This is a genomic window from Nocardiopsis sp. M1B1 (assembly GCF_052466615.1).
On record NZ_CP196194.1, the window covers coordinates 5,598,470 to 6,054,870 of the forward strand.

Sequence of the window (456,401 nt, forward strand, 5' to 3'; positions counted from 1 at the left end):
CGCGCGCTCGGCGAGGCTGTCGCCGGGGATCTCCTGGGCGGCGAGGTCCTCCAGGAACCCCGCGGGGCTGCCCGGGGGAAGCCGGTCGCAGTAGCGGGCGGCGCTCTCGAAGAGGGCGACCACGGCGTCCAGGTCGCGGTCGGCGGCGGCGCCCCGGCGGCCCCCGGCCAGGCTGGCGCGCAGCAGGCGGTCGGCCAGGCCGCTGTCGCGCCACAGCTCCCACAGGACCTGTTCGGCGTCGGCCCCCCTGGCGTCCAGGTCGCGGACGGTGCGCAGGGCCTGGGCGACACGGGTGGCGGGCGCGGCGATCTCGGGGTCGACGAGGGTGAGCTCGGCCGGGTCGCGCAGGGCGTCCACGAGCAGCTGTGAGGAGGGCCGGTAGGCGCCGCCCCTCTCCGGGCTCCCCTCTTCCCGGCTGCCTTCCTCCGGGGCGTCCCCCGCCGAGGCGCCGCCGTCGTGGGCGCGGTCCAGGTCCAGGCGGCGCAGCGCGCGCACGAGCCTGCGCAGCCGTACCGTGTCGGCCTCACCGAAGGGGCTGGTGAGCAGTTCGCGCGCGGCGTCCTCGTCCAGCTCGGCCGGGGCCAGCCCGTAGCGGATCAGCGCGAGCAGGGGGCGCACGATCGGCTCGGCGGCCACGGGCAGGTCGTCGGAGCCGACCGCGACCGGGACCGAGGCGGCGGTCAGGGCGCGGCGCAGCACCGGCAGCTGCCGGGTGGAGGAGCGCACCAGCACGGCCATGTCCGACCACGGGACGCCGTCCACCAGGTGGGCGCGGCGCAGGGTGTCGGCGACGACCGCGGCCTCCTGGGCGGCGCTGTCGGCCAGCAGCACGCGGACCTCGCCGTCGGGCACGCCCTCGGCGGGGGTCAGGTCGCGGTGCTCGTTGACGTGGCCGCGGGCGGAGGCGACCGCGGGCAGGCGCCGGGTCAGTCCGCGCGAGGCCGACAGCAGGGCGCGGCCGCTGCGGCGGCAGGTGCGCAGCGCGACCACGGGCGCCTCGGTGCGCCGCGCGGTGGGGAAGCGGCGCGGGAAGTCGAGGATGCCCCGCACCTCGGCGCCGCGGAAGGCGTAGATGGACTGGTCCGGGTCGCCGACCGCGACCAGGTCGCGGCCGTCCCCGGCCAGGGCCCGCAGGAGTTCCTCCTGGGCGGGGTCGGTGTCCTGGTACTCGTCGACGAACACCGCCTCGTGGGCGGCGCGCTCGCGCTCGCGGACCCCGGGGTCGGAGAGCAGGTTGGCGGCGACGCGCACGAGTTCGGCGTAGTTGAGCGTGGGCACGGGGGCGATGTCGAACCGGCCGGTGTAGCGGTCCAGGAACCCGGCCGCGGCCACCCAGTCGTCGCGGTCGCGGTCGCGGCCGAGCGCGGCCAGCTCGTCCGGGCCCATGCCGCGTTCCTGGGCGCGCATGAGGAAGTCGCGCAGCTCCTCGGCGAACCCGCGGGTCTCCAGGGCGGGGCGCAGGCGCTCGGGCCAGTCCGGCGCGCCGTCCAGGGCCTCGCCCCGCAGGAGTTCGCGGACCTCCATGAGCTGTTCGGGCCCCGAGAGCAGGCGCGGCGGCAGGTCGCCCATGCGCTGGAACTCGCGCCGGATCAGGGCGTAGGCGTAGCTGTGGAAGGTCAGGGCCAGCGGTTCGCGGGTGGTGCGGCGCAGCCGTGCGGTGATGCGCTCGCGCAGCTCCTGGGCGGCCTTGCGGCTGAAGGTGAGCACCAGCACGCGCGAGGGGTCCGTGCCCCGGTGGTCGATGCGGTCCACGACCGACTCGACGATCGTGGTGGTCTTGCCTGTTCCGGGACCGGCGAGCACCAGCAGGGGCCCGCCCTCGTGCTCGACCACGCGCCGCTGGTTCTCGTCCAGCACCGGCGACGGCGACACCCGGTGGGCGCGCCGCACGAGACGGTACGGAGATGTGTTCACCCGTCCAGTTCACCAGAGGGTGGCGACCATCCCGCACGTCATCCCCGCCACAGCGGGCCGCTCAGCCCCCGTCCTCCCCGTCCCAGCGGGCCCTGCGCATGTCCACGCGATCGCTTCCCGGGCGCATGGGCGTGCCCTCCGCCGCGTAGTGGGACAGGGCGCGGACCTCGTTGCAGGAGGGCGGTCTGCCGTCCGCGCGCACCACGCGCCACCAGGCCACCGCACCGCCCCAGAAGGACATGACCGAGCCGACCTGGCGGGGTCCTCCCCTGCCGACGTACTCGGCGATGTCGCCGTAGGCCATCACCCGTCCCGACGGGATCCGCTCGACCACCGCCAGGACCTCCTCGGCGTAGTCGTCCGGCCCGCCCTCCGCGTCCTCGAACACAGGCGGCAGCCTACCGGGGACCGCCGACACGGCGGGGCCCGCCGCGGAGGCGGACCCGGCGTGTGCGCGGTGTCGCGGTCAGGCGGTGACCTGATCGCCGTGCGCGCCCCAGGCCAGTTCGGGGTCGCGCCTGCGGGCCTGGCGCGCCTTGACGAGGCCGAACGCCCCCAGCAGCGCCACGACGGCGCCGAGGACCCACGCCGTCCAGGCGGCGGCGGTGAGGTCGGTGAAGCCCAGCAGCCACGGCATCACGAAGACCAGGACGCCGATCGCGAGGACGCCCGCCTCGCTCGACAGCGCCCCCGGCCGGGTGATGGAGATGACCGAGGCCACGATGACTCCCAGCCCGAGGACGAACATGGCGCCCCCGCCGAAGCCGTACATCCCGTGCCAGATCCAGCTCAGTCCCAGGGCCAGGCCGGCGAGGATCGCCACCCAGTCCGCCCAGCGTCCCCTGCGTCCCATGGAGCCACCTCCCGAGGAGCGGGCCGCCGTCGGCCGACGGCCCCTGACCGCACCCCTACCCATCCGGCGCGCTGAGCAGGCACGACGGCGGGCCGGGGCTCGGTCCGGGGCGCGAACGCGGCGGGGCGGTGCCGGAAGTCACCTCCCGGCACCGCCCCGTCCCCCGTCGGGCCCGTCCGTCTAGTACTCGGGCAGGCTCGGGTCGACCTGGTTGATCCAGGCCAGGACGCCGCCGCCCACGTGGACGGCGTCGGAGAACCCGGCCGCGTGCACCGCGGCCAGCGCCTCGGCGGAGCGGACGCCCGACTTGCAGTGCAGGACGATGCGCCGGTCCTGCGGCAGCTGCTCCAGGGCCCTGCCGTTGAGGAACTCGCCCTTGGGGATGAGCGTGGCGCCCGGGATGCTGACGATCTCGTACTCGTTCTTCTCCCGGACGTCCACGAGGAAGATCTCCTCGGGCTTGTTGTCCAGCAGGTCCTTGAGCTCGCCCGCGGTGATCGTGGAACCGGCGGCGGCCTCGGTGGCCTCCTCCGACACGGCGCCGCAGAAGGCCTCGTAGTCGATGAGCTCGGTGACCGGCTCGGTGTCGGGGTCCTTGCGGACCTTGACCTCGCGCCAGGTCATCTCCAGGGCGTCGAAGATGAGCAGGCGGCCGACCAGCGGCTCACCGATGCCGGTGATCAGCTTGATGGCCTCGTTCACCATGACCGAGCCGATGGAGGCGCACAGCACGCCCAGGACGCCGCCCTCGGCGCAGGAGGGCACCATGCCGGGCGGCGGGGGCTCGGGGTACAGGTCGCGGTACTGGGGCCCGTACTCGTTCCAGAAGACGCTGACCTGGCCGTCGAAGCGGTAGATCGATCCCCACACGTACGGCTTGTCGAGGATGACGCAGGCGTCGTTGACCAGGTACCGGGTGGCGAAGTTGTCGGTGCCGTCCAGGACCAGGTCGTAGTCGGCGAAGATCTCCAGCGCGTTGTCCGACTCCAGGCGGTCCTGGTGCAGGATGACGCGGACGCCCGGGTTGACCTCCTTGATGCTGTCCCGGGCGGACTCGGCCTTGGGGCGGCCGACGTCGCTCTGTCCGTGGATGACCTGGCGCTGGAGGTTGGACTCGTCGACGACGTCGAAGTCGATGATGCCGAGCGTGCCCACGCCCGCGGCGGCCAGGTAGAGCAGCGCCGGGGAGCCCAGGCCGCCCGCGCCGACGACCAGGACCTTGGCGTTCTTCAGGCGCTTCTGCCCGTCCATACCCACGTCGGGGATGATCAGGTGACGCGAGTAACGGCGCACCTCGTCCACGGTCAGCTCGTCAGCTGGTTCCACCAGCGGCGGCAGCGACACGGTGACTCCTCATGTCTGTTCGGGTTGCTTCGCACCGCCCGTAGCGCGGGGGCCACCGGGCGAGGGGCGGGGAGGCGAAGCGTGCTTGCACTCATACCCAACCTAACGGGTGGGGTATTGCATTCCCGTCACCGGGAGGCGTGGAGCACACCCTCCGCGGGTCCGTCCCCGCCCGTCACAACCAACGCGGCGTGCGAGTTCATCCCCGGGGCCGCGCGTACCGGCCGGGGCGGCGGGTAGTGGTCGGGCGTACGCACGGCGACGACGTTGGGGAGGACCCCGTGGCACAGGAGAACCGTTCCGTGGGACGACGCCCGGCCGCCGGAGGGGACCCCTCGGCCGAGGTGCCCGAGGCCGACGCGGTCGAGCAGCGCGCGTCCGCCGGGGCCGACGGGGGCGGGGACGGGTGGGAGGAGCCGTCCGAGGAGAGCTTCGAGCACGCCGCCGAGGCCGACGTGGTCGAGCAGGCCCGCGAGGCGGGCGTGGACGAGGAGGAGCGGCGCTGACGGGGCCTCCCCCGCCCGGGGCCGCGTCCTTTTTCCTCCGCTTCCTCCCGGCCGCCGATCGCGGCCCTGACCACGTGTTCGGCCGGTGCCGCACCGTGCCCGCCAAGGGCCCCGACCGGCTTCCCGCTGCTCACGGGGAACTTACGCCGGAGTAGGATGAGGGGGACCGCTGCGGAGCGCGCCACTGGCCGCGGTCCGCAAGCACTAGCCACGCAGATGTCCGGTTATGGCGTGCATCTGCCATGCCGAGTTCGGAGGGTCGGTGTGACAGCTCCTTCAGACTCCCGCGCCCGGGGGACCCGTCTGCCCCGGGTCAGGCGCCGTCGCCAGCTCCTGGCGGCGGCCCAGGAGGTCTTCGTCGCGCGCGGGTACCACGCGGCGGCGATGGACGAGATCGCCGACCGCGCCGGAGTCAGCAAACCGGTCCTGTACCAGCACTTCCCGGGGAAGCTGGAGCTGTACCTGGCCCTGCTGGAGGAACACTCCGAGGTCCTGGTCGACAAGCAGCGCGAGGCCCTGGAGAGCACGGACGACAACCGCCAGCGCGTCATCGCGAGCTTTCGCGCCTACTTCGACTTCGTCGCGGGCGACGGCGAGGCCTTCCGCCTGGTCTTCGAGTCCGACCTGCGCAACCTCCCGGCCGTGCGGGCCAAGACCGAGGAGACCTTCCAGCGCTGCGCCGAGGCCATCGGCGAGGTGATCCGCCAGGACACCAGCATCTCCGACGAGGAGGCGCACCTGCTGAGCATCGGGCTGGTCGGCATGGCCGAGACCAGCGCCCGGTACTGGCTCAACAGCCGCGGTTCCGTGCCCAAGGACGCCGCCGAGCAGCTGGTGGCCCGCCTGGCCTGGCGCGGGATCAGCGGCTGGGACCTCCAGCGCGGCTCCGGCGAACAGGCCTAGCGGGCGCGACCGCCCCGAAGGCCCCGTGCGCGCACGGGGCCTTCGCCTTTCCCGGAGGTTCCCGGAAAGCGCCCCGGCACACGGAAAAGGAATTTCTTCCCACCGTCGGGCAAGGAATGTCCCAAAAAAAGGTAATCACCTCCGCTTGCGTGGGACAAGCGATTCAATTGCCGCCCTCCGGGTATCGCCGGAATGAGAAGTAACGCACTTCTCTTCGCCGTATCCGCCCGGTCCTTCGCTTCGAAGCCCCGGCGGAGCAAGCGATTTGGGGGTGAAGACGTTATGGACATGGGTCAGGGCCTGTCGACGGCCTGGCAGGCGGTGGCGAGTTTCGTGCCGCTGCTGATCGGCTTCCTGGTGATCCTGGTCCTGGGATGGATCATCGCCTGGCTGGTGGGCAAGGCGGTCGCCAAGGGTCTGCACGGAGTCGGACTGGACCGCGCCCTGCACCGCGGAGGTGTGGGCGAGTACCTCGAGCGCAGCCGGTGGAGCGCCAGCGAGCTGTGCGGAAAGATCATCTACTACGTCGGGCTGCTGTTCGTGTTCACGCTCGCGTTCAGCGTCTTCGGACCGAACCCGATCAGCACGCTGCTCAACGACGTCATCTCCTGGATCCCGCGCGGCATCGTCGCGCTGGTGATCGTGGTGGTGGCCGCGATGATCGCCAAGGCGGTCCGCGACATCGTCTCCGGCGCGCTGGGCGGCCTCTCCTACGGCCGCTTCCTGGCCAACGCCGCGGGCGTGTTCATCCTGGCCCTCGGCGTCATCGCGGCGCTGAACCAGATGGGCGTGGCGGTGACCGTCACCGTGCCGGTGCTGATCGCGGTCCTGGCCACGATCGGCGGCATCCTCGTCGTCGGCGTGGGCGGCGGCATGATCGAGCCGATGCGCTCGCGCTGGTCCCGCTGGCTGGACGTGGCCGAGCGCGAGACCGGCCGCATGAGCGAGGAGAGCAGCTACCGGGCCGGACGCGAGGCGGCCCTGGGCCGTCCGGCGGCCGCCGAGCGCACGGAGCCGCGCGAGGGCGCGACCTCCCAGAGCGCGCGGCGCGGCACGGGCGGCGAGCCGCCCGCTCCCTAGCCGGGGACGCGGACACGGAACGAGGGCGGGGCCGTGCGGCCCCGCCCTCGCCGTGTGCCGTCAGGGGCGCTGCGCGGGCCGGTGCGAACGGCCCGCGGGCCCCTAGAGGAACTCGGAGTCGCGCAGTTCCAGGCGGGAGAGGTGCTCGATCCGCCGGAAGGTCAGTACGACGGAGGCGATGATCGGGAGGAAGGCCAGCCAGAAAGCGGCGTTCCCGGGCCCGGTGAAGACCATCGACACCAGCGCGACGACGAAGATCAGTGCGAAAAGCGCGAAGTCGACGCGGTCCTGTTGGATCAGGACGCCGACCGGTGGGCGCGCCGCCCCATGCCGACCGCTCCTCATTCGCCTTCCTTTCTCGCGGCTCTGCGGGCCGCTCCGCCAGTTACGGCGCCTGTGGATCCGTTTTCCGGACCGACATAACGCCGTCAGTCCCAGGTTGCATTCCGCAGGGCCCTGGTTCCGCCGCGGTGCGCCGGGCCGTCGTCGGCCGCTGTGGAGTCACCGGTACTTTTCAGCGTACGCCCGATGACGGGTTTCCACCGGAGAACGGGCAGGGGCGGGGGCCACGAGGAGCTCGGGTTGTGGACCACACCGTTCTGCGGACGCCACCAAACCTAGCGGACGAAACCGCGCTCCTTGGCCAGTCGGCAGATCGCGAGGATGCGCAGCGTCTCCCAGTCGTACTCGACCGCCTCGGAGTCCCAGCCCCGTTCGAGGCAGCCGTCGAGGAACCCGTGCAGGTAGGTGCCCAGGGTGCGGGCGTTGAGCTCGCCGCCGGAGGAGGTGATGCCTTCGCACACCTGTGCGGCGTGCTGGTCCAGCTCAGCGCACATCCAGGGTTCGATCGGGGCGCCGAGGGGGCCAATCCGGTGGAAGTCACGGGTGAGTCCGGCCAGCGGATGGCGCACGGAGGTCCCACTGGGCATGGAAGTACCTACTCGCGTGGTCAGGAGACGGAAACTTCATCGATTTTACGGCCAGTGCCCAACGAATCGTCACGAAAGTGTTGGATATTACCCGCGCTTGACCAAGGTCGCACAGGTCCCGGTCAAGGACGGGCAAGGAATCGGGCCGCCGCGACGGCGGTTCAGGCGGTCAGCCCCATGGCCTTGAGGCGGTCGGAGTGGCGGTCGGTGAGCGAGGCGAACATCCGGCTGACCGCGGCGAGGTCGCCGAGCCCCGTGCCGTCCGCGTCGTGTCCGCCGCCCCCCGCCAGGAGCGCGGCCAGCCGGGGGCGAGAGACCGCCACCGCCTGCGCCTGGCTGAGCGCCTCGCCGACCAGGCGGCGCGCCCACAGGGACAGGCGCCCGACCAGTTTGGGGTCCTCCTCCACGGCGGCGCGCACCGTCGCGGAGACGAACTCGGCCCGGCCGGTCTCGGCCAGGACGCCCTCGACCAGGGTGCGCGTCTCCTCGTCGGCCAGCTCGGCGACCTTGCGGTAGAAGTCCCCCGCGATGCCCTCGCCGACGTAGGTCTTGACCAGGCTCTCCAGCCAGCTCTGCGGCTCGGTCCTGGCGTGCCAGGCGTCCAGCGGCTCCACGAAGGGCGCCATGGCCTCCTCGGGCACGGTGCCCAGCTCCTCCAGCCGGTCGCGGAGCGACTGGTAGTGCGCCTGCTCGGTGGCGGCGAGGGCGGCGAGCTGACCCTTGGAGCGCAGCGACGGGGCCAGGACCGCGTCGTCGGCGAGGCGGAAGAAGGAGCCGAGCTCCGCGTAGGCGAGCAGGCCGAGCAGGTCGATCACGCCGGGCTCGGCGGAGGGGCCGTGGGTCATGCCCGCCAGGGTATCGCCAGGCCGTCCGGGCGCCGAACCGGGGACTAAACGGACCGAAGGCACGGTTGTACACGCCGGGAGCGGGTACGGTCCAAGCCGTCCACAGCCCGGTGAACTGGTATGTCCACCTGGCGAGTCACCAGCTAGACTCTGCGTGATGACCGGTGTGTGCGCCCGACGCGGACATCTCCCTCACACACGCGGGATCTCCCACGTACCGGCGCCGCGGAGGCGGCGCCCGCACAGGCGCGGACCCCACCGACGGTGGCCCGGACCGCGCGAGGAACAACGACGAACCACGGATGCACCCCGTTCCGAGCGGGGACGGTCCCGATCCGCGGCCGGACAACCCCTGCGCCGCACGGGTCCTCACGGCAGCGCCACCGCACCGTTCCGCGAGAGGAACGACCGGTGAGCCGCGCCCCCCGCGGCGGCCAGGAGCCGTCCGCGACCGCATCCCGCCGCGGCCACGCCAACGTTGCGGCCCGCCAAGATGGAGGCTTGAGCCCTGAGCAGCACAGAAGAGACGACCAAACCCAAGACGACCTTCCGCGACCTCGGTGTGAACACCGAGCTCGCGGACGCCCTGGAGGCGGAGGGGATCGTCGAGCCCTTCCTCATCCAGGAACTCGCCCTGCCGATCGCGCTGGGCGGCAGCGACATCATCGGCCAGGCCCGTACCGGCACCGGTAAGACCCTGGCCTTCGGCCTGCCCCTGCTCCAGCGGTCCCAGAAGGACCCCGGAACGCCCAAGCGGCCGCGCGCCCTGGTCGTGGTCCCCACCCGCGAGCTGGCCATCCAGGTCGCCGCGGACCTGACCACCGCCAGCAAGCGCAGCGGGACCCGCATCCTGACCGTCTACGGCGGCCGCTCCTACGAGCCGCAGGTCAACGGGCTCAAGGAGGGCACCGACGTCGTCGTCGGCACCCCGGGCCGCCTGCTGGACCTGGAGAAACAGAAGCACCTGCGCCTGGACGGGGTGTCCGCGGTGGTGCTGGACGAGGCCGACAAGATGCTCGACCTGGGCTTCCTGCCCGACATCGAGCGCATCCTCACCAAGACCCCGGACGAGCGCCAGACCATGCTCTTCTCGGCCACCATGCCGAGCGAGATCGTCTCCCTGTCGCGCAAGTACCTGCACCGCCCCACGCACGTGCGGGCGAGCGACGACGACGAGATCGACGGCTCGGCCATCACGGGGCAGATCACGCAGCACGCGTTCCGCACCCACCAGATGGACAAGATCGAGATGCTCGCCCGCCTGCTCCAGGCCAGCGACCACGGCCAGAGCATGGTGTTCTGCCAGACCAAGCGGGCCTGCGACCGGGTGGCGGGCGACCTGGAGGCGCGCGGGTTCGCCGTCGCGGCCGTCCACGGCGACTTGGGGCAGAGCCAGCGCGAGCGGGCCCTGCGGGCCTTTCGCAACGGCAAGATCAACATCCTGGTCGCCACCGACGTGGCCGCCCGGGGACTGGACGTGGACGACGTCACGCACGTGGTCAACTACGAGACCCCCGAGGACGAGAAGACCTACACGCACCGCATCGGCCGCACCGGCCGGGCCGGGCGCAGCGGCACCGCCGTCACCTTCGTGGACTGGCAGGAGATGCCGCGCTGGAAGCTGATCAACGGCGCCCTGGGCCTGCCCTTCCACGAGCCGGAGGAGACCTACTCCACCTCGCCGCACTTCTTCGAGGCGCTGCGGATCCCGGCCGGGACCAAGGGCAAGCTGGCCGAGGACCGGCGCGACGAGCACGCGGGCCTGGAAGCCGAGGAGATCGAGGACATCGGCGACACCGGTGTGGCGCGCGGTGAGCGCGGCGGCCGGCGGGGCCGGAGCCGCGGCGAGGGTGCCCGCTCGGGCGGCGGACACGGTGAGAGCGGCCGTGACGAGGGCGGGCGCGGTCGCGGCCGCAACCGTTCGCGTCGGCGCACCCGCGGCGGCCAGAGCGCGGCCGGGGCCGAGACCGCCTCGGGCGCGAAGCCCGAGAGCGCGCCCGTGGCCCAGGAGGCGCCGCGCGAGGGCGCGGCCCCCTCCGACGAGGGCGCGCGCAGGGTACGGCGCCGCCGCCGCACCCGCGGCGCGGTCCGCAGGGACCCAGAGAACACCTGACCCCTCCCGGCGCCCGCCCGTGGCGGGCGTCGCGGCCGTGCGCCCCGCGGCCGGATCGCGGGGCCCCGGGACCGACCTCCGCGCCGGTCCCGGACGTCGGCCACGGCCCGGGTTATCTCTGCCCGGGTCGGCGATCGTCTAGGGTGACCCGACGTGAGTACACCTCAGTTCATCGACCTGCCACCGGGCGTGCGACGCGCCGATCTGAACCTGTCGTACGGTCCGGTGGCCGCCCTGCGGGCGCTGCCCACCTCCGGCGGCCCCGAACTGGCCCCCGCTGTCCTGGTGCACGGGTTCACCGGCAGCAAGGAGGACTTCATCGCCCTCCTCCAGAGCCTGGCCCAGGCCGGGCGGGAGGTGGTCGCGATCGACCTTCCCGGCACCTACGAGTCGCCGGGCCCCGAATCCCTCTCCCCTCCCCCGGGCGTGCGCAGACCGGACTACGGCCTGCCCTCCCTGGGCGCGGTGGTCGCCGAGGTCATGGACCAGATCGGTGACGGCGGCCCCGTCCACCTGCTGGGCCACTCCTTCGGCGGGCTGGTCTCCCGGGAAGCCGCGCTGGTGGAAATGGCTCCGCTGGCCTCGCTCACCCTCCTGTGCTCGGGCCCCGGCGCGCTGAGCGGCCCGGGCGCGCACACGGCGAGCGCCCTCGTCGCCGCCGTGTCCATCAACCCCACCGCCGAGCGGCTCCGCGAGCTGTGGGAGGAGCAGTTCGACTCCGTGGCGCGGGCCCGCAGCCCCCGGACCGAGATCCGCGAGTTCCTGCGCGAGCGGCTGCTGAGCAGCAGCGCCGTGGGCCTGATGCACATGGCCGAGGAGCTGGTGTCCGCACCGGACCGCGTGGACGAGGTGGCCCGGGTGGACGCCCCCAAGCTGGTCCTGTACGGCGAGAACGACGACGCCTGGCCGCTGGAGGAGCAGGACCGGATGGCCGAGCGGCTGGGCGCCAAGCGCCTCGTGGTGCCCGGCGCCGGACACTCCCCCAACGTGGAGGCGCCCGAGACCGTCGCGAGCGCGCTGACCGCGTTCTGGAACGAGGCGGAGTCGGTGGGCCGCCGCTGACCCCGGCCCGCACGGCGACGGCCGCCGTCCCGTCCGGGCGACGGGGCGGCGGCCGTACGGGGGCGGGGCCCCGGGAGGTCCGTGCTCAGACCCAGGAGTCGAAGTTCTTGCCCTCGGCCGCCGCGGTGGTGGCCGGACCGCGGTCGGGCAGGATGCGCGTGTCCGGGGGCAGGGACAGCAGCGCCTCGCCGATGGAGGCGAGCTGCGTGGTGTAGTCGATGTAGGTGTTGCCGACCATGCCGGGCTCGCCCTTGCGCAGGGTGTCGCCGCCGAAGACGACGCCGCGCTCGCTCAGGTAGTAGCCGACGGTGCCCGGGGAGGTTCCGGGCAGGGCCAGGACGTCGATGTGCAGCTTGCCGATGTCGAGGGCGCCCTGGCCCTCCACCTCGATCTCGGGGCGGTGCTCGGCGCCGTGGTGGCGGCGCCAGGCGCGCATCTCGCGGGGGTGCAGCGCGATGGGGGCCTCGGACTCCTCGGCGACCTTGATGGCCGACTCGATGTGCGGGCTGTAGGCGTTGGTGCAGGCCACCAGGTAGACCTCGCGCTCACCGACGGCCGCCAGGATCGCCTCGGCGTCGTGGCCGGGGTCGATGACGACGACGCCCTCGTCGTCGGCGTCGATGATCCAGGTGTTGCTGACGACCGGGTACTCCTCGCCGTCGAACTCGAAGGTTCCGGCGGTGCGCACGCGCGTGATGCCGTCGGCGTCGGGGCCGGTCACCCCGGCTTCCCCGCCCTCGTCCGCGAAGACGTCGGCCTTCACCGGCACCTCGTCCTCGGCGGGCTCGTCGTCCTCGTCGTCCTCGTCGGAGTCCTCGGACCCGTCCGCCTCCCCGGCCTTGTCCGTCTTCCCGTCGTCGGCGGGGTCCTCGGCGTCCTCGTCCTTCTCCGCCTCGGCGAGCTCCCCGGCGTCGGCGGCGGGCTCCGCGGCGCCGTCGTCGGCGGCCTCCGCGGCGGCCTCGGCGGTCCCGGCCGGGTCCTTCGCCGCGTCCTCCGAGTCCCCGTCCCCGCCTGCGGCGGTGGTCTCCTCGCGCTCCGCCGCGGCCTCCGCAGCGGAATCGGTGGCCTCCTGGCCCTCCTGCTTCTTCGACTTCCGATTCCAGAACACGGCTCAGACCTCTCGACTTCGTCCGGGTATGGGTGGTTGCGCTGCGACCATTGTCGCGCTCCCGCACAGTGGTCGGTACCGTACCGGACCCCGTGGCGGCGACACGCGGTTCACCCTCGTAGAAGGGGGACCCCCGTCGCGGGCGCCACCAGCCGTTCGAACGCCTCCGGGTCGGTGGTCCTGCACCCCAGGCGGCGGCCGGTGAGGCTTCCGTGGTCGTCGCTGGAGCCGGTGACCAGCACGCCCAGCTCCTCGGCCACGCCCCGCCAGTGGCGGGCCTGGTGCCGGTTGTGCGAGGGGTGGTCGGCCTCGATGGCCCCCAGTCCCGCCCCGGCCATGCGCTCCACGAGTTCGAGGGGGACAGCGCCGTTGAGGGCGCCCTCCGCCCGCCCCGGGTGCGCCAGCGAGCAGACCCCGCCCGCCGCCCGGACCAGCTCCACCGCGCGGACCGGGTCGATCGCGTACCGCGAGACGTAGGCCGGGCCGCCGGAGCCGATCCAGCGGTCGAAGGCGTCCTGCACGTCCTTGGCCGCACCCGCCTCCACGATCGCGCGGGCCAGGTGCGGGCGGCCGATCGTGTTGGCGTCGGCGTACTCGTCGCGGCCGGCGCCCGCGATCTCCAGCACCCGCTCCCAGGTGACGCCGACCCCGTGCTCGTGGAGCTTGCGGACCATCTCCTCGGCGCGGGAGGCGCGGTCGGAGCGGACCCGGCGCAGTTCGCCGTCGAGCGCGGGGTCCTCGGGGTCGAACAGGTAGCACACCAGGTGGACGCTGGACCCGGCGTGGGCGCAGGAGAGCTCCATCCCGGGGACCAGGGTGAACCCGGGGGGCAGGTGCTCGGCCGCCTCCCCGATGCCGCCGACCGTGTCGTGATCGGTGAGGGCGAGCACGTCGAGACCCGCGGCGACCGCGTGCTCGACGACTTCGGCGGGTGTGTCGGTTCCGTCGGAGACCGAGCTGTGGGCGTGCAGGTCGATACGTGTCACCGGGCGATTGTACGTAGGACATGGTCCGGCGCGCTCGGCCGGGGCGGAACCCCTCGCCGGTTCAGTCCGCGTCCCGCCGGGGCGCCAGGGCCCGGGTGAGGAACGGGCTGGGGGCGCCGAAGGGCGGTTCCAGGGAGAGACCGCCGTCGCGGATGTCGCGCAGGTCCCGCAGGGAGCCGATCTCGCACATGAGCACGCCGGTGTCGGCGGAGGCGAAGACCAGCCACAGCCACTGGGCGAGCGCCTCGCCGGTGTAGACGGCGCGGTCGGGGCCCACGTCCAGGCTCCACAGGGCGATCTCGTGGCCGTCGAAGCGCACCTTGGCGTCGGCGGCGGAGGCATCGAAGCCGTGGCCGGGGTCGGGGCCTTCCAGCCCGGCGAGGCGGGCGCCGAGCCCGATCCCCGGGTCCTCGGCGACGATGACCACCTCGCCGACGCCGCCGACCAGGTCGGGCCCGGAGAGGGCCACGGCCGTGGCGAGGGCGCCGCTGCGGTCGTCACCGGCCTCGGCGAAGCCGGTGACCACCCAGTTGGCGGGCAGCGGCCAGGGGATCCAGACCGGGACGTGCGCCTGGGGCAGGAGTGCCTCCAGAGCGGCCGCCCCGGGGGCGCGCACCTCCTGCAGGGGCGCCACCGGGCCGTGGGCGTCACACTGCCAGGCGCTGGTCCACAGCCCCGGAGGCTGGACCGCGCGCCCGCAGCGGGGACACGTGGGCTCGGACTTCATGCTGCTCAGGGGTCTACCCGAGGGGACCGGCCGGAAAACGCGCCGTGGGCGGGCCGCCGGAGCGACCCGCCCACGGGCGGCTGCAGCGGGCCTACTGCTGCTGGCGCTTCTTGTTGGCCGTCATGCGGCCGCGCTCCTTCTGGTCCAGGACGACCTTGCGGATGCGCACGTGCTCGGGGGTGACCTCCACGCACTCGTCCTCGCGGCAGAACTCCAGGGCCTGCTCCAGGGACAGCTTGCGCGGCGGCACCAGGCGCACCAGCTCGTCGCCGGTGGCCGAGCGCATGTTGGTGAGCTTCTTCTCCTTGGTGATGTTGACGTCCATGTCGTCGGCGCGCGAGTTCTCGCCCACGATCATGCCCTCGTAGACCTCGGTGCCCGGCTCGACGAAGAGCGTGCCGCGCTCCTGGAGGTTGAACATCGCGAACGCGACGGCGGAGCCGGCGCGGTCGGCCACCAGCGACCCGTTGGGGCGGGTGCGCAGCTCGCCGAACCACGGCTCGAACTTCTCGAAGACGTGGTGGGCGATGCCGGTGCCGCGGGTCTCGGTGAGGAACTCGGTGCGGAAGCCGATGAGGCCGCGGGAGGGCACCAGCCAGTCCATGCGCACCCAGCCGGTGCCGTGGTTGACCATGTTCTCCATGCGGCCCTTGCGGATGCTGAGCAGCTGCGTGATGGCGCCCATGTACTCCTCGGGGGCGTCCACGGTGAGGCGCTCGACGGGCTCGTGCACCTTGCCGTCCACGACCCGGGTGACCACCTGCGGCTTGCCGACGGTCAGCTCGTAGCCCTCGCGGCGCATCTGCTCGACCAGGATGGCCAGCGCCAGCTCGCCGCGGCCCTGCACCTCCCAGGCGTCGGGGCGCTCGGTGGGCAGGACCCGCAGGGAGACGTTGCCGACGAGCTCCTTGTCGAGGCGGTCCTTGACCAGGCGCGCGGTGACCTTGGCGCCCTTGACCTTGCCGACCAGCGGCGAGGTGTTGGTGCCGATGGTCATGGAGATGGCGGGCTCGTCCACCTGGATGAGCGGCAGCGGGACCGGATTCTCCAGGTCGGCGAGGGTCTCGCCGATCATGATGTCCTCGATACCGGCGATGGCGACGATGTCGCCGGGCCCGGCCTTCTCTGCGGGCTTGCGCTCCAGGCCCTCGGTCATGAGCAGCTCGGTGATCTTGACCTGCTGGGTGCTGCCGTCGGTGCGGATCCACGCGACCTGCTGACCCTTGCGCAGCTCGCCCTGCTGGATGCGGCACAGCGCCAGGCGGCCCAGGAACGGGGAGGCGTCCAGGTTGGTCACGTGCGCCTGGAGCGGGGCCTCCGGGATGTACTCGGGGGCCGGGATGGTGTCCAGGATGGTGCTGAACAGCGGCACGAGGTTGTCGTTGTCGGGCACCGTGCCGTTGGCGGGGCGCTCCAGGGAGGCCTTGCCGTCGCGGGCGCAGGCGTAGACGATCGGGAACTCGATCTGCGACTCGTCGGCGTCCAGGTCCATGAACAGCTCGTAGGTGTCGTCCACGACCTCGGCGATCCGGCTGTCGGGCCGGTCGACCTTGTTGATCACGAGGATGACGGGGAGCTTGGCCTGGAGGGCCTTGCGCAGCACGAAGCGGGTCTGCGGGAGGGGGCCCTCGCTGGCGTCCACGAGCAGGACCACGCCGTCGACCATCGACAGTCCGCGCTCGACCTCGCCGCCGAAGTCGGCGTGGCCGGGGGTGTCGATGATGTTGATGACCACGTCCTCGCCCTCGGGCGTGGTGTAGTGGACGGCCGTGTTCTTGGCGAGAATGGTGATGCCCTTCTCGCGCTCCAAGTCGTTGGAGTCCATCACCCGGTCGTCGACGTCCTGGTTCTCCCGGAACACACCGGACTGCCAGAGCATGGCGTCAACGAGGGTCGTCTTGCCGTGGTCCACATGGGCCACGATCGCGACGTTGCGGAGGTCGCTGCGGCGTGCGGAGCCCTCGACGGGCGTAGCGCTGGACATGGGAAAGCTCGATCTCCTGGTACTGGGAAGAACCGCGGAGTGCCACGGCCCACCGCCAGTTTATGCGGTCATGGCGGACTGCTGGGGAAACGTGCAGGCCGCCGCCGTCACGGTCCGGTGGAAGCACGCCCCCGTGAAGGTGAGCGCCGTGGAGACGAACCCGGAGAAGGCGGAACCCGGTGGAGTGCGCGGCAGCGCCGGAGTCCGCCCGTTCGCCCGCGCAGGTCAGGAACGGGGGACGGCGCCCGGGGCGAGCAGGGGTTCGACGAGGTCGAGGAAGGGCACGTCGGCGGGCAGCCAGTCCGGTCCGCGCAGCTCGTCGGCGGCGAGCCAGCGCAGGGACAGGTGTTCCAGGGGCCGGGGCTCCCCCGCGACCAGTTCCACGCGCCAGAGCCGCAGCACGGCGGGGCGCGTGTGCCTCCTGGCGGGCGCGGGGAAGGGCGCGTCCGCGCCGAGCTGGCGTAGGGGGCGGACGGTGGCGCCGAGTTCCTCGCGGCACTCGCGGACCAGGGCCTGCTCCGGGGTCTCCCCCGGGTCGACCTTGCCGCCGGGGAACTCCCACCGGCCGCGCAGGGCCTCGGGTTCGGCGCGCTGGGCTGCCAGGACGCGGCCGTCACGGACGAGGACGGCGCCCACCACGATCAGGGTCTGCTGTTCCACGGTTGCGAGCCTAGCCAGGACCGATGACCTTCGGGGCGGCGGGCGTGGGCCCCGGGCGCCGACGCGGGGAGGCCGGCGCCCGGGGGTGCCGCCGCTCTCCGGGGGGAGTGGAAAGAGCGTCGGCCTCCGATGTGGCTGGCGGTCCGGCCGGGGAGGGACGCGCGCGCCCGAACCGGAAGGTCGGGCAGAGCCTATGCCGCCGGGCGGACGCGCGTGAGGGATATCGGCGAACGTTCACCTTCTCTTCCCGTGGCGTGCGGTCAGGGGGCGTCCGGGGCAGGGGGCTCCTGCGGCGGCCGACCGGCCGTCCGCAGCCGGTGCGCCAGGGCCGTGTGCCTGCGCCCGGAGGAGGCGTTGCGCACCGCCTGGGCCAGGGCGCGGCGGGAGCCGACGAGGACGACCAGCTTCTTGGCCCTGGTGACGGCCGTGTAGAGCAGGTTGCGCTGGAGCATCATCCAGGCGCTGGTGGTGACCGGAACGACCACCGCGGGGTACTCGCTGCCCTGGGAGCGGTGCACGGTGATGGCGTAGGCGTGGGCGAGCTCGTCGAGTTCGGCGAAGTCGTAGGAGATCTCCTCGTCCTCGTCGGTGCGGACCAGGACCTCCTGGGCGACCGGGTCGAGCCCCGTGACCACGCCGAGCGTTCCGTTGAACACCCCGTTCTCGCCCTTGTCGTAGTTGTTGCGGACCTGGGTGACCTTGTCGCCGACGCGGAAGACGCGCCCGCCGAACCGGCGCTCGGGGACGTGCTCGCCGGAGGGGGTCACGGCGGCCTGGAGGGCCGTGTTGAGGTTGGCGGCCCCGGCCGGGCCGCCCTTCATGGGGGTGAGGACCTGCACGTCCCGGCGCGGGTCGAGGCCGAACCGGCGCGGGATGCGGCGGGCGACCACGTCCACGGTCATCTCGGCCGTGTCCTCGGACTCCTCGCACGGGAAGAGGAAGAAGTCGGACATGCCGTGGAACTCCGGCTGCTCGCCGCCGTTGATCCGGTGGGCGTTGGTGATCACCCCGGAGTGCTGGGCCTGGCGGAAGACGTGGGTCAGGCGCACGCTCGGCACGGGCGAGTCCCCGTCCAGCAGGTCGCGCAGCACCTGGCCAGCGCCCACCGAGGGCAGCTGGTCCACGTCGCCGACGAACAGCAGGTGCGCCCCGGGCGGGACCGCCTTGACCAGCTTGTTGGCCAGGATCACGTCCAGCATGGAGGCCTCGTCCACCACCAGCAGGTCGCAGTCGAGGGGGTTGTCGCGGTCGTAGGCGGCGTCACCGCCCGGGCGGAGTTCGAGGAGCCGGTGCACCGTGCGGGCCTCGATGCCGGTCATCTCGGTGAGGCGCTTGGCGGCGCGCCCGGTGGGCGCGGCCAGGACGATCGTGGCGTGCTTGGCCATGGCCATGGTGACGATGGAGGCGACCGTGAAGGACTTGCCGCAGCCGGGCCCGCCGGTGAGAACGCACACCTTCTCCGACAGGGCCAGCCGCACGGCCTCCCTCTGGGCCTCGGCGAGGTCGGCGCGCGTGCGCGAGCGCAGCCAGTCCAGGGCCACGTCCCAGTCCACCCCGGCGAACGCGGGCATGCGGTCCGCCGGGGCGTGGAGCAGGCCGCGCAGGCCGGAGGCGAGGCCGATCTCGGCGCGGTGCATGGGCAGCAGGTAGACGGCGCGCACCGGCTCGCCCTCGGGCCCGGGCACGGTCTCGCGGACCACGCCCTCGGTGGCCACGAGTTCGGCCACGCACTCGATCACCAGCCCGGCCTCCACATGGAGGATCTTCACGGCCGCCGAGATGAGCTTCTCCTCGGGCAGGTAGACGTGCCCGTCGCCGGTGGACTCCGAGAGGGTGAACTGGATGCCCGCCATGACCCGCTGCGGGCTGTCGTGCGGGATGCCGACCGCGCGGGCGATGGTGTCGGCGGTCTTGAAGCCGATCCCCCACACGTCGGTGGCCAGGCGGTAGGGCTCCTTCTGCACGATCTGGATGGAGGCGTCGCCGTACTTCTTGTAGATGCGCACGGCCAGGGAGGTGGTGACCTCCACACCCTGGAGGAAGACCATCACCTCCTTGATGGCCTTCTGCTCCTCCCAGGCGTCGGCGATGAGCCGGGTGCGCTTGGGACCCAGGCCCGGGACCTCGATGAGCCGTTCGGGGTGCTCCTCGATGACCTCCAGGGCGTCGGTGCCGAAGTGGTCGACGATCCGCTCGGCCATCTTGGGGCCGATCCCCTTGATCAGGCCGGAGCCGAGGTAGCGGCGGATGCCCTGGACCGTGGCGGGCAGGACGGTCGTGTAGTCGTCCACGTGGAACTGGCGTCCGTACTGCGGGTGGGAGCCCCAGCGGCCGTGCATGCGCAGCGCCTCGCCGGGCTGGACGCCCATGAGGGAGCCCACGACGGTGAGGAGGTCGTGCGCGCCCCGGCCCGTGTCGACCTTGGCGACGGTGTAGCCGTTCTCCTCGTTGGCGTAGGTGACCCGCTCCAGGACGCCCTGGACGACGGCTGGTCGGAAGGTCGCGTCGGGCACGTGGCCGTCCTCTCCTCGTTCACACCCTCTCCGGGGCCCGCGGGGCCGGTCCGCCGGGCTCCGGCGCGCCGTCGCCCAGCGCCGCGAGCACGCGGTCGCGGTCGGCCCGGCGCAGGCTCCCCGCCACCAGGACGTAGGAGTGTCTGAGCATCTCCAGGATCTCGTCCCCGGGCACCGTGCCGTCCAGGAGCACGGAGTTCCAGTGCTTCTTGTTCATGTGGTACCCGGGCGTGACGGCGGGGAACTGGTCGCGCAGCTCCAGGGCCAGCTCCGGTTCGCACTTGAGGTTGACCGTGGCGGGGCCGCCCCCGTCGTCTCCCCCCGTGAGCAGGGCGAACATCTTCTGCCCGGCCACCTTGTAGACCAGGTAGCCGGGGCCGAAGGGCTCGGTCTCCCCGGCCTCGGGGAACCACAGGGCGGCGTCGATGAACTGTCCGGGGGTCATGCGGAGCTCCCTTCCTCCCCTACGACAGTGCCAGAGACCGCCGACGTTCGGCGGACCCGGCTCCGGCCTGTGGACAACCCGCGCGGGGGCGGTTCAGTCCTGGTCGTCGGCCAGCGCGGCCACCCGCAGGGCCAGCTCCTGGGCCCGCACGAGGGAGTCGAGCGTCTCGGCGCTCTGCTCGTGCACGGCGCACGCCTCGGCCGCCTCGGCGGCGATCGCGTCGAGCTCCCGGGCCGACCTGCGGTCCTGGTCGTCCAGTTCGGCGGCGCGCACGCGGTCCGCGTAGTCCTCCAGGACGGCGACCCGCGCCGTCACCTCGGCCGTCTCGGCGGCCAGGACGGCACCGGCGCGGGCGGCGGCCTCGCGGCTGCGCTCCCCGGGCGTGGGTGTACGGGCGATCCGCTCCCTGACCCGGGTCTGGTGGAGGAGGCTGCGCGCGAGGGACCACTCCACGTCGGCCAGCACCACGCGGTTGCGGACGGTGTCCAGCAGGAGCCCGCGCTCGTGCAGCGGTGAGCCCAGGACCGCGTCCACGGCCCTCTGCGCGCGCTCCAGGAGGGCGCGGGACTCCTCGTCGAGCGCTCCGGGGGACACGAACTCCCCCTCCGAGGCCGTCACGATCCGTACGGGGTCGCGCTCCCTCTCCGCGCGCTGGTGGCGCGTGCGGGCCAGTGCCGCGCCCGCCACCGCGAGGCCGGACGCCGCCAGAAAGGTGATCTCGGCGCCCAAGGGCAGGTCCAGGACCATCCAGCACACGGCGAGGGCCCAGAAGAGCGCGTAGGCCACCCGTGCGAACGCCCTGTTCCGTTCGTTCCCGCCGGTGCCGCGCCGGGGGCGTCCGCCGCGCACCGCCTCCAGGGCCAGACTCAGCCTCCGGGCCCGCTCCTCGGGTAGGGAGGGGTCGAGCGTGGGCCTGCCCTCGTGTCCGAGTTCGCCGACCAGGCCGGCCAGCGGCAGGAGCAGGGACCGCACCTCGTCTCCGCGCCCGGTGAGGACGAGCACCCCGTGGGCGTCGCGTTCGGCCAGGCCCTGGGCGATGAGGGGTGCGCTCTCCCCGGGCTTGCGGACGTCGGGGCACCACACGTCCCGCCGGTCGCCCAGGGGCGCGGCGAGGCGGATCGACCGGCGCATGTCGGAGGTGAGGATGACGTTGTACCCGCCGGAGAGGGTGAGCTCCATCGTGTCCTTCCCGGTTCGGGCGCGTGACCACGCATGGGCTTTACGACATCTTTATACTGAAACCTCCTGTCGTGTAGGGGTTTTCGACCGCGCGGACCCGCGTCGCCGCGCCGGCGGCGGATAGGATCGCGTCCCCTGCGTCCCCGGTGGGACGTGTCCCCGGTGAAGAGGGAGTCCCCATGAAGGCGCGAGGCGTGCGCAGACTCGACCCCCTGGAGCCGGAGGACCCCCGCGAGATCGGCGGGCACCGGGTGCGGGGGCGGATCGGCTCCGGGGGGATGGGCACGGTCTACGCCGCTGACTCCCCCGGCGTGCACGGCTACCTGGCGGTCAAGGTCGTCCACGCCGAGCAGGCGGCGGACCGGCGCTTCCGGGAGCGCTTCGCGCACGAGGCACGCCTCCTGGCCAGGGTGAACAGCCCCTCAGTGGCGCGGTTCGTGCGCGCCGACGTGGAGGCGCCGCGGCCGTGGATGATCACCGAGTACGTTCCGGGGCCCACCCTGCGCCACCACGTGGAGCGGTACGGCCGTCTGCGCGGGGGGATGCTCCTGGGTCTGGCCGTGGGCACCGCCGAGGCGCTGCGGGCCGTCCACGCGGCCGGGGTGGTCCACCGCGACCTCAAGCCCAGCAACGTGGTGCTCTCGGGCAGGGGGCCCAAACTGCTGGACTTCGGGATCGCGCACCCGGTGGAGGACCCCGACCCCACCAAGTGGATACGTCTGCGGCGGATGCGCCGCGCCTACCGGGACCTGGGGCTGCCCTCTCCGGAGGGGCTGGCCGATGAGCGGGTCAGCGAGCGGGTCGACCGGCTGGGCACCCCGGGGTGGATCAGCCCCGAGCAGTACCGGCGCCAGCCCACCGCGCAGAGCGCGGACGTGTTCCTGTGGGGCGCGACGGTGGCCTTCGCGGCGGCCGGGCACGACCCGTTCGGGCGGGCGGGGGCCAAGGAGATGGCCCGGCGCGTGATGTTCGAGGAGCCGGACCTGGAGTACCTGCCGCCCGGCCTGGAACGGCTGGTGCTGGCCGCGATGTCCAAGGACCCCGAGGAGCGGCCCGACTCCGCCGGGCTGCTGCGCGCCGCCCTGGGCCTGGAGAACGCCGGGGGCGGGGTGCGCGCGTCCGGGGAGGGCGGGGACGCGGCCGTCACGGGTGCGGCGGCCGTGCGGGGGCTGCTGGAGCGGCGGTGGACCGAGGTGGCGGTGAGCCCGCCGCGGCCCCCGCGGGCCGGGCTGTTCGGCCGCGGGGAGGGCTGAGGGGGCTGTGGACAGTCCCCGGTCAGAGGAGCCCGTAGTGGGCGCGGCCCTCGCGGGAGAGCATGTACGCCACCATCATGACCGCGAAGCCCAGCGGGACGAGCGCCAGGATGTCCCCGGACAGCACGGTCCACAGCAGGAGCGCGCCCGCCGCGCCCTGGAAGAGCACCACGCCCCAGAACACGCCGACCGTGCGGCGCCGGATCCTGCCCGCCAGGAGCGTGGACAGCAGCCCGTACACGCCCGTGACCGCCGCCATGACGACCATCATGGCGCGCATGGCCTCGGCGCTGACGGCGAGCTCCAGCCCCTCTTGGGCGGCGAGCTCGGCCTGCTGGCTCATCGCCTCGTCCATCGCGTCGGCCGGGACGCTGAGGCCCATGAGGAAGAGCCCGGACAGGGCCAGGCCGCAGGCGCCGCCCACGAACATCAGGGCGCGGACGACGGCCACCTTCCGGGGGAGGGGGGCGTCGGGGTGGAGTGCGCCGAAACCGGCCCCGGAGCCGGGCGCACCGTACGGCGGGACGCCGCCCGCGCCCTGTGTCCCGTTGGGGTCGTACGGGTCCTGGCCAGAGGAAAACACGGACGTCCTCCGAGGGATGTCGAGACGGCTTGTCCCACCCAATGGTAGGGCTCCGGGGCGCGCGAGGCGCGGCTCCGGGCGGACCACGGGAGCCGTCCGGTAACGGAGCGCGATACGGGCAGGCCGAAAGCCGGTATCGGAACCGCGGATTCTGCAAATCGTAACCGTGGGAACCATGTGCCCCCGGCCCCGGCGGCTCTAGTGTGAACCCCTCCGGGCCTGTCCGCCCGCCCCCGTCCGCCCCGGCGGATCCCCCGTCCCCGCCCGCGAAGGAGCCCCGCAACGATGTCCAGACTCGTGCGCGCCTCGGCCGCGCTGGTGCTGACCGGCGCCCTGGTGGTGCCGTCCGCCCCCGCGGCCGGAGCGTCCGTCCCCATGAACCCGGGGGACGGCGCCGACTTCACCCTGACGATCCTGCACGCGAACGACCCCGAGTCCCAGCTTCTGTCCGCCTCCGGGCAGGAGGACTTCGGCGGCGCCGCCCGCTTCACGACGCTGCTCGACCGGCTGCGCGAGGCCGAGGGCGGCGGCGCCGCGGCCGGGGAGGACGAGGCCGACGAGCGCGGCGTCGTCACGGTCAACGCGGGGGACATGTACCTGCCGGGGCCGGAGTTCGCCGCCTCCCGGGAGGAGGGCGCCCCCTTCTACGACGCCATCGCCGCCGACCACGCGGACTACGACGCGGTCTCCATGGGCAACCACGAGTTCGACTTCGGCCCGGACGTGTACGCCGACTTCCTCGAACAGCTGGGCGGGGACGCGGCGGTGGTCGCCGCCAACGTGGACGTGTCCGCCGAGCCGCGCCTGGCCGCCCTGGCGGACGCGGGCCGGATCGCGCCCAGCACCGTGGTGGAGGCCTCCGGCCACGAGGTCGGCGTCGTGGGCGCGCTGTACCCGCCGCTGGACACCGTCACCAGTCCCCGTGACGTGGTGGTGGAGGACCTCGTCGCCCCCGTGCAGGCCGAGGTCGACCGGCTGACCGCCGAGGGCGTGGACAAGGTCATCCTCCTCTCGCACCTCCAGGGAATCGCCTACGAGGAGCGCGTGGCCCGCCAGCTGACCGGCGTCGACGTCATCGTCGCGGGCGGCGGACACGAGGTGATGGCGGGCCCCGAGGACGCCCTGGTGCCCGGCGACGAGGTCACGGCGCACCCGGAGAGCGGCGAGCCGCTGACCTACCCGCTCATGGCCACCAACCCCGAGGGCGTCGAGGTGCCCATCGTCACCGCCGGGTCGAACTACAAGTACGTGGGCCGCCTGGTCGTGAACTTCGACGGAGGCGACCTGGTGTCGGTCTCCGAGCGCTCGGGACCGGTCCGGGTCTCCGGCGTCGGCGAGGACGCGGCGGAGCCCCACCCCGAGGTGGAGTCGCGGGTCACCGCGCCCGTGTCGGAGTACGTGGCGGGCCTGGCGGAGACGGAGGTGGCCGCCAGCGAGGTCGACCTCAACGGCGTCCAGAACCCCGGCGTGCGCACCCAGGAGACCAACCTGGGCAACCTGGTGGCCGACGCGCTGCTGGACACCGGCATACGCAACGCCGGTGAGTACGGCGTGCCCGCTCCGCGGATCGGCATCCAGAACGGCGGCGGCATCCGCAACGCATCGGTGATCCCGGCCGGTCCGCTGACCGCGCTGGACACCTACTCGATCGCCCCGTTCGCCAACCAGGTGGCGGTGGTCCCCGACATCCCGCGCTCGCAGGTCAAGGAGCTGCTGGAGCAGGGCGTGGCCGCTGCTCCCGCGGCCAGCGGCGCGTTCATGCAGGTCGCCGGGGTCAACTTCGCCTACGACCCCGAGCGCACGGCGCAGGTGGTGGACGAGGAGGGCACCGTGACCACGCCCGGCGAGCGGGTCCGCGGCGCGATCCTGCACGACGGAACGGTGCTCGTGGAGGACGGCGAGGTCGTGGACGGCGACCCGATCACGGTCGTGACCAACGACTTCTCCGCCCGGGGCGGCGACATGTACCCGTTCCGCGGGGCGGACTTCACCGTGGTGGGCGCGACCTACCAGGCCGCACTGGAGGGCCTGCTCACCGGAACGCTGGAGGGCCGGGTGACCGGGGCCGCCTACCCCGAGGGCGGTTCCGGCCGCATCGTGGTGGGCGAGCGGGCCACCGTTCCCGACGGTGACGGCGGCGGAACGCCCACCGACCCGCCGACAGGCGAACCCACCGACAGGCCCACCGACCCGGACGGCGGTCCGGGCCCGGACCCGACGGACCCGCCCGCCACGGACGGACCGGACGACGGCTCCGGCAAGCCCGGCGGCGGCGCCGACGGCTCACTGCCGCGCACGGGCGGCGCGCTGCTCGGCCTGGTGGCGGCGGCCGTGGTCGCCGTGGCGGCGGGCGGGGCCGCGCTCTACCTGGGCCGCGGGCGCGGGGGGACGGCGGGCACGGACTCCCCCGGCTCGGACTCCTGACACCGGGGCCGGCCTCGCAGGGCTGTCCCCGAAGGCGGCCGGACGGCCTCCCGACTCCGCGCACGCGGTGTCGGGAGGCCGTCCGGCCGTCGCGCTTCGCGGGCCCCGGCGCCGCACCGGCCGCCCCCACGGGGTCCGGCGCCCCGACCCGGGCGGGTCAGGGGCAGCCCACGATCTCGCGTGTGGCCTCGGCCATGTCGTCGCGCTCCTGCTGGTCCAGGCCGCTCTCCTCGAACCACACCAGCACGAAGTGGCAGGCGTCCTGGATGTCCGCCGCGGTGTTCTCCTCGCTCTCCTGCATGGCCATCGCGGCGATCATCGCGATCCCGGAGCTCTCGAAGGCGGCCACCCGCACCAGGTTGGTGTCCATCGACGAGGTGCACTGGAAGAGGGTCGTCTCCTCGGCTCCGGGGTCCGAGCCGCAGACCTCGTCGGTGATGTCCAGGCGGGCGTCGATCTCGAAGTCGCGGCGCAGTTCGTCGATCAGCTCCTCCGAGCTGATGAGGTTCTCCGCCCCCGGGGTCGGCTCGTCCGTCGGCTCCGCGGAGGGCTCCTCGGTGGGCTCGGGGGCGGCGGTGGGGGCGGGGTCCCCGGTCGGCGCCTCCCGGGTCGGCTCGTCACTGGGCCGCGCCGAGGACTCGGAGTCCCTGACCGCGGCGAAGAGACCGGTCAGCCTGCCGCCGACGGCGAGGCCTCCGCCGAGGAAGGACGCGCCCGCCAGCACCGCGATCACGGCGAGCACGGCCACCAGACCGGTGCCGTAGCGGCCCGGGCGGGGCGGCTGGGGAGGCTGGGGCGGCTGTCCGTAGGGCCCCTGCGGTCCCTGCGGGCCCTGGGGAACCTGAGGACCCTGTGCGCCCTGTGGGTACCCGGCTCCGTGGGGAGGCGGTCCTCCCCGGGGCGGGTGCGCACCCGGCGGCCTCCAGGGCGGTGGCGAACTGTCGGGGTTCACGTACGTTCTCCTCGCTCTCGGGGCCGGTGGCGGGCACCTCGGCTCCACGCTTCGCCGTCCTGGCACCGACTCACCAAACGTTTTGCAATGAATCGTCCCATTTTCTCCGCCACACTGTTCACCGGGGGGCACGATCCGGGCGACGCGGAACCCGCAGCAAGCTTCCCACTATCACCATGTAAGTGTAAAGAAAAGTACCAAGATGGCGAATTGAACCTTTTGCCCGTTATGTGATTAGCGTATTTTCGACCAACCTTGGGACATCCGGCGCGCATAATAGGGAAATGCGCGCCCCCGGACCTACGATCGACAACATGACCTGCGTTTTGCTGGCCGAAGACGATGTCTCGATCTCCGAGCCTCTCGCGCGCGCGCTCCGGCGCGAGGGCTACACGGTGGACGTGACCGTCAACGGCGTTGAGACACTCGACCGTGCCCGTGCGGGAGACATAGACCTCATGGTCCTGGATCTCGGGCTGCCCGAAATGGACGGGCTCGAGGTGGCGCGGCGGCTCCGGGCCGAGGGTCACGGAACGCCGATCCTCATCCTGACCGCCCGCGCCGACGAGGTCGACACCGTCGTCGGCCTCGACGCGGGCGCCGACGACTACGTCACCAAGCCCTTCCGGCTCGCCGAACTCCTGGCGCGCGTGCGCGCCCTGCTGCGCCGGGGCGGCGCCGAGGTGCCCGTCGTGCACGGCGTGCGCATCGACAACGACTCCCGCCGGGCCTGGCTCGGCGAACGCGAGCTCCAGCTCACCACCAAGGAGTTCGACCTGCTGCGCGTGCTCGTCCGCGACGCGGGCAAGGTGGTCACCCGCGAGCAGATCATGCGCGAGGTGTGGGACACCAACTGGTGGGGTTCGACCAAGACCCTGGACATGCACATCTCCTGGCTGCGCCGCAAGCTGGGGGACGACGCCAACCAGCCGTCGTACATCACGACCGTCCGGGGTGTGGGCTTCCGGTTCGAGCGAGACTGACGCGACCTCTCGGGGCGCCCCGCGCCGGTCGGTCGCCTCCGGGTCGCACGGACATGAGGTGACATGCGCAGGCGGATGGTTTTCTCCACCCTGGTGGTGACCGTCATCGCCGTCATGCTGCTCGGGCTGCCCCTGGGCGCGCTCACGTACAAGCTGGTGTACGACGAGAGCACCCGCCAGCTCCAGGGCGAGGCGGAGCTGATCGGCGCCGAGAGCGACACCATGCTGGAGCTGCACGGCCAGCTCGACCTGGGCGAGTTCGACCGCGACCATCCCCACCGCTTCATCCGGATCACTCCGGCGGAGCAGCCCACCTCGGTGACCGCGGGCGATCCCGCGCTCAACCCCGAGGCGCCCGACTCCCCGAGCATGCTCAAGGCCACCGCGACCACCGGCCGGGGCACGCGCGTCGAGGTGTGGATGAGCGCCGAGAGCGTGCAGCAGAGCGTGGTCCGCGCCTGGATGGGGATCGCGTCGCTGTCCCTGCTGGCCATCGGCGTCGCCGTGGGCCTGTCGATGTTCCAGGCACGCAGGCTGACCCTGCCCCTGCTCGACCTGGCGGCCACCGCCGAGCGCCTGGGCTCGGGCGTGACCACGCCGTGGGGCCACCGGTACGGGATACCGGAGGCCGACCGGGTGGCGGAGGTGCTGGACCGCAGCGCCGAGCGCATCGCCGGGCTGATCGCCACCGAGCGCCACTTCGCGACCGACGCCTCGCACCAGCTGCGCACGCCGCTGACCGCGCTGACGATGCGCCTGGAGGAGATCCTGGCCGAGGCGGACAACCCCCAGGCGGTCCGTGAGGAGGGCGAGGCCGCCCTGGCCCAGACCGAGCGCCTGGTGGAGACCGTGGAGAGCCTGCTGGGACGGGCCCGCAAGAGCCAGAACCCCGAGGTGGAGGCGGTGGAGATCGACCCCGTCCTGCACCACCTCCAGGAGGAGTGGCAGCCGGTCTTCCAGTCCGCGCAGCGCAGGCTGCTGGTCACCGGGGACCCGGGGCTGACCGCGATGACCGTCTCCGCCGACCTCGCGCAGATCATCGCGACCCTGGTGGAGAACGCCTACAAGCACGGCGCGGGAACGGTCACCATCCGGCGGCTGGACACCGGGCAGTCGGTGCGCATCGAGGTGAGCGACGAGGGCGAGGGCGTGCCCGAGCACCTGTCCGGCCGGATCTTCGAGCGCGAGGTGAGCGGCGGGGGCGGGACCGGGCTGGGCCTGGCCCTGGCCCGCCACATCGCCGAGTCCGAGGGGGCCCGGATCGAGCTGGTGCAGACCAAGCCGACCACCTTCGCGCTGTTCCTGCCCGCGGGCGCGGGGGGCCTGTCCAAGATGACGGGCCCGGTGTAGGCAGTGTTTTTGGACCTTCGCTCCGCTTCGTCCCACCCGTCGCCCGCCACCACCCTCAACGGACGCTGCGCGCAGCCCTTCTTGTGTTCGGGCGCCCGGAGAACGGGAACCTTCGGTGTCTCCGGCGGGTTCGCTCGTTCCTCACGAACCCGCCTCCGCCACCTCCAGAACCCCGTGGGCGCCCGAACGCAACCCCCCACAAGCTGAGACCGCTTCAAAAAACGGAACCTAGGCGCCGGGGACCCGCGAGGGGCGGCGGGCCCGGGCCGACGCGTCGGCCCGGGCCCGCGCCGCGCCTCAGGCGCCCGCGGCCGCGGCGGAGTGCTCCGCCTGGGGCGCCCTGCCGCGGACCACCAGGTCGCTCCACAGCGACCGCACCCGGGACAGGCCGTAGGCGGTGGTGACCTCCTCGCGTGCGCGCGCGGCCTCCGCGGAGAACCGCCCCTCGCTGACGGTCGCGTGGATGGCCTCGGCCATCGCCACGGCGTCGTCGTGGATCCAGTGCGGGTCGTAGATGGTGTCCGCGCCCGGCCACGGCAGCAGGGCGGGGACGCCGCCCGAGGCGGCGCACTCGGCGGGCGCCAGGTGGAAGGACTCGTCGTCGCTGGTGGAGAGCATGAAGCCCACCCGTCGCAGCCAGGTGGCCACGTCCGGCCCGAAGGGGTCGAACACCACCCCGGCGGCGAGGCGCTCGTCGCGCTGGATCCGCCGGTAGACGCGCTCGAAGTAGGCGCGCTCCTCCGGCCGGTTCCAGATCCACCAGTACTCCCACGGCTGCTTGGTCTTGACCGAGAGCGTGTACCGCGGGTCCATGCGCCGCAGCTCGGCGATGACGTCCAGGCCCCGGTCCAGCCGCTTGCGCGAGGGCGCGATGCCGACCATGCCCAGGGAGTACTCGGCCCCGGGGAGCTTGGGGCGGCCGAGCTGCTCGTCGTCCACCCAGTTGGGGACCACGACCACCTTCCCGGCGGGCCACCCGGTGATCTCGCGGGTCAGGTCGGCGTAGTGGGGGCTCACGCACACCACCGCGTCGACCTTGTCGATGTCGAGCTTGCGGGGCCACTCCGCGTAGAGCTCGAAGCGGTGCAGCCGCACGATGAGCCGCTGGTCGGGGCGCTTCCACTTGGAGTAGAACAGCGCGTTGGGCCCGCACCACTCGCAGATCACGACGTCGGCCCAGGCGGCCAGCTCACGGGAGCGGTACTGGTCGTGGGTGCTCAGCCCCTCCCACTCGTCCATGCGCACGTCGAGGCCGGGCAGCGAGTCCAGGTACTCGGCCAGGCGGGTGAAGAACTTCATGTCGTGCCCGGCGATGACCACCTTGAGCGGCCGCTCGGGGTCGGCGCCCTCGGGGGCGGGCGGCAGGGCGTCGGCGAGGTAGCCGCGCAGCCGCTCGGCGGCCCGCTCCAGCGTGTGGTCGGCCGCGGCGGCGCGGCAGCGCGCGGCGGCGTCCGCGTAAACCGCGCGGTCGCCGTGGGCCCGGGCCACCACGTCGGCGACCGAGGCGACGTCGGTCCCGGCGAAGAGCGGGTAGTCGGCGCCCAGCATGGCCTCGTGCATGGGCGTGCGGTTGAGCACCACCGGCAGGCCGAGCGCGCCCAGCTCCAGCACCTTGGTGGACAGCTCCAGGCTGGCGTCCATGGACGGGTCGCGCCAGGACAGCCCGAAGCCGCACTCGGCGGCCTGGCGCAGCGCCTCGGCGCGCGACATCCCGCCGCGCCAGTCCACGTTCGGGGTGCCCTCCAGGGCCCTGCGCATGTTCTTGGCCCAGTCGGCGGGTTCGGCGTGGATCTTGTCGCCGATCATCACCAGTTCGGCGTCCACCCCGCGCCGCGCCAGCTCGGCGGGCAGCCCGGTCATCTCCAGGGTGTTCCAGCGCGGCGCGAACTTGCCGGTGTAGGCCAGGCGGGCGCGGCCGCCGGCCCCGCCGTCGGCCCGCACGTCCTCGGGGACGACCACCACGGGCGGGAACAGGACCGACCGGCCGCAGGCGGCGGGCACCGTCGACTCCAGGAAGGCGCGCAGCTCCTCGGTCTGGCAGAGCAGGAACCGCGAGGCCAGCGCGATCTCGGTGAGCTCGGCGGTGGCGGTCGCGGTCAGCTCCCCCACGCTGTGCGGGAAGTCGGTCAGGTAGGTCCACAGGCGGCCCGCCAGAGCCTCCTCCTGCGCGGCCAGCCCCGCCAGGCGGCGCCCGCGCACGACGACGAGGTCGAAGGGCTTGCGCTCGTGGTGCCTGGTCATGAGGGTGACGGCCTGCTCCGGGGTGAGCCCCCTCGGCCCCAGGTCGGGCAGCGCCTTGTCCTCGTAGGGCCGCAGCAGCCGGACCCCGGGCACCCTGGTGAGCGGCTCGGTGAGCCGGTCGGTGCGCACGGGCGCCTTCAGCAGCAGGGTCACCTCGCATCCGGCGGCGGCCAGGGCCTGCGCCATCGACTGCGCCCAGATCGCGGAACCGTCGATGATGTTGAGGTCCACGTCCCCGTACAGGAGTGCGCGCGGAGGCGGTGTGCTCACGTTCTTCCCTTCGGATGCTTTCTCGTTGCCCGTACGGCTCATCCGACGGCGCCGGTCGAGGCGTCGGCCGCGTCGGACACGGGGTCCTCCGCGTCGTCGCCCGTGCCGTGGTCGGGGCCCAGGGCCAGGAGCCGGGTGCCGCGGCGGTTCCACTCCGCCGGGTCCCAGGCGCGCCTCAGCAGCGTGGTGCGGACCAGTTCCGGCACGACCGCGCTGACGAAGACGTACTGACGGTCCGCGGTGTCCGGACGGTCGAAGAAGCCGTGCTCGCCCGGCTCGGCGGCCGACGCGTCGACGGTACCGACCGCGTCGGCGTCCGTGCACTCCACAGCGCACACCAGGTCGGCCAGGCGCCTGCGGCCGACCGGGGCGGTCCACAGGTGCGACCACGGCGCGGTGGCGCGCTCGGCCAGGGCGGCCCAGGGCTCCCCGGCGCGGACGCCGGGCTCGTCGCGGGTGAGTTCCTCGGGGGTGTCCGGGGCGTTGAAGCGCACCGAGCGCACGGTGACGCCCTCGGCCCGCAGCCGCTGGATCCCGGGCAGGCGGGAGGCCGTGCCGGGCACGACCACCTCGGCGGGCCTGAGCGCGGCGGCCAGCAGGTCGTCGGCGAGCCGGTCGGCGTCGGCCTCCCCCGCCGGGTCGGCCAGGACGGCCACGGACCGGCCGCGCAGCGGCAGTTCACGGCCGGGCGTGCCGGGCGGGAAGTCCAGGCCGTCCAGGATCTCGGCGAGGCGGACCGGGGTGGCCTCGCGCAGGAAGACCTGGCGGAGCATGCCCCGCTGCTCGGCCGCGGTGGGCTCCTCCGCGCGCATGCGCGGCACCGTGACGGCCAGGCCCTCCCCCGCGGTCACCGCGCGGGTGCCGCAGGCCCAGGCCCGGCTGTGCAGCCGGGGCTCCTCGGCGGTCAGGGGCGCCACGACGGCGACGTTGGCGGCGCGCAGGGCGTCGGCCAGGCCGCGCGAGTCGGCCTCCACCACGCCCGCGCCCAGCTCGGCGAGGACGTCGGGGACGGGCTCCTCGCGGTGGACCCGCACGAAGACCGTCTCGGGTCCGGGCGTCAGGTCGGCGGCCACGGGGTTGAACAGGTGCAGGGGGACCCCGGCGTCGCCCCGGTGGACCCTGTCGAAGCCCAGCTCGCGCAGGGCGGGCGGCGAGGGGACGTCGTCGAGCAGGACCGTGGGGATGCCTCGGGAGGCGGCGGACTCCAGCACCCAGTGCAGGGCGCGGGTGCGGTCGGCGGCCGCGGGGTCGCCCACGTGCGCCCACGGCGAACCGGGGGCGGCGGCCGAGGCCGAGACCAGGACCAGGTCCACGTCGACGCCGTCCATGACGATCTGGGCGTCGTGCGGGCGCAGCGGCACCGCGCGCACGTAGGGGTCGATCGCCTCCGCGATGGAGGGGCCGACGACCGTGGCGACGACCAGCAGGTCCTCGCTGCCGCCGCTCAGGCCGGTGAGCAGGCGCGACTCCTGGCGCTCGGCGTCGAAGGAGCGGACCGGCTCGGCGCCGCCGCGGCGGCGGCGCTCGGTGTGCCGGGTGTTGCCGCTGCTGCGCCAGAGGCGGTAGAGGTCACGGGGAAGTTTGACCAGGGACCGGCCGGGGCGCTTGGCGGCGGCCGTGAGCGCCTTGCCCACCTGGAGCGAGGTGGAACCCTCCAGGGCGGCGAGCCGGCTGCGCGCCTCCTGGAGCTGGGCCTCGCGCTCGGCCAGCGCCTGCCGGAGCTGTTCGGTCTGGCTCTGTTCACGCCGTTTCACGGTCTGCCACCTTGTGTTCGGTTCGGTTCGGCGAAACCACCGCGCCGTGCGTCGGGTCCGACTGCCACGTGCGGTGCACCCTACGAGCTCCCGGCCGGGTGCGGATGCCCTTGGCCAGGCGTGTCGCGGGCCCGGCGGGGCCCCTGGGGTGCGGGACGGTTGGAGGGACGTGTGCCATGGTGGATCACCTGGACCGCTGCGGGGGAATCGGGGCCGCTCTTCGGCGCGCCCCGCGTGCCTGGACCGGGACCGCGCCCCGTACGGCGCGTTCCCGCGCGCTGGCGTTCCTGGGTGCGGGAACGGGTGCGCGGTGTTCGTGTGTCATCGGGTTCACCTCGACCACTGGGTGAGCACGGAGGCGATGCGCTCCCCTGCGCGGCCGTCCCACAGGGGCGGGGTGTCGCCGATCCGCTCCGGGCTGTGCCCGTGCAGGACCTTGGTGACGGCCTGGAGGAGGTCGGCCTCCGTGACGAGCTGGTTGGTGCCGTGGGTGATGGTGACGGGGCGCTCGGTGTTGGGGCGCAGGGTCAGGCAGGGGACGCCGAGGATCGTGGTCTCCTCCTGGACGCCGCCGGAGTCGGTGACCACGGCGGCGGCGCCGCGGGTGAGCGCGACGAAGTCGAGGTAGCCCAGGGGTTCGAGGAGCCGCACGCGCGGGTGGTCGCCGAGCCCGGCCCGGTCGAAGGCGGCCTTGCCGCGCGGGTGCACGGGCATGACCACGTCGGCGAGGTCGGCGATCTCGTGCAGGCGCGCGGCGAGGCGGGCGACGGTGTCGGGGTCGTCCACGTTCGCGGGCCGGTGCAGGGTGGCGGCGACGTAGCGCTCGGGCAGGTCCAGGCGCTCGCGCAGGGCGTCGGCGTCGAAGCGGTCGAGGTTGCCCAGGAGGGTGTCGATCATGGGGTTGCCGACCAGGTGGACGCGGGAGGGCGGGACGCCCTCGGCGGCCAGGTGGCCGACGGCCTCCGGGCTGGTGGCGAAGCACACGTCGCTGAGCTGGTCGGTGACGCGGCGGTTGATCTCCTCGGGCATGGTGTTGTCGAAGGAGCGCAGCCCCGCCTCCACGTGGGCGACGGGGACATGCAGCTTGGCGGCGACCAGGGCCGCGGCCACGGTGGAGTTGACGTCTCCGTAGACGACCACCATGCCGGGCCTGCGCTCGGTGAACTCCTTCTCCAGGCCCACCATGAGCGCGGCGGTCTGGGCGGCGTGGGAGCCCGAGCCGACGCCGAGGTCGACGTCGGGGGTGGGCAGGCCCAGGTCGCGGAAGAACACCGCGGACATGCGGTCGTCGTAGTGCTGGCCGGTGTGCACGACCGCCTGGTGCGCGCCGCGTCCGCGCAGGGCGGAGACCACGGGCGCTGCCTTGACGAAGTTGGGGCGCGCGCCGACGACGTGCACGATCCCGGTGTCCTGGCTCCCCAGGGGGGCACTCGTTGCCACGGCTCTCACGTTTCCTTCTGTTGGGGTGGTGTTCCCGCCGTGACCGGCGGGGCTGGTGTGGTCCGGCGGCGTTCCTTGCCCGAGCCGTCCCGTCCGTGTCGCCGTGGTGTCACCGTACGGTCACGTCCGCGTGGTTGTGTGACTGACCGTGCATGACACCCAAGCTTCCGAATCCCAGGTTCCGCGTTCGCGCACCCGCTGGCCGCGGGCGGCGACGTTCACCCTCTCGTTGGCCTGGCGACACCTGCGGGCCGAACCGGCCCGGCTGCCGCTGCTGGCGCTGCGGCTGACGCCCGGTCCGCCCCGGCGCGCGGTGCGCGCCCTGGCCTCCCGGGCGGGCGGCCGGGCCCGCGCCTACGCCCTGTGGGACCAGGGCCGGCGCGCGGACGCCCGCGAGGCGGTGCTCGCCGCGGCGAGCGGTGCCTCCCCCCGCCGGGTAGGCCGCCTGGTGGCGTCCTGCCTGGCGGCGGGAGACGCGGCCACCGCCCGGGAACTGGTCGAACAGCTTCCGGAGGGCGCTCTTCGAGAGGCCGCGGAGCATCGGACGGCCCTGGCCACGGGACGCGCTGTCGCCGCGCCCCCGTCCACGTCGCCCGACCGTCACGCCATCACGTTAACCCGCGATCCACGAACGCCGCCCGACGCCACGGTGAACGCTCGGCGACCGGAGGCGTCGGAGGGTGAACGGTGGCGTGTGGCCGGGGACCCGGCGTCACCCGGAGCGGGTCTGCGGGTGCTGCACCTGGTGACCAACGCGCTGCCGCACACCAACGCGGGCTACACCCAGCGCACCCACAAGATCGCGGTCGCCCAGCGCGAGGCCGGGATGGACGTGCACGTGGTCACCAGGGCGGGGTACCCCCTGGTCAAGGGCGTTCCCGACCCGCGCACGCTGGTGCGGGTGGACGGCATCCCCTACCACCGGCTCCTGCCCTGGACCGCGCCCGCCGACGCCGCGGAGGAGCTGGCCGCGGGGGTGCGGCTGGGGTCGGAGCTGGTGGAGGCGCTGCGGCCCGACGTGCTGCACGCCGCGAGCAACCACCACAACGCCCGCCTGGCCCTGGAGCTGGGGCGCAGGTTCGGTCTGCCGGTGGTCTACGAGGTGCGGGGCTTCCTGGAGGAGTCCTGGCTCTCGCGCGACCCCTCGCGCAGCGTGGACGACGCCTTCTACCGGGCCGAGCGCGCGAGCGAGACCGAGTGCATGCTGGCCGCCGACCTGGTGGTCACCCTGGGCGAGGCGATGCGCGCCGACATCGAGGCGCGCGGCGTGCCGCGCGAGCGCCTGCTGGTGGTGCCCAACGCGGTGGACGCCTCCTTCCTGGCCCCGCTGCCCCCGGGCGCCGGGGTGCGCGCCGAGCTGGGGATCGGCGGCGAGGACTTCGTGGTGGGCACCACCACCAGCTGCTTCGGCTACGAGGGCCTGGACACGCTGCTGGAGGCGGTGGCCCTGATGCGCGAACGCGGGGAGGCGGCGCACGCCCTGATCGTGGGGGACGGCCCCGAACTGCCCGCGCTGCGCTCCCTGGCCGACTCGCTGGGTCTGGAGGGGGCCGCGCACTTCACCGGCCGCGTCCCGGCCACGCGGGTGCGCGACCACCACGCCGCGCTGGACGTGTTCGCGGTGCCCAGACGCGACGAGCGGGTGTGCCGTCTGGTCACCCCGCTCAAACCCGTGGAGGCCATGGCGGGCGGGCTTCCGGTGGTGGCCAGTGATCTCCCGGCGTTGCGAGAGATCGTGGAACCGGGGGTGACAGGAGAGTTAATTCCGGCAGGCGAATCGGCGACCCTAGCCGATGTGCTGACAAAACTCGCTTACAGTCATGAAAAGCGGATCTCCTACGGCGGTGCGGGTCGCGATCTCGTCAGCGACCGCACCTGGGCCGAGGCCGCATACCGCTACAACCAGGCGTATCGGGTTCAGATTCGCGAAATGACCGAACCAGGCCAGAACCCGTAAGTGTGGACAACACGTGCCTACACTCAGACGTCTAACGCACTGAGCAATGGCAGTTCCCGCTATTTACGCCCGTTCACGAGATGAATGCGAGTGTGACCACGAGTGGATGCCGCAGCCTCCAACCCAGCCCTTGTCTCCGAGCAGTCCGCCGGTGCGGTCAGCGACCTCGTCGTTCTCGGCCTCGGCTACGTCGGCCTGCCGCTTGCGGCCGAGGCCGTGTCCGCCGGCCTGAAGGTCACCGGTCTGGACGTGAGCAACCGCGTCGTCGACGGGCTCAACAGCGCCGTCTCGCACGTGGACGACCTCTCCGGGGAGGACGTGCGCGGGATGCTGGACCGCGGTTTCACCGCGACCACCGACCCGGCCTGCCTGGCCGCCGCGCGCACCATCGTGATCTGCGTGCCCACGCCCCTGTCGGCGGAGGGCGGCCCGGACCTGGGCGCGGTGACGTCCGCGGCCGAGTCGATCGCCGCCCAGCTGCGGCCGGGCACCCTGGTCATCCTGGAGTCGACCACCTACCCCGGCACCACCGAGGAGGTGGTCCGCCCGCTGCTGGAGAAGTCCGGCCTGGTCGCGGGCGCCGACTTCCACCTGGCCTTCTCGCCCGAGCGCATCGACCCCGGCAACCCGACCTTCGGCGTGGCCAACACGCCCAAGGTCGTCGGCGGCCTGACGCAGGAGTGCGGGGAGGCCGCGGCGGAGTTCTACGGCGCCTTCGTGAACACGGTGGTGCGGGCGCGCGGCACCCGCGAGGCGGAGATGGCCAAGCTGCTGGAGAACACCTACCGCCACGTCAACATCGCCCTGGTCAACGAGATGGCCATCTTCTGCCAGGAGCTGGGCGTGGACCTGTGGGACTCCATCGCCGCGGCGGCCACCAAGCCGTTCGGCTTCCAGGCCTTCTACCCGGGCCCGGGCGTGGGCGGCCACTGCATCCCCATCGACCCGAACTACCTGTCGTACAAGGTCAAGACCCTCGGCTACCCGTTCCGGTTCGTGGAGCTGGCCCAGGAGATCAACGGCCGCATGCCCTCCTACGTCATCCAGCGGGCGCAGGAGCTGCTCAACGACTCCGGCCTGGCGCTGTCGCGCTCCAAGGTGCTGCTGCTGGGCGTCACCTACAAGGCCGACATCGCCGACCAGCGCGAGTCCCCGGCCCGGCCGGTCGCGCGCAAGCTGGCCGCCAAGGGCGCCACGCTGACCTACCACGACCCGCACGTGGAGTCCTGGCAGGTCGACGGCGTGGACGTGCCCAGGTCCACCGACCTGGACCGCGCCCTGGCCGAGGCCGACCTGACCATCCTGCTCACCGACCACGCCGAGTACCGGCCCAAGCGGCTGGAGGAGTACGCGCGGCTGCTCCTGGACACCCGGGGCGTACTGCGCCGCCCCGACCCCGAGACGGACTCCGCCGTCCCCTCGCAGGTGCGGCGCCACGTCACGCGGGAGGGCATCGAGGTCCTGTGAGCTGAGGGACCAGTCCCGACGGGCACGCCGATCCGCGAGCACACCGCGTTCATCGGCGTGCCTTCCGGCGTTCACCTTCCCCCGGCCGAAGGTTCACCCGCTGCACTCCGTGCGGCCACCGGGCTTTCCTCGGCGCGTCTTTCCCGCTGAATACCGTGACGAAGAGCTGATACCGCTCCGACAGGAGCGGCCAGGCCGATCCGCCCGAGAGGGCCTCAGACGGCGACACAGGTAGGTGAACTCGATGCACGCGCTCGTGGCCACGGTGGTGCACCACCCGGAGGACGCACGGATCCTGCACCGGCAGATCCGCGCCCTGTTGGACGCCGGACACAGCGTGACCTATGTGGCGCCGTTCCGCGAGTGCGGGGTGACCCCGTGGTCGGAGCTGCGTTCGGTGGACGTGCCGCGCGCCTCGGGGCGCGAGCGGCTCGCCTCGCTGCGCGCCGCCCGCGCGGTCCTCGCCGAGCAGGCGCCCCTGGCCGACCTGCTCCTCTTCCACGACCCCGAACTCCTGCTGGCCCTGCCGTCCAGACGCCCGGTGACGGTGTGGGACGTGCACGAGGACACGGCGGCGGCCCTGCTCACCAAGGCGTGGGTCCCCCGGTCGCTGCGGCGCCCGCTGGGCACGGTGGTGCGCTCCTTCGAGCGGCACGCGGAGCGGCGGATGCGGCTGATGCTGGCCGAGGAGGGTTACCGCTCCCGGTTCCGCATGGAGCACCCGGTGGTGCCCAACACCACCGAGGTGCCGGAGTTCCCGGCGCGCGAGCCGGGCGACGACCGGATCGTGTACCTGGGCCAGGTGTCCGAGGCGCGCGGCGCGCGCGAACTGGTGGAGCTGGGGCGCATGCTGCGCCCGCACGGCGTGCGCCTGGAGGTCATCGGCGGCGCCGACGCCGGGGTGCGGCCGCTGCTGCGCGAGGCCCAGCAGGAGGACGTCCTGCACTGGTACGGGTTCGTGCCCAACGACCGGGCGCTGCGGATCTGCGCGGGCGCCATGGCGGGGCTGAGCCTGCTGCACGACACGCCCAACTACCGGCACTCGATGCCGACCAAGGTCGTGGAGTACATGGCGCACGGCCTGCCGGTGGTGACCACGCCCAACCCGATGGCGCAGGAGCTGGTGACCGGCCGCCCGGAGGGCCCGTCGGGCCTGGTGGTGCCGTTCGGCGACGTGTCGGCCGCGGCGGAGGCGGTGCTGCGGCTGCGCCGGGACGCGGAGCTGCGCCGCGAGCTGGCGCGCACCGGGCACCGGATCGCGCGGACCTCCTTCCACTGGCCGGTCCAGGCGCGCCTGTTCGTCAAGCGCCTGGAGGCGTGGGCGGACGAGGCCTCGGGCGAACCGCTGCCCGTGGTGCCGCCCCCGCGGAGTCGCCAGCGCACTCCCGTGCGTGATTGACCCCACTTCTAGCTATCCAAGAAATATCTTCCTCGTCAACAAGTGTTGTGGTCCGTGTCGGAGCCGACTCCGCACGGCCCCCCGCCACACCACGAGCACGACCGAGGAAACACATGACTGACGCGCTGGTACTCGACAAGGCGGCCCAGGACCTGCTCTTCCGGGACGCCCGTACCGCGAACAGCTTCACCGACGAGCCCGTGACCGAGGAGCAGGTCCGCGCGATCCACGACCTGGTCAAGTACGGGCCGACCGCCATGAACAACCAGCCCCTGCGGGTCACCGTGGTGCGCTCGGCCGCGGCCCGCGAGCGCCTCGTGCCGCACATGGCGGGCAACAACGCGCCCAAGACCTCGACGGCGCCGCTCACCCTGATCCTGTCCGCGGACTCCGACTTCCACGAGCACTTCCCGAAGACCTTCCCCGTCGCGCCCGACGCCCGGGACAACTTCTCCGGGATGCCCGTCGAGGCCCGCGAGAGCATGGCCCTGCAGAACGCGTTCCTCCAGATCGGCTACCTGGTCCTCGGCGTGCGCGCCGCCGGTTTGGCGGCCGGGCCGATGACCGGCTTCGACGCCGAGGGCGTGCGCCGCGAGTTCTTCGGCGAGGACTCCACGCTGCGGCCCCTGGTGGTCATGAACGTGGGCAGGCCGGGCCCGGACGCGTGGTTCGACCGCCTGCCGCGCCTGGAGTACGACGAGGCCGTCACCGAGGTCTGATCGGCGTCCCCGTCGTCCGCCGGACTTGAGAGGGCGGACGGCCGAGGGGCGGAGCACCGTGCCAGGGGGCCGGGCGCCGAGGGGTGCCCGGCCCCCTGCGCGCACGGACCCGGGCCGCCGCTACCCGTCCCGTTCGGCGGCGAGGAAGACCAGCAGGCACACGTCGTCGTCGCAGTCCTGGTACTTGACCATGGCGTCCAGCAGGTCGTCGGCCGCCTTGTCCGGGCCGCCCCGCCAGTACGGCGGCCCCCCGAAGCCCTCCACCAGGCGCGCGATCCCGTCGTCGATGGACTCCCCGCGCCGCTCGATCAGGCCGTCGCTGTACAGCAGCAGCGCGGCGCCCGGAGGCAGTTCGACGGTGTGGTCGGTGTAGGACAGCTCCACCGGCAGACCGAGCATGCCGCCGGACGGCAGGGGCACCGCCTCCGCCCTGCCCTCGCCGTCGCGCCACAGCGGCGGCGGGTGCCCGGCTCCGGCCATCACCACCTCGGGGTCCCCCGGCCGGAAGCGCACGATGACCGCGGTCGCGAACAGGTCCGGTTCGAGGTGGCCCAGCAGCCGGTGCAGTCGCTCCAGCAGCACGGCCGGACTGCGCTCCTCCAGCGCGTACGCGCGCAGAGCCGTGCGCAGCTGGCCCATCATCACCGCGGCGTGGATGCCGTGCCCGGTGACGTCGCCGACCACGCCGATGAACTCGCCGTCACCCCGGGAGAAGACGTCGTACCAGTCGCCGCCCACGTTCATCCCGCGCGTGGCGGGCAGGTAGCGGGCCGTCATCTCCATCCCCGGGGTCTCGGGCAGCTCGGTGAGCATGGCCCGCTGGAGGGTGGCCGCCGTGTCGCGCTCGCGCTCGAAGCGGCGCGCGTTGTCCAGCGACGCCGCCGCCCGCCGCGCGAGTTCGTCCAGCACGACCTCGTCATCGGCGTCCAGGGGTTCGGCGCGGCGCAGCAGCAGCACCCCGAGCAGCCCCGAACCCGTGAGCAGGGGGAGTGCCAGCTCCCCCTCCCCGGCCAGGGCGTCCGTCGGGCGGCGCCGGGCCGCGGCCAGGAGCACCGTGTCCGGCACGGCGGCCCCACGCGCGTCGGAGGCGCACAGGCCGCCGTCCTCGCCGGTGAGCCACACCTCGACGGCGTCGGCACGCTCGGGCACAAGCAGGTCCCGCAGGCGGGCGAAGATCTCCGACTGGTTCAGGGAGGTCATGAGCCTCGCGCTGGCCGTGGAGAGGAACGTGAGCCTGTTGCGGGCGGCCTCGGCCTGGTCCCGGGCCGAGCGCTCGGCCGCCAGGAGCCTGCGCTGCTCGTCGCTGGCCTCGGCGAGCTCGGCGTGCAGGGCGAGCACGCCCTGGTTGGTCTCCTCCAGCTCGCGCTGGTGCCACTCCAGTTCGCGTGCGCGCTCGGCCGCGACGGCGGCCACCCTCCCCGCGCGCTCGGAGGTGCGCAGCAGCTCCGCCGCCAGGAGCTCGGCGTCGGTTCCCCCGGGGTCCCCGCCCGCCGCGGCCCCCGCGTCGAGGGGCTCGCGGAGGGGCAGGTCGGACTCCCACCGGCTCTCCCCCGCGCCGTCGCGGACGGTGGCGCGCAGCACGAATCCGTCCTCGGACAGGTCCACCGCCAGCGCGGCCGGACCGCCCGGCCCCGCCGCGCGCAGCGCCCACGAGGAGGCGCCGTCCAGGAACTCCAGTGCGGCCTCGTCCCCGGCGCACGCGGCGTCGAGCACGCGCGCCACGGCCGCGCGGGCCCGCGCCGCGTCGACGGCGCCGCGGACCCGCAGGTCGAGCAGCGGTTGCGTCATCGTCCTCCCCCGTCAGGGCGTGCGGTGTGCGTGACCACGGCGACGCTCGTGTCGTCGCGCAGCGGACGGGCGGCGCTGCCCGAGTCCCGGAACACCGCTCCGGCCACGACCGCGGCGTCGTGGCCGCGCAGGGCCTCGACGCCCTCGGGCTTCCATCGTCCCGGCACCCCGTCGCTGTGCAGGATGAGCATGTCCCCCGGGGCCCACTCCCGCCGGGCCGGGGCCAGCGTCCGCAGGGAGAAGGCCCCCACGATCCCGGGCTGGGAGAGCAGTGTCTCCCAGCGCCCGTCCCGGTACAGGCGCGCACCGATGTTGCCGACCCCGCAGAAGGTGAGACGGCCCCGGGACTCGTCGATCTCGACGATCGCCACGGCCGCCCCGCGCGTGCGCCGCAGCGCCCCGTGCAGCCCGCGCAAAAGCGTGTCGGGGGTCCCTCCCCTGCTCCCGGTCACGAAGCGCGAGGCCACGTCGGCGGCGTCCGAGGCGGCCTCACCGTGCCCGAGCCCGTCCGCGAGCATGACCGTGCGCAGGGCACCGCCGCTGCGGAAGGCCAGGGCGTCCCCGGAGAACTTGTAACCGCCCAGGGGGACGTGAATCCCGCCCGTGGCCGCGCGGGCGCCGAACAGGGTGCGGTCGGCGGGCCGGGCGAACCGGGCCACCGCCACCGTCCCCCTGCCCGGGCTGCTCTGGACCTCGAAGAAGTCGGCGGCGCGCGCGCAGGCGCCGAGCCCCGCGCCCAGGGAGTCCTCCGAGGTGGAGAAGCCGTCCTTCATGGCGCGCGGGACGTCGGGGATGCCGGGGCCGTGGTCCAGCGCGAGGACCTGCAGGGCCCGGGCCGTTCCCCACGGCTCCCTGGCCTCCTCCGCCACGAAGCGCCCACCGCCGGCGTACCTGCACATGTTGGTCGCCAGTTCGGACGCGGCGAGGGCCGCGGCGTCCGCCGCGGCCCTGTCCAGACCGATGCCGAGCGCGGCCTCGCGGGCGGTCCGGGCCGCGTAGGACACGTGCGTGGCGTCGGTGACCGCCAGGTCCCAGACCCTGGTCATCGGGCTCCGCGCCCGTAGGGATCGGCCCAGGAGGTGATGGTCACCCTGGTCCCTCCCTCGGGGAGGTTCTCGATCTCGAACTCCTGCACGAGGCGTTTGGAGCCGCTCAGACCCATCCCCAGGCCGCCCGCGGTGGAGTAGCCGTCGGTCAGGGCCGTGTCCACGTCGGGGATACCCGGCCCGGAGTCGACGAAGGACACGCGCACGCCCTGTCCGGCCTGGCCGTGGACGACGCGGATCTCGGTGGCCCCGCCCCCGCCGTGCAGGAGCGTGTTGCGGGCCAGCTCGCTGGCCGCGGTCACGAGCTTGGTCTGCTGGACCAGGCCGAACCCGGTCTGCTGCGCCAGGGCGCGCACCTGCTGGCGGACCACCGTCAGGTCGGTGTCCCTGCGGATGGGCACGTGGATCGGCTCCGCGGAGGCCTGGCTCACGTCGCGCCCCGTTCCGGCCGTTCCTTCCGTTCGATGGTGACCCCGAAGCTGGCCGCCGCCTCGGTGACCGTCCGGGCGGTGTCCATGCCCGGCAGGGTCAGGCCCAGTTCGACCAGGGTGATGGCCACCGCCGGGCGCATGCCGACCAGGACTGTCCGGGCGGCGAGGAGCCGGGAGGAGGCCGCCACCTCGGCGAGGACCCGCGCGAGGAAGGAGTCGACCATGTCGAGCGAGCTGATGTCGATGATGAGTCCGCGCGAGCCGGTGTCGGCCACCGCGGTGGTCACGTCGTTCTGGAGGTCGACCGCGGCCTCGTCGGGGAGCTCGCCCTGGATGCTCACCAGTAGCAGCCCGCCGAGGTCGAGGACCGGGATGGTGGGAGGACTAGTCACGTACCTGTCCAATCAGCTCTCAGGAACCCTGCATGGACGGCGCGTTGCTCTGGCGGCGCTCCAGCGCCCACTCCAGCGCGTCGGCCAGGCTGGCGCGGGTGGTGACCGGGCCCAGGTCGAGGCCGAGTTGGACGATGGTCTGGGCGATGGCGGGGCGGATGCCCGAGATCACGCACTCCGCACCCATGAGCCGCGCCGAGGCGACGGTCTTCATGAGGTGCTGGGCCACGAGCGAGTCCACCGTCGACACGCCCGTGATGTCCAGGATGGCGATGGTGGCCTTGTGCTCGACGATGGCCTCCAGGAGGTTCTCCATCACCACCTGGCTGCGCGCGCTGTCGAGCATGCCGATGAGCGGCACGGCGACGAGGCGGTCCCAGAGCTTGACGACCGGGGTCGCCATCTCCAGGAGCTGCTGGCGCTGGCGCTGGATGATCTCCTGGTTCTCCTGGAGCATGCTCTCGACGACCATGACCCGCAGGGTGGCGAACAGCGTGGCGAGCTGGAGGCGGATGTCGCACAGCTCGTCGGGTCCGGTCCCGGGGGCGTCCGTGACCAGCAGTTCCATCGCGGCCTCGGCCAGGACGCCGACCTCTCGGTCGACCTGGGCGATGGACAGCCCCGACCTGGTCCGCGAGGCGGTCATCGCGACGAGCTGTTCGCGGACGGGGTGGAAGCCCGGGGCCTCCAGGTCGTCGACGCGCCCGCTGTCGGCGACCACCGCGAGGGAGTCGACGACCGCGTGGCAGGCCTCGACGGCCTCGTCCCGGGTGACGGTGAACACCGTCTGGAAGAGGGGCAGATCGGCCCACCGCTGGGCGATCTGCTCCCTGCGGCGCCGGAGGAAGGCGGACACGATCCGCGCGCCCGACCCGGAGTGGTCGGATGCTCCGTCAGTCATACATCTCCTCATGGTGCTGCGTGTCGCTGGAAGGGGGTCCTGCGTTGTTGCCGCGTGGCAATTGTCTACCAGACCTGAGGCGGGCGGGCACGGGGCGCGGCGCGCGCCGGAGCGGGACGCGGCTCCTACTCCGGCTCGTCCCGACCCCGCCAGTCCAGGCACACCACCAGCGCGTCGTCGAGGGAGGCGTGGTCGCCCCGGTACTCGGCCAGGTGGCGCAGGACCTCCTGGGGCACGGAGGAGCTGGGCACCAGCCTGGTGGCCAGGATGGCCAGGGACAGGGCCCGGGTGCCGAAGGTCTCCTCCTCGGACGACCCCTTGGCCTCGAACACGCCGTCGCTGACGAACACCAGCCGGTCGCCCGGCTCGACCCGGAAGCTCTCCGCGGTGTAGACGGTGTCCTCTGCCATGCCCATGGGCAGTTGGGCCTCGAAGGGCACCTGCTCGACCCGGTCGCCGCGCAGGCGGTAGAGGAGGGGCGAGCCCGCGTCGACCGCCTGCACCTCGCCGGTGGCCAGGTCGAAGCCGAGCAGGAGGACGTCCAGGTAGCGCTCTCCCCGGTAGTGTGCGTAGACGGCCTTGTCGGCGAGGGCGACCTGGTCGGCGAGCGGGATCCCGCTGCGGCGGGCGTTGCGCAGGGCGTTCACCGCCAGGCTGGTCAGCAGCGAGGCGTCGATGCCCTCACCCATGCCGTTGGTGATGCCCAGGGTGAGGCGGTCCGGCGCGGCCGACCAGTCGAAGTTGTCGCCGCGTATGGAGTAGGCCGGTTCGAGCTGGGCGCCGATGCTGTACTCCGGGCACTCGAAGCCCCGGCCCGGCAGCAGGTCCCACTGGACCTCGGCGGCCAGGGTGAGGCGGTCCCTGCGGCGCAGCGTCCGGTAGACGTCGGTGTCGCGTTCGGCGACGAGGATCTCGTGGCCGAGCACGTCGGCGACCTGCTCCAGTTCGGCGAGCACCCCGGCGGAGTAGTCGTCCGCCTTCAGCTCGACGGTGAGCACGCCCAGCCGGTCGCCTCGGGCGCTCACCGGGAGGTGGACGGTGACGGCCTCGGACCCGAAGCTGTCCTCGACGAAGGTCTCCTGCGCGCCGAAGACCCTGCCCACGACACTGTTGAAGACGGAGTACTCCCCCGCGCACTCCCCGGGCGGATCGGGGACGTGGCAGAGTACCTTGAGTCCGTAGTCAGCGAGGAAGAGTTCGGCGGACACCGCCGCGTAGACCTCGGAGAGAGCCCCACGGAGGACCGCCATGAGCCCGTGCGGCTGGGCCTCGCGGAGGGACCGCGCTACGGTCTCGTATCTGTTCACTGGCTCGACCTGTGTTTTCTGTGCCGATTGGAGAAGTATCCCGCACACCGGCACGGGCACGGTCGGCGGGCGCGGAACGGGGCGTTCCGTTATGGTCGTAGAGGTACCCCATTTCCGATGCCGGACGGGTACAACTCACAGACGCGACGTGTGAGAGTGGAAAGTGAGTCCTGAATCGCAGGAACCGACAGCCGAAGCAGCCCGTGCGGCCTCCACCGTCACCGAACTCATGGAAGTGCTCTGGGGGCGCGGCCGTGAGGTCGCCTCCTCACCGGTCTCTCCTCCGCAGCTCAAGGTCCTCTTCATCCTCGAGGAGGAGGACGGCGTGAACCTGCGTACGGTGACCGAGCGCCTGGGTTCCACCCCTCCGTCCGTCAGCAGGCTGTGCGACCGCCTCCAGGCGGTCGGCTTCGTGACCCGGACGCCGAGTCCGAGCAGCCGTCGTGAGCTGAGGCTCTGGCTGAGCGAGAGCGGCCGGACCTTCCTGCGCGACCTGAGAGCTCGCAGGGAGGCTGAACTCCACGAGGTCATCGCCCGTATGCCCCCGCGCAAACGGGTGATGCTCATGGAAGGGCTCGTGTCCTTCCGCGAGGCGGCGAGCCGCTCCGAGGAACACTCCGACAGCTCCGAGCAGCCGAACTTCCGCACGGCCTGAGCCACTGGTGCGGGCCGGGCGGTCGGTCCGGCGCCACGTGTGGGTGGAACCCCGGCGTCCCCGCCCTGCCCTGGGCAGCCGCCACCTCGGGGCGGGCTTCCCAACCGTAAACAATGCCGCCAGAGTCAACTATTGTCAAGCGGCAACAGTTTCCCGACACCGCGCCGAGCCCCGCCCGCCGCCCTGCCCCCGCCGCGTCCCGCTCCGGGGAATCCGCGTCGAAAACACCGAACCGCCGGTCCGTCGGAGCCCGCTCCCCTAGGCTTCACCTACGCTTGGGCCACACCGGCTCGGGCGCTGACCCTTCTTCCCTCTGAGCGACCGGCTGGGACTGCGCATGGTCCGTCCACGACACCCGAACAAGGGTCTGGAATCCGTGCTCCGGGCGGCCGAGGCCAGACAGTGGAGGGTCGAGCGCAGGAAGAAGTACTACAAGATGCACTGCCCGTGCCCGGAGAAACACTTCAAGACCGTTAAGCTCACGCCCTCCGGGGCGAATTACCTCAAAGACCTGCTGGGGCAGCTGCGTCGGGCCACATGCTGGGAGGAGCGGGACCTGTGACCACACACCACCTCGTAGCCGACCTTTCCTTCGAAGCGCGGAACGGCGCCGACAGTGACGGGGACTTCGACGACTTCGTCGACCGCTTCGTCGACGAGTTGGACAACCTCCAGGAGTGCGATCCCGGCATCGTCGATCCCGACGTGGTGGGAAGCTTGGCCAACCGCACGCTCTCGGTGACGATGGGTGTGGAGGCCGCTACCCTGGAGGACGCCTCCCGCCTGTTCTCCGCCAACGTGCGCGCGGCACTGCACGCGGCCGAATGCGGAACGCCGACCTGGCCCCACTTCGTACCGAAGGAGCGCACCCCCAGGGTGCGCCACCGCGACGCGGCCACCAGCTGAACGAAGAGCCCCCTCGACCACTGGGTCCGAGGAGTTCTGGAACTCCGGGACCCGTCGGTCGAGGGGGCTCTTCGCTGTCGCGGCCGGGCCGTCCACCGGCGTCCGGATCGGCCTGGGCTCAGATGATCGGCGGGCGTCCGGCGCGGGTCATCCTCCACGCGGTCGACCAGCTGATCGGGGTGCGCTGACCGGCCTCCTCGCGCCAGCCCTCCCGGAAGCCCCCGAACCACGAGCGCAGCGCGTCGCGGTCGCGCTCGCGCAGCACGGTCAGCCCGACCCAGGTGCCGAGGTAGGCCGCGGCCAGGGGCCAGGGCAGGTTGCGGCGGGCCAGCCACACCCGGTTGCGGGCGTTGAGCCGGTAGAAGTTCTCGTGCCGGGTCGGCGCCACCGCCGGGTGGTACATCACCGCGTCGGCGTCGTACTCGATCCCGTAGCCCGCGTCCATGATTCGCCAGGCGAGGTCGGTCTCCTCGTGCGCGTAGAAGAAGTCGCCCGGCAGGCCGCCCCCGGCCTCGAAGGCGGTGCGCCGGATCGCGCACGCCCCGCCCAGGAACGTGGTCACCACGCTCGACTTGCGGGAGTCGCCCACGCGCAGGCGCGGCACGTGGCGTCGCTGGTCGGGGCCGCCGTCGGGGTCGGCGATGCGGAAGGACAGCGCGCCCAGCGACGGGTCGGCGGCGAAGCGCTCGCGCACGTGGCGGGCCAGGTCCCTGGAGCGGTACCAGCCGTCGTCGTCCAGGAAGAGGATGATGTCGCCGCTGGTCGCGCGCACCCCGTGGTTGCGCCCCTCGGGGATGCCCACGTTCTCCGGCAGGCGCACCCGCGTGACGCCCTCGGGCAGCTCCGGCAGGTCCGCGCCGTTGCCGACGACCACGACCTCGACGTCCGCGTCCTCCTGCTCGAACACGCTGGTGATGGCCCGGCGCAGCTCGGCGGGACGGTTGCCCATCGTCAGCAGGACGCAGGACAGGGTGGGCGCGGACACCTGGGGGCGGCTCCGTTCGGCTCTGGGCGCTGGGGAGACCGTCACCTCCGGCTTCTCCGGGCTCGGTGAGGACGGAATCACGGGTGTGGCCATGGTTGCGACCGTTCAGTGGACGAAGTGTTACTGGAAGGTTGACACACGGCCAACGATCGCAGGAACAGACTAACGAAAGAATAAAGGGAAGGTGGACGGGACCGTGGACAGGGTAACCTGCACGGCCCCGTTCGTGACGTCAACGTCATCGGCGCGTCGTTCGTGACGTTCCGACCCGGTTCGGGCCGGGGGCGCCCGAACTGTCCGCGCTATTCGAGGCGGCGCGAGGCGAGCACGCTCACGAAGTGCGCGAAGCTCATCAGCACGCCCACCGCGGCGCACGCCGCGACCAGGATCCGGGTGGCCGTCAGGTCGCCGAGGAAGGCGTCCACCACGGCCGCCACCACGACGATCAGGGACAGTTCCACGGCCTGGATGAGGCGGTGCACCATCAGCGCCGAGGCCAGGCGGCGGGCCAGGCTCAGACCGGACGAGCGCGGACGCATCGCCTCGTCCGAGACCTTCTCGGGCAGGCCCGCCTTGGCGCGCGCCACCACCACGTTGTCGGTCTCGGCCTTGATGAGCGCCACGCCGATCGCCGCGGCCATGCCCAGGATCACCCAGCCGCCCGCCTCCCACTCGCCTTGGGCGCGCACGCCCAGGCCGATGAGGAGCGCGATCTCGGACACGTAGTGGCCGATGCGGTCCAGGTAGATCCCGGCCACGCTGGTGCGTCCGGTGTAGCGGGCCACCTCGCCGTCGGAGCAGTCCAGCAGCAGGTACACCTGCACGAACAGCGCCGCCACGATCGCCGACCACAGGCCGCCGAAGGCGACCACGACCCCGGCGAGCACGCCGAAGGCCATCATCAGGTAGGTGATCGGGTTGGGGGGGACGCCGAGCCGGACGAAGAACGTGGTCAGGTACGGGGACAGGTCGCGCATGTAGAGGCGGCCCGCCCAGTGCTCCTCGTTCGTCCTCTCCTTGATGCCGGCGGGCTGGCCGCCCGCTCGGACCTCAGCGACCGACGGCTTCGACATAGTCCTTGACGCTCCGTCCGATCTCGTCCTCGGAGAGGTTCAGGTGTTCCAGGATGGTGAACCGGCCCGGACGGGTGTCCGGGGCGTGGACCACCGCCCGTGCGAACTCCGCCTCGTCGAGTCCGACGTCGGAGGGCACGACGGGCAGCTCGTGACGGATCAGGCAGTCGCGGATCTCGTTCATCCGCGCCTCCGACCAGTCCAGGTGCCGCACCCGCAGGAAGGACGCGTACAGCGCGCCCAGCCCGGCGAGCTCGCCGTGGTTGCTGGTGCCCGGGTGGAGCTGGGTGACCGCGTGCAGGATCTCGTGGCACGCGCCGCTGGCGGGGCGGCTGGACCCGGCCACCGACATGGCCATACCCGAGAGCACCAGGCCCTCGGCCAGCACCGTGAGGAAGGCCTCGGACTCCACCGAGTCCGGGCGGTGCAGGACCGCCTCGGCCGCGACCCTGGCGAAGGTGACGGACATGCCGTCCACCGGCTCGCCGTTGACCCGGCCCGCCAGCTCCCAGTCCTCGATGGCGGAGATGTTGCTGACCACGTCGCCGATGCCCGAGCGGACCAGGTGCGCGGGGGCCGCCCGGACGTAGTCGACGTCGATGACCACGGCGATGGGCATGGTCACGCCGATGGAGGGCTTGCCGCCCTCGTGCTCCAGCGAGCTGACCGGCGAGGCGATGCCGTCGTGCGCCAGGTTGGTGGCCACGGCCACCATGGGGATCCCCGCCATGGTGGCGGCGAACTTGGTCACGTCGATGGTCTTGCCGCCGCCGATCCCGGCGACCGCCTCGTAGGCGCCCGAGCGGAGCTTCTTGCCCAGCTCGGTCGCGGCGTCGACGGTGCCCTCCTCGACGTGGAAGACCTCGCAGTTGGGCAGGTCCAGCTCGGAGGCGATCTGCGCCCCCTGGCCCGGACCGACAGCCACGGCGATGCGGCCCTCGGTGGCGATCCTGCGGTCGGCGAGCAGCGTCCCGAGGGACGCGACGGCTCCCCGGCGCACGTCGATCGCCAGCGGGGAGGGGAGCATGCGGGCTAGTAGCGGCATGCGATCTCCCTCGCCTTGGCCAGGTCGTCGTGGTTGTCGACCTCGACCCAGTCCACCTCGCCGATCGGCGCCACGGCGACCTTCTCGCCGCGGTTGACCAGCTCCTGGTAGCCGTCCTCGTAGTACAGCTGCGGGTCGCGCTCCCAGGTGGCCTTGAGGGCGTCGGCGAGACGGGCGTCCAGGGAGCCCTCGATGAGGGTGGCGCCGATGTACTCGCCCGCGGCGGTGGCCGGGTCCATGAGCTTGGTGATCGTGCGCAGGTGGCCCTCCTCGTCGAGGGTCACCTTCATCTCCTCGTCAGCGAGGCTTTTCACACTGTCCACCGCGAGGAGCAGTTCCGGTCCCCGCGCGGCGAGTAGCGTTTCCTCGACGCTCACGGGGTGAACCGTGTCGCCGTTGACCAGGAGGACGCCCTCGGAGAAGAACTCGCGCGCGGTCCACAGGGAGTAGGCGTTGTTCCACTCCTCGGCCTTGTCGTTGTGGCTGAGGGTGAGCTTGACGCCGTGGCGCTCCTCCAGGGCCTCCTTGCGCGCCTCGACCGCCTCCGCGCGGTAGCCGACCACGACGACGACGTCGGTCAGCCCGGCCGCGGCCAGGTTGCGCAGCGAGATGTCCATGATGGTCGTCTCACCGTCGACGGGCACCAGCGCCTTGGGCAGGGTGTCGGTGTAGGGGCGTAGACGGCGCCCCGCGCCTGCGGCGAGAACCATTCCGAGCATGAGGGCGTGTTCCTCCTTAGTCGGGGAGGGCTCTCACGCCTCCCCGTTCGTTCCGGCGGCCGGTCGGCCCCCGTCTGCGTGGCCTGGTCGGGGGATCCGCTGATCCCCCGGGTCCGTGTCGCCCTCGCCGGGGGCGGCGCTGGCGCGTACGTCGGCCACCGGTGTCGCGCTCCAGGTGCGCACGGCCTCGCGGACGAGCAGCACCGCCAGGTATCCGGCGAGTATGCCGTAGGCGGGGGCGAGCGCGTGCAGCGCTCCTCCGACCGCGATGACGAGCATGCGGCCGTCCCAGCCGAGAGCCGCGGCGCGCACCCCTGCGGGGCGGGCCGCGCCGACCGCGGGACGGGCCACGTCGTCGCCGTGGTGACAGGCGACCGCCATCAAGAGTACGAACACCAGTGGACCCGGTACACCGGACGCCAGCCCCAGGACCGCCAGGTATCCGTACTCGGTGACGCGCAGGACGGGTGGCACGAGCCAGTCGAACCGTCCGTCGTGGGGATGGCCCGAGGCCAGTCCGGACAGTAGCAGGGCAGCGACCGGTGCGAACAGGGTAATGCCTGCCAGCCGTCCCTGGCCTGCCGCCAGGAGCGTTCCGACGACCAGGAGTCCGGTGAGCGCCGTGAGCAGGGGCGGCGCTCCACCCGGGGCGATCCGGCCGAGCAGCAGCGCCATGTGACTGTCATCACGAAGAAACCGCAGGTCGGGACGGACCAGGACGTACCGGTCCCGGTCCGAACCCCCGTGCGCGGCGCTCGCGTTCACGGTCGGCTCCGCGCGGGATCGGCGAGTTGGGCGGTGGCCGCGACGACGCAGCCGACGACGAGGGTGACGAAGGCGACGCGCGCGTCCCAGAGCGTGGCGGTCACCGCGATGGCCAGGAAGCGCACGGGTTGGGGGAAGTCCGCGATCCGGCGCAGCGGAGAGGGGGCGGGCAGGTCGGGACGGGCGCCGTCCGCGACGCGGTCATCGGTTGCGGCGTCGGCGCGGGCCCGGTCGGAGGTCCCGTTCGGGGAGGCTCCGGCGGAGCGGACCCCCTCCTCGGGGCTTCCGTACAAGGGGGTCCCGTTCATCCGGGCCCCGTTCACCGGGGCGCCGTTGGCGGGGACGGCGTTCACCGCGTGCCCGTTCACGGCCGTCGCGTCGGCGCGGGCCCCGGCGGGGGCGCGGACCGGACGCGAACCGCCCGTTGTGCCGTCCACCACAGTGGCGCCGAACAGCCGCGCGGTCAGTCCGGGGTCGCTGACGCGCGGCCCCTGGGGCGGGCGGGGCGCCAGACCCCCCAGGAGGCCGCCAGCGGGCCCCTGGGCGGACGACGGGGGTCTCCTTCGGCCCGGTCCCGGCCCGGGGTCGGCCGGAGCGGACCCGGCCGCCAGGAGCGAGTCGCGCAGGGCCAGGGCGACGAGCGCACCCGCGGCCCACCCCCAGGCCCCGCCGTTCCCGGCGGCCACGGCGCCCGCCGCCAGGCCGAGGTAGACCGCGTACTCGCGCAGCTGCGACAGCATCGCCGCGAGCCACAGGGTGAGGGCGTCGTACCGGTCGGCCCGCATGCGCTCGCGGACCGCGTCGCAGAACAGGACCGCGCCGAGGAAGGCCGAGCCCGCCAGGCCGCCGACCGCGTCGGCGCGGGAGAACCAGACCGCCGCGCCGACGGCGCCCAGGACGCCGATCCGGGCCACCCCGGCGCGGGTGACGTGTCGGCGTTCGAGCATCCGCGCGGCCAGCCGCGCCACGGTGCCGCTGTGGGCCATGGACGTGTCCTCTCCCAGCTCTGATGGGAGACACCGTTTCTCACTCTGTGTAACGGTTCAATCACTGACACACGCGAGGATCGTCGCGACGGGACGGGACGGCGCGGGCCCCTGTCCGGACATGTGGTGAAACGCCGGACGCGCACCGCCGGACGGACTCCGGTGGTGCGCGTCGGTGCGTCAGCGCGTTCGGCGGAGGCCGGACGGGCCCGGGCGGCTCAGGCCGCCTGGCCGCCGTCGCCGCCGTTGTCGGACTCGGCGGCCTTCCTGGCCTTCTCCTCCGCACGCTTCTTCTTCTCGGCGTCGCGCTTCTTGCGATCCTCGATCTCCGCCTGGGTGTCGTCGTTGTAGGCGGCGAGCGCGGCGTCGATGTCGGTGTCCAGGGCGAGCCCGCCGTCCTTGACGTAGAGCCCGCGGTTGCAGAACCGGCGCAGGTCCCTCTCGCTGTGCGACACCAGGACCATTGTGCGCTGGTTGGCCAGCATGCGGTCGATGGCCTCGTAGCACTTGCGCTTGAAGGCCTTGTCGCCGACCGCGAGCACCTCGTCGACCAGCATGATCGGGTGCTCCAGCTGGGAGATCAGCGCGAAGCCGAGTCGGACCTTCATGCCGCTGGAGTAGTGGCGCACCGGGGTGTCCACGAACTTGGGCTTGATCTCGGCGAAGTCGATGATCTCGTCGAAGCGCTCGTCGATCTGCTTCTCGGTCATCCCGTGCAGGGAGCCGACCAGGTACACGTTCTCGCGGCCGGTCAGGTTGTCGTTGAACCCGGCGCGCAGCTCCAGCAGCGGGGCGACCTTGCCGTGGACGTGCACCTCGCCCTCGTCGGGGATGAGTACCCCGGCGATCAGCTTGAGCAGGGTCGACTTGCCGGTGCCGTTCTTGCCCACGATGCCCACGCACTCGCCGCGTCCGATCTCGAACGTGACGTCGCGCAGCGGCCAGAACTCGTCGCCCTCGGCGTTGGGGTCGCGCTTGGTGCCGTGGATGAACATCTCGCGCAGGCTGCGCTTGCGTCGGCGGTTCACGGCGAACTTGACGCCGAGGCCCTTGGCCTCGATGACCGGACCGGTGGTCCCGGCGCCGTAGGTCGTCTGCGCCATCACAGCTCCTTCAGGACGGACATCTCCAGACGGCGGAACGTCCAGTATCCGATGATCAGCATGAGGACCGAACCGACCACCGACGAGGTCAGCGCGAGCGTGCTCGGGGTGAGTTCGTCGAACCCGGCGAACCACACGGCACGGTGCATCTCGAAGATACCCAGCAGCGGGTTCAACTGGAAAAGTGTCTTCGCCCACTCCGGGACGCTGGGCTCGCTGAGCACCAGCGAGGCGGGGAAGAGGACCGCCGAGCCGTAGAACAGGATGCGCGAGGCGATGCGCACCAGGCGCTCGACGTCGCGCAGCAGCACGTTGACCGCGGACAGGAACAGGGTGAGGCCCAGCCCGAAGACGAACTGGAGCACGATGGCCAGCGGCAGCCACACCAGCACGCCCTCCCACGAGGGCCTGCCGCCGAGGAAGATCACGAAGAGGATCAGCACGGGCCAGGTGAGCAGGTACTCGACGAACTTCGTGCCGACCGTGGCGATGGGGAAGATCTCCCGCGGCACCTTCATGGTGGTGATCAGCTTGGCGTGCGTGATCATCGCGCGGGGGGCCTCGGACAGGATCGCCCCGAAGGTGTTCCAGGGCAGGATCCCCGCCACCAGGAACAGCAGGAAACCGCCCTGTGCCAGGGCCTCCGGCGGCATACCCCGTTCGGCGTTGAGGATGACGCCGAAGACGACGAAGTAGACCATCGTCAGAGCCAGCGGCTCCAACATCGTCCACGCGTACCCCAGTACGGACTGCTGGTACTTGACCTTCAGGTCGCGCCGGACCAGGAGGCCGACGACCTTCCGGTGCTCCCAGACGGCCAGCGCCCTTGACGCCACCGCCACCTCCAAGGGTTGATGTCTCGTCCGGTCCACGCTGAGGCCGGACGGGCGTGCTCGTACTCGCCTGTGCGCACCGGCCGGGATACGCGGTCCACCCCGTACGGCGTACCGAAACGGGGGAGCGTGTCCGGGCGACCGGGGGATGTCACGGACCGCGCCCGGTTCAACGACCGCTTCTGGGAGGAGGTCGGCACCGGGCACGCCATACAGGCGTCCATAGGTTACCGCTGCGAACGACGGGCTGTGCCACCCCACCTGTCACCAATGCGTGTTTTGTACCTTCGCCCAGAGAGGCCGGAGGAGGCGTGCGGAGGCCGCGCGGGGCGCGGAGTGCCGTGTGGAACGGGGCGCCGTGCCGGTCGGAGGCGTCGTTGGGCGGGGGCACCGGCCCCGGCAGAAGTGGTGTCGGGAGGCGGGATGGTCCCCGCACGGGGCAGGGCGGCGCGGTGCCGACGCCCACCGTCCGCACACGGGTGGTCGCCCGCGCGTGAGGAAGCGGGCGGGGCGGGGAATGCGTCGGGCGGGACGGAGCGGGGCCTCGTGCGGGGCGGGGCAGGGCCGGAGCGCCGGGCGGAGGCGCCGCGCGGCGGACCGTCGGCTAGCCTCAGCCGGGAGCGCACCGGGCCCGCGGAACCGCGCCGGATCGCGGGGGCGCGGGACCGCGGGCCGCACGGTTGTCGTTGGGCAGCACGGTTGTCCTTGGGCAGCACGGTTGTCCTTGGGCAGCACGGTGTCGGCGGGTTCCGGGGACCCCCCGTATATCCAGGAAACCCGAACGCGACCGGGCGCACCAGGGGTATCCGGCCGCTGTGGACGGCGGCCGTGGACGACGGAAGAGGTGGAGCCATGCGTCCGCGCGTGATCGCGGCGGTTCTGGCCGGAGGGGTGGGCGCGCGGATGGGCGCGCCCGCGCCCAAGCAGCTGCTGCCCCTGGAGGGCCGACCCATCCTGGAGCACGCGATCGCCGCCTTCGAGGCGTGCCCGGACGTCGACGAGATCGTCGTGCTCATGGTGGAGGAGTACCTCGACCGGGTCCGGGGGATCGTCGACGCGGCCGGGTTCACCAAGGTCACCGCGGTGCTCCCCGGCGGAGCGACCCGCACCGGCACCTCCCTCGCCGCCTTGGCCGCGATGGGCGGCGCCGCCGACACCGACCTGGCTCTGCTGCACGACGCCGCGCGCCCGCTCGTGAGCCCGGCCGTCATCAGCGCGTGCGTGGCGGCGCTGGCGGAGGCGGGCGCGGTCGGGGTGGCGGTGCCCAGCGCCGACACCGTGGTGCGGGTGGCGCCCGGCGGCTCCGGCGGCGAGGTCATCGCGCAGGTCCCCCCGCGTGCGGAGCTGCGCAGGATGCAGACCCCGCAGGGCTTCCGGCTCGGCGTGGCCCGCCGCGCCTACGAGCTGGCCGCGGCCGACCCGGACCTGGTGGCCACCGACGACTGCGGCGTGGTGCTGCGGTACCTGCCGGAGGAGGAGGTGCGGATCGTGCCGGGAGAGGAGACGAACATCAAGGTGACGAACCCGGGCGACGTGGAGGTCGCCGAGACGCTGCTGCGCCGCGCGCGCGAGCGCGCCGCCCTGTCGGGGGCGGACGCGTGAGCCGGGTCTTCGAGGCGACCGAGGTGGTCGGGCACCGCGGCGCGGGGCGCGGCGTGGTGGACGGCGCCCGGGAGAACACGCCGGAGTCCTACGCCGCGGCGGCGCGGGCCGGGGCGCACTGGATCGAGATCGACGTGCGCCGCACCGCCGACGACGCGCTGGTGCTCTACCACAACGCCGCCCTGGACGACGGCCACGCGGTCGTGGAGCTGACCGCACGCGAGTGCGCCGATGCCGGGCTGGTCGGCCTGGAGGAGGGCCTGGCCGCGATCCCGGCCGGGGTGGGCCTGGACGTGGACGTCAAGTCGGTGATGGAGGACGCGGTCGACGCCCCCTCGCGCCGGACGGTCTCGCTGCTCCTGCCGTACCTGCGCAGGGAGGCCGGGCGCCGCCGGGTGTTCGTCTGCTCCTTCGACCCGGGCGTCCTGCTCGCCGTCCGCGAGGAGGCTCCGGCGGTGCCCACGGCGTGGATGCCGTTCGTGCGCAACCCGCTGGACCAGGCCGTGGCGGGCGCCGCCGGGATGGGGTGCCCGGTGGTGGCGATCGACGCGCGCTCGTTCGGGCTGTCCGGCGACGCTCCCCGCCCGGACCGCCGGTCGGTGGAGTACACCGTGGACCTGGCGCACCGGGCGGGGATCGAGGTCGTCTCCTGGTGCCCGGACCCGGTGGACGCGGCGCGGTTCGCCGAGGCGGGGATGGACGCGGTCGTGGTGGACGACGTACCCGGGGCGGTGTCCGCGCTCAAGGGCGGCGCCTCCGCGGGGTCCTGAACCGGGTCCCCGTCCCGCCGCACCGGCCCCGCCGACCGGGTTCCGCCGCCGGCCCCGCCGACCGGGTTCCGCCGCCGGTCCCGGGCCCAGGGGTCCCGGGACCGGGCGGGGCCTCAGATCCGGCCGAGCAGCTCGGCCTTCTTGGCGGAGAACTCCTCGTCGGTGAGCAGTCCCCTGGCGTGCAGCTCGCCCAGGCTCTCGATCTGCCGGAAGATCCACTCGGTGTCGGGGCGAGCGTTCGCCTCCTCCGCGGCGTCCCCGGCCCGCAGTGCCGGGACCGCCCCGCCCTCCGTCACCGCCGCCGGTCCCGCGCCGGGTCCGGTGCCCTCCCCCGCCGTGTCCGCATCCGCGTTCGGGGCCGCGGGCCCCGCGGACAGGCTCTGCAGCTGGTCGGTCGAGCGCACCGCCGCGTCCAGCCACCACCGCGGGTCCCTGAGCCTGGCCGCGACGCCGCGCCCGTCCCGGCCGCCGGACCCCGACGCCTGCGCGGCCCACACGTGGGCGGTGACCGCCGCGGCCATGAGCAGGGTGTCGTAGCCCTCCGCCCCCTCCTCGGCGACGAGGGCGCGCAGGTCCTGCTTGGGTTTGCCGGTGTCCTTGCCGCCGGTGTCGGCGGTGACCAGGCGCATGTAGCCCCACTCCCAGCCGTCGGAGGGCGCCCAGTCCACCCCGGTGATCTCGGAGAGGTCGTACTCACGGCGCTGCGCCCTGCGCTTGCGCCCGCCCGCCTCGCCGCCGGACCAGACCAGGCGCACGGTGGAGCCGTCCAGGGTTGCGGTCCCCTCGGAGGTCTGGATGTGGAAGGGCAGCCGGGGCACCAGGCGCACGGCCGTGTCGGGGGCGGGCGGCCCGCTCTGCTCGGCGGCGAAGCGGATCTGGTCGGCCAGGTACTCGGCGACCAGTTCTCCGCTGGCTTGACCGGTGAGCCGGAAGGGCTGGGACTTCTCCTTGAGCATCGCGCCGACCGCCGCGTAGGGGTCGGTCCGCTCGTGCAGGCGCAGTTGCAGCAGCCACCCCTTCCTGGGGCCCGCTCCGGGCTGGAAGTCGACCTCGGCGATCGCGGCCACGGGGAGTTCGAGCTGGCCGATCCGTTTGAGCAGGGGGTCCTTGAACCAGCCCTGGGCCTCGTACCTGATCGCGACCGTCTCGCCGTCGAACCGCCACACGGCCTGGTTGCCGCGCAAGTCGTCCATGACACCCGCTTTCCCTCGCCCGTCCCTCACTCCTGCTTAGCAGAAGGCCCTCTCCCGCACGAGAGAGGGCCGGGGCCGGAAGCGGCCGGGGAGGGAGGGCGGCTCAGGTCCGGGCGGCCTGCGCCGTGCGCGAGTCCGAGCCGAGTCCGGGCGGGCTGGTGATGAACCCGGCGCCCCAGGACATGTGCATGGTGGCCAGCGCGAGCGGGATCATCGGCAGGCTGGCGGCGGGCAGGCCGCGGCCGAGCGGCACCGAGGCGGCGGTGACCAGGGCCAGGTAGGCGGCCGGGACCAGGAACAGCGGCCAGAGGAAGAAGCCGCCGACCAGCCCGGCGACCACACCGGCCAGGGCGACGGGCGGGGCCAGGTAGCGCAGGTTGATGGTGCCCTTGTGCTGGCGGGAGACCACCCTGCGCCAGCGGCCGTAGTGGAAGTACTGCTTGGCGAGCAGGCGCACGTTGCGCCGGGGGCGGTAGGAGACCCGCATGCGCGGCTGGAACCACACCGTGCCGCCGGTGCTGCGGATGCGGTGGTTCATCTCCCAGTCCTGGGCCCGCAGGAACGCCTCGTCGTAGCCGCCGACCCGCTCCAGCGCCGAGCGCCGGAAGACGCCCAGGTACACGGTGTCGGCCGGGCCGCCCTCACCGCCGGTGTGGAAGCGCGCGTTGCCCACGCCCACCTTGGAGGTCATGGCCGCGGCGACCGCCTTCTCCCACGGGGTCGTGCCCTCGGCGGCCATGATCCCGCCGACGTTGTCGGCGCCGGTCTCGCGGAGCGTCTCCACGGCCACCCGCAGGTAGTCCGAGGGCATCATGGCGTGCCCGTCGATGCGGGCGACGATGTCGTGCGAGGAGGCCCCGATGGCGGCGTTGAGCCCGGAGGGGGTCCTTCCCGTGGGGTTGTCCACCACCTTCACGCGCGGGTCGGCGGCGGCGATCCCGTCGGCGACCTCGCGGGTGCGGTCCGAGGAGGGTCCGACCCCGAGCACGACCTCCAGTTCGCCCGGGTATTCCTGGGCGAGGACGTGCTCCACCGCGGCGGCGAGGTGGCGCTCTTCGTTGAGTACGGGCATGACGACGGAGACAGGCGGCCAGGACACGGGCACTTCCCAGGGTCAAGACGTGTCGGGACTGCGTAGGAGGGTGTCGTACGCGCGTCAACGGTACTGCACGACCGCCGCGGCCCCGGCCCGGCGAGTCCGCCGGGCCGGGGCCGCCGTGGTTCAGGCCTGGTTCTTGACGGGCCTGCCCTCGGCGTCCTTGAACGAGCCGACGATGATCATGATCAGGTCGATGAGCGTCCACACGCCGGCGCCGCCGCAGGTGAGGATCATCAGGACGCCGGTGCCGATCTTGCCCGTGTAGAAGCGGTGGACGCCGATCGTGCCCAGGAACAGGCAGAGCAGGAGGGCCACGAGCCAGCTCCTGCTGGAGACGGCCTCGGGGTAGGGGTGGGTCACTGGAACTCCGTGCTGCGAGAGGGATGTGTGAGGGGAACCGCGCGCGGCTGGTGCGCCCGTGCGGACCCTGCCGGACACGGCAGGGGTCCCGTTCGGCCGTGGGCCGGGCCCGGCGTGGCCGGGCCAGGACATTGTCACCGCATCGGAGCGCGATTTCGGTCACGTGGAGGTACCGGATACGGCTCAGGATGACACCGCCCGCACGGAACCCCCGCGCAGTTCACGGCGTCACAACAAGGAGAGGGACAGGCAAAGAGGAGGACAACACGCCGGGGGTTGACATCCCGCGCGCTTCGGCGAATCGGGTGACAACCTAGAGATAAGGACACCGTTGACCGGTTGGGACGGGGACGCCGATGAGCGATGACAGGGCGGGACGGCAGGGCCCCGCGAAGGAGTTCCGCCGCCGGCGCTCGCAGCCCCTCCCGCCCGAACGCTCCCCCAGGTCCGGCCGGGTGACCGTGCCCAGCGCCGCCACCCGTCGGCGCCGTACCGGCCTGCTGGTGATGAGTGCGCTGTCGGCTCTGGTCCTGCTCGCCTCGGGCACCTCGTGGGCGCTCACCGGGTGGATGTCGGGGGCCCTGAACCGGTTCGACGTGTTCGGCGGCCTGTCCGAGGAGGGCCGTCCCGAGCAGACCGGCGGCCTGACCTTCCTGGTGATCGGCTCCGACAACCGCGACGAGATGAGCGGCGAGGCCCAGGAGGACCTGAGCGTGGGCTCCACCCCGGGCCAGCGCTCCGACAGCATGATGCTGGTGCGGCTCAACCACGACCGCGACCAGCTCACCGTCGTCGGCATTCCCCGGGACCTGTGGGTGGACATCCCCGGCCAGGGCCCCGACAAGATCAACGCCGCCTACGCCCATGGCGGCCCCCAGTTGGCCGTGCGGACCGTGGAGTCGGTGACCGACGTGCGGGTCGACCACTACGTCGAGGTGGACTTCAACGGCTTCGTGGACGTGGTGGACGCCCTGGGCGGCATCGAGGTGTGCCTGCCCGAGGCGATCCACGACCCCAAGGCCCAGCTGGACATGGAGGCGGGCACGCACCGGGTGGACGGGGCCGAGGCCCTGGCCTTCTCCCGCACCCGCGCCACCTCGCGCGGCGACCTGGACCGGATCGAGCGCCAGCAGCAGGTCCTGTCCGCGATGCTCGACCAGGCGATGAGCACCGAGACGCTCTCCGACCCGGCCAAGCTGACCGACTTCCTGGACAGCGCCCTGTCGTCGGTGACCGTGGACCAGGGGCTGGACACCAGCACCATCAACGAGCTCGCGTACCAGATGCGCGACATCGACCTGGGCGAGGTCACCTTCACCCAGGTGCCCATCGCCGACATGGAGTACTGGACGCCGCGCGGCGACGTCGCCGTGCTGTGGGACGAGCCCGCCGCCCGCGAGCTGTTCGCCGCGGTCCGGGCCGACCGGCCCGTCGACGGGTCCGGGGAGGAGGACCGGTCCGGCTCCGAGCCGCGGCCCGACGACATCCGGGTCCAGGTGTTCAACGGGATCGGCACCGCGGGCCTGGGCGCGCAGCTGGACGCCGAACTGGCCGCGGCCGGGTTCCAGGTGGCCTCCCCCGCGCAGAACTGGAGCAGCCTCGACGTCGCCACCACCCAGGTGCGCCACGGCCCCGACGACGCGGCCGCGGCCGAGTACGTGGCCGGGATGATGCCGGGCTCGCAGACGGTCGAGGACAACGCCCTGGACGGTGAGCTCCAGATCGTGATCGGGTTCGACTACACGGCGTTCGAGGCCCCGCAGACCGCGGACGCCACCCCGAGGGAGGAGCCCTCGGCCGCAGAGGAGGCCGGTTCGGTCTCGACCGCGCGGGAGAACGTCTGCGGGTGACGCGAGGGAAGGAATCACCGTGCTGCACCATCTGGTAGGCCTGCTCGGCGGCGTCGCCCTGGCCCCCGTGCTGTGGGTCGCCGCGGCCTGGTCGTCCGGCCTGCTCCCCCGGTTCGCCGAGGGGGAGGTGACCGTGGCGACGGTGTCGTCGGCGGTGGTGCTGGGGCTGCTGGGGGCGGTGTGCGCCTACCTGGTGGCGTCCCGGCTGTCGCCGCTGGTGGCCGGGGCCAGCGGCGCCCTGCTCACGGCGCTGAGCCTGTGGCCGGTCGCGCACCCGGCCTCCATGGGGGCGGCGCTGTCCTGGCTGAACGAGGACAGCTCCCTCTACCCCTCGGGCACGGGTCTGGCCGTGGCGCTCCCGCTGGGGACTCTGCTGCTCTTCTCCGCCGCGATGCCCCTCCGCTGGCGTGCCGCGAACGACGGGGCCCCGCCCTCCGAACGCCGGGTCGTGGCGCGCGCCAGCCGGGAGGAGTACCGGCGCGGGGCGGTCGGTGACACGGTCCCCGACGCGGTCCCCGGCGTCCCGGACCCGGCGTGGCCCGCCGACGACCCCGCCGTCGGCCCCGGTGCCGGGTTCGGCGGCGATCCCGGCGGCTTCGAGGACGACCCGGACAAGACGACCACGCCCTTCCGCCGCGGGGAGGACGGCTCCGGGTGGACGCCCCTGGGCGGGGGCGGGCGCGGGCCGAGATTCGGTCGGAGGCGCTGAACACGCCCCCGTGGCCGATACGCCGCGCCCACCGGTAGCCTGAGCGCCTGACTGTTCACGCGGCGTTCGGTCGTGCGCCACGCCCCGGCGCGTAAGGTGATGCATCGCGCCCCGGGCACACCCGTAGGCTGAACAATGTCCGTTTTCTGCCCTCAAGCAGGGTGTTGACCGCCTTCAGCGGGCACAACCAGCGAAACGGGAGCGGACGAAAGCGAGGAAGGACACCACCAGTGGTCGAAGCGGACCGTATGCGCGTCTCCGTCATCGGTACCGGGTACCTGGGTGCCACCACCGCGGCCTGCCTGGCCGAGATGGGGTTCGAGGTCCTGGGACTCGACGTCGACGACGCCAAGATCGACATGCTCCGCTCCGGCAGGGTCCCCTTCTTCGAGCCCGGGCTCGAAGAGCTGCTCACCGCCAACCTGGGGACCGGCCGCCTGCACTTCACGACCTCCTTCGCCGAGGCCGCGGAGTTCGCCGACCTGCACCTGATCTGCGTGGGCACCCCTCAGCGCGACGACTCCGGCGCGGCCGACCTGCGCTACGTCAACGCGGCGGTGGACCAGCTGGCCCCGCACCTGACCCGCCCCACCGTGGTCGTGGGCCGCTCCACCGTTCCGGTGGGCACCGCGGCCACCCTGGCCGCCCGGCTGTCCGCGCTGGCCCCCGTCGGCGAGGAGGCCGAGCTGGGGTGGAGCCCGGAGTTCCTGCGCGAGGGCTTCGGGGTGGAGGACACCCTGCACCCGAACCGGATCGTGATCGGCACCGACTCCCCCCGGGTCGAGAAGGCCGTGCGCGCCCTGTGGCAGCGCCAGATCGACGACGGCGTCCCCTTCCTGCTGACCGACCTCCAGACCGCCGAGCTGGTCAAGGTGTCGGCCAACGCCTTCCTGGCCACGAAGATCTCCTTCATCAACGCCATGGCGGAGGTGTCGGAGGTGGCCGGGGCCGACGTCATCCAGCTGGCCGAGGCGCTGTCCTACGACGACCGCATCGGCGGCAAGTTCCTCGGCCCGGGCCTGGGCTTCGGCGGCGGCTGCCTGCCCAAGGACATCCGCGCGTTCATGGCGCGCGCCGACGAGCTGGGCGTGGAGCCCGCGCTGTCCTTCCTGCGCGAGGTGGACGCGATCAACCAGCGCCGCCGCGCGCGCACCATCGACATCGCCCGCCAGCTGATCGGCGGGAGCTTCGCCGGGCGCACGGTGACCGTGCTGGGCGCGGCGTTCAAGCCCAACTCCGACGACATCCGCGACTCGCCCGCCCTGGACGTGGCCTCCACCATCGCCTCCCTGGGCGCCCAGGTGACGGTGTACGACCCGCGGGCGCTGGAGCGGGCGCGCGAGGCGCACCCGGAGCTGAACTACGCCGACTCCATGCTGGCGGCGGCGCGCGGCGCCGACGTGGTGCTGCTGCTGACCGAGTGGGCGGAGTTCCGCGAGGCCAACCCGGAGGAGCTGGCCGGGGTGGTGGCCCGCAAGCGCATCGTGGACGGGCGCAACGCGCTCGACCCCACGTACTGGCGCGCCTCGGGCTGGACCTACCGGGCGCTGGGCCGCCAGTAGTCCCTCCCCCTCGTCACGCACGACGGCCGGGCCCGCGCGGGCCCGGCCGTCCGCTTTTCGGGCCGGAACCCCGGTCGTTACACCGTGATCATGGTTGACTTCAATCCGTAGTTGTCTGTGTGCGCCCGGCACCGTGCCGGGCGTTCGATGACGGACGGAGTCCCACCCGTGAAGTTTTCCGTGACGGTCGGCACCGCGCTGGCCCTGCTCATCGCGGCCCAGCCCGCCCACGCGGTGCCCGCGCCTCCCGCGCCGTCGGCGCCGTTCGCCCCGCAGGAGGCGCGGTGCCCGGTGCTCGACCCGCCGCCGAGCGAGGAGGACTTGGAGCGGTACCTGTGCGGGGACCCCCGCCTGGGCCCCGCCGACCTGCCCGAGGACGGGCCGGTGGGCGCGCTGCTGGAGGGGTACGAGCGGCTCGGCGGCCTCTCCCCCGAAGCGTTCCTGGACCGCTGGGCCACACCCGAGGGCTGGGACTACCCCGACCACATGGGCTTCGTGGTGGAGGACGGCGAGCCGGTGACCGAGCTGCGGGTCCTGCCCGAGGGGTGGATGCTGGACCGCTTCGGCTCCCCGCGCGGCACGTTCCTGGCCCCGGCGGGGGCTCCGTACGAACGGCGCGCCCTGCCGCCGGACTCGCTGAACACGTGGCCGGACGGGCCCGAGCACAACTACAACTGCTACGAGGTGACCGAGGAGTTCACCGCGCTGGTGGGGCCGATCGCCCCGCACTTCGAGCAGCCCGGCGGCGGCGAACAGGTGCTCGTCCCCGCCGAGGGGGTCGTGGAGGCGCCCGAGGCGGAGTACGCCTCGGTCAACCAGCTCATGGAGGGCGGCCACCTGGAGCAGCGCCCGGCCGGGGAGTGCGTCCCGGCCGAGGGCTCCGCCGACCGCCTCGACACCGCACCGAGGTGAACGGGCGCCGGTGCGCCCACCCCTGTGGGGACCGGGCGCACCGGTAGGGCCCCGCTCGCGACCGGTGCGGGCCCGGCGGCGGGAACGGCGGTCGGCGCGCAGGGCGCTCCGGTCACGGACGGGCCGGTGCACCGCCTGCCGGGGCCGGTGCGCCGGACTCCTCGCCGGTGCCGGGCGGCAGCTTGCGCAGGGCGACGGCGACCAGGAGCGCGACCGCGGCCAGCACGCCCGCGCCGATGAGGGCGGCGGTGTTGACCCCGGCCGTGTAGGCGGCGAAGGCCGCGTCGAGCAGGGTTCCGGGGTCCTGCGCCCGCGGGGCGGCGGCCAGGGCGCCGGTGACGGTCTCGGCGGCGGCCCCGTCCACCGAGGGCAGCTGGTCCGCCACGGACGTGCGATAGACGGTGCTGGCCGCGGTGCCCAGGACCGCGATGCCCAGGGCGGTGCCGAACTCGATGCTGGTCTCGGAGATCCCCGCGGCGGCTCCGGCGCGCTCGCGGGGAGCCGTGGCCAGGACCAGGGTGTTGGCCAGGGTCCCGACGAAGCCGACCCCGAGGGTCAACAGGGTGTAGCCGCCGACGAACACCACCAGGTGCGTGTCCGTGTCCACCGTTCCCACGAGCGCGAACCCCGCCGCGCCGAGTACCAGCCCCACCGCCATGAGCACGCCGGGCCTGGCCCGGGGCGCGAGCAAGCCGGCCAGGGTCGCTCCCAGGACGGTGCCCAACAGCGTGGGCAGCGCCCACAGGGCCGCCTGGAGCGGGCTCAGCCCGTGCACGGTCTGCATGAAGGTGAAGGTCAGGAGCCCCAGACCGGCGGCGGCGAAGGACACGACGGCGTTGCCGCCGACCGCGGCGGTGAACGCGGGGCGGGCGAAGAGCGCGACGTCCACGAGCGGGTGCGCGGCGCGGCGCTGTCGGCGCACGAACAGCGCCAGCAGGAGAGCTCCGACCACCAGGGCGGCGAACCCCGCGGGGTCGGCCCCGTGCTCGGCCATGCGCTTGGCCGCGTAGACCAGGCCGATGACGGCCACGAGCGAGAGTCCCGCGCCCGGCAGGTCGAAGACGGACGCCCGCGGGTCGCGCGACTCGGGGACGAGCAGGGGCGCGGCCACCACGAGCGCGACCATGAACGGCAGGTTGATGAGGAAGACCGAGCCCCACCAGAAGAACTCCAGGAGCAGACCGCCGAAGATCGGCCCGGCGACCGCGCCGCTGGTGAAGGCGATGGTCCAGGCACCGACCGCCGCGCCGCGCTGGCGGGGGTCGGTGAACATGCCCCGGACCAGGGAGAGCGTGGAGGGCGCCAGGGTCGCCGCGGCAGCGCCCAGCAGGGCCCGCCCGGCGATGAACAGCTCCGCCGTGGGCGCCAGCGCCAGCAGCACGGACGCGGCGCCGAAGAGCACCCCGCCGGTGAGCAGCAGCCGTCTGCGGCCGATCCGGTCGCCCAGACCTCCCATGGTGACGAGGAGTCCGGCCAGCACGAAGCCGTAGACGTCCATCATCCACAGCCACTGCGCGGACGTGGGCTGGAGCGCCTCGGCGATGGCGGGCGCGGCGACGAAGAGCACCGAGATGTCCATGGACACCAGCAGCGCCGGGATGAGCAGGCAGACCAGGCCTGCCCACGTACGGGCGGTGGCACGTTGAGGATTCATGGGCATGATCGTACGTACGTCAAAATCAGACGTCAATATGTACGTACGTTCAAATGCTAGGATCAGGACATGAGCCAACGCGACGACCTGCTGGCGGGCGCCAGGAAGTGCCTGGTGGAGAAGGGCTACAGCAAGACCACGGCACGCGACATCGCCGCTGCCTCCGGAGCCCACCTGGCCTCTATCGGGTACCACTTCGGGTCCAAGGACAACCTGATGAACACGGCCGTCATCGAGGCGACCAGCGACTGGGGCGACGTCTTCGAGTCCGCTGTCGCCGCCTCACGTGCCGAGGCCCCGCCCGACAGGCTGCGCGTGCTGTTCGACGCGCTGTTCCGGAGCCTGCCCGAGGAGCGCGACCTGCTCGTCGCCAGTGTTCAGGCCTACGCGCAGGCCCAGTTCGACGACGGTGTCCGCGCCATCCTGGCCGAGGGCGTCCATGAGGGCCGCAGGGAGCTGGCCGCCCTCATGCTCGACCTGGACCCCCGGGAGGTCGATCCCGCCACCGCGGCCGGTCTGGGGTCGATGGTCTACAACTTCGTCACCGGCTACGTCCTCCAGTACCTCGTCGATCCCGAGGCGCTCCCGACCGTCGACCAGGCGGTCGAGGGCCTGCGCGTCCTCCTGCCCTCCGAGGGCTGAGCGGGCACGCGAGGGCCCCGGCACCCGTGACGGGTACCGGGGCCGTTCGGGCGTCGGCGGCCTGGGGTCTGTTTTTTGAACCTGCCTCAGCTTGTGGGGGTTGGTTCGGGCGCCCGCGGGGTTCTGGATGTGGCGGAGGCGGGTTTCCGTGGGGGAACTGCGCCGTAGGCGTCGGTTGAGGGTGGTGGTGGGCGACGGGTGGGCACGAGCGAACCCGCCGTAGGCACCACTGTGCCTGCTACAACCCCATTCCCGTTCTCCGGGCGCCCGAACACGGACCGAAGCGGAGCGGAGGTCCAAAAAAGCACTGCCTAGCGGCCGAAGCCGGTGGGCCTGCCCCCGCTCTCCACCTCGCGGCGCAGCCGCTCGCCCTTGGCGTGGGCCTGCTCCTTCAGCTCCTCCTGGAAGCGGGCCATGCGCTCGGTGAGCGCGGGGTCGCCCGCGGCCAGCATCCGCACCGCCAGCAGACCGGCGTTGCGGGCCGCGCCCACGGCCACGGTCGCCACCGGCACCCCGGCGGGCATCTGCACGATGGACAGCAGCGAGTCCATGCCGTCGAGGTACTTGAGCGGCACCGGGACGCCCACCACCGGCAGGGTCGTCACCGAGGCCAGCATGCCCGGCAGGTGCGCCGCCCCTCCCGCGCCGGCGATGATCACCTTCAGGCCGCGACCGGCGGCCTCGGCTCCGTAGGAGACCATCTCGTGCGGCATGCGGTGCGCCGAGACCACGTCGGCCTCGAAGGGGACGTCGAACTCGCGCAGGGCCTCGGCCGCCTCGCGCATCACCGGCCAGTCGGAGTCCGAGCCCATCACGATGCCCACCACGGGGCCCCTCGGGTCCCGCCCGTTGGCGCTGTCGGTCACTGTTCGTCTCCTCGCAGGTAGGCGGCGGCGTCTCGCGCGCGCGCCAGCAGGTCACGGTAGTCCTCACCCATCACGGTGACGTGCCCGATCTTGCGGCCCGGACGCACGTCCTTGCCGTAGAAGTGCACCTTCACCTCGGGGTCCTTCGCCATCACGTGCAGGTAGCGGCGGTAGACCTCGGGGTCCTCGCCGCCCAGCAGGTTGGCCATGACGGTGTAGGGCGCGTTGGTGCGCGGCGAGCCCAGCGGCAGGTTCAGCACGGCCCTCAGGTGCTGCTCGAACTGGGAGGTGCGCGCGCCCTCGATGCTCCAGTGGCCGGAGTTGTGCGGGCGCATGGCCAGCTCGTTGACGACCACGCCGTCGGCGGTCTCGAACAGCTCCACGGCCAGGACCCCGGTCACGTCCAGCGCCTGGGCGATCTCGATGGCCAGTTGCTGGGCGCGGACGGCCTTGTCCTCGGACAGGCCCGGGGCGGGGGCGATCACCTCGTGGCAGATGCCGCCGCGCTGCACGGTCTCCACGACCGGGTAGACCGCGACCTGCCCGTGCGGGGACCGGGCGACCTGCACGGCCAGCTCGCGCGAGAAGTCCACCTTCTCCTCGACCAGGAGCGGCACCTCCTCGGCGGCGGCGCGGTCCACGACCCCGCGCGCCTCGTCGGCGCCGCCGACGACCCACACGCCCTTGCCGTCGTAGCCGCCGCGGGCCGCCTTGAGCACGACCGGCCACCCGGTCTCCCCGGCGAAGGCGGTGACGTGCTCCAGGGTGGTGACGGCCCGCCAGCGGGGCGAGGGCGCGTCCAGCTCGGCCATGCGGGTGCGCATGCGCAGTTTGTCCTGGGCGAAGCGCAGCGCGTCGCGGCCGGGGCGCAGCAGGCCCCCGGCCTCCTCGACCGCGCGCAGGACGGGTTCGGGCACGTGCTCGTGGTCGAAGGTGACCACGTCGTGGGCCTTGGCGAAGGCCAGGACGTCGTCGAGGCCGCGGTCGTCGCCCAGGGAGACGTCACCGCACACCAGCGCGGCGCTGTCGGTGGGGCTGGTCGCCAGGACCGAGAAGTCGACCCCCAGGGCGATGCCCGCCTGGTGGGTCATCCGGGAGAGTTGGCCCCCTCCCACCATTCCCACGCGCGGGACGGTGCGGTTACGCTCGCTCACAGTTCCTCAACTCACATGCTGCTCGTCAACCGCGGTGACGGGACGGCCCCGCGCGGCGGGACCTGGCCGGATCGGCTCGGAACCCGCGGCCGGGGTCCTGGTGCGACCCCCGGCTAGAGTCTAGGGCGTGCGGACGCGGCGGTCCCGGGCCCCCTCCGCCCCTGGTCGGCGTCCCGGCCGGGACGGGTCCGCGCGGAGGCGGACCCGACCACCCAGACCACAGGACCGGAGGCGCAGAACGTGCGCGACTTCCTCTCCCGCCATCCCGGGATCGCCAAGCTCGTCCGGGAGGTGGGGAAGTTCGGCTCCGTGGGCGCCGTGGCCTACGCGGTGCAGCTGGGGGCGACCAACCTGCTGTGGAGCGCGGCCGGGGCGGGCCCGCTCACGGGGCAGGTGATCGGGACGCTGTGCTCGATCGCGGTGGCCTTCATCGGCAACCGGTTCTGGACCTTCGGCGACCGGGCCCGGACCGGTTACGGCCGCGAGACCGCGCTGTTCCTGCTGATGAACGGCGTCGGGATGCTCCTCCAGCTGGCCTGCCTGGGCTTCTCGGTGTACGTGCTGGGGTTCGACGGCCCGCTCGCGAGCAACATCGCGGGCAACGTGGTCGGGGTGGGCCTGGGCACGCTCTTCCGGTTCTTCTCCTACCGCACGTGGGTCTTCCCCGAACAGGGCGGCGACGCGGTCCGCGAACCCGGGGAGGACCCCCTGGGCGAGCCGGTCGCCCGGCCCGGAGCGGACGGACCCTGACTCTTTGGACCTCCGCTCCGCTTCGTCCCACCCGTCGCCCGCCACCACCCTCAACGGACGCCTGCGGCGCAGTCCTACTTGCAGCCTCACCTCCGCCACCTCCAGAACCCCGCGGGCGCCCGAACCAACCCCCACAAGCTGAGGCCAGCTCAGAAGACGGACCCTAGCGAACGGCGGACGCGCTCCTGCGCCGCACCCCGCGGCGGCCCGCCAGCCACACCACCGCCAGCGCGTACAGCCCCACCTGGATCAGGGTCAGCACCAGCACCAGCGGCGTACCCGCGCCCAGGGGCAGGCCGGAGCCGACCATGACCCCCGTGCCGATCTGCTCCATGCGGCCCTCGAACACGCACAGCGTGAACTGCACGAGGCTGTTGACCACGTGCAGGCTGATCGCCGCCTCCAGGCCGCCGGTGCGCCAGGTCAGCCAGGACATCCCCAACCCCATCACCGCGAGCGCCGCGGTCGTCCACGGGTCGCCCGGGTGCGTGGCCAGGTACAGCGCAGCGAACAGGGTTCCGCTGGCCAGGATGGCCGGGCCCGGGGAGCGCAGGACCCGCGAGACCGCCGACCGGCCGCGCCGCTCGTCGGGACGGGCGCCGAGCGCGCCCACCAGCTGCATGAGCATGCCGCGCAGGGTCAGCTCCTCGGCCGCCGACTGCAACGGCACCAGCAGCACGATGGCGGTCATCGCCGCGGCGAACACCTCGGTTCCGCCGGAGGCCTCCCGGGGCACCAGGTCGGGCTGGAGGAGTTCGGCCAGCGGCAGGAAGGCCACGACGCACAGGGCGACCGGGACGACCGCCACCGCCGTGCAGCGGACCAGCCATCCCCGGCGCAGCCGTCCCTCGACGGAGAACAGGGAGCCGATCCGGCGCCACTGCACGACGCGGACCAGGAAGATGACGATGGGGATGAACAGCGCCGACGACAGGAGCCCGAAGGCCATCTCGGCGATCACGCTCAGGGTGACCGAGTCCGGGGCCAGCCCGCTGCCGTTGATGATCGCCACGATCGTCACCGACAGGATGATGGCCATCCACAGGAAGAAGACCAGCACCGCGAGGACGGCCAGGGTGAGCGGCGTGAACCACCAGCGGAAGCGGGACGTGCGGCCCAGCCTGTGGTAGGACTCGTCCGCGGGGAGTTCGGCGCGGGCGAAGTGGTTCCTGCGCACCGGCCGCGGCGGCGGCCAGGCCCACACGTCCGGGTCGGCGGCGGCCACGGCGTAGCCCCCGGGCGGCGTCAGCCTCCCCCCTCCGGGAGGATCCGCCCAGGTCTGCTCCTGCGTGTAGGACCCGGCAGTCCGCCCCTCCGGCCCCTCGGGCGCGGCGGGCCAGGACGAACCAGGCGGTGGCGGCACATTTCCCATCGTGGGCCGAGACTACTATCCGGGCATGTATTGCCAGCGTTAAGGCCACGCCGTTATCGCCTGGTCACGGCATGCACAGAGTGGTGCGCACGGCGCCGGACGAGGCCCTCCCCACCCCCTTCTCCTGCGCGACATCCCTCACACCTTTCTCCCCTGCCCCTTGCGCGACGCCCTCGGCGCGCCGTCCCGGCGGCGGCGTGCGACACGGGCCCGCGGGGCGCGGAATGCGCGGAGCGGCGCCCTCGTTGAACCAGGTGGCCCGCGGGAGCGATCCGGCAGGCCGCCGTCCCGTCCCGCTGACCTACGATTGAGCACATGTCCTCCACACCATCCACCGAGCAGGTGCACAAAGCCCTGGCCACGGTGCAAGACCCGGAGATCCACCGCCCCATCACCGATCTCGGCATGGTCAAGAGCGTCGACGTCGCCGACGACGGTGCCGTGAGCGTCGGCGTCTACCTCACGGTGGCCGGATGCCCGATGAAGGGCCGTATCGAGAAGGACGTGACCGCCGCGGTGACCAAGGTCGCCGGGGTCACCTCCGTGCGCGTCGAGCTCGACGTGATGAGCGACGAGCAGCGCAAGGAACTCCAGACCAAGCTGCGCGGCGGCCAGGCGGAGAAGGAGATCCCCTTCGCCAAGCCGAACTCGCTCACCCGCGTCTTCGCCGTCGCCTCCGGCAAGGGCGGTGTCGGCAAGTCCTCCGTCACCGTGAACCTGGCCGCGGCCATGGCCGCCCAGGGCCACAAGGTCGGCGTCGTGGACGCCGACATCTACGGCCACTCGGTGCCCCGCATGCTCGGCGCGTCGGACTTCCCGACCAAGGTCGAGGACATGATCCTGCCGCCCACCGCGCATGACATCAAGGTCATCTCGGTCGGCATGTTCACGCAGGGCAACCAGCCGGTGGTGTGGCGGGGCCCGATGCTGCACCGCGCCCTCCAGCAGTTCCTGTCGGACGTGTTCTGGGGCGACCTGGACGTGCTGCTGATGGACCTGCCCCCGGGCACCGGCGACATCGCCATCTCCACCGCGCAGCTGCTGCCCAACGCCGAACTGCTCGTGGTGACCACCCCGCAGCAGGCCGCCGCCGAGGTGGCCGAGCGCGCGGGCGCCATCACCGCGCAGACCCACCAGCGGATCGCGGGCGTGATCGAGAACATGTCGTACTACCTGCCGCCGGACGGCGGGGAGCCGGTCCACCTGTTCGGCGAGGGCGGCGGCCGCACGGTCGCCGACGCCCTCACCCGGACGCTGGGCACCGACATCCCGCTGCTGGGCCAGGTGCCGCTGGACACCCGCCTGCGCGAGGGCGGCGACGAGGGCAAGCCCCTGGTGCTGACCGAGCCCGAGGCCGAGGCCAGCAAGGTCATCGCCTCGATCGCCGACACCCTGGTCGGCAAGCCCCGCGGACTGGCCGGTATGCAGCTGGGCATCTCCCCGGCGGGCCGCTAGGCAGTACCCCGCGCGGGGCTCGCGTCCCTGAACGGCGACGAGGCCCCCGAGCTCCGTGCTCGGGGGCCTCGCGTGTGTCCGGAGCCGGGTCCGTCCGGGTCGGTCAGTCCGACGAGCCCAGCGTGACCGTGGCGGTCTCCCGCCGACCGTCGCGGTCGTACTCGACCTCGACCTCGTCGCCCGGGCTGCGGCTGCGCAGCATCGCGAGCAGTTCCTGGCCCGAGTTCACCGGACGCCCGTCCAGGGACAGGATGACGTCGCCCGGCTCCAGCCCCGCCGCGTCGGCCGGGCCGCCGCTCTCCACCGCGCCCCCTCCGTCGGCGATGACCGCGCCCGCGACAGGGCTGTCCAGGTCGATCTCGGCCCCGATGTCGGCGTAGCTGGTCTCGCCGTACTCGATGAGGCGGTTCACGACGCGTTCGACCTCCGCCGACGGGATCGCGAAGCCCAGACCGATGTTGCCCGTGGGCTCCCCCATGTAGCCCATGGTGACGATCATCGAGTTGACCCCGATGACCCGGCCCTCCAGGTCCACCAGCGGGCCGCCGGAGTTGCCCGGGTTGATGGCGGCGTCGGTCTGGAGCGCGTAGAAGCGGCTGGCGTTCTCGCCCTCTCCGGAGCTGACCGGGCGGTTGACGGCGCTGATGATGCCCTGCGTGACGGTTCCGGAGAAGCCCAGGGGCGCGCCGATGGCGATCACCTCGTCGCCGACGATGACCTGCTCGGAGTCGCCGAACTGGAGCGGCTCGACGTCGATCGGGTCGTCCAGCGACAGCACCGCGAGGTCGGAGCTGGGGTCGGAGCCGACCACGGAGGCGTCGGAGAGGCTGCCGTCGCTGTACTCCACGACGATGCCGTCCGCCTCCAGACCGGCGGAGACGTGGTCGTTGGTCACCACGTAGTTCCCATCGATGACGAACCCGGAGCCGCTGCTGGGGACGCTGGGGTCGGCGCTGCGGATGAACACCACGCTCGGGCTGACCCGCTGGGACACACCGGCGATGGTGTCGGGGTCGCGCTGGGGGGCCTCGGGCGGCGGCTCGTTCATGACCGGGCCCTCCTCCTGCGCGGTCTCGCCGCCGGAGGAGCCGTTGAGGAGGTTGCCCGCGACACCGCCCGCGCCTCCGGCGATGAGCGCGACGACGAGCATGCCCGACAGCACCATCCACACCGGGACGCCGCGCCTCGGCCGCTTGGGCGCGGGGGGCTGCGGCGCGGGGTGGTGGCCGCTCGTGTGGGGTCCGGGGACGCCGGGGGGCGCAACACCCGGGCCGGGGGCGCCGGGCTGCCCCGAGGGGGCGGCGTGCCCCGCCTGGAAGGCCGCGGCGTAGCCGCCGTGGGCGGCCGACTGGCCGGTGGGGCCGGTGTGCTGCCCGGGAGCCGAGGGAACGCCGGGGTTCATGGGACTGGCAGGACCGGAGGGACCGCCTGGACCCGAGGGGGCGCCGGGACCGGGGTAGGCGGGACCGGAGGGATTGGTGGAGCTGGTGTGGACGGCGGGGCCCGAGGGGTCACCGGAACCGGGGTGGGCGGCGGAGCCGCCGTAGACGGTGGGGCCCGAGGGGTCACTGGAGCCGACGGGGTTGCCGGGGTTGGTGTAGTCGGCGGGACCGGAGGGATTGCCGAGACCGGGGAAGCCTCCGGTCACACGGTCGGGTCGGGGGGTGCCGGGCTGCTCGCCCGGTCCGGGGTCAGGGGCGTGGTTCATGGGGTCTCCACTGCCGGGAGGCGGGGTGGGGGCGGCCTGCGCGCCGGAAACTCCCTGTCCGGGCCGCGGGGCCGACCCGGAGTGAAGCGGGGGCGCGGGGTCGCCCTCCTCTTCCTCGGAGGTGTTCCGGGAGGGCGTCGACGGCGTTCCGGCGGCCCGGGCGGGCCACCGGGGGCGCTCCGACCGGTCAGGCCACTGCGGGCGCTCCGCACGGGCGGGCCACCGGGGGCGCTCCGCGGGCGCGCGGTCCGGCGCGTTCGCCGGATCGGGCGCGGCGCGCTCGGGGGGTGTTCCACCGCCCGACGGGGTCGCCCGGCCGGGCTCTCCCCCGTGTTCCGGGCGGCCGTTTTCCTCGCTCAAGACCTGCTCCGTAAGTCGCTCGGCTGTGGGACGGCACGGGACCGGCCGGGGCCCTAGAGGAACCCCAGCCGGGACAGACCGCGGTGCACCCGGGCCCAGAAACCCGAACCCGGCCCGGGCAGCGCGGTCACGGCGGACGAGGCCAGCCCCGCGGGGGCGTCCGCGAGCACCGTGTAGACGAAGCCGTTCGCCTGCCACATGCTCTGGTACTGGCCCGCGTCACCGCCGAAGATCGTGCCGTGTTGTGGTGTGACGCCGCTTCCCCCCGTCCCGGTTCCGGCGTATCCGTTCGGTTCTGTGGGGGAATGCTTGCTGTCCAGCTTCCCACGTTGGGTGAAAACCGACACCTGGGACAGACCGTCCGAGTAGACGGCGTGCACCACGCGGTGCCCGCCGTGCTCGGTGGAGCGGGCGTCGACCAGCCGCAGGTTCCAGGCCAGGTACTCCGGGAGGGGCCACTCCTCGGCGCGCAGGTCCTCGCGCTCGGTCCGGGTGAGGGCGTCGCTCCAGGGGGAGTCGCCGAGCGCCTCCTCCGGCCAGTCCTCCTCCCCCAGTTCGAGCCCGGTGAGGCGGAAGCCGATCGCGTGCTCGCCGCCGGCGCCGTAGACGGTCCGGCCCAGGAGCAGGCCGGTGGCGGCGTCCACCCAGAACCGTCCGGCGACGGTGCCGTCGGCGTGCCTGGCCTCCACCAGGCGGGCCTCCCGGCCGTCCAGGCTGGTGGGGCCCGCGTCCGAGACGGCGTAGGTGTCGCCGAGCATGCTGAGCAGGCGGTCGTCCAGCGACTCCAGGGCCGAGGAGGCGTCCACCACGAGGGCGGACTCCTCGTCTCCGACGGGGGCCAGGGCGATGCCGTCGCCGGGCCTGCTCACCACACGCACGCGCAGCGCGCCGCCCTCGGCGGACTGTCCGTCCTCCGCGTCCTCCGGTCCGGTGATCTCGCGCACGGCCGAGTAGGCGACCTCGTCCTCCGCGGTGGCGGCGCGGTGCAGCACCGACATCCCGTCGTCGTCCCCCTCGGCCGGGACGGCGGTGGGATGGGGGTGCGCGGCGGCCGTGAGCAGCAGCGCGCACAGCAGTACCACGACGAGGATCGTGACCGGGGCGGAGCGCGCGGAGGAGGGTTCCTCCGCGCTCACCGGGTGGTTTCGGTGGGGCCGTGGGGAGCTTCGGCGGCGGTGGGCCGAGCGTCGAGCACCGGGATGTTGCGGCTGGTCAGCGCGTGCTCGACCGCGTAGTCGGCCAGACGGGGCTCGACCACGGGCGTCTCCTCGGCCTCGCCCCCGGCCACGAACGCGCTGCCGAGCAGGGCCGTGGCCACGGCGAAGCCCGCGACGGCGTAGCGGCCGCCGGGGAAGGCCGGGAACAGGTGCGCGAGGCGGTCGCCGCGGCGGCGGCGCTCGGGCGACGCGGCGCGCTCCGGCCGTGAGGGGGCCGGACCGCCCGCGGCGGGCGGCGTGCCCCCCGCAGCCGGGGGCGCGGCGGCCAGGGCGCCGCCGGGGAAGCCCCCCAGGGGGCGCGAGGAGCCCAGGGGCGGGCTGCTGCCGAAGCCGGTCCCGCCGATGGAGGGGCCGGAGGGGCCCCGGTCCGAGGGCCCGTGGTCGCGGGACAGGCTGGTGAGCCGTCCCATGAAGTCCATGTCGGGCTCGGGCTCGCACAGGCCGTTGAGGCGGCGCTTGAGGCGGCGCATCATGTCGGCCTCGAAGCGGCACGACTCGCACTTGGCCAGGTGGATGAGGGCGCTCTCGTGGTCGACCGGGCCGAGCTCGCCGTCGATGAGCGCGGAGAGCCGCTCTCCGAGGTGGTCCATACTCACTCCGCCTCCCCGTTGATGACGTTTCCGCCGCTGCGCGCCTCGTTGTCGGCGGCCAGGGACCGCCGGTGCTCCAGGGCCCGGCGCAGCTGGGCGCGGCCCCGGTGGATCCGGCTGCGGACGGTGCCGAGCTTGACGTCGAGCGTCGCCGCGATCTCCTCGTAGGAGAGCCCCTCGATGTCGCACAGGACGACCGGGGCGCGGAACTCGGCGGGCAGCGCGTCCAGGGCGGACTGGATGTCGGCGTCGAAGTGCCGGTCGTCGTAACGCTGCGCGGGGGAGGGCTCGCGGCCCTCCAGGCGCTCGTCGGCGTTCTCGGCCAGGCCCTCGAAGCGGATGCGGGCCCGGCGGCGGGCCATGTCGAGGAAGAGGTTGGTGGTGATGCGGTGCAGCCACCCCTCGAAGGTGCCGGGGGTGTAGTTGGCCAGCGAGCGGAAGACCCGGATGAAGACCTCCTGCGTGAGGTCCTCTGCGTCGTGCTTGTTGCCGGTCAGCCGGTAGGCGAGCCGGTACACGCGCGGGGAGTGGGTCCGCACGACCTCGTCCCAGCTCGGGGGTTCCCATGCCTCGAATTCCACGGCAGGGCCGGACTCTGGCACCGCTGCTCCCTTCATCCCGTCGATTCGCCGCCAGGTTGGTCGGGGGGAGTTTGCTTCGTGGCGATCAACGTACGTTCATCCCGTTTCAACGCCCGGGGACGTGGATTAAGTTCCCGCCGCAACGCTCGGAGTTCGGTCCGGTTCAGGCTAGTCTTTTGCCAGGGACATGACCTGGCCGCGACCGACATTCTACGGTGGGTGACCACCCCCTGGTCAGAGCCCCACCAGACACGTGAACGCTGTGGGAGGCCGTTATCGCCAGCCCGGAGGAGACCGCGGCCCGGATCACCTGGGTCCGCGCCGAGCAGTCCCGGTTCGAGCAGGACGCCATGGAGGACGAGCCCCTGGCGGACGCCTACGAGGCGGGGAGCCGGTCGTCGGCCCCGCCGGTGGACGCGGCGACGGGCACGGCCCTGCGCTTCCTGGCCGCCTCCATCGGCGCCCGCTCCGTGGTGGAGATCGGCACCGGGTGCGGGGTGTCGGGGATCTGGCTGCTGCGGGGGATGACCCCGGACGGGATCCTGACCACGGTGGACACCAACGCCGCCTACCAGGACTACGCGCGTTCGGCGTACTCCCGCGCCGGTTTCGGCCCCGGTCGGGCCCGGCTGATCCGCGGGACGGCCCTGGAGGTGCTGCCGAGGCTGACCGACGGCGGGTACGACCTGGTGTTCGTGGACGCCGACACGGTGTCCTACCCCCTGTACATGGACGAGGCGCTGCGCCTGCTGCGCCCGGGCGGGATGGCGGTGTTCAACGGCGCCATGGTGGCCTCCAGCGAGCCGGACGGGCCGCTGCGCGTGCCCGACCCCCGCGAGACGGCCGTGCGCGAGGTGATCCGCCGCGTGCGGGAGGGCGAGGAGTTCATCCCCATGCTGATGCCGGTGGGCGAGGGCCTGCTGGCCGCCATCCACCAGGGAACCCGCCAGCGGTGATCAGCCGTATCGACAGCGCGGACCCCGCCGCCTTCGACGCCTGGTACGCGGCCGTGCGGGCGGCCTCGCTCGCCGACCGCGACCCCGGCGTGGTCCCGCTCCCCCACCCGGACTCCCTGCGCGCGGTGCTGCGCGGACGCGGGGGCGAACGGCGGGCCCTGGCCTACGCGGCCCACGGGGAGGACGGCGGGGTGGCGGGCGCGCTCCTGCTGGAGTTCGGGGACCGGGACAACCTGCACCTGGCCGAGGTCGACGTCAACGTGCCCGTCCGGACGCGGCGCCGCGGCCACGGGACGCGCCTGTGGGAGCACGCGGAACGCGTCATGGCCGAGGAGGGGCGCACGACCGCGCTGGCCGAGGTCCAGCTGCCCTCGGACCGGTCCTTCGAGAACTGGCCCGGCGCCCGCTTCGCGCTCGCGCTCGGGTTCGGCGTGGTCCACGAGGAGGACTACTACGTCCTGGGGCTTCCGCTGGCCGCGCGGACGCGCGAGGAGGTCGGCGCCGACGTGCTCGCCCTCGGGTCCCGCTACGAGCTGCTGACCTGGACGGACGCGTGCCCGGAGGAGCTGCTGGAGGACTACGCGCGGCTGCGCACGCGGATGGAGGCCGACGTCCCGCTCGGGGAGACGGCCTTCGAGCGGGGGCTCTGGGACCCCGCGCGCGTGCGTGACCAGGAGGAGCGCCGCCGCGCCCAGCGGTACCGCACGCTGGTCTGCGCGGCCCGGGCCGCCACCGGCGGCCTGGCCGGGTACAGCGAGATCGCCCTGCCCGAGGGGGAGGGCGCCGCCTACCAGGAGGACACCCTGGTGGCGCCCGAACACCGGGGCAACCGCCTGGGCTCGGCGCTGAAGCTGCGCAACCTGGAGGTGCTGGCCGCGGAGTTCCCCGAGCGGGCCCAGGTCCGCACCTGGAACGCGCCGGGGAACGCCCCCATGCGCCGGGTCAACCTGCGCCTGGGCTTTCGCCCGGTGGAGCGCATGCACGAGTTCCAGCGCGTCCTGCCGGGCGGAGAGCTAGGGTCTGTTTTTTGAACCGGTCTCAGCTTGTGGGGGGTTGGTTTTCGGGCGCCCACGGGGTTCTGGAGGGGCCGGAGACGGGTTCCCGTGGGGGAACTGCGCCGTAGGCGTCGTTTGAGGGTGGTGGTGGGCGACGGGTGGGCACGAGCGAACCCGTCGTAGGCGCCGCTGTGCCTGCTTCAACCCGATTCCCGTTCTCCGGGCGCCCGAACAAGGAAGACACCGCGCCGCAGGCGTCCGTTGAGGGCGGTAGCCCGTCCCGACGCGCAGCGTCCCCGACGGGCGATGGCGGGCGACGGGTGGGCCGAAGCGGAGCGGAGGTCCAAAAAACACTGCCTAGCGCCCGGCGAGCCAGCGCAGCAGCGTGCGCGTGGCGAAGGCGGTGCCGCCCTTGCTGAGCAGGCCGCTCTCCTTGGTCGACCGGCCCGGACCGGCGATGTCCAGGTGGGCCCAGGGCACGCCGCCGGTGAACTCGCGCAGGAACAGGGCTGCGTCGGTGGCTCCGGCCGGGCCGAACTCGCGGCGGGTGCCGATGTTGGCCAGGTCGGCCACGCGGGACTTGGTGGTCTCGACGTACTCCTCGGTCAGCGGCATCCGCCACAGCGGCTCGCCGGAGGCCCGGCCCGCGGTCTCGATCTCGGCGGCCAGCGCGTCGTCGGTGCTGTAGAGGGCGCCCATGCCCGTGCCGAGCGCGACCTTGGCCGCGCCGGTGAGCGTGGCCACGTCCACGAGCACGTCGGGGGCCAACTCGGCGACCGCGTAGCCCATGGCGTCGGCCAGGACCAGGCGGCCCTCGGCGTCGGAGTTGAGCACCTCCACGGTCGTGCCGCCGTAGGTGGTGAGCACGTCGCCGATGCGGGTGGCGTCGCCGCCGAAGGCGTTCTCGGCCAGGGCCAGCAGACCGGTCACCCGCACCGAGGCACCCACGGCCGACAGCGCGGACAGCACGGCGAGCACGACCGCCGAGCCGCTCATGTCGGTCTTCATCAGCGACATGTTGTCGTTGGGCTTGAGCGAGAGGCCGCCGGTGTCGAAGGTGATGCCCTTGCCGACCAGCACCACGTGCGCGGTGGGGTTCTCGGGGGTGTAGGAGAGCTGGACCAGCCGGGAGGGGCGCGAGGACCCCCGGCCGACGGCGAGGATCGCGCCGAAGCCGTCGCGCTCCAGCTCCGCCTCGTCCCAGACCCGCACTTGCAGGCCCGCGTCCGCGGCGACCTCGCCGGCGCGCGCGGCCATCCACGCGGGGTCCTTGGTCAGGGACGGGGTGTTGATGAGGTCGCGGGCCAGGGCGGTGGCCGCGGCCAGCCGGGTGCCGCGCTCCAGCGCGTCGGCGAGGTCCCCGGCGCCCGGGTCCACCACCTCGACCACCGGGGCGGGGCGCTTGTCCGCCGGGGGTTCGGCGGTCTTGAGGCTGAAGGTGTAGGAGGCCAGGAGGGCGCCCTCGGCGAAGGCGGTGGCGGCGTCGGCGCCGACCCCCGGCCAGGCCAGGGCGACCCGCTCTCTTCCCCGGGCGGCCCGGGACAGGGCTGCGCCGGCCTTCCGGAGGTCGTCGGGGGAACCCGAACCGACCCCCAGAAGGGCCAGCCGTACCAGCCCCTGGTCCCGGGGCACCGGGAACTGGGCCAGCTCACCGGGTTTCCCGGTGAGCGAGTAGTGCGCGAACAGGTCGGTGAGCGGAGCCGGAAGCACCTGTGTCAGGCCGCCCTCGGCGACCCCTTCGACCTCCGCGGGTCCGCCGTCTCCCGAGAGGACGGGAAGGACCAGCAGGTCCGCGGTGGATTCGGCGAGGCTCCCCGAACGGGGCTGGATCTCCGTGGCGAATGGCACAGGCCGCTCACAATCGTTCGCTGTCATGGGGGTCTACGACCTCGGGGGGCCGTCGGGCGTTCCGGCCCGGGTGGGGGAGGGAAGAACGTGGTGCCGGACCTAGCCGACGACACCCTTGAGCGCGTCCCGGAGTTCGGTCGCCTCGGCCGGCGTCAGCTCGACGACCAGGCGTCCGCCCCCCTCCAGCGGGACCCGCATGATGATGCCGCGACCCTCCTTGGTGACCTCCATCGGCCCGTCGCTGGTCCTCGGCTTCATCGCCGCCATGCCATTCCCCTTTCTAGGTGTTCCTCGCGGGTGACCGGGGCCGACCCACAGCACCGGCGCCGATCCGCTTGGCCCGTCTCGGCTCCGGAGCCGTAGGCCGGTTCCGCGTGACTCGCGCCCGTGTGGCTTAAGGGACGTGAATCACTCTTCGACCATTATCTCGGAGGTTGGCCCCCGTGTGTGCGCCAGTCGGCGGCCGGGCCGCCTCCGGCGGTTTCCACCAACGAGGAAACGTCGGTCAGTAAGGTTATATCGGTACTGGCCGAAACCCGGTGAGCGCACGGAGGTCCGTGCAAGCCCCGCCCGGGGGCGGCGGGCCGGACCCGACAGTCCAGCTACACCTGGACAACATCTCCGACCTGGGCTTTCGTCCCCGTGGGGAACTCTTCGCCCCGGAGACCGCGGTCGGACGGCTCCGGGGCGGTACCGCCTCCCGGCGGTCGGACCAGCGCCCGGGGCGGGCGTCGATCCGGACGACCGGATCAGCTCAGGGGACCCGTCGACGTCATCCGGGTGCCCTCGTCGGTGACCGAGGACCACTCCGCCCTCAGTCCGCCGTCCGCGACGGGCGACACGGTCAGCTCGGCCTCGTCGACGCAGCGGTCCTCGGGGTCGGCGGTCTCGGTGTAGGCGTAGACGCGCCGGTCGTTGTCGCCCGCGGACAGCACGAGCGTCCCCGAGCAGGCGAAGGTCGTCCAGGCGGTGCTGCCGCGCTCGGCGCCCTCCTCGATCCGCACCTCGGCGTGCCAGTCGGCGACGTGCTGGCCCTCGGTGTTCACCTGGACCATCTCGCCCGCCCAGGCTCCGACGAAGTCCTCCGCCGGGGCGACGGCCTCCTGCGCGGCCTCTTCGCCGTCGGCCAGCAGGGCCCACGCGGTGGCCCCTCCGCCGATCAGGAGGACGGCCAGCGCGACCGCGCCCAGAACGGTGAACTGGCGGCGGCGCCTGCCGCTGTGCCGGGTCGACCTGGGCGGCGGCCACAGGGACAGCTGCACGGGGGAGGCGGCTGTCACGGAGGAAGCGGGCCCTTCGCGCCGGTCGTCGGCTCCCGACTCCAGTTCGGCTGCTGTGTCCATCCTCGCCATCCTCAACGGTGATGCACCCGCTCCGGCGGAGCGGGGGGAACGCGGATACAGCGACCGAGGATAGAGCACCCGAACCCGCAGGTTTCGCCCTACAACCGCGCGGGAGCTGTGATGCACGGCATAGAAAAAGGCGAAGGCCAGGTCAGGGCGGCACCGCCAAACGTGACCCGCGCCACAGGTTTGGGTGCGGGGTCAGCGCTCGTCGCCGCGCGCCGGGGAGGCGTCCGAGGCGTCCGAGGCGCCGGGCCCTCCCTCCGCGCCGGGGCGCTCCCCGGTCCCGGCGGAGCCCTCCGCTCCCCCGGAGCCCGGCACGGACTCGGGACTCGCGGCGGTTCCTGGGTGCCGATCGAACTCGGAACTCGCGGCGGTTCCTGGGTGCCGATCGGACTCGGAGCTCCCGGCGGACTCGGGGCTCCGTGAGGCCCCGGGGCCCCCGGGGCCCTCCGAGCGCGCGGCGCTCTCCGCGTCCTCACCGGCCTCCCGCCCGTCCGCGGCCTCCGGGGTGTCCTCGGCCCCGACGCCCCCGATGACCTCGGTGGGCGCGGTGGCCCCTGTGGCAGCCATGGGCGCGGTGGTCCCCGCGGCCCCGGCGGGCGTGAAGCCCCGGGCGGCGGGGTCCGCCGGTCCGGTCGCGGTCCCGGGCCGGAAGGCACCGCTCCCGAAGCCCGCGACCGCGGTGCTCCCGGCCGCGGCGGGGCCACGCGCACCCTGTTCGGGGGCGTAGGCGTCGCCGGGCAGGTGCGCCCCGGGGACCGGGCCGGTGCCCTCCGGAACGTAGGAGGGGTCCAGGCGCGACAGGCGCCACTCCAGGTCCTCGATGCGCTCCTCGCGCTCGCGCAGCGTGGCGGTGAGGCGCAGCAGCAGCTCGTCCACGGCGCGCACGTGGTAGCCCCACATGGCCAGGGGCAGCATCAGGCGGCCCAGGTCGAACGCCTTGACGGGCCGGTCTTCGGGCAGGGCGAGCGGGGGGTGGTCGGCCTCGAAGCGGGCGAGCTGGCCGCCCTTGCCCAGCACGATGTAGACGACGCCCACGAGGACGGCGAGCGCGGCGGCGGCGACGAGGACCATGATGAGAACAGGCACGGACACGATCGTGCCACACGCCGCCCGGGCCGGGTACGGCCGTCGCGGTCGGCCGCGGCCGCACCCCGCCGGGACCACCGCGCCGGAGCGGCGCGCGGCCGGGGCCGTGCGCCGCCGCCGTCCGCCCGGCGCCCCTACTGCTCGGGGCCGGGGTGGACCTCCGACTGCTCGTGCTGGCGGTGGATGTCCAGGTGGGACTTGCGGATGATGTCGACCACCTCGTCGAGGTCGTCGGTCACCTGGACCAGTTCCATGTCGTGCGACTTGATGAGCTGGTTCTCCAGCAGGCTGGAGCGGATCCAGTCCCGCATCCCGCCCCAGAACTCGGTGCCGACCAGCACGATCGGGAAGCGGGTGACCTTGTTGGTCTGTACGAGGGTGGCCGCCTCGAACAGCTCGTCCAGGGTGCCGAAGCCCCCGGGCAGGACCACGAACGCCTGGGAGTACTTCACGAACATCGTCTTGCGGACGAAGAAGTAACGGAAGGTCACCCCGATGTCGACGTAGTCGTTGAGCGTCTGCTCGAACGGCAGCTCGATGCCGAGCCCGACCGACAGCCCGCCCGCCTGCTGGGCGCCCTTGTTCGCCGCCTCCATCATCCCCGGCCCGCCGCCGGTGATGGTCGCGTACCCGGCCTCCGCCAGCTTGGCGCCCATCTGGACGCCGATGTCGTAGTAGCGGTTGCCCGGGCGCAGGCGGGCCGAGCCGAACACGCTCACCGCCGAGGGCAGCTCCGAGAGCAGGCCGAAGCCCTCCACGAACTCCGACTGGATGCGCAGCACCCGCCAGGGGTCGGTGTGCACCCAGTCCGTGGGACCCCGCTGGTCGAGGAGGCGCTGGTCGGTGGTGGTGTTGGGGATGGAGTCGCCCCGGTAGGTGAGGGGCCCGGCGCGTCGTACGGTCTCTTCTTCTTCCGTCATGACGTAAAGCTATCCGTGTGGAACCGGCTCACACCTGAACCACACGTTTCACACGGGTGGCCGCAAACGGCCTTTTCGCCGCCCCGGCCGGTGTCGGGACTGGTCACGGACCCGCCGACCGGGGCGCGGCGGGGCTCAGCGGGCGCCCGACAGCCAGGCGACCATGCGCTCCTCGGCCTCGCGGATGCGGGGGATCTCGGCGTACTCGTCCTTGGTGTGGGCGAGCGTCGGGTCGCCGGGGCCGTAGTTGACGGCGGGCACGCCCAGCTCGGAGAAGCGGGAGACGTCGGTCCAGCCGAGCTTGGCGCGGGCGCTGCCCTCCCCCACCGCGGTGACGAACGCCGCGGCCGAGGGCTCGTCCAGCCCGGGCCGGGCGGGGGCGGCGGCGTCGACCACGGCGACCTCGAACCCGTCGAAGACCTCGCGCAGGTGCGCCTCGGCCTCGGCGACGGACAGGTCGGGGGCGAAGCGGTAGTTGACCCGGACCACGCACTCGTCGGGGATGACGTTGCCCGCGACCCCGCCCTCGATGGCCACGGCGTTGAGGCCCTCGTGGAAGCGCAGCCCCTCCACCTCGGGTTCGCGCGGGGTGTAGGCGCGCAGGACGTCCAGGACGGCTCCGGCACCGTGGATGGCGTTCACGCCCATCCAGGAGCGGGCGCTGTGGGCGCGCTTGCCCCGGGTGGTGACCTCCACGCGCATGGTGCCCTGGCAGCCGCCCTCGATGACGCCGTCGGTGGGCTCCATGAGGACCGCGAAGTCCCCCGCCAGCCACTCGGGGTGGTTGCGGGCCAGGCGGAGCAGGCCGTTGCGGGAGGCGTCGACCTCCTCGTTGTCGTAGAAGACGTAGGTGACGTCGTGCACCGGCTCGGCGACCAGGGCGGCCATCCTGAGCTGGACGGCGACACCGGCCTTCATGTCCGAGGTGCCGCACCCGTAGAGGCGGTCGCCGACGACGCGGGAGGGCACGTTGTCCACGATGGGGACGGTGTCGATGTGCCCGGCGACGACGACACGGCGGGGGCGGCCCAGGTCGGTGCGGGCGACGACGGCGTCGCCGTCGCGGCTGACCCGCAGGTGGGGCAGGGCCGACAGGGCGCCCTCGACCGCGTCGGCGAGGACCTTCTCGTCACCGCTCTCGGATCGGATGTCCACGAGTGCGGCGGTCAGGGCCGCGGCGTCCGAGGTCAGGTCCAGCATGTGTCGCCCCGTTTCGGTGAGGTTGGAAGAGGTTGGAAGCCGTCGGACCGGGGGTGTCCCCCGCTCCGGATCACTGTCCTCCCAGTCTGGGGCAACCGGGGGCGCGACCAGAACCCACCGTGGAACACGACGGGGCGCCCTCCCGTGCGGAAAGGGCGCCCCGGTCGGGTGCGGACGGGTCAGGCGTTGACGCCGTGCTCGCGGAGCAGGTCGTTGAGCGCGAGCTTGTCGTGCTCCTCGCCCTCCTTCAGGCGCCTGAGCACGAGCAGCACCGGCATGCCGAAGTCGCCGCCGGGGAAGCTCTTGGCGCGGTTGGCGGTGACGCACACCGACCAGGCCGGGGCCTCGCCGCGCGGGAGCTCCTCGCCGGTCTCGGCGTCGAACACGCGGGTGGAGGAGGTGAGGATGGTGCCCGCGCCGAGCTTGGCGCCCCTGCGCACGCGGGCGCCCTCGACGACCATGCTGCGGGAGCCGAGGAAGGCGTCGTCCTCGATGACTACCGGGGAGGCCTGCGGCGGTTCGAGGACGCCGCCGACGCCGACGCCGCCGGACAGGTGGACGTTCTCGCCGACCTGGGCGCAGGAGCCGACCGTGGCCCAGGTGTCGACCATCGTGCCGGAGCCGACGTGGGCGCCGATGTTGGTGAAGGACGGCATCAGGACGACGCCGGGGGCGAGGTAGGAGCCCCAGCGGGCGATCGCGCCGGCGACGACGCGGACGCCGTCGAAGCGGGTCTTGAGCGGCATGCGGTCGTGGTGGTAGAAGTCGCCGACGTGCGACTCCTTCATCTCCAGGACCTTGAAGCCGAGGAGGATGGAGCGCTTGGCGCGCTCGTCGACCACGACCTCGTCGGTGGAGGGGTCGACGAAGGCCACGCGGGCCTTGCCCTCGTCGATCTGGTCGATCGCGCCGATGATGGTCTCACGGGCCTCGGTGTGGCCGGGCGTGAGCTCGGCGCGGCTCTCCCAGAGTTCGTCGATGCGGTCGGGCAGCGGGCTGGAGTACGAGCTGGTCATGTGCACACACGTTAGCCGCTCGCTCCGGGTGCGGGGGCACGCCCTCCCCGAGGCGGCCGTCACCTCCGCGCACGGCCCGCCACCGCGGCGGGCGGCGGCTACAATGCGGCCGTGGCGCCGTGTGCGCCCCCGCGCGACGCCCCCTGCCGGTGCGGCGCGCCCACCTGTCGCCGACCCTTGGTTCGCCCGTGCCCAGTAAGCGCCGGAGGCTCTCCGCCTTCGTCAAGATCCTGCTCTCCCTGGTCCTCGTCTGCGGTTCGCTCGTCGCCGGGGCCTACTACGTGCTGACCACGTTCGAGCCGATCGACACCACTCCTCCCCCGCCCGAGCCCGGCTGCCGCCTGACGATGTCCGACGGCCGGTACCCGATGGAGAACGCGCAGGCCGCGAGCGCGGCCACGGTGGGAGGCGTGGCGTTCGGTCAGGACCTGCCCCCCGAGGCCGTGACGATCGCCTTCGCGACGGTGTGGCAGGAGTCGGCGTTCTACAACGTGGAGTACGGCGACCGGGACTCCCTGGGGCTGTTCCAGCAGCGGCCCTCGCAGGAGTGGGGCGATCCGGAGCAGATCCTGGACCCGGTGTACGCCAGCAGCTCGTTCTACGAGGAGCTGGTGGAGGTGGATGGCTGGAGGTCCATCCCGGTCTACGAGGCGGCCCAGGCGGTACAGCGCAGCGCCGACGGCTACGCCTACGACCAGCACGAGCGTCTGTCCACGCGGATGGCCGAGGTCTTCACCGGCACGCAGGGGGCCGCGCTGACGTGCTGGTACGGCACCGAGGGGCTGGCGGACCTGCGGTCCGGCGAGGCGGACACCGAAGCCGCCCTGGAGGAGATGGAGCGGGTGTTCGGCACCGCCCCGGCGGACCTGCCGCCGGACGGGGACGAGGAGCCGCGGACCGGCGACCTGGGCTGGGCGATGGCCCTGTGGGCGGTGGCCCACGCCGAGGAGTACGGGCTGACGTCGGTGTCCTACGACGGGCAGCGCTGGCGGGCCTCGGACGGCACGGACGACGCCGAGGACTGGGCGGCGGCCGACGGTGGCGACACCGGGGGCGGCCTGGTCCTGGAGTGATCCGGGCCGGTCGGCGGACCGGCTCGGGTAGTGGACCGGTTCGAGTAGTGGACCGGTTCAGATGGTGGGCCGCGGCACGGTCACGCCTGCCCGCCCGGGTGCCCGGCAGCCCGGGCGGGCGGCCGGGCACGCCGCATGGCACCGAGGCGGGTGGGCCCCCGATACGACAAGGGGACCACACCCCGGCACGCGGCGGCCACCGCCTCCGTCCGCCTGTGGACGACCGGCGGGGCCGCCCGGACGGCGGCCCGGCCTCAGGCCAGGCGCTCGACCGCGGCCTCGACCCGCTCGTCGGTGGCGGTGAACGCCACGCGCACGTGTCCGGCGCCCGCCGGGCCGTAGAAGTCCCCGGGGGCGACCAGCACACCGCGTTCGGCGAGGTGGGCCACCGCGCCCCAGGCGTCGTGGTCGGGGTGGGACGCCCACAGGTACAGCCCGGCGTCGGAGTGCTCGATGCGCCAGCCCGCGCCCTCCAGGGCCTCGCGCAGCCTGGCGCGGCGGGAGCGGTAGCGCTCCTTCTGCTCGGCGGCGTGCGCGTCGTCGTCCAGGGCGGCGCTCATGGCCGCCTGGACGGGCGCGGGGACGATCATCCCGGCGTGCTTGCGCACCGCCAGCAGTTCCTCGACCAGCGCGGGGTCCCCGGTGACGAAGGCCGCTCGGTACCCGGCCAGGTTGGAGCGCTTGGACAGCGAGTGCACGGCCAGCAGGTTGTCGTGGGAGCCGCCGCACACGTCCGGGTGCAGGATCGACACCGGTTCGGCGCCGTCCCAGCCCAGGTCGAGGTAGCACTCGTCGGAGGCCACGATCGCGCCGCGCTCGCGGGCCCACTCCACCACCTTGCGCAGGTGCGCGGTGCCCAGGACCCGGCCGGTCGGGTTGCTCGGCGAGTTCACCCACACCAGGCCGACGGGGGCGGGGCCCAGGGAGGTCAGTCCGTCGGAGGCCACCGGGGTGGCCCCGGCCACGCGCGCGCCGATGTCGTAGGTGGGGTAGGCCAGCTCGGGGTGGACGACCGTGTCGCCCGCGCCGAGGCCCAGGAGCGTGGGAAGCCAGGCCACGAGTTCCTTGGAGCCCACGGTGGGCAGGACGGCGCCGTCCTCGACGCGCACGCCGTGGCGGCGCTCCAGCCAGCCCGCGACGGAGGCGCGCAGCGCGGGCGTGCCCCAGGTCTGGGGGTAGCCGGGCGCGTCGGCGGCGTCGGCGAGGGCCTTGCGCAGCAGGGCGGGCACCGGGTCCACGGGGGTGCCCACGGACAGGTCGACGATGCCGTCGGGGTGCTCGGCGGCCCTGCGCTTGTAGGGCGCCAGCCGGTCCCACGGGAAGGTCGGGAGCCGCTTCGCCACGGGTCGCCGCTCGGCCATCGCACTTACTCCATCCAGGTCGGGTCTGTTGCCACAGGTCACACAGGACCACACGTCACACAGGAATCGCGCCGACCCCCGCCACGGGGGTCGGCGCGAGACGTCGTCCACGCCGGGCCGGTCGGGCCCGCGCACCCTCTGCGCCATAGGGGTGCCGCGGGCGTCCCCGGCCTCGGAGCGCCGGAACCCGCCCGGCGCGCCGCCGGGCTACTCGGCCTGCGGCGGCAGCTTGGCCACGAGCGGGTGGTCGCGGTCGATCTTGCCGACCTTGGAGGCGCCGCCCGGGGAGCCCAGGTCGTCGAAGAAGTCGACGTTGGCCTTGTAGAAGTCGGACCACTGCTCGGGGAGGTCGTCCTCGTAGTAGATGGCCTCCACCGGGCAGACAGGCTCACACGCACCGCAGTCAACGCACTCGTCCGGGTGGATATAGAGCATGCGGTCGCCCTCGTAGATGCAGTCCACGGGGCACTCGTCAATGCACGCCTTGTCCAGTACATCAACACAGGGCTGCGCGATGACGTAGGTCACGTCGTACTCCTTGTCTCACCCCCGCGTCCCACGGGGGAGGCGGGGATCTTCGCAGACTCCGGGCCGGGACCGGCGTGCGGGCGCCCTCGCCCCTGTCCCCGGGCTCTGCAAGCAATTGGCACAGATGTCGTAGTCCTAGTATGACGGCGGAGAACACCCAGCGCACAATCGGGGGGCATTTCCTTGCACATGGGAGGACGTCTGGTCCACAGGATCTCTCCCGCCGACATCGGTCGGCGCGTCTCCGTACGAATACGCCTCCCCGAGGGCGGGTTCACCGATATCGTCGGTGTCGTGGAGTCCTGGGACGACGGCGTCCTCACCGTGCGCCGCCGTGACGGCTCCGCGGTGGAGGTCGCCGAGTCGACGATCGCCGCGAGCCGGGTCGTTCCCCCCGTACCCCCTCGCCGCCGCGGCGGGAATCCGCCGCGAACGCCCTGAGCCCCGTGCGTTCCGGGTTCCACGGAGTGAGGCGGCGTCCGCCCGGCGGGCGTCGCGAGGCGCGCAGGTCGCGCCTGGACAGTGGCATTCTTCGGGCCCTGCGGGGTAGAAAACGCACAGTTCCGCGGCGGGTCCAGCCGGTCCGCCGGGGAACCGACAACGAAGCATCGCGCCCCCCGGCGGCACATCCACGCGGAACGGGCGCCGGTACGCGGGGAGGTGGTGAGCGCCCGTCATGCGCGAAGCAGTAGCGTCCGCCCTCGCCGAGCTGGCACGCCGGGACGAGCGGGCGGCCGACATGGCCCGGTCGGCCCTGGACACGCTGGCTCCGGAGCAGGAGATCGAGAGGCTCAACCAGCACGCCGTCCAACGGTTCTGCTGGTTCGAGCTGCCGGTCCGCTTCCACGACCGCGCCGAGGACCGGCTGTTCGCGGTCAGAGCCCTGGGCAGCCTCTTCGCCCTCCTCCAGCTGCACCGGTACGCGCAGATCTGTTCGGCTCCGGAGACCGCGGCCCTGCTCACCGTCTACGACGGCGACCACGCCGCGGGCCTGGCGATGTACGAGCGGCTCATGTGGGAGTCGGGCGTGGAGCCGCCGGACCTGCCCGAGCTGACCTGGGGGACGGCGGTCGGCGACGCCGAGATCGTGGCCCGTGACGAGACCGCGTCGGCGCTGGAGCTGGCGATCACCCTGGGCGACGTGCGCCCCGGCAAGCGCGGGTGGCGTCCCGCCCAGGAGCGGTTCGCCCGCTCCTTCCTCACGCAGCCGGACAACCGGGGGCTGAGTCACCTGGACCGCATCCGCGAGGAGCGGGTGCGTGCCTGGTTGAGCTCGTCCGCGCACCCGCACCGCCAGCGCCTGTGGCCGCTGGTGGGCCAGATCATCGCGGGCGCCGACGTGCCGCGCGGGGCCGAGGCGGCGATGGCGCCGCTCCAGCGGCTGCTGGACCTGGCCGCGGAGGGCATCGCGCTCACCCAGATCGGCTACATCTCGCCGGGCGTGGTGCGCCAGATGTGCGAGGACTTCGGGTGGCGGACCACCCCCGAGCCGCCGCGCAGCGAGACCGACGCCACGCAGCTCATCGCCCTGCACCAGGCACTGCGGGGGATGCGCGCGGTGCGCAGGTCGGGCCGCCGCCTGGTCCTGACGCGGCGCGGGCGCCAGTTGCGGGAGGACCCCGAGGCGCTGTGGCAGGCGGCCACCGAGACCCTGTGCCGCACCGGGGGCCTGGACCAGGCCGCGGCGGAGACTCTGCTGGGCATCCTGCTGGCGCGCACCCCGCAGGGCAGCGGTTCGCACGCGCGCCGCGGCGAGTCGGACGTGGAGGCGGCCGAGAGGGCGCTGACCGAGTCGGGGTGGGTTCCGGCGGAGCCCCCGGCTCCCTCGGGCAGGCACGCCGCGTCGCACCGGCGCACCGCGGAGGCCGCCTCGGACCAGGTGCGCGCGCTGGTGATGGCGGTGAGCTGGCTGCTGGAGACCCTGGGCCTGCTCACCGACGACGACGGCGCGGGGCGCCGGGAGCTGACCGCACCGGGGCGGGCGTTCGCGATCGCCTGCCTGCACCAGTCGGCGGTGGCGCCGCGGGCCGTGGTCTGACCGGCGGGCCGCGGTCTGACCGGCGGGCCGTCTCCTGCCGCGCCCCTCATCGGCCACCCGCTGCGAACGGGTGCCGACCAGGGCCTAACCTGGAGCGCGAACCATCCGAGACCAGCAGGAGCACCATGCCCGCGCCCGAGCCGCCGCGCAAGGCGGAGACGACCGACGTGCCCGAGGCCGGCGGGGCAGTCGCCGACCCGTGGGAGCAGATGCCCGAGGACGCCCTCAACCGGCCCGACCTGGGGCGGGACACCGAGGGCCCCGGCGACGCCCGGGACGCCGCGGGGGCGGAGGACGCGAAGACCCCGTCCGCGTCCCCGGAGGTCACCGAGGACGCCTCGGAGGACGACGCCTCACCGAGCGGCCCCGACGCCGCGCGCCCCGGGAGCTGGGCGGACTTCCTGCCCAGCCCGGTTTTCGTGCTGCTGCTGGGCCTGGCGGGGTTCGCGGGCTGGCTGTCGTGGACCGCCGCGGAGCTGGAGTGGGCCGCCGAGGGCACCAGCGTCACCCCGCTGGTCCCGCCGCTGTTCATCCTGCTCTGCTGGATCGCCTCCCTGGCCGTGCACGAGTTCGCGCACGCGCTCGCCGCCTACCTGGCCGGTGACCGCTCCCTGCGCGGCAGCGCCTACCTGCGGCTGAACCCGTTCGCCTACCGGCAGGCCTTCGCGGGGCTGGTCCTGCCCTCGGCCTATCTGGGCCTGGGCGCCTTCGGCATGACCGGTCCGCCCACCTACGTGGACTGGGACCGCATCCCCTCCCGGGGCCGCCGTGTCCTGGTGGCGCTCGCCGGGCCGCTGGCCAGCCTCCTGGTGGCCGCCGCGTTCGCGGTCACCGTGTCCGTCCTGGTGCCCCCGGGCAACGACACCACCAACTGGGCGATCTCGGCGATGGCCTTCCTGTGCTTCGCGAACCTGACGGCCGCTCTGGTCAACCTGCTGCCCGTGCCCGGCCTGGACGGCTTCGAGGTGCTGGCCGCCTGGACGCGCGGCACGTGGGTCGCCACGGCCCGGGCCAACGCCCTGTTCGGCTCGGTGGCCGTGTTCGCGGTCCTGTGGTTCCCGGGCCTGAACGACCTGCTGGTGGACGCGGTGTACGGCCTGTTCGACCTGGTACTGCCCAACCCGGTGTTCCGCGGCATCGCCTTCTACGGCGAGCTGCTCCTCCAGTTCTGGGCCTGACCGGAACCGGGGCCGCGGAGGCTCGTGAGGCGCTCGCCTCACGAGCCTCCCGCTTTTGAGGGTTGTGGTCCTGGGGAGTGTTCCGCGGAGGCTTCCGGATCAGCGGGCAGCCGTCCGGGCGATCTCTCGCAGGACGGTTCGCGTGGGTCGGCCCGGTTGGCTTTCCAAGCGGAACCGGCGCGGCGAGAGGCAGCCCGGTGCTCGTGAAAGCACCGGAGCCGAAGGCTCTCCGTTGAGGGTGGCGGAGGGCGACGGGCGGGATCGGAATGATCCGAGGAACACGACCTCTAGCCCTCGCGCCAGGGCCGCGCCTTGTCGGAGGGCCGCGTCCGCCGGTAGCCCCCGGCGGCGGGCGGCGCGTCGGCTCCGGGCGCCGCAGCCCTCGGGGAACCGGGCGGCGGGGCGAACGACCAGCTGCGGATCACGGCGAACACCAGCACGAGCATCACCCCGAAGAGGTACGCGTTGTGCATGATGTGGTTCGTGAGCACGATGTCGCCGCCGGGCATGTAGCCGATCATCCCGATCAGCGCGGCCAGGTAGCCGAGCGCGAAGGCCGCCGCCCCGGAGGTGCGGCGGCTGCCCCACGCGCACAGGCGGCACGCGCCGTACAGCAGCACCAGGAAGGCCAGCAGCCCGACCGCGCCCACGGCCTGGACCGCCGTGCCCGCGCCCCAGTAGAGGGTCAGCCAGCCCGCGCCGGTGGTGGCGAGCATGCTCGCCGCGGCGCCGAGCAGCAGCAGGACCACGAGGGTCGTCCCGGTCAGTACCGGTGACAGGAAACGGGCGGAGGTCTTGCCCTCGGCGGGCGGGGCGGTCTCAGGTGTGGTGGTCACAGCGACGAGGTTAGACGCTCGCTCCCACCGGTCGCGGTCACAGCCCCGCGAACAGGTCGGTCTCGTACTCCCCGTGCTGGATGCGCTGCGTCGGCCCCACCAGCAGGGTGAAGTACTCCACGGCGTCGATCTCCTGGGCGATGTCGTTGGACAGGGCGAAGCGCTCGCCCTCCACCGTGATCTGCGTGGCGTGGGCGCGCATCGCGAGCGCCTTGGCCGCCCAGTGGTCGGTGGCGTCCACCCGGGTGGTCACCGCCGTCTCGGGGGTGCCCCGGGCGATGTCGGACACCCGGGCGGGCGGGGTGAAGGAACCGGATTCCTCGCGCAGCCGCGCGATGGACTCCTCGATGCGCGAGACCGGCTGGGCGATCGCGTAGAGCTTGCGGACCTGCCAGGGTGTGCCGGGCATGGACCGCTCCCCCGCCCGGAGGAAGGCCCGGCGCGCGACCCTGTGCGCCTGGACGTGGTCGGGGTGCCCGTAGCCGCCGTGCTCGTCGTAGCTGACCAGCACGTGCGGGCGGACCTCGCGGATGACCTGCGCCAGGAGTGTGGCGGCCTCCTCCACGTCCGCGCCCCAGAACGCCCGGGGGTGCTCGTTGGTCGGCGCGCCCATCATCCCCGAGTCCCGGTAGCGGCCGGGGCCGCCCAGGAAGCGGTGGTCGCGCACGCCGAGCGCCAGACAGGCCTTGTCCAGCTCGCCGATCCGGTGCTCGCCCAGGGTGTCCTCGCGGTCGGAGGCCAGGTGCGCGAGGTCGTCCGGGATGACCTCGCCCTCCTCCCCCAGTGTGCAGGTCACCAGGGTCACACCGGCCCCCTCGGCCGCGTACTTGGCCAGGGTGGCTCCGGTGACGATGCTCTCGTCGTCGGGGTGCGCGTGCACCATCATCAGTCGCCTGTCAGTCACGTAGCGAACGATACCGGTCGCATCCGCCCGCCACCTCCCGCACCGCACCCTCCACCGGGGGGCGTCGGGCCGCCGTCCGGCTCCCCGCGCGGGTGCGGCATGGGACACAATCGGCCTATGAGCTTTCCTCGCCAACAGGCCCGCACGCAGCGCTTCTCGATCGGTGTCCCCCGCGCGTTCCAGATCTCGCCGGACGGACGGCGCGTCGCCTTCCTCCGGGGACGCGACGGGGTGGACAAGGCCACCTGCCTGTGGGTGCACGACACGGAAGGGGCGGGAACGGACACGGTGGTCGCCGACCCCCGCTCCCTGGGCGCCGACGACGAGAACCTTCCGCCCGAGGAGCGGGCCCGCCGCGAGCGGCTGCGCGAGAGCGGCGGCGGGATCGTGTCGTACTCGGTGGACGAGGCGTTCACCCGCGCGGTGTTCACCCTGTCCGGGCGGCTGTTCTACGTCGACCTGGTCGGCGACGACACCGCTCCGCACGAGCTGCCCGCCGCCACCCCCGTCGTGGACCCGCGCATCAGTCCGGCGGGCGACCGGGTCGCCTACGTCAGCGGCGGCGCGGTGCGCGTCCTGGACATCGCCGCCGCCGAGCCGGACCACGGCGACCGCCCGGTGGCCGAACCGGACGGCCCCGACGTCACGTGGGGGCTGGCCGAACTGGTGGCCGCCGAGGAGATGGGGCGCTACCGGGGCTTCTGGTGGGCGCCGGACGGCTCCGCGCTCGCCGTCGCGCGCGTGGACGAGTCCGGGGTGAACACCTGGTACGTCTCCGACCCCGGCAGCCCCGCGCAGGAGCCGACGGCCCTGCGCTATCCGCCCGCGGGCGGCGCCAACGCCGACGTGCGCCTGGCCGTGTTCCGGGTCGGCCCGAGCGGGGGCGGGCGGCCGGAACCGGCCTGGGTCGAGTGGGACCGCGAGGCCCTGCCCTACCTGGCCACGGTCGGCTGGACGACCGGGCCGGACGGCACGCCCACCGTGGTGTTCACCGCGCAGAGCCGCGACCAGCGCACGCTGACCCTGTTCAGCGCCGACCCCGCGACCGGTCTGGCGGTGGAGTCGCGCACCGAGTCCGACGGCGTGTGGGTCGAGCTGATGCCGGGCGTTCCCGCGTTCACCGGTGCGGGCGACCTGGTGTGGATCGGCCGCGAGGCCGGGGGCGAGCGCCGGGTCTACGTCGGCGACGCCCCGGTCAGCCCCCCGGACGTGTACGTGCGCGGCGTGGTGGACGTGGACGGCGACCGGGTCCTGTACTCGGGGTCGCCCGCCGGGAGCCCCGCGGACGTGTCGTTGTGGCTGGTCGAACTGGGCACGGGCCTGGCCGCGCCGGTGGAGGTGCCCGGGCACGGGTGCAGCAGGTCCGCGGACTCGGGCGCGCACAGCGGCGTGCGCTCGGGGCGGCTGCGCGGCGACACGCTGGTGGTGCAGCACCGGTCGATGGACTTCCCGGGCGCGCACACGGTGGTGCTGCGCGGCGCGGGCACCGAGACGCGCCGGTCCTGCTCCGAGATCGGGAGCCTGGCCGAGGCCCCGGACCTGCCCGAACCGCGCGTGGAGTTCTGGCGCGCCGGTGAGCGGCGGATTCCGAGCGCCCTGGTCCTGCCGTCCTGGTACCGGGAGGGGCTGCGCCCGCTGCCGGTGCTGATGGCGCCCTACGGCGGCCCGCACGCCCAGCGGGTGCTCAACGCGCGCGGGGCGTACCTGACCGCCCAGTGGTACGCCGAACAGGGTTTCGCGGTGCTCATCGCGGACGGCCGGGGCACACCGGGCATCGGGGTGGAGTGGGAGCAGAGCGTCCACCTCGACCTGGCCGCGCCGGTCCTGGAGGACCAGGTGGCGGCGCTGGAGGACGCGGCGGAGCGGTTCGACTTCCTGGACGTGTCGCGGGTGGGCATCCACGGCTGGTCGTTCGGCGGGTACCTGGCGGCGCTGGCGGTGCTGCGCCGCCCGGACGTGTTCCACGCGGCTGTGGCGGGCGCTCCGGTCATCGACTGGGAGCTGTACGACACCCACTACACCGAGCGCTACCTGGGCACCCCCGGGGGCGAGCCGGAGGCCTACGGGCGCAGCTCGCTCCTGGCGGAGGCGGCCAAGCTGGAGCGCCCGCTGATGATGATCCACGGCCTGGCGGACGACAACGTGGCCTTCGCGCACACGCAGCGGATGTCGTCGGCGCTGATGGCGGCGGGGCGCCCGCACACGGTGCTGCCGCTGTCGGGGGTGACGCACTCGCCCTCGGACCCGACGGTCGCGGAGAACCTGATGCTGCTCCAGGTGGAGTTCCTCAAGGAGAACCTGCGCGGCGAGGGGTAGCGCCCGTCCCGCACCGGTGCCGCGCGCGGGAGGGCGCGGCACCGGGGCGGGTTCGGCGGCGCGGCCGTCCTCGGGGGCGGCTCCGGGGCCCTAGCGGGCACCCGCGCGCGGCGCTCAGCCGGTCCCGGTCTGCGGGGCCGCCTCCTCCTGGCTGGCGGCGATCTCCGACTCCTCGGGCACCTCGATCTCCACGGGTTCGTTGAACTGGAAGAAGCCGATGATCGTGGACTCACCGTCCATGTGGGTGCCGTTGATCCCCTCGCCCTCCCAGGAGTCGTAGGTCTGGAAGTGCTGCGGGTAGCCGTCGTCGCCGATCCACAGGTCGAAGGTGACCTCCCGGTCCCCGGTCCGGCCCTCGACGCGCTCGTCGGGCTCCGCGGGGTAACTGCCGGTGTAGTGGTGTCCCACGCGCCCGGCCAGGTCGATGCCCTCGGTCATGTCCTCGGGGTAGTCGGTGGCTGGGGGCGCCGACTCCCCCTGGTAACTGATCCGGCTTCCCTCACCGAGGACGGTGCGGAGGGACTCCACGGTGGACGTCCAGGCCGCACGGGGTTCGTCCTCCAGTTCCTCCGGCGCCGGGCGGTAGTAGCCCCCCTCGACCAGACCGACCAGGTTGGAGTCCGTGCGGGCCAGGACGTCGTCCGGCCCCTCCCCGATCTCCAGGGTGAGGTAGGTGGCCGGTCCTTGGTAGCTGACCTGGAGGTACCTGGGTTCGGGGTCCTCGGTGTAGGAGTGGTTGACCGGGTACCCCATCCCCGTCTCGGCATCCCTCGACGTGGAGTAGGCCGCGAAGCTCGACGCGCCGAGGGCCAGCCCGACGGCCTCGTCCACCACCGCCTCCGCGTTCTCGGGGTCGGCCCGCACTGCGGGCTCCGCGTTGTCCGCCGCACCCTCACCGCCGCCCGTCCGGTCCCCGGTCGCGGCTCCCCCGTCGGCGGCGCCCCCGCCCGCGGTCTCCTGACCGTCCTCGGGGCGCACGACCAGCCAGGTCGCGACCAGTGCGGCGGCCAGGACGGCCGCGGTGGCCGCGAGCAGCGGCGTCCGGGCGGACCGGCGGACCCGGCGGGGCGCGGGCGCTTCCACCCCCCGCCACTCGGTGGCGAGCAGGCCGGGGACGACCTCGGTGACCGGGTCGCCCTGGAGCGGCTGGACCCGGGTGGCGTTCCAGCCGGAGGTGAGCTCGGTGACCACCTCGGCCGCCGCGGGTCTGCGTCCGGGGTCCTTGTCGAACGCCCGCCGTACCGGGTCCAGGAGTTCGGGCGGCACCCCGTCCAGGTCCGGCTCGCCGTTGCGGACCCGGTGGGACACCACCTCGGCGGACTCCCTGCCGAAGGGATCGCGGCCGGTGGCGGCGAAGGCGACCAGGCCCGCCCAGGCGAACATGTCGGAGCGGTCGCTGGCGGCCCGCCCCCCGTACTGCTCCGGCGCCACCCACCCCGGGGTGCCGAACAGGCCGCCGGTGCGTGTCAGGGCGGTGCCCTCCACCGCGCGGGCGATCCCGAAGTCGAGCACCTTCGGGCCGGTCGGGGACAGGATGACGTTGCCGGGCTTGAGGTCGCGGTGCACCACGCCCGCGGCGTGGATCGCGGTGAGCGCCTCGGCGAGGCCGACCGCCAGGGCGAGCAGCACTCCCCCGGAGAGCGGCCCGTGCCGCCGCACGTGCTGGCGCAGGGTCAGGCCGGGCACGTACTCGGTGGCCAGCCACGGCGTGCCCGCCTGCGTGTCGGCGTCCAGGAACGCCGGAGCACAGGCCGCGCGCACCCGCCTGACCATCTCCACCTCGCGGGCGAAGCGGGCCCGGAAGGCGGGGTCGGCGGCGAAGTGGGCGTGGACGACCTTGACCGCGGCGCAGCCGTCGCCCGAGTCCAGGCCGGCGTAGACGGCTCCCATGCCGCCCGCTCCGACGCGGCCGACCACGTGGTAGCCGCCGATGCGCTCGGGGTCGGCCCCGGTGCGCGGTTCCACGCCGGGGGGAAGCCGCTTCCGGTCGAAGGCGGGAGTGGTCGCTGTGGTCAACGTGGGCCCTTCCTGGGGGTTCGGGGACGGAGGCGGCGCGCGTGGCTCAGGAGAACGGGTCGGACTCCTGGTACGCGCAGCTGTTCACGGGGGCGCCGCCGACCAGGGCGGCGTCGTGCGGAGCGAGCCCCGGCGAGTCGGTGAAGCCGGGGAGGGCCTGCTCCTGGCCCAACTGCGGGGCCACGTGGCAGAAGCCGCCGGGGTAGTCGGGGGCGATCCGCTGGTCCTCGTCCAGGACCTCGGCGGGCAGGTGGTAGAAGACGCCGCCGTTGACGGCGCCGGTGATCGTCACGGTGAACTCCGCCACGGGGTTGTCCGGGTCGAGCTCGGCGAGCACGCCCCGACTGCCCGGGCGGTGGAAGTCGAGGTGGTCCTGATCGGGGGTGATCTGGCCCACCCAGGCGAAGTCGTCGTTGTGGACGGTCAGGCCGCCGAAGTCGGGGAGGTACTCGGCGGTGGCCGTGACGGTGATCGAGTTCGTGAAGCGCTCCCCACGGGTGAGGGTCAGCCGCAGCTGTTCCAGCGCCTCGCCCTCCCCCTCCGCGGGTTCGAGCGTGCGGACCAGCTGGGCGCTGTCGCCGAGAACGGGCCGCACGGTCACGGTCCCGGTGGCGTACAGGTCCCGGTACTCGGCGGGGACGTCCTCCCCGGCGCCGCCCTGCCCCGCGCCGTCACCGTCGGCGGTGCCCGAGGTGGCGGTCCCCCCGCCGGCGGTACCGTCGCCCGGTGCCACGGGCCCCTCCTCCCCGGCCCCGGAGAGGGCGGTCAGCCCCGTCCCGGCCAGCACGGCGAGGGCGAGTCCGGCCGCGCCGACCGCCAGGGGCCGCTGGTTGCGGCGCGCCCAGGAGCGCCGGGGCGGGGCGTGGAAGCGCCAGAGGTCGGTCCGGCCGTCGTCGGGGGCGACGGCGCCGGTCCAGACCCGGGCCACGAGCCCGGGGAGGTCCGCGCCGGGGTCCGTACCGGGGTCGGTGGCAGCGGCTGTGGGACCGCCCGCCGGGGCTCCCGTCGCACCGGAAGCGCCCGTCCCGACCGGGGCGGCGCGCAGCAGCGCGGCCGTCTCCCGCAGCGCCGCGGCCGCGTCCGGACGCCGCGCGGGGTCCTTGTCCAGGGCCCGCTCCACCAGCGCGCGCAGGGTCCCGGGAAGGCCCTCCAGGTCCGGCGGCTCCGACAGCACGCGCGGCACCAGGGTGTCGGTGCCGCCCGCGCCGAACGGGTTGCGTCCGGTGGCGGCGAAGGCCGTCAGCCCGCCCCAGGCGAACATGTCGGAGCGGTCGGTGGCCTCACCGCCCGCGTACTGCTCCGGGGAGGTCCAGCCCGGCGTGCCGACCAGTCCACCGGTCCGGGTGAGCGCGGTGCCGTCGACCGTCCGGGCGATACCGAAGTCCAGCACCCTCGGACCCCGCGGGGACAGGATCACGTTGCCGGGTTTGAGGTCGCGGTGCACCACGCCCGCGCCGTGGATCGCGGTCAGGGCCTCGGCCACGCCCAGCGCGAACGCGGTGAGGGCCGCGCCGGTGAGCGGTCCGTGGGCCCGCACGCGGGCGTCCAGGGTCGGTCCGGGGACGTACTCGGTGGCCAGCCAGGGGACCTCGGCACGGGTGTCGGCGCCCAGGAAGCCGGGCACGCAGGCCGCGCGCACCCGGCGCAGTAGGGCGACCTCCCGGGCGAAGCGCTCCCGGAACTCGCTGTCGGCCGCGTAGACCCGGTGCACGCACTTGACCGCCACCCGCCGGTCGGCGTCGTCGAGCGCCGCGTAGACCACGCCCATGCCGCCCGAGCCGATCCGGCCCACCACCCGGAAGGGGCCGACGCGCCGGGGCTCGTCGGATGCGAGCGGCCGCACGCCGGGCGGCAGGGGAGGCTGCGCGGAGCCGGGGTGCATGGGCGGGGGGGCTGCGCTCATGTGGCGTGGACGACCTTCTGTTGTCGGGGGTTCGGGTGGGGCTGGGGGCACGAACGGCCCGGAGAGCGGAGCCGTCGGCGGACACCAACCTAGGACACGGCCGCGACGGTCGTGGTTCTCGCGCACTCCACCCGATCCGCTGTTTTCCCGTCCCCACCGTCCGCCCCGCTGGTTCCCGTCCGCACCACCGCACTCGGCCCCGCGCCCACCACCGGACCGGCCGGGACCGGAGTCCTCGGTCCATCGACACGGCACACCGCCCACACCATCGCTCCCCCCGGCCCCACCTCCCCCACCGGACCGGCCGGGACCGGAGTCCGCCGACACGTCGCGACGCTCCGCCCGCCCCGCCCGAACGTTCCCTCGACCCGGGCATAGCCTGGCCGTATGCGTTCCTCCACCGCGCCGCGCGCCCTGGCCGCGCTGCTGGCCGACCTGGTCTGCGTGCTGGCCTTCGTCGTGATCGGCAGGACCGACCACGGGACCGGCACGGCCCTGGCCGAGATCGCCTGGACCGCGTGGCCCTTCGCCGCCGGGACGGTCCTGGGCTGGGCGGTCACCCGTGCCTGGACCGCCCCTGTCCGGATCTGGCCGACGGGGTTGTTCGTGTGGGCCGTGACCGTGGTCGGGGGGATGGCGGTACGCGTGTTCCTCGGGGAGGGCGCCCCGACCAGCTTCGTCATCGTCACCTCCCTGTTCCTCGCCGCGACCATGCTCGGCTGGCGCTGGGTGGCTCTTGTCGTCGCGAAGAGGAGACAGCGCCGCTCCTGAGGGGGAACACTGGGTGGCGGAACACAACCTCCCTCGCGAAGGAGCCCCCCCGTGGCCGATCCCGTCACCCTCGCCATCGCCGCCGCCGTCGTCACCGGCGCGGTCGGCAAGATCACCGAAGCGGCGACCGAAGGCACCGTCGCCGCCTTCAAGTCCCTGCGCAAGGCGGTCTTCGCGCGCTTTCGCTCCGACCCCGAATCCCAGCAGGTCCTGGACGACGCCCTCCTGGAGCCGGAGGACCCCGAGGCGCTGGCCGCCGTCGCCGAACGCCTGGAGCGGGCTGAGGCCGAGGAGCCCGCGATCCGCGCACTGATGGCGGAGCTGCGCGGCGAGTTCGTCCAGGAGGGCGACGGGGCCGTGCACAACAGCATCCAGGGGGACGTCAGCGGCAGGGCGCGCGTGTTCCAGGGCCGTGACTTCCACGGGGACATCCACCTGTAGGAGGTCCCACCGCGGAGCGTTCGTAAGCTGGAACAGATGAACGAGCACCCCGCACCCCAGTCGCCTCCCTCCGGCTCCGTCCGCGGTCCCGCCTCCCCCGCGTCCGCGGACGGAGCCGGTGAGGACGAGGCGCGCGAGGTGGGCGTGGGCCCGTGGGAGGGCCCCTGGCCCGAGGGCGACCACTACGATCCCGAACTGCTGGCGGGCGGCGACCGCCGCAACGTCGTGGACCGCTACCGGTACTGGCGGCGCGAGGCGATCGTGGCCGACCTCGACACCGTGCGCCACCCCTTCCACGTCGCCGTGGAGAACTGGACGCACGACTTCAACATCGGCTCGGTCGTGCGCACCGCCAACGCGTTCGGGTGCGCCGCCGTGCACATCGTGGGCCGCCGCCGCTGGAACAAGCGCGGCGCGATGGTGACCGACCGCTACCAGCACGTCCACCACCACCCCGACACCGAGGCGCTGGTGGCCTGGGCCGAGGAGCGCGGGCTGGCGCTGCTCGGCGTGGACAACCTGCCGGGTTCGGTACCGCTGGAGACCTATCCGCTGCCCAGGAACGCCGTGCTGGTGTTCGGCCAGGAGGGCCCGGGGCTCTCCGAGGAGGTGCGGCGGGTGTGCCGGGCGGTGCTGTCGATCTCCCAGTTCGGTTCGACCCGGTCGATCAACGCCGGGGCCGCGGCCGCGATCGCCATGCACGCCTGGGTGCGGGCCCACGTGTTCGACCAGCCGGTCCCTGCCGCCTTCTCCGCGGACGCCCCGACCCCCACCACGGCACTGTCGTGATGGTTCCGTGATCTACCATGGTCGAAAGGCCCCTATCAGAGAGATTCCGGGATGAGTCCAACCGTCACAGCAGCCTCCCGTACCGCCACGATCGACGACGTCGCCGGTGTCGCGCGCGTTCTGGCCAGGTCAGCGCAGGAGGACCCGCTCTTCCGGTGGCTGTTCCCCGACGACGAGCTGCGGATGGCCCGGACGCGCCGCTTCTTCGCCCTGACCGCGGGCTTCGGCTACGTCCCCTCGGGTGACACCCGGGTCGCCGAGACCAGGGACGGCAGCGAAGACGCGCCGGTGGTGCGCGGTGCGGCGCTGTGGGCCCCGCCCACCGCCAATCCGGAGGGCCAGCTGGTGTCGCTGCGCACCTGGCCGCACTGGGGTCCCCTGATCGGCCGTACCCGCCTGGCCGCGTTCGTGCGCGTGTTCGCCGAGTGGAAGCTGGCCGCGCCCCAGGAGCCCCACCTGTACCTGGCGGCGCTGGGCGTGGACCCGGCCGCCATCGGCACGGGCGTCGGCGGCGGACTGCTCACCTCGGGTCTGGACCGCGCCGACTCCCAGGGCCTGCCGGTGTTCACCCAGACGCTCAACCCCAAGACCGTCGGCTTCTACGAGCGGTTCGGGTTCCGGCTGGTCCGGGAGGCGGAGAGCCCCGAGGCGGGAACCAACTACTTCCTGCTGCGCGCCCCCTCCTGAGGGCCCGCGGGCCCGCTGCCCCTCCCGGGAGCCGTCCCTCACCGGAGGGCCTCCCCTTCCCGGGGAAACGCCCCACCCGCGACGGTCGCCCGCCCTACCATGAGCGGTGATCGGAGCCCCAGGCACAGGGGTACCCCGGCCCCAGGGAAGAGGCAGCCCCCGTGACCCCCACAGCGGTACAGGCGGTCCGCACCGCGACCATGAACGACGTGCCCGCCGTGGCCCGGGTGCTGAGCCGCGCCCTCTACCACGACCCGCTCTTCCGGTGGCTCTTCCCGGACGACGGCCTGCGCATGGCGCAGAACTTCCGCGCGTGCGCGCTGCTGGCCGGGTTCGGGCACGTCCCCGGCGGCCACGCCACCGTGGCGGAGTCCCCGGAGGGCCCCGGGCGTGTCCCGGTGGTGCGGGGCGCGGCCCTGTGGACCCCGCCCGACGCGGGACGGGAGGGAGCGGCGCTCCCGCTGAGGTCGCTGCCGCACTGGTTCAGGCTGGTGGGGCTGTCCCGGCTGCCGGAGCTGACCTGGTACAACGGCGAGGTCAGGGCGTCGGTGCCGGAGGGTCCGCACTGGTACCTGTGCGTGCTGGGCGCCGACCCCGCGGCGGACGGGACCGACGCGGGGGCGCGGCTGCTGCGCCAGGGCCTGGCGCGGGCCGACGCGGACGGCGTGCCGGTCTACCTGGAGACGGCGGACCCGGCGGACATCGGCCGCTACGAGGACTACGACTTCCGGGTGGTGCGGGCGGTCCACCCCCCGTCGGCCCCCTCGACCTACTGCATGCTGCGCCCCGCCGCCCCCTGAGGCCCGCCCGCCGGACGGCCCCGCCTCCTCCGGCGTTCCGGCGCCTGCCCAAGCCCGGCGGTCCGCCGCCCCCTTCGGCTCCGGAGACCTGTGTCTCCGGAGTCCCGCGTCCCCGGAGTCCCGGCGCACGCGGAGACCGGCCGGGAACGGGCCGCGGGCGGACCCGGGAGGCGACGCGGACCGATCGGGGTCTTCTGATCCACCGGGCCCCCTGACAGGATGGGCGCGTGGACATCCGAGGAATCTCCCACCACACCGACGGCGTGTCCGAGGACGCGGCGGCGCGCGACATGCGCGTCATCCGCGAGGACCTGCACTGCACCGCCGTGATGCTGATCGGCGCCGACACCGGACGGCAGCGGGCCGCCGCGCGCGCCGCCCTGGAGGCGGGTCTGGACGTGTGGGTGCGCCCGCAGCCGGAGAACCCGCCGGTCGCCGAGCGGCTGGAGCACCTGGCCGCCACCGCCCGCATGGCCGAGGAGCTGCGCCTGGAGCACCCCGGCCGCGTGACCCTCATGGTCGGCACCGAGTTCTCGCTGACCTCCCCGGGCCTGCTCCCCGGCGGGAGCGAAGTCGTCCGCCTCCAGTTCGTCACCCGCCCGTGGCTGCGCCGCCCCTTCGAGCGCAGGATGCGGCGCAGGCTCGCCGCGCTGCTCGCCTCGGCCCTGGACGTGGCCCGCGAGCACTTCGGGGGGCCGGTGACCTACGGGGCCGGGGGCTGGGAGGAGGTGGACTGGTCGGGCTTCGACCTGGCCGGGGCGAACCTGTACCGGTCCGGGACCGACGCCGACGCCTACGAACGGCGGCTGGACGCGCTCCGGGACGGTTGCGGCAGGCCCCTGGTGATCACCGAGTTCGGCTGCGGCGCCCACGACGGGGCCGACCTGCGCGGGGCCGCGTCCTTCCTCGCGGTGAACTGGTTCGCCGACCCGCCGCGCCTGCGCCGGGGCACCGCGCGCAACGAGGCCGTGCAGGCCGGGTACCTGGACGCGCTGCTGGGGCTGTACCGGGAGCGGGGGGTGCACGGCGCGTTCGTGTTCACGTTCGCCATGCCGGGCTTCCCGCACAGCGAGGACCCCGTGTACGACCTGGACGCGGCCGGGTTCGGCGTGGTGCGCACGGCCGAGGACGACCCGTCGTCCTGGGAGCCCAAGGAGGCCTTCCACACGGTCGCGCGGCGCTACCGGACCTGAGGGAGGGCCGCCGCCCCCGAGACAGGGACCGCTGACCCGAGGCACGGCATCCCCGAGGCACGGCGCAGCACCCGTAGGCACGGCACGGCCGCCGGGCGGCACACCGCGAACGCCCGGGTGACACGCCGCGGACGGGCACGGCCGCCGGACCCGCGCGCGGTTAGGGTCCTGAGCCATGACGGGTAGCGAACGGCCGCGGCCGGGGCGTCCCCGCGGACCCCGGGGCCTCCTCGCGCGGTGCGCGCCCGCCGCACTGGCGGCGGCCCTCGCGCTGGCGTCCGCGGGCTGCACCGCCCCGGCGCTGACCGCGGACGCCTACCGCGACGACGCCCGGCAGACCACCGGGGACCTGCTGTCGGCCGTCCGCACGGGGACGCTGGTCGCGGAACTGGCCGAGGACGACCGGGCGTTCCAGCCCTACCTGGAGGTCAGTGCCAAGGACGCGGAGGACTCGGCCCGCTCCCTCACCGACACCTTCGGCTCCCTCCAGCCGCCCTCTCCGAGCTGTGACGGCCTGCGGGACGAGGTGACGGACCTGTCCGACGCCGCCGTCCACGGCCTGTCCGACCTTCGCGTCGCGCTGGGGCGGGAGGACCGCGACGGGGTGGCCGGGGCCGCCGAGGCGCTCCGCGGGACCGCCGACGCGCTGGCGGGACTCCAGGAGGAGCTGCGGTGAGAATCCTCCTGTCCTTCACCCTGGGCATGCTCACCGCCGTCGGCGGGTTCCTGGACATCGGCGACCTGGTCTCCGCCTCCGTGGTCGGCTCCCGTTTCGGGATGTCCCTGGCCTGGGTGATCCCCGTCGGCGTCATCGGGATCATGCTCTTCACCGAGATGGCGGCGCGCGTCACGGCCGTCAGCGGCCGGGCCGTCTTCGACCTGGTCCGCGAGCGGCTCGGCGCCCGCGCGGGCCTGGCCAACCTGCTGGCGTCCTACGTCATCACCCTGCTGACCATGTCGGCGCAGATCGGCGGTATCGCGCTCGCCCTCGAACTGGCCAGCAGCGTCCACTACCTGCTGTGGGTCCCGGTGGCCGGGTTCCTGGTCTGGGTGGTCGTGTGGCGGATGCCGTTCGGGTGGATGGAGAAGACCTACGGTCTGCTCGGCCTGGCCCTGGTCGTGTTCGCCGTCGCCCTGTGGCGGCTGAGCCCCGACTGGGGCGGTCTCCTGGCCGACGCCGCGAGCTTCTCCCCTCCCCCGGACGAGGAGTGGTCCGTGTGGTCCTACTACGCGATCGCGCTGTTCGGCGCGACGATGACCCCCTACTCGGTCCTGTTCTTCTCCTCCAGCGGGGTGGAGGAGAAGTGGACCCCCCGCGACCTGGCCACGGCCCGGATCAACATCTTCCTCGGCTTCCCGGTGGGCGGCCTGCTCGCCCTGGCCATCATGGGCTGCGCGGCGGCCTGGCTCATGCCCGCCGACGTCCACGTGGAGGACCTGGGCCAGGTCGCGCTACCCGTGGTCGCGGCGCTGGGCAAGCTCGGGCTGGTCGTGGTCCTCGTGGGCTTCTTCGCGGCCACGTTCGGCGCCGCGCTGGAGTCGTCCCTGGCGTCGGGCTACAGCGTGGCCCAGTACTTCGGCTGGCCGTGGGGCAAGACCCGGCCGCCGGTGCGGGCGGCGCTCTTCCACTCGGTCATCCTGCTGGGCCTGGTGGCGGGCACCCTCTTCGTCCTCACCGGGATCGACCCGGTCAAGGTGGTCGAGTACAGCATCGTGCTGTCGGCGGTGGCGCTGCCGCTCACCTACCTGCCGATCTTCGTGGTCGCCAACGACCGCCGTTACCTGGGCGACCGGGTGAACTCGCGGTTCACCAACATCCTCGGATCGGTCTACCTGGTGCTCCTCCTCGTGGTGTCGGTCGTGGCCGTCCCCCTGATGCTCTACACGAAAGCGGGGCAGTGACATGTCCGAGAACCACGAACGCGAGTCCGTGTTCCGGATCGGCTTCACCGTGCTGGACCGCCAGATCGTGGACCGCGACGGGCAGCCGGTGGGCAAGGCGGACGACGTCGAGTTCTCCTGGGAGGAGGGCTCCCCTCCGGCCATAACGGCGCTGCTCACCGACTCCGCCGCCCTGGGCCCCAGACTCTCGGGGCGCCTGGGGAGGCTGTGGCGCACGGCGTTGGGGAGACTGCGGCCCTCCGAGCACGAGCCCGTGCGCATCCCGGTGGGCGACGTCGAGGACTTCGCCCCCACGACCCGTCTGTCCACTCCCGTGCCCGAGGGGAGCCGCGCGGCGGAGAGGTGGCTGAGCCGCAACGTCATCGGCCGGATCCCGGGGGCGGGGCGATGAGCGGGTTCCTGTTCAGCGAACTGCTCGGCCGCCGGGTCAGGGACAGCTCCGGCCGGACGGTCAGCGAGGTCCAGGACGTGGTCGTGCGCCGCGACGGGGAGGTCTACACCGTCCTGGGCCTGGTGCTGGGGCGGGGCGCGTTCGCGGGCCGCCTCGGCTACGGGGGTTCGCTGGAGCCGCCCTCCCCGTGGCACCGGGTGCTGGGCTGGATGCGTCGCCACGAGCGCTACGTGGCCTGGGAGGACGTCCGGAGCCTGGACGGGGGGTCCGTGGAGATCGGCGTCGGGTACGGGGACCTGCCCCGGCACTGGCGCGAGCACGAGGGCTGAGCCGCCCCGGAGGGGCCCGCGTTCCCGCCCGCCACCGTGTACCAGAGGCTGATACCACTTGCCGGTACCATCTCGGCATGAACATGCATCTGCGCCTGCCCGACGACGTACACGCGGGGATCAGGCAGGCCGCCGAGGAGGACGGCAACAGCGTCAACACCGAGGTGGTCCTCGCGCTCAAGGAGTTCCTCGCGGCCCGTCAGACCGAGAGGGTCCGCCGGTACGCGCTGGAGATCGCTGAGGAGGACGCGGAACTGCTGGCGAGGCTGGCCCAATGACGCCCTACCTCACCAGGGCGGACGTCGCCGCGGTCATCGACGCGGCCCTTCCCGGGTACGTGTCGATGCGCGACGTCGGCCAGCTCCACGCGGCGCTGCTGCGCCCGCAGGCGACCGCCTTCGGCGACGACGCCTATCCGGACGTGTGGCAGAAGGCCGCCGCCCTCATGCAGTCGGTCCTCATCGGCCACCCCCTGTCGGACGGCAACAAGAGGCTGGCCTGGATCGCCGCCAAGGCCTTCCTGCGCCTCAACGGCCAGAAGGTCGGCAGGCCCGACCAGAACGCCGCCTACGACCTGGTCATCGCGGTCACCACCGGCGACCTGGCGGACGTCCCCGAGATCGCCGACCGGCTCAGAGGTCTCATGCCGCCCGCGGAGTGACCCCCGGGGTCGGCGTCGGGCCGCGCCCGCGCCCGGAGGCGCCGGTCTCCGCGTTTTCCCCGCGCCCGGACCCGGCAGCCGCTACCTTCGAGCCATGGACATGCACCTGCACATGCACGACGGCCTCCACGCCCTGCTCAGGGAGGTCGCGGAGCGGGACGGCGTCAGTGTCGAGGCCGCGGTCGTCACCGCCGTCGAGGACTTCGTCGCGAGCCGCCAGCCGCGCGGGGCCCGGAAGCCGGTGGAGCAGGACGCCGGACGGCTCCGCCCCCGGGCGGAGTGACCCCCGGCGACGGCGACGGGCCGCGCCCCCGAAGGAGCGCGGCCCGTGCGGTGCGACAGGGGGCGGCGGTCAGCCGACGCCCTTGCTGAGCGAGCCCAGCAGGTCGCGGTTGAGCTGCGAGATCGTGTCCAGCGGGATGCCCTTCGGGCAGACCGCGGCGCACTCACCGATGTTGGTGCAGCCGCCGAAGTCCTCCTCGTCCTGCTGGTTGATCATCTTCACCACGCGCGAGGACCGCTCGGGCTGCCCCTGCGGGAGCATGCCCAGGTGCGTGACCTTCGCGGCGGTGAACAGCATGCTGGAGGCGTTCGGGCAGGCCGCCACGCACGCGCCGCAGCCGATGCAGGTCGCGGCGTCGAACGCGCGGTCCGCGTCCGGCTTCGGGATCGGGTTGGCGTGGGCGTCGGGCGCGGTACCCGTCGGGGCGCTGATGTAGCCGCCCGCCTGGATGATGCGGTCGAACGCGCCGCGGTCCACGACCAGGTCCCTGACGACCGGGAACGCCTTGGCCCGCCACGGCTCCACCGTGATGGTGTCGCCGTCGTTGAAGCTGCGCATGTGCAGCTGGCAGGTCGTGGTGCGCTCGGGGCCGTGCGCCTCACCGTCGATCACGACACCACAGGCACCGCAGATGCCCTCGCGGCAGTCGTGGTCGAAGGCGACCGGGTCCTCGTTCTCCAGCGTGAGCTTCTCGTTGAGGACGTCGAGCATCTCCAGGAACGACATGTCCGGGGAGACGTCGGTGAGCTTGTACGTGGCCAGCCGACCCTCGTCGTCCGGCCCCTTCTGACGCCATACGCGCAGGGTGATGTTCACTTGTAGCTCCGCTGCTTCATCTCGACGTACTCGTACTCCAGGGCTTCCTTGTGGAGCACGGGCTTGCTGTCATCGCCGCCGAACGCCCAGGCAGCCACGTAGGCGAACTCGTCGTCGTGGCGCAGCGCCTCGCCGTCCTCGGTCTGGCTCTCGGCGCGGAAGTGGCCGCCGCAGGACTCGCGGCGGTGCAGGGCGTCGATGCACATGAGCTCGCCCAGCTCCAGGAAGTCGGCCACGCGGTTGGCCTTCTCCAGGGCCTGGTTGAACTCCTCGTTGGTACCCAGCACCTTGACGTCGCGCCAGAACTCGGCCCGCAGCGCCCGGATGAGCTCGATGGCCTTGGTCAGGCCCTCCTCGCTGCGCTCCATGCCGCAGTACTCCCACATGATGTGGCCGAGCTCCTTGTGGAAGGAGTCGACGGTGCGGGAGCCCTGGACGGACAGCAGCTTGTCGATGCGGGAGGTCACCTGGTCCTTGGCCGCCACGGCCTCGGGGTGCGACTCGTCGAGGGCCTCGAACGGGCCCGACGACAGGTAGTCGTTGATGGTGTTGGGCAGGACGAAGTAGCCGTCCGCCAGCCCCTGCATCAGCGCGCTCGCGCCCAGGCGGTTGGCGCCGTGGTCGGAGAAGTTGGCCTCACCGGTCACGAACAGGCCCGGGATGGAGCTCTGGAGGTCGTAGTCGACCCACAGACCGCCCATGGTGTAGTGCACGGCCGGGTAGATGCGCATCGGAACCTCGTACGGGTTCTCACCGGTGATGCGCTGGTACATGTCGAACAGGTTGCCGTACTTGGCCTCGACGGCGTCCTGCCCCATGCGCCCGATGGCGTCGGCGAAGTCCAGGTAGACGCCCAGACCGCCGGGGCCCACGCCTCGGCCCTCGTCGCAGACGTTCTTGGCGGCGCGGGAGGCGATGTCGCGCGGCACCAGGTTGCCGAAGGCCGGGTAGATGCGCTCCAGGTAGTAGTCGCGCTCCTCCTCCGGGATCTGACGCGGGTCGCGGGTGTCCCCGTGCGCCTTGGGCACCCAGATGCGGCCGTCGTTGCGCAGCGACTCGCTCATCAGGGTCAGCTTGGACTGGTAGTCGCCGCTGACCGGGATGCAGGTCGGGTGGATCTGCGTGTAGCACGGGTTGGCGAAGAGCGCGCCCTTGCGGTGCGCGCGCCAGGTCGCGGTGACGTTCGAGCCCATCGCGTTGGTCGACAGGAAGAACACGTTGCCGTAGCCGCCGGTGGCCAGCACCACGGCGTCGGCGAAGTGGGTCTCGATCTCACCGGTGACCATGTCGCGGACGATGACGCCGCGCGCGCGGCCGTCCACGACGATGACTTCCAGCATCTCGTGGCGGGTGTGCATCTTGACGCTACCCGCCGCGATCTGGCGCTCCAGGGCCTGGTAGGCGCCGATGAGCAGCTGCTGGCCCGTCTGGCCGCGCGCGTAGAAGGTGCGCGAGACCTGCACGCCGCCGAAGGAGCGGTTGTCGAGCAGGCCGCCGTACTCGCGGGCGAAGGGCACGCCCTGGGCGACGCACTGGTCGATGATCTCGACGCTGGTCTGGGCCAGGCGGTAGACGTTCGACTCGCGGGAGCGGAAGTCGCCGCCCTTGACGGTGTCGTAGAACAGCCGGTAGATGCTGTCGCCGTCGTTGCGGTAGTTCTTGGCGGCGTTGATGCCGCCCTGGGCCGCGATGGAGTGCGCGCGCCGCGGGCTGTCCTGGTAGCAGAACGAGGTGACCTTGTAGCCCGCCTCGCCCAGGGTCGCGGCCGCGGAGGCTCCGGCCAGGCCGGTGCCCACCATGATCACGGAGAGCTTGCGCCGGTTCGCGGGGTTGACCAGCTTCGCCGAGAAGCGCCGCTTGTCCCAGCGCTCGTTGATCGGGCCCTCCGGGGCCTTCTCGTCCCGGATCGGGTCGCCGACGCGGTAGAAGTCGTTGTCAGACAATTAACTCACCAGTCCAAAGGTGACCGCCAGAGGCGGGAGCAGGAAGCCGACCGTCACGATCAGCGAGATGCCCAGCGCGATGGCGTTGAGTCCGGGCTGCCGACGCGACATGTTGGCGCCGAGGGTGGCCAGGGCGCTCCAGATGCCGTGCCGCAGGTGCAGGCCCACAGCGATCACGGACAGGACGTAGAACAGGGTCACGTACCAGAACTCGGGCTGGAACCCGTTCACGAGCCGCTCGTAGGGGCTGTCGGACGCGCCGCCGGGGGCGATGGTGTTCGTGGTCAGGTGCAGGATGTGGAAGACCACGAACAGCGCGACCAGGATGCCGCCGTAGCGCATGGTGTAGGAGGAGTAGCTGCGGACCACCCTCTTCTTCACCTGGTAGCGCTGGGCAGCCGGACGCGCTCTGCGGGCGCGGGCCCACAGCGTCACCGCCGCGTAGATGTGGATCAGGACGCTCGCCAGCAGGACGATGCGGAAGATCCACAGGAATCCGCTCTCGGGCAGCAGCGGGTAGCCCAGCTCCCGGAGGCTGTGGGCGTAGCCGTCGAAGGCCTCCTGGCCCGAGAACACTTTCAGGTTGCCGTACATGTGCGCGATCAAATACAGCACGAGGATCGCCCCGGTGATCGCCATCGCTGCCTTGAGCGCCACCGTGGACCCGTAGGCCGTAGACCGCTTCTTGGTCAAGGTACTGTTCGCCACAGCCTGTCACTGTAAGTTCTGGGTAAGTCTGGCGTCCAAGTCATCGGGAAGCTGGAGTCGATAGACGTAGGCTATGGAACATGCAGTTCCAGCAGCTGGCCTACTTCGTCGCGGTGGCCCGCACACGCCATTTCACCCGCGCAGCAGAGCTTTCGCGCGTCGCGCAGCCCAGTCTGAGCAAGCAGATCCGCAGCCTCGAACAGGAGCTGGGCGCGCCGTTATTCAGTCGTGCCCGGGGAAACATCACACTCACACCGGCCGGCGAGGCGCTGCTTCCGCTGGCCCAACGCATGCTCGCCGACCTGGAGACGGCCCGGCGCGAGGTGGCCGAGCTGGCCGGGGTGCGCCGGGGCCGCGTGCGGCTCGGCGCGACCCCGTCGCTGTGCGCGGGGCTGCTGGCCGACGTGCTCGCCGACTTCCATACCCGCTTCCCCGGCATCGAACTCCAGGTGGAGGAGAGCGGCTCGCGCGACCTCATCCGCGACCTGGGGCGGGGCGAGCTGGACCTGGCGCTGATCATCCTGCCGCTGCACAGCAGCGACCCCGACTTCTCCACGACGCCGATCCTGCGGGAGAACCTGGTGGTGGCGAGCCCGATGTCGGGCCCCTCCCCCAACGGGCGGGCCTCGATCCGCATCACCGAGCTGCGGGGGCGCCCGCTCGTGATGTTCCGGCGCGGCTACGACGTGCGCGAGGCGACGCTGCGCGCGTGCCGGGCGTCGGGGTTCGAGCCCGAGCTGGCCGTGGAGGGCGGGGAGATGGACGCCGTGCTGCGGTTCGTGGAGGCGGGCCTGGGGCTGGCGGTGGTGCCGAGCATGGTGCTGCGCAACCGGCAGAGCCTGCGCGGGACCCCGCTGGCCCGGCCGCGCCTGCTGCGGACGGTGGCGCTGGCGCGGCGCCGGGACGTGGAGCCCTCGCACTCGGCGGAGGCGTTCCGCCGCCACCTCAACGGCTACCTGCTGGGCATGTCGCCGCAGGACCTGGGTCCGGACCTGGAGGTCCTGCTCTCCCCCGAGGACGGGGCGGACTGACCCGCCGGGCGGACGCGGTCCCCGCCCGGCGGAGGCGAGTTCCGCCGGACGCCCCGTCGCGGGGCGACCGCTGTCGGATTCGGGCGGCCGCCTCCTTTACCACACGCCACTGGTGCCCCTGAAGCAACCCGGTCGCCATAAGGGATTTCTGGCCACTTGAGCCGACAAAACACCCTAAATAAGCGCTCAGAAGTGGCGCATTTCACATAGCTTTCCCCGACGTCTCCTGCCCTCCGGGACGTGACCGTGATCACAACGGCCTAACGTTGCGTTGCGGGACGGTTCGCCACGGCTCCTCCACGCGGCCGTCCTGCGCAGCGGTCGCGGCCGAAGCAGGCGGGTACCGCGCCCCGCCCGACCGGGACCTTCCCACAGGAGGTGCAAGACAACGGTGACAGCGACCGAGAACGCAGGCCCCGGGGGCGGCCGGGCACGCATCCCCCAACGAACCCTGCGCACCGACACCTGGTGGCTTGGCCCCCTCCTCACCGCGCTGGGGCTGGCCACCTTCGTCGTCTACGCGACCCTGCGGGTGTTCCAGCAGGACCACTACTGGGTCCAGGAACACCACTACCTGACCCCGTTCTACTCGCCGTGCATCGCGCAGCAGTGCGCGCCCGACGCGGCCCTGTTCGGACGCCTGCCGGTGGAGTTCCCGCCGCTCATCCCCTACGCCCTGGTCAGCCTGCCGATCCTGCTGCTGTTCCGGCTGACCTGCTACTACTACCGCAAGGCCTACTACCGCTCGTTCTGGTTCTCTCCCCCGGCGTGCGCCGTGCGCGAGCCCCACAGCGCCTACACCGGCGAGACCCGACCCCTGATGCTGGTCCAGAACGGCCACCGCTACTTCTTCTACGCGGCCTTCGTCATCACGCTCATCAACACGTGGGACATGCTGATCGCCTTCTTCCACGGCGCCGAGGGCGGCTTCGGCATCGGGCTGGGCAACCTGATCATGCTCGTCAACGTGCTCATGCTGTGGGGCTACACGCTCAGCTGCCACTCGTGCCGCCACATCTTCGGCGGACGGCTGAGCAGCTTCGGCAGGCACCCCGTCCGCTACTGGATGTGGGGCCGTCTGTCCGTGCTCAACCACCGGCACATGTACTTCGGTTGGCTGAGCATCGCGACCCTGATCCTCACGGACGCCTACATCGCCCTGGTCGCCAGCGGCGCCATCAACGACCTGCGCATCCTCAACTGAGCCAAGGGGAAGGAAGGCACGACCAGATGCCCCCCACAGCAGAACCCGGGATCACCCGGTACGCCTACGACGTCGTGGTGATCGGGGCGGGCGGAGCCGGGCTGCGGGCCGCGATCGCCGCCCGTGAGCAGGGCAAGCGCACCGCGGTCATCTCCAAGTCGCTGTTCGGCAAGGCCCACACCGTGATGGCCGAGGGCGGCGCCGCAGCCGCCCTGGGCAACGCCAACCCCGACGACGGCTGGCGCGTGCACTTTCGCGACACCGTGCGCGGCGGCAAGTTCCTCAACGATCCGCGCATGGCCGAGCTGCACGCCCGCGAGGCGCCCGAGCGCATCCTCGAACTGGAGTACTGGGGTGCGCTCTTCGACCGCACCGCCGAGGGCAAGATCAGCCAGCGCAACTTCGGCGGCCACGAGTACCCGAGGCTGGCGCACGTGGGCGACCGCACCGGCCTGGAGATGATCCGCACCCTCCAGCAGCGGGTCGTCGCGCTCCAGCAGCAGGACGCCGCGGAGCTGGGCGACCCCGAGGCGCGCATCCGCGTGTTCGCCGAGACCGCGATCACCCGCCTGGTCACCGAGGACGACGAACCCGGTGGCGGTGCTGGTGGCAGCGCCGGTGCCGGCGCGACGGCCGTGGACGCGGCCGTGCGGCCGGGCGGCGGCGCGGGCGGGGCCACCGCCGTGGACCCGGGCGCGGGCGGAGCCGGGGACGCGGGCGCGGCCGGGAACGCGAGGACGCCGGGCCGGATCGTCGGCGCGTTCGGCTACCGCCGGGTGGACGGCGGGTTCGTCCTGTTCGAGGCGCCCTCGGTGGTCCTGGCCACCGGCGGCATCGGCAAGGCCTTCCGCACCACCTCCAACTCCTGGGAGTACACCGGCGACGGCCACGCGCTGGCGCTGCGCGCCGGGGCCTCCCTGATCAACATGGAGTTCGTCCAGTTCCACCCCACCGGGATGGTCTGGCCGCCGTCGGTGAAGGGCATCCTCGTCACCGAGTCGGTGCGCGGCGACGGCGGCGTGCTGCGCAACTCCGAAGGCGAGCGGTTCATGTTCGGCTACGTGCCGGACGTGTTCCGCTCCCAGTACGCCGAGAGCGAGGAGGAGGCCGACGGCTGGTACGACGACCCCGCCAACCACCGGAGGCCGCCGGAACTGCTGCCCCGCGACGAGGTCGCGCGGGCGATCAACACCGAGGTCAAGGAGGGGCGGGGATCGCCGCACGGCGGCGTGTTCCTGGACGTGTCCACCCGCCTGCCCGCCGAGGAGATCGTCAAGAGGCTGCCGTCCATGCACCACCAGTTCAAGGAACTGGCGGACGTGGACATCACCGCCGAGCCCATGGAGGTGGGCCCCACCTGCCACTACGTGATGGGCGGGGTGCGGGTGGACGCCGACACCGCCGCCTCCGACGTGCCCGGGCTGTTCGCGGCCGGTGAGGTGGCGGGCGGCATGCACGGCTCCAACCGGCTGGGCGGCAACTCCCTGTCGGACCTGCTGGTGTTCGGGCGCCGGGCCGGGCTGGGCGCGGCGGCCTACGTGGACGGGCTCGGCGACCGGCCCGCACCGGCCGGGCTCCTGGACCGGGCGGCGGACGAGGCGTCCTCGTACGCGCTGGACTTCCTCAGGGCGGAAGGCGGCGAGAACCCGTACACGCTGCACGCCGAACTCCAGGAGACCATGAACGACCTGGTCGGCATCATCCGCAGGGGTCCGGAGATGGAGCGGGCCCTGGAGCGGCTGGAGGAGCTGGCGGAGCGGTCGCGCGCGCTCAGCGCGCCGGGCGACCGGGTCTACAACCCGGGCTGGCACCTGGCGTTGGCGCTGCCCAACATGGTCCTGGTCTCGCGCGCGGTGGCCGCGGCCGCCCTGGAGCGCACCGAGTCGCGCGGCGGGCACACGCGCGAGGACTTCCCCGGCATGTCGGCCGAGTGGCGGCGGGTGAACCTGGCGGTGCGGGCCGACCGCTCCGACCGGGTGTCGCTGTCGCGGCTCGCGCTCGCCGACATCCCGGCCGGGCTGCTCGCCCTCTTCGAACGCGACGAGCTGGCCAAGTACCTGACGGAGGAGGAGCTGCCCGCGTCGGGGGCGGCGGACGGCGCGGCCGAGGAGGGCCAGTCATGAGCGAGCGTGTGTTCCGGGTGTGGCGGGGTTCGGGCGAGGGCGGGCTCGCCGAGTACCGGGTCGAGGTCAACGAGGGCGAGGTGGTGCTCGACGTGCTGCACCGCCTCCAGGCCACCCAGACCCCCGATCTGGCGGTGCGGTGGAACTGCAAGGCGGGCAAGTGCGGTTCGTGCTCGGTGGAGATCAACGGCCGTCCCCGGCTGTCCTGCATGACGCGGATGAGCGTGTTCGAGGACGACGAGGTGGTGACGGTGACGCCGATGCGCGCCTTCCCGGTGGTCCGGGACCTGGTGTGCGACGTGTCGTACAACTACCAGAAGGCGCGGGAGATCCCCTCGTTCACACCGGATCCGGCCAAGGCCCCGGGCGACTTCCGGATGAGCCAGGAGGACGTGGAACGCCAGCAGGAGTTCCGCAAGTGCATCGAGTGCTTCCTGTGCAACAACACCTGCCACGTGATCCGCGACCACGAGGAGAACAAGGAGCACTTCTCGGGTCCGCGTTACCTCATGCGGGTGGCGGAGCTGGAGATGCACCCCGAGGACACCGCCGACCGCAGGCTCATCGCCCAGGAGGAGTTCGGGCTGGGGTACTGCAACATCACCAAGTGCTGTACGGAGGTGTGCCCGGAGAACATCCGCATCACCGACAACGCGCTGATCCCGCTCAAGGAGCGGGTGGTGGACCGCAAGTACGACCCGCTGGTGTGGCTGGGGTCCAAGATCGGCGTGCGGCCCAAGGACACCCCGCCAGTGCCCAACGTCGGTCGGTACTCGGACCTGACCTGATCTGACCTGACCTGGGGCCGTTCCCGTCCGCCGACCCGGGGGTGCGTCCCCGGGTCGGCGGACGGGGTGCGTACCCGAAGCAGCCCCGCTGCCCCCTCGCCGGTTCGGTGGGAGGGATACGCACCAGGGCCCCCGCCGTACGTCCTGCGGGGTCGGCGGACGGGGCGCGCACCCGAACCGGCCCTGCCGCCCCCTGGCCGGTTCGACCGGAGGGTCGTCGGAACGTGGACCGGGGCCCTCCCTCGTCAGAGCGGCGTTCACGCCGTCGCGCCCTGCCGCTGCTGGAGCAGGAGGCGGATGCGGGAGGTGAGTTCGTCCCACTCGCCGGGCTGAGCGGGCACGGGCGTGGGTCGCGGGGGTCCGACAACGCCGAACTGGGGTGCAGGGCCGCCGAGCAGGTCGCCGCCGGGGTCCTCCCGCCACTGCCGGACGATGGCGGCGGCGCGTATCCGGGCCTGCTCGAACGCGCGGCGCACCTCCTCGGTCTCGGTCTCCTGGGGCCCGGGGCCGGGGCTGCTGGGCGCGGGGTTCCGGTGCTCGGGTTGGCGGGGTGCGGGAACCCGGGCCTCGGCGGCGCGGAGGCTTTCGTGGGCGGTGAAGTAGGGGCGCACGAGGGCTACTTCCTCGGCGTCGATCCGTTCCCTGGGCGGCGCGAGTCGCGGCGCGGGAACCCTGGTGCGCGCGGGCGTTTGGCGAGGCCCGGGAGACGCGGGAGGTTCGGGAGCCGCGCGACGTGAGGGGACACGGTTCCGACCGGCCTGCACGGGAGCGGCGGGCGGTGAGGGAGCGTAGCGGCGGACGCGGGAGGAGCGTCGTCGGCGGCCGACAACGGTGGAGTGGCGTCCGCACGGGGAGGAGAAGAACGCGATCAGCGGGCCGAGGGCACGGCTGAGAAGCGCAGCGCTAAACTGGCGCATGCTGGCAAATTCCTTGGGTTAAAGGTACTTAGTTGCTGGCCACGACCCCGGGCGGTGGGAAACCGTCGCGGGGTCTTTCTGCGTATGGAGTTGTGTGTTCGGGTAGAAGATTAGGGCACACGGAGCGTGATGGCGAACTTTTCTTCGAACCCGGCTCGAAAAAACCACCCGGTCGGACATAACCCCAGATCAGAGCACACGCCAGAAAAGGACAGGTGGATTTTCACCCTCCGCCAGAGTTATCCTTTTAGCCCGAATTGGAACCATTTGCGGGAGCCATGACGGGCATGAAGAAGGGCAGCGCCTCCGGTGGAGGCACTGCCCTTGGTCGGGTGGTCGCTAGCCGTGGAGCTTGAGGGAGTCCACGAGCGCGGTCCACTCGCTGGCGGCGAACTCCAGTTGCCCCAGCTCGCGGTTCTGGGTGTCGCGCACGTCCACGCCTCCGGCGTGCTCCCGCGCCTCGACACAGTTCGAATGGCTGGGGCTGTAGCTGCTCTTGTGCCAGTCGTTCACGACAACTCCCTGGGTGCCGGATGGGCTGTTACAGGCCCCGCTCCAGTCCAGCCAGGAGCGCCACCCACTGGCTAGCCGGAACCGTGATGTATCCATGTTCCCGGTTCTGGGTGTCGCGTACGTCCGCGCCTCCCGCGTGCTCGCGCGCTTCGACACAGTTCGACCCCGTGGCGCTGTAGCTGCTCTTGTGCCAGTCGTTCATGCGAGATCCTTCAACGCTTCGAGTGAGTGCCTGGCGGGGAGGGCCACCGCCAGCGCCCCTGTGATGAGTGCCTGCAACCTTTCGTGGGTTTCGGCTACGTGGATGACGTTACCGTCTGCGTGATCACTGCTGATAGCCAGTTCTCCCGAGTGCAGCCGAAACGCCATCAGTGGTGATGCAGGATCGACCAGGATCGACCCCACCGGAACCAGATGAACCACGACCCGCCCCGAGCCGACGAGCTCCAGCAGGTGCGCCACCTGCTCCGTCCTTACCGCCTCGTCGAAGCTGGTCAGGGCGGTCACAGGGAACACCGCTGTCACCCGGAGCCGGGGGAGTTTCGTAAGGCGTCCTGTGCGCAGCTTGGTGAGCTGTGTGATCTCCTCGTCCGAAGCCAGCGGCCAACCGGACCGGAACACGGTTGTGGCGTACGACGGACTCTGGAGGTATCCGGGGACGAGTACAGGTGACACGATCTGGAGCGTGCGCGCGGCCTCCTCTATGCCGGACAATGTCTGGGCCCATTCCGGCAGTGTCGTGCCCGCAGTAGCCTGACGCCACGCGGCCAGCAGTTTTCCGTTCGCTTTCAGCTCGGCGTCCAGTTTTTCCGCCATGGGCAGTTGGGGAAGTGAGTGCCCGTTCGTCCATCGGGAAGCCGAGGCCACGGATGTGTGGACACGGTGCGCGAGTTGCTTCTGGGAAAGCCCGTTCAGCTCTCGCAGCTTGGTGAGCACATCGGGAAAAGGGGGTTCCGCCATAAGCGAGAGATTACGCCCGGGTTCCCCATCCCGTCAGGCGTTTGCCGAAACTCCGTAGACGGTGGAGCGACCCTTTTCCCAAGGCACGTGCTGACTCCGTGAGCGGCCCCCCTGCCAGCGGGCGGAGCAGACGGTGCCGGGTGGGCGGTCGTGCCCCCCGGGGGGGACGGGCTTCCCCGGCGGACGCGGCGCCTCCGCCGGGTCCGGCTCCTACGCGACGTCCCGCATGTCCACCACGAACCAGTCACCGGAGTTGTTGACGGCGAAGCACCTGTACTCGGCGCGCTCCACCTCGCCGGCGTCGTTCTCCGTGGTGGCACTGGCGACGACCTCGTACTCCCACGGGTCCTCGGCGCTGGTCACGGTGATGTCGGAGGAGGTCTCGAACTCCGCGCTGACCAGGGACTCCCACGAGCGCTCGACGTGCTCCTGGCACGTGGCCGCGGCCGTCGGCTTCTCGCTCTCGGCAGTGGGCTCGGGGCCGCACGCGGTGGCGGCGAGGGCCACGAGGAGAACCGCGGGGGCGAGACGGGTGGGGTTCATGGTGCTCCGATCCAGAATGTGCAATCCGAGCGTAGAGGACCGGTTCGGAAGGGGCTGACCGGCCCTGCTGTCCCGAAACGCGCCGACACGGCGGATGCCGGAGCGGGCCCCGGACGGCCCGGCGGATCAGCCCGCCCGGCGCCGGTCGGTGCCGAGCAGTACCCGGCTCAGAACCCCCGGGACGCCCAGGCGTCGAGGTTCTCGGCGGCCTCGGCCACGGTGGTGGACTCCCCGTGGCCGGGGTGGACGACCGTGTCCCGCGGCAGGCCCGCGAGGTGTTCGCGGATCGAGGCGATGATCGTCGGGAAGTCCGAGAACGGCTGCCCGGTGGCACCGGGACCGCCCGGGAAGAGGGTGTCGCCGGTGAAGACCGCCCCGAGCGCGGGCGCGTACAGGCACACCCCTCCAGGCGTGTGGCCCGGGGTGTGCAGAACGTCCAGCTCCACTCCCCCCACCACCAGCGTCTCGCCGTGCAGCAGCGGGGCGTCCGGCTCCCGGTGCGGGTGCACGCGGTACCACAGTTCGGCGTCGTCGGGGTGCAGCAGGATCGGGCAGTCGGCCAGGTCGGCCAGCGCGACGGCCGCGTTGACGTGGTCGTTGTGCCCGTGGGTGGCCACGATGGCCATGAGTTCGCGGTCGCCCAGGCCCCGGGCGATCGCCTCGTGGTCGTGGGCGGCGTCGATGACGATGGCGCTTTCGTCGTCTCCGACGATCCAGACGTTGTTCTCGACGTCGAAAACGCTGCCCTCAAGGCTGAAGACACCCGAGGTGCGCAGACGCTGGACGGGGGAAGGGGCGGTCACCGGCTCACCACCTGACCTCTCACGGACTGGTGCGACGCCTTCGAGCCTATCCCGTCGGGTCGCGGCGCACACGGTGATCGTGGAGGAAGGCGGGGTTCTCAGCCAGCGGGCTCGAAGTTGCGGCGCAGGGCGTAGGGCTGGATGAGGCCGAGCCCGTGCGCGTGCCGGGCGCGCACCCGAACCACCTGGAGTCCCTCCTCGTCGGTGAGGCTCTCGGCGAGGCTCTCGTCGATGAGGACGGTGCCGGGTCTGGCGAAGGAGGTCAGGCGGCTGGAGCGGTTGACGGTCGTGCCGAACACGTCGCCGTGCAGGGTCAGCACCGGCCCGGCGGCCAGGCCGACCCGGACGTCGGGCACCTCCACGTGGGTCTTGACCCCCGAGGCCAGGCGCAGCGCGATGTCGGCGGCCTCGGCCGGGGAATCGGCGACGTAGAGGATCTCGTCGCCCAGGGTCTTGACCACGCGGCCGCCTCCCGAGGCGACGATGTCGGCGGCGGTGGCCTCGAAGCCCTCGACCACCCCGGCCAGCTCGACCTCGTCGAGTTCGCGGCTCAGCGTGGTGAAGGAGACCAGGTCCGCGAACCCGACGACCAGCGGGTAGTAGTTGGGCACGGCGTCGTTGTCCGACATCACGGCGAGGGTGCGGGCCGAGGAGGCGGCGAGCTGTCTGCGCCAGATGTGCAACAGGAGCCGCTCCACGTCCGGCAGCAGCTCCTTGACCTGGTTCATCAGCGGGCTGACGGAGTCCTCGCCCTCCTGGTAGATGAGGGTGCTCAGTATGCTGGTCTGCCAGTCGGCCAGGCGGGCCATGGTCTGGCCCATCGCGCGGGCGAAGCGGACCACGCCCTCCTCGTCCAGGACGCCCTCCTGGACCAGGGAGTTGGCGATGCGCAGCGACTCGACGTCGCTCTCGGCGAAGGTGACCGTGTCGTCGCCCTGGTTGGGAAAGCCCAGGGCGCGCCAGATGCGCCCGGCCAGCTCGTTGTCGGCGCCGGCGAGCTCGATCGCCTGCTCCCTGGTGTAGACCGCTTCACCGCCGAGCAGGGCGGACTCGATCGCTTTCGGGTCGGGACGCGACGGCATACGTTCTCTTTCACGGGCCATCCCCGCCGGGGCGGGGAACAGTCACTTCGGCACCGGCCGGCAGGCGGCACGGGGTTCCACTCCAGCTTACGCCCGCGGTTCTTCCCCTGACAGGGTGCCTGCCGACAGGCCCGCGCGGCCCGCGGTCGGCGGCGGCCGCACCCGGTGATGATCGCACACGCGGGGGTCGCCGCGGGAGTGCCCGAAGTCCCCTGTGGACGGCGGCGCAGCGGCGGCGACGGAGGGCCGGGCGGCGGGGCTCAGGAAGCGGGGCGCACGTGGACGACGTCGCCCGCGCTCAGGGCCCGCTCCCCGCCGGGTCCGCGCACCAGCAGCTGGGCGTCGGCGTCCACGCCGGTGGCGGCGCCCTCCAGCATCCGGTCCCCGGGCAGGTGGACCCGCACGCGGCGCCCGATGGTGACGCACGCGTCCCGGTAGGCGGCGGCCAGCCCGCTGGCCTCGGCGTCGCCTCCGGCGGCGGTCCACACCGTGTACAGCTCCTCGAACTCACCCAGGACGGCGGCGAGCAGGACGCCCCGGTCCAGGGCGTCCGACCCCTCCCCGCGCAGGGAGACGGCGGTGTCCACGGGGAGTTCGGCGCGCTCCTGGGACACGTTGAGGCCCATCCCCACGACCACACACGGCTGGCCGGAGGAGAAGTCGGCCTCGGAGAGGATGCCCGCGAGCTTGCCGTCGGCCGTCGCGGGCTCCGAGCGCAGGTGCGCGGGGACGATGACGTCGTTGGGCCACTTGAGCGCGGCCTTGACCCCTGTCACCCGGTGCACGGCGCCGACCGCGGCCACGCCCATGAGGGCGGGGAGCCAGCCCAGGCCGGTGACGGGCACCTCGGGGCGGACCAGGAGGGAGAAGGTGAGGGCGGCGCGGGGCGGGGTGGAGAAGCCGCGGCCGAGGCGTCCGCGCCCGGCGGTCTGGTGCTCGGTGACCAGCACGCTGCCGTGCGGGGCGCCCTCCACGGCGCGCGCGGTCAGCTCGGTGTTGGTGGACGCGGCCTCGGGGAGCACCTCGATCCGGTGCCACATGCCGCCCGGTCGGACGAGGACGGCGTCGAGGGCCGCCGCGTCGAGCGGGGGTCGCGGGAAGGGGTCGTGTGCGCTGGCCATGCCCCCATTACAGCAGCGCCGCAACCCTGTCCGGAAACCCCTGTGCGGCAAAGGGCCGCCCGTTAAGCTGAAACCAGCACTTTGATGGTCGTGCGTTGCTACGTTCAGCTACTGGAGGTGACGCGACAGATGAGTATCGCGGAAACTGAGACGGCTCCCGGAACACCGTCTCACTGGGAGCTCATGTTGCGCACCTGGAAGGAGTTGAACCTGCCCGACGGGTGGCGGGCCGAGATCATCGAAGGCGGGCTCTTTCTTGTGGCACCCCCAACACGCGAACACGCCCACATCGTCTCCCTGATCCAAAGGGAGATGTATCGCGAGTTCCTGCGGGATGGAAGCGACCTCGCGGACGCCAGTCTCCATCAGACTCTTGATGTGCGCGTTCCCATGAGGACCGGCGTCTACATCCCTGAACTCGTGGTCCTGCCCTACTCGGCCATGGAGTACGACCCCGGCAGCATGATGTCCGACGCCCTGCTGGTGGTCGAGGTGACGTCGAAGAGCACCGCGGAGAGGGATCGCAAGCCCAAGCTCTGGGGCTACGCGCACGCCGGGGTCCCCCTGTACCTTCTGGTCGACCGCTGGGACCCGCAGACCGGCAGGGGCGAGGTCACCCTCTACTCCGATCCGGAGAACGGCAGGTACACCAGCTCCACGAAGGTGCCCTTCGGCAAGGAGATCCACCTCCCCGAGCCGTTCGACCTCACCATCGACACCGGTGAGTTCCCGGAGTAACGGGCTCCGGCACGCGCGAGGGCGCCCCGCGACCCCCTCCCGGGTGCGGGGCGCCCTCGCGCGTGCCGGCCGACCGGCGGTCAGCCGGTGTTCTGGAGCCCGGCGGCCACGCCGTTGACCGAGAGCAGCAGCAGCCGCTCCAGGTGCTGCTGGTCCTCCTCCGACAGGGAGTCGGCCTCCTCGCCCCGCAGCGCCTCCAACGCGCGCAACTGGAGGTGGGAGAGCGCGTCCACGTACGGGTTGCGCAGGTCCACCGCACGGGAGAGCACCGCCCGGTTCTCCAGCAGGCGGCTGTGCCCGGTCACCTTGAGCACCAGGTCGCGGGTGCGGTCGTACTCGGCCAGCACCAGTTCGGTCAGCTCCGGCCGCCCGCCCAGCGCCAGGTAGCGCTCGGCGATGGTGCGGTCGGTCTTGGCCAGGCTCATCTCCGCGTTGTCCAGCAGGGACGAGAACATGGGCCACTCGCGGTAGGCCGCCTGGAGCACGCCCAGGTCCTCCACGGCGGCCAGGCCCGTGCCGAGGCCGAACCAGCCCGGCAGGTTGACCCGGGTCTGGGTCCAGGAGAACACCCACGGGATGGCGCGCAGGTCGCCGAGCCCGCGCGCGGCGCCGCGCCGCGAGGGGCGCGAGCCCAGCCGCAGCTCGCCCAGCTGCTCCAGGGGGGTGACCTGGGAGAACCACACCGCGAAGTCCTCGGTGTTGATCAGCTCCAGGTAGGCCTCCTGGGCGGCGCGGGCGATGGTGTCGGCGTGGGCGCGGTACTCGCGCTCGGCGGAGCGCTCGCGCTCCTGGACGGCGTCGGTGGAGGCCATCAGCACCGCGTGGCCGACCTGCTCGATGTGGCGGCGGGCGATCGCGGACTGCCCGTAGCGGGCGAAGATGACCTCGCCCTGCTCGGTGACCTTGAACCGTCCGCCGACCGAGCCGGGCGCTTGGGCGAGCAGGGCGCGGCTGGCCGGGCCCCCGCCGCGGCCGAGCGAGCCGCCGCGGCCGTGGAACAGGGTCAGGCGCACGTCGTGCTCGGCCGCCCACGCGGCCAGGCGGGCCTGGGCGTCGTAGAGGCGCAGGGTGGCGCTGACCGGCCCGACGTCCTTGGCGGAGTCGCTGTAGCCGAGCATGACCTCGATCCTGCGGCCGGTCTCGTCCAGGCGCCTGTTGACCTGGGGCAGTTCGAGCATGCCGTCGAGCACGTGCGGCGAGGCGTCCAGGTCGGCGCCGGTCTCGAACAGCGGGACGACGTCCAGGACCGGCACGCGTCCGGCGGGCAGCGCGTGGGCGGCCAGTTCGTACACGGCCGCGATGTCCTCGGCGGAGCGGGTGAAGCTGACGACGTAGCGGCGGCAGGCCTCCACCCCGAAGCGCTCCTGGATCCAGGCGATCACCCGGATCGTGGCGAGGACCTCCTCGGTGCGCTCGGACAGTTCCTTGCCCTCGCGCAGTTCGGCGAGCGCAGCGGCGTGCACCTCGCTGTGCTGGCGGATCTCCAGTTCGGCGAGGTGGAAGCCGAAGGTCTGCGCCTGCCAGACCAGGTGCTGGAGTTCCCCGTAGGCCTGGCGGACCGCGCCAGCCTCGGCCAGGGACTCCTGCACGGTGCGCAGGTCGGCCAGGAAGGCGTCGGCGTCGGGGTAGGCCAGGTCGGCGTCGCGCTCGCGCGTGGCGCGCAGCCGGGCGGCGGCCAGCAGCAGGAGCTGGCGGTGCGGTTCGTTGGGCGAGCGCGCCCCGATCTCCGCCGTCAGCTCGGGCTGTCCCGCCTTGGCCGAGGCGAGCGCGTCGAGCAGCGCCGGGCTGGCGGGGGTGAGGTTGGAGTAGGCGGTGAGGGTGCGGGCCACCTTGGTGCAGGAGGCCTCCAGGCCGCGCAGCACGTGCTCGGACTGGATGAGCACGGCCTCGCGGGTGATGTCGGAGGTGACGTAGGGGTTGCCGTCGCGGTCGCCGCCGATCCAGCTTCCGTAGCGCACGAAGGGCGTGGCGCGGGGCGGGCGCACGCCGGTGCCCTCGGGGTCGATGGCGGCGTCCAGGCTCCGGTAGACCTGCGGGATGACGGAGAAGATGGTCTCGTCGAACGCGGCGAGGGCGGTGCGCACCTCGTCGAGCGGGTTGAGCCTGGTGTAGCGCAGCTGGGAGGTGCGCCAGAGCAGGTCGATCTCCTCCAGCAGGCGCCGGTGCGCCTCGGCCGCGGCGCTGCTGCCCTCGTGGGAGGCGTGCCAGGCCTCCAGTTGGGCGCTGACGCGCAGGATGGAGGTGGACACGGCGCGGCGGCGCGCCTCGGTCGGGTGGGCGGTGACCACGGGGTGGAACTCCATGCCCGCGATCAGCTCGTTGAGGCGTTCCTCCCCGCCGTCGCCCTCGCGGATGGCGCGGACGGCCGCCGCGAGGGACTCGCGGGGCGGGTTGGCGGCGTCGTCGCGCTCGCGCAGGGCCCGCATCCGCTGGTGTTCCTCGGCCAGGTTGGCCAGGTGGAAGTAGACGGTGAAGGCGCGCGCCACCTGCTTGGCGCGCTCCAGGGGCCAGGCGGCGACGATCGCGGTGATCTCCTCCCCCGTGACCGACCCGTCGCGGGCGCCGATGACCGCTCTCCTGAGCTTCTCGACATCGGCGAGCAGATCCTCGCCGCCGCTTTCGGCGAGGACCGTTCCGAGCATCTCGCCGAGCAGTTTGACGTCATTCCTGAGCTGCTCGGGAACTTCCTGCCGTGCACTGTCGCGTTCCGCGCTTACCGCTGTCATGGTCACCGACCCTACAGAGATCGCACCCGCCGCCAGGTGCGCGGGGGCGTATTTTCGATGTTTTGCCCGGGCGTTAAGCATTGTTGCTCACGAGAAAGAAGAGCACATTTCCTCACGCGTTTTCGGTGATACCGCGTTCCGCGCCGTGGACCCCGCGTGTACGTTCTGTGCGCTTTGCGTGCGCTTCGTGCACGCTCCGGACCCGGGCTCGGGCGACGGGCCTGGTCGGGGACCGTGCCGCCGCTTAGTTACTCACCGGTAACCAGGGCTGGGTTCCCGTGTGACGGCCCCTCGCGGTTAACCTGCGTAGTTATGGCCACCGAAGCCCCTGAACCGCTGTCCGCGGACGAGATCGACATCCACACGACCGCGGGCAAGCTCGCCGACCTGCAACGACGCCGGTACGAGGCCGTACACGCAGGGTCTGCTCGAGCCGTTGAGAAACAGCACGCCAAAGGCAAGATGACCGCCCGCGAGCGGATCGACGCACTGCTCGATCCCGGCTCGTTCGTGGAGTTCGACGCCTTGGCCCGACACCGCTCCACCAGCTTCGGCCTGGAGAGCAACCGCCCCTACGGTGACGGCGTCGTCACCGGCCACGGAACGGTCGACGGACGTCCCGTGGCGGTGTTCAGCCAGGACGTCACCGTCTTCGGCGGATCGCTGGGCGAGGTCTACGGCGAGAAGATCGTCAAGGTCCTCGACCACGCCCTCACCAACGGGTGCCCCGTCGTGGGCATCAACGAGGGCGGCGGCGCGCGCATCCAGGAGGGCGTGGTCGCGCTCGGCCTGTACGCCGAGATCTTCCGGCGCAACACCCACGCCTCGGGCGTCATCCCGCAGATCTCCCTGATCATGGGCGCCGCCGCGGGCGGCCACGTCTACTCCCCCGCCCTCACCGACTTCGTCGTGATGGTGGACGAGACGTCGCAGATGTTCATCACCGGCCCCGACGTCATCAAGACGGTCACCGGCGAGGACGTCTCCATGGAGGAGCTGGGCGGCGCCCGCACCCACAACACCAGGTCGGGTGTGGCGCACTACATGGGCGCCGACGAGCAGGACGCGATCGAGTACGTCAGGACGCTGCTCTCGCACCTGCCCGACAACAACCTGGAGGAGGCGCCGCCGCTGCCTCCCGAGGACGCCCCGGGCGACGAGGCCACCGAGACCGACCTGGCCCTGGACGCGTTCATCCCGGACTCGGCCAACCAGCCCTACGACATGCGCACGGTGGTCGAGGCCGTCCTGGACGACGGCGACTTCCTGGAGGTCCACGCCCAGTTCGCCACGAACATGGTGGTGGGCTTCGGCCGCGTGGACGGCCAGTCCGTCGGCATCGTCGCCAACCAGCCCATGAGCCTGGCGGGCTGCCTGGACATCGACGCCTCCGAGAAGGCCGCGCGCTTCGTGCGCACCTGCGACGCCTTCAACGTGCCGGTGCTGACCTTCGTGGACGTGCCCGGGTTCCTGCCCGGCACCGACCAGGAGTGGGACGGCATCATCCGCCGCGGCGCCAAGCTGCTGTACGCCTACGCCGAGGCCACGGTGCCCCTGATCACCGTCATCACGCGCAAGGCCTTCGGCGGCGCCTACGACGTCATGGGCTCCAAGCACCTGGGCGCCGACGTCAACCTGGCCTGGCCCACGGCGCAGATCGCGGTCATGGGCGCCCAGGGCGCGGTGAACATCCTGCACCGGCGCACCCTGGCCGCCGCCGACGACGTCGAGGCTGAGCGCACCCGGCTGGTCGCCGAGTACGAGGACACCCTCCTCAACCCCTACTCCGCCGCGGAGCGGGGGTACGTGGACGGGGTCATCATGCCCTCCGAGACCCGCGTCCGGATCGCCAAGTCCCTCAAGGCCCTGCGCAACAAGCGCAAGCAGCTGCCGCCCAAGAAGCACGGGAACATCCCGCTGTGAGCGCGCCGAAGAACCCGCCGCACCTGGCCGTGGTCCGTGGCGAGCCCACCGCCGAGGAGCTCGCGGCCCTGACCGCCGTGCTCAGTGCCCGCGCCCGGGCCGCCCGGACCGCCGAGGAGCCCGCCCCCGAACGCCCGTCCGGGTGGCGGGACCGCTCGCGCCTCATGCGCGGCGCACCGCCCCGCCCGGGCCCCGGCGCCTGGCGGCTGAGCACGCGATGACCCCGCCATCCCCACCCGCAGACTCACCATGGAGCGGTCGGCGCGCTGTCCGCCCCGCGCCGAGCAGAAGGATTTCCCACCGTGCGTAAAGTACTGATCGCCAACCGCGGCGAGATCGCCGTGCGCATCGCCCGCGCCTGCCGCGACGCCGGACTGGCCAGCGTCGCCGTCTACGCCGAGCCCGACCTGGACGCGCTGCACGTCAAGGTCGCCGACGAGGCCCACTCGCTGGGCGGGGCCACCCCGGCCGACTCCTACCTGGACATCGCCAAACTCCTGGCGGTGGCCGAGGCCTCCGGGGCGGACGCCGTCCACCCCGGCTACGGGTTCCTGGCCGAGAACGCCGACTTCGCCCAGGCCGTCATCGACGCCGGGCTGACCTGGATCGGCCCGCCCCCCGCGGCGATCACCGCCCTGGGCGACAAGGTCCAGGCCCGCCACATCGCCCAGAAGGTCGGCGCACCGCTGGTGGCGGGCACCGCCGACCCCGTCGAGTCGGCCGAGGAGGTCGTGGCCTTCGCCGAGGAGCACGGCCTGCCCATCGCCATCAAGGCCGCCTTCGGCGGCGGCGGGCGCGGCCTCAAGGTCGCCCACACCCTGGACGAGGTCGCCGACGCCTACGAGTCCGCGGTGCGCGAGGCGGTCACCGCCTTCGGCCGGGGCGAGTGCTTCGTGGAGCGCTACCTGGACCGGCCCCGGCACGTGGAGACCCAGTGCCTGGCCGACACCCACGGCAACGTCGTGGTGGTCTCCACCCGCGACTGCTCGCTCCAGCGGCGCCACCAGAAGCTGGTGGAGGAGGCGCCCGCGCCGTTCCTGTCCGCGGAGCAGATGGAGCGGCTGCACGCCTCCTCCAAGGCCATCCTCGCCGAGGCCGGGTACACCGGCGCGGGCACCTGCGAGTTCCTGGTGGGTGTGGACGGCACCATCTCCTTCCTGGAGGTCAACACCCGTCTCCAGGTCGAGCACCCCGTGACCGAGGAGGTCACCGGGATCGACCTGGTCCGGGAGATGTTCCGCATCGCCGACGGCGAGGAGCTGGGCTACGGCGACCCCGAGGTGCGCGGGCACTCCTTCGAGTTCCGCGTCAACGCCGAGGACGCCGGGCGGAACTTCATGCCCGCGCCGGGCACCATCACCGAGCTGAACCTGCCCGGCGGTCCGGGCGTGCGCGTGGACACCGGCTGCGAGGCCGGGTTCACGGTGCCCCAGGCCTTCGACTCGATGGTCGCCAAGCTCGTGGTGACGGGCCGCACCCGCCAGGAGGCGTTGCAGCGCTCGCGGCGGGCCCTGGCCGAGTTCACGGTCGGCGGTATGCCCACGGTGATCCCGTTCCACCAGGCCGTGGTGAGCGACCCGGCCTTCGCCCCGGCCGACCCCGAGCAGCCGTTCGGGGTCTACACCCGGTGGATCGAGACCGAGTTCGACAACACCATCGAACCGTGGTCGGGCACCCCGGGCGAGCCGGTCGAGGCCGAGCGCGAGAGGGTCACCGTCGAGGTGGGCGGCAAGCGCGTGGAGGTGGTCCTGCCCGCGGGCCTGGGCGCCTCGGCCGCCGCCCCGGCGGCGGGCGGTCAGCGCCGCGGCAAGCGGACCGCGCGCAAGGGCGGCGGGAACACCGTGGCGGCGGGCGGAGACTCGCTGGTCTCGCCGATGCAGGGCACCGTGGTCAAGCTGGTGGCCGAGGAGGGCCAGCAGGTCGCCGAGGGCGACACCGTGGTCGTCATCGAGGCCATGAAGATGGAGCAGCCGCTCAACGCGCACAAGGCCGGGACGGTGACCGGTTTGAAGGTCACGCCGGGCGAGGCCGTGGGCAACGGCGCGGTGGTCTGCGAGATCAAGGACGCCTAGCGTCCGCGCCACGCGCAGGCGAAGGGGGAGGTACCGGCCGCCGGTGCCTCCCCCTCGCACGTGGTCAGCGGTTCAGGATGCCGGTCAGGTCGAACTCCAGTTTCAGGGGCGCGGAGGTCCTGAGTTCCTGACGGTGTGCGATCGGTCGTCCGTAGTCGCCGGAAGGGCTTGCCGGATCCTTCTCGTACTCGTAGACCACCGCGTCATCTCCCTCCTGCTCGACCCTCCAGAAGAACCGGACGCCCGCACGGGCATAGAGCTGGGGTTTGCGCTCGCGGTCCCTGATCACCGACTCCGGCGAGACGACTTCGACCGCGAGTTCCACCGCTTCAGGGGGAAACCACGTCTGTTCCAGCCTTGCGAAGGCGTCCGCCCTCACCAGCATCAGATCCGGCTCCGGCCGCTGCCGTTCGCCCAGTCTGACCGAGAACTCCCTGGCCAGCCGCAGACCGCTGGGGGCGTGCGCCTTCAGCGCGTCTCCCAACAGTTCGAGGAAGAGCATGTGAAACAGCTTCTGGGGGCTCACCAGTACCAGACTTCCGTCAATGAGTTCGGTGTGAGGCGGAAGATCCGGGATGCGGTCGAGGTCCTCGGCGGTGAACCCGTCCTGCGGCGGCATCGGGAGCAGCACCGCACCATCGATCTCGGGGTCCGGGCGTGTTGCCACTGCTGGAACGGACATGTCACGGTCTCCGATCGTCGGATCGCTCTCGTCGCCCACGGTAGCCATCGCTGTCACCCCGTAACGGTGTTTTCCACAGATTGTCCCACCTGACCGTGCCCCTGAAGTGATCCTCGACGCATCCGCGCCGGGCGGGACGCGCCGCAGTGCCCGTGGAGTGGACGTTGTGGCGCCAGGGACAGGAAGTTGTCGACACCCGCGTATGGAATAGATAAGGAACGAACGTTATTGTCCTTGTCTGTGACGAACATCTGGGGACTGACGCGACGGTGGCACATCGACCTGTGCCGCCGCGGCTGTCAGGCGTGTCGCTAGGTCCACGCGCGCCCTTCCGGGCAGCGCGCCGCGCACCCTTCTTCCCCGTGTCACCATCCCCTCGGTGATGCCCGCCGTTCCCCGTGCCGGAAACCCCGGCGGCGCCGACCGCTCCGCCGTGCGTACCCCTCCGGCTGCCTTCACCACCACTGGAGTCCCATCCCGTGTCCGCACAGAGCACAGACGCGCCCAAGAAGCGCAGAACCCTCCGTTTCCCGTTCGCGGCACAGGTCCTGGCGGGCCTGGTCCTCGGCGTCGTCCTGGGCGCCGTCGCCTTCCAGATCAGTCCGCCCGACGCCGAGACCGGTGACCCCAGCAACTGGCTCGCCGTCACCCTCGACACCGTCGGCTCGACCTTCGTCACCCTGCTGCGGACCATCGTCCCGCCGCTGATCGTCCTCGCCGTCATCTCCTCCATCGCCAACCTGCGCAACGTCACCAACGCGGCGCGGCTGGCCTGGAAGACCCTGCTGTGGTTCGGCGCGACCGCCCTGGTCGCGGTGGGCATCGGCATCGCCCTGGGCCTGATCGTGCGGCCCGGCGTCAACAGCGGCGTGGACGCCGCCACCGCCGCCGAGCCCTCGGGCACCGGCTCCTGGATGGCGTTCATCGAGAGCATCGTCCCCGCCAACTTCCTCGGCCTGGGCGCGAGCGTCTCCGGCTCCGACGACGGCAGCTTCAGCGCCTCGCTGGACTTCAACGTCCTCCAGCTGATCGTCATCGCCATCGTCCTGGGCATCGCCGCGATCAAGGTCGGCAAGGCCGCCGAGCCCTTCATCGCCTTCACCGACTCCGCGCTCCAGATCGTGCTCAAGGCCCTGTGGTGGATCATCCGCCTGGCCCCGATCGGCACCGTGGGCCTGCTCGGCAACGCCGTGTACAGCTACGGCTGGACCACCATCGGCGCCCTGGGCAAGTTCGCGCTGACCATCTACATCGGCCTGGCGCTGGTGCTGTTCGTCGTCTACCCGGTGCTCGCACGCGTCAACGGCCTCTCCCCGCTGAAGTACTTCAGCGGCGTGTGGCCCGCTGTCCAGCTGGCCTTCGTGTCCCGCTCCTCGATGGGCACCATGCCCGTCACCCAGCGCGTGACCGAGCAGAACCTGGGCGTGCCGCGCTACTACTCCGCGTTCGCCGTGCCCTTCGGCGCCACCACCAAGATGGACGGCTGCGCCGCGATCTACCCGGCGATCTCGGCGATCTTCATCGCCCAGTTCTTCCCCGGCATCAGCCTCGGCCTGACCGACTACCTGCTGATCGTGTTCGTGTCGGTGATCGGCTCGGCCGCGACCGCCGGAACCACCGGCGCGACCGTCATGCTGACCCTGACCCTGTCCACCCTGGGCCTGCCCCTGGAGGGCGTGGGTCTGCTGCTGGCCGTCGACCCGATCCTGGACATGGGCCGCACCGCGGTCAACGTGGCCGGTCAGGCACTAGTCCCGGCCATCGTCGCCAAGCGCGAGGGCATCCTGGACGTGGCCCGCTACCACGCGCCGCGTGACGCCTCCGGCTTCGTGCCGCTGGACGAGGCGCACGACGACGTCGAGGGCGAGGTCGGCGAACCCGGCGTGAAGAAGGTTCCCGCCGGGGCCTCCGGCCAGGGCTGACCCGCGGCCTCACCCCGTCCGCAGCGGCCCGCCGGAGCACCTCCGGCGGGCCGCGCCGCGTGCACGGCGGGAAAACCGTGTACAGCGGGAAAAACCGTGTACAACGGGTGAGCTTGTGTACTGCCGGTGAGTTCCGGCACAGGGGGAACCCCGCGGGGGCACCCGTTCGTCTAGGTTGGAGAGGGAGGCGAGAGGAACGATCATGTTGCGCCGCTTGGTAACACCCACAGTGCTGACCGCCGGGCTCGCGGCGGCGATGGTGAGCGCCGCGGTGGTGCCCGCCTCGGCCGATACCCAGACCCAACCGCCCGAGTCCCAGGCGATCGCCGAGGAGCTCGGGAACGACAACGTCTTCATCGACCCGAGCATCGACGCGATCCCCGAGGCCGAGCAGGGAATCCTGGAGTCGACCGCCGCCGAGGCGGACGTCCCCGTCTACTACGTGATCCTGCCCACCGACAGCATCTCCTCCCAGGCCGGGCTCGACGCCCTGATGAACCCCGTCATGGACGAGGTCGGGGACGGAGTCTACGGCGTGTTCGCGGGTAGCCAGACCTTCCAGGTGCTGTCCCCCAACGTCGAGGACACGGCAGCCATCGAGCAGTTGGCCATCCAGGAGGGCGGCGGCAACCAGGTCGACACCCTCGTCGCCATCCCCGACGCGGCCACCCAGGTCGAGGAGGCCGAGCAGGCCGGGGCCACCTCCGGGTTCGTACTCCTCGGAGTCCTGCTGGCGGTCGTCGCCGCGGGCGCGTGGTTCGTCCACCGCAGCCGCAAGAGGCGCGAGGCCGAGAAGGCCAAGCAGCTGGAGGAGATCCGGCAGATGGCCACCGAGGACGTCGTGCGCCTCGGTGAGGACGTCGCCCGGCTGGAGATCGACGTCTCCAAGGTCGACGACGCCACCCGCAACGACTACTCCCAGGCCATGGACGCCTACGACCAGGCCAAGGCCCAGCTGGACAACATCCGCGAGCCCGAGCAGGTCCGGCTGGTCACCAGCTCCCTGGAGGACGGCCGCTACTACATGACCGCCACCCGGGCCCGCCTCAACGGCGACCCGGTGCCCGAGCGGCGCGGCCCCTGCTTCTTCAACCCGCAGCACGGCCCGTCCGTGGAGGACGTGACCTGGGCCCCGCCCGGCGGCGCGCCCCGCGAGGTCACCGCCTGCGCCGACTGCGCGCGTGCGGTGCGCACCGGCGGCCAGCCCGACGTCCGCCTGGTCGAGGTGGACGGCGAGCGCCGCCCGTACTACGACGCCGGTCCGGCCTACTCGCCCTACGCGAGCGGCTACTTCGGGATGAACATGATGATGGGCATGTTCACCGGCATGATGATGGGCTCCATGATGGGGTCGATGATGGGCATGGGTATGGGCATGGGCGCCGGTGAGGTCGGCGCCGGAGAGGACTTCGGGGGAGGCGACTTCGGAGGCGGGGACTTCGGGGGCGGCGACTTCGGCGGCTTCGACTTCTGACCCACACTCAGCAGGCAGAACGATGACGGGCCCAGGGCCCCGGGCGGACCGCTCGGGGCCCTTCTCGTGTCTCCGCGTTTTCCACAGGTGGGAGTTGGGGGTGGTCGTGGGTGGTGTGGTGATGGTTTGCTGGAAATAGGGGGGATCCCACCCAGTGAACGTTTTGGCATGCCCTGAAAAGCTCGTCACCCAATAGGGATAATGGATTGAGGGGTAGGGAGGGGCCGCCCACAGGCCTCTCCCCTACGCCATTCCTGTCGGGGGTTTCTGGCGGCAACGAAAGCGCACCAGCTACCGCGAAAGGGTGCGGGCGGCGGGGAACGGCGGGCGCCGGGTGGGGGTGTGGGCACCCGACGAAAAGCGGCACCAAAGGCGGGAGCGGCTACCGGAGGGCGACCAGCGCCCGGGGTGTGGGGGTGGTCGGGCTCTGCTGCGTCGGCACCAACGGCAAGCAGGCCCTCCGGCCTCGGGCAACGATCCTGGGCCCTGTGGTCAGTGCGGGCGACGATCGCGCCAACAACAAGAGGTCATTCTGGGTGCGCATTTTCGGACACCTTTTAACCCGACCCAATTGCAGCCCATGAAGAAAAAGCATCCTCCCGAAAGGCGTACATTCGCGCTGTGAATAGTGGAGAAAAGGCGGGCGCTCGCCTATAATAAGGAGTATGGAGATGATGATCGCAGCGCCCAAGGCGGCCCCCGGGGAATGTTCCCCGGCCGTGGCCGCGCTGGCCGGTGCGCGCGAGATCATCGACCAGACCTTGAACACCGACGTGCCGCCCGGGGCGGATGAGAGTGCGGCTGAGGAGGTCGCGGCGCTGTGGGCCCAGCTGGACCAGATCCGGTATCAGGCGTTGGTGCGGATGGCGCGCCTGTACGCGCGTAGTGCGGTGGCCCGCTACAGCGGTTACTCCACGTTGGACAAGTGGTTGGTGCACCACGGCGACCTGCCCACCGCCCAGGCCAAGGACTTGGCGCGGCTGGCCCAGCACGTGCACGAGGAGACCCTGCCCGCCACGGTGGAAGCGGTGGAGAAGGGCACGGTGGGGTTGGGTGAGGCGGTGGTGATCGCCAAGGTCACCGACAAGGCCGTCCAGACCCGCGACGCCCAGCATTTCCCTGAGGAACAGGAGTATCGGGGCGGCTTTGAGTCGGCGTTGGTGGCCGCCAAGCAGGAGCGGCCTGCATTGTCGGTCAACCAGCTCCAGTCAGTGGCCCGCCAGGTCGCCTACCGTTTGGACCCCCACCGCCTGGACCGCGACCACGAGGCCGCCCATGCCGCCCGTGGCCTAAGCCTGCACGAGACCTTCCAGGGCAGCTACCAGCTCCAGGCCTGGGGCGGGTCCGGGGATGCGTTGGTCGTGCGCGCGGCCATCGACACCTTCACCACCCCGCCCGGAGAGGGCGACACCCGGACCCGGGCCCAGCGTGAGCACGACGCGCTGATCGCGGCGCTGCGTTTTGCCACCACCCACACCGGGTGCACCAGTGTTCCGGCTCCGCTGGCGCAGATCCGCATCGTCGTGCCGGTGCAGACCTACCTGGACGCCCAGGGTCAGGAGGTTCCGGCGCTGGACGAGCACGGCCGGGTGATTCCGGCCGGTGTGGTGCACGAACTCGCCACTGATGCCGAGGTGGTGCGGATGCTCACCGCAGCCCCCACCGGACAGGTGCTGGACGTGGGCCACAGCCGCCGTTTGGCCTCAGCCCGCCAGCGCACCGCTGCCTTCCACGGGCACACCACCTGCGCGCACCCGGGCGGATGCGAAGTGCCGGTGGCCCTCTGCCAGGCCGATCATGTGCAGTCGTTCTCCCGAGGCGGGCGCACGGTGGTGGCGAACCTGCAACCCTTGTGCGGGCCGCATAACCGGGCCAAGTACCAACGCGAACTCCGCACACACCGACAGCGAGAACAGCATCATCCGCCCGACAGGGTTCCAGACCCACCGCCTCGGGAGTGACCCCGGCCGGGCCGGTTCCCGGTATGCCCGCGCCCGACAGGCGGCCCGGGCCCCACGCCCACCGTCGTCGCTGCCACCGTCGCTCACCTTCGCCACGGGGGCCGGTAGCGCTGCCCAAGGCCCGCCAGCCCCTCCGCCTTTGGTGCCGACGCAGCAAAGCCCCACCACCCACCAACACCAAGCGTTGGACGCCCTCCCGAACCACTTCGCGGCAGCAGGCGCCACCGCAGTAGCGAGCAACCACGCGCGCACAGCAAGCGTTGACCGCCCGCCTCACGCCCGCGATCACCCCGGGCCCCCGACGACGTCAGGTCAGGAGGCGGCGGCCCGCACGTGCCGTTCCTCGATCCACCGGCACACGGCCTCGGCGGTCTCCCGGGGCTCGGCGCTGGTGGTGTCCAGCAGGTCGACCGGGGGCTCCAGGCGCGCGGCCTCGGACTCCACCCAGGACGCGTACTCCAGGGCCTCGGTGATCCGCTCCTCGTCCCACTCACGCCAGGCGGGGCGAGCCCGCAGGCGCCCGGCCAGGACGTCGGGCTCGCAGGTCAGCGCGAGGTAGTGGACGTCGGTGAACAGGGCGCGCTCGGGCAGGTGCTCCAGCTCCGGCGGCACCACCGTGCCGCACAGCACGACGGGCCGTCCGCTCTGCTGGACCATGGCGGCGGTGCGCAGCCAGGTGGAGCGGAACAGGCGGTGATGGTCGGCGGGGTCGCGGAGTCCGCCGACCCACAGGAGGTCCTGTTCCAGGACGACGAAGCGGTCGCGGAGCCGCTCCAGCAGCGCCCCGGCGATGGTGGACTTGCCGGTGCCGCTCGGCCCCGACACGCAGTACAGGGGCAGGCGCAGGAACGGGCGGGTGCGCTGGCAGAAGGCGCAGCGCAGCACGGAGACCCCCGCGGCGGTGTCGGGGGTCTCGTCCCATTCCCCGCAGTGGGTACAGATCAGCGGGTGCACGGGTTACTCGTTCAGGTTGTCGGGACTGCTCGGCTCAGTCGAAGAGGCCTTCGAGGAAGCTCTTCTTGCGGCGTCCGCCGTAGCCGCGCGGGGAGTCGGGGTAGCCGCCGTGTCCGCCCCGGTAGCCCTTCGGCGAGTCCGGGTAGCCGCCGTGACCACCTCGGAAGCCCTTCGGGGAGTCGGGGTGACCGCCCCGGAAGCCCTTCGGCGAGTCCGGGTAGCCGCCGCGGTGCTGCTGCGGGTAGCCGTGGGGCGGAGCCTGGTGGGGGTCGGGCGGCGGCGCGACACCGTAGTGGCGCTGCTCGGCGTTGACGACGCGCTCCAGCTCACCCCGGTCGAGGAAGATGCCCTGGCATCCGTCACACCGGTCGATGTGGACGCCCTGGCGGTCGAACGTGCGCATGGTGCTTTGACACTTGGGACAGATCACGAAACGACATTACTCGATTCTTGTCAGGAGCGGGTAAAAAGGGGCGTCCTACTCCGGGGACGCCAGCATGAGCGAGCGGGCGGCCTCGGTCACGCTGCCCGACAGCGACGGGTACACCGAGAAGGTGTGCGCGATGTCGTCCACGGTCAGGCGCTGCTGGACGGCGATGGACACGCCCAGGATGAGCTCGCTGGCGCGCGGGCCGACGATGACCCCGCCCAGCACGATGCCGGTGTGCTGGCGGCAGATCAGCTTGACGAAGCCGTCCTTGACCTCGTTCATCTTGGCGCGCGGGTTGGTGTTGAGCGGCAGGGTGACCGACCGGCCGTCGATCCGGCCGCTGCGCACGTCGTCCTCGCTGGCGCCCACGGCGGCCAGTTCGGGGTGGGTGAACACGGTGGAGGCCACGGTGGAGAGCTTGAGCGGGGACACGGCCTCGCCGAGCGCGTGCCACATGGCGATGCGTCCCTGCATGGCGGCCACGGAGGCCAGCATGTTCACGCCCGTGCAGTCGCCCGCGGCGTACACGCCGGGGACGGTGGTGCGCGAGACCCGGTCGACCTCGACGAAGCCGCCGTCGCCCAGGCGGACACCGGCCTCCTCCAGGCCCAGGTCCTGGGTGTTGGGGATCATCCCGACCGTCATCAGGCAGTGGCTGCCCTCCACCGTGCGGCCGTCGGAGAGGGTGACGAGCACGCCGTCGTCGGTGCGCACCACCGACTCCGCGCGGGTCTTGTTGAGGACGGTCATGCCGCGGCGCATGAAGACCTGCTCCAGCACCTCGGCGGCGTCGGCGTCCTGGGTGGGCATGACGCGGTCGCGCGAGGAGACCAGGGTGACCTCGGAGCCGAGGGACTGGTAGGCGCTGGCGAACTCGGCGCCGGTGACGCCGGAGCCGACCACGATCAGCCTCTCCGGCAGCTCCTCCATGTCGTAGAGGTGGCGCCAGGTGAGGATGCGCTCGCCGTCGGGCTTGGCGGAGGGCAGTTCGCGGGGGTGGGCGCCCGTGGCGATGAGGACGACGTCGGCGCGCAGGCGCTGGTCGCCCACGGCCACGATGTGCGGATCGACCAGGCGCGCCTCGCCGCTGATCACCTCCACGCCCTCCTTGACCAGGCGGGCGCGGGTGTCGTCGGACTGCGCCCGGGCCAGGAGTTTGATGCGGGAGTTGATCCGGTCGGTGTCCACCCGGACCGCGTCCTCGTCCTGGGCGTCGCGGATACGGATGCCGAGGCTGTCGGACTCGCGTACGTACGTGGTGCGGGTGGACGTGGCGATCAGGCTCTTGGACGGCACGCAGTCGGTGAGGACGCAGGCGCCGCCGATGCCGTCGCGTTCCACCACCGTCACGTCCGCGCCGAGCTGCGCGGCGACCAGTGCCGCCTCGTAGCCCCCGGGTCCGCCACCGATGATCACGACCTTCGTCACGCTAGCCTCACTCCCTCTGCGGCCTGGCCGCCACGCGCGTCCCCGGTCCGGGTGATATGCGGGCATGGCGCGGCACCACCTGTTTTCGTCGCTTGCTCCCATTGTCGGCCATGCCGACCGGGGGAAATAGCAGGCACCCCGGGCCAACCGGTCTACGATGGCCCCGTGTCCATCTACGCGGCGTACGGAACCAGTCTCCACCCCGGGCAGATGGCCCGGCGGGCCCCGCACTCGCCCCTGATCACCACGGGCTGGTTGGAGGGTTGGCGGCTGACCTTCGGCGAGTGCCTGCCCGAGCCCGGGGGCGCGCTGGCGACCCTGGTCGAGGACGTCGGTTGTCGGGTCTTCGTGGCGCTGTACGACCTCATGGAATGGGACGAACCCCACTTGGACTTCTGGCAGGGCGCCCTGGAGGTGCCGCGCGGGGGCCACCGCCGTCTGCGGGGCGTGTCCGAGGACGAGTACGAGGAACTGCGGCGCAGTCGGGCGCTGTGGTCGGTCGCGGGCGACGGGCGGGCCTACCGCAAGGTCACGGTGCGAGCCCGGACGGCCGACCACGGTGTGGTGACGGCCTGGGCCTACGTGCTCGACGGCTACGAGGGCGGGATGCCCTCGGCGATCCAGCTGGGCGAGCTGGCGGTGGCCGCCGAGAAGGCCGGGGCGCCCGACTGGTACGTCTCCGAGCTGCTCGCCCGGGAGTGCCTGCCCACCGAGCTGTGACCACCGCGTTCCCCTTCGGGCCGGGCGCGGGAACACACGTGCGCACGCTCCCGGACGGCGCGGTCGCCCGGGGGTAGCATCCGTCGTGTGACGGAACCAGAGCAGCAGCCGAGGACGACCGGCGAGGCCAGGGAGCTGGCGGCCGACGCGGCGCGCGAACTCCTGTCCCGTACCGGTGCCGACAGCTTCGACGCGCTGGTGGTGCTCGGCTCGGGCTGGGCGGGCGCGGTGGACACGCTGGGCTCGTACGACATCGAGCTGGACGCCACCGACCTTCCCGGCTTCCACGAACCCGCCGCCGAGGGGCACTCCGGCAAGATCCGCAGCATGTGGGTGGGCGACAAGCGCGTCATCGTGTTCATGGGGCGCGTGCACCTCTACGAGGGCCGCGGCCCGCTGGAGGTGGCCCACGCGGTCCGCACGGGCGTGGCCGCGGGTGCGGCGACCGCCGTGCTGACGGGCGCCGCCGGGTCGCTGCGCACCGACTTCGCCACGGGGCAGCCCGTGGTGGTGCGCGACCACATCAACCTGACCGCCCGGTCGCCGCTGGTGGGGCCCTCGTTCGTGGACCTGTCGTCGGCCTACAGCCCCCGGCTGCGGCGGGCCGCCCAGGAGGCGGACGCCTCGGTCCCCGAGGGCGTGTACGTGTGCACGACGGGGCCGCAGACGCAGACCCCGGCGGAGCTGAAGGTGCTGCGCCAGGCGGGTGCGGACCTGGTGGGCCACTCGATCGCCCTGGAGGCGGTCGCGGCGGTGGAGGCGGGCGCCGAGGTGCTGGGGCTGGCGGTGGTCAGCAACGACGCCGTGGGGGCGGTGTTCGAGCCCTTCGAGGCCGAGCGCGCCCTGGAGGTGGTCACACAGCGGGCCCGCAGACTGGGCGAACTGCTCAACAGGGTGATCGGCCAGTCCTAGGTCGTGTTCCTCGGATCATTTCGGGCTCGCAACCACCGGGCTGCCTCTCGCTGCGCCGATTTCGCTTGAAGAGCCAACCAGGCTGACCCGCGCGAACCGTCTTGCGAGAGATTGCCCGGACGGCCGCTCGCTGATCCGAAAGCCTCCGCGGAACACTCCCCAGGAACCGGCCTCGACGGCTGTGGGGGTGGGGCGCCTCCGACCGGGCCCGTCCGGTACCGGCGTGGCGAGCGTACACCCCGAGGCCTGGGGTGGACGGTACCGACCGGGTTCCGGTCGGAGGCAGTGCTTGCCCCGGTGCCCGCGTCGCGCGGAATCCCCGCAGATCCCGTTGGACTCGCGACCTGGGCACCTTGTACTTCCGTTATTCAGTTGAACCGCGCGCGTCGCCCTCGGGCAAGGTCCGGGCGGACGGCCATCCGCGCGAAGTCGTCCGCCCGGAACACTCTCCCTTAGGCATGCCTTACCTAACCAGAACTCGGAGGGCGCGTCAACCCCCGACATGGCGGACCCGGCCGCCACACGGGGGTGGGGCCGGGTCGGATCCGGGAGGGGCGGCGCTCAGGCCAGCAGGAACACCGCCGCGAGCAGGGCCGCGGTCGCGCCGATGACCACGATCACCTCCAGGGGGACCATGGTCTGCGGCTCGTCCTGCGCGCCCAGCGCGGCGGGGCCCGCCTCGTCCACGTCCCTGACCGGCCCGCTGAGCGGTCGCGCCTTGTGGCGCTCGGCGTCCTGGCGCAGCTGCCGGGCGGCCAGGTCCACCGGGCGCGTGGAGGCGGGGTCCCCGTCGTCGTCCGGATCGAGGAATCCCCCCTCCCGGCGCATGTTGTCGCGGACCCGCTGGCGCTTGGTCTCGCGCAGCGGCCACGAGCGCACCACGCCCCCGGGAGTGTGCACCCGCAGGACGTCGGTGACGTCCACCCAGAGCACCGCCGCCCACGGCACGAAGGTCTCGCGCAGCGGGTTGACCACCCTCAGGCCGCGCTCGGTGGAGACCACGCGCGGGCGCAGCCAGACCAGGTACACCGCGGAGACGGTAGCGATCAGCAGGGCCCCCGCGATCCAGGCCTGGCGGCCCTCGCCGCGCAGGAGCACGTCCACCAGCAGCAGGGCCGCGATCACGATCCACACGATCGCCGCCACCCGCGTGAAGGTGGAGTAGTGGGTGGTGGGGTTGGGGCCGTCCATCAGGAGGTCGTCCACTTCAGCTGCGCGAAGCCGGGCTTGATGACCCCGTTGATCAGCGCCAGGCGCTCGTCGAAGGGCAGGAAGGCCGACTTCATCGCGTTGACCGTGAACCACTGGATGTCGTCCCAGCCGTACCCGAAGGCCTCGGAGAGCCGGGCGAACTCCTCCGACAGGCTGGTGCCGCTCTGGAGGCGGTTGTCGGTGTTGACGGTGACGCGGAAGCGCAGGTCGCGCAGGAGCCGGATGGGGTGCTCGGCGATGGACTCCGCGGCTCCGGTCTGCACGTTGGAGCTGGGGCACATCTCCAGCGGCACCCGCTTGTCGCGCACGTACTGGGCCAGGCGGCCCAGCCGCGGGGCGCCGCCTTCGGTGTCGATGTCGTCGATGATGCGCACGCCGTGGCCCAGGCGGTCGCACCCGCACCACTGGAGGGCCTCCCAGATGGAGGGCAGGCCGAACGCCTCGCCCGCGTGGATGGTGAAGTGGAAGTTCTCCCGGCGCAGGTACTCGAACGCGTCCAGGTGCCGGGTGGGCGGGTTGCCCGCCTCGGCGCCCGCGATGTCGAACCCCGACACGCCCGCGTCGCGGTAGCGGACCGCCAGCTCGGCGATCTCCGAGGAGCGCGCGGCGTGGCGCATGGCGGTGACGAGCTGGCCGGTGCGGATGCTGCGCCCCTGGTCGGCGGCGCGCTTCTGGCCGAGTTCGAGGCCCTCCTGGACGGCCTCGACGACCTCCTCCAAGGTGAGCCCGGCCTCCAGGTGCTGCTCGGGGGCGTAGCGCTGCTCGGCGTAGACCACGCCGTCGGCGGCCAGGTCCTCCGCGGCCTCGGCGGCGACCCGCACCAGGGCGTCACGGGTCTGCATGACCGCCGTGGTGTGCGCGAACGTCTCCAGGTAGAGCTCCAGCGAGCCGGAGTCGGAGGCCTCGCGGAACCACCGCCCCAGCTCCTGCGCGTCGTAGGTGGGCAGACCGGTGTAGCCGGTCTCCCGGGCCAGTTCCACGACGGTGGCCGGGCGCAGCCCGCCGTCGAGGTGGTCGTGCAGCAGTACCTTCGGCGCCCGCCGGATCTGGTCGACTGTGAGTGGCTGGTTCATGGATTCAGGATGCCACCAGCCGAGGAGCCGCCCCGACAGGCGGACGCGGGTCGCCGCGCCGGGCGGCCGGGCTGCGGCCGGGAGCGGTACGGCGGGTCGGCGGGCGGGGAGCCGGGCGGTGCTATGCGCTCGGGCGCGCTGGGGTCCGCCGCGGTGCGCGCGGCGGCTGGGGGCTCCCCGCCCGCGGGCCTTCTCAGGCCATGGCCTCCTCGGTGTCCACACGGGTGTCGCGGCGCGAGCTGTCCCACAGCGCGGTCAGTGCGGTGGTCACCATGAAGCGGGTGCCCGTGCCGATGGCGCGCTCGTCCACGTCGAAGGTGCCCCGGTGCAGGTCCAGCATGGGTCCGTCCCAGTCCGGGGAGTGGGTGCCCAGGCGGGCCAGCGCGCCGGGGACGTGCTCCAGGTACCAGGCGAAGTCCTCGCCGCCCAGGCTCTGCGGGGTGGAGGCCGCCGCCTCGGGGCCCAGGGCGGCGGCGACGGCCTCGCGCATGAGGGCCACGCTGGTCGCCTCGTTGATGGTGGGCGGCACGCCCCGCCGGTAGGTCACCTCGGCCTCGGCGCCGTAGGCCGAGGCCACCGACTCCACCAGCCCCTTGATGATGTCGGGGGCCGCGTGCCAGGCCTCGTCGTCCAGGCAGCGCACGGTGCCCTCGGCGACGGCGTCGTCGGGGATGACGTTGGGCGCGGAACCGGCGCTGATCCTGCCCCACACCAGGCTGAACCCGGCCCGGGGGTCGATCCGCCGCGACAGCGCGGCGGGCAGCTCGGTGACGACCTTGCCCAGGGCGTAGACGAGGTCGGAGGTCAGGTGCGGGCGCGCGGTGTGCCCGCCCGGGCCCGACAGCCGCACCATGAGCTGGTCGCAGGCGGCGGTGATGCCGCCGGTGCGCAGCCCGACCCGGCCCGTCATCAGGCGGGGGTCGCAGTGCAGGGCGAAGATGCGGTCCACGCCCTCCATGGCACCGGCGTTGACCACCTCCACCGCGCCGCCGGGGAGCTCCTCGGCGGGCTGGAAGATGAGGCGGACCCGGCCGGGCAGCGCGCCCGCCCGCTCCAGCTGCGCCAGGAAGACCCCGGCCGCCAGCACGACCGTGGTGTGCACGTCGTGCCCGCAGGCGTGGGCGACCCCCGGCACGGTGGAGCGGTAGGGGACGTCCTTCTCGTCCGTCAGGGGCAGGGCGTCGATGTCGGCGCGCAGGGCCACCAGGGGGCCGGTGCCGGATCCGACGTCGCAGACCAGACCGGTGCCCTGGGGCAGTTCCCGCGGTTCGAGGCCCACCTCGCGCAGGCGTTCGGCGATCCGCCCCGTGGTGCGGTGTTCGGCGAAGGCGAGTTCGGGGTGCATGTGCAGGTCCCGGCGGAAGCCGCTCAGCTCCCGCCCGTGCCGCGCCAGGAAAGCGGTCAACTGTTCCGGCAGGTCATGTCCCTGCATGCGAGGGTCCCCTCTTCTCCACGTCTCAGCGCGTACCGGCTCCGTCGCCGGCACCGACCCTTGCGCGGGTGGGAGGACCGCCCTGGAGCTCGGCGGCGAGCATGTCCACGACGTCGTCGAGGGTCCCGCCCTCGGCGATGACCGCGCGCTGACGTTCGTAGGAGGCGCCCTTGTCCAGGATCTCGGAGATCAGGTCCAGGTCCTCGGCGCAACCCAGGCGGGTCGCGACCGGTTTCAGCTCGCGGACCAGCTCGTACAGGTCGTCGCGGAGCGGAACCGTGGTTCCGCGCGCGTCCGTGATGACACGAGCGTCGAGTCCGTAGCGGGTGGCACGCCACTTGTTGTCCTTCACCACCCAGGACGGCGGGCTGGGCAGACCGTACCCGCGGTCGAGCTGGTGATCGAACAGCTCCACCAGGCTCTGAGAGAGCGCGGCGGCCATTCCCACCTCGCGCAGGGTGGGAATACCGTCGAACATCCGGATCTCGATGGTGCCGAAATCAGGGTGCGGACGGATGTCCCACCACACTTCCTTGATAGAGGCGATGGTACCTGCCCGGAGAAGCGTTTCGAGGTATTCCTCGAAAGCGGCCCAGTGCGGGAGGTTCGGCGGCGGCCCCGCGGTGGGCAGCGTGCCGAAGATGACGGACCGGGAGGAGGCCAGGCCGGTGTCCTGTCCGCCCCAGAACGGGCTGGACGCGCTCAGGGCGAGGAAGTGCGGCAGGTAGCGCGACAGGGCGTTGACCATGGGGATGGCCTTGTCCCTGTCGCGCACGCCGACGTGGACGTGGACACCGCACGTCAGGATGCGCCGGACCAGCCACTGCATCTGCTCGACCAACTCGCCGTAGCGCTTGCCGGGGCTGAGCTCCTGGTCGCGCCAGTCGTCGATGGGATGGGTCCCCGAGCAGGTCAGCGTGGTCCCCCAGGGCGTGAGGACCTCCCTCATGCGGTCGAGGTTGCGGCCCAGGTCGCTCCTGGCCTCCTCGACCGTCTCGCAGATCCCGGTCACGACCTCCACCTGGGACTGCATGAGCTCGTGGCGCAGCGGCGGGGCGGAGTCGGAACTGAGCTCGGGGAGTTCAGCGAGGAGCTTGGGCGCCTCCTGCCTCAGGTGCCGACTGCGCCGGTCGACGAGCTGGAGTTCCCACTCCACTCCGATCGTCGCGCGTTCGGACGAGTTGAATGCGATTCCCATCTGCCCTCCGAAGGGGGTGTTTGCGGCCGTCCTCGACCGTCGCACCGTCGCGCCCCGGAGAACCGGTCAACCGGGACAGGGGAGGACTACCCCTCACGCACCGCACACATACGGGACAATCGCCTCGCTTCATGCGAATTCCGTGGAAAGAATTTCTGTTTCGGGCGCGCCGCCGGAGCGCCTACGCGCGGTCGCCGCCGCGTCGGCGCAGCGCCCACGCCGCGGTGCCCGCGGCACCGGCCGCACCCAGCAGGGACAACATCCCGGCCAGCGCGCGCCGGGCCCGGCGGCGCTCGGCCGCCTCGCTCGCCGACACCCGAGCCGTAACCCCCGCGGCCCAGTCCGGGCGGGTCCAGTCCATGCCGTACTCCTCCGGCAGGGGCAGGGAGCCGGTGTAGGGCGGCGGCATCGGCAGCCACGTGGCCGTCCACGCCGCGCTGAACATCACCAGGCGCATCACGAGGTTGATCCACACCAGCAGCCCCACCAGGACGGCGAAGGACGCGTAGACGGGGTTGCTGAGCGTCCCGGCCAGCAGCACCGCCGCCGCGGCCTTGAGGACCTCGAACCCGACCGCGCCCAGCAGGGCTCCCCTCCACATCATCCGCGTGGGCCGCCCGCTGCCCGACAGCAGCGCGAAGGCAAGCACGAAGATCGCCATGTTGGCGCCGACCGCGATGGCCAGGGCCAGCGCGCGCAGGGACAGGTTGGCCAGGAGGGAGCCGTCCAGGCCCACCAGCCCGAGGAGCCACTGCGTGGCGGTCTGGGCGACGCTGGTGAAGGCCACCGCGAGCAGCAGCGCCGCGCCCAGGCCCAGCATGACCAGCAGGTCGGCCAGCTTGCGCAGGAGGAGGTTGGGGCCCTCCTTGAGGTTCTTGAGCCAGATGGAGTGCAGGGCCTCGCGCAGCGCGGACACCGCGTTCAGGCCCGCGTAGAGCAGACCGAGCACACCGATGACACCGGCGCCCACGCGGGCCTGGGCGATCTCGTCGATCGGCAGTTGCCCGGACAGCCCGGGCAGGACGCCGTCCAGCGCCTGCTGGAGGTAGTCGCCCACCTCGACCTGCACGGCGGCGAGGTAGCCGACCGCGGCGAAGGCCAGCGCCAGCAGGGGGAAGAAGGACAGGAAGGCGAAGTAGGTGACCGCCCCGGCCAACTGGTTGCCGTTGCGGTCGGCGTAGCGCTCGTAGGCCCGGACCAGGTGGTCGACGGCGGGCCTGCGCCTGCGCAGCTCCCAGTACGTGTCCATGCCCAGGTTCCGGTAGTGCCTGCCGGTGTCCCTGGCCCTGTCCAGCGCTGCGGCCACGCGGCCTCCCTCTCCGTCGCACGTGTCACCCGTGTCCCTACCCCGCGCGGCCGCGCGGTCACCGGTGGCCCGCAACCGTAGCGGTGCCGCACTCCCTCGTGAAGCCCCTGTGCCGGGCCCGGCGGCGCACACCCCTACGGGGACGAAGCGCTTCAGCGGGGGTGATCACGGACACGTCCGGGCCTTGGGCAGACTTGGGGGACGAAGAACCGTCCGGCGGAAGGGGGCCTCGGTGGGGGGCGCGGGGGCGCGGCTGCGTGCCGTGTTGGGTGTGCGGTCGGCGGGTCCGCGGGGGGCCTGGCCCGAGGAGGCGCCGGACGCCGACGCACTGGTCGGCCGGTTCCGGGCGCGGTTCCAGGCGCCGCCCGCGGGCGTGTGGCACGCGCCCGGGCGCCTGGCGGTCATGGGCGAGCACACCGCGGCCGGCGCGGGGGCCGGGCTGTACGCCGCCCTGCCCTGGGGCGTGACGGCCGCCGTGGGCACCGCACCGGACCCGGGCGTGCACGTGGCCGCCCCGAGCGGCCCGCTGCGCCCCCGCGACGCGGCGGCGCGCGCCGTGGCCGGGGCCGTGGCCGCCGCGCGCCGGACGGGCGTCCTGGACGGCGACACGGGCGTGCGCGCGGTGCTGGACGCGGACCTGCCCGAACACGCCTCCCTGGGCTACACGGCCGCCGTGGGCGCGGCGGTGGCGCTGGCCCTGGCCGACCTGGGCGGCGGCCCCCCGCCCGAGGGCGCCACCGCCGACCAGCGGGTGGCCCTGGCGGCCCGCCCCGGGTGCGCGGTCAGGGTGAACCTGAGGAGCCTGCGCACCACCGTGCTGCCCTTCGACCTCGCCGAGGCCGGGCTGAGGCTCGTGGTGGTGGACACCGGCGCCCTGCCCCGGCGCGACCTGCGCGCGGCCCGCTCCGCCGAGTTGGAGCGGGCGCAGCGCACGCTCGGGCCGCTGCGCGCCGTCCAGGACCTGTCCGGGGCGCTGGCGAGCCTGCCGGACCCCGTGCTGCGCCGCCGGGTCGAGTACGCGGTGACCGAGGTGCACCGGCTCAACGCGGCCGTGGGGCTGCTGCGGGCCGGGCGCTTCGGGGAGGTCGGGCCGGTCCTGTCCGCCTCCCACCTGTCCCTGCGCGGCTTCGGGCTGCCCACGCCGGAGGTGGAGCTGGCCGCGGAGACCGCCGCGCGGGCCGGGGCGCGCGGGGTGCGGATGTCGGGCTGGGCGGGGACCGTGCTGGCCCTGGCCGCCGAGGAGCGGGTGGAGGGGATCGGCGAGGCGCTGGCCAGGGAGTTCCGCGCCGACGGCCGGGTCCCCCCGCGCGTGCGCGCCGCCGTGCCCTCCGCGGGCGCCCACCGGCTGCGCTGAGCCGGTCGGGCCGACGGGTCCCGGGCCCGGACGCGGTGCGGAGGCGGTCGCGCGGCGGGAGCCCTCGGGGTTCCCGGAGGCCGAACCGGGACATTGCGCCGAACCCCGCTACCCTTTTCGCGATCACACAGGGTGGAAGTAAGCGACGAGGCGATCCACGACGCTGAGCAGATGGGCGATGCGATGGCTGACCGACGAAACCGTGACGACCCCGGTCGCACCGGTGAGCACGACAGACAGGGCGTGTTCCGGCGCGGCGGGTCCCCGGGCAGGCCGGACGAGTTCGAGAAGCTCTACCGCCCGCGCGAGTCCGAGCAGAGGGTGGTCGGCGAGACGCGTCGGCTCCCGCCCGCCGAGGACGTGCCCCCCGCGCGGCCGAGGCGGTCCCCGAGGCCTCAGCAGTCCCAGAGGTCCAGGCGCACCCACAGCGCCGGACGCGTCTACGACGGCCGCGGCATCGAGCGCAGGCGCAAGGAGCGCAAGCGGCGGCTGGCCACCACCGTCACGGTGACCGTGCTGGTGCTGGTGCTGGTCGTCCCCCTGGTCTTCGTCGGCGGGTTCTACGTGTACGCGAACTCGCGGCTGGAGCGGGTGGAGGCCCTGCTGGACTACGAGGGCCGCCCGGACGGGCAGCCCGGCACGACCTACATGGTCGTCGGCTCCGACAGCCGCCAGGGCCTGTCGGAGGAGCAGATGGACGAGATGGCCACCGGCTACGCCGAGGGCCGCCGGACCGACACCATCATGGTGCTCTACATCCCCGACGAGGGCGACCCCACCATCGTCAGCGTCCCCCGCGACTCCTACGTCCCCCTGGCCGTCCCCGGTTACGCCGACAACAAGATCAACACCGCCTTCGCCGACACCGTGTGCGGCACGAACGACGCGGGCGAGGAGGTCTGCGGCGGCCCCGCCCCCCTCGTGGAGACCTTCGAGCGCGCCTCGGGCGTGCACATCGACCACTACGTGGAGATCGGCATGGGCGGCTTCGTCGACATCGTGGACGCGGTGGGCGGCGTGGAGCTGTGCCCGGAGGAGGCCATGGCCGACCCCAAGGCCGGGCTGGACATCGAGGCGGGCTGCCAGACGATGGACGGCGGCACCGCCCTGGGCTACGTGCGCACCCGGGCCACGCCGCGCGCCGACCTGGACCGCATCGCCCGCCAGCGCGAGTTCTTCTCGGCGCTGGTCCAGACGGCCAGCGCGCCCTCCACGCTGTTCAACCCCTTCGAGTCCGTCCCGCTGGTGCTCGCGGGCACCGACACCTTCATGGTGGACGAGGGAGACGACCTGCGGCACCTGGGCAGCATGCTCCTGGCGATGCGCGGCGGTACGCAGACCACCGCGATCCCCGTGGGACAGACCCCCACGCTGGACGGGGTCGGCTCGGTGGTGGTCTGGGACGAGGCGCGCTCTGAGGAGATGTTCGCCGCCATGCGGGCCGGGGAGCCGATCCCCGAGAGCGCCTTCCAGGAGTAGGCCGGAGGCAGGACCGCCGCGGGCCGTGGAAGGGCGGACGGTCCGGGGAAAGGCGAAGGGCCCGTCGCCGAGGCGACGGGCCCTTCTTCGTGACGTTCCGTACTGTGCGCGCCTACCCCCCAGCGGGCGCACGGCCGGCACGTCGGTCACAGTGGCAGAGGAGCCGAAACCCGCTCTGGCCTGCCGATTCTCACCGGCACGTCTCCACAATAGGTCAAAGCACGCTTAAGGTGCGAATCCTGTGCACGTGGCCTATGTCGCACCCTCTGGCCTCTGCGGTGGTCCGGCGTTGCCATCCTGCCACCGCCGACCCGCGCATGTACGCCGAACACGGGAAACACGCCGGGAAACTTTGACCGACCGCGGGCCCAGAACCCCGCGAAGGCCGCGTTTGCGACACCCTGGCCCCGTGGAGGCGGGTTCCGCCCGCCCCGGACACGGCGAAGCCCGGCCGCCCCCCGAGGGGCGACCGGGCGTGAGCGAGGTCTCACCCGGACGGTCCGGATCAGGACCGTCCGGGTCCGGGCCCGCCGCGTGCACCGCCGCGCGGACGGAGCGCGGGGGCTCAGGCCAGGCGCTTGGCGAGGTTCTCGTCCAGCGCGGCCAGGAACTGCTCCGTGGTCAGGAACTCCTGGTCGCCGCCGACGAGCAGCGCGAGGTCCTTGGTCATCTGGCCGCCCTCGACGGTCTTGATGACGACGTCCTCCAGGGTGTTGGCGAACTCGACGACCTTGGGGGTGTTGTCGAGCTTGCCCCGGTGCTCCAGGCCGCGGGTCCACGCGAAGATGGAGGCGATCGGGTTGGTGGAGGTGGGCTTGCCCTGCTGGTGCTGGCGGTAGTGGCGGGTCACCGTGCCGTGGGCGGCCTCGGCCTCGACCGTGCGGCCGTCCGCGGTGCGCAGGACGGAGGTCATCAGGCCGAGGGAGCCGAAGCCCTGGGCGACGGTGTCGGACTGCACGTCACCGTCGTAGTTCTTGCAGGCCCAGACGTAGCCGCCCTCCCACTTGAGCGCCGCGGCGACCATGTCGTCGATGAGGCGGTGCTCGTAGGTCAGGCCCGCGGAGTCGAAGCGGTCCTTGAACTCGGTCTCGAAGATCTCCTGGAACACGTCCTTGAACATGCCGTCGTAGGCCTTGAGGATCGTGTTCTTGGTGGACATGTAGACCGGGTAGTTGCGGTCCAGGCCGTAGTTCAGGCTCGCGCGCGCGAAGTCCTCGATGGACTTGCGGAAGTTGTACATGCCCATCGCGACGCCGCCGGCCTCGGGGAAGTTGGCGATGTCGAACTCGACCGGCTCGCTGCCGTCGGCCGGGGTGTAGGTCATGGTGACCGTGCCGGGGCCGGGCACCTTGAAGTCGGTGGCCTTGTACTGGTCGCCGTGGGCGTGGCGGCCGATGATGATCGGCTTGGTCCAGCCCGGGACCAGGCGGGGCACGTTCTCGCAGATGATGGGCTCGCGGAAGACGACGCCGCCGAGGATGTTGCGGATGGTGCCGTTGGGCGACCGCCACATCTTCTTGAGGCCGAACTCCTCCACCCGGGCCTCGTCCGGGGTGATGGTGGCGCACTTGACGCCGACGCCGTGCTCCTTGATGGCGTTGGCCGCGTCGACGGTGATCTGGTCGTCGGTGCGGTCGCGCTCCTCGATGCCCAGGTCGTAGTACTTCAGGTCGACGTCGAGGTAGGGGAGGATCAGACGGTCCTTGATGAAGGACCAGATGATCCGGGTCATCTCGTCGCCGTCGAGCTCGACTACGGGGTTCTCGACCTTGATCTTGGCCATGGCTGTGTGGCTGTCCCTTCAGTCTTCGCTGCCGCCTCGTGCGCCGCGGGCCCGTGTCCGGCTCGTGGCCGGAGGCCGGTCCGCGCACCCGGCGGTCCACCGGTCCCGTCCGGGGTCCGTGCTCCCCGGCGGGCAGGTGGCTTCTCGGTGTCGCGGTATCTCGACGTCAAGCTTATTCGACGCCTAGGCGGACAGTTGCGGCGCCACCCATGCCAGCACGATCAGCAGGACCGCGAGGGTGGTCAGGGTGAGCAGGTCGATCCACCGGCGGCGCACGGCGAGCATCCCGACCCAGTCCCGGGGCAGGAGCACCCGGAAGGTCGCCGCCAGCAGCAGCGCGCCCGCGATGATCGCCGGTCCGCGCTTGAAGTAGGCCGCGGCCACGACCACGATCCCCGCCGCGAGCGCCGACATGACCAGGAAGTAGGGCACCTGCGAGAGCCAGTACGGCGCCTCGGGCCCCTCCGCGGTCGGCTCCCGCGCGACCTCCCCGGAGTCCGCCCCGGAGTCCCTGGCGGAGCCGCCGCCGGGCTCCGGCCCCTCGGGGCCGTCCCCGCCCGGCGCTCCCCCCTCGGGCTCCCGTCCGCCGCGGGCCGCCCCGCCTGGTGCCCTCGCACCGGGCGCGCCCTCGTCCGCGTCCGCCAAATCCGCCTGCCCCGCCTTGTCCACCGCGTCCCGACCCGTTCGGTTACGAATGTGCTTGGCCGCCTCGCGGCTCGTTCACGGTCTTCTCCCGGGAACTGGCACGGACCGGCCATCCGTCGAGGACTGGCTGTCCGAAAACCGAACACCGCTCCGGAGGCTCGCGTCCGTGAGGGTTTCGGCGGCGCCGCGCGGGAAGCGAGGCTTCCCGTCCGGGAGAGACTGCGCCCATTGTAGTGATCCGGATCGCCGACTCCTCAGGGCTCACGGAAACGGCCCGGCTCGGGCCCCGAACGCCCATGACCGTTTCCCGCTTCCGGTTCGGCCACAGAGCCGTATTTGCACGCCTTATCCGTCTAACTCCGGAGTAAGCGCGTAGAACGCTTACCGCCCGGGTAACCAAGCTGGAGATGAGTGCACCGGTGAGCGAGGACCACCCCCATGAAGCCCACTCCACGCGTAGACCGAACCGTCACCCCACGACAGCCTCCCCTCCACCACCGTCGCCCGCACCCCCACCGGCAGCGCCACCCCACTCCGGGAGGAACCACCGTGGACGGGCCCTACCTCCGCGTCGAAGAGACCGGGGACATACGCCAGCTCGCCGGTGAGGTCACCACGGTCGGCCGCGGGGAGGGCGCCGACATCCGGCTGAACGATCCGAGCGTCTCCCAGCTGCACGCCGAACTGGTCCGCCGCGGCCCCTACGTCTACGTGGTGGACCTGGGCCTGTCGCGCAACGGGACCCGGGTGAACGGCCGCCCCATCGCCCGCCGGGTGCTGGAGGAGGGCGACGTGGTGAGCTTCGGCACCGCGCGCTGCCGGGTCGGCGGACTGCCCAAGGAGCAGATCAGCCCCGACATCGAGCTGCGCCGCGGCGCCGCCCCCGAGCTCACCCGCCGGGAGCTGGACGTGCTGACCGCGCTGTGCCAGCCCGCGCTGTCGGAGGAGGCCTTCGTGGCCCCCGCCACCGCCCGGGACATCGCCGAGGCGCTGGTGGTCACCGAGGCGGCGGTCAAACAGCACCTGTTGCGGCTGTACCAGAAGTTCCGCATCCCCGAGGGGCAGAACCGCAGGACGCGGCTGGCCAACGAGGTCGTGGCGCTGGGTCTGGTGCGGCCGATGCCGATCGGCGGCTCGGCCCGCAAGGCAAGCTGAGCGCTCCCCCGGCCCCACCGGAGGGGTGACGTGCGAACGGTCGGGCCGGGTCCGGTCACACGGTGTGACCGGATTCGGCCCGTGTGTGACGCCGGAGCCGGGCCCCGCCTCGGACGGGGCCCGGGAGGGGTGTGGTTAGGGACGGCTCTTCGGACCGGCCTCAGCTTGTGGGGGTCGGTTCGGGCGCCCACGGGGTTCTGGAGGTGGCGGAGGCGGGTTCGCGAGGAACGAGCGAACCCGCCGAAGACACCACTGTGCCTGCTACAACCCCATTCCCGTTCTCCGGGCGCCCGAACACGGGCCGAAGCGAAGCGGAGGCCCCAAAAACACTGCCTAAAGGGCGGCGGCCTGCCGCTCGGCGGCCTCCACCACGTTCACCAGCAGCATCGCCCGGGTCATCGGGCCCACGCCGCCGGGGTTGGGCGACAGGTGCCCGGCCACCTCGGCCACGTCGGGGACGACGTCGCCGACCAGGCCCGACTCGGTGCGCGAGACGCCCACGTCCAGCACGGCCGCGCCCGGCTTCACCATGTCCTTGGTGATGAGCCCGGGCACTCCGGCACCGGCGACGATGATGTCCGCGCGGCGCGTGTGCTCGGCCAGGTCACGGGTGCCGGTGTGGCACAGGGTGACGGTGGCGTTCTCCGACCGGCGGGTCAGCAGCAGGCCGAGGGGACGGCCCACGGTCACGCCGCGCCCGACCACGACCACCTCGGCGCCCTTGAGCGGCACCTCGTAGCGGGTGAGCAGCTCCACGATGCCGCGCGGGGTGCACGGCAGCGGCGCCTCCTGCATCAGCACCAGCTTGCCGAGGTTGGAGGGCTGGAGGCCGTCCGCGTCCTTGATCGGGTCGATCAGGCCCAGCACGCGGTTCTCGTCCAGGCCCCTGGGCAGCGGGAGCTGCACGATGTAGCCGGTGCAGGCCGGGTCCGCGTTGAGTTCGTGGACGGCCTGCTCCACCTGCTCCTGGGTGGCGTCGGCGGGCAGGTCGCGGCGGATGCTGGCGATGCCCACCTGGGCGCAGTCGCGGTGCTTGCCGCGCACGTAGGAGTGGCTGCCCGGGTCGTCGCCGACCAGGACCGTGCCCAGACCGGGGGTGACGCCGCGGTCGTGCAGCTTCGCCACCCGCTCGGAGAGCTCCTCGCGGATGGACTTGGCGACGGCCTTGCCGTCCAGGACGATCGCGCTCATGCGTGTGTCTCCTCGCTCAGTGGAAGAAGTGCCGGGTCCCGGTGAGGTACATGGTCACGCCGGCCGCCTCGGCCGCGGCCACGACCTCCTCGTCGCGGACCGAGCCTCCGGGCTGGACGACGGCGCGGACCCCCGCGCCGGTGAGGATCTCCAGGCCGTCGGGGAAGGGGAAGAAGGCGTCGCTGGCCGCGACGGAGCCGGTCACCCTCTCGCCCGCGCGCGTGACCGCCAGGCGGGCGGAGTCCACGCGGTTGACCTGGCCCATGCCCACGCCCACGGTGGCGCCGCCGGAGGCCAGGAGGATGGCGTTGGACTTGACCGCGCGCACGGCCTTCCAGGCGAAGGCCAGGTCGGCCAGGGTGGCCTCGTCGGCGGGCTCGCCGGTGGCCAGGGTCCAGGTGGAGGGGTCGTCGCCGGGGGCGTCGATGGCGTCGCGCGACTGCACCAGCAGGCCGCCGCTGATCTGGCGGTGCTCCACGCCCGCGCCGGGGCCGGAGCCCTGCGCCACGAGCAGGCGGATGTTCTTCTTGCGGCTGAGGATCTCCACGGCCGCGGGCTCGAAGGCGGGGGCGACGACGACCTCGGTGAAGATCTCCGCGATCTGCCCGGCCAGCTCCTCGCCGACGGGTCGGTTGGTGGCGATGACGCCGCCGAAGGCCGACACCGGGTCGCAGGCGTGCGCCCTGCGGTGGGCCTCGGCGTTGTCGGCGCCGACGGCGATCCCGCACGGGTTGGCGTGCTTGATGATGGCCACGCACGGCTGGTCGAAGTCGTGGGCGGCGCGCAGCGCGGCGTCGGCGTCCACGTAGTTGTTGTAGGACATCGCCTTGCCGTGCAGCTGCTCGGCTCCGGCCAGGCCGGTCTCCGGGGCGCCCGCGACGGTGTACAGCGCCGCCTTCTGGTGGGGGTTCTCGCCGTAGCGCAGGACGTCCCTGCGGTTGTGGACGGTGGCCAGGAAACCGGGCCAGCCCGACTCGGCGGCCTCGGCGTCGGGGGCGTACTCGGCCGCGAACCAGTCGGCGACGGCCGCGTCGTAGGCGGCGGTGTGCTGGAAGGCGAGCCCGGCCAGGCGCTTGCGCTGCTCCAGGGTGAAGCCGCCGTCGCGGACGGCCTCCAGGGCGGCGTCGTAGCCGCCCGGGTCGACCACGATCGCGACGCTGCCGTGGTTCTTGGCCGAGGCGCGCACCATGGCGGGGCCGCCGATGTCGATCTTCTCGATGCAGTCGGCCTCGGAGGCGCCGGAGGCGACGGTGTCCCGGAAGGGGTAGAGGTTGACCACGACCAGGTCGAAGGGGGCGATGCCCAGCTCCTTGATCCTGGCGACGTGCTCGGGGTTGTTCTGGTCGGCCAGGAGCCCGGCGTGCACGGAGGGGTGCAGCGTCTTGACGCGGCCCTCCATGATCTCGGGGAAGCCGGTGACGTCCTCCACGGGGGTGACGGGGATGTCGGCGGCGCGCAGCCGCGCGGCGGTGGAGCCGGTGGAGACGATCTCCACCCCGGCCTCGGCCAGGCCGATGCCCAGCTCCTCCAGACCGGTCTTGTCGTAGACGCTGATCAACGCACGCCTGATGGCCTGCTGGGTCACCGGTTCTCCTTCGTGTCGGTCGCGTCGGTGACGCGCTGCTCGGTGCGGCCGAACCGCACGTGCCTGCCGTCGATGGTCCAGCCCTCGCGGGCGAGCCTGCCGACCGTGTCGACCAGCATCGCCCGCTCCACGGTCTTGATGCGCTCGTGGAGGCTGGCTTCGTCATCGCCGTCCTCGACGGGCACCGCGACCTGGTCGATGATCGGACCGGAGTCGACGCCCTCGTCGAGGAAGTGGATGGTGGTGCCGGTGACGCGGACACCGTGGGCGAGCGCGTCACGCACGGCGTGCGCGCCGGGGAAGGAGGGCAGCAGCGCGGGGTGGATGTTGACCGCGGGGTGGCTGCCGATCACGGCGGGGCCGAGGATGCGCATGAAGCCCGCGGAGACCACCAGGTCGGGGCGGTGCTCGCTGATGCGTTCGGCCATGGCGGCGTTCCACCGCGAGCGGTCGGGGTAGTCGCGGAAGGGGACGACGAACGCGGGCACACCGGCCTCCTCGGCCAGTTCGACGCCGCGGGTCCCCTCGCGGTCGGAGCCGACGGCGACGACGGTCGCCCCGTAGGCCGGGTCCCTGGCCGCCTCCAGCAGGGCGGCCATGTTGCTGCCCGTGCCCGATATGAGGACCACCACTCGCGCGGACAATGCTTCTCCCATTGTGTAGAGAACGGTGCGAGAGCCGCCTCTGGCCTTCCGGGGGCGCCGGGGGACGGCGCAGCATCCGGATCTCGCGTACGCCGGTCCGGGGCCGGCGCGCGCCGGAGCCGGAGGCGTGGTATGCGGGTGACCCGATCGTCCTCCGCCGGGCGCTCCCCCGCGGGCCTCCGTGGGCCGGAGGCGTCCGTTGGGGGTGGCGGCGGGTGACGGGCGGGTGACGGGCGCACCCGCTGGGCCCGCCCGCGTTCCCACCCTATCGGTCCAGGTAGCGTCTACCCACGGGGAGTGGGTGTTGGCCGGCCTGTGACGGGGGTCTCGGTGGCCCGCGGACCGGCGTGACCATGGACGACGGGTAGCCTCCGTGCGGCGGAGGCGACCACGGCGCCCCGAGCGGGGCGCGCATAAGGAGTGAACCTTGACCGACAACAGCCCGGAGCCCCGGAACGAGGGGCAGCCGCCCAGAGCCGAACGCGGCGGCCTGTGGGGCCTGTTCTTCGGGGCGGCCGGCCTGCTGCTGCCGCCCTACGGGGTCGTGCTGTCCGTGTTCGGTGTCGTGCAGGGCTTCCGGGCGAGGCGGGCCGCGCGGGCGAACCGCACCGAGGCGCCGGGCGCGCTGATGAGCGTGGTCGTTGGCGTGCTGGGGATCGTGATGTCGCTGTCGCTGTTCGCGGTGGCCGTGGTGTACCAGGAGCAGATGGCGCAGTACCGGGACTGCTCGGCCCTGGCGCACACGGTCTCCAGCCAGAACGAGTGCGACGAGGCGTGGGAGTCCTCCACCGGTCTTCCGCCCACGGTGGTCATCAGCTAGGTCGGTCGAGGCGTCCGAGGGGGCGGCGGGGGTGTCCCGCCGCCCCTTTCGCGTGCCCGGGAGTCTTCCCGGGTTGTGACGCGCTCTCCGGTTCCGGTCACTACCCGAGTCGGGAAACGGCCGCTCGCCCACGCCGCGAAGATCCCCCAAGGGATTACACTTAGTATGCAATCAATCACTAAAAGTGTTGACTACCTTTGCGCGGAGAGGACTCGATGGACACCGACGCCCCCGGCCCGTCCGGACCGGAACTGAGGGAGTACACGGCACTGCTGCGCCGCCGCTGGCGGTTCGTCGGCGCCGGGGTGCTCGGCGGGCTGGCCCTGGCCTCCGCCGCGGCGGTCGGACTCCCCGCCGCCTACACCTCCGTCTCCGCCGTCCAGGTCCAGCCCAGCGGGATGGCCGAGTTCACCGGGGAGCGCTCGGGCCGCCTGGCCGGGGACGTCAACCTCGACACCGAGGCGCAGGTCCTGCTGTCGGACCGCGTGTCGTCCGCCGTGGCCGAGGCCCTGGCGGAGGAGGGCGGTGCCGCGCCCTCGGTGACGGACCTGCGCGAGCGGGTGGACGTGAGCGTTCCCCCCAACAGCAGCGTCCTGGAGATCAGCTACTCCGCCGGGAGCCCGGAGGCCGCGCGGGCGGGCGCGCAGGCCTACGCCGACGCCTACCTCGAACTGCGCCGCGAGCGGATCGACGAACTGATCGACAGCCACCTGGAGGCGCTGCGCGGTGAGCAGGAGGCCCGCTACGAGGCCCTCGCCGAGGCCGCCGGGGAGTCCGCCGACCCCGGTGCGGACGCGCGGGTGGAGGCCCTGCGCGCGGAGATCACCGAGCTGGGCAACGGAATCAGCCCGCTCAGCGCCCTGGCCGAGACGGTCGAGCCCGGCAGTGTCATCACCCCGGCGGGGCTCCCCGAGCGCGCGAGCAGCCCGATGCCCGCCCTGTGGCTGATCGGCGGCGGTGCGCTCGGCCTGCTGACGGGGCTGCTGGCGGCCGTGGTGCGCGACCGCCTCGACCCGGGGCTGCACGACGCCGAGGAGACCGGGCGGATCGGGGCGGTGCCGGTGCTGCTCGACCTGTCCGAGCGGGTCGGGCGCGGCCAGCGCTCCCCCGGGCTGCTGACGGACGGCGACCGGCGCGGGCAGCGGGTCAACGAGTTCGCGCACCTGGTGCGCGCCCGCCTCGCCGCGGTCCCCGCTCCCTCGGCGGCCGACCGGCCCTCGGAGGGTGCCGGGGCGGGCGGGACGGGAGTGTCCGACCGCGCCGGAACGGCCGCGGACGCGGGCGGCACCCGGGAGGAGGACGGGCTGGCCGGACTCCTCGGTGAGGAGGAGGCGGTCCTCGGCCGCGTGCTGCTCGTCACCGCGACCACCCCGGGTCGCGCCGGTGCGGCGGCCGCGGTGAACCTGGCCGCCTCCCTGGCCCGCACGGGCTCGGAGACGCTGCTGGTGTGCACCGACCCCCGCACCGACACGGTCGGCGAGCTGCTGGGACTGCCGGAGGGCCCCGGGCTGGCCGAGGCGCTGCTGGAGGGTGAGGACCCCGCCGACCTGGAGGTGCGTCCCGACGCGGTGTCCCGGCTGCGGGTCCTGCGCTACGGGTCGCCGGGTCTGGACGCGCCGGTGCAGGGCACCGCCATGCCGGAACTGGTGCGGCTGCTGCGGGCGGGGGCCGAGTACGTGGTGGTGGCGGTGGCGCCGGTGAGCGAGCGCGCCGACGCGCACGCGCTGGCCGGTTCGGCCGACCTGATGCTGCCGGTGGTCGAACTGGACCGCACGCGCCGGGCCGAGCTGCGGGAGCTGCTCGTCCTCGCCGACCGGTTCGGGGTGCCCGTTCCGGGCACGGCCGTCCTGCCGCGTCAGCCGCTGGCCGGGCCCGCGCCGGTGGCGTCGCCGCCCGCCGCCGAGCCGGTCGCCGGGGAGCCGGTCCCCGGGGAGGAGGCCGCCGGGTCCGGCCGCACGCCCGGAAGGGACGGAGCGGTCGGGTCGGACGAGCGGGCCGAGGAGTCGGCCGGGGCCGCGAAGGGCCGCGCCGGTACGGGGATCGCGCTGACCGGCATCGTCAGCGAACTGCCCCCTGCCGGGGCCACCGGGACGCGGGGGCGCGGCGGGGCGGCACGGCCCCCGGCGCCCAGGGACGCCGAAGGGGTTCCCGGGGTGCCCGGCCCCCGGCGGGCGGAGGCCGCGGCGGGACGCGGGAAGGCCGTGGAGGGTCCGGCGGAGGACGCGGACTCCGCGGGCGCGGACGTCGGTGAGCGAGCCGGTGGCGTCGGCCCCGCCGAGGAGCGCTCCGGGGTGGCCGGGACCGACACGGCCGCGCGAATCGCGGAGGCGGACGGAGCCGAGCGGATCGCGGAGGCGGGCGGGGCCGACGACGGCACCGCACAGGACGCGGCTGCTCCCCGCGACGGCGGGATACCCGCGGGCTTGGAGGTCCCCCGCGTGCTGGGCGGCGACGGCGCCACCCAGATCCCGGTGACGCCCGAGGCCACCGGGACCGGCCGGACCGGGGAGGACGCCGCGGCCCCGGACCGGACCGGAGCGGACACAGCTGGCACAGACACGACCGGAGTGGACCGGACCGGCGGGGCCAGCGGCGGAGCCGCGGGGACCGCGGCGGCCCCGGGCTCGGCCTCGGAGGCGGAGATGGCCTTCGGGCTGGCCCGGACCGCCGAGTCGCGGGAGTCCCACGACCCCGAGGCGACCGTCAGCGGCGCCGAGGCCACGGAGGCCCTCGTGGCCTTCGCGACCGAGGGGACAGAGGGAACCGAGGAGCCCCGGCCGACCGGAGCCGCCGGGGACTCCGCATCCCCGGACACCGCCCCGGGGACCCGGAACTGATGGCCTGGAGCACGTCCGCACGCGCCCCCCGGCCGACCGCCGGGGCGGCGGGCCCCGTCGTCGGGGGCCTCGGGGACCCGCTCCCCGTGGGCGGAACCCGCGTCGGCACCGGTCGGCCGCTGCTCTGGCTGCTGGCCGGGTACCCGCTGTGGTGGGCGCTGGGCCTGGGGCAGTTCGCGTACTGGCTGTTCGCGGTCCCGATGGCCGCCGAACTGGTGCGCCGGCACCGCGCCACGGGGCTGCGGGTCCCCCCGGGGTTCTGGCTGTGGGCGCTGTTCCTGCTGTGGACGGTGCTGGGCCTGTGCCTGGTCCACCTGGAGATGCCCGGAACCGTGCCGGGCAGCGGCGGATACGGCGGCGCGGTGCTCCGCGCGGTCAACTACCTGGTGCTGACGGTCCTGCTGCTCTACGTCGGCAACCTCTCCGAGCGCGAGCTGCCCACGCGCGCGGTCGTGGGCGCGCTGGCGGTGCTGTGCCTGACCACGATCGCGGGCGGCTACCTGGGCATGCTCGCGCCCCGGTTCGAGTTCACGGCCCCGGCGGAGTACCTGCTCCCCGCCGCCCTCGCCGCCGACCCCTACATGCAGACCCTCATCCATCCGGCGTCGGCGCAGGTCATGGACATCTTCGGGTACGAGTCGGCCCGGCCGAAGGCGCCCTGGGAGTACACCAACGTCTGGGGCTACATGCTCTCCCTGCTGCTGGTGTGGCTGGTGGTGGGCTGGGTGGCGCAGGGTTCGGGCTGGGTGCGCTGGGGTGGACTGGCCGCCGTCGCGCTGGCCGTGGCCCCCGCCGTGTACTCGCTCAACCGGGCCCTGTGGGCGGGGCTGGCCCTGTCCGCGGCCTTCGCGGCCCTGGTGGCGCTGCGCCGCGGCCGGGTGGTCCTGGTGGGCGCCTGCGCCGTCGCGGGCCTGGCGGTGCTGCTGGCGCTGGCCGCCTCACCGCTCGCCGAGGTGGTGAGGGCCAGGCTCGACAACCCGCACAGCGACGACGGCCGGGCCGCCACCAACGCGGCGTCCGTGGAGGCCGCCCGGCTGTCCCCGGTCACGGGGTGGGGCACCACCCGCGAGAGCCTGGGCAGCTCGGAGTCGATCGCGATCGGCCCCACCTCCGAGTGTCCCGGCTGCGGCCAGCACGTCATCGGCAACGCGGGACAGCTGTGGATGACGCTGATCGCCGGTGGCTGGGTGGGCACCGGCCTCATGCTCGCCTTCTTCGCGCACGTCGTGTGGCGCTACCGCCGCGCGGCCTCGCTGGAGGGGCAGGGCGCGCTGCTGACCGTGCTGCTGCTGTTCTGGTACATGTTCTTCTACGTCGCGCTGATGTCCCCGCTGGCCGTCACCATGGTCGCCGTCGCCCTGCTGTGGCGGGGCGAGGAACCGGTGCTCCGGCGGCGGACCGCGCGCACCCGCGGGGGTCTTTGGTGAACAGCGAGACGACCTACCTGACCGACCTCGCCGCGGTGCTGTGGCCGTGCGGCGGACTGCTCGGCCCCGGCGACCGCGGTATGCGGCGGCTGGTGCGCCGCGACCGGGGCACCCAGTACCTTCCGGTCCCCAACGCGCAGAACCCCCGGGTGATCCTGCCCGCGCACGACCGGTCGGCGGCCACCCGGGGCATCACGTCCTTCGCGCAGGGGCACTCGTTCCGGGAGAGGGCGCGCACACTGCTGCTGACCGGGGCGTTCGCCACCGGGCTGGCCCCGCTCCTGCTGCGGGACCGGCTGTACGTGGGGGCCGGACCGGGCATCGAGCACGCGCTCACGGCGGCGCTGGACCGCGATCTGGCCGTCGCCATCCACGTGGGCCCGCCCCGGGCCAACCGCAAGCCGGTGCTCCTGCTGCTCACGCCCGGCGGACGCACGATCGGCTACGCCAAGGTGGCCGTCAACGACCTGACCTCGCGCCTGGTGCGCGCCGAGACGCGCGCCCTGCGCCAGCTCGCCGAGGCCCGCCTGCCGGACGTGACCGTCCCCCGGCTGCTGCACGAGGGCGAGTGGAACGGCCACCCGCTGCTGGTGCAGGAGGCGCTGCCGGTGGGCGTCCAGACCGACCGGCCCACACGGCGCCAGCTGCTGAGATGCGTGACGCAGATCGTCGGACTGTCCAGGGTGCGGCGCCGGAGGCTGTCCGACAGCCCCTACCGGCGGTCGCTGGAGGAGCGGATCGTGACGCTGGGCACGCGCCCCGAGGTGGCGCCCCTGCGCGCGGCGCTGCGCCGCCTGCCCGACGTGTACGTGCCGTTCGGAGCCTGGCACGGCGACCTGACCAGGTGGAACATCGCCAGCACCGCGCGGCGCGCGTTCGTGTGGGACTGGGAGCGCCTCGCCATGGACGCCCCCGCGGGCTTCGACGCCCTGCACTACGACCTCAACGAGTGCGTGCAGGCCGGGGTCCACCCGGGGGTGCACCGGTGGCTGGAGAGCGGGTCGCGGCTGCTGCGCGACCCGCTGATGTCCGAGACCGGGGTCCGCTCCCACACGGTGTCCACGGTGATGGCGCTGTACCTGATCGACCTGGCCACCCGGTACCTGCACGACCGGCAGGACGAGAGCGGCGGCCACCTGGCGGCCGTGGACGACTGGCTGCTGCCCGCGCTGGAGGGGCTCCAGGAGAGGGCGGCCCACGAGGCCGCCCACCAGACCTGAACGTCCCCGCGGGGCCCGAGCGGTCCTTTCGGGTCCGGGCGGTCCGGCGAACCAGGCCACCCGATCGATCGACACGACCCGCCGAGCCCGGGCGCCGAGGACGGCTGCCGGGGTTGACCGAAACTGCGACAGAAGGAGCACGTGATGCCCCGGAGCACCGTTCCCGTCCTGTTCCACCGCATGGCCGTCCCGGCCCGGAAGGCGCTCCTGCCCCTCGCCGACGGCCTGGGCGCGCTCACCGCACCGGCCCGCGCCCTGCCCGACTTCCTCGTCTGCGGGGCGCAGCGCTCGGGCACGACGTCGCTGTTCAGGACGCTGTGCCTGCACCCGTGCGTCACCGGGCCCACCCTGCGCAAGGGGGTGCACTACTTCGACACCGGCTACCGCGGCGGCCCGGACCGGTACCGGGCGTACTTCCCCCTGCGCGCGTCGCTGCGGGCCCGGCCGGGGCGGCCCCGGGTGAGGGTGGTCGAGTCCAGCCCGTACTACCTGTTCCACCCGCTGGCCGCCGAGCGGATCGCCCGCGACCTGCCGGACGTGCGGGTGGTGGTCATCCTGCGCGACCCGGTGGAGCGGGCCTACTCGGCGCACGCGCACGAGACCGCGCGCGGCTTCGAGACCGAACCGTTCGAGCGGGCGCTGGAACTGGAGCCGGAGCGGCTGGCCGGTGAGGAGGAGCGGATGCTGGCCGATCCCGGGTACCTGTCGTACTCCCACCAGCACCACGGCTACGTGGCGCGCGGCCGCTACGCGGACCAGCTGGCGCGGATGGAGAAGCACCTGGGACGGGACCGGATGCACGTGGTGGACCACGCCGACCTGTTCGACGGCACGGCGCGGGCGCTGAGCGGGGTGGAGCGGTTCCTGGGGCTGCCGCCCGGACCGGGCGACGCTCCGGGCAGGCACAACGCGCGCGCCCGGACGAGCATGCCCGAGGGGCTGCGCGCGGAACTGGCGGCGCGGTTCGCCGACAGCGACGCGCGGCTGGCGGACTGGTGGGGGCGCGTCCCCTCGTGGCGCGCGTGACCGCCGCGGCGGAGCGGGAGCGGGCGGGGCTGCGCCGCGTCCTGCGCGGCGGGGCGGTCAACATGGCGGGGGCCGTGGTCGGCGCCGCGCTGAACCTCGCGGTGATCGTGACGATCACGCGGGCGTTCTCCCAGGAGACGGCGGGGCTGCTGTTCTCGGCGACGTCGGTGTTCCTGATCGCCGCGGTGGTGGCCAACCTGGGCGCGTCGGACGGCTTGGTGTACTTCATCGCCCGGATGCGCGTGTTCGGCGAACCCGGGGGCGTGCCCCGGCTGCTGCGGACGGCCGCGGCCCCGGCCGTGCTGGCCGCGTGCGCGCTGGCGGTACTGCTGCTGGTGTGCGCCGGGCCGGTGGCACGGGGCCTGGGGGGCGGCGAGGCGGAGGTCTACCTGCGGCTGCTGGCGGTGTTCCTGCCGTTCGCGGTGCTGGCGGACACGGCCCTGGCCGCGACGCGGGCCCACCACGACATGGCCGGGACCGTGCTGGTGGACAAGGTGGGCCGTCCGCTGGCGCAGCTGGCCCTGGTGGCGGGGGTCGCGCTGTCGGGGGCGGCGGGGCTGTTGGCGCTGGCGTGGGCGGGGCCGTACCTGCCCGCGGCCGTGGTGGCGTGGTTCTGGCTGGGGCGTGTCGTGCGCCGGGCCGTTCCCGAGGCCGGTGGCGCCTCCGGGGATGCGGACGGCTCGGGGGACGCGGGTGCCCTCGGGGAGGCGGGTGGCCCCGGAAAGGCGGGTGGCTCGGGGGAGGCGGGTGGCCTCGGGAGGGCGGCGCCCGGAGGGAAACGGGGAACTCCCGGTGACGCCGGTGCCGCCGCGACGGCTGTGGCGTCGGGGACCGGCCGTGCGTGTGAGGAGCCCGCGACCACGGGGACGGCCGTGGCTCCGGAGGCCGTGGAAGAGGCCGTGGAGAGGGTGGGCGCGCGGACGTTCTGGGCCTTCTCCCTGCCGCGCGCGGTGGCCGCGGTCGCCCAGATGGGCGTGCAGCGCGGCGGCGTGGTCCTCGTGGCGCTCCTGGGCGGGCTGAGCGGCGCGGCGGTGTTCACGGCGGCCACGCGGGTCATGGTGGTCGGCCAGTTCGGCACGCAGGCGGTGCTGTACGCGGCCCAGCCCAGGTTCGCCGAACAGCTGGCGACGGGCGACCACGCCGGGGTCCGGACCCTCTACCAGGCGGGAACGGCTTGGCTGGTGTGCCTGCTGTGGCCTTTGTACCTGTCGGTGCTGGTGTTCGCCCCCCAGGTGATGCGGCTGTTCGGGCCGGAGTACGCGGCGGGGGCGACGGCGCTGGCCGTGGTGTGCGCGGGCCAGCTGGCGGCCGCCGCGCTGGGGATGGGCGACCTGGTCCTGACCATGACCGGGCTGACCCGGCTCAACCTGGTCAACAACGTGCTGTCGCTGGCGGCGAACGTGCTGGTGTGCGTGCTGCTCGTACCCGCGGCCGGAGCGACCGGGGCGGCCGTGGCCCTGGTGGCCGCGATGCTGGTGCGCAAGCTGCTTCCGCTGTGGCAGCTGCGCTCCCGCGTGGTGCTGCACCCGTTCAGCCGCCCGGTGCTGGCCGCGACGGCCAGCGCGGTGACCTGGTTCGGCGTCCTGCCGCTGCTGTTGGAGGCGCTGCTGGGCGGTGGGGTCGCGACGCTGGTGATGGCGGTGGCCTCGGGAGCGGTGGGGCACCTGGTGACGGTGTGGTCGCTGCGCGGTCTGCTGGGGCTGGATCCGCGTCGGTGAGTCGCGCCGCGGCGACCGGAGGCGGTGGGGCGTGCCGAGGTAGGTGGAAGCGGTGCGGGCACGCCGAGGCGACCGGAGGCGGTGCGAGGCCGAGGACGCCGACCGAGGAGTTCGGTCGGAGGCGGTGCGGGCACGCCGAGGCGGGCGGGCCCTGGGGACCCCCCGTTATCCATGAAAGCCCCTGCGCGCGCCCGGCGGAAGACGCCCTCTTCCGCCTGTGGACAACCGGTGCGCCTCGCCGCGACCCTCCCAGCGACTACAAAGAGTTATGAAATGATGACCCCATGTCTCCACGACCGGTTCTCCTGGTGGCCTCCAGCGGAGGGCACCTCGCCCAGTTGTGCTCACTGCGCCCCTGGTGGCGGCACCGCGAGCGCGTGTGGGTGACCTTCCGGACCCCCGACGCCGAGTCCGCCCTGACCGGCGAGCGCGTCCGGTGGGCCTTCCACCCCACCACCCGCCACGTGGGCAACCTGCTGCGCAACTCCTGGCTGGCCGTCCGCGTCCTGCGCGAACGGCGCCCGTGCGCGGTGGTCACCACCGGCGCCGGGGTGGCGCTGCCGTTCTTCGCCCTGGCGTGGCTGCTGCGGATACCGACCGTCTACATCGAGGTCTACGACCGCCTCGACACACCGACGCTCACCGCCCGGCTGTGCCGTCCGTTCACCCGGCTGTTCCTCGCCCAGTGGGAGGAACAGCGCGCCTTCATGCCGACCGCCATCACGGTAGGACCGCTGCTTTGACCGAACAGACCACGCGTCCCGTCCAGCGACCCGACGACAGCGGCCACCCCGACGTGGTCGTCAGCCTCGGCACCGACCACCACTCCTTCGACCGGCTGGTCCGGTGGATCGACGACTACGCCCGGCGCCACCGGAGCCTGCGCTTCCTGGTCCAGCACGGGCACAGCGCCGCCCCCGCGGTGGCCGCGGGCGCCCCGTTCCTGCCCGGCGAGGAGCTCGGCGAGCACATGCGCCGGGCCCGGGTGGTCGTCGCCCACGGCGGGCCGGGCACCATCGTCCAGGCCCGCCGCGCCGGACGCCTGCCCATCGTCGTCGCCCGCGACCCCGAACTGGACGAGCACGTGGACGAGCACCAGCTCCTGTTCGTGCGGCGCCTGGAGGAGGCGGGCCGGGTGCGCTCCTGCGCGACCCCCCAGCAGCTCTGCGCGCTCCTGGACAGGGCGCTGGCCTCGCCCGGGGACTTCCGGGTGGACCCCGGCGACGGCGAGGGCACCGAGCGGGCCGCGCTGCGCGCCGGGGAGCTCATCGACCTGCTCACGCGGGGCCCGGGCGCGACTGCGGAACCCGCCGCACCCGCCGCACCCGCCGACACGGCCGCCGCCCGCACGGCCGGAGGCGGCACGGACCCGCTGGCCGCCGCCCGCACCGCCGCCTCCGGCTCCGGCGACGGCGGACCCCTGCCCGGCGTGACCGTGGTGGTGCCCACCCGCGACCGGCCGGAACTGCTGCGCCGGACCCTGCGGGCGATCAACGAGCAGGACTACTCCGGCCGCATCACCACGATCGTCGTCTTCGACAACGACCAGCCCGACCCCTCCCTGGCCCGTTCCGACGGCGACCGCCCCGTGCGGGTGGTCACCAACACCCTCACCCCCGGCCTGGCCGGGGCCCGCAACACCGGTGTGCTCGCCGCCGACACCGACCTGGTGGCCTTCTGCGACGACGACGACACGTGGCTGCCCGGAAAGCTCCGGGCACAGGTCGACGTCATGCTCGACGAGCCCGGCACGGAGATGGTGTGCTGCGGCATCCGGGTGGTCTACGACAGGGTCGAGGCGGTCCGCAGCCTGGACCGCACCAGCGTGACCTTCGGCGACCTGCTGGGGTCGCGCCTGACCGAGCTGCACCCGTCCACGTTCCTCATCCGGCGCCGCGCCATGATCGACGGCTGCGGAACCGTCAGCGAGGAGATCCCCGGCAGCTACGCCGAGGACTACGAACTGCTGCTGCGCCTGGCCCGGCGCGGCCCCATCCGCAACATCCCCGAACCGGGCGTGCGGGTGCTGTGGCACCGCAGGTCGCACTTCTCCGGGCGCTGGCGGACCATCTCCACCGCCCTGCGCTGGCTGCTGGACCGCTACCCCGAGTTCGCGCTGGTGCCGCGCGGCCACGCGCGCGTGGCCGGGCAGATCGCCTTCGCCGAGGCCGCCTCCGGACGTCGGCGCGCCGCTCTGCGCTGGATCGGCACCACCGTCCGCAGCCGCCCGGCCGAGGCCCGCGCCTACCTGGCGCTGGCGGTGGTGCTCGGGGTGCCCGCCGGGTGGGTCACGCGCGCGCTGCACCTGCGCGGCAGGGGCCTGTAACCTCGGTCCGCGCGCCGGGCCCCCGGCGCGTGGACCGAGCGGCAGAGAAGGACGCGCATGATTCGCAGGGCCACCCCCGAGGACGTCGAGGGGGCGGCGGACACGCTGGCCGCCGCCTTCGCGGACTATCCCTTCACCCGTCACGTGATCAGCGCCGACGGCCACGGGACGCGACTGCGGGAGTTCCAGCGCGTCTTCCTCGCCGACGTCGGCCTTCCGTACGGGCGGGTGTGGGTGAGCGACGACCTCCGGGCGGCCTCCGTCTGGACGGTGCCCGGTGCCGACGGCGCGCAGGAGGCCATGGAGGCCCTGCTCCCGGGGCTCGTGGAGCTGGCGGGCGACCGCGCCCCGGCCTACGCGGCGGCCGAGGCCGCCATGGAGCCGTACCGGCCGGAGGAGCCGGTGTGGTTCCTCGGCACCGTGGGCGTCCACCCCGCGTCCCGGGGCCGGGGGCTGGGGAGGGCGGTGATCGGCGCGGGCCTGCACGAGGCCGACGCGGCGGGCTTCCCGGCGTTCCTGGAGACGTCGACGGAGGACAACGTGGGCCTGTACACGTCGCTCGGCTTCCGGGTGACCGCCGAGTACGTGCTGCCCGGGGGCGGCCCGCGCACCTGGTCCATGTTCCGGCCCGTGGGCGGCTGAACCGCCGCCCCCCGTACGGGCCCCACACGCGCGGACCGCCGCCCCCTGCGGGAGCGGCGGTCCGCGCGAACCGTCCCGGACGGCCCGGGCCCCGGGCGGTCAACCCCGTTCCTGGGCGTACTCGGCCAGGCGGCGCACCCGCTCGGGCAGGTACACGTACGGGTCCTGTCCGGCGGCCTCGAAGCCGCGCTGGGCGTACTCGTCGGCCCGGATCCGGAAGTCGCAGTCCGCGGACAGCTTGTTGTCCCACACCTTGACCGCGCGCACCCGCTCGTAGCGGCGCAGCACGTCGGGGATCTCGGAGTACCACTCCAGGGTCTCCTGCGGGCCGATGTGCGTGGTGCCCATCTCCCCGATCATCACCGGCTTGTCCGGGTCGATCCCGTGCTCGGGCCCCTCGTTCTGGAACCACTCGTAGGCGGGGCGCATCATGTCCTCGAAGGAGTACACCTCGTCCCAGTGCGGCTGGGAGTCGCAGCCGGTCATGTTGTACGCCTCCCAGCTGACCCAGTCGACGTAGTCGTTGCCGGGCCACAGGCCGGGGAGGCGGTCGAAGTTGCCCTCCCAGCCGGTCACGTTCCACACCCAGACGGCGTTGTCCGCGCCCTCCTCGCGGTACAGGTCCACGATGTGCCGCCAGGCCCGCACAAACTCCTCGGGCGTGCCGCGCCTGTTGTAGCGCGTGTTGGCGTCGGCCTCGTGGTCGAAGGTGACGAAGTAGGGGACGTCCAGTTCCGCGATGGCGCGGGCCTGGGAGCGCAGTGAGTCGTCGAACTCGCCGTCGATGAGGGACTCGTAGGAGACCGCCGGATGCCCGGAGCGCGTGAACCGCCGGGCCTCGATGTTGGTGTGCACGAACCTGCCCTCGGCGATCAGTCGGCGTTCGCGCTCGCCGGGGACGTTGGCCTGGTCGACGCCGCGCCAGGTGTAGACGATGTCCATGCGGCGGTCGACCGCCTCCTCCAGGGGCTCGATCCGGTCCTGGTAGGGGCTGGCCCCCCACCAGACGCCGCACGAGGGCTCCAGGATCTCCGAGACGGTGCACTCCTCGTCGGTGGCGTACCCCCCGCGCCAGGGCGGCTCCGTCGCTCCCGCGGGCCGGTCCGAGGGTTGCCGTGGAGAGGACGAGGCCCCGCCCGCCGGGGCGTCCCCCGCTCCGACCAGTGTCAGGACGAGGGTCAGTGCCCCCGTCGTCGCCAATGCCCGTACCGGTCCCCTGTCCACGTCGAACTCCCCCAGTTCTCCAAAAGTGACTTAGAGTGTTCAGATGAACACCATACGTCATAATTGGGGCGGACAACAGTCCTTGAAGTGGCAAAACGGACTTCAGTAGCCGTAACGCCCCCGGGACGGAGCCGTCACCGCGGCCACCAGGCGCCGCCGCCAGGAGGGCATCGCCTCACGCCACCCGTGGTCGGCGCGGACCCCGACCCGCCCAGCTGTGAAGCGCATCGGGTTGCCCGACACGGCGTGCCCCTCCGACAGTTCGAAGCCGCCCCGCGCCGCGTCCGGCGGGGTACCCGCGTACCCCGCGAACTCCGCGATCCGGGCGAACTCGCCCCCGGGGTCGGCGACGAAGTCCTCGTAGCGCACGCGCAGGGTCGGGACGCCGCGCCGGGCCAGGGCGTCGAAGGAGGCGTTCTGGGCCATCCACTGCACCGACGCCCGTCCGGCCGAGTAGCGGGCCATCTCCGGCTCGCTACTGTCGGGGGAGGCGTCCGGGCGCGCCACGCGCCTGGCCCAGGAGTGGGCCACCGCACGCGGGTCGCGCACCACGTGCAGCAGGCGCATCCGGGCGCCGTAGCGCCAGCGCAGGCAGGCGGCCAGGGAGGCGTGCTTGCTGGCGTCCACGATGACGTGGGCGCCGCTGACCAGGGACACCGCCGAGTACAGGCGGTGGTAGAGCTCGGTGTAGCGGTCGCAGCGCGAGGCGAGCAGCCCCTGGTGGGCTCCGTTGAGCAGCACCGGCAGGAAGCGGGTGCGGTCGACGCGGTCCTTGAGCCGCAGCACCTCCCCGGTGTCCAGGCGGTCCCAGCCGCCGAAGGCCTCCTTGCCCACGTCGGACCAGAAGCCGCAGCCGGAGAACGGGCGGCCGCAGCCGCACAGCTCGTCCTCCACCAGTCCGCGCCGCCACAGGTGCACGACCTCGCCGACCGAACAGAACCCGGGCAGTTCGCCGAGGAGCCGCTCGATCAGGGTCGAGCCGGAGCGGCCCATTCCACCGACGAACACCAGTCGATAACCATCGTCCACCCCACCAGGCTATTACTTTCGGTCACCATGTAGGACCCCGAAGTGACGGACGCGTGCCCGGACCGCGGCCCGGACACGCGTCGGCCCCGGTCCGGGGGAGGATCTCCCCCGGACCGGGGCCGAACGGTTCTTCGTCTGCTCCTCGCGCGGTGGCCGCGGAGCGGGCTGTGGACGAGCGGGGTCTCCACAACCCCCCGGGTCAGAGGCCCTGGACGTTGAGCAGCAGGTTGACCGTCCCCGAGGGAACGCCGCTGAGCTTGTCCACGCCGGCGTTGGAGACGAGCCAGTCCTGGATGGTGGCCTGGTCGTCGTCGCCGTTCACGCTCTTGTACAGGGCGGCGGCCCCGGCGACGTGCGGGCTGGCCATCGAGGTGCCGTCATAGGAGTCGGTCCCGCCGCCGGGGACGGTGGACTCCACGTCCACGCCGGGGGCGTAGATGTCCACGGACGGGCCGTGGTTGGAGAAGTAGGCCGCGGCGTCGGTCGCGTCGGAGGCGCCGACCGTGGTCACGCCCTCGGCGCCGCCCGGGGAGGTGTTGCCCGCGTCCTGGCCCTCGTTGCCCGCCGCGACCGCGACGAACACACCGGAGGCGGCCAGGCTGTTGACGGCCTCGTCCAGGGTCGGGGAGGCGGGCCCGCCCAGGGACATGTTGGCCACCGCGTTGGGTCCGGCGTTGGCGGCCACCCAGTCGATACCGGCGATGACGTCGTCGTAGGAGCCCGAGCCGTTGTCGTCGAGCACCTTGACGCCGAAGAGGTCGGCGGCGGGGGCGACGCCGTACGTGGCGGAGCCGATGGTGCCCGCGACGTGGGTCCCGTGGCCGTTGCCGTCGCCGCCGTCGCCGCCGTAGGCGTCGAAGGCGGAGGAGGCGCGACCGCCGAAGTCGGGGTGCGAGGCGTCGATGCCGCTGTCGATGATGTAGGCGGAGACCCCGGCCCCGTCGCCGGTGGTGCCGTAGGAGCCGTCCAGGGGCAGGTCCTCCTGGTCGATGCGGTCCTGGCCCCACGTGACGGTGGTGTGCGCGACGCCGACCTCCTCGACGTAGGCGACGCCCGACTGCCCGCGCAGTTCGCGCACCTCCTGCGCGCTCAGGCTGGCCGAGTAGCCGTTGACGACCTCGTCGTAGGTGTGGTTGACCTGGTCGGAGGAGATGCCGAGGGACGAGGGGGTGACGGAGGCGGCGCTGAGCGTGTCCTCCAGGACGACGAAGTAGTCGCCCGTGGCCGAGGAGCCGACGGTGTGGAGGGGGGCGAGCTCGTCGGCGCCGGCCGAGACGGCGCCCGACAGGGCCAGGGGGACGGAGAGGGCGCCGGCCGCGGCGAGGCCGAGCACCGTTCTCCTGGTGGTGTGCCTGTGCACTCGTATTCTCCTTTTGCGGGGGACGGTAATGGGAGGCGCACAGCGGCTAATAACCCAGAGTAGTCAATCCATTCCAGGTTCGCTGCGCTTTGCCACCATAACCAGACTTCGCTCTCCGCTCCAGGGTGGGAGGGCAACTTTTTTTGCGTCCAAGTACCTCTCGACCGCCTTCGGGGCGCGTGCTCGCGCAGCGCCCGGGGGCGTCGGCACCGCGAGGAGGAGGCCCGAAAACACTCGCCTGTAGTGGTCAAACGTTTTTCGGACAGACCTTTCGGCTACCCCCGGAGTCCTTAGCGAGAAACATGGCGTTGACCGCATGAAACCATTTTGTAAGAATCTGAGAACCAAAACAGATTTCTCGGATAACACGGTCGCGGGCATGGGAGGCCCACTCGACAGCGCCCTTTCCGGTGCCTCCGGACCAGCCGCGCCCGCACCCCGCCGGGCCTCCCGGCACGGTGGCGGAACACGTGGAAGGGACCGCCCCGGCGGGCGGCCCCTTCCACGTTCCGGGCGTCCGGCGCCCCGTCCCCGGGTCAGTCGGTCTTGACGACCATCCCCGCGGCGACCGTGGTGTTGGTGGACTCGTCGATGAGGATGAACCCGCCCGTCTGGCGGTTCTTGGCGTACTCGTCCACGAACAGGGGCTGGGTGGAGCGCAGCCGCACCCGGCCGATCTCGTTGAGCGAGAGGTGGTCGGCCTGCTCGTCGCGGTGCAGCGTGTTGACGTCCAGCCGGTAGCGCAGGTCCTTGACCACGACCTTGGCGGTGCGGGTGGTGTGCTTGAGGATGAGCTTGGAGCGCGGCGTGAGCTTGCGCGCGTCCGTCATCCAGCACACCATCGCCTCCAGGTCCTGGGTGACCGCGGGGGCGTTGTTGGGGCGGCAGATCATGTCGCCCCGGGAGATGTCGATCTCGTCCTCCAGCAGGAGGGTGACCGACATCGGCGAGTAGGCCTCGGTGACGTCGCCGTCGGCGGTGACGATCCTGGCGATCCGCGTGTTCAGCCCGGACGGCAGGTGGGTGACCTCGTCGCCCGGCTTGAGGACGCCGCCCGCGATCTGGCCCGCGTAGCCCCGGTAGTCGTGCAGCTCGGGGTCGGCCGACCTGTGCGGCCGGATCACGTACTGCACGGGGAAGCGCGCGTCGATGAGGTTGCGGTCGGAGGCGATGTGCACGTTCTCCAGGTGGTGGAGCAGGGAGGGCCCGGTGTACCAGGGCATGTTCTCCGAGCGGCTCACCACGTTGTCGCCGTTCAGGGCCGAGATCGGCACGAAGGTCAGGTCGCACACGTCCAGCTTGGTGGCGAAGTCGGCGAACTCGGCCCTGATCTCCTCGAAGCGCTCCTGGGAGTAGTCCACCAGGTCCATCTTGTTGACCGCCAGCACCAGGTGGGGCACCTGGAGCAGGGTGGTGAGGAAGGCGTGGCGGCGGCTCTGCTCCTGGAGGCCCTTGCGCGCGTCCACCAGGATGATGGCGAGGTCGGCCGTGGAGGCGCCGGTGACCATGTTCCGGGTGTACTGGATGTGCCCGGGGGTGTCGGCGATGATGAAGGTGCGCTTGGGGGTGGCGAAGTAGCGGTACGCCACGTCGATGGTGATGCCCTGCTCGCGCTCGGCGCGCAGGCCGTCGGTGAGCAGCGCCAGGTTGGTCTGCTCCTCGCCGCGCGCGGCGCTGGTGCGCTCCACCGCGTCGAGCTGGTCCTCGAAGATGGACTTGGAGTCGAACAGCAGTCGGCCGATCAGGGTGCTCTTGCCGTCGTCGACGGAACCCGCCGTCGCGAACCGCAGGATGTCGTTGCTCATGCTTGCCTGGTCCAATGCGGAGTGTGTGGTCTGCGGGGAACGGGTTCCGGCGCGGGTGCCGCTGGGCCGACCCGGACGTCGCCGGTGTGGTGCGTGGGGTCCCGGTCCGCGCCCCGGCCGGCGCCCGAACCCCGCCACGGGTTCGGGACGACGGCGGACGGGGCGGGCCCGGATCCTCCCGGCGGTCGCGCTAGAAGTAGCCCTCGCGCTTGCGGTCCTCCATGGCGGCCTCGCTGGTGCGGTCGTCCGCCCGCGTCTGCCCCCGCTCGGTCACCCGGGTCGCGGCGATCTCGGCGATGATGTCGTCGATCTCCACGGCCGTGGACTTGACCGCCCCGGTGCAGGTGAGGTCGCCGACGGTGCGGTAGCGGACGGTCTCGGTGAACGGGACCTCGGTCTCGTCGCGGTTGATGATGGGCGAGTTCGACAGCAGGATGCCGTCGCGCTCGAAGACCTCGCGCTCGTGGGCGAAGTAGATCGAGGGCAGCTCCAGCCGCTCCCGCTTGATGTAGGCCCACACGTCCAGCTCGGTCCAGTTGGAGATCGGGAAGACCCGGATGTGCTCGCCCCGCTCGATGCGGGTGTTGAACACGCTCCACAGCTCGGGGCGCTGGTTCTTGGGGTCCCACTGGCCGAACTCGTCGCGGAAGGAGAAGACCCGCTCCTTGGCCCGGGCCTTCTCCTCGTCGCGCCGCGCGCCGCCGAAGGCGGCGTCGAAGCCGTTCTCCTCGATGGCCTCCAGCAGCGCCGAGGTCTGGAGGCGGTTGCGGCTGGCCCAGCGGCCGGTGGGCTCGGAGACCTTGCCCGCGTCGATCTGCTCCTGCACCGAGGCCACGACCAGGCGGACCCCCGCCTCGGCGACCCGGCGGTCGCGGAACTCGATGACCTCGTCGAAGTTGTGGCCGGTGTCCACGTGCATGACGGGGAACGGGACGGCGCCGGGCCAGAACGCCTTCTCGGCCAGGCGCAGCATCACGATGGAGTCCTTGCCGCCGGAGAAGAGCAGCACCGGCCGCTCGAACTCCGCGGCCACCTCGCGCATGATGAAGATGGCTTCGGCCTCCAGGACGTCCAGCTGGGAGAGCTGGTAGCGTCCGGCCTGCTGACTCGCCTGACCCATGAATCCGCCTTAGAAATACCGACAGGGCCGACGGCGGAGGGGTCGTCCTATCAGCCCCCCGCGTGCGGACCCGCGCTGTCCAGGTCCGCGCCGTCGCGGATGCTTGCCAACAACATACCCGACAATTCCGATCGGCATACAAGGACATCCGGCAGCAGCGGGTCCGCCGTGTTGTACCGCAGCGGGGAACCGTCGATCCGCGAGGTGTGCAGACCCGAGGCCCGGGCCACCGCCACCGGGGCGGCGCTGTCCCACTCGTACTGGCCGCCCGCGTGCACGTAGATGTCGGCGATGCCGAGCAGCACCGCGCAGATCTTGGCGCCCGCGGAGCCCATCGGGACCACCTCCGCGCCCAACTGGGTGGCCATCCGCTGGACGAAGGCCGGGGGCCGGGTCCGGCTGGCGGTGATGCGCAGCCGCTGGTCCGAGGGGCGCTCCTCGGGCAGCCAGGGCGGGTCGACCGTGGACAGGGTGCTGCCCTGGGCGGGCAGCGCCACGGCGCCCGCGACCAGGTCGCCGTTCTCCCACAGCGCCACGTGCACGGCCCAGTCGGTGCGCCCGGCCTCGGCGAACTCGCGCGTGCCGTCGAGGGGGTCGATGATCCACACCCGGCGCGCGTTGAGCCGCGCGGGGTCGTCGGCGCCCTCCTCGGAGAGGACGGCGTCGCTGGGCCGCAGCCGTCCCAGCGCGGAGAACAGGAACTCGTGGGAGGTGCGGTCCCCCAGGGTGCGCAGGACGTCGGGCTCGTCGAAACCGTGCCGGGCGCGCAGGCGCAGCAGCAACTGCCCCGCCTCGCTGGCCAGGTCGCGGGCCACCTCATGATCGTTTCGGATGTTCTTCACCGGCTAGTATGCTCCCGCCCCACGGATCACCGCTGACCACGTCTTCCACAAGATCTGGACGTCCAGTGTCAGCGACCAGTTTTCCACGTACCGCAGGTCGAGGCGGACCGATTCCTCCCAGGAGAGGTCGGAGCGGCCGCTCACCTGCCACAGACCCGTCATACCCGGCTTGACCACCAATCTGCGGCGGACGTCGTCCCCGTAGCGGGCGACCTCCTCCGGAAGCGGCGGCCTCGGGCCGACGAGCGACATCTCCCCCCGGACCACGTTGACGAGCTGGGGAAGCTCGTCGAGCGAGTACCGGCGCAGCCAGGCCCCCACGGCCGTCACCCTGGGGTCGCGGCGCATCTTGAACAGCACGCCCTCGTGCTCGTTGCGGGGCTGGAGCATCGCCTTCAACGCCTCGGCCCCCACCACCATCGTACGGAACTTGTAGACGGTGAACTCGCCCCCGCCCCTGCCCACGCGCGTCTGGGTGAAGAGGGCGGGTCCGCCGCCCTCGGCCCGGACGAGGACGCACAGCGCGAGGAACAGCGGCGACAGCAGTACCAGGGCCAGGGCGGCGGCGCAGCGGTCGAAGGCGCCCTTGAGGACGCGTCGCGCGCCCACGAGTTCGGGGTGCTCCACGTGCAGCAGGGGCAGCCCCGCGACCGGCCGGATGGAGGTGCGCGGCCCGGCCACGTCCATGAGCGCGGAGGCGACGATGAGGTCGGTGCCGGTCTCCTCCAGCCGCCAGGCCAGGCGGCGCAGCTCGGCCCCGTCCATCTCCGGGCAGGCCAGGACCGCGACAGTGTCGGCCCCGGCCAGGGCGGCGGCCTCGGCCGCGCCGGTGAAGGTGCCCAGGACCGGGCAGCCCTCCACCTCGTCGGAGCCCGGACCGGAGGCGGCCTCCTCCCGGGGCAGGCACACGCCTACCACGCGCATGCCGTGGTAGACCTCGCCGCGGAAGCGGCGGACCAGGTCGCGGACGGCCACGCGGTAGCCGACGACCACGACCCGGCTCATGCACTGGCCCGAGCCGCGGCGCCGGTGCAGGGCCTTGCGGCGCGCGTACCTCAGGCCGAGGGTGAGCAGGAGGATGAGCGGCAGGGTGACGAGCGCGTAGCCGCGGGCGAGGTCGAAGCGCAGGGCGTAGGCGCCGACGGCGACGGTGGCGGCGAGGGCGATCCCGGCCGTGGCGACACGGCGGTACTCCTCCGTGCCCACGCCCAGGAAGCGGCGGGCGTAGCCGCCGCCCAGGTAGACGAAGAGGATCCACGCGGGGGGCAGCAGGAGGGAGAGGGCCAGGTAGGGCAGGGTGGTGGCCGCTCCGAGGGCGGAGGGGAAGCGGACCGCCGTGCCGCTGAGGGTGGCCGTCAGTGCGGCGGCCAGGTCCAGGCCGACCAGGCTCACGACGTAGGGGCGCACCCAGGCGCCGCTGGTCCCGCCGCCGGGGGAGACCGCCGCGCGCCGCCCGGTGGCGCCCGCGGCGGCGGGGATTCCTGGAGTGCCTGGGTCTCCGGGGGCTCCGGGGCTGACCACGATCCGCGCCGACTGTTCGCGGACGGTATCCGTCCGGCTGGTTGTGACCACGTACACTCCCCCAAGACCCACGACTCTTGCAGCTCACACGGCATCGCTCCGCGCGCCATGGGAGAGCACTCTGAGAACGTGAGCGGGGCAGGTGCGTCGGGCGCGGAGACCAACGCCCCGAACAGTAACCAAAAGTAGTGGAAAAGTCGCGCAGTGTTGCGGCTTGTTGGGTAAGAAGGCCGGTTCAACACAAGAATGTGTCTGTGCCGAGATCCGTGCGGTCACGCGGAGGCGACCTGATCGGGACGCCGGTGACCGCGCGGGGGCACAGCCGAAGCCCGGGCGCCCGGACGGCACGCGCACCGGGTCAGACGTACTCGGGCGCCATGGCGCCGGCCAGGCGCAGGTGCGGCCCTGCCAGTTCCCGCTCCCCTTGGCGCTGGAGCGTGCGGCCCAGGAGCAGGCGCGCGTACGCGTCGTCCGGGCTCCGCGCCACCATCTCCTCCAGAGTGCGGCGGGCGCGGCCCAGTTGAGCCGAGCGGTAGTAGGCGCGCGCGGCGAGCAGGCACACGTTCCGGTCGGCGGCGTGCTCGCCGAGCATCGGCCGGAGCAGGGCGAGCGCGCCGAGGGGGTCTCCCCGCTCCAGCAGGGACTCCGCCTGGCGGAAGCGCTCGACCTCCTCGGGGAGTCGGCGCGGGGCGTGCCCGGCGGCCGCGGTCAGGAAGTCGCGGATGGCGTCGGGGTGCCGGGCGCCCTCCAGGGCCCTGCCGTTGACCACCAGGGTCGGGGAGGTGCGCACGCCCGCGGCCCTGCCTCGCAGGAGGAGTTCGCGGACCTCCTCCTCCCCTGAGCCCGCTGCCAGGAGGCGTCCGCCGTCGGGGAACCCGGCCTCGCGGGCGACGCGGTCCAGCGTCCCGGCGGAACCGATGTCCCCGGCCTCGGTGAAGTGGGCGCGCAGGACGCCCTCGGCGACGGCGCCCTGGAGTCCGGGGCCGCCGGTCTCCAGGGCCAGGGCCAGGAGGCGGTGGGAGTCGTGGCTGCTGACCCTCCACGCCGCGCCCCACCGGGGACCGAGCCCCTCGGCTGCGGCGGCCTCGGCCACCCGGGCGCGGTTCTGGTCCGGGGTGAGGCCGGGCGCGCAGGCCCGCAGGGCGATGTCCACGCGGGGGTCGCGCAGCAGGGGGTCCAGGGGCTCGGCCGCGGCCGGGGCGGCGGGGTCGATCCGGTAAGGACGCCAGACCACCTCGGCCTTTTCGCGGAGCGCGTCGTCGAGCCCGGCGAGCGCCCGCTCCAGGCGCCGCTTGCCGATGTACGTCCAGGGGCAGACCGTGTCGGCCCAGATCTCGATCCTCATGGGAACAACATAAACGACGCCCGTTGCTTAAACAACATGTGTTCCTGAGATACAGGTGTCGTACACTGCCTCCGTGAACCCCGACGACCCCCGTGTCCAGCGCACCCGCGAGCGCCTGCGCACCGCCCTGCTGACACTGACCGCGGAGAGCCCGTCCGGCGCGGTCACGGTCTCCACCGTGGCCAGGCGGGCCGGGGTCAACCGCGCGACCGTCTACCAGCACTACGCCGACCTGGACGCGCTGGTCGCCGACGCCATGGAGAGCGCCGTCGCGCACGTGGCGCGCTGCGCGGCGCTGTGCCCGCTGGACGCGCCCCGCGACCGGGCTCCGCGGCCGCTGGTGGAACTGTTCGGCCACGTGGCGGACAGCGCGGTGCTCTACCGCCGGATGCTGTCGGACCACGGCAGCGCCCGCTTCACGAACCGGCTGCGGGGACGGCTCGCCGAGGAGCTGGCCACGCGGTTCGCGCGGGGGGCGCGGCCGCCCGGGTTCGACGACGTGCCGGTGCGCACGCACGCCGCCTACCTGGCCGGGGCGCTGGTCGGCGTGATCGCCGACTGGGTCGGCGTCGGGGAGGCCGCGGAGACGAACGGGGCGGAGGGGGCCGCCTCGCCGGAGGAGGCCGCGCTGGCCTTCTGGCGCCTGGTGCGCGGCTGAGGCGGGCCCGTACCCGGTCCGGCTAGGGTCTGTTTTTTGAAGCGGTCTCAGCTTGTGGGGGGTTGGTTCGGGCGCCCACGGGGTTCTGGAGGGGCCGGAGACGGGTTCGTGAGGAACGAGCGAACCCGTCGTAGGCGCCGAAGGTTCCCGTTCTCCGGGCGCCCGAACACGGACCGAAGCGGAGCGGAGGTCCAAAAAACACTGCCTAGCCCTCCGGGTCCGGGCGGAAGAGCCGGGTCGGCACGGCGTCGGCCATGGCGGCCATACCGGCGTCGTTGGGGTGCAGGCCGTCGCCGCTGTCGTAGGCGGGCAGCAGGCTCCGCGGGTCGTCCGGGTCGCGCGTCACCTCGTCGAAGTCGATGACCGCGTCGTACTCCCCGCTCGTGCGGATCCACTCGTTGACCGCCTGGCGCTTGGCCTCGTTCTCCTCGGTGTGGAACCCGAGGGTGTCGCCCCCGAACGGCAGGATGGTGCCCCCGTAGACCCGCAGCCCGGCCGCGCGGGCGCGGGCGATGATCTGGCGGTGGGCGCCGATGACCTCCTCGGCCGTGACGGTCTCCGACACCGGGGCCACGGTTCCGGGGTGGCCCAGGTCGTTGACCCCCAGCAGGACGATGACGTGGCCCGCACCCGGCTGCGCCAGCACGTCCCGGTCGAAGCGGCGCAGGGCGCTCTGCCCGAAGAAGGCCGCGAAGTCCTCGGCGTCGCCGCCCTCGGGCGGGTTGGGGTCGTGGAGCAGGCGGTTGCCCCCGATCCCGGAGTTGAGCACGCCGGTGTGCGGCAGGCGCCGGGCGAGCAGGTCCGGCCACCGGTGGTTGGCGTTGACCTCGGTCTCGGAGCCGTCGGTGATGGAGTCGCCCAGGGCCACGACCGCGTCGGCGAGCCGCGTGCGCGACCGCACGCTGACCCCCGACAGGAAGTGCCACTGGGTGAGCGTGCGGGTCGCCTCGACGGACGTGTCACCGGTGACGTCGCCCGCGGCCACCGCGTTCTCCTGGAAGGAGGAGGCGTGCAGGGTGGTCACCGGCGTCTCCTCCGGCAGGTGGATGCTCACGACCAGGTCGGAGCGGGCGGGCAGTTCCAGCAACACCGGGTCGCTGACCAGGGGCGCGCCCGCCGGGACGGTCACCGACGTACGGCCGCCGAAGGTGACGGTGCGGTCGGTGGCCGGGTCGATGTCGGTGCCCGAGGCGCCCGCGCGCAGGGCCACGTGCACCCGGCCCACGCGCAGGGCGCTCTCCCCGAACTCGTTGGTCAGGCGCAGGCGCAGCCGGTCGCCGCCGACGCTGGTGCGCACGACCTGCCGGACGGTCTCGTCGCGCAGGACCGGGGTGGCCGTGGCGGGCGCGGCGGTGGGCGCGGCCGCCCAGGTGCCGACCCAGTTCCCGGCGTCGGGCTCCGGTTCGGCGGCGGCGCCGGTGGCGTTCCAGCCGCCGAGCAGGAGCAGTGTGCCGGCCACGGCGACGGCCAGGCCCCGCCGGGCGCGGGTGGGCGGCGCGGTCTTTCCTCGGGGAGTGGTGGTCACGCTGGTCTCCTTGGCGCGGAGCCTGGGGGATTCCGGAATATTCCGGTGAAATCAGCCTAAGGAGCGCCGCACCGGGGTGTCAACGCCGACACCCCTTCCCGCGCCCCTCACGGAGGCGGGGCGGTGCTGTCGCGCACGACGAGTTCGGTGGCCAGCTCGACCCGCGGGCTCTCGATGGTCTCGCGCTGCACCAGGCGGTGCACGGTGCGCACCGCGAGCCTGCCCATGTCCGACAGCGGCTGGCGCACGGTGGTCAGGGACGGCGAGGACCAGCGCGCCTCGGGCAGGTCGTCGAAGCCGACCACGCTGACGTCGGCGGGCACCCGCAGGCCGCGGCGGCGCAGCGCCTCGTAGACGCCCAGCGCCATCTGGTCGCTGGCCGCGAACACGGCCGTGGGCGGCTCGGCGAGGTCGAACAACCTCTCCCCCGCCAGGAAGCCGGACTCGTAGCCGAACTCGCCCGGCACGACCAGCTCGTCGTCGACCGCGAGCCCCGCCGTCTCCAGGCCCGCCCGGTAGCCGTCGAGCCTGGCCCGGCTGCACCACAGCTCGGGGCGCCCGGCGACGAAGGCGATGCGCCGGTGGCCGAGGTGGATCAGGTGCTCGGTCGCGCTGAGGCCCCCGGCCCAGTTGGTGACGCCGACCGTGGGCGTGTCCAGGTCCGGGACGCCGACCGGGTCCACGACCACGGCGGGCACGTGGAGCTCCCGCAGCTCCTCGCGCAGCTCGGGGTCCAGGTCCGTGGTCACGAGGATCGCCCCGTCGGTGGCGCGCGAGCGCACGTTCTCCAGCCACTGGCGGGTGGAGCTGACCCGGCGGTGGATGGCCGACACCACGATGCCGGTCCCGCTCTCGTGCGCGGCGTCCTCCACCCCGCGGATGATCTCGACGGCCCACGGGCTGTCCAGGTCGTTGAAGACGAGGTCGAGCAGGCCGACGCGCTCCCGGGGCCGGCCCCCGCGGCGCCGGTAGCCGTGGGCGCGGATCAGGCTCTCCACGCGCTCGCGCGTGGCGGGGGCGACGTCGCCCCGGCCGTTGAGCACGCGCGAGACCGTCGGCGCGGAGACGCCCGCCTCCTCGGCGATGGCGGAGATCGTGACGTCTCGGGACGGGGTGTCGGACATGGTCCTCCTTCGTGCTCACCCAGAGTACGAGCACAGCTGGCGGGGCGACAGCGCCGAGACGGGATCTTGACGCTGCGCCCGGCGACGACCTAGGGTCCATTGACCTTCATATTTTACGGAACTTTCCGGAAGTTCCGTCGGTCGCCAGATCGGAGTTCCCCCCATGAAGCCGCTCCGCCTCGTCACCGCCGTCCTCGCCGCGACGGCGCTGGCGGTCCCCCTGGCCGCCCCCGCGGCCGCCGCCCCCGGGCACGACCACGGCGGCGGCCACCGGCCGCCGCACCACAACCGGCACGACGCGAAACCGGGCACGCTGCGCTGGGCCGCGCCCGACGGCCTGGTCATCGGCACCGCCGTCGCGGGCGGCGGGCACCACGTGGACCAGGACTACCCCGACCCCTTCACCTCGGACCGGCGCTACCGCCGCATCCTGGCCCGGGAGTTCAGCTCGGTCTCCCCCGAGAACCAGATGAAGTGGGAGTACATCCACCCCGAGCCGGGCGAGTACGCGTTCGGGATGGCCGACAGGATCGTGGACTTCGCCGAGCGCAACGGCCAGGACGTGCGCGGGCACACCCTGCTGTGGCACAGCCAGAACCCGGAGTGGCTGGAGGAGGGAGACTTCACCGACGAGGAGCTGCGCGAGATCCTGCACGACCACATCACCACCGTCGTCGGCCGCTACGAGGGCCGGATCTCGCAGTGGGACGTGGCCAACGAGATCTTCGACGAGTCGGGGGAGCTGCGCACCGGGGACAACATCTGGATCCGCGAACTCGGACCGGGGATCATCGCCGACGCCTTCCGCTGGGCGCACGAGGCCGACCCCTCGGCGGAGCTGTACTTCAACGACTACGGCGTCGAGGACGTCAACGCCAAGAGCGACGCCTATTACGCGCTGGTCCAGGAGCTGCTGGCGGACGGCGTGCCGGTGCACGGGTTCTCCGCCCAGGTGCACCTGAGCATGCGGTACGGCTTCCCGTCCGGTCTGGAGGAGAACCTCCGGCGCTTCGACGACCTCGGCCTGGGCACGGCGCTGACCGAGGTGGACGTGCGCATGGCGGTGCCCGAGGGCGGGGAGCCGACCGGGGAGCAGCTGGAGCGGCAGGCCGACTACTACGGTCAGGCTCTGGAGGCCTGCCTGGCGGTGGAGGGCTGCGGCTCCTTCACCATCTGGGGCTTCACCGACAGGTACTCGTGGGTGCCGGTGTTCTTCGAGGGCGAGGGAGCGGCGACCGTCATGGACGGCGACTTCGACCGCAAGCCCGCCTACTTCACCCTGAGGTCGCTCCTGCGGGAGGCCGGGGACGGCGGGCCGGGCCGCGGCCGGTAGCCGGGTACGCACCCGTCGCCTCGCCCGTCGGCGCCGTTCCCGCGCCGACGGGTGCGCCGCCGCATGTCCCCGCGGGGGTCAGGCGGCGGTGTGGTAGATGTTCTGCGCCCGGCCAAGGCCCTCGGTGAGCACCGTGCGCACCGCGTCGGCCGCGCGTTCGACGTTGAGGTCGAGCTCGGCCCGCTCGGTGGAGGAGAAGTCCTTGAGCACGTACGCGGCCGGGTCCATCCGGCCGGGCGGGCGGCCCACCCCGAAGCGCACGCGGATGTAGTCCGGGCTGGCCAGGGACGAGGTCATCGACTTCAGGCCGTTGTGCCCGCCCGGCCCGCCGCCCTTCTTGAGCTTGAGCGCGCCGAAGTCGATGTCCATCTCGTCGTGCACCACGACGATCCGCTCGACCGGAACCTTGTAGAAGCGGGCCAGGCCGGAGACCGGGCCGCCCGACAGGTTCATGAAGCTGCGCGGCTTGGCCAGCACCACGGGGACGCCGTCCAGACGGGTCTCCACCACCTCGGCGTGCGCCTTGTGCGCCTTCCAGCGCTCGCCGCCCGCGAGCGCCTCCACCACCAGGAACCCGGCGTTGTGCCTGTTCCCGGCGTACTTGGGCCCGGGATTGCCCAGCCCCACGACGAGCCAGCGCTCGGTATCGGCCATGTCCTCGTTCTCTCCGCCGACGCTTGCGTCCCCGGCGCCGCGCGCGCCGGAGCCCCTGCCGCCGAACAGCCTGCCCCACCAGTTGCCCATGGGGCACGACCCTACCGGGACGGCGGCTGACACGACGGACGCGCGGCCCCTGTCGGGAGACCGCGCGTCGCCGTGTGTGGCCTGTGACCGCCTACTCGGCGGCGGTCTCCTGGGCGGCCTCGTCGCCCTCGCCCTCGGCGGCCTGGGCGGCCTCCTCGCTGGTCTCCGGCTCCTCCTCCACGCGCGGGGCGGAGACGGTGAGCAGGATGGCCTCGGGGTCGGTGACCAGGGTGACGCCGGAGGGCAGCTTGACGTCGGCGGCGGTCGGCGCGGCGCCGATCTCCAGGTCCTCGATGACGAACTCGACGCCCTCGGGGATGTGGGTGGCCTCGGCCTCGACGGCCACGGTGACGAGCTCCTGGGTGAGCACACCCGGGGCCTTGACCTCACCGATCAGGCTGACCGGGATCTCGACCTCGACCTTCTCGCCCTTGGAGACGACCAGCAGGTCGATGTGCTCCAGGAAGCCCTTGATGGCGTCGCGCTGCACGCTCTTGGGCAGGGCGAGGTTGTCCTTGTCCAGGCCGTCGAGGCGGATCAGGACGTTGGGGGTCTTCAGGGCGAGCATGAGCTCGTGGCCCGGCAGGTTCAGGTGGCGGGGCTCGGTGCCGTGGCCGTAGAGGACGGCCGGCACCTTACCCGCGCGGCGGGCGCGACGAGAGGCGCCCTTGCCGAATTCCGTGCGGGGCTCGGCAGCGATACGTACCTCGGACACGACAAAACTCCTCGGGTTCAACCCCGCAGAACGGGGAACACGGCTCCAGTAGCACGAACGATTCCCGCCCTCGGCGGGGAATGCGGCGGGGACTGCCCTCAGGCAGGGACGCGACCGCCCTGGTTCCAGGCGTGCCCGGCGAGCCGTCACCGGACCCGCCCGGCCCGGGAACGCTCGTCGCGCACCCCTGCCCGCCTTCCGAACGCAGCCTTCTTACGGCTCCGCCTGGGCACGGGGACACTCGGTCAAGTCTAATGGCTTCGCCGACGACTCCGAACATGGCCCGCGATTCCCTCCCCGGTCCGGACAAGCCCCCAGAGAAACCCGCCGGCCGGACGGCCTCCGCGCGGGCGCCCGCGAGGGGGCCGCCCGGCGGCGGACGCGGCCCCGGCCCCCAGGCGGCCGTCGGGGCCCGGGGACACGCGTCCGGGACCGCGCGACCCGGAAAGCGCCGGTCAGCGCGCTGGAGAGCGTTTGCGTCGCCCCGGACAGCACCCTGCCCGCCGGGCGCGGTCCCGGAGGCGGGCCGCGAACGACGGGGACCTCCCGCGGCGGCCCGGCGGGGCGGCCGCGGGAGGTCCCGGGCGGGGGAACGCGCGTCCCCGGACGTCTACTCGAACAGGCTCGTGACCGAGCCGTCGGTGAAGACCTCGCTGATGGCGCGGGCCACCAGCGGCGCGATCGAGAGCTGGGTCAGCTTCTCGAAGGAGCGCTCCTCCGGAACGGGCAGCGAGTTGGTGATGACCACCTCGGAGATCCGCGAGTTCTGGAGGCGCTCGGCGGCCGGACCGGACAGCACGCCGTGCGTGGCGGCCACCAGGACCTTGGCCGCGCCCTGCTCGAACAGGGCCTCGGAGGCCTTGACGATGGTGCCGCCGGTGTCGATCATGTCGTCCACCAGCACGCAGACGCGGCCCTTGACCTCACCGACGACCTCGTGCACCCGGACCTGGTTGGCCACGTCCGGGTCGCGGCGCTTGTGGATGATCGCCAGCGGGGCGCCGAGGCGGTCCGCCCAGCGGTCGGCGGTGCGCACCCGGCCCGCGTCCGGCGAGACCACGGTGATCTCGGACTGGTCGACCCGGCCGGCGATGTGGTCGGCCAGTATCGGCAGCGCGAACAGGTGGTCCACCGGGCCGTCGAAGAAGCCCTGGATCTGGTCCGTGTGCAGGTCGACGGCCATCATCCGGTCCGCGCCCGCGGTGCGGAACAGGTCGGTCATGAGGCGGGCCGAGATGGGCTCGCGGCCGCGGTGCTTCTTGTCCTGCCGGGCGTAGCCGAAGAACGGGGTCACCACGGTGATCCTCTTGGCGGACGCGCGCTTGAGCGCGTCCACCATGATCAGCTGCTCCATGATGGACTCGTTGATCGGGTCGGAGTGGCACTGGATGACGAACGCGTCCGAGCCGCGCACCGACTCCAGGTAGCGGACGAAGATCTCACCGTTGGCGAAGGTGTCGAACCGGGTGGGGACCACGTCGATCCCCAGTTCCTTCGCGACCTCCTCGGCCAGGCTCGGGTGCGTGCGCCCCGAGAAGAGCATCAGGTTCTTCTGGCCGGTGGCCTTCATCCCGGTCACGTGTTTCTCCCCCACAGTCACTGCTTGTCGTCGGCTCTGTGCCGATCGGCCTGCTCCGCCGCCTCGGCGGAGGGCGTGCCCGGGCGTTTGCGCCGGGTCCAGCCCTCGACGTTGCGCTGGCGGTGCCCCTCGGAAACGGCGAGGGCACCGGGCGGCACGTCGTCGCGGACCACGGTCCCCGCCCCGGAGTAGGCGCCGTCGCCCACGCGGACCGGGGCGACGATGGTGTTGTCGCTGCCGATCCTGACGTGGTCGCCGATGACGCTCCGGGACTTGTTGACCCCGTCGTAGTTGACGAACACCGAGGAGCAGCCGATGTTGCTGCCCACGCCGATGTCCGCGTCGCCCACGTAGGTCAGGTGCGGGATCTTGGACTCGGCGCCGACGTTCGAGTTCTTGACCTCGACGAAGGCTCCGGCCTTGGACCGCTCGGCCAGGCGGGTGCCCGGCCGCAGGTAGGTGTAGGGGCCGACGGAGGCCCCGGGGCCGATCTCGGCCCGGTCCGCCGTGGTCTCGCGCACCGTGGCGCCCGCGCCGACGACCGTGTCCCTCAGGTCCGCGCGGGGGCCGACCACGGCGTCCTCGCCGACGGAGGTGGCGCCCAGCAGCCGGGTACCCGGTTCGATCACGGTGTCGCGGCCGATGGTGACCTGGGCGTCCACCCAGGTGGTGGCGGGGTCCACGACGGTGACCCCGGCGAGCATGTGCTCGTTGACCAGCCGGTCGTTGAGGACGCGGCGGGCCTCGGAGAGCTGGACGCGGTTGTTGACGCCCTGGACCTCGTGCCAGTCCTCCGCCGCCCAGGCGCCGACCCGGTGGCCGTCGCCGCGCAGCAGGGAGACCGCGTCGGTCACGTACTCTTCGCCCTTGGCGTTGTCGGTGGACAGGCGCTGGACGACCTCGGACAGCAGGGCGCCGTCGAAGGCGTACATGCCCGAGTTGATCTCGTCGATCGCGTGCTGCTCGGGGGTGGCGTCGGCGTGCTCGACGATGCCGGTGAAGTCGCCGTCGGCGTCGCGGACGATGCGGCCGTAACCGTGGGGGTCGGGTACGCGCGCGGAGAGCACCGTGACGGCGTTGCCCTCCTCGTCGTGGGCCGCGACGAGCTCCGCGAGCGTGGAACCGCGCAGGAGGGGGGTGTCGCCGCAGGTCAGGACCACGGTGCCGCTGAGCTTGACGCCCTTGGCGGCCAGGTCCTCGATCGCCATGCGCACGGCGTGGCCGGTGCCGTTCTGCTCCTCCTGGACCGCGGTGGCGGCCTGGGGGGCGATCTCCTCCAGATGGGATCTGACCTGCTCACGCGCGTGGCCGACGACCACGACCGCGTGCTGGGGGTCGAGTTCCCGCGCCGCCGCGAGCACGTGGCCGAGCATGCTGCGGCCGTTGAGTTCGTGGAGGACCTTGGGAAGCTTCGACTTCATTCGGGTGCCCTCGCCCGCCGCGAGGACGATGACGGCAGCCGGACGGTTCACGCTCACTGAGGAGTCCCTCGTGGTAGCTGGTGGCTGAGATGTCGGCTCACCCCTCGGCGGCGCGACCCGCATGCCGCACGGGCGGCCGTCGGATGACCAGCGGCCGACATGGGAAGGATACATGTGCGTCACCGGCGCCCCACGGGCGCGTGACGCGGGGGTGAGCGGCGGTTGGCCGCGCCGCGCCTGTGGCGGCGGTTTCCGGAGGCCCTGTGTGAGATGCGCCGCTCCGGATAGGTATGTCCGTATACGCGGGGACGCGCGGCGCGCGGGGAACCGCGCGGGTGCGCGTGAGGACGCCGGAAGGGCTCCCGGACCAGGGCTCGAACCTGGACGATGGGGACCAAAACCCCACATGCTGCCGATTACATCATCCGGGAACGCGCGGGGTGGACCACGCCACCCGTGCGCCAGCCACCAACATAGCGCCTTTCCCGGAGGGCTTGCCAAACCTACGGCATCGTAGGTTACGGTTACGTAGGAATAGGTTGGGTCGTCGCGGCGGTCACTTCGGTGTCGTTCGGACGCCGCCCTGACCACGACGACGACCGACTGCCCGACAGCGAGGAAGAACCATGACCGCTGCTCCCGAGCTACCGACCGAGAAGACAGAGCCCAAGCGCGAGGCGATCCCCGAGTACGAGCCCGAGCTGCGCGGCAGGGCCGAGCGGTACACGGTCTTCGCGTTCGTGTTCGTGCCGCTGATCGCCCTGCTGGCCTCGCTGCCCTTCTTCTGGGGCTGGGGCCTGTCCCTGACCGACATCGCCATCGCCTCGGTCTTCTACCTGATCAGCGGCCTGGGCATCACGGTCGGCTTCCACCGCCACTTCACGCACGGCTCGTTCAAGGCCAAGCGCCCGCTGCGCATCGCGCTCGCGATCGCCGGTTCGATGGCCATCGAGGGCAGCGTCATCAAGTGGGTGGCCGACCACCGCCGCCACCACAAGTACGCCGACGCCGAGGGCGACCCGCACTCGCCGTGGCGCTTCGGCGACGACTGGAAGTCGGTCGCCAAGGGCCTGTACTACGCGCACATGGCGTGGATGTACCTGGACGAGAAGAAGACCTCGCCGCGCCGCTTCGCGCCCGACCTGCTCAAGGACAAGGACATCGTCCTGGTCGACAAGCTCTTCGGGCTGATCGTGGTCTTCTCCCTGGGCGCCCCGGCGCTCATCGGCGGCCTGGTCACCATGTCCTGGTGGGGCGCGTTCACCGCCTTCTTCTGGGCCAGCCTGGTGCGCATGGCCCTGCTGCACCACGTCACCTGGTCGATCAACTCCATCTGCCACACCATCGGCGAGGAGAACTTCGAGGTGCGCGACCGCTCCCGCAACGTGTGGTGGCTGGCCATCCCGTCCTTCGGCGAGTCCTGGCACAACCTGCACCACGCCGACCCCACCTGCGCCCGCCACGGCGTGCTCAAGGGCCAGATCGACATCTCCGCCCGCGTCATCTGGGTCTTCGAGAAGCTCGGCTGGGCCTCCAAGGTCCGCTGGCCCAACAACGAACGACTCGCCGCCAAGCGGGTCAGCGTCTAGGATCGGTAGCCATCATGGGAGCAGCCGACAGCGATCAGAAGATCCGTGTGCGCCGCAAGCGCATGACGGGCAAGGAGCGTCGGCAACAGCTCGTGGAGATCGGACGGGAGCTGTTCGCCGAACGCGGGTTCGACGCGGCCTCCGTCGAGGAGATCGCCGCGCGGGCCGGTGTGTCCAAACCCGTGGTGTACGAGCACTTCGGCGGCAAGGAGGGCATCTACGCGGTCGTGGTCGACCGTGAGATGCGCACCCTCCTGGCGATGATGGGCGAGGCCCTCTCCGCCGACGGCGCCCGGAGCAAGATCGAGAGCGCGGCCCTGGCCCTGCTGCGGTACGTGGAGGAGAACACCGTGGGGTTCCGGGTGCTGACCCGGGACTCGCACGCGGCCTCCGGCACGGGAAGCTTCGCCAGCCTGCTCAACGACATCGCCAGCCAGGTCGAGCACATCATGGTCGACGAGTTCGCCGAACGGGGCTACGACCCGGCGCTCGCCCCCATGTACGCCCAGGCCCTGGTGGGAATGTGGGCCCTGACCGGCCAGTGGTGGCTGGAGGTGCGCAGGCCCAAGCGCGAGGTGGTCGCCGCGCACCTGGTCAACCTGGCCTGGAACGGATTGTCGAGCCTGGAGCCGAAGCCGAGGCTGCGCCCGGGCAAGCGCGGGCCGGGCTGACGCGGGAGGGTCCTCTCGACCTGTGGGGCGGGTGTGCACGGCATACCCGCCCCACTATCTTGATGTCAAGAGATAAGCTGTCCCCATGCGCGATGAGGTGGATGGGCTGATCGAGGCGTGGCGCTCCGAACGCCCCGACGTGGACGTGACGCCGCTGGAGGTGTTCAGCCGGGTGTCGCGGCTCGCGCGCCACCTGGACCGTGCCCGGCGCACCGTCTTCACCGAGCACGACCTGGAGCCCTGGGAGTTCGACGTGCTCGCCGAACTGCGCCGCTCCGGCCCCCCGTACGAGCTGAGCCCCGGGCGGCTGCTGCGCGCCACCCTGGTGACCTCGGGGACCATGACCAACCGGGTGGACCGGCTGGCCGCGGCCGGGCTCGTGCGGCGCCGCCCCGACCCCGCCGACAAGCGCGGGGTCCTGGTCCGGCTGACCGAACAGGGCGCCGAGCGCATCGACGCGGCCCTCAGGTCGCTCCTGAGCTACGAGGAGACCCTGCTGGCGCCGATGGCCGACGGCGACCGCGAACAGCTGGCATCGTTACTGAGACGCCTCCTGGCGCCCCTCGACAGGGGCCCCGAGGCCCAGCAGGGCTAGGCAGTGTTTTTTTGGACCTTCGCTCCGCTTCGGTCCGTGTTCGGGCGCCCGGAGAACAGGAACCTTCGGCGCCTACGACGGGTTCGCTCGTTCCTCACGCCCCCGCCTCCGGCACCTCCAGAACCCTGTGGGCGCCCGAACCAACCCCCCACAAGCTGAGACCGGTTCAAAAAACAGACCCTAGGCACCGGGCGGTACCCGTCTCCCGCCGGGGCACGGGCGTCCACACCGACGGGGCGGGCGCGCGGGAGGTCGCCGCCGTCTCCGCCGAACGGGTCCGCTGACCGGCGCGTACTCCTCCCCCACCCCCGGGGGCGGGTCCGCCGCCGTGTGTCGGACGCCGCACGGCCGCACCGCGTGAGAACCGCGCGTCCCGGGGTAGTGCAGCCCCGGTACGCGCAGTCGATCGTTCGGGGGGACACGTGCGGGTCCGTTGGATGGCCGCGGCGGCCGCGGCCGTGCTGGTCGCGGGGTGCTCGGGCAGCGGTGGCGGGGGCACTGACGGCGGCGGCGCCGAGGACGGCGGGGCGGACTCCGGCGGCCGCTACCTGTCACTGGGCGACTCGATCAGCGTGGGCGTGCAGCCCGACGCCGGCGGCGAGCCGGTGGAGACCTCCGAGGGCTACACCGACGTCCTGTACCGCACCCTGAAGGAGGAGCGCCCGGGGCTGCGGCACGAGCGGATGGGGTGCGCGGGCGAGGACACCACCACCTTCATGGAGGGCGGGCTGCCCGGCTGCGACCCGCGCTACGAGCACGGCTCGCAGCTGGAGGAGGCCGAGGCCTTCCTGGCCGAGCACGAGGGCGAGGTGGACCTGGTGACGCTGACCATCGGCGCCAACAACTTCACCCGCTGCGTGCGGGGGGTCAACACCCCCGAGGGGCAGGCCCCCGACTCCGGGGACGTGGACATCGACCGCGCGTGCGTGGAGGAGGGCCTGGACCGGCTCCGGGAGGAGACCCCCGAGATCGCCGAGCGGCTGCGCGAGGCGGCGGGGCCGGACACGCAGATCATCGGGATGACCTACTACAACCCGTTCCTGGCCTTCCTGCTGCTGGACGGGGACCCCGCCCAGCAGGCGACCGCGGCGGCGGAGGAGGCCGAGGAGCTCTTCCCCGAGACCGAGGCGCGCGGGGGTCTGGCCGAGGAGGCGGTGGACATCCTGCTGGAGGTCAACGGGACGATCGCCGAGGCCTACCGGGCGGAGGGGATCGACGTGGCGGAGGTGGACGCGGTCTTCGAGTCCACCAACCAGGAGGTGCCCCGGGGCAGTGAGACCGGGCTGCCCGCCAACCTCCAGAACGTCTGCGACCTGACGTGGATGTGCCACGGCGAGCGGGGCCCGGACATCCACCCCAACGAGGAGGGCGCGCGCGAGATCGCCGCCGTCTTCGCCCGGCAGATGGACCGGGCAGAGTGACCCGGCAGGACCCGGCGGCCGTGTTCGGGGCGGGCCGCCGGGGAGCGGGCGGGGGCGGCTCCGGCTACCCCGCGTCGCCGGGGAGCGCCTTCTCGATGAGCGCGGTGATCCTGGGGTCGTCGGGCTCGGTCGAGCTGCGGAAGCGGTGCACGGCGCCGTCGGGCAGGACGAGGAACTTCTCGAAGTTCCACTTGACCTTCCCCGCCTTGCCGTCCTCGTCCTCGGCGGAGGAGAGCGCCGCGTAGAGCGGGTGCTGCTGCTTGCCGTTGAGCTTGGCCTTGGCCGTCATGGGGAAGGTGACGCCCCAGGTGGCCGAGCAGTACTCCGCGATCTTCTCCTCGCTGCCGAACTCCTGGAGGAACTGGTTGCTGGGCACGCCGAGCACGGTGAACCCCCGGTCGCCGTACCGGTGCTGGAGCTTCTCCAGCCGCTCGTACTGCGGGGTGTAGCCGCAGCGCGAGGCGACGTTGACCACCAGCCTCACCTTGCCCGACCACTCGCCGAACGTCGTCTCGCGTCCGTCGATCAGGGTCACCGGGATCTCGTCCAGGTCGCTCATCCGCGTCCATCTCCTCGTTTGCCGGGGCGCCGACGCCCACCGCGCGGCGCGGTGCTTCACGGCGTATTCGGAGCGCACGCCGCCGTGGCTCGGATTCTTTCTCAGGAAGGGGCCCCGGTCCAGCCGTACCGCCCCTACGAGCCGGACGCCCGGCCGGAGTTCTCCGGCCGGGCGTCCTTCGCGGTCAGCCGCGCCGCGGCCTCACTCCCCGACGAGTTCGGCCTGCTCCAGCCAGACCTCCTCCAGCTCCCCGCGCTCGACGGCCAGGGCCTTGGCCTCTGCGTCGAGTTCGGCGAGCCGGGTGTAGTCCTCGGCCGCGGCGGCCATCAGCTCGTGCAGCTCCGCCTCCCGCTTGGCGATGCGGTCCATGCGCCGCTCGACGCGCTGCATCTCCTTCTGCGCGGCGCGCCGCTCGGCCGCCGACACCGCGGGCTGCTCCGCCGGGGCCTGGGCCGCGGCGGCCTCGGAGGCGCCCAGCGGCACGGTGGCCTCGCCCGCGCTGGCCGCGCGGCGCTGGAGGTACTCGTCCACGCCGCCGGGCAGGAAGGCCAGGCCGCCGTCGCCCATCAGAGCCAGCACGCGGTCGGTGATGCGCTCCAGGAAGTAGCGGTCGTGGCTGACCAGCACCAGGGAGCCGGGCCAGCCGTCGAGCAGGTCCTCCAGCTCGGTGAGCGTCTCGATGTCCAGGTCGTTGGTGGGCTCGTCCAGCAGCAGCACGTTGGGCTCGTCCATGAGCAGCCGCAGCAGCTGGAGGCGGCGTCGCTCACCGCCGGACAGGTCGCCGATCGGGGTCCACTGGCGCTCCCCGCGGAACCCGAACCGCTCCAGCATCTGGCTGGCGGTGTAGTCGCGCTTGCCGATGGTGACGTGCTCGCGCACGTCCATGACCGCCTGGAGGGGGCGGGCGGCGGGGTCGAGTTCGGCGACGTTCTGGGACAGGTGGGCGAGCTTGACGGTCCGGCCGGTGCGCACGCTGCCGGAGTCGGGCTCGCGCTCCCCGGCCAGGATCCTGAGCAGGGTGGACTTGCCCGCGCCGTTGACCCCGACCAGGCCGACCCGGTCGCCGGGGCCCAGCTGCCAGGTGAGGTGGTCGAGCAGGGTCCGGTCGGGGACGGACGCGGACACGTTCTTGAGGTCGATGACGGTCTTGCCCAGCCGGGAGCTGGCGAACTTGACCAGTTCGACGGTGTCGCGGGGCGGCGGCTCGTCGGCGATGAGCTGGTTGGCCGCCTCGATGCGGAACTTGGGCTTGGAGGTGCGGGCCGGGGCGCCGCGGCGCAGCCAGGCCAGCTCCTTGCGCATGAGGTTCTGGCGGCGCTCCTCGGCGGCGGCCGCCTGGCGCTCGCGCTCGGCCTTGGCCAGGACGTAGGCGGCGTAACCGCCCTCGTAGCGCTCGACCGCGCCGCGTCCGACCTCCCAGGTGCGGGTGGTGACGGCGTCCAGGAACCAGCGGTCGTGGGTGACGACCACGAGCGCCTCGGGACGGGCGCGCAGGTGCTCGGCGAGCCAGGCGATGCCCTCGATGTCGAGGTGGTTGGTGGGCTCGTCGAGCACGATGAGGTCGTGGTCGCCCACCAGGAGCCGGGCCAGGCCGGAGCGGCGGCGCTCGCCGCCGGACAGGCCGCTCATGGGGGTGTCGAGGGCCCAGCCGCCGAGGAGTCCGCGCAGGATGTCGCGGACGCGGGCGTCGCCCGCCCACTCGTGCTCGGCCCGGTCGCCCAGGACGAACTCCCCGACCGTGGAGTCGGGGAAGGTGTCGCGCTGGTGCAGGAAGCCGATGCGCAGCCCGCGGTTGTGCACCACCCGCCCGGAGTCGGGCCGGGTGATGCCCGAGAGCACGGAGATGAGCGTGGACTTGCCGCCGCCGTTGCGGCCGACGACGCCGATGCGCTCACCCTCGTCGACGCCGAGCGACACCTTGTCGAGGAGTACGAGCGGCCCGTAGGCCAGGGACACGTCCTGAAGATTGACCAGATTCATCGCTATCCATTGTGGCGGCAGTGCCGTGGTGCGCTGACCGCCGCCGCTCCCCCGGGGCGGCGACCGGTGTCTCACTCCCGCCCCGTCGGCTCCCCGTCGAGCAGCAGCCTGGCCACGGCGTCGTCCGTCACCAGCGTGGACACCAGGCCGCTGCGCAGCGCGGCGCCGATCGCCCTGGCCTTGGCCTCGTCCCCGGCGCCGGCGACCGCCACCACCTCGGGCACCCGGCGCAGCTGGTCCGCCCGGACGCTGATGACCCTCTCGTCAAGGTCGGAGTGCACCTGCTGGCCGTCGGCGTCGAACAGCTGGGCGGACATCTCCGCGCACACGCCCAGCGCGGTGTACCTGGCCCGCGAGTCCGGGTCCAGCGCCTGGAAGACGGTCGAGTTGCACTCGTCCCAGCCCCCGATGGCCACCACGGCCGTCGTGAGTCGGTCGAAGTGCGCGAACGCCGAGGCGATGCCCGGGTCGGCGCGCAGCGTCGCCGCCGTGGCGGCGTCCGGCAGGATGAGCGGCGCGTAGATCGGGTACGCCGGTCCGCCCGAGAGCGCGGCCGCCCGGCGCACCGTCTCGACCGATCCGCCGCCCTCCGCCTGCTCGGACAGCACGCCGTTGAGCTGCACCACCGTGCAGCGCGGCAGGTCCACCATGTCCAGGCCCATCAGCTGGAGCGACCTGCTCCAGGCCAGCCCCAGTACCTCGTCGGGCCGCACGATCTCCGACAGCAGCCGCGCCGCCACCGACCCCAGCGCCCGGCGCGTGTCCCGCGGGTCGTCCAGGGCGTCCACGACGATCGCCCGGCGCAGGCCGAAGGCCGCGCGCATGCGCTCGGACAGCTCCCCGTCCAGCCGGGCGGGCAGGCGGATGTCGATGCGCACGATCCCGCTGCTGCGGGCGGTCTCCAGGTCACGGGCGACCTTGAACCTGCTCAGGCCGAACTCCTCGGCGATCTCCACCTTGGACCGCCCGTCCAGGTAGAACCTGCGGGCGATGGCGGCGAGCCGCACCATCTCCGCGGGGCCGCTGGGGGCCGTCTCCTGAACCTCACCACGCTGATCGCTCATACGTGCAGAAGTGTACTCGAATGTGCCGGATCCATTGACAGCGCGTTTCCGATGGGCGTTCAATGTTCGAAACATATGTGACTCACATCGCTCACATGAGCGTTCAACGGGAGGTTCCCAACCGTGCGTGCCGCCATCATCACCGAACCGGGCTCCGTCACCGTGGGGGACCGCCCCGACCCGCACCCCGCCGCCGACGGCGTGGTGGTCCGGGTCGGCGCCTGCGGGATCTGCGGGACGGACCTGCACATCGCCGACGGGGAGTTCCCGCCCAGCCCCTACCCGCTGGTGCCCGGGCACGAGTTCGCCGGAACGGTCACGGCCGTCGGCGAGAACGCCCCGGGGGACCTGCGCCCCGGCGACCGGGTGGCCGTGGACCCCTCCCTGTTCTGCGGGCACTGCGAGTACTGCCGCGCCGGACGGGGCAACCTGTGCGCCAACTGGGGCGCGATCGGCGACACCGTGGACGGCGCGTTCGCCGAGTACGTGGCCGTCCCCGCCGCCAACTGCTACCGCCTGCCCGACTCGGTGAGCATGCGCGAGGGCGCCCTGGTCGAGCCGCTCTCGTGCGCCGTCCACGGTGTCCGGCGCATCGGGGTGGAGACCGGCGAGCGCTTCCTGGTGGTGGGCGCCGGGACCATGGGCCTGCTCCTCCAGCAGCTGTTGCAGAACTCCGGCGCCCGCGTGACGGTGGTGGACCGCAACACCCGCCGCCTGGCCATCGCGACCGACCTCGGCGCCGCCGCGACCGCGACGGACGCGTCCGAGCTGGGCGACGAGCGCTTCGACGCCGCGGTGGACGTCACGGGCGCGCCCTCCGCCATCGAGGCGGCCTTCGACTCGCTGCGGCGGGGAGGGCGCCTGCTGGTCTTCGGGGTCGCCGACGAGGCGGCCCGCGTGGCGCTGTCGCCGTTTCGGATCTACAACGACGAGATCACCGTCGTGGGCTCCATGGCCGTGCTCAACAGCTACGGGGCGGCCGTGGACCTCATCAGCAGCGGCGCGGTGCGCACGGCGCCGCTGCTCACCGACGCCCTGCCCCTGGAGAAGTTCCCCGAGGCGCTGGCCATGATGCGCGCGGGCACCGGGGTGAAGGTCCAGGTCGTCCCCGACGAGACCGCCTGACCCGGGAAGGCAGCCAAGTGCACACCACCTACGCCGTCCGGGCGACCGCCGTCGCCGCCTGCGGACTGCTGCTCACCGGGTGCGCCGGGACGGGCGCCCTCCCCTCCGAGGACGGCGCCGTCCGGCTGACCGTCGCGATCGTGTCCAACCCGCAGATGCAGGACGCGATCTCCCTGGAGTCGCGGTTCCGCGCGGAGCACCCCGGCATCGCGCTCGACTTCGTGTCCCTGCCCGAGAACGAGGCCCGCGCCAAGATCACCACCTCCGTGGCCACCGGCGGGGGCGAGTTCGACGTCGTCATGATCAGCAACTACGAGACCCGCCAGTGGGCCGAGTACGGCTGGCTGGAGAACCTGCAACCCTCCATCGACGCCGCCGGGGGCTACGACCACGAGGACTTCATCCCCTCCATCAGGGAGGACCTGTCCCACGAGGGCGACATGTACTCGGTGCCCTTCTACGGCGAGTCCTCCTTCCTCGCCTACCGCAAGGACCTGTTCGAGCAGGCCGGGGTGGAGATGCCGCCCGACCCCACCTGGGAGGAGGTGGCGGACCTGGCCGCCGAGCTCGACGGCGTGGAGCCGGGGGTCTCGGGGATCTGCCTGCGCGGCCTCGCGGGCTGGGGCGAGGTGCTGAGCCCCTTCAACAGCGTCCTGAACACCTTCGGCGGGCGCTGGTACGACGAGGACTGGAACGCCGAGATCGACTCCCCCGAGTTCCGGCGCGCGGCCGAGTTCTACGTGGGCCTGGCGCGTGAGCACGGCCAGCCGGGCGCGGCCAACAGCGGGTTCGGGGACTGCCTGAACCGCTACTCCCAGGGCCGGGCGGCCATGTTCTACGACTCCACCTCCATGGTCAGCACCATCGAGGACCCGGACTCGGCGACCGTGGCCGGGCTCAACGGCTACGCCGCGGCGCCGGTGGCCGAGACCGACTACGGCGGCTGGCTCTACACCTGGGCGCTGGGCGTCCCCTCCACCTCCGAGCACAAGGAGGAGGCGTGGGCGTTCCTGGAGTGGATGACCGACAAGGACTACGTGCGCACCGTCGCCGAGGAGTACGGCTGGCAGCGGGTGCCGCCCGGCAACCGGCTCTCCACGTTCGAGGTCCCCGAGTACCGGGAGGCCGCCCGGGCCTACGCCGAGCCCATGCTCCAGGGCATCCAGGAGGCGGACCCCGAGGACCCGGGCACGCGCCCGGTCCCCTACGAGGGCATCGGCTTCCTCGCCATCCCCGAGTTCCAGGACCTGGGCACCCGGGTCAGCCAGCAGCTGAGCGCGGCCGTGGCCGGGCAGATCACCGTCGAGCAGGCGCTCGAACAGAGCCAGGAGTACGCCGAGGTCGTCGGTGGGACCTACAGGGAGGACGACCGATGAGCGCTGTGACCGCGCCCGCGCGCGAGGCGCCCGCGGCGGCGACGCCGCCCGAGCGGCCGAGGCGGAGCCGCGGCGGGGGCGGATGGGCCCGCCGGGCCCCGCTCCTGCCCGCCCTGGTGTTCATGCTGGTCGTCACGCAGCTGCCGTTCCTGGCGACGGTCGTGTACTCGCTGCGCTCGTGGAACCTGCTGCGGCCCGACTCCCAGGCGTGGGTGGGCCTGGCCAACTACGCGGCGGTCTTCACCGACCGGCAGTTCCTGGGCGCGGCGGCGAACACGGTGCTGATCACCGCCTCCTGCGTGGTGGTGGCGATGCTGCTGGGCATCGGGCTCGCGCTGCTGCTGGACCGGAAGTTCAGAGGGCGAGGCGTGGTGCGCACGCTCGTCATCACCCCGTTCCTGATCCTGCCCGTGGCCACGGCGCTGCTGTGGAAGCACATCATGCTGGAGCCGGTGTTCGGCCTGGTGAACTTCGTGCTGTCGCCGTTCGGGGTCGAGTCGTTCGACTGGGTCTCCCAGGCGCCCGTGTTCTCCGTGGTGGCCGCGCTGGTCTGGCAGTGGACGCCGTTCATGATGCTGCTGGTGCTGGCGGGACTCCAGAGCCAGGGCTCCGACGTACTGGAGGCGGGCCAGGTCGACGGCGCGTCCCGGTGGCAGACGTTCGCCTGGATCACCCTGCCGCACCTGCGCCGCTACATCGAGCTGGGCGTGCTGCTGGGGTCGGTCTACGTGGTCAACACCTTCGACACGATCTACATGATGACCCAGGGCGGGCCGGGCACCGCCAGCTCCAACCTGCCCTTCTACGTCTACCAGCGGACCTTCCTCGGGTTCGACATCGGCCAGTCCGCGGCCATGGGCGTCGTGGTGGTGGTCGGCACCATCATCGTGGCGACGCTGGCCCTGCGGCTGATCTTCCGCACGTTCATGAACGCACAGGAGGCGACATCGTGACCGCCCGAGCCCCCGAACGACCCGCGGGCGCCGCGGGCGGCGCCGTCGCCGCACGCGCGCCGCGCGCGGCCGGCCGCTCCCGGGCCCGGCTGGGGAGCGCCGCCCTGACCGTGTTCACGTGGGCCGTGGGACTGGTGTTCGTGTTCCCGGTGCTGTGGCTGGTGCTGACCGCGTTCAAGGAGGAGAACCAGGCCGCGACCGACCCGCCGACGCTCTTCTTCCAGCCGACCCTGGACCGGTTCACCACCGTCCTGGGCGCGGACTTCGTGCCGTACCTGGGCAACTCGGCGATCGCCACCCTGGCGTCCACGCTCCTGGTGCTGCTGCTCGGGCTGCCCGCCGCCTACGCGCTGTCGGTGGCCCCGGTCAAGCGGACCCAGGACGTGCTGTTCTTCTTCATCTCGACGAAGATGCTGCCGGTGGTGGCGGTCGTGGTGCCGATCTACGTCGCCGCCGCGCACCTGTCCATGCTGGACAACGTGTGGACCCTGGTGGTGCTGTACACGGCGATGAACCTGCCCATCGCGGTGTGGATGCTGCGGTCGTTCTTCCTGGAGGTGCCCAAGGCGATCGTGGAGGCGGCCCGGGTGGAGGGAGCCGGGCTGGCGCGCGTGCTGTGGTCGGTGATGATGCCGGTGATGGCCCCGGGCATCGCGGCGACCGCGCTGATCTGCATGATCTTCGCCTGGAACGAGTTCTTCTTCGCCGTCAACCTGACCGCCGCCCGGGCCGCGACCGTCCCGGTGTTCCTGACCGGCTTCATCACGAGCGAGGGACTGTTCGTGGCGCAGCTGGCGGCGGCCGCCGTCATGGCGTCGCTGCCCATCGTGGTGGTGGGCTGGGCGGCCCAGCGCCAGCTGGTGCGCGGCCTGTCGATGGGCGCCGTCAAGTAGCGGAAGGCGCCCGGGGCCGCACCACGCAGGGCCCCGGGCGGGTCCGGGTGATCGTCCCGGCCGCCGCGCAGGCGGGCTCCGGGACGCGCGGGGAGGCCGGTCACACCAGGAGGCGGGCCTCACCGTCGGACGGGTCGCACAGGAGGGCCCGTCACGTCGGCGGGCGGGTCACACGAGGAAGAACGCACGGGCGGACTTGGCGATGCCCTCGGTGTCCAGTCCGTGCGCCCGGGCGTGCTGCGCCGGGGTCCCGTAGGCGCGCACCTCGCGGTCCCGTGCCACGCCCAGGCCCAGGTGGCGGTGGCGCCGGTCGGCCAGCGCCGCGGCGACCTCGTGCGCCGAGGTCCCGCTCAGGTAGGGCTCCACCACCAGCACGTCGGCGTTGCCCGCCGCGCCGACGAGCGCGCTCAGCCCCTCGCGGTCGAAGGGGCGCACGGTGGCCGTGTAGGCGACCGTCACGTCCAGGTCGGCGGTGGCCTCCAGCACCCGGTCCAGCATCGGCCCGACCGCCACCACCACCCCGGCCGAACGCGGCGAGCCCGTGCGCACCACGCTGAGGCGTCCGTCCAACGGCATCGCCGCGCGGTTGGAGGTCCCCGACAGGCGCACGTACACGCGGTCCTCCCCGGGCAGGGCGGCCTCCAGGGCGGCGCGCACCTCGTCGGGGTGCCCCGGCGCGTACACGGTCCACCCCGGAAGGGTGTCCAGCAGCGCCACGTCACCGGGCGCCTGGTGGGTGCGCCCCTCCTCCGCGGCGTCGTAGGAGCCGCCGATGCTCACCAGGACGGCGCCCACGCCCTGGTGGCCCAGGTCCAGTTTGAGCTGTTCGAAGGGCCGCTCCACCAGGAAGGGCGCGTAGCTGTGCACGACCGGGCGCATCCCGGTCAGGGCCAGTCCCCCGGCCACGCCGATCATGGCCTGCTCCCGGATGCCCATGTCGATCACACGGCCGGGGTGGCGGGCGGCGGCTCCGCGGAACATGCCCGTGGAGATGGCGGCCAGGACGACGGTCAGGCGGGGGTCGGTGTCCATGGCGCGGTTGACGGTGGCGGCGAAGGTGTCACGCATGGGGTTCTCCTAGGAACGGACGCGGGCGACGACGGCCAGCGGCCGTCCGGGGTGGGGCCGGGTGAGCGCCCCGTACAGGGCGTCGTGGTCGCGGCCGGAGACGTCGCGGGCCTCCCAGCCCTCGATCCCGAAGCGGGCGCCGATCCCGCCCGGCCATCCGTGGCTGGCGGAGGCGTTGTCCACGGCGACGACGGTGAGGTTGTCCACGCCGAGCCGTCCGGCGACGGCGATGGCCTCGTGGTTGCTGCCCTCGTCGAGTTCGCCGTCGCCGACGAGCACCACGACGCGGGGTTCGGTCCCGTCGGAGCGGCGGACGCCCTGGGCGCGCAGGCCGAGCGCGCTGCCCAGGCCCAGGGGCAGCCCGTGGCCGAGCGACCCGCTGCCGATCTCCGCGCCCGGCACGAGCAGCCGGTCCGGGTGGTGGCCGAGCGGTGAGTCGAAGGCGGTCCAGCCGCGCAGCGTCGGCACGTCCAGGAAGCCCTTGGCCGCGAGCACGGCGTAGAAGGCGGCGGGGCCGTGCCCCTTGGAGAGCAGGAACCGGTCCCGTGCGGGATCGTCGGCGGTCTCGGGGGTGACGGACAGCACACGGTCGTAGAGCACCCACACGATGTCGAGTGTCGAGTGGGCCGCCCCGTTGTGCTTCTCGTCACCCTCCATGAGTCCGATGAGGGCCGGCAGGTCGGCGTAGCGCGAGAGAGCGGTTGCGGTGGTCATGTCCACCAGTGTTGAACCTCAACAATGGTTGAGGTCAACTGGCGCGAGCCCCCTCCGGCCGGGAAAGGCAGAAGTGATTTACGTCACAGGACGGCGGCCCCGGGGACGTCCCCGTACGCCGTCACGACCTGTTCGCACAGCCCGCTGCCCTCCAGCGCCGCCACCACCGCGGCCTCCCGCTCCGCGACGACCGACTCCCGCTCGGCGCCGCCGCCGACCAGGAAGGCGCAGGTCGGACCGGACCCCGACACCAGGGAGCCCAGCGCCCCCGCACCGGCGCCGGTCTTGAGGGTGCGCTCCAGCTCGGGCAGCAGCGAGAGCGCGGCCTCCTGGAGATCGTTGGTCAGCGCGGCTCCCAGGGCCGCCGGGTCGCCGCCGGCGAGCGCGTCGGCCAGCCCCCGGTCCAGCAGGGGCTCGGGGGCGTCCGGGCGGATGCGGTCGTACTCGGCGAACACGCCGGCCGTGGACAGGCCGTGCGGCGACAGGGCGAAGACCCAGCGGAACCTTCCCGGACTGGTCATCGGCCGCAGGACCTCCCCGCGGCCCGTGCCCACCGCGGTGGCGCCCAGCAGCGCGAAGGGGACGTCGCTGCCCAGGTCGGCCGCGTACCCGAGCAGTTCCTCCAGCGGCAGGCCGCAGCCCCACAGACGGTCGCAGGCCAGCAGGGCGGCCGCGGCGTCCGCGCTGCCCCCGGCCATGCCGCCCGCCACCGGGATGTTCTTGTCCAGGTGGACCGTGACGGGGAGGCCCCGGCCTGTCCGCTCCGCCAGCAGGGTCACCGCGCGCGCGGCCAGGTTGGACCCGTCCAGGGGCACCCGGGACAGGTGGGACCCCAGCGCGCCGCCCGCGGTCAGTCCGGCGAAGGCTTCGGCGGCCGATCCGACACCGCCGGGCGGGCTCGGTCGGCGCGAGGAAGCCGCCTGGACGGTAACCTCATCGAACAGCGAGACGGCGTGGAACACGTTGACGAGGTCGTGGAACCCGTCCTCACGTCTGGGCCCCACCGCCAACTGGAGGTTCACCTTCGCGGGGACCCGCACGGTTACGGTGGTATTAACGGTCACGAGTCCCCAATCGTAAAGGAACCCCCACCTTGCGTGAACACAGTGCCCTCCGGGGGCTCCGGTGTGTTCACCGCCTCCCGTCGGCGCGTACGCCGTCAGAGGAAAACGGGAACCCCGGACGCGGTTCGGGGATCGTCACCACTGTCATGTCAGTTTCCGCCCGCCCCCAGAACGGCCCAATCAGGCCCGTGAGTGGGAATCCGGGCACAAACACCGCTACCTTGGGGCAAGGCGGAGTTTGGACACCGTCGGGGAGGGTCGCTTGCCGTCGGATGGGCTCCCGAAGAACCTGGAACCGCTGGCCGCCGGGGATCCGGCCACCATCGGTCCCTACGTGCTGTCCGGGAAGCTGGGTAGCGGCGGCATGGGAACCGTCTACCTGGGCAGCACTCCCGAGCGCAACAACCAGGTAGCCATCAAGGTCATCCGCCCGGAGCTCGCCTTCGACGAGGCGACGCGGGCGCGCTTTCGCGACGAGATGGAGAACGCCCGCAAGGTCGCCTCCTTCTGCACCGCCAAGGTGCTCGACCACGGGACGTTCGAGAACCGTCCCTACATGGTCACCGAGTACATCGCGGGCACCGCCCTGGCCGAGCACATCGCCGAGAACGGTCCGCTGGACTCCTCGACGCTGCACGGCTTCGCACTGGGCGTGGCGGCCGCCCTGGCCGCCATCCACCGCACCGGGCTGGTCCACCGCGACCTCAAGCCCGCCAACGTGCTGCTGTCGCTCTCGGGGCCCCGGGTGATCGACTTCGGCATCGCCCGCGCGATGAACACCGCCACCAACCACACCCAGACCGGCATCGTCATGGGCAGCCCCGGCTGGATGGCTCCCGAGCAGCTGCTGGAGGAGAAGGTCACCACCTCGGCGGACATCTTCGCCTGGGGCTGCCTGGTGGCCTTCGCCGGGAACGGCACCCACCCCTTCGGCAACGGCGACGCCATGACATTGGGCAAGCGGGTGCTGTTCGCCGAACCCCAGATCGGCAACCTGATCAGCCCCCTGGACCGCCTGGTGACGCGCGCGCTGGCCAAGGAGCCGGGCCGCCGCCCCACCGCCCAGGACCTGCTGTTGGAGCTGGCGGGCGGCGAGGACAACAGCAACCCCAACGACATGGTGTCCCACGCGCTGCACCAGTCGTGGCGGCCCAACCTGCCCCCGATGCCCCCGCACGGCATGCCCCACCCCCAGCAGGGGCCGCACCAGACCATGGCGGGCATGCGGCACCCGGCGCCCGGCCAGTACCAGGGCGCACCGCCCGCGCCCATGCCCCCGCCCGCGCACCAGACGGGCAACTACCCGCGCCCGCAGGGGCCGCCGCCGGGCCATCCGGCCGGTCCCCCGCCGGGGGGCCAGGCGCAGCAGGTGCACCAGGCCCCCGGGGTCCAGGCCCCGGGCGGGCAGCCCCAGGGCGGCCCGGTGCAGCAGTCCCGGCCCGTGCCCGGCCCCGCCCAGGCGCCGCACCCCGCCTCGACCGGGCCGATCCCGATGGTCCCCCCGGCCGACCAGCAGACGGGCCGCCGGGGTCCGCAGCCCTACGTTCCGCCGGTGCCGCCGCCACCGCACCAGCCCGCCGCGCCCAACCGGCGCAAGGGGACGGTCGTGGCCCTGGTGCTGGGCGCCGTGGCGCTGCTGGCGGCCCTGATCGTCATGGCGACCGTGCTGACCAACCTCAGCGACTGGTCGCTCTTCGGGGACGGCGACTCCCAGGGGGACGCCTCCGAGCAGTCGGGCGCCGCCCCGGAACCGCAGGCGCCCGCGCCCGGCGACGAGTCCCCCGGCGGCGCCGACGAGGAGGAGGCTCCCGGCGAGGTGCCCAGCGGGATGTCGGGCGCCTCCGCCGACCGCATGGTCGAGTACCGGATCAGCGGGGTCAGCTGCGGCCTGACCGAGCACAACATCCGCTCGGAGCTGCCGTCGACCGGCCAGTACTGCGTGGTGGACCTGGAGCTGTTCAACCTCAGCGACGAACTCGTGGAGTTCGAGCACACGGCGCAGCACATGACGACCAGCCGGGAGCCCGTCAACGCCCAGGCTCCGTCCGTGCGCGAGGTGGAGGCCCCGCTGTGGGACTCGGCCGGGATCGGCCCCGGGGTCGCCGCCGGGGGCGAGCTGGTGTTCATACTGCGCGACGACATGGAGCCGCGCACGCTGGTGCTCAACCACCGGGCGGGCGCGGAGGCCACGGAGATCAACATCGAGCACATCGTGGACTGAGCCCCGGGCCGGGGGCGTGCCGCGCCTGTCGCGGGGCAGCACCGTGCCGACGGGGTGGGGAGCCCCCCTGTATCCAGGACACCGCATCGACGCCCCGCTCCGCCACCCCCGGTCCGCGCCTGTGGACGACCGCTCCCCTGCGCGGCGCCGCGAGGACGGAACGGAAAACGGACGGGCCCGGGGTGACGACACGTCGTCACCCCGGGCCCGTCCGCCGCTCGGGGGCCGCTCCCGCGGGTCCGGTCCCCGGCGGGGGCTACTCCCACTCGATGGTGCCCGGGGGCTTGCTGGTCACGTCCAGCGCCACCCGGTTGATCTCGCGCACCTCGTTGGTGATGCGGTTGGAGATCCTGGCCAGCACGTCGTAGGGCACGCGCGACCAGTCGGCGGTCATGGCGTCCTCGCTGCTGACCGGGCGCAGCACGACCGGGTGGCCGTAGGTGCGCCCGTCGCCCTGCACGCCCACCGACCGCACGTCGGCGAGCAGCACCACCGGGCACTGCCAGATGTCGCGGTCGAGTCCGGCGCGGGTCAGCTCCTCACGGGCGATCGCGTCGGCCTCACGCAGGATCTCCAGGCGCTCGCGGGTGACCTCGCCGATGATGCGGATGCCCAGGCCGGGGCCGGGGAAGGGCTGGCGCCAGACCATCTCGGCGGGCAGGCCCAGCTCCTCGCCGACCTTGCGCACCTCGTCCTTGAACAGCTCGCGCAGCGGTTCCACCAGCGTGAACTGGAGGTCGTCGGGCAGACCGCCCACGTTGTGGTGGGACTTGATGTTGGCGGTCCCGGTGCCGCCGCCGGACTCCACCACGTCCGGGTAGAGGGTGCCCTGCACCAGGAACTCGACCTCGGCGCCGCTCTCGCCGCTCTCGGCGACGACCTCGCGGGCCGCCTGCTCGAACACGCGGATGAACTCGCGGCCGATGATCTTGCGCTTCTCCTCGGGGTCGGAGACCCCCGCGAGGGCGGACAGGAACCGCTCCTCGGCGTCCACGACCTTGAGCTTGGCGCCCGTGATCGCGACGAAGTCCTTCTCCACCTGCTCGGCCTCACCCTTGCGCAGCAGGCCGTGGTCCACGAAGACGCAGGTCAGCTGGTCGCCGACGGCGCGCTGCACCAGCGCGCCGGCCACCGCGGAGTCCACGCCGCCGCTCAGCCCGCAGATGACGCGCTTGTCGCCGATGTCCTCGCGGATGCGCTCCAGCTGCTCCTCGACGATGTTGACCATCGTCCAGGTGGGTCGGCACCCGGCGCCCTCGTACAGGAAGCGGCGCAGCACCTCCTGGCCGTGCTCGGTGTGCAGGACCTCGGGGTGGAACTGGACGCCGAAGAGGTTGCGGCCGGTGTGCTCGAACGCGGCGACCGGGGCGCCCGCGGTGCTGGCGGTCGTGGCGAAGCCCTCGGGGGCCTCCACCACCGAGTCGCCGTGCGACATCCAGACCAGCTGCTCGGCGGGCATACCGGCGAACAGCAGGGAGTCGGTGACCGCCGACAGCTCGGTGCGGCCGAACTCACTGAGGTCGGTCCTGGCGACGGTGCCGCCCAGGGCCCGGGTCATCGCCTGGAAGCCGTAGCAGATGCCGAAGGTGGGCACCCCGGTCTCGAACAGCTCGGGGCCCAGGTTCGGGGCCCCCTCGGCGTAGACCGACGACGGGCCGCCGGAGAGGATGATGGCCTTGGGTTTCTTGGCGAGCATCTCCTCGACGGGCATGGTCGAGGGCACGATCTCACTGTGCACGTGGCATTCGCGGACCCGGCGTGCGATCAGCTGCGCGTACTGCGCGCCGAAGTCGACGACGAGAACGGTGTCGAACGTGCTCTCAGCACCAACGGACACGACGGAGGACCTTCCGCAGGAAGTACAGGGATGTCCGCCCAGTCTAGGGCGTTGCACACGCCCGGAAGGCCCCGCGCGCGTGTGCGGTCCGGCTCAGCGCGCGCGACGGGGCCGCCGGGGGGCTCCCCCGGGGCTCAGGCGCTGAAGCCCGCGGGGTTGGCCGACTGCCAGCGCCACGCGTCGCGGCAGGCGTCGTCCACCGTGCGCACGGCCTTCCAGCCCAGGTCGCGGGCGGCGGCCGAGGGGTCGGCGAAGCACACGGCGATGTCGCCGGGGCGGCGGCCGACCACCTCGTACGGGACGGGCACGCCGGTGGCGCGCACGAAGGCGCGCAGGCCCTCCAGGACGGAGGTGCCCTGCCCGGTGCCCAGGTTGTACACGCGGTACCCGGACGCGTCGGCGAGGTGCTCCACGGCGGCCATGTGCCCCTGGGCCAGGTCCACCACGTGCAGGTAGTCGCGCACGCCGGTGCCGTCGGGGGTGTCGTAGTCGTCGCCGAACACGTTCAGCCGCTCGCGGCGGCCCGCGGCGACCTGCGCCACGTAGGGGAAGAGGTTGTTGGGGACGCCCTGGGGGTCCTCGCCGATCAGACCGCTGGGGTGGGCGCCGATGGGGTTGAAGTAGCGCAGGGAGGTGATCCGCCAGCGCGGGTCTGCGGCGGCCGTGTCCTGGAGGACGCGCTCGGCGAACAGCTTGGTGGCGCCGTAGGGGTTGGTGGCGGACAGGGCGCTGTCCTCGGTGATCGGCACCCGCTCGGGGTCTCCGTAGACGGTGGCCGAGGAGCTGAACACCAGGTCGCGCACGCCGTGCTCGTCCATGACCTCGATGAGCGTGAACAGGGAGTCCATGTTGTTGCGGTAGTAGCGCAGCGGCTGCTCCACCGACTCCCCCACGGCCTTGAGCCCGGCCATGTGGATGACGGCGTCGACGCGGTGCTCGGCGAAGACCCGGCGCATCGCCTCGGGGTCGGCGCAGTCGGCCCGGTGGAAGGCGACGGTGCGCCCGGTGATGCGCTCGACGCGGCGCAGGGCCTCCTCGTGGCTGTTGGAGAGCAGGTCCACGACCACGACCTCGTGCCCGGCTTCGAGGAGTTCGACCGCCGTGTGGGAGCCGATGTACCCGGCACCGCCGGTGAGCAGTACGTTCATGTCTCATTTCCCTGGGTGTAGTGCGCCCGCCGCGTCGCGGGCGCTCCCCAGGATAGGCGCCCCGCGGAAGCGGGCCCGTGGACACGCCCCGCCCCTGACCTGCCCTTCGTCGGTGTCCGGGGGCCGAGGGACCGCCTTTCGGACGCCCCGGTCTCATGCCGTGGCACGAGGCCCTCCGGCCCGCGCGTTCCTATCCTGGAGGAATGCCCGACCTGTCCCCACGCTCCCTCCTGGACCGCGTGACGCTGTGGGCCCGCGGCCACGTGCTCGCCGTGGACGCGCTCTGGGCCGTCGTCTGGTTCGCCATGTCGATGGCGACCTGGCCGAGAGCCAGCTTCGACACCGCCGAGTCGTGGGTCTACCTCGTGCTGGCCACCGCGTGCTGCGCCACCCTGGCCCTGCGCCGCGTCCGCCCGTTCGCGTGCCTCGCGGTACTGGGGTTCCTGCTGGCGTTCCACATCCTCTGGCTCGACCAGCTCACGGCTCCGGTGGGCATCTGCGCCCTGGTCGCCTCCTACACAGCGCAGGCCGAGCTACCGCGTCCGTGGCGCGCCGTCGGCCTCGTCCTGCTCCTGACCGGAGCGGCCTGGGCCGTCCTCTCCATCCCGCCGGACCACCTCTCCCCGGACCCGGAACTGCGCCTCAACAGCGTCTTCTCGGCGTGGACGGCGGTCGCGCTGTTCTCCCTGCTCGGAGCGTTCCGCAGGCGCAACCGCGAGGAGTTCGCCCGCGTCGTGGAGCACGCCCGGCTGCTGGAGACCCAGCGGGAGCAGGAGGTGCGCCTGGCCGCGCTCGACGAGCGGACCCGTATCGCCCGGGAGATGCACGACATCCTCGCGCACTCGCTGAACGTCATCGTCGCCCAGGCCGACGGCGGCCGCTACGCCGCGAAGGCCGCCCCGGAGCGCGCGGTGGCCGCTCTGGCCACCGTCGCCCAGGTGGGACGCGAGTCGGCGGCGGAGCTGCACCAGCTCCTGGGCGTCCTGCGCGACGGCGAGGAGCGCGGGGCCGCCCCGGCCCCCGGGGTCGGCGACCTGCCCGGCCTGGTGGAGGAGTACCGCCGCGCCGGTCTGCGGATCCGCCTGGTCCAGCACGGGTCCCCGGCCGCCCCGCGCGGCGGGCGGAAGGACGCGGACGCCCCGGCGACCCTGCCCGCGACCGCGTCCCTGACGGTCTACCGCGTGGTGCAGGAGTCGCTGGCCAACGCGCTGAAGCACGGCGGGCCCTCCGCCGTGCGGGTCGAGCTCACGTGGTCGCCCGGACGGGTCGGGATCGACGTGGCCAACCCCGTCCGCGAGACCGTGCCCACGGCCCTCACCGCTCCCGCGGGCCTCCCAGGCCGCTCGGAAACCGCGGGTCACTCGGTGCCCGCAGGCCCCTCGGCACCCGCGAGTTCCTCCGGCACCGAAACGCCCTCCGTCACCGGAAGGAGTTCCGTCATCGGAAGGCACGTCGGCATCGGAAGCCCCTCAGGTACCGGGGCGCCCTCCCCCACCGGAGGCTCCTCCCCGGCGGGGGCGTCCTCCGCCGCCGGGACGGCCCCGGACCGCGCCCGGCGGGGCCCCGGCCACGGCCTGGTCGGCATGCGCGAGCGCGTGGGCCTGCACGGCGGCGCCCTGGAGGCCGGCGCCGACGACGCCACCGGCACCTGGCGGGTGCGCGCGGTGGTTCCCTGGGAGAAGGCGTGATCCGCGTGGGGCTGGCCGACGACCAGGTTCTGTTCACGGCGGGCATGGCGATGGTCATCGACTCCCAGCCGGACCTGACCGTGGCCTGGGAGGCGGCCGACGGGGCCCAAGCCCTCGCCCGGCAGCACTCCGACCCCGTCGACGTCCTGCTCATGGACGTCCAGATGCCCGGCACGGACGGCCTGAGCGCCACACGCTCCCTCGTCTCCTCCGGGGCCGACTGCCGCGTCGTCATCCTCACCACCTTCGACACCGACGAGTACGTGGTCGAGGGCGTGGAGGCCGGGGCCGCGGGCTTCCTGCTCAAGAACACCCCGCCCGAGGAGCTGCTGGAGGCCGTGCGGACCGTGCACCGGGGCGACTCCGTCATCTCGGCCAGTTCCACGCGCAGGCTGCTCGGGCACGTGCGTCCGCTGCTCGGCGGCCCGTCCTCGCGTCCGGTCCCGATCGACAGGGACACCCGCCGCGCCGCCGCCTCGCTGACCCCGCGCGAGCAGGAGGTCCTCGTCGCCGTGGCGCTGGGGTACACGAACACGGAGATCTGCGAGCGCCTCGTGCTGTCCATGCCCACGGTCAAGACCCACGTCGGCCACGTCCTGGCCAAGACCGGCTCCCGCGACCGGGTGCAGGCCGTGCTGTTCGCGTTCCGCGCCGGGCTGGTGGGCCGCGAGGACCTGCTCCGGGAGGCGTGAACGGGCCCGCCCCGTACCCGCCCCTCCCGACGCCCCGCGCCCCCTCCTCCTACCGCGGTAGGAGCGCGTTTCCCCTCCCCCGGCACGATGCCCTCCCCGGTCCCGGTGCCGGAAGCTCCTCGGTGGAAGGAGTTCCATGGACCACATCATCACCACCCACCACCTGACGAAGGCCTACGGTGCGCGGACGGTCGTCGACGACCTCGACCTGCGGGTGCCGCCGGGCTGCGTCTACGGCTTCCTGGGCCCCAACGGCTCGGGCAAGTCCACCACCATGAAGATGCTGCTGTCGCTGGCCCGGCCCACCCGGGGCGAGATCACCGTCTTCGGACAGCCGATGAACCGGGACACGCGCCCCGCCCTGCTGCGGGAGATCGGCTCCCTCATCGAGGCGCCCCCCGGCTACGCCCACCTGACCGGGCGGGAGAACATGGCGATCGTCCAGCGGATGCTCGGGCTCAGCGACCGGCAGGTCTCCCGCGCGGTCGCCACCGTGCGCCTCCAGGAGCACATGGGCAAGCTCGTCCACACGTACTCGCTGGGGATGAAGCAGCGCCTGGGCATCGCGATGGCCCTGGCGCGGGAGCCGCGCCTGCTCATCCTCGACGAGCCCACCAACGGCCTGGACCCCGCGGGCATCGAGGAGATCCGCGAACTGCTGGTGACGCTGGCCGGGGAGGGCGTCACGGTCATGGTCTCCAGCCACCTGCTCGACGAGATCGACAGGATGGCCTCGGTGCTGGGCATCCTGGGCCGCGGAAAGCTGGTCTTCCAGGGCACCCGGACCGAGCTGTTCCACCGCAGCGTGCCGGACCTGCTCGTGGACACCCCCGAACCCGACCGGGCCCTGGCCCTGGGCATCCCAGCCGTGCGCGCGGAGCGGGGCGTGCGCCTGTCCGGGTTCGGCGACGAGGACACCGCCGCGCTCGTGCGGCGGCTGGTCGCCGAGGACGTGCCGATCCACGGGGTGCGGCGCGTCCAGCAGTCCCTGGAGGAGGTCTTCATGGACCTCACCGGCCGTGAGGGGCTGCTGTGACCCTGACGGCGGTGAAACTCGAACTGCGCAAGGCGCGCGGGCTCCGGGTCGTGCTGGTCTGCGCGGTCATGGTGGCCGCCGTCGTGGGCCTGTCCTGCATGAACCTCATGTCGGACTCCGCGCGGGAGGGCTTCGGCGATCCGGCCGCCCAGCCGTGGGAGGGCCTGCTCATGAGCTACGTCATGATCGCGGCCATGACCTCGCCCCTCCTGGTCTCGGTGCTGGCCAGCAGGCAGGTGGACATCGAGCACCAGGGCCGGGGCTGGACGCTGTCGCAGGTGGCCGGGTTCGGTCCGGGGCGGCTGTGCCGGGCCAAGGTCGCGGTGCTGGGCCTGCTGCTGGCGGCCGCGGTGGCCGCCCAGACCATCCTGGTCTTCACGGCGGGCCTGGCCGCGGGGATCACCGTGGAGCCGCGCGTCGGGATGTGGGTCTGGTACGCCTTCGGGCTGCTCCTGGTGGACCTGGCGATGCTGTGCCTGCACGTGCTGCTGGCCGCCCTGGTGGAGAACCAGCTCGTCGGGCTGGCGCTCGGACTGCTCGGCTCGTTCTGCGGGGTGTTCGCCCTGCTGATGCCCCCGGCCCTGGCGCGCGCGCTGCCCTGGGGCTACTACGCGGTCGTCTCCCCGCTGGGGATGGGTGAGGACGGCTTCGCCGCGATCACGCCCGGATACGGCTGGCTGGCCGCGTTCCTGGTGCTCGTGGCCGCCCTGTTCGCCGTGGCCGGTCACCGCTTCGACCGGACGGAGGCGTGATGGGGATGGTCCTCACCGAGCTCGCCAAGCTGCGCCGCTCGGCCCTGTGGATCGTGGCCGTGGTGCTGCCGCTGCTCGCGGTCATCACGGGGACGGTGAACTACGGCGCCAACGAGGAGGCGCTCTCCTCCGGGTGGGCGTCCTACTGGTCCCAGGTGGTGCTCTTCTACGGCATGGTGTTCATGTCGATGGGGATCGCGGTGGCGGCGTCGGCCGCGTGGCGCATGGAGCACCGGGGCCACAACTGGAACCTGTTGATGGCCGCCCCCGCGCGGGCGTTCTCGGTCGTCGGCGCCAAGCTCGCCTCGCTCGCCCTGGTGGTCGTGACGATGCAGTCCGTGCTGCTCGGGCTGGTGGTGCTGAGCGGGAAGCTCGTCCTGGGCCTGGACGGCTGGCTGCCCTGGCACAGCGCGGCCGCCGCCCTGCTGGGCGTCGTCGCCGCGCTGCCGGTGGCCGCGTTGCAGTCCCTGCTGTCGATGCTGGTCCGCTCCTTCGCCGCGCCCGTCGCCCTGGGCCTCCTGGGCTGCGTCGCCGGGGTCGGCCTCCTCTACTCCGGGGAGGGCGGAGTGGTCTCCTACCTCCTGCCGCAGTCGCTGGTCACCACGTCGCTCAGCCTGGGCAGCACGGCCGTCTCCGACGCGGGGTCCCTCGACCTGCCGACGGCGTTCTCCGTCGCGCTCGCGGCCGCGGCGACCACCCTCGCCCTGTGGGTGCTCGCCGCGACGGTGCTGAGCCGCCGGGACGTGCGCTGACCCCGTCGGCGCGAAGGGGACCGGCCGGGAACCCGGCTCCCGGCGCGGGGGACGCGCCGGGAGCCGGGCGGCCTCAGGGGCGCCCGGGCGGGGTGCCGCGGCGGGTGTCCAGCCACAGCACCTGGGGGTCGTGGTCGCTGACCTGGTCGGAGAACTCGGAGTTGATCCGCGCGATGTCGTACTCGACCCGGCCCGCGAGCGCCTGGTTGACCAGGATGTGGTCCAGGGCCTGGGAGTTGCCGTCGAAGACGTAGTTGTAGCGCTCCTCCTCGGGCAGGTCCGTCATCGGGTTGTGCAGCGGCCCGTCGGCGGTGAGGATCTCCAGGGTCCGGGAGAACTGGAAGTCGTTCAGGTCGCCCATGACCACGAGGTTGGCCTCGGGGTCCACTGCCAGCAGCTCCTCGGCGAAGTCGCGCACGAGCCCGGCCTGGGCGTGGCGCTGGGTCTCGCTGGTGCGCCGCGGCGGCTGGTGGACGCCGTGCAGGGACTCGTCCCCGCCCTTGGAGTTGAAGTGGTTGGTGACCACGTAGACGTCCCGGTTCAGGGCGCGGAAGTGGCCGACCAGCGGCTTGCGGCTGGACTCCCAGGCCTGGTCGTTCGGGCTGATCCGGCCCGGGGACACCGACAGCTCGGCGCCGCGTTCGCCCTCCACGACCTCCACGGCGGTGGTGGCGTCGCCGCCCTCGCGGTCGACGAACTCCACGCGCTCGGGGTCGAACAGGAACGCGTTGCGGATGTTGCCGCCGGGCTGGCCGCCGTCCTGCTTGTCCTCGGGGCTGATCTGCCGCCACTCGTAGGCGGGGCCTCCGTGCGCCTCCACGGCCTCCACCAGCCGGTCCAGGGTGACGTCGGCGTCCACGACGCCGTCGTCGGTCGGTCCGGTGCTGTCCTGGATCTCCTCCAGGCCGATGATGTCGGGCGAGTTCAGGGACTCGACGATCCCGGCGGCCAGCGCGTCGTACTTGGCCTGGTCGTCGCGCCCGCCGAGGTTCTCGACGTTGTAGGTGGCGACGCTGACCTCGTGGCGGCGCGCGTCGCGGACGGCGGTGCGCTCCAGGTCGCCCCGTACGTGCTCGCCCAGGGTGGTGGCGCGGATGAGGTAGCCGCCGAACCGGCTGTAGTAGAGGGGGCCCTCGGTGACCCCGGCGAGGGTGTCGCCCACGTTCGCCTCGGGGAACGGGTGCCGGTCGCGGTCGAGCAGCGACTCGACCTTGATCCGTCCGGAGTTGGGGTCGTCGTAGGAGCCGTAGCGGGTGCCGCCGTTGACGGTGGGGTTGCGTCCGGGCTCGGTGGTCACCCAGAGCGCGGCGTAGTCGTCGGTGGCGCCGACGACGGGCGCGTCCTCCACGCGGACGAGCATGTGCTCGTGCGCGGCCCAGAAGTCCAGGGCGTAGGCGCCGGGGTCCAGGTCGAGCTCGGAGACGTCGCCGCCGGGCTCGGGCGCGTACGCCTCGGGGACGGCGTCCTCGTCGAGCAGGACCGGGTCGGGCACGGCGTTGCCCGAGGACAGGACGGTCCAGCGGGCCTGGTCGAGCTGGGTGATGGTCTGCGCGCCGGAGGCGGGACTGTACTCGCTGACCCGTCCGGCGGCCAGGACCTCGTCGCCGACGGCCACGTCCGGGGTGGTGGACCCGGTGAAGACGAACAGCGCCTCGCTGGTGCGCGGGTCGCCGTCGCCCTCAGCGTCCTGGAACCAGAACCCCCGCGCGCCACCGAAGGGGTTGACCGCCGTGACCACGCCGGGCAGGCCCGTGACCTGCTGTCCGGCGTAGGGGGAGGTGCGGGTGGTGCCCTGGACGTCGTGGACGCGCAGGTCTCCGGGCTCGACGGGCTCCTCGGGGACGGTTCCGCCGCCGGGGGTCTGGCCCGCGGTGTTGGTGGGCGAGGGGGCCGCGGCCGTGAAGTCGGCCGCGTTGTCGCCGGTGTCGGTGAGGGCGTCGTCGCGCGAGGCGGAGGTGGTGTTGCTCAGCCGGGGCGCGGGCGCTCCCTCGTGGACGACGGCGTCCCCGTAGCCGACGAGGTCGGCGACGGAGGCGTCCGCGGCGCACTCCGCGGCGGTCCGGCAGGTGACGGGGTCGGTGCCCCGCACGAGCAGGACCGTGCCGGAGGTGGCGGACATGTTGGTGCCGCCGGTGGCGTCGGGGTCGGGGAGGTCGACGCCGCCCCCGGCGCCCGCGGCGTGGCGCACGAGGTAGTGCCCGTCCGCGCCGATCTCGCCGTTCAGTGCCGTGACCTGCACCTGGGTGGCGGGCCTGGGGCTGGCGGGCAGGTACTGCACGCTCCAGCCGTCGAGGGAGAACGCCTCACCGGTGGGGTTGCCCAGTTCGACGAAGTCGTGGCGCAGTTGCGCGCCGCTGTTGCCGCCTCCGCCGTAGACCTCGCTGACCACCGGGGTGGCGGTGTCGGCGAGAGCGGACGGCGCGGACGTGAGCCCGAGGCCCAGGAGCACCGCCGCCGCGGCGGACGTGGACGCGACCAGGCGTCCGGGTCGGTTGGGGGACACATCTTCTCCGGAGGGGAGTGGGGGTTGACGGGCGTGCACATCATGGCCCCTGCGGATGGCCGACCGAAAGAGAAGGCGTGAAAAGGAGGCGAATCGGAACGCCGTTGGTGGGATCGGACCAGCCTGGAGGCGCCCCCGCCTCGTGGGTTCCTCCGAGGGCGGCGGTCGCGCGGCTCCTCCGCCGCGCGACCGCCGCCCCGCCCGCTACAGCCGGGGGTCGACCGGGACCGACTCCAGGGCCAGCACCGCGAACACCGGCTCGTGCACGCGCCACAGCGGTTCGCGCCGGGCGTGGCGGGCCAGCGCCTCCAGGCCCAGCTTGTGCTCGCGCATGGCCAGCCCGCTCTTGCGGCCCACCTGTCGGTCCTTCAGGACCGCCATCCGCTCGGGGTCGGTGTAGTCGGGCCCGTAGATGATGCGCAGGTACTCGGGCCCGCGCACCTTCAGCCCGGGCTGCGCCAGGCCCTTGCGGCCCGTGGCGCGGGCGCCCAGGACGGGTTTGACCACCATCCCCTCGCCGCCGGTGGAGACCATGTCGGCCCACCAGTCGGCGGCCGAGGCGCACGCGCCCGGGTCGGTGGTGTCCACGACCCGGTAGCGGGTGGGGTGGACCAGGCCGCTGGCCTCGGCGAGCCGTTCGGCGACGGCCATGTGCCACAGGTGGTCGGCGTCCCCGTACTCGCGCCCCTCGGAGGCCAGCACCATGAACGGCGCGTACCGGAGTCCGGCGGTGCCGTCGGTGTCCCAGGAGTAGCGCCGGTAGACCCGGCTGAACTCCTCCACCTGCTCCGTCCGGCGTGCGACCCCCTCGATCAGCCCGTCCACGGGCACACCGCGCCCGGCCGCGGCGGCGAGCGCGATCCCGGCAGCGGGCAGGGCCGCGCGGGCGGCGGCGCTCACCGACGCGTACTGCTCGCGGATCAGCGACCGGGCCTTGGCCGACCACGGCAGCATCTCCCCGTCCAGGGCGACCCAGTCGGTGCCCAGCCGGTCCCACAGCCCCGCGTCGGTGACCGCCCGGCGCAGCTGGTCCACGACCTCGGCCTGGAGGGCCGGGTCGGAGAAGAAGGGCCGTCCGGTCCGGGTGTAGACGGTGCCCAGCTGGCCGGGCACGAACCGGCGTTCGGCGGCGTCGGCGTCCCGGCACAGCACGGCCACGGCCCGCGACCCCATGTGCTTCTCCTCGCACACGACCTCGCCGATCCCCGAGCCCCGGAAGGAGGCGAAGGCCTCGTTCGGGTGCTCCAGCAGCCCGGGCTCGGCCGAGGTCGGTGCGGGCGCCATGGTCGGCGGGAGGTAGAGCAGCCAGCGCGGGTCCACCGCGAACCTGCTCATGACCTCCAGCGCGGCCAGGGTGCTGCCGCCGTCGGCGCGCACCAGGCCGTGCCCGGTCTCCACGAACATGCCCGTGCGGGTGTCGCCGACGCCGATGTCGGTGACGTCCACGGCGGCGTCGGGGCGCGTGGCGGGTTCCCCGTCCGCGGTGTCCGTCAGCGGCCGGGCGGGCTCGTACCAGGTGCGGCGCGCCCGCACGTCGACGATCTCGCGCTCGGGGTAGCGCAGCGCGGTGAGCCTGCCGCCGAACACGCAGCCGGTGTCCAGGCAGAGGGTGTTGTTGACCCACTCGGCCTTGGCCATGGGCGTGTGCCCGTAGACCACGGCGGCCCGGCCGCGGTACTCGCGCGCCCACGGCAGCCGCACCGGGAGCCCGTACTCGTCGGTCTCGCCGGTGGTCTGGCCGTACAGGGCGAAGGAGCGCACCCGGCCGGAGGCCCGCCCGTGGTACTCCTCCTTGAGCCCGGCGTGCGCGACGACCAGCGCGCCCCCGTCCAGGACGAGGTGGCTGACCAGCCCGTCGCAGAAGTCCAGCACGCGCCCCCGGAACTCCTCGCTCTCGCGTCCCAGCTGTTCCATGGTCTCGGCGAGGCCGTGCGTGAGCTGGGCCTTGCCGCCCTTGAGCACGCGGACGAGCTTGTTCTCGTGGTTGCCGGGCACGCAGAGGGCGTCGCCGTCGGCGACCATGCCCATGACCAGGCGCAGGACGCCGGGGCTGTCGGGGCCCCGGTCCACGAGGTCGCCGACGAACACCGCCGTGCGCCCCCGCGGGTGGCGGGCGCCGACCGGGCGCCCGAGGTCGTCGCGGGTCAGCTCGTAGCCGAGGTCGCCCAGCAGCTCCTCCAGTTCCTCGCGGCAGCCGTGCACGTCGCCGACGATGTCGAAGGGGCCGGTGAGCTCCCTGCGGTCGGGCCAGGCGCGCTCCAGTTCGATGACGGCGGCGTCGATCTCCTCCGGCCCCTGGAGCACGTGCACCTTGCGGAAGCCCTCCCGGCGCAGGTGCCGCAGGCTCTGGCGCAGGTCGCGCCGCTGGCGGCGGATGACGTGGTCGCCGAAGTCGCGGTCGGGCCGGTCCCGGTTGCGCTCCCGGGCCAGGGCCTCGGGGACGTCGAGCACGATGGCCGTGGACAGCACGTCGTTGTCCTTGGCGATGCGCACGAGTTCCTGACGGGCCCTGCTCTGCACGTTGGTGGCGTCGACCACGGCGAGCAGGCCCCGGCGCAGCCGGATGTCCACGACGGTGTGCAGGAGCGAGAACGCGTCGGCGGTGGCGGCCTGGTCGTTCTCGTCGTCGCTGACCATGCCCCGGCAGCGGTCGGAGCCGATCACCTGCGTGGGGGCGAAGTGCCGGGCGGCGAAGGTGGACTTGCCGGAACCGGAGACCCCGACCAGCACGACGAGCCCCATCTCGGGCACGCCGAGCACGCGCGGCTCGGCGGCCCCGGTCCTCTCGGTCGTACTCATCGGACGAAGACTCCCATCTGGGTCGGTGCGCCGGTGTCGGGGTGTTCGGGCCCGACCGGCAGGTGGCGGACGCGGTAGCCGTGTTTCTCGGCGACCCCGTCCGCCCACAGGGCGAACTCGGCGCGCGTCCACTCGAAGCGGTGGTCGCTGTGCCGGAAGGCGCCCTCCTCCAGCCCTTCGTAGTGGGTGTTGTAATCGGCGTTGGGCGTGGTGACCACGACGACGCGGGGCCGGGCGGAGCCGAACACGCTCTCCTCCATCGCGGGCAGCCGCGAGGGGTCCAGGTGCTCGACCACCTCCATGAGGACGGCGGCGTCGTAGCCCTCGAACCGCCTGTCGCGGTAGACGACCGAGCCGACGAGCAGTTCCGGCCCGGGCCGCGCGTCCCCGCCGCGGTCGCGGGCCGCGACGGTGTCGGAGAACAGGGGCCGGTGGCGGTCGCGCCCGCCCGGGTCGCAGCCCCGGCACACCCTGCGGTGGGCGCGTTCGAGGCTGACCACGCTGACGTCCACGCCGGTGACGCGCTCCAGGGAGCGGTCGCGGACCAGGCGGGTGAGCAGCTGCCCGGCGCCGCAGCCCAGGTCGATGACGCTGGTGGCGTTCTCGGCGGCCAGCACCGCCATGACCGCTCCGGCCCTCTGTTCGGCCAGGCTGGGGGCGCGCTCCTCCAGGGGCGGCGCCGCGGCGGCCTCCTCGTCCCCGGGGTCGTCGCCCTCCCCGTCCCCGGTCAGGTCGTCGGCCTCGGCCAGGCGGGCCAGCGCGGTGCGCACGTAGCCGTCGCGGCGGTTGAGGTAGCGGCGGACGATCCAGGCCCGTTCGGGGTGTCCGGCGAGCCAGCCGGTCTCGGCGGGCCCGTCGCTCCCGTCCGCACCGTCGGTCCCGTCCGCACCGTCGGTCCCGTCCGCACCGGCACCCTCGACGGCACCGGCGTCACCGGTGGTCCCGGCGGCGACCCCGCCCGCCCGCAGCAGCTTGTCCACCTCGCTGCGGTCCACCCAGTAGTGCTTGTTGCCGTCCAGGACCGGCAGCAGCACGTACAGGTGGCTGAGCGCCTCGGACAGCCGCACGGTGCCGGTGAGGGTGAGCGACAGGTAGTGGGAGTCGCCCCATCCGGGCAGCCCGGGGTCGAGCGGGACCGGTTCGGCCTCCACCGCCCACCCCAGGGGCTCGAACAGCGACCGCGCGCGCTCGGCGCCGCCCCGGCAGGGCACCGCGGGCATGCGCAGCTCCAGCGGGATCGGCGTGCGCGCCAACTCGGGGCGCTGCTCGCAGTCCCCCCGGAGCGCGGAGCGCATGACCCGCCCCAGCGCCACCGTGAACAGCGACGACGTCGCGTAGGGGCGGTCGTTGACGTACTGGGCCAGCGCGAAGTCGGGTGTGCTCACCGACGTGCGCGTGCGCAGCAGCGCCTGCGCGTCGACGTCGAGCATCAGCGCGGCGGTGCAGCGCTGCTCGTTGGCCTCGGGGTAGAAGACGTGGGCGGTGCCGAAGGACTGCTCGAAGCTCTGCGCCCTGTCGGGGTGCTTGTGCAGCAGGAAGCCGAGGTCCGTCGCCGGGCTCGCCGTGGTCGTGATCGTCAGTAGCACCCGTGCATTGTGGCCGAGCCCCCGCCGCCCTGGCGAGGGCTTTTCGGGCGCCGGGGCGCGTGCGCCCTCAGGAGCGGACGGCGGGGGCGGACCGGCCGCGGACGACCAGCGCGGCGGCGGCCAGCGCGACCGCGAGGATGAGCGCGTTGGCGGCGACCAGGCTCCACGTGGACTCCAGCACGGGGTGCAGGAAGGAGTCCTGCGGCGTCCGGTCGGCCGCGCCGGGCCACAGGGTCCACACCACGACGGCCAGCAGCAGGTAGACGGGGGTGCAGACCAGCGCCGTGGTCCCCGGGCGGGGCAGGCGGACGGCCAGGGCCAGCGGCCAGGCCATGACCGGGGCGAGGGGGAAGGGCAGGAGCAGCAGGGCCATCCCGGCGCCGATGTTGGCGTCGGGCGCCGTGTGGGCCGCGTCCATGGCGTGGGCGACGCCCCACCCGACCAGGTGGGCCAGGGCGACCGCGGCGAGGGCCGCGGCCGAGGCGAGCAGGACCGTGCGCGGGACGGAGGCGGGGGCGGGAGAGCGGTGGTTCATGTCCCCAGACTGCCCGGTGCGCGCCGCCCGCACCTGAGTAGCGGTACTCAGACCGCCGCCGGCCCCTGGGCTCCCCGGCCCGGGTCGACCCCGAGTTCGGCCATCGCGCGGATCAGTTCGGTGTGGGCGGGGCCGAAGAAGGACCAGGGCATGTCGCACCGCACGGTTCCCACGGCGGCCAGGTGCCAGTGCGCCGCCTGCACCATCCCGGCCCGGTGGAAGGCCCATCCGAACAGATGGTGGGCCTGGGCGTCGCGCGGGTGCGCGACCGCCCCGGCGACCCACCCGCGCGCGAGTTCGAACAGCTCCTGGACCGACTCCCCGTGCAGGCGGCCCAGGGCCATGTCCACGATGGAGGGGAGGTTGCCCTCGGCGGTCAGGCGTTTCTGCTCCGTGCGCACGTGCTCGGCGTGGGCGAGGGCGAGCACGGACGGCAGGGGGCTGCCCTCGGGCGCGGTGTCGGCGGCGGCTCCGGCGAACGCGAACATCTCCTCGGCGCTGCCGCCCCGGGCGGCCGACAGGGTGCGCGTGCGGACCGTGTGGGCGGGAAACAGGTGGGGCGCGCGGGCGATGATCTCGCGCCAGATCCGGTCCTTCTCCTCCCGGTCCGCGCCCAGGCCCATCGCGGCGGTCTGGAGCCCGGCCCAGGGCGCCGCGTCGTCGGGGCGCAGCCGGGCGGCGGCCTCCAGGGCCTCCCCCGCCTCGTGCAGGGCGGCGGAGGCGGCCTTCTCGTCGGCCCTGGTCCCGCCGGAGGGCCGGACCAGGGCGCGGGCCAGCAGCGTGTGGCCCAGCCAGAGCATGGTGTCGGCCCGGTCGGCGCCGGCCTCCAGGAGTCCGACGATCTCCCCGGGCAGGTCGGCGGCGGCCCTGGCCAGCGCCTCGACCCGCAGTACGCGGGTCTCGGGGTCCTCCCGGCTCTCCACGAGCAGGGAGGCACCGGCTTCGAGGTCGCCCTCGCGAACGGCGTCGCACGCGGTCCTCAGGACCGGGTCGACTCCGAAGGCCTCCGGTACCAGGTGAGCCCCGATGTCGGCGCCCCGACGCGGCACCCTGGCTGGTTTGCGTACGAATCGCCACATGCGACCGAGCGTAGCGGGCCCTCGGACCCCGGGGCGTCGGGCCCGGGGCGGCGCCCCCGCCCGGTGCCCGGAGGTCGCTTCGGGGAGGGCGGTGCGGCACCCTCCCACCAGCAGAGAACAAGGTAAGCCTTCCCTTAACCGCGCGCGTGGCGCGGGAGCCCGTACGGCTCCCCCATCGCCCGCCGCGCGGCGCGGAGCGGCGCTTCGCGGCGAGTGAGAGGTGTGCGTACGTGAGCATGGGACGAGAGCGCGCGGCGGTCGGCCGCGGGAGGCGCCGGGCCGCCGCGGCGATAGCGCTGGCCGTCGCCGTGACCGGGTGCGGCGCCGGGGCCGGGGAGGCCGACCAGACCTCCTCCCCCGGCGCCGACGGCTACCCCGTGACCGTCCAGACCCTCCACGGCGGCGTCACGGTCGAGGAGAGCCCGAGCCGGGTCCTGGCCCTGGGCTTCGCCGCGGCCGACGAGGCCCTCTCCTTGGGGGTGACGCCGGTCGCCGTCGCCGCCGACCCCCGGACCCTGGAGGCCGCCACCCCCTGGCTGGCCGAGGAGCTGGCCGGGATCGCCGACCCCGGCCTGGTCTCGGCCGACGGCGGGCCCAACCTCGAAGCCATCGCCTCGGTGGAGCCCGACCTGATCCTGGCCGAGACCTACCAGGTTCCGGACGCGACCACGTTCGAGCAGCTCAACGCCATCGCGCCGACGGTCGCCCCGGACTCCGAGGCCCTCAACGTGGACTGGGACGCGCGACTGCGCACCACCGCCCGGGCGCTGCGCAGGGAGGAGGAGGCCGAGGAGCTGATCACCGACATCGGCGCGGCGTTCGCCGAGGTCGGCGAGCGGGTGCCCGACATCGGTTCCAGGACCTACCAATGGGTGCGCGCCGACCCGGGGCAGTACGCCTTCGGCAACGGCTCGGTGCTCGAACTGTTCGGGCTGCGGCCGGCCGACAACCAGGACAACACCCAGACGGGCGAACCGCTGCCCCTGGAGCGCACCGAGGAACTCGACGCCGACGTGCTCATGGTGTGGGCCCCGACCGGGGAGGACCGCGACAGGCTGGCCGAGGACCCCCTCTTCCAGGAGCTGCCCGCGGTCGAGGCCTCGACCGTGTACCACGCCGACCTGGCCTTCGCCAACGCCCTGAACTCCCCCGCGCCCATCGGGCTGGAGTGGCTCAGGGGCGAGCTGGAGCCGGTCATCGGCCAGCTCTCCTGAGGGCGGAGGGCGGCCGGTCCCCGGCGGTCACGCCCCTGGAGGCGGGGCCGCCGGGGGCCCGTCGGCCCCGGCCGCGCGGGCCCGGGCGGTTCCCGGCGGCGCTCCCCCGGGTGCGCCGCCCGCGCCCCGCGCTCAGGGCCGCGTGATGTTGGCCTCCGGGACGATCTCCGGGGCGCCGTGCTGGATCGCGTCCGCCTCCTGGTCGGTGTCCTGCTCCTGCGCCGCGCGCTCGGCCTCGATGCCCTTGCGGTAGTACTCGACCTCCCGCCCGACCTGCTCCTCGCTCCAGTCCAGGGGGCCGGCGAGCAGTTCGGCGGCCTCCTCGGCGGCGGCGATGCCCCGGTCCCAGGTCTCGAAGGAGATCCGGGTGCGCCGGGACAGGACGTCCTCCAGGTGGCGGGCGCCCTCGGCCTCGGCCGCGTAGACGATCTCGGCGCGCAGGTAGTCCTCGGCGTGCGCGAGCGGTCGGCCGAGGTCGGGGCGCTCCCGGACCAGGTCGAGCAGGTCGTGGACCGAGGAGCCGTAGCGGCGCAGCAGGTGGGTGACGCGGGAGACGTGCAGCCCCGAGTTCCGGGCCAGCCGGTGGCGCTGGTTGTACAGCGCCCAGTAGCCGTCCGCGCCCACCAGGGGCAGCCGGTCGGTGACCGAGGCCGGGATCCCGTTGCCCAGGCCGTGCGCGACCGCGTCCACCGCGTCCTTGGCCATCACGCGGTAGGTCGTGTACTTGCCCCCGGCGATGAGGACCAGCCCGGGCACGGGGTGGGCCACCGTGTGCTCGCGGGAGAGCTTGGAGGTCTCCTCCGACTCCCCCGTCAGCAGCGGGCGCAGGCCCGCGTACACGCCCTCGACGTCGTCGCGGCCCAGGGGCGTGCGCAGGACCTGGTTGACGTGGTCGAGGACGTAGTCGATGTCGGCCCGGCTCGCCGCGGGGTTCTCCTTGTCCAGGTCCCACGCGGTGTCGGTGGTGCCGATGATCCAGTGGCGGCCCCACGGGATGACGAACAGGACGCTCTTCTCGGTCCGCAGGATCATCCCGGAGGAGGCCTGGATGCGGTCGCGCGGCACCACGAGGTGGATGCCCTTGGACGCGCTGACGTGGATCTGGCCCCGGCCGCCGACCATCTCCTGGATGTCGTCGGTCCACACCCCGGCCGCGTTGACCACCTGGCGGGCGCGGACGCGCCGCTCGCCGCCGCCCTCCAGGTCGGCGACGGTGGCGCCGACGACGTGCTCGCCCTCGCGCAGGAACCCGACCGCCTGGGCGCGGGAGGCGATCTTGGCCCCCAGACCGGCAGCGGTGCGCAGCACGCTGGTGACCAGGCGGGCGTCGTCCACCTGGCAGTCCCAGTACTGGATGGCCCCGGCGAGGGCGCTGCGCTTGAGCGCGGGGAAGACCCGCAGCGCCCCGGACCTGGTCAGGTGGCGGTGCGTAGGCAGTCCGCGGTTGTTGCGCGAGCTCATGGCGAGGGCGTCGTAGAGGGTGACGCCCGCGCCGATGTAGGCGCGCTCCCAGTGGTGGGCGAAGGGGAACAGGAACGGCACCGGGCGGACCAGGTGCGGGGCGATCGTGGTGAGGAGCAGGCCGCGCTCGTGCAGCGCCTCGCGGACCAGCTCGAAGTCGAACTGCTCCAGGTAGCGCAGGCCGCCGTGGATGAGCTTGCTGGACCGGCTGGAGGTGCCCGACGCGAAGTCGCGCGCCTCCACCAGCGCCGTGGACAGCCCGCGCGAGACCGCGTCCAGGGCGATGCCCGCCCCGACGATGCCTCCCCCGACCACGAGGACGTCCAGTTCCTCGTCGGCCATCGACGCGAGCGCCTCGGCGCGCCCCTTCGGTCCCAGCCAGGTGGTAGTCATCGGTCTCCTCCGTCTCGATGGGTCTCCTCCCAGGCGCATACCCGCCCCGGGCCCCTGTCCATCCGGGAGGGCCCCAGGCTAACCGGGGGCGCTGATCACACCGGGTGTCCGGCACCGGCGTGTCCCGGGGAGTTCGGACGGGGCGGGCCGGGGGCGGGAGGCGGTTCACCTCCTGGGCAGGGCCAGGGCGAGGAGGGCGGCGGCCGCGGTGACCAGCCCTCCGACCAGGGCGGCGGCGCCCAGGCCGGCGGCGCCGGTCCCGGAGGCCGCGTCGGCGACCGCGACCAGCGCGGCCAGCCCGACCGCTCCGCCGATCTGCTGGGAGGTGGACACCGCGGACGAGCCCACGCCCTGTTCGGCGTCGTCCACGGCCGCCCCGGCGGCGGCGAACACGATCGGGTAGACGGTACCGGCGGTGACGCCGAGCAGGACGACGGCCGGGAGCATCGCCCAGTAGGAGTCGGCCGCGACGGCGGCGGCGAAGAGCACGGCGGTGAGGCCGACCCCGGCGGTGCCAGCGAACAGGGCGCGGCGCACGCCCCAGCGGTTGAGCAGCGGGGGCAGCAGCAGGGCGGAGCCGAGCATGGCCGCGACGCCCTGCGGCAGGAAACCGAGTCCGGCCGCGAGCGGGCTCAGGTCCAGGATGGTCTGGACGTGGGTGGTGTAGACGTAGTGCAGCGTGTTGACCGCGCCCATGAGCACGAAGATCAGCGCCATGGTGACCAGCAGGGGCCTGTTGGCGAGCAGGCGGGGAGGCAGCAGCGGGTCGGCGGAGCGGCGTTCGACCAGGAGCAGGGCGCCCAGGGCCAGGAGGCCGAGCAGGACGGCCCCGGTGCTCTGCCACGAGGCCCAGCCGACGCTCTGGCCCTGGGAGATGCCGAGGACCAGCAGGAGCGATCCGGCGGTGACCGCCACCGCGCCGGGAGCGTCGAACCCGGTCAGGCTGGGGCGGCGGCCGTCGGCGGGCAGGGCGCGGGGCGCCAGGAGGGCGACGGCGAGCAGGAGCGGGACCAGCGCCCAGAACACCGAGGGCCAGCCGAAGGCGCTGGTGAGGACACCGCCGACGGCGCCGCCCGCGAGGGCGCCGAAGGCCCCGGCGGTTCCCCACACGGCCATGGCGCGGACGCGTTCGGGTCCGGCGGGGAAGACGGAGCCGACCAGGGCGAGGGTGGCGGGGAAGAGCGCGGCGGCGCCGAGGCCCTGGGCCGCGCGTGCGGCGACCAGCGCCGCGGGGTTCCAGGCCAGGGCGCCGACGACGGAGGCCGCGCCCATGAGCACGGCTCCGGCGACGAGCACGCGGCGGGCGCCGAGGCGGTCCACCGCCCTGCCGCCGAGGAGCAGGAACCCGCCGTAGCCGAGGGCGAAGGCGTTGACCACCCACTGGAGCGAGGCCGGGGTGAAGCCGAGCGCGGCGCCGATCTCGGGCAGGGCGATGTAGACGATGTTGAAGTCGACCGAGAGGGCGAAGTGGGCCGTCGCCAGGAGGGCGAGCGCGAGCAGGCCCCGGCCCCGCGGGGACGGGGGCGCGGCGGAGGGGGACGGCGCCGTGGGTGTGCCCGGGGCGGCGGCGGGCGCGGGGGTGGCCTGAGAGGCAGCGGCATCGGGCGTGGCCCGGGGGTCCGTGGGCTCGGGTGTGGTTCTTGGAGCGGTGGGCTCGGGGATGGCTCGTGGGGCGGCGGGGTCGGTGGAGGACATGGGTTCACTCTCTCCGTGGGGCCGAATTTAGTTCAGCGCTGAAATGTTCAGCACGATAGTAAGTCCATTTACTTCAGTGCGCAACATTCCAGCGTGGTAATATCTGCGCATGAGTGGACACGAGTGCCTCGACAACGCCGAGGAGCGCACCTGGGACGCCGCCACGCTGGCCTTCCGCCTGCTGGACCAGCGCGTGGAGCAGGACCTTCAAGAGGAAGTCGACCTGCCCCTGACCTACTACGAGCTGCTCGTGCTTCTGTCCAAGGCCGACCACCGGTCGCTGCGGATGAGCGATCTGGCCGAGCTCACCCACACCCGGCCCAGCCGCGTCTCGCACGCGGTCAGGAAGCTCTCCGAGGCCGGTCTGGTGGAGCGCGTGCACTGCGAGCAGGACCGCCGCAGCTGGTTCGCCGTGCTCACCGACGCGGGACAGGAGATGCTCAACGAGGCGGGCGCGCGGCACGTGCGGAGCATGCGGGACAACCTGTTCGACGTGCTCAGCCCGCGGCAGCAGGCGCAGCTGCTCGACATCGGCCGGACCCTGCTCGGCCACCTCGCCCCGGAGAGCGCCCTGGCCAGGGAGAAGGCCCCCACGCGCCAGGAGGTTCGCGCGCAGGGCTGACGGGGGCGGACCGGGGGTCCCCCCGAATTCCAGGAGACCACGGCGACCGCCCCCGCGCACAGCCCGTTACGCCGCCTGTGGACAACTCCCGGGGCGTCGGAGTGCCCCCCGCTGCGGACCGGAGGCGGCCAGCCCGTCGGGACCGGCCGCCCGGTCAGGCCGTCTGGCCAGCACGCGAGAAGCGGCCACCTGGTCAAACTGCCCGGTCAGGCCGCGTCGGCGTAGGCGTGCGCGTAGGCCAGGACGTCGGCGACGTACTCGTCGGACTGGTTGTACTCCAGGATCGCCGCCTCCCACTCCGCGGCGACGGTCAGGTCGCGGTCCTCCGCGCACAGGTACCGGGCCGCGGCGAGCGCGGCGTCGTCGATGTTGTGCGGGTCGGGGTCGTTTCCGGACGGGGAGTCGCCCCAGCGCTCCCAGGTGCGCGGGATGAACTGCATCGGGCCGATCGCCCGGTCCCACTCGGTGTCGCCGTCGTAGCGGCCGCCGTCGGTGTCCGGGATGGCCCGGGTCCGGTTGGTGCCGTCCAGCGGGATGCCGATGATGTCGACGGTGGTGTTGCCGTCGTCGCCGATCTCGCCCCCGGCGTAGGTGCCGTGGTGCGACTCGATGTAGCCGATCCCGGCCAGGGTGGGCCAGGACAGCTGGCAGGAGGGCTGGTCCCGGGCGACCGTCAGCTGCGCGCCCGCGTACCCCTCCAGGGCCCGGCGCGGGATGCCGGTCGCCTCCGACACCTGGTCGAGCCACTCGGCGCTGGGGCGCTCCTCGACGGCGGGGGTCTGGCGCTCGTCGGCGCCCGCCTCCTCGGGGGCGGGATCGCCCTCCTCCGGGGCCACGTCCGCGGGCTCCGGCGGACCGGTGAGCTCGTCGTGGGGCGGGGTCTGGATCGTGCCCGCCGGGGGCTCGACGCCCGAGGCGCTGGGCGGCGGCCACTCGTTGAACGCGTCGGAGATCCGGTTGACCAGGACGACCACTCCACCGGTCAGCAGCAGGCACACCGCCAGCGTCACGCAGACGGCGACCAGCGGGCCACGACTCCGGCGCCCCTCGGCCCCGGACGCGCGTCGTTCACCCATGGGCTCTCCACATCGTCAAGGAAACGTCAATTCCACATCACGCCGGAACCAAAGTACGCGACCGGCGACGCCCCGCGCCCGGCGCCCTCGGGCACGGGGGTCTCCGCGCGGCGGGGCCGCGCACGCGAAGGGCCGCGCCGGCCGGGGCCGACGCGGCCCTTTCAGGTCCGTGTCCTGGGCGAACACACCCCTCTAGTGCGGGTTGACCACGACCTCGACCCGCTGGAACTCCTTGAGGTCGGTGTAGCCGGAGGTGGCCATCGTGCGACGAAGAGCACCCATGAGGTTCATGGAACCGTCGCTGGTGGAGGCCGGGCCGTGCAGGATCGACTTCAGGTCGCCGATCGTGCCGACGTGGAGGCGCTCGCCGCGCGGCAGCTCGTTGTGGTGCGCCTCGCTGCCCCAGTGGTAGCCGCCGCCGGGCGCCTCGGTGGCGCGCGCGAGCGGGGAGCCCACCATGACCGCGTCGGCGCCGCAGGCCAGGGCCTTGGCGATGTCGCCGCTGCCGGTCATGCCGCCGTCTGCGATGACGTGCACGTACCGGCCGCCGGACTCGTCCAGGTAGTCGCGGCGGGCCGCGGCCACGTCGCCGATGGCGCTGGCCATCGGCACGGCCACGCCCAGCACGGAGCGGGTGGTGTGGCCCGAGCCGCCGCCGAAGCCGACCAGCACGCCCGCGGCGCCGGTGCGCATCAGGTGCAGCGCCGCCGTGTAGGTGGCGCAGCCGCCGACCACGACCGGCACGTCCAGCTCGTGGATGAACTGCTTGAGGTTGAGCGGCTCGGCGCGGCCGGACACGTGCTCGGCCGACACCGTGGTGCCGCGGATCACGAAGATGTCCACGCCCGCGTCCACGACCGCCTTGTGGTACTGGGCGGTGCGCTGCGGCGACAGCCGGGCGGCGGTGACCAGGCCCGCGTCGCGGATCTCCTCGATCCGGCGGCCGATCAGCTCCTCCTGGATGGGCGCCGCGTAGATCTCCTGGAGCCGCTGGGTGGCGGCGACGTCGTCGAGCTCGCGGATCTCCTGGAGCAGCGGCTCCGGGTCCTCGTAGCGGGTCCAGAGCCCTTCGAGGTCGAGCACGCCGAGGCCGCCCTGCTCGCCCACGGCCACGACGGTCCGGGGCGAGGACACGCTGTCCATGGGGCTGACCACGAGCGGAGTCTCGAACCGGTAGGCGTCGATCTGCCAGGCGATGGACACCTCCTCCGGGTCCCGCGTCCGCCGGGCGGGCACGATCCCGATCTCGTCGAGCTCATAGGCCCGGCGTCCGTTCTTGCCCAGCCCGATCTCCACCTGAGCCAACGTTTCGATCCCCTCTGACGTGCCTCGCCGGACGGTCTACCGGCGCGTTTCCTGCCGCCGTGAGTCTATCGACCCCGAAGGCGGGCGGCGCCGGGCCGCCCGGCCACCGCGTCAGCGGGCGTTGTAGTTGGGCGCCTCGACCGTCATCTTGATGTCGTGCGGGTGGCTCTCGCGCAGACCGGCGCTGGTGATGCGCATCAGCTGGCCGCGCTCGCGCAGCTCGGACACCGTGCGGGTCCCGGCGTACCACATGGACTGGTGCAGACCGCCGACGAGCTGGTGGGCGACCGCCTGGAGCGGGCCGCGGAAGGGCACCTGGCCCTCGATGCCCTCGGGGACCAGCTTGTCCTCGGTGGCCACGTCGGCCTGCGCGTAGCGGTCCTTGGAGAAGGAGCGGCCGCGCATGGCGCCGAGCGAGCCCATGCCGCGGTAGGCCTTGAACTGCTTGCCGTTGATGAAGATCAGCTCGCCGGGGCTCTCCTCCACGCCCGCGAGCAGGCTGCCGAGCATTACGGTGCTGGCCCCGGCCGCGATGGCCTTGGCGATCTCGCCGGAGTACTGGAGCCCGCCGTCGGCGATGAGCGGGACGCCCGCCGGGCCGCACGCCTTGGCGGCCTCCAGGATGGCGGTGAGCTGCGGTGCGCCCACACCGGCCACGACCCGCGTGGTGCAGATGGAGCCCGGGCCCACGCCGACCTTGACGGCGTCGGCTCCGGCGTCGATGAGCAGCTGCGCCCCGGCGCGGGTGGCGACGTTGCCCGCGACGATGTCGGCACGCGAGTTGGCCTTGAGCTTGGCGATCATGTCCGCGAGCCCCGAGGAGTGACCGTGGGCGGTGTCCACGACGATGAAGTCGACACCCGCCTCCACGAGCCGCTTGGCGCGCTCCTCGGCCTCGGCGCCCACGCCCACGGCGCCGCCGACGACGAGGCGGCCGTCGGCGTCCTTGGTGGCGTCGGGGTACTGCTCGCTCTTGATGAAGTCCTTGACGGTGATCAGGCCGCGCAGCCGGTTCTGGCCGTCGACCAGCGGCAGCTTCTCGACCTTGTGCCTGCGCAGCAGGTCGAAGGCCTGCTCACGGCTGACGCCGACGGGAGCGGTGACCAGGTTCTCCGTGGTCATCACGTCGCGGACCAGGCGGTCGCGGTCGCTCTCGAAGCGCATGTCCCGGTTGGTGACGATGCCGACCAGGGTCCCGGCGCCGTCGGTGACGGGCACGCCGGAGATCCGGTAGTGGGCGCACAGGCGCTCCACTTCGGCGAGGGTGTCCTCGGGCTGACAGGTGACCGGGTCGGTGACCATGCCCGCCTCGGAGCGCTTGACCAGGTCGACCTGGCTGGCCTGGTCCTCGACGGAGAGGTTGCGGTGCAGGACGCCCGCGCCGCCCTGGCGGGCCATCGCCACGGCCATGCGGGCCTCGGTGACGGTGTCCATCGCCGCGGAGAGCAGCGGGATGCGCAGCGTGAGGTTGCGGGACAGGCGGGTGGTGGTGTCGACCTCGCCCGGCTGGAGGTCGGAGTAGGCCGGGACCAGCAGGACGTCGTCGTAGGTCAGCCCGGGGGGAAGGAGTTTGTCCCCGTAGTCGCTGTACTCCTGGCTCTGGCCCATGACACAACCTCCGCTTTCCCGGCACACCTGCGCGGTCTCGCCCTCGCGTGTCGTCTCATCCTAGGTCGTGGTCCCGTGCGCCCCCGGTGGAACGGGGTGTTTGACCCGTCACCCCGGGCCGAAAGTGACCAGCCTCACGGTTTGCGCGCCCCCTCCGCGTTCCCGCTCCGCACGCGGGACCCCCTGCGGCCCAGGGGTTCCGGGGTCCTCCCCCGCTCCTGCCGTCCCCAGGAGAGGGGGGACGGTGGTCGGAGCCGTTCCGAGCCGTCGCCGCGGCCCCGGGGGCGGTCGCCGCACACCGGGTCACACGAGGTGGTCACCCCATGACCCGATCCGCGGCACGCGCCTCGGGAAACGGGCAGTCCTGGGGTCTGTTTTTGAACCGGTCTCGGCTCGTGGGGGGTTGGTTCGGGCGCCCACGGGGTTCTGGAGGTAGCGGAGGCGGGTTCCCGTGAGGGAACCGCGCCGTAGGCGTCGTTTGAGGGTGGTGGTGGGCGACGGGTGGGCACGAGCGAACCCGTCGTAGGCGCCGCTGTGCCTGCTTCAACCCGATTCCCGTTCTCCGGGCGCCCGAACAAGGAAGACACCGCGCCGCAGGCGGCCGTTGAGGGCGGTAGCCCGTCCCGACGCGCAGCGTCCCCGACGGGCGATGGCGGGCGACGGGTGGGCCGAAGCGGAGCGGAGGTCCAAAAAAACACTGCCTAGGGGCGGAGGTAGCCCGACGGCCCGAGGGCGCGGCAGTACCCGCGCACGCGGGGGCGGTCGGGGCACCGGCGGCGTCCGGGCCGGGGGCGTCCGGAGTGCTCAGGGGACGAGGCGGTTCGCCACGGCCACCTGCCGAAGCCGAGCAATAGCTCGGTGCTGGGCAACCCGTACCGCTCCCGCCGACATTCCAAGGACATGTCCCGTCTCATCCGCCGTAAGTCCTGCGATCACCCTCATGACCAGCAGTTTGCGCTGTTGTTCGGGCAGCTCGTCGAGAAGCTCCCGGGCCCGTTGGGCCTCGATCACCCGCACGGCCGACTCCTCGGGCCCCGGGCCCTCGTCGGGGCGCTCGGGCACGGAGTCGGTGGGCACCGTCTCGACCCTGCCCGCGCCGCGCAGGGTGTCGGCCACCTTGTGGGCCGCTATGCCGAACACGAAGGCCGCGAAGGGGCGGCCGCGGTCCTGGTAGCGCGGTATCGCCGAGAGCAGGGCGATGCACACCTCCTGGGCCACGTCGTCGGAGTAGTGGGCCAGCCCCGAGACCCGGGCCAGGCGGGCACGGCAGTACCTGACCACCATGGGGCGGACCTCGCGCAGCAGCGAGTCCATCGCCCCGTCGTCCCCCCGGACCGCCAGCGATCCCAGATGGTTCAACCCCGTGTGGTCCCGCTGCCCCCGGGCGCCTGCATCCGTCACCGTCACGCTAGGAATGATGCCCCCACCGCCGGACTGAACCACTCGGATCGGCAACTACAGAATGGTCACGTTTCGGGAAAATCACCCGAAAACATCTGCGCCGCCGGGGGAAACCTGTGACGTGCGTGATAGTGAGCGGGGGGCGGAGCAAGCGCTCCGCCCCCCGAAGGCCCTCGGCACCGCGGGCCCTGACGGCCCGGGCGCCGGGCCACCGTCCCTAGTGGCTGTGGCCGTGCCCGTCGTCCTCTTCGTCCTCGGGCTTGTCCGCCACCAGAACCTCGGTGGTCAGCAGCATGCCCGCGATGGAGGCGGCGTTCTGCACGGCGGAGCGGGACACCTTGACCGGGTCGAGGATGCCCTGCGAGGTCAGGTCGCCGTAGGTGCCGGTCGCGGCGTTGTAGCCGTGGCCGACCTCCAGCTCCGACACGCGGTGGGTGACCACGTAGCCCTCGGCGCCCGCGTTCTCCGCGATCCACCGGGCGGGCTCGACCAGGGCGCGGCGCACGATCGCCACACCGGTGGCCTCGTCGCCCTCCAGGCCGAGGTCGGCCGAGTCCAGCGCCTTGGAGGCGTGCACCAGGGAGGCGCCGCCACCGGCGACGATGCCCTCCTCGATGGCCGCGCGGGTCGCCGAGATGGCGTCCTCCAGGCGGTGCTTCTTCTCCTTGAGCTCCACCTCGGTGGCGGCGCCCACCCGCAGGACGGAGACGCCGCCCGCGAGCTTGGCCAGACGCTCCTGGAGCTTCTCGCGGTCCCAGTCGGAGTCGCTCGCCTCGATCTCCTTGCGGATCTGGCGGACGCGGTCCTCGACCTCGGACTGCTCCCCGGCGCCGTCCACGATGGTGGTGGCGTCCTTGGTGATCGTGACGCGGCGGGCGCCGCCCAGCGCGTCGAGGTCCACGTTCTCCAGGGTCAGGCCGACCTCCTCGGCGACGACCTGGCCGCCGGTGAGGACCGCGATGTCCTGGAGCATGGCCTTGCGGCGCTCGCCGAAGCCGGGCGCCTTGACCGCGGCGACGTTGAGGGTGCCGCGGATCTTGTTGAGCACCAGGGCGCCCAGCGCGTCACCGTCGATGTCCTCGGCGATGATGAGCAGGGGCTTCTTGCTCTGGACGACCTTCTCCAGCACGGGCAGCAGGTCGTTGAGGCTGCTGATCTTGCCCTGGTTGATCAGGATCAGCGCGTCCTCCAGCACCGCCTCCTGGCGGTCGCCGTCGGTGACGAAGTAGGGCGAGACGTAGCCCTTGTCGAACTGGAGGCCCTCGGTGAAGTCCAGGTCCAGACCGAAGGTCGGGGCCTCCTCCACCGTGATGACGCCGTCCTTGCCGACCTTGTCGAACGCCTCGGCGATCAGGTCGCCGATCTGGGCGTCCTGGGCGGAGTTGGTGGCGACGTAGGCGATGTCCGCGCGCTCCTCGACGGGGCGGGCGCGCTCCAGGAGGATCTCCGACACCTTGGCGGCGGCGGCGTCGATGCCCTTCTTCAGGGACATCGGGGAGGCGCCGGCGGCCACGCTGCGCAGACCCTCGCGGACGAGGGCCTGGGCCAGGACGGTCGCGGTGGTGGTGCCGTCACCGGCCGCGTCGTTGGTCTTGGTGGCGACCTCCTTGACCAGCTGGGCGCCCAGGTTCTCGTAGGGGTCGTCCAGCTCGACCTCACGGGCGACGGTCACGCCGTCGTTCGTGATGGTGGGGGCGCCGAACTTCTTGTCGATGACGACGTTGCGACCGCGCGGGCCGAGCGTCACCTTGACGGCGTTGGCGAGGCGGTCGACGCCCCGCTCGAGGGCGCGACGGGCGTCGTCCTCGAACTCCAGGATCTTCGGCATGTGGGTGCTTCCTCTTCAGGCCGGTCGAAAGAGAGCATCCCGCCCGCCCGGCTGTGCGCCGACCGGTGCGGGATGCGGATGGCTCCGGGCCCGTTGGAGCGGGCCCCGCGGAGGCCTACTTCTCGACGACGGCGAGAAGGTCGCGGGCGGAGAGCACCAGGTACTCCTCGCCGTCGTACTTGACCTCGGTGCCGCCGTACTTGCTGTACAGGACGACGTCGCCGACCTTCACGTCCAGCGGGATGCGGTTCTCGCCCTCGTCGTCCCAGCGGCCCGGGCCCACGGCCAGGACCTCGCCCTCCTGGGGCTTCTCCTTGGCGGTGTCCGGGATGACCAGACCGGAAGCGGTGGTCTGCTCGGCCTCCAGCGTCCGGACCACGACGCGGTCCTCGAGCGGCTTCAGCACGGTCTTGGTGGCGGTCGACACGGTGTGACCTCCCCCTTCAAGGTTTCGGTGTACTGATCTCGGCCCGCACTGGTGCACGGACCGACTGCGAAAAAGGGGCGACCACGGCGGCCTGTCGTCGCGGGTGCCAGACCGGCCTCGTCGCGGTTAGCACTCTACCCCCGAGAGTGCCAGAATGGAAATGTGACCGTGACCCCCGGTCGGGAAGTTCCGCGAGGGGCTTCCCCGCCGGGGCGGGGCGCGGTCGCGTCAGCACACCGCTCCTTCGACGCCGGGGGGAACCCATGCGCCTGGCCGCCTTCGAGGCCCTGCTCACCGACGCGGGCCGGGAGGTCCTGGCGGGGGTGGACCCGAAGGCCGCCGCCGGGGACCAGCTCGCCGCGGCCTCGCTGCTGCGCGGTGACCCGCGCGTGGCCGCCCTCGACCCCGGTCTACCCGTCTCCGAGCTGGTAAACGCCGTCCTGACCCAGGTCTCCCTGCGCGAACGCGGGCGGGCCAAGTTCGGCGAACTCGCGCGGCGGATGTTCTTCACGCCCAACGGGCTGGAGCAGTCCACCCGGCGCGCGGTGGCCGACTACCGCGCGGAGCGCATGGCCGGGGCGTCCGGACCGGCCGGACCGTCGGGATGGAGTCCGGACGGCGCCACCGCGGGCGACCTGTGCTGCGGGGTCGGCGCGGACCTGCTGGCCCTGGCCGCGCGCGGCGTCGCGGTCGAGGGCGTGGACGCCGATCCCCTCACGGTCGCGGTGGCCCGCGCCAACATCGCGGCCCTGGGCCTGTCCGGGCTGGCCCGGGTCCGCGAGGGCGACGCCTCCGCGACCGCGCCCGGCCGGTACCCGCTGCTGTTCTGCGACCCCGCCCGGCGGGGCGGGCGCGGCCGGGTGTTCGACCCCTCGGCCTACTCCCCGCCGTGGGACACGGCCGTGGACCTGGCCGAGGGGGCGGAGGCGGCCTGCCTCAAGGCCGCGCCGGGCATCCCGCACGAGGCGCTGCCCGGGGACGCGGCGGCCGAGTGGATCTCGGTGGACGGGGAGCTGAAGGAGACCGCCCTGTGGTTCGGCGCGCTGGCCGACGGGCCGCGGCGCCGGGCGACGGTGCTGCACGAGCGCGAGGGGCTGCTCGCCCGCGAGGGCGCGGTGGCGCACCTGGACGCCGACCCCGGCCTGGGCCCGGCGCCGGTGGCGGCGGCCCGGCGCTACCTGTACGACCCGGACCCGGCCGTGGTGCGCTCGCATCTGGTGGCGGAGGCGGCGGCGCGGGTGGACGGCGCACTGCTGGACGAGCGGATCGCGTACTTCACGGCGGACAGGGCGGTGCTCTCGCCGCTGTGGCGGGTGCTGGAGGTGGTGGAGGTGCTGCCGTTCTCGCTGAAGCGCCTGCGCTCTGCGGTGCGCGGCCTCGGGGCGGGGACGGTGACCGTCAAGAAGCGGGGCTCCGCGGTGGACACCGAGAAGCTGCGCCGGGACCTGCGCGCCTCGGGCCCGGAGTCGGTGACGGTCGTGCTCACACGGATCGGCGAGCGGCCCTTCTGCCTGCTGTGCCGCGAGGTCGACGCCCCGGCCCTGGAGGACGCCTCGGCCCGGGACTAGGCGTACCGACCATGAAGAATAGGGGCATGTACGTCCTTGAAGCCGGTGACGCACACGCACCCCCGGTCCTGTTGCTGCACGGTGGCGGTGTCGCGGGATGGATGTGGCGCCCCACGCTGGAACGGCTCGGGGACGCGGCCCGCGTGATCGTCCCCGACCTCCCCGGCCACGGGCGCGGCGCGGACGGGGCGTACCGGTCCCACGAAGAGACCGTTCGGACCCTGGTGGGGGTCTTGGAGGAACGCGCACCGCACGGCGCGCTGGTCGCCGGGTTCTCCCTGGGAGCGCAGCTCACGACGCTCCTGGCCGCGACCCGCCCCGACCTGGTCACCGGAGCCGTCGTGGTGAGCGCCCAGGCCCGTCCCCTCCGGTTCCCGGGCGCGACCCTGGGCCTGCTCGCCGTGAGCGCGCCGCTCGCGAGACGACGGTGGTTCGCCCGGATCCAGGCCAAGGAGCTGTTCGTTCCCGAAGCGCTTCTGGAGGACTACCTCCGCGACAGCGCCCGCACGAGCCGCGCGACCCTGCTCGCGAGCGTCGGCGAGAACATCCGCTTCACCCTTCCTCCCGGTTGGTCCGACTTCCCGAACCCGGCGCTGGTGATGGTCGGGGAACGAGAGCGGGGCCTGGTGCGCGCTTCGGCGCGCCTCGTCCACGACGCCCTTCCGGGTTCCCGGCTGGTCTCCGTCCCGGGGTGCGGTCACGGCATCCCCCTGCAACGACCCGACCTGCTCGCCGACGTACTGGCCGACATGGTGTGAACGGCGCGGACCAAGGCCCCGAGTCCCACGGGGTCGGGTGCGCCGCCCCCCGTGTTCGAGTGTCCCTCTCCCCACGACCGGCTCACAAGGGCCCGTTCCCGCCTGTGGACAGGGCCCGTTCCCGCCCGTGGACAACCGTGGACGAGGTGGCTGGAGTGCACACTGGGGCCGCGGATCACGACATCCGGCCAGATCGTTACCTTCCCCACCCAGATCTTTGGCGGTCCCCTGGGGGAGGAGCGGTGCGTGTCGTTAAACTGGCGGCGCGAATTCTTTCCCTTCTCATGGATTCACCCGGAAGGCCGTGATCGTTGACCCGCCCCCCGCGGTTCAGCCGGAGCACGGGCCTTGCCTCACGTGTATACGCTCAGTCACACTCCAGTCACGATGAGGCCGTACTGGTGCAAAAACACCACCCACCCGGGGACCATCGAGAACCCGAGCCGTCCGGAACCCACCGTCCACTCCTCCCGGACGGGTACGGGAGCGCCAGAAAAATAAGGAGCACCTCGGTGGAACAGACCAATCACAACTTCCTCAACGGAGGAGGTCAGGCGGGGATCTCCGACCGCATGCGTGACCTGCTCTCCCAGGCCGCCCAGGAGCACGTCTCCGAGCAGAAGTCGCAGGGCGCCGTCAGCGAGGAGATGCGCCAGCGCCTGGAGGGCATGGAGTGGCTGCTCCGCGAGCTGCGCGAGCGCGAGCTCACCGCCCTCACCGAGTCGGTCGCCACGGTCAACGGCCGCGTCGACGAGTTCCTCGCCCGGCCGCCGGAGTGGGCGGAGACCCTCGCCGAGCACATCGAGGTCGTCGCCCAGCAGGTCAAGCCCCTGTCGGACCTGCCCTCCCTGCGCGCGGACACCCACCGCATCGCCGGTCACCTGGACACCGCGCTCACCCGCCTCCAGCGGATGGCCGAGACGGGCAACCGCACCTCCGAGCAGGCCAACGAGCTGGGCGAGCGCCTGAACGGGCTGGACGAGAGCCTCGACACCCGCCTGAACGGACTCGGCGAGACCCTCGGCGCCCGCCTGGACGGGCTGAGCGAGACGTTCGGCGCCCGCCTGGACGCCCTCGACACCGCGCTGGCCTCCCTGACCGCCAGGACCGAGGCCGTGCAGGCGTCGCTGTCCGCGCTCTCGGAGTCGGCGGAGAGCCGCCACGAGGCCCTCACCGCCGCGGTCGGCGAGAGCCGCACCGAACTGGCCGAGGCGCTCGCCGGCGGACGGACCGAGATCTCCGAGGCCCTGGCCGAGGGCCGCACCGAACTGGCCGAGGCCGTGGCCGCGAGCCGCGAGAGCCTCACCGCCACCGTCAACGAGAGCCGTGAGAGCCTCACCACCGCCGTCAGCGAGAGCCGTGAGGCCCTGGCCGCCGCCGACGCCCGGCTGGGCGAGACCGTCGCGGCCAAGGCCGAGGAGGCCGCCGCCAAGGCCGAGCAGGCCAACGGCGAGCTGCGCACGCTCGTGGAGGAGCGCACCGAGCGCCTGCGCACCTCGATGGAGGAGCGCACCGCCGAACAGCACGAGACGCTGCTGTCGCGCCTCCAGGAGAACACCGGCGAGCTGGGCGAGCGCACCGCCGCCCTGGCCGAGGAGCTGGGCGCCCTGTCCACCTCCTCCACCGAGCGCCACGAGGCCCTCGCCGCCAAGCTGACCGAGAGCGTCGGCTACCTCAGCACCCAGGCCGAGGAGAACAACGCCGAGACCACCGCCGCGGTCGCCGACGTCACCGGCGCGCTCGCCAAGCTCCGCGAGGACCACGAGTCCTCGCTCACCGAGCTGCGCACCCACCTGCGCCAGCGCCTGTCCGAGCTCAACGAGCAGATGGAGCTGGGCCGCACCGAGACCCGGGAGCAGGCGGAGGCCGCCTCCGAGCGCCTGCGCGAGGCGGTGACCGAGCGCACCGACGCCCTGGGCGCCCGCATCGCCGAGGACGCCGAGCGCGTCACCTCCGACTTCGCCGAGCTGCGGACGTTCGTCCAGGAGAGCGGCGACCGGCTCTCCACCGAGTCCGAGGAGCGTTCGCGGACGCTGACCGAGTCGCTCACCGAGCGGGTGGAGGCGCACCGGACGGCTCTGGACGAGCGTCTGGAGCGCCAGCGCGAGGCCCTGACCGGCAAGGTCGACACCCACCTGGCGCAGATCACCGGCAAGGTGGACCATGAGCTGGGCCGCCTCACCGACCGCTTCGACACCTTCGAGGGGCACTTCGAGGGAAGCTTCGAGGGGGTCGAGGGCAAGCTCGACCGCATCGACGGCCGCATGGACGGCGTCAACGGCCGCCTGGACGGCCTGGACGGCCGGGTCAACGGTGTCGAGGGCCAGTTCGAGGGCGTCAGCGGGCACTTCGAGGGCGTGGACGGCCGCATGGAGGCCCTCGACGACCGGTTGGAGGCGCTCAACCAGCGGCTCAACCAGCTGCCGCAGACCATGGAGGTCAGCGAGCTGCACCGCCGCCTGACCGAGCTGGTGGAGCGGCCGCAGCTGGACCACACCGGCAAGCTGGACGAGATCGACGAGCACGTCACCTCGGCCGTGGCGCCGGTGCTGCGCGAGCTGAAGCAGCGCCCGGACCGGCACGAGCTGGAGGAGACCGTCACCGAGGCGGTCGAGAACTCGCACGACGACATCACGAAGCGGTTCGCCTCCCTGGAGGAGACGGTGCTCGCCCTGGCCGAGGCGCTGCTGCGCCCGGGCCGGGACGGCAAGAAGAAGCGCCGCCGCGACGAGGACGAGGACGACGAGTAGCCGGTAGCGCGGGGTCCGCGTAGACGGTCCGCCCGATGGTCGCCCGGTGACCGCGGGGCGGACGCGGACCGGCGGACGGCGAAGGGGCCGGGGCACCTCGGGTGCCCCGGCCCCCGTGTGTCCGGGGCGGGTTCCTCCCGGTGGGAGCGCCCGGACGAGGCCCTACGGGAGGTAGGGGAGGCAGAGGAGAAGGATCGGCACCGCCGGTACGGTCAGGCAGCGGGTGAGGAGCGTCTTGGCTCTCCCGTTACGCATGGACACACTGGCCGCGAAACCGATCAGAAGCAGGACCCACACCGAGAGAGTGGTCACCGTGAGGTAGAAGCCGCCGTTGGTCGGCTGCTCCGCGGAGGAACCCTCCGAGAACATGGAGAAGCCCCCCATGAAGAAGAAGAACGTCCATCCGGCCCAACCGGTGATGAGACCGGCCATCAGGATCGAGGCGGTCTGTGCGACCTGGAGGACGGAGCCGGGACCGGACCGGGGGACGGCTTCGGCGCCGTCGGACCACCTGTCCCCTTCCGCGGTGGTCCGTTTCAGCGACAGTCCGGCGGCCGCGGCGGCGCCGACCACGACGGCTGTCGCGGTCAACACCAGGCCCAGGAGCTCAAGTTCCTCCAGGGGGTAAGCCGATCCGAAGAGCGCCCAGCCCAGGAGGACGACGATCGGGATCGGGGCGCACGTGTAGAGGATCGCGTTCTGGCGGCCCCTCCGTGTCGCCAGGGACAGCCCGGTGGCCACCACCACGGCGGATCCCACGAAAATCGCGGGAAACACCGCGTCCACGAGCTCACGCGTGTGCGGAGGCGGGACGAACACCCACAGTAGCGCTCCGCACAGCCCGTGCAGGGAGACCGACAGGGCGGCGAGGAAGCGCGACACCGGAACGGCCCGGTTCGACCCGTTCCACGGGATGGACGCGGTATGTGGGTTCTCGTACACAGCGGTAGGACCCCGGGGGACTCCGGCGGGTTCACACAGCCGCGGCGCCCCCGGAAGCGGTCCGGAACCCGAGCGGGCCACCAGGTCCCGGACCAGCACACCAGCTGTCAGACGGTGAAGACGATCTTGCCGAACTGCTCGCCCTCGGCCATCGCCCGGAAGCCCTCCTCGGCCCGTGCCAGGGGCAGCACCCGGTCGATCTCGGGCCGGATGCCGGTGCGCACGCACATCCGGGCCAGGGCGGCCAGCTCCTCACGGGTGCCCATGGTGGAGCCCAGGACCCGCAGTTGGAGGAAGAACACCCGGTTGAGTTCGGCCGGAGGCGCGTCGCCGCTGGTCGCGCCGCAGGTGATGACGGCGCCGCCCGGCTTCAGGGAGCGCAGCGAGTGCGCCCACGTGGCCTGGCCGACCGAGTCGAAGACGGCGTCGACCTTCTCCGGCAGGCGCTCGCCGGTGGGCAGCGCCGCGTGCGCGCCCAGGGAGAGGGCCCTGGCCCGCTTCTCCTCGCTGCGGCTGGTGGCGTAGACCCGGTGGCCCACCTGCGACGCCAGCCGGATGAGCGCCCCGGCCACGCCTCCCCCGGCGCCCTGGACGAGTACCGTGGAGCCCGGCCGCAGGTCGGCCTTGCCGAAGAGCATGCTGTAGGCGGTCAGCCACGCGGTGGGCAGGCAGGCGGCCTCCTCGAAGGACAGCTCCTCCGGTTTGGGCACCAGGTTGGCGCGGGGCACCAGGACCTTCTCGGCGAAGGTGCCGTCGTGGATCTCCGAGAGCAGCGACCGGCGGGGGTCGCGCGTCTCGTCCCCTCCCCCGGCGGCCGGGTCGCCGACGACGCCGTGCACGATGACCTCGTTGCCGTCCTCGTCCACCCCGGCCGCGTCGCAGCCGAGGATCATGGGCAGGCGTTCCTTGCTCAGCCCGACGCCGCGCAGGCTCCACAGGTCGTGGTGGTTGAGGGACGCGGCCCTGACGTCGACGGTCGTCCACCCCTCGCGGGGCTCGGGGTCAGGCCGTTCGCCCGCCTCCAGGGCGGAGACGGGGTCGTCGGGCGCGAAGCGTGCTGCGGTGATAGCGAACATACCCCGAAGCCAACCACGGAGACCGAATCCGGTTCCACCCCCGGGGGCCGAAACGCGCGGGAAGCGGACCGGCCGCTACGGGTCGGTCGGTTTCCTGCCCGCCTCGAAGCGCTCCCGGTACCTGCGCTGCGCCTCCTCCATCACGGCCTCGGAGAGGTAGGCGACCGGCCGCACCCCGCCCAGGAGCGGTTCGTGGTCGGGGCCGTGGGCGACGGTGTCGCCCTGGAGGACCCACCCCACCCGGTCCGGGTCGTCCTCGACCAGTGAGGCGTACTTGCGCACCTGGCGGGAGAGCCAGTCCTCCAGGGGCCGGGTCCACCAGGACTCGGGGGTGAGGACGGTGACCGAGAGCCCGGGAAGTTCGAGTTCGCTCTCGTAGTCCTTGCTCACGACGTCGCGGTCCCGCTCGGGGCCGTCCGAGTAGCGCAGGTAGAGGCGGTCGTGGCCGCGGACGAGGTCGGCCAGCTCGGACAGGCTGGTGACGGTGGGCAGGGCTGCCGGTGAGCCGTGGTGCTGAGGAGTCGCGTCCATACGGCCCGACTACCCCGCCCGCCGGGGAGGAAGCCCGGCCCGGCGTCAACACGGAGGCAAGGCCATCGACCGGCGTTCGCCCCAGTTTCCCGACCAAGACTGCGGCGCCTTCGAACAACGCCGTGCAAGGGACCAGGGACGTGGTCACACGCGGCGAGTGGCAGCGGCGGGCATTGATCAGTCCATTGGCAGACACACCGCAGGCCTTCGTCAAGCCGGTGGCGGCGGGCAGCACGGCCGTGCCGCGGCTTCCGACGACGTGGAGCCGCTCGCATAGGCGTCGTCGATATTCAAATGCCTCGCGAGTGGGTGCGGTCGTGGGCACCGCCCCAACGGTTGGCCCCGATCCCTTGCGCACGCCAGTTCACAGTCCCGACAGCGACAACAACCTAAAGCAACAGTGTTGGGGCTCCGCACCAATTCCACCGTCGATCAGCAGCGGGTCGCCAATTCCCCCTGAAGGTCGCTACTCTCCACCCAAAGAAAGAATCATCTCGTTAATCAAGGTCCTAACAGCAGACGGAGAACTCTGCTCCTCCCAGTTTCTGTAGCTGGTCGCACGCACCAACTCGCCCTGATCACGGAATTCCAAGATAGAGAAGTCTTCTATTTCCACATCGGCCTCCGGGTCTTGAACGAGCTGCCAAGCGCCCTGAACAGCTACTTGGAGTTCGATCTCCGCAGGCATACCGAAGACGACCAAGTCGGGACGGACCTCATCGTCTTCAAGAGGAACCGGGAACACCTCGCGCAGAGGCTGGTAATCAAAGACCGACGGAACTACATAATCCGCACCCGCAGCCATTCTGGCGCCATCAGCAACAAACGCGTACTCGATATCACCGTTTCGGGAAGCCAGCGCCTGACCCAGCAGATCATCCGTTGCACCGGGAACCGTAGCGCCCGACAGGTAGAACATGTCTATGTTCTCGGACTCCTCTGCATCCCACTCCTCTCTCCAGTATTCACCCCCCCTGTCTTCCTCTAGATGCACCAAAAGCTGCCGCACTCCACCATCGTCTGCAAGGCAGTTCAAAGAGGCAATAAATCCTACAGGGGCGGGCATCACATCCAATCCGACAGATGAATCAAACCGCCCGGTCGCACAGAGAGAACTAACGTTTCCCTCCCAGGACAGCTCTCCAGAATCAAGTTCATATGATTCCATGGACATGTCTTCGCCTTCGACAGAGATCCTCATAAAATATTCATCAGAAAAGTAATAGTCCCCATCCTGCCCTCCTCCCATCAGAGAATCTGCAGAATGCTCATACAAACTGTCTCCGTTTGATGACCGCAATCCCACAACACTGACACTCCCCCAGGGAAGCATTCCATCCCCGAAAAGGACATGGATTCTCTTTCCCGAAGGAGAAACGAATACCTGCCTGACTTCCCCCCTTCTCTCATAGCTCCACATCTCGCGCCAGTCGGGCCCGCCAACTGAAACCAAACGGTCTCTGAGGACTAGCACAGCGCCATCCGCGGTCGCAATAATATCGTTTACCTCATCTCCCTCGTATTCCGAAAAATCATCTCTCGCTCGTTTCATGTCTTCAGAAGAGAGCACATGACTTTCGACATCAGGATCAGAAGAGTACTCCACTCCAGGCGAGAAAGAGAAATACAAGGAGCCAGCGATCAGAAGAGCCGCAGCGATGAAAATCGAGGCGTATACATATTTCCTCCTCGAGGAAACGGAATTAACAATAGACATGCCTGGCAACATCAATCCTTAGGGTTTTCTTTGCGCGCTTCAGCAACCTCTTCGGCAGCTCGAAAAAGGTCACTGAGACTCTCATGGTGAGATCCATATCCGTCCTGGAAGTCCTCTATGGTTGACTCCACGTCGTCACCAAACGGATTGATCCGAACACCGCTCCCATTGAAGTCTTCGATCGGAGCGTCTCCCTTCTCCAATGCATAGAGCAACCTTTCCATCAGTCTGTCATTAGCCGGTGCACCTTCCCCCCAGACTCCGGGATCCCGAGGAAGGCCTTCGCCGTTACTTGTCGGATCGTTCAGATCCGAAGGCAGTGAATCCTCAGAAATGAACCCGTTTTCTACGGCGTAGTTCAACGCCTGCAATCTAAGCATTCGAGACAATTCTGCATCGTTCTCAAACATCCACTCCGCAGAGGAGCCATCAGAGTAATTGTCATTAATCTGCTCTTCTGCCTGTTCAACGAATGAACTCTTAACATCCTCCTTGGCAAGTTCCATAACGATATTGACAATCGTTCCAGGTAGCCCGTGTTCGCCAGCACCTGCTATATCAGTAGCAGCAATTTTTGCTACTTCATAACCCGTCATCCACTTCTGGGCGAGTTCAGCTCTCGCTTCACTCTCTGTTGCTCCACGATCATGAAGCTCCTGAACAATGGCCTCACTCACCAAATTTCTCAGCATCCCCGCACGCTGTCCCAGATCCTTAGCTTCGCTTCCGGTGTCTCCTTCAATGCCATCCAATTCATATTGCCAATCACCGGATCCCGTTAGAGCAAATCCAATGAGCTCCGTCTCATAGGAACTTGTTGCAGCAAGGATATTTGGGGCGAGCTCGTCGTTTGCAAGAAGAATTTGCAGGAAGTCTCTTTTTGTATCCTGGGATAGGAACAGTGCGATGTCATCGTTTTCATGGAGAGGGTTTCGATCAAGGTCGTCGACTGACATTAGACCCCACCGATCCTCAACACTCCCTCCCTGGGGATCAGGGAACATCGCGAAATCGTCAATGTTCACAATGTACACATTATTCAGACTTGCCGCAAGGTAGTTATTGTACTCCGTGAACGCCGCATCGACATTCCCATTGACTTCGTTTCCGGTCCCCTGAAGCTGAGTCCGAAGAGGTTCGTCCGTCATAGTTGATATAAGTTCGAAGGCTGCTCGCGTTGCCATCCTGTCTTCTGTGGTATCACCACTCATCTCATAGTCAACGATCCAATCAGTGAGTCCGGTTATTGATTTCCCACCGTCCTCCCACTCGTAAGTATAGAGAGAATTAATAATTTCATCCAAGCCGACTTCTCCGTAGATCGGGTGTTCAAAAACATCCGATCCCGGCCCGGGCGTTTCTCCCACAAGAACCGTGTAATTAGCGTCTTCGTTTCTCATGGCCACTTCAAGTAGCTGCCCGATTGAAACTTCCGAAGTTTCTACAGCGGCGGAGAGCTCGAGCGACTCACCCGCTTGCCCTATGACGTGGCCGAACGTTGTGGTCACTGTCGCAGAAAACTCCACTCCTCCTTGAACACCATCTCCCGTACTTCCAAGAAGCTCCGCCAAAGTTTCTACATCCGCAGTCCACTCTGCCAGCCCTTGCGAATCATCGTTAGTTCCATTGAAATCACTGGGCATTGGGCCTTCGACTACATCCTGCAAACTTTCAGGAAGGCTCTCATAGGAACCACCGATCTCTTCATTTGTTGATGCAAGGAGTGCGCCACCCAAAAGTTCGGAAATTCTTTCCTTCTGGTCGCCCGTCAACCAGTCGCTTTCGTTGATGCTTCTGATCGTACTAAGGTATTCCCCGTCGATCTCTTCGGTTCGCGTAAAGGTAGACTCAGAGCCCGCTATATCCAACTCACCGTTCAATGCTTCGAGGAAAGCGAGCTCTTCTTCCGTAAGCTGCTCACCGTCTTCCTGTTTCCGGGCCGCCAGTGCGACCATGGCAGCGATGATAGAAAGCTGCTCTTCAAGGAATTCTTCGTTCTCTAGACCCCCATTCAGCGCAGCGTTTTTGATCGCCCATGCGACGTTTTCACCAGCGCTCCCATCAAAATAGAAATAGTCAACGTCGCTAGTGGTGTAGTAGGCAATATTTTCTCCGAGGTGCCCTGCTTCGATAAGCTCCTTGATATTATCTGGAGTGGGCCCTTCCCTGAGGCGTTCCTCAGTGGCCTCGCACCGGGTCTCCAGTTTCTCCCAGGCTTCTGTTGCCATCTCGTTGTGGCTCACAACGATAGCGTTACGCAGGCTGGCATTCTCTGTCTCATCTCCCGTAGAGGGAGAGGAACCCAATGCGGTCGCCAGATCAGCTTTGATCTCCTCGATCCTGTTCTCGTACCACTCAACGTCCGTGATGACCTTCTGGACCATGCCGTAGGCGTGGTAGCACGCCATCATGGCACTGCTCCATGCTTCCTGGTTCTCGGCGGCGACGCTTTTGAGCCCCTCGCCGACCAAGCCTTCGAAGTGCGTGGCGACGGGTTCCGTGATGGTGCTGAACTCTCCGGAACGGCCACTTATCTTGGCGTGAAGCTCCTGAAATGTTTCGGCTTGGGACTGAAGGGTCCCGGTGTCGATCTCACACTCGGTGTAGCTGAGGGAAGCCACGTCTTTTACTCCAGGGGATCGGGGGAACTAAGGCCGCTGTCAGATGTTGGGAGGGAACTGTTCGGCCGACTCCTGGTCGGTTCTGGCGCCTTCTTCGGCACCTCCCTGGATGTTCCCGGCGATGGCATCCGCGTGGCGCTTGACGTCCTCCATGTGCTCCACATGGTCATCGCCGAAGGCGCTCCATCCCTTGACACCGGGTTCCGGGTTCATCGCGCTCTGGACGGCTTGGACGGCTTCGTCGAACTCCGTGGGAAGGTCCTTCAGGAGAGCTGCGGCCTGCTCTGCGGCCACACCTCCGGCATGGGCGTCCTCGGGATTGACCCCTGCCGTGTTGGATGGCATGACGTTCCACCTACTTCATCGCGCTGGCTCGGGATGCGTGGCCAGAAGGGGGATAGTGGGAGGTAATGGACTGATTACCCCGCCGACGATACCGAGGCTTGGAGACAGCGCTGATCAGTAGACCCCCACCAGCTGCGGCAATGTTCCTTCCGTGTCCGAATGTGGTCAGGTCGCGGAGGAGTCCTTACACAGCAAGAGGGCAGGCCACTGACTCTCGCGACCCGCCCCTTGAAGGACGCCTTTCACTCGGCGGCGCGCTGGGCGGGGACCGCCACCTCGGGCGTCTCCGTCCCAAGAGCACCCGGGCCACGAGCCGGAACCCCGGGGCCACGCGCGGGGAGCCCCGGCTGCCGTCCCGGCTCCGCCGGGGACGCGCTCCCGCGCGGGTCGACCACCGCCCAGACGGTGATCGGGTGTCCCGGCCGCCCGAACCACCCCCAGGCCGTGGCCAGGCGGTCTACCAGGCGCAGGCCGAAGCCGGTACCGACCTCCGGGACGGTGGGCTGCCTGCCCGGCAGGGCCCCGTCGTCGGTCACCGCGAGCCAGAACACGCCCCGATAGCCCTCCATCTCCATGCGCACGCGACCGCACGAGCTCCCCGAGGCCGTGTGCCTCAGAGCGTTCGTGTGGAGTTCGGACAGAACCGTCAGGAGGGGATGGGCCCGGTGGTAGTCGAGCTTGCTGCCGTTCCAACATCTCCTCGCCCCCCGCCGGAACGGGAGCTCGTCTACGCGGAGTCGGCCTACAAGGGCCAGTTCGTCCACGATCCCGACGCCGTGGGAGAGTTCAAACTGAGGTTCCACCGCCTGCAAGCAGCAGCGATGCCACCAAGCCGGTCGCTGCGGCTGGTCGAAGAGACGATTGAGGGTTTTCCGCCATGAGTGACGTCCAGTGGCACAAGAGCAGCTACAGCGGAGCATCTCACCAGAACTGTGTGGAGGTCGCCGAGGGCTCCGAGCACACCCTGGTCCGCGACACCCAGCACCGCGACCACGGCCACCTCGCCTTCGGGAGCCCCGCCTGGTCCGGCTTCCTCGCCTCCGTCAAGGGCGACCGCTGACCGCATCACACCGGCCCCTGTCCCGAGCTTCCGGGACAGGGGCCTTTTTGTGCTCCATGCCCGGATAGAACCTTTTTTCTTTTTGGCGAGTAAAGTCCTCGCGGGGCTTCTGAACTGCAATGACGATCAACCTGCGGCTTCCTCGAACATTACTTCGCCGTAGTTTCGCCAAGCACTCCCGCGATGCCTTACCCTTTTCCCGAACACACAACTGAAAGCACGAATGACCCCGCGACGGTTATCTCCGCCCGGGGCCTTGGCCAGCAACATCCATACCTTTAGACACAAGGATTGCCAGCATGCGCCAGTTTAGCGCTGCCCTTCTCAGCCGTGCCCTCGGCCCGCTGATCGCCTTCTTCTCCGCACCGTGCGGACGCCACTCCACGGTGGCCGGTCGCCGCCGCCGTTCCACCCGCGTCCAGCGCTACGTCCCCGCCCCTCCCCCGGCCCCGCTTCCGCCTCCCCGCCTGGCACTGCCCGGACAGACCGTTCCGGCCGAGGACATCGCCCTGGTCAGGCCCTACTTCGCCGCCCACGAACTTCTGAGCGCACGCGTATCCACGGTCCGGATCCCAGCGCCCCGCAGCGCCGAACCCGTTTCCGAGGCGGACGAGGTCCAACGCGCGTTCGCCCTCGTCCAGGAACGCGCCGCCGCGCTTGTCCAGCAGTGGCGGGACGACCCCGGCGGCGACCTGCTCGGCGAACCCGCGCCCCGCTTCGGCGTCGTCCGGCCCGCCGAGCCCACCCGCACCCGGCCAGCCCGACCCGCCCGCTCCGCCGAGTGGGCCGAACTCGCCTCCCTCGTCCGCACCTGGCACGACCAGCAGCGCCAGGCCGCACCCGCGTGACCTCATTCCCCGCCCCTACGACAACAACAAGGAACGCCGTGCCCAGCGAAGAACACGAGATACCCCTGAAGATCATTCGGAACGCACCGGAGGTGGTCATCCCCCTGCTCCGTGACGCGGTGGGCTTCGAACTGCCCGAGTACACCGAGGCCTCGATGACCTCCTCCGAGTGCACCGACAGCAAACCGCGCGTCTACACCAGCGACGGCGCCGTGGTGCTGCGCAACGGCACCGAGAAGGTCCTGGCCGTGGTCGTGGAGCGCCAGCACAAGCAGGAACAGGACAAGTTCTGGACCTGGCCGGTCTATCACGCCACTGTCCGAGCCCAGGTCAAGTGCCCGACAGTGCTGTTGGCGCTGTGCCCCACCGACGCACTCGCCCGGTACTACACCGGTCCGATCCACACCGGGTACCCGGGCGACCACCTCACGCCTCTCGTGGTGGGACCGTCCAACACTCCGGTGGTCGCTGACCCGGAGCAGGCGCGGAGTATGCCCGAACTGGCGGTGCTGTCGGCCAAGGCGCACGGTGACCACGATCTGCGCACGCTGGACGCGGTGATGGAGGCGCTGAACGCCGTGTCCTCCGACCACCGCGCGTTCTACTATGACTACGTACTGGCCGGGCGCTCCGACGAGGCCCGGAAATACCTGGAGGACCTGATGTCCGTGGGAACCTACAACTGGCAGAGCGACTTCGCCCGCGAGTACGTCGACATCGGCCGCGAGGAAGGCCGCGAGGAGGGCGTCGCGCGCAGCGTGATCCTCTTCCTCTCCTCCCGGGGCTTCGAGGTCTCCGATGAGATCCGCCAGCGGATCGAATCCTGTGACGACCTCGCCACCCTCGAAGGCTGGGCCAGCAAGGCCGCCAAGGTGAACAGCCCCGAGGAACTCTTCGGCTGAGGCCGGGCACCATGACCACGTGTGGGGGTGGAAGGCTTCGACCTCCCACCTCCCACACGCCTCATCCCAGGGTCGGGGGCCAGTAGCGCTCCAGGATCGCCCGCGCCTCCATCAGGGCCTCCAGCACGGCCGCGGCCACCTCATCGGTGTACCGGGGCGTCGGGACCGAACAGCTCAGGGCGTCCACGGCCGGGTGGTCGTAGCGCAGGGACACCGCCACGCACCGCAGGCCCACGACGTTCTCCCCGTCGTCGGTGGAGTAGCCGCGCTCGCGGATGCGCGCCAGATCCTCCAGGAGCGCGTCCACGTCGGTGATCGTCTCGTCGGTGAGCGCCTCCAGCTTCGCGGGCAGCAGGTCGCGCACCTGCCCGTCCTCCCGCTCGGCGAGCAGGGCCTTGCCCAGGGCGGTGCTGTGCGCGGGCAGCCGTCGGCCCACCCGGCTGAAGGGGCGCAGGTAGTGCCGTGACTCCTGGGTGGCCAGGTAGACGACGTCGCCGCCGTCGAGGCGGGCCAGGTGGACGGTCTCGCCCAGCTTCTCGGCGAGGGAGTCCAGGTGGCCGCGCGCCTGGGCCACGCGGGCGTCGGAGTCGATGTAGCCGGTCCCGGTGAAGAGCGCGCGGATGCCCAGCGCGTAGAGGGCTCCGGTGGGGTCGGAGCGCACCCAGCCCCGGTTCACGAGCGTCTGCACCAGCGCGTACAGGCTGCTGCGTGGGATGCCCATCTCCTCCGAGAGGGTGCGCAGGGTGACCGGGTCCCGGTAGCGCGCCAGGATCTCCAGGAGTTCGACGGTGCGCGCCGCCGACTTGACCTCTCGGACACCGCCGTGACCTTCCGCGGCCGACACTCGACCGCCTCCTTCCTGCTGCGTGCGGGCCGGGTCGGCCCCCCGGCCGCGGACGGCCCGCCGGGGGCGAGCGAGGACGTCCGCCTCGGGGTCCTCAGTGTAGAACGCGGTCCTCCCGAACATCGCCCCGCGCGTCCCGGGGCACGTGGCCGACCCCTTGCGCCACAGGGGTTTCCGTCGTTCGCGCCCCTGCCCTCCCCCGCGCCCGCACCCGCCGCGCCACACGCACTGTTGCCCGTTTCATCATGCTCTGTGCCCTGCGTCCCAAGTTGACGTGATGTGTCCCCCAAAATAACCTGCGGCTACAGACAGAGATGACGTCTACGTATGGAGACGATATGAGCGCAGTCGGGACCGATCCTGTTCTCCCCGGGGGGCACGCCCCCGCCGCCCGTCCGGCGCACCACTAACCCTCCCCGGGTTCGCCGGAGCGGCCCCCGCCCCGGCGAACCACCTCCGCCACCGGACTCCCCCTCCGGTGCCGCGGCCCCCGGGCGTCCCGCCGCGGCGGAGCGCCCGCACCTTCCGAGACAAGGCCTCCCATGCTCTCCACCACCCACCCCTCCGCCCCCGGGGCGTTCCTCTCCGCGAGCGAAGCCCCCGCGGCGGCCTGGTCCCTCCCGCCGTGGGCCCTCATCCTCACCGTCGCGCTCGGCGTGGTCCTGCTGCTCGTGCTGGTCCTGCGGGCCAAACTCCACGCCTTCGTCTCGCTGCTCCTGGTGAGCGCGGCCGTCGCGTTCGCCGCGGGCCTGCCCCTCAGCAGCATCCCGGGCCTGCTCGAAGCCGGGATGGGCGACACGCTCGGCGGCATCGCCATCATTGTCGCCCTCGGCGCGATGCTTGGCCGCATGATGCAGGAGACAGGCGCCGCCCAGCTCCTGTCACAGCGCCTGCTCGCCCTCTTCGGCGAGGGTCGCGCCCCGCTCGCCATGGGGCTGACCGCGCTGCTCCTGGGCATCCCCGTCTTCTTCGACGTGGGCTTCATCATCATGGTCCCGCTGCTGTACGCGGTCGCCGCCCGGTCGGGCCGGTCGCTGATCAGCGTCGCGCTGCCCGCGGCGGGCGGCCTGGCCATCATGCACGCGGTCCTGCCGCCCCACCCCGGCCCCGTGGCCGCGGCCGAACTGCTCGGCGGACACCTGGGCTGGATCGCCTTCATGGGCCTGGTCTGCGGCCTGCCCGCCTGGTACCTGGGCGCCTACGTGTTCGGCAAGTGGCTGGGCGACCGCAACTTCGTCCCCGTCCCCGCTTCCTTCCGGGAGGAGGGCGACGGGCTGAGCGAGGTTCCCGAGAACGCGCCACCGCTGTCGCTGACCCTGGGCGTGGTCATCCTGCCGGTGGCCCTCATCCTGCTCAACACCTTCTCCCCGCTGGTGCTGCCCGAGGGGCCGGTGCTGGAGGCCCTGCTCTTCGTCGGCAACCCCGTCACCGCGCTGACGATCGCCACCCTGCTGTCCTTCTGGCTGCTGGGCCTGCGCGGGGGCATGACGCGCGAGCGGGTGGAGAAGGCCGCCTCCGCGTCGCTGGGCCCGACCGCCCTGGTCCTGCTCGTCACCGGTGCGGGCGGGGTCTTCGGCGAGGTGCTGGAGGCGACGGGCGCGGGCGAGGCCGTGGCGGGGATCCTGTCCGCCACGGCCCTGCCCGCCATCGTGCTGGCGTTCGTCATCGCCACGATCATGCGCGTGGCCCTGGGGTCCAAGACGGTCGCGATCGTCACCACCGCACCGATCGTGGCCCCGCTCATCGCGGAGGCCGGGATGTCGCAGCCCGAGATCGCGCTCGTGGTCATCGCGATCGCGGCGGGCGGGACGGTGCTCTCGCACGTCAACGACTCCGGCTTCTGGCTGATGAACCGCTACCTGGACATCGACATCAAGACCACGCTCAAGAGCTGGACCGTGATGGAGACCCTCATGGGGTCCATCGCGTTCCTGATCGCCGCCGCCATCAGCGCGGGCCTGGCCCTGGCCGGGTGAGGGACGACAACGCGACCGCCCCGGCCCGCGGGAAGCGTCCGCGGGCCGGGGCGGTCGCGTGTCGGGCTACACCGCCAGCGGCGAGCTGACCGGCAGGGAGGTGTCCGTGGCCAGGTCCAGCGCGGACGCGGGCAGGCCCGCCGCCACGACCTCGGCGCCGAGGGCGGCGATCATCGCGCCGTTGTCGGTGCACAGGCGCGGGCGCGGGACGCGCAGTTCGACGCCCGCCTCCCGGCAGCGCTGCTCGGCCAGCGCGCGCAGCGCCGAGTTCGCCGCCACGCCCCCGCTGATGACCAGCGTGCTCACGCCGTGCTCCACGCAGGCGTCCACGGCCTTGCGGGTGAGCACGTCCACCACCGACTCCTGGAAGGCGGCGGCGATGTCGGCGACCACCAGGGGCTCGCCCCGGCGGTCGGTGTCCTCCACGTGGCGGGCCACGGCGGTCTTCAGGCCCGAGAACGAGAAGTCGTAGGTGCCGTCGCCCCACTTGCCGCGCGGGAAGCGGATCGCCTTGGGGTCGCCCCGCTGCGCCGCCTTGTCGATGGGCGGACCGCCCGGGTAGGGCAGATCGAGCAGGCGGGCCACCTTGTCGTAGGCCTCGCCGGCGGCGTCGTCCACGGTGTCGCCGAGCGAGACCACCTCGGTGGCCAGGTCGTTGACCAGCAGCAGCGAGGTGTGGCCGCCCGACACCAGCAGGGCGATCGAGGGCTTGGGCAGCGGGCCGTGCTCCAGTTGGTCCACGGCCACGTGGCCCACCAGGTGGTTCACGCCGTAGAGCGGCTTGCCCAGGGCCATCGCGTACGCCTTGGCGGCGGACACGCCCACGAGCAGGGCGCCCGCCAGTCCCGGGCCCGCGGTGACGGCGACGGCGTCCACGTCCGACAGCTTGGCCCCGGCCTGGTCCAGCGCCCGGTGCACGGTCGGGGTCATCGCCTCCAGGTGCGCGCGGCTGGCCACCTCGGGCACCACGCCGCCGAACCGGACGTGCTGGTCCACGCTGGAGGCCACGGCGTCGCCGAGCAGCTCGCAGCCGCGCACCAGGGCCACGCCGGTCTCGTCGCAGGACGTCTCGATCCCCATGACCAGCGGCAGGTCACTCATGGTTCCCCTCCTCGGCGACGCGCCGCATGACGAGCGCGTCCGCCCCGTTGTAGTAGCCGCGCCGCACACCGATCTGCACGAAGCCGAACCGGCCGTAGAGCCTCTGCGCGCGCGGGTTGTCCGAGCGCACCTCCAGGAACACGTGGGTGACGCCGCGCCGCGCCGCCTCGGTGAGGAGTTCGGTGAGCAGCGCGCTGCCCACGCCCCGGCCCCAGACCTGCTCGGACACGGCCATGGTCTGCACGTCGCCCTCGGGCGGGACGGCGCGCAGCCCCGCGTAGCCGACGACGGCGTCCCCGGACACCGCGACCAGGTAGTGGCGCGTGGGCTCGGCCAGCTCATCCCTGAGCATGCCCTCGCTCCAGGCGTCGAGGGGGAACAGGGCGTGTTCGAGGTCCATGACGGCCGCGACGTCGTCGGGGGTCATCGCGCGCAGGCTCACGCCGGTCAGACCCGGCGACGGGGTCACTTCACCCACTGGCGCACCTTCTTCGGAGCACCGGGCTCCACCGCGTCCGGGCGGCGCAGGTAGAGGGGGTTGGGCGCGGGCAGCTCCTCGCCGCGGCCCAGGCGCAGCAGGGCCAGCTCCGCCATGGCGGCGGCGTCCGGGTGCAGCGGGTCCGGCGAGGCCGAACCGGCCCCGAGCACGTCGGCGTACATGCGGGCGCCGTCGCCGACCAGCGCGAGCCCGCCGGTGTCCACCTCGGCGGGGCGGTCGACGCGCACCTCGCCCACGCGGGTGAGCCGGTCGTCGTAGCGGGCCCAGAACACCTCCTTGCGGCGGGCGTCGGTCATCGCGACGAAGGGCTCGGTCCGGCCGGTGGCGAAGGCCAGCGCGTCCAGGGTGGTGACGCCGTGGCAGGGGACGCCGAGGGCGTCGGACAGGGCGTGCGCGGTGGCCAGCCCGACCCGCAGGCCGGTGTAGGGCCCGGGGCCGATGCCGACGGCGATGTGGTCGAGGTCGGCCAGGACGATCCCGGCCTCCTCGGTGAGCCGGGCGATCGTGGGGCCGAGCAGTTCGCCGTGGCGGCGGGCGTCCACGGAACCGGCGCTGGCGCGCAGCGTGAAGGAGCCGTCGGCGCCGGTCTCGCCGATGGCGGCGGTGACCGCCGGGGTGGCGGTGTCGAAGGCCAGGAGGAGCACGGGTGACCGCCTATCGGGGCCCGGCGGCGGTGCCGGGCAGGTCGGCGCCGGCCCACCGGGCGCCGACGGCGCGCAGGTGGACGGAGCGGGTGTCGTCGGGGTGGCGTTCGATGCGGATCTCCAACCGGTCGTCGGAGAGCCCCTCTGCCACGCCCTCGCCCCACTCCACCACGGTGACGGAGTCGGGGAGGGTCATGTCCAGGTCGATGTCGTCGATCTCGCCGGGCCCGCCGAGCCGGTAGGCGTCCACGTGGACGAGGTCGGGGCCTCCGGTCAGGGAGGGGTGGATCCGGGAGATGACGAAGGTCGGGGAGGTCACCGATCCGCGCACGCCCAGGCCCTCGCCCAGGCCCTGGGTGAGGGTGGTCTTCCCCGCGCCGAGCGGCCCGGACAGGATCAGCACGTCGCCGGGTCGGGCGAGGGCGGCGAGGTCGCGGCCGAGAGTGCGCATGGCGTCGTCGGTGGCCGCGGTGACCTCGCGGACGGTGGCCGCACCTGGAGTGGTTGCTGTCGCGTCTGTCATCAGATTCGCTGCTCGTGGTCTGGGTGGATGGTGGATCGCGGCGCGCCGGGTCAGGGCGTGTGCGGGCGGGGCCGGATGGAGCGCGCCCCCTTCCACCCAGGTTAGGCCGGATGGAGGAGGTCTGTGACCGGATCGCGATGACCGGTCAGACTCCCGCCGCCGCTCAGGCCTCCCCGCCGACGTACTCGCGCGGGACCCGGGGCCCCACCCGGGTGACGATCTCGTACGGGATGGTGTCCAGGATGCGGGCCCAGTCCTCGGCGGTCGGGGTGTCCGGGTGGTCCCCGGGGTCGCCGAAGAGCACCGCGTACTCGCCGGCCTCCACGGCGTCGTCGCCGACATCCACAACGAACTGGTCCATGCAGACTGTTCCCGCGATGGCGCGGCGGCGTCCGCCCAGGAGGACGGGCCCCCGGTTGGTGGCGGCGCGGGGGACCCCGTCGGCGTAGCCCAGCGGCACCAGGGCCAGGGTGGTCTCCCTGTCGGTCACGTAGCGGTGGCCGTAGGAGACGCCGCTGCCCTCGGGGACGCGCTTGGTGAGGGCGAGCCGGGAGCGCAGCGTCATCGCGGGCCGCAGCCCGGTCCCCGTGAGGCCGGGGATCGGGGACAGGCCGTAGCTGGCGATCCCGCCCCGGACGAGGTCGAAGCGGGCCTCGGGGAGGGTGAGCAGCGCGGCCGAGTTGGCGATGTGCCGGACCTCGGGGGTCAGGCCGACCTTGTCCGCGGTCTCCAGGGCCTCGTGGAAGCGGGAGAGCTGGAGCGCGACGGAGGGGTGGCCCGGCTCGTCGGCGCAGGCGAAGTGCGACCACACGCCGGTGACGCGCAGGTGCCCCTCGTCCTCGGCGCGGGCGGCGGCCTCGGTCAGGGCGCCCCAGTCGGCGGGGCCCGCGCCGCCGCGGTTGAGGCCGGTGTCGGCCTTGAGCTGCACGCGGGCGGTGCGGCCGAGGCGGCGGGCCTCGGCGATCACGGTGTCCAGGACCGCGCGGTCGCTCACCCCGAGGTCGACGTCGGCCTCGACGGCCTCCGCGACCGGCTCGCCGGGCGGGATGATCCAGGCCAGGACGGGCAGGGTCAGTCCGGCGCGGCGCAGTCGGAGGGCCTCGCCGATGAAGGCCGTGCCCAGCCAGGTCGCGCCGCCCGCGATCAGGGCGCGGGCGGCCGGGAGCATGCCGTGCCCGTAGCCGTCGGCCTTGACCACACCCATGAGCGGGGTGCCCCCTGCGGACTCGCGGAGCACCCGCGCGTTGTGGGAGATCGCGTCGAGGTCGACGCGAGCGTGCGCGAAGTGAGACATGTACTCCAGTGTTCCACGTACGCGGGACCGGAGCGGAGCGGCGCCGGAGCACGCCCGGGGAGGGGCCCCGACACGCCGGGGAGGGCGTGACCGTTTTCCCCGGCGCCCCAGGGCGTCCCGCGTGACCAGGCACGACGCGGGTTTTCTCGGTCACCCGTAGTACATGGGTGCATGCGGGGTAGGGGATCGGCCCAGAGGCACAGTATCTGGGGGTACTGGCATGACCGAGATAGGTAGCGAACGACCCGTCAACACCACGAGGCTGTGGTACGGAGGGATGGCCACCGCCGTGGTGGCGGCGCTGGTGATCTTCGCGGGCGCCCTGGTGTTCCGTGGGGTGTTCGGAGTTCCGGTGCTCGCACCGGAGGACGCGGGGACGCTGGGCGACGCGAGCACGGTGGTCTACGCGCTGATGGCCGCCGTGGCGGCGCTGCTGGCCACGGGGCTGATGCACATGCTGCTGCTCAGCGCCCCGCGGGCGATGAAGTTCTTCGGGTGGATCCTGGGGCTGGTCACGGCGATTGCGGCCGTCGCCCCGTTCAGCGAGCCCGTGGACACGTCGAGCCAGGTCAGCACGTCCGTGATCAACCTGGTCACGGGCATCGCGATCATCACCCTGCTGCGGAGCGTGGGGCGCGCCTCCACGCTGAGCGGCCGGACCCCGGGCAACGCCCGGACGGCGTACACGACGCACGAGGCGACCGTGAGGCCGGTCGGGGAACCCGAGCCGGAGCCCAGGGACGAGACGCAGGCCGTGGATCCCAGGGAGCCCGTGCAGGGCGAGGAGCCCGCCTTGCGGCACGAGGGCATCCTGCCCGACGTGAAGCAGGGCGAGTACCGCAGGAAGCAGGTCCGCGCCCAGGAGATGGACGCGGAGGCGGAGGAGGCCAGGCGGGACCGGCACGGCCGCCAGGCTCCGGGAGACCAGCACGCCGGGTGACCGGTACGCCGGGCGGCCGACGCACCGTCGGGCCGACCGGCCGTACGGCCCCGGCGAGCGACCGGACCGGGTGACCCGTGACCCCGGGAACCAGAGCGGCGCTCCCTGACCCGAGGCGCACGAGGGGGCGGAGCCGAGCGGCTCCGCCCCCTTCCGCTTGCCCGGGGCCCGGGCGGAGGCGTGCCCGGCAGAGGGCGGGAGTCGACGCGACGAAGCACCGCCAAGCGGGCCACATGAGCGCAGCCGACCCGAAAACGTCACCCGATCCGCATAACTCCTCATCCTCCCTTTTGCGACAAATAAGAAAAACAATTTCCATCGGGACGGAGCAGGAGCGCACGAAAGAAAACACCGGTAAAAACGGCGGCAGGTGTTTCGGGGCGCGCACACACGGGAAAAAACAAAGCACAGGAAAGGCGAGGAAAAAGAAAAGGGAACCGCCGAAACCGCCCTCCGGAGGCGCCGCGCCCGCCCGCGCGCCTCGAAGCCCGGAAAACCCCGCCCCTTCTGCCGTTTCTCAGCTCTCCCCCACTCCCCCAAGGCCCCGGAAGACGCTGCCGGCCAGCGGGTCGGCGCCCGTGCGCGGCACGACCGCGGCGAGCCGCCCGACGTCGGCCGTCCTCCGGGGCCGCGAAGCGGAGATCCGGCCGCGTCCCCGCCCTCCAGGACCGGCCGGATCTCCTTTTCCGCGAAAGGCCGACAAGGGGCACCGGGGACTCCGGTGTTTCCGCCCGGGAATCGGTGTTCCGACCGCCGCGCGGCCGAACCGACGGGTGTTCGGACGCACCGGACGCGCGTTCTCCCTTTCGGGGCTTCTTCCCTTCCGCGGCACCCTTGTGGCGTCCGCGACCTGACGGAGCATCCGCACTCCAGCGCCCCGCGTCCCGAGGCGGCTCCGTGCGCCGAGGCACGGCCCGGGTCCCGCCCTGAGGTCCCCGTCCGGAACCACGGGCCTTGCCCGGCTCAGCCGTTGATCAGCGCGTCGGCGTGCTCGGGGCTCAGGCAGTGCTCGATCACCATGACCGCCGCGCCGACCACGCCCGCGCTCTCGCCCGCCACGGACGAGACGATGCTCAGGTGCTCGGTGGCCAGCGGCAGCGACCGCTGGTAGATGATCTCCCGCACCCCGGCGAGCAGGTGGTCCCCGGCCAGGGCGAGCGCGCCGCCGATGACGATGACCGACGGGTTGAACATGTTCACCGACGCGGCGAGCACCTCGCCGATGTCGCGGCCCGCCTGGCGCAGCGCGCGCAGGGCGGGCACGGACCCGTTGCGGGAGAGCTCGACCACGGCGCGGGCGCCGCTCGCGGGCACCCCCTCGGCGGTGAGCGCGGCGGCCAGGGCGGCGCCGCTGGCCACGGCCTCCAGGCAGCCGGTGTTGCCGCAGCGGCAGGGCCGCTCGTCGCCGCTGGGGACGTGGATGTGCCCCATGTCCCCGGCCGCGCCCTGCGCGCCCCGGTAGACGCTGCCCTCGCTGACGATGCCGCAGCCGATGCCCGTGGCGACCTTGACGAACATCAGGTGGCTGGCCTGGGGCCAGGCCGTGTGGTGCTCCCCGATCGCCATGATGTTGACGTCGTTGTCCACCAGGACCGGCACGTCGAGCCGGTCGTGGACGTAGCCGGGCACGTCGAAGTTGTCCCACCCCGGCATGATCGGCGGGTTCACCGCGCGCCCGGTGGTGTGCTGGACGGGGCCGGGCAGGCCGATGCCCAGGCCGAGCAGCTCGTCCACGCGCCGGTCCGCGCCCTCCAGCAGCCCCCGGCCCCGCTCCACGACCCAGTCCAGGACGTGCTCGGGTCCCAGGGCGATGTCCAGGTCCGCGCGTTCCTCGGCGAGCACGGTCCCCGACATGTCGGTGAGGGCCAGGCGGGCGTGGGTGGCTCCCAGGTCGGCGGCCAGGACCACGCGGGCGTCCGGCTGGAACGAGAAGGTCGTGGGCGGCCTGCCCCCGGTGGAGACGGCCTCGCCGGCGGGTCCGATGAGCCCGCTGGCGAGCAGGGCGTCCACGCGCTGGGTGACGGTCGAGCGGGCCAGACCTGTGACCGAGGCCAGCTCCGAGCGGGTGCGCGGCCGGCCGTCGCGCAGGAGTCGGAGCAGGGTGCCCGCACCGGGTGCGGTGGTCGGAGCGACGGCCGTACCGGGTCGTCCCTCCGTGTGGGTCAGCGCGTCTTCCGTCATGCGAACAGTGAAGCACAGGATCTATTGACTGTCCGTCATCCGTCTATTGCAGATAGATCCTACGACTTTTGCTTGACGATCGACAGAAGTCCGGCGTACCGTTCGGTGCATGTCAGTGAGTAAGGTCACAAGCCTGGGTGAGGCGGCCGATCCCGGGTCGACCGCCCCCAACGCCTACCGCGCCGCGGTGATCGGCACCGGCTTCATGGGGCGGGTCCATTCCCACGCCGTCCGCGCCGCGGGAGGCGAGGTCGTCGGGGTCGCGGGCTCCTCCCACGGCAAGGCCGAGCAGTTCCGCACCGCGCACGGCGTCGCCCGGGCCCACGCCGACGCCCTCGAACTCGTCCGCAGCGACGACGTGGACGTGGTCCACGTGTGCACGCCCAACCACCTGCACGCGCCGCTGAGCCTGGCCGCCCTGGCCGCGGGCAAGCACGTCGTGTGCGAGAAACCCCTGGCCACCGACGCCGACACCGCCCGCGAGCTGGTCCGGGCCGCGGAGGAGGCCGACCGGGTCGCCGTCGTCCCCTTCGCCTACCGCTTCCACCCCATGGCCCGCGAGGCGCGCGCCCGCGTGGCCTCGGGCTCCATCGGCCGCGTCAGCCTCGCCCACGGCGGCTACCTCCAGGACTGGCTCCTGTACCCCGACGAGGACAACTGGCGGGTGGACCCCGAGCTGGGCGGCCCCACCCGCGCGTTCGGGGACATCGGCTCGCACTGGTGCGACATGCTGGAGTTCGTCACCGGCGACCGCATCACCTCGGTCAGCGCCCAGACCTCACGGGTCAACGACACCCGCGCCGGGCGCTCGGTGGCCACCGAGGACCTGGTGGCCTTCCAGTTCTCCACCGCGGGGGGCGTGGTCGGCAGCGCCGTCATCAGCCAGGTCTCCCCCGGCCGCAAGAACCGGCTCGTGCTGGAGGTCTCCGGCACCGAGGGCACCCTGCTGTTCGACCAGGAGCGGCCCGAGACCCTCTGGGCGGGCGGCCGGGGCCGCACCTGCACCATCAGCCGCGACGACCCGGAGCTGAGCGCCGACGCCGCGCGCCTGTCCACGACCCCCGTCGGCCACCCGCAGGGCTACCAGGACTGCTTCAACGCGCTCGTGGCCGACACCGGGGCCGCCATCGCCGGGCGGGCCCCCGAGGGCCTGCCGGTGTTCGCCGACGGCCTGCGCGCCGCCGTGCTGGCCGAGGCCGTCCTGACCTCGGCGCGGGAACGCCGCTGGGTCGACGTGCCGGAGGTGGACGGGGCATGAGCGGCCCGCCCCTGCTCCGGATGAGCGGCATCACCAAGTCCTTCCTGGGCGTGCGCGTCCTGCACGGGATCGACCTGGAACTCCACCCCGGCGAGCTGCACGCCCTGGTCGGCGAGAACGGGGCGGGCAAGTCCACCCTGATGAAGGTGTTGGCCGGGGTGCACCGGGCGGACGGGGGCACGGTCGAACTGGAGGGCGCTGCCGTCTCCTTCGAGCACCCCGTCCAGGCCCAGCGCGCGGGCGTGACCACGGTCTTCCAGGAGTTCAACCTCCTGCCCGACCGCACCGTCGCCGAGAACGTCTTCCTCGGCCGCGAGATCCGCCGCCGCGGCCTGGTGGACGGCCGGGCCATGGAGCGGGCCGCCGCCGAACTGCTCGCCGAACTCGGCCTGGAGGGCATCGACCCCCGGGCCCGGGTGCGGTCGCTGTCGGTGGCCGAGCAGCAGATCGTGGAGATCGTCAAGGCGCTCTCGCACGACGCGCGCATCATCTCCATGGACGAGCCGACCGCCGCGCTGGCCGACCACGAGGTGGAGGTCCTCTACCGGATCATCGGCCGCCTGCGCGAACGCGGCGTGGCGGTGCTGTACGTGTCGCACCGCATGCGGGAGATCTTCGACCTGGCCGACACCATCACCGTGCTCAAGGACGGCCACCTCGTGGACACCGTCCCCGCCGGTGAGATCGGTCCGGCCGAGCTGGTCCGCAAGATGGTCGGGCGCCCGGTCTCGGCGGTCTTCCCCGAGCCCCTGGAGCCGGACGGCGAGCATGTGGGACGGGTGCGGCTGTCGGTCACCGGAGGCGGCAACACCCAGCTGGACGGGATCGGCTTCGAGGTGCGCGGCGGCGAGATCCTGGGCCTGGGCGGGCTCCAGGGCAGCGGGCGCACCGAGGTCGCCCACGCCCTCTTCGGCGTCGAGCGCTTCACCCGGGGCGAGGTCCGCGTGGACGGGCGGCGGGTGGACCCGCGCTCGCCGCGCACGGCGGTGCGCGCGGGCCTGGTGCTGGTCACCGAGGACCGCAAGGCGCAGGGGCTGGCGCTGAACCAGTCGGTGGCGGCCAACGGCCGCCTGGTCCTGGACGCGGTCTGGCCCCTGGGCTCGGCGCGCGGGGCCCGGCGGCTGCCCGGCATCCTCTCCTCCCTGGAGCTGGTGGCGCGCGGCGGCCAGGAGCAGGAGGTCCGGTACCTGTCCGGCGGCAACCAGCAGAAGGTCGTGCTGGCCAAGTGGCTGGCGGCCGAACCCGGCGTGATGGTGCTCGACGAGCCCACGCGCGGCATCGACGTGGGCGCCAAGCAGGCCGTCTACCGGCTCATGCGCGAGCTGGCCGCGGCCGGTGTGGCGATCGTGCTCATCTCCTCCGAGCTGCCCGAGCTGATCGGCATGTCCGACCGGCTGGTCGTCCTGCGGGACGGCCGGGTGGCGGGCGAGCTGCCCGGCGGGGCCGCCGAGGAGGCGGTCATGGCGATGGCCACCGGATCGCCGCACCCGGGCGGGGCCGCCGCACCGGTCCCCGAGGAGTATCCGGCCGCCGGATCAGCCGCCGAGCAGGGCCCGGACGCCGAGGAGGGTCCAGCCACCGGATCGGCCGCCGAGCAGGACGCGGCCGCCGCTCCACCCCGCCCGGGCGGTACCACCCCACCGGCCTCCGAGGGCGGCCCGGCCGCCGGGGCCGGCAACGGCGGCTCCCCCGCACGGCACGAGGAGGCCGCCCCGTGACACCCCCACCGACCTCCGTCCTCCGGAGCCTGCGCGCCCGGACGGGCACCACCGGGCTGGTCTACCTGGCCCTGGTGCTGCTGCTCGCGGTCAGCGCGGCCTTCGTGGCCGCCCGGGGCGGCAACCTGTTCACCACCGCCAACACCGTCGACCTGCTCACCCGCAGCAGCCTGCTGGGCTTCCTGGCCATCGGGATGACCCTCGTCATCCTGTGCCGCTCCCTGGACCTGTCGGTCGGCTACGTGGCCGCCCTGTCCACCGTGGTCGCGGCCACCACCATGGCGGGCGACCCCTCCCGGATCGTGCTCGGCGCGGCCGCCGCCCTCGGCCTGGCCGCGCTGATCGGCCTGGTCAACGGGCTGGTGGTCACGGGGCTGCGGGTCAACCCCTTCATCGCCACCCTGGGCATGGGGCTGGTGATCAAGGGCTACCTGGACACGAACTTCCAGGGCCCGGCCGGGGCGGTACCCCCCGCCTTCCAGGCCTTCGGCTACACCCGGATCGGCGTGCTGCCCGTCTCCACCCTGGTCATGCTGGGCGTGGCGGTGGCGGCGGTGCTGTTCCTGAGCCGCACCCGGATGGGCTACCACATCTACGCCGTCGGCGGCGACGCCGACGTGGCCCGGCTCTCCGGGGTCCGCTCCGGGGTGCCCACGGTCACCGCGCACGTGCTGTGCTCGGTCACCGCCGGTGTGGCCGGCCTGCTGCTGGCCGCCCGGTTCGGCACCGGCAGCGCCACCGTCTACTCCGGGGGCTACGAACTGGAGGCCATCGCGGCCGTGGTGCTGGGCGGGACCTACCTGCTCGGCGGGCGCGGCGGCGTGGCCGGGACCGTGGCGGGTGTGCTCATCCTCGCCACGCTCGACACCGTGTTCAACGTGCTGGCGGTCGACCCGTTCGTCAAGGACGTGCTGCGCGGCGTCATCGTCATCGCCGCCGTGGCCGTCTACGCCCGCGGCGGGCGCTCCGCCGTGCGGACGCGCTTCCCCTCCGGCGGCGCGCCGCCGTCCTCCCCCGTGCCGCGGCCCGCCCCGGACACCGGGACCGCCCCCGATCCGGACCCCGGGACGGGGTCCGCACCGCAACCCCTCGGAGGCCGCCGATGACCCCGACCCCCACCCAGGACGCGCGCGGGTACGAGTCGCGCGGTCCGGGCCCGCTGGCCGCGCTGGCCGCGCTGGGCCGGGGCGGCACGGCGACCGTCGCGCTGCTGCTGGCGCTGATCTTCGTGGTGATCGCCACCCAGAACCCCTCCTTCTTCGAGGGGCCGCCGCTGATGGCCTTCGCCAAGAAGGCCGCGCCGCTGGTGATCCTGGCCATCGGCCAGTACCTGGTGATCGTCTCCGGGGAGTTCGACCTGTCGGTCGGGTCCCTGGTGGGCGCGCAGGTGGTGATCGCGGCCCGCCTCATCGACGGCGACGAGGCCATGACCTGGCCGGTGATCGGCCTCATGCTGGCCTTCGGCCTGGTCGTGGGCCTGGTCAACGGCCTGGTGACCACGCTGCTGCGGGTGCCGTCGATCATCACCACGCTCGGCACGATGCTCATCCTGTTCGGCGCCGTGCGCTACTGGACCGGCGGGGCGCCCACCGGAGCGCTGACGGAGTCCTTCCGCGTGTTCGGGCGGCAGGGGATCGAGGGCGTGCCCGTCCTCGGCGAGATCCCGTGGGCGCTGCTCATCGCCCTGGCGCTGGCGGCGGGCGCGGTGGTGCTCATGCGCTCGCCCTACGGCCGCGCCCTCGTGGCGACGGGCGACAACGACGTCGCCGCCGCCTTCTCGGGGGTGCGGGTGTGGCGGGTGCGCACGATGGCCTTCGTCGGCTCCTCCCTCATGGCCACCGTCGCCGCCGTCCTCATCGGCGGCTACGCCGGGGTCACCGCGCAGGTCGGCGACGGGCTGGAGTTCACCGCGATCACCGCCGTGGTCCTGGGCGGGGTGGTGCTGGGCGGCGGGCGCGGCACCGTGGTCGCCGCCGTCCTGGGCGCCCTGACCGTGGAGGCCCTGTTCACGCTGTTCAACCAGCTGTACCTGCCCTCGACGCTCCAGCCCACGGTGCAGGGGCTCATCATCATCGCCGCGGTGGCCTACGCCGCCCGCCGGGGCGACCTTCGACTGCCGGAGCGCCTGCGACGGCGACCGGACCATCCGACCGAGCGGCCGCTCGGCACTTCCAGGAGGTAACCATGCGCGTCCCCCGCGTGCTGCTCGCCGGCGCCGCCGGCCTGACCCTGACGCTCACGGCGTGTACGACGGACGCCCCCACCGACGCCCCCGAGGAGGCGGGCGCCGAACTCACCCCCGACGGTGAGTGGTTCGACGAGGCCGAGTTCGAGGCGCAGCTCGCACAGCGCGAGATCACCCCGGAGGGCCCCGAGGACCAGCCCTGGCTCCAGGCGATCGAGCCCGAGTGGATCGACACCTCGGAGTTCGCGCACGACGCGCCCGAGGACGCGACGCTGTGCTTCTCCAACGCCTCGGTGTCCAACCCCTGGCGCGTCACCGGCTTCATCACCATGGAGCAGCAGGTGGAGGCGCTCCAGGAGGAGGGGCGCATCGGCGAGTTCCGGGTGTCGGACGCCGCCGACGACGACAACCAGCAGATCTCCGACATCCAGGCCTTCGTGGACTCCGGGGACTGCGACGTCATCATCATCTCCCCCTCCACCACCGCGACCCTGACCCCGGCTGTGGAGACCGCCTGTGAGAGCGGCGTCCCGGTCGTGGTCTTCGACCGCGGCGTGAACAGCGACTGCATGGTCACGTTCATCCACCCGATCGGCGGCTACGCCTACGGCGCGGACGCGGCCGAGTTCCTGGTCGAGGAGCTGGAGCCCGGTTCGACCGTGCTGGCGCTGCGCATCCTGCCCGGCGTGGACGTGCTCGAACACCGCTGGGCGGCGGCCCAGGAGATCTTCGCCGACAGCGAGCTGGAGGTGCTCGGCCACGAGTTCACCGAGGGCGACGGCGCCATGATCAAGGACCTGGTCTCCCAGCACCTCCAGCGCGGCGAGGTCGACGGCATCTGGATGGACGCCGGGGACGGCGCCGTGGCCGCCCTGGAGGCCTTCGAGGACGCGGGCCAGCCCTACCCGGTGATCTCCGGGGAGGACGAGCTGAGCTTCATGCGCAAGTGGCAGGAGGAGGACCTCACCGCGATCGCGCCCGTCTACTCCAACTTCCAGTGGCGGACCCCGGTCCTGGCCGCCGACATGATCCTCGCCGGCGAGGAGGTGCCCTCGGAGTGGATCCTGCCCCAGGAGCCGATCCGCCAGGACGAGCTGGACGAGTACCTGGAGCGCAACGCGGAGATGCCGTCCCTGCACTACGCGAAGTTCGGCGGCGAGGACCTGCCGGGCTTCCCCGAGGCCTGGACGGACAGGTAGATGCGCGCGCTGGGGGTCAACACCTGGGTGTGGACGTCGCCGCTGACCGACGCCGCGCTGGAGCGGATCGCGCCCCGCGTGGCGGAGTGGGGGTTCGACGTGATCGAACTCCCCGTGGAGAACGCGGGCGACTGGGACCCCCGGCGCGCCCGGGCCCTGCTGGACGGGCTGGGCCTGACGGCCAGCGTCGTGCTGGTCATGGGGCCGGGCCGGGAACTGGTCGCGACCGACGCGGCCACCCGCTCGGCCACGCAGGACTACCTCAGGCGGGTCGTGGACGCGGCCGCGGCGGTGGGCTCCCCCGTCGCCGCCGGTCCGGCCTACTCCTCGGTCGGCCGCACGTGGCGGATGTCCCCGCGTGAGCGGGCGGGGATCGGCGCGGAGCTGACCGAGGCGCTGGCCCCCGTGGTCGGGCACTGCTCGGCCGCGGGGGTCCGGCTGGCGGTGGAGCCGCTCAACCGGTACGAGACGAGCGTGCTCAACACGGTGGACCAAGGGCTGGAGATGCTGGCCGACCTGCCCGCGGAGCACTGCGGGCTGGCCCTGGACGTCTACCACATGAACATCGAGGAGCGGGACGTGGCGGCGGCCGTGCGGCGCGCCGCGGGCAGGCTCGCGCACGTGCAGGTGTGCGCGAACGACCGCGGCGCCCCCGGGGCCGACCACCTGGACTGGAGCGCGATCCTCGGCGCGCTCGACGACGCGGGGTACGGAGGCCCCCTGGTGATCGAGTCGTTCACGGCGGACAATGCCAGCATCGCCACGGCGGCCTCCGTCTGGCGACCGTTGGCGGCGACCCAGGACGCGATCGCCGTCGACGGCCTGGCCTTCCTTCGCGCCCTGAGCCGACGAGAGGAGCCGCCGTGCAGGTAGGCAGCGCTCCTCGGGGTCCGCGGTCCGCGCCTACGGGCGCGGCCGGGCCCCACGGGGGACGGGAGCCGACCGCCGTGTCCGCACCACGGCCGCCGGTGCCCCCGGGCCAGGAGGAAACGTCCACCACCCCCGCTCGGTGCCGCGCTCGCCGGAAAGCGCTGACTGAGGTAGGGCGGCTCCATCCCCACGAGGAGACGTCACCATGCCCGCTCACAAGACCCCCTCCGCCGCCGGTTCCGAGTTCCCGGACCCGGTGGCGGACACCCCCGCCACCTGGTGGCTGACCGGGGTGTCGTTCGCGGTGGCCGGTGCCGCCGTCGCCTCCGCCGTGTTCCTCGGCGGTGACGGCGCGAACGGCGCCTCCGCCGCGCCGCAGGCCTCCGCGGACCACCCCGACGCCGACCAGGTCGGCTCGCTGCTCACCCACACCCGCACGGCCCACGAGGGACTCGTCCCCGTGGTGGAGGACATGGAGGAGTTCCTGCCCACCGACGGATCACACCCGCCCCTGGAGTTGACCGAGGCCTCGGTGGTCAACTCCTGGCGCACCGAGGTGCAGGCCGCCTCGGTGCACTTCGGCGAGGTTCCCGAGTCCGGCGTCGCCCACCGGACCGCGCACGCGGGCCTGGTGTCCTCCGTCCGGCTGCTGTCCATGTCGGTCGACACCTACGCCAAGGCCGCCCTGATCGAGGACGAGGACCTGCGCATGGACGTCCTGCACATCGCCATGGAACTGCGCGACGAGGCGGTCGTGTCGTGGTCGGTGGCGGCCACGCACCTGGACGCGGTGAGCGTGGACGCCGGGCACGGCCACGTCCACCTGTACCTGCCCGCCGCCCCCGACAGCGGCGCCCTCGCGCCCGACGGCGCCGAGGCGGACGCGGGGCCGGAGGGCGCCGGGGAGGGCCCCGGCGACGGACACGACCACTGACCACCAAACCCCCCTACTCCAGGAGGAGACGAACATGCCGCGACCAGTCACCCTGTTCACCGGGCAGTGGGCCGACCTGCCCTTCGAGGAGGTGTGCTCCCTGGCCGCTTCGTGGGGCTACGACGGCCTGGAGGTCGCCTGCTGGGGCGACCACCTCGACGTCACCCGGGCCGCCGTGGACGACGACTACGTGCGCGACCGGCTGGACACGCTCAAACGCCACGGGCTGGGCCTGTGGGCGATCTCCAACCACCTGCTGGGCCAGGCCGTCTGCGACGACCCGATCGACCACCGCCACCGCGACATCCTGCCCGCGCGGGTGTGGGGCGACGGCGAGCCCGAGGGCGTGCGTCAGCGGGCCGCCGAGGAGATGAAGGCCACCGCCCGCGCCGCCGCCAGGCTCGGCGTGTCCACCGTGGTGGGCTTCACGGGCTCGGCCGTCTGGAAGTACGTGGCGATGTTCCCGCCGGTGGGCGAGGACGTCATCGAGGCCGGATACCGCGACTTCGCCGACCGGTGGAACCCGATCCTGGACGTGTTCGACGAGGTGGGGGTGCGTTTCGCGCACGAGGTGCACCCCTCCGAGATCGCCTACGACTACTGGTCCACGCAGAAGGCGCTGGAGGCGGTGGGACACCGCCCGGCCTTCGGCCTGAACTGGGACCCCAGCCACATGGTGTGGCAGGACATCGACCCGGTCGGGTTCCTGTGGGACTTCCGGGACCGGATCTACCACGTGGACTGCAAGGACGCCCGCAAGCGGGTGGGCAACGGCCGCAACGGGCGGTTGGGCTCCCACCTGCCGTGGGGTGATCCGCGCCGGGGCTGGGACTTCGTCTCGACCGGGCACGGCGACGTGCCCTGGGAGGACTGCTTCCGCACGCTGAACGCGATCGGCTACCAGGGGCCGATCTCGGTGGAGTGGGAGGACGCGGGCATGGACCGGCTGGTCGGGGCGGCCGAGGCGGTGGAGTTCGTGCGCTCCCACGCCTACGACCCGCCGGAGGCGTCGTTCGACTCCGCCTTCGGGTCGGACTGACCCGGCTCCAGGCGCGGCGGCGGGGCGGCGCGTACCGGGGATCCCCCTCGACCGTGAGGCGGGGTCAGATCATCGGGGCGATGACCACCCGGTAGTGCCCCCCGTCGGCGGTCGAGACGTCGCAGCGGAAGTCGTTGACCCGGTTGACGGAGCCCTGCACCGCGCTGTCGCCGAAGGCCGCGGTGTCCACCCCGGGCAGGTGCTTGCGGATGAAGGACACCGCCTCCTGGACGGACATGGCGGTGTCCTTCTGCTCTGGGGTGACGCGCAGTCCGTTGTCGGTGAGACGGCTGATAACGACCCGGAACATGTGCTGTCTCCCTAGGGTGCCGGGGGGCGGACACCGGCATTCTGCCCCATCGCCTCCCCGGCTGGGAATCCTCCGGGCGGTCGGGGGCGCCGGTGCGGCCCGTCCGGTCAGACCTCCAGGTCCGCCTCGATGCCCTTGAGGCGGTGCCTGGCCAGGGCGAGGTTGCCCCGGGAGCGGTCCAGGGCCAGGTAGAGGAAGAGCCCCTGCCCCTTGCGGCTGGTGAGGGGCCGGATGATGTGGTACTGCCCGGACAGGGTGATGAGGATGTCCTCGATCACGTCGTTGAGCCCCAGCTGGTCCATGGTGCGCATCTTCGCGCGGACCACCTCGGTGTTCCCGGCGGCGGCCACGGTGAGGTCGAGGGTGTTGGTGGAGGCGAGGGTGCCCAGCGCCATCCCGCTGCTGTAGTCGACGACGGCGGCGCCCACAGCCCCCTCGATCTCCATCATCTCCTTGAGCCCGGCTTCGATGTTCGGCATGTCCTTCTCTCTCCTTGACGTGGGTCGGCGCGGCGCCCTGCGGTCGGCGATCCAGCGGCGCAGGCCGGAGGCGCCTCGGCGGGGCTGCCCACCGGTCACGCGGCCACCGGCCGGGGGCGCTCGACGGACAGCGTCCGCAGCGCGGTGAGCACGCGTTCCAGCACCTTGCGGTCCACGGACGCGACCGCCGGCGCGGCGGGGCGGGGCAGGTCCCGCCGGGGCGGGCGGTCCGTGTCGTCGCGGGGAGGCGGCACCCTCGCCGTGCGCACCAGGTCGCGCAGCCGCCGCAGGGTGAAGCCGAGGCTGCCCTCCGTGCGGCCCATCCGGACCCGTACGCACAGGTCGGAGCCGTCCAGGACGGCGAACAGCACGTGGTGGTCGGTGTCGGTGACGACGACGTCCTCCACCCGCTGGTCGGCGCACAGGGGGCCCTCCCTGACGGCCCTGAGGATCGCCGCCGCGTCCGCGGCCGGATCGTCGGCGCCGACGTGGGCGAGGACGCGCCCGCGCCGCCAGTCGACGAGGCAGGCACTGCGCACCCCCGGCGTCTGGAGCATCTCCCGCAACTGCTGGTCGAAGCGCACGTCGGTCCTTTGCGAAGGCTGGGGCCGGATCTTGCGTCGGCCCGCGACGAATCAGGCTAACTGTCCTTTGCGGACATCACGAGAATAGGCGTCATGCGTTCGCACCGCAGCCTTTTCAGTGATTTATTATGTTATGCCTGACCGGAGGGGGTGGCGGAAAGCCGAAAGGAGGACGAGGAGGCGCCGGCGCGTGTTTCGCCCCGCGGAGAAAGGAGAACGGTTCCGGTGTCGCGTGCGGTCACCTTTTCTCCCTTTCGGGGGCTTCGGGACCTCGGACCCGGGTGGCGTCGGCACGGGGGCGGGCGGCGCGGCCGCCCGGAGAGGAGCGGGAAGACGGGAGGGGACGGGAGGGTGGGCGGGAGCGACCGGGGGCACGGGTCCGTGATCGGGCGGGCGCGGGACGGCGCCGGGTCAGAGCCAGACGACCTCGGAGGTCTCCAGGTCGTAGCGGGCGGGAACCACGTCCAGGCGGCCGGACTCGACCAGCTCGCGCAGGTCGGCGTCCACCCGGAGCTGGTCGGCGATGTACTCGGCGTTGGCCCGGACGCAGGCGTCCACGAAGTCGCCGCCGTCGTCGGGGGTGGCATCGACCACCGGCAGGATCCCCTCCACCAGGTAGCCGACGTGGCCGTGCGGGACCTCTCCGGTCTCGTGGGCCTCCACGGCCGCGGTGACCGCGCCGCATGAGGAGTGCCCCAGGACGACGATGAGCGGGACCGCCAGGTGCACGGCGGCGTAGCTGATGCTGCCCAGGACGGACTCGTCCAGGACCTGGCCCGCGGAGCGGACGGTGAACAGGTCGCCGAGCCCGCGGTCGAAGACCAGTTCGGGCGCCACACGGGAGTCCCCGCAGGCCAGGACCACGGCGAAGGGGCTCTGTCCGCGCGCCATCTCCTCCCTGCGGGCGGGGCCCTCGTTGGGATGGCGGGAGTCGTACCGGCGCCAGCGCCTGTTGCCCCGCTTGAGGAGGCGCAGCGCCTCCGCGGCGTCCCCCGGCTGGGGCGCGGGCATGGGGGCCGACCAGGCTGGGGCGGAGGCAGCGGCGACTGCGGCACCGACCCCTCCGGTGAGGGAAACGCGCAGGGCGTTACGACGGGTGATGGCCATGGGGGGTCTCATCCTTGACGTCGACAAATATGGACTTTTGCCGTCAAACGAGGGACAAATTACTCTTGCCCCATGAACCAGATCAAGGGTTTTTAACGCACCCCTAACGCCCTTCACCGAGGCGCGCACCCGAAACGGACGCGAAGGAATCCCTTTCCGTGCCGCTGAACTCGCACAACGCCGAACCCGGACGTTTTCCCCGATTCGCCCGCCCTTCTCCGGCCGTGACGAGAAGTGCTTTCCCGAGCACTCCGCGCGACCTGGATGCGGGCGCGGGCCGGGGGCGCCCCGGGCCCGGGATAGGATGTGTTACCAACCGACCGTTCGTTAGGAAATCCTCGTGGGGACCGGCGACGGAGGACGCGCCCGCGGCCGTCCCCGCCCACGGAGCCGCTCCCCACCAGGTAGATTCGACAACCGTGTCCAGATCTTCCCCTGTCGAACCAGCACCCTCCCGCCGCGCCGCAGCGGGGCGGCGACGCTCCGGCCGCCCCGGCCACGACGCCGACTCCGTCCTGCGCGTGGCCGCACGCGTGTTCAACGAACGCGGGTACGACGGCACGAGCATGGAGGACCTGGCGCGCGCCCTGGGCGTGACCAAGTCGGCCATCTACCACCACGTCACCGGCAAGACCGAGCTGCTGCGCCGCTCCCTGGACCTGGCCATGGACGCCCTGTTCGCGGTCACCCGCGAGGAGGCCTCGACCACCGGTCCGGCCATCGACCGCCTGGAGCACGTGCTGCGCGGCAGCGTCCGGGTGCTGGTGGACGAGCTGCCCCACGTGACCCTGCTGCTGCGGGTGCGCGGCAACACCGAGGTGGAGAAGCGCGCGCTGGAGCGGCGCCGGGCGTTCGACCACCTGATCGCCGACCTGGTGCGCGAGGGCGCGGCCGACGGCGACATCCGCCCGGACGTGGACCCCGCGGTCGCGGCGCGCCTGCTGTTCGGCATGGTCAACTCGATCTCGGAGTGGTACAAGCCGGACCGCGGGCTGGACTCCGACGAGATCGCCGACACCCTGGCGAGGATCGCCTTCGCGGGCCTGCGCGCCTGAGAGCCGCAGGGCCCGAGGGCCCGGGCGGGGTGGCGCCTTCGGGTCCGCGAGCCCGGGGACCGGAGCGGAGGAGCACCGGGGACCGCCTTCGCGGGCCGGAGGGCCGGAGCGCCCGGCGGTCTTCCACGGCCCCTCCCCGCGGCCCGCACACGAAGTCCCCGCGCATGACAAGCGTCACGGACGGCGCGGTCACCGTGCGCCGCTTCCCCGAGGGGGCAGGGCCGCACCGAGCCCCGTTCGGTAACCCGTCGCCGCGTGGTCACCGGCGTGTGGTCCAGCTCTGACCAGCGCTCCTTAGGATGACCTTATTCTCATCCCCCTCATCCTCCTCACCAGCCGGAGCGGCGTCCCATGATCGACCACTTCACCCAGGGGCCGCTGACGCCCGCGATCGCCTACGCGGTCTCCGTGATCGGTTCCTTCGTGGGACTGATGTTCGCCGCCCGGGCCCGCCGGGCCGCCGGCGCCTCCTACTGGACGTGGCTGTCGCTCAGTGCGGTCTGCCTGGGCGGAACGGCCGTGTGGTCGATGCACTTCATCGCCATGATGGGCTTCGAGGTGTCGGGGACGGCCATCCGCTACGACCCCGTGCTGACCGTGGCCAGCGGCCTGCTCGCCGTCCTGGTCATGGGCGTCGCCCTGCACCTGACCATCAACCTGCGCACGACCTGGTCGCTGCTGGCGGGAGGCGCCATCGCCGGGACCGGCATCGTGGCCATGCACTACATGGGGATGGCCTCCATCAACATGCGCGGCCACATGGGGCACGACCCGCTGTACGTGGTGCTGGCCGCCGTCATCGCCCTGGTCGCGGCGACGGTCGCCCTCTGGTTCGCGCTGCGGCTGCGGGGGATCCTCGCCACGCTCGCCGCCTCCGCGGTCATGGCGGTAGCGGTCTGCTGCATGCACTACACCGGCATGTTCGGCGTGCACGTCACGATGGACGTGACCGCGAGCGCGGCGCCCGTGCCCGGGTCGACCGGCGCGGATCTGCTGCTGCCGCTGGTCATCGGGCAGTTCGTCTTCCTCCTGGCGTGCAGCCTGCTGCTGATGCTGGGTGTGGAGGACACCGGCGCGGGCGGGGACCGCGCGGCACGGGCGGGGAAGGACTCCACCGCACCCCCGGAGGAGAGCGCGGAGGCCTACGCCGCCCGGCACCGCTCCGCCGACGTGTGGGCCCGGCGGAACTGAGGGTCGCGCCAGTGTTCCCCTGAGTTGCCCCTGGCCACATCAGGCCACACACGTTCGGGAACACCCCTGGCGCATCAGTCTCAGGCCTCCCTACTATCCATGGAACCCGACCGAAACGGGACCAAGGTCATGGAAAGTAGTGCGCCGTGCTCGACCACCTCGCCCAGGACTGGCTGACCCCCTCCATCGCCTTCGCGGTCTCGGTGATCGGGTCGTTCCTCGGGCTGTCCTTCGCCTCACGCGCGCGCCGGACGAGCGGACTCGTCCGGTGGCAGTGGCTGACCCTGGCCTCCCTCGCCCTGGGCGGGGTGGCCGTGTGGTCGATGCACTTCATCGCCATGATGGGCTTCTCCCCGCCCGGCACGGCCATCCGCTACGACGCCGCGCTCACCGTGGTCAGCGGCGTCATCGCCATCGCGGTGATGGCCGTGGCGCTCACCCTGACCATCCGCAGGAGGACGGCCCCCCGGCTCCTGCTGGGCGGTCTCATCGCCGGGACCGGCATCATCGCGATGCACTACCTCGGCATGTCCTCGATGAACGTGCACGGGGAGATCCACCACGACCCGCTCTACGTCGCCCTGGCCTGCGTGATCGCCCTGGTGGCCGCCACCGCCTCCCTGTGGTTCGCCTCCCGGCTGCGCGGTCTCCCCGCCATCACCGCCGCCTCCGTGGCCATGGCCGTCGCGGTGACCACCATGCACTACACCGGCATGGTGGGCGTCCACTTCACGGAACCGCGCTTCTCCCGGCACAGCCCCCCGGACGGTTCCAGCGCGCCGGACCTGGTGCTGCCCCTGCTCGCGGGCCTGTTCGTCTTCATGCTGATCTGCAGCCTCTTCCTCCTGCTGGGGGTGGAGGAGGAGCGCCCGGACTACTCCCGGCGCGCGCCCGCCCCCGACGCGCCCGCCTCCGGGAGCGGACCGGAGGAGCCCGCCGCGGAGTACGTTCCGCGGCACGCCACCGCCGCGCAGACCGCGCCCTCCGACGACGTGTGGACCAGGCGCCGCTGAGCCGCGCCGTTCCCCGACCGGGCCCCCGTCCGGAAAACCCGTGGTGCGCTCCGCCCCTCCGGTCCTAAGCTCGCCGGAGCGGAGCGCGCCGTGTCCTCGGCGCCGACGACGGAGAGGAAGCAGTGATGACCGTTCCTGCGCATGGTTCGAACCCGACCTTCCCGACCGTTCGCGAGCCCTGAGGGGCACTTCCCCTCCTGACGGCTCGCCGCTCCAGAGAGTCCGTCGTGAACACGTACGACAGCACAGACACACCCGCCCCCTCCCCGCTGGCCGCGCTGGGGTGGAACCGCCGCGTCGAGCGGGCCTTCGACGCCGTCGCCGCGGCGAGCCCCCACCCGGTGGTCCCCGCGCGCGTCTCCTCCTCACGCCGGGGCGGAGCGGTGGTCCGCCTCCCCGGGGAGGCCGCCGCCGACTACTCCCCCGCCGTCACCAGGGCCGCCCAGGCCGACCCGTCCTCCGCTCCGTGCGGCGGCGACTGGGTCGCGGTGCGCCGCTCCGGCGACACCTGGGTCGTCGAGGCCGTCCTCGAACGCTCCGGCAGCCTCGTCCGCCAGGGCGTGGCCCGGGACTCCCACGACCAGGTCCTGGCCGCCAACATCGACGGCGTCCTGGTCTGCGAGGCCGCCGACCAGGGGCCCAACGTGGGCCGCCTGGAACGCTTCCTCAGCCTGGCCTGGGCGAGCGGGGCCTCCCCGGTCGTGGCGGTCACCAAGGCCGAGCTGGCCGGGGACCGCCTCCCCGAGGTGCTCGAACTCGTCGGCTCGGTGACCGCGGGCGCCGACGTGCACACCGTCAGCGCGCACACCGGCCTCGGCGTGGAGGAACTGGCCGCGCGGTTCCTGCCCGGCACCACCTGGGTCCTGCTCGGCACCTCCGGAGCGGGCAAGTCCAGCCTGGTCAACGCGGTGGCCGGGCGGAACCTGATGGACACCGGCGAGATCCGCCACGACCGGCGGGGGCGGCACACCACCACCCGCCGCCAGCTCCTCCAGCTGCCGGGCGGCGCACTGGTCCTGGACATCCCCGGGGTGCGGCGCATCGACGTGCCCGGCGACGCCCGCGGCGTGGACCGGACCTTCGCCGACGTCTCCGACCTCGCCGAACGGTGCCGCTTCCGGGACTGCCGCCACGGCGGCGAGCCGGGCTGCGCGGTCGCCGCCGCCGTGGACGAGGGCGAGCTGGACGCCCGGCGGTTGGAACGCTGGAACCGGCTCCGGCGCGAGTCCGAGTGGAACCGCTCCCGGGGCGACGCGCGGCTGCGCGCCGAGCGCCGCAAGCAGTGGAAGGCCGCCGACCGGCAGGGCCGGGAGAACGCCTGGCGCAAGCGCGGGGGCTGAGCAGGCGGTTGAGCGGGACGGCTGGCGCGCCGCCTCCGGTGTGGGCGGCGCGCTGTCGTCGGGGCGGGGTTTCCGCGTTCTCCCCGGAACGCGGGAACCCCGCCGCCGTTCGGGTACGCCACGGTCCGGCGGCGAGGACACGCGGCCGCGTGTCCCGGATCAGAACCCGAACGCGCGCCCCGCGTTGCCCGCGATGATCCCGGCGAGTTCGTCCTCGTCCATGCCCTTGACCCCCGCCAGCGTCCGCAGCGTGTGCGGGATCAGGTAGGGGGCGTTGGGGCGACCCCGGTAGGGCTTGGGGGTGAGGAAGGGCGCGTCGGTCTCCACCAGCATCAGCTCCGGCGGCGCCGCGGCGGCGGCCTCGCGCAGGGACTCGGCACTGGCGAAGGTGACGTTGCCCGCGAAGCTCATGAAGTACCCGTGCTCGGCGCACACCTTGGCCATGGCCGCGTCGCCGGAGAAGCAGTGGAAGACCACCCTGTCCGGCGCGCCCTCCTCCTCCAGGATCCGCAGCACGTCCTCGTGGGCGTCGCGGTCGTGGATCATCACGGCCTTGCCGTGGCGCCTGGCGATGTCGATGTGGCGGCGGAAGGACTCCTCCTGGGCCCGCGCGCCCTCGGGGCCGGTGCGGAAGGTGTCCATGCCGGTCTCGCCGACCGCCACCACGTGGGGCAGCGCGGCCAGCTCGTCGATGGCGGCCAGCTGCGCCTCCAGCTCCGCCGTCCCGCCGGGCTCGCGGAGCCTGCCCGCCCAGTCGGTGTCGTCCACCTCCACGCCCGGGGCGCCGTCACCGTGCACGATGCGCGGCGCCTCGTTGGGGTGCAGGGCCACCGCCGCCCACACCTTGCCCGGGTGCGCGGCGGCCACCTCGGCCGCCCACCGCGAGGAGGCCAGGTCCACGCCCACCTGGACGAGCGGGGTCACCCCGACGCCCTCGGCGGCGGCGATGATCTCCTCGACCTCCGGGGTCTGCATGTCCATGTGGGTGTGGCTGTCGGCCACCGGTACGCGCAGGGGCTCGGGTACCGGAGGGGGCGTCTGGTCGTTGCGCTCCCTGACCGCTCTGCCGCTGCGCTTTCCCATGCTCACGTTCCTCCACGAAGAAGCGCCGACGGGCGGTGCCCGCCGGCGCGGTCGTCCTTTCCGCCGCGGCCGGAGCCTACCCGGCGGCGCCCTCCAGGCGGGCCAGCTCCTCGTCCACGACCGACTGGTCGAGCTTGGCGAACAGCGGCTCCGGGCGGCCGAGCGGGGTGCCCACCGCGATCGGCCGCGACTCCCAGCGCGCCTCGTTGCCGGCGTAGTCCCCGGTGATGACCGGGTACTCCACCTCCTCCTCCGAGCCGCCGATCGTGTCGCGCCCGGCGTCGATGCGGGGCATGCCCGTCCAGGTGCCGGTGCCGCCGAGCATCGCGTACACCTTGTTCGCCGACTCGGGCAGGTACGGGGTGAGCAGCGTGTTGGCGTCCTGGACCAGTTGGAGGGCCACGTGCAGCACGGTGGCCATCCGCTCGGGGTCGGTCTTCTTCAGCGCCCACGGAGCCTGGTCGGAGATGTACTTGTTGGCCTCGGCCACGGTGCGCATGGCCTCCTGCAGGCCCGCCTTGAACTGGGACCGCTCCAGCCGCTCGCCCACCCGCGCGAACGCGGCCCGCGAGTCCTCCAGCACCCGGCGGTCCTCGTCGGTCAGCTCACCGGCCGCCGGGATCTCGCCCAGGTTCTTGGCCGCCATCGAGATGGAGCGGTTGACCAGGTTGCCCCAGGCCGCCACCAGCTCGTCGTTGTTGCGGCGCACGAACTCGGCCCAGGTGAAGTCGGTGTCCTGCGTCTCGGGACCGGCGGCCATGATGTAGTAGCGCAGCGCGTCGGCGGAGTAGCGCTCCAGGAAGTCGCGCACGTAGATCACCACGCGCCGCGAGGAGGAGAACTTGCGCCCCTCCATGGTGAGGAACTCGCTGGAGACCACCTCGGTGGGCACGTTCAGCTCGCCCAGCGGGCCGGGCTCGCCGCCCCGGTCGCCCTCGCCGTTGTGGCCCAGCAGGATCGCGGGCCAGACCACCGAGTGGAAGACGATGTTGTCCTTGCCCATGAAGTAGTAGGACCGGGCCTCGTCGCCCTGCCACCAGCGGCGCCAGGCCTCGGGCTCGCCGATGCGCCGGGCCCACTCCACCGACGCCGACAGGTAGCCGATGACCGCGTCGAACCACACGTACAGGCGCTTGTTGGCGTTGTCGCTCCAGCCCTCCAGCGGGACGGGCACGCCCCAGTTGAGGTCGCGGGTGACCGCGCGCGGCTGGAGGTCCTCCACCAGGTTCAGGGAGAACTTGAGGACGTTGGGCCGCCACTGCCCCTCCTTGCCCTTGAGCCAGGTGGTCAGGGCTTCGGCGAAGGCGGGCAGGTCGAGCATGAAGTGCTCGGTGTCCACGAACTCCGGCTTCTCGCCGTTGATCCGCGAACGCGGCGAGATGAGGTCGATCGGGTCGAGCTGGTTGCCGCAGTTGTCGCACTGGTCGCCGCGCGCGCCGTCGTAACCGCAGATGGGGCAGATGCCCTCGATGTAGCGGTCGGGCAGCGTACGGCCGGTGGACGGCGACACCGCGCCCTTGGTGGTGTGGGCGAACACGTACCCGTTCTCGTGCAGCGCGGTGAACAGCTGCTGCGCGACGGCGTAGTGGTTGCCGGTGGTGGTGCGGGTGAACAGGTCATAGGACAGGCCCAGGCCCACCAGGTCCTCGGCGATGATCCGGTTGTAGCGGTCGGCCAGCTCGCGGGGGGTCACACCCTCCTGGTCGGCCAGGACCTGCACCGGGGTGCCGTGCTCGTCGGTCCCGCTGACCATCAGCACGTGGTTGCCCGACATTCGCTGGAAGCGGGAGAAGACGTCGGAGGGGACTCCGAAGCCGGACACGTGACCGATGTGGCGCGGTCCGTTGGCATAGGGCCAGGCGACCGCGGTCAGGATGTGACGATTCGACGACATGACCCAAGCCTAAAGGCGGCGGCGGCCTGCCGTGCACTCCTTTCCCCCGCGCGCGGCCCCCGGGCGAGCGCACCGGGCGGCGCGCGCCGGGCCGGGCCCGGTTTCCCGCGCGGTCCGGGGCACGGCCCCGCCCGCGGTCCGGGGCACGGGCGGCCCGGCGGTGCGACAGGGGCCGAAGGGACATTCCCCGGGGCTTGCCGCTACCCGTATGCTCTGCTGGACGAGCCGTGCACCACCGGGACGCACGGTCGGGCAGCACTTCCCTCCCGGTCCTTCCCCGAGGCGGTGGTCACCATGGTTACCGGTGCCCTACCCCGTCCTGCCCGGCACACGACCGCGCTGCTGACCAGCGTGGTCCTGCTCGTCATCCTGTCCTTCCCCGTCGCCTCCGGCGGCGGGCAGCCGGCCGGACCGCCCCTGCCGCCGCACGGCCTGCTCAGCGCCCCCGAGGGCGCCGCGGCCGCGGCGGCGGACCAGGAGCGGGTGACCCCGCGCGAACGCGCGGACCTGGCCGAGAACCCGATGGTCACCGTCGGGCCGCCCGCCTCCACGTGCGACCACCGGTCGGTGCTGCGCGACCTGCCCGACACCGTGCCCAGCAGCGCACTGCGCCTGGCGGTGTGGGACCAGCCCTGGTGGCCGCTCTCTCCCCCCGCGCCCGTTCCCGTCCCGGACCTGGACGCCCCCGGGGAGCTGCCGCCGACACGGGCTCCCCCTCCCACCGCGAACACCGCCATCTGACCATCCCCGCGCGTACCCCCCTGTCTCCGGCGTGCGTCGGGATCACCCGTATTCGCAGTGAAGAGGTACCAGGTCCTTGTCCAGTCAAACGGGAGCGGGCGCGCGTTGGACACGCGCCCTCATCTCCCTTCTCGTCATCCTCGTCGCGTTCGGCGCGGCGTGGTTCATCCCGCCGCGCCTGGGGCTCGACCTCAGCGGCGGCACGCAGATCGTCCTGGAGACCCAGGACGGCCCCGAGGGCACACCCGCCAACTCCGAGAACACCGACCAGGTCGTCGAGGTGCTGCGCCAGCGCATCGACCGCCTGGGCGTGTCCGAGGCGACCATGTCGCGCTCGGGCGAGAACCGGATCATCGTCGAACTGCCCGGTGTGCAGGACCCGGCGGAGGCCGCGCAGATCATCGGCCAGACCGCCCAGCTGTCCTTCCACCCGGTGCTGGGCGTGGGCCAGGCCGGCGGCCAGGGCGTGCAGGCGCCCGCCCCGGGCGACTCCGCCAACGCCCCGCAGGCCACCGCGGACGAGGCGCGCGCCCCGTCCGACGCCGCGGCCGAGGGCGGTGAAGAGGCCGCCGAGGGCGGCGGCGGGGAGATGACCCAGGAGCAGCTCGAAGAGCTCATGGCGCAGCAGGGCGGCATGGGAGGCATGGGCGGCCAGCAGCCCCCCGCCGGTCCCAGCGCGGAGAACCCCGAGGACGTCGTGATGACGCTCCCCGACTCCGACGGCACCCAGCTCCAGCTCGGCGAGACCGCCATCAAGGGCGACCAGGTGGCCAGCGCCGAGGCCGCGCTGGACAGCGTCAACCGCGCGCAGTGGACGGTCAACGTCAACTTCCGCGGCGAGGGCGCCGACCAGTGGACCGCGCTGACCGCCGACGCCGCCTGCTACGACCAGGGCGACCCGCGCCGCCGCGTGGCCATCGTGCTGGACGGGCAGATCATCTCCGCCCCGGAGGTGAACCCGGAGTTCGCCTGCGACGTGGGCATGCCCGGCAACACCACCACCATCACCAGCCCCGACTTCACCAGTGAGACCGCCAACGACCTGGCCGTGCTGATCGAGGGCGGCTCGCTGCCGCTGCCGGTCACCGAGGTCCAGCGCCAGACGGTCGGCCCGACCCTGGGCGCCGAGGCCATCCAGGCCAGCGCCGTCGCCGCGCTCCTGGGCCTGGCCTTCACCACGCTCTACATCACGCTGGTCTACCGGCTGGTCGGCTTCCTGGCCGCCCTGGCCCTGGGCTTCTACACGCTCATCGCCTACGGCGCCCTGGTCGCCATCAACGCCACACTGACACTGCCGGGCCTGGCGGGCTTCGTGCTGGCGATCGGTATGGCCATCGACGCCAACGTGCTGATCTTCGAACGCACACGCGAGGAGCACCAGCGCCAGGCGAAGGTGTACGAGGCCAACAAGTCGGCCGGGCTGCGGGACGCCACCGAGGACGAGGCCGCCAAGGCCGAGTCCGGGGTGCTCACCCGCAAGCGGCGCCGGGCGGTGCCGCCGAGCCTGGAGAAGGCGTTCGTCGTGGGCTCCCGCAAGGCGTGGAGCGCGGTCATCGACACCAACATCACCACGCTCATCGCCGCCGCCCTGCTGTTCTTCTTCGCCTCGGGCACCGTGCAGGGCTTCGGCGTGACCCTGAGCATCGGTACCCTCGTCTCGATGTTCTCCGCGCTGGTCATCGCGCGCGTGTTCGTCGAGTGGGCGGTGCGGCGCGCGGTCGTGCGCAAGCACCCGGCCGTCAGCGGCCTGAACCGCATCGGCGGCGTCCGCACCTGGTTGGTTCAGAAGAACCCCGACCTCATGGGCCACCGCACCAAGGGCCTGATCGTGGCGGGTCTGATCGTGGCGGCCGCGATCGCCGCTCCGCTGATCCGCGACACCAACCTCGGTGTGGAGTTCACCGGCGGCCGCGTGCTGGAGTACGAGGTCAGCAGCGGGGAGGGCGTCTCGGTCGACGAGGCCCGCTCCGTCATCTCCGCGCTGGACTTCCCCGGCTCGGACACGGCCGTGGTCCAGGAGTCCGGTGACGGCGACATCTCGGTGCGCACCGGCAGCATCTCCGACGACGACGCGGCCCGGATCGCGGACGCCCTGGGCGAGCAGACCGGCGGTGTGGAACTGGTCAGCGACGAGCTGATCGGCCCGAGCATGGGCGACGAGCTGCGCAACCGGGCGCTGATCGCCCTGGGCGCGGCCCTCGCGCTCCAGATGGTCTACCTGGCCTGGCGCTTCCGCTGGTCGTTCGGCGTGTCCACCATGCTGTCGCTGGCCTTCAACCTGATCCTGGTGATCGGGCTGTTCATCTGGCTGGGCAAGCCGATCGACGGCGTGTTCCTCGCCGCGCTCCTGAGCGTCATCGGCTTCTCCGTCAACGACACGGTGGTGGTGTTCGACCGGGTGCGCGACGAGTGGGCCCGCGACGAGAAGTCGAAGTTCTCCGAGATCGCCAACCGCGCGGTGCTCAACACCCTGCCGCGTACCGTCAACACCTCGATCGGCGCGCTGATCATCCTGGGCTTCCTGACCTTCCTCGGCGGGTCCTCGCTCCAGGACTTCTCGATCGCCATGCTGGTGGGTCTGACGACGGGCGTCCTCTCGACGATCTTCGTCGCCGTCCCGCTGGCCATCTGGCTGCAGAGGTGGGACAAGACCGACCCGCCCCACGTGGTCAAGGAGCGCAAGGCCAAGCAGAAGGTGGCCGCCAAGGCCGCCCGCGAGGCCGACGACGGAGCCGTCGTCTAGCGCCGCGCACGGGTTCCCGGCCCCGCGGTCGGGAACCCGCCGCGCTGTACACGGCCCGCCGCGCCGCCCACGGGTGGCGCGGCGGGCCGACAGGCGAAGGGCCCCGGGACACACGTCCCGGGGCCCTTCGCCTGTCGGATCAGGCCGTCTGGGCCGCGACCGGCGCGCCCTCGGAGGCCTGCACCAGGACGAAGCCCTGGCCCTCGAAGGAGAGCTGGAGCGCCTCGCCGCTGCCACGGCCGATGAGCGCGCCCGCCTTGGCCGTGCGGCGCACGCCCGTGCTCAGCGAGCTGGACCAGGCGACCGCGGAGTCGGTGTCCACGAAGGTCGGCTGGTCGACGTTGATCAGCACCGGGGCGCCGTGGCAGGCGATGGCCACCCTGCCCCGGCCGCTGAAGACCGTGTTGAAGAGCCCCCCGGCGGCCATGCCCGCGCCCTCCACACGGCGGATGTCCCAGCTCAGCCCGGCCTCGAAGGCGAGCACGTTGTCGCCGTTGACCGTGAGGTGGTCGTCCTCCAGGTCCACCAGGTGCACGTCCCAGGCGTCGCGGGCCAGGAACACGTCGCCGCGCCCGGACACCTTCATCAGCGGCAGCCCCTCGCCGGTGAAGGCCTTCTTGAAGAACTTGCTGACGCTGCCGGACCCCTCGTAGGAGAAGTCGACCTGGCCCTGGTAGGCGACCATGGCGCCCTGGCGGGCGAAGAACTCGCCGTTGAGGCCCACCCGGAGCATCTTGTGGTTCTGCAGGTGCATACCCGGCTGACTGGTCTCCTGGGCCTGCTGGAAGAGGTTGCTTCGCATGAACGTGTTCCCCATCGACGGTCTGGCTGTTTCACCCGGTCAGACGCTCCAGAACCGGAAAGGTTCCGCCGCGGGCCCGCCGTTCTCGGTCAGTCGGCGGACACGACCCCGTGCACCAGGTCGTAGACCCGGCGCTTGGGGACACCGAACTCCCTGGCCACACGGGTGATCGCCTCCTTGCGGCGCACGCCCTCCTCCTCCAGGCCGGAGACCGCGGCGACCAGGTCGGCGTCCCCGACCGTCCCCGGGTCACGGCGGGCGCCCTCCACCACGAGCGAGATCTCGCCCCGCACCCCCTCGGCGGCCCAGGCCGCCAGCTCCCCGAGGCCGCCCCGGCGCACCTCCTCGTAGGTCTTGGTCAGCTCCCGGCACACGGCGGCGCGCCGGTCGGCGCCGAAGGCCGCGGCCATCGCCTCCAGGGTGGCGGCGACGCGGTGGGGGCTCTCGAAGAACACCATCGTGCGGCGCTCGGCCGCCAGGTCGGCCAGATAGCCCGACAGGCCCTTGCGCGGCGGGAAGCCCTCGAAGCAGAAGCGGTCGGTGGGCAGGCCCGAGACCACGAGCGCCGTGGTGACCGCGGACGGCCCCGGGATGGCGGTCACCGGGATGCCCTCTCCCGCGCAGGCGGCGGCCAGCCGGTAGCCGGGGTCGGACACCCCCGGCATCCCGGCGTCGGTGACGACGAGGACGTCGCTCCCCGCGCGCAGGTCGCCGAGCAGCTCGTCGGTGCGGCGGCTCTCGTTGGCGTCGTAGTAGGACACGACGCGGGCGCCCGCCTCACCTCCCAGGCGCACGTCCGCGCGGGAGGCGAACTGGCGTAGCCTTCGGGTGTCCTCGGCCGCGATGACGCGGGCGCCCTCCAGTGCGCGCAGCAGCCTGGGCGGCGCGTCCTCCACGTTCCCGATGGGCACACCGGCGAGCGTCAGGGTTCCTGTCCCTCCACTCGTCCCAGCTCCACCCTCAACCACTGTGATCCCCGTCCTGTCGCGCTACGGTTGGCTCATCACGCCATCCGAAACCTGGTTTCGTGGTCCGTCCGCAAAGGACAACCATCTCCGACCCCAACCTACGAGCCGAGGTAACGCGTTCCCCGCTCGAAGGCGGGGCTTTCGACCCCCGGGTCGAGGGCCTGGCGTTACCAGCACCAGCCAACACCAGGGAGGTGACCAGTTGGCTACGTTTCACACAGGTGAGAAGACCCACCAGACCGTGCTTCCTCAGCGGCCCGCTCCGGAACACGGGTCAGTGGTCACCCCCGGGGACAGGGACGGAACGGAGCACGGAGGCCGCGTTCTCGTGACAGCCGGTGTGGAGCGCTCACGGGAGGAGGCGCTCGGTGTCCCACCCGGCGTCGGGTACGTCGTTCCCGTTCCCGTAAGGGCCGAAGGCCCGGACCGAGCAACCCTGCCGTCAGGCGGGCAGGCGGGGACGCACACAGGCCGGGTGGCGGTGCGCAGCAGTGGGAGCCACACCCTGCAAACCTCGCATGGGCCGATCAAGACCTCATGGAAGAACCTCTGTCTGCTCCAGCGAGCGGACGGTTACGGCTACACCACCCAGAAGGAGGCAGGGGCTCCCTCCACCGCCTGAGGGCGGGAGTATCCACCCCGTACACCCGATGACCACCACCGCACCTTTCTCCGAGGCAGAGCCCTCGTCCTCGCCGCGGTCGGCGCGGATACGCGCCCGCTTCCTTCCCGTCAACCCCGCGCCCCGCTGGGTGGGCTGGCTGGGCGCCTTCGCCGTGGCGCTGTTCGCCGGGGCGCTGAGGTTCTTCAACCTCGGCCAGCCGGACCGGATCTACTTCGACGAGACCTACTACGCCAAGGACGCCTACGGGCTCTGGAACTTCGGCTACGAGCACGAGACCGTCGAGGAGCCCGTCGAGGCCGACGACCTGCTCGCCCAGGGGTACCAGGACATCTTCACCGGCACGGGCGACTTCATCGTGCACCCGCCGGTGGGCAAGTGGATGATCGCCCTGGGCGACTGGCTGTGGTCGCTCCTGCCGTTCGGCACGACCATGACCCCCGAGGCCTGGCGGTTCGCCTCCGCCGTGGCCGGGGTGCTCTCGGTCCTCATCCTGGTGCGGCTGGCCACGCGGATGACCCGCTCGGTGCTGCTGGGCTGCACGGCGGGCCTGATCATGGCGCTGGACGGCCTGCACTTCACGCTGAGCCGCATCGCCATGGTGGACATCTTCCTCACCCTGTGGATCCTGGCCGGGTTCGCGTGCCTGGTGATCGACCGGGACAGCACCCGGGAGCGGATGGCCCGCCTGGCGGAGGCGGGCGGGGACCTGGCGTCGGTGGGCTGGTTGGGGATGCGCTGGTGGCGGCTGGCGGCCGGGCTGTGCTTCGGTCTGGCGGTGGGTACCAAGTGGTCGGCCCTGTTCTTCATCGCGGCGTTCGGCCTGCTCACGGTGGCGTGGGACTACGGGGCCCGCGGCAGCGTCGGCCAGCGCGGCTTCTTCTGGCGGTGGCTGGGCATCGACGCGATCCCGGCGTTCGTGCAGACCGTGGTGGTCGCGGGGGTCGTCTACCTGGTCTCGTGGTCGGGGTGGCTGTTCACCCGCGGCGGCTACAACCGCGACTTCGCGGACGGCATGCTGCCCGAGTGGGTGCCCGGCCTCCTGAGGGAGCCGGTGGAGGCGCTGTGGAGCCTGGTGGACTACCACCAGCGGATGATGACCTTCCACACCGACCTGACCAGCGACCACGCCTACATCTCCGCGCCGTGGGAGTGGCTGGTCATGCGCACCCCGGTGATGTTCCACTACAACGGCGAGGTCGCCTCGTGCGACACGGGCGACTGCGTCACCTCGGTGGTCTCCATCGGCACGCCGGTCATCTGGTGGTCCAGCCTGCTCGCGCTGACGGTGATGCTCGGCTGGTGGGTGACCTTCCGCGACTGGCGCGCCGGGGCGGTGCTGCTGGCCGTGGCCGCGGGGTGGCTGCCGTGGTTCGCCTACCCGGACCGGCCCATGTTCCTGTTCTACGCCGCCCCGCTGCTGCCCTTCCTGGTCCTGGCGATCGTGCTGGCGCTGGGCCTGGCGATGGGGGCCGGGGAGGACAGTCCGCGCTTCGCCCCCTACACGCGCGCGGTGGGCGGCATCGTCTACGGCGTGGTCCTGCTGTTGATCGTGGCCAATTTCGCCTACTTCTACCCGGTGTTGTCGGCGTATCCGATCGACGAGGGTATGTGGCGTGAACGCATGTGGTTCGACGTGTGGATCTACGGCAACGGCGGTTAGTGAACGGCGCCCCGGCGCATCCGTGTTCGCCGCGCCCCATTAGTGGCACGGCGAACGGAAATCAACAGTTGCGAGTTGCCGAAACAGGACAGGGAAAGAGCGCGATTCCCGCGTGGAAGGCCTCGGCAGGGCAGCACCCTCCCTGGTACTGTCAGCAACTGGTTGCTGTTGTAGTTTCCATGGATGCCCGGGGCGCCTCGCGGAACTTCACGTGGGCGCTCGCCGGTGCGGGATTCACCCGTCGGTCAGGCGCCCGGCGGCCCGGGGCCAGCAGGGTGCGGCCCCGCAGTAGTCCCCAAGGGAGTGCACATGGCTCAGGGCACCGTGAAGTGGTTCAACTCTGAGAAGGGTTTCGGGTTCATCGCCGTCGAGGGCGGTCAGCCCGACGTTTTCGTCCACTACTCGGCGATCTCGGGCACCGGCTTCCGGAACCTGGAAGAGGACCAGAAGGTCACCTTCGACATCATCCAGGGCCCCAAGGGCCCGCAGGCCGCTGACGTCAAAGCGGTCTAGGGTCGTCCTTTCCACGCGGTCGACGGAGTTCCCGGTCGCCCGAAGGCACCGTCCGCGTCCGCGTTCCCTTACTTGACGGCGCACCCGAGCAGCCGGGACCGGGTGGAGCGCCCGCGCCCAGCCCTCCGCTCGACGAGCGGGGGGCTGGCCCGTGTCCACCCCTTTGCGGACGACCGGGGTGAGGTTACCCAAGCCTCCCGATACCGGTTAACCTGCTTGAAGCCGGTCGGTACACCGAAGGACTGAGGTCGCGCATGTTCAACATCAGCGGAGGAGAGTTCGTCGTCCTCCTCCTGCTCGCGCTGCTGATCTTCGGTCCGGACCAGCTGCCCAAGGCTGCGCAGCAGGTGGGCAGGGTGCTGCGCCAGCTGCGGACGATGGCCAACTCCGCCTCCAACGACATCCGCGAGGGGCTGGGCCCGGAGTTCAAGGACTTCGACGTGCAGGACCTCAACCCCCGGCGCTTCGTGCAGAAGCACTTCTGGGAGGAAGAGGAGCAGGAGAGCAAGCCCGTGGCCCGGCTGAACGGCAAGCGCCCCCCCTTCGACGACGAGGCCACCTGAGGCGGGCCCTCGGCCGGGGCGCCCCTCCCCGCTCGTCGGCCTCACCCCACGAGCATGAGCACGAACAGGGCCAGGCCCAGCAGGATCACCGAGCCCACGATGATCGCCGGGGACCCGAAGGCCAGCACCAGGACCTCCACCGCCAGCGCCCCGCCGAAGGCCCCGGCCAGCCAGGGCCAGCGCGGGCCCGGCTCCCAGTCGTGGCGGCGCTCGCGGTTGAGCGTGATCAGGAACGCGCCCCCGATGAGCAGCCAGAACACCAGGTGGGCGAGCGCGCGGGTCTGCGGATCGACGTAGTCCGCCATCCCGCCGACCACCATCACGTAGGTCGTCGTTCCCGCGAGCAGCCGCCAGTGCCCGCCCGTCCTGCGGGCGGGGATGACCTTGCGCCGGGCCGGTGTGGTGCGCCGGAAGCGCTCCGCCGCGACCACGGGCTCCTCCTCCACCGGTTCGACCGTGGTCTCACGCGGCCCGGGAGGCGGGGGCTCGGGGGGCGGGGGCTCGTATCCCCCCACGGGTGCGGTCTCCGGCGGCGGCCGGTGCTCCCGCGTCGGGGACGCGGGGTCCCGCGGCGTGGCCGGGGGGTCCTGCGGCGGGAACTCTTCGGGGTGGTATCCGCCGGGGTACTTCGGGGAGTCGGACACGGTCCGCCCCTTCACGGTCGCGCGGTGGGCCCCTGCCGGGGCCGGGGTTCGGTGTCCGGATCCCTACCCGGTGCCGCGCTCGGTCAAATCCCCGTCCTCGGGCCTTCCGGCGGCGGTGCGGTCCGGACGGCGGGAGCGGGGACGAAGAAGGACCCGACCGGTCCTCGGGGGTCCGGTCGGGTCCCTGTGCCGGGGTTCGGCGGAACCCTTACGGCGGGCTGGTTACAGCCAGGACCACCCGCTGTCACGGGCGGTAATCACGTGCGTGGTCATGGCATCTACCTTTCGTATTGGCTTCCAGCCCATCCCAGGACAACGATGGCGTAGAGCGCTCTCGGTCCGCAAGACCCGTGGACGAATGTTCATCATTTTATGGCACGGGCACCACCGGGGCCCGCCGAAGCATGGTCCAAATAAACGAATCCTGACTCGTTTTCCCAGTTCAGAAGGGTTTCCATTACCGCAGGCAGAACACCTGACAGCTTGACTGCCTGCCAAAACAAGACATCCGCCAGGTCAAATCCACACCATGGATATAACGGAGAGCGACGGCGTTCCCATTTCCCCGGGACGGGAAATCGGGATATCCGGCGGCGCGCTTGGGGGCGGTCCCGGAGATCAACACGGGCTGTTACCAGGGCGAACCTGTTGAACTTAATGTCGGAAAGCAGAGCTATGCCCAGCTTTGCGCCATCACATCCGTTCTGTCGGAACGTGACGCTGCGTCATGGCACCCTCGCCCCAGCCCCTCGGGCGTACCTCCGGAGAGGGGGTTCCCAGAACAGGTGTTTCGGTCATGCACAAAATCGCATATCCCACTTCCCCCTTCCCCGCCCATGGCGGCGCCCTTCCGCGGCCGTTCCCCGGTGCCGTTCGCACCGTTTCCCCCGGACGCGTCCGGGGTAGCGGGCGGTGAGTTCGTCCGTTACCACTCCGCTCAACGAGCGCACATGAGACAATGAGCAGCCCCAGCAGGAGGTCTCCATGCGCGTCTCTCTCCCCCGGCCGGCCCTTCTCCTGGCCGGCGGTCGGACATGCCCGCACCGCGTCCGCCCGGACAGACCCGGGTCCCCGGTGCGCGAGAGCCCGTCACCCGGCCAGGGACGGGACGGGTAGGCGACCCATGAGCGCACACCCCCTCTTCCCCGCGCAGGCCCCCTGCCCCGGTGAGCCCGCCGCTCCGGCCGCCCCGATCCGCGCCATGGTCGTGGACGACCACGCGCTGTTCCGCCGGGGCCTGGTGTCGGTCCTGGACGAGGAGCCCGACATCGACGTGGTCGGCGAGGCCAACGACGGGGAGGAAGCCGTCCGCCTGGCCGCCGAGCTGCGTCCGGACGTGGTCATCATGGACGTGATGATGCCGCACACCAGCGGCATCGACGCCTGCTCGCGCATCCGTGAGGCGGTGGCGCACACCAGGTTCATCATGCTGACCATGAGCGACGACGAGAGCGACCTCTTCGACGCGCTCAAGGCCGGGGCGACGGGCTACCTGCTCAAGGCCATCTCGGTGACCGAACTCGCCGAGGCGGTGCGCGCCATCGTCAAGGGCGACTCGTTCATCAACCCGGCGATGGCGACCAAGCTCATCGGGGAGTTCGCCGAGCTGGCCAAGCAGGAGAGCGCCCCGCCCAGCCGCACGACCATCCCCGAGCTGACCCGGCGCGAGACCGAGGTGCTCAAGCTGCTGGCCCGCTCCCTGAACAACCGGGAGATCGGGGAGCGGCTGTTCATCACCGAGAACACCGTCAAGAACCACGTCCGCAAGATCCTGGAGAAGCTCCAGGTGCACTCGCGCACCGAGGCCGCCATCTACGCCGTCCGGGCCGAGTACGTCTCCGGGCGCTGAGGCCTCCCGACCGCGCCGCGTCCGGCCCGCGACCGCCGTACGGCCGCCAGCCGGACGCTGGGGCCCGTACGGCACCAGGAGCACCACGAGTCCCAGGAGCACCGGGAGCGCCCGCATGGGCGCGTCCTGCGCGCGGCGGACCGCACAGGGGCGTCGGGGAGCCCCGGCGCGGTCCGGCTCGCGCCCCGCGGCCGGTCGGGAGCCGCGCGGCCGATCGGAAGCCGGGCGGACGGTCGGGAGCCGGGCCGGACGGCCCTACTCTCCCGCGGAGGGGTTCCGGCCCGCGGCGGACGGGCCGAAGAGCAGCCCGGCGCTGCGGCGGGTGACGGTGAGCAGGTCGGCGTCGCGGAACAGGTCCCCGAACCCCGAGCCCTCCAGGTTCCCTGTGAGGGAGAGCGTGGCGATGCCGTGCACGACCGACCAGCCCGCGACCATGGCGGCGGCCGCGTCCTCGACCTCCCGCCCCTCCTCGGCCAGGGTCTCCACACCGGCGCGGAGCTCGTCGAAGGCCGCCGTGCGCGCGGCGTTCAGCTCGGCGTCGTCGTCGCTCAGCAGGCTGGGGGCGAACATCACGTCGAAGTGCGCCGGGTGGCCGGTCGCGAAGCGCACGTACTCCACGCCCGCCTCCAGGAAGCCCCCGCCGGACTCGCGGTTGGCCCGCAGCCGCGCGGCCAGTTCGCGGAAGCCCTCGGTGGCCAGGGCGTTGAGCACGCCCTCGCGGCTGCCGAAGTGGTGCCGGGGGGCGGTGTGGCTGACCCCGAGTTCGAGCGCCAGCGAGCGCAGGCTGAAGGAGTAGGGCCCCTCCCTGGCGATGACCTCGGCCGCCTTCTCCAGGACGGCGGCCCTGAGGTTCCCGTGGTGGTATCCGTCTGCCATGACCCCGCACCCTACGACGGCGGGTTGCCACTGTAAAGATCGCGGAGGACTGCCCCGCGGCGGAGGCGGGGAGTACGCTGGAGGGGTACCGGCCGCCCCGCGACAGGGGATAGCCGCTTCGCCGGTGACACTCGGGGCTCCGGTCCGGAAACGACCTCCCGCCGCAGGGAACAGCAGCACCGCCTCCGGACCGGGCCCCTCCCGGCCGTGCGCGCCGGGGCGCCGCGCGGGCCCCTCCGCACCGGAGATCTCCCGGGACCGTCCCCCCGAACACGGCGAAGGCCCCTCCCGAACCCGGGAGGGGCCTTGCTGTCTGCGGTGGAGCTATGGGGATTTGAACCCCAGACCCCCTCGATGCGAACGAGGTGCGCTACCGGACTGCGCCATAGCCCCGAAGACGTGATCCACATTAGCAGGAAACCCGGAGTGGTCCGAACCGGCTTCTCCCGGATCGCCCCCGGAGCGGCTCCGGGCCCGGGCCCGGACCGCTGCCGGTCCGGACCCGGGCCTGGTCAGTCCCCGGCCGCCCGCAGCCGGGCGTCCGCGTACTGGTCGTAGACCTGGCTGCGCCGCTCCTTGAGCGCGATCACCTCGGCCTCCCGCTCGGCCTCGCGCCGCCGCTCCGCCTCGTCCCGGCGGGCGCGCAGGACCTCCCGGCGGTGGGCCCGCCGGGCCGCCTCCCTGCGCTCGGCGTCGGCCTTGGCGGCCTCCCGGAGCAGGACCAGGTGTCCGGCGAACAGCAGCACCGGCGGGGCCGCCACCCACCAGGGCCCCAGCCCGAGGGCCACGGCCACGAGGGTGGCGGCGTTCACCAGGGTCAGCGTCGTGGTGCGACGGCGGCGGCGGGCGATGACGCGGGCGCGCGGCCCGGACTCGGCGCGGTAGCGCCCCGGACGCGGCGCGTCCCCGCCGTGCGCGGGGGCGTCCGCCGGGGCGGTGTCGTAGTCGTCACGGCGCAGGACCTGGGTCTCGGTGGCGTCCGGGTCCTCCGCACGCCCCTCGGCGTCCTCCCGGGCCTCGGTCTCCGCGGGTTCGTCGTCCTCCCGCGGGTCCTCGTGGAAGGTGTCGGGGTCCTTCCGCAGCAGCATCGGCACCAGGACTATGAGCCACACCACCACGATGGCCAGGTACAGAGGAGAGCTGCTCATCACCCCTCCTCACGATGACGGCCACTGGACGTTGATCGACACCTCGTCGACACCGCGCCGCGTGGTGTCCCGGGGGACGGAGACGTCCCGCCGGGGTAGGCCGCCCCCGTCCCTCCCCGGACCCGGGAAGTTTCCGGTGCGCCATATCCACGCGTTGCCCGCATCGTCAATGCGTCTATGTTCCGCACGGTACGACCCCGTGTCCATAAATGCGCCACATTCTGACCGGAGTGTCGCAAGATTGTGGACTCTCAGTTTCGGACGCCCTGACCCCGGGGGTGAAAGTACAGGTCAACCAACGACTGCGGAGTGCAGTCCCAATTCAACGCAAAGTAATGAGTCAATGTCACTAAAGTCAGGTTTAAGTTCCGGATGCTTCTGTGATGTTGGCACGTTCAGTTCGCCTCCGGGTACGGACTCGCCGGATCGCGCGGATCCCGGCCGCCGTTCGGGCCCTGTGGCCCCAAAGCGGAACCAGGGCCGGAACCGGGTTCCCCGGAGGGCCCGGAAGAGGACCCGTGGCGCCACCGGTACATCAGCCCCCGGGGGACCTCCTCAGCGGTGATCGCGTAGCAGATGTGGTCGCGCCAGGCCCCGTCGATGTGCAGCTGTCTCCTGCGCACGCCCTCGTCGCGAAAGCCCAGTTTGGCGACCACGCGTCTGCTCGCCCGGTTCTCGGGCCGGACGTTGGCCTCGATCCGGTGCAGCCCGACGCGGAAGAAGGAGTGGTCCACGGCCAGCGCGACCGCGGTCGGGGTGATGCCGAGCCCGGCGTGGGCGCTGTCGATCCAGTAACCGACCTGCGCCGACCTGGCCGAGCCCCACACGATGGCCCCCACCGTGATCTGGCCGACGAACCTGTCGTCGTACAGGACCGCCCAGGGCATGGACAGGCCCTGCCTGGCCTCGTGGCGGATGGACTGGAGCATCGAGACGTAGGGGGTGAGCCCGGTGGTGCGCAGCGGCATCTCCGGATAGGTGGGCTCCCAGGGGCGCAGCCACTCCTCGTTGCGCGAACGCGTGTCCCGGAGCGCCGCGGCGTCGCGGAGCCGCAGTGGCCGGAGTACGACCGGACCCTCCTGGAGGGTGACGGGCCACCCATGTCTGCGATTCACGACCGTCCCTTCGATGCCCTCGGCACCGTAGCCCAGCGCTGCGACACCGGACGCGGAGGCGTCGGGTTCCCGTCGCCGGTGACGGGCTCCAGTATTCCACTCCCCGGGGCGCGGCATGGCTGTGGTCGCCCCAGGGGGCAAGAATCGGATGATTCTTAACTCCAATACTCCCGTACCGAAAACCGGCCCTGCCCCAAGGAATTCTCAACGGTCGGAATGCCCGGGATGTGATTCCGGTCATTGTCCGGTGTCATTCGGAGCGGGCGTGGTCGCCTCCGCGCAGCTGGTCCACCGCGTGCCGCAGCACCGGCGCCAGCACCTCCATCCCGTCGGCGGCTCCGCCCCGGGAGCCGGGCAGGTTGACCACGAGCATCCGGTGCCCCGCGCGCTCGGCGACCCCGGCCAGGCCGCGCGACAGGATCGCCGTGGGCACGCCCTTGTCCCTGCCCGCGGCCCGCAGCGCCTCGGCGATCCCGGGGATCTCGTAGGACAGCAGCGCGCGCGTCACCTCGGGCGTGTGGTCGTGCGGGGTCAGCCCGGTCCCCCCGGTGGTGACGACGGCGTCGAGCCGCTCGTCCAGGGCGCGGCCGATGGCCCGGGCCACGGGTTCGCCGTCGGGGACCACCCACGGCCCCACGACCGCGCAGCCGATCCCGCGCAGCGCCTCGGCCACGACCGGCCCGGAGCGGTCCGGGTATACTCCCGCCGCCGCCCGGTTGGACGCCGTGACGACCGCCACGCGGGGGGTGAAGGCCCCGGCGTCAGTCACCACGCCTCCAGTGGCCCTTCCTGCCGCCGGTCTTCTCCTCGACGCGCACCCCGGTGACCTCGGCCGCCGGGTCGATCGCCTTGACCATGTCCACCAGTCCGAGGGCCGCGGCCATGACGCAGGTGAGCGCCTCCATCTCCACGCCGGTGCGGTCGGCGGTGCGGACCGTGGCCCGGATGTCCACGCCCGCGTCCACGACGGCGAGGTCCACGTCCACCCCGTGCACGGCGATGGGGTGGCACAGGGGCACCAGGTCGGGGGTGCGCTTGGCCGCCTGGATCCCGGCGATCCGGGCGACGGCCAGGGCGTCGCCCTTGGGCACCTCTCCCCCGCGCAGGGCGGCGACGGCCTCGGGGCCGAGCAGCACCCGTCCCGACGCGGTGGCGGTGCGCGCGCTCACCGTCTTCTGCGAGACGTCGACCATGCGGGCGGCGCCGGACCCGTCCAGGTGGGTGAACCCGGAGGGGTGGTCGGCCCCCTCCCGCCGTGGGGTGTCGGTCATGGGCCCGCCAACTCCTCCGCTCGGAACGCGGAACGCGGCCGGTCGGCCCCGTCCGGGCGCGCCGGAGCGCGCCACCACGACCGTACGGCACTCCCGGGGCACCCGGTCCACGGGTCCGCGGACCCGGGCGGGCGCGGCTCAGGCCGGTTCGGGCAGGCGCACCACCTCGACGCGGCTGCCCGCGGCCAGTTCGGTCACCTCCTCGGGCACCACCACGAGCGCGTTGGCCCCGGCCAGGGCGGACAGCTGGTGCGAGCCCTGGTGCGACGCCGGGGACACCGTGGGCTCGGCGTCGCGACCGTAGGGGGACTCCTCCAGCACCGCGCGCAGGAAGGAGCGGCGCCCGGGCGGGGAGGTGACCGGCGAGGTGAGCAGGGCGCGCATGCTCGGCAGCGGCCGGGGGTCGAGCCCGCGCAGGCGGCGCAGCGCGGGCCGGACGAAGACCTGGAAGGACACGAAGGCGCTCACCGGGTTGCCGGGCAGCGTGATGATGGGGGTCCGGTCCGGGCCGATCACGCCGAAGCCCTGGGGCTTGCCCGGCTGCATCGCCACCTGGACGAACTCCACGGTGCCCTCGCGGGTGAGCACCTCCTTGACCACGTCGTGGGCGCCCATGCTCACACCGCCCGTGGTCACCACGACGTCGGCGCGCACCAGCAGGTCGTCCAGCGTGTCGCGCACCGTCTGGGGGTGATCGCCCACGAACCCGTGGCGGTGCACCTCGCACCCGGCGTCGCGCGCGGCGGCGGCGATCATGAAGCTGTTGGACTCCCAGATCTGGCCGGGGCCGAGCGGGCGCCCGGGCTCGACCAGCTCCTCGCCGGTGGAGAGCACCATCACGCGGGGGCGGGCGTAGACCGGCACCGAGCGGCGCCCGACGGCCGCCAGGACGCCCATCTCCCCCGGGCCGACGCGCACGCCGGGCCGCAGCACGGTGGCGCCCGCGGTGACGTCGTCCCCCGCGCGGCGCACGGCGTTGCCCTCCTTCACCGGCCGGTCGAAGGTCACACTGGCCGTGCCGCCGTCGGTCCACTCGACCGGGACCACCGCGTCCGCCCCCGAGGGCATGGGCGCGCCGGTCATGATCCGGGCGGACCTGCCGGGCAGGACCGCCGTCGGGGAGGGGTCCCCCGCCGGGATGTCGGCCACGACCGGCAGCCGCACGGGGTTGTCCGGCGAGGCCGACTCCAGGTCCGCGGCGCGCACCGCGTACCCGTCCATGGACGAGTTGTCGAAGCCCGGCAGCGACACGGGCGAGGTGACGGCCTCGGCCAGCACGGCGCCGTGTGCCTGGAGCAGGTCCAGCTCGGTCGGCACGGGGTCGGGGATCAGTGCCAGGACGTCGGCGACGTGCTGTTCGACGCTCTTCACGGGGTTCCTCCCGGTTCGCGGTTCCTGTGGTGGCCCCGCCTCCCCTCCCTCAGGAGACGGCTCACGCCCCATTCTTGCCGCGTCCGGCCCCGTATGTGGCGCGCCGGGCTCCGGTCGGGGCGCCCGGGGTCCCCGGTCAGGGGCGCTGGGCCTGCGCGCGGTCGACGAAGTCGCGCAGCCAGGGCAGCAGTTCGTCGGCGAGGTCGGGGCGGCGGCAGGCGAAGTCCACGACCGTGCGGATGTAGTCGGCCTTGTTGCCGGTGTCGTAGCGGCGGCCGCGGAAGAGGACGCCGTGCACCGTGCCGCCGTCCTCGGGCTTGCGCCGGGCCAGCTCGCGCAGGGCGTCGGTCAGCTGGATCTCGCCGCCCCGGCCGGGCGGGGTCTCGTGCAGGACGGGGAAGACCGCCGGGTCGCAGACGTAGCGGCCGATGATCGCCCAGCGGCTCGGTGCCTGCTCGGGGGCGGGCTTCTCGACCAGGTCGGTGACGGTGACGACGTCGTCCTCGTCGGTGGGCTCGATGCCCGCGCACCCGTACAGGGACACCTGCTCGGGCTCCACCTCCATGAGGGCGACGACGCTGCCGCCGTGGCGCTCGCGCACCTCGATCATGCGGCGCAGCAGGTCGGCGGACTCGATGAGGTCGTCGCCCAGCAGGACGGCGAAGGGGTTGTCGCCCACGTGCGCCTCCGCGCACAGCACCGCGTGGCCCAGACCGCGCGGCTCGCCCTGGCGGACGTAGTGCACCTGGGCGAGGTCGCTGGATTCGCGCACCGAGCGGAGTCGGGCGTCGTCACCCTTGGCCTCCAGCGCCTCCTCCAACTCGTAGGCCCGGTCGAAGTGGTCCTCGATGGAGCGCTTGCTGCGGCCCGTGATCATCAGGACGTCCTGGAGGGAGGCGGCCACCGCCTCCTCCACGACGTACTGGATCGCGGGCTTGTCCACGATCGGCAGCATCTCCTTGGGCGTGGCCTTGGTCGCGGGCAGGAAACGCGTGCCCAGGCCCGCGGCGGGTACGACCGCCTTCGTGACGGACACGGAACCGGAGGGTCGCTTCTGGTCGGTGGAGTCGTTCATGTCGGCACTTTAGGCCAGTGGTCGGCCGTCTCCGCGCCTCCACACACAGGAGGGCGCCAAGAAGTACGGATCGTTTCGGGCCGCGGAGGGCGGCCCGCCACCGCGTGTTCACCGCGCGGGGCAACCGGCCGGTTCGGGGCGGTGCCACACTGGGGCCATGGGCGAGAGCGAACTGCGTGAGGCCAAGGCCGGGCTGCGGAGGGGTTTCCTGGAGCGGCGGCGCGCCCGGGGTCCCGAGGAGCGCGCCCGGGCCGGGTCGGCGGTCCGCGACGCGCTGCTGGACGTCCCGTGGCTGGCCATGGGCGGGACGGTCGCCTGCTACTACTCCGTGGGCGGCGAGCCCGACACCCGCAAGCTGGTGGCGGCGCTGTGGAAGCGCGGCGCCTACGTGCTGCTGCCCGTGTTCCTGCCCGGCGGCGAACTGGACTGGGCGGCCTTCGACGGGCCGGACTCCCTGGCCCCGGCCGGACACGGGCTGCTGGAGCCCGTGGGTCGCCGCTACGGGCCCGACGCGCTGGCCCGGGCCGACGCCGTGGTCTGCCCGGCCGTGGCCGTGGACCGTCGGGGGACGCGCCTGGGGCGCGGCGCCGGGTGCTACGACCGCGCGCTGGCCCGCAAGGGCCCGCACGCCCCGGCGATCGCCCTGGTCCACGACGAGGAGTTCGTGGAGTCGCTGCCCGCCGAGTCGCACGACCGGCCGGTGGACGCCGTGGTCACCCCGTCCGGCGGGGTGCGGGTCCTCGGCTCGGGCGTGTGGCCGGGCGGACCGGCCGAGCGGGAGCGGTTGAGCCGGAGGGGCTGAGCGGAAGCGGCCGGGCCGCGGGGACGGGGAACGCGGGCGGGATTAACCCGGGCCCCGGGGGCGTTGTCGCTGGCGGTCGCGCTCCGGGGGCGCCCGGCGCCCGACCGTTCGCGCCCCCGCGCCGGTCCCCGTGGGCGAGGCCCTGTCACGGCTCCGGTCGGCGAGCGCGTACTATTTAGCAGTCAACGGGCGAGAGTGCCAGCAAGGAGGAGCCGAACAGTGCCTACGTACCAGTACGCGTGCACCGAGTGCAGCGCCCAGATGGAGGTCGTGCAGAGCTTCAGCGACGACGCGCTGACCGTCTGCCCCGAGTGCGAGGGCCGCCTGCGCAAGGTGTACTCCGCCGTGGGCATCGTCTTCAAGGGCTCCGGCTTCTACCGCACCGACAGCGGCAAGTCCTCCAACAGCTCCGTGCTGACCGGCTCGGGCTCCTCCGAGAGCAAGGACAGCGGGAACTCGGGCTCCACCGACTCCTCCTCCGCGTCCTCCGCCTCCTCGGACGCCAAGAGCTCCTCCTCGGACACCGGCAGCAGCACCACGAGCAAGGCCGCCAGCACCAGCGCCACCGCCGCGACGAGCTGACCCGCCGGGCCGTTGACCGCCACCGCGCCGCCGACCCCTCGGCGGCGCGCGGCACGTCCGGCCCCGGCGAGCGCGACGGGGCGCTGACGGCCCCGCGCCTCCCCCCTCCGGACCCCCAGTGGTCCGACCCGGTGCGCGGCCCGCGCGATCGGGCCTGTGGACAACCTCCGAACGGCCCCTCCGCGGCCTAGCGTTGAGGGTATGACCAACGCCGCGCCCCTCCCCTACCGGCACCGTCGCACGCTCACCCGGCTCCTGGACCGGCACCGGCGCGCCGTCGCCGCCCTCCTGGCCGCCGCCGCGCTCCTGAGCGCCGTCCTGGCCGTACGCCCTCCGCCCGTGCCCGTCACCCGTGTCCTGGTCGCCTCCCGCGACCTCGGCGCCGCGGACCCCCTCACCGAGGGCGACCTCACCGCCCGGGACCTGCCCGCCGGGTCCGTGCCGGGCGGCGCGCTCGCGGCCGACACCGCGACCGCCGGGCTGCGCCTCAACGCCCCGGTGCGCCGGGGGGAGGTGATCACCGACGCCCGGCTCGCCGACCCTCCCGCGCGGGCCTACGGCCCCGGCCTGGTCGCCGTCCCGGTGCGGGTGGCCGACCCCGGCGCGGTGGGCCTGCTCTCCCCCGGCAGCCGGGTGGACGTCCTCGCCGCCGGAGGGGGCGACGACCTCGCGCCGGCCCGGGCGGGCCCCGCCGTGGAGGTGGTCAGCGACCGCCCCGTCCTGGCCCTGCCGGAGGAGGAGTCCTCGGGCGGCGGGGAGGGCGGCGCGCTGATCGTCGTCGCCGCCACGCCCGTCGAGGCCAGGAGCCTGGCGGGCCACGCGGCAGGCTCGCGGCTGTCCATCACCATCCGCGGTTGACCGGCGACCTCCAGTGGGCAAAGCTGGCCGGGCGCCGCGGGCTCCCACCAGGGGGATCCCGCTCCGGCGCCCGTACGGACACCACGAGTATGTAGGGCTTGTATCCATGCAAGGCTTCAAGAAGTTCCTGCTCCAGGGCAACCTGGTGCAGCTGGCGGTCGCGGTCGTGATCGGCGCGGTCTTCGCCAACCTCATCACCGCGTTCACCGAGGGGTTCATCACCCCGCTGATCGGCATCTTCGGCGGGGTTCCCACCTTCGGCGACCTCTACTTCGAGATCAACGGGAGCCGGTTCCTGTACGGGGCGTTCGTCGACGCGCTGATCTCGTTCCTGATCACCGCAGCGATCCTGTACTTCTTCGTGGTCCTGCCCGTGGCCAAGGTGGTGGAGCGCTTCGTCAAGGCCGAGGAGGCCACCACCCGCGAGTGCCCGCACTGCTTCAGCGAGATCAGCAAGAAGGCGTCCCGCTGCGCCCACTGCACCAGCGAGGTGGTGCCCGAGACCGCCGCCTGAGGCGGTCGGACGCGCCGGGGGGCGGCCCCGTGCGGGACCGCCCCCCTGAAAGACGCCGCGGGTCAGCCGGTGTACTCCCAGTGCCAGGGCTCGAAGGGACTGGACTTGGCCCAGGCCGGGTGGTGCCAGCCGAAGTCGGCGCCGTTGGCCTCCATCCAGAGCCAGCGGTCGGAACGGTAGTTCTGGATGCCGCAGCCGAGGTCGATCGCCTGTCCCAGGCCGTGGTTGCTCGTACCGGGGACGGCCGCGAAGCCCGGCGCGACCTGTCCGTAGACCCGGTGCTGGTTGGGCAGGTCGCGGTAGGCGCTGGTGATGCAGATGTTCTCGCCGTACTCGTCCACGTACCTGGCGTTGAGCTGGAGGAAGTCCACGGCCGCGTCGGCGCGCAGCTTCTTGTCGTCGTAGAGGTCGCACAGGGAGTTGGCCGGGAGCAGGCCGTTGGCCGCCCCCTGGGCGTTGGCGGCCGCGTCCGGGTCGCAGTCCCCGGCGGCCATGTAGGCCTCCGGGTCGATGCCGCGGTCCTCCAGCTCCTGCACCAGCTCGTTCGTGGTCTGCTCGGACCGCTCGCGCAGGGCCTCGATGTCCGCGGCCAGCTCCACCTGTTCGAGCTGGGTGGTGGTCTGCAGCTCCTGCGCCTGGCTGGCCAGCTCGACCTGCTCCTCGCGCAGGTCGGTGGCGTCCTGGATGAGCGCCTGGTTGTCCTCGGAGATCTTCGCCGCGTAGGACTGGGTCTGCAGGTCCTCGGTGAGCGACCCCGAGGCCAGGACGGCGAGCATGCCGCCGTCGGGCTGCTTGTACAGCGTGCTGGCCAGCTGGGCCAGCGGTTCGCGCATCTCGTTGAGTTCGAGTTCGGTCTGCTGGAGGTCGTAGATCGTCTGGACCAGCTCCGTCTGGGCGTCCTCCAACGCCTCCTGGCGGTCGACGAGGTCCTGGTTGGCCTCCTCCAGCTCCTGGGAGGCGGTCTCGGCCCTCTCGCGGAACTCCTCCAGGCTCGCCTCGGCGGGCTCCAGCACGCCGACGGGCACCGGCGCCACGAGGAGCGCGGTGACGAGCGTGAGCGTCAGCGCCTGTGCGAAGCGGACCCGGTAGGACAGGGCGAAGGCGGTGAGCGCCCCGCCGCCACCCGGTACGCGGGACCTGCGCCGCGCCGCATCAGAAGTGAACGGCACGAATGATCCTCCGGCTGCTTTTCCTCGAACACCTACCCGTGACCGCAAGGCAACGTACTACATGTCCACATGCGGCCACGCGAGATCGGTCCACCGGACGGAGCGGGTCGCGGACGGGCCCCACCCCGCCCCGCCGCCCTCTGCTCCGGGCTTCGGTGAAACACCTGGTCACCGCCGGGCCGGTCAACGCCGAGCCCGCTCCCCCATCGTTATCGATGGTACATATGCGGCCATAACACGACATGCGTCATGAACAACGTCACACCGCACCAGGACAACCAATCGTAGGTCAGCGTACTCCGCCATGCACGCAGAGTCCCCCAACCGCCCCCGCCGGAGGCGGACCGACACCCCATCCACGTCCATCCTGGGTTAGGCTTGGTCCGGTGACGGGGTAAGACATACCCGCGCCAGACCCATGGCTCCGTAGCTCAGGGGATAGAGCACCGCTCTCCTAAAGCGGGTGCCGCAGGTTCGAATCCTGCCGGGGCCGCATAGCGCGGGCTGCTGCTCGCCGGTCTTCGACCGGCTCGCCGCAGCCCGCGATGCTTTCCGGGGGGAGACCCCCCGACCCCCCCGAGGCACCCCCCTGTGGCTGGGACCGAGGAGATCGGCGAGGTAGGCGGAGCGAGCCCTTACAACGCGAGGCCGCGCTTCAGGGTTGTAGTTGGTTCTCCCAAGGTCCGTACGGCGCGTTCCGGGGCCCGTAGGTGGCTACCGGCGGTCGGCCGCCTCCGTGAAACCCGCGACCAGCGCGGCCACCGTCCGCCGGATCCTGTCGCGGACCACGGACTCCTCCGCGCCGGTGAGCACCAGGTGGTGGACCGCGCCGACCACGGCCAGCGCCAGGGCCTCGGGGTCGGCGCTCCCGTGGAGGCGCCCCAGGCGCCGCTCCGCGCCGAGGTAGTCCGCGACCGCGGCCTCGACCGCCTCCAGACCGGCCGTGCGGTCGCCGAGGACCGCGCGCACGCGTCCGGCCAGCTCCGGCCGGGAGGCCATGAGCCTGGCCAGCGCCAGGAGGACCGTCGGCGGGGTCGCCAGCACGGCCTCGGCCAGGTTGTCCGCGACCGTGCCCGTACCGGCGCGTCCCGGCAGGGACGCGGCCCCGGCGCCGACCTGGAAGCCCCGGTCGACGGCGTAGGCGGCCAGGAAGTCGTCGGTGTCCGCGAAGTGGGCGTACAGCAGCCCGGTGGCGACACCGGCCTCGCGTGTGACGGCCCGGCCGCTGAGTCCGCCCGGCCCCTCCCGCACGATCACGCGCTCGACCGCGGAGAAGAGCCGCTGCCTGAGTTCGGGAATGGCGACACCACGTGGCATGCCAGGAATTCTAGGTCCTCGGGCGGCCCCGTCGCGGTCGGCCTCCGCGCGGCGGGCCACCGGCTTGCGCCCAGTATGAACACGTGCTCATACTTGTGTGAACGCTTGCTCATACCAACGTGGTCCGGAGGTCGCGGTGACGAACGGCGGGGACTCTTCCCAGCGTGTCGGTGGCGGGGACGGCGACCCGCCCCCCGGGCGGGCGGTGATCGTCGGCGCGGGCATCGCCGGGCTCGCCACCGCGCTGCGGCTCCACCGGGCCGGTTGGGAGACGCTCGTGGTCGAGCGCGCCCCGGCCCGCCGCAGAGGCGGCTACATGGTGAACCTGGTCGGGTGGGGCTACGACGCCGCCGAACACCTCGGCCTCGTCCCCGCGCTCTCCGGCAGCGACCTCGGCCTGTTCTCCACGGTCCTGGTGAGGGCCGACGGCCGGCGCAAGTTCGCCGTCCCTCCCGAGATCGCCAGAGCCGCCCTCGGCGACCGGGCGCTCACCGTGTTCCGGGAGAACCTGGAAGCGGCGCTGTACGAGGCCGTGCGCGGGACCGCGGCCTTCCGTTTCGGCACCACCGCCGTGGACGTGGCCCAGGACGCCGACGGCGTCCGGGTCGGACTCAGCGACGGCACCGCCGAGCGCGCCGACCTGCTCGTCGGCGCCGACGGGCTGCACTCCGGCGTCCGCGCCGCCGTGTTCGGCCCGGAGGAGGACTTCCGCGTCGACCTAGACCACGTCGTGGGCGCGCTCCCGCTCGACCGGCTCCCCGAGGACGTGCCCGAGGGGACCGGCACCACGTTCATCGGGCCGGGGCGCACGGCGGCGGTCGTCAACCTCGGTCCGGGCCGGTCCTCGGCCTTCTTCGCCTACCGCTGCGCGGACCCGGACGCCGAACTGGCCCGGGGGCCGGTCCAGGCGCTCACCGCGGCGTTCGGAGACCTCGGCGGGGGCGTGCCCGATGTGCTCCGCCAACTGCGCGCCGACCCGTCCGGCGCCTACTTCGACTCCGTCAGCCAGGTCCGCGCGGACCGGTGGAGCCGCGGCCGGGTCGTGCTGCTGGGCGACGCGGCCTGGTGCCCCTCCCTGTTCGCCGGGTACGGCGCGGCCCTCGCGCTCAGCGGAGCCGACCGGCTCGGCGACGCCCTGGAGCGGCACGGCGGCGACGTCACCGGCGCCCTGGCACGGTGGGAGGCGGACCTGCGCCCCGAGACCCTCAGGCGGCAGGCGCTCGCCCGGCGGGGGACACGCCAGTACGCCCCCTCCAGCCGCGCACACGTGTGGATGAACGACCTGGCGATCCGGGCCGTCCTGCTCCCGGGCGTGCGCGGCCTCGTCCGCCGCGGCATACGGCGCGCCGGTGAGCGGCACGCCGCCGCGGACGGGTGACGGGCGCGCGATCCCGGCGGACGGCGGTCGGCCGCCGACACGGCGCGTCGGCGGGCGTCCGGACCGGCCCCGGAGCCGGACGACCCGTGACCGGGCCCCGCGTTTGCGCGTTCTCCCCGGTCAACGGTGCCGCTTCCCCCACGTGTCGCCATGACACCGGGGGCGGCTCGTCCGATCATGGAGCGGGAGCAGGTACCGGACGGGGGAGGTCATACGGATGGCGCACGCGGAGCACTTCCGGGACGGGCAGGCGGAGGAACCGGACAGAACACCCGCCAGGCAGCGGGGCGGCTCGCCCGCCGCCATCGCCGGGGCGCTCCACCGCACCCCGCACCCGGGCCCCCAGCACTGGGGCGGGCCCCGGCCCCGCAAGACGGACCCGGACCCGTTCTTCCCCAACCGGCTCGGGCCGCCGCCCAAGCGCCGCCGCTCCTGAGCGGGCGGGGGAGACGGCGCCCGCCGCCACGGCTCACAGGAAGGGCCGCCAAGGCGCCAGCACGGCCTCGCCGAACTTGGCGTACCAGGGGCGGTTCCGCCACTCGCACTCGGTCAGCTCGCGGGCGTTGGCGAGGTCGTTGGCGAAGACCTCCTCCAGGTGCGCGGCCACGCCCTCGTCGAAGATCTCCACGTTGATCTCGTAGTTGCCCGTCAGGCTCAGCCGGTCCACGTTGGCGGTGCCGATCGTGGACCAGCGGCCGTCCACCGTCGCCGTCTTGGCGTGCACCATGGCGTCGCGGTACAGCCACAGGCGCACGCCGCCGCGCAGCAGCACCGAGTACTGGCTGCGGGAGATCCAGTCCGCGACGACGTGGTTGGACTCCTCCGGCACGAGGACGTTGACGTCCACGCCGCGCTCGACCGCGTCGACCAGGGCGTTCTGGAGCTCCCGGTCGGGCATGAAGTAGGCCTGGGTGAACAGCACCCGCTCCTTGGCCCGGTCGATGGCCTCCAGGAACATCGCCCGGATGGGGTAGATGAGCATCTCGGGCACGTTGCGGTGCACGCGGAAGTGCGCGTCCCAGTCGGGGTCGCCGAAGTTCTCCAGCTCGGGCTGGAGGGACCGCCGGTTCATGTTCCAGAAGTCGCTGAAGGCGTTCTCCAGCTCCCACACCGCCGGACCGGTCACGCGCATGTGGGTGTCGCGCCAGTCGGTGGCGTAGAGCGAGCCCACGTTGTACCCGCCGACGAAGCCCACCTCGCCGTCGACGGTGAGGATCTTGCGGTGGTCGCGGCCGGACTTGCGGATGTTCAGCAGCAGCACGCCGGGGCGCAGGAGCGGGTACTCCAGCACGTGGACGTTGGACGGGAAGCGGAAGAAGGACCGGGGCACCACCAGGTTCGCGAAGCCGTCGTAGACGACGTACACCTCGACGCCCCGGTCGGCCGCCTCGATGAGCGCGCGCTTGAACCGCTGGCCCACCCGGTCGTCCTTGATGATGTAGGACTCGAACAGGACGCGGCGCCGGGCCCCCCGGATCGCCGCGATCATGTCCTCGAACAGGTCCTCGCCGTAGGTGTACACGGTCGCCGTGGTCCCGGTGTCGCCCACGGGCAGCTCGGCGGGCGCCGTGCGGGGGAAGAAGGCCCGGCGCGGCCGCACCTTCCTGCGCCAGTGGTTGACCCCCATGAGGGTCGCGGCCACGGCGACCTGGGTGGTCACCAGCCCGGCGAGCCCCCACTTGGCCACCGAGGTGATGGTGGAGCGTCGCACAGTCGCCTCCCGGGCAGGGACCTCCGCGGTGCCGGGCCCGACCGCGGACGCCCCTGGTACAAAGTGGACGTCAACCGTATCCCGGGACACCGGCGGACGGCGGCGCGTCCGCCCCGTGTCTCCCGTGACACAGGACTCTCCTCCTACCCCCGTTCCCGGCGGCGGAACGCCACCAGCTCCGTGGTCGGGCTCTCACTGCGGCCCCGGACCAGGCGCCGCTCCAGCGGGTAGAGCGCCGCGCCCGCGAGCCACCCGGTCGGCGCGGTGAGGGTGGCCGCGCGCAGGGCCCCGCCCCACGCCTTGCGCCAGGGCGCGGGGGCGTCCACCTGGGCGTTCATCAGCATGAGCATGGGCACCCGGCGGACCAGGTCGAACCCGGCCCGGTCCGCGGTGTCCCTGATCCACTCCAGGGTGCGGTTGACCTGGTGCTCGCCGCGCTGCTCGGGGCGGCGCAGGCAGTTCTCGGAGATCACGAGGAGGCCGCCGGGGCGCAGCACCCGGGAGAACTCGCCGACGGCCCGGGTGTAGCGCTCGTCGTCGGTGATGTGGAAGAGCACGTCCATGCAGGACAGCGCGTCGAAGGAGTCGTCGTCGAAGGCGTCGAGGTCGGCGGCGTCCTGGCGGACGAACCTGTGCTCGGGGAACCTGCCGCGCAGGCGCTGCACGGCGGCGTCGGTCATGTCGCACCCGGTGACGTCGCCGACGCCCATCCGCTCCCACAGGCGCACGTAGAAGCCGGTGCCGCTGCCCACGTCGAGGACGCTGGCGCCGGACCGGCCGGGGGTCAGCCGGGCGGCCTCGCGCAGGAACACCTCCTCGCGCACCTTGTACATCCACGTGTTGAAGGGGCGGCCCAGGGCCCGGTAGCCGACGCCGCTCTCGGTCCAGTCGCCTTCGAGACGGCGTTCCCAGAAGTCTCGCAGTTCGCTGTGCGTAGCCATGGGACCACTGTCACACCGCGCCCGCGGGAAGTCCCGCCGCAGCGCCGCGTCGGCCCCGGAGAGCCGCGTGCGCCCGGTTTTCGGTCGTCCCCGCGCCTCCGGGGAGAAGGACCGGATTCCGCGTCCCCGCCCGTCCGCCGTTCAGGCGACGCGGTGGGCGACCACGCGCTCCACGAACCCCAGCGCGGTCCGGTCGTGGCGGTCGATCACGAACCCCGCGTCGGCGGCCACGTGCCGGGGCAGCCGCCGGGGCCGGTCCTTTCGGGCCTCCCGGACGCGCAGGGGCCAGCGGGTGTACTCGACGTGGTCGACCAGCAGCAGGAGCCCGCCCGGCCGCAGGACGCGGTGCATCTCGGACAGGGCGCGGTACTGGTCGGGGATGGTGCACAGGGCGAGCGCGCACAGGACGGTGTCGAACTCCCCGTCTCCGAAGGGCAGGTCCTGCGCGTCGCCCTCGCGCAGGGTGAAGCGCCCGCCCAGTCCGGCGGCCCGCTCGCGCGCCCTGGACAGCATGCCGGGGCTCAGGTCCACGCCGGTGACCTCCACCCCGTCCCGGTAGTGGGGCAGGTTCTGGCCGGTGCCCACGGCGACCTCCAGGACCCGGCCGCGCGCCTCGGCGCACAGCCGGGCGCGGGTGCGGCCGAGCACGGCCCGCTGAACCCCCGCGCCGCGGTCGTAGCCCCGCGACATCCTGTCCCACTCGCCGCGCACCCGCTCGGTCCGCTCGTCCACGGTGTCCTCCCTCAGGTCGGTCCCTTGACCGGAGCACCAGTGTGGAAGTTAATGTCCACATGAAGTCAAGCGAGTCGGAGCTGTCCATCGGCGAACTGGCCGAGCCCTTCGGGCTGGCCACCCACGTGCTGCGGCACTGGGAGTCGGTCGGCGTCCTGGAACCGTCCCGCCGCGCGGGGGGCCAGCGCCGGTACACGCCCGAGCAGCGCCTGCGAGTGGCGCTGGTGCTGCGCGCCCAGGAGGCCGGGTTCAGCCTGGAGCAGATCCGGGAGCTGTTCGGCGCCGAGGACGGGGCGGCGCGGCGCGACCGCCTGGCCGAGCACCTGGCGCGGCTGGACGAGCGCATGGCCCGGCTGCGGGCGGTCCGCGACATGGTGGCGCACACGCTCTCCTGCGAGTCGCCGGACATCTTGGAGTGCCCCACCATGAGGGCGGTGCTGGTGGAGACCTCGGTGTCGGAGTGCGCTGCTATGCATGGCCGCACACGCCCTCCGAACCTGCGGGAGTCGCCTTGACCTTCCACGACCACCTGACCGGGTTCGCCGGACTGCCCGTCGCGAGCTACCCGGAAGCCCGCCGCCTGGAGAGGCACGGGGAGGCCCTCCCACCCGGTGTCCGGTCCCCGGAGCGGGACGGCCTGGCCGACCCCGGGTCGGTGGCCTGGCGGTTGGATCCGTACGACGCCGGGGACGACGACCCCCGGGCCCACCTGGAGGGCTTCCTGGAGTTCGTCGGCGCCCCGGCCGCGGTCCGCGCCCTCGTGGTCGGCGATCTGGTGGACGGTTTCTTCGAGGCGGAGTCCTCCGACGCCGTCCGCGACGCCCTCACGGAGCTCGCTCCGCGCCTGCCCGGCCTGCGCTCCCTCTTCTACGCCGACCTGACCTTCGAGCAGTGCGAGGCGTCGTGGATCGAGCACGGGAACCTGTCCTCGCTGGTGGCCGCCCTCCCCGGTCTGGCCGAGTTCGCGGTGCGCGGCACCATCAGCCTGAGCCTGGAGGCACTGGAGCACGCCGGGCTGCGCCGCCTCACCCTCCAGGGCGGAGGGCTGCCCGCGCGGCTCACCCGTGAGGTCGTCTCCGCTCGGCTCCCCGCCCTGGAGCACTTGGAGCTGTGGCTGGGGGTGAAGGACTACGAGGGCGACACCACCGCGGAAGACCTCGCCCCCGTCCTGTCCGGCGAGGCCTTCCCCGGGCTGCGCTCGCTGGGCCTGCGCAACGCCGAGCACACGGGAGTCTGGGTGCGGGTCCTCGCCGAGGCACCGGTCACCCCCCGCCTGCACACCCTGGACCTGTCCCTGGGCACCCTGCGCGACGAGGACGTCCCGCCCCTGTTGGAGTCGCCCGTGTTCCGCGGGCTCCAAAGGCTGGACCTGCACCGCCACTACCTGTCCGAGGAAGCGGAGGAGGAGGTCCGCGCGGTGTTCACCCGGGCCGGGGTGGAGGTGGACCTGTCCGAACGCAGGGAGCCGGACGGCTGGGGGAGCGGCGCCGTGTACTACCCGGCGGTCTCGGAGTAGCCCCGGGAACCGCCGGGGAGCCCGGGCCGCCCGCCCGGACACGGGCGGCCCGGGCTGTCGGAGCGCACTGGTAGGCATGGACGCACACCCTCAGCCGCACCCCTGGGAGACCCCGTGGCCTTCGACGCCCACCTGACCGAGTTCGCCGGACTGCCCGTCGTCGAGTACCGCTCCTCAGAGGGGTGGGCCCGGGAGGCCGAGGAGGAGCGCGAGAGGGCGAAGTGGCGGGGCGGGAGCTTCACCGACCCCGGCCCCTACCCGCCACCGGCACTGGCCGCGGCCCTGGCCGACCCCGGCTCGGTGGCCTGGCGCCTCAGCGACAATGAGGAGCCCCTGGACGACTACCGGCGGTTCATCGCGCAGGTGGACCAGGACCGGGTCGCCGCCGTCGTGCTCGGGGACATGCGGGAGACCTTCTCCGTGCAGTGCCCCGACCCCCTCAAGCGCGCCCTCCTGGAGGTGGCGCCGGACCTGACCGGGCTGCGCTCCCTCTTCTACTGCGACGTGACCTTCGAGCAGGTCGAGGTCTCGTGGATCGAACTGGGCGACATGGCCCCGGTCCTGGACGCCCTCCCCCGGCTGACCGAGTTCGCGGTGCGCGGCACGGGCGAGATGAGCCTGCACGTACACCGGCACGACTCGCTGCGCCGCCTCACCCTCCAGGGCGGAGGACTGCCCGGCAGACTCACCCGCGAGATCGTCTCGTCCGGGCTGCCGAACCTGGAGCACCTGGAACTGTGGCTGGGAGTGGAGAACTACGGCGGCGACACCACCCCGGAGGACCTCGCCCCGGTCCTGTCCGGCGAGGCCTTCCCCGCGCTGCGCTCGCTGGGCCTGCGCAACGCCGAGCACACCGACGACTGGGTTCCGGTCCTCGCCGGGGCACCCGTCACCTCCCGCCTGCACACCCTGGACCTGTCCCTGGGGACCCTCACCGACAAGGGCGCTCGGGCCCTGGTCGAGGCCGCGCCCGCCTTCGCGCACCTGAAGCGGCTCGACCTGCACCACCACTACCTGTCCGAGGTCATGCAGGAGCACGTCCGGGCCGCCTTCGCCGGAACCGGTGTGGACGTGGACCTGTCCGAACGCGAGGTCGGCAGTGACTGGGAGGACGAGGACTTCGACTACGACTCGGCCGGCTTCTACACGGCCGTCAGCGAGTAGGGCCCGCACCGTCCGTCGTGTCACCCCGGGCTGCTAGATATGTTCCTGCCCGAAACCCCGAGGTAGGAGCCCCCTGTGCCGAACAGCCACCACGTCACCGAGTTCGCGGGCCTGCCCGTGGTCGAGTTCCCCGCGGTCGAGACCGAGGAGGAGGGCATCTACTCCGAGGACCCGCCCCAGTCCCCCGAGGCGCTGGCCGCCGCGGTCGCCGACCCCGGCTCGGTGGCGTGGCGGCTGCGCGTCTCGTCGGTCTACCCGGCCGAGGACTTCGGGGACTACTTCGCCCGCTTCCTCGCGGCCGTGGACACCGGCCGGGTCCGGGCCCTGATCGTCGGCGGCTGGGGCGACTTCGAGGAGGAGCCGCCCTCGACCGTCCCGCGCGACGCGCTCGTCGCCGCCGCCGACGCGTTCCCCGAGTTGCGGGCGCTGTTCTTCGGCGAGATCCTCCAGGAGGAGTACGAGATCTCCTGGATCCACCAGAGCGACCTGGCCCCCCTGGTGGCGGCGTTCCCCCTGCTGGAGGAACTGACCGTGCGCGGCACCGGCGACCCCTACCTGGGCGACGGCAAGCTGGAGCTGGCCCTGGCCGAGCACACCGGCCTGCGGACCCTGGTCCTGCAGACCGGCGGTCTGCCCGGCCAGGTCTCGCGCGAGGTCGCCGCCTCGCCGCTGCCCTCCCTGGAGAACCTCGAACTGTGGCTGGGCACGGAGAACTACCGGGGCGACACCACCCCGGACGACCTGGCGCGGGTGCTCTCCGGCGAGGCCTTCCCCGAACTGCGCTACCTGGGCCTGCGCAACGCCGAGGACGTGGACGAGTGGGTCCCCGTCCTGGCCCAGGCCCCCGTCCTGGCCTCCCTGGACGTCCTGGACCTGTCCCTGGGCATCCTCACCGACAAGGGCGGACGGGCCCTGATCAAGTCCGCGTCCGCGTTCGCGGGGCTGCGCCGCCTGGACCTGCACCACCACTACCTGTCCGAGGACGTGCGGGCGCGGATCCGCGCCGCCCTGCCCGGCGTGGAGGTGGACCTGTCCGAGCACCGGGAGCCGTACACCCACGGGGGCGGCGAGCCGTACTACTACACCGCGGTCGCGGAGTGACCCCCGGACGCCCCCTGGTCGTGGTGGGGGTCCCCGGCCACCGGCGCCTGGAGCTGTTCGGCGCCGCGGCCGGGGCCCTCGGCCTGCCCGGACCGGTGGTCGTGCCGTGGCGCGCGCTGGCCGCCGGGCCGGTGGAGCTGCCGGAGGGCGCCCTGGTCCGGGTGGACTCCCCGGGCGGCGACGCCGAGACCGAGCGCCTGCTGCGGGGCTGGGAGGGCGTCCCCGACCTGTACCGGGCCGAGGGCACCGGCGACCAGCACGCCGGGTTCCGGGCCGCGCTGGACCGGCTCGCCGAGGCGGTGCGCGCCACACCGGGCGCGGCCCTGCTCCAGGAGCCCGCCGACCTGGTGGACATGTGCGACAAGCGGCGCTGCCACGCCCGCCTGGCGGCGGCCGGGGTGCCGGTGCCGCCCGCCCTGCCCGGACCGGTCACCGGCTACGCGTCGCTGCGCGCGGCGATGGAGGCCCACCGCTGGCCGAGGGTGTTCGTCAAACCCGCGCACGGCTCCTCGGCCTCCGGCGTGGTGGCGCTGGCCACCGCCTCGGGCGGACGGGTCCGCGCGGTCACCTCGGCCGACCTGGTCCGGGGCGCCGACGGCTCCGTGGAGCTGTACAACAGCCTGCGGCTGCGCACCTACACCCGCGAGGAGGACGTCGCGGCGGTGGTGGACGCCCTGGCCCCCGACCACCTGCATGTGGAGCGGTGGGTGCCCAAGGCGGGATTCGCGGGCAAGGCCGTGGACCTGCGCGTGGTGGTGGTCGCGGGCCGGGCCGCCCACGTCGTGGTGCGCTCCTCGTCCTCGCCCATGACCAACCTGCACCTGGGCAACGCCCGGGGCGACCTGGCGGCCCTGCGGGAGTCGGTGAGCCCCCACTCCTGGGAGCAGGCGATGGCCACGGCCGAGGCCGCCGCCGCGTGCTTCCCGCGCACCCTGTACGCCGGGGTGGACCTGCTGGCCTCCCCGGGGTGGCGGGAGTTCGCCGTGTGCGAGGTCAACGCCTTCGGCGACCTGCTCCCAGGCGTCCTGCACGAGGGCCGCGACACCTACGCCGAGCAGCTGCACGCCCTGACCACCGGCCGTTTCCCCGTCCCCGAACCCGAGAGCGCTTGACTTCCTCTCCTGCCTGAAGGCAGGAGAATCCGGAACCACCTACCGGTGGTTCGAGGCCAAAGCCTCGTCACGGGTCGCCCCGTGGCCTTCCTGTTTCGTCGCCGGTCGCCCCGTCCGGGAGGACTCCCGTTGAGGTCTCACACCAGCTCCGCAGGCAGATGCCGCCAGCCCGGCGGCCCTGAGATTGTTCGCCGCGTTCACATCCCGGTCATGGGTCGCTCCGCACCGAGGGCACGTCCACGTCCGGACGTGCAACGGCAACGACGCCTGGATGTGCCCGCACCCGGCGGTCGAGCACAACTTAGAGGAGGGGAAGAACCGGTCCACCACGACCAGATCGCGTCCGTACCAGGCGCACTTGTACTCCAGCATGGTGCGCAGCTCACGCCAGGCCGCATCGGAGATCGCCCGGGCGAGTCTGCGGTTCTTGACCAGGTTGCGCACCGTGAGGTCCTCGATCACGACCACTTGGTTCTCGCGGACGAGTCGAGTGGAGAGCTTGTGCAGGAAGTCGCGCCTGCGGTCGGTGATACGGGCGCACGCCCGCGCCACCCTGCGCCGCGCCTTGTCCCGGTCGGCGCTGCCCTGGGCCTTGCGGGCCAGCGCCCGCTGAGCCTTGGCCAGCCTGGCCCGGTCGCGTTGCTCGTGGCGGGGGTTGGCCACCTTCTCCCCGGTCGACAAGGTCACCACGGAGGTGATTCCGACATCGACACCGACCGCGTCGCGAGTGGCCGGGACCGACTCGATGGTGTCCTCGCACAGGAGCGAGACGAACCAGCGCCCGGCCGCGTCGCGCGAGACCGTGACTGTGGAGGGGCGTGCTCCTTCGGGCAGGGGGCGCGACCACACGATGTCCAGGGGTTCGCTCATTTTGGCCAGGGTCAGGTGGCCGTCGCGGTAGCGGAACGCGCTTGCGGTGTACTCCGCCGAGGCCCGGGAGGTCTTCTTGGACTTGAATCGCGGGTACCGCGCACGCCGGTCGAAGAAGTTGCCGAACGCGGTGTGCAGGTGGCGCAGCGTCTGCTGGAGCGGAACGGAAGAGACCTCGGTGAGAAAGGACAGCTCCTGCGTCTTCTTCCAGGCGGTCAGCAGCGCCGAGGTCTGGGAGTAGCCCACCCGCTCCCGGCGCTGCTGCCAGGCGGCGCTGCGTTCGGCCAGAGCGCGGTTGTAGACCAGGCGCACGCACCCGAACGTGCGCGACAGCTCAGCCGCCTGCACATCACTCGGGTAGAAGCGGTACCGAAACGCCCGCTTCACACTCTTCCTGATCATGGCACACACCGTAGCGACCGCCCTGCGATCGCGTGAGCCGAATCCAACAGAAAGTCACGAGAAGGGAGAGGGCGTTTCCTCCCCGCCCTGAAGGACGGGGTATCCACGCCCAACAAACAGATGAACAGCACCGCACCCGACATGAACGCCGTGGTGGGCACGCACGACATTCTGCTGCTCACCCTGGACACCCTGCGCCACGACGTGGCCGACGAGCTGGCCGAGGCGGGCCGCACCCCGAACCTGGCCCGGCTGCTGCCGGGCGGGCGGTGGGAGCGCAGGCACGCGCCCGCGAGCTTCACCTACGCCTCCCACCTGGCGATGCTCGCCGGGTTCCTGCCCACCCCCGCCTCCCCCGGGCCGCACCCGCGCCTGTTCGCCGCCGCGTTCCCCGGCAGCGTGTCCACCGCGCCCGGCACCTGGACCTTCGAGGCGCCCGACCTGGCCTCGGGGCTGGCCCGGGCCGGGTACCACACGGCCTGCGTGGGGGGCACGGGCTTCTTCAACCGGCGGTCGGCGGTGGGCTCGGTCATCCCGGACATGTTCGCCGAGAGCCACTGGGAGGAGTCCTTCGGCGTGACCGACCCCCGTTCCTTCGAGAACCAGGTGGCGTGCGCGGCCCGGATCGCCGGGGAGCGCCCCGCGGACCAGCCGCTGTTCCTGCTGCTCAACGTGTCGGCGCTGCACCAGCCCAACTGGTTCCACCTGCCCGGGGCCGTCCGGGAGGACGGCGACACCCGGGAGAGCCACGCCGCGGCCCTGGAGTACGTGGACCGGCACCTGCCGCCTCTGCTGGCCGCGATGTCGGCCCGCCGCCCCTGCTTCGCGATCGTGTGCTCCGACCACGGCACCGCCTACGGGGAGGACGGCTACACCGGCCACCGGATCGGCCACGAGACCGTGTGGACGGTCCCCTACGCCCACGCGTTCCTGCCGCAGGGACGCACCACCCCCGCCGACGCACAGGAGGCGACCGCGTGACCACCGCCCTGACCCCGCGCCCCGAACCGGTGCGCGCCGACTCCCCCTACCAGTCCTACGTGTACGCCTACCCGCACAAGAGCGCCTACCGGCCCTTCAGCGAGCGCCCGGCCCTCGCCGACCTGTGGCGCGGCGAGGACGTCGGCGCGCTGTCGCTGTACGCGCACATCCCGTTCTGCGAGATGCGCTGCGGGTTCTGCAACCTGTTCACCCGCTCCACTCCCCCGGCCGAGCAGGTCACCGCCTACCTGGACGCGCTGGAGCGGCAGGCGGACGCGGTGGCCGGCGCGCTGCCGGAGGGCGCCGCCTTCGCCCGGGCGGCCCTGGGCGGCGGCACCCCCACCTACCTGACCGCCGAGGAGCTCACCCGGGTCTACGACCTCACCGAGCGCGCGTTCGGGGTGGACCTGTCCGCGATCCCGGTGTCGGTGGAGACCTCCCCGGCCACGGCCACGCCCGACCGGCTGGCGGTGCTCGACGCGCGCGGCGCCACCCGGATCAGCATGGGCGTGCAGAGCTTCCTGGACTCCGAGGCGCACGCGGCCGGGCGTCCGCAGAAGCGCGCCGAGGTGGACCGTGCGCTGGCCGCGATCCGCGAGCACGCCTCGGCCGACCTCAACCTCGACCTCATCTACGGCATCGACCGCCAGGACGCCCGCACCTGGGCCTACTCCCTGGACACGGCGCTGGAGTGGGAGCCCGAGGAGGTCTACCTGTACCCGCTGTACGTGCGCCCGCTCACCGGGCTGGGCCGCCGCGCCCGCGCGTGGGACGACCACCGGCTGGGCCTGTACCGGCAGGGCCGCGACCACCTGCGCGAACGCGGCTACGAGCAGGTGTCCATGCGCATGTTCCGGCGGGCGGACGCCCCGAGGACGCAGGCGCCGGACCACTCCTGCCAGACCGACGGCATGGTGGGGCTGGGCTGCGGGGCACGGTCCTACACCTCCGCCGCGCACTACTCCTTCGACTACGCGGTGGGCGTGGGGCAGGTGCGGTCGATCATCGCCGACTACACGGGCCGCGATCGAGCGGACTTCGGACGGGCCGAGGTGGGGTTCCACATGGACGAAGGCGAGCGGCGGCGCCGCCACCTGCTCCAGTCGCTGCTGCTCGCGGAGGGGATGGACACGGCCGCCTACACCGACCGGTTCGGCTCCCGCCCCGAGGAGGACTTCGCCGCGACCCTGGCGGTGCTCGACGGACGCGGCTGGCTGGAGCGGGACGGCGCGCCGGACCTGCTGCGGCTGACCCCCGAGGGGCTCGCGCACTCCGACGCGGTGGGGCCGATGTTCTTCTCCGCCGGGGTCGCGGCCCTGATGGCCGACTACGAGGCCCGGTGAGCGCGGTGACCCCCTCCTCCCCGGTCCGGGCCCGCGCGCTCCCGCCGCACCTGACCCTGCTCTACCGCGGACCGCTGGCCAGCTGCGACTACGACTGCCCGTACTGCCCCTTCGCCAAGCGGCGCGACAACCGCGAGACGCTGCGCGCCGACCGCGCCGCGCTGGAGCGCTTCACCGGCTGGGTGGCCGCGCTGGAGTCGGAGCACCCCGACACCCGGGTCTCGGTGCTGTTCACCCCGTGGGGCGAAGGGCTGGTGCGGTCCTGGTACCGGGCCGCGATCACCCGGCTCAGCCACCTGCCGCACGTGGAGCGGGTGGCCATCCAGACCAACCTGAGCGGCCGCCTGGGCTGGCTGGCCGACTGCGACCCCGCCACCGCCGCGCTGTGGACCACCTACCACCCCGGCCAGGTGACCCATGAGCGCTTCCTGGCCAAGGCGCGCGAGCTGGACGGGATGGGGGTGCGGTTCAGCGTCGGCGTGGTCGGCCAGCCGGAGCACCTGGCGGCGGCCCGGCGGATGCGCGCCGAGCTGCCCGAGCGGGTGTACCTGTGGGTGAACGCCGCCGAGGGGCGCGTCTACACCGACGCCGAGGCCGAGCAGTGGCAGGCCCTGGACCCCCACTTCCACTACAGCCGCAGCCCCCACCCCAGCCGGGGCCTGCCCTGCCGTACCGGTGACACTGTGCTGTCCGTGGACGGCGACGGCGACGTGCGCCGGTGCCACTTCGTGGACACGCCGATGGGCAACCTCTACGACGGCTCGTTCGCGGCCGGGCTCGGCCCCCGCCCGTGCCCGCTGACCAGCTGCGACTGCCACATCGGCTACGTCCACCTGGAGTCCCTGGACCTGTACGACGTGTTCCGGGGCGGGGTGGTGGAACGTGTCCCGGCGGCCTTCGGCTCCCCGCTCCCGCTCGTGTGAGACGGGTCAAAACCGCTTCGCAACGTCACCGGGAACAGACATAATGCCCACCATGGTCTTTCCCCGGGTTATCGCGACCGATCTCGACGGCACACTCCTGGACGCGGGAGGCCTGGTCTCCGAACGCAACCGGCGGGCGCTGGCCGCCGCCGCGGAGGCGGGCGTCAAGGTGGTGGTCTCCACGGCTCGTCCGCCGCGGACCACGCAGCACATCGCCGAGCAGCTCCCCTGCGCCGCCGTGCTCTGCGGCAACGGCTCGCTGGCCCACGTGCCGGGCGACGAACCGCTGGTGCGCGCGATCTCCCCGGAGACCGCGCGTTCGGTGGTCGAGAAGATCAACGCGGAGCTGCCCGGGATCGGCTACGGCATCGAGACCGGCACCGACTTCTTCCACGACGCCGACTACCACCTGGAGCCGTGGCTGTCCGGCGAGTGGGTGCGCGAGGTGCTGGAGGACACCGAGACCCTGCTCAGGCGGGCCACCCCGATCACCAAGCTGCTCGTGCGCGCCCGCGACATCCCGGTGGAGGAGCTGCACCGGACGGCCGCGGCGGCGGTCGGGTCGCTGGCGGAGGTGACCTACTCGGGCAGCTACAGCCTGCTGGAGCTGAGCGCGCCGGGCGTGAACAAGGGCAGCACCCTCGCGATGGTCTGCGAGCGGTGGGGGGTGGCCGCCGAGGAGGTGGTGGCCTTCGGCGACATGCCCAACGACCTGGCCGCGCTGTCCTGGGCGGGCGGGGGCTACGCCATGGCCAGCGGGCACCCGGACCTGCTCGACCCGGCTCTGGGGCTGCGGACGGCCCCGCCCGCCAACGAGGACGGTGTGGGCCGGGTGGTCGAGCAGCTCCTGGCCGAGCGCTGAAAAACGCCTGGACCGCCGCCGGGTCCGCCTCCTAGGGTCGCCTCACACGTACCCGGAGGAGGGCCCGCCGTTGCCGCACCCCACCCAGATCGTCTCGTCCCTGGCCGACCCCGACCGCCTGGAGCTCTACGCCCGGGTGGTCGGCGCGGGAGCCGGCGGGCTGCCCGCCGGGGAGGTCCGCGCGCGGGGGTCGCGGGGGCGCCGGAACCTGGCCCGGCTCGTGGACGCGGGGCTGGTGCGCGAGGACGGCGACCGCCTGGTGTGCGTGCCGGAGGTGTTCTCCGCCGCCCTGGAGGAGCACCGGCCGGTGCGCCGGGACCCGGTGGACGCGCTGTTCCACGAGGGACGGCTGAGCGCGCTGCCCGCCAGGCGCGAGCTGCGCGTGCGGGTGTTCGCGCGCGTCACCGAACGGTTCTTCGCCCCCGGGGCGACCTACACCGAAGAACAGGTGAACGCCGCCCTGCGGTCCTGCTGCGACGACCACTCGGCCATGCGCCGCCACCTCGTGGACGGGGGCTACCTGACCCGCGACGACGACGGCCGCGCGTACCGGGTCGCGACCCCCTGAGCCGTCGCGGGCGGCGGGACGGGCGCGGGGCGGCTCAGGCCTCCACGCCGTCCACCTGCTCGTGGTAGGTGCGGCGGGTGCGCTCGGTGTGCTCGCTCATCAGCCGCAGCGCCGCGTCCGCGTCCCGGCCCTCGATGACGTCGACGAGGGCGGAGTGCTCGTCCCAGGAGGCGGCGCCGCGGACGCGGGCGACCGGGGCGTAGTACCAGCGCACCCGCCGGTCCACCTGCGCGGCCAGCTCGGCGAGCACCCGGTTGCCCGAGGCCTCGGTGACGGTGCGGTGGAAGTCGGCGTTGGCCTGGACGACCGCGTCGGTGTCGGCGCGGTCGGTGGCCGCGCGCCCGGCAGCGACCAGGTCGCGCAGCGTCCCGATCTGCTCGGCCGAGGCGTTCTGCGCGGCCAGGCGGGCCGACTCCGTCTCCAGCAGGGCGCGCACGGCCAGGAGCTGGTCGGCCTCGCTCTCGGTGGGCGTGTGCACGAACGCGCCGTACCCGGGCCGCAGGTCCACCCACCCCTCGTTGCTGAGCCGCTGCATGGCCTCGCGGACCGGCTGACGCGAGACGCCGAGGGTCTGGGCCAGCTCGGTCTCCACCAGGTGCTGGCCGGGTGAGAGCGACCGGTTGGTGATCAGGTCGAGGATGGCCTCGTACACGGCTTCACGCAGCGGCACGGGGCGCTGGACCCGTCCCGCGACGGCGTTCAACCCCTGTGGGGACATAGGGCGGCTCCATCCGGATGCGTGGGCTTTGTAGACAGTGTACAAAAGGCGGCGGCCGCGTGCGTCCTCACGGCAGCTCCACGAGTTCGACGCGCCCGGTCCGGCGGCCGGGCGGCACGACCGCGAGGGCGTCGGCGACGGCGGCGGCGCGCAGGTCGGCCGAGCCGCTGCCGGGCAGTTCCACCGCCAGGTCGCGGCTGACGCGCACCGGCACCAGGCGGGTGTCGGCCGGATGGGGCTGTGTCGGTCCGATGAGCCGGACCCGTCGGCCCAGGTGGGCGGGGTCGCGCCGGTCCGCGCGCCCGGCGAGCACCGGGACGAGCAGGGTGAGCGCGGCGGCCAGCGCGGCGCCGGGGTTGCCCGGCAGGCCTACGACCACGGTTCCCGAGGGCAGCACGGCCAGCACCTGCGGGTGCCCCGGGCGGCAGGCCACCCCGTCGACGACCGTCCGCGCGCCGAGCGCGGCGAGCACCGGGCGCAGGTGGTCGGCGGGCCCGGCCGAGGAGGAGCCGCAGACCGCGACGACCTCGGAGGGTCCGGACGCCTCCAGGGCACGTGCCGTGTCCCGGCCCCGGTCGGCGACCGCCAGCGCGGGCAGGCAGCGCCCTCCGGCCCAGGCGACCAGGCCGGGGAGCAGCGGGCCGATCGCGTCGCGCACGGTGCCCGGGCGCGGCCTCCCCTCGCGCACGACCTCGTCCCCGGTGACCAGGACGCGCACCGAGGGGCGGACCACGGGCAGCGTGTCCAGGCCCAGGCTCGCGGCCAGGCCCAGGAGGGCGGGGGTGACGGGGCTGCCCCGGCGCGCGGCCAGCGCCCCGGCGGGGGTGGTCTCGCCCTTGCGGCGGATGTGCCTTCCGGTCTCGGCCGCGCCGCGCACGCGCCCGGAGGACGCCGTCGCCCGCTCCCAGGGGAGGACGGCGGTGGTGCCCTCCGGCACGACGGCGCCCGTGGCGACCTCCACCGCCTCCCCCGGGTCCAGGCGGACGACGGGGCTCCGCCGCCCGGCGAGCGAGCGGCCGAGGACGGCCCAGGGGCCCTCACCGGCCACCGCGTACCCGTCCATGGCAGCACTGTCCAGCACCGGGACGTCGACCGCCGAGACGAGGTCGGCGCCGAGGGTGGCACCGAGGGCGCCGTCGAGCGGCTCCTCGGCCATGGGCTGTCCACCCTCGGCGCCGGTCACCCGCGCCAGCTCCCGCGCCTTGGTCCAGGGCAGCGGTGCGCGCGGGCGGCTTTTTCCGTGAAGAAGCGGAGAAGTTTCCGGGGCAACCGGGTCGGGCATTCCTTCTCTCCCTGTCGTCGGGTGAAGAACGCTGCCCTGAAGCATACTGTATACAGTATTTTATGGAAAGGAGTCCTCATGCGAATCGCCGTACTCGGCGCCGGAGCGATCGGCGCCTACGCGGGAGCCGCGCTGCACAGGGGCGGGGCCGACGTGCACCTCATCGCGCGCGGCGAGCACCTGCGGGCCCTGCGCGAGCGGGGAGTCCGGGTCCTCAGCCCGCGCGGGGACTTCGACGCGCACCCCCACGCCACCGACGACCCCACCGAGGTCGGGCCCGTGGACGCCGTCTTCCTCGGCCTGAAGGCCCAGCACTACGCGGCCTGCGGCCCGCTGCTGCGCCCCCTGATGGGCCCCTCCACCATGGTCGTCGCCGCCCAGAACGGCATCCCCTGGTGGTACTTCCACGGGATCGAGGGACCCCTGGCCGGGCACCGGATCGAGAGCGTGGACCCCGGCGGCGCGGTCAGCCGGACGATCCCGGTCGAGCGCGCCGTGGGCTGCGTGGTCTACGCGGCCACCGAGATCGCCGGGCCCGGCGTGATCCGGCACATCGAGGGGACCCGGTTCTCCATCGGCGAGCCGGACCGCTCCTCCTCCCGGCGCTGCCGCGACCTCCAGGCCGCGATGGAGGCGGGCGGACTCAAGTGCCCGATCGAGCGCGACCTGCGCGAGGACATCTGGGTGAAGCTGATGGGCAACATCGTCTTCAACCCGCTGAGTGCGCTGAGCCGCTCCACCATGGCGCAGATCTGCCGCAACCGCCCGACCAGGGACCTGGCCCGGACCATGATGGCCGAGACCCTGGACGTGGCCGCGCGGCTGGGCGTGCGCCCCGCCGTCTCCATCGACCGGCGCATGGCCGGGGCCGAGCGCACCGGCGACCACCGCACCTCGACCCTGCACGACCTGGAGCGCGGCCGCCCCATGGAACTGGACGTCATCCTGTCCGCCGTGGTGGAGCTGGCCGACCTGACCGGCGCCCCCGCCCCCGCTCTCCGGGCGGTGGACGCCGTCGCGGGACTCCTCAACGCGCGGATGCTCGACGCGCCCGCCCCCGCGCCCGTGACCCCCTCCGTCGCCGCCTAGACAGCCGCCACACACAGAACCCCGCGGGCGCCCGAACGGCACCCTTGACCCTTGTCCGCACCGTCTCAATACTGTATGCAGTATCCGCACAATGTCGCCGCCCGGCGGCCCGGACGAATCCGGCCACGAACACCAAGCGAGGCCACATGCGATCCGACGCACCCTCAGCACCCCTCACCCGACTCACCCAACCCCTCGTCCGCGACGGCGGCGAGCTGCGCCCGGCCTCCTGGGAGGAGGCCCTGGACCGCGCGGCCGCCGGGTTCCGGCGCGGGGTGGCCGAGCACGGACCCAACTCCTTCGGCATGCTCTCCTGCGCCCGCGCCACCAACGAGATGAACTTCATGGCGCAGAAGTTCACCCGCGTCGTCGTCGGCACCAACAACGTCGACTCGTGCAACCGCACCTGCCACGCGCCCAGCGTCGCGGGACTGGCCGCGGCCTTCGGCTCGGGCGGGGGCACCTCCTCCTACACCGAGATCGAGGACACCGACCTCATCGTGATCTGGGGCGGCAACCCGCGCTTCGCCCACCCGATCTTCTTCCAGCACGTGCTCAAGGCCGTGCGGCGCGGGGCGCGCCTGTTCGTCGTGGACCCCCGGCGCACCCCGACCGCGGAGTGGGCCGACCGCTGGCTGGGCCTGAACGTGGGCACCGACATCCCGCTGGCTCACGCCATCGGCCGCGAGATCCTGCACGCGGGGCTGGCCAACGACACCTTCGTCCAGCGCGCCACCACCGGCCTGGAGGAGTACCGGGCGCTGGTCGAGCCGTGGACGCTGGCCGCCGCCGAGGCCGAGACCGGCGTGCCCGCCGAGGCCATCCGCGAGCTGGCGCACGCCTACGCCCGCGCCGAGCGCGCCCAGATGTGCTGGACGCTGGGCATCACCGAGCACCACAACGCCACCGACAACGTCCGTTCGCTGATCAACCTGTCCCTGCTCACCGGGCACGTGGGACGGTACGGGTCCGGGCTCAACCCGCTGCGCGGCCAGAACAACGTGCAGGGCGGCGGCGACATGGGCGCCATCCCCGACCGGCTGGTCGGGTTCCAGGACATCCTGGACGCCCGGGTGCGCGCGCCCTTCGAGGCCGCCTGGGGACGCGAGATCCAGCCCGCCAAGGGCCTGAACCTGACCCAGATGTTCGAGGCGATGGACGAGCGCGAGCTCAGGACGCTCTACGTGATCGGGGAGAACCCCGTCCAGTCCGAGCCCGAGACGCACAAGACCACCCGCCGCCTGCGCGGCCTGGACCACCTGGTCGTGCAGGACATCTTCCTGACCCGCACCGCCGAACTGGCCGACGTGGTGCTCCCGGCCAGCGCGTCCTGGTGCGAGTCCGACGGCACCTTCACCAACAGCGAGCGCCGCGTGCAGCTGGTGCGCAGGGCGCTGGACCCGCCGGAGGGCGCCCGCGACGACATCGAGATCATGTGCGACCTGGCCACCCGGCTGGGCCACGACTGGGCGCGGCCCTCGGCCGAGGAGATCTGGGACGAGGTCCGCTCGCTCTCCCCCATGCACCGGGGCATGAGCTACGCGCGCCTGGCCGAGCTGCACGGCATCCAGTGGCCGTGCTACTCCGAGGACGCCGTGGAGCCGAGCTACCTGCACGCGCGGCTGTGGTCGGAGGACCCGGCCGAGCGCGGCGAACCCGCGCCCTTCGGGATCGTGGGCCACTCGCCGCCGGTGGACCTGCTGGACGAGGACTTCCCCTTCCGGCTGACCACCGGCCGACGGCTGGACGACTACAACACCGGGGTGCAGACCAGCGGGTTCTCCTCGCCGCTGCGCCGGGGCGAGCTGCTGGACCTGTCCCCCGAGGACGCGGCCAAGCTCGGCGTCGGCGACGGGGAGACGGTCCGGGTGACCTCCCGGCGGGGCTCGGTGCTGGTCCCGGTCTCGGTCACCGAGGCCATGCGGCCCGGCCTGGTGTTCATGACCTTCCACTTCCCCGACCAGGTGGACACCCAGCTGCTGACCATCGACGCCACGGACCCCATCGCGGGGACCGCGGAGTACAAGGCCGCCGCGGTGCGGATCGAACGGGTGGAGCGATCCGCCCGCCAGGCCGCCGCAGCGAGCTGAGGGAGAAGGGGAGGGCCGTGCCGTCGCCCCAGCCCCCTGCGGCGGCGGCACGACCCGTCATGCCAGGTCAGCGCCCTGCGATCGCGGTCCGAACACTCGGGCGCATCCTTACGCGATCTTACCGCTTACAGGGGTTGTCAACCCGAACACCGCCATCATACTGTTCTCTGTATACAGAATCCTGTGATCTGGATTACATTCGATATGAGGTGACCACGGCGTGGACCTGCGATTCCTGGACGAGACGCCCACCACCGCCGAACGCGAGGCCGTCGAGAGCGTGCTCGGGCCGCCCGAGTCCGGCTGGGACGGCGGCGCCCGCCAGGACGCCGACCTGCGCTACGCGCGGGGCGGCCACTCCGCCCGCGACCGGCGCGACCTTCTCCTCCCGGCCCTGCACGCGGTGAACGACCGCGTGGGCTGGATCAGCCGCCCCGCCCTCGACCACATCTGCCGCAGGCTGACCGTCCCCCCGGCGGAGGCCTACGCCGTCGCCTCCTTCTACGCGATGTTCGCCCTGCACCGCAGGCCCCGCCGGGTCGTGCACCTGTGCACCGACATCGCCTGCGCGGCGGCCGGATCGGACGGGCTGCGCGCCCGGCTGACCGAACGCCTCGGCCCGCCCGGCGGCCACGACGGGGAGGCGGCCTGGCACGAGAGCCCGTGCCTGGGCATGTGCGAGCGCGCGCCCGCCGCCCTGGCCCTGGAGGCGGGCGCCCCCGCCCGGTACGCCGTCGCCGCTCCCGCCACACCCGAGGCGCTGGACGCGATGGCCGCCGGGGCCCTGCCCGGGACCGGGGCGCCGGAGGCCGACGGCCACCGGCCCTCGACCACCTTCGGCGCGGACCCGCTGCCCGGGACCGCGCCCGAACCCGACCCCGCCGCGGCCGTGCCCGACGCGGGCTCGCCCGACCACGTGCTGCTGCGCCGGATCGGCACCGTCGACCCCCTGAGCCTGGACGACTACCGCGCCGCGGGCGGGTACGCCGCGCTGCGCCAGGCGCTGCGCCTGGGTCCCGCCGGTGTCATCCGGGAGGTCTCCGACTCCGGCCTCGTCGGCCGGGGCGGGGCCGCCTTCCCGACCGGACGCAAGTGGCAGGCCACCGCCCAGCAGCCGGACGGCCCGCACTACCTGGTGTGCAACGCCGACGAGAGCGAGCCCGGCACCTTCAAGGACCGGGTCCTGATGGAGGGCGACCCGTTCTCCGTCGTCGAGGCGATGACCATCGCGGGGTACGCCGTGGGCGCGCGGACCGGCTACCTCTACATCCGGGGCGAGTACCCCCGGGCGCTGCGCCACCTGGAGAACGCCGTCGCCCTGGCCCGCGGGCGGGGCCTGCTCGGCCCGGACGTCCTGGGGTCGGGCTTCGCCTTCGACATCGAGATCCGGCGCGGCGCGGGCGCCTACATCTGCGGCGAGGAGACCGCGATCTTCGGCTCCATCGAGGGGCAGCGCGGCGAGCCGCGCAGCAAGCCGCCCTTCCCCGTGGAGAAGGGGCTGTTCGGCAAGCCCACCGCCGTGAACAACGTCGAGACGCTGGTCAACGTGCTGCCCGTCCTGCTGATGGGCGGCCCGGCCTACGCGGCCGTGGGCACCGGCCAGTCCACCGGCCCCAAGCTGTTCTGCCTGTCGGGCGGCGTGCGCCGTCCGGGGCTGTACGAGCTGCCCTTCGGCGCCACCCTGCGCGACCTGATCGAGGCGGCCGGGGGGATGCCCGAGGGGCGCACCATCCAGGCGGTCCTGCTCGGCGGCGCGGCCGGGACCTTCGTGCGCGGGGACGAGCTGGACATCCCGCTCACCTTCGAGGGGGCCCGCGCGGCGGGCACGTCCCTGGGCTCGGGGGTGGTGCTGGTCCTGGACGACACCGCCGACCTGGTCGCGACGCTGGTCCGGGTGGCGGCCTTCTTCCGCGACGAGTCGTGCGGCCAGTGCGTGCCCTGCCGGGTGGGCACCGTGCGCCAGGAGGAGTCGCTGCTGCGGATCAGGTCCGGGGGCGACGCCGCCGCCGAGGTGCCCCTGCTGCGCGAGGTCGGCCTGGCGATGCGCGACGCCTCGATCTGCGGTCTGGGGCAGACCGCGTGGAACGCGGTGGAGTCGGCGATCGACCGGCTCGGCCTGTTCGACGCGACCGACGACACCCACCAGAGCACCGGCCCGGGCACCCGGGCGGCTACCGAGGAGGCCCGATGACCGTCCCCGTACTCCTGGCCCCGCCCAAGCGGCTGATCGACGCGACCATCGACGGGCGCACCGTGCGCGTTCCCGAGGGCACCACCATCCTGGAGGCCTGCGCCGGGGAGGGGACCGAGATCCCCACCCTGTGCTACGGCGACACCCTCACCCCCCGCAACGCCTGCCGGGTGTGCGTGGTGGAGGTGGAGGGCGCGCGCACGCTCGCCCCCGCCTGCTCGCGCAAGCTGGAGCCCGGCATGAGCGTGGCCACGGACTCCGAGCGGGTGCGGCACAGCCGCAAGATGGTCCTGGAACTGCTCGGCTCCTCCGTGGACCTGTCCACCACGCCCAAGGCGGCCGGGTGGATGGAGCGCTACGAGGCCGAGCCCGAGCGGTTCGGCCCGCGCGCCGAGGCCGCGGCGCTGGGCGTGCGCGACGCCCGCCACGCGGGCGACCACGAGCCGGGCGACGGAGCGGTCGCGGAGACGGTCGAGCAGCCCGCCAAGGTGGACAACGACCTGTACGTGCGCGACTACTCCAAGTGCATCATGTGCTACAAGTGCGTGGACGCCTGCGGCGACCAGTGGCAGAACACCTTCGCCATCGGGGTGGCCGGGCGCGGCTTCGACGCCCGGATCTCCACCGAGCACGACGTCACGCTGCCCGACTCGGCCTGCGTGTACTGCGGGAACTGCATCGAGGTGTGCCCCACCGGCGCCCTGTCCTTCCGCACCGAGTTCGACATGCGCGAGGCGGGTACCTGGGACGAGGAGGCGCAGACCGAGACCACCACGGTGTGCACCTACTGCGGGGTGGGCTGCAACGTTACGCTGCACGTGCAGGAGAACGAGATCGTCAAGGTCACCTCGCCGCACGACAACCCGGTGACCCACGGGAACCTGTGCATCAAGGGCCGGTTCGGCTTCCAGCACGTGCAGCGGCGCGGCGGCGGCTGACCCCCGCGGGCCCGCTCGGGGGCGGGCCCACCTCAGGGGATGAGAAACCGGGCGAAATCAGATAGAACCGGGACAGAGGTACACCAGAAGGCGGTGGAACGGATGGGACGGGTCACGGCCCGGGAGAAGGTGCTCCGGATCAGGGACGGGTCCGCGACCGAGCGCGTGGACACGCTGGTCGTCGAGGAGCCCCTGGAGATCAGGCTGGACGGGGACCCGCTGAGCGTCACCATGCGCACCCCCGGCAACGACTTCGACCTGGCCGCGGGGTTCCTGGTGAGCGAGGGCGTGGTCTCCCGGGGCGAGGAGGTCACCGCCATCCGCTACTGCGCCGGGGCAACCGAGGACGGTTCGAACACCTACAACGTGCTCGACGTGTCCCTGGCCCCGGGCGTCCCCCGCCCCGACACCTCCCTGGAGCGCAACTTCTACACCTCCTCCTCATGCGGCCTGTGCGGCAAGGCGAGCCTGGACGCCGTGCGCACCCAGGCCGTATGGCAGGTGGAGGCGGACGGGCTGCGCGTCGGGGTCGAGACCCTGACCTCGCTGCCCGACCGGCTGCGCGAGGCCCAGCGGGTGTTCGAGCGTACCGGCGCCCTGCACGCCGCCGGCCTGTTCACCGCCGACGGCGAGCTGCTGGCCCTGCGCGAGGACGTGGGCCGCCACAACGCGGTGGACAAGCTGGTCGGCTGGGCGCTGCGCTCGGACCGGCTCCCGCTGCGCGAGACGGTGCTGATGGTCTCGGGGCGGGCCTCCTTCGAGCTGGTCCAGAAGGCATGGATGGCCGGCATCCCGATGATGGCCGCCGTCTCCGCGCCCTCCTCCCTGGCCGTCGACCTCGCCGCGGAGGCGGGCATCACCCTGGTCGGCTTCCTCCGGGGAACCTCCATGAACGTCTACGCCGGACGGCACCGGATCCTCCTGAAGAAGGCGCACGCCGCGCCTTCGGCGGCCACGGGAGGCGTCCGCGGTCCGGGTCGGTAGACGCGGGAGCGGCCGGTGCGCTCCAGCCCCCTGCACCGACCGCTCCCGACATCCGGTCCTCCCGGGGGAGGACCCGTCCAGGCTTTCCCGAAGGCCCTCCCGGTCTCCCGAAGGGCCGCTTCTCGGTGTCGCCTCCGGGGCGCCCGGTTCCGGACGCTCCCGGAGGCGCTGCCTAGACGCGTCCCTCGGGGCGCAGGGTGTAGTGCGGGAAGTTGCCGGGCAGGCGCTCGGCCGCCGGTCCCCTCGTGACCGCGTGGACCAGCAGCTCGCCGCCGACGAAGGCGCCCCGCCAGGAGTCGCCCCAGCCGCCGAACAGCTCCTCGCGGTCCCCGCGCGAGCGCGGCCGGTTGACGCCGACCTTGAAGGCCCGCACCCCGGCGGCCAGGCGCGCGGCCGTGTCGGTGTCGTCGCACGAGACCGTGGCGACCAGGGCGCCGTTGCTGGCATTCATGGCGGCCAGCAGCTCGGCCTCGGTGTCCACCAGCACGATCGAGTCGACCGGGCCGAAGGGCTCGGCGTGGAAGAGCGGCGAGGAGCGCGGCGGCTCCAGGAGGGCCACGGGGGCCACGTAGGCGTCGGTGTTCTGCCCCGGCAGCAGGAGGGCGTCCTCCAGCCCGCCCCGGTACAGCGGCACGGCCCCGCCCGCGACGGCCTCGGCCACCCGGTCGGTCAGCTCCTTGGCCTTGGCCGCGTTGATCACCGGTCCGAAGTCCAGCTCGGGCGGGTCTTCGTCGGCCGACTCCACGGCCAGGGGGTGGCCGAAGCGCACGGACCGGACCGCCGTGAGGTAGGCGTCGAGGAAGGCGTCGAAGCGGGAGCGCTGCACGACGAACCGGGGGTAGGCGGTGCAGCGCTGCTTGGCGTAGTCGAAGGTTTTGCGGATCTGCCCGGAGAGGGTCTCCCAGTCCCCGAACTCCCACACGCCCCAGCAGTTGAGCCCCTCCTGCTCCAGGACGTGCGGCCGCCCCAGGTCGGCGAGGTCGGCCGCCACCCGGCCGCCGGTGTCCCGGCCGCCCACGAAGGACACGCAGCCGATCTCCGGCCCGCGCACCAGCGCCGGGGAGAGGTCGCTACCGCCTCCGCTGACCAGCGTGAACGGCAGGCCCTCGCGGACCGCCAGGGCCACGGCCAGGGTCAGGCATACCAGTCCGCCGTCGGTGGGGGTCTTGGCGATCACGCCGTTGCCCGCCAGCGCCTGGACGCACATCGCGTGCGCCAGCACGCTCATCGGGTAGTTCCAGCTCGCGATGTTGCTGATCGGGCCGTCCAGGGGCAGGCGGCCCTCCAGCATCGGTTCGACGCCGTCCAGGTACCACTCGACCCCCGAGATCGCCCGGTCCACGTCCTGGCGGGCCAGCCGCCAGGGCTTGCCGATCTCCCAGACCAGGGCCAGGGCGAGGGTGTCGCGGTGCCGCTCCCAGGAGCGGACCGCGGCGCGCACCCGCTCCCGGCGCTCGGCCAGGGGCAGCGCGCTCCAGCGGCGGTGGTCCTCGGCCGCCCCGGCGACCGCGCGGGCCGCGGTGGCCCCGTCGAGCATGGGCGGGCCCGCGATCTCCGAGCCGTCCACGGGCGAGTACGCGGTCCGGGGCTCGCCGTCGGCGCGCCACCGGCCGCCCCAGTGGTTGTGCGTCCGGTCGGGGCCGAAGGCCTCCGGGGCCTCCTCGCGGCAGCGGGTGTACAGGGTCGCCCAGTCGGTGCCGGGCTTGAGCGTCGCCGTCATCGCACCGTGGGCGCCGCCTCGGAGAGGGCGCCCGCCTCCTCTCCGAGGGGAGCCCCGGCCAGGACGGCGCGCACCATCCGGGCCGCTTCGCTGGGGGTGGTGCCGACCTTGACGCCGACGGCCTCCAGCGCTTCCTTCTTCGCAGCGGCCGTGCCCGAGGAACCCGAGACGATCGCGCCCGCGTGGCCCATCGTCTTGCCCTCGGGAGCGGTGAAGCCCGCCACGTAACCCACCACGGGCTTGGTCACGTTGTCGCGGATGAACTCCGCCGCACGCTCCTCGGCGTCCCCGCCGATCTCACCGATCATCACGATCACGTCGGTGTCCGCGTCGGCCTCGAACGCCGCCAGCGCGTCGATGTGCGTGGTCCCGATGATCGGGTCCCCGCCGATGCCCACCGCCGAGGAGAAACCGATGTCACGCAGCTCGTACATCATCTGGTACGTCAGCGTCCCGGACTTGGACACCAGCCCGATCCGGCCCGGCTTGGTGATGTCGGCCGGAATGATGCCCGCGTTGGACTGGCCCGGCGTGATCAGCCCGGGGCAGTTGGGGCCGATGATGCGGGTCTTGTTGCCCTTGGCCTGGGCGTGGGCCCAGAACGCGGCCGTGTCGTGCACCGGGATGCCCTCGGTGATGACCACGGCCAGCCCGATCCCGGCGTCGATGGCCTCGAAGACCGCCTCACGCGAGAACTTGGGCGGCACGAAGATGACGGTGACGTCGGCGCCGGTGGCGGCCATGCCCTCGGCCACCGACCCGAAGACGGGCACCTCGGTGCCGTCGAAGTCGACCTTCTGGCCGGCCTTGCGGGGGTTGACCCCGCCCACGATGGTGGTGCCCGAGGCGAGCATGCGCCGGGTGTGCTTGGTGCCCTCAGAGCCCGTCATGCCCTGCACCAGGACTCTGCTGTCGCTGTTCACGAAGATGGCCATGTGTGTTCGTCGCTCCCGTCGGGGGTGTGCGGCCGCTGTCAGTTGGCGGCCGCGAGCTCGGCGGCCCGGGCGGCGGCGCCGTCCATGGTGTCCGCCTGCTGCACGGCCGGGTGGGCGCGTCTGGTGAGGATCTCGCGGCCCAGTTCGGCGTTGTTGCCGTCCAGGCGCACGACCAGCGGCTTGCCGAGCTGGTCGAAGCCCTCGTCACCGCTGCGGCCCTCCAGCATGTCCAGGGCCCGGACGATGCCGTTGGCCACCGCGTCGCAGGCGGTGATGCCGCCGAAGACGTTGACCAGAACGCTCCTGACCGAGGGGTCGCCCAGGATGATCTCCAGGCCGTCGGCCATGACCTCGGCCGATGCCCCGCCGCCGATGTCCAGGAAGTTGGCCGGCCGCACCCCGCCGTGCGCCCCGCCCGCGTGGGCGACCACGTCCAGGGTGGACATGACCAGGCCCGCGCCGTTGCCGATGACGCCGACCTCGCCGTCGAGCCTGACGTAGTTCAGGCCCTTGGCCCTGGCCATGCGCTCGCGCTCGTCGGTGTCGGCGCCGTCGGTGAACGGGGTCCGTTCGGGGTGGCGGAAGGCGGCGTTGCCGTCCAGGGTGACCTTGCCGTCCAGGGCGATGATCCGCCCGTCGGCCGTGCGGACCAGGGGGTTGACCTCGACGAGGGTGGCGTCCTCCCCGACGGCGACCTGCCAGAGCCGGGTGACCACCTGGGCCGCGCAGTCGCGCACCTCCTCGGGCAGTCCGGCCGCGCGGCAGATCGCGAGGGCCGCCCCGTGGTCCACGCCCCCGGGGCCGACCGGGGTGCGCACGACCGCCTCGGGCCGGGTCCGGGCGACCTCCTCGATGTCCATGCCGCCCTCGGCCGAGCAGATCGAGAGGAAGGTGCGGTTCGCGCGGTCCAGCAGGAAGGAAAAGTAGTACTCCTCCGCGATGTCGGAGGCCTCCTCGATGAGGACGCGGCGGACGGTGTGGCCCTTGATGTCCATCCCGAGGATCTGCTCGGCCCTGGCCCGGGCGTCCTCGGGGCCCTCGGCGACCTTGACGCCGCCGGCCTTGCCGCGACCACCGGTCTTGACCTGCGCCTTGACCACCACCCGGTGGCCGATCCGTCCGGCCGCCAGCCGGGCCTGTTCGGGGGTGTCCGCGATCTCGCCCTCGACGAGGGGGACGCCGTACTCCCCGAAGAGCTGTTTGGCCTCGTACTCGTACAGATCCACCGGGCCTCCTCACGTGCGTGGTTCTCGGTCCCCTCCAGTGTTACGCCATACTGTATGCAGTATGCAATAGCCCTTCGGGCAGAAATGTGTCCCCGGTCACCCCTTTCCAGATCGACGTGGTCTTTGCATACTGCATACAAGGAGGTGCCGTCATGCGCAGCCGCCGTCCGCTCCCCGATCCGTCCCCCTCCACCCCCTCCCCCGCCGATCCCCTCCCCGAAGAGGTGCGCGACTGGCGCGGCAGGAGCTACGCGGTGGGCCCCTCGGCCCGCGCGCTCACCGGCCGGTCCCGCCGCTCGATCCTGCTCCGCGCGCTGACCGCCGCGGCGGCGGTCGGCGGGCTCCAGTTCGGCTACGGCGCCGCGGTCCCCTCGCTGGTGGCCGCGCACGGCTGGTCGCCCGCCCAGGCGCTGGTCCCCTTCCTGGTCTGGACCCTGGTGCAGGGCGCCTGCGCGCCGGCGCTGCACCGGCTCCGGGCCCGGGGAGCGGTGCGGGCCGGACCGGCCGTCCAGGCGGGCGCGCTGCTGTGCGCCGCCGCCCTGGTCGCGCTCGGCGCCTTCCCGTCACTGCCCGCCGCCGTCCTGGGCTACGGCCTCCTGGGCGGCCTGGGCGCGGGGCTGGTCTACCACTCCTGCACGCACCTGGTGGACGGCTGGTTCCCGGACCGGCGCACCGTGCGCTCGGGTGCCGTGGGCGGCGCCTTCGCCCTGGGCTGGACGCCCTTCCTGCCCGCCGTCGCGCTCGGCGCCTCCCCCTCCGCCCTGCCCGTCGTCTGCGGGGCGCTCGCCCTGCTGGTCGCGGTCCTGGGGCTGGTGGGCGGCGCGGGGCAGCGCCCGGCCCCGCCCCGGTGGTGGCCGCCCGGCTCCGACCCGCGCGCGAGCGCGCTGCTGGCGGGCGCCGACCCGCCGTGGGCCCGCGACCTCACCCCGGCCCAGGCGTGGTCCTCCGGCCGCTCCCTGCCACTCCTGCACGCGGTGGTCGCGCTGTCCGGGGCGAGCGCGCTGTCCACCCTCGCCGTGCTGCCCGTCCTCCTGGCGGACGGCGGCCACCCGGGCGCGGCGGTCGCCCTGGCGGTGACGGCCTTCGCGGCGGGCAGCGGCCTGGGACGGCTGGCCGCGGGTACCGCGGCCGAGCGGACCGGCCGCAGGCGCACGCTCACCGCGCTGCTGTGCGCGGGGGCGCTCGCCCAGGCGGGCCTGGCCGTCGCCGTCCCGACCGGGCAGAGCACCGCGCTCGTGCTGCTCGCGCTGGCGGCGGGCGCGTGCACCGGCTCGTGCTACCCGCTGACCCGGGCGATCACCGAGGGGCACTTCGGGCCGCGCTGGACCGCCGACATCCACGGCCTGGTCTACAGCTCCAAGGCGGTCGGCGGCCTGCTCGGGGTCGGCGGGGCCGCGCTGTTCCTGGCCCTGGCACCGGCCTCCGCGTGGCCCGCGGGCCTGGCCGCGTCCGGGGCGCTCTGCGGCGCGGCGGCCGTCCTGGCGGCCCTGCTCAGGCGTCCGCTCCCGGTCCGGACCACACCCGCACCACACGGGGTCTGGACACCGACGCGGCACCGTGCTCCAATGTGATGCACACGGTATACAGTATCCCGCCTACAGAAGACGGTCGCACCGCACAAGCCACCGCAGGACACATCCCGCACTCCCGCACACCCGCACGAAAGGGGTCGGCGTACCGATGGCCGACAAGGCAACCAGCGAGTCCACCAGCAGCGAGAAGACCACGATCTCCGGCGGCCACCTGGTCGCCAAGGCCCTCAAGGCCGAGGGGATCGACGTGATCTTCACGCTCTGCGGCGGACACATCATCGACATCTACGACGGATGCGCCGACGAGGGCATCGACGTGGTCGACGTACGGCACGAGCAGGTCGCCGCGCACGCCGCCGACGGCTACGCCCGCGTCACCGGCAAGCCCGGGTGCGCCGTCGTGACCGCCGGACCTGGGACCACCGACGCGGTCACCGGCATCGCCAACGCCTACCGCGCGGAGAGCCCGATGCTGGTCATCGGCGGCCAGGGCGCCCTGAGCCAGCACAAGATGGGCTCGCTCCAGGACCTGCCGCACGTGGACATGATCAACCCGATCTCCAAGTTCGCCGCCACCGTGCCGCACACCGAGCGGGTCGCCGACCTGGTCTCGATGGCCTTCCGCGAGGCCAACAGCGGCGCCCCCGGCCCGGCCTTCCTGGAGATCCCCCGCGACGTCCTGGACGCCGAGGTGCCCGTGGAGCGGGCGCGTATCCCCGCCAAGGGCCGCTACCGCGCCTCCACCCGGCAGGCGGGCGACCCCGCCGCGATCGAGCGGCTGGCCGACCTGATCGTGCGCTCCGAGAAGCCCAGCATCCTGCTCGGCAACCAGGTGTGGACCACCCGGGCCACCCAGTCCGCCACCGACCTGGTGCGCGCGCTCAACATCCCCGCCTACATGAACGGCGCGGGCCGGGGCACCCTGCCGCCCGGCGACCCGCACCACTTCCAGCTCTCCCGGCGCTACGCCTTCACCAACTCCGACCTGATCATCATCGTCGGCACCCCCTTCGACTTCCGGATGGGCTACGGCAAGCGCCTCTCGCCCACCGCCACGGTGGTGCAGATCGACCTCAACTACGCCACCGTCGGCAAGAACCGCGACGTGGACCTGGGGCTGGTCGGGGACGCCGACGTGATCCTGTCCTCGGTGCTCCAGGCGACCTCGGCCTACGGGGACAACGGCGCCCAGAGCCGCAAGACCTGGCTGGAGGAGCTGCGCACCCAGGAGCAGGCCGCGCTGGACAAGCGCGCGCACCTGCTCACCTCCGACTCCACGCCCATCCACCCCTACCGGCTGGTCAGCGAGATCAACCAGTTCCTCACCGAGGACTCCATCTACGTCGGCGACGGCGGCGACATCGTCACCTTCTCCGGCCAGGTGGTCCAGCCCAAGTCGCCGGGCCACTGGATGGACCCCGGGCCCCTCGGCACGCTGGGCGTGGGCGTCCCGTTCGTGATGGCGGCCAAGTACGCCCGGCCGGACAAGGAGGTGGTGGCCCTCTTCGGCGACGGCGCGTTCAGCCTGACCGGCTGGGACTTCGAGACCCTGGTCCGGTTCGACCTGCCCTTCGTCGGCATCGTGGGCAACAACTCCTCGATGAACCAGATCCGCTACGGCCAGATCGCCAAGTACGGCGCGGACCGGGGCGAGATCGGCAACACCCTGGGCGACGTCAACTACGCCGAGTTCGCCCGGATGCTGGGCGGCCACGGCGAGGAGGTCCGGGACCCGGCCGACATCGCCCCCGCGCTGCGGCGCGCCCGCGAGTCCGGCAAGCCCTCGCTCGTCAACGTCTGGATCGACCCCGAAGTCTACGCCCCGGGGACGATGAACCAGACCATGTACAAGTAGCCCTGACCAGGAAGGAGAGAGTCATGGGCAAGGCACTCGACGGGGTCCGCGTCCTGGACATGACCCACGTCCAGTCGGGCCCGTCGGCGACGCAGATACTCGCCTGGATGGGCGCCGACGTGGTCAAGGTGGAGGCGGTCACGGGTGACATCACCCGGCGCCAGCTCCGGGACAAGCCCGGTGTGGACAGCCTCTACTTCACGATGCTCAACTCCAACAAGCGCAGCGTCACCCTCAACACCAAGAGCCCCAAGGGCAAGGAGATCTTCCTGGACCTGGTGCGCCGCAGCGACGTGCTGGTGGAGAACTTCGCCCCCGGCGCGCTGGACCGCATGGGCTTCACCTGGGAGGTGCTCGCCGAGGCCAACCCGCGGCTGGTCTACGCCTCCATCAAGGGGTTCGGCCCCGGCGCCTACGCCGACTTCAAGGCCTACGAGGTGATCGCCCAGGCGATGGGCGGCTCCATGAGCACCACCGGGTTCGAGGAGGGCCCGCCGCTGGCGACGGGCGCCCAGATCGGTGACTCGGGCACGGGGATGCATACAGTAGCCGGTATCCTCGCCGCGCTGTACCAGCGCACCAACACCGGCCGAGGCCAGCGCGTCCAGGTCGCCATGCAGGACGCGGTGCTCAACCTGTGCCGGGTCAAGCTGCGCGACCAGCAGCGCCTGGCGCACGGACCGCTGGCGGAGTACCCCAACGACGACTTCGGCGACGAGGTCCCCCGCTCCGGCAACGCCTCCGGAGGCGGCCAGCCCGGCTGGGCCGTGCGCACCTCCCCCGGCGGCCCCAACGACTACGTGTACGTCATCGTCCAGCCCACCGGCTGGGAGCCCATCACGCGGCTCATCGGCCGCCCCGAGCTGGCCGAGGACCCCGAGTGGGCCACCCCCGAGGCCCGGCTGGACAAGCTCGACAAGATGTTCGCCCTCATCGAGGAGTGGGCCAGCCAGATCCCCAAGTGGGACGTGCTGGCCGCGCTGAACGCGCACAACATCCCCTGCGGGCCGATCATGTCCACCCGCGAGATCATCGACGACCCCACCCTGCGGGCCAACGGGGTCGTCACCACCGTCGAGCACCCCGAGCGGGGCTCCTACGACACGGTCTCCTCGCCGATCCGGCTCTCGGACTCACCGGTGGACGTCGTCCGCTCCCCGCTGCTCGGCGAGCACAACGCCGAGGTCTACGGCGGCGAGCTGGGGCTGTCCGACGAGGACCTGGCCGAACTCGCATCGAACGGAGTGATCTGAACACATGGCCGTCTACACCCCCGACCGCCCCGACCACGACCGCGCCGCGGTCCGCGAGGTGCTCGACCGCGCCAGGGCCGAGGGCAGGAGCGCCCTGACCGCCCCCGAGGGCCGCGTCCTCGCCGACGCCTACGGCATCCCCGTCCCCGGCGAGGCGCTGGCGCACTCCGCCGAGGAGGCCGCCGAACTCGCCGGAGAACTCGGCCTGCCGGTCGTGGCCAAGATCGTCTCCCCCGACATCCTGCACAAGACCGACGCGGGCGGCGTCGAGGTCGGCCTGGACAGCGCCGAAGCGGTCGCCGGGGCCTACCAGCGCATCACCGCCAACGCCCTGGCCCACACCCCGGGGGCGCGCATCGACGGGGTCCAGATCCAGCAGCAGGTCGGCGGCGGACCGGAGGTCGAGGTCCTCGTCGGCGCGACCACCGACCCCACCTTCGGCAAGATCGTGGTCTTCGGGCTGGGCGGCGTCCTGGTCGAGGTGCTGCGCGACGTCACCTTCCGGATGGCCCCGGTCTCCCGCGAGGAGGCGCTGACCCAGATCGACGACATCCGCGCGGCCGAGGTCCTGCGCGGCGTGCGCGGCCGCCCCGGCGTGGACCGGGAACGGCTGGCCGACGTGGTGAGCAGGCTTTCGGACCTGGTCACCGACTTCCCCGAGATCGCCGAGGCCGACCTCAACCCGGTCTTCGCCGGACCGGCCTCCGCCGTGGCCGCCGACCTGCGCTTCGTCCTGGACTTCGCGCCGCCCGAGCCGCCCGCGCGGTTCGAAAGGGACGAGATCCTCGCCGCGATGAACCGGGTCTTCAAGCCGCGGTCGATCGCGATCGTCGGCGCCTCCAACGAGCCCGGCAAGATCGGCCACTCCGTCATCAAGAACATCGTCGACGGCGGGTACGCGGGCGAGGTGTACCCGGTCAACCCCAAGTCCTCCGAGGTGTACGGACGCACGGCCTACAAGAGCGTCCTGGACATCCCCGGCGAGGTCGACGTGGCGGTCTTCGCGATCCCCGCCAAGTTCGTGGCGGGCGCGCTGGAGGACGTCGGCGCCAAGGGGGCCGCCGCGGCGGTCCTCATCCCCTCCGGGTTCGCCGAGACCGGTGAGCAGGAGCTCCAGGACGAGGTGCTCGCCGTCGCCCGCAGGCACGGCGTGCGCCTGCTCGGACCCAACATCTACGGCTACTACTACACGCCCGAGAAGCTGTCGGCGACGTTCTGCACCCCCTACGACGTCAGCGGCGGCACCGCCCTGACCTCGCAGTCGGGCGGGATCGGCATGGCCATCCTCGGCTACAGCCGCAGCACGAGCACCGGCGTCTCGGCCATCGTCGGCGTCGGCAACAAGGCCGACATCGACGAGGACGACCTGCTCACCTTCTTCGGCCAGGACGAGAACACCAACGCCGTCGCCATGCACCTGGAGGACCTCAAGGACGGCCGCGCCTTCGTTGAGGCCGCCCGCGAGGTCGTGCCGCACAAGCCCGTCATCGTGCTCAAGGCCGGACGCACCGACGCCGGGGCGCGCGCGGCCGGATCGCACACCGGCGCGCTGGCGGGCGACGACAAGGTCTACGACGACATCCTGCGCCAGGCGGGCGTGGTCCGGGCCCCCGGGCTCAACGAGCTGCTGGAGTTCGGCCGCGCGCTGCCGGTCCTGCCCACCCCCAAGGGCGAGAACGTCGTCATCATCACCGGCGCGGGCGGATCGGGCGTGCTGCTCTCCGACGCGGTGGTGGACAACGGCATGAACCTCTACGAGATCCCGCCGGACCTGGACGCCTCGTTCCGGGCCTTCATCCCGCCCTTCGGCGCCGCCGGGAACCCGGTGGACATCACCGGCGGCGAGCCGCCCTCCACCTACGAGGCCACGATCCGCCTGGGCCTGGAGGACGAGCGGGTGCACGCGCTCATCCTGGGCTACTGGCACACCATCATCACGCCGCCGATGGTCTTCGCGAAGGTGGTCGCCGACGTGGTGGCCGAGGCCAGGGCCAAGGGGATCGACAAGCCCGTGGTCGCCTCGCTCTCGGGTGACACCGAGGTCGAGGAGGCCTCGCGGTACCTGTTCGAGCACGGCGTCGTGGCCTTCCCCTACACCACCGAGAAGCCCGTGCAGATTCTCGGCGCGAAGTATCGCTGGGCCCGCGCCGCGGGACTACTCTGACCCAGTGCCCGGTCGGTGCTCCGGCCCCGACCGGGCCCCGTACCAACGCGCACCACCCCTGAACCCGGCGGCCACGGAGCCGCCGCCACACGGCCGCCGGGTCCCCCACCGCGCGACGCAGCCCCTGCGTCGCGGTGACCTCGCCCGTGCGTCCGGCAGAGAGGAGTCCGCACCACCCGGGGGCGCCATGCCAGCAAGCAGCTCGCATCCGCACAGCCCACAGGGAGTTCCCAGCCATGGATTCCTCACGCCCCGAGACCGGCGGCACGCCCGAACCGGTCCGCCAGTCCCCCACCGACGCACAGCCACCCTTCGTCCCCGCCCAGAGGCAGGCCGCTCCCCCCGGGGCCGAGGCCGTCTCCGGCCCGTCCGCCCCCGGCGGCGCTCCGCCCGAGGAGCGCGTGTGGAAGGCGGGCCGGCTGGAGCCGATGCCGATCCGCCCCCTGCCCAAGGCGCCGCCCTCGATCCACATCCTGGGCCCCACCGTGTTCCTCGTCGCCCTCGGCGTGGGCATGGGCGAGTCCTACATGTGGCCGAGGCTGGTCCTCGTCTTCGGCCCCGAGATCCGCTGGCTGTTCCTGGTCGGCGTCACCCTCCAGGCCGTGGTCATGCTGGAGATGTCGCGCTACGCGATGGCCACCGGGGAGAGCATCTTCTACGGCGCCGCGCGCGTGTTCAAACCGCTCATGTGGTTCTTCTTCATCACGGCGATGCTGGTCTACATCTGGCCGGGCCACCTCTCGGCGGGCGCCTCGGCCTTCGAACGGGTGACCGGCATCCCCTGGCAGGTCACGGCGGTCGCCGGGATGCTCCTCGTCGGCGTGGTGTTCACACTGGCCAAGGTCATCTACAACCTGCTGGAGAACGTGCTGTCGATCTGCATCGGCATGCTGGTGGTCGGCAGCGCCGTGATCGCGGCCATCGTGGGCGACCTGTCCGACCTCACCTCCACCCTCACCGGGATGTTCGCGTTCGGCTACCTGCCGGAGGAGGCCACCACGGCCCTGTGGTTCCCCGTGATCGTGGGCTCCATCGCCTTCGCCGGGCCCTCGGGCATGCAGCAGATGTGGTACACCCTGCACCTGCGCGACAAGGGCGCCGGGATGGGCTCGCACATCCCCAAGATCCGGGGGCTGCGGCACGCGGGCGAGCAGGAGACCATGCCCACGCGCGGCTTCATGTTCGACACCTCCGACGCCTCGGAGATGGAGAAGTGGAAGGGCTGGCGGCGCTGGGTCACCTTCGACGCGATGGTCCTGTTCTGGGGCATCACGATGCTGGTGACGGTCTCCTTCACCGTGCTGGCCCAGGCCTCGGCCCGCTTCGACCCGAACGTGACCGACCTGCTGCGCGACGGCGACCGCGACGCCGCCCTGGACGCCATGGCGGCCTCCTTCTCGGCGGCCGGGAGCCCGGTCCTGGGCACGGTGTTCTTCTGCTTCATCGCGCTCATCGGCCTCAACGCCACGCTGGGGCTGTTCGACTCCTTCTCGCGCGGCCAGGCCGACATGACCTTCAACTTCGTGCCGGGCGCCAAGAAGGTCGGCATGTCGAGGCTGTACGCCCTCTTCCTGTGGGGCCTGATCGCCTTCGGCATCGTGATCCTGCTCTTCGGCCCCGCCGACGGCCCGGCGGCGATCCTGGACGTGCTGGCCTTCCTGTCGGCGTTCGCGATGGGCGCCTACTGCGTGGTGCTGCTGCTGGTCAACAACCTCACCCTGCCCAAGCCGATCCGGCCGGGCATCCTCTCCAACGCCGTCATCGCCTTCGCGGCGGTGTTCTACCTCGGCGCCCTGTTCTACTCGCTGTTCGCCTTCGGGGTCGTGATCGACTGATGGGCGCCCGGGAAGCCCTCCCCGCGGGGAGGCCCGTGCTCGACCACGTGGAGATCACGCTGCCGGGCGCGCTGATCGGCCTGGTGGCCGGTCTGTTCGCCACGGCCGTCGCGGTGATGGCCGGGCTGTCCCCGGTGGTCACCCTCGCCCTCGCGGCCGGGCTGGGCGTGCCCCTGGCCCTGTTCGGCGCCGGGTACTGCGTGCTGCTGGCGCGCGGTGTCTTCCAGGTCGGCGCGGTGGCGCCCATGGCGCTGTACTGGCTGGTGGGGTTCCCCGTCTCCCGGCTGATCGACTCCTACGCCGTGGCGTGGGCGCTGGGCGACGACACCGTGCTGGGGGAGCCGCTCCTGTCCTTCCTGGCCCTCCAGGCGATGCTGAGCCTGGGGTTCACGATCGGCTTCCTGTGGCTCCACGAGAGGATCGCGCCGCACTGGCTGCTCCGCGTCCGGGGTCACAACCCGGTGGCGGCGTCCCTGGTCGAACGCTATCTGGAGCACGCCGTCCACCTCGACCGGCGGCGGGGCGGCACCCGCCGCGGCACCTCTCGGTCCCCGTCGCCCTGAGCCGCGCGGTGACGCTCCCGTGACGACGGCGGCGGCCGGGCACCGCGCGGTGCCCGGCCCCCGCCGTCGTGTACACGGTCCCGGAAGGACGAGGAGACCGCCCGTCCGGGGACGCGGCTCCTAGTGCAGGAGCTTGAGCCCCACCACGCCCGAGACGATGAGCACCAGGCACATCAGCTTGGCCCAGGTGAAGCCCTCGCCGAGGAAGAACATGCCCACCAGCGCGGTACCGACGGCTCCGATGGCCACCCACACCGCGTAGCCGGTCCCGACGGGGATGGTGCGCAGGGCGTAGGCCAGACCGGCCATGCTCAGGAACAGGGTGACCCCGAAGGTCACCGACGGCCACAGTCGGGTGAAGCCCTTCGAGGCGCTGAGCGAGAGGGCCCACGCGGTCTCCAGGAACCCCGAGATCACCAGAACGATCCAGGCCATGATGCCTACCTCCGTGACGTGTGACGTGCGTTGTCCAACGCGCCGTCTTGTCGTCACCGGGTACGGCGCACCTCGTCCGGGGTATCGCGGAACGCGCCGACGCGGATGTCCGCGACGGCGGTGATGGTGCACAAGCTACAACGCCCCGGGCCGGACGGGCGTTCCGGGTGGGGTGGAGGTGTGTCTCACCACAGGGGGCGGCCCAGGCCGGGCGGAGGCCGGACGCTCCCCGGACCCCTCCCCCGGACACGGGAACCCCTGCGGGACGGGCTCCGCGCGCGCGTGCGCCGCAGGGCCCGTGGTCTGGACCGGAGCCGCTCGGCGACCGTTCGGCGCGCCAGGCGACCGCTCACCGCGCGCTGGGCGACCGTTCGACGCTCCGCCCCCGCGTTCGGCGCGCGTGCGCACGAGCCCCCTCCTTCGCGGTAGTGCCGCTCCTTACAGTTCCCCGTAACGCAGATCACACCAGAGCGGCGCCGTCGCCGCCGGACGCACGGAAATCCCCCCGGAGGTAGAGCATGTCAACAGACCGGCCAACGAAGGACCCGGCCCCGCCGCCCGACGGCGACGGAAACGGCGACGCGATCCCGACCGAGGCCTACGTCACCATGCACGGCGACCCGCGCTTCGTCGAGCTCAAGCGGCGGCTGTACAGGTTCGTCTTCCCGATGAGCCTCGCCTTCATGGCGTGGTACCTGCTCTACGTGCTCATGTCCGCGTTCGGCCGCGACCTCATGGGCGTGGTGCTCTTCGGCAACGTCAACGTCGCCCTGGTCTTCGGTGTCCTCCAGTTCGTGTCGACCTTCGGGATCGCCGTCCTGTACACGAACTACGCGCGCCGCAGGCTCGACGCCCAGGCGGTCGAGCTGCGCGACGAGCTCCACTACAACGCGGCGAACAAGGAGGGCGGCCGATGAACCTCGCCCAGGAAGCTGTCGAGACGGTCAGCGACAGCAGCCGCATCATCACCATCGTCCTCTTCGTCCTCATGATCGCGGCCACGCTCGGCATCACCGTCTGGGCCGGCCGCAGCACGCGCTCCGCCACCGACTTCCACTCGGGCGGGCGCGGCTTCTCCCCGCTCCAGAACGGCCTGGCGATCGGCAGCGACTACATGTCCGCCGCGTCCTTCCTGGGCATCGCGGGCATGATCGCGCTGTTCGGCTACGACGGCTTCCTCTACTCCATCGGGTTCCTCGTCGCCTGGCTCGTCGCCCTCCTGCTGGTCGCGGAGCTGCTGCGCAACTCCGGCCGCTACACCATGGGTGACGTGCTGTCCTACCGGATGCGGCAGCGCCCGGTGCGCACGGCCGCGTCGGTCTCCACGATCGTGGTGTCGATCTTCTACCTGCTGGCGCAGATGGTCGGCGCGGGCGCGCTCATCGCCCTGCTGCTGGGCATCCAGCCCGGGCAGACCTTCATGGGCATGGACGCCGCCACCGCCAAGATCGTCGGCATCGTGGTCATCGGCCTGCTGATGACCATCTACGTGACCTTCGGCGGTATGAAGGGCACCACCTGGGTGCAGATCATTAAGGCCCTCATCCTCATGCTGGGCGCCGCCCTGCTCACCGTGCTGACCCTGTCCCTGTACGGGTTCAACCTCGGCGCGCTGATGAGCGACGCCGCCGCGGCCAGCGGCCAGGAGGGCTTCCTGGAGCCCGGCCTGCGCTACGGGGTGGAGGTCGCGGGCGACCCGCTCCAGACCCTGTGGAACAAGCTGGACCTGATCAGCCTGGGTCTGGCCCTGGTGCTGGGCACGGCCGGCCTGCCGCACATCCTCATCCGCTTCTACACCGTCCCCGACTCCCAGAGCGCCCGCAAGTCGGTCAACTGGGGCATCGGCCTCATCGGCACCTTCTACCTGATGACCCTGGTGCTGGGCTTCGGCGCGGCGGCCATCGTCGGCCACGAGGCCATCACGGCGCAGGACGCCGCGGGCAACACCGCGGCCCCGCAGCTGGCCCAGGTGGTCGGCGAACGCATCGGCGGCGAGATGGCGGGCGCGGTCCTGCTGGCGATCATCGCCTCGGCGGCCTTCGCGGCCATCCTGTCCACGGTGGCGGGCCTGGTCATCGCCTCCTCGTCCTCCATCGCGCACGACTTCTACAACTCGGTCCTGCGCAAGGGCAGGGCCACGGGCGCCGAGGAGGTCCGGGTCGCCCGCCTGTCCGCCCTGGGCGTCGGCGTGGTCGCGATCCTGCTGGCGGTGTTCGCGCAGAACCTCAACGTGGCCTTCCTGGTCTCGCTGGCGTTCGCGATGGCGGCCTCGGCGAACCTGCCGACCCTGCTGCTCAGCCTGTTCTGGAAGAGGTTCAACACCCGGGGCGCCCTCGCGGGTATCTACGGCGGCCTGATCAGCGCCGTGGGCCTGGTGTTCTTCTCGCCCGTGGTCTCCGGCAGCGAGACCGCGCTCATCCCGACCGCGGACTTCGCCTGGTTCCCGCTGCCCAACCCGGCCCTGGTGTCGGTGCCGATCAGCCTGCTGTGCGCGATCGTGGGAACCCTGTCGTCCAAGGAGCGCGACTTCGACAAGTTCGCCCAGCTCCAGGTCCGCGCCCTGACCGGCGCGGGCGCGGAGAAGGCGGCCAACCACTAGAGGTGGTGCCTCCGGGCCCGCCACCGCTCCCGGTGGCGGGCCCGGCTCCTTGTCCTCGGCGCGAGCGCGCATTTGCGTCACGATTCGAAAGGTGACCCCGGCCACGTGAGCACCGACACAGTCCGCTGGGATAGGGTCGTTCCGTGTCATACCGGTGGCTGTCGCGGGTGTCCCCCTCCCGACGTCGCCCAGCGTCCTCGGAGCAGCGGGCGAGCGTCGAGCTGATGCGTCAGGTCCACGCCCTCGGCGTCGACCTCCGGGACGGGCTGCACGGCCGGAGGGTCCCCTCGGCCGCCAGGCGGCTGCGCCAGCTCCTGGCCGTGGACGGCGTCGTCCTGGCCGACCTGGACGGTCCTGTCGCCGCGCACGGAACCAGCCCCGCGCCCTCCGAGGTGGAGGGCCTGCTCTCCCAGGTCTTCGAGTACGGGAGCAACGCCAGGATCCGCCTGCCCGACGGCACGTCGGCGTGCGCGGTCCCCCTGACCGTGGCCGACGAGATCTCCGGCGCCCTGGTGGCCTCGGGCCATCCCGTGGAGGCCGACGTGGAGGCCGCCGCCGCGCTGGTCTCGGACTGCCTGGACCACGCGGCGCTGCGCCGGGCCCGCGCGCGGATCGCCGCCGCCGACCTGCGCACCCTGCGGGCGCAGATCTCCCCCCACTTCGTGCACAACGCCCTGGCGGTGATCGCCGCCCTGGTGCGCACCGACCCCGACCGGGCCCGCCACCTGCTGTCGGACTTCGCCGACTACCTGCGCTACGGCTTCTCGGAGAAGGGCGACTACGCGACCCTCTCGGAGGAGCTGGAGGCCACCCAGACCTACCTCGAACTCCAGCGGGCCCGCTTCCACGACCGCCTGGACATCACCGTGCGGATAGCCCCCGAGGTGCTGCCGGTGGCCATACCTTTCCTGGTCGTGCAGCCGATCGTGGAGAACGCCATCCGGCACGGGCTGGAGCGCAAGGAGGGCCGCGGCCACATCAGCGTCTCCGGTTTCGGCGAGGGCCCGCTGTGCGTCATCGAGATCGAGGACGACGGAGTGGGCATGCACCCCGATCTGGCCCGCTCCCTGCTGGCGGGCACCGGCCCGGAGTCGCGCAGCGTCGGCCTGGCCAACGTGGACCAGCGGCTGCGCGCCGTCTACGGACCCGAGTACGGTCTGGTGATCGAGACCGCACTGGGGGAGGGGACGAAGGTGACCGTGCGCGTGCCCAGGTTCACCAGGGGGGTGGTGGCGCGTTGAAGCCCGAACTGCGGGTGCTGGTGGTCGAGGACGAGGCCTCCACCCGCCAGGAGATGGCGTCCCTGCTCGGCGACATGCCCGAGGTGGCGGAGGTCCTGGTGGCCGACAACGGCGCCACCGCCGTGCGGCTGCTGGGCACCACCACCATCGACGCCGCGTTCCTGGACATCCTCATGCCCGGCCTGGACGGCATGGACGTGGCCCGGGTGCTGAGCGTGCTGTCCGAGCCCCCGTCCATCGTGTTCGTGACCGCCTCCGAGGCCCACGCCGTGGAGGCCTTCGGCATCGGCGCCGTCGACTACCTGCTCAAGCCGATCCGGCCCGAGCGCCTGGCCGAGGCGGTGGGCCGCATCGCCCAGCTGCGCAGGCCCGGGGGCGGGTCCCCGCCCGCCGAGGACCTGCACGTGGTGCAGATCGACACCGGCAGGCGCACGGTGTTCGTCAAGCGCGACGACGTGCAGTTCGTGGAGGCCCAGGGCGACTACGTGCGCCTGCACACCGCCGACGGCGGCCACCTCATCCGCCTGTCGCTGTCCTACCTGGAGGAGGTGTGGGCCTCGGCCGGGTTCGTCCGGGTCCACCGGGGGTTCCTGATCGCCATCCCGTGGGTGCGCGACCTGCGGGTGACCTCCTCGTCCGGCCTGGTGGCGGGCACCCCGGCCGGGGACGTGCCGGTGAGCCGCCGCCACGGCCGCCACCTGCGCGCCCAGCTGCTGGAGGCGGCCCGGCGCGACCAGCTCGGCCGGTCCGCCAACGCCCAGGGCGGCCCCGCCTCCCGGCCGCGGGACGGTGAGGGGGAGCAGGCGCCGTGAGCCCGCGCCGCGAGAAGCTGACCAGCCCGCAGACCCGGATCGCGCTGGCCCGGGGCAACCGGCCCGCGCAGCACCTGCTGCCGATCCCGGAGCCGGTGGACACCGAGGCAGCGCGCGCGCTGTTCCGGGCCCAGCGGCGAACCGCCGTGCGCACCGTGGCGGTGCTGTCGGTACTGCTGTTCGGGATGAGCGGCGCGTTCGCGCTCTTCCCCGCCCTGGGGGAGGTCCGCCTGGGCGGGGTCCCGCTGTCGTGGCTGCTGCTGACGGTGGCGATCTACCCGATGCTGTTCGGGCTGGCGCTGTGGCACGTGCGCTCGGCCGAGCGGGTCGAGGACCGGGCCGAGAGCGCCGGGGACCGGGCGGGGGCCGGAGGGCCCCCCGGTAGCGGGGAGCACGGTTTCGGACAGCCCGAGCACGGTCACGGGAAGCCCGGGCCCGGGGAACCCGGGGACAGGCGGCCCGAGCGCGAGGAGCCCCGCCGGAGGCCGGGGCCCGAAGGCGGCGGAGACGCGGGGCGCACGTGGTGATCGCGGTCCTGGCGATCGGGCTGGTCCTGCTCACCAGTCTGGTCATCGGCGTCTACGGGGTGCGGGCGGCCCGCTCGACCTCCGACTTCCTGGTGGCCTCGCGGCGGATCTCCCCCAACTGGAACGCGATGGCGATCGCCGGGGAGTACCTGTCGGCCGCCTCGGTGCTGGGGCTGGCGGGACTGCTGCTCAAGAACGGCCTGGGCACCATGTGGTACGCGGTGGGGTTCGCCGCGGGCTACGTGGCGGTGGTGGCGCTGGTGGCCGGACCGATGCGCCGGTCGGGGGCGTTCACCGTGCCCGACTTCGCCGAGTACCGCCTGGGCGCGCCGCGCCTGCGCAAGCTGTGCGGCTGCGTGGTGCTGGTGATCATGCTGCTGTACCTGGTGCCCCAGTTCAAGGGCGCCGGTGTGGTGCTGGCCCTGGTCAGCGGCACGCCGTACTGGGTCGGGGTGCTCCTCGCCGGGCTGGTGGTGAGCGCCTCGATCGCGGCCGGGGGGATGCGGTCGGCGACCTACGTTCAGGCCTTCCACTACGTGGTCAAGCTGGCCTTCATCGCCATCCCGGCGGTCTACCTGGTGGTGCACGCCGGTCCGCAGACCCGCGCCGAGGCGCTCAACCCCGAGTGGGGCACGCACTTCCCCGAGACGACCCCGGTGGAGTTCACCGTGGGAACCCGGTTCGGCCTGGACGAGCCGGTGACGGTGACCACCCCCGGGGGCGAACGGGTGGAGTTCGCGGCCGGGGAGCACAGCGTGGAGGCGGGCACCGAGTACGTGTTCCCCGAGGGCGCACCCATCCCGCACCCGGCGGGGCTGCCGGAGCTGGGCAGCGAGCGGTGGAGTTCGCCGCTGCTGGACATGGGCGGGTACCCGCTGTTCGAGACGTGGTCCACGCTGCTGGCGATCACGCTGGGCTGCATGGGGCTGCCGCACGTCATCATGCGCTTCCACACCAGCCCCACGGCGCGGACCGCGCGCCGGGTGGCGGTGGGCGTGATCGCCCTGCTGGGGCTGTTCTACCTGTTCCCGACGGTGTACGGGCTGCTCGGGCGGGTGCTCACCCCGCACCTGGTGCTGCTCCAGGGCACCGACACGGTCGCGGTGGTGCTGCCCGCCCAGGCGGTGCCGGGCTCGGTGGGGACGGTGCTGACGGCGCTGGTGGCGGCGGGGGCGTTCGGCGCGTTCCTGTCCACCTCCTCCGGACTGCTGCTGGCCCTGGCGGGCGGGCTGTCGCACGACCTGTTCCAGGGCAGCGTGCCGCGGCTGCGCTTGGCGGTGGCCGTGGGCGCGTGCGTGGCGGTGCTGCTGGCGCTGCCGGCGCAGTTGATCGACATCAACGTGCTGGTGGTGTGGGCGTTCACGGTGGCGGCCTCGACGTTCTGCCCGCTGCTGGTACTGGGCATCTGGTGGCGGCGGCTGACGCTGGCCGGGGCCGCGTCCGGGCTGGTCGTGGGGGCCGTGACGGCGACCGGCGCGGTGGGGTGGTCGATCCTGCTGCCGCCCCCGGTCGGGTGGCTGTCGGTGCTGCTGGCACAGCCCGCGGCGTGGACCATCCCGCTGGCCTTCGGGACGATGGTGCTCGTCTCCCGGCTGACCAGGCCGCCGGACTGGGCCGAGCACGCCGTGCTGCGCCTGCACTCCCCCTGACCCGCGCGGCCGTGCCCCCCGCCGCCGACTCCGGTGTCAGCTCCGGTGGCGGGACCGGCGACGGGACCTCCGTGTCGGGCGGGCCGCAGAGGGCGCGTTCTCGGGTGTAGGGTCCGGACTGACCGCGTACGATCACCCGTAGTGCCGACAGCGACACGAGGAGTCCCATGCCCCCCTCACGCCGTGCTCTGCCCGCGCTGCTGGCGGCGGGCGCGCTCCTGCTCTCCTGCGGCTGCGGCGCCCCGCCCTCGCTCGCCCCGGACGACCCACCCGCCCGACCGTTGGGCACGGCCTCCCTGGTCGGCTCGGCGGACACGGTCCCGGAGGTGAACGCGGACGGCACCGGCGTCAGCGTGGACGACGGGAACTCCCGCGTGGAGGTGGGCCCCGGCGGGGTCCGCGTGGAGACCTCGGACGCGCTGGTGGACGTCTCCCCCGGGTCCTACGTCCTGGTGTGCGCGAACGGTGTGCGGGTCGTGGTGCGCGCGGGCGAGGCGCCGCCGTGCTCGCCGCGCCCCGGGCAGCCGGAGCCGCCCCCCGAGGAGCCCGGCTACCCCGAACCCGAACCGCCCGCTCCCCCGGCGCCCGGCGAGCCCGAGCCGCCCGCACCCGGCGAGCCCGCTCCCCCGGCCGCGGAGGAGCCCGGGGCGGCGCCGCCCGAGCCGGAGGCCGCCGCCCCGGCGGAGCCAGCCCAGGAGCGCGCGGCCCAGCCCGAACAGCCGTCGGCGTCCCCGTCGGCCCCGCCCCCGGTGGAGCGGGCCGTCCAGGAGCAGGTGCTGGCCGACCTCTCCCCGCACTCCGCGCCGCAGGCCGCCGGAGCCTTCACCCCCATGCGCACCATGGTGGTGCTCATGGTCGTCATCGCCGTGGTCGCCGCGGGCGCGGGCCGCGCCGCCACGCGCTCCTCGGGCTGACCGGTTCCGGGGCGGCGCCATGACGGGCGCCGTCCCGGAACGGCCGACCGCGGGTGAGCGCCCCCGAGCGGCTCGCACCCGACACGGCCAGGCCTGACACGGCCGTCCGCATTCGCGCCTGCCCCGACCGCACCCGCATCTGTACCTGACCGGACTACACCTGTCCCGACCGCGCCCGGAAACAGCGGACGGGCCCCGGACGCGGCCCCCGAGGACGCGTCCGGGGCCCGTCGGCCCGCTTTCCCCTACTGGGGGCTGAGTGAGGCGTCGATCCGCTCGAACCCGGCCAGCGCGTCCTGGATCGCGCCCGCGTCGTGCGCCAGGGCCCCGTTGTAGGGGTTGCCCAGGTAGAACAGCAGCAGGATCGTCGCGAACACGAACACCAGGTTGGCCGACGCCCAGAAGTAGGCCACGGTCGAGCCCCGCCGGATCATGGCGAAGGGCAGCACCGCCACCGCGATGGCGGACAGGGCCGCGATGCCGTTGAGGACGGACGGGATGCCGTCCCCGGCCGCGTCGGCGCGCTCGATGCGCGCGTCGCTGAGCTCCGCGAGTTCCTGGCGGGCGGTCAGGCGGTCCAGGCCGTCGCCGGTGTCGGACACCGACAGCGACCGCACCGACGCGGCCAGGTCGGCCAGGGCCTCGTCGCCCTCCTCGCTCAGCTCGCCCTCGGCGCGCATCAACGGCCAGTCGCTGTCCGCGACCGCGGTCATGTAAGCGCGCAGCTGCTGGCGCACCGTTTCCGCCTCGTCGGCGGGGAGGGTGGTGGTGCTCCAGTACAGGGCGTCGGCCGCGCCCGTCTCCTCGGTCAGCCCGTCCCCGGCACCGGTGAAGTTCTCCCAGCCGATCACCACACCCATCGCCGCCGCCGCGAGGTAGAGGGCGAGCACACAGGGGGCGACGACCACGCTGACGGCGCCTCCCGAGGATTCGTCGTCGACGCGGAACCTGCCTACGGCGAGGACCGCGCCGCCGACCATGGCGGCCAGGACGGCGAGGACGAGCAGCATTGTCATCATGGGGGTTCCCAGGGAAGAAGGAGGAGGGACCGGCAGCGGACGGGTCCATCCGTAGCACGCGCGGGGCGGCCTTCTCAGCGGAAAGAAAGAACGTCCGCAAATGTCCCCCGGCGTGGTGACCAGTGCGGACGCCCTCCCCTCCCGGTCGGCTCCCCGGGTTACAGCGGCGCGCCCATCGCGTGGTACCCGCCGTCCACGTGCAGCGTCGTGCCGGTGACGGCGCGCGCGGCCGGGGACATCAGGAACAGCGCGGGACCGGCGACCACGGAGGCGTCCTTGGTGTCCCAGCCCAGCGGCGCGGACTCGGCCCAGCCGTCCGCGATCTGGTCGAACCCGGGGATCGAGCCGCCCGCGAGGGACTTGACCGGCCCCGCGCTGATGGCGTTGACCCGGATGCCGTCGCCGCCGAGGTCGCGGGCCAGGTACTTCGTGGAGTTCTCCAGCACGGCCTTGGCCGACCCCATCCAGTCGTAGACCGGCCAGGCCCGGGAGGCGTCGAAGGTCAGTGAGACGACCCCGGCGCCGTGCGGGGCGGCGGCCATGAGCTCCCGGAACCCCACGGCGAGCGCCTTCAGGGAGTACCCCGAGACGTGGATCGCGGTGGCGACGTCCTCCCAGGAGGTGTTGAGGAAGTTGCCGCCCAGCGCGTCGCCCGGGGCGTAGGCGATGGAGTGCAGCAGCCCGTCCACGTGGTCCCAGTGGGCGGCGACCTTGCCCGCCGTCTCGGTGACCTGCTCGGGGTCGGTGACGTCCATGGGCAGGATGTCCACGGGTTCGGCGGGGAGGCGTTTGGCCACCCGCTCCAGGATGGACAGCTGCCTGCCCGGCGGGTTGGTCAGGATCACCTGGTGGCCCTGCTCCATCGCCTCCTCGGCGATCGCGTAGGCGATCGAGGACTGGGTGGTGATGCCGGTGATGAGGAGGTTCACCTGGGTTCCTTCCGCGCGTGGGTGCTGGCAGGAGGAACGTACCGGTGTGCCGGAGGGGCCGTCACCGGCGAATCGGTACAAGGTTCGGGCCCGGATTTTGAAACCCCGGGAAGCGGGCGACGGCTGTTCCCCGGGGCCCCACCGGCCCGCACTCTGCCCGTCCTCCGGAAGCGAACCACCGACGACTCCACCCGACACGGACGGTCAGGAGTCTCCGACAGGCCAGAACTGCACACGGAGAATGAAGACGAGACGGAGCCGCTGGTGTTCCTGGTACCAGACCATCAATCGCCCCTCGGCATGGTCGAGAACCCTCGACACCCCGGAGTCCTCAACCGGGGGATCGTCCAGCTACTTCGCCGAGGCGGCGTCCGCCAACCGCTGAGCGAGATGTTCGACGGCGGCTTGGTCAACGCGTTCCAGACCTCCGGCCACCTGTTCCGCGTCTGGAAGGTACTCCCAGGTCCACTCGGTCACTGACTGACCCGTCGAGTGGCTTCACCGAGCATCTGCGAGATCTCCCCTGCTGCGATCCGGGCCTCATCGGCGTTGTCGGCTTCACTGACCGCTCGCTCCAGCTCCAGGAGGCGTTCGGCACGCCGAGGGTAGCGCCGGAGCTCGACGAAGACACCCCATCTGAAGAGGAAGGTGTGCATCGGTACCGTGCTGTCGGTCTGGACCGCCTCCTGCCAGACCTGGTGGAACTCGGAGTCGAACCGTACGGAGGCGGCCAGATCCAGCCGTGAGACCGCGACACGCAGTGCCTGTTCCGTCAGCGGAGGCATGGGGAACAGCGGCTCTTCGTCTGCCGTGGACTGTCGCGCAACGTTCGAAGACATCAGCTCACCACTCCTGACCCTTCGGCGACTCCGCTGGGACGCACCGACGCTCCGCTCGGACTCAGTCGCTTGAGCACCCGCCAACGTCCACCTTACGGGGCCGGTCCGTCACCCGTCAGGACGAGAGGAGTCCCGGCCGGTGCGGCGGTCGGAGTCGTTCCGAACCCGGTCGATCTCGAACCAGACCGTGGTCCGGCCGCCCTCGTGGAGCGTGCCCCACCGGCTGGCCTGCGCGGCGACCAGGCGCATCCCCAGCCCACCCACGCGCAGCGGGTCGGCGGGCCGCACGCACGGTGTGGTGACGGTGTCCTCGCCGATCGGCCCCTGGTCGGTGATCTTGACCTGCACGCGGCCGGGGAGCCGGTGCACGCTCACGATCACCTCGCCCCCGGACAGGCCGCTGCGCGTGTGCGTGATCGCGTTGTTGAACACCTCACCGGCCAGTTCCTGCGCCGCTTCCCTCGCCAGCGGCGGCAGGGCGGAGAGGGCGGAGACCCTGTGGCGCACCAGGGCGGCCTGGTCGGGACGCCCCGCGATGACGAGCGCGGTGCCGAGGCTGCTCCAGCGCTGGTCCAACACCAGGGGCGCCCTGTCGCGGGGTTCCACTCCCCGGCGGGGCAGGGGGAAACGCCCGGCGCCGCCGCCGTCCTGGAAACCGGAACCCGAACCCGAACCGCCACGACGCGATTGCATGCTTGTCACTGATCCCAACTGAAATCACCATCCTCCGGAACATAGCCACGAACAGGCCGCAATTACCTGCGGGTCCGTGACCTGCATCCACCCTGGCCACAGGGCCTGGGCCATCTCCACTGTTTGTCGTTTTCGGGAGAACGGATGACAGGAAGCGCAACCGCTCTGTAAGTTGTGCAGGGTGACGCAAGATCACTTCTCCTCCCTGCTCACAACGTTTCGCGATTTCTCAGGGAGAACGCAGAAACAGCTGGCCTTCGACATAGGCACCTCGCCCGCGTCCGTGTCCCGGTGGGAGGCGGGGAAGTTCACGCCCAGCGTGGAGACCGCCGAGGCCCTGGACCGGATGCTCAAGGCGGACGGCAGGCTCCTCAAGGCGTGGCGGAAGAAGACCTCGGGGACGGAGCTGCCGGTGTGGCAGCTCAACGTGGCCCGGTTGCAGGAGCAGGCCGTGGCCATCGACTACTTGTTACCAGCCCTCGTGCCTGGGCTGCTCCAGTGCGAGTCCTACGCGCGACTGGTGTTCAAGGACGGTCAGCCCTTGGCCTCGGACGCCGATGTCGACCACTGGACCAACGGTCGATGCAGTCGGCTCAAAGTGTTGCGCGAACATCACCACGACCCGGTGGTGACTGCTGTGTTCCCGCACAGCGCACTGGCCTGCACCCCCGACCAGGTACGACGGGAGCAGGCGGCACACCTGCTACGACTCATGGACGAGGGCAAGGTAGAGGTTCACTTACTGCCACCCGGAGTCTTCATGCTGGGAGTGACGGCGCCCGTCCAACTCTTCCGACTGTTTGACGGGGGAGTCGCCGTCTCCAGTGACTACATCGCTGGAAACGTCATCCTGGACTCCGACAGCCATCCGCGCATGGAGTCACTGGTAAGAAAGGGACTGGCATCCGCGCTGCCCGCTAGAGAGTCCCGGCAGCTGTTGAAGGAATTGGAAGCATCATGAGCAACGAGTGGCACAAGAGCAGCTACAGCGACAGTGGGAGCCAGTGCGTCGAGGTACGTGAGCACGTTTCCGGCGCTGACGTCCGCGACACCGTCCACCGCGAGGCCGGACACATCGAGTACTCCGCCGACTCCTGGGCATCGTTCCTGCGTGGAGTGAAGACCTCCGCCGTCTGATTCCAGCCGAGGAGAAGCCGTGCAGAAGTGGCACAAGAGCAGCTACAGCAGCAACGGAAGCCAGTGCGTCGAGGTCCGCGAACACGCCTCCGGCGCTGACGTCCGCGACACCGTCCACCGCGAGGCCGGACACCTCACCGTCCCCGGGGACCAGTGGGTGGCGCTGCTCAGCGGCCTGCGTTCCGGCCTGTAGCCGCCTCTAATCGCCTCCAGCCCCCGCGCCCGCTTTGGCCGGGGGCTTTTCCCTGCCCAAAAAGCCCCAGGAAAAGACCTTCAAAACCAATCATTCCGGACAACGGAAAAACCTGGCCAGCCAGATTTTTCCCTCCCCACCCAAGCCCCTGACCAGCGCATACGCACCCCTCACGCACCTTTTCCGAACCCTACTCCCCCGTAGCGCCCTCCACCCCTCCACCAACCCCCTAACCTTTCTCCGAACACACAACTGAACACGAAAGACCCCGCGACGGTTACCTACCGCCCGGGGTCACGGCCAGCAACATCCACCTTTTAAGAACAGGAACTGCCAGCATGCGCCAGTTTAGCGCTGCCCTTCTCACCCGTGCCCTGGCTCTGGTGACATCCCTCTTCATTCCCGCGCGCGGACGCCACTCGGCCGCCGTCCGCCGTCGCCGTTCCACCCGGGTCCGCCGCTACGCCCCGGCCCCCGCTCCCGCTTCCGCGCGGTCCAGCAGGCCCCCGACTCCACAGCGCGGGGCCCCGCGCCCCGCTCCGCGCCCGGTGCCCTCTCCCCGCTTGGCCCCCGCCCCGGAGACCTTCCCGGCCGACGACATCGCCCTGGTCAGGCCCTACTACACCGCCCGCGAACGCGAGTGCGAGCACGACCTCTCCCGCGTCCAGGCCGAGGCCGTCATTCGACTGCGCGCTTGGACGCACGGCTCCGTTCACGTCCCGGCCCAGGCCCCGCCTCCGGTTCCGACCCCGGCTCCCATGCCCGTTCCCGTCGGCGACCTCCTCGCCGCCGCACCCGCCCGGGCCCGGTACGCGGACGGGGTGACGGTATGACCGGCATGTCTGCGCACGACCCAGCACCGGTCCCCGGCCCGTTCGCCTTCTGGGGACACCTCGACTACGCCTGCGACCTGTCCGAGCTCGCCCGGGTCCGCTCCGAACTCGCCCGCGACCTGGCCGGGTTCGACCCCGACCTGGTCGCGACCGTCCAGCCCGTGGCCAGCGAACTCGTCACCAACTCCTGCAAGTACGCCCGTTCGGAGGAGGGGGTCACCCGCACCCTGTCCATGCCTGACGAACGCACGCTGCGCCTGACCGTCAGCGACGCGGGCGGCCCCACCCTGCCCCGCATTCCCAACGAGCGCACCGACGAGGAGTGGGAGGCGGCGGAGGGCCAGCGCGGCCTGCTGCTGGTGCGCCAGCTCTCCCGCACGTGGGCCAGCTTCGCCTTTCCGCGCCGCTACGGCCTCGGCACCCACGTCTGGGCCGCCTTCGACGCCGAGCCGCCCCGAAGCCTGCGCGGGGCTTGGTGACGCACAGAGAAAGGGGGCGCGGGCACCGTCTGCCCGCACCCCTTTCCTCGGAGGTCACTCCTTCTTCTTGCGGCGAAGTTGCAGCATGCGGGGTGCCACATAGACCGCGAAGAGAATGGCCGTGAGGAGCACGCTCAGAGCGGACCACAGGTAATCGCCCTCCCACGCGCGCCATGCCGCCATGCCGAGGAAAAAGGCTATGCCAACAAGCCTGAACCCGATGAGGGTGCGAAGCTCCTTCTTGGTCGGGTCCTTCGGAAAGCTTCCCTCCATGTGCCCTGCTCCTTTCCTTGGTCGTCGATCCGCCATAGCAAGTCCAAGCGCAGTTACCCAGTTGCTGCCGGGACGGGCCCGGTCGGGTGAAGCCCATCGTGAACGTGCTGTGGAAGCGGTGGTTCAGGCGCACCGCGCCGCCCTGGAACTGGTAGGAACCAGTGAAAGCGAACGGGCTCAACGCCGCCACTGCCTTCCAAAATCAATCAAATCACAAGAAAGTGAATGACAATTGAGACCAACGCCAGAACCCCCAAGCCCCAGAACAGCGAAGTAAAAACTACCCCCGGTCTTCTATCCTTCCTTTTTGATGCTACATAGAAGCCGAACGACATAAAAGCCAGACAGGAGGCGTACATGATAATTCGAGTCGAACTTTCATCGAGAAACAAAACTTCCAAGGGCTTTCCATGCCTCATGGCATTGATCCTATATTATTGAGAAAACCTGCAAGTATATTTTATAGAATTTCGCTGCTTGACCAGCCTCCCCTGGCGAGGCATATTATTCATTATCCCAGGGGCGCGACGCCCAAGCCGACGCGCCACGATCCAACAACCGCTTACTGGGACCAGTAAAAAAGGAAACCTGCTATCACCAGAAGAATCAAAGCAGTCAATGAATCAACGTTCCTAATCGGCCTTGAAGTCTTCACCCTGGCCACCATGTAAATCATAACGACACAGATTATAATTGACGCAAGAAGCTCAAAAACGGGAGATCACCTGCTTTCTCTAGAGATCCTTGAAAGTCGCACGCCGCTTAGGCGTAGTTGTTCATCTCCTGCCGGGACGGGGCCGGCTGGGTGAAGCCCAACGTGAACGTGCTGTAGAAGCGGTGGTTCAGGTGCACCGTGCCGTCCTGGAACTGGTAGGCGCCGGTGAACCCGAACGGGCTCAACGCCGCCGCCTCGGTCCCCTCCAGGCTCTCAGAGGTGCGCTCGCCGTAGGGGCTGTAGTCGTAGACCACGTCCGGGGACTCGGCATCCGACCCCTCAGCCGTCAGAGCCAGCACGATGTTCTGCTGGTCGAGGGTGTAGTGGAAGCGCTCGTCGCCGTCCCAGGCCACCATGGACACCAACCGCCCGTCGGGGTCGCGCACGAAACTGGTGCGCTCACCCCCCGAAGCGATGTTGGTAACCCCGAGCGCGGTGTTGGACAGGTCAGTGGGGTACGGGGGACGTCCGGGCACTGTCGGCCTCCGAACGCAGGGGATTCAGTCCTCCAGTCTGCACCGCCCTGATCCTTTTCAGACGCCCTCTAGCGGATAGAGCCAGGCCACCGGACATGCTCTCCGGCAGCCTGGCCAAACTGAACTCCGGTGCAGAATCATGCGTCGGAACTTCGGGAAACTATTTTCCGCTTCCTCTGGCCTTGGAGTAAAAGACCACTGCCAGTATCAGGCACAAGGTTCCGGCTATGCCGAACCCCCATTGGAAGCCGGAGGCGACAGCGTCTGACTGCGCGCTCCCTGAGGCTCGCAGCCATTCGATGAAGAATATTCCTGCAAGCGATCCGATTCCCGTAGTTGCCAGTGCGGAACCCATGAATGCGTGCTTGTTTTTAAATGTACTCCCCCCTTGTCTTCATCGGCGTGCACGGTATCTCCAGGTACTCCGGTCATCCTCAACAGGAGAGGATGCTGCCAGCGATGCCTAAACCCAGGCCGACGATCTCTGTACCCAGTCCCGCGCCTGCCAAGGCCGCGGCGCCAGCCACTGCCGGAAGGCCGTAGATAACCAAACCGGCGATGGTGAGCCCCAGGCCGATTCCTGCTACTACGGCTCCAGCCACGGAGATGATGCACCCCGCAGAGGCGAGCCCTGTCGGGTCGGTGTTGTTGATGGGGTCACAGGCCGCGTAGGCGTAGTTGTTCATCTCCTGCCGGGACGGGTCCGGCTGGGTGAAGCCCAACGTGAACGTGCTGTAGAAGCGGTGGTTCAGGTGCACCGTGCCGTCCTGGAACTGGTAGGCGCCGGTGAACCCGAACGGGCTCAACGCCGCCGCCTCGGTCCCCTCCAGGCTCTCAGAGGTGCGCTCGCCGTAGGGGCTGTAGTCGTAGACCACGTCCGGGGACTCAGCATCCGACCCCTCAGCCGTCAGAGCCAGCACGGTGTTCTGCTGGTCGAGGGTGTAGTGGAAGCGCTCGTCGCCGTCCCAGGCCACCATGGAGACCAGGCGACCCTCGGGGTCGCGCACGAAGCTGGTGCGCTCACCCTCGGAGGCGATGTTGGTGACCCCGAGCGCGGTGTTGGACAGCTGCCGCTCCACCCGGGTTCCCTCGTGCACGTCGGTGACGCCGCGCATCTGGGTCTGGTCGGTGGTGTCGTAGCTCAGCCACGAGGCCAGCTGGCCCTCACCGTCGTTGGAGCGCAGCGTCTGGTTGGTCACCGAGTACTCGTAGACGTACTCACCCCGCGAGGTCATGTTCCCGGCCTCGTCGTGGCCCACCTCAGCCCCGCGAGCGCTGGTGGGCTGGTCGGCGTCGTTGTAGGCGAACTCCTCGCCCCCGGCGGTGAGCAGGTTGCCGACGTCGTCGTAGGTGTAGTCGGTGGTGCCGTCGCTGGTGAGCCGGTCCAGGCCGTCGTAGGTGAAGGTCTCCGTGTCCCCGTTGACGGTGCGCGACTGCAACTGGTCGCTGTCGGCGCCGTCGTTGTCGTAGGAGTAGGAGGCCTCTACCAAGGACTGGTCGGCGGCCCCGGTGGTGGTGATGCCGGTCAGGCGGCCGGAGTCGTCGTAGGTACGCTCCTCCACGGCCCCGTCGGGGTGTTCGATGCTGGTGCGGCGGTTGTTCTCGTCGTTGGTGAAGGTGGTCTCGGCCCCGGTGTGGTCAGTGAGCGAGGTCAGCCGGAACGCGGCGTCGTAGCCATAAGTCCTGGTCTTACCGTGTTCGACCATCTCGGTGACGTTGCCCGCGGCGTCGTAGGCGTAGGTGGTGGTCTCGCTTCCGGCCGAGTCGGTGCGCACGGTTTCGAGCAGGTCGCCGCGGCCGTTGTAGGAGTGCTCCACGCTGGCCTGGTCGGTGTGCGTCGTGATCTGGCGGCCGTTGCCGTCGTAGGCGATGGCCTGGAGCAGGTCGCCGCCCTGGGAGATGGACACGATCCGGTCCAGCCGGTCGTAGCCGTACTCCAAGGTCACACCGTTGCCGTCGGTGACCGAGGTGACCCGCGACAGCGCGTCGTAGCCGTATTGGGTGGTGCCCATCGGCCCCGGCTCGTCCATCGCCGTCATGTTCCCGGCGCGGTCATAGGAGTAGCTGGTCACGTTGCCGTTGGCGTCGGTGACCTGCTCCACCAAACCGTTGGAGTGGTACCAGATGTCGGCCACCTCGATGTCCATCTCCTCCTGGACGGCGGAGGTGAGGTTGCCCGCGTCGTCGTAGGACATCTCCAGCGTGTCCCCGTCCGGGGTGGTCACGCTGGTGGGCTTGGCCGGGTTGGCCGTGTCCGCGAACCCGACCGAGGTGGCCGCCCCCGTGGGCAGTTCGGTGCCGATGAGGTTGTTGAACTCGTCATAGTCGTAGGTCATCGAGGCTTGTAGGGCGTCGGTGGTGGTGGCCACGTCCGAGTTCGCCGTCCAGGTCTGGGAGCGGGTGTTGCCGACCTGGTCAGTCGCGGAGGTCTGCCTTCCCTGGTCGTCGAACTCCAGGGTGGACTCACCGCCGCCCGGATCGGTGACCGTGGTCTGGGTGTTGGACCAGGCACCGTCGGCGTAGGAGTAGGTGGTGGTGGCTCCGTCCTCGGTGCCGTCGGGCACGGTCAGGCTGGAGACCTGGTCGTCGGCGTTGTAGGCGATCTCCCACACCGCGCCGGTGGCGTCGGTGATCGAGGTCAGCAGGCCGTCGCCGTTGTAGCCGAACTCGATGTCCTGGCCCGCGCGGTCGGTCAGCGCGACCATGCCGCCGTCGCCGTTCCAAGTGAAGGCCGTGGCGGTCTCACCGACCGGGTCGGTGATCCGGGTCGGCTGCTCCCAGGCGTCGGGGTCCCACTCGAAGGTGGTGACCCGGTCCTGGGTGTCCACGATCGAGGCCAGGTCTCCCCCGGTGTCGTAGCGCATCCGGTGGGTGTGGCCGTTGCGGTCGGCCTGGGAGTACAGCCACCCGTTGGCGTTGAAGGTCCACACCTGGTCCTCGTACTCGCCGCGGTGGAAGGTCAGCGCGTAGTGGCCGTTGTCCAACTCCTCCAGTTCGGCGTTGAGTCCCGCAGGCGGGGTGAAGGAGCCGTCCTCGGCGATGTCGAAGCTTTCGCAGTAGCCGGAGGGGCCCTGGAAGATGATGCTGTTGCTGAAGATGCTCAGCCCCACGTCCTGGCCGTGGGAGAGGGTCCAGCCGTCGTAGGAGGGCGCGGAGTTGTAGAAGCTGGACACCGACAGGTCCAGCCCCGTTCCGGCCACGGCCAGGTCCCGGTGGCGCACGACGAGGTTGCCGCCCTGGGTGTTGACCGCCAGTTCCATGCGGTCGCTGATCTGGTGGCGTTCCAGCGGGTACCAGGACTGGATACCGCGGTTGACGCCGTCCGCACAGGTGCCGACCCGGGTTTCGGGTTCTTCCGAACGGTTCTGGGCCTCGGGTGCGCTCTCGGCCCCGGGCGGGGACCAAGGCTCGTTGGGTGGTTCTCCGCCCACGGGTTCGGTGTTGGCCTCGCCCGGCTCCCAGGTGTCGGGAACGGGGACGGTGCGGTCGGCGGGTGAGTGGGGGTCGGTGTCAGCGAGCGCCGGGGGTGCGGACAGCAGCCCTAGCACGAGGGTGGAGGCGGCCGTCGCGGCCGTCAGGGACCAGGGGATGTGCTTTCTCACGAGGGGGATCGCTCCCAGGGGTCGGGATGTGCACGGGGAACACCCGGACATGACGGCCCTGGTCTGAGGGTCCGTCTCCGGGTGGCTCAGGCACCCGGTACGTTACGGAACCCCGACGTGAGAGCACCATGAGCCCAGGGTGAAGAGTGTGACCCTGGGTGAGAGGGACCTTCGGGAAGTTTGACCACGGGCGCGACGGAGAGTGACCGCGTTCGCGCACGTGGACACGTACGCCCGCGGAAACGGAGCGTCGCGTGCGCCGGACGGCGTCCCCGGGGCCCGCTGGCCTCGGTGGCCGGAATCGGCCCCGACGACAACAATTGCCATAGGGCAACGATCGCGTTCCCCGGCACCGCCGATGCCGCGCGGCACATGGTGACCGCACGACCCACTGCACGAGGAAGGGGCGCGGGCACCGTCGTGCCCGCGCCCCTCCCCCACGGGCCCCGTGCGCGGAAGGGGACCCGGGGTCAGGGGGCCGTCAGGCCCCCGTCGTGGTCGTTACCGGTTCTCCAGGCGGTCCAGCAGGGCGTGGTACTCGTCCCACAGCTCGCCCGGCAGGTGGTCGCCGAAGGTCTTGAAGAACTCCGGCACCAGCGCGGCCTCCTGCTTCCAGACCTCGGCGTCGACGTCGAGCACGAAGGCCATGTCCTCGTCGGAGACGTCCAGCCCCTCGGTGTCGATGCCACCGGTCACGGGCAGGCGGCCGATCGGGGTCTCGACCGCCTCGGCCTCGCCCTCCAGGCGCTCGACGATCCACTTGATGACGCGGCTGTTCTCACCGAACCCGGGCCAGACGATGCGGCCCTCGGCGTCCTTCTTGAACCAGTTGACGTAGAAGATCCGGGGCAGCTTGGCCTCGTCGGCCGCCTGGCCCAGCTTCACCCAGTGGGCGAAGTAGTCGCCCATGTTGTAGCCGCAGAACGGCAGCATGGCGAAGGGGTCGCGGCGCAGCTCGCCCACCGAGCCCTCGGCGGCGGCGGTCTTCTCCGAGGAGACGTTGGCTCCCAGGTAGACGCCGTGCTGCCAGCTGAAGGACTCGGTGACCAGCGGCACGGCGGTGGCGCGTCGGCCGCCGAACAGGATGGCCGAGATCGGCACGCCCGCCGGGTCCTCCCACTCGTCGGCGATGGTCGGCGCCTGCCCGGCCGGGGTGGTGAAGCGCGAGTTCGGGTGGGCGGCGGGCTCGCCCGACTCCGGCGTCCAGGGGCGGCCCTTCCAGTCGGTGAGGCCCGCGGGCGGCTCCTCGGTGAGGCCCTCCCACCACACGTCGCCGTCCTCGGTCAGGGCGACGTTGGTGAAGATGCTGTTGCCCCAGAGGGTCTCCACGGCGTTGGCGTTGGTCTTCTCGCCGGTGCCGGGCGCGACGCCGAAGAACCCGGCCTCGGGGTTGATGGCGCGCAGCTGGCCCTGCTGGTCGAAGCGCATCCAGGCGATGTCGTCGCCCACCGTCTCGACCTTCCACCCCGGGATGGTCGGCTGGAGCATGGCCAGGTTGGTCTTGCCGCAGGCGCTCGGGAAGGCGGCGGCGACGTAGTGCGACCGGCCCTTGGGCGGGGTGACCTTGAGGATGAGCATGTGCTCGGCGAGCCAGCCCTCGTCGCGGGCCATCACCGAGGCGATGCGCAGCGCGTAGCACTTCTTGCCGAGCAGGGCGTTGCCGCCGTAGCCCGAGCCGTAGGACCAGATCTCACGGGTCTCGGGGAAGTGCGAGATGTACTTGGTGGAGTTGCAGGGCCAGGCGACGTCCTGCTGGCCGGGCTCCAGCGGGGCGCCCACGGAGTGGACGGCCCTGACGAACTCGCCGCACTCCTCGATCAGGCGCAGGGCGGCGCTGCCCATGCGGGCCATGATGCGCATGGACACCACGACGTACGGGGAGTCGGTGATCTCGACCCCGAGCTGGGAGATGTCGCCGCCCAGCGGTCCCATGCAGAAGGGCACGACGTACATGGTGCGACCGCGCATGGCGCCCCGGAAGACCTCGCCGAAGGTGGCGCGCATCTCGTCGGGGGCGATCCAGTTGTTGGTGGGGCCCGCGTCGCTCTCGCGCTCGGAGCAGATGAAGGTGCGGTCCTCGACCCGGGCGACGTCGCTCGGGTCGGACTTGCAGTAGAAGCTGTTGGGGCGCTTGTCCGGGTTGAGGCGGACGAAGGTGCCCTGCTCGACCAGCTGGTCGGTCAGGCGGGTCCACTCCTCCTCGGAACCGTCGCACCACACGATCTCGTCCGGCTGCGTGAGCTCGGCGACCTCCCGCACCCAGGAGACGAGCTCCTCGTGTTTGGTCGGCGCGTCCACGTCGGTATCCACGGCAGTCACAGCGGCTCCTTCTCAAGGTCGAGATCTCTCGCATCATGAACGACGATCCCCCGCAGTGACCAATTGGTTTAGGCCAATGGTCTATAGAACTCATGCCGGAAGAACGGATTCCCCTGCGCAGCAAGGGTTCCGCGTGGTCTACCACCGGGTACGTACGCGCACGAACGGGGACCGGTCGGAGACCGTTCCGGTGCTGTTGGGAGCGGGTTCCCCTGTCGGAAGGGGAACCGGGTGCCACGACCGACACACCGTGCTGTTCGTCACACTACGTGTCCGAAGCCCAGCCGCGGGCTCCGGACGGGCACTAGACCTGTGCCGCCGCGCCCCTGGCACGGAGGCGCGTCTTCGCAGGTGGGAGCGGTGGAAGCGGAGCCGGTCCGCGACGGCGACAGGACGGCGACGGGTCGGATCAGCGCGGAACGAACCGGTCTGGATCAGCTCAGGGCGAGCCGGGCCGGATCAACCGGGGACGGGCCGGACGGGATCAGCGCAGGATGGCGACGGGCCCCCTGGCCCCGTGCAGGACGGAGTGGCTCACCGAACCGAGCAGCAGCCCTCGAAAGCCCCCGCGTCCGCGCGAGCCGACCACGATGAGGTCGGCGGGGGTGGCCTCCTCCAGCAGGGCGATCACGGGGTGGGCGCGCACGACCCGGGTTCGCACCGTCACACCGGCGTGGCGTGTGCGGGGCCCGGCCAGCTCCTCCTCCAGCGCCTGCCGGGCGGCCTCGGCGGCGGTCGCGTCGTCGAACAGCTCGGGCGGGATGGGCCCGGTCGCGGCGGCGAAGGCCACCAGCGGCTGCCAGGCGCTCACCGCCACCAGTTCGGTGTCGGCGAAGTCGGCCTGCGCGAAGGCGAAGTCCACCGCGCGCCTGCTCGGCTCGGACCCGTCGATGCCCACGATCACCCGGCCGCGCACGCCGTGCGCGGAGGCGTGCTCCCGGGGCAGCACGATCACCGGAACGGGCGCGCGGGCGGCCAGCTCGATGCCCACGGAGCCGACGAACGCGGCCACGATCCCGCTCAACCCGCGCGAGCCGACCACCACGGCGACGGCGCCCTCCGCGGAGGCCTCCGCGAGCAGGGCCTCCACCGGCCGGGCGTAGGACAGGCGCTTCTCCACCCGCAGCTCGGGGAAGAGCCGCGCCACCCAGTCCCCGGCGTACTCCAGCAGGGACTCCGCCCCCTGGGCGTCGGCCTCGTCGGGGAACACGTCCGGGGCGACGTCGGGGTCGGCGTGCCCGTGCCCCGCGAAAACGCCGACCGAGGCCAGCGGCCCCGCGGCCGCGACGATCCGGACCCCGAGGCCGCGCAGCATCGCCTGGTGCGCCGACCACTCCAGCGCGTGGCGGCTGGATTCCGTGCCGTCGACCCCCACGATCACCCATCGCGTCGTGGATGCGCCGTCCATGCGTGCGCCCTTCTCGTCGGCCGTCCCTGCCCCGCGTATTCCGCCGGTGTCCCCCGATGATGCCGTGTGAACACACACCCGTGGATAACGGTGCCGACGCGAGTTGGGTGAGACGGGGCACCCCGGGTAGGGGGTTGCGACACAGGGGTGGGTTCGACCGCGCGCCCTTCGGAGGGTGTCCGGGCGGGGCGCGGGAACCCGTGGAAGGCAGGGGGCACGATGTCGCACTCCACACAGATGCACTGGGACTACAGGGACGGGAGGGTCGCGGCCGTGGTGGCCGCGCTCGTGTACAGCCTGTGGGTCGTGGAGGTCATGCTGCCCGACAGCAGTGCGGCCCAGGGAGCCCTGGCCGTTCAGAACTCGGACTTCGCCAGGTTCCTGGAGAGCGCGCACCGCATCGCGGCGATCCTGGTGATGATCGCCGCCGGGATCGGGCTCGGGCTGGGCGCGAGGGAGAGGACGGGGCACCTGCTGGCGGTGTCGTGGTGGTGCATGCTCGTGTTCGGCGCGGCGTCGCTGGCCGCCACGTTCTTCCCCGGGCCGTGCGTGGTGTCCACGGACGTCCCGTGCGCGGCGGAGTCGCTGGCGGAGGGGCTGGAGGGGGCCACGGCGGCCCAGGCCGTCGTCGCGGCGGTCGCGCTCCTGGCCGCGCTGGCGGGCGTGATCGTGCTGGCGGTGGACCGGCGCAGGATGGGCGACGGCAAGTGGCCGCTGGTGGCCGTCGTGGCGGCGCTCCAGCTGGTCACCGCCGTCGCCCTCCTGGTCGCGGCGGTACGGGTCTACGCGGGCGGGGGCGACGGCGACCCGGGGGTCGTGTTCAGCGCCCTGCAACGGATCCACCTGGTGGCGGTGGCCCTGTGGCTGCTCACCGCGGGCCTGCTGCCCAGCCTGTGGAAGCGGTCCTGGACGCCCCGGCGCGCCCGCGTCGAGCACTGAGGAACGGGGTCGGCTCCCGCGCCGGGTGCCGCGCAACCGACGGCGGCCCGGGGCCCGCACACGCCCCCGGGCACGCCCGTCTCCGGGGGCGGGAGCGGCGCCCGGCGCGCTCCCGCCCGCCGTCACTCCCCGGTGTCGCGCAGGGCCTCCGGCAGGGGGCGCGCGTGCACCACGTGCAGGGTGCTCACCGCGCGGGTGAGCACCACGTAGAGCCGGTTGACGCCGCGTTCCTCGGCCTCGGCGATGGCGGCGGGCTCTGCGACCACCACGGCGTCGAACTCCAGGCCCTTGGCCAGGCTCGCGGGGACCGCGACCAGGCGGCCCGCGTCCGGCCCGGCGCCCGCCTCCCCCAGCAGCGGCGCGGCCAGCCCCTCGGCTTCGACGGCCTCGCGCAGGGCGGGCAGGTCGGCGTCGGCGGCGATGAGGCCGACCGAACCCTCGCCCCCGAGCGCGGTGCGGCAGGCGTCGGCGACAGACGCGGCCAGGCCGCCTTCGGCGGGGGTGATCCGCAGCGCCCCGGGCGCGCGGCGCACGGCGACGGGCGCGCCGAGTCCGGGCGCGATCGCGGGCAGCAGGCGGGCGGCGAAGTCGATGATCTGGGCGGGGACGCGGTAGCCGCGGTCCAGGACGCTCAGGTGGCCGGTGGGCTTGCCCAGGTGCTCCAGGAGCGTGGACCAGTTGACGGCCGCCGAGGGGCTGGTGCCCTGGGCGATGTCGCCGAGCACGGTGAGGGAGCCGGACACGCAGCGGCGGCCGATCGCCCGGCACTGCATGGGGCTCAGGTCCTGGGCCTCGTCCACCACGATGTGGCCGAGCCCGGCGGGGCGCTCGATGAGCGCGGCGGCCTCGTCCACCAGGGCCAGGTCCTCCTCCGACCACAGCGCCGCCTTGGGGCCGCGGGGCCTCCCCGGCAGCAGGACGGCGGCCTGCTCCTCGGCGGTGAGCAGCCCCTCGGCGGCGCGGGCCAGGCGTTCGGGGTCGGTGAGCAGGCCGAGCACCAGTTTGAGCGGGTCGGCCTTGGGCCACATGGCGGTGACGGCCGACTTCACGGCGGGGTCGCGGCGCACCTGCGCGTGGGTGCGGTCGTCGCAGACCTCGCCCTGGGCCTCCATGAGGGAGAGCACGGCGTGGGCGATGCGGTGGGAGAGGAGTTCGCGCCCGGAGCCGTAGGCGACGCCGCGTTCGGCCAGTTCGTCGAGGAGGGGGCGCAGGTCTTCGGGGTACAGGCGCCAGCGGCGCGACCCGCGGCGGACCATGACCGCCTCCTCGGGCGTGCGCAGGTGCGACCACAGGTCGCGGCGGACCACCTCGGCCATGCGGGCCCGGCCCTTGATCCGGGCGGCGCGGGGCTCCTCGGTGCGGCGCACCCACCCGGCGGCGGGGCGGGACCGCTCGGGCAGCCCTGCGGTGAGCATCTCGGTGACGGTGGTCTGCTGGACGTCCACCTCGCCCAGGGCGGGCAGGACGTCGCGGATGTAGGAGAGGAAGGAGCGGTTGGGGCCGACGATCGCCACGCCGGAGCGGGAGAGGCGTTCGCGCTCGGTGTAGAGGAGGAAGGCGATGCGGTGCAGGCCCACGGCTGTCTTGCCGGTGCCGGGCGCGCCCTGCACGCACAGGGTGGTGGTGAGCGGGGCGCGGACCAGGCCGTCCTGCTCGGGCTGGATGGTGGCGACGATGTCGCGCATGGGCCCGGTGCGGGGGCGTTCGATCTCCGCGTCCAGCAGGGCGCTGCCGAGCCGGTCGCTCCCGGTCGGGGCGGTGGTGAGCGGCTCGTCCTCGAAGGCGGTGAGCACCACCTCGGGGTCGGCGTCGCGGCCGTGGTCGATCGTGGTGAAGCCGTAGCGGCGGCGCAGGCGCACGTCCATCCGGTCGCCGGGCGAGGCCCGGTAGTAGGCGACGCAGATGGGGGCGCGCCAGTCCAGGACCATCGGGCGCCCCTCGCCGTCGTGGACGTGGCGGCGGCCGATGTGGATCCGGTCGGGCCCGGCGCCGTCGGACACGTCGTCGTCCAGGAAGACGGTGCCCGGTTCGAAGTCGAGGCGGCCGAAGAACAGCGGGGCCCCGGGGACGTCGGCCAGGGCCGCGAGGCGGCGTTCGCGGCCGCGGCGCAGGGCGGCGTTGGTGACCTTGTCGTTGACGACGTCGCCCAGGACGAGTTCGCTGCCCTCGACCTCCTCGCGCATCCGGTCCAGGGCGGCGCGGGCGGCGGCGAGGCGGTCGCGTTCGACCCGGAGTTCGGGGCTCACGGGCACGGCGGCGGAATCGGTCGTGGACATGCGGCGACCTCGGAAGGGATCGGCGGGACAGGAACGCGGCAGCGCGCGTGCGCGGGTCCCGCCCCGGTCGCCGCGAGGGCCCGGTTCGTTCCGATCCGTGAGAGCGCACAGCACCCGTTCAGGGGGCGCTGCCGAAAAGAGCCACCAGCCTAACCCGCCCCGGGGCCCTCACCAAACCGGCCCGGAACCCGGGTCCCCGGCTGTGCCGCCGCCGGTGCGCGACCGCCCGGAGAGGTCGGGAACCAACGCGGGCACGAGGGCGTCCGATGACCGGGAAGGACGGTACTCACATGCGCCAAGTTCAGGACGACCTCGTACTGCGGCCCGACCTGCGGGCGGGGTGGGCCAGGTTGGGCGTCGGTTCGGTGGCCGGTCTGGTCACGACCGCCGGCGTCGCGTTCCGCGTCGGCACGGGGGCGGCCCTGGTCGTGGGCGCCGCGTGGGCCGTGCTGGTCGCGCTGGTGGCCCTGCACCTCCACCGCACCAGGATCGTGCTGACCGCCCGCGAGATCGTCATCAAGGGGGCGTTCCTCCAGCGGCGCCGGTCACGGGCGAACGCCGTGTGGACGATCCGCGCGACCGTCGTCCAGCCGCGCTGGGGCCCCTGCGACACCCTGTTCGTCCTCGACGCGCACGGCGGCGTGCTCGTCCGGGTGTACGGCGCCAACTACACGACCGAGGACATGGACCGGCTGGTGAGCGCGCTCGGGCTGCCGTGCAGCGGCCCGGAGGGGCCCGTCACCCCCAAACAGCTCCAGAGCTACCGGCCGGGACTCGCGACGTGGTTCGAGCAGCACGCCTACCTGCTGGGAATCGTGCTCGGGCTCATCGTGACCCTGGCCATCGTGGCGGGCGTGCTGCTCGGCCTGGCCGTGACGGCGGGGTAGCCGCGGCGGGTGGTCGGCGCGGCGCCGCGCCGGGCCGACCACCCGCGTCGGGCCGGTCAGGTCTTGCGCAGCCGCACCCGCCGCACGCGGTGGTCGTCGCCCTTGTACAGGACCAGGGTGGCCCGGCCCCGGGTGGGGCGGATGTTCTCCACGAGGTTGACCTCGTTGATGGTGCGCCAGGTGTTGGCGGCGAACTCCAGCGCCTCCTCCTCCCCGATGGCGGTGGCCATGTGGTGGAAGTAGGAGCGCGGGTCGGAGAACGCGGTGCGGCGCAGCTCGCGGAAGCGGTCGAGGTACCAGCCGCGGATGTTCTCGACCTTGGCGTCCACGTAGATGGAGAAGTCGAAGAAGTCGGCCACGGCCAGGCGCCCCGCGGCGGGGGGCTGGAGGACGTTGATGCCCTCGACGATGAGGATGTCGGGGCGGTGCACGGTCTGGCGCTCGTCCGGCACGATGTCGTAGTTCAGGTGGGAGTAGACGGGGATGTCGATCCGGTCGGCCCCCGCCTTCATCTCGGACACGAAGCGCACCAGGGCGCGGCGGTCGTAGCTCTCGGGGAAGCCCTTGCGGCGCATCAGGCCGCGCGACTCCAGCACCGCGTTGGCGTGCAGGAAGTTGTCGGTGCTGACCAGTTCCACGTCCGGGTGGTTGGGCCACTGGGCCAGCAGGGAGCGCAGGAGGCGCGCGGTGGTGGACTTGCCGACCGCGACGCTGCCCGCGACGCCGATGATGAACGGCGACGGGCGGTCGGACTCGCCGAGGAAGGCGCGCACGGCGGAGTGCCGCTGCTGGGTCGCGCCCACGTAGAGGTTGAGCAGTCGCGACAGCGGCAGGTAGACGTCCCGCACGTCCTCCAGGGAGGTGGGATCGGTGGTGCCGCGGAGCTGGGCGAGGTCCGCCTCGGTCAGGGACAGGGGTGTGGAGGCCCGGAGCGCGGCCCAGGCCTCCCGGTCCATCTCCACGTACGGCGTGGAGAAGCCGTTCTTCGTCGTGTGAGACACGAATGACCACCCTAGAGCAGGGGGTCGACCGCGACGGGCGGCCGGTCCCCACAAGTCCCGCAATGGACCCTGAAACGTGCCGTAAACCACATGTTCACGACACGCGCCCCCAAAATTTTGCCTGTCCTTCCCGGGGGGTGGAATCGGTTCCACTCGTTGCCTCCCCATGCCCCCGACCTGCGCGGTCTACTCCCCATGCACCAAATGGTCTATACCGCTACCTGGGAAAACGACCAGTGGTATGGATGCCTGGTTGGTCGATCCGACCGGCTTCTTCGCTTACGCTGGCGGCCATGTGCGGAATCGTTGGCTACGTCGGGCCGCAACCGGCGCTTGAAGTCGTCGTGGACGGCCTCGCAAGGTTGGAGTACCGCGGATATGACTCCGCGGGTGTGGCTGTGCTGGGCGACGGTGCTCTGCGCACCGAGAAGCGCGCGGGCAAGCTCGCGAACCTGCGCCGGGCGCTGGAGGAGCGGCCCGTCAGCGGCGACGGCGCCGGGATCGGGCACACGCGCTGGGCCACGCACGGCGCGCCCAACGACGTGAACGCCCACCCCCACGTGGACAACGACAACCGCGTCGCCGTCGTCCACAACGGCATCATCGAGAACTTCGCCTCGCTGCGCCTGGAGCTGGAGGAGAAGGGCTGCAAGTTCCTCTCCGAGACCGACACCGAGGTCGCCGCCCACCTGCTCAACACCGAGCTGGCCCGGACCGGCGAGCTGCCCGCCGCCATGCGCGCGGTGTGCAAGCGGCTGGAGGGCGCGTTCACCCTCGTGGCCGTCTCCGTGGACGACCCCGACCTGGTCGTGGCGGCCCGCCGCAACTCCCCGCTGGTCGTCGGCCGCGGTGAGGGCGAGAACTTCCTGGCCAGCGACGTGGCGGCGTTCATCGCCCACACGCGCGAGGCGGTCGAGCTGGGCCAGGACCAGGTCGTGGAGCTGCGCGCGGACTCGGTCACGGTGACCGACTACGACGGCAACCCCGTCGACGTGCGCGAGTACCACGTGGACTGGGACGCCTCCGCCGCCGAGAAGGGCGGCTACGACTACTTCATGCTCAAGGAGATCGTCGAGCAGCCGCGCGCGGTGGCCGACACCCTCCTGGGCCGCGTGACGGTGGACGGCCAGCTCACCCTGGACGAGATGCGCCTGTCCCCCGAGGACCTGCGCTCGGTCGAGAAGATCGTCATCATCGCCTGCGGCACCTCCTACCACGCGGGCCTGATCGCCAAGTACGCCATCGAGCACTGGTGCCGCATCCCGTGCGAGGTCGAGGTGGCCAGCGAGTTCCGCTACCGGGACCCGATCCTGGACCAGCAGACCCTGGTCATCGCCATCTCCCAGTCCGGCGAGAGCATGGACACCCTGATGGCGGTCCGCTACGCCCGCGAGCAGCGCGCCCGGGTGCTGGCCATCTGCAACGTCAACGGGTCCACCATCCCGCGCGAGTCCGACGGCGTGCTGTACACGCACGCGGGTCCGGAGGTCGGCGTCGCCGCCACCAAGACCTTCCTCACCCAGCTGGCCGCCTGCTACCTGATCGGCCTGTACCTGGCGCAGGTGCGCGGGCTGAAGTTCGGCGACGAGATCAACGCCGTGATCGCCCAGCTGGCCACCATGCCCGAGCAGATCGAGCGGGTCCTGGAGACGGCCGAGCCGGTCCGCGAGCTGGCCCGGTCGCTGGCCGACGCGGACACAGTGCTGTTCCTGGGCCGCCACGTGGGCTACCCCGTGGCGATGGAGGGCGCGCTCAAGCTCAAGGAGCTGGCGTACATGCACGCCGAGGCGTTCGCCGCCGGTGAGCTCAAGCACGGGTCGATCGCGCTGATCGAGGACGGTGTGCCGGTCGTCGTGGTGGTGCCCTCCCCGGAGGGCCGCAGCGTGCTGCACGACAAGATCGTGTCCAACATCCAGGAGGTGCGCGCCCGCGGCGCCCGCACCATCGTCATCGCCGAGGAGGGCGACGAGGTGGTCCGCCCGTACGCGGACGTGCTCATCCCCATCCCGGCCGTGCCGACCCTGCTCCAGCCGCTCGTGTCCACGATCCCCATGCAGGTGTTCGCCTGCGAGCTGGCCCTGGCCAAGGGCAACGACGTGGACCAGCCGCGCAACCTGGCCAAGAGCGTGACGGTCGAGTAGTAGCGGGACCGCAGGAGGGGGGCGTGTCCGGCGCGCGGCGCCGGGCGCGCCCCTCGTCGTGTCCGGAGGTGGGCGTGTCCGGGGGCCGGTGTGTCCAGGGCAGGTGTGCCCGGGGACGGTGTGCGTCCGGGGCGGCGGCGCGGCCGGGTGTCCGCTTGCCCGTGGGAACGCTCCCGTCAGCGCGGCGCGCCGTGCCCCGACCCGTCGTGGGCGGCGCGTGCGGCGGAGACGTCGGGGTGGGTCGGCAGGACCGCGCCCAGCCCCAGGACGTCGAGGATGCGGGTCAGCTGGCGCGGGGGGCAGGCCAGGAGAAGGTGGTGCCGGGCCCCCGCGGCGAAGCGCAGGGCGCGCACGAGGGCGTTGACGCCCGAGGCGTCGATGAACTCCACCTCGGACAGGTCCACCGCGACGCAGCCGTCGGCGGCGGCGGCCGTGATCCGGGTGAACGCCTCCTCGGCGGTGGCGATGTCGATCTCGCCGCCCAGCTCGACGACGGTGATCCCGTCACAGACGAACTGGTCCTGTTCCGTGTCCAGCACGGTCACGCCTCGCTCCGGGGATCGGGTGTAGGGAACTCTGCTCAGGACGCGGTCGGCCAAATGCCGACATGCGTTGACAGCCTACTCTTCCCGGGGGGCCCGTCCGGTGCCGTCCACAGCCCCGGAGTCCTTTTCCGACAACGCCTGAGAGGCGTGCCTCAACCCTCACCACCGCATATCGCCCACACGATTTTTCCGCGGCCGCGCACCGGTTCCCAGCCCCATTCCCGGCTGAAAGCGGAGACGAGACCGAGCCCCCGGCCCGACTCGGCGAAATGGTGGGCGTCCACTCTGACCGGGGCTTTTTCGCTGGAATCGGCGACCATGCACACCACTCCGCCCCGCCCGCCGTCGAGGCGGCGAAGCTGGACCACGACGCGGCCGTGAGGAGCACCGCCCTCGGGGAGGGCGTGGCGGCAGGCGTTGCCCACGAGTTCGGAGACGATGAGCCGGACGTCCTCCAGCTCCTCGCGGAACCCCCACTCCTCCAGGGCCCCGGAGGCGAACTCGCGCGCCCGGCGCACCGACTCCGGCGAGGCCGCGAACGCGCCCGCCGCGGCGTCCCTGGTCCGCGCGCGCTCCCCGACCGAGAGGCGGCCCAGTGGGTCGTCCCACCAGCCGCCCAGGAGTGCCCGGGAGGCCTCCGCGAGAGAGGGGCGGCTCCAGGAGGGCTCGGAGTCGGTCTCCGAGGACACCAGCTCTGCGTTCATCACGGTCCTCACGAGTGCGCTGTCGGTTGCCCCGTCCTCGGGGCCATCGTGGCTTACATCTGTAAGACACAGATGCACGTGCAGCTCAACGTCCGGCCCAGGGTATAGGACGAAGCACCCTTATTGGTAGATCCCCTGCGCAGAATTCACAGACGGGCATCCGTGTTTACACCAGGCACGCAAGGGGTCCATAGACCCCAACCCAATCCCCGACCGCCTCTGTCCGTAACGGAACCCCGTGGGTATACTGAGCGGTCGCCCGCACCAAAGCCGCTACAGCCGTTGCACAGGAGGCGATGTGGTCGCCGAAGAAGCATCGAATCTACAGGTCACCCAGGATTTCCTGGCCAATTCCAGCGGTGGCCCCACCGTGCTGCGCATTCTCCTGGGAACGCAGCTGAGGCGGCTGCGGCAGGAGAAGGGGATTTCGCGGCACGACGCCGGATACGCCATCCGCGCCTCACACGCCAAGATCAGCCGCATGGAGCTGGGCCAGGTCAGCTTCAAGCGCCGCGACGTGGACGACCTGCTCAAGCTCTACGGCGTGGACCGGGCGGACCAGCGCGAGGCCCTCCTCGGACTGGTCTCCAGCGCCAACGCCCAGGGCTGGTGGCACAAGTACGGCGACGTGCTGCCGAACTGGTTCGGCGTCTACGTCGGCCTGGAGGAGGCCGCGTCGGTCATCCGCACCTTCGAGGTGCAGTTCGTCCCGGGTCTGCTCCAGAGCGAGGACTACGCGCGCTCGGTCATCCGCCTGTCCCGGACCGCCACCTCGGACGAGGACGTGGACAGTCGTGTGCAGATGCGCATGCGCCGCCAGCGCAGATTCGTCGAACCGGACGCGCCCAGACTGTGGGCGGTCATCGACGAGGCCGTGCTGCACCGCCCCTACGGCGACACCCGGGTGATGCGCGGACAGATCGAGCACCTGGTCGAGATGGCCCGCCGCCCCAACATCACCCTCCAGATCGCCACCTTCGCCATGGGCGGCCACCCCGCCGCGGGCGGCCCCTTCAGCATCCTGCGCTTCCCCACCCCCCAGCTGCCCGACGTGGTCTACCTGGAGCAGCTGAGCAGCGCCCTGTACTTCGACAAGTACGACGACACCCACCGCTACGCGCAGACGATGGACCACCTCGCCACCCAGGCGCCGCCGCCCTCCGCCACGGAGGAGATCCTCCGCGGCTTCCTGGAGCGCTACTCCTGACCCCCGCCCGCCGGTTCCCGAGCCCCTGACCGGGGTACCCGCCTCGGGACACCCTCCCCCGACCCCGCCGAACACCCCGCCGACCCCCACTGCCCCCACCCCGGGTGCCCCGCCGCCCCGCCGACCGCCTCCCCCACCGTCGCCCCACGCCTGGTCGCTCTCCGCGCCCGGGCGTTCGCTTTGCGCACACGAAAACGGCCCCCCGATGGCCGCCTTCGGCCACGACCGGACAACGATCCGCAGGGGCCGAACCCCCTCCGAACCCGACGCGTTGGGCGTGACGTGCGGTTCCTTCCCCGAACCACCCGGCGCGCTTGCATAAGTACTTACTGCCGTAAGTACGAATGCACGTGCATAAGCTACGCTTTGGCTCGCACCGGGGATGAAACAGCCCAACGGGGGACAGGGCCACCCATGCCCGGGGTCGTCTTCCCGGTGGGGGCCGGGGGTTCGACACAACGGGCGCGGTGGACTGGACCGCCGCGTGTGGACACACCCCGCTCACGCGTCCCCCACGTTCCAGGAGGTTGAGATGCATCCGATCTACAACGGCGTTCCCGCCGGCAGCCTGCCGAAGGTCGTCTGGACCAAGAGCAGCTGGAGCAACCCGGACGGGAACTGTGTCGAGGTCGCCGCGCTACCGGACGGGGACATCGCCGTGCGCAACTCGCGCGACCCCCAGGGACCGGCACTCGTCTACACCCCCGCCGAGATCGAGGCCTTCGTGCGCGGCGCCAAGACCGGCGACTTCGACGCCCTCCTGAGCTGACCCGACTCCCCCGCCCCTCAGACCATCCCGGAAAGGGTCCGCGTCGAGGGCCGCCGTGACCACCCGAACCCGTCCGGCGGCCCGCACTCCGTCCACGGCGCGGACGCGAGCGGAGCCCGGCACCACCGCGGTGCCGGGCTCCGTCTTGTTTCCGGGGCCGCGCGCGGCGGACGGGGCCCGCCCCAGGGACGCTCCAATTCCCCTGGGACGGGACCGCCGTCCGCTCCTCCCCCGACCCCGGGGCCGGGGCGCGCGGCGCCGGGTCGTGGCTACAGGCGGGTGGGATCGACCAGGCCGCCGGACGCGCCGGCCGGGGGCTGCTCCCACGGCAGGTGGGTGGCGCCCAGGGCGGGCTTGAGGTCGAACAGCCACGCGGCCTTCTCGTCGTACTCAGCGAAGAAGGGCCTGCCGACCAGCTCGGGGTCGCGCGCCTGGATGAAGTGCAGGACGAAGACCTTCTGGCCCGCCACCTCGGCGACGCCGTCCACGCACACCTTGCCCGGGGTCGCCGACATCGACGGGCCGCGCACCGTGCGGGCCAGTCCCGAGACGTTCTTGTAGGCGCCGCGGAAGATCTCGTAGGCCTCCGCCAGCGGCACCGCGAAGTAGTCCTGCGGGCCCGTGTCACGCTCGACGAACATGTAGTACGGGACCATGCCGTGCCGCAGGTGGGTACGCCACATGCTCTCCCACACGGCGGAGTCGTCGTTGATCGTGCGGATCAGCGGCGCCTGCGTGCGGATGACGGCGCCGGTCGCGCGGATGCGGCGCACCGCCTCCTGGACCAGCTCGGGCCGCATCTCGTTGGGGTGGGAGAAGTGGGCCATGAACGCGAGGTTCTTGCCCGAGGCCACGACCTTCTCGAACAGGCGCAGGGTGTCGTCGGCGTCCGGGTCGGTGACGAAGCGCTGCGGCCAGTAGGCCAGCGCCTTCGTGCCGATGCGGATGGCCTCCAGGTGCTCGATCTCCAGCAGCGGCTCGATGTACTTGGAGATGACCCCCTCGCCCATGATCATCGGGTCGCCGCCGGTGAACAGGACGCTGGTGACCTCGGGGTGCGAGCGGACGTAGTCGACGAGCTGGTCGATCTCGCTGGAGGCGAACTTCAGGTCGGCGTCGCCGACGAACTGGGCCCAGCGGAAGCAGTACGTGCAGTACGCGTGACAGGTCTGCCCCTGCTTGGGGAAGAAGAGCACGGTCTCCTTGTACTTGTGCTGGACGCCGGGGATGGGCTCCTCGTTGGCCAGCTTGGGCACGTTGAGGTCCATCTGGCCCGCGGGGTGCGGGTTCAGGCGGGCGCGGATCTGGTTGGCGGCCTCGTTCAGCTCCTTGCGCTGGGCGCCAGAGCGCAGCAGGTCGGCGATCCGGGACACGTCGTCCTGGGGCAGCATGTCCGCCTGCGGGAAGACCAGGCGGTAGATCGGATCGTCGGGAGCCGCGTCCCAGTCGATCAGCTCGTCGACGACGTAGCTGTTGACCCGGAACGGCAGCACGGTGGCCACCGCCTGCACGGCGAGCCGCTCGTCGGCGGCGAGCCCGGCTCGCGTGGTGAGCTCGTCGAGGTGTTTCGTCGTGTAGGCACGAAACCGACGTCCGGCGGACGGGGACGTTGCCACGTCTGGCGTAACGCTCACGCCTCTCCTCTCTGCGGGTGAGCAGGGTGCCCGACGGGTTGGTGCGGGCAGCCCTGAGCCGGCGGTTCCGGTGCGCGTGCGCACCGGCGGACCACCGGGAGGTGTTCGATGTGGTTGTCGCGTGCCGCCGGAGGGTGATCACACCCCGGGGCAGCGAGCGGATATACCCCGTTTGGGGACTTTTATCCATCATGCGGGAAGTCCAGTCCTGACCTGGACATACGGGAAGTATCCTCGCATGAGTAGACGAAAGTGCCCGACGGCGCCGCCACCGCGCGACCCGATACCGTGTCACCGCGTCCGCCCACCACACCCGTGAGGGAACAGTTGACTGGTACACCCGACGCGGAGGCGTCCGTCGCGCGGCGCTCGTCCCCGCCGATCATCGCCGTGGACGCGATGGGCGGCGACAACGCGCCCGCCGAGATCGTGCGGGGGGCCGTGCTGGCCGTCCGCGAACTCGGCCTGCGCGTCCTGCTCGTGGGGCGGCGCAGCGAGATCGCCGCGCTGCTCGCCGAGGAGGGCGCGCTGCGCGACATCCCCATCGTGCACGCCGAGGACAACCTGGCCATGCACGAGGGCGCCCTGGCCAGCTGGCGGCGGCCCCGCTCCAGCGCGGCCGTCTCCTGCCGCCTGATCCGCCGGGGCGACGCCGACGCCCTGGTCTCGGCCGGTTCCACCGGCGGGATCGTGGCGACCTCCACCGTGCGGCTGCGCACCCAGCCCGGGGTGCTGCGCCCGGCGCTGGCTGTGACCCTTCCCACCGGCGAGACGCCCACGATCATGGTGGACGCCGGGGCCAACGCCGACGCCAAGCCCGAGATGCTGGTGCAGTTCGCGCACCTGGGCTGCGCGTACGCCCAGACCGCGTTCGGGGTGCGCAGGCCCAGGGTGGGCGTGCTCACCATCGGCTCGGAGCCGGGCAAGGGCAACAAGCTCGTGCGCCGGGCGACGGAGCTGCTGGCGGCCACCGCGGAGGGGCCCCCGGCGATGGACTTCCGGGGCAACATCGAGGGCCACGACCTTCTCGCGCGCAAGGTGGACGTGGTGGTGACCGACGGCCACACCGGCAACGTGGCGCTGAAGTCGGTGGAGGGCACGGCCGCGTTCGCGATGGAGGCCGTGCACGCGGCGCTGACCTCCTCGACCGCGGCCAAGGCGGGCGCGCTGTTGCAGCGTAAGGCGCTGCGGAGCCTGCGCGAGCGGCTGGACAGCGAGACCTACGGCGGCGCAGCGCTGCTGGGCCTGAACGGGACCGTGGTGATCGCGCACGGAGACAGCCGGGCCAAGGGCGTGGCCCGGGCCTGCCAACTGGCCAACGACCTGGCGGGCGGCCGCATCGGGGAGCAGATCCGCCGCCGGGTGCACAGCCGCCCGCCGAACTGGCTGCACCGCCTGGCCCAGTCCGAGGCGCCGGGGCAGCGGGGCGCGGAGCAGCCCGAGGACCGCTGACGGGCGGCCCGGGAAGAGGCACCGGTACGCGGGCAGCGCGAAGCGGACGGCGTCTGGGGACCCCCTTGCATCCAGGTTATTTCCGGTCGACGCACCGCGCCCAGCCCCTCCCGGGGCCTGTGGACGACCGCCCGCCCCGGCCCGTACGGGCCGGGAGGGGCGGCTCCGGTCGGTACGCTTGGGGCATGGCCGACCCGCAGGAAGTACTCTCGCGACGGGTCCAGTCAGCCCTCGGCGCCGCCTTCGGCCCCGAGTTCGCCGACACCGACCCCGTCATCCGCCCGTCCCAGTTCGCCGACTACCAGGCGAACGCCGCGCTCGCGCTCGCCAAGCGACTGGGCCGAAAGCCGCGTGAGGTGTCCGCGGCGATCATGGAGCACCTGGACGTGGCCGACGTCTGCCGCGACGTCGAGGTCAGCGGGCCGGGCTTCATCAACCTGACGCTGCGCGAGGACTGGATCGCCGGGCAGACCCGTCGGCTCCTGGACGACCCGCGCCTGGGCGTGCCCGAGCAGGAGCGCCAGAACATCCCGCTGGACTACTCCGCGCCCAACGTGGCCAAGGAGATGCACGTCGGGCACCTGCGCACCACCGTGGTCGGCGACGCGCTCGCGCGCACCCTGGAGTTCCTGGGCCACAACGTCATCCGCCAGAACCACATCGGCGACTGGGGCACCCCCTTCGGCATGCTCATCGAGCACCTGCTGGAGGTGGGCGAGGACTCCCCCGAGGCGGACCTGGTCACCACCGACCCCAACGCCTTCTACCAGGCGGCCCGGAGCAAGTTCGACTCCTCGGGCCCCGGCCCCGACGACTTCGCCGCGCGCGCCCGCCGCCGCGTGGTCTCCCTCCAGAGCGGCGACGAGGAGACGCTGCGCCTGTGGCGCAAGCTCGTCGGCCTGTCCAAGGTCTACTTCAACAAGGTGTACGCCAAGCTCGGCGTGACCCTCACCGACGAGGACCTGGCCGGGGAGAGCAGCTACAACTCCGCGCTCGCCGACGTGTGCGAGGAGCTGGAGGCCAAGGGCATCGCCGAGATCAGCGACGGCGCCCTGTGCGTGTTCCTGGAGGGCTTCACCGGCCGCGAGGACAAGCCCGTCCCGCTGATCGTGCGCAAGAGCGACGGCGGCTACGGCTACGCCACCACCGACCTGGCCACCGTCCGCCACCGCGTGGACGACCTCAAGGCCGACCGCATCCTGTACGTGGTCGGCGCCCCGCAGGCCATGCACTTCAAGATGGTGTGGGCCGCCGCCCGCGAGGCCGGATGGCTGCCCGAGGGCGTGGAGACCGTCCACGTGCAGATCGGCAACGTGCTGGGCAGCGACGGCAAGATCCTGCGCACCCGCAGCGGCGCCCCGGTGCGCCTCATGGCGCTGCTGGACGAGGCGATCGAGCGCGCCGCCGCGGTGGTCGCGCAGAACCGCCCCGACCTGGACGCCGAGGGCCAGGCCGAGATCGCCCGCCAGGTGGGCATCGGCGCGGTCAAGTACGCCGACCTGTCGGTCGCGCACGACACCGAGTACACCTTCGACTTCGACCGGATGCTGGCCCTGACCGGCAACACCGGCCCGTACCTGCAGTACGCCCAGGCCCGGATCCGGTCGATCTTCCGCAAGGGCGGCCTGGAGCTGTCGCAGGCCAGGGGGGACATCAGCGTCTCCGAGGGCGCCGAGCGCGACCTGGCCCTCAAGCTGCTGGAGTTCGGCGCGGTGGTGGCGCAGGTCGGCGACCTGCTCCAGCCGCACCGGCTGTCCACGTACCTGTTCGAGCTGGCGCAGTCCCTGACGGCCTTCTACGAGCACTGCCCGGTGCTGACCGCCTCCGACGAGGCCGAGCGCGAGTCGCGTCTGGCGCTGGTCGCGGTGGCGTTCCGGGTCCTGGTCCAGGGTCTGGACCTGCTGGGCGTGGAGGCTCCCGAGCACATGTAGCGGAGCGCACGCGGGCCCGCCGGGCGCGCGTGCGGTAGGAGGCCGGGGCGGCGCCGCCCCGGCCTTCTTCGTGTGCGCTCCGGCCTTGCCGCGTGCGCTGGTGGCCGTGGGTGCGCGGCCCTTCGCGTGCCGTGCCGGTCCGCCGTCACGCGGCTGACCGGTTCCGGTCGCCGGGAACCGCCCGGGGGATCTCACACGCGGCGAACCGGCTCGTCAGAGGCGGTTTCAGCGCCTGCGCGGCCACCGAGTCGAAGATCTCGCCCCCCACCGGGCCGGAACTCCGTTCCCCGTCCGGGCGTCAGACCTAAAGTATGTGGACAAAAGCCTCAGATAAGACAAAAGGGAGAAATCGGTAATGACAACCGCCCCCGCGGAGGTCGGTCCCGGACCCGGCACCTGGTACCTCGACCCGCTGCACTCCAGCCTGATCTTCGTCGCCCACTACCTGCGCTTCGGCCGGGTCCAGGGCACGTTCGGCCAGGCCTGGGGCCGCGTCGCCGTCGCCGAGGAGCCCGAACGGTCCGCGGTGGAGGTCGTCCTCGACGCCGCCAGCGTCAACACCGGTGTGGGCGCGCGCGACGCCCACCTGCGCTCCCCCGACTTCCTGGACGTGGACCACCACCCCGAGCTGCGCTTCGTCTCCACCGGGCTGGAAGCGGGCGGGCGCAACCCCAACGCCTTCCGCCTGCACGGCGACCTGACCATCCACGGCACGACCGTGCCCACCGTGCTGGACGCCCAGTGGGTGGGCGAGGCCCCGGACTACGCCTCCCCCGAGGACACCCACGGCCACTTCTTCTCCGCCACCACCCGGATCCGCCTCTCGGACTTCGGCGTGGGCGACGGCGGGCCGGTGCCCTGGGGAGGCCGCATGGTCGGCGACGCCGTGGACATCGTGCTGGAGGTGCGCCTCCAGAACCAGGACCCCGCCCCCTTCCTCCGGCAGATCGGGCACGCGCCCTGAGGAGCGCGTGCCCGATCGCCCGGGGCCCCGCGGGAGCCGGGGAGGGGCGGCGGCGGACTCAGCCGCCCAGCAGCGCCTCGACCTCGTCCCGGGAGGCCATCGACGAACTGGCGCCGTGCCGCTGGACCGAGAGCGCGGCCGCCGCGGCGGCGAACCGCATGGCCTCCTCCGGGGTGCGGCCCTCCGCGCGGGCGACCGCGAACGACCCGCAGAAGACGTCCCCGGCCGCCGTGGTGTCCACCGCCTCCACCCGGCGCGCGGGAACGTGCAACGGCTCTTCCCCTCTGCGGCCGTGGAGCGATCCGTCCTCGCCCAGGGTCAGCAGCACCTCCGGAACCAGTTCCAGCAGCGCGGCCAGCGCCTCGCGCGGCTCGGCGCGGCCGGTGATCGCGGCCGCCTCGTGCTGGTTGGGCACCAGGACGTCCACCGACTCCAGGAGTTCGGCGGGCAGCTCGCGCGCGGGAGCCGGGGTCAGGTAGACCGGGACGCCCAGCTCGCGGCCGGCGCGCGCGGCCGAGACCACCGCCTCCATGGGCAGTTCGAGCTGGAGCAGCAGGGCGGCGCTGCCCCCGATGACCCCGGGGTCGCCCGCGGCCACTCCGGTGACCTCGCCGTTGGCCCCGGGCACGACGATGATCGAGTTGCCGCCCCCGCCGTCCACGACGATGTGCGCCACCCCCGACGCCCCTGGCACCGTGCGCAGCCCGGACACGTCGATGCCGCTGCCGACGAGGTTGGCGCGCAGGTCCTCCCCGAAGGAGTCCTCGCCCACCGCGCCGAGTAAGGCCACGTCGGCCCCGGCCCTGGCCGCGGCCACGGCCTGGTTGGCGCCCTTGCCGCCGGGCACCTGGCGAAAGGCCGTGCCCGTGACCGTCTCCCCGCTGGCGGGCACCTGTTCGACGTAGGCGACCAGGTCCATGTTGACGCTGCCGAAGACCGCCACGCGCGGCGCCGCGGCGCTCACTTGGCCGCCTCCCTGGCCACGGCCTCGCCGCCGTCGCCGTCCAGGCCCACGATGACCGGGGCGTGGTCGGAGGCGCCCTTGCCCTTGCGCTCCTCGCGGTCGATGCTCGCGCCGCTGACGCGGTCGCGCAGCGCCGGGGAGGCGAGCACGAAGTCGATGCGCATGCCCCTGCGCTTGGGGAAGGCCAGGCCCTTGTAGTCCCAGTAGGTGTACACGCCGGGGCCGGGGGTGTAGGCGCGCACGACCTCGTCGAACCCGGCGCCGACCAGCTTGTCGAAGGCCACCCGCTCGGGCTCGGTGACGTGGGTGCTGCCCTCGAAGGCGGCCATGTCCCACACGTCCTCGTCGCGCGGGGCGATGTTGAAGTCGCCGACGTAGGCGATCTGGGCGTCGGGGTCGGCGGCCAGGCTGGCGGCGCCCGCCTCGCGCAGCGCCTCCAGCCAGCGGAGCTTGTAGGCGTAGTGGGGGTGGTCGACCTCGCGCCCGTTGGGCACGTACAGGCTCCACACCTGCACGCCCCCGCAGGTGGCGCCGATGGCTCGGGCCTCGGCCTCCTCGGGGTCGCCGTAGCCGGGCTGGCCGGGGAAGCCGATCCGCACGTCCTCCAGACCGACGCGTGAGGCGATCGCGACCCCGTTCCACTGGGACAGGCCGTGGTGGGCCACCTCGTAGCCGCGGTCGGTGAGGACCGAGGCGGGGAACTGGTCGTCCCGGGCCTTGGTCTCCTGGATGGCGAGGACGTCGACGTCGCTCCGGTCCAGCCAGGCGCCGATCCGCTCGGCCCTGGCCCGGGCACTGTTCACATTCCATGTCGCGATACGCACAGCAGAAGGCTAGGCCATGGCGGCGACGGGACCGGCCTCGCCGGGGAGCCGGTCCCGCGTGTCCGCGGCCGCGCCCGCGGGCCGACCGGGACCGCGCGGAGCGGACCGCGCCGCCGCGACGGCCGCGCGACCGTCAGGGGTGGGAGCCCAGCACCCCGCCCACCGCCTTCGTGAAGTCCATCGCCTCCAGGTCGTGGCGGTACATGACCCACACCGCGTACCCGGTCCAGCCGGGGGCGCCGAACATCTCGTAGGAGGCCTGGGCCAGCAGCACGCGCTCCCCTCCGTCACGCTCGTAGTCCGCCGGGGTCTGGACGAAGGGCGGGTCCTGCGGCGAGTAGGCGTACCCGCCCAGGAGCAGGTCGGACCGGCGCACGTGCTCCGCACGGTCGTACTGCTCCAACCGGTGCTCCCGGTAGACCCGCTCGGTCTCCCCGTCCGCGACGACGGCGCCGTCGGCACCCGTCGGCATGCTCCAGGCCGTCCGGGCGTAGAGGGGGTACGGGTCCGTGTGGGGTGTGCCCTCCTCGGGGGTGCGTTCGGTCGCGGCCGCCCCCGCGGGGACGTGGACCACGGCGCCGTCGCCCGCGGACCCCTCCGGGTCGCGCCGGTTGGCGAAGAACAGCAGTTGGCCGTCCTGCGGCAGCGGGAAGTCGAGCACGTCCCGGGGCAGGGCCGCGCAGTCCACGGAGGCGATGAGGTCCGGGAAGCCGTTCCAGTCGGAGTCCGGGGGGAGGACGGGACGGCCGCCGTACCGCCCGGCGAGGACCCCGCCGCCCTCGTCCGCGGGGCCCAGTCCGATCTGTGGGCGGGCCAGGCGCAGGGCCGTGTCGACGGCGTGGTCGGGTACGCCGTTGCGGCGGGCCGAGTCGCGGTACTCCTCGAAACTGTCCATGGCGGACATGCTGTCGCATCGGGGGACATACCGCCGCGCGGGCGGGCCCGCGACGGCGACGCCCGGCCGGGGGTGGCGCGGTGGAGGGCGCGGCCCCCGCGCGGACAGGGGCGGGCGCGCGACGGGGAAGGGGAGAACAGCCCTGTGGACAACGGGAACGCGGGGTTCCCGGCGGGGAGAATGCGAGGAGGCGACCGTTCGTGCCCCGCTCCTCGGGGGCGCGGGGCACGGGAACGGTCGTGGCCCCGGTGCGGCCGTCCTCCGCACCGGGGCGTGTGCGACTCCCGGCACGTGCCCGGTGGTTCTTGTCGCGTTCTGTTGGACGGCTTTCCACCCCCGGAGGTTCGCATTGGGTCAAAGGTTTTTCGGCGCTCCCCGCCGGTCCGGCGCACGGGCCCCGCGGCCCGGGAGGGCGGACTGTCGGCGGTCGGGGTTACGGTGGCGCAATGGCAGAACCGCACCCCCGCCGCGACGCGGAACTCTCCCTCTCCCAGGCGCGCAGGATCGCGCTCGCCGCGCAGGGGTTCAGCGACCCCCGGCCCGCCGGGAAACCGACCCTCGCCCACCTGGCGCGGGTGGTGCGCAGGGTGGGCATCCTCCAGATCGACAGCGTGAACGTGCTGGCCCGCAGCCAGTACCTGCCGGTCTTCGCGCGCATGGGCGCCTACGACACCGCCCTGCTGGACCGGGCGGCCACCTCCGTGGCCGGCTCGGGGGCCGCGCGGCTGGTGGAGTGCTGGGCGCACGAGGCCAGCCTGGTGCCGCCCTCCACCCGCCAGCTCATGCGCCACCGGATGGAGCGCAACCGCGCCCAGGAGCGCGTGGGGTGGATGGACCGCATCCGGGAGGAGAAACCCGAGCTGGTCGAGGCGGTGCTGGAGGAGGTGGTGCGGATCGGCCCGGCCAGCGCCCGGCAGGTGGAGGCGGGGTTGGCGCACGACGTGCCGCGCGCCAAGGACCACTGGGGGTGGAACTGGTCCGAGGTCAAGAGGTGCCTGGAGTACCTGTTCTGGGTCGGCGACCTGACCTCCAACGGGCGCAACGCGCAGTTCGAGCGGCTCTACGACCTGCCCGAGCGGGTGCTGCCGCCGGAGGTGTACGCGGCGCCGGAGACCACCCCGGAGGAGGCGCACCGGGAGCTGGTGTCGATCGCCGCCCGCGCCCACGGGGTGGCCACCGAGGCATGCCTGCGCGACTACTTCCGCCTCAAGCACACCGAGTCCCGCGCGGCCGTCTCCGACCTGGTGGAGGCGGGTGAGCTGGTGCCGGTGCGGGTGCGGGGCTGGGACCGCACGGCCTACCTGCACCGGGACGCCCGGGTGCCGCGCAGCGTGCGGGCGCGGGCGCTGCTGAGCCCGTTCGACTCGCTGGTGTGGACGCGCGACCGGGCGGAGGAGCTGTTCGGGTTCCGGTACCGGCTGGAGATCTACGTGCCCGCCGCCAAGCGGGTGCACGGCTACTACGTGCTGCCGTTCCTGCTGGGCGAGGACCTGGTGGCGCGGGTGGACCTCAAGGCGGACCGCGCCTCGGGGACCCTGCTGGCGCAGCGGATCACGCTGGAGGACGGCGCGCCCGCCGAGACGCTGCCCGAACTGGTCGAGCAGCTGACCGAGATGGCCGCCTGGCTGGGCCTGTCCAACGGCGTCGGCGGCCCGGCGCTGGAATCTAGTTCGGTGAAACGAGCTTGACCGTGGGGAAGTAGGTCCGGAACCTGCGGGCGTCCCGACTCAGGAGTTGGAAGCCGCTGACAGCGGCGTGAGCACCGATGTAGAAGTCGGGCAGCGGTGTGGTCTTGTTCCCGCCCTGTTTGCGGTACTGGAGATGGGCCTTCCCCGCGAGGAAGGCCGCCTCCCAGGGGAGGGGTGCACGGACGAAGTCGTCGGTGAGTTCCTGATCGAGTTCCTCGATCCGGCTGAAACGTACGGACACCTCAGCGTAGATAAGGGGATTGATCACCAAAGGGCCCTGATCCGCCGCCTCCTCCAGCGCCCTGGCCGACCATTCCGCCCAGAGCGGGTCCTCGGTGAAGACGTCCAGCAGCACGTTGGCGTCGACGAGGGTGACTGTCGGCTCCTCGTGGGAAGGAGCCACGCACGACACTTCGGCCTCATCCCTCGTCATCATCGTCTCCCCTGGTCAGTGCCATGATCTGATCGGTGGACAGCGCGACGTCACCCTTGCCTCGGAGGCGGTCGACGAGACGTCGCCCCCGAGAACGCGTGGACGCTGAACGGACGACTCGGGCGCCCGTACCGTCCAGGACGAACTCGACCTCGTCCCCTGGTTTGAGTCCCAGGCTCCTGCGCACCTCGACGGGGATGGTGACCTGACCCTTTTCGGTGATTCTCATGAGACTAGGGTAATACCTCGTTGGTATTACCTCAGGACTTTCGATCCCGCTCCTCCGACGCGGTCTCCGCTAGGGAGCTGCCGCGACCAGATGCGCGACGTGCCCTGTCGAACGCTTCTCTGCTGGGACGTGTCCGAGGCGTCCCCGAGGAATCGAGGAGCCCCGCCTGGGCGAGCTTCGCGCGAATCACCCGCGCCTCGTCGGTCACGGGTTCGGGGTCGGCCGCAGTGCTCAGCACATGTGTCATGTACTCGTTCATGCTGACGCCACGACGTTCTGCCATGCGCCTCACACGCTGGACCAGCGCGTTCTCCGCCCTCCATGTGACCTGCTCCATGGAAGGAAGCCTATGTGCTCGCATGCGAGCACATAGGCTCCCGAGCCGGGCAAGTTCACACCCGCTCGATGATGGTGACGTTGGCCTGGCCGCCGCCCTCGCACATGGTCTGGAGGCCGTAGCGGCCGCCGGTGCGGTGCAGCTCGCCGACCAGCTTGGCCATGAGCACGGTGCCGGTGGCGCCCAGCGGGTGGCCGAGGGCGATGGCGCCGCCGTTGGGGTTGACCTTGGCCGGGTCCGCGCCCAGCTCCTGGATCCAGGACATCGGCACCGGGGCGAAGGCCTCGTTGATCTCGGTGACGTCGATGTCGTCGATGCCCAGGCCCGCCTTCTCCAGGGCGATGCGGGTCGCCGGGATGGGCGCGGTGAGCATGTACACGGGGTCGTCGCCCACCAGCGAGAGCTGCACGATCCGGGCCAGCGGGGTCAGGCCGTGCCGCTCGACCGCACGCTCGGAGGCGATCAGGACCGCGCCCGCGCCGACGGAGATCTGGCTGGCCACGGCGGCGGTGAGCGCCCAGCCCTCGCGCAGCGGCTTCAGGCCCGCCATCTTCTCCAGGGTGGTGTCGGGGCGCACGCCCTCGTCGCGCTCCACCCCGGCCAGGGGGGCGATCTGCTCGTCGAAGTGGCCCGCCTCCAGCGCCCGGGCCGCGCGCCGGTGGCTCTCCAGCGCGAACTCCTCCAGTTGCTCGCGCTTGAAGCCCCACTTCTCGCACATGAGCTGGGCGCCGCGGAACTGGGAGATCTCCTGGTGGCCGTAGCGCTCGACCCATCCTTCGCCGTACAGGTCGAGCCCGTTGTCGAGGGCGTACTGGACGTTGGCCCCCATGGGCACCATGCCCATGTTCTCCACGCCCGAGGCCACGACGAGGTCCTGGGTGCCGGACATGACGCCCTGGGCGGCGAAGTGGACGGCCTGCTGGGAGGAGCCGCACTGGCGGTCGATGGTGACGCCGGGGACGGACTCCGGGAGGCCCGCGGAGAGCCAGGCGGTGCGGGCCAGGTCGAGCGCCTGCGGCCCGACCTGGCTGACGCAGCCCATGATGACGTCCTCGACCGCGGCCGGGTCCACCCCGGTCCGGGAGACGAGTTCCCTGAGCACGTGCGCGCCCAGGTCCGCCGGGTGCACGGCGGCCAGGGCGCCCTTCCTGGTGCCGACGGGGGTGCGTACTGCGCCGACGATGTATGCCTCGGCCACGGGATCCTCCAAGGGCCTGGATGACGGTTATGAACCGAACTGTATTCGGTTTCTCGGATCCGGCAAGCCCTCGCCCCCGCGAATTCGCCCGGCGCCCCCTCAGGCCCGGTGCGCCCCCCGCTCCAGGTGTCCGGCGTCCCCCTCGTCCCCCAGGACGTCGGTGGTGATGCGCTCCAGGGCGGCCACCACCTCGGGGTGCTCCTCGGGGCCGTAGTCGGCCAGCAGCGAGCGCAGCGCGGTCCGCTGGGCCTCGAACACCCTGCGGGCGGCGGACGCGCCGCGTCGGCTGAGCTCCCAGGGCTCGCCCCCGCCCGCCAGGTAGCCCGCCTCGACCAGCTCCCGGTGGACCGGCTCCCAGTAGTCGGCGGGCAGCCCGGACATCTCCACCAGCTCCCCGGGCGAGAGCGGCCCGGTCACTCCCAGGTGGCTGAGCACCCAGCACGCGCGCGGCGAGACCTCCAGGCCCGCCGCCTCGCGCAGGCGCCCGTACATCTGGTCGGCGCCCTCCCGGCCGCAGGCCCGGAACACCTCCTTCTCCACGTGCGCGATGGCGCTGCGGCTCGCGGCGGCCACGGGAGGAATGGACTCGTCCAGGTCCGGGGAGTCGATGGTGGTGCGCAGCGGGATCTGCCGCAGGAACAGCGCCAGCACGAACCCGGCCAGGGCCACCGGGACCGCGCACAGGAAGACGGTGTCCACCGCGTCCGCGTAGGCCTGGAGGAAGGACGCCTGCGCCTGCGGGGGCAGCTGGTCCAGGCTGCGCGGGTCGCTCTCCAGCGCCGCGGGGTCCACCCCGGGCGGCAGCTGGATCTGCGCGGCCCGCTCGGCCAGGTTGGCCGCCAGCTGCCCGGAGAAGACGGCGCCGAACACCGCCGTGCCGAACGACCCCCCGATGGACCGGAAGAACGTCGCCGCCGAGGTGGCCACGCCCAGGTTCGCGTAGCTGGCGGCGTTCTGCACCACCACGACCACCACCTGCATCACCAGGCCCAGGCCCACGCCGAGGACGAAGAAGTAGAGCCCCATCTGCGCCATCGAGCTCTCCGGCCCCAGCCGCGAGAGCAGGAACAGACCGAGGGAGGTCACCGCCATCCCCAGCACCGGGTAGACCTTGTAGCGGCCGGTGCGGGTGACCAGGCGCCCGCTGGTGATCGAGGTCAGGAACAGGCCCAGCACCATCGGCAGCAGGTGCAGCCCCGAGGCCGTCGGCGACAGGCCGTGCACGACCTGGAGGAACAGCGGCAGGAACGCCATCGACCCCATCATCGCGAAGCCCACGCAGAAGCCGATCGCCATGGCCACCACGATGGTCGGGTCGCGGAACAGGCTGAGCGGCATGACCGGGTCCGGAGCCCGCCGCGCGGACAGCCACCAGCCCACACCGAGCACCACGGCGGCGGCGCCGAGCCCGAGCACCTGCGGTGACGTCCACGGGTAGAGGCTGCCGCCCCAGGAGGCGACCAGCGTCAGGCAGATCGCGGTGGCGGCCAGCAGCACGATCCCGGAGTAGTCGATGCTCTGGCGGCCGGTCGGCTGTCGGCGCGGCAGCACCACGAGCACCGTGATGAAGGCCAGGACCCCCAGCGGCAGGTTGACGTAGAACACCCACCGCCAGGACAGGTGGTCCACGAACAGTCCGCCGGGCAGCGGACCGGCCACGCTGGAGATGCCGAACACCGCGCCGAACAGCCCCTGGTACTTGCCGCGCTCGCGGGGCGAGACGACGTCGCCGATGATGGCGGAGGCCAGCACCATGAGCCCTCCGCCGCCGATGCCCTGGACCGCGCGGAAGAGGATGAGCTGGAGCATGCTCTGGGCGATCCCGCACAGGGCCGAGCCGACCAGGAAGACGGCGATGCAGGTGAGGAAGAACTGCTTGCGGCCGAACTGGTCGCCGAGCTTGCCCCACAGCGGTGTGACGGCCGTGACCGCGAGCAGGTAGGCGGTGATCACCCACGACAGGTGGTTGAGCCCGCCGAGTTCGGACACGATCGTGGGCAGCGCGGTGGACACGATCGTCTGGTCCAGGGCCGACAGCAGCACGGTGAGCATCAGCGCGCTCATGATCACCGCGATCCTGCCGCCCCGGTGCTCCCTGCGCGCCCGATGCCTGGCCTCGTACTGGGCCATGGCCCTCCCTCCCCCGGCCGGGCCGCACGCGGTCCCGCCCCTCCGCTACCGGCTCCGCTGTCGCCACCCTAGGAAGACGCGGCCCCGCGTCCGGCGGGAACCGCCGCACGGGCGCTGACGGGCACGGGAACTTTGCCGGGGCTTGGACTGTCCCCTTCAAAACCGAATTTGGTTCGGTTACTGTGGCGTCACGCAGGAATCCCCGACACCCCGGAGCAGAGCATGAAGCGGGATCTCTTCGACGCCGACCACGACCTCTTCCGCGCGTCGGTGGCCGAGTTCCTCAAGCGCGAGGTCACACCGCACCATCCGGAGTGGGAGAAGGACGGGATCGTGCCACGCGGGGTGTGGACCAGGGCGGGCGAGGTCGGCCTGCTCGGCCACGGCGTGCCCGAGGAGTACGGCGGCACCGGGCTGCGGGACTTCCGCTACAACACCATCGTCAACGAGGAGATCTGCCGGGCCCGCGCCAGCGGCCTGGGGATCACCCTCCAGAACGACGTCATGGCCCCGTACATGGTCGACCTGACCGACGACGGGCAGAAGAGGCGCTGGCTGCCGGGGTTCGCCAGCGGCGAGCTGATCACCGCCATCGCCATGACCGAGCCCGGCGCGGGCAGCGACCTCCAGGGCATCACCACCTCGGCGGTGCGCGACGGCGACGAGTACGTCGTCAACGGGTCCAAGACCTTCATCACCAACGGCGTCAACGCCGACCTGGTGATCGTGGTCGCCCGGACCGACCCCGACGCGGGCGCGCAGGGCTTCTCGCTGATCGCGGTGGAGCGCGGCGCCCCCGGGTTCGGCCGGGGCCGCAACCTCGACAAGATCGGCATGAAGGCGCAGGACACCGCCGAGCTGTTCTTCGACGACGTGCGTGTCCCGGCGGCCAACCTCATCGGCCGGGAGGGCGGCGGGTTCGTCCACCTGATGGAGAACCTGCCCCAGGAGCGGCTGTCCATCGCCACCTGCGCGGTGGCCTCCGCCGACGCGGTGCTCCAGCACACCATCGCCTACTGCCGGGAGCGGACCGCCTTCGGCCGTCCGATTGGGCGCTTCCAGAACACCCGTTTCGTCCTGGCCGAGTTGGCCACCGAGGTGGACATCGCCCGCACCTACGTGGACCGCGGCATCGGCCTGCTCAACCGTGGTGAGCTGACCGTGGAGGACGCCGCCATGGCCAAGTGGTGGACCACCGAACTGTGCAACAAGGTGATGGACCGGTGCCTCCAGCTTCACGGCGGGTACGGGTACATGATGGAATACCCGGTGGCACGGGCCTGGCAGGACACCCGCATCCAGACGATCTACGGTGGCACCACCGAGATCATGAAGGAGATCGTGGGGCGCGGCCTGGGACTGTGACCGCACAACCCCCTCCCCAGAAGAGTCGGAGCTGGAATGAGCGGTGCTTGGGACGGCCTCATCGTCATGGGCCTGCTGGTCGTGCTGCTCGTGATCGGGGTGCGCAAACTCCGGCCCCGGGTCCACATCCCGTGGACCACCAGCGGAATCGTGGTCTTCTTCGTCTTCCTGTGCCTGCTGCTGTGGGCCTGGTCCTGGCGCTAGCCGCCGAAGGGACGGGCCCGGCGCGTCGCGGCGGTTCCACGACTGCGCCGGGCCCGGAGGCTGCGGCGGGAGACTAGTCCTGCCCGGCCTTCTCGGCGTCCTCGGCCTTCTCCCGCTCCCCGGTCTCCTCGGAGTGCATGGGCATCTCGAACCAGACCGCCTTGCCGTCCGGGGTCGGCCGCGCCCCCCACCGGCTGGCCAGCTGCTCGACCAGGTACAGGCCGCGGCCGCCCTCGTCGTCGGCGGCGGCGCTGCGGATGCGGGGCAGGCGCAGGTCGTTGTCGAAGACCTCCACCCACACCGTGTTCGCGCCCCGCCGCAGCCGCAGCAGGAACTCCTTCTCCCCCGCCTCCTCGGCGGGTTCGTCGGTCTCCTCGGCCACCGCCTCCAGCAGGTCGCTCCAGTCCTCGTCGAACTCGTCGGCCACCGCGTCGAGCGGGGTCTCGGAGTCCAGCACCCCTCCGCCGGTGAACTCGCGGTGCACCGGGTGCGGGGTGGCGTGGATGACGACGTTGGTGACGATCTCCGAGACCAGCAGGCAGGCCAGCTCGGCCTGGTCGCGGTCCACCCCCCATTCGCTGAAGGTGTGGGCCGCCATGTGGCGGGCCTCGCCCACGGTGGAGGCCTCCGAGGGGAACCAGCCCTCGCGCAGCGCCAGCTCCTCGGAGTGGGTGCGCACGACCAGCAGCGCGGTGTCGTCGTGGTGTTCGCCCGGAACGCTGTGCGCGGCCGCCTCGGCGATCTGGTCCACGTCCTTGTCGGCGACCTCGGCCACCCGCTCCGACAGCAGCTCGAAGGCGCTCTCGGGGTCCGCGCTGCCCCCGGCCGGCCGCCTGTCCACGAGCCCGTCGGTGTACAGGACCAGGGTGGCGCCGATGGGCAGGCGCAGGTTGGCCTGGTGGTAGACCACGTCCTCGCCCGATCCGCCCTTGGCCCGCACGCCCAGCATGCGGTCGGTGACCTCCAAGTCGATCTTCTCCACCGACTCGGAAGTGACCAGCAGCGGGGGCGCGTGCCCGGCGTTGGCGTAGGACAGCTCGCGCGACCAGGCGTCGTAGACCATGTACAGGCAGCTGACGCTGGGAATCCAGGTGCCGCCCTCCTCGTCCTCCTGGCCCAGCTGGCGGACCCACTCGTCGAGTTCGCGCAGGATGTCGGCGGGCTCGCGGTCGGCCTGGGCGAAGGCGCGCAACGCGGCGCGCAACTGGCCCATGACGGCGGCGGCGTGCGGGCCGCGGCCCTCGACGTCGCCGATGACCAGTCCCACTCGTCCGGCGGAGAGCGGGATGGCGTCGTAGAAGTCTCCGCCGATCTGGGTCTGGACCCCGTACCCGTCGGAGCGCAGCGGCCCCGCGGGCAGGTAGCGGTGGGCCGCGGTCAGCCCGTCCAGCCGGGGCAGGCTGCTGGGCAGCAGGCTGCGCTGGAAGGCCAGCGCGGTGCTGCGCTCCTGCTCGAACAGGCGGGCGTTGTCGATGGCCAGGGCCACCCGGGAGGCGATGGCGCCGACGAGGTCGCGGTCGAAGCCCCCGTAGGTGCTCTTCTGCCGCGGTGAGAGTCCGGACAGCGCCAGGGTGAGCACGCCCAGCACCTCGCCGCGGGCCCGCAGCGGGGCGGCGATGGCGGAGGTGACGCCGACCTGGCGCGAGACCTGGTCGGAGCGCGTGCTGGGCGAGTTCTCGAACAGGTACTCGCTGCTGACCACCGTCTCCAGGCGGCGCAGGGCCTGGGTGACGAAGTGGCGTTCGGGGTAGCGGACCTCGTCGCCGACCTCGAACCAGGTGCGCGGCGGGGGCGTCCACCCCTCGGCGTGCACCGACACCTGTCTGACCAGGCGGTCGCGGTCGTAGAGGTCGATGAAGCAGTGGTCGGCGAACTGCGGCACGAGGATGCCCGCGACCCCCCTGACCGTGGAGTCGAACTCCAGCGAGCTGGTCAGGCGGCTGCCGATGCGCTCCAGCAGGCCGTACTGCTCCTCCACCCGTCCGCTGCGCAGCGCCTCCCTGGCGATCAGGGTGATGCCGTCGATCTCGCCGGACTCGTCGCGCATGGGCACGGCCTGGGCGCGCACGTGGATCCAGGTCGAGTCGCCCCGGAGCACGGCGAAGGTGCCCTCCCACGGCTCCCCGCGCAGGACGCGCCGGGCCAGCTGGGAGGCGTGCTCGCGGTCGGACTCGTGGATGCCGATGTCGAGCAGGGAGAGGCCGACGTAGTCGCGACCGCCCACGAACCCGAACAGCTCGCGCGCGAAGGGGTTCCAGTAGCGCAGGAGGCTGGCGCGGTCGATGACGACGATGGCGATCTGCGCCTGGTCCGCCACGGCGGCCGCGGCGAGCGCGTCACCCTTGGGGAAGGGCTCACCCCACCGTGTCATCTAGCCGCCACCTCGCCGTCATGAGCTGCATACATGCCCGCTCCGGGTACCCCGAACGACCGCACCTTGGGGCGAGCGTAGCAACACCGTCAACGTTCCCGCAGCGCAATGTGACAATCCTGATGAGCAACCAATCAACGCGTCCGTACGGTTCACGGCTTGGCGACGAAGATGTGCCCGGCGACGAGCGCCGAGAGCTCGGTTTCCCCGGTCTCACCGTCGATCACGCGGACCCCGTCGTCAGAGGCTCGCAAGACCACTTCCTGTCCCGGTTGTACCCCGGATCGGCGCAAGGTGAGCATGATGTCGGCGTCCGACTGGATCTGCTCGCTGATACGCCGCACGGTGACCGTCGTCTCGCTGTTCCCGGCGACGTCGATCATCGGGACGATGGAGTCGTCGGTGAAGGGCTCGGGGGAGTAGTCCTCCAGGCCCAGCTCGTCCAGGCCCGGGATCGGGTTGCCGTGCGGGCAGACCGAGGGGGCGTTGAGCAGCGTGACCAGACGCTCCTCCACCGCCTCGGAGATGACGTGCTCCCAGCGGCAGGCCTCGATGTGCACGTCCTCCCAGGGGAGTCCGATGACGTCCACGAGCAGGCGCTCGGCGAGCCGGTGCTTGCGCATGACGTGGGTGGCCAGACGGCGCCCCTCGGCGGTCATGACCAGGTGCCTGTCGTTCTCCACCCGCAGCAGGCCGTCGCGCTCCATGCGGGCCACGGTCTGGCTCACCGTGGGGCCGCTCTGGTGCAGGCGTTCGGCGATACGGGCCCGAAGCGGGACGATGCCCTCCTCTTCGAGCTCGAAGACCGTACGGAGGTACATCTCCGTGGTGTCGATCAGCCCGTGTGCGGTCAAGTCTCCCCTCCCAAGGCTCTGTGCCCGGCGCGCGGTCACGACGGGCACGGCGGGTCTCTCACAACACAGGCCGGGGCGACGTGATTCCCAGGGGCCGAGTGGGGACCGGGGCGTCCGCAGGACCGCGGGAGCGACCACCGATACACGCAAGCATATCGCGGCGCGGGGCGCCCGGATTTCTGCCCGGTCTCACGATGCGGATACGTTCTGCCCCGCGCCGCAAGGGCACTTGGTCACGCCGACGGGGGCCTTCCAGCCCACCGCGTGCGCCGGAGGGGTGCCGGGTCGACGCCCACCTGCGGGAACGGTCCCCCGAACTCGCGTACGAAGCGGCCAAGATCACTCTCGGGAGCGGCTCGGCACGAGCGCGTCACCCGACGGCCCGGTCAGGGGGCCAGGCGCTCGACGCTCCAGGAGCCGTCGGGCTCGCGCAGGTAGCGGAACCGGTCGTGCATGCGGTCGGCGCCGCCCTGCCAGAACTCCACCTCGCTGGGCACGAGCCGGAAGCCGCCCCAGTAGGCGGGCCGGGGGATCTCCTCCTCGGCGGCCCAGACCGTGTCGAACTCCCGGTAGAGCCGGTCGAGCTCGGCCCGGTCCGCCACCGGCCGCGACTGGCGCTCGCTGGCCCAGGCGCCCAGCTGGGAGCCGCGCGGGCGCGAGGCGAAGTAGCGGTCGTTCTCCTCGTCGCTGAGCCGCTCCACCCGTCCGGCCAGCAGGACCTGGCGCCGGACGGCGTGCCAGGGGAAGACCGCGCTGGCGCGCGGGTCGGCCTCCAGGGCCAACCCCTTGCGCGAGGTGTAGTTGGTGAAGAAGCGCAGTCCCGTGCTGTCGTAGCCCTTCATCAGCACGGTGCGGGCGCGGGGCATGCCCGAGGGCTCGACGGACGCCAGGACCATGGCGTTGGGTTCGGCCAGGCCGGAGTCGTAGGCCTCGTCGAACCACAGGTGGAACTGCGTCATGGGGTGGTCGGCGAGCCCGGAGCGCCTCAGGGGCGCGCCCAGGTACGGTTTGCGCAGTTCGGCGGGGTCTTGGTGGTCCACACGGGGCATCCTCTCGCGTCGGGTGCCGCGCGCGCCACCCGGACCCGCGCGTCAGGCGCACGCCGGTCCGGGGTCGACCGTGCCCGTGCTGACCTGGCCGCAGGCGGCGATCACGTGCTGGCGTTCGCCGTCCGAGCCGAGCGGACCGACCACGACGAGCTGGACCATGCGGTCGCGGTACCAGTTGCCCTCGGAGGGCTCCCCGAAGCCGAGGTAGCCGGAGACGGCGGACAGGTTGTGCGTGCCCTGGATGTTCTCCACGAGCGCCTGCTGCTCCTGCTCGTACCCGGTGTCGGTGCCCAGGAACGGCGAGGGCCGCTCGGTGGGCGCGGCTGAGCCCTCCTGGGGCCCGGCGCTCTCGGGAAGGGGGTGGGAGATGCCCCGCAGCGCGCGCGAGACCACCTTGAGCGCGTCGTTGGCGATGGCGGCGTGGGTGATCGAGGGCATTCCGCCGTCGGCCGCCACGGCCTCGGCGTCGGTCCCCCGCTCCGGCTCCTCCTCGGTCTCCCCGTCCTCCTCCTGGTCGGGGTAGAGATCCCCGATGAGGGTCCGGGCGTCGTTGTAGAAGGAGCGTTCGCTGGCCTGCGTGTACTGGCTCCAGGCGCCGCTGGCGGCGAGCGGGGTGTAGAAGACGGGGTACCCGGAGGCGTGGCCGAGCGTCTCGGCGTGGTCGGTGACGAACTTGGCGATGTCATCCCCGCCGAGGATGTCGACCCCGGCCTCCACGCACATCCCCTCCTCCTGGACCTGGTTGTGGAAGTCCATGAAGTCGGTGGAGCGGCCCGCGAAGTAGATGACGTCGGGCGGGTCCTCGGCGCACACACGCGACAGCTGGTCGGCCTGGGTGGGGCCGCCGTCCTGGTAGGGCAGCACGCCGGGGAAGGGGCCGGTGCTGTCGTCGGCGAGGGTGACCGGTTCCGTCTCTGCGCCGTCCGTCCAGTACTGGCCGCCCAGGGAGCGGAAGGCGTTCATGAACTCCACCGCCAGGTGGGGGCCGTAGCTCTCCCCCTCCTGGTTGTCGGCGATGGCCACGGCGGTGCGGGCGGGGCCCAGGGACTCGGGCTCCTCCCCCTCGGCCAGCCCCTCGCCCGTCCACGGCACGCCGCGGTAGGACCACAGGGCGGCCTGTTCGGCCAGGCGGGTGTTGGAGGGCGCCACGGGGAAGAAGTACTGGCTGTACTTTCCCGAGGTCTCCATGGCCACGTCGTCGAAGGTGGCGGTGGTGCCGACCATGGGGATCCGGGCCCCGCTGAGGACGCGGACGGCCTCGGTGTTGGGCTGGACGCTGTGCCCGAAGCCGACGGCGGCCACGGGCCGGTCCATGCCAAGGCCCTCGTCCCGGGCGCGTTCGACGATCGTCTCGGCGGTCTCGCGCGCGTACCGCCAGCCCTCGCCGGTGTTGGCGAGCAGGATCTTGATCCGAGGCAGGGAGGCGTCGCCCGAGGCGTTGTGCTCGGCCTGTTGGTGGGCCAGGCCCAGCAGTTCGCCCTGGACCCCGGCCAGGGTCAGGTCGCTGGCCCCGGTGACGCTGAGTTCGGCGACGTAGGCGATGGTGACGTGGTTCTCGTCGTCCTCGTCGATCCGCTCGTTCTGCTCGCGGATGCGCTCGGTGACCTCGCGCAGGCGCTCGTGGAAGACGAAGTCGCCGAAGGTCACCCCGACGCAGTCCTTGCCGTGCCGTTCGATGCCCCGGGGTGTCCAGACCCCGCCCGACGCGCACGGGTTGAAGCGCTCGGCCACGACCGGGCCGACCACCCACAGCGCCAGGACGGCGACGGCGGTGACCGCGGCGGTCGCCATGGCGGCGACCCCGGTGACCGCCCCGGCGGTGAGCACCCGGTTGCTCTCGGGCGGATCGGGGTTGCCCGCCCAGGCGGCGGAGTCGGCCGGGACCCGCTGGGTGAGCAGCCGGGAGCGGCCCAGCACCCCGGCGGCGTGGCGCTCGCGCAGCCACCGCGACACCGCCTCCTCGGGACGGCTGCCGTTCTCGGCCTCGGGCAGCGTGGGGTAGCGGGAGACGTCCACCCGGTCGTCCGCCAGCGGCCGGGCGCCGCGGTCGCGCACCTGCACGACGAGCAGGGGGTCGGGGAAGGCGCGGCGCAGCCGTTCGTCCTCGACGAGGCGGACCAGGTAGCGGCCGACCCGGTCGAGGCGGGCCTGGTCCACGAGGAGCACGGGGCGCTGGCGGCGCCCGCGGCGCGGGGAGGGCGAGCGGCGTCCCGGGGAGCCGCCGTGGGTGTGCGCGAGGTCGTCGAGGAAGGCGTTGACGGCGAGCCGGTGGACGCCGGGCGGGCGCTCCCCGCGCGGGCGTTCGGCGGCGTCGTCCCCCTCGCGCTCGGGCCGCTCCTGCGGGGGCACGACCGTGACGACCGCGTGCCGTCGGCGGCGTGCGGTCAGGGACTCCCACCAGCCGTCGTGCGCGGGCGTGGTGTCGGGGCGCTCGGGACGGCGGCCGTCCCCGGCCCCGTCCGGCTCGCCGCGCCCCTCGTCGGCCCCGGGGTCGCGGACGAGGCGCCCGGTGAGCCGGCGGCGGTTGAGCAGGTTGAGGACGTGGACGCCGCGGGCGCGGTGGTTGCGGGGGACCGACTCCTTGTCCTCGCTGGCCGCCTGGGTGTCCACCACGTACCGGTGGTGGTTGAGCCAGCGGTAGGAGCGCCAGGGCAGGACGAGGAAGAGGCCGAGGCAGGCGTAGACGACCGCCAGCAGCAGGGCCACGCCCACCGTGACCAGGTTGTTCAGCCCCTGGAGCACGAGCCCGAAGACACCGGCGACGACACCGCCCAGGATGACGGGCGCGGCCAGGGTGGCGAGGTTGAGGAGGAAGCCCCAGGGGGTGAGCACGTGCGTGTCGGCCTTGCCGAAGGTCACCCGGCCGGTGAGGCGGGCGACGAACACGGCGGTCCGCTGGAAGGCGCGGTCGTAGAGGCCGCGCAGGCCCGAGCGCAGGCGGTGGGGGTAGCGGCGCACGGCCCCGGCGTCCCGCACCGCCCGGTCGGCGTCGCGGTCCGCGCCCCGGCCGTGTTCGAGCTTGGCCCTGCTCAGCTCGGCGACGACGTAGATCTGCGCCTTGGCGTTGGCGTCGAGGTCGGCCTCGTCCTGGACGACCTCCTCCCCCGAGACCGCGGAGCGGATGGCGCCGAGCCTGCACACGCGCAGCCACAGCAGGGAGCGCAGCCGCTCGAAGCGGGGCCAGGGCGGGGGCCTGCGCCAGCGCCTGCCGGAGGGCCGTACGGCGTCGGCCTCGGCCAGGAGGCCCGACATGAGGTCGTAGAGCTCCTCGGTGGTGGCGTAGGCCTCGTGCGGCCGGGACCGCGCCTCGTGCGCGGGGGCGCCGGACCGGCTCAGGGGCAGCCGCCAGACCGGCTGGTCGCCGCAGCGCTCGGTGAGCACCTCCAGCAGGGCGTCGCGGTCGGCACCCTCCTCCAGCTCCAGGTCGAGCACGGGCGGGGGCTCGGCCACGTCGCCGCGCTGGGCGCCGCCGCGGTTGCCGACGGGGAGCCTGCGGGCGGCCCGCCGCTCCATCCTGCCCACGAGGCGGGCGTCGGCCCGGGTGGGGCGCACGCGCAGGGCGTCGAAGACCCTCAGGAAGGCGCTGCCCTCACGCCCGCGGGCGGCCTCGGGGTCGGTGCTGCTGGCGGCCACGTGTGGATGCCCTCCGTATCGCGCGTCGTGTTCTGGCGTTCCCCCCGAAACCCCTCCCATAAGACCGCACTCCTAGCGGAAAATGCACCTGTATGAATGGAAATGCGACTGGCCTATACCGGCCAGAACCTTTGGGAACGTGACATAGCGTCCGCTCCCCAGCGTCGTTTCGGGCGTCCCAACAGCGGCCCTGACCGGCCCCGCCGCCTCCGCCGCCACTACGCTGGTGGGCGTGACCGACGAGATTCAGATCCCCGCGAACCTGCTGCCCTCCGACGGCCGTTTCGGCAGTGGCCCGTCCAAAGTCCGCCCCGCCCAGATCGAGGCCCTGGCCGCCTCCGGCTCCCGCTACATGGGCACCTCCCACCGGCAGAAGCCGGTCAAGTCCCTGGTCTCCCGGGTACGCGCCGGGGTGAGCGAGCTGTTCTCCCTCCCCGACGGCTACGAGGTGGTCCTGGGCAACGGCGGCACCACCGCCTTCTGGGACATCGCCGCGCACGGCCTGCTGCGCGAGAAGTCCCAGCACCTGGCCTTCGGAGAGTTCTCCAGCAAGTTCGCGAAGGTCGCCAAGGGCGCGCCCTGGCTCCAGGAGCCCACCGTCATCAGCACCGACCCGGGCAGCCACGGCGAGCCCGTGGCCGAGGCCGGTGTGGACGTGTACGCGCTGACCCACAACGAGACGTCCACCGGTGTGGCCGCGCCCATCAGGCGCGTGGCGGGCGCCGACGAGGACGCGCTCGTCCTGGTGGACGCCACCAGCGGAGCGGGCGGCCTGCCGGTCGACATCGCCGAGACCGACGTCTACTACTTCGCGCCGCAGAAGAGCTTCGCCGCCGACGGCGGGCTGTGGCTGGCCGTCATGTCGCCCCGGGCCCTGGCCCGCGTGGAGGAGATCGCGGCGAGCGGCCGCTACGTGCCGGAGTTCTTCTCGCTGCCCACGGCCGTCGACAACTCCCGCAAGGACCAGACCTACAACACCCCGGCCGTGGCCACGCTGCTGCTGCTCGCCGAGCAGCTGGAGTGGATGAACGGCCAGGGCGGCCTGGAGTGGACCGTGGCGCGCACCGCCGAGTCCTCCTCGGTCCTCTACGACTGGGCGGAGAAGTCGCCGGTCGCGACGCCGTTCGTCACCGACCCGGCCAAGCGCTCGCAGGTGGTCGGCACCATCGACTTCAGCGACGACGTGGACGCCGCCGCGGTGGCCAGGGTCCTGCGCGCCAACGGCGTGGTCGACACCGAGCCCTACCGCAAGCTGGGCCGCAACCAGCTGCGCGTGGCCATGTTCCCGGCGATCGACCCGGACGACGTGCGCGCGCTCACCGAGTGCGTGGACCACGTGCTCACCGAGCTGTCCTGACCCGTTCGCCCCGCGTTGCACAATGGAGGCCGACCCGCGTCGGGTCGGCCTCCCCCTTTTCCCGGCATCTCGCTTCTCAGGACGGTTCGGCTGTGCGCAGGAACAAGAAGGAACCCCCCATCAAGATCATCTCGCACCGCGGTGCGTCGGGGCACCGCCCCGAGCACACGCTGGCCTCCTACGAGCTGGGGGCCCGGCACGGCGGCGACTTCATCGAGATGGACCTGGTCTCGACCAGGGACGGGAGGCTGGTCTGCCGCCACGAGCAGGAGATCGGCGGGACCACGGACGTGGCCGAGCACCCCGAGTTCGCCGACCGGCGCACCACGCGCACCGTCGACGGGCGCGAGGTGACCGGGTTCTTCGCCCAGGACTTCACGCTGGAGGAGATCCGGACCCTGCGCGCGGTGGAGCGCCTCAAGGACGTGCGCGCGGACAACGCCGTGATGGACGGGACCTACGGGATCCCGACCCTGGAGGAGGTCGTCGAGCTGGCACTGGCGCTGACCAAGGAGCTGGGCCGCCCGATCGGGATCTACCCCGAGACCAAGCACCCCGCCTACCACGAGGCGCAGGGCCTGGAGCTGGAGCCGGTGCTGATCGGGGCCCTGCGTGAGTCGGGGCTGACGGGCCCGGAGCCGCTGGTACCGGTGTTCCTCCAGTCCTTCGAGGCCGAGAGCCTGCGCAAGCTGGCCGTGACGGAGCTGCCGCTGGTCTACCTCATGGGCGCGGAGGAGCACTGGCTGCACCACACCACGCCGGAGGGCCTGGCCGAGGTGGCGACGTTCGCGCACGCGATCGGCCCGGCCAAGAGCCTGGTCGTGCCCGTCGAGGACGGGGTGCTCGGGGAGCCGACCGACCTGGTGGAGAACGCGCACGCGGCCGGGCTCCTGGTGCACCCGTACACGTTCCGCAGCGAGAACCACTTCCTCCCCGCGGAGCTGAGATCGGAAGGCGGGCCGGGCGACTACGGGTCCTTCGCCGCCGAGTACGAGGCCTTCTTCGAGGCCGGGGTGGACGGCGTGTTCACCGACTTCTCCCGGCACGCCTTCCTGGCGCGCGAGCACTTCCTGGACCCGCAGCCCGAGGGGTAGGGGCAGGGGTCAGCCCCGTCGGGCCAGCAGGACGATCGCGACGATGACCAGCGCGGCGACCGCGCCGCCGCCCACGATGAAGGGCAGCGCCCCACGCGTCTCGGGCTCGACGGTCCCGCCCTCCCCCGCGGGGGACTCCTGCGCGGAGACCTCCCGCACCGGGGGCTCCTCGGCGAGGTAGCGGTCCTCCAGGGGGATCCGCCAGACCGGCGCCCCGGGCCCCTCGGTCCCGGCCATGAGGGCGGTGCCGTCGGGGGTGAAGGCGACGGCCTCGCCCTGGTCGGACTCGGGCAGGTCGAAGGCGCCCAGGGAGGAGCCGGGCACGCCCTCGGTGGCGTCGTAGACCGTGGCCCCCCAGTAGGTGCGGACCACGTAGCGGCTGCCGTCCGGGCTGAAGGCGGCGTCGGTGGCGAACAGGGGCGCCGAGTCGATCCGCTCCAGGACGTGCTCGGCCCCGGGTTCGAGGTCCTCGGGCGCCGCGTACAGGCCGCCGGAGAACTCCTTGGACACCACGTACATCCGGCCGTCGCGGGGGTCGACCATCAGCGACTCGGCGTCGCGTCCCCCGTCCTCGTAGGTGAAGGTGAACACCTGCGGGTCGACCGCCGTGTCGGCGAGCGCCTCGGGTTCGGGGAAGCGGTGGACGCTGACGTCGGGCCAGCCCCCGTCGAAGTTGTCGCCGATGTCGGCCACCAGGACCGACGGCGTCCCGTCGGGGGCCTCGGCGACCGTGATCGCCTCCCAGTCGCGGCGGTCCAGGTTCAGCGTGACCGTGGCGAGCGTGCGGCCCTCCTCGTCGACCGCGTACACCTCGTTCAGGTGCTCACCGCTGTCGTTGTGTGTCCACCACACGCCTTCGTGCAGCAGGGAGGGGGCGATTCCGCTGGATTCGGAGATCTTCGGGTCCTGGAACTCGAAGGCGATCTCGGAGCCCTCGGGCCCCTCGCCTCCGCGGGGATAGTCGACACCACCGGTACCGGGGTCGCTCGGGTCCTCGGGGTAGGCCAGGGCAGGGGCGGCCGGGAGGGTCGCGAAGAGGGCTGCGGCGGCAAGAACGAGCGGAGTTCTCATGACCGACATCCTGCCAGGGAACGCCACGGATGGCTTGTACCCGTGCGGTAACGGGCACATTGGGCTTACGGAGCGCCGTTAGGAGGGCACCCATGAGGATCGTCGCCTGTCTCAACGGGGACCGCCGCCCCGGAGCGCACCCCGCCCTGCCCGTGTCCGTCGACCAGGTGGTGGCGGACGCGCACGCGGTGGTGGCGGCGGGCGCGACCGAGCTGCACCTGCATCCGCGCGACCCCACCGGGGCCGAGTCGCTGGCGCCCCAGGTGGTGGGCCCGCTCATGGAGCGGCTGCGCGCCGACGGGCCGCGGGTGCCGGTGTCGCTGACCACGTCGCTGTCGGCGGAGTCCGATCCGTGGCGGCGCTACGACCTGGTGCAGCGCTGGGCCTCGTCGGCGCTGCCGGACTCGGTCACCGTGAACCTGCACGAGGCGGGCTCGGTGGACCTGGCGCACCTGCTGGAGGACCGAAGGATCGGGGTGGAGGCCGGGGTGTGGACGGTGGAGGCCGCGCGCATCCTCGTCGCCACGAAGCTCAGGGTGGCGGCGGTCCTGGTGGAGCCCACTCAGGTCGCGGTGGAGGACGCCCGGCGCAACGCCGAGGCGATCTGCTCCCTGCTGGACCGGGCGGGGGCGAACCAGCCGCGGCTGCTGCACGGGGCCGACGCGACGGCCTGGCCGGTCCTGGAGTCGGCGGTGGCCTCGGGCTACGACATCCGGATGGGGTTGGAGGACACCATGCGGCTGCCCGGCGGCGGGGAGGCGCACGACAACGCGGACCTGATCACGCGCGCGGTGAGCCTGGCCGCCGCCTCCGCGTGACCGGGGTCCGCCGGAGCGCGCACGGAGCGGCCCCGGGGCGGCGAGGGTCCGCCGCACGGCCCCGGCGCGGCCACGGCGCGATCCCGGCGGCGTCCTCCGAGCGGTGGGAGTCAGCCGGGTCCCCCGCCCGTCCCGGCGTCGTCCAGGTGCCGTTCCAAACGGTCGCGTGTGCGGGTCAGGACGTCGATGCGCTCGCGCACGGCCCGGAGCCTGTTCTCGTACAGCTCGACGGCCTCGGCGCACTCGGGTTCGTTGACCAGGTCCAGTGCCAGGCACCCGCGCAGCTCGCGGACGTCGTCCGAGGTGAGCCCGGAGTCCAGGAGCAGCCGGATCCCGTGCACCCGGTTCACCGCCTCGGGCGGGTACTCCCGGTAGCCGTTGGCGGCGCGCTCGGAGGCGAGCAGGCCGCGCTGTTCGTAGTACCGCAGGGCGCGCGTGCTCACCCCGGTCCGCTCGGCCAGTTCACCGATCCGCATTCCGCCTCCCGTGGTCGCCCCCGTCCAGGGTAGGCGCGGAGGCGGGCGGAGTGGAGGGCGCCCCGGTGGGGAAGAGCCGTACGGAGGCGGCCATGACCGCGAGCGCGGCCAGCCCGACACCGGTGGCCGTCACCGCCACCCCGGTGGCGCCGTACCCGGAGAGCGCGGCGCCCCCGGCCGCGCCCGCCGCCGCGACGCCGACGTAGAGCCCGCTGGTGTTGAGCGCCACGGCCTCGGTGCCCGCGTTCCCGGCGAGGCCGAGGATCCGCGCGTTCATGGGGGCGGCGAACCCCCAGGCCGTGAAGCCCCACAGGGCCAGCAGCGCGGCGAGCGCCGCGACCGGGACGGCTCCCCCGCCCAGGAGGCCGAGAGCGGCCAGGAGGGCGTTGGCCGCGACCAGTCCGGCGAAAGCGGCCAGCAGCACGCGGTCCGCGCCCCACCGGTCGGTGGCTCGGCCGCACAGGAGGGTGCCGAGGGCGCCGGAGACCCCCGCGACCGCGAGCAGCGGGGCCAGCGCGGCGCCGTCCGCGCCCGTCAGGGCCCGGGTGAGGGGGGCGATGTAGGTGTAGGCCATGTACCCGCAGCCCGCGCCGACGACCGTTCCGGCCACGCAGGCCAGCACCGCCGGACGGCCGAGCTGGCGCAGCTGGTCTCCGAGACCGCTCTCCCGGGCCCCGGGGAGGCCGGGCAGGAGGAGGGCGGAGACGGCGAGCACCCCCAGGGAGAACAGGCCGACGAAGACGAAGGCCGAGCGCCAGCCGAAGGCGGAGCCCAGAAGGGTGCCGACGGGCACGCCGAGGAAGAGGGCGACGGTGAGCCCGGCCGCGACCGCGCCCATGGCGCGGCCGGTCCGCTCGGGCGGGGAGAGCCGGGCCGCCATGGAGAAGGCCGCCGGGGTCACGGCGGCGGCCACGAGCGCGGTGAGCACGCGCAGCGCCATCAGGACGGCGTAGGAGGGCGCCAGCGCGGTCACCAGGTTGGCCAAGGCGAACAGCCCGAGCCCGCCGAGGACCAGGGCCCTGCGCGGAAGCCGGGCGGTGGCCACGGCCAGCGGAGGAGCGGCGACGGCGTAGGTGAGGGAGAAGACCGTCACCAGCTGTCCGGCCGCGGGGAGGCCCACCCCCAGGTCGCGCGCGATGTCGGGCAGCAGCCCGGCGATGACGAGGTCGTCGGTGCCGATCGCGAAGACGGTCAGCAGCAGGCACACCAGCCAGCCCGGGCCCCGCACGCGGCCGGTGGCGGTCGTCGAGGAGTTCATGGCGGCACGCTAGAACCCTGACGCTGGTGTCAAGGTCAAGCCCGCCGGGGCACGCGGGCCGCCGGTCAGCCGACGAGGGCGCCCAGGAGCACGAGGAGCATGATGCCTCCCAGAACCACGGGCAGCAGCCAGCGCTGCTTGCGGTTGTTGGTGAGCATGCTCATGACGCGCTCCGCTCAGGAGGTCGGGTGGGGTCCGCCTCCCAGCCTAACTCCCAGGTCCGGACGGTTCGGTAGCGGTCCTCCCGCTCCGGTCTGCTCTCCACCAGGTGCGCCTCGCGGACCCGCCACCCGCGGCCGGGCAGTGCGCCCAGCGCGTCGGCGGTTCCGGTGAGGTCGCGCGCGGGACGGCTGCGGGCCACCGTGATGTGCGGCACGTAGGCCCGGTTTTCGACGGGCACGCCGACCCCCGCGGCGGCGGCGCGCAGTCCGTCGGCGAGGGCGCGCAGGGACGCGGTGTCGCCGTCGAGCCCGGCCCAGAGCACGGAGGCGCGGCGGAGGTCGCCGGGGAAGGACCCCCAGCCCTCGGCGGTGATGTGGAAGGGCCGGTGCGCGCGGGCCTCCCGGCCGAGGGCGTCGTCGAGCGCGGGCAGGAGGGCCTCGTCCACCTCGCCGAGGAAGACCAGGGTGAGGTGCCATTCGCCGGGATCGGCCCAGCGCAGACCGGGGGTGTGGCCGCGGCCCCGGTCGACGGCCCGGCGCAGCGCGTGCGCCGTGTCGGGGGGCGGGTCCAGTGCCGCGAACAGTCTCATGGCCCCCATTCTGCCCGGGGGCCGCGGTCTGCCCGGGACTGCGGTCCGCCCTTGGTGTCGGGCCCGTTGCGCGAGGGTCGGCCGGAGCCCTGCCGGGCCCGCTGGCGGCCGGTCCGGCGGGGCTGACACGGGCCCCGAAGGGCCGGGACGGCCGTCCCGGTCGTGCCCCGAGGACGGCGGGGCACGACCGGGGGTCTCAGGCGCGGGTGACCGTGTCCGGCCGGGTCCCGTCCTCGTCCGGGACGAGGCGGACCCGGGTGGAGCCGTCCGGGAGGCGCTCGGCGTCCACCCGCTCGCGCTCCGCCTCCGGGGCCTCCCCACGCTCGCCCGCGTTCTCCGCGGGCCCCTCCTCGGCGGCCTCCGCGTCCGCGGAGGGGCGCCGCCCCGGGAGCACGTCGCGCGGGCGCACGCCCTTGGCCCGGAAGAGCAGGGCGGAGATGACCGTGACGACCACGAGGGTCACCGCGCCGCCGATGACCAGGCTCGTCTCCGGGCCGAAGGCGTCGGCGAGCAGGCCCACCACGGGCGCGCCGATGGGCGCCACACCCATGAACACCAGCAGGAACATGCTCATGACGCGCCCGCGCATCCGCGGGTCGACGCTGAGCTGGAAGGTGGCGTTGAGCGTGGTCACGTACGTCATGAAGGCCACGCCCATGGGCACCAGCACCAGGACGAACGGCACGTAGCCGGGCATGAGCCCCGCGACGACCTGGAGCGCGCCGAAGGCCAGCGACCCGATCAGCACCAGCCGCAGCCGGGGCCGGTCGCGGCGGGCGGCCAGCAGGGCGCCGGCGAGGGCGCCGACGGCCAGGAAGGCGGCGGCCACGCCGAACGCGTCGGCCCCGGCCTCGAACACGTTGTTGACCATCAGCGCGATCTGGTTCTGGCTGTTGGCGCCGAAGAACTGCGTGGCGGCGGCCAGCACCAGCAGCAGGACCAGGTCGCGCCTGCCGCCGATGTAGCGCAGCCCCTCCCGGATCTGCCCCTTGCCCCGGGCCACCCGCTCGGTGGGATTGAGCTCGGAGGTGCGGATCATCGTCAGCGCGAGGATGGTGAACCCGAACGACGCGCCGTTGATGAGGAAGACCGGTCCGCTGCCGATGACGGCGATGAGCAGACCGGCGACGGCCGGACCGGTCACCCGGCCGAGCTGGAAGCTGGCGCTGTTGAGCGCGATGGCGTTGGACAGGTGCTCCCGGTCGACCATCTCCGGGACGAAGGCCTGCCGCCCGGGGTTGTCGAGCACGGTGATCAGGCCGAGCCCGAAGGCGAACAGGTACACGTGCCAGACCTGCGCGGCCCCCGCGGTGGCCAGGATTCCGAGGCCGACCGCGAGCACGCCCATGGCGGCCTGGGTGCACACCAGCAACCTGCGCTTGTCCAGCCGGTCGACCAGCGCCCCGCCCCACAGCCCGAAGAGGAGCAGCGGCAGGAACTGGAGGGCGGTGGTCATGCCGAGCGCGATGCCGCTGCCCCCGCTGAGCTGGAGGACCAGCCAGTCCTGTGCGATGCGCTGCATCCACGTGCCGGGGTTGGACAGCAGCTGGCCCAGGGCGTACAGCCGGTAGTTGCGGTTGGCCAGGGACCGGAACATGGCGATACGCCGCATCAGTCCCTCCCCGCGAGCGCGTGGGGAGGGACTGATGCGGCCATCGGCGGTCGGCTTCGATCCCGGCCGGGTGGACAAAGCGGGCAAATAAGTAAACGGCGTTGACTCATCACTGGAGTCAACGCCGTTCACCGCCGCCGGAATTCCCGGACGGCCGGAAAGCCGTGCCTCAGCTGATCAGGGCGTTGATCGGCGCCTCGGCGAAGTGGACCAGGAAGACCAGCGAGATCAGCCATAGCAGCGGGTGGACCTGGCGCCCCTTGCCCGTGACCAGGCTGACGAAGGCGTAGGTCAGCAGGCCGAACCCGATGCCGTTGGCGATCGAGTAGGTGAAGGGCATCATGATGATCGCCATGAAGGACCCCAGGCCCAGGGCCGGGTCCGTGAAGTCGATGTTGACGACCTGGACCATCATCATGAACCCCACGATCACCAGCACCGGCGTGGCGGCCTCGAAGGGCACCAGGTTCACCAGCGGGGTGAACAGGGTGGCCAGCATCATCAGGGTGCCGGTGACGATCGGCGCGATGCCGGTGCGGGCGCCCTCGCCGACGCCCGCGGCGGACTCGGCGTAGATGGTGGCGACCGAGGCCGAGCCCAGACCGCCCAGGATCGTGCCGAGGGAGTCGGCGGCCAGCACCTCGCGGGAGCCCCGGATGTTGCCGTCCTCGTCGGCCAGGTCGCCCTGGTGGGCGACGCCGACCATGGTGCCCATGGTGTCGAAGAAGTCGGCGAGCAGCAGCGTGAAGATCAGCATGACCACGGTGGCGATGCCGATGTCGGCCCAGCGGGAGAACACGTCGAGACCGCCGTCGGCGAACATGCCGACGAGCGAGAAGTCGGGGACCGCCACCACTCCCCCGCCGGTGGACAGGGTCGGGACCGTCAGGCTCCAGCCGAGGCGGTTGTCGCCGCCGCCGAACAGCGACTCCACGAGGAGGGCGACGGCCGTGGAGACGATGATGCCGATGAGCATCGAGCCCGGCACCTTGCGCACGTACAGCGCGACGGTGATCAGCAGGCCGATGACGAAGATCAGGATCGGCCAGCCCTGGAGGCCGCCGTTGCCGAGCTGGACGGGGGTGCCCTCACCGGCCTGCACGAAACCGGCGTTGACCAGGCCGACCAGGGCCAGGAAGAGGCCCACTCCGACGGCGATGGCGACCTTGAGGCCGGGCGGGATGGCGGCGAAGACCGCGGTGCGGAACCCGGTGAGCACCAGGATCAGCAGCAGCACGCCCTCGATGACGATCAGCAGGAAGACGTCGGACCAGGGCATGACCGGCGCGATGCCGTAGGCGACGACGGCGTTGAGCCCCATGCCCGCCGCGATCGCGAAGGGGTAGCGGCTGACCACACCCATGAGCACGCAGGAGATCGCGGCGACCAGGGCGGTGACGGCGGCCACCTGGGGGATGCCCAGGGTCTCTCCGTTGACGTCCTCGGCCGTACCGATGATCAGCGGGTTGAGGACGACGATGTAGGCCATGGCGAAGAAGGTCGCCAGACCGCCCCGCACCTCGGTGCCGAGGGTGGACCCGCGCTCGGAGACGCGGAAGTAGCGGTCGAGGCGGCCCGACGGCGTCTTGCCGGTACCGCTGGGGGATGGACTTGGAGTTTTCACGTCGTCAGCCTGACCTGGTCGTACTTACTGGACAAGAAGGATTCTGCGTCAGATTAGTTGCATGTTCACACAACACCGAACACGCGTTTCCCTGGTTTTTCGTAGGAAAGACCATAGGTCCGGAGGATCGGCTCTTGGGATGTGACGAATCCGTCCCCGCGCGGCGGGGCCGAACGGGGCGCGCCAGCCCCCTCGCCGGTGTGCGCGCCGCCTCCCCGTGCGCGCAGACCCCGCCCTGCGGTGAGCGGATAGCCTGGAACCGTGCGCAAACCTCGTCAGCCCGACCCGGACGTCCACGAGAGCGACTACCGCGTGCCCGCCGCGATCGGCACCCTGGCGTGGACGGTGGCGCTCGTGGTCCTCATCGCCATGGGCGACGGGCTGCCCGCGTCCGAGCGCTGGTGGATCGGCGTCTGCGTGACCGGCATCGTGCTGGGCGTGTTCGGGTTCCTGTACATACCCCACCTGTTGCGCAGGCGCTCCGACGCCGCCGACCGCCGGGCCGACCACTCCTGACCAGCGCCGGGCACCCCCCGGCGGGGCACCGCGGTTCTGCCCGATAATGGGCGGGTGTCTGAGACGAGATTTCCGCGCGGTCTGGCCGAGCGACTCCGCGGCATCCTCATCGACGCCGACTACACCGTGTCCGGCGTCCGCGACCGCCTCGGCGACGCCGCCGCGCGCGCACTGGCCCGCGAGGAGCTGGTGCCCGCCCTGCGCGCCACCGGCGGCGACGAACGGCTCGGACTGCTGCTGCGCCTGTGGTGGCTGCGGTCGTCCATCCCCGCGCGCGCCGCGCGTTCGATCCTGCCCGTGGACGAGCTGGCCGAGGCCGGGCTGGTCACCGTGGAGGAGGGCGGGAGCGGGCCCGTCGTGCGCGCCCTGGTGCACCTGGGCCCCTGGGAGCTGGAGGACGGCAGGCCCGGGTTCGTGGTCTCCGACCCCAAGGTGCGCCCCGGCAGCGGAGCGGTCCCCTCCCCCGACCACGTGGTGGGCGCGGGCGGCGCCTCCTCCACCCTGTCCCAGCTGATCGTGGACGGACCGGTGGAGCGCGCCCTGGACGTGGGCACCGGCTGCGGGGTGCAGGCCCTGCACCTGGCCTCGCGGGCGCGCGAGGTGGTGGCCACCGACCTCAACCCGCGCGCCGTGCGCCTGGCCGGGATCAGCCTGGCCCTGTCCGGGGTCGCCGACGCCCGCCTGGAGCAGGGTTCGCTGTACGAGCCGGTCCGGGGCGAGCGCTTCGACCTGATCGTGTCCAACCCGCCGTTCGTGATCACCCCCGACTCCTCCCGGTACACCTACCGCGAGTCGGACCTGCCCGGCGACACCGTGTGCGCCGAGCTGGTGCGGCAGGCCCCGGCGCACCTGACCGAGGGCGGCTGGTGCCAGATCCTGGCGAACTGGGTGCACCGCGACGGCGACGACTGGGAGGACCGGGTCGGCGGCTGGGTGACCGGGACCGGGTGCTCGGGCTGGGTGGTCCAGCGCGACGTGCAGGACCCCGCCGAGTACGTGGAGCTGTGGCTGCGCGACTCCTGCGAGCACGGCACCCCCGAGTACACCCGCCGCTACGACGCCTGGCTCGACTACTTCGAGCGCGAGGGCATCAAGGGCATCGGGTTCGGGTGGATCTGCCTGCGCAACGACGTCGCCCAGGACGCGACCGTGCGCGTGGAGGAGCTGCGGCACGAGATCGAGCGGCCCGTGGGCCCCTACCTGCCCGACGTGGTGGACGGGGCGATGACCGCGCTGCGCCTGACCGACGCCGCGCTGCTGTCCGCGCACGTGGCGCTCGCACCGGGCGTGGTGGAGGAGAGGGTGGGCCGCCCCGGCGCGCCGGACCCGGAGAAGATCCTGCTGCGCCAGCGCGACGGCCTGCGGCGCGTGGCCCGCGTGGGGACGGTGGAGGCCGCTCTGGCGGGGGTGTGCGACGGCACCATGCCGGTGGGCCCGCTGCTGGACGTCATCGCCGAGCTGATCGGCGAGGACCCCGCGCTGGTGCGCGAGCGCACTCCCGACGCGCTGCGCACCCTCATCGCGGAGGGGTTCTTCCGGGTGGCCCGCTGACCGGGGCCGTCCGGGCGGACGGCCCCGGCGGGCTCAGGCCCCGGGCTCCGCGGTGAAGAAGGCCACGGTCCGCTCCGCCGAGGCCCGGGCCTCCTCCGGGTCGGCACCGGCGGCGGCGTGCGCCTCGCCCCACAGGCGTCCGCTCTGCTCCATGAACCAGCGGGCCTCCTCGGTCCTGTCCCAGCCCTCCGTCTCCGCCACCGCGTCGGCCCCCGAGGCCAGGTGCAGGCTCAGGCCGAGGAGTCCCATCTCCCAGCCGATGCCGGTGGCGCCGGGGCCGTACTGGGCCCAGAAGTCGTCGAGCGGCGCGAAGTGGGTCAGCGCGAAGCGGGTCCGCCCGTCCGACAGCGCGGTCAGTCGGACCTCCACCTCGCTGCGCCCCTCACCGAACTCCCAGGTCACGCGGAAGGAGTTCGGCGGTTCGCAGCTGAGCACCCGGCCCCCGGCGTTGCCCTCCAGCTGGTAGGCGCCGCCCTCGCGCAGGTCGCCCGTGACCGGCAGGAACCACCGGGGGATGCGTTCGGCGTTGGTACAGGCGTCCCACAGGTCGTCGATCGGCGCGTCGTAGTCCTGGGTCAGCGTGACGGCGGCGTCGGCCCCGGCGCCGTCGAGTTCGACCGTGCGGCCGACCGCGTCGATCTGCTTGCGAACGTCCATGGTGTGCTCCCCTTGCTAGCGGTCCCGTCCCTCGTCGGCGGGCCCTCGGCGTTGGCGCCTTCCCCGGGCCAGTTCGGTCTCCAGTGCCATCAGGTGGGGCTCCCAGCGGGCGGCGAAGCGCCGCAGCCAGGCGTCCACGTCGCGCAGCGGCGAGGGGTCGACCGCGTAGAGCCTGCGGGTGCCCTCCCTGCGCACGGTGGCGAAGCCGTTCTCCCGGAGCACGCGCAGGTGCTGGGAGACGGCGGGCTGTGAGATACCGAACTCGGCCCGTACGACCTCGGTCAGCTCGCCGGAGGAGTGCTCACCCTCGTTGAGCAGCTCCAGCAGGCGGCGTCGGACGGGGTCCCCGAGGACGTCGAAGGCGTGCATGACCTCACCATATAAGTAATTGCCTATATAAGCCAGCGTTGATCGATCAATGCGCTAGCGTTCTCCCATGGTCCGAATCGAGGAACTCGTCCACTACCCGGTCAAGGGATGCGCGGGCACGTCCGTGCGGACCGCCGAGATGACGTCCGCCGGTATCAGGCACGATCGCACGTTCATGGTGGTCGACGACGCCGGGGGCTTCCGCAGCCAGCGCAACGACCCCCGCATGGCGCTCGTCCGCGCGGGGATCAGCGCGGACGGCGCGCGCCTGGACCTGGGGTGGGGCCCCGGTCCGGAGGCGGACGGTTTCGCGCCCCTGGAGGTCGAGGTCGACCCCGGGGGCCCGCGCCTGGACGTGACCGTGCACCGGCAGCCGTTCGTCGGCGTGGACCAGGGCCGCGAGGCCGCGGAGTGGCTGTCGGAGGTGCTCGGCGCGCCCAGCCGCCTGGTGCGGGTGCCCGACGACCACGACCGCCGTGTGGGCGGACTGACCCCGGGCACCAGCGCGTTCGCGGACAGCACCGCGGTGCTGATGACGTCGCTGGCCTCCCTCGACCTGCTCAGCGAGCGCATCCTCGCCCGGGGCGCCGAACCCGTGCCGATGAACCGCTTCCGGCCCAACGTCGTGGTGTCGGGCTGGGCCGATCCGCACACCGAGGACCGCGTCCGCGCCCTGCGCCTGGGCACCGCGGAGCTGGGCTTCGCCAAGGTGTGCGTCCGCTGCGTGGTCACAACGGTCGACCAGGCCCGGGGCGCCAAGGCGGGGCCCGAGCCGCTGCGCACCCTGGCGGACTACCGCCGGGCCCACGGCGGTGTGGCCTTCGGCGCCAAGTTCGCCGTCACCCGCACCGGAACGCTGGCCGTGGGCGACGAGGTGGAGGTGCTCGCCTGGGAGGACGCCCGGGAGGGGGACGCGGACCTGACGGGCGCCTCGGCCTGAACGCCGTCCGCCGCACCCGGCGGGTGCGGCCAGGGGCCCCGCGCCCCCGGAACCGGGGGCGCGTCCTCCGTCGTCGGGCCGGGACCGGAGGCCGGTCGGGGCCTCCGGGCGCTCCCGCGGGCGCCGGAGAGGGCCTCAGTCGTCCAGGTCGGCCTCGGCCAGCAGCCGCGCCGCCGCCCCCGGCTCGCGCAGCGCGTCGGCCAGCACGTGCCTCCTGGACCACTGCCCCGCGCGCCAGCACAGCGCCCGGGCCAGTCCGTCCGTGGTCGAGGCGTGCGCCGAGCCGTCCGCGACGTACCACTCCACCTCCACCCCGTCCACCGTGAGCGTCTGGTGGTGCAGGTAGGTGCGGTCGGGCTCCCCCGCCGGGTCGAGGAAGAGGTCCGCCTCGTCCGGCACCTGGCGCATCTGCCCCGCGGATCCGATCCTTCCCGTCACCGCCTCGCTGGCCAGGTCCAGGTCGAGCACGTCCGCCACGGCCTCGGCCGCCTCGGCCGGAGCGAGCACCAGGGCCCGCTCCTGCTCCTCCAGCAGGGGCAGCAGGTCCGGGGAGTCCACCACGACCGCGTCCTCGGCGTCGGCCACCACGATCGACCCGCCCCGCACGGCCCGCACGCGGGAGGGCGGGGTGACCAGGTCGGCGTCCACCCCGGCCAGGGCGGTCCACACCCTGCGCAGCGACGCGCGGTCCACGTGCCGCTGGGGGTCGGCCAGCCGGGCGAGCAGGTCGTCCGCGCCGTCCGGGTCCGCCAGCACGTCCTCCAGGGTGGTGCGCACGCCCAGCGCGCGGGCGAACTCCGGGTCGACGTCGGCGCTCACCTCGTCGTACAGGCCCACCAGGGCGGGGTCGGCGTCCCCGAGCCGAAGCCCCGCGGGCGCGCTCCCGCCCAGCAGGGCCCGCGTGCGCAGCCACCAGGCGGTGTAGGAGGGCACATCCGTCACACGGCCGTCGGGCAGCAGCACGCGGGTGGGGGCGGTCACCGCCTCGCGCAGCGGCCCCTCGGCGAGCATGGCCAGGGCGCGGGGCCACTGCTCGTCGGCCACGTAGTCCAGGTCGGCGACGCACACCAGCTCCGGGACGACCGGCGGCAGCTCCGGGTCGCCCACGCGTTCGAGGACCTCGTCGGCCCAGTCCTCCAGGCCGTCCGGGCCCTCCTCCCCCGCCGCGCCGTCGAAGACGGAGGCCAGGTCCTCGCCCAGCGCGACCTCCTCGGCGCGGACCGCGGTCAGCTCCCACAGCGCGCCGACCGCGCGCAGGACCCCGGTCCCGTGGCGTTCCACCAGGTCCGGGTGCACGGTGCCGAAGGGGGCGTCGTCCACGAGGAGGTCGGCCAGGGGCGCTCCGGGCACGAGGAGCTCCGCGGCGACCGAGTAGCCGTCCTCGTCGTCGCGCAGGGCCAGCTCGGAGAGCCAGGGCACGTCGGCGGCGCTGATCCCCGAGGCGGCGACCAGGCCGAGCACGGCCTCGGCCACGGGCTCGGGGTCGTCGGCGTCCAGGGAGGCGCGGACGGCGGCCTCGGTGCGCCCGTCGCGCAGCACGGTCGCGGCGCTGGCCTCCACCGCGCCCAGGCGGTTGAGGAGGGGGTGGACGGCCCCGGGGTGCACGACGCGCACGCCCAGGGCGGCCAGGGCGTCCAGGGGCCCGCGCCCGCCCCGGTCGTCCCCGTCCCCTTGTCCGTCCCAGGCGTCCTGGTCGCTCCGGTCGTCCCGGCTGCCCCAGCCGTCCCGCTCGTCTCGGTCGTCCCAGCCGTCGCGCTCGTCACCGCGCGCGCCGTCCGCGGCCGACCAGTCCTCGGAGGGCACCAGCAGCGAACGGGGACCGCGCACGAGCCTGCCGTCGGCCAGCGGGACGGGCAGGGCGCCGAGTTCGTCCAGGTCGGCGCCGCCCCTGCCCGCCCGGTCCAGGGCGGCGTAGAGCGCGGCCCACCAGTGCGGGGGCCGGTCGGTGTCGGCGAGCAGGTCGGCGACGTCGGCCAGCCCGAGGCGGTGGACGCGCAGGGCGGCCAGCGCCGGGTGGCGCGGGCTCCAGCCCCCGGGCAGCAGCGGGGGGACGAGCTCGGACAGGACGCGGACGAGGTCGGTGGCCGGGCCGTCGGTCCCGCCCGGCCCCCCGGTGTCGAGGAGTACCGCGTCGCGCGGGGCGACGGGCGCACCGGCCGCCGTCACCAGGAACGGGGTGTCCTGGAGGGGCTCGGCCACACGGGCTCGGAAGACGGCGTCGACGGCGCCGCCGCCCACACGGGTTCCGGGCACCAGGTCGAGCGACGCCCGGGGGTCGAAGCGCCGCAGCAGGGCGCAGTAGGCCTCGGCGGCCTCCATGAGCAGCAGGTCGGTGGCGGCACCGGGCTGGACCGCGCGCCGGTCGCTGCCCAGCGGGAAGGTGCCGATGAGGACGGCGGGCAGGTCGAGTTCGGTGTCGGTGGGCGTGGGCGCGTGGACCACGGGCTCGACGTCGGCGGGCAGGGCGGCGACCGCGCCGCCCTCGTCCACGGGGACCGCCCAGGTCAGCGACCACGACGTGCGGTCGCGTTCCTCGGTGGGCCGGTCGGCGAGCAGGGCGGGGTCGAAGGAGCCCGAGCGTTCGAGGGTCCGCCAGAGGGTGGTCCGGGTGCCGTCGCCGTCCAGGTGCGCGGTGACCAGGTCTGCCGTTCCGGCGGCCTCCTCGCGGGTGAGGACGCGTTCGGCGCCCTCGACGTCCACGCGCACCTCGACCAGGCCGGGCAGGGCGAGCAGGAGCGCCTCGCCGGTCCGGTCCAGGAGTTCGCGCACCCGGTCGCGCGCGCGGTCGTCGCGCAGCAGGAGGGTGACGACCGTGTCGTAGTCCCCGGAGCCCTCTCCCGTCCCGGCGGCCTCGGACGTCCCACGGCGGGCGGCCTCCGCGGGGAAGGGCAGGCGCAGCATGGGCACGTGCCCGGAACGGTGCTCCACCTCCTGCGCGAGGCCGCTGTGGGCGCCTTCGCCGCCCAGCAGGTCCGTGACCGCGGCGCGGGCGGCCTCGGCGCTGAAGCGGACGGCCGAGCCGCCGGAGTCGACGGTGACGTCGTCGCTGAGCGCCGCCACCGCGGAGAAGCCCACGCCGAAGCGTCCGGCCGAGCCCTGCTCGCCGCGCTTGGTGGAGGCACGCAGCGTGGCCAGCGACTCCACGCCCTCGGCGGTCAGGGGGGCGCCGGTGTTGGCGGCGGTCAGGCGGTGGCCGGTCAGCGTCAGGCGCAGCCGGCCGGGGACGCCCGCGCGGCGGGCGGCGTCGGCGGCGTTCTGGGCCAGTTCGACCACGACCCGGTCGCGGTAGCCGCCGAGTGCGAAGTCCTCCTCCGCGTTGGCGTCCTCACGGAAGCGCGCGGGAGCGTCGGCCCACGCGGCGAGAACGCGTCGGCGCAGCTCGGCGGTGTTGTAGGGATCGGCCACCGAAGCGGTCAGCGGCTCGGCCATGGCGGTTTCCTCCTGCGCTGCGGGCACGCCCGGCACGGTGCACCCGGGGCGGGATCGGATGCGGTAAACCGACCCTAGCCCACCGGAGCGGAGGGCCGGGGCCGGACCGTGCGGCGCGGCGGCACGGCGTCAGGAGGAGGCGGGTTCCGGTCCGGACGGCTCCGGGGCTCGGCGGCCCCGGACGGCAGCGGCGTACACCGGTGCCGGACGGCGTCGGCGCACGCCAGCGTCGGCGCGCGCCCGCGTCAAACAGCGTCGGTACGCGCCCGCGTCAAACAGCGTCGGTACGCGCCCGCGTCAGGAATCCGAGGAGACCAGTTCCAGCTCGGCGGTGTCGTCGAAGACGATGTGGTCGTAGCCCATCTCGTCCACGACGGGCTTGACCGGATCGTTGCGCGTCTCGGGGCGGCGCACCTCGGAGTGGGCTCCGCAGCCGTGGTCCATCGAGACCACGCGGCCGTCGTCGGGGGCGTACTCGTTGGTGCACACACCGAACATCTGGCGCAGCTCACCGGCGAGCGGGGTCATGAAACCGCAGGTCAGGCAGCGAGCGGGCGCGGCAGCCGCGATCGGGCTGCGCGGGCCGCCCTCGCCGTTGTACCAGCGCTCGGCGGCCTGCTCGCGTCCGAACTCCGAGAGCACCTGGCGTCGGCCCAGGCCCAGCTCCCAGATCGCCTGCCGGTCCTCGCCCTCGGCGTCCAGCTCGCTGTCGGGCACCTGGGCGTAGCCGGGGACGAGCCGTTCGTCGTCCTCCTCGGCGGGCAGCAGGTCGCCCACGCCGAGGTCGCCGGGGCGCAGCCGTTCCTTCCAGGGCACCCACTCGGGCGGGGCGAGGGCGTCTTCGCCGGGCAGCAGAACGACCTCGTTCACCGTGACCTGTTTGGCGCGCGAGGCGCGGACCACGGTGACGGCGTAGTTCCACCCCGGGTAGGCGGGGTCCAGGCAGGTGAAGAGGTGAGTGACCAGGCGGGTGTCCTCGACCTGGGGGGCGAGGTGCTCACCCACCCACTCGGGTCGCCCGACCTCGGCGGCCACCGAGCGAGCCAGCTCCACCGCCTCGATACATGCCTTGTCCGGTACAGGAGAACGTCGAGTAGGGCTCACGCCCCCATTCTCACTGATCGCGAGCACCGATTTGACCATAACGAGGGTCAAGGTTCGCCCGATACATCCTCCGGAACCCGTCTCGGGCCCGTGACCACCCGGACACCGGAGACGCCGGACCGGGCCCGGGCGAACCGGAGCGGGCCCGGACCCCGGAGGGAACGGGTCCCGCGGCCCCGCCCCCGGGCACCCTGTCCTCCCGTCCGGGGGCGCGGCGGCCGCTCAGGCCTCCAGGTCGTCGGCGACCACGCGCAGCACGGAGGCGATCCTGGCCGCCTCGCGGCGTTCGGGGTGGCGTCCCCGGCGGTAGCCGTTGGACAGGCCCTCCAGCAGCTTGATGAGGTCCTCGGTGATCACCACCATCTCGTCCGGCTTCTTGCGCCGCGCCCGGGCGACCGAGTGCTGGTCCTCCAGGAGCTTGACCTGGAGCGCCTGGGCGCCCTTGCGGCCCTCGGCCACGCCGAACTCGACCTTCTGGCCGGGCCGCAGCGACGTGGTTCCCGGAGGGAGCGAGGAGGAGTGCACGAAGACCTCACCGCCGTCGTCGCGGGTGAGGAAACCGAATCCCTTGTCGCCGTCGTACCACTTGACCTTGCCGGTGGGCACCTGGGGACCTCATGCTTTCACTGGCGGGCGTGCCGGGAACGGGTCACGGGCGGGCGCGGTGGGGTCCGCGCCGTCCGCACGTTGCCGGGACACCCCTGGTTTTTCCACGGGTGCCTCCAAAGTAGTGCCCGGGGACTCACCGGCGCGAGGGCATAAACGGCCGCCGCTCCCCGCGCGTCCGGCGGGGCGGGGCCTCCCGGACGCGGGGCGGGCCCGGACACGTCGAGGAGGCCCGGATGCGGATCATCCGGGCCTCGCGGCGCCGACGGCGGCCCCTCACCGCTGGGTGCGGAGTGTGGGACGGGACTCGGCGGAGACACGGGCCGCCCCGGCTGCTGTGGCGACCGGGCTGGAGGCCGGGTCGCCGGTACTGACGCGACCGCCTGCAGCGAAAGAGGCGGTGTACCGACATGACTACCCGAATCCGTGTGTTCGGACGCGCGGTAACGGGCCGACCGGAAAAGGTTATTCCCCAGCGTTTGCCAAGCAATGACCAGCGGGAGCAGGCCGTTGAACTGGGAGAACACCGCGCGCTCCGACACGGCGCACGGCCGCGCGCACGTGCTCAGCGCGGCGCCGCGTCCCGCGCGGACGGCGCCGGGCGCGGGAGCCGGGAGTGGAGGTAGACCGCGCACACCAGGGACGCCACGCCGAGGCCGATGACCCCGGTGGAGGTCAGGGACTCCTGGACGTACTCGTCGACGAACTCGGCCTCGCCGCTCCACAGGGCCATGCCGAGCGCGCAGGAGAGCAGGGGCAGGCCCACGCCGATCCACTTGTCCCGGGCGGGCCACACCTGGCTGAGCAGGATCAGGGCCGCCCCCAGGACCCACAGGAAGGCCAGGTCCCACCACCAGGGCACGGCCAGCAGCAGCAGGAGCAGGGCCGCGGCCTCGGGCGGGTGGCGGCGCAGCACCGCCACCGGCCCGGACCGTTCGGCCCGGTCGCCGGGTCCGGGCCGGTCGCCTCGGTCCGCGCGGCGGCCCCGGACGCGCATCTCCGTCCGGCCGGGCCCCTCCAGCAGGGACCTGAGCCCGCGGTCGGGGCCGCCCCGCCAGGGCGGCGGCGGCCGGTCGGCGTGGCGCGGCCTGGAGGGGATCAGCTCGTCGTCCTCGACGTCGAGGTCACGGCCGTCGAGATCGCGTTCCACCAGGTCCCGGGGCGTGCCCAGACCCCTGAGGATGCCCCGGACGGTGTCCGCGTCGTCTCCTGCGGCGGCGCGGCGCGCGTCGATGCGCGAGCGCACTCCGGCGAGGTAGGCGGTGCGTTCCTGCGCAGTCATGCGCCCGTGCAGCTCCAGGCCGACCCCGGACAGATAATCCAGTACCAGTTGTTCCGAGCGCTGGGTCATGTCCCCAATACTGGCTCAGGACGACCTGGCTTTTAAGCCCTACTTCCCAGTTTCGGTCACCGGCTTTCCCTCGGATACGGTCTACGACGGTGTGACGGAGGCAGTCGCGGAAGCCACAGGGGACGGACGCGAACACCGGGGCCCTGATCGCTTAGCGTTGAACCGATGAGCGACAACGCACCGCCCGACGGGCGCGGACCGGGCACGGGGAACCGCACGGTCCCCGCGTCGGGCCGTCCCCCCACGTTCACCTCCTGGCTGCGCGGCCGGTCGGACGACGCACTCGTCGCCCTGCTGCGGGCCCGCCCGGACCTGGCCCAGCCCGTCCCCGCCGACATCGGCGCGCTCGCCTCACGGGCCACCACCCGCAACACCGTTCTGCGGGTCCTGGAACGGCTGGACCGGTTCACGCTCCAGGTGCTGGAGTCGGTGGTGGCCCTCGGCGACGACCGGCTGTCCGAGCCGGTGGGGGTGTCCGCCGCCGAACTGGCCGACGCGCTCGGACCGGTGGGCGGCCGCGGGGCCGACCGGGCGGACGGGACGGCGGACCCCTCGGACGGCGTCACGGTCGGCGGACGGGCCGCGAAGGCGGCCGACGGCGCGAGCCCGGGCGGCGGCCCCGCCGACGCCCGCGCCGGTACTCCGGAGCACGACACGGTGGACGGGCCGGTCGGCGAGGCCCTGGACACCCTGCTGCGCCTGGCCCTGGTCTGGCCCGACCGGGGACGGTTGCGCCCCGTCCAGGTACTGCGCGACCTGCTCCCCCGGCCCGCCCAGCTCGGCCCGCCCGCGCGCGTGCTGCTCGCCGCGCTGCCGCACGGCGCCGTCAGGAGGCTCGCCGACGACCTCGCGCCGAACGGCGGCGGGGACACCCCCGTCGAGGCGGTCGCCGCCGTGCTGTCCGCCCCGCCCGGCCCGGTCGGTGCCCAGGCCCGACGGCTGCTGGACAGCATGGCGTGGGGGCCGCCGCACGGGACCGTCTCCGACGCCCGCCGCGAGGTCACCCTGGCCACCGCCTCCTCCCCTGTCGAGGAGCTGATCGCCCGCGCCCTCCTGCTGCCGAGCGGCGACGACACCCTCACCCTGCCGCGCGAGGTGGGACTGCACCTGCGTTCGGGGCGGCTGTTCCGCGAGGTCACCACCGCGCCGCCGCCCTTCGAGGGGACCGCGCACCCCGCCGAAGCCGTGGCACGGGCGGCCGCCGGGCAGGCCTTCACGGTGCTGCGGGCCGTCGAGGAACTCCTGGAGCACTGGTCGGAGGACCCGGCCGCGGTGCTGCGCAACGGCGGTCTGGGCGTGCGCGACCTGCGCCGCGCCGCCCAGACGATGGACACCGACGAGGCCACCGCCGCCCTGTTCGTGGAGGTCGCGCACGCCGCCGGGCTGCTGGGCGCCGACGACCGGGTCGAGGGCGAGTGGCTGCCCACCCGCGAGTACGACCTGTGGCGGGAGCGCGCGCCCGCGCACCGGTGGCTGCGGCTGGCCTCCGCCTGGCTGGACTCGGACCGCGTGGCGTCGCTGAGCGGGTCGCGCGACTCGGGCGGGCGGATGCGCAACGCGCTCGGCCCGGGCCTGGTCCGTCCGGCCGCGCCGCAGGCCCGCCGCGACCTGCTCACGGAGCTGGGCACCGCGGAACCGGGTCTGGCCCCGCTGCCGGACTCGCTGTCGGCGCGCCTGTCCTGGCGGCGCCCGCGCCGCCAGTCGCCGGTCTACGCCGAACTGGTGCGGGCGGCGGCGGCCGAGGCGGCCGCGCTCGGCCTGACCGGGCGCGGCGCGCTGGCCGACCACGTCCGGCCGCTGCTGGACGGCGATGAGGAGGCGGCGGCGCGCGTCCTGGGCGGGGAGCTGCCCAAGCCGCTGGACTACGTGCTGGTGCAGGGCGACCTGACGGCCGTCGCGCCGGGCCCCCTGGTTGCCGAACTGGCCCGTGAGCTGGCCCTGGTCGCCGACGTGGAGTCCACCGGCGGGGCCACGGTGTACCGGTTCACGGAGGGGTCGGTGCGGCGGGCGCTGGACGCCGGGCGGGGCGTCGCCGACATCACCGCCCTGCTCGAACGCCACTCGCGCACCCCGCTCCCCCAGGCCCTGCGGTACCTGGTGTCGGACGTGGGCCGGCGGCACGGACGGCTGCGGGCCGGTTCGGCGTCGAGCTACCTGCGCTGCGACGAGCCCGCGCTGCTGGAGGAGCTGGTCAGCGACCGGCGGGCCGACGACCTGGGGCTGCTGAGGCTGGCGCCGACCGTGGTGGCGAGCCGGTCCACCCGCGCGGCGCTGGTGGAGCGGCTGCGGCAGCTGGGGTACCACCCGGTGCCCGAGGGCGGTGACGGGGCGATGCGGCTGAGCCGCCCCGAGGTGCGCCGAGCCGACGCGGCGGACACCGCGCCCCCAGTCACGGACGGGTCGGTGACGTCACGGGAACTGGCGGCCGCGGCCGTGCGGGCGGTGCGCGCAGGGGACGAGGCCGCCACGGCGGCGCGCACACCGGTACCGCTGCCCGAGAACGGCCCGCCGGGGTCGCGGTCGGCGGCGGTGCTGGAGGTGCTCGCGGGAGCCGCCAGGGACGGCCGGAGGGTGTGGATCGGCTACACCGACACCGACGGCCGACAGGTGAGCCGGATCGTGGAGCCGTCGGGTGTGGACGGGGGCTTCCTGACCGCCTACGACGCGACCCGGGCGGCGGTGCACCGCTTCGCCGTGCACCGGGTGACCGCCGTGGCCGAGCTGGACCCGGAACCGCGGGAGGAAGCGGGGCGGTAGGGGCGGGCGGAGCCGCGCCGGTCCGCCTGTCCTGGGACGGGACGGCGGGAGGCCCCGCGCGGGCGGACCGCGCCGTCCCGGACGGCGACGGCGACGGCGTTGGGAGCCCACCCGGGTTCCTCACGATCGGCCCGGAGGCGGCGGGCTAGTCTGGAACCGAGTTGGTCGACCCACCGACAGCGAGAGAACCCCCATGAGCAACGCATCGCTGCCCCCCGGGGCATCGTCCCCCCGTGAGCACGGACGCGACGACGACCGCGAGCGCCGCAGGGCCCGCGCCCCCGAGCGCGGCGGGGGGCGCGGGACCGGGAGCGACCGCCGCGACGACCGCGAGGACGAGCGCGACGGACCCGACGCACGCCGGACGGCGATCGGGGCCAGCAGTTCGACGATGGCGCTGATCCTGCACGCCCTGACCTTCCTGTGCTGCATGAACTGGCTGTTCGGCATCGCCGGGATCGTGTTCGCGGTGCGCGCCGCCCACGCCCGCGACCGGGGGCGCGCGGTCCAGGCCGAGACGCTCACGCGCTACTCCTGGTACTGCCTGGGCGCGGCCGGGGTGATGCTCTTCGTGATGCTGGTGCTGACGCTGGTGATGTTCACCCAGGCGGGCTCCTGGATACAGGGGATCGTCCCGGTCACCAACTACTGAGCCGTGTTTGGCGGACGGGGCCACCGGGCACCGCGTCTGCACGGAGCGCGGGGGTGACCGGCGAAGACGGTGCCGGGAGCGGTACGAGGCGGGTCCGGCAGGCAGGGGGAGGGGGACGAACGGTGATGAACGGCGGAGGCGGCCCGAAGGCCTTCTGGGAGAGGAAGCACGGCTACACACCGGGGTCCGCGCACGGGGGCGGCCCGGGGCGTCCGGCGTCCTCGGCGCCGTTCCGGCTGCCCGGGGGCCTGGGTTCGCCGGGTCCGGCGGGTCCGGTCGGTGCTCCGGGCGCGCCGGGGCCGCCCGGCCCGGGCGGACACGCCACGGGTTCCCTGCTGGGAAGCGCCCCGCCTCCGGCGGCGCCGGCCGGGGTGTTCCCCCCCGGGGCGGTTCCTCCGGCGGCCCCTCCCGCCCGCGTGGGCGGCGCCGTGGCCGCGCTGGTGGTGGCCGTCCTCAGCGCGGCGGCGTCGATTCTGATGATGTACCTGGGCTTCTGGTTCTTCCTGCTGGCGGTGAACGTGCCCGGGGTCTGGTTCGGCATCGCGACGCTGCGCAGGCTCCCCGACCCCGAACGGGTGGAGCGGTACATCCGGTACACCTGGACCTGCAACTTCGCCTATTTCGCGCTTTTCGTCCTTTTCCTCATCCCGGTCGTGGTCCTGGCCATGGTGATGCTCCTGTTCACCTCCTGACCGGACCCCGGCCGACCCCCTCCCCCTCCCCCCGCTGTTCGCCTGGCCCGCGACCGCCTCCCGGCCCGGACGGCCCGGGAGGACGGGAGTGCGGGCCCCGGGCATGATCGGAGGCCCGGATGCGTTGCACCTGTGGCCGCCCCCGCCCCGCGAGATTGAAGGTCCGTGTTGTCCTGCCTGATCGTCCAGTCCGACAAGACGCTCCTGCTGGAGGTCGACCACGAGCTGGCCGGCGAGTGCCGCCGGGCCATCGCCCCCTTCGCCGAACTCGAACGCGCGCCCGAGCACGTGCACACCTACCGGATCACCCCGCTGGCCCTGTGGAACTCCCGTGCCGCCGGGCACGACGCCGAGCAGGTCGTGGACGCGCTGATCCGGTTCTCCAAGTTCCCGGTGCCGCACTCGCTGCTGGTGGACATCGCCGAGACGATGGACCGCTACGGGCGGCTGAGGCTCGTGGGCGACCCGCGGCACGGGCTCGTCCTGGAGTCCTCCGACCGCGCCGTGCTGGAGGAGGTCGTCCGCGCCAAGAAGCTCAAGGGCATGCTGGGCGAGCGGCTGGGCGAGGACTCGGTCTCCGTGCACCCGAGCGAGCGCGGCAACCTCAAGCAGGCGCTGCTCAAGATCGGGTGGCCCGCCGAGGACCTGGCCGGGTACGTGGACGGCGAGGCGCACCGGATCGACCTCGACCAGGACGGCTGGGAGCTGCGCGGCTACCAGAGGGAGGCCGCGGAGAGCTTCCACGCGGGCGGGTCCGGCGTGGTGGTCCTGCCGTGCGGCGCGGGCAAGACCGTGGTCGGCGCGGCGGCGATGGCCATGACCGGGGCGACCACGCTCATCCTGGTGACGAACACGGTGTCGGTGCACCAGTGGAAGACCGAGCTGCTGCGGCGCACCTCGCTGACCGAGGACGAGATCGGCGAGTACTCGGGCACCCGCAAGGAGATCCGCCCCGTCACCATCGCGACCTACCAGGTCATGGCGGCCAGGCGCAAGGGCGTGTACACGCACCTGGAGCTGTTCGACGCCCGCGACTGGGGCCTGGTCGTCTACGACGAGGTGCACCTGCTGCCCGCGCCGATCTTCCGGATGACCGCCGACCTCCAGGCCCGGCGCCGACTGGGCCTGACCGCGACCCTGGTGCGCGAGGACGGCCGCGAGGGCGACGTGTTCTCGCTGATCGGCCCCAAGCGCTACGACGCGCCGTGGAAGGACATGGAGAACCAGGGGTGGATCGCCCCCGCGGACTGCGTCGAGGTGCGGGTGGACCTGTCGGAGGCCGAGCGGCTGGCGTACGCGACCGCCGAGCCCGAGGACCGCTACCGGTTCTGCGCCTCCTCCGAGACCAAGAACTCCGTGGTCCGGGAGATCGTGGAGCGCCACCCCGAGGAGCAGGTGCTGGTCATCGGCTCCTACATCGACCAGTTGGACGAGCTCGGCGCGTCGCTGGGCGCACCGGTGATCAAGGGCGAGACCCGCAACAAGGAGCGCGAGCGCCTCTTCGACGCCTTCCGCTCCGGGGACCTGCGGACGCTGGTGGTGTCGAAGGTCGCGAACTTCTCCATCGACCTGCCCGAGGCCGGTGTCGCGGTGCAGGTGTCGGGGTCCTTCGGCTCGCGGCAGGAGGAGGCCCAGCGGCTCGGCCGGGTGCTGCGCCCCAAGTCCGACGGCCGCGCCGCCCGGTTCTACGCGGTGGTGGCGCGCGACACCCTGGACCAGGACTACGCCGCGCACCGGCAGCGCTTCCTGGCCGAGCAGGGGTACGCCTACCGGATCACCGACGCGGGCGACCTGCTGTCGGGCGAGGAGATCTGACCGGGGCGGGCGGTCCCGGGCACGGCCCGGCGGGGCGGGTGCTCCCGGGGGCCGCCCGCGGGGCCGCGTCGGCTCAGAAGGACGGCAGACCGCCCATGACGTAGGTGCCCGCGGCGATTCCCCAGGCCACCAGGGAGTAGCTCAGGGTGCGGGTGCGCAGGAGCCGGTCGCCCCGCACGGAGGGGGCGGTGAAGGCCGCCACGAGGAGCGCCATGCCGAGCAGGGCGGGGATGGCGGAGGCCAACGCGAAGAGCTGGGTCTGGGCGGCGCACGCGGTGTAGCCGGATGTGCCGGGATCACCACAGAACACGTCGTTCCCCGATCGTTCGGTGCGGTCGGTACTCCCCGACCGTACCGTTTCGGCGGGGGCGCGCCGTCAACGGCCGCGGCCGCAAATCCACCGAGTCGGATTCGGTTTTTGGCGCCGCGCACCCCGCTCGCTCTTTACACGAACCCCTCCCGTGTCCAATCATGAGGGCACAGCAGCTCCCCCCAGCGGCCAGGAGGTCCTCCCCGTGCCCGTCTCCCCGACCCCCGCACAGCCCCCGTCCGCTCCCGCGGGGCGCCGCACCGGTTTCCACTCGCTCCGGGGCGGCGGCCTGAACTGGGACTCCCTCCCGCTCAAGCTGTTCGCCAAGGGCAACGCCCGGTTCTGGAACCCGGCCGACATCGACCTGAGCCGGGACGCCGAGGACTGGGAGGGGCTGGGCGAGGGGGCCCGGGCGCGGATCCTGCGGCTGTGCGCGTTCTTCGTGGCGGGCGAGGAGGCGGTCACGGAGGACATCCAGCCCTTCCTGCGGGCCATGGCCGCGGAGGGGCGGCTGGGCGACGAGATGTACCTGACCCAGTTCGCGTTCGAGGAGGCCAAGCACGTCCAGGCGTTCCGGCTGTGGCTGGACGCGCTCGGGGTCCACGAGGACCTGCACGGGTACGTGGACGCCAACCCGGGGTACCGGACGCTGTTCTACGAGGAGCTGCCCGGGTCCCTGGAGGCGCTGTTGGAGGACCCGAGCCCACGCAACCAGGTGCGCGCCTCGGTGACCTACAACCACGTCATCGAGGGCTCGCTGGCGCTGACCGGGTACTACGCCTGGAACCACCTGTGCACGGTGCGCGACGTCTTCCCGGGGATGCGCCGGATCGTGCGCAGCATCGGCGACGACGAGCGGCGCCACATGGCGTGGGGCACCTTCACGTGCCGCCGCCACGTCGCGGCCGACGACGCCAACTGGGACGTGGTGCGCGAGCGGCTGGACGAGCTGCTGCCGCACGTGACGTCCACGGTGGAACGCGGCGAGGAGCCCTCGGGCGACCCGGCGACCCGCCGCTACGAACTGCCGCCGGGCGAACTGGTCCGCTACGCGGGCGACCGCGCGCTGCGCCGCCTCGGCGCGATCGAGTCCGCGCGCGGGGTGCCCGTGTCGCGGATCGACCTGGACGCCGCGCCCGAGGAACTGGAGGAGCGGTTCGGCGAGGAGGACCGGGAGGCCGTGCGGAGGCTGGCGGCCCGGGACTGAGGACCCGCCGGGCCCGCCTGGACGGCAGCCCGCCGGGCCCCCTCAGACGGCGCTGCGCGGGGCGCGCCCGGACGCGTGCCACAGCTCCCGGCGCCCGCGTTCGGCCTCCAGTGCGACGCGCCCGAACGGCTCGGTCCGCCAGTCGTCCTCCTCCCGGTGGTTGGCGTAGAGCACGTCGCCGTCGCGGGAGAGGACGTAGAGCGAGTCCGCCAGCCGGTGGGTCTCCAGGAACTCCACCGTGTTGGGGAGGCCCAGATAGAAACGGTCATGGTGGAGTTCGGGCATCCACCTGCCGAAACCCTGGTCGGCGCGGGCCCGGGCGTACCGGTCAGCGATCGCGAAGCGGCTGTTGGAGCTGTGGGTGGCCACGAGGGCGACCTCGACCCGGTACCCGGCTTCGCGGAACCCCTCCACCCAGGACGCGGCCCAGTCGGCGCGGCCGAGGGGGTGGCTGCACACGGCGTCCACGCGGCCCGCGCGCAGGTGCGCCATGGCCAGCCCGTGCAGGCCGCCGACCTGCCGGGCCAGGGCGGAGGAGGCGGCGCGGTCGTCGGCGGCCATCGCCCACTCGTAGTCGGGGGCCAGGCGCAGCAGGTCGTCTCCGTCGTAGCTGACGGTGCCCTCGGGCAGGAACGGCAGGACCAGGCGCTGGAGGGTGGACTTGCCCGAGCCGGGCTGGCCGCCCAGGAGCAGGAGCCGGGGCCGCTCGCGGGCCGGTCCGGTGAGCCGGTCGCGGAGCGCGAGGTCGAACAGGGCCTCCAGGTCGGCCCCGGCCAGGACGGGGCCCGGCTCCCCGGGGGTAGCGCCGTCGCGGACACGGATCGGCTCGGCCCGCAGTTCGGCGACGGTTCGCGGGAGCTCGCGGTTGACCCGGGCGACCTCCCCGTCGTCCAGGAAGGGCAGCCGGGCCTCCCGCGCGAGGAGTTCGGCGGCGCGCTCCCGGAGCCCGGTCCTGCTCAGGCAGGCGCCGACGGCCGCGCTGTAGAGGTTGTAGGCCCGTTCACGGGCCTGCCGGGGACCGGCCTCCTGCGCGGGGAACCCGCCGCAGGCGCTGTCCTCCACCAGGGTCCGCTCGCCCACCTGTGGGATCGTCATCCGTGTCCGCCCTTCACCCACCGGGGATGCTAGTGCTTCCCCGGCCCCGGGGTACGGGGTTCGGCACGGTTGGCCGGAGGCGGCCAGGAGGACGGGGCGGGACGCGGCGCGTCCCACCCCGTCAGCGCGGTCAGGCCGCGGAGCACGTCACCTCGGGCGTGCCGTTGCTACCGCCGTGGGTCCCGGTGAACCCGAACTCGGTGCTGCCGCCGGCGCCGAGCGTGCCGTTCCAGCCGATGTCGGAGGCCGTGACCCGCGACCCGCTGCTGGAGAACTCGGCGTTCCAGCCCTGGGTGAACCGCTGTCCGTCGGCGTAGGTCCACGTCACGGTCCAGCCGCTGAGGGAGTCCTCGGCGGTGACCGTCACCGCCGCCTGGAAGCCGTTGCCCCACTCGCTGACGATCCTGTAGTCGGCCGTGCAGCCCTCGCCCGCGGGCGGGTCGGTGGGCTCCTCGGGGTCGGTCGGCTCGCCCGGGTCGGTGGGGTACTCGGGGGCGTTCACCGCCATGTCGTAGGCGGCCTGGGGTACGAACTGCCCCGCGGGGGCGATGCAGCCGTCGGCCTCACCGGGCAGCTTGGTCCAGATGAAGGCGTCGATCAGCGGGTTGCCGGTGTCGGTGGTGCTGGGGCGGCCGATCATCCGTCCCGGCGGATCGCACCACTCGTTCTGGGGCGCGGGGCCGTTGCCGTTGCGGCTGGTGTCGACCACGGCGCCGAGCCCGGACACGCCCGTCGCCGCGATGACGGCCTCGGCGAAGGCGACCTCGTCGTGGGTCCAGTTGTAGTTGGAGGTGTTGGTGGCGATGCCGTGCGCGCTGTTCGCGACGTCCGCGCCGTTGAGCAGGTCGGCGGCCTCCTGGGGGCCGAGCCAGGCCGAGTTGCCGATGTCGAAGTAGACCCTGGCCTCGGAGGAGCCCTCCATGAGCGCCTTGCCCGCGTAGGCCATGGAGTCCAGGAGCTCGGACGGGTCGCTGCAAGCGCTCACCAGCGGCAGGGCGTCGGGCTCCAGGACGATGGTGGCGGACCGGCCCTCCAGACCCGCGGCGACCTCGTCGACCCAGGCGCGGTAGGCGTCGTGGCTGGGCGCTCCGCCGCCGCTGTGGTTGCCGCAGTCGCGGCCGGGGATGTTGTAGACCACCAGGATGGGGGTCTGCCCCTGGGCGTCGGCGGCGCTGACCACCGCGTCCACGTCGTCGCGGACCTCGTCGGGGTTGTACTGGGTGAACCAGGTGGCCTGGGCGACCGAGGCGATGCGGTCGCGGATGACGTCGGCCCGGGGGTCGTTCGGGTTCTCCTCGACCCAGACGGCCGCCGACGTGTCGGGATTGACGTAGAACTCGGACCCGGCGGCCGAGGCGGGCGCCGTGGCGAGCAGCGCCGCTCCCAGTGCCAGGGCCGAGACGGAGCTCACTGCGGCTCCGATGGCTATGCGTGTGCGGGACATGAGCCTTCCTTCGGTGTGGTGTTCCCCGGTTTCCCCTGCTTCCCCGTTACTGCGCGCATGGGAGCGCTCCCAAAAAGTCACAGTACCCGGCGGGGCCCCTTGCCCCCAGGGGGGTAACGACTGTGTTCCCCAAAGGTGACATCCACGCCCTGACATAAGGTGGTCACATGTCATCCACCCCGCCCTCCTCCCCCGCCGTCATCGACGCCCTGGCCTGGGTCCACGTCCGCGAGGGGCGCCTGCTGTGCGTGCGCACCGACGGGGTGGACCTGTTCTACCTGCCCGGCGGCAAACGCGAGCCCGGGGAGAGCGACGAGGCCGCGGTGGCCCGCGAGGCGCTGGAGGAGGTCAGCGTGGTGCTGCGGCCGGACACGGTCCGCCGGATCGCGGTGATCGACGAGGCCGCCCACGGCCAGGGCCCCGGCACCCGCGTTCGCCTGTCGTGCCACACCGCCGAGTACGACGGCGAGATCTCGGCGGACAACGAGATCGCCGAACTCGCGTGGATCGGCTTCGCCGACCGCCGGCGCTGCGCCCCGGCGGTGCGCCGCCTCATCGAACTCCTCCACGCCGAGGGCACCGTCGACTGACCCGCGCCCGGCCCCTCCTCGCCGCGGAAAAATGAGTGGCCCGCGCCCCTCCCCCCTGGTTACAGTCCGGATACTGTGCGGACACTTCCCCAGCCCGCCGGCGTTCCCGAACGCCGTTCGGCCGATCGGTTCCTGTGGTGGCTCGCCCGGAAGGAGCGCCGCTCACTGCTGTGGGCCGGGACCACCACGGGCGCCTTCATGCTCACCGGCGTGTTCATCTCCGCCGCGCTCGGCGCCGCCCTCGACTCCGGGGTCACCCGCGGCGACCTGAACGCCCTCCTCGGCTGGTTCGGCGTCCTCGGCGCGCTCATCGCGACCGCCGTCGCACTCGTCCCCATCTCCCACCGGGCCGAGTGCTTCAACTGGTACGCGTCCGCCTATCGCACCATCCAGGTGGTCACCAACCACTCCGTGCGCATGGGCCCCACGCTCACCAGGCGTCTGCCCTCCGGCGAGGTGGTGGCCGTGGGCACCGAGGACATCAACCGCGTCGGAGACTTCTACGAGACGGTCGGCCAGCTCCTGGCCGCCTTCGCGACGGTGGCCGCGGTCAGCGCCTTCATGCTCACCTCGCACGTCACCTTCGGCCTCATCGTCCTGGTGTCGGTCCCGCTCATCATGGCGGGGATGGTCCCGCTGCTGAACCTGTTCTCCCGCCGCCAGGAGCACCAGCGCGACCGGCAGGCCGAACTCACCACCCTGGCCACCGACCTGGTCGCGGGCCTGCGCGTGCTCCGGGGCGTGGGCGGCGAGCGCACCGTGGACCACCGCTACCGCACCGCCTCCCAGCGGGTCCGCTCCGCCGCCATGCGCGTGGGCTGGGTGGACGCCGCCCTCAACGCCGTGCGCGAACTCCTCCCGGGCCTGCTCCTGGTCGGCATCGTCTGGTACGGCGCGCGCCTGGCCCTGACCGGGGAGATCAGCGTCGGCCAGCTCGTCGCGTTCTACGGCTACACCGGCACGCTCTCCGCGGCGGTGCGCCACCTGATGCGCTCCCTGTCCATGTACGTCTCGGCCCGGGTGGCCGCAGGGCGCGTGGTGCGCGTGCTGAACCTGGAGCACGACCACCCCGACCCCGAGAACCCGGAGCCGGAACCGACCGGCCCCTGCGACCTGCACGACCCCGGTAGCGGGGTGACCCTCGCCGCGCACCGCACCACCGGCGTGGTCTGCGCCGACCCCTCCGACGCCACCGCCATCGCCGAACGCCTGGGGCGCTACCGGGACGAGGAGGGCGCGCACGCCGCGCTGGTCGAGACGGGCACCGGCCGGACCGTGCGCCTGCGCGACCTGCCCCGGTCCCTGGTGCGCCGCCGCGTCCTGGTGGCCACCAACGACGCGCACCTGTTCTCCGGAACCCTGCGCGGCGAACTGTCCCCGGAGCGGGGGATCTCCGACGAACGCCTGGCCGAGGTCGTGCGCACCGCGCACGCCGACGACGTGGTGCGCCAGTCCGCCGCCGGGCTGGACGCGCTGCTCACCGAGCGCGGCCGCGAGTACTCCGGCGGCCAGCAGCAGCGCCTGCGCCTGGCCCGCGCCCTGGCCCTGGAGCCGGAGATCCTGGTCCTGGTGGAACCCGCCTCCGCCGTGGACGCCCACTCCGAGGCCGCGATCGCCGCCGGGCTGCCCGCCGAGCGGGCGGGGCGCACGACCGGACTGGTCACCACCAGTCCCCTGCTGCTCGACCACACCGACCGCGTGCAGTTCGTCGAGGGGGGCCGCCTCACGGCCGAGGGGACCCACCGCGCCCTCCTCGCCGACTGCCCGGGCTACGCCGCCACCGTCCTGCGCGCCGTTCCCACGGAGGGGAAGCCATGACCCGGGCCGCCGACAACGCCGACACCCTCGGCCCGCCGCGGGCGTCCGAGACGTTCGGAGTGTCCGACACGCCCCGGGTGTCCGGGGCGGCCGAGGCGCCCCGCACGCCTGGAGCGCCCACCGGTCCCGGAGCGTCCGCCGATCCCGCTGAGCACCACGCGGCGGGGCTGCCGATCGCACCGGTCGGGGCCGTGTGGGGGCGGCTGCGCCGGGCCGGGCGCGAGCACGGACGGCTGCTCGCCGTCGTCGTGCTCCTGTACGGGACGGCCGCGCTCATGGCGCTGGCCTCGCCCTGGGTCCTGGGCCTGATCATCGACACCGTGCGCGCGGAGGGGGCGCCGTCCGGGACGTCGGAGCAGGCCGCCTCGCGCGTCGACGTGCTCGCCGGACTCATCGTCGTGGCGCTGGTGCTGCACGCCGGATTCACCCTGGCGTCCGTGGCTGCCTCGATCCGGTTCGGCGAGAACGTGCTGGCCGAACTGCGCGAGGAGTTCGTGCGCGCGGTGCTCCGGCTCCCGATGGGCGTGGTGGAGCGGGCGGGCACGGGCGACCTGGTGGCGCGCACCGGCCGCGACATCGGCCACCTGAGCCACACCGTGCGCGTCTCGGTGCCGGTGATGGCGGTGAGCACGGTGACCCTGGTGGTCGTCACCACGGCGCTCGCCGTCCTGCACCCGCTCCTGCTGCTGGCCTGGCTGCCGTCGGTGCCCGTGCTGTGGGTGTCCACGCGCTGGTACGCCCGCAGGGCCCCGGACGGGTACGTGCGCGAGCTGGGCACCTACTCGGAACTGACCCAGAGTGTGACCGACACAGTGGAGGGCGCGCACACCATCGAGTCGCTGGGACGGCAGGCCCGGCGGATCGCGCTCAACGAGCGGAAGGTGGGCCGGGCCTACGCGGCGGAGCGGTACACGCTGTGGCTGCGCTGCGTCTGGTACCCGCCGCTGGAGTTCGGGTACGTGTTCCCGATCGCGCTGACCTTCCTGGTGGCGGGTCTGCTGCACGCGGACGGCGCGCTGAGCCTGGGCGGGATCGCCACCGCGGTCTTCCTCAGCAGGCAGATGGGGCGGCCCCTGGACCAGCTGCTGGACCAGGTGGACAGCCTGATGATGGGCTTCACGAGCATGCGCAGGCTGCTGGGCGTGGAGCTGGCCGGGGAACCGGACGGGCAGGCGCACTCCGCCGCGGGCGCGGCCGGGACCGCCCGGCCCGGCGAGGTGCGGGTGGAGGACGTGCGCTTCGGCTACACCGACACCGAGGTCCTGCACGGCGTCGACCTGGTGCTGGCGCCCGGCGAACGCCTGGCCGTGGTGGGCCCGAGCGGCGCGGGCAAGTCGACCCTGGGCAAGCTGATCGCGGGCGTGCACCCGCCCACCTCGGGCGGCGTCCGCGTGAGCGGGGCGCCGGTGTCGGGCCTGCCCCCCGAGGAGCGGCGCGCGCGGGCGATCCTGCTGAGCCAGGAGAGCCACATGTTCCGGGGGACGATCGCCGAGAACCTGGCGCTGGCGCTGGACCGGCCCGAGGGCGCGGCCGAGGTGGACGAGGAGCGCCTGTGGGAGGCGCTGGCCGCCGTGGACGCCGAGCCGTGGGTGCGCGCGCTGCCGGAGGGGCTGGGCACGCGGGTGGGGTCGGGCAACGCCTCTCTGGACCCGGCGCACGTGCAGCAGCTGGCCCTGGCCCGCGTGGTGCTGGCCGACCCGGACGTGCTGGTGCTGGACGAGGCCACGTCCCTGATGGATCCGCGTTCGGCCCGCCACCTGGAACGCTCGCTGGCGGGGGTGCTGTCGGGGCGCACGGTGGTGGCCATCGCGCACCGGCTGCACACCGCGCACGACGCCGACCGGATCGCGGTGGTGGAGGACGGCCGGATCAGCGAGCTGGGCAGCCACGACGAGCTGCTGGCCCGCGGCGGCTCCTACGCCGACCTGTGGCGGGCCTGGCACGGCGCGGACTGAGGGACCTCGGGCCGCTGTGCCGCACGCGTCCTCGGGGGTACCGCTGGCGCTGGTCTGGAGGCCTTCTGGGCGGCTGAGGACGCAGCCCGCGGCCTCGGGAGTACCACTGGCCGGAGCCGGAACCCGGCGGGCGCACGCCCCCGGGGCACCGCTGTGCCCGCGCCCCGGTCAGGAAGGCCACTGGTCGGGACCGGGGAACCTGGATGTGTCCAGCTCGACGTCGAAGGGCTCCGGCAACCGGATCTTCGCTCCGAAATCCACGGTCGTGGCGTGGTTGTAGCGGCCGTTGCCGGGCTGCTCGTAGAGGGTGACCGACGGCCCCGCCTCGTCCCAGGCATCGATCAGCAGGTAGAGCGGGACCGGCGCGTGCGCGTAGCCCCACAGCTTCTTCCTGCGGTCGGTGTCCCTGCTGCTCCGGGAGACGATCTCGACCACCAGCTCCGCCTCGTCCGCCGGGCAGGGGGTCCGGGAGGGGTCGAGGAGAACGTGCTCGGACATGACGACCAGATCAGGCATGTACAACTGCTCGACCGCTGGCAACTGAATTCTGAGGACCTGGTAGACACCCCGGTCAACGGGGATGGTGGCGAACAACGACCGGCTCACCCGGGACGCGATGACGTTGTGGGGCATGGACGGGGGCGCCACGAGCCGAATGCTGTCCTCATCGAGGATCTCCGCCCGCCAACCGTCGGGCACGTCCAGCTCCCGCCAGGTGCCCAACAGGTAGTCCCACCGCGACAGCCCCACCGCCGGGGCGGCTTCCGTCATGGCCGGGCTCCTCCAACTCGTGCCTTCATACCGGAAGCGTAGGACTCCGCGCCCGCGTCCGGCCGACGCTTCGCGGAACAATCCCGGCTCGGCACGAGGAAGGGCGCCGCGCCCCACCCCGGAAAAGGCGAAACCGGGCGACCCCCGAAGGGGCCGCCCGGTCGTCGCGGGCGAGGTCGCGTATCCGGACCTCAGACACCTGCGGGCCCGGGGGCCCGAGGTCTCACGGACCTGCTAGAAGTCCATGCCGCCCATGCCACCGGTCGGGTCGCCGGCGGGAGCGGCGGCCTTCTCCGGCTTCTCGGCGATGACGGCCTCGGTGGTCAGGAACAGACCGGCGATGGAAGCCGCGTTCTGCAGAGCCGAGCGGGTGACCTTGGTCGGGTCGATGACGCCGTCCTTGAACAGGTCGGTGTACTCGCCGGTGGCGGCGTTCAGGCCGAACCCGGGCTCCAGGTTCTTGACCTTCTCCGCCACGACGCCGCCCTCGAGGCCGGCGTTGATCGCGATCTGCTTGAGCGGCTCGGCGATGGCGCGACGCACGATGTCGGCGCCGATGGCCTCGTCACCCTCCAGCTCCAGCTTCTCGAAGGCCGGGACGCTGGCCTGGAGCAGGGCGACACCACCGCCGGGCAGGATGCCCTCCTCGACCGCGGCCTTGGCGTTGCGGACGGCGTCCTCGATGCGGTGCTTGCGCTCCTTGAGCTCCACCTCGGTGGCGGCACCGGCCTTGATGACGGCCACGCCGCCGGCCAGGCGGGCGAGACGCTCCTGGAGCTTCTCGCGGTCGTAGTCGGAGTCGGTGCGCTCGATCTCGTTGCGGATCTCGTTCACGCGACCGGCGATCGCGGTGGCGTCACCGGCGCCGTCCACGATGGTGGTCTCGTCCTTGGTGACGACGACCTTGCGGGCGCGGCCGAGCATGTCGAGCTCGGTGCTCTCCAGCTTGAGGCCGACCTCCTCGGTGATGACCTGGCCGCCGGTCAGCACGGCGATGTCGCCGAGCTGGGCCTTGCGGCGGTCACCGAAGCCCGGGGCCTTGACGGCGACGGACTTGAAGGTGCCGCGGATCTTGTTGACGACGAGCGTCTGGAGGGCGCCGCCCTCCAGGTCCTCGGCGATGACGACCAGCGGGCGACCGGCCTGGAGGACCTTCTCGACGACCGGCAGGAACTCGTTGTTGTTCGAGATCTTGGAGTTGACGATGAGGATGTAGGGGTCCTCGAGGACCGTCTCCATGCGCTCCAGGTCGGTGGCGAAGTAGGGCGAGATGTAGCCCTTGTCGAAGCGCATGCCCTCGGCGAGCTCAAGCTCCAGCCCGAAGGTCTGGCCCTCCTCGACCGTGATGACGCCTTCCTTGCCGACCTTGTCCATGGCCTCGGCGATGGTCTCGCCGATCTGGGGGTCGCCGGCGGAGATCGAGGCGGTGGAGGCGATCTGCTCCTTGGTCTCGATGTCCTTGGAGAGGTTGCCGAGCTCCTCGTTGATGCGCGCGACGGCGGACTCGATGCCGCGCTTGAGGCTGATCGGGTTGGCGCCGGCGGCGACGTTGCGCAGGCCCTCGCGAACGAGCGCCTGGGCGAGCACGGTGGCGGTGGTTGTGCCGTCACCCGCGACGTCGTCGGTCTTCTTGGCGACCTCCTTGACCAGCTCGGCCCCGATCTTCTCCCACGGGTCCTCGAGCTCGATCTCCTTGGCGATGGAGACACCGTCGTTGGTGATCGTGGGGGCGCCCCACTTCTTCTCCAGGACGACGTTGCGGCCCTTGGGGCCGAGCGTGACCTTGACGGCGTCAGCGAGCTGGTTCATGCCGCGCTCGAGGCCGCGACGGGCCTCCTCGTCGAACGCGATCAGTTTGGCTGCCATTGAGTTCTTGTCCTCCCGTGACCGGGCTGATACGCGATGGGACGAGGCATGCGCCCGCGACGGACGACCGCGGAACCTCCCGGCAACCCTGCTGCCGGGAGCCGCGATCTCGCAGCCTCGATCCGGTTAGCACTCAGTGAAGGCGAGTGCTAACCAGTTCCCTTTTTAGCACTCGGCCCCGGCGAGTGCAAACGATGTGGTCACGATTTCCCGTCCCGGCATTTCCCCATCTACCTGCACAAACACCGTATGACATGCGGGTTTTCCGCGCTGAGCGGACGGAGCCGCGCACCGGTTCCGACCTCTCCCGGTGCGCGGCTCCGGTCCCACTCCGGCCCCGCTCCGCGGCCCCGGGTCAGGAGCTGAGGCGGCGCATCGCCCGTGACCCCCCGGCCAGCGCGGCGACCGCCAGCACCACCGCCACGGCCCAGCCGAGGGCGACCGAGGCGTCCCACTGCCCGGCGAACAGTGCGCGTTCGGCGTCCACCACGTAGGCCACCGGGTTGGCCCGCGAGAGCGCGTACAGCCACGGCGGCGCCAGTTCCATCGGCAGCAGCACGCCGGACAGCAGCATCAGCGGCATGATCAGCGTCTGCACGATGGGCGCGAACACGTAGGTCTGCTTGACCGCCAGGGCCGCCAGGTAGGACAGCGTGGCCAGCCCGGCGCCCAGGACGGCGAGCAGGAGCAGCCCCACGACGGCGCCCGCCGGCGACGCCTCGAACCCGAGCGGCACCACCAGCACGAGGATGAGCACCATCTGCGCCAGCATCATCACCACGTCGCGCAGGACCCGTCCCAGCAGCAGCGACACCCGGCTCACCGGGGTGGCCAGCAGCCGCTCGTGCGCTCCGGAGGACATCTCCGGCAGCAGCCCGAAACCGGCGAACCCGGCTGCGAACAGGCCGAGCATCACCAGCAGTCCGGGGACGAACCACTGCCACGGGTCCTGCCCCTCGGCACCGGCCAGCCCCGTCAGCAGCGGCGCGAACAGCACCAGGTACAGCACCGGTTGCAGCATGCCGAAGAACAGCATCAGCGGCCGGTGCAGGAACGGCCGCATCTGGCGGGCGAAGACGGTCACGGTGTCGCGTACCAGGCCCGGCCCCCGCACCGCGGTCGCCTCAGCCCTCTGCGCCCCGGCCTTCTCCGCCGGGGTCGCGGTCACCTCGTGGGAACTCATGCCCCCTCCTCCCTCAGGCTGCGTCCGGTCAGGGTCAGGAACACGTCGTCCAGGGTGGGCCGCTGCACTCGGACGGAGAGCAGCGGGACCCCTGCCGCGTCCAGCCCGCGCAGCAGCTCGGGCAGCACGGTGTCCCCGCGTTCCACGCGCAGGCGCACCTCGGCGTCGCGCCCCGCTTCCGCGAGCACCTCCGCGGTTCCGGCGGAGGGCGCCCGTTCGGCGACCTCGGCGGCGGTGCGCGCCCGTTCGGCGTCCGGCACGGTGAGGGTGACCAGGTCACCGGAGACCTTGCCCTTGAGCTCGTCGGCGGTGCCGTCGGCGATGACCCGACCGTGGTCGATGACCAGGACCCGCTCGGCCATGTCGTCGGCCTCGTCGAGGTAGTGGGTGGTGAGCACGACCGTGGTTCCCGTCCGGTCGCGCAGCCGGGTGATGTGCTCCCACAGGTTGGCGCGGCTGTGCGGGTCGAGTCCGGTGGAGGGCTCGTCCAGGAACAGCAGCCCCGGCTCGTGGATGAGCCCCATGGCGATGTCGAGGCGCCTGCGCTGTCCGCTGGAGAGCTTGGTGACCTCCCGGTCGGCGGCGGCGCCCAGCTCCAGCTGGTCCAGGAGCCCGTCGGCGCGGCGGCGCGCGGTGCGCCGGTCGAGCCCGTACAGCAGCCCCTGCGTGTACAGCTCCTCCCGGGCCCGCTGGTCCTCTCCGGCGCCGTGCCCCTGGCCGACGAAGCCGATCCTGCGGCGCACCTCGGCGGGAGCGGTGCGGACGTCGTGCCCCGCGACCACGGCGGTGCCCGAGGTGGGTTCGAGCAGGGTGGTGAGCATGCGCAGCGTGGTCGACTTCCCCGCGCCGTTCGGTCCGAGCAGGGCGACCAGCTCGCCCTCCGCGACGTCGATGTCGACGCCGCGGACGGCCTGGACGACCTCCTTGCCGACCCGGAAGTCCCGAGTCAGCCCACGTGTGTGGATCATCCCTCTCCTTATTAAAACTTGAGTACGAGAGAGAGTGTGCACCACGGGGCGAGATATTCAAAGTTTAATAAGAGTCCGGTCCGCGCCCCCGGGAAGGCGGCCCCGGCGACGGAGGCCCGCACGGGCGGGGAAAGCCGAGGCGGCGGAGCCGACGGGAGCGGACGGGCCGCCGGGTCAGCGGTCGCGGGCGGCCGCCCCCGAGGCCGGGGGCGACCCGAAGGCCCCAGGCCTCGGGGGCAGCCCGAAAGCATCGGGGCCGTCGTCGGCCATGGTGTACTCCCCGGCCCGCAGGGAGGCGACGAGTTCACGCGTCCAGCGGGCCTCGGCCCCGAGCGTGCCCCGCCACAGGCCGAAGAGTTCGCGCACGTGCGCGGGCTCGCCCCAGCCCTCGGAGGGCCGCAGCTCCTCGTCGGTCCTCTCCAGCAGCTCCAGGCGCTGTTCCAGCAGCGCGACGACCTCCGCGCGCGGCAGGGCGGGCATGAGGGTGACCGCGGCGAAGAGCATCGCGGGGTCCCCCCTGTGGGACAGCCCCCGGCGGATGAGGCGGTGGAGTTCGGCCTCGCCCTCCTCGGTGATCGCGTAGGAGACGCGGTCGACCACCTCGTCCCCCTCGGCGACGAACTCGCGCAGCCTGCCCTCCTGGGAGAGCTTGCGCAGGGCGTGGTAGATGGAGCCCCACTTGATGTTGGCCCAGTGCTCGGTGCCCCAGTCCAGGAGCTGACGGCCCACCCGGTACCCGTGGGCCTGCCCCTCCATGCGCACCACACCCAGGACCAACAGCCGCGTCGCCGACATCTCCACCCTCGTTCGACCGGAATCCTCTCCAGCCTACGAGCAGGAACGGGGCGGTTCGGCGGGCCGGGGCCGGGCCACTCGGCATCACAGCTTGCGGAAGTACCGCACGACGGGCAGCGCGGTGTAGCCGGCGCGCTCGTAGGTGGCGCGGGCCGGGGCGTGCCCGTCGTCGCCGCCCGTCTCGACCATGGCCACCGCCGCACCCTGCTCGCGGATCCAGTCGGTGGCGGTCCCGGTCAGCGCCGTCCCCACGCCCCGCCCCTGGTGGTCGGGGTCGACGGCGAGCAGGTGGATTTCCCCCATGTCGTCCTCGGGCAGCATCCTGGCGGTGGCGAAGCCCGCGACCGCTCCGTCGGCCTCGGCGACCCACACGCGCTGGTCCCCGGCGTCGACGCTCCCGGCCACCTCGTCGTACTGGCTGCGCCGCCAGTCCGGGACCAGGGCCGGGTAGACCTCCTCGCCCAGGACCCGGCGCAGCGAGGCGTGCACCGGTTCCCACGCGCGCAGTGCCAGAGCGATGACCGCTTCCCTGTCGGACTCCCGGAACAGCCGGATCTCGATGCCCATACGCCCAGGCTAGGGAGCGGCGGTCACGGGCGCACCGGGTTTTCCGGAGCGCCCTCCCGCGCGGGTCACGGAAGACGGCGAAGGGGCGGCCCGGCGCCCTGTCGCGCCGCGACCGCCCCTCACGGCGGGGCTCAGCAGCCCCCGGCGACCGCCGGGATGATGGAGACCTGGGCGCCGTCGGCGACCTCGGTCTGGAGGCCCTTCTCGAAGCGCACGTCCTCGTCGCCGATGTAGACGTTGACGAAGCGGCGCACCTTGCCGCCGTCGTCCAGGATGCGGGCGCGGATGCCGGGGTAGTTGGCCTCCAGGTCGTCGATGACCTCGGCCAGGGTGGCGCCCTCGGCGGTGACCTCGGAGGCGTCGTTGGTGTAGGTGCGCAGGATGGTGGGCACGCGGACGCTGGCGCTCATGGCGGACTTCCTTCTCGTGGGAGATGACGGGTGGTCGGGGCGGCGGGACACGGGCCGAAGCGGAGCGGAGGCCCCGAAAGGCACTGTTCTAGGCCAGACCGGCGTCGGTGAAGGCGCTCAGCGACGGCTTGATCGTGGCGCTCACCCCGGCGTCGACGGCGTTCAGGGTCTTGAGCCCGTCGCCGGTGTTGAGCACGACCGTCTCGGCCTTCGGGTCGAGCCTGCCCTCGCGGACGAGCTTGCGCAGCACGCCGGTGGTGACGCCGCCCGCGGTCTCGGCGAAGATGCCCTCGGTGCGGGCGAGGAGCTTGATGGAGTCGACGATCTCGTCGTCGCCCACGTGCTCCACCGATCCGCCCGTGCGCTTGGCGATGTCCAGCACGTAGGGCCCGTCGGCCGGGTTGCCGATGGCCAGCGACTTGGCGATGGTGTCGGGCTTGACCGGCTGGATGACGTCGATGCCCTTGTCCCAGGCCTGCGCGACCGGGGAGCAGCCCGTGGCCTGGGCGCCGAAGATCCGGTACGGGCGGTCCTCGACCAGGCCGAGCTTGACCAGTTCCTGGAAGCCCTTGTCGATCTTGGTGAGCTGGGAGCCGGACGCGATCGGGACGACGATCTGCTCGGGCAGGCGCCAGCCGAGCTGTTCGGCGATCTCGTAGGCCAGCGTCTTGGAGCCCTCGCCGTAGTAGGGGCGCAGGTTGACGTTGACGAAGCCCCAGCCCTCGCCCACCGGGTCGCCGATGAGCTCGGAGCAGAAGCGGTTGACGTCGTCGTAGTTGCCGTCGATGGCCACGACCTTGCCGCCGTAGACGGCGGCCATGACGACCTTGGCCTCCTCCAGCCCGGCGGGGATGAACACGCAGGACTCGAACCCGGCGCGCGCGGCGGCGGCGCCGACGGCTCCGGCCAGGTTGCCGGTGGAGGAGCAGGACAGGGTGGTGAACCCGAAGGTGCGGGCGGCCTCGACGGCGATGGCGACCACGCGGTCCTTGAAGGAGTGCGTGGGGTTGCCGGAGTCGTCCTTGACGTGGAGGGAGTCCAGGCCCAGCTCGGCCGCGAGGCGGTCGGCCCGCACCAGCGGGGTCAGGCCGGGGGCCATGTTGGGCAGCTCGGCGACGTTGGCCGGGACGGGCAGGAGGGAGCGGTAGCGCCAGATGCTCTTGGGGCCGCTCTCGATGTCGGCGCGGGTGACGGTCCCGAAGTCGTAGGCGACCTCAAGGGGGCCGAAGCAGAACTCGCAGGCGAACCGGGGGGTGAGTTCGTAGCGCTCGCCGCACTCGCGACAGGAGAGCGCGGTGCCGGGGCCGAAGGAGCGGGCGGCGGTGGGTTCGGTGGCGGCAATCGCCATGGCGAGGCGTCTCCCCTCATCTTTCCTGGCGGACACCTTGTCCCCAGGCCGGAGTTGGCACCTGTCCCAGCCGTCCCGCGGGTTCGCGGGTGTCACATGCTGGAATGGTTGCCGGGGCTTCGCAGGGCCGGTCCCTCCACCCCTCTGGATGAGCAATATGAAGTTTTGCGCTGGTCCTGTCGGATCCGCACCGCAACTGTAACGGAGGTGTCGGCCGGTTTTCCACGCCTGGTGACCCGGGTAACACTAAACGGCTCACATGGTGAGACGGTGCTGGTCCGGACCGGTGGGGCGCGCCCCCGGCGCGGCGGCCGTGTGACGCGCACCCTCGTTGACCCGCGCGGGGTTTGGGGCGGCTGTCGACAGGCGAGACATAAGGTGCGACCCCCTTTCACCACCGCCCCGCCCCGACCGCTTTTCTCCGAGAGGACGACCACGTGGACAAGGCACAGATCCTCATCGCCTCCAACAGAGGACCCGTGTCCTTCTCGACCGCCGACGACGGCTCGCTGGAGCATCGGCGCGGCGGGGGCGGACTGGTGTCGGGAATGATCTCGGTCGCCACCGAGATCGACAGCATCTGGGTGTGCGCCGCCCTGTCCGACGCCGACCGGCGGGCCGCGGCGGAGGCGCCGCAGGCCCGGCTGGACCAGGCCCACGACCTGGACGGCATGCGGGTCCACATGCTGGACATCCCCCGGCAGACCTTCGACGGCGCCTACACCGGGGTGGCCAACTCGACCCTGTGGTTCGTGCAGCACATGCTGTACGACACCCCCAACAAGCCGTCCTTCGGCTCGCACTTCCGGCGGACGTGGGAGGACTACACCGCCTACAACAACGCGTTCGCCGAGGCCCTGGTGGCGGGCGCCGCCGAGGGCGCCCGCGTCGCCGTGCAGGACTACCACCTGGCGCTGGTGCCGCGGATCCTGCGCGCGCGCCGCCCCGACCTGCGCATCGCGCACTTCTCGCACACCCCGTGGGCTCCCCCGGAGTACTTCCGGATGCTGCCCGGGCAGGTCGCGCGCGAGCTGTTGGAGGGCATGCTGGGCGCGGACCGGCTGGGCTTCCTCAGCCCGCGCTGGGCGGAGGCCTTCCTGCGCTGCTGCGAGGAGATCCTGCGCGCGAAGGTCGACTTCGAGCGGCGCACCGTGGAGCACGGCGGCCGGGTGGTCGGGGTGGGCGTGCACGCCCTGGGCGCGGACGAGGAGGGGCTGCGCCAGAGCGCCGCCGACCCGGCCGTGGCCTCGCGCCGGAGCACCCTGCGGGACGCGGTCGGCGACACGCGGCTGATCGTGCGGGTGGACCGCACGGAGCTGTCCAAGAACATCGTGCGGGGCCTGGAGGCCTACCGCGAGCTGCTGACCACCCGCCCGGAGTGGCGGGGGCGGGTGACCCACCTGGCGTTCGCCTACCCGAGCCGGGGCGACGTGCCAGAGTACCGGGAGTACACCGACGCGGTGCTGCGGACCGCCAAGGAGATCAACGAGGAGTTCGCGACCCCGGAGTGGACGCCCCTGATCCTGGAGGTCAACGACGACTACCCGCGTTCGCTGGCCTCGTTCCAGATGGCCGACGTGCTGCTGGTCAACCCGATCCGGGACGGCATGAACCTGGTCGCCAAGGAGGGCCCGGTCCTGTCGGAGCGGGACTCGGTGCTGGTGCTGTCGCACGAGGCGGGGGCGGCCGACGAGCTGGGCGGGCACGCGCTGCTGGTCAACCCCTACGACACCGTGGAGACGGCGGAGGCGCTGCACGAGGCGCTGTCGATGCCCGCCGAGGAGCGGCGCAGGCGCAGGGAGCGACTGGCCGAGGCGGCGGTGGCGCTGCCGCCGCGCCGGTGGTTCCAGGACCAGCTGCGCTCGCTGGGCTGAGTTCGGAGGGCGGGGGCGTGTCCGCCGTCGGGAGACGGTACACGCCCCTCGGCCGCGGCCCGGTCGGCCGGAAACCGGTCAGCCGGCGGTGCCCCTCCCGGCGTCCGCCTCGGCGAGGAGCTGCCGGACGATGTCGTTCTTGGCGTCGGCGTAGTCCTGGATGCGGTCCCAGGTCCGCCCCACCAGCTCGCGCTTGACCGCGGTGTAGCGCTCGCGCGCGTCGGCGTCGGCGATGAGGTGGTCGCGGAAGCGGCGCATGCGCTCGGCCTCCTCGCACCCCCGGCTGAACACGTGCAGGTTGAGGTTGACCTCGGAGCCCTTGAACACCCGGTGCTCGTACCAGTCGGGCTCCCTGATCACCAGGGGGTACCCGGCGGCTTCGAGGTCGGGCAGGTAGGCGGCCTCGTCCGAGGAGTCGGCGACGAGGAGCAGCAGGTCCACGCAGGGTTTGGCGGCGAGGCCGGGCACCGCGGTGGAGCCGACGTGCTCGAAGAGCAGCACGCGGTCGCCGAGGGCGGCGCGGATCCTCCCGTCCTCGCGCCGGAACAGGTAGGGCCACTTGGGGTCGTACTCGGAGAGGCGGACGCGCCCGTTGACGAGGTTGCGGAACTCGGGCGCGATCACGGCCCGCGGCTCGCCCCGTGAGGGCAGAGGAGACGCTTCGAGGGGTGACATTCTCCAAAGCCTTGTCGCCTCGGGTGTCCGCGTCAAGCCCGTCCGGCGTTGCTTACATATGCACGCGCAGACGTGACGTCACAGCCCGTCGGGGGTCCGTGACGTGCGGCGACCACGCACCGTGTCCGGTGTCCGGTGTCCGGTTCCGGCCAGGAGGACCGCACGGCGCGCCCGCCGGGCCCCGGTCGGCGGGCGGAACAGCGCCTAGGGTCTGTTTTTTGAACCGGTCTCAGCTTGTGGGGGGTTGGTTCGGGCGCCCACGGGGTTCTGGAGGTGCCGGAGACGGGTTCCCGTGGGAGAACTGCGCCGTAGGCGTCGTTTGAGGGTGGTGGTGGGCGACGGGTGGGCACGAGCGAACCCGTCGTAGGCGCCGCTGTGCCTGCTACAACCCCATTCCCGTTCTCCGGGCGCCCGGACAAGGAAGACACCGCGCCGCAGGCGTCCGTTGAGGGCGGTAGCCCGTCCCGACGCGCAGCGTCCCCGACGGGCGATGGCGGGCGACGGGTGGGCCGAAGCGGAGCGGAGGTCCAAAGAAAACACTGCCTAGTCGGGGAGCGACACCACCAGCACCAGCGAACCCTCCAGTTCGGGCACTCCCCTCAGGTGTCCGAACCGGCGGTCCCAGGTCCCGTCGGCCAGGTCCCGGGACAGGTGGGCGGTGAACCGCTCGTGCACCGCCTCGTCCACGAAGCTCCACGCCGAGCAGGACAGGCGCGCGCCCACCTCCAGCAGGCCCTCCGGCCGCCCGTAGTAGGCCTCGTTGAACCCGTCGGAGCAGTCCAGTGGCACGGGGACGGGCACGACGCTGGTGGCGCCGCCCAGCCCCGCGGCCAGGTCGGCGATCGCCGGGTAGCGGCGGGCCTCGGTGTCCAGGACCTCGGGCGCGTACTCGTGGAGCCAGAAGTCGCGGACCAGGTCCGGGTCGCAGGTGAGCACGGCCACGGGGCCCGTGGTGACCCGCCGGGCCTCGGCCAGCCCGGCCTCCAGGTCGCGCCACTGGTGGACGCTGAACGTGGTCATGGCGGCGTCGAAGGCCCCGTCGGGGAAGGGGAGGCTCTCGGCGACGGCGTCGACCGCCGCGGGCAGGGCGTCCGGGCGTTTGGCCCGCATGCTGGCGGAGGGTTCCACGGGGGTGACCTCACGGTCCAGGGGCTCGTAGGAACCCGCGCCCGCACCGATGTTGAGGACCGTGCGCGCGTCACCGAGCGCGCGGTGCACGGCGGCCGCGATCCGCGGGTCGGGACGGCGGTGGTCGGTGTAGGTGCGGGCGATGACACCGTAGTCGGCGTCGCCAGCGCTGCCGTCGGCCATGCGCGTCATGTGCTTCTCCGCCCTGTCGTGGGCGCCCCGGGGCGGGGTGCCCGGCGGTGAGGACGCTATCCGCCGGGCGGAGCCGGACGCCAGTGCTTAACGGCCCCGCCCTCGGCGCGGGGGTGTGAGCGGTCCCACACGGGTGGCGCCGTGGACCCGCCGGTTACGGCGCGTCCGGAACCGGAACCGGGGCGCGACAGGGACGTCCGGAACCGGGGCGTCCCGGAGAGGGCGCGGGAACCGGGCCGGGGGCCTCCGGGGCCGAGGCTGCGGAACGCGGGCGCGCGGGAGCAGGGGACGACCCGCCACGGCGGCCTCCGGAAGGGGCGCGCGAAAGCCGGGGAAGCCCCGGAAGGGAAAACCGTCCGTGCCCTCCCCCGAGGGGCGGGCACGGACGGCTCCGGTCGCTCAGTCGCGGCTCAGTTGCCGCGCGTCTTGCGGCGGCGTCCGCCCTTGCGTCGGCGGCTGGCGGGCGCGGCCTCCGCGGCGCGCTCGGCGGCGATCAGCTCGTCCTGCTCGCGGCGCTCGGCCTTCACGCCGTAGGGGTCGGCGTTGGAGCGGCGCACCCACACCACCAGGACGAGCACGCCCAGGACCACGACGGCGCCGACGGTGACGAACCACGCCCACGCGGGCACCAGACCCGACTGCTCGCCCTGTCCGGCCAGGTCCTCGTCGATGAGCGGGATGTCCTGGGCGACGCCGGACGCCTGCTGCTCCGCGCTGGGCAGGTGCAGCGCGGGCAGGCCGTCGGGGCCGGGTTGGGAGCCGTCCACCAGGGCGTCGCGGACCTGGTCGGGCCGCAGCTGCGGGTGCTCCGCGCGCATCAGGGCGGCGGCCCCGGCGACCATCGCCGCGGCGTAGGGGGCCCCGGTCACCTCGGTCTGGCCCGGCTCCGGTCCCGACGTGACCAGGTCGGCGCCGGGGGCGGTCAGCGCGATCATCCCGGCCCCGGGCGCGCCCTCGATGAGGGCTCCGTCCTGGTCGGCCCCCGCGACGCTGAGCACGTTGGGGTCCTCGTCCTCCCCCGCCGGGCCGACGACCAGCGCGCCGTTGTCGGAGGCCTCCTGGGTGGCCTCGGCGAGGTCGGGCCCGGCGGGCTCGGGCAGCAGGATGACCTGGGCGCCCTCCTGGGAGGCGAACCGCACGGCCTCGGCGAGCCGGTCCTGCGTGGGCAGCACGAGCATGGTGGCCTCGGGCGCCACGCCCAGGACGCCGCCGTCGGCGTCCCTGCCGTACCCGTGGGCCGCGACCAGCCCGGCCGCGGCGTTGCCCTGCTCGACGTCGCCGCCGTTCTCACCGAAACGCGTGTCCAGCTGGACGTTGTCGACCAGGTCCGGGTGCCCCTCGTCGACGGAGACGCCCGGAAGCGCGACCGTGGCGCCCTGGCCCTGGTTCTCCTCCCACAGCTGCGGCGCCCCCACGGCCTGGAGTCCCCACTGCTCGGGCCGGTAGTCGGGGATCAGGTCCGCCGCGGCCGGAGCCGAGGTCAGACCGAGGACGGCGGCGGTGGCGGCTGCGAAGACCGCGCTGGCCCCGCCACGGGCGCGGCGTGTGTGTATCCTGTTGCGGCTGTTGCCCCCGAGCACGTCAGGCTCCCTCGAACGATGCGGTCGACGTTCCACGCGGCCCTCCCCGGACCCCGGCAATTCTGTCACGAGCACAGGATTCAGGCGTGGACAAGTGGCCTGAGGGGTAGAGAACGTAACTGTATCCCTGGTGCCAGTCCTGCGGTTTCGGCTCCTCATCCGGCATGTCGAGTCGCTAGCATGAGTCGGGCCGATCCGGACAAACCAATTTCCCGTCCAGGGGGTGTCCCATGCCGAATATCGGTCCGACCGAAGACGGTCAGTCGGCCCTCGCCGAGCGCGAGCAGCGCATCCTCGCCTTCGAACGCCAGTGGTGGAAGTTCGAGGGCTCCAAGGAACAGGCGATCCGTGACGAGTTCGGGTTCTCCGCGACCCGCTACTACCAGCTGCTGAACGGGCTGGTGGAACGGCCGGAGGCCCTCGCCTTCGACCCGATGACCGTCAAGCGGCTGCGCCGGCTTCGCGCCGACCGCCGCCGTCAACGCAACGCACGCCAGCTGGGCATCCAGCTCTGACGTTTCCCGTATCCCTCTTCTTCTTTGGGTCGTTCGTACCCACCCCGCGCCCCGGTGACGACACCCGCGGTCCCGCCGGCGCCCTCCGTCCGGGCCACCCCCGCGACGGAGAGCGGCAGCGCCGTCCCACGAGGCCGACCGAACGCACAACACCGCACGGACATCCGCTGAAACAACCGTCACACACGCGGTGGAGGCCCGTCGGCGCGGGGGCGCGTCGGTAGTCTGGCGGTCCCGCCCGGCCCGCATCCGCGGCCCCACCGGAAAGGCCCTCCATGTCCCTGCCCCAACCCAGCACGGACGCCGGACGCACCGCGCTCGACGCCTTCCTCGCCGCACCCGAGCGGGCGCTGGCCGCCTTCGACTTCGACGGCACGCTCGCGCCCATCGTCGCCGACCCGCGCACGTCCGCCCCCTACCCGGGGATCGTGGACGTGCTCGCCGACCTGGCCGGGCTCCTGGGCTCGGTCGCCGTGGTCACCGGCCGCCCCGCCGAGACGGCGGTGCGGCTGGGCGGCCTGGACCGGGTGCCCGGCATCACCGTGCTGGGCCACTACGGCGCCGAGCGCTGGGAGGGCGGGCGTGTGGCCGCGGCGCCCGCGCCGCCCGGCGTGGCGGTGGTGCGCGAGGAGCTGCCCGGCCTGCTTGACGACCTGGGCGCCCCGGAGGGCACCTGGATCGAGGACAAGGGGCGCTCGCTGGCGGTGCACACCAGGCGCACCGCCGACCCGGACGGCGCGCTCGCCCTGCTCACTCCCTCCCTGAGCGAACTGGCTCGGCGGTCGGACCTCCAGGTGGAGCCGGGCCGGATGGTGGTCGAGCTCCGTCCACAGGGTGTGGACAAGGGCGCGGCGCTCACCGCGCTCGTCGCCGAGACGGGCCCGCGCGCGGTGCTCTACGCCGGTGACGACCTCGGCGACCTGCCCGCGTTCGACGCCGTGGCGGGGCTGCGGTCCCAGGGCGTCGAGGGCCTGAAGGTGTGCTCGTCCTCGGACGAGGTCACCGCCGTGGCCGAGGCCGCCGACCTGGTCGTCCCCGGCCCCGCGGGGCTGGCCGACCTCCTGGGCGGGCTCGCCGAGGCGATCCGCGGCGCCTCGGAGGCCTGACTCCTCCGAGGTGTGGGTGCGCTCCCAACGCCCGCGTCAGCCGTCGCCGCCCGTCTCAGGACGAGGACTCGTGCGCCTGCGGCGTGAGCGCCGACCGCGCGGCCGACCGCAGGTCCACCAGCCCGGTCCGGTCGCGCCCGTAGTGCACGGCGTTGGTGAGCATGCCCACGTACCGGCCGCTCTGCGGGTGCATGAACAGGCTCGTTCCGGTGAAACCGTTGTGGTAGACCACCCCCTCCGGGGTGACCAGCCAGCCCAGGCCGCGCCACAGCCTGGCCCCCGCGTCCACGTGCGGCTGCCAGCTCGCGCGCACGTAGGAGGACGGCACCGGCCCCTGTCCCCCGTCGTGCATCCGCAGGATCTCCCGGGTGAACGCGCCGAGGTCGATGGCGGTGCTGAACACCCCGGCGTGCCCCGCCACACCGCCCATCAGCGCGGCCGCCTCGTCGTGCACCACCCCCCAGGTGGGGGCGGCTCCGGGGATGCGGCGCTCGGTGGGCGCCACGCCGGGCGAACGCGTCAGGGGGCCGAAGGTGGTGGAGCGCATGCCCATCTGCTCCCACAGGTCGCGGGCCAGGCGGTCCAGGCCCGTGCCGTAGAGGCGTTCCAGGAGCATGCCGAGCAGGATGAACCCGCGGTCGACGTAGGCGTAGCCGGGTTCCTCCAGCGGGTCGGCGAGGATCGCCTCCGCGAGGTCCTGGTCGGTGCCCACGTATCTCTCCAGCCAGGTCACCGGGTTGAGGCGACCGGTGTGGGTGAGGATCTGCCGCGTGGTGACCTCCGCGCCGGGCAGGTGGTCCACGTCCAGGTACTCCGACATCGGGGCGTCCAGGTCCATGATCCCCTCGGCGACCGCCTGGCCGACCAGCGGCCAGGTCGCCATGACCTTCGTCAGGCTCGCGACGTCGTAGGCCACGTCCGGGGCGGTGTCGTGCTCGCCGTCGATGCGGCCGACGGCGACGAACTCCCACATCCCGCCGGTGCCGATCACGGCGGCTCCGCCGGGCAGCCACCCGGCGTCCACCATCACCTTCAGAACGCCCCGAATCCGCGCCCCTGTCTCCGTGAGCCAGTCACCATCACGCACAACACGCCTCCCCCCGGGTGGTCTCGTCTTCCGGCGATACCCCGTTATCAGGTTGTTGTCACACGGGTTCGGGAGGTGCACAGGACGAAACCCCCGCAGGTCGCAGCCGTAATGAGGGCCGCGGCGCGCGGCGGAGTAGTCTGGCGCCGGAGAAGCCCCGAGGAGGACGATGAGCAGCCAGACCCCCGTGCCCGCAGGTTTCCGCGGCGTGGCCGGAAACATCGGGATCAAGGACCCCAACGACGACTTCTTCGCGGTGGTGTCGGAGGTCCCCGCCCGCGTGTCCGCCGTGTTCACCCGGTCGCGGTTCGCCGGACCCAGCGTGCTGCTGAGCCGCCGCTCGGCGGCCGACGGCAGCGCGCGGGGGGTCGCGGTGATCGCCCGCAACGCCAACGTGGCCACGGGCAGGGTCGGTGACAGCCACGCCCACGAACTCCAGGAGCGCGTGGCGCGGGCGGCGGGGGTGCCGCCCGAGGAGGTTCTGGTCGCCTCCACCGGGGTGATCGGCCGCCCGTACCCGATCGAGAAGGTCCGCGCCTACCTGGACGCGCTGCCCGCGGAGTTCCCCCCGGCCGACCTGGACCGCTCGGCCGCGGCGATGATGACCACCGACACCCGGCCCAAGACCGCCTCGGCGACGGTGGGCGGGGCGACGCTGACGGGCATCGCCAAGGGCGTGGGCATGATCGAGCCGAACATGGCGACCATGCTGGCCTGGTTCTTCACCGACGCCGAGCTGGAGCAGCCGGTGCTGGACGAGGTGTTCCGCCGGGTGGTGGACCGCACGTTCAACGCGCTGAGCATCGACACCGACACCTCCACCAGCGACTCGGCGGCGGTGTTCGCCAACGGCCTGGCCGGGCCGGTGGACGCGGCGGAGTTCGAGGCGGCGCTGCACGAGGTGGCCCTGAAGCTGGTGCGGATGATCGCCTCCGACGGCGAGGGCGCCAGCAAGCTGATCGAGGTGCGCGTGACCGGCGCGCGCGACGACGCCCAGGCCAAGCGGGTGGCCAAGGCCGTGGTGAACTCCCCGCTGGTGAAGACCGCCGTGCACGGTGCGGACCCCAACTGGGGCCGGGTGACGATGGCGGTCGGCAAGTGCGAGGAGGAGACCGACATCCTCCCCGACAACGTGCGGATCTCCTTCGGCGACGTGGAGACCTACCCGGCGGAGGCCACGGACGAGGTGCTGGAGCGCGCCGCCCAGCACATGAAGGGCGACGAGGTGGTGATCGGCGTCGGCCTGGGCATCGCCGACGGCGCCTTCACGGTCTACGGCTGCGACCTGACCGAGGGGTACATCCGGATCAACGCCGACTACACGACCTGAGCCGCCGGTCCGGGCCCGGAGGGGTTTCGGACAGCCAGGTCGGTCGGTCACGGTCGGCGGCACCGTGCACAGCGGAGGCGGCCCGATCGTGAAAGCAGCGCAGTAGAGGCAGCACGACAGAGGCGGCACCACCCTTGTCCACAGGGGGTGGTGCCGCCTTCTCGTTTCCCTGCCGGGATATCCGAACGGCAAATCTCTGGTAGGAAAGTTGAACTGTCCGACTGTTGGAGTCATTCTGGAACCGTGACTCCGGGAGGGAAGCCCGGGAGCACGATCGCCCTGCCCGGGGAAGGGAAGCCCCGGGGCAGGCCCACCAGCCGGAAGGATCCCACCCATGGGCGAGGCGAAAGCGAGACGTCGACGTGCGGTGATGCGTCGCAAGAACCAGGTGACCCTGCCCCGCGAGATCGCCGAGGCCCTGCACATCCGTGAGGGCGACGAGGTCGAGTTCGCCATCGCGGAGAACGGTCAGGTCACGCTCAGGGGTATGACCTCGGTGCCCGCCGACCAGACGTGGTTCTGGGACCGCGACTGGCAGCAGGGTGAGCGCGAGGCCAGTGAGCAGATCGCCGCGGGCCTGACCGAGGAGTTCGAGGACGCGGAGTCGATGTTCGACGCTCTGGAAGACGAGGAGCGCTGAGGACACTGGCCACGTTCGCCACCACCCCCCGGTTCCGGGCCGACTTCAGGAAACTGACGCGGCAACAGGCGGAGCGTTTCCGGAAGGTGGTCACCACCGAGTTCGCACCCGACGTGCAGAAAGGCGAGTTCCGACCGGGCCTGCGGGTCAAGGGCGTGCAGGGAGCCCCCGGAGTCTACGAGATGACCTGGGCACCCGACGGGCGCGCCACATGGGAGTACGGCGAAGAGCGCTTCCCCGGCAAGCCGCACGTGGTCTGGCGCCGGGTGGGCACACACGCCGTCTTCAACCCCGGTCCGCCCTGACACCGGAGGCCGACGACACAGGCATCCTTGTCATCCCGTAATCCCACGGCGGTGTAGGACCGGAACCTCAGGCGGAGGCGGCACCACCCTTGTCCACAGGGGGTGGTGCCGCCTCCTCTTTCGCGGTTTCCTGGATACAGGGGGCCCACGGCCTTCGGCAGCATGGGCGCGCCCGCGAACCCGTGCGGCATCGGCGTTCCCGCGATCCGGTCTGACGTCTCCACAAGCCCACCCCGGCGTGCCCGGGGTTCGGGACGACACCGGCATGACCGAAGGCCGCAGATCCAACGGCGTGCCCGCGCACCCGTACGGCACCGCGTGCCCGGGGTTCGGGACGACACCGGCACGGCCGCGATCCGGACCGGGTCCGCCCACGCCCGCGCCACGGGTCAGTGCACGCTGAGCCCGCCGTCGGCGGCCAGCATCTGCCCGGTGACGAAGGCGGAGGCGTCCGAGGCGAGGAAGACCGCCAGACCGGCGAAGTCGCGGGGGAGGCCGTTGCGGCCGACCATGGTGCGGGCTGCGAGTTCCTCCTCGCGGCCGGGCACCGCGACCGTGTGCATCGTCATCGGCGTGACCACGAAACCGGGAATGATGGTGTTGGCGGTGACGCCGTGGGGCGACCACGCCTCGGCCTGAGAACGTGAGAGCCCGCCGACTGCGGCCTTGCTGACGCCGTACACCCCCGAGTTGCCGAACGCGCTCCACGTCTGCTGGGAGCCGATGTTGAGGATCCGACCCCAGCCCCGCTCGGCCATCCGCGGTCCGCACGCCTGGCCCAGCAGGTACGGCGCGGTGAGGTTGACCGCCAGTGTCTCCTCCCAGACCCCCTCCGACGTCTCCCCCAGCGGGGGCCGGTGGTTGACCGCGGCCGAGGTCACCAGGATGTCCGCCCCCGTCACCGGTTCACTCGCGCAGAGCTCCCCGAGCGCGTCGCGGTCGGCCAGATCGACCGGGGTGGTGCCGACCTCGATGCCCTGGGCGGCGAATTCCTCCGCCGTCTGGGCCAGGCGTCCGGCGTCGCGGGCCACCAGGTGCACGCTCGCCCCGGCGCGTCCGAGGGCCTCGGCGACACCACGGCCGATGCCCGAGTTCCCTCCCGTCACGAGGGCACGGCGGCCGGTGAGTCCGAACAGTTCGTCCAGATAGGCCCGGTGCTGGCCGGTGCGGTCGTTCAAGAGAAGCCCCCTGTCGGGTCGTACGCATGGCGGGGCGGCGCAGGCCGCCGCTCCGCGAAGTCTGCCGCCCTGGAACGCGCACGTCGGAGGCGGCCCCACCCTTGTCCACAGGGGGTGGCGCCGCCTCTTCTTCCGCGGTTTCCTGGATACAGGGGGCCCACGGCCTCCGGCAGCATGGGCGTGCCCGGAGCCCGGAGAGCCACCGGCGTACCCGCGAACCCGTGCGGCATCGACGCGTCCGGGGCCCGAGGAGGCACCGGCGGGCCCATGACCAGCTTCGGCGTCCGCACAGACCCGTTCCAGAGTCTCCGCGGGTCCGGCCCGGTCCCGGGCTTGCGCGCGCAGGACCGGGCCCCGCTCCCGGCTAGATGTGGACGGCCGGGCCGTCGGTCATCCTGCCCGAGCGCATGAACAGCGACAGCACCGCGGCGACCAGCATGACCGCCGCCGCGATGGTGAAGGCGAGTTGCAGGCCCTCCATGAAGGCCAGGTTGCTGGCCCCGGTCACGGCCGCCACGACCTCCGGGGTCGCCCCCTCGGGCAGCACCGCGCCGCCCTGGGCCACGACGCTCTGCATGCCCGCCAGCTCCCCGGCGGCGGGTTCGGCCAGCCCCGCGGCGGCGAAGTGGCCGGGCAGGGTGGCGACGATGGTCGCGGACATGACCGCGCCCAGGACCGCCGTGCCCAGCGAGCCGCCCAACTGCATGGCGGCCTGCTGCACCGCCGAGGCGACACCGGCGTACCGCACGGGGGCGTTGCCGATGATCGCCGCCGTGGCGCCGGTCATGATCAGGCTCAGGCCCATGCCGAGCAGGACGAACGCGGCCGAGATGTAGAGCACGCCCGTGTCGACCCTCAACAGCGACAGCATGAACATGCCCGCCGACGCCAGCAGCAGGCCCGCCGTCGTGGGCGGCCGGGCGCCGACCCGGTCCAGGATCCGGCCCGCGATCGGCGAGGTGACCGCCATCAGCGCGGTCATGGAGATGAGCTGGAGGCCGGTCTGGGCGGGGCTCATGCCCCGCACGCCCTGGAGGTAGAAGGTGATGAAGAACAGCGACCCCATCAGGCTCAGCGCCATCGCGACCGTCAGGACGGCGCCGATGGAGACCGAGGGGTTGGCGAACAGGCCGAGCGGGAGCAGGGGCTGCTTCGCGCGGCGTTCCCACACCAGGAAGGCCGCGGTGAAGACCGCCGTGACGGCCAGCGAGCCCAGTGTGACGGGGTGGCCCCAGCCCACGCTGGGCGCCTCCACCAGGGCCCACACCAGGGCGAAGATGGCGATGCTCAGCAGCACGATGCCGGGCACGTCCATCCGGCTTCCGGCGTCGGTCGGCTTGTTGGCGGCCAGCAGCCACAGGCCGAGACCGAGGGCGACCGCGCCCACCGGGACGTTGATGTAGAAGACGGCCTCCCAGCCGAGGGAGCCGACCAGGACGCCGCCCAGGATGGGGCCGCCCGCCGTGGCGGCGCCGATGAGGCTGCCGAAGACGCCGAAGGCCCGGCCGAGCTTGCTGGGCGGGAAGCTGGCGCGCAGCAGGCCCATCGCCGAGGGCAGGAGCAGCGCCCCGAAAATCCCTTGCAGCACCCGGAAGGCGACGAGCATGATGACACCGGCCGACAGCGCGATCGCCACCGAGCTGAGCACGAAGCCGACCGCGCCCACGAGGTAGGTGTTGCGGTAGCCGAAGCGGTCGCCGATCTTGCCCGCCGTGATCAGGAAGACCGCCAGGCCGAGCAGGTAGCCGTGGGTCACCCACTGGAGTTCGGCCAGCGAGGCGCCCAGGCTCGTGCCGATCGCGGGGTTGGCGACGGCCACGATGGTGCCGTCCAGCGCCACCATCATCACGCCGAAGGCGATGGCGACCAGGGTCGCCCAGGGGCTCTCCGTCCAGCGCCGCTTGCGCTCCGTCTGCTCCGTCTCCGGAGCCGCCTTCGGGACGGTCTGTGCGGTCATGGTTCCCCCTGCGTGCCGGTGTCGTCGTCCGCCCGATTATGTCTGTCGCTGACTCTTTGCAGCAAGTGCGTTTTGTCAGTCGCTGACGTAATCTGTTTCACACGGTATCCTCGGTCGACAGAGCCGGAATCAGCGGACAGAGCCGAGACAGCGGGCAGAGCCAACATGCGGGAGGCACGTCCATGAGCACGACGAGCGCCGAACCGGGGGAGCAGCTCGGGCTGCGCGAGCGCAAGAAGGCCCGGATGCGCGAGTCCCTCATGGAGTCGGCGCTGCGCCTGTTCCACGAGAACGGTTACCAGGGGACGACGACAGAGGAGATCGCCTCCTGTGTCGGGGTCTCCCAGCGCACGTTCTTCCGCTACTTCGGCTCCAAGGAGGACGTGGTCCTGGAGGCGGTCGAGGACCTCGACGAGCAGCTGTTCGCCGCCCTGCTGGCCCGTCCCGCCGAGGAGTCGCCGTTCGCCGCGCTGCGCAACGCGATGCTCGACCACTGGGCCTACCTCGAACGCGAGATGCTCCACCTCCGGGGCAGCGCCATGGGACTGGTGTCCGAGAGCCCCGAGCTGATCGAGGTCAACATGCGCTACTGCCACCGCAGGCAGGAGCGGTTGGCCCGGGCGTTGGGCGAGCGCACCGGCGTCGATCCGGTCACCGACCCGCGCCCGGGGGTTCTGGCCTCGGTGTTCCTGTCCGTGCTCAACAGCGGCCACCAGGCGTGGTGCGTGTCCGGCTCCAGCGACGTGGAGGAGCTGGTCCAGGCGTTCCTCGACCGGTTCGACCTGGTGCCCGAGGTGGTCGGCGGCCACTGGGAGAGCCCCCGGGGCTGAGCGGCTACCCCACCTCGCGGGTCCTTCCGCGTGTTCGCGTGTGGTCCGGGGCCTCAGCCGGAGAGGGCGCACCAGGTCCCGGAGTTCGTCGAACTCACCTGACGGGGAACTGGTCGTGCGGCAGGCCGCTGCCGTGGCGGGAGCTGCGGGCGTGACGGAAGACGGTGCGGCCAGCAGGTCGCCGACCGGAACCCGCGGCGG

At 72.6% G+C, this 456,401-nt stretch carries 401 protein-coding genes, 2 tRNA genes, 1 pseudogene and 2 riboswitches (1 of these 406 cut by a window edge); of the genes and pseudogenes, 188 read left to right on the forward strand and 216 right to left on the reverse strand.

The annotated features are described in order from the left end of the window. The 4 genes from ACSTA4_RS24220 to moeZ all read right to left on the reverse strand — a co-directional run. A protein-coding gene (locus ACSTA4_RS24220; protein ID WP_444964259.1) for an ATP-dependent helicase crosses the window boundary here: on the reverse strand, positions 1-1,890 show its 5' portion. Its footprint begins 1,293 nt before the window's first position; 1,890 of the gene's 3,183 nt are visible here — the first part of the coding sequence; its start codon is at positions 1,888-1,890; its stop codon lies beyond the left edge, outside the window. An 85-nt stretch (positions 1,891-1,975) separates the two neighbouring features. Further along, complete coding sequence (locus ACSTA4_RS24225; RefSeq protein ID WP_444961141.1) at positions 1,976-2,302, reverse strand: MGMT family protein; 327 nt, start codon at positions 2,300-2,302, stop codon at positions 1,976-1,978. A 78-nt stretch (positions 2,303-2,380) separates the two neighbouring features. Further along, entirely contained in the window at positions 2,381-2,767 is a 387-nt protein-coding gene (locus ACSTA4_RS24230) for an SPW repeat protein (RefSeq protein ID WP_444961142.1), read from the reverse strand. Positions 2,768-2,947: 180 nt separating this feature from the next. Further along, positions 2,948-4,111 carry an adenylyltransferase/sulfurtransferase MoeZ gene (moeZ, locus tag ACSTA4_RS24235; RefSeq protein ID WP_212642912.1) on the reverse strand — a complete coding sequence of 388 codons (1,164 nt, stop codon included), beginning with the start codon at positions 4,109-4,111 and terminating at the stop codon, positions 2,948-2,950. 281 nt (positions 4,112-4,392) lie between these two features. Here moeZ and ACSTA4_RS24240 point away from each other — a divergent pair, with 281 nt between their 5' ends. From ACSTA4_RS24240 to ACSTA4_RS24250, 3 genes are all read left to right on the forward strand, one after another. Next, complete coding sequence (locus tag ACSTA4_RS24240; protein ID WP_444961143.1) at positions 4,393-4,617, forward strand: hypothetical protein; 225 nt, start codon at positions 4,393-4,395, stop codon at positions 4,615-4,617. Between the two features lie 264 nt (positions 4,618-4,881). Continuing rightward, the gene (locus ACSTA4_RS24245; protein WP_212642910.1) at positions 4,882-5,520 is read left to right on the forward strand and encodes a TetR/AcrR family transcriptional regulator; all 639 of its coding nucleotides are present in this window, start codon (positions 4,882-4,884) and stop codon (positions 5,518-5,520) included. A gap of 282 nt (positions 5,521-5,802) precedes the next feature. Continuing rightward, a complete protein-coding gene (locus tag ACSTA4_RS24250) occupies positions 5,803-6,600 on the forward strand; it encodes a mechanosensitive ion channel family protein (RefSeq protein WP_248771926.1) in 798 nt (265 codons plus the stop codon). A 102-nt stretch (positions 6,601-6,702) separates the two neighbouring features. Here the strand turns inward: ACSTA4_RS24250 and ACSTA4_RS24255 are convergent, their stop codons facing one another. The 3 genes from ACSTA4_RS24255 to ACSTA4_RS24265 all read right to left on the reverse strand — a co-directional run bounded on the left by ACSTA4_RS24255 (position 6,703) and on the right by ACSTA4_RS24265 (position 8,374). Continuing rightward, on the reverse strand, positions 6,703-6,945 hold the full coding sequence (locus tag ACSTA4_RS24255) for a hypothetical protein (RefSeq protein ID WP_013154833.1): 243 nt from the start codon (positions 6,943-6,945) through the stop codon (positions 6,703-6,705). A gap of 272 nt (positions 6,946-7,217) precedes the next feature. After that, positions 7,218-7,529 carry a DUF6401 family natural product biosynthesis protein gene (locus ACSTA4_RS24260; protein WP_047870279.1) on the reverse strand — a complete coding sequence of 104 codons (312 nt, stop codon included), beginning with the start codon at positions 7,527-7,529 and terminating at the stop codon, positions 7,218-7,220. Positions 7,530-7,690: 161 nt separating this feature from the next. Then, positions 7,691-8,374, reverse strand: a complete 684-nt coding sequence (locus ACSTA4_RS24265) for a ferritin-like fold-containing protein (protein WP_444961144.1) — start codon at positions 8,372-8,374, stop codon at positions 7,691-7,693. 562 nt (positions 8,375-8,936) lie between these two features. Here ACSTA4_RS24265 and ACSTA4_RS24270 point away from each other — a divergent pair. Both ACSTA4_RS24270 and ACSTA4_RS24275 read left to right on the forward strand, forming a co-directional pair. Continuing rightward, positions 8,937-10,487: a DEAD/DEAH box helicase gene (locus ACSTA4_RS24270; protein WP_444961145.1), complete on the forward strand. Its 1,551-nt coding sequence runs from the start codon at positions 8,937-8,939 to the stop codon at positions 10,485-10,487. A 189-nt stretch (positions 10,488-10,676) separates the two neighbouring features. After that, positions 10,677-11,549, forward strand: coding sequence for an alpha/beta fold hydrolase (locus ACSTA4_RS24275; protein WP_444964260.1), 873 nt, complete (start codon positions 10,677-10,679; stop codon positions 11,547-11,549). 85 nt (positions 11,550-11,634) lie between these two features. Here the strand turns inward: ACSTA4_RS24275 and ACSTA4_RS24280 are convergent, their stop codons facing one another. The 8 genes from ACSTA4_RS24280 to ACSTA4_RS24315 form a co-directional block, all read right to left on the reverse strand. Continuing rightward, the gene (locus tag ACSTA4_RS24280) at positions 11,635-12,657 is read right to left on the reverse strand and encodes an MBL fold metallo-hydrolase (protein WP_444961146.1); all 1,023 of its coding nucleotides are present in this window, start codon (positions 12,655-12,657) and stop codon (positions 11,635-11,637) included. 110 nt (positions 12,658-12,767) lie between these two features. Then, positions 12,768-13,643 (reverse strand): PHP domain-containing protein, encoded by an 876-nt coding sequence (locus tag ACSTA4_RS24285; RefSeq protein ID WP_248771930.1) that lies wholly within the window; start codon positions 13,641-13,643, stop codon positions 12,768-12,770. A 61-nt stretch (positions 13,644-13,704) separates the two neighbouring features. Beyond that, positions 13,705-14,370, reverse strand: a complete 666-nt coding sequence (locus ACSTA4_RS24290; protein WP_444961147.1) for a DUF6758 family protein — start codon at positions 14,368-14,370, stop codon at positions 13,705-13,707. A 91-nt stretch (positions 14,371-14,461) separates the two neighbouring features. Next, entirely contained in the window at positions 14,462-16,354 is a 1,893-nt protein-coding gene (typA, locus tag ACSTA4_RS24295) for a translational GTPase TypA (RefSeq protein ID WP_013154841.1), read from the reverse strand. 225 nt (positions 16,355-16,579) lie between these two features. After that, positions 16,580-17,014 carry a (deoxy)nucleoside triphosphate pyrophosphohydrolase gene (locus ACSTA4_RS24300; protein ID WP_444961148.1) on the reverse strand — a complete coding sequence of 145 codons (435 nt, stop codon included), beginning with the start codon at positions 17,012-17,014 and terminating at the stop codon, positions 16,580-16,582. A gap of 260 nt (positions 17,015-17,274) precedes the next feature. Further along, positions 17,275-19,527 carry an SF1B family DNA helicase RecD2 gene (gene recD2, locus ACSTA4_RS24305; RefSeq protein WP_444961149.1) on the reverse strand — a complete coding sequence of 751 codons (2,253 nt, stop codon included), beginning with the start codon at positions 19,525-19,527 and terminating at the stop codon, positions 17,275-17,277. 19 nt (positions 19,528-19,546) lie between these two features. Beyond that, the gene (locus ACSTA4_RS24310; protein ID WP_444961150.1) at positions 19,547-19,972 is read right to left on the reverse strand and encodes an MmcQ/YjbR family DNA-binding protein; all 426 of its coding nucleotides are present in this window, start codon (positions 19,970-19,972) and stop codon (positions 19,547-19,549) included. Positions 19,973-20,065: 93 nt separating this feature from the next. After that, a complete protein-coding gene (locus tag ACSTA4_RS24315) occupies positions 20,066-21,151 on the reverse strand; it encodes a hypothetical protein (RefSeq protein WP_444961151.1) in 1,086 nt (361 codons plus the stop codon). Positions 21,152-21,330: 179 nt separating this feature from the next. Here ACSTA4_RS24315 and ACSTA4_RS24320 point away from each other — a divergent pair, with 179 nt between their 5' ends. Continuing rightward, positions 21,331-22,404: a serine/threonine-protein kinase gene (locus ACSTA4_RS24320; protein ID WP_444961152.1), complete on the forward strand. Its 1,074-nt coding sequence runs from the start codon at positions 21,331-21,333 to the stop codon at positions 22,402-22,404. A gap of 22 nt (positions 22,405-22,426) precedes the next feature. Here the strand turns inward: ACSTA4_RS24320 and ACSTA4_RS24325 are convergent, their stop codons facing one another. Further along, complete coding sequence (locus ACSTA4_RS24325) at positions 22,427-22,987, reverse strand: hypothetical protein (protein WP_444961153.1); 561 nt, start codon at positions 22,985-22,987, stop codon at positions 22,427-22,429. A 285-nt stretch (positions 22,988-23,272) separates the two neighbouring features. Between ACSTA4_RS24325 and ACSTA4_RS24330 the strand changes: the two genes are divergently transcribed. Beyond that, positions 23,273-25,411: a bifunctional metallophosphatase/5'-nucleotidase gene (locus tag ACSTA4_RS24330; RefSeq protein WP_444961154.1), complete on the forward strand. Its 2,139-nt coding sequence runs from the start codon at positions 23,273-23,275 to the stop codon at positions 25,409-25,411. A gap of 157 nt (positions 25,412-25,568) precedes the next feature. On the opposite strand, the gene ACSTA4_RS24335 is transcribed toward ACSTA4_RS24330, so the two are convergent. Then, on the reverse strand, positions 25,569-26,159 hold the full coding sequence (locus tag ACSTA4_RS24335; protein ID WP_444961155.1) for a PT domain-containing protein: 591 nt from the start codon (positions 26,157-26,159) through the stop codon (positions 25,569-25,571). Between the two features lie 518 nt (positions 26,160-26,677). Here ACSTA4_RS24335 and ACSTA4_RS24340 point away from each other — a divergent pair. Next, positions 26,678-27,346: a response regulator transcription factor gene (locus ACSTA4_RS24340; RefSeq protein WP_013154850.1), complete on the forward strand. Its 669-nt coding sequence runs from the start codon at positions 26,678-26,680 to the stop codon at positions 27,344-27,346. A gap of 63 nt (positions 27,347-27,409) precedes the next feature. Further along, complete coding sequence (locus tag ACSTA4_RS24345; protein ID WP_444961156.1) at positions 27,410-28,696, forward strand: sensor histidine kinase; 1,287 nt, start codon at positions 27,410-27,412, stop codon at positions 28,694-28,696. Positions 28,697-28,993: 297 nt separating this feature from the next. Here the strand turns inward: ACSTA4_RS24345 and ACSTA4_RS24350 are convergent, their stop codons facing one another. The 3 genes from ACSTA4_RS24350 to wecB all read right to left on the reverse strand — a co-directional run bounded on the left by ACSTA4_RS24350 (position 28,994) and on the right by wecB (position 34,401). Then, a complete protein-coding gene (locus tag ACSTA4_RS24350) occupies positions 28,994-31,207 on the reverse strand; it encodes a glycosyltransferase (RefSeq protein ID WP_444961157.1) in 2,214 nt (737 codons plus the stop codon). A 38-nt stretch (positions 31,208-31,245) separates the two neighbouring features. Further along, on the reverse strand, positions 31,246-32,961 hold the full coding sequence (locus tag ACSTA4_RS24355) for a hypothetical protein (protein ID WP_444961158.1): 1,716 nt from the start codon (positions 32,959-32,961) through the stop codon (positions 31,246-31,248). Positions 32,962-33,291: 330 nt separating this feature from the next. Then, positions 33,292-34,401 carry a non-hydrolyzing UDP-N-acetylglucosamine 2-epimerase gene (gene wecB / locus ACSTA4_RS24360; RefSeq protein ID WP_444961159.1) on the reverse strand — a complete coding sequence of 370 codons (1,110 nt, stop codon included), beginning with the start codon at positions 34,399-34,401 and terminating at the stop codon, positions 33,292-33,294. A gap of 229 nt (positions 34,402-34,630) precedes the next feature. On the opposite strand from wecB, the gene ACSTA4_RS24365 reads away from it, so the two are divergent. The 4 genes from ACSTA4_RS24365 (at position 34,631) to ACSTA4_RS24380 (ending at position 39,943) form a co-directional block, all read left to right on the forward strand. Next, positions 34,631-36,358 (forward strand): glycosyltransferase family 4 protein, encoded by a 1,728-nt coding sequence (locus ACSTA4_RS24365; protein ID WP_444961160.1) that lies wholly within the window; start codon positions 34,631-34,633, stop codon positions 36,356-36,358. A gap of 102 nt (positions 36,359-36,460) precedes the next feature. Continuing rightward, a complete protein-coding gene (locus ACSTA4_RS24370; RefSeq protein ID WP_444961161.1) occupies positions 36,461-37,825 on the forward strand; it encodes a nucleotide sugar dehydrogenase in 1,365 nt (454 codons plus the stop codon). Between the two features lie 244 nt (positions 37,826-38,069). Beyond that, on the forward strand, positions 38,070-39,224 hold the full coding sequence (locus tag ACSTA4_RS24375) for a glycosyltransferase (RefSeq protein WP_444961162.1): 1,155 nt from the start codon (positions 38,070-38,072) through the stop codon (positions 39,222-39,224). Positions 39,225-39,337: 113 nt separating this feature from the next. Then, positions 39,338-39,943: a malonic semialdehyde reductase gene (locus ACSTA4_RS24380; protein ID WP_248771943.1), complete on the forward strand. Its 606-nt coding sequence runs from the start codon at positions 39,338-39,340 to the stop codon at positions 39,941-39,943. 120 nt (positions 39,944-40,063) lie between these two features. On the opposite strand, the gene ACSTA4_RS24385 is transcribed toward ACSTA4_RS24380, so the two are convergent. The 6 genes from ACSTA4_RS24385 to ACSTA4_RS24410 all read right to left on the reverse strand — a co-directional run bounded on the left by ACSTA4_RS24385 (position 40,064) and on the right by ACSTA4_RS24410 (position 45,751). After that, the gene (locus ACSTA4_RS24385; RefSeq protein ID WP_444961163.1) at positions 40,064-41,731 is read right to left on the reverse strand and encodes a PP2C family protein-serine/threonine phosphatase; all 1,668 of its coding nucleotides are present in this window, start codon (positions 41,729-41,731) and stop codon (positions 40,064-40,066) included. Next, positions 41,728-42,777: a SpoIIE family protein phosphatase gene (locus ACSTA4_RS24390; RefSeq protein WP_444961164.1), complete on the reverse strand. Its 1,050-nt coding sequence runs from the start codon at positions 42,775-42,777 to the stop codon at positions 41,728-41,730. Before ACSTA4_RS24390 ends, ACSTA4_RS24385 begins: the two co-directional genes overlap by 4 nt. Beyond that, positions 42,774-43,208 (reverse strand): anti-sigma regulatory factor, encoded by a 435-nt coding sequence (locus tag ACSTA4_RS24395; protein ID WP_444961165.1) that lies wholly within the window; start codon positions 43,206-43,208, stop codon positions 42,774-42,776. Before ACSTA4_RS24395 ends, ACSTA4_RS24390 begins: the two co-directional genes overlap by 4 nt. Further along, complete coding sequence (locus ACSTA4_RS24400) at positions 43,205-43,600, reverse strand: STAS domain-containing protein (RefSeq protein WP_274974656.1); 396 nt, start codon at positions 43,598-43,600, stop codon at positions 43,205-43,207. Before ACSTA4_RS24400 ends, ACSTA4_RS24395 begins: the two co-directional genes overlap by 4 nt. Positions 43,601-43,619: 19 nt before the next feature. Continuing rightward, positions 43,620-44,501: an STAS domain-containing protein gene (locus tag ACSTA4_RS24405; RefSeq protein ID WP_444961166.1), complete on the reverse strand. Its 882-nt coding sequence runs from the start codon at positions 44,499-44,501 to the stop codon at positions 43,620-43,622. A gap of 125 nt (positions 44,502-44,626) precedes the next feature. Then, entirely contained in the window at positions 44,627-45,751 is a 1,125-nt protein-coding gene (locus ACSTA4_RS24410; RefSeq protein WP_444964261.1) for a PP2C family protein-serine/threonine phosphatase, read from the reverse strand. Positions 45,752-45,971: 220 nt separating this feature from the next. On the opposite strand from ACSTA4_RS24410, the gene ACSTA4_RS24415 reads away from it, so the two are divergent. The 3 genes from ACSTA4_RS24415 (at position 45,972) to ACSTA4_RS24425 (ending at position 47,369) form a co-directional block, all read left to right on the forward strand. After that, positions 45,972-46,463 (forward strand): MarR family winged helix-turn-helix transcriptional regulator, encoded by a 492-nt coding sequence (locus ACSTA4_RS24415; RefSeq protein WP_444961167.1) that lies wholly within the window; start codon positions 45,972-45,974, stop codon positions 46,461-46,463. Between the two features lie 337 nt (positions 46,464-46,800). Further along, on the forward strand, positions 46,801-47,025 hold the full coding sequence (locus ACSTA4_RS24420; protein ID WP_444961168.1) for a hypothetical protein: 225 nt from the start codon (positions 46,801-46,803) through the stop codon (positions 47,023-47,025). Next, positions 47,022-47,369: a hypothetical protein gene (locus ACSTA4_RS24425; RefSeq protein ID WP_444961169.1), complete on the forward strand. Its 348-nt coding sequence runs from the start codon at positions 47,022-47,024 to the stop codon at positions 47,367-47,369. The genes ACSTA4_RS24420 and ACSTA4_RS24425 overlap by 4 nt, the downstream gene beginning before the upstream one ends. A gap of 118 nt (positions 47,370-47,487) precedes the next feature. Here the strand turns inward: ACSTA4_RS24425 and ACSTA4_RS24430 are convergent, their stop codons facing one another. From ACSTA4_RS24430 to ACSTA4_RS24465, 8 genes are all read right to left on the reverse strand, one after another. Next, entirely contained in the window at positions 47,488-48,354 is an 867-nt protein-coding gene (locus ACSTA4_RS24430) for a glycosyltransferase family 2 protein (protein ID WP_047867982.1), read from the reverse strand. Positions 48,355-48,656: 302 nt separating this feature from the next. After that, positions 48,657-49,427: a CDP-alcohol phosphatidyltransferase family protein gene (locus ACSTA4_RS24435; protein WP_248771951.1), complete on the reverse strand. Its 771-nt coding sequence runs from the start codon at positions 49,425-49,427 to the stop codon at positions 48,657-48,659. Next, complete coding sequence (locus ACSTA4_RS24440) at positions 49,405-50,454, reverse strand: iron-containing alcohol dehydrogenase family protein (protein WP_444964262.1); 1,050 nt, start codon at positions 50,452-50,454, stop codon at positions 49,405-49,407. The genes ACSTA4_RS24435 and ACSTA4_RS24440 overlap by 23 nt, the downstream gene beginning before the upstream one ends. Positions 50,455-50,459: 5 nt before the next feature. After that, positions 50,460-51,191: a phosphocholine cytidylyltransferase family protein gene (locus ACSTA4_RS24445; RefSeq protein WP_013154871.1), complete on the reverse strand. Its 732-nt coding sequence runs from the start codon at positions 51,189-51,191 to the stop codon at positions 50,460-50,462. 33 nt (positions 51,192-51,224) lie between these two features. After that, complete coding sequence (locus ACSTA4_RS24450; RefSeq protein WP_444961170.1) at positions 51,225-51,956, reverse strand: DUF5941 domain-containing protein; 732 nt, start codon at positions 51,954-51,956, stop codon at positions 51,225-51,227. Beyond that, on the reverse strand, positions 51,953-52,942 hold the full coding sequence (locus tag ACSTA4_RS24455; protein ID WP_444961171.1) for a hypothetical protein: 990 nt from the start codon (positions 52,940-52,942) through the stop codon (positions 51,953-51,955). The genes ACSTA4_RS24450 and ACSTA4_RS24455 overlap by 4 nt, the downstream gene beginning before the upstream one ends. 218 nt (positions 52,943-53,160) lie before the next feature. After that, positions 53,161-54,045: an ABC transporter ATP-binding protein gene (locus ACSTA4_RS24460; protein ID WP_444961172.1), complete on the reverse strand. Its 885-nt coding sequence runs from the start codon at positions 54,043-54,045 to the stop codon at positions 53,161-53,163. Then, positions 54,045-54,893 (reverse strand): ABC transporter permease, encoded by an 849-nt coding sequence (locus ACSTA4_RS24465; protein WP_444961173.1) that lies wholly within the window; start codon positions 54,891-54,893, stop codon positions 54,045-54,047. Before ACSTA4_RS24465 ends, ACSTA4_RS24460 begins: the two co-directional genes overlap by 1 nt. An 837-nt stretch (positions 54,894-55,730) precedes the next feature. On the opposite strand from ACSTA4_RS24465, the gene ACSTA4_RS24470 reads away from it, so the two are divergent. Beyond that, entirely contained in the window at positions 55,731-56,480 is a 750-nt protein-coding gene (locus tag ACSTA4_RS24470; protein ID WP_274974666.1) for an IspD/TarI family cytidylyltransferase, read from the forward strand. Next, a complete protein-coding gene (locus ACSTA4_RS24475) occupies positions 56,477-57,250 on the forward strand; it encodes a glycerophosphodiester phosphodiesterase (protein ID WP_444961174.1) in 774 nt (257 codons plus the stop codon). Before ACSTA4_RS24470 ends, ACSTA4_RS24475 begins: the two co-directional genes overlap by 4 nt. Positions 57,251-57,363: 113 nt before the next feature. On the opposite strand, the gene ACSTA4_RS24480 is transcribed toward ACSTA4_RS24475, so the two are convergent. From ACSTA4_RS24480 to ACSTA4_RS24490, 3 genes are all read right to left on the reverse strand, one after another. Next, on the reverse strand, positions 57,364-58,443 hold the full coding sequence (locus ACSTA4_RS24480; RefSeq protein WP_444961175.1) for a DUF4429 domain-containing protein: 1,080 nt from the start codon (positions 58,441-58,443) through the stop codon (positions 57,364-57,366). A 103-nt stretch (positions 58,444-58,546) separates the two neighbouring features. Beyond that, positions 58,547-59,542, reverse strand: coding sequence for a glycosyltransferase family 2 protein (locus tag ACSTA4_RS24485; protein ID WP_444961176.1), 996 nt, complete (start codon positions 59,540-59,542; stop codon positions 58,547-58,549). A gap of 123 nt (positions 59,543-59,665) precedes the next feature. Further along, on the reverse strand, positions 59,666-59,902 hold the full coding sequence (locus ACSTA4_RS24490) for a TM2 domain-containing protein (protein ID WP_212642874.1): 237 nt from the start codon (positions 59,900-59,902) through the stop codon (positions 59,666-59,668). A 356-nt stretch (positions 59,903-60,258) separates the two neighbouring features. Between ACSTA4_RS24490 and ACSTA4_RS24495 the strand changes: the two genes are divergently transcribed. The 4 genes from ACSTA4_RS24495 to ACSTA4_RS24510 all read left to right on the forward strand — a co-directional run bounded on the left by ACSTA4_RS24495 (position 60,259) and on the right by ACSTA4_RS24510 (position 64,935). Next, the gene (locus tag ACSTA4_RS24495; RefSeq protein ID WP_444961177.1) at positions 60,259-61,752 is read left to right on the forward strand and encodes an LCP family protein; all 1,494 of its coding nucleotides are present in this window, start codon (positions 60,259-60,261) and stop codon (positions 61,750-61,752) included. A gap of 19 nt (positions 61,753-61,771) precedes the next feature. After that, on the forward strand, positions 61,772-62,461 hold the full coding sequence (locus ACSTA4_RS24500) for a YIP1 family protein (RefSeq protein ID WP_444961178.1): 690 nt from the start codon (positions 61,772-61,774) through the stop codon (positions 62,459-62,461). Positions 62,462-62,691: 230 nt separating this feature from the next. After that, positions 62,692-64,023, forward strand: coding sequence for a UDP-glucose dehydrogenase family protein (locus tag ACSTA4_RS24505; RefSeq protein WP_212642871.1), 1,332 nt, complete (start codon positions 62,692-62,694; stop codon positions 64,021-64,023). Between the two features lie 168 nt (positions 64,024-64,191). After that, positions 64,192-64,935, forward strand: coding sequence for a TNT domain-containing protein (locus tag ACSTA4_RS24510; RefSeq protein ID WP_444961179.1), 744 nt, complete (start codon positions 64,192-64,194; stop codon positions 64,933-64,935). A 112-nt stretch (positions 64,936-65,047) separates the two neighbouring features. On the opposite strand, the gene ACSTA4_RS24515 is transcribed toward ACSTA4_RS24510, so the two are convergent. Continuing rightward, positions 65,048-66,589 carry an MFS transporter gene (locus ACSTA4_RS24515; protein WP_444961180.1) on the reverse strand — a complete coding sequence of 514 codons (1,542 nt, stop codon included), beginning with the start codon at positions 66,587-66,589 and terminating at the stop codon, positions 65,048-65,050. 69 nt (positions 66,590-66,658) lie between these two features. Between ACSTA4_RS24515 and ACSTA4_RS24520 the strand changes: the two genes are divergently transcribed. After that, entirely contained in the window at positions 66,659-67,231 is a 573-nt protein-coding gene (locus ACSTA4_RS24520; protein WP_444961181.1) for a TetR/AcrR family transcriptional regulator, read from the forward strand. 311 nt (positions 67,232-67,542) lie between these two features. On the opposite strand, the gene purE is transcribed toward ACSTA4_RS24520, so the two are convergent. Both purE and ACSTA4_RS24530 read right to left on the reverse strand, forming a co-directional pair. Beyond that, complete coding sequence (purE, locus tag ACSTA4_RS24525) at positions 67,543-68,097, reverse strand: 5-(carboxyamino)imidazole ribonucleotide mutase (RefSeq protein WP_444961182.1); 555 nt, start codon at positions 68,095-68,097, stop codon at positions 67,543-67,545. Continuing rightward, complete coding sequence (locus ACSTA4_RS24530) at positions 68,094-69,251, reverse strand: 5-(carboxyamino)imidazole ribonucleotide synthase (RefSeq protein WP_444961183.1); 1,158 nt, start codon at positions 69,249-69,251, stop codon at positions 68,094-68,096. Before ACSTA4_RS24530 ends, purE begins: the two co-directional genes overlap by 4 nt. A gap of 240 nt (positions 69,252-69,491) precedes the next feature. Here ACSTA4_RS24530 and ACSTA4_RS24535 point away from each other — a divergent pair, with 240 nt between their 5' ends. Further along, positions 69,492-70,001: a GtrA family protein gene (locus tag ACSTA4_RS24535; protein WP_444961184.1), complete on the forward strand. Its 510-nt coding sequence runs from the start codon at positions 69,492-69,494 to the stop codon at positions 69,999-70,001. Between the two features lie 163 nt (positions 70,002-70,164). Here ACSTA4_RS24535 and ACSTA4_RS24540 read toward each other — a convergent pair whose 3' ends face one another. Beyond that, entirely contained in the window at positions 70,165-71,226 is a 1,062-nt protein-coding gene (locus tag ACSTA4_RS24540; RefSeq protein WP_444964263.1) for a lysostaphin resistance A-like protein, read from the reverse strand. A 462-nt stretch (positions 71,227-71,688) separates the two neighbouring features. On the opposite strand from ACSTA4_RS24540, the gene ACSTA4_RS24545 reads away from it, so the two are divergent. Then, entirely contained in the window at positions 71,689-72,828 is a 1,140-nt protein-coding gene (locus ACSTA4_RS24545) for an Mrp/NBP35 family ATP-binding protein (protein WP_212642866.1), read from the forward strand. Between the two features lie 103 nt (positions 72,829-72,931). Here ACSTA4_RS24545 and ACSTA4_RS24550 read toward each other — a convergent pair whose 3' ends face one another. The 4 genes from ACSTA4_RS24550 to sigE form a co-directional block, all read right to left on the reverse strand. Then, on the reverse strand, positions 72,932-74,230 hold the full coding sequence (locus tag ACSTA4_RS24550) for a S1C family serine protease (RefSeq protein ID WP_444964264.1): 1,299 nt from the start codon (positions 74,228-74,230) through the stop codon (positions 72,932-72,934). Positions 74,231-74,949: 719 nt separating this feature from the next. Continuing rightward, positions 74,950-76,032, reverse strand: a complete 1,083-nt coding sequence (locus ACSTA4_RS24555; RefSeq protein WP_444961185.1) for a transcriptional regulator — start codon at positions 76,030-76,032, stop codon at positions 74,950-74,952. Then, on the reverse strand, positions 76,029-76,703 hold the full coding sequence (locus tag ACSTA4_RS24560) for an anti-sigma factor family protein (RefSeq protein WP_416023301.1): 675 nt from the start codon (positions 76,701-76,703) through the stop codon (positions 76,029-76,031). The genes ACSTA4_RS24555 and ACSTA4_RS24560 overlap by 4 nt, the downstream gene beginning before the upstream one ends. Positions 76,704-76,705: 2 nt before the next feature. Then, a complete protein-coding gene (sigE, locus tag ACSTA4_RS24565; RefSeq protein WP_165435966.1) occupies positions 76,706-77,320 on the reverse strand; it encodes an RNA polymerase sigma factor SigE in 615 nt (204 codons plus the stop codon). Between the two features lie 314 nt (positions 77,321-77,634). On the opposite strand from sigE, the gene ACSTA4_RS24570 reads away from it, so the two are divergent. Continuing rightward, positions 77,635-78,240 (forward strand): O-methyltransferase, encoded by a 606-nt coding sequence (locus ACSTA4_RS24570; protein WP_248771968.1) that lies wholly within the window; start codon positions 77,635-77,637, stop codon positions 78,238-78,240. After that, positions 78,237-79,271: a GNAT family N-acetyltransferase gene (locus ACSTA4_RS24575; RefSeq protein ID WP_444961186.1), complete on the forward strand. Its 1,035-nt coding sequence runs from the start codon at positions 78,237-78,239 to the stop codon at positions 79,269-79,271. The genes ACSTA4_RS24570 and ACSTA4_RS24575 overlap by 4 nt, the downstream gene beginning before the upstream one ends. 321 nt (positions 79,272-79,592) lie before the next feature. On the opposite strand, the gene ACSTA4_RS24580 is transcribed toward ACSTA4_RS24575, so the two are convergent. From ACSTA4_RS24580 to ACSTA4_RS24610, 7 genes are all read right to left on the reverse strand, one after another. Next, positions 79,593-81,083: a leucyl aminopeptidase gene (locus tag ACSTA4_RS24580; RefSeq protein ID WP_444961187.1), complete on the reverse strand. Its 1,491-nt coding sequence runs from the start codon at positions 81,081-81,083 to the stop codon at positions 79,593-79,595. Positions 81,084-81,182: 99 nt separating this feature from the next. After that, positions 81,183-81,350, reverse strand: coding sequence for a DUF3117 domain-containing protein (locus tag ACSTA4_RS24585; RefSeq protein WP_013154899.1), 168 nt, complete (start codon positions 81,348-81,350; stop codon positions 81,183-81,185). 482 nt (positions 81,351-81,832) lie between these two features. After that, positions 81,833-82,426: a hypothetical protein gene (locus tag ACSTA4_RS24590; RefSeq protein ID WP_444961188.1), complete on the reverse strand. Its 594-nt coding sequence runs from the start codon at positions 82,424-82,426 to the stop codon at positions 81,833-81,835. Between the two features lie 201 nt (positions 82,427-82,627). Continuing rightward, positions 82,628-83,518, reverse strand: a complete 891-nt coding sequence (locus ACSTA4_RS24595; protein ID WP_444961189.1) for a hypothetical protein — start codon at positions 83,516-83,518, stop codon at positions 82,628-82,630. Between the two features lie 134 nt (positions 83,519-83,652). Next, the gene (locus ACSTA4_RS24600) at positions 83,653-84,438 is read right to left on the reverse strand and encodes an LOG family protein (RefSeq protein WP_444961190.1); all 786 of its coding nucleotides are present in this window, start codon (positions 84,436-84,438) and stop codon (positions 83,653-83,655) included. 135 nt (positions 84,439-84,573) lie between these two features. Beyond that, positions 84,574-85,638, reverse strand: coding sequence for a succinyl-diaminopimelate desuccinylase (gene dapE, locus ACSTA4_RS24605; RefSeq protein ID WP_444961191.1), 1,065 nt, complete (start codon positions 85,636-85,638; stop codon positions 84,574-84,576). 179 nt (positions 85,639-85,817) lie between these two features. Beyond that, the gene (locus ACSTA4_RS24610) at positions 85,818-86,654 is read right to left on the reverse strand and encodes a 2,3,4,5-tetrahydropyridine-2,6-dicarboxylate N-succinyltransferase (protein WP_047870545.1); all 837 of its coding nucleotides are present in this window, start codon (positions 86,652-86,654) and stop codon (positions 85,818-85,820) included. Between the two features lie 188 nt (positions 86,655-86,842). Here ACSTA4_RS24610 and ACSTA4_RS24615 point away from each other — a divergent pair, with 188 nt between their 5' ends. After that, a complete protein-coding gene (locus ACSTA4_RS24615; protein WP_248771977.1) occupies positions 86,843-87,727 on the forward strand; it encodes a hypothetical protein in 885 nt (294 codons plus the stop codon). Between the two features lie 254 nt (positions 87,728-87,981). On the opposite strand, the gene dapC is transcribed toward ACSTA4_RS24615, so the two are convergent. Together dapC and fdxA are read right to left on the reverse strand one after the other, a co-directional pair. Next, positions 87,982-89,088, reverse strand: a complete 1,107-nt coding sequence (gene dapC, locus ACSTA4_RS24620; RefSeq protein WP_444961192.1) for a succinyldiaminopimelate transaminase — start codon at positions 89,086-89,088, stop codon at positions 87,982-87,984. A gap of 207 nt (positions 89,089-89,295) precedes the next feature. After that, entirely contained in the window at positions 89,296-89,616 is a 321-nt protein-coding gene (gene fdxA / locus ACSTA4_RS24625; RefSeq protein ID WP_013154907.1) for a ferredoxin, read from the reverse strand. Positions 89,617-89,799: 183 nt separating this feature from the next. Here fdxA and ACSTA4_RS24630 point away from each other — a divergent pair, with 183 nt between their 5' ends. The 3 genes from ACSTA4_RS24630 to ACSTA4_RS24640 all read left to right on the forward strand — a co-directional run bounded on the left by ACSTA4_RS24630 (position 89,800) and on the right by ACSTA4_RS24640 (position 92,832). Continuing rightward, positions 89,800-90,057 carry a putative acetyltransferase gene (locus tag ACSTA4_RS24630; protein ID WP_248771979.1) on the forward strand — a complete coding sequence of 86 codons (258 nt, stop codon included), beginning with the start codon at positions 89,800-89,802 and terminating at the stop codon, positions 90,055-90,057. A gap of 235 nt (positions 90,058-90,292) precedes the next feature. Then, positions 90,293-91,654: a hypothetical protein gene (locus tag ACSTA4_RS24635; RefSeq protein WP_444961193.1), complete on the forward strand. Its 1,362-nt coding sequence runs from the start codon at positions 90,293-90,295 to the stop codon at positions 91,652-91,654. 125 nt (positions 91,655-91,779) lie between these two features. Beyond that, entirely contained in the window at positions 91,780-92,832 is a 1,053-nt protein-coding gene (locus tag ACSTA4_RS24640; protein ID WP_444961194.1) for a site-2 protease family protein, read from the forward strand. Positions 92,833-93,119: 287 nt separating this feature from the next. Here ACSTA4_RS24640 and ACSTA4_RS24645 read toward each other — a convergent pair whose 3' ends face one another. Both ACSTA4_RS24645 and mshB read right to left on the reverse strand, forming a co-directional pair. Continuing rightward, on the reverse strand, positions 93,120-93,668 hold the full coding sequence (locus ACSTA4_RS24645; protein WP_444961195.1) for a hypothetical protein: 549 nt from the start codon (positions 93,666-93,668) through the stop codon (positions 93,120-93,122). A 37-nt stretch (positions 93,669-93,705) separates the two neighbouring features. After that, positions 93,706-94,572, reverse strand: coding sequence for an N-acetyl-1-D-myo-inositol-2-amino-2-deoxy-alpha-D-glucopyranoside deacetylase (gene mshB / locus ACSTA4_RS24650; protein ID WP_212642852.1), 867 nt, complete (start codon positions 94,570-94,572; stop codon positions 93,706-93,708). Positions 94,573-94,689: 117 nt separating this feature from the next. Between mshB and ACSTA4_RS24655 the strand changes: the two genes are divergently transcribed. Continuing rightward, the gene (locus ACSTA4_RS24655; protein WP_444961196.1) at positions 94,690-96,888 is read left to right on the forward strand and encodes a prolyl oligopeptidase family serine peptidase; all 2,199 of its coding nucleotides are present in this window, start codon (positions 94,690-94,692) and stop codon (positions 96,886-96,888) included. A 114-nt stretch (positions 96,889-97,002) separates the two neighbouring features. Here the strand turns inward: ACSTA4_RS24655 and ACSTA4_RS24660 are convergent, their stop codons facing one another. Both ACSTA4_RS24660 and ACSTA4_RS24665 read right to left on the reverse strand, forming a co-directional pair. Further along, a complete protein-coding gene (locus ACSTA4_RS24660; protein WP_444961197.1) occupies positions 97,003-98,904 on the reverse strand; it encodes a serine/threonine protein kinase in 1,902 nt (633 codons plus the stop codon). Between the two features lie 46 nt (positions 98,905-98,950). Further along, positions 98,951-100,807 (reverse strand): serine/threonine-protein kinase, encoded by a 1,857-nt coding sequence (locus tag ACSTA4_RS24665; RefSeq protein ID WP_444961198.1) that lies wholly within the window; start codon positions 100,805-100,807, stop codon positions 98,951-98,953. A 387-nt stretch (positions 100,808-101,194) separates the two neighbouring features. Here ACSTA4_RS24665 and ACSTA4_RS24670 point away from each other — a divergent pair, with 387 nt between their 5' ends. From ACSTA4_RS24670 to ACSTA4_RS24730, 13 genes are all read left to right on the forward strand, one after another. Next, on the forward strand, positions 101,195-101,578 hold the full coding sequence (locus ACSTA4_RS24670) for a DUF3054 domain-containing protein (protein ID WP_444961199.1): 384 nt from the start codon (positions 101,195-101,197) through the stop codon (positions 101,576-101,578). A gap of 51 nt (positions 101,579-101,629) precedes the next feature. Beyond that, on the forward strand, positions 101,630-102,019 hold the full coding sequence (locus ACSTA4_RS24675; RefSeq protein ID WP_416023331.1) for a hypothetical protein: 390 nt from the start codon (positions 101,630-101,632) through the stop codon (positions 102,017-102,019). Between the two features lie 36 nt (positions 102,020-102,055). Beyond that, on the forward strand, positions 102,056-102,808 hold the full coding sequence (locus ACSTA4_RS24680) for a TrmH family RNA methyltransferase (protein WP_444961200.1): 753 nt from the start codon (positions 102,056-102,058) through the stop codon (positions 102,806-102,808). Between the two features lie 51 nt (positions 102,809-102,859). After that, the gene (locus tag ACSTA4_RS24685) at positions 102,860-103,495 is read left to right on the forward strand and encodes a GNAT family N-acetyltransferase (protein ID WP_444961201.1); all 636 of its coding nucleotides are present in this window, start codon (positions 102,860-102,862) and stop codon (positions 103,493-103,495) included. 161 nt (positions 103,496-103,656) lie between these two features. Next, entirely contained in the window at positions 103,657-104,295 is a 639-nt protein-coding gene (locus ACSTA4_RS24690; protein WP_444961202.1) for a GNAT family N-acetyltransferase, read from the forward strand. A gap of 227 nt (positions 104,296-104,522) precedes the next feature. Beyond that, complete coding sequence (locus tag ACSTA4_RS24695) at positions 104,523-105,488, forward strand: hypothetical protein (RefSeq protein ID WP_444961203.1); 966 nt, start codon at positions 104,523-104,525, stop codon at positions 105,486-105,488. A 175-nt stretch (positions 105,489-105,663) separates the two neighbouring features. Then, entirely contained in the window at positions 105,664-106,164 is a 501-nt protein-coding gene (locus ACSTA4_RS24700) for a hypothetical protein (RefSeq protein ID WP_444961204.1), read from the forward strand. After that, positions 106,161-107,390: an NRAMP family divalent metal transporter gene (locus ACSTA4_RS24705; RefSeq protein WP_444961205.1), complete on the forward strand. Its 1,230-nt coding sequence runs from the start codon at positions 106,161-106,163 to the stop codon at positions 107,388-107,390. Before ACSTA4_RS24700 ends, ACSTA4_RS24705 begins: the two co-directional genes overlap by 4 nt. A gap of 1 nt (position 107,391) precedes the next feature. Further along, positions 107,392-107,781, forward strand: coding sequence for a hypothetical protein (locus tag ACSTA4_RS24710; protein WP_444961206.1), 390 nt, complete (start codon positions 107,392-107,394; stop codon positions 107,779-107,781). Beyond that, complete coding sequence (locus ACSTA4_RS24715) at positions 107,778-108,110, forward strand: PRC-barrel domain-containing protein (RefSeq protein ID WP_444961207.1); 333 nt, start codon at positions 107,778-107,780, stop codon at positions 108,108-108,110. Before ACSTA4_RS24710 ends, ACSTA4_RS24715 begins: the two co-directional genes overlap by 4 nt. A gap of 77 nt (positions 108,111-108,187) precedes the next feature. Further along, a complete protein-coding gene (locus ACSTA4_RS24720; RefSeq protein ID WP_416023349.1) occupies positions 108,188-108,388 on the forward strand; it encodes an Arc family DNA-binding protein in 201 nt (66 codons plus the stop codon). Then, on the forward strand, positions 108,385-108,771 hold the full coding sequence (locus ACSTA4_RS24725; protein ID WP_416023351.1) for a type II toxin-antitoxin system death-on-curing family toxin: 387 nt from the start codon (positions 108,385-108,387) through the stop codon (positions 108,769-108,771). Before ACSTA4_RS24720 ends, ACSTA4_RS24725 begins: the two co-directional genes overlap by 4 nt. 94 nt (positions 108,772-108,865) lie before the next feature. After that, complete coding sequence (locus tag ACSTA4_RS24730; protein WP_444961208.1) at positions 108,866-109,054, forward strand: CopG family transcriptional regulator; 189 nt, start codon at positions 108,866-108,868, stop codon at positions 109,052-109,054. A gap of 69 nt (positions 109,055-109,123) precedes the next feature. Here ACSTA4_RS24730 and ACSTA4_RS24735 read toward each other — a convergent pair whose 3' ends face one another. From ACSTA4_RS24735 to ACSTA4_RS24745, 3 genes are read right to left on the reverse strand one after another with little or no spacing between them, the layout of a single operon-like run. Continuing rightward, positions 109,124-109,870: a succinate dehydrogenase/fumarate reductase iron-sulfur subunit gene (locus tag ACSTA4_RS24735; protein WP_017564106.1), complete on the reverse strand. Its 747-nt coding sequence runs from the start codon at positions 109,868-109,870 to the stop codon at positions 109,124-109,126. Continuing rightward, positions 109,867-111,813 (reverse strand): fumarate reductase/succinate dehydrogenase flavoprotein subunit, encoded by a 1,947-nt coding sequence (locus tag ACSTA4_RS24740; RefSeq protein ID WP_444961209.1) that lies wholly within the window; start codon positions 111,811-111,813, stop codon positions 109,867-109,869. The genes ACSTA4_RS24735 and ACSTA4_RS24740 overlap by 4 nt, the downstream gene beginning before the upstream one ends. Further along, positions 111,814-112,470, reverse strand: coding sequence for a succinate dehydrogenase cytochrome b subunit (locus ACSTA4_RS24745; RefSeq protein ID WP_444964265.1), 657 nt, complete (start codon positions 112,468-112,470; stop codon positions 111,814-111,816). A 131-nt stretch (positions 112,471-112,601) separates the two neighbouring features. On the opposite strand from ACSTA4_RS24745, the gene ACSTA4_RS24750 reads away from it, so the two are divergent. The 4 genes from ACSTA4_RS24750 (at position 112,602) to ACSTA4_RS24765 (ending at position 117,667) form a co-directional block, all read left to right on the forward strand. After that, complete coding sequence (locus ACSTA4_RS24750) at positions 112,602-113,552, forward strand: LysR family transcriptional regulator (RefSeq protein ID WP_274974705.1); 951 nt, start codon at positions 112,602-112,604, stop codon at positions 113,550-113,552. A 391-nt stretch (positions 113,553-113,943) separates the two neighbouring features. Further along, a complete protein-coding gene (locus ACSTA4_RS24755) occupies positions 113,944-114,756 on the forward strand; it encodes a hypothetical protein (protein ID WP_444961210.1) in 813 nt (270 codons plus the stop codon). A 26-nt stretch (positions 114,757-114,782) separates the two neighbouring features. Beyond that, the gene (locus ACSTA4_RS24760; RefSeq protein ID WP_444961211.1) at positions 114,783-116,879 is read left to right on the forward strand and encodes a fumarate reductase/succinate dehydrogenase flavoprotein subunit; all 2,097 of its coding nucleotides are present in this window, start codon (positions 114,783-114,785) and stop codon (positions 116,877-116,879) included. After that, positions 116,876-117,667, forward strand: a complete 792-nt coding sequence (locus ACSTA4_RS24765) for a succinate dehydrogenase/fumarate reductase iron-sulfur subunit (protein ID WP_130395164.1) — start codon at positions 116,876-116,878, stop codon at positions 117,665-117,667. Before ACSTA4_RS24760 ends, ACSTA4_RS24765 begins: the two co-directional genes overlap by 4 nt. A 257-nt stretch (positions 117,668-117,924) precedes the next feature. Here the strand turns inward: ACSTA4_RS24765 and ACSTA4_RS24770 are convergent, their stop codons facing one another. From ACSTA4_RS24770 to ACSTA4_RS24805, 8 genes are all read right to left on the reverse strand, one after another. After that, positions 117,925-118,584 carry a hypothetical protein gene (locus ACSTA4_RS24770; RefSeq protein WP_444961212.1) on the reverse strand — a complete coding sequence of 220 codons (660 nt, stop codon included), beginning with the start codon at positions 118,582-118,584 and terminating at the stop codon, positions 117,925-117,927. Positions 118,585-118,923: 339 nt separating this feature from the next. After that, the gene (locus ACSTA4_RS24775; RefSeq protein ID WP_444961213.1) at positions 118,924-119,097 is read right to left on the reverse strand and encodes a DUF397 domain-containing protein; all 174 of its coding nucleotides are present in this window, start codon (positions 119,095-119,097) and stop codon (positions 118,924-118,926) included. 28 nt (positions 119,098-119,125) lie between these two features. Beyond that, a complete protein-coding gene (locus ACSTA4_RS24780) occupies positions 119,126-119,299 on the reverse strand; it encodes a DUF397 domain-containing protein (protein ID WP_444961214.1) in 174 nt (57 codons plus the stop codon). Continuing rightward, positions 119,296-120,057 (reverse strand): Scr1 family TA system antitoxin-like transcriptional regulator, encoded by a 762-nt coding sequence (locus tag ACSTA4_RS24785; protein ID WP_444961215.1) that lies wholly within the window; start codon positions 120,055-120,057, stop codon positions 119,296-119,298. The genes ACSTA4_RS24780 and ACSTA4_RS24785 overlap by 4 nt, the downstream gene beginning before the upstream one ends. A gap of 210 nt (positions 120,058-120,267) precedes the next feature. Then, the gene (locus ACSTA4_RS24790) at positions 120,268-120,600 is read right to left on the reverse strand and encodes a GIY-YIG nuclease family protein (protein ID WP_013154939.1); all 333 of its coding nucleotides are present in this window, start codon (positions 120,598-120,600) and stop codon (positions 120,268-120,270) included. Between the two features lie 167 nt (positions 120,601-120,767). Then, entirely contained in the window at positions 120,768-121,403 is a 636-nt protein-coding gene (locus tag ACSTA4_RS24795) for an MBL fold metallo-hydrolase (RefSeq protein ID WP_444961216.1), read from the reverse strand. 98 nt (positions 121,404-121,501) lie between these two features. Next, entirely contained in the window at positions 121,502-122,485 is a 984-nt protein-coding gene (locus tag ACSTA4_RS24800) for an adenylate/guanylate cyclase domain-containing protein (RefSeq protein WP_061082235.1), read from the reverse strand. A 260-nt stretch (positions 122,486-122,745) separates the two neighbouring features. After that, positions 122,746-123,606: a biotin--[acetyl-CoA-carboxylase] ligase gene (locus ACSTA4_RS24805; protein ID WP_444961217.1), complete on the reverse strand. Its 861-nt coding sequence runs from the start codon at positions 123,604-123,606 to the stop codon at positions 122,746-122,748. Between the two features lie 183 nt (positions 123,607-123,789). Here ACSTA4_RS24805 and ACSTA4_RS24810 point away from each other — a divergent pair, with 183 nt between their 5' ends. Then, positions 123,790-124,344: a Uma2 family endonuclease gene (locus ACSTA4_RS24810; RefSeq protein WP_444961218.1), complete on the forward strand. Its 555-nt coding sequence runs from the start codon at positions 123,790-123,792 to the stop codon at positions 124,342-124,344. A gap of 80 nt (positions 124,345-124,424) precedes the next feature. Here the strand turns inward: ACSTA4_RS24810 and ACSTA4_RS24815 are convergent, their stop codons facing one another. Continuing rightward, the gene (locus ACSTA4_RS24815) at positions 124,425-127,070 is read right to left on the reverse strand and encodes a phosphoenolpyruvate carboxylase (RefSeq protein WP_444961219.1); all 2,646 of its coding nucleotides are present in this window, start codon (positions 127,068-127,070) and stop codon (positions 124,425-124,427) included. A gap of 312 nt (positions 127,071-127,382) precedes the next feature. On the opposite strand from ACSTA4_RS24815, the gene ACSTA4_RS24820 reads away from it, so the two are divergent. From ACSTA4_RS24820 to ACSTA4_RS24830, 3 genes are all read left to right on the forward strand, one after another. Then, positions 127,383-128,993 carry an acyl-CoA carboxylase subunit beta gene (locus tag ACSTA4_RS24820; protein WP_444961220.1) on the forward strand — a complete coding sequence of 537 codons (1,611 nt, stop codon included), beginning with the start codon at positions 127,383-127,385 and terminating at the stop codon, positions 128,991-128,993. Then, the gene (locus ACSTA4_RS24825) at positions 128,990-129,214 is read left to right on the forward strand and encodes an acyl-CoA carboxylase subunit epsilon (protein WP_248772011.1); all 225 of its coding nucleotides are present in this window, start codon (positions 128,990-128,992) and stop codon (positions 129,212-129,214) included. The genes ACSTA4_RS24820 and ACSTA4_RS24825 overlap by 4 nt, the downstream gene beginning before the upstream one ends. An 81-nt stretch (positions 129,215-129,295) precedes the next feature. Further along, positions 129,296-131,065, forward strand: coding sequence for an acetyl/propionyl/methylcrotonyl-CoA carboxylase subunit alpha (locus tag ACSTA4_RS24830; RefSeq protein WP_444961221.1), 1,770 nt, complete (start codon positions 129,296-129,298; stop codon positions 131,063-131,065). 64 nt (positions 131,066-131,129) lie between these two features. Here ACSTA4_RS24830 and ACSTA4_RS24835 read toward each other — a convergent pair whose 3' ends face one another. Continuing rightward, positions 131,130-131,747 carry a Uma2 family endonuclease gene (locus ACSTA4_RS24835; RefSeq protein WP_444964266.1) on the reverse strand — a complete coding sequence of 206 codons (618 nt, stop codon included), beginning with the start codon at positions 131,745-131,747 and terminating at the stop codon, positions 131,130-131,132. 479 nt (positions 131,748-132,226) lie between these two features. Here ACSTA4_RS24835 and ACSTA4_RS24840 point away from each other — a divergent pair, with 479 nt between their 5' ends. The 3 genes from ACSTA4_RS24840 to ACSTA4_RS24850 all read left to right on the forward strand — a co-directional run bounded on the left by ACSTA4_RS24840 (position 132,227) and on the right by ACSTA4_RS24850 (position 137,104). Further along, positions 132,227-133,669: a dicarboxylate/amino acid:cation symporter gene (locus ACSTA4_RS24840; RefSeq protein ID WP_444961222.1), complete on the forward strand. Its 1,443-nt coding sequence runs from the start codon at positions 132,227-132,229 to the stop codon at positions 133,667-133,669. 229 nt (positions 133,670-133,898) lie between these two features. Then, a complete protein-coding gene (locus ACSTA4_RS24845; protein WP_444964267.1) occupies positions 133,899-135,143 on the forward strand; it encodes a chemotaxis protein CheA in 1,245 nt (414 codons plus the stop codon). Positions 135,144-135,817: 674 nt separating this feature from the next. Continuing rightward, complete coding sequence (locus ACSTA4_RS24850) at positions 135,818-137,104, forward strand: DUF222 domain-containing protein (protein ID WP_444964268.1); 1,287 nt, start codon at positions 135,818-135,820, stop codon at positions 137,102-137,104. 312 nt (positions 137,105-137,416) lie between these two features. Here ACSTA4_RS24850 and ACSTA4_RS24855 read toward each other — a convergent pair whose 3' ends face one another. The 3 genes from ACSTA4_RS24855 to ACSTA4_RS24865 are packed head-to-tail and all read right to left on the reverse strand — an operon-like array spanning position 137,417 to position 139,916. After that, positions 137,417-138,058 (reverse strand): AAA family ATPase, encoded by a 642-nt coding sequence (locus ACSTA4_RS24855; protein ID WP_444961223.1) that lies wholly within the window; start codon positions 138,056-138,058, stop codon positions 137,417-137,419. A gap of 34 nt (positions 138,059-138,092) precedes the next feature. Further along, on the reverse strand, positions 138,093-138,488 hold the full coding sequence (locus ACSTA4_RS24860) for a TFIIB-type zinc ribbon-containing protein (RefSeq protein ID WP_302475368.1): 396 nt from the start codon (positions 138,486-138,488) through the stop codon (positions 138,093-138,095). Between the two features lie 48 nt (positions 138,489-138,536). Then, a complete protein-coding gene (locus ACSTA4_RS24865; RefSeq protein ID WP_416023386.1) occupies positions 138,537-139,916 on the reverse strand; it encodes an NAD(P)H-quinone dehydrogenase in 1,380 nt (459 codons plus the stop codon). A 165-nt stretch (positions 139,917-140,081) separates the two neighbouring features. Here ACSTA4_RS24865 and ACSTA4_RS24870 point away from each other — a divergent pair, with 165 nt between their 5' ends. Together ACSTA4_RS24870 and ACSTA4_RS24875 are read left to right on the forward strand one after the other, a co-directional pair. Continuing rightward, complete coding sequence (locus ACSTA4_RS24870) at positions 140,082-140,636, forward strand: gamma-glutamylcyclotransferase family protein (RefSeq protein ID WP_444961224.1); 555 nt, start codon at positions 140,082-140,084, stop codon at positions 140,634-140,636. A gap of 87 nt (positions 140,637-140,723) precedes the next feature. Then, a complete protein-coding gene (locus ACSTA4_RS24875) occupies positions 140,724-141,548 on the forward strand; it encodes a purine-nucleoside phosphorylase (RefSeq protein WP_212642818.1) in 825 nt (274 codons plus the stop codon). A gap of 561 nt (positions 141,549-142,109) precedes the next feature. Here ACSTA4_RS24875 and ACSTA4_RS24880 read toward each other — a convergent pair. From ACSTA4_RS24880 to ACSTA4_RS24900, 5 genes are all read right to left on the reverse strand, one after another. After that, positions 142,110-142,754, reverse strand: coding sequence for a PH domain-containing protein (locus ACSTA4_RS24880; protein WP_372491769.1), 645 nt, complete (start codon positions 142,752-142,754; stop codon positions 142,110-142,112). Further along, positions 142,739-143,833 (reverse strand): adenosine deaminase, encoded by a 1,095-nt coding sequence (locus ACSTA4_RS24885; protein ID WP_444961225.1) that lies wholly within the window; start codon positions 143,831-143,833, stop codon positions 142,739-142,741. Before ACSTA4_RS24885 ends, ACSTA4_RS24880 begins: the two co-directional genes overlap by 16 nt. Positions 143,834-144,026: 193 nt before the next feature. Further along, positions 144,027-145,265 carry a M20 family metallopeptidase gene (locus ACSTA4_RS24890; RefSeq protein WP_444961226.1) on the reverse strand — a complete coding sequence of 413 codons (1,239 nt, stop codon included), beginning with the start codon at positions 145,263-145,265 and terminating at the stop codon, positions 144,027-144,029. A 25-nt stretch (positions 145,266-145,290) separates the two neighbouring features. Beyond that, entirely contained in the window at positions 145,291-146,463 is a 1,173-nt protein-coding gene (locus ACSTA4_RS24895) for a glutamate--cysteine ligase (protein ID WP_444961227.1), read from the reverse strand. 181 nt (positions 146,464-146,644) lie between these two features. Continuing rightward, a complete protein-coding gene (locus ACSTA4_RS24900; protein WP_444961228.1) occupies positions 146,645-147,769 on the reverse strand; it encodes a YihY/virulence factor BrkB family protein in 1,125 nt (374 codons plus the stop codon). Positions 147,770-148,001: 232 nt separating this feature from the next. Here ACSTA4_RS24900 and ACSTA4_RS24905 point away from each other — a divergent pair, with 232 nt between their 5' ends. After that, positions 148,002-149,123, forward strand: coding sequence for a galactokinase family protein (locus ACSTA4_RS24905; RefSeq protein ID WP_444961229.1), 1,122 nt, complete (start codon positions 148,002-148,004; stop codon positions 149,121-149,123). A gap of 183 nt (positions 149,124-149,306) precedes the next feature. Next, complete coding sequence (locus ACSTA4_RS24910) at positions 149,307-150,602, forward strand: LCP family protein (protein ID WP_444961230.1); 1,296 nt, start codon at positions 149,307-149,309, stop codon at positions 150,600-150,602. A 565-nt stretch (positions 150,603-151,167) separates the two neighbouring features. Here ACSTA4_RS24910 and ACSTA4_RS24915 read toward each other — a convergent pair. Continuing rightward, complete coding sequence (locus ACSTA4_RS24915) at positions 151,168-152,385, reverse strand: NADP-dependent isocitrate dehydrogenase (protein WP_013154964.1); 1,218 nt, start codon at positions 152,383-152,385, stop codon at positions 151,168-151,170. A 183-nt stretch (positions 152,386-152,568) separates the two neighbouring features. Next, positions 152,569-153,054 carry a DUF3017 domain-containing protein gene (locus ACSTA4_RS24920; protein WP_444961231.1) on the reverse strand — a complete coding sequence of 162 codons (486 nt, stop codon included), beginning with the start codon at positions 153,052-153,054 and terminating at the stop codon, positions 152,569-152,571. Between the two features lie 525 nt (positions 153,055-153,579). On the opposite strand from ACSTA4_RS24920, the gene ACSTA4_RS24925 reads away from it, so the two are divergent. Continuing rightward, positions 153,580-154,185 (forward strand): FHA domain-containing protein, encoded by a 606-nt coding sequence (locus ACSTA4_RS24925; protein ID WP_274974730.1) that lies wholly within the window; start codon positions 153,580-153,582, stop codon positions 154,183-154,185. A gap of 333 nt (positions 154,186-154,518) precedes the next feature. Here ACSTA4_RS24925 and ACSTA4_RS24930 read toward each other — a convergent pair whose 3' ends face one another. Genes ACSTA4_RS24930 through purN form a run of 3 tightly spaced genes read right to left on the reverse strand, consistent with a single transcriptional unit; the run spans position 154,519 to position 157,593 of the window. Then, positions 154,519-155,376 (reverse strand): bifunctional methylenetetrahydrofolate dehydrogenase/methenyltetrahydrofolate cyclohydrolase, encoded by an 858-nt coding sequence (locus ACSTA4_RS24930; protein ID WP_444961232.1) that lies wholly within the window; start codon positions 155,374-155,376, stop codon positions 154,519-154,521. A 16-nt stretch (positions 155,377-155,392) separates the two neighbouring features. Then, a complete protein-coding gene (purH, locus tag ACSTA4_RS24935; protein WP_444961233.1) occupies positions 155,393-156,961 on the reverse strand; it encodes a bifunctional phosphoribosylaminoimidazolecarboxamide formyltransferase/IMP cyclohydrolase in 1,569 nt (522 codons plus the stop codon). After that, positions 156,958-157,593 carry a phosphoribosylglycinamide formyltransferase gene (gene purN, locus ACSTA4_RS24940; RefSeq protein WP_416024099.1) on the reverse strand — a complete coding sequence of 212 codons (636 nt, stop codon included), beginning with the start codon at positions 157,591-157,593 and terminating at the stop codon, positions 156,958-156,960. The genes purH and purN overlap by 4 nt, the downstream gene beginning before the upstream one ends. A gap of 439 nt (positions 157,594-158,032) precedes the next feature. Between purN and ACSTA4_RS24945 the strand changes: the two genes are divergently transcribed. From ACSTA4_RS24945 to ACSTA4_RS24985, 9 genes are all read left to right on the forward strand, one after another. Beyond that, positions 158,033-158,425, forward strand: coding sequence for a DUF4190 domain-containing protein (locus tag ACSTA4_RS24945; protein ID WP_274974733.1), 393 nt, complete (start codon positions 158,033-158,035; stop codon positions 158,423-158,425). Positions 158,426-158,640: 215 nt separating this feature from the next. Next, positions 158,641-161,262, forward strand: a complete 2,622-nt coding sequence (locus ACSTA4_RS24950) for a lipopolysaccharide biosynthesis protein (protein ID WP_444961234.1) — start codon at positions 158,641-158,643, stop codon at positions 161,260-161,262. After that, positions 161,262-162,689, forward strand: a complete 1,428-nt coding sequence (locus tag ACSTA4_RS24955) for a ligase (protein ID WP_444961235.1) — start codon at positions 161,262-161,264, stop codon at positions 162,687-162,689. The genes ACSTA4_RS24950 and ACSTA4_RS24955 overlap by 1 nt, the downstream gene beginning before the upstream one ends. Beyond that, positions 162,686-163,909, forward strand: coding sequence for a phosphotransferase (locus ACSTA4_RS24960; protein WP_274974735.1), 1,224 nt, complete (start codon positions 162,686-162,688; stop codon positions 163,907-163,909). The genes ACSTA4_RS24955 and ACSTA4_RS24960 overlap by 4 nt, the downstream gene beginning before the upstream one ends. 144 nt (positions 163,910-164,053) lie before the next feature. Then, on the forward strand, positions 164,054-164,935 hold the full coding sequence (locus tag ACSTA4_RS24965; RefSeq protein ID WP_416023414.1) for a sulfotransferase family protein: 882 nt from the start codon (positions 164,054-164,056) through the stop codon (positions 164,933-164,935). Further along, on the forward strand, positions 164,905-166,653 hold the full coding sequence (locus ACSTA4_RS24970) for a lipopolysaccharide biosynthesis protein (protein ID WP_444961236.1): 1,749 nt from the start codon (positions 164,905-164,907) through the stop codon (positions 166,651-166,653). Before ACSTA4_RS24965 ends, ACSTA4_RS24970 begins: the two co-directional genes overlap by 31 nt. Before the next feature lie 284 nt (positions 166,654-166,937). Beyond that, positions 166,938-167,396, forward strand: a complete 459-nt coding sequence (locus tag ACSTA4_RS24975) for a UDP-N-acetylglucosamine--LPS N-acetylglucosamine transferase (protein WP_444961237.1) — start codon at positions 166,938-166,940, stop codon at positions 167,394-167,396. Then, positions 167,393-168,979 carry a glycosyltransferase gene (locus ACSTA4_RS24980; RefSeq protein WP_444961238.1) on the forward strand — a complete coding sequence of 529 codons (1,587 nt, stop codon included), beginning with the start codon at positions 167,393-167,395 and terminating at the stop codon, positions 168,977-168,979. The genes ACSTA4_RS24975 and ACSTA4_RS24980 overlap by 4 nt, the downstream gene beginning before the upstream one ends. Positions 168,980-169,036: 57 nt before the next feature. Beyond that, positions 169,037-169,621 carry a GNAT family N-acetyltransferase gene (locus ACSTA4_RS24985; protein ID WP_444961239.1) on the forward strand — a complete coding sequence of 195 codons (585 nt, stop codon included), beginning with the start codon at positions 169,037-169,039 and terminating at the stop codon, positions 169,619-169,621. Between the two features lie 99 nt (positions 169,622-169,720). Here ACSTA4_RS24985 and ACSTA4_RS24990 read toward each other — a convergent pair whose 3' ends face one another. The 8 genes from ACSTA4_RS24990 to ACSTA4_RS25025 all read right to left on the reverse strand — a co-directional run bounded on the left by ACSTA4_RS24990 (position 169,721) and on the right by ACSTA4_RS25025 (position 179,867). Beyond that, positions 169,721-170,845 carry a glycoside hydrolase family 26 protein gene (locus ACSTA4_RS24990; RefSeq protein ID WP_444961240.1) on the reverse strand — a complete coding sequence of 375 codons (1,125 nt, stop codon included), beginning with the start codon at positions 170,843-170,845 and terminating at the stop codon, positions 169,721-169,723. A gap of 102 nt (positions 170,846-170,947) precedes the next feature. Further along, on the reverse strand, positions 170,948-171,838 hold the full coding sequence (locus ACSTA4_RS24995; RefSeq protein WP_444964269.1) for a sulfotransferase: 891 nt from the start codon (positions 171,836-171,838) through the stop codon (positions 170,948-170,950). Positions 171,839-172,073: 235 nt separating this feature from the next. Then, the gene (locus ACSTA4_RS25000; RefSeq protein WP_274974740.1) at positions 172,074-173,234 is read right to left on the reverse strand and encodes a S8 family peptidase; all 1,161 of its coding nucleotides are present in this window, start codon (positions 173,232-173,234) and stop codon (positions 172,074-172,076) included. Positions 173,235-173,770: 536 nt separating this feature from the next. Next, positions 173,771-175,054, reverse strand: a complete 1,284-nt coding sequence (gene cysN, locus ACSTA4_RS25005; protein WP_444961241.1) for a sulfate adenylyltransferase subunit CysN — start codon at positions 175,052-175,054, stop codon at positions 173,771-173,773. Positions 175,055-175,229: 175 nt separating this feature from the next. Continuing rightward, the gene (cysD, locus tag ACSTA4_RS25010) at positions 175,230-176,159 is read right to left on the reverse strand and encodes a sulfate adenylyltransferase subunit CysD (RefSeq protein WP_013154983.1); all 930 of its coding nucleotides are present in this window, start codon (positions 176,157-176,159) and stop codon (positions 175,230-175,232) included. A 50-nt stretch (positions 176,160-176,209) separates the two neighbouring features. Next, complete coding sequence (locus tag ACSTA4_RS25015; RefSeq protein ID WP_026338425.1) at positions 176,210-177,001, reverse strand: 3'(2'),5'-bisphosphate nucleotidase CysQ; 792 nt, start codon at positions 176,999-177,001, stop codon at positions 176,210-176,212. 3 nt (positions 177,002-177,004) lie between these two features. After that, positions 177,005-178,573, reverse strand: a complete 1,569-nt coding sequence (locus tag ACSTA4_RS25020) for a sugar transferase (protein ID WP_444961242.1) — start codon at positions 178,571-178,573, stop codon at positions 177,005-177,007. Positions 178,574-178,880: 307 nt separating this feature from the next. Next, entirely contained in the window at positions 178,881-179,867 is a 987-nt protein-coding gene (locus ACSTA4_RS25025; protein ID WP_444961243.1) for a DsbA family protein, read from the reverse strand. A gap of 73 nt (positions 179,868-179,940) precedes the next feature. Here ACSTA4_RS25025 and ACSTA4_RS25030 point away from each other — a divergent pair, with 73 nt between their 5' ends. Next, positions 179,941-180,525, forward strand: a complete 585-nt coding sequence (locus tag ACSTA4_RS25030) for a TetR/AcrR family transcriptional regulator (protein WP_444961244.1) — start codon at positions 179,941-179,943, stop codon at positions 180,523-180,525. A gap of 205 nt (positions 180,526-180,730) precedes the next feature. On the opposite strand, the gene ACSTA4_RS25035 is transcribed toward ACSTA4_RS25030, so the two are convergent. Further along, positions 180,731-182,050, reverse strand: a complete 1,320-nt coding sequence (locus ACSTA4_RS25035) for an SGNH/GDSL hydrolase family protein (RefSeq protein WP_444961245.1) — start codon at positions 182,048-182,050, stop codon at positions 180,731-180,733. Between the two features lie 107 nt (positions 182,051-182,157). After that, positions 182,158-183,174: a LacI family DNA-binding transcriptional regulator gene (locus ACSTA4_RS25040; RefSeq protein ID WP_444961246.1), complete on the reverse strand. Its 1,017-nt coding sequence runs from the start codon at positions 183,172-183,174 to the stop codon at positions 182,158-182,160. Positions 183,175-183,337: 163 nt separating this feature from the next. Between ACSTA4_RS25040 and ACSTA4_RS25045 the strand changes: the two genes are divergently transcribed. Then, positions 183,338-184,507 (forward strand): endo-1,4-beta-xylanase, encoded by a 1,170-nt coding sequence (locus ACSTA4_RS25045; protein ID WP_444961247.1) that lies wholly within the window; start codon positions 183,338-183,340, stop codon positions 184,505-184,507. 78 nt (positions 184,508-184,585) lie between these two features. Here the strand turns inward: ACSTA4_RS25045 and pth are convergent, their stop codons facing one another. The 4 genes from pth to glmU all read right to left on the reverse strand — a co-directional run bounded on the left by pth (position 184,586) and on the right by glmU (position 189,023). After that, positions 184,586-185,251: an aminoacyl-tRNA hydrolase gene (gene pth / locus ACSTA4_RS25050; RefSeq protein WP_274974747.1), complete on the reverse strand. Its 666-nt coding sequence runs from the start codon at positions 185,249-185,251 to the stop codon at positions 184,586-184,588. 91 nt (positions 185,252-185,342) lie between these two features. Continuing rightward, on the reverse strand, positions 185,343-185,966 hold the full coding sequence (locus ACSTA4_RS25055; RefSeq protein ID WP_444961248.1) for a 50S ribosomal protein L25/general stress protein Ctc: 624 nt from the start codon (positions 185,964-185,966) through the stop codon (positions 185,343-185,345). Between the two features lie 610 nt (positions 185,967-186,576). After that, on the reverse strand, positions 186,577-187,545 hold the full coding sequence (locus ACSTA4_RS25060; RefSeq protein WP_013154993.1) for a ribose-phosphate diphosphokinase: 969 nt from the start codon (positions 187,543-187,545) through the stop codon (positions 186,577-186,579). A gap of 17 nt (positions 187,546-187,562) precedes the next feature. Next, positions 187,563-189,023, reverse strand: coding sequence for a bifunctional UDP-N-acetylglucosamine diphosphorylase/glucosamine-1-phosphate N-acetyltransferase GlmU (gene glmU, locus ACSTA4_RS25065; RefSeq protein WP_444961249.1), 1,461 nt, complete (start codon positions 189,021-189,023; stop codon positions 187,563-187,565). A 569-nt stretch (positions 189,024-189,592) separates the two neighbouring features. Here glmU and ACSTA4_RS25070 point away from each other — a divergent pair. The 4 genes from ACSTA4_RS25070 (at position 189,593) to ACSTA4_RS25085 (ending at position 193,242) form a co-directional block, all read left to right on the forward strand. Beyond that, a complete protein-coding gene (locus ACSTA4_RS25070; protein ID WP_444961250.1) occupies positions 189,593-190,555 on the forward strand; it encodes an acyl-CoA desaturase in 963 nt (320 codons plus the stop codon). Positions 190,556-190,569: 14 nt separating this feature from the next. Next, entirely contained in the window at positions 190,570-191,226 is a 657-nt protein-coding gene (locus ACSTA4_RS25075) for a TetR family transcriptional regulator (protein ID WP_444961251.1), read from the forward strand. An 85-nt stretch (positions 191,227-191,311) separates the two neighbouring features. Then, a complete protein-coding gene (locus ACSTA4_RS25080) occupies positions 191,312-191,821 on the forward strand; it encodes a MarR family winged helix-turn-helix transcriptional regulator (RefSeq protein WP_248772034.1) in 510 nt (169 codons plus the stop codon). Between the two features lie 437 nt (positions 191,822-192,258). After that, the gene (locus ACSTA4_RS25085) at positions 192,259-193,242 is read left to right on the forward strand and encodes a GDSL-type esterase/lipase family protein (RefSeq protein ID WP_444964270.1); all 984 of its coding nucleotides are present in this window, start codon (positions 192,259-192,261) and stop codon (positions 193,240-193,242) included. A gap of 64 nt (positions 193,243-193,306) precedes the next feature. Here the strand turns inward: ACSTA4_RS25085 and ACSTA4_RS25090 are convergent, their stop codons facing one another. The 3 genes from ACSTA4_RS25090 to ACSTA4_RS25100 all read right to left on the reverse strand — a co-directional run bounded on the left by ACSTA4_RS25090 (position 193,307) and on the right by ACSTA4_RS25100 (position 196,791). Continuing rightward, positions 193,307-193,801 (reverse strand): glutathione peroxidase, encoded by a 495-nt coding sequence (locus ACSTA4_RS25090; protein WP_444961252.1) that lies wholly within the window; start codon positions 193,799-193,801, stop codon positions 193,307-193,309. Positions 193,802-194,002: 201 nt separating this feature from the next. Beyond that, complete coding sequence (locus ACSTA4_RS25095) at positions 194,003-195,781, reverse strand: ABC-F family ATP-binding cassette domain-containing protein (protein WP_013155000.1); 1,779 nt, start codon at positions 195,779-195,781, stop codon at positions 194,003-194,005. A gap of 71 nt (positions 195,782-195,852) precedes the next feature. Next, on the reverse strand, positions 195,853-196,791 hold the full coding sequence (locus ACSTA4_RS25100; RefSeq protein ID WP_444964271.1) for a sugar-binding transcriptional regulator: 939 nt from the start codon (positions 196,789-196,791) through the stop codon (positions 195,853-195,855). Positions 196,792-196,968: 177 nt separating this feature from the next. Between ACSTA4_RS25100 and ACSTA4_RS25105 the strand changes: the two genes are divergently transcribed. The 4 genes from ACSTA4_RS25105 to ACSTA4_RS25120 are packed head-to-tail and all read left to right on the forward strand — an operon-like array spanning position 196,969 to position 201,192. Further along, positions 196,969-197,970, forward strand: a complete 1,002-nt coding sequence (locus ACSTA4_RS25105; RefSeq protein WP_013155002.1) for a zinc-dependent alcohol dehydrogenase family protein — start codon at positions 196,969-196,971, stop codon at positions 197,968-197,970. Positions 197,971-197,987: 17 nt separating this feature from the next. Continuing rightward, the gene (locus tag ACSTA4_RS25110) at positions 197,988-199,346 is read left to right on the forward strand and encodes an ABC transporter substrate-binding protein (RefSeq protein WP_071622749.1); all 1,359 of its coding nucleotides are present in this window, start codon (positions 197,988-197,990) and stop codon (positions 199,344-199,346) included. Continuing rightward, positions 199,343-200,299 (forward strand): carbohydrate ABC transporter permease, encoded by a 957-nt coding sequence (locus ACSTA4_RS25115; RefSeq protein ID WP_013155004.1) that lies wholly within the window; start codon positions 199,343-199,345, stop codon positions 200,297-200,299. The genes ACSTA4_RS25110 and ACSTA4_RS25115 overlap by 4 nt, the downstream gene beginning before the upstream one ends. Then, positions 200,296-201,192, forward strand: a complete 897-nt coding sequence (locus ACSTA4_RS25120) for a carbohydrate ABC transporter permease (protein WP_013155005.1) — start codon at positions 200,296-200,298, stop codon at positions 201,190-201,192. Before ACSTA4_RS25115 ends, ACSTA4_RS25120 begins: the two co-directional genes overlap by 4 nt. A 168-nt stretch (positions 201,193-201,360) precedes the next feature. Here ACSTA4_RS25120 and ACSTA4_RS25125 read toward each other — a convergent pair whose 3' ends face one another. The 3 genes from ACSTA4_RS25125 to ACSTA4_RS25135 form a co-directional block, all read right to left on the reverse strand. Beyond that, a complete protein-coding gene (locus ACSTA4_RS25125) occupies positions 201,361-202,260 on the reverse strand; it encodes a transketolase family protein (RefSeq protein WP_444961253.1) in 900 nt (299 codons plus the stop codon). 9 nt (positions 202,261-202,269) lie between these two features. Beyond that, positions 202,270-202,974, reverse strand: a complete 705-nt coding sequence (locus ACSTA4_RS25130; RefSeq protein WP_041553241.1) for a thiamine pyrophosphate-dependent enzyme — start codon at positions 202,972-202,974, stop codon at positions 202,270-202,272. 83 nt (positions 202,975-203,057) lie between these two features. Beyond that, complete coding sequence (locus ACSTA4_RS25135) at positions 203,058-204,038, reverse strand: 4-(cytidine 5'-diphospho)-2-C-methyl-D-erythritol kinase (RefSeq protein WP_444961254.1); 981 nt, start codon at positions 204,036-204,038, stop codon at positions 203,058-203,060. A 262-nt stretch (positions 204,039-204,300) separates the two neighbouring features. Here ACSTA4_RS25135 and ACSTA4_RS25140 point away from each other — a divergent pair, with 262 nt between their 5' ends. After that, positions 204,301-206,259: a protein kinase domain-containing protein gene (locus ACSTA4_RS25140; RefSeq protein WP_444961255.1), complete on the forward strand. Its 1,959-nt coding sequence runs from the start codon at positions 204,301-204,303 to the stop codon at positions 206,257-206,259. Between the two features lie 256 nt (positions 206,260-206,515). Here the strand turns inward: ACSTA4_RS25140 and guaA are convergent, their stop codons facing one another. Both guaA and galE read right to left on the reverse strand, forming a co-directional pair. Beyond that, positions 206,516-208,096, reverse strand: coding sequence for a glutamine-hydrolyzing GMP synthase (gene guaA / locus ACSTA4_RS25145; RefSeq protein WP_444961256.1), 1,581 nt, complete (start codon positions 208,094-208,096; stop codon positions 206,516-206,518). A gap of 134 nt (positions 208,097-208,230) precedes the next feature. Next, positions 208,231-209,244: a UDP-glucose 4-epimerase GalE gene (galE, locus tag ACSTA4_RS25150; protein WP_444961257.1), complete on the reverse strand. Its 1,014-nt coding sequence runs from the start codon at positions 209,242-209,244 to the stop codon at positions 208,231-208,233. Positions 209,245-209,447: 203 nt separating this feature from the next. On the opposite strand from galE, the gene ACSTA4_RS25155 reads away from it, so the two are divergent. From ACSTA4_RS25155 to ACSTA4_RS25175, 5 genes are all read left to right on the forward strand, one after another. Then, a complete protein-coding gene (locus ACSTA4_RS25155) occupies positions 209,448-210,932 on the forward strand; it encodes a sensor histidine kinase (protein ID WP_444961258.1) in 1,485 nt (494 codons plus the stop codon). Beyond that, complete coding sequence (locus ACSTA4_RS25160; RefSeq protein WP_444961259.1) at positions 210,929-211,624, forward strand: response regulator; 696 nt, start codon at positions 210,929-210,931, stop codon at positions 211,622-211,624. The genes ACSTA4_RS25155 and ACSTA4_RS25160 overlap by 4 nt, the downstream gene beginning before the upstream one ends. A 136-nt stretch (positions 211,625-211,760) precedes the next feature. Continuing rightward, a complete protein-coding gene (locus ACSTA4_RS25165; protein WP_444961260.1) occupies positions 211,761-212,660 on the forward strand; it encodes an ABC transporter ATP-binding protein in 900 nt (299 codons plus the stop codon). Next, the gene (locus ACSTA4_RS25170; RefSeq protein ID WP_444961261.1) at positions 212,657-213,412 is read left to right on the forward strand and encodes an ABC transporter permease; all 756 of its coding nucleotides are present in this window, start codon (positions 212,657-212,659) and stop codon (positions 213,410-213,412) included. Before ACSTA4_RS25165 ends, ACSTA4_RS25170 begins: the two co-directional genes overlap by 4 nt. Next, on the forward strand, positions 213,412-214,164 hold the full coding sequence (locus tag ACSTA4_RS25175; RefSeq protein WP_444961262.1) for an ABC transporter permease: 753 nt from the start codon (positions 213,412-213,414) through the stop codon (positions 214,162-214,164). Before ACSTA4_RS25170 ends, ACSTA4_RS25175 begins: the two co-directional genes overlap by 1 nt. A gap of 73 nt (positions 214,165-214,237) precedes the next feature. On the opposite strand, the gene ACSTA4_RS25180 is transcribed toward ACSTA4_RS25175, so the two are convergent. From ACSTA4_RS25180 to ACSTA4_RS25200, 5 genes are all read right to left on the reverse strand, one after another. Beyond that, entirely contained in the window at positions 214,238-216,667 is a 2,430-nt protein-coding gene (locus tag ACSTA4_RS25180) for an endonuclease/exonuclease/phosphatase family protein (RefSeq protein WP_444961263.1), read from the reverse strand. 204 nt (positions 216,668-216,871) lie between these two features. Further along, positions 216,872-219,466: a polynucleotide kinase-phosphatase gene (locus ACSTA4_RS25185; RefSeq protein ID WP_444961264.1), complete on the reverse strand. Its 2,595-nt coding sequence runs from the start codon at positions 219,464-219,466 to the stop codon at positions 216,872-216,874. Further along, positions 219,463-221,052 carry a 3' terminal RNA ribose 2'-O-methyltransferase Hen1 gene (locus ACSTA4_RS25190; RefSeq protein ID WP_444961265.1) on the reverse strand — a complete coding sequence of 530 codons (1,590 nt, stop codon included), beginning with the start codon at positions 221,050-221,052 and terminating at the stop codon, positions 219,463-219,465. Before ACSTA4_RS25190 ends, ACSTA4_RS25185 begins: the two co-directional genes overlap by 4 nt. 67 nt (positions 221,053-221,119) lie before the next feature. Further along, positions 221,120-221,587, reverse strand: coding sequence for a transporter (locus ACSTA4_RS25195; RefSeq protein ID WP_444961266.1), 468 nt, complete (start codon positions 221,585-221,587; stop codon positions 221,120-221,122). Positions 221,588-221,634: 47 nt separating this feature from the next. Then, a complete protein-coding gene (locus ACSTA4_RS25200; protein WP_444961267.1) occupies positions 221,635-222,666 on the reverse strand; it encodes a hypothetical protein in 1,032 nt (343 codons plus the stop codon). A 236-nt stretch (positions 222,667-222,902) separates the two neighbouring features. Here ACSTA4_RS25200 and ACSTA4_RS25205 point away from each other — a divergent pair, with 236 nt between their 5' ends. Further along, positions 222,903-223,880, forward strand: coding sequence for an ABC transporter substrate-binding protein (locus ACSTA4_RS25205; RefSeq protein WP_444964272.1), 978 nt, complete (start codon positions 222,903-222,905; stop codon positions 223,878-223,880). A 132-nt stretch (positions 223,881-224,012) separates the two neighbouring features. Here the strand turns inward: ACSTA4_RS25205 and glpD are convergent, their stop codons facing one another. Together glpD and ACSTA4_RS25215 are read right to left on the reverse strand one after the other, a co-directional pair. After that, entirely contained in the window at positions 224,013-225,734 is a 1,722-nt protein-coding gene (glpD, locus tag ACSTA4_RS25210) for a glycerol-3-phosphate dehydrogenase (RefSeq protein WP_444961268.1), read from the reverse strand. A gap of 165 nt (positions 225,735-225,899) precedes the next feature. Continuing rightward, the gene (locus tag ACSTA4_RS25215) at positions 225,900-227,429 is read right to left on the reverse strand and encodes an MFS transporter (RefSeq protein WP_444961269.1); all 1,530 of its coding nucleotides are present in this window, start codon (positions 227,427-227,429) and stop codon (positions 225,900-225,902) included. Positions 227,430-227,538: 109 nt separating this feature from the next. Between ACSTA4_RS25215 and ACSTA4_RS25220 the strand changes: the two genes are divergently transcribed. Beyond that, positions 227,539-228,051 (forward strand): MarR family winged helix-turn-helix transcriptional regulator, encoded by a 513-nt coding sequence (locus tag ACSTA4_RS25220; protein ID WP_444961270.1) that lies wholly within the window; start codon positions 227,539-227,541, stop codon positions 228,049-228,051. 206 nt (positions 228,052-228,257) lie between these two features. On the opposite strand, the gene ACSTA4_RS25225 is transcribed toward ACSTA4_RS25220, so the two are convergent. From ACSTA4_RS25225 to groES, 6 genes are all read right to left on the reverse strand, one after another. Then, positions 228,258-229,127, reverse strand: coding sequence for a lytic transglycosylase domain-containing protein (locus tag ACSTA4_RS25225; RefSeq protein ID WP_444961271.1), 870 nt, complete (start codon positions 229,125-229,127; stop codon positions 228,258-228,260). Between the two features lie 192 nt (positions 229,128-229,319). Beyond that, positions 229,320-230,423, reverse strand: a complete 1,104-nt coding sequence (locus ACSTA4_RS25230; RefSeq protein WP_047868966.1) for a GuaB3 family IMP dehydrogenase-related protein — start codon at positions 230,421-230,423, stop codon at positions 229,320-229,322. Positions 230,424-230,543: 120 nt separating this feature from the next. Beyond that, entirely contained in the window at positions 230,544-232,040 is a 1,497-nt protein-coding gene (gene guaB / locus ACSTA4_RS25235; RefSeq protein ID WP_444961272.1) for an IMP dehydrogenase, read from the reverse strand. Positions 232,041-232,844: 804 nt separating this feature from the next. Next, a complete protein-coding gene (locus ACSTA4_RS25240) occupies positions 232,845-233,441 on the reverse strand; it encodes a sigma-70 family RNA polymerase sigma factor (RefSeq protein ID WP_013155028.1) in 597 nt (198 codons plus the stop codon). A gap of 217 nt (positions 233,442-233,658) precedes the next feature. Next, entirely contained in the window at positions 233,659-235,269 is a 1,611-nt protein-coding gene (gene groL, locus ACSTA4_RS25245; protein ID WP_248772062.1) for a chaperonin GroEL, read from the reverse strand. 115 nt (positions 235,270-235,384) lie between these two features. Further along, positions 235,385-235,696: a co-chaperone GroES gene (gene groES / locus ACSTA4_RS25250; RefSeq protein ID WP_013155030.1), complete on the reverse strand. Its 312-nt coding sequence runs from the start codon at positions 235,694-235,696 to the stop codon at positions 235,385-235,387. A gap of 263 nt (positions 235,697-235,959) precedes the next feature. On the opposite strand from groES, the gene ACSTA4_RS25255 reads away from it, so the two are divergent. From ACSTA4_RS25255 to ACSTA4_RS25265, 3 genes are all read left to right on the forward strand, one after another. Continuing rightward, positions 235,960-237,264, forward strand: coding sequence for a THUMP-like domain-containing protein (locus tag ACSTA4_RS25255; RefSeq protein WP_444961273.1), 1,305 nt, complete (start codon positions 235,960-235,962; stop codon positions 237,262-237,264). 26 nt (positions 237,265-237,290) lie between these two features. Next, positions 237,291-238,022 (forward strand): alpha/beta fold hydrolase, encoded by a 732-nt coding sequence (locus tag ACSTA4_RS25260; RefSeq protein WP_444961274.1) that lies wholly within the window; start codon positions 237,291-237,293, stop codon positions 238,020-238,022. A gap of 512 nt (positions 238,023-238,534) precedes the next feature. After that, entirely contained in the window at positions 238,535-240,772 is a 2,238-nt protein-coding gene (locus tag ACSTA4_RS25265) for a hypothetical protein (RefSeq protein WP_444961275.1), read from the forward strand. Positions 240,773-240,934: 162 nt separating this feature from the next. Here ACSTA4_RS25265 and ACSTA4_RS25270 read toward each other — a convergent pair whose 3' ends face one another. From ACSTA4_RS25270 to ACSTA4_RS25300, 7 genes are all read right to left on the reverse strand, one after another. Next, entirely contained in the window at positions 240,935-241,714 is a 780-nt protein-coding gene (locus ACSTA4_RS25270) for a hypothetical protein (RefSeq protein WP_444961276.1), read from the reverse strand. A 107-nt stretch (positions 241,715-241,821) separates the two neighbouring features. Next, complete coding sequence (locus ACSTA4_RS25275; RefSeq protein WP_444961277.1) at positions 241,822-242,790, reverse strand: zinc-binding dehydrogenase; 969 nt, start codon at positions 242,788-242,790, stop codon at positions 241,822-241,824. Positions 242,791-242,865: 75 nt separating this feature from the next. Continuing rightward, a complete protein-coding gene (locus ACSTA4_RS25280; RefSeq protein WP_444961278.1) occupies positions 242,866-243,321 on the reverse strand; it encodes a DUF6098 family protein in 456 nt (151 codons plus the stop codon). Between the two features lie 466 nt (positions 243,322-243,787). Next, a complete protein-coding gene (locus ACSTA4_RS25285; RefSeq protein WP_444961279.1) occupies positions 243,788-245,050 on the reverse strand; it encodes a hypothetical protein in 1,263 nt (420 codons plus the stop codon). Next, positions 245,050-247,659: a TPR repeat region-containing protein gene (locus tag ACSTA4_RS25290; RefSeq protein WP_444961280.1), complete on the reverse strand. Its 2,610-nt coding sequence runs from the start codon at positions 247,657-247,659 to the stop codon at positions 245,050-245,052. The genes ACSTA4_RS25285 and ACSTA4_RS25290 overlap by 1 nt, the downstream gene beginning before the upstream one ends. A 39-nt stretch (positions 247,660-247,698) precedes the next feature. Then, positions 247,699-248,004, reverse strand: coding sequence for a hypothetical protein (locus tag ACSTA4_RS25295; RefSeq protein ID WP_416023484.1), 306 nt, complete (start codon positions 248,002-248,004; stop codon positions 247,699-247,701). Between the two features lie 242 nt (positions 248,005-248,246). Beyond that, complete coding sequence (locus tag ACSTA4_RS25300; RefSeq protein ID WP_444964273.1) at positions 248,247-248,654, reverse strand: ATP-binding protein; 408 nt, start codon at positions 248,652-248,654, stop codon at positions 248,247-248,249. Here ACSTA4_RS25300 and ACSTA4_RS25305 point away from each other — a divergent pair. From ACSTA4_RS25305 to ACSTA4_RS25320, 4 genes are all read left to right on the forward strand, one after another. After that, positions 248,631-248,885, forward strand: coding sequence for a Scr1 family TA system antitoxin-like transcriptional regulator (locus ACSTA4_RS25305; RefSeq protein ID WP_444961281.1), 255 nt, complete (start codon positions 248,631-248,633; stop codon positions 248,883-248,885). The genes ACSTA4_RS25300 and ACSTA4_RS25305 overlap by 24 nt on opposite strands. Further along, positions 248,882-249,064 carry a DUF397 domain-containing protein gene (locus ACSTA4_RS25310; protein ID WP_061079927.1) on the forward strand — a complete coding sequence of 61 codons (183 nt, stop codon included), beginning with the start codon at positions 248,882-248,884 and terminating at the stop codon, positions 249,062-249,064. The genes ACSTA4_RS25305 and ACSTA4_RS25310 overlap by 4 nt, the downstream gene beginning before the upstream one ends. A 299-nt stretch (positions 249,065-249,363) precedes the next feature. Beyond that, positions 249,364-249,912, forward strand: a complete 549-nt coding sequence (locus ACSTA4_RS25315) for a hypothetical protein (RefSeq protein ID WP_444961282.1) — start codon at positions 249,364-249,366, stop codon at positions 249,910-249,912. Positions 249,913-249,950: 38 nt separating this feature from the next. After that, positions 249,951-250,814 (forward strand): hypothetical protein, encoded by an 864-nt coding sequence (locus ACSTA4_RS25320; RefSeq protein WP_444961283.1) that lies wholly within the window; start codon positions 249,951-249,953, stop codon positions 250,812-250,814. 61 nt (positions 250,815-250,875) lie between these two features. Here ACSTA4_RS25320 and ACSTA4_RS25325 read toward each other — a convergent pair whose 3' ends face one another. Further along, on the reverse strand, positions 250,876-251,658 hold the full coding sequence (locus ACSTA4_RS25325; protein ID WP_248772075.1) for an IclR family transcriptional regulator: 783 nt from the start codon (positions 251,656-251,658) through the stop codon (positions 250,876-250,878). Between the two features lie 542 nt (positions 251,659-252,200). Between ACSTA4_RS25325 and ACSTA4_RS25330 the strand changes: the two genes are divergently transcribed. After that, positions 252,201-253,634, forward strand: a complete 1,434-nt coding sequence (locus ACSTA4_RS25330) for a GntP family permease (protein WP_444961284.1) — start codon at positions 252,201-252,203, stop codon at positions 253,632-253,634. Between the two features lie 66 nt (positions 253,635-253,700). On the opposite strand, the gene tsaD is transcribed toward ACSTA4_RS25330, so the two are convergent. The 5 genes from tsaD to alr form a co-directional block, all read right to left on the reverse strand. Beyond that, positions 253,701-254,735: a tRNA (adenosine(37)-N6)-threonylcarbamoyltransferase complex transferase subunit TsaD gene (tsaD, locus tag ACSTA4_RS25335; RefSeq protein ID WP_248772077.1), complete on the reverse strand. Its 1,035-nt coding sequence runs from the start codon at positions 254,733-254,735 to the stop codon at positions 253,701-253,703. Continuing rightward, positions 254,728-255,162, reverse strand: a complete 435-nt coding sequence (rimI, locus tag ACSTA4_RS25340; protein WP_268742939.1) for a ribosomal protein S18-alanine N-acetyltransferase — start codon at positions 255,160-255,162, stop codon at positions 254,728-254,730. Before rimI ends, tsaD begins: the two co-directional genes overlap by 8 nt. Before the next feature lie 38 nt (positions 255,163-255,200). Beyond that, the gene (gene tsaB, locus ACSTA4_RS25345; protein ID WP_444961285.1) at positions 255,201-255,878 is read right to left on the reverse strand and encodes a tRNA (adenosine(37)-N6)-threonylcarbamoyltransferase complex dimerization subunit type 1 TsaB; all 678 of its coding nucleotides are present in this window, start codon (positions 255,876-255,878) and stop codon (positions 255,201-255,203) included. A gap of 10 nt (positions 255,879-255,888) precedes the next feature. Next, the gene (tsaE, locus tag ACSTA4_RS25350) at positions 255,889-256,401 is read right to left on the reverse strand and encodes a tRNA (adenosine(37)-N6)-threonylcarbamoyltransferase complex ATPase subunit type 1 TsaE (RefSeq protein WP_248772079.1); all 513 of its coding nucleotides are present in this window, start codon (positions 256,399-256,401) and stop codon (positions 255,889-255,891) included. A 163-nt stretch (positions 256,402-256,564) separates the two neighbouring features. Further along, complete coding sequence (gene alr / locus ACSTA4_RS25355; RefSeq protein WP_444961286.1) at positions 256,565-257,695, reverse strand: alanine racemase; 1,131 nt, start codon at positions 257,693-257,695, stop codon at positions 256,565-256,567. A gap of 220 nt (positions 257,696-257,915) precedes the next feature. On the opposite strand from alr, the gene ACSTA4_RS25360 reads away from it, so the two are divergent. Continuing rightward, the gene (locus tag ACSTA4_RS25360; RefSeq protein WP_444961287.1) at positions 257,916-258,635 is read left to right on the forward strand and encodes a DUF6069 family protein; all 720 of its coding nucleotides are present in this window, start codon (positions 257,916-257,918) and stop codon (positions 258,633-258,635) included. Between the two features lie 963 nt (positions 258,636-259,598). Here the strand turns inward: ACSTA4_RS25360 and ACSTA4_RS25365 are convergent. Then, positions 259,599-260,816 carry an ROK family protein gene (locus ACSTA4_RS25365; RefSeq protein ID WP_444961288.1) on the reverse strand — a complete coding sequence of 406 codons (1,218 nt, stop codon included), beginning with the start codon at positions 260,814-260,816 and terminating at the stop codon, positions 259,599-259,601. Between the two features lie 115 nt (positions 260,817-260,931). On the opposite strand from ACSTA4_RS25365, the gene ACSTA4_RS25370 reads away from it, so the two are divergent. The 8 genes from ACSTA4_RS25370 (at position 260,932) to ACSTA4_RS25405 (ending at position 270,019) form a co-directional block, all read left to right on the forward strand. Beyond that, positions 260,932-262,074 (forward strand): Gfo/Idh/MocA family protein, encoded by a 1,143-nt coding sequence (locus ACSTA4_RS25370; protein WP_444964274.1) that lies wholly within the window; start codon positions 260,932-260,934, stop codon positions 262,072-262,074. Beyond that, positions 262,071-263,792, forward strand: coding sequence for a sugar ABC transporter ATP-binding protein (locus ACSTA4_RS25375; protein ID WP_444961289.1), 1,722 nt, complete (start codon positions 262,071-262,073; stop codon positions 263,790-263,792). Before ACSTA4_RS25370 ends, ACSTA4_RS25375 begins: the two co-directional genes overlap by 4 nt. After that, positions 263,789-264,898 (forward strand): ABC transporter permease subunit, encoded by a 1,110-nt coding sequence (locus ACSTA4_RS25380; RefSeq protein ID WP_444961290.1) that lies wholly within the window; start codon positions 263,789-263,791, stop codon positions 264,896-264,898. The genes ACSTA4_RS25375 and ACSTA4_RS25380 overlap by 4 nt, the downstream gene beginning before the upstream one ends. Then, positions 264,895-265,974, forward strand: a complete 1,080-nt coding sequence (locus ACSTA4_RS25385) for an ABC transporter permease (protein ID WP_444961291.1) — start codon at positions 264,895-264,897, stop codon at positions 265,972-265,974. Before ACSTA4_RS25380 ends, ACSTA4_RS25385 begins: the two co-directional genes overlap by 4 nt. A 2-nt stretch (positions 265,975-265,976) precedes the next feature. After that, a complete protein-coding gene (locus ACSTA4_RS25390) occupies positions 265,977-267,176 on the forward strand; it encodes a substrate-binding domain-containing protein (RefSeq protein WP_444961292.1) in 1,200 nt (399 codons plus the stop codon). Continuing rightward, on the forward strand, positions 267,177-268,049 hold the full coding sequence (locus ACSTA4_RS25395) for a sugar phosphate isomerase/epimerase family protein (RefSeq protein ID WP_444961293.1): 873 nt from the start codon (positions 267,177-267,179) through the stop codon (positions 268,047-268,049). A 202-nt stretch (positions 268,050-268,251) separates the two neighbouring features. Beyond that, positions 268,252-268,980 carry a hypothetical protein gene (locus ACSTA4_RS25400; protein WP_444961294.1) on the forward strand — a complete coding sequence of 243 codons (729 nt, stop codon included), beginning with the start codon at positions 268,252-268,254 and terminating at the stop codon, positions 268,978-268,980. Between the two features lie 34 nt (positions 268,981-269,014). Continuing rightward, positions 269,015-270,019, forward strand: coding sequence for a sugar phosphate isomerase/epimerase family protein (locus ACSTA4_RS25405; RefSeq protein WP_416023503.1), 1,005 nt, complete (start codon positions 269,015-269,017; stop codon positions 270,017-270,019). 64 nt (positions 270,020-270,083) lie between these two features. Here the strand turns inward: ACSTA4_RS25405 and ACSTA4_RS25410 are convergent, their stop codons facing one another. The 4 genes from ACSTA4_RS25410 to ACSTA4_RS25425 all read right to left on the reverse strand — a co-directional run bounded on the left by ACSTA4_RS25410 (position 270,084) and on the right by ACSTA4_RS25425 (position 272,499). Next, positions 270,084-270,329: a hypothetical protein gene (locus ACSTA4_RS25410; protein ID WP_248772090.1), complete on the reverse strand. Its 246-nt coding sequence runs from the start codon at positions 270,327-270,329 to the stop codon at positions 270,084-270,086. Between the two features lie 107 nt (positions 270,330-270,436). After that, the gene (locus ACSTA4_RS25415; RefSeq protein WP_212642733.1) at positions 270,437-270,808 is read right to left on the reverse strand and encodes a hypothetical protein; all 372 of its coding nucleotides are present in this window, start codon (positions 270,806-270,808) and stop codon (positions 270,437-270,439) included. Positions 270,809-270,903: 95 nt separating this feature from the next. Further along, positions 270,904-271,392 carry a hypothetical protein gene (locus ACSTA4_RS25420; RefSeq protein WP_212642732.1) on the reverse strand — a complete coding sequence of 163 codons (489 nt, stop codon included), beginning with the start codon at positions 271,390-271,392 and terminating at the stop codon, positions 270,904-270,906. A 411-nt stretch (positions 271,393-271,803) separates the two neighbouring features. Next, positions 271,804-272,499 (reverse strand): carbonic anhydrase, encoded by a 696-nt coding sequence (locus tag ACSTA4_RS25425; RefSeq protein ID WP_444961295.1) that lies wholly within the window; start codon positions 272,497-272,499, stop codon positions 271,804-271,806. A gap of 521 nt (positions 272,500-273,020) precedes the next feature. Between ACSTA4_RS25425 and ACSTA4_RS25430 the strand changes: the two genes are divergently transcribed. The 4 genes from ACSTA4_RS25430 to rsgA all read left to right on the forward strand — a co-directional run bounded on the left by ACSTA4_RS25430 (position 273,021) and on the right by rsgA (position 277,098). Further along, entirely contained in the window at positions 273,021-273,554 is a 534-nt protein-coding gene (locus ACSTA4_RS25430) for a TetR/AcrR family transcriptional regulator (RefSeq protein ID WP_071622772.1), read from the forward strand. 351 nt (positions 273,555-273,905) lie between these two features. Beyond that, complete coding sequence (locus ACSTA4_RS25435) at positions 273,906-274,745, forward strand: MHYT domain-containing protein (protein WP_444961296.1); 840 nt, start codon at positions 273,906-273,908, stop codon at positions 274,743-274,745. Between the two features lie 146 nt (positions 274,746-274,891). Further along, positions 274,892-275,758 carry an MHYT domain-containing protein gene (locus tag ACSTA4_RS25440; RefSeq protein WP_444961297.1) on the forward strand — a complete coding sequence of 289 codons (867 nt, stop codon included), beginning with the start codon at positions 274,892-274,894 and terminating at the stop codon, positions 275,756-275,758. 227 nt (positions 275,759-275,985) lie between these two features. After that, positions 275,986-277,098 (forward strand): ribosome small subunit-dependent GTPase A, encoded by a 1,113-nt coding sequence (rsgA, locus tag ACSTA4_RS25445; protein ID WP_444961298.1) that lies wholly within the window; start codon positions 275,986-275,988, stop codon positions 277,096-277,098. Positions 277,099-277,257: 159 nt separating this feature from the next. Here the strand turns inward: rsgA and ACSTA4_RS25450 are convergent, their stop codons facing one another. Together ACSTA4_RS25450 and metG are read right to left on the reverse strand one after the other, a co-directional pair. Next, positions 277,258-278,181, reverse strand: a complete 924-nt coding sequence (locus tag ACSTA4_RS25450) for a TatD family hydrolase (protein ID WP_444961299.1) — start codon at positions 278,179-278,181, stop codon at positions 277,258-277,260. A gap of 76 nt (positions 278,182-278,257) precedes the next feature. Beyond that, a complete protein-coding gene (gene metG / locus ACSTA4_RS25455) occupies positions 278,258-280,075 on the reverse strand; it encodes a methionine--tRNA ligase (RefSeq protein ID WP_444961300.1) in 1,818 nt (605 codons plus the stop codon). A gap of 294 nt (positions 280,076-280,369) precedes the next feature. Between metG and ACSTA4_RS25460 the strand changes: the two genes are divergently transcribed. Continuing rightward, entirely contained in the window at positions 280,370-280,816 is a 447-nt protein-coding gene (locus tag ACSTA4_RS25460; RefSeq protein WP_130395261.1) for a hypothetical protein, read from the forward strand. Positions 280,817-280,892: 76 nt separating this feature from the next. Beyond that, positions 280,893-283,559, forward strand: a complete 2,667-nt coding sequence (gene secD / locus ACSTA4_RS25465) for a protein translocase subunit SecD (protein WP_444961301.1) — start codon at positions 280,893-280,895, stop codon at positions 283,557-283,559. Between the two features lie 139 nt (positions 283,560-283,698). On the opposite strand, the gene ACSTA4_RS25470 is transcribed toward secD, so the two are convergent. Next, complete coding sequence (locus ACSTA4_RS25470; protein ID WP_274974823.1) at positions 283,699-284,361, reverse strand: AIM24 family protein; 663 nt, start codon at positions 284,359-284,361, stop codon at positions 283,699-283,701. Positions 284,362-284,450: 89 nt separating this feature from the next. After that, positions 284,451-285,329, reverse strand: a complete 879-nt coding sequence (rsmI, locus tag ACSTA4_RS25475) for a 16S rRNA (cytidine(1402)-2'-O)-methyltransferase (protein ID WP_444961302.1) — start codon at positions 285,327-285,329, stop codon at positions 284,451-284,453. 650 nt (positions 285,330-285,979) lie between these two features. On the opposite strand from rsmI, the gene ACSTA4_RS25480 reads away from it, so the two are divergent. The 3 genes from ACSTA4_RS25480 to ACSTA4_RS25490 all read left to right on the forward strand — a co-directional run bounded on the left by ACSTA4_RS25480 (position 285,980) and on the right by ACSTA4_RS25490 (position 288,690). Beyond that, complete coding sequence (locus ACSTA4_RS25480) at positions 285,980-287,614, forward strand: dolichyl-phosphate-mannose--protein mannosyltransferase (RefSeq protein WP_444961303.1); 1,635 nt, start codon at positions 285,980-285,982, stop codon at positions 287,612-287,614. A 309-nt stretch (positions 287,615-287,923) separates the two neighbouring features. Then, positions 287,924-288,127: a cold-shock protein gene (locus tag ACSTA4_RS25485; protein ID WP_013155080.1), complete on the forward strand. Its 204-nt coding sequence runs from the start codon at positions 287,924-287,926 to the stop codon at positions 288,125-288,127. 254 nt (positions 288,128-288,381) lie between these two features. Further along, the gene (locus ACSTA4_RS25490) at positions 288,382-288,690 is read left to right on the forward strand and encodes a sec-independent translocase (RefSeq protein ID WP_013155081.1); all 309 of its coding nucleotides are present in this window, start codon (positions 288,382-288,384) and stop codon (positions 288,688-288,690) included. A gap of 41 nt (positions 288,691-288,731) precedes the next feature. Here ACSTA4_RS25490 and ACSTA4_RS25495 read toward each other — a convergent pair whose 3' ends face one another. Continuing rightward, positions 288,732-289,334, reverse strand: a complete 603-nt coding sequence (locus ACSTA4_RS25495) for a hypothetical protein (protein ID WP_444961304.1) — start codon at positions 289,332-289,334, stop codon at positions 288,732-288,734. 1,123 nt (positions 289,335-290,457) lie between these two features. Here ACSTA4_RS25495 and ACSTA4_RS25500 point away from each other — a divergent pair. Further along, on the forward strand, positions 290,458-291,183 hold the full coding sequence (locus ACSTA4_RS25500) for a response regulator (protein ID WP_444961305.1): 726 nt from the start codon (positions 290,458-290,460) through the stop codon (positions 291,181-291,183). A 255-nt stretch (positions 291,184-291,438) separates the two neighbouring features. Here ACSTA4_RS25500 and ACSTA4_RS25505 read toward each other — a convergent pair whose 3' ends face one another. The 8 genes from ACSTA4_RS25505 to galU form a co-directional block, all read right to left on the reverse strand. Further along, the gene (locus ACSTA4_RS25505; protein ID WP_444961306.1) at positions 291,439-292,059 is read right to left on the reverse strand and encodes a TetR/AcrR family transcriptional regulator; all 621 of its coding nucleotides are present in this window, start codon (positions 292,057-292,059) and stop codon (positions 291,439-291,441) included. Between the two features lie 319 nt (positions 292,060-292,378). After that, positions 292,379-292,452: transfer RNA gene (locus tag ACSTA4_RS25510), tRNA-Ala, on the reverse strand. 119 nt (positions 292,453-292,571) lie between these two features. Continuing rightward, positions 292,572-293,207: a divisome protein SepX/GlpR gene (gene sepX / locus ACSTA4_RS25515; protein ID WP_444961307.1), complete on the reverse strand. Its 636-nt coding sequence runs from the start codon at positions 293,205-293,207 to the stop codon at positions 292,572-292,574. Between the two features lie 395 nt (positions 293,208-293,602). Then, complete coding sequence (locus ACSTA4_RS25520) at positions 293,603-294,322, reverse strand: GNAT family N-acetyltransferase (RefSeq protein ID WP_444961308.1); 720 nt, start codon at positions 294,320-294,322, stop codon at positions 293,603-293,605. A 250-nt stretch (positions 294,323-294,572) separates the two neighbouring features. Beyond that, complete coding sequence (locus ACSTA4_RS25525; protein ID WP_444961309.1) at positions 294,573-295,091, reverse strand: MogA/MoaB family molybdenum cofactor biosynthesis protein; 519 nt, start codon at positions 295,089-295,091, stop codon at positions 294,573-294,575. Further along, complete coding sequence (gene moaC, locus ACSTA4_RS25530; protein ID WP_444961310.1) at positions 295,084-295,593, reverse strand: cyclic pyranopterin monophosphate synthase MoaC; 510 nt, start codon at positions 295,591-295,593, stop codon at positions 295,084-295,086. The genes ACSTA4_RS25525 and moaC overlap by 8 nt, the downstream gene beginning before the upstream one ends. 138 nt (positions 295,594-295,731) lie before the next feature. After that, positions 295,732-296,964 carry a molybdotransferase-like divisome protein Glp gene (gene glp / locus ACSTA4_RS25535; RefSeq protein ID WP_416023518.1) on the reverse strand — a complete coding sequence of 411 codons (1,233 nt, stop codon included), beginning with the start codon at positions 296,962-296,964 and terminating at the stop codon, positions 295,732-295,734. 136 nt (positions 296,965-297,100) lie between these two features. Beyond that, complete coding sequence (galU, locus tag ACSTA4_RS25540; RefSeq protein WP_061079972.1) at positions 297,101-298,039, reverse strand: UTP--glucose-1-phosphate uridylyltransferase GalU; 939 nt, start codon at positions 298,037-298,039, stop codon at positions 297,101-297,103. A 157-nt stretch (positions 298,040-298,196) separates the two neighbouring features. Here galU and ACSTA4_RS25545 point away from each other — a divergent pair, with 157 nt between their 5' ends. The 4 genes from ACSTA4_RS25545 (at position 298,197) to ACSTA4_RS25560 (ending at position 300,795) form a co-directional block, all read left to right on the forward strand. Then, a complete protein-coding gene (locus ACSTA4_RS25545; RefSeq protein WP_444961311.1) occupies positions 298,197-298,841 on the forward strand; it encodes a 5-formyltetrahydrofolate cyclo-ligase in 645 nt (214 codons plus the stop codon). 219 nt (positions 298,842-299,060) lie between these two features. Further along, positions 299,061-299,423: an FmdB family zinc ribbon protein gene (locus ACSTA4_RS25550; RefSeq protein ID WP_444961312.1), complete on the forward strand. Its 363-nt coding sequence runs from the start codon at positions 299,061-299,063 to the stop codon at positions 299,421-299,423. 201 nt (positions 299,424-299,624) lie between these two features. Beyond that, the gene (locus ACSTA4_RS25555) at positions 299,625-300,281 is read left to right on the forward strand and encodes an SAF domain-containing protein (RefSeq protein WP_444961313.1); all 657 of its coding nucleotides are present in this window, start codon (positions 299,625-299,627) and stop codon (positions 300,279-300,281) included. 106 nt (positions 300,282-300,387) lie between these two features. After that, positions 300,388-300,795, forward strand: coding sequence for an MscL family protein (locus ACSTA4_RS25560; RefSeq protein ID WP_248772113.1), 408 nt, complete (start codon positions 300,388-300,390; stop codon positions 300,793-300,795). 62 nt (positions 300,796-300,857) lie between these two features. Here the strand turns inward: ACSTA4_RS25560 and ACSTA4_RS25565 are convergent, their stop codons facing one another. Then, positions 300,858-301,964 (reverse strand): D-alanyl-D-alanine carboxypeptidase family protein, encoded by a 1,107-nt coding sequence (locus ACSTA4_RS25565; protein ID WP_444961314.1) that lies wholly within the window; start codon positions 301,962-301,964, stop codon positions 300,858-300,860. A 420-nt stretch (positions 301,965-302,384) separates the two neighbouring features. Between ACSTA4_RS25565 and ACSTA4_RS25570 the strand changes: the two genes are divergently transcribed. After that, positions 302,385-302,457, forward strand: a tRNA-Arg gene (locus ACSTA4_RS25570). A 221-nt stretch (positions 302,458-302,678) separates the two neighbouring features. Here the strand turns inward: ACSTA4_RS25570 and ACSTA4_RS25575 are convergent. Continuing rightward, on the reverse strand, positions 302,679-303,281 hold the full coding sequence (locus ACSTA4_RS25575; RefSeq protein WP_444961315.1) for a TetR family transcriptional regulator: 603 nt from the start codon (positions 303,279-303,281) through the stop codon (positions 302,679-302,681). A gap of 136 nt (positions 303,282-303,417) precedes the next feature. Here ACSTA4_RS25575 and ACSTA4_RS25580 point away from each other — a divergent pair, with 136 nt between their 5' ends. Both ACSTA4_RS25580 and ACSTA4_RS25585 read left to right on the forward strand, forming a co-directional pair. Further along, the gene (locus ACSTA4_RS25580) at positions 303,418-304,659 is read left to right on the forward strand and encodes an FAD-dependent oxidoreductase (RefSeq protein ID WP_444961316.1); all 1,242 of its coding nucleotides are present in this window, start codon (positions 303,418-303,420) and stop codon (positions 304,657-304,659) included. Between the two features lie 217 nt (positions 304,660-304,876). Further along, positions 304,877-305,095 (forward strand): hypothetical protein, encoded by a 219-nt coding sequence (locus ACSTA4_RS25585; RefSeq protein ID WP_013155098.1) that lies wholly within the window; start codon positions 304,877-304,879, stop codon positions 305,093-305,095. 33 nt (positions 305,096-305,128) lie between these two features. Here the strand turns inward: ACSTA4_RS25585 and ACSTA4_RS25590 are convergent, their stop codons facing one another. The 3 genes from ACSTA4_RS25590 to ACSTA4_RS25600 form a co-directional block, all read right to left on the reverse strand. Beyond that, on the reverse strand, positions 305,129-306,370 hold the full coding sequence (locus ACSTA4_RS25590; protein ID WP_444961317.1) for a phospholipase D-like domain-containing protein: 1,242 nt from the start codon (positions 306,368-306,370) through the stop codon (positions 305,129-305,131). A gap of 143 nt (positions 306,371-306,513) precedes the next feature. Then, entirely contained in the window at positions 306,514-307,311 is a 798-nt protein-coding gene (locus ACSTA4_RS25595) for a class I SAM-dependent methyltransferase (protein ID WP_444961318.1), read from the reverse strand. A gap of 141 nt (positions 307,312-307,452) precedes the next feature. Beyond that, the gene (locus ACSTA4_RS25600; protein ID WP_444961319.1) at positions 307,453-308,043 is read right to left on the reverse strand and encodes a class I SAM-dependent methyltransferase; all 591 of its coding nucleotides are present in this window, start codon (positions 308,041-308,043) and stop codon (positions 307,453-307,455) included. Positions 308,044-308,102: 59 nt separating this feature from the next. On the opposite strand from ACSTA4_RS25600, the gene ACSTA4_RS25605 reads away from it, so the two are divergent. The 5 genes from ACSTA4_RS25605 (at position 308,103) to ACSTA4_RS25625 (ending at position 312,936) form a co-directional block, all read left to right on the forward strand. Beyond that, positions 308,103-308,558, forward strand: coding sequence for a helix-turn-helix domain-containing protein (locus tag ACSTA4_RS25605; protein WP_444961320.1), 456 nt, complete (start codon positions 308,103-308,105; stop codon positions 308,556-308,558). Continuing rightward, the gene (locus ACSTA4_RS25610) at positions 308,555-309,559 is read left to right on the forward strand and encodes an STM4015 family protein (RefSeq protein WP_444961321.1); all 1,005 of its coding nucleotides are present in this window, start codon (positions 308,555-308,557) and stop codon (positions 309,557-309,559) included. The genes ACSTA4_RS25605 and ACSTA4_RS25610 overlap by 4 nt, the downstream gene beginning before the upstream one ends. A gap of 114 nt (positions 309,560-309,673) precedes the next feature. After that, on the forward strand, positions 309,674-310,723 hold the full coding sequence (locus ACSTA4_RS25615) for an STM4015 family protein (protein WP_444961322.1): 1,050 nt from the start codon (positions 309,674-309,676) through the stop codon (positions 310,721-310,723). A 75-nt stretch (positions 310,724-310,798) separates the two neighbouring features. Continuing rightward, positions 310,799-311,824 (forward strand): STM4015 family protein, encoded by a 1,026-nt coding sequence (locus ACSTA4_RS25620; protein ID WP_444961323.1) that lies wholly within the window; start codon positions 310,799-310,801, stop codon positions 311,822-311,824. After that, entirely contained in the window at positions 311,821-312,936 is a 1,116-nt protein-coding gene (locus tag ACSTA4_RS25625; protein ID WP_444961324.1) for an STM4014 family protein, read from the forward strand. Before ACSTA4_RS25620 ends, ACSTA4_RS25625 begins: the two co-directional genes overlap by 4 nt. A gap of 39 nt (positions 312,937-312,975) precedes the next feature. Here the strand turns inward: ACSTA4_RS25625 and ACSTA4_RS25630 are convergent, their stop codons facing one another. Next, positions 312,976-314,208 carry an RNA-guided endonuclease InsQ/TnpB family protein gene (locus ACSTA4_RS25630; RefSeq protein WP_444961325.1) on the reverse strand — a complete coding sequence of 411 codons (1,233 nt, stop codon included), beginning with the start codon at positions 314,206-314,208 and terminating at the stop codon, positions 312,976-312,978. 120 nt (positions 314,209-314,328) lie between these two features. On the opposite strand from ACSTA4_RS25630, the gene ACSTA4_RS25635 reads away from it, so the two are divergent. From ACSTA4_RS25635 to ACSTA4_RS25655, 5 genes are all read left to right on the forward strand, one after another. Then, positions 314,329-315,189 carry an STM4013/SEN3800 family hydrolase gene (locus ACSTA4_RS25635; protein WP_444961326.1) on the forward strand — a complete coding sequence of 287 codons (861 nt, stop codon included), beginning with the start codon at positions 314,329-314,331 and terminating at the stop codon, positions 315,187-315,189. Continuing rightward, a complete protein-coding gene (locus ACSTA4_RS25640; protein WP_444961327.1) occupies positions 315,186-316,532 on the forward strand; it encodes an STM4012 family radical SAM protein in 1,347 nt (448 codons plus the stop codon). Before ACSTA4_RS25635 ends, ACSTA4_RS25640 begins: the two co-directional genes overlap by 4 nt. Then, on the forward strand, positions 316,529-317,455 hold the full coding sequence (locus tag ACSTA4_RS25645; protein ID WP_444961328.1) for an STM4011 family radical SAM protein: 927 nt from the start codon (positions 316,529-316,531) through the stop codon (positions 317,453-317,455). Before ACSTA4_RS25640 ends, ACSTA4_RS25645 begins: the two co-directional genes overlap by 4 nt. 43 nt (positions 317,456-317,498) lie before the next feature. After that, positions 317,499-318,317, forward strand: coding sequence for an HAD-IIB family hydrolase (locus ACSTA4_RS25650; RefSeq protein WP_444961329.1), 819 nt, complete (start codon positions 317,499-317,501; stop codon positions 318,315-318,317). Positions 318,318-318,387: 70 nt separating this feature from the next. Continuing rightward, the gene (locus tag ACSTA4_RS25655) at positions 318,388-318,885 is read left to right on the forward strand and encodes a DUF2087 domain-containing protein (protein ID WP_444961330.1); all 498 of its coding nucleotides are present in this window, start codon (positions 318,388-318,390) and stop codon (positions 318,883-318,885) included. Positions 318,886-318,919: 34 nt separating this feature from the next. Here the strand turns inward: ACSTA4_RS25655 and ACSTA4_RS25660 are convergent, their stop codons facing one another. Next, positions 318,920-319,603: a GntR family transcriptional regulator gene (locus tag ACSTA4_RS25660; RefSeq protein ID WP_444961331.1), complete on the reverse strand. Its 684-nt coding sequence runs from the start codon at positions 319,601-319,603 to the stop codon at positions 318,920-318,922. Positions 319,604-319,670: 67 nt separating this feature from the next. Beyond that, positions 319,671-320,759: a molybdopterin-binding protein gene (locus ACSTA4_RS25665; protein ID WP_444961332.1), complete on the reverse strand. Its 1,089-nt coding sequence runs from the start codon at positions 320,757-320,759 to the stop codon at positions 319,671-319,673. A gap of 204 nt (positions 320,760-320,963) precedes the next feature. Here ACSTA4_RS25665 and ACSTA4_RS25670 point away from each other — a divergent pair, with 204 nt between their 5' ends. The 5 genes from ACSTA4_RS25670 (at position 320,964) to fdhD (ending at position 328,177) form a co-directional block, all read left to right on the forward strand. Continuing rightward, positions 320,964-321,974 (forward strand): 2-dehydropantoate 2-reductase, encoded by a 1,011-nt coding sequence (locus ACSTA4_RS25670; RefSeq protein ID WP_378639893.1) that lies wholly within the window; start codon positions 320,964-320,966, stop codon positions 321,972-321,974. 146 nt (positions 321,975-322,120) lie between these two features. Then, on the forward strand, positions 322,121-324,064 hold the full coding sequence (locus tag ACSTA4_RS25675; RefSeq protein ID WP_444961333.1) for a molybdopterin oxidoreductase family protein: 1,944 nt from the start codon (positions 322,121-322,123) through the stop codon (positions 324,062-324,064). 220 nt (positions 324,065-324,284) lie between these two features. After that, positions 324,285-326,255 carry an NAD(P)H-dependent oxidoreductase subunit E gene (locus ACSTA4_RS25680; protein WP_444961334.1) on the forward strand — a complete coding sequence of 657 codons (1,971 nt, stop codon included), beginning with the start codon at positions 324,285-324,287 and terminating at the stop codon, positions 326,253-326,255. After that, entirely contained in the window at positions 326,252-327,193 is a 942-nt protein-coding gene (locus ACSTA4_RS25685) for a 2Fe-2S iron-sulfur cluster-binding protein (protein ID WP_444961335.1), read from the forward strand. The genes ACSTA4_RS25680 and ACSTA4_RS25685 overlap by 4 nt, the downstream gene beginning before the upstream one ends. 102 nt (positions 327,194-327,295) lie before the next feature. Then, positions 327,296-328,177 (forward strand): formate dehydrogenase accessory sulfurtransferase FdhD, encoded by an 882-nt coding sequence (gene fdhD / locus ACSTA4_RS25690; RefSeq protein WP_444961336.1) that lies wholly within the window; start codon positions 327,296-327,298, stop codon positions 328,175-328,177. Positions 328,178-328,349: 172 nt separating this feature from the next. On the opposite strand, the gene ACSTA4_RS25695 is transcribed toward fdhD, so the two are convergent. Genes ACSTA4_RS25695 through sucC form a run of 3 tightly spaced genes read right to left on the reverse strand, consistent with a single transcriptional unit; the run spans position 328,350 to position 332,058 of the window. After that, positions 328,350-329,897: an aldehyde dehydrogenase family protein gene (locus tag ACSTA4_RS25695; RefSeq protein ID WP_444961337.1), complete on the reverse strand. Its 1,548-nt coding sequence runs from the start codon at positions 329,895-329,897 to the stop codon at positions 328,350-328,352. Next, on the reverse strand, positions 329,894-330,832 hold the full coding sequence (sucD, locus tag ACSTA4_RS25700; RefSeq protein ID WP_444961338.1) for a succinate--CoA ligase subunit alpha: 939 nt from the start codon (positions 330,830-330,832) through the stop codon (positions 329,894-329,896). Before sucD ends, ACSTA4_RS25695 begins: the two co-directional genes overlap by 4 nt. Positions 330,833-330,870: 38 nt before the next feature. Beyond that, entirely contained in the window at positions 330,871-332,058 is a 1,188-nt protein-coding gene (sucC, locus tag ACSTA4_RS25705; protein WP_444961339.1) for an ADP-forming succinate--CoA ligase subunit beta, read from the reverse strand. Positions 332,059-332,210: 152 nt separating this feature from the next. Between sucC and ACSTA4_RS25710 the strand changes: the two genes are divergently transcribed. The 6 genes from ACSTA4_RS25710 (at position 332,211) to ACSTA4_RS25735 (ending at position 341,260) form a co-directional block, all read left to right on the forward strand. Further along, positions 332,211-333,629, forward strand: a complete 1,419-nt coding sequence (locus tag ACSTA4_RS25710) for an MFS transporter (protein ID WP_444961340.1) — start codon at positions 332,211-332,213, stop codon at positions 333,627-333,629. A gap of 109 nt (positions 333,630-333,738) precedes the next feature. Continuing rightward, positions 333,739-335,445 (forward strand): thiamine pyrophosphate-binding protein, encoded by a 1,707-nt coding sequence (locus tag ACSTA4_RS25715; protein WP_444961341.1) that lies wholly within the window; start codon positions 333,739-333,741, stop codon positions 335,443-335,445. Positions 335,446-335,468: 23 nt separating this feature from the next. After that, the gene (frc, locus tag ACSTA4_RS25720) at positions 335,469-336,698 is read left to right on the forward strand and encodes a formyl-CoA transferase (protein ID WP_274974866.1); all 1,230 of its coding nucleotides are present in this window, start codon (positions 335,469-335,471) and stop codon (positions 336,696-336,698) included. 4 nt (positions 336,699-336,702) lie between these two features. Beyond that, on the forward strand, positions 336,703-338,862 hold the full coding sequence (locus ACSTA4_RS25725; protein ID WP_444961342.1) for an acetate--CoA ligase family protein: 2,160 nt from the start codon (positions 336,703-336,705) through the stop codon (positions 338,860-338,862). A gap of 236 nt (positions 338,863-339,098) precedes the next feature. Continuing rightward, positions 339,099-340,697 (forward strand): Nramp family divalent metal transporter, encoded by a 1,599-nt coding sequence (locus ACSTA4_RS25730; protein ID WP_444961343.1) that lies wholly within the window; start codon positions 339,099-339,101, stop codon positions 340,695-340,697. A gap of 35 nt (positions 340,698-340,732) precedes the next feature. Beyond that, a complete protein-coding gene (locus ACSTA4_RS25735; protein ID WP_444961344.1) occupies positions 340,733-341,260 on the forward strand; it encodes a hypothetical protein in 528 nt (175 codons plus the stop codon). 120 nt (positions 341,261-341,380) lie between these two features. Here ACSTA4_RS25735 and ACSTA4_RS25740 read toward each other — a convergent pair whose 3' ends face one another. Further along, positions 341,381-341,695 (reverse strand): DMT family transporter, encoded by a 315-nt coding sequence (locus tag ACSTA4_RS25740; protein WP_274974870.1) that lies wholly within the window; start codon positions 341,693-341,695, stop codon positions 341,381-341,383. Positions 341,696-341,731: 36 nt separating this feature from the next. Next, positions 341,732-341,798, reverse strand: a riboswitch (guanidine-III (ykkC-III) riboswitch). A gap of 415 nt (positions 341,799-342,213) precedes the next feature. On the opposite strand from ACSTA4_RS25740, the gene ACSTA4_RS25745 reads away from it, so the two are divergent. The 7 genes and pseudogenes from ACSTA4_RS25745 (at position 342,214) to ACSTA4_RS25775 (ending at position 349,437) form a co-directional block, all read left to right on the forward strand. Next, complete coding sequence (locus ACSTA4_RS25745) at positions 342,214-342,612, forward strand: DUF485 domain-containing protein (RefSeq protein ID WP_248772143.1); 399 nt, start codon at positions 342,214-342,216, stop codon at positions 342,610-342,612. Beyond that, entirely contained in the window at positions 342,609-344,294 is a 1,686-nt protein-coding gene (locus ACSTA4_RS25750; RefSeq protein ID WP_444961345.1) for a solute symporter family protein, read from the forward strand. The genes ACSTA4_RS25745 and ACSTA4_RS25750 overlap by 4 nt, the downstream gene beginning before the upstream one ends. 224 nt (positions 344,295-344,518) lie before the next feature. Beyond that, a complete protein-coding gene (locus ACSTA4_RS25755) occupies positions 344,519-345,535 on the forward strand; it encodes a sensor histidine kinase (protein WP_274974873.1) in 1,017 nt (338 codons plus the stop codon). After that, complete coding sequence (locus ACSTA4_RS25760) at positions 345,532-346,347, forward strand: LytR/AlgR family response regulator transcription factor (RefSeq protein ID WP_444961346.1); 816 nt, start codon at positions 345,532-345,534, stop codon at positions 346,345-346,347. The genes ACSTA4_RS25755 and ACSTA4_RS25760 overlap by 4 nt, the downstream gene beginning before the upstream one ends. Next, positions 346,344-346,724: pseudogene (locus ACSTA4_RS25765) on the forward strand (hypothetical protein); the annotation flags it as partial. The gene ACSTA4_RS25760 and the pseudogene ACSTA4_RS25765, both read left to right, overlap by 4 nt. A gap of 143 nt (positions 346,725-346,867) precedes the next feature. Next, complete coding sequence (locus tag ACSTA4_RS25770) at positions 346,868-348,523, forward strand: sodium/solute symporter (RefSeq protein WP_274974876.1); 1,656 nt, start codon at positions 346,868-346,870, stop codon at positions 348,521-348,523. A gap of 167 nt (positions 348,524-348,690) precedes the next feature. After that, positions 348,691-349,437, forward strand: a complete 747-nt coding sequence (locus ACSTA4_RS25775; RefSeq protein WP_444961347.1) for a hypothetical protein — start codon at positions 348,691-348,693, stop codon at positions 349,435-349,437. Positions 349,438-349,682: 245 nt separating this feature from the next. On the opposite strand, the gene ACSTA4_RS25780 is transcribed toward ACSTA4_RS25775, so the two are convergent. Both ACSTA4_RS25780 and fabI read right to left on the reverse strand, forming a co-directional pair. After that, on the reverse strand, positions 349,683-350,456 hold the full coding sequence (locus ACSTA4_RS25780) for a bestrophin-like domain (RefSeq protein ID WP_444961348.1): 774 nt from the start codon (positions 350,454-350,456) through the stop codon (positions 349,683-349,685). 158 nt (positions 350,457-350,614) lie between these two features. Continuing rightward, on the reverse strand, positions 350,615-351,385 hold the full coding sequence (gene fabI / locus ACSTA4_RS25785) for an enoyl-ACP reductase FabI (protein WP_013155136.1): 771 nt from the start codon (positions 351,383-351,385) through the stop codon (positions 350,615-350,617). Positions 351,386-351,649: 264 nt separating this feature from the next. Between fabI and ACSTA4_RS25790 the strand changes: the two genes are divergently transcribed. Further along, positions 351,650-351,865, forward strand: a complete 216-nt coding sequence (locus ACSTA4_RS25790) for a hypothetical protein (protein ID WP_444961349.1) — start codon at positions 351,650-351,652, stop codon at positions 351,863-351,865. On the opposite strand, the gene ACSTA4_RS25795 is transcribed toward ACSTA4_RS25790, so the two are convergent. Both ACSTA4_RS25795 and ACSTA4_RS25800 read right to left on the reverse strand, forming a co-directional pair. Further along, a complete protein-coding gene (locus tag ACSTA4_RS25795; protein ID WP_444961350.1) occupies positions 351,859-352,224 on the reverse strand; it encodes a hypothetical protein in 366 nt (121 codons plus the stop codon). The genes ACSTA4_RS25790 and ACSTA4_RS25795 overlap by 7 nt on opposite strands. A 108-nt stretch (positions 352,225-352,332) precedes the next feature. Next, positions 352,333-352,917: an ATP-binding protein gene (locus tag ACSTA4_RS25800; protein WP_444961351.1), complete on the reverse strand. Its 585-nt coding sequence runs from the start codon at positions 352,915-352,917 to the stop codon at positions 352,333-352,335. A gap of 181 nt (positions 352,918-353,098) precedes the next feature. Between ACSTA4_RS25800 and ACSTA4_RS25805 the strand changes: the two genes are divergently transcribed. The 5 genes from ACSTA4_RS25805 to ACSTA4_RS25825 all read left to right on the forward strand — a co-directional run bounded on the left by ACSTA4_RS25805 (position 353,099) and on the right by ACSTA4_RS25825 (position 355,559). Next, positions 353,099-353,878, forward strand: a complete 780-nt coding sequence (locus ACSTA4_RS25805) for a helix-turn-helix domain-containing protein (protein ID WP_444961352.1) — start codon at positions 353,099-353,101, stop codon at positions 353,876-353,878. Next, positions 353,875-354,054, forward strand: a complete 180-nt coding sequence (locus ACSTA4_RS25810) for a DUF397 domain-containing protein (RefSeq protein WP_444961353.1) — start codon at positions 353,875-353,877, stop codon at positions 354,052-354,054. The genes ACSTA4_RS25805 and ACSTA4_RS25810 overlap by 4 nt, the downstream gene beginning before the upstream one ends. 19 nt (positions 354,055-354,073) lie before the next feature. Beyond that, positions 354,074-354,247 (forward strand): DUF397 domain-containing protein, encoded by a 174-nt coding sequence (locus ACSTA4_RS25815; protein WP_174547131.1) that lies wholly within the window; start codon positions 354,074-354,076, stop codon positions 354,245-354,247. Positions 354,248-354,810: 563 nt separating this feature from the next. After that, positions 354,811-355,080: a hypothetical protein gene (locus ACSTA4_RS25820; protein ID WP_444961354.1), complete on the forward strand. Its 270-nt coding sequence runs from the start codon at positions 354,811-354,813 to the stop codon at positions 355,078-355,080. Continuing rightward, the gene (locus tag ACSTA4_RS25825) at positions 355,077-355,559 is read left to right on the forward strand and encodes an ATP-binding protein (protein WP_444961355.1); all 483 of its coding nucleotides are present in this window, start codon (positions 355,077-355,079) and stop codon (positions 355,557-355,559) included. The genes ACSTA4_RS25820 and ACSTA4_RS25825 overlap by 4 nt, the downstream gene beginning before the upstream one ends. A gap of 54 nt (positions 355,560-355,613) precedes the next feature. Here ACSTA4_RS25825 and ACSTA4_RS25830 read toward each other — a convergent pair whose 3' ends face one another. From ACSTA4_RS25830 to ACSTA4_RS25850, 5 genes are all read right to left on the reverse strand, one after another. Continuing rightward, complete coding sequence (locus tag ACSTA4_RS25830; RefSeq protein WP_444961356.1) at positions 355,614-355,832, reverse strand: hypothetical protein; 219 nt, start codon at positions 355,830-355,832, stop codon at positions 355,614-355,616. A gap of 762 nt (positions 355,833-356,594) precedes the next feature. Beyond that, positions 356,595-357,023 (reverse strand): hypothetical protein, encoded by a 429-nt coding sequence (locus tag ACSTA4_RS25835; RefSeq protein ID WP_444961357.1) that lies wholly within the window; start codon positions 357,021-357,023, stop codon positions 356,595-356,597. A 434-nt stretch (positions 357,024-357,457) separates the two neighbouring features. Beyond that, positions 357,458-360,625, reverse strand: coding sequence for an RHS repeat-associated core domain-containing protein (locus tag ACSTA4_RS25840; RefSeq protein ID WP_444961358.1), 3,168 nt, complete (start codon positions 360,623-360,625; stop codon positions 357,458-357,460). 501 nt (positions 360,626-361,126) lie between these two features. Then, positions 361,127-362,935 (reverse strand): phosphoenolpyruvate carboxykinase (GTP), encoded by a 1,809-nt coding sequence (locus ACSTA4_RS25845; protein WP_444964275.1) that lies wholly within the window; start codon positions 362,933-362,935, stop codon positions 361,127-361,129. A gap of 493 nt (positions 362,936-363,428) precedes the next feature. Then, positions 363,429-364,352 carry a universal stress protein gene (locus ACSTA4_RS25850; protein WP_444961359.1) on the reverse strand — a complete coding sequence of 308 codons (924 nt, stop codon included), beginning with the start codon at positions 364,350-364,352 and terminating at the stop codon, positions 363,429-363,431. 219 nt (positions 364,353-364,571) lie between these two features. Between ACSTA4_RS25850 and ACSTA4_RS25855 the strand changes: the two genes are divergently transcribed. Continuing rightward, positions 364,572-365,291 carry a DUF998 domain-containing protein gene (locus ACSTA4_RS25855; RefSeq protein WP_444961360.1) on the forward strand — a complete coding sequence of 240 codons (720 nt, stop codon included), beginning with the start codon at positions 364,572-364,574 and terminating at the stop codon, positions 365,289-365,291. Positions 365,292-365,413: 122 nt separating this feature from the next. On the opposite strand, the gene ACSTA4_RS25860 is transcribed toward ACSTA4_RS25855, so the two are convergent. Further along, positions 365,414-367,567, reverse strand: coding sequence for a HelD family protein (locus ACSTA4_RS25860; RefSeq protein ID WP_444961361.1), 2,154 nt, complete (start codon positions 367,565-367,567; stop codon positions 365,414-365,416). A gap of 290 nt (positions 367,568-367,857) precedes the next feature. On the opposite strand from ACSTA4_RS25860, the gene ACSTA4_RS25865 reads away from it, so the two are divergent. After that, the gene (locus ACSTA4_RS25865; protein WP_444961362.1) at positions 367,858-368,454 is read left to right on the forward strand and encodes a hypothetical protein; all 597 of its coding nucleotides are present in this window, start codon (positions 367,858-367,860) and stop codon (positions 368,452-368,454) included. A gap of 56 nt (positions 368,455-368,510) precedes the next feature. Here ACSTA4_RS25865 and coaA read toward each other — a convergent pair whose 3' ends face one another. Next, a complete protein-coding gene (gene coaA, locus ACSTA4_RS25870; protein WP_047870599.1) occupies positions 368,511-369,416 on the reverse strand; it encodes a type I pantothenate kinase in 906 nt (301 codons plus the stop codon). A gap of 332 nt (positions 369,417-369,748) precedes the next feature. On the opposite strand from coaA, the gene glmS reads away from it, so the two are divergent. Beyond that, entirely contained in the window at positions 369,749-371,596 is a 1,848-nt protein-coding gene (glmS, locus tag ACSTA4_RS25875) for a glutamine--fructose-6-phosphate transaminase (isomerizing) (protein ID WP_444961363.1), read from the forward strand. A 176-nt stretch (positions 371,597-371,772) separates the two neighbouring features. Here the strand turns inward: glmS and ACSTA4_RS25880 are convergent, their stop codons facing one another. Together ACSTA4_RS25880 and ACSTA4_RS25885 are read right to left on the reverse strand one after the other, a co-directional pair. Continuing rightward, positions 371,773-372,141 carry an STAS domain-containing protein gene (locus ACSTA4_RS25880; RefSeq protein ID WP_444961364.1) on the reverse strand — a complete coding sequence of 123 codons (369 nt, stop codon included), beginning with the start codon at positions 372,139-372,141 and terminating at the stop codon, positions 371,773-371,775. 152 nt (positions 372,142-372,293) lie between these two features. Further along, positions 372,294-372,845, reverse strand: coding sequence for an ATP-binding protein (locus tag ACSTA4_RS25885; RefSeq protein WP_444961365.1), 552 nt, complete (start codon positions 372,843-372,845; stop codon positions 372,294-372,296). A 370-nt stretch (positions 372,846-373,215) separates the two neighbouring features. Between ACSTA4_RS25885 and ACSTA4_RS25890 the strand changes: the two genes are divergently transcribed. After that, positions 373,216-374,052: a helix-turn-helix domain-containing protein gene (locus ACSTA4_RS25890; protein WP_372491864.1), complete on the forward strand. Its 837-nt coding sequence runs from the start codon at positions 373,216-373,218 to the stop codon at positions 374,050-374,052. 532 nt (positions 374,053-374,584) lie between these two features. After that, entirely contained in the window at positions 374,585-374,821 is a 237-nt protein-coding gene (locus ACSTA4_RS25895) for a DUF397 domain-containing protein (protein ID WP_047868858.1), read from the forward strand. A 269-nt stretch (positions 374,822-375,090) separates the two neighbouring features. Here the strand turns inward: ACSTA4_RS25895 and ACSTA4_RS25900 are convergent, their stop codons facing one another. Further along, positions 375,091-376,437 carry a KamA family radical SAM protein gene (locus ACSTA4_RS25900; RefSeq protein WP_444964276.1) on the reverse strand — a complete coding sequence of 449 codons (1,347 nt, stop codon included), beginning with the start codon at positions 376,435-376,437 and terminating at the stop codon, positions 375,091-375,093. A gap of 345 nt (positions 376,438-376,782) precedes the next feature. Here ACSTA4_RS25900 and plsX point away from each other — a divergent pair, with 345 nt between their 5' ends. The 3 genes from plsX to ACSTA4_RS25915 all read left to right on the forward strand — a co-directional run bounded on the left by plsX (position 376,783) and on the right by ACSTA4_RS25915 (position 380,802). Next, the gene (gene plsX, locus ACSTA4_RS25905; protein ID WP_444961366.1) at positions 376,783-377,907 is read left to right on the forward strand and encodes a phosphate acyltransferase PlsX; all 1,125 of its coding nucleotides are present in this window, start codon (positions 376,783-376,785) and stop codon (positions 377,905-377,907) included. A gap of 185 nt (positions 377,908-378,092) precedes the next feature. Next, on the forward strand, positions 378,093-379,838 hold the full coding sequence (argS, locus tag ACSTA4_RS25910) for an arginine--tRNA ligase (RefSeq protein WP_444961367.1): 1,746 nt from the start codon (positions 378,093-378,095) through the stop codon (positions 379,836-379,838). Positions 379,839-380,193: 355 nt separating this feature from the next. Then, positions 380,194-380,802 carry a YceI family protein gene (locus ACSTA4_RS25915; protein ID WP_444961368.1) on the forward strand — a complete coding sequence of 203 codons (609 nt, stop codon included), beginning with the start codon at positions 380,194-380,196 and terminating at the stop codon, positions 380,800-380,802. A gap of 58 nt (positions 380,803-380,860) precedes the next feature. On the opposite strand, the gene ACSTA4_RS25920 is transcribed toward ACSTA4_RS25915, so the two are convergent. The 3 genes from ACSTA4_RS25920 to ACSTA4_RS25930 form a co-directional block, all read right to left on the reverse strand. Continuing rightward, positions 380,861-381,766 carry a ribokinase gene (locus ACSTA4_RS25920; protein WP_444961369.1) on the reverse strand — a complete coding sequence of 302 codons (906 nt, stop codon included), beginning with the start codon at positions 381,764-381,766 and terminating at the stop codon, positions 380,861-380,863. Then, positions 381,763-382,590: an exodeoxyribonuclease III gene (locus ACSTA4_RS25925; protein WP_248772174.1), complete on the reverse strand. Its 828-nt coding sequence runs from the start codon at positions 382,588-382,590 to the stop codon at positions 381,763-381,765. Before ACSTA4_RS25925 ends, ACSTA4_RS25920 begins: the two co-directional genes overlap by 4 nt. Positions 382,591-382,723: 133 nt before the next feature. Beyond that, positions 382,724-383,494: a DUF1963 domain-containing protein gene (locus tag ACSTA4_RS25930; RefSeq protein ID WP_444961370.1), complete on the reverse strand. Its 771-nt coding sequence runs from the start codon at positions 383,492-383,494 to the stop codon at positions 382,724-382,726. Between the two features lie 437 nt (positions 383,495-383,931). Here ACSTA4_RS25930 and ACSTA4_RS25935 point away from each other — a divergent pair, with 437 nt between their 5' ends. Beyond that, complete coding sequence (locus ACSTA4_RS25935) at positions 383,932-385,173, forward strand: winged helix-turn-helix domain-containing protein (protein ID WP_444961371.1); 1,242 nt, start codon at positions 383,932-383,934, stop codon at positions 385,171-385,173. Here the strand turns inward: ACSTA4_RS25935 and ACSTA4_RS25940 are convergent. The 4 genes from ACSTA4_RS25940 to ACSTA4_RS25955 form a co-directional block, all read right to left on the reverse strand. Continuing rightward, positions 385,151-385,576, reverse strand: a complete 426-nt coding sequence (locus tag ACSTA4_RS25940; protein ID WP_444961372.1) for a type II toxin-antitoxin system VapC family toxin — start codon at positions 385,574-385,576, stop codon at positions 385,151-385,153. The two genes, ACSTA4_RS25935 and ACSTA4_RS25940, sit on opposite strands and share 23 nt — an antisense overlap. A gap of 16 nt (positions 385,577-385,592) precedes the next feature. After that, positions 385,593-385,835, reverse strand: coding sequence for an AbrB/MazE/SpoVT family DNA-binding domain-containing protein (locus tag ACSTA4_RS25945; protein ID WP_274974908.1), 243 nt, complete (start codon positions 385,833-385,835; stop codon positions 385,593-385,595). 392 nt (positions 385,836-386,227) lie between these two features. Next, complete coding sequence (locus tag ACSTA4_RS25950) at positions 386,228-387,370, reverse strand: acetyl-CoA C-acetyltransferase (protein WP_444961373.1); 1,143 nt, start codon at positions 387,368-387,370, stop codon at positions 386,228-386,230. A 99-nt stretch (positions 387,371-387,469) separates the two neighbouring features. Then, positions 387,470-389,500, reverse strand: coding sequence for a DHA2 family efflux MFS transporter permease subunit (locus ACSTA4_RS25955; RefSeq protein ID WP_444961374.1), 2,031 nt, complete (start codon positions 389,498-389,500; stop codon positions 387,470-387,472). Positions 389,501-389,722: 222 nt separating this feature from the next. On the opposite strand from ACSTA4_RS25955, the gene ACSTA4_RS25960 reads away from it, so the two are divergent. Together ACSTA4_RS25960 and ACSTA4_RS25965 are read left to right on the forward strand one after the other, a co-directional pair. Then, the gene (locus tag ACSTA4_RS25960) at positions 389,723-390,865 is read left to right on the forward strand and encodes an acyl-CoA dehydrogenase family protein (RefSeq protein ID WP_444961375.1); all 1,143 of its coding nucleotides are present in this window, start codon (positions 389,723-389,725) and stop codon (positions 390,863-390,865) included. Between the two features lie 36 nt (positions 390,866-390,901). Beyond that, positions 390,902-391,069, forward strand: coding sequence for a hypothetical protein (locus tag ACSTA4_RS25965; protein WP_013155167.1), 168 nt, complete (start codon positions 390,902-390,904; stop codon positions 391,067-391,069). Between the two features lie 73 nt (positions 391,070-391,142). Here the strand turns inward: ACSTA4_RS25965 and ACSTA4_RS25970 are convergent, their stop codons facing one another. From ACSTA4_RS25970 to ACSTA4_RS25985, 4 genes are all read right to left on the reverse strand, one after another. Further along, a complete protein-coding gene (locus ACSTA4_RS25970; protein ID WP_444961376.1) occupies positions 391,143-393,440 on the reverse strand; it encodes a SpoIIE family protein phosphatase in 2,298 nt (765 codons plus the stop codon). A 152-nt stretch (positions 393,441-393,592) separates the two neighbouring features. After that, entirely contained in the window at positions 393,593-394,294 is a 702-nt protein-coding gene (locus tag ACSTA4_RS25975) for a metal-dependent transcriptional regulator (protein WP_017563554.1), read from the reverse strand. Positions 394,295-394,680: 386 nt separating this feature from the next. Beyond that, on the reverse strand, positions 394,681-395,334 hold the full coding sequence (gene pdxH / locus ACSTA4_RS25980) for a pyridoxamine 5'-phosphate oxidase (RefSeq protein ID WP_212642644.1): 654 nt from the start codon (positions 395,332-395,334) through the stop codon (positions 394,681-394,683). A 51-nt stretch (positions 395,335-395,385) separates the two neighbouring features. Then, positions 395,386-398,976, reverse strand: coding sequence for an ABC transporter substrate-binding protein (locus ACSTA4_RS25985; protein ID WP_444961377.1), 3,591 nt, complete (start codon positions 398,974-398,976; stop codon positions 395,386-395,388). Positions 398,977-399,202: 226 nt separating this feature from the next. On the opposite strand from ACSTA4_RS25985, the gene serC reads away from it, so the two are divergent. Both serC and ACSTA4_RS25995 read left to right on the forward strand, forming a co-directional pair. Beyond that, entirely contained in the window at positions 399,203-400,333 is a 1,131-nt protein-coding gene (serC, locus tag ACSTA4_RS25990; RefSeq protein WP_248772183.1) for a phosphoserine transaminase, read from the forward strand. A gap of 92 nt (positions 400,334-400,425) precedes the next feature. Continuing rightward, the gene (locus ACSTA4_RS25995) at positions 400,426-401,427 is read left to right on the forward strand and encodes a glycerophosphodiester phosphodiesterase family protein (RefSeq protein ID WP_444961378.1); all 1,002 of its coding nucleotides are present in this window, start codon (positions 400,426-400,428) and stop codon (positions 401,425-401,427) included. A 9-nt stretch (positions 401,428-401,436) separates the two neighbouring features. Here the strand turns inward: ACSTA4_RS25995 and ACSTA4_RS26000 are convergent, their stop codons facing one another. Then, entirely contained in the window at positions 401,437-402,498 is a 1,062-nt protein-coding gene (locus ACSTA4_RS26000; protein ID WP_444961379.1) for a hypothetical protein, read from the reverse strand. Positions 402,499-402,590: 92 nt separating this feature from the next. Here ACSTA4_RS26000 and ACSTA4_RS26005 point away from each other — a divergent pair, with 92 nt between their 5' ends. Then, positions 402,591-403,316, forward strand: coding sequence for a 3-keto-5-aminohexanoate cleavage protein (locus ACSTA4_RS26005; RefSeq protein ID WP_444961380.1), 726 nt, complete (start codon positions 402,591-402,593; stop codon positions 403,314-403,316). A 110-nt stretch (positions 403,317-403,426) separates the two neighbouring features. On the opposite strand, the gene ACSTA4_RS26010 is transcribed toward ACSTA4_RS26005, so the two are convergent. From ACSTA4_RS26010 to ACSTA4_RS26030, 5 genes are all read right to left on the reverse strand, one after another. Next, positions 403,427-403,792 (reverse strand): MerR family transcriptional regulator, encoded by a 366-nt coding sequence (locus ACSTA4_RS26010; RefSeq protein ID WP_248772187.1) that lies wholly within the window; start codon positions 403,790-403,792, stop codon positions 403,427-403,429. Beyond that, positions 403,779-405,050: an MFS transporter gene (locus tag ACSTA4_RS26015; protein WP_444961381.1), complete on the reverse strand. Its 1,272-nt coding sequence runs from the start codon at positions 405,048-405,050 to the stop codon at positions 403,779-403,781. Before ACSTA4_RS26015 ends, ACSTA4_RS26010 begins: the two co-directional genes overlap by 14 nt. 160 nt (positions 405,051-405,210) lie before the next feature. Then, positions 405,211-405,801, reverse strand: a complete 591-nt coding sequence (thpR, locus tag ACSTA4_RS26020) for an RNA 2',3'-cyclic phosphodiesterase (RefSeq protein WP_444961382.1) — start codon at positions 405,799-405,801, stop codon at positions 405,211-405,213. A 196-nt stretch (positions 405,802-405,997) separates the two neighbouring features. Then, positions 405,998-407,413, reverse strand: coding sequence for an MFS transporter (locus tag ACSTA4_RS26025; RefSeq protein ID WP_444961383.1), 1,416 nt, complete (start codon positions 407,411-407,413; stop codon positions 405,998-406,000). Between the two features lie 169 nt (positions 407,414-407,582). Then, complete coding sequence (locus ACSTA4_RS26030; protein WP_444961384.1) at positions 407,583-409,037, reverse strand: NCS2 family permease; 1,455 nt, start codon at positions 409,035-409,037, stop codon at positions 407,583-407,585. Positions 409,038-409,298: 261 nt separating this feature from the next. On the opposite strand from ACSTA4_RS26030, the gene ACSTA4_RS26035 reads away from it, so the two are divergent. After that, positions 409,299-409,553 (forward strand): DUF2530 domain-containing protein, encoded by a 255-nt coding sequence (locus tag ACSTA4_RS26035; RefSeq protein ID WP_212642635.1) that lies wholly within the window; start codon positions 409,299-409,301, stop codon positions 409,551-409,553. A gap of 54 nt (positions 409,554-409,607) precedes the next feature. Next, a complete protein-coding gene (locus ACSTA4_RS26040; RefSeq protein ID WP_444961385.1) occupies positions 409,608-411,104 on the forward strand; it encodes a DUF7059 domain-containing protein in 1,497 nt (498 codons plus the stop codon). A gap of 33 nt (positions 411,105-411,137) precedes the next feature. Here ACSTA4_RS26040 and ACSTA4_RS26045 read toward each other — a convergent pair whose 3' ends face one another. Together ACSTA4_RS26045 and ACSTA4_RS26050 are read right to left on the reverse strand one after the other, a co-directional pair. Then, positions 411,138-411,761 carry an SRPBCC family protein gene (locus ACSTA4_RS26045; protein ID WP_444961386.1) on the reverse strand — a complete coding sequence of 208 codons (624 nt, stop codon included), beginning with the start codon at positions 411,759-411,761 and terminating at the stop codon, positions 411,138-411,140. Positions 411,762-411,776: 15 nt separating this feature from the next. Next, complete coding sequence (locus ACSTA4_RS26050) at positions 411,777-412,130, reverse strand: ArsR/SmtB family transcription factor (RefSeq protein WP_150253877.1); 354 nt, start codon at positions 412,128-412,130, stop codon at positions 411,777-411,779. A gap of 67 nt (positions 412,131-412,197) precedes the next feature. On the opposite strand from ACSTA4_RS26050, the gene ACSTA4_RS26055 reads away from it, so the two are divergent. Beyond that, positions 412,198-413,070, forward strand: coding sequence for an MOSC domain-containing protein (locus ACSTA4_RS26055; RefSeq protein ID WP_444961387.1), 873 nt, complete (start codon positions 412,198-412,200; stop codon positions 413,068-413,070). A 135-nt stretch (positions 413,071-413,205) separates the two neighbouring features. Here ACSTA4_RS26055 and ACSTA4_RS26060 read toward each other — a convergent pair whose 3' ends face one another. The 4 genes from ACSTA4_RS26060 to ACSTA4_RS26075 form a co-directional block, all read right to left on the reverse strand. Continuing rightward, the gene (locus tag ACSTA4_RS26060) at positions 413,206-416,499 is read right to left on the reverse strand and encodes a sacsin N-terminal ATP-binding-like domain-containing protein (RefSeq protein ID WP_444964277.1); all 3,294 of its coding nucleotides are present in this window, start codon (positions 416,497-416,499) and stop codon (positions 413,206-413,208) included. Between the two features lie 297 nt (positions 416,500-416,796). Continuing rightward, positions 416,797-417,552 (reverse strand): DUF3027 domain-containing protein, encoded by a 756-nt coding sequence (locus ACSTA4_RS26065; RefSeq protein WP_444961388.1) that lies wholly within the window; start codon positions 417,550-417,552, stop codon positions 416,797-416,799. A 273-nt stretch (positions 417,553-417,825) separates the two neighbouring features. After that, positions 417,826-418,209, reverse strand: coding sequence for a cold-shock protein (locus ACSTA4_RS26070; RefSeq protein ID WP_212642631.1), 384 nt, complete (start codon positions 418,207-418,209; stop codon positions 417,826-417,828). Positions 418,210-418,774: 565 nt separating this feature from the next. Next, a complete protein-coding gene (locus ACSTA4_RS26075) occupies positions 418,775-419,560 on the reverse strand; it encodes a hypothetical protein (RefSeq protein WP_444961389.1) in 786 nt (261 codons plus the stop codon). Positions 419,561-419,725: 165 nt separating this feature from the next. On the opposite strand from ACSTA4_RS26075, the gene ACSTA4_RS26080 reads away from it, so the two are divergent. From ACSTA4_RS26080 to ACSTA4_RS26095, 4 genes are all read left to right on the forward strand, one after another. Next, positions 419,726-422,317 (forward strand): helicase-associated domain-containing protein, encoded by a 2,592-nt coding sequence (locus tag ACSTA4_RS26080; protein ID WP_444961390.1) that lies wholly within the window; start codon positions 419,726-419,728, stop codon positions 422,315-422,317. Positions 422,318-422,510: 193 nt separating this feature from the next. After that, a complete protein-coding gene (locus ACSTA4_RS26085; RefSeq protein WP_444961391.1) occupies positions 422,511-422,969 on the forward strand; it encodes a hypothetical protein in 459 nt (152 codons plus the stop codon). A 416-nt stretch (positions 422,970-423,385) separates the two neighbouring features. After that, positions 423,386-423,661: a hypothetical protein gene (locus ACSTA4_RS26090; protein ID WP_444961392.1), complete on the forward strand. Its 276-nt coding sequence runs from the start codon at positions 423,386-423,388 to the stop codon at positions 423,659-423,661. A gap of 168 nt (positions 423,662-423,829) precedes the next feature. Continuing rightward, positions 423,830-425,476, forward strand: coding sequence for a DNA repair helicase XPB (locus ACSTA4_RS26095; protein WP_416023630.1), 1,647 nt, complete (start codon positions 423,830-423,832; stop codon positions 425,474-425,476). 73 nt (positions 425,477-425,549) lie between these two features. On the opposite strand, the gene ACSTA4_RS26100 is transcribed toward ACSTA4_RS26095, so the two are convergent. Continuing rightward, on the reverse strand, positions 425,550-425,786 hold the full coding sequence (locus tag ACSTA4_RS26100) for a hypothetical protein (RefSeq protein WP_013155191.1): 237 nt from the start codon (positions 425,784-425,786) through the stop codon (positions 425,550-425,552). Between the two features lie 205 nt (positions 425,787-425,991). Here ACSTA4_RS26100 and ACSTA4_RS26105 point away from each other — a divergent pair, with 205 nt between their 5' ends. Further along, positions 425,992-426,993, forward strand: a complete 1,002-nt coding sequence (locus ACSTA4_RS26105; RefSeq protein ID WP_444961393.1) for a R2-like ligand-binding oxidase — start codon at positions 425,992-425,994, stop codon at positions 426,991-426,993. Between the two features lie 42 nt (positions 426,994-427,035). Here the strand turns inward: ACSTA4_RS26105 and ACSTA4_RS26110 are convergent, their stop codons facing one another. Both ACSTA4_RS26110 and ACSTA4_RS26115 read right to left on the reverse strand, forming a co-directional pair. Next, positions 427,036-428,088: a zeta toxin family protein gene (locus tag ACSTA4_RS26110; RefSeq protein WP_444961394.1), complete on the reverse strand. Its 1,053-nt coding sequence runs from the start codon at positions 428,086-428,088 to the stop codon at positions 427,036-427,038. Between the two features lie 130 nt (positions 428,089-428,218). Beyond that, a complete protein-coding gene (locus ACSTA4_RS26115) occupies positions 428,219-429,532 on the reverse strand; it encodes a glycoside hydrolase family 6 protein (RefSeq protein ID WP_444961395.1) in 1,314 nt (437 codons plus the stop codon). A 167-nt stretch (positions 429,533-429,699) separates the two neighbouring features. Here ACSTA4_RS26115 and ACSTA4_RS26120 point away from each other — a divergent pair, with 167 nt between their 5' ends. The 3 genes from ACSTA4_RS26120 to ACSTA4_RS26130 all read left to right on the forward strand — a co-directional run bounded on the left by ACSTA4_RS26120 (position 429,700) and on the right by ACSTA4_RS26130 (position 433,895). Next, on the forward strand, positions 429,700-430,122 hold the full coding sequence (locus ACSTA4_RS26120) for an NUDIX hydrolase (protein ID WP_444961396.1): 423 nt from the start codon (positions 429,700-429,702) through the stop codon (positions 430,120-430,122). Positions 430,123-430,197: 75 nt separating this feature from the next. Continuing rightward, positions 430,198-431,940: an ABC transporter transmembrane domain-containing protein gene (locus ACSTA4_RS26125; RefSeq protein ID WP_444961397.1), complete on the forward strand. Its 1,743-nt coding sequence runs from the start codon at positions 430,198-430,200 to the stop codon at positions 431,938-431,940. Beyond that, complete coding sequence (locus tag ACSTA4_RS26130; protein ID WP_444961398.1) at positions 431,937-433,895, forward strand: ABC transporter ATP-binding protein; 1,959 nt, start codon at positions 431,937-431,939, stop codon at positions 433,893-433,895. The genes ACSTA4_RS26125 and ACSTA4_RS26130 overlap by 4 nt, the downstream gene beginning before the upstream one ends. A 168-nt stretch (positions 433,896-434,063) precedes the next feature. Here ACSTA4_RS26130 and ACSTA4_RS26135 read toward each other — a convergent pair whose 3' ends face one another. From ACSTA4_RS26135 to thrC, 8 genes are all read right to left on the reverse strand, one after another. Beyond that, positions 434,064-434,666 carry a Uma2 family endonuclease gene (locus ACSTA4_RS26135; RefSeq protein WP_444961399.1) on the reverse strand — a complete coding sequence of 201 codons (603 nt, stop codon included), beginning with the start codon at positions 434,664-434,666 and terminating at the stop codon, positions 434,064-434,066. A 234-nt stretch (positions 434,667-434,900) separates the two neighbouring features. Continuing rightward, the gene (gene groL / locus ACSTA4_RS26140) at positions 434,901-436,532 is read right to left on the reverse strand and encodes a chaperonin GroEL (RefSeq protein WP_013155198.1); all 1,632 of its coding nucleotides are present in this window, start codon (positions 436,530-436,532) and stop codon (positions 434,901-434,903) included. A 355-nt stretch (positions 436,533-436,887) separates the two neighbouring features. Beyond that, positions 436,888-437,715 carry an ABC transporter permease gene (locus ACSTA4_RS26145; RefSeq protein WP_444961400.1) on the reverse strand — a complete coding sequence of 276 codons (828 nt, stop codon included), beginning with the start codon at positions 437,713-437,715 and terminating at the stop codon, positions 436,888-436,890. Then, complete coding sequence (locus tag ACSTA4_RS26150) at positions 437,712-438,683, reverse strand: ATP-binding cassette domain-containing protein (RefSeq protein ID WP_444961401.1); 972 nt, start codon at positions 438,681-438,683, stop codon at positions 437,712-437,714. Before ACSTA4_RS26150 ends, ACSTA4_RS26145 begins: the two co-directional genes overlap by 4 nt. Before the next feature lie 174 nt (positions 438,684-438,857). Further along, entirely contained in the window at positions 438,858-439,478 is a 621-nt protein-coding gene (locus ACSTA4_RS26155; protein ID WP_444961402.1) for a PadR family transcriptional regulator, read from the reverse strand. An 84-nt stretch (positions 439,479-439,562) separates the two neighbouring features. Beyond that, positions 439,563-440,045 carry a GNAT family N-acetyltransferase gene (locus tag ACSTA4_RS26160; RefSeq protein ID WP_444961403.1) on the reverse strand — a complete coding sequence of 161 codons (483 nt, stop codon included), beginning with the start codon at positions 440,043-440,045 and terminating at the stop codon, positions 439,563-439,565. Positions 440,046-440,176: 131 nt separating this feature from the next. Next, positions 440,177-440,455, reverse strand: a complete 279-nt coding sequence (locus tag ACSTA4_RS26165; protein WP_212642614.1) for a ubiquitin-like small modifier protein 1 — start codon at positions 440,453-440,455, stop codon at positions 440,177-440,179. An 88-nt stretch (positions 440,456-440,543) separates the two neighbouring features. Next, positions 440,544-441,803 carry a threonine synthase gene (gene thrC, locus ACSTA4_RS26170; protein WP_212642613.1) on the reverse strand — a complete coding sequence of 420 codons (1,260 nt, stop codon included), beginning with the start codon at positions 441,801-441,803 and terminating at the stop codon, positions 440,544-440,546. A 13-nt stretch (positions 441,804-441,816) separates the two neighbouring features. Continuing rightward, positions 441,817-441,958: riboswitch (SAM riboswitch) on the reverse strand. A gap of 282 nt (positions 441,959-442,240) precedes the next feature. Between thrC and ACSTA4_RS26175 the strand changes: the two genes are divergently transcribed. Further along, the gene (locus ACSTA4_RS26175) at positions 442,241-443,677 is read left to right on the forward strand and encodes an alpha,alpha-trehalose-phosphate synthase (UDP-forming) (protein WP_444961404.1); all 1,437 of its coding nucleotides are present in this window, start codon (positions 442,241-442,243) and stop codon (positions 443,675-443,677) included. A gap of 78 nt (positions 443,678-443,755) precedes the next feature. On the opposite strand, the gene ACSTA4_RS26180 is transcribed toward ACSTA4_RS26175, so the two are convergent. The 3 genes from ACSTA4_RS26180 to ACSTA4_RS26190 all read right to left on the reverse strand — a co-directional run bounded on the left by ACSTA4_RS26180 (position 443,756) and on the right by ACSTA4_RS26190 (position 447,252). Beyond that, positions 443,756-444,352, reverse strand: coding sequence for a GrpB family protein (locus ACSTA4_RS26180; protein WP_444961405.1), 597 nt, complete (start codon positions 444,350-444,352; stop codon positions 443,756-443,758). 543 nt (positions 444,353-444,895) lie between these two features. Continuing rightward, a complete protein-coding gene (locus ACSTA4_RS26185) occupies positions 444,896-445,672 on the reverse strand; it encodes a class I SAM-dependent methyltransferase (protein ID WP_416023651.1) in 777 nt (258 codons plus the stop codon). A gap of 410 nt (positions 445,673-446,082) precedes the next feature. Beyond that, the gene (locus tag ACSTA4_RS26190; protein ID WP_444961406.1) at positions 446,083-447,252 is read right to left on the reverse strand and encodes a S8 family serine peptidase; all 1,170 of its coding nucleotides are present in this window, start codon (positions 447,250-447,252) and stop codon (positions 446,083-446,085) included. A gap of 230 nt (positions 447,253-447,482) precedes the next feature. Between ACSTA4_RS26190 and ACSTA4_RS26195 the strand changes: the two genes are divergently transcribed. Next, a complete protein-coding gene (locus ACSTA4_RS26195) occupies positions 447,483-447,767 on the forward strand; it encodes a DUF3263 domain-containing protein (protein ID WP_013155209.1) in 285 nt (94 codons plus the stop codon). Between the two features lie 275 nt (positions 447,768-448,042). Beyond that, positions 448,043-448,873 (forward strand): trehalose-phosphatase, encoded by an 831-nt coding sequence (otsB, locus tag ACSTA4_RS26200; RefSeq protein WP_274974950.1) that lies wholly within the window; start codon positions 448,043-448,045, stop codon positions 448,871-448,873. Positions 448,874-448,928: 55 nt separating this feature from the next. Here otsB and ACSTA4_RS26205 read toward each other — a convergent pair whose 3' ends face one another. After that, positions 448,929-449,960, reverse strand: coding sequence for a serine hydrolase domain-containing protein (locus tag ACSTA4_RS26205; RefSeq protein ID WP_444961407.1), 1,032 nt, complete (start codon positions 449,958-449,960; stop codon positions 448,929-448,931). Positions 449,961-450,129: 169 nt separating this feature from the next. On the opposite strand from ACSTA4_RS26205, the gene argJ reads away from it, so the two are divergent. From argJ to ACSTA4_RS26220, 3 genes are all read left to right on the forward strand, one after another. Next, on the forward strand, positions 450,130-451,290 hold the full coding sequence (argJ, locus tag ACSTA4_RS26210) for a bifunctional glutamate N-acetyltransferase/amino-acid acetyltransferase ArgJ (RefSeq protein ID WP_444961408.1): 1,161 nt from the start codon (positions 450,130-450,132) through the stop codon (positions 451,288-451,290). A gap of 370 nt (positions 451,291-451,660) precedes the next feature. After that, the gene (locus tag ACSTA4_RS26215; RefSeq protein WP_368045845.1) at positions 451,661-451,930 is read left to right on the forward strand and encodes an AbrB/MazE/SpoVT family DNA-binding domain-containing protein; all 270 of its coding nucleotides are present in this window, start codon (positions 451,661-451,663) and stop codon (positions 451,928-451,930) included. An 86-nt stretch (positions 451,931-452,016) separates the two neighbouring features. Next, the gene (locus tag ACSTA4_RS26220; protein ID WP_444961409.1) at positions 452,017-452,235 is read left to right on the forward strand and encodes a hypothetical protein; all 219 of its coding nucleotides are present in this window, start codon (positions 452,017-452,019) and stop codon (positions 452,233-452,235) included. A 389-nt stretch (positions 452,236-452,624) separates the two neighbouring features. Here ACSTA4_RS26220 and ACSTA4_RS26225 read toward each other — a convergent pair whose 3' ends face one another. After that, on the reverse strand, positions 452,625-453,413 hold the full coding sequence (locus ACSTA4_RS26225; RefSeq protein ID WP_444961410.1) for an SDR family NAD(P)-dependent oxidoreductase: 789 nt from the start codon (positions 453,411-453,413) through the stop codon (positions 452,625-452,627). Positions 453,414-453,777: 364 nt separating this feature from the next. Continuing rightward, positions 453,778-455,370 (reverse strand): MFS transporter, encoded by a 1,593-nt coding sequence (locus ACSTA4_RS26230; protein WP_444961411.1) that lies wholly within the window; start codon positions 455,368-455,370, stop codon positions 453,778-453,780. A gap of 182 nt (positions 455,371-455,552) precedes the next feature. Here ACSTA4_RS26230 and ACSTA4_RS26235 point away from each other — a divergent pair, with 182 nt between their 5' ends. Then, positions 455,553-456,200 (forward strand): TetR/AcrR family transcriptional regulator, encoded by a 648-nt coding sequence (locus ACSTA4_RS26235; RefSeq protein WP_274974957.1) that lies wholly within the window; start codon positions 455,553-455,555, stop codon positions 456,198-456,200. Positions 456,201-456,401 lie beyond the last annotated feature (201 nt).

What these genes read in the sequence shown, in the direction of transcription:
- ACSTA4_RS24230 (WP_444961142.1), bottom strand. Translation starts at nt 2,767, where the DNA reads ATGGGACGCAGGGGACGCTGGGCGGACTGGGTGGCGATCCTCGCCGGC.
- ACSTA4_RS24250 (WP_248771926.1), top strand. Translation starts at nt 5,803, where the DNA reads ATGGACATGGGTCAGGGCCTGTCGACGGCCTGGCAGGCGGTGGCGAGT.
- ACSTA4_RS24255 (WP_013154833.1), bottom strand. Translation starts at nt 6,945, where the DNA reads ATGAGGAGCGGTCGGCATGGGGCGGCGCGCCCACCGGTCGGCGTCCTG.
- ACSTA4_RS24260 (WP_047870279.1), bottom strand. Translation starts at nt 7,529, where the DNA reads ATGCCCAGTGGGACCTCCGTGCGCCATCCGCTGGCCGGACTCACCCGT.
- ACSTA4_RS24265 (WP_444961144.1), bottom strand. Translation starts at nt 8,374, where the DNA reads ATGACCCACGGCCCCTCCGCCGAGCCCGGCGTGATCGACCTGCTCGGC.
- ACSTA4_RS24290 (WP_444961147.1), bottom strand. Translation starts at nt 14,370, where the DNA reads ATGAAGTCCGAGCCCACGTGTCCCCGCTGCGGGCGCGCGGTCCAGCCT.
- typA (WP_013154841.1), bottom strand. Translation starts at nt 16,354, where the DNA reads ATGTCCAGCGCTACGCCCGTCGAGGGCTCCGCACGCCGCAGCGACCTC.
- ACSTA4_RS24310 (WP_444961150.1), bottom strand. Translation starts at nt 19,972, where the DNA reads ATGACCCCCGGACAGTTCATCGACGCCGCCCTGTGGTTCCCCGAGGCC.
- ACSTA4_RS24315 (WP_444961151.1), bottom strand. Translation starts at nt 21,151, where the DNA reads ATGGAGCTCACCCTCTCCGGCGGGTACAACGTCATCCTCACCTCCGAC.
- ACSTA4_RS24320 (WP_444961152.1), top strand. Translation starts at nt 21,331, where the DNA reads ATGAAGGCGCGAGGCGTGCGCAGACTCGACCCCCTGGAGCCGGAGGAC.
- ACSTA4_RS24330 (WP_444961154.1), top strand. Translation starts at nt 23,273, where the DNA reads ATGTCCAGACTCGTGCGCGCCTCGGCCGCGCTGGTGCTGACCGGCGCC.
- ACSTA4_RS24340 (WP_013154850.1), top strand. Translation starts at nt 26,678, where the DNA reads ATGACCTGCGTTTTGCTGGCCGAAGACGATGTCTCGATCTCCGAGCCT.
- ACSTA4_RS24345 (WP_444961156.1), top strand. Translation starts at nt 27,410, where the DNA reads ATGCGCAGGCGGATGGTTTTCTCCACCCTGGTGGTGACCGTCATCGCC.
- ACSTA4_RS24375 (WP_444961162.1), top strand. Translation starts at nt 38,070, where the DNA reads ATGCACGCGCTCGTGGCCACGGTGGTGCACCACCCGGAGGACGCACGG.
- ACSTA4_RS24380 (WP_248771943.1), top strand. Translation starts at nt 39,338, where the DNA reads ATGACTGACGCGCTGGTACTCGACAAGGCGGCCCAGGACCTGCTCTTC.
- ACSTA4_RS24385 (WP_444961163.1), bottom strand. Translation starts at nt 41,731, where the DNA reads ATGACGCAACCGCTGCTCGACCTGCGGGTCCGCGGCGCCGTCGACGCG.
- ACSTA4_RS24390 (WP_444961164.1), bottom strand. Translation starts at nt 42,777, where the DNA reads ATGACCAGGGTCTGGGACCTGGCGGTCACCGACGCCACGCACGTGTCC.
- ACSTA4_RS24405 (WP_444961166.1), bottom strand. Translation starts at nt 44,501, where the DNA reads ATGACTGACGGAGCATCCGACCACTCCGGGTCGGGCGCGCGGATCGTG.
- ACSTA4_RS24410 (WP_444964261.1), bottom strand. Translation starts at nt 45,751, where the DNA reads ATGGCGGTCCTCCGTGGGGCTCTCTCCGAGGTCTACGCGGCGGTGTCC.
- ACSTA4_RS24420 (WP_444961168.1), top strand. Translation starts at nt 46,801, where the DNA reads ATGGTCCGTCCACGACACCCGAACAAGGGTCTGGAATCCGTGCTCCGG.
- ACSTA4_RS24435 (WP_248771951.1), bottom strand. Translation starts at nt 49,427, where the DNA reads ATGTCGAAGCCGTCGGTCGCTGAGGTCCGAGCGGGCGGCCAGCCCGCC.
- ACSTA4_RS24440 (WP_444964262.1), bottom strand. Translation starts at nt 50,454, where the DNA reads ATGCTCCCCTCCCCGCTGGCGATCGACGTGCGCCGGGGAGCCGTCGCG.
- ACSTA4_RS24445 (WP_013154871.1), bottom strand. Translation starts at nt 51,191, where the DNA reads ATGCTCGGAATGGTTCTCGCCGCAGGCGCGGGGCGCCGTCTACGCCCC.
- ACSTA4_RS24455 (WP_444961171.1), bottom strand. Translation starts at nt 52,942, where the DNA reads ATGGCCCACAGCGGCACCGTGGCGCGGCTGGCCGCGCGGATGCTCGAA.
- ACSTA4_RS24460 (WP_444961172.1), bottom strand. Translation starts at nt 54,045, where the DNA reads ATGGCGCAGACGACCTACGGCGCCGGGACCACCGGTCCGGTCATCGAG.
- ACSTA4_RS24470 (WP_274974666.1), top strand. Translation starts at nt 55,731, where the DNA reads ATGCGTCCGCGCGTGATCGCGGCGGTTCTGGCCGGAGGGGTGGGCGCG.
- ACSTA4_RS24480 (WP_444961175.1), bottom strand. Translation starts at nt 58,443, where the DNA reads ATGGACGACTTGCGCGGCAACCAGGCCGTGTGGCGGTTCGACGGCGAG.
- ACSTA4_RS24495 (WP_444961177.1), top strand. Translation starts at nt 60,259, where the DNA reads ATGAGCGATGACAGGGCGGGACGGCAGGGCCCCGCGAAGGAGTTCCGC.
- ACSTA4_RS24515 (WP_444961180.1), bottom strand. Translation starts at nt 66,589, where the DNA reads ATGAATCCTCAACGTGCCACCGCCCGTACGTGGGCAGGCCTGGTCTGC.
- ACSTA4_RS24520 (WP_444961181.1), top strand. Translation starts at nt 66,659, where the DNA reads ATGAGCCAACGCGACGACCTGCTGGCGGGCGCCAGGAAGTGCCTGGTG.
- ACSTA4_RS24545 (WP_212642866.1), top strand. Translation starts at nt 71,689, where the DNA reads ATGTCCTCCACACCATCCACCGAGCAGGTGCACAAAGCCCTGGCCACG.
- ACSTA4_RS24550 (WP_444964264.1), bottom strand. Translation starts at nt 74,230, where the DNA reads ATGAACCCCGGCGTTCCCTCGGCTCCCGGGCAGCACACCGGCCCCACC.
- ACSTA4_RS24560 (WP_416023301.1), bottom strand. Translation starts at nt 76,703, where the DNA reads ATGGACCACCTCGGAGAGCGGCTCTCCGCGCTCATCGACGGCGAGCTC.
- sigE (WP_165435966.1), bottom strand. Translation starts at nt 77,320, where the DNA reads ATGAAGGGAGCAGCGGTGCCAGAGTCCGGCCCTGCCGTGGAATTCGAG.
- ACSTA4_RS24570 (WP_248771968.1), top strand. Translation starts at nt 77,635, where the DNA reads ATGGAGGACGAGCCCCTGGCGGACGCCTACGAGGCGGGGAGCCGGTCG.
- ACSTA4_RS24585 (WP_013154899.1), bottom strand. Translation starts at nt 81,350, where the DNA reads ATGGCGGCGATGAAGCCGAGGACCAGCGACGGGCCGATGGAGGTCACC.
- ACSTA4_RS24590 (WP_444961188.1), bottom strand. Translation starts at nt 82,426, where the DNA reads ATGGACACAGCAGCCGAACTGGAGTCGGGAGCCGACGACCGGCGCGAA.
- ACSTA4_RS24600 (WP_444961190.1), bottom strand. Translation starts at nt 84,438, where the DNA reads ATGACGGAAGAAGAAGAGACCGTACGACGCGCCGGGCCCCTCACCTAC.
- dapE (WP_444961191.1), bottom strand. Translation starts at nt 85,638, where the DNA reads ATGCTGGACCTGACCTCGGACGCCGCGGCCCTGACCGCCGCACTCGTG.
- ACSTA4_RS24610 (WP_047870545.1), bottom strand. Translation starts at nt 86,654, where the DNA reads ATGACCAGCTCGTACTCCAGCCCGCTGCCCGACCGCATCGACGAACTC.
- dapC (WP_444961192.1), bottom strand. Translation starts at nt 89,088, where the DNA reads ATGGCCGAGCGGCGACCCGTGGCGAAGCGGCTCCCGACCTTCCCGTGG.
- ACSTA4_RS24635 (WP_444961193.1), top strand. Translation starts at nt 90,293, where the DNA reads ATGCGCGAAGCAGTAGCGTCCGCCCTCGCCGAGCTGGCACGCCGGGAC.
- ACSTA4_RS24640 (WP_444961194.1), top strand. Translation starts at nt 91,780, where the DNA reads ATGCCCGCGCCCGAGCCGCCGCGCAAGGCGGAGACGACCGACGTGCCC.
- ACSTA4_RS24655 (WP_444961196.1), top strand. Translation starts at nt 94,690, where the DNA reads ATGAGCTTTCCTCGCCAACAGGCCCGCACGCAGCGCTTCTCGATCGGT.
- ACSTA4_RS24665 (WP_444961198.1), bottom strand. Translation starts at nt 100,807, where the DNA reads ATGAGCGCAGCCCCCCCGCCCATGCACCCCGGCTCCGCGCAGCCTCCC.
- ACSTA4_RS24670 (WP_444961199.1), top strand. Translation starts at nt 101,195, where the DNA reads ATGCGTTCCTCCACCGCGCCGCGCGCCCTGGCCGCGCTGCTGGCCGAC.
- ACSTA4_RS24680 (WP_444961200.1), top strand. Translation starts at nt 102,056, where the DNA reads ATGAACGAGCACCCCGCACCCCAGTCGCCTCCCTCCGGCTCCGTCCGC.
- ACSTA4_RS24685 (WP_444961201.1), top strand. Translation starts at nt 102,860, where the DNA reads ATGAGTCCAACCGTCACAGCAGCCTCCCGTACCGCCACGATCGACGAC.
- ACSTA4_RS24700 (WP_444961204.1), top strand. Translation starts at nt 105,664, where the DNA reads ATGACGGGTAGCGAACGGCCGCGGCCGGGGCGTCCCCGCGGACCCCGG.
- ACSTA4_RS24710 (WP_444961206.1), top strand. Translation starts at nt 107,392, where the DNA reads ATGTCCGAGAACCACGAACGCGAGTCCGTGTTCCGGATCGGCTTCACC.
- ACSTA4_RS24715 (WP_444961207.1), top strand. Translation starts at nt 107,778, where the DNA reads ATGAGCGGGTTCCTGTTCAGCGAACTGCTCGGCCGCCGGGTCAGGGAC.
- ACSTA4_RS24720 (WP_416023349.1), top strand. Translation starts at nt 108,188, where the DNA reads ATGAACATGCATCTGCGCCTGCCCGACGACGTACACGCGGGGATCAGG.
- ACSTA4_RS24725 (WP_416023351.1), top strand. Translation starts at nt 108,385, where the DNA reads ATGACGCCCTACCTCACCAGGGCGGACGTCGCCGCGGTCATCGACGCG.
- ACSTA4_RS24730 (WP_444961208.1), top strand. Translation starts at nt 108,866, where the DNA reads ATGGACATGCACCTGCACATGCACGACGGCCTCCACGCCCTGCTCAGG.
- ACSTA4_RS24750 (WP_274974705.1), top strand. Translation starts at nt 112,602, where the DNA reads ATGCAGTTCCAGCAGCTGGCCTACTTCGTCGCGGTGGCCCGCACACGC.
- ACSTA4_RS24760 (WP_444961211.1), top strand. Translation starts at nt 114,783, where the DNA reads ATGCCCCCCACAGCAGAACCCGGGATCACCCGGTACGCCTACGACGTC.
- ACSTA4_RS24765 (WP_130395164.1), top strand. Translation starts at nt 116,876, where the DNA reads ATGAGCGAGCGTGTGTTCCGGGTGTGGCGGGGTTCGGGCGAGGGCGGG.
- ACSTA4_RS24770 (WP_444961212.1), bottom strand. Translation starts at nt 118,584, where the DNA reads ATGCGCCAGTTTAGCGCTGCGCTTCTCAGCCGTGCCCTCGGCCCGCTG.
- ACSTA4_RS24780 (WP_444961214.1), bottom strand. Translation starts at nt 119,299, where the DNA reads ATGAACGACTGGCACAAGAGCAGCTACAGCGCCACGGGGTCGAACTGT.
- ACSTA4_RS24785 (WP_444961215.1), bottom strand. Translation starts at nt 120,057, where the DNA reads ATGGCGGAACCCCCTTTTCCCGATGTGCTCACCAAGCTGCGAGAGCTG.
- ACSTA4_RS24790 (WP_013154939.1), bottom strand. Translation starts at nt 120,600, where the DNA reads ATGAACCCCACCCGTCTCGCCCCCGCGGTTCTCCTCGTGGCCCTCGCC.
- ACSTA4_RS24800 (WP_061082235.1), bottom strand. Translation starts at nt 122,485, where the DNA reads ATGCCGTCGCGTCCCGACCCGAAAGCGATCGAGTCCGCCCTGCTCGGC.
- ACSTA4_RS24805 (WP_444961217.1), bottom strand. Translation starts at nt 123,606, where the DNA reads ATGGCCAGCGCACACGACCCCTTCCCGCGACCCCCGCTCGACGCGGCG.
- ACSTA4_RS24810 (WP_444961218.1), top strand. Translation starts at nt 123,790, where the DNA reads ATGTTGCGCACCTGGAAGGAGTTGAACCTGCCCGACGGGTGGCGGGCC.
- ACSTA4_RS24815 (WP_444961219.1), bottom strand. Translation starts at nt 127,070, where the DNA reads ATGACAGCGGTAAGCGCGGAACGCGACAGTGCACGGCAGGAAGTTCCC.
- ACSTA4_RS24820 (WP_444961220.1), top strand. Translation starts at nt 127,383, where the DNA reads ATGGCCACCGAAGCCCCTGAACCGCTGTCCGCGGACGAGATCGACATC.
- ACSTA4_RS24835 (WP_444964266.1), bottom strand. Translation starts at nt 131,747, where the DNA reads ATGTCCGTTCCAGCAGTGGCAACACGCCCGGACCCCGAGATCGATGGT.
- ACSTA4_RS24850 (WP_444964268.1), top strand. Translation starts at nt 135,818, where the DNA reads ATGATCGCAGCGCCCAAGGCGGCCCCCGGGGAATGTTCCCCGGCCGTG.
- ACSTA4_RS24885 (WP_444961225.1), bottom strand. Translation starts at nt 143,833, where the DNA reads ATGAACCAGCCACTCACAGTCGACCAGATCCGGCGGGCGCCGAAGGTA.
- ACSTA4_RS24890 (WP_444961226.1), bottom strand. Translation starts at nt 145,265, where the DNA reads ATGCAGGGACATGACCTGCCGGAACAGTTGACCGCTTTCCTGGCGCGG.
- ACSTA4_RS24895 (WP_444961227.1), bottom strand. Translation starts at nt 146,463, where the DNA reads ATGGGAATCGCATTCAACTCGTCCGAACGCGCGACGATCGGAGTGGAG.
- ACSTA4_RS24910 (WP_444961230.1), top strand. Translation starts at nt 149,307, where the DNA reads ATGGCTGACCGACGAAACCGTGACGACCCCGGTCGCACCGGTGAGCAC.
- ACSTA4_RS24915 (WP_013154964.1), bottom strand. Translation starts at nt 152,385, where the DNA reads ATGGCCAAGATCAAGGTCGAGAACCCCGTAGTCGAGCTCGACGGCGAC.
- ACSTA4_RS24930 (WP_444961232.1), bottom strand. Translation starts at nt 155,376, where the DNA reads ATGAGCGCGATCGTCCTGGACGGCAAGGCCGTCGCCAAGTCCATCCGC.
- ACSTA4_RS24950 (WP_444961234.1), top strand. Translation starts at nt 158,641, where the DNA reads ATGGACACCGACGCCCCCGGCCCGTCCGGACCGGAACTGAGGGAGTAC.
- ACSTA4_RS24955 (WP_444961235.1), top strand. Translation starts at nt 161,262, where the DNA reads ATGGCCTGGAGCACGTCCGCACGCGCCCCCCGGCCGACCGCCGGGGCG.
- ACSTA4_RS24965 (WP_416023414.1), top strand. Translation starts at nt 164,054, where the DNA reads ATGCCCCGGAGCACCGTTCCCGTCCTGTTCCACCGCATGGCCGTCCCG.
- ACSTA4_RS24975 (WP_444961237.1), top strand. Translation starts at nt 166,938, where the DNA reads ATGTCTCCACGACCGGTTCTCCTGGTGGCCTCCAGCGGAGGGCACCTC.
- ACSTA4_RS24985 (WP_444961239.1), top strand. Translation starts at nt 169,037, where the DNA reads ATGATTCGCAGGGCCACCCCCGAGGACGTCGAGGGGGCGGCGGACACG.
- ACSTA4_RS24995 (WP_444964269.1), bottom strand. Translation starts at nt 171,838, where the DNA reads ATGGGCCGCTCCGGCTCGACCCTGATCGAGCGGCTCCTCGGCGAACTG.
- cysD (WP_013154983.1), bottom strand. Translation starts at nt 176,159, where the DNA reads ATGGGTCAGGCGAGTCAGCAGGCCGGACGCTACCAGCTCTCCCAGCTG.
- ACSTA4_RS25025 (WP_444961243.1), bottom strand. Translation starts at nt 179,867, where the DNA reads ATGAGGATCGAGATCTGGGCCGACACGGTCTGCCCCTGGACGTACATC.
- ACSTA4_RS25040 (WP_444961246.1), bottom strand. Translation starts at nt 183,174, where the DNA reads ATGTCCGACACCCCGTCCCGAGACGTCACGATCTCCGCCATCGCCGAG.
- ACSTA4_RS25045 (WP_444961247.1), top strand. Translation starts at nt 183,338, where the DNA reads ATGAAGCCGCTCCGCCTCGTCACCGCCGTCCTCGCCGCGACGGCGCTG.
- pth (WP_274974747.1), bottom strand. Translation starts at nt 185,251, where the DNA reads ATGGGCAACTGGTGGGGCAGGCTGTTCGGCGGCAGGGGCTCCGGCGCG.
- ACSTA4_RS25070 (WP_444961250.1), top strand. Translation starts at nt 189,593, where the DNA reads ATGACCGCTGCTCCCGAGCTACCGACCGAGAAGACAGAGCCCAAGCGC.
- ACSTA4_RS25075 (WP_444961251.1), top strand. Translation starts at nt 190,570, where the DNA reads ATGGGAGCAGCCGACAGCGATCAGAAGATCCGTGTGCGCCGCAAGCGC.
- ACSTA4_RS25080 (WP_248772034.1), top strand. Translation starts at nt 191,312, where the DNA reads ATGCGCGATGAGGTGGATGGGCTGATCGAGGCGTGGCGCTCCGAACGC.
- ACSTA4_RS25085 (WP_444964270.1), top strand. Translation starts at nt 192,259, where the DNA reads ATGGCCGCGGCGGCCGCGGCCGTGCTGGTCGCGGGGTGCTCGGGCAGC.
- ACSTA4_RS25090 (WP_444961252.1), bottom strand. Translation starts at nt 193,801, where the DNA reads ATGAGCGACCTGGACGAGATCCCGGTGACCCTGATCGACGGACGCGAG.
- ACSTA4_RS25095 (WP_013155000.1), bottom strand. Translation starts at nt 195,781, where the DNA reads ATGAATCTGGTCAATCTTCAGGACGTGTCCCTGGCCTACGGGCCGCTC.
- ACSTA4_RS25100 (WP_444964271.1), bottom strand. Translation starts at nt 196,791, where the DNA reads ATGGTGCGGCTCGCCGCCATCGCCCGCAGGTTCTACCTGGACGGGCGG.
- ACSTA4_RS25115 (WP_013155004.1), top strand. Translation starts at nt 199,343, where the DNA reads ATGAGCGCTGTGACCGCGCCCGCGCGCGAGGCGCCCGCGGCGGCGACG.
- ACSTA4_RS25125 (WP_444961253.1), bottom strand. Translation starts at nt 202,260, where the DNA reads ATGCGTGACACCTTCGCCGCCACCGTCAACCGCGCCATGGACACCGAC.
- ACSTA4_RS25130 (WP_041553241.1), bottom strand. Translation starts at nt 202,974, where the DNA reads ATGACCACCGCAACCGCTCTCTCGCGCTACGCCGACCTGCCGGCCCTC.
- galE (WP_444961257.1), bottom strand. Translation starts at nt 209,244, where the DNA reads ATGAACGTACTGCTCACCGGCGGTGCCGGGTACATCGGCTCCCACACG.
- ACSTA4_RS25155 (WP_444961258.1), top strand. Translation starts at nt 209,448, where the DNA reads ATGCCCGACCTGTCCCCACGCTCCCTCCTGGACCGCGTGACGCTGTGG.
- ACSTA4_RS25165 (WP_444961260.1), top strand. Translation starts at nt 211,761, where the DNA reads ATGGACCACATCATCACCACCCACCACCTGACGAAGGCCTACGGTGCG.
- ACSTA4_RS25175 (WP_444961262.1), top strand. Translation starts at nt 213,412, where the DNA reads ATGGGGATGGTCCTCACCGAGCTCGCCAAGCTGCGCCGCTCGGCCCTG.
- ACSTA4_RS25185 (WP_444961264.1), bottom strand. Translation starts at nt 219,466, where the DNA reads ATGAGTACGACCGAGAGGACCGGGGCCGCCGAGCCGCGCGTGCTCGGC.
- ACSTA4_RS25195 (WP_444961266.1), bottom strand. Translation starts at nt 221,587, where the DNA reads ATGAACCACCGCTCTCCCGCCCCCGCCTCCGTCCCGCGCACGGTCCTG.
- ACSTA4_RS25200 (WP_444961267.1), bottom strand. Translation starts at nt 222,666, where the DNA reads ATGTGGCGATTCGTACGCAAACCAGCCAGGGTGCCGCGTCGGGGCGCC.
- ACSTA4_RS25205 (WP_444964272.1), top strand. Translation starts at nt 222,903, where the DNA reads ATGGGACGAGAGCGCGCGGCGGTCGGCCGCGGGAGGCGCCGGGCCGCC.
- glpD (WP_444961268.1), bottom strand. Translation starts at nt 225,734, where the DNA reads ATGACTACCACCTGGCTGGGACCGAAGGGGCGCGCCGAGGCGCTCGCG.
- ACSTA4_RS25215 (WP_444961269.1), bottom strand. Translation starts at nt 227,429, where the DNA reads ATGTCCTCCACCGACCCCGCCGCCCCACGAGCCATCCCCGAGCCCACC.
- ACSTA4_RS25220 (WP_444961270.1), top strand. Translation starts at nt 227,539, where the DNA reads ATGAGTGGACACGAGTGCCTCGACAACGCCGAGGAGCGCACCTGGGAC.
- ACSTA4_RS25225 (WP_444961271.1), bottom strand. Translation starts at nt 229,127, where the DNA reads ATGGGTGAACGACGCGCGTCCGGGGCCGAGGGGCGCCGGAGTCGTGGC.
- guaB (WP_444961272.1), bottom strand. Translation starts at nt 232,040, where the DNA reads ATGGGCCAGAGCCAGGAGTACAGCGACTACGGGGACAAACTCCTTCCC.
- groL (WP_248772062.1), bottom strand. Translation starts at nt 235,269, where the DNA reads ATGCCGAAGATCCTGGAGTTCGAGGACGACGCCCGTCGCGCCCTCGAG.
- ACSTA4_RS25255 (WP_444961273.1), top strand. Translation starts at nt 235,960, where the DNA reads ATGCGCCTGGCCGCCTTCGAGGCCCTGCTCACCGACGCGGGCCGGGAG.
- ACSTA4_RS25260 (WP_444961274.1), top strand. Translation starts at nt 237,291, where the DNA reads ATGTACGTCCTTGAAGCCGGTGACGCACACGCACCCCCGGTCCTGTTG.
- ACSTA4_RS25275 (WP_444961277.1), bottom strand. Translation starts at nt 242,790, where the DNA reads ATGTTCGCTATCACCGCAGCACGCTTCGCGCCCGACGACCCCGTCTCC.
- ACSTA4_RS25280 (WP_444961278.1), bottom strand. Translation starts at nt 243,321, where the DNA reads ATGGACGCGACTCCTCAGCACCACGGCTCACCGGCAGCCCTGCCCACC.
- ACSTA4_RS25285 (WP_444961279.1), bottom strand. Translation starts at nt 245,050, where the DNA reads ATGTTGCCAGGCATGTCTATTGTTAATTCCGTTTCCTCGAGGAGGAAA.
- ACSTA4_RS25295 (WP_416023484.1), bottom strand. Translation starts at nt 248,004, where the DNA reads ATGCCATCCAACACGGCAGGGGTCAATCCCGAGGACGCCCATGCCGGA.
- ACSTA4_RS25310 (WP_061079927.1), top strand. Translation starts at nt 248,882, where the DNA reads ATGAGTGACGTCCAGTGGCACAAGAGCAGCTACAGCGGAGCATCTCAC.
- ACSTA4_RS25315 (WP_444961282.1), top strand. Translation starts at nt 249,364, where the DNA reads ATGCGCCAGTTTAGCGCTGCCCTTCTCAGCCGTGCCCTCGGCCCGCTG.
- ACSTA4_RS25330 (WP_444961284.1), top strand. Translation starts at nt 252,201, where the DNA reads ATGCTCTCCACCACCCACCCCTCCGCCCCCGGGGCGTTCCTCTCCGCG.
- tsaD (WP_248772077.1), bottom strand. Translation starts at nt 254,735, where the DNA reads ATGAGTGACCTGCCGCTGGTCATGGGGATCGAGACGTCCTGCGACGAG.
- rimI (WP_268742939.1), bottom strand. Translation starts at nt 255,162, where the DNA reads ATGACCCCCGACGACGTCGCGGCCGTCATGGACCTCGAACACGCCCTG.
- tsaE (WP_248772079.1), bottom strand. Translation starts at nt 256,401, where the DNA reads ATGACAGACGCGACAGCAACCACTCCAGGTGCGGCCACCGTCCGCGAG.
- alr (WP_444961286.1), bottom strand. Translation starts at nt 257,695, where the DNA reads ATGTCTCACTTCGCGCACGCTCGCGTCGACCTCGACGCGATCTCCCAC.
- ACSTA4_RS25360 (WP_444961287.1), top strand. Translation starts at nt 257,916, where the DNA reads ATGACCGAGATAGGTAGCGAACGACCCGTCAACACCACGAGGCTGTGG.
- ACSTA4_RS25365 (WP_444961288.1), bottom strand. Translation starts at nt 260,816, where the DNA reads ATGACGGAAGACGCGCTGACCCACACGGAGGGACGACCCGGTACGGCC.
- ACSTA4_RS25375 (WP_444961289.1), top strand. Translation starts at nt 262,071, where the DNA reads ATGAGCGGCCCGCCCCTGCTCCGGATGAGCGGCATCACCAAGTCCTTC.
- ACSTA4_RS25385 (WP_444961291.1), top strand. Translation starts at nt 264,895, where the DNA reads ATGACCCCGACCCCCACCCAGGACGCGCGCGGGTACGAGTCGCGCGGT.
- ACSTA4_RS25390 (WP_444961292.1), top strand. Translation starts at nt 265,977, where the DNA reads ATGCGCGTCCCCCGCGTGCTGCTCGCCGGCGCCGCCGGCCTGACCCTG.
- ACSTA4_RS25395 (WP_444961293.1), top strand. Translation starts at nt 267,177, where the DNA reads ATGCGCGCGCTGGGGGTCAACACCTGGGTGTGGACGTCGCCGCTGACC.
- ACSTA4_RS25400 (WP_444961294.1), top strand. Translation starts at nt 268,252, where the DNA reads ATGCCCGCTCACAAGACCCCCTCCGCCGCCGGTTCCGAGTTCCCGGAC.
- ACSTA4_RS25405 (WP_416023503.1), top strand. Translation starts at nt 269,015, where the DNA reads ATGCCGCGACCAGTCACCCTGTTCACCGGGCAGTGGGCCGACCTGCCC.
- ACSTA4_RS25410 (WP_248772090.1), bottom strand. Translation starts at nt 270,329, where the DNA reads ATGTTCCGGGTCGTTATCAGCCGTCTCACCGACAACGGACTGCGCGTC.
- ACSTA4_RS25415 (WP_212642733.1), bottom strand. Translation starts at nt 270,808, where the DNA reads ATGCCGAACATCGAAGCCGGGCTCAAGGAGATGATGGAGATCGAGGGG.
- ACSTA4_RS25425 (WP_444961295.1), bottom strand. Translation starts at nt 272,499, where the DNA reads ATGGCCATCACCCGTCGTAACGCCCTGCGCGTTTCCCTCACCGGAGGG.
- ACSTA4_RS25435 (WP_444961296.1), top strand. Translation starts at nt 273,906, where the DNA reads ATGATCGACCACTTCACCCAGGGGCCGCTGACGCCCGCGATCGCCTAC.
- ACSTA4_RS25450 (WP_444961299.1), bottom strand. Translation starts at nt 278,181, where the DNA reads ATGGGAAAGCGCAGCGGCAGAGCGGTCAGGGAGCGCAACGACCAGACG.
- metG (WP_444961300.1), bottom strand. Translation starts at nt 280,075, where the DNA reads ATGTCGTCGAATCGTCACATCCTGACCGCGGTCGCCTGGCCCTATGCC.
- ACSTA4_RS25460 (WP_130395261.1), top strand. Translation starts at nt 280,370, where the DNA reads ATGGTTACCGGTGCCCTACCCCGTCCTGCCCGGCACACGACCGCGCTG.
- ACSTA4_RS25470 (WP_274974823.1), bottom strand. Translation starts at nt 284,361, where the DNA reads ATGCGAAGCAACCTCTTCCAGCAGGCCCAGGAGACCAGTCAGCCGGGT.
- ACSTA4_RS25480 (WP_444961303.1), top strand. Translation starts at nt 285,980, where the DNA reads ATGACCACCACCGCACCTTTCTCCGAGGCAGAGCCCTCGTCCTCGCCG.
- ACSTA4_RS25485 (WP_013155080.1), top strand. Translation starts at nt 287,924, where the DNA reads ATGGCTCAGGGCACCGTGAAGTGGTTCAACTCTGAGAAGGGTTTCGGG.
- ACSTA4_RS25490 (WP_013155081.1), top strand. Translation starts at nt 288,382, where the DNA reads ATGTTCAACATCAGCGGAGGAGAGTTCGTCGTCCTCCTCCTGCTCGCG.
- ACSTA4_RS25500 (WP_444961305.1), top strand. Translation starts at nt 290,458, where the DNA reads ATGAGCGCACACCCCCTCTTCCCCGCGCAGGCCCCCTGCCCCGGTGAG.
- ACSTA4_RS25505 (WP_444961306.1), bottom strand. Translation starts at nt 292,059, where the DNA reads ATGGCAGACGGATACCACCACGGGAACCTCAGGGCCGCCGTCCTGGAG.
- sepX (WP_444961307.1), bottom strand. Translation starts at nt 293,207, where the DNA reads ATGAGCAGCTCTCCTCTGTACCTGGCCATCGTGGTGGTGTGGCTCATA.
- moaC (WP_444961310.1), bottom strand. Translation starts at nt 295,593, where the DNA reads ATGACCGACACCCCACGGCGGGAGGGGGCCGACCACCCCTCCGGGTTC.
- galU (WP_061079972.1), bottom strand. Translation starts at nt 298,039, where the DNA reads ATGAACGACTCCACCGACCAGAAGCGACCCTCCGGTTCCGTGTCCGTC.
- ACSTA4_RS25545 (WP_444961311.1), top strand. Translation starts at nt 298,197, where the DNA reads ATGGGCGAGAGCGAACTGCGTGAGGCCAAGGCCGGGCTGCGGAGGGGT.
- ACSTA4_RS25555 (WP_444961313.1), top strand. Translation starts at nt 299,625, where the DNA reads ATGACCAACGCCGCGCCCCTCCCCTACCGGCACCGTCGCACGCTCACC.
- ACSTA4_RS25560 (WP_248772113.1), top strand. Translation starts at nt 300,388, where the DNA reads ATGCAAGGCTTCAAGAAGTTCCTGCTCCAGGGCAACCTGGTGCAGCTG.
- ACSTA4_RS25575 (WP_444961315.1), bottom strand. Translation starts at nt 303,281, where the DNA reads ATGCCACGTGGTGTCGCCATTCCCGAACTCAGGCAGCGGCTCTTCTCC.
- ACSTA4_RS25585 (WP_013155098.1), top strand. Translation starts at nt 304,877, where the DNA reads ATGGCGCACGCGGAGCACTTCCGGGACGGGCAGGCGGAGGAACCGGAC.
- ACSTA4_RS25595 (WP_444961318.1), bottom strand. Translation starts at nt 307,311, where the DNA reads ATGGCTACGCACAGCGAACTGCGAGACTTCTGGGAACGCCGTCTCGAA.
- ACSTA4_RS25605 (WP_444961320.1), top strand. Translation starts at nt 308,103, where the DNA reads ATGAAGTCAAGCGAGTCGGAGCTGTCCATCGGCGAACTGGCCGAGCCC.
- ACSTA4_RS25630 (WP_444961325.1), bottom strand. Translation starts at nt 314,208, where the DNA reads ATGATCAGGAAGAGTGTGAAGCGGGCGTTTCGGTACCGCTTCTACCCG.
- ACSTA4_RS25635 (WP_444961326.1), top strand. Translation starts at nt 314,329, where the DNA reads ATGAACAGCACCGCACCCGACATGAACGCCGTGGTGGGCACGCACGAC.
- ACSTA4_RS25650 (WP_444961329.1), top strand. Translation starts at nt 317,499, where the DNA reads ATGCCCACCATGGTCTTTCCCCGGGTTATCGCGACCGATCTCGACGGC.
- ACSTA4_RS25660 (WP_444961331.1), bottom strand. Translation starts at nt 319,603, where the DNA reads ATGTCCCCACAGGGGTTGAACGCCGTCGCGGGACGGGTCCAGCGCCCC.
- ACSTA4_RS25665 (WP_444961332.1), bottom strand. Translation starts at nt 320,759, where the DNA reads ATGGCCGAGGAGCCGCTCGACGGCGCCCTCGGTGCCACCCTCGGCGCC.
- ACSTA4_RS25670 (WP_378639893.1), top strand. Translation starts at nt 320,964, where the DNA reads ATGCGAATCGCCGTACTCGGCGCCGGAGCGATCGGCGCCTACGCGGGA.
- ACSTA4_RS25675 (WP_444961333.1), top strand. Translation starts at nt 322,121, where the DNA reads ATGCGATCCGACGCACCCTCAGCACCCCTCACCCGACTCACCCAACCC.
- ACSTA4_RS25685 (WP_444961335.1), top strand. Translation starts at nt 326,252, where the DNA reads ATGACCGTCCCCGTACTCCTGGCCCCGCCCAAGCGGCTGATCGACGCG.
- fdhD (WP_444961336.1), top strand. Translation starts at nt 327,296, where the DNA reads ATGGGACGGGTCACGGCCCGGGAGAAGGTGCTCCGGATCAGGGACGGG.
- ACSTA4_RS25695 (WP_444961337.1), bottom strand. Translation starts at nt 329,897, where the DNA reads ATGACGGCGACGCTCAAGCCCGGCACCGACTGGGCGACCCTGTACACC.
- sucD (WP_444961338.1), bottom strand. Translation starts at nt 330,832, where the DNA reads ATGGCCATCTTCGTGAACAGCGACAGCAGAGTCCTGGTGCAGGGCATG.
- ACSTA4_RS25710 (WP_444961340.1), top strand. Translation starts at nt 332,211, where the DNA reads ATGCGCAGCCGCCGTCCGCTCCCCGATCCGTCCCCCTCCACCCCCTCC.
- ACSTA4_RS25715 (WP_444961341.1), top strand. Translation starts at nt 333,739, where the DNA reads ATGGCCGACAAGGCAACCAGCGAGTCCACCAGCAGCGAGAAGACCACG.
- frc (WP_274974866.1), top strand. Translation starts at nt 335,469, where the DNA reads ATGGGCAAGGCACTCGACGGGGTCCGCGTCCTGGACATGACCCACGTC.
- ACSTA4_RS25725 (WP_444961342.1), top strand. Translation starts at nt 336,703, where the DNA reads ATGGCCGTCTACACCCCCGACCGCCCCGACCACGACCGCGCCGCGGTC.
- ACSTA4_RS25730 (WP_444961343.1), top strand. Translation starts at nt 339,099, where the DNA reads ATGGATTCCTCACGCCCCGAGACCGGCGGCACGCCCGAACCGGTCCGC.
- ACSTA4_RS25740 (WP_274974870.1), bottom strand. Translation starts at nt 341,695, where the DNA reads ATGGCCTGGATCGTTCTGGTGATCTCGGGGTTCCTGGAGACCGCGTGG.
- ACSTA4_RS25745 (WP_248772143.1), top strand. Translation starts at nt 342,214, where the DNA reads ATGTCAACAGACCGGCCAACGAAGGACCCGGCCCCGCCGCCCGACGGC.
- ACSTA4_RS25750 (WP_444961345.1), top strand. Translation starts at nt 342,609, where the DNA reads ATGAACCTCGCCCAGGAAGCTGTCGAGACGGTCAGCGACAGCAGCCGC.
- ACSTA4_RS25755 (WP_274974873.1), top strand. Translation starts at nt 344,519, where the DNA reads ATGCGTCAGGTCCACGCCCTCGGCGTCGACCTCCGGGACGGGCTGCAC.
- ACSTA4_RS25775 (WP_444961347.1), top strand. Translation starts at nt 348,691, where the DNA reads ATGCCCCCCTCACGCCGTGCTCTGCCCGCGCTGCTGGCGGCGGGCGCG.
- ACSTA4_RS25780 (WP_444961348.1), bottom strand. Translation starts at nt 350,456, where the DNA reads ATGATGACAATGCTGCTCGTCCTCGCCGTCCTGGCCGCCATGGTCGGC.
- ACSTA4_RS25795 (WP_444961350.1), bottom strand. Translation starts at nt 352,224, where the DNA reads ATGTCTTCGAACGTTGCGCGACAGTCCACGGCAGACGAAGAGCCGCTG.
- ACSTA4_RS25800 (WP_444961351.1), bottom strand. Translation starts at nt 352,917, where the DNA reads ATGCAATCGCGTCGTGGCGGTTCGGGTTCGGGTTCCGGTTTCCAGGAC.
- ACSTA4_RS25810 (WP_444961353.1), top strand. Translation starts at nt 353,875, where the DNA reads ATGAGCAACGAGTGGCACAAGAGCAGCTACAGCGACAGTGGGAGCCAG.
- ACSTA4_RS25825 (WP_444961355.1), top strand. Translation starts at nt 355,077, where the DNA reads ATGACCGGCATGTCTGCGCACGACCCAGCACCGGTCCCCGGCCCGTTC.
- ACSTA4_RS25830 (WP_444961356.1), bottom strand. Translation starts at nt 355,832, where the DNA reads ATGGAGGGAAGCTTTCCGAAGGACCCGACCAAGAAGGAGCTTCGCACC.
- ACSTA4_RS25850 (WP_444961359.1), bottom strand. Translation starts at nt 364,352, where the DNA reads ATGGACGGCGCATCCACGACGCGATGGGTGATCGTGGGGGTCGACGGC.
- ACSTA4_RS25855 (WP_444961360.1), top strand. Translation starts at nt 364,572, where the DNA reads ATGTCGCACTCCACACAGATGCACTGGGACTACAGGGACGGGAGGGTC.
- ACSTA4_RS25860 (WP_444961361.1), bottom strand. Translation starts at nt 367,567, where the DNA reads ATGTCCACGACCGATTCCGCCGCCGTGCCCGTGAGCCCCGAACTCCGG.
- ACSTA4_RS25865 (WP_444961362.1), top strand. Translation starts at nt 367,858, where the DNA reads ATGCGCCAAGTTCAGGACGACCTCGTACTGCGGCCCGACCTGCGGGCG.
- glmS (WP_444961363.1), top strand. Translation starts at nt 369,749, where the DNA reads ATGTGCGGAATCGTTGGCTACGTCGGGCCGCAACCGGCGCTTGAAGTC.
- ACSTA4_RS25885 (WP_444961365.1), bottom strand. Translation starts at nt 372,845, where the DNA reads ATGAACGCAGAGCTGGTGTCCTCGGAGACCGACTCCGAGCCCTCCTGG.
- ACSTA4_RS25895 (WP_047868858.1), top strand. Translation starts at nt 374,585, where the DNA reads ATGCATCCGATCTACAACGGCGTTCCCGCCGGCAGCCTGCCGAAGGTC.
- argS (WP_444961367.1), top strand. Translation starts at nt 378,093, where the DNA reads ATGGCCGACCCGCAGGAAGTACTCTCGCGACGGGTCCAGTCAGCCCTC.
- ACSTA4_RS25915 (WP_444961368.1), top strand. Translation starts at nt 380,194, where the DNA reads ATGACAACCGCCCCCGCGGAGGTCGGTCCCGGACCCGGCACCTGGTAC.
- ACSTA4_RS25930 (WP_444961370.1), bottom strand. Translation starts at nt 383,494, where the DNA reads ATGTCCGCCATGGACAGTTTCGAGGAGTACCGCGACTCGGCCCGCCGC.
- ACSTA4_RS25935 (WP_444961371.1), top strand. Translation starts at nt 383,932, where the DNA reads ATGGCAGAACCGCACCCCCGCCGCGACGCGGAACTCTCCCTCTCCCAG.
- ACSTA4_RS25945 (WP_274974908.1), bottom strand. Translation starts at nt 385,835, where the DNA reads ATGAGAATCACCGAAAAGGGTCAGGTCACCATCCCCGTCGAGGTGCGC.
- ACSTA4_RS25955 (WP_444961374.1), bottom strand. Translation starts at nt 389,500, where the DNA reads ATGGCCCAGTACGAGGCCAGGCATCGGGCGCGCAGGGAGCACCGGGGC.
- ACSTA4_RS25960 (WP_444961375.1), top strand. Translation starts at nt 389,723, where the DNA reads ATGAAGCGGGATCTCTTCGACGCCGACCACGACCTCTTCCGCGCGTCG.
- ACSTA4_RS25965 (WP_013155167.1), top strand. Translation starts at nt 390,902, where the DNA reads ATGAGCGGTGCTTGGGACGGCCTCATCGTCATGGGCCTGCTGGTCGTG.
- ACSTA4_RS25970 (WP_444961376.1), bottom strand. Translation starts at nt 393,440, where the DNA reads ATGACACGGTGGGGTGAGCCCTTCCCCAAGGGTGACGCGCTCGCCGCG.
- ACSTA4_RS26000 (WP_444961379.1), bottom strand. Translation starts at nt 402,498, where the DNA reads ATGAGAACTCCGCTCGTTCTTGCCGCCGCAGCCCTCTTCGCGACCCTC.
- ACSTA4_RS26005 (WP_444961380.1), top strand. Translation starts at nt 402,591, where the DNA reads ATGAGGATCGTCGCCTGTCTCAACGGGGACCGCCGCCCCGGAGCGCAC.
- ACSTA4_RS26010 (WP_248772187.1), bottom strand. Translation starts at nt 403,792, where the DNA reads ATGCGGATCGGTGAACTGGCCGAGCGGACCGGGGTGAGCACGCGCGCC.
- ACSTA4_RS26015 (WP_444961381.1), bottom strand. Translation starts at nt 405,050, where the DNA reads ATGAACTCCTCGACGACCGCCACCGGCCGCGTGCGGGGCCCGGGCTGG.
- thpR (WP_444961382.1), bottom strand. Translation starts at nt 405,801, where the DNA reads ATGAGACTGTTCGCGGCACTGGACCCGCCCCCCGACACGGCGCACGCG.
- ACSTA4_RS26025 (WP_444961383.1), bottom strand. Translation starts at nt 407,413, where the DNA reads ATGCGGCGTATCGCCATGTTCCGGTCCCTGGCCAACCGCAACTACCGG.
- ACSTA4_RS26045 (WP_444961386.1), bottom strand. Translation starts at nt 411,761, where the DNA reads ATGGACGTTCGCAAGCAGATCGACGCGGTCGGCCGCACGGTCGAACTC.
- ACSTA4_RS26050 (WP_150253877.1), bottom strand. Translation starts at nt 412,130, where the DNA reads ATGCACGCCTTCGACGTCCTCGGGGACCCCGTCCGACGCCGCCTGCTG.
- ACSTA4_RS26055 (WP_444961387.1), top strand. Translation starts at nt 412,198, where the DNA reads ATGGTCCGAATCGAGGAACTCGTCCACTACCCGGTCAAGGGATGCGCG.
- ACSTA4_RS26060 (WP_444964277.1), bottom strand. Translation starts at nt 416,499, where the DNA reads ATGGCCGAGCCGCTGACCGCTTCGGTGGCCGATCCCTACAACACCGCC.
- ACSTA4_RS26075 (WP_444961389.1), bottom strand. Translation starts at nt 419,560, where the DNA reads ATGACCCAGCGCTCGGAACAACTGGTACTGGATTATCTGTCCGGGGTC.
- ACSTA4_RS26080 (WP_444961390.1), top strand. Translation starts at nt 419,726, where the DNA reads ATGAGCGACAACGCACCGCCCGACGGGCGCGGACCGGGCACGGGGAAC.
- ACSTA4_RS26085 (WP_444961391.1), top strand. Translation starts at nt 422,511, where the DNA reads ATGAGCAACGCATCGCTGCCCCCCGGGGCATCGTCCCCCCGTGAGCAC.
- ACSTA4_RS26110 (WP_444961394.1), bottom strand. Translation starts at nt 428,088, where the DNA reads ATGACGATCCCACAGGTGGGCGAGCGGACCCTGGTGGAGGACAGCGCC.
- ACSTA4_RS26115 (WP_444961395.1), bottom strand. Translation starts at nt 429,532, where the DNA reads ATGTCCCGCACACGCATAGCCATCGGAGCCGCAGTGAGCTCCGTCTCG.
- ACSTA4_RS26120 (WP_444961396.1), top strand. Translation starts at nt 429,700, where the DNA reads ATGTCATCCACCCCGCCCTCCTCCCCCGCCGTCATCGACGCCCTGGCC.
- ACSTA4_RS26130 (WP_444961398.1), top strand. Translation starts at nt 431,937, where the DNA reads ATGACCCGGGCCGCCGACAACGCCGACACCCTCGGCCCGCCGCGGGCG.
- ACSTA4_RS26135 (WP_444961399.1), bottom strand. Translation starts at nt 434,666, where the DNA reads ATGACGGAAGCCGCCCCGGCGGTGGGGCTGTCGCGGTGGGACTACCTG.
- groL (WP_013155198.1), bottom strand. Translation starts at nt 436,532, where the DNA reads ATGGCAGCCAAACTGATCGCGTTCGACGAGGAGGCCCGTCGCGGCCTC.
- ACSTA4_RS26145 (WP_444961400.1), bottom strand. Translation starts at nt 437,715, where the DNA reads ATGAGTTCCCACGAGGTGACCGCGACCCCGGCGGAGAAGGCCGGGGCG.
- ACSTA4_RS26150 (WP_444961401.1), bottom strand. Translation starts at nt 438,683, where the DNA reads ATGATCCACACACGTGGGCTGACTCGGGACTTCCGGGTCGGCAAGGAG.
- ACSTA4_RS26155 (WP_444961402.1), bottom strand. Translation starts at nt 439,478, where the DNA reads ATGTCGGCGACGCGGCTGTTGGTCCTGGGTGTGGTGCGCATGGAGGGG.
- ACSTA4_RS26160 (WP_444961403.1), bottom strand. Translation starts at nt 440,045, where the DNA reads ATGGGCATCGAGATCCGGCTGTTCCGGGAGTCCGACAGGGAAGCGGTC.
- ACSTA4_RS26165 (WP_212642614.1), bottom strand. Translation starts at nt 440,455, where the DNA reads ATGAGCGCCAGCGTCCGCGTGCCCACCATCCTGCGCACCTACACCAAC.
- thrC (WP_212642613.1), bottom strand. Translation starts at nt 441,803, where the DNA reads ATGGCGATTGCCGCCACCGAACCCACCGCCGCCCGCTCCTTCGGCCCC.
- ACSTA4_RS26180 (WP_444961405.1), bottom strand. Translation starts at nt 444,352, where the DNA reads ATGTCACCCCTCGAAGCGTCTCCTCTGCCCTCACGGGGCGAGCCGCGG.
- ACSTA4_RS26185 (WP_416023651.1), bottom strand. Translation starts at nt 445,672, where the DNA reads ATGACGCGCATGGCCGACGGCAGCGCTGGCGACGCCGACTACGGTGTC.
- ACSTA4_RS26195 (WP_013155209.1), top strand. Translation starts at nt 447,483, where the DNA reads ATGCCGAATATCGGTCCGACCGAAGACGGTCAGTCGGCCCTCGCCGAG.
- otsB (WP_274974950.1), top strand. Translation starts at nt 448,043, where the DNA reads ATGTCCCTGCCCCAACCCAGCACGGACGCCGGACGCACCGCGCTCGAC.
- argJ (WP_444961408.1), top strand. Translation starts at nt 450,130, where the DNA reads ATGAGCAGCCAGACCCCCGTGCCCGCAGGTTTCCGCGGCGTGGCCGGA.
- ACSTA4_RS26215 (WP_368045845.1), top strand. Translation starts at nt 451,661, where the DNA reads ATGCGTCGCAAGAACCAGGTGACCCTGCCCCGCGAGATCGCCGAGGCC.
- ACSTA4_RS26230 (WP_444961411.1), bottom strand. Translation starts at nt 455,370, where the DNA reads ATGACCGCACAGACCGTCCCGAAGGCGGCTCCGGAGACGGAGCAGACG.
- ACSTA4_RS26235 (WP_274974957.1), top strand. Translation starts at nt 455,553, where the DNA reads ATGAGCACGACGAGCGCCGAACCGGGGGAGCAGCTCGGGCTGCGCGAG.